Here is a 354778-nt window from a genome sequence, read left to right as displayed (position 1 = left end):
GGAAGTTTCTCTTCACCGAACAGGACAAGTGGTTCAATGGAATCCAGAACCAGTTGGTGACGCCCCTGATCACCCGCCTCGATCTCGATCCTTTCTTGATGTTTCAGAATGTTCTGATTGTGGCCGAAGCAAACGTCGGCGGGGGTGAGATTTTGCAGGCTCTCAAACCCCGGAACAAGGATGTGGCAACCAAGTTCTTTGCCTAACGAATTGGTCGACATGATCAGATAAGGCGCATTCACGCCCGGACACCGCCAATTTCAACAGTTTGCTCGACGAGCAGGGTAAACCGCCATCAAACGGGAGTTTTTCAGAACTATCGTCTTGGCCCATCAGCTTGCCTGTGTTCGCTTACCTTCTTGTTCGATCAGAATTAGCATTGCATTATCGCGGTTTAAGCCATTCACCATATTGGAAGTCTCATGGCGATTTTGACCAAAGCCGGAAAGTTGTTTCTGTTTGTTCTTTGTGTGGCTCCTTTTGCAGTGTACGCACAGGACAAACCCCGTTTGATACTGCAAATTACTGTGGACCAACTGCGCGGAGACATGCCCGCTCGGCATTATGACGAGTTCGGGGAAGGTGGCTTCCGTTATCTCATGGACGAAGGGATTCACTACACCAACGCTCATCACACCCACGCCAACACCGAAACCATTGTCGGTCACACCACGCTTGCGACAGGAGCCAACCCCACGGCTCACGGCATGGTCGGCAATCTTTGGTATGATCGGGATCAAGGCCGAACGGTATACAATATTGAAGACCCCAATTATTCAATTCTCACCAGCGGCGCGGACGTGGATGACGATACAGAGATCGACCCAACTCAACGCGCCGCAAATACCGATGGGCGCTCTCCCCTCGCGATCCTGACATCATCCTTTGGGGATGAACTGGCTGTTACGACCGCAGGCGCCGCCAAGGTGTTCGGTGTGTCCATCAAGGATCGTGGTGCCGTGGCTATGGCCGGGCATGCGGGCAAGGCATTCTGGTTCTCAAAATCTGCGGGTCAGTTCGTGACGAGCAGCTATTATTACGACGCCTATCCAGATTGGGTTGATGCCTGGAACGCCAAAGGTCTGCCGCAAAGCTTCAGTGGGCAATCCTGGACGCTTCTCAACCCAATAGACACTTATCTGTTTGCGGATCGTGACGATCAGGAATGGGAGCCGGACTTTGCGGGGTTCGGGCGTACCTTTCCTCACCGGCTGGGTTCGGTCGACGGCAAGTATTTCACAACACACCTGACGTTCAGCCCGTTTGGAGACCAGATAACGGCGGACTTCGCAAAGACCCTGATTAGTGCGGAAGGGTTGGGCGATGACGAAGTAACCGACTATCTGGCTGTCAGCTTCTCAGTAGCCGATTACGTCGGTCATCTGTTTGGCCCATCGAGCCTTGAGGCCGAAGACAATTTGCTTCACCTCGACCGTACGTTGGCCGACCTGTTTGCTTTTGTCGACGCAGAGATTGGATTGGAAAACACGCTGATCGTGCTTTCCTCGGACCACGGCGCCCCCGAGGCGCCAGGGTATTTGGACTCTATCGGCTTGCCCGGAGGGTATGTTACTCCCAGTGATTGGGAGACAACCCCTGCTGTTGATCGGATCAGGGAGCGCTTTGATCTGACAGGTCCTCTGTTTGCAGGCTACGATCACCCGTATCTGACGCTGTCCGACACTATTCGCAACGACCCGAATATCGACAGGGTCGCGTTGGAAACGGCAATCTCCGAAGAGCTTGTCGCTTTTGAAGGAGTTGCCTATGCGGTGCCCAGTTCGCGACTTCGCGAGGGTTCATTGCCCGACAACGCTCTCATGCGGGCAGTCCTGAATAATTATCACCCGGATCGATCCGGAGACATTTACGTGGTCTTCCAACCGGAATGGTTCATCAACGATATGGATGGGTTATCTGTCACTGTCACCCATGGCTCACCTTGGCGCTACGACACTTTCGTACCGATCATGTTTGCGGGCCAAGGGGTGAATCCACAAAAAATTTCTCGGCAAGTTCATACCGTAGATGTCGCCACAACCTTGTCAGCGGTAGCTGAAACCAGGCCACCGTCTGGCGCAGCGGGAACAGTATTGCTGGAGGTTATAGGGCAACAGCCTCGATAGAAATAAAAGAGATTCTGCGCCCCCGGAACTGAGCCAGTCCCGGCTATTGGACTGATGTGAGCGAAACTGCTCCACTCTGAGGTGCCCCCAGTGTTTTTTTGTTCTCTCTGCCAATAGACCGTGGCTCGAGTTATCTCACTATGGGTAGGATATGAGCGTTCTTGGTCGTAAAAGTCGATCCACCAGATGCCGGGACTGAACACTTGGTACGACTGTAAGCTTCGTCGCTAGGCCAGTTCAGATTAGGTCGGAGCTAGCGACGTTCGGGCCGCTGAGTAATCCCTGGTCGAATTTCTGTCTCAAGCGAAAAACGATTGAGCGTCGACTTCAATTACACGTTCGGACAGCAGATCAATCACATCCCGACACGACTGGTGGAAGCTGGCAGTCAACGTGAAAGTCCCCAGAGGGTTCTGCGGCGTAGTCATTTTAACAGGCCGGGGACTCGGGAACGCTCGTCATGAATAAATTTGGATTGATCGATCCTCCTGCGCGCGCTGGTCCATCTCAAGCACCGATATCCCTTGATCATTCTATTTCGGCAAGCCTTTCAGGTTCTCCAAGATCGCTTGCCATTCATTGACTTCCTATGATGGCTTACCGCCCGCTTCTTGCACCACTTCACGCGGATCGACGAAACCTTTGTGGGGGAGTGCGTAAGGTCTCAACTGCCTGTCGGGCACTGCTTCTAAACGTGTTGTCATCAATTCGCCTTCACGTGCCTTAAGTGCCAACGACAGTACGCCCATGGCCTCGACAGGGATCGAACTTAGGATCAGTCCAAAACAGAAGTTACAAGCGACGCTGTAGAGTTCCTCAGAATCCTCGGAATGGTCAATCTGGTGATAACCACGTCATGCCATCGATTTCAATTCCCGCTACGGTGTCATTGAGCGGTCGCGGAGGGTCGTAACGGAAGCGAATTCCGGAAAAACGCGAGAAGTACTGACCCGGAAGGTTGGGATTGCCGAGACGTTGAAACTCCAGGCAATTCTTGATCTCGCGTCCTGTTGGACAGGCGACAACAAGTGACCCGCTGGCGCTGTCGTCATCGAAGCCAATACCAAGTGGCGCGAGCAGAAAGACATCATTTGCGGTCTCCGTGATCACGACACGGGGTTGACCGAACTGCGAAATCAGCCACTTCAGAACACGCCAGGCCGCTTCAGCGTTCCGCCGAGGTTGGACGAGAATGTCAATAGCATCATCGTTTGCATCCACCACCCGCCAGAGCCAGCATTTCCAGCCGTTGATCGGGACCACCACTTCGTCAAAATGTCATTTATCGGTCGCACTTGGCTGGTCTAGCCTGATGCAATTGGCGAAACGGCGGTCGAAGCGGTTAACCCCTTGCCGGACGGTCGCCCAGCTGACAGTAACTCTGCGTTCTGCGAACGGATCTTCACCATCAGCAGTGCTGCGCAATGCGATGGTAGACCCAAACAGCTAGGCTGTGATTTCACGCGGAAAACGAAAGCCCTTCAGGCACGGCACTTGGGGCGAACTTTTCATGCGTGACGCGTACCAGTTCAGAGCGCGCAAACAAGTCGGCGATCACTTTCGTTTTATTCAGCGGCTTTCAGTGGCGGGCCAGCAGGGTGATCGGGCTGATCCGATCGGCTGTCCTGCTCAAGCCTTCCTGAATGCGACTCATCCTCCCAGACAATCTCGGTGGCCTGCATCTGACGGGCAGAGCGTCCGATTGCCATGTCCTGCGCGATCTGACTGGAGCGACCTGCGGTCACACGGGCAAGAACACGGCTGAGCCAAATTGCATAGGTTGTCACCCAGACCCGCAACGCCAGAAGCGATGGGGTTACGATCAGCGTCAGGACAGTCGCAATACCCAGACCAAAGACCACCGCCGTGGCCAGCTGCTTCCACCAAAGGGCCGTGGGGCTGTCGATGGAATAGCCGCCATTGATGAAGTCCAGCGAAAGGCCGAACATCATTGGTGTCAGACCAGCCATCGTCGTCAGCGTAGTCAGCAAAACCGGGCGGATACGCGATTCCGCGGTGCGGATGATTGCTTCGATACGGGGCATATAGGTGCTGTATTCCTGATAGGTGTCGATCAGAACGATGTTGTTGTTCACCACGATACCCGCCAGCGCCACGATGCCGGTCCCGGTCATGATGATCGAGAAGGGCTGTTCCATCACGATCATTCCGATCAATACCCCGGTGGTGGACAAAACCACCGCCAGCAGCACGAGAACCGAGTTGTAGAACGAGTTGAACTGCGCCAGCAGGATCACGAACATTAACCCCAGAGCACCCATGAACGCGTTCACCAGGAAGGCGCCGGATTCCGCCTGCTCTTCCTGATCGCCGGTCCATTCCCAACTGATCGAGTTGGCGAACGGGCCGGTGTCCAGCCATTCGGTCAGAACGGCAATACGTTCGTTCGGGTTGATCAGCGCAAACTGAACATCCCCGTCTTCAATTGCGCTACGCAACTGATCGACACTTTCTGCGCCGGTCAGTTGAACCAATTCGTATGACTTTCCGCCGGCAGCGTTCAACACAGTGCCAGTCGGCGTATAACCTTCCGCCACTTCACGCATCACGGCCAGCCGCACAGGCTGTCCATCGGGGCCTTTGGACACAGCCTTGCTCAGCCCAGGTTCGACATCCGCCTTGACGTCGTAATATCGCTGCTGATCGACGCGGTTGATCTCGGCCAGTTTGGCCACCGGTTTACGAGTCACGAAGTTTGACAGAGGCACCAGCCCGTCTGGAGTGCGGACTTTGAGCGTATCCAATGTCGATAACACGCGATCCTCTTCCGGCAGGCGGACACGGATCTCGATTTCTTCATCGTTGCTGTCCGGACGCATCTCGCCCAACAGGATGCCGCGCGTGACCAACTGAACCATTGCTCCAACCGTGGCCACGTCGGCTCCGAACCGACCGGCCTTTGCGACGTCCACGTCAATCTGCCAGTCGATGCCGGGCAGGGGCAGGGTGTCTTCGGTTTTGATCAGGCCTGGCGTGGCCTCGAATGCCTCGCGGGCGGTGACCGCCGCCGAGGTCAGGTCTTCCCATCCGTCACCCTTGATGCGCAGGTGCACGGGTTTAGCCGAGGCAGGGCCTTGTTCCAATGGCAAAATCTCAACGACGATACCGGGTATCGTCGCCAGTTGGGCATTCAGTTCATCAATAACGAAATCACCATCATATTCGGGCGCTACGAAGTGCCGCTCGAACAAACCCCAAAGGGCGGATTCCGAGATGTTGGGGCGATCCTCCCATGGGATGATTTCGAACTGAACCCGGCCCACCGTATCGGCCGGAGCCTGAGCGCCACCGTTATTCTGATTCAGACCGCCTTCGCCCGCGAAGGCAAAGACGTTGATGACCGCAGGGTGAGATCCGATGATCTGTTCGGCCTCAAGGACCATGGCGTCTTTTTCCGACAGGGACAGGTTTCCGCGGGCCCGCACATAGGCCGTCGCCTGTTCAGGTTCGCTTTCCACGAAGAATTCAACGCCTCGGGATTCCTGAGGGAACCAGACGAAGGCAACGAAAAACACCGCAGAGAAAACTGCCGCCAGCGATACAATCGGCATGATCGGATTGCCGACTAGGAACCGGACCACATGACCAAACGGTGTGTGTTCGTCAGCAGTGTGAACATGGTCTTCTTCGGCGCGTTCAATCTTGGCCGCACTCAGGGTCACGGATCCGGCAAAAGCTCCGAACAGGAATAACAGGGCCCCTGCGATCGAGCCACCGGGCAGCAGGTAATTGGGGTTCAGGACTTGCATCGCGCCCAAAAAGATCATGTACAGGGACGGCGGTACCATCAGCACTCGCACCCACCATGGCGTGCGCGCTCGCAACCAGACCGAAGACCGGTCGAAGATGCGGCTCAACCGCCCGGATACACCGCCCATGACCGGCAAATAGATCAGCGCTACGATCAACGAGGCCGACAGAACGAAGATCAGCGTGACGGGCAGCATTCCCATGAACTCACCCGGAATACCAGGCCAGAATAACATGGGCAGGAAGGCGCAGAGAGTCGTCGCCGTCGAGGACACGATCGGCCAGAACATTCGTTGGGCAGCCTCGACATAGGCATGCATCGGGCCAACGCCTTCCTTGATACGTTTGTCCGCGTATTCCACCACGACGATGGCGCCATCCACCAGCATCCCTACAGCGAGGATGAGGCCGAACATCACGATATTCGAGATGCTGACCCCCATGACGGCAAGGAACGCAAAACACAGCAGGAACGAGGTTGGAATCGCAAAGCCAACCAGCAGGGCGGCCCGCGTGCCCAGCGAGGCAAGTACAACGATCATTACCAGCGCAATTGCGGTCAGAACCGAGCCTTCAAGCTGGCTGACCATCGAGCCGACGATGCGACTCTGGTCGTTCGATGTTCCCAGATCAACTGCCGCTTGAAGCTCGGGCGGCCACTTGGTCTTTGCATGTGCAATGGTGTCCTTCACCTGCGCGACGGTGTCGATCAGGTTATACCCTTTGCGTTTGACCACCTGCAGCGCGACGGTCGATTCGCCGTTGAAACGGGCGGTGCCTTCACGGTCTTCAAAGGTGTAGTTGATCTGCGCCAACTCACCCAATGTAACGACCCGGTCACCGTTGACCTTGATCGGTAGACCGTAAACGTCCTGCGCGGTTTTGAAGGACGATGGAATTTTGACCGAGAATGTGCCCTGCGCCGTTTCGACCTCACCCGCTGCGATCAGCTGGTTGTTGTTCCGAACCACGTTGATCAGCTCATCTGCGGTCACGTTGTACGCCTCAAGCCGCAGCGGGTCGATCACGACCTCAAGCATCTCGTCGCGATTACCTGCGATGCCGGCTTCAAGAACGGAATCCAAAGCCTCAAGATCGTCCTGCAAGTCTTTGGCGACACGGGCCATCGTGCGTTCGGGAACGGCACCGGTCAGATTGACAATGACGATGGGAAACTCGGAAAAGTTGATCTCGGTCAGGGAATACTGTTCCGCGCCTTCGGGAAAGTCCGCCTGCGCCGAATTCATGGCGTCACGCACATCAGCCATGATCGCGGTTTTATCCCAGCCGAAGTCAAACTCCAGCGCGACCCCCGCATAGCTTTCAGCAGCGGTCGACGTCATTTCCTTGAGCCCGTCGAGATCCGCCAATTCGGTCTCCATCGGCTTGATCAACAGGTTTTCCGAATCCTCTGCGGAAATGCCGGGAAACTGCACCGAGACGAACAGAGCAGGAATCTCGATATCGGGCTCGCCTTCTTTCGGTAGCGAGACATAGGCAAACCCGCCTACGACAAGCGAGATAGCGATAAATGCCAGAACCATTCGGGCCCGATCAGCGGCCCAGGCGACGATACCGGTCATTGCGATGCTTCCCGATAGGTTGGGGCCACGATAACACCGCGTGTCACGAATTCCTGACCTACAACAATGATATCCGTCGTTTCGGGCAGGCCGTCGATCCAGACACCCTCTGCCGTGTCACGCAGAATTCGGACGGGCATGAAATCGACCACATTGCCGGTGCCGACCGTACGCACACCCAATTGACCTTCGTTGCTCAGGGTCAGTGCGGATTGTGGCAGCAGGTGGGCTTTTGTGCCCTCTGCCGCGATGCGAATGGTTGCAGTCTGACCGTCGCGAATGGTCAGGTCCGGGTTTGGCACCGTGATTTCAACTTCGAACGTACGCGTTGTTTCATCCGCGGATCGGCTTAGGAACGTGACACGGCCTCCAAGTTGCCGACCGGTGACCAGTGTTGCCGACGCTTCGGAGCCCACCTGCACGCGATTGACCTCGGTTTCCGGCACAAACCCAACCAGTTTGATCGGATCGAGTTGGATGACAGTCGCGCAGAGCGATCCGGGCTGCATCAGGCTGCCCAGCTCTGCCGTGTCACTTTCCAAAAGACCTTTGAACGGGGCAGTGATGGTCAGACGTCCAACTTCTCGCTGCGCCGCTTCTACAGCGGCGGCGGCGGCTTCAATCCCGGCCCGGGTGGCTTCCAGTCCGGCTTCGGCAGACTTCACCCCCGCTTTTGCAGTGCTCATCGACGCTTCACTGGAAATACGGCGGGTTTCCGAGGCGAACCCGGTTTCAGCCAGCTTACGTGAAGCGGTCAGGTTGATTTCAGCCTCGGCGACAAGGGCATGCGCCTCTTGCAGGCGTGCTTCTGCTTCGGGAATACGGCTTTCAGCTTCCAACTTGCCGGCCAATGCTTCGGCCAGTTGTGCTGGGCGCGTGCCAGGGTCGAGTTCGCACAATATGTCCCCAGCCTCGACAAATGCACCTTTGCGCTTGGGTTCCGAGATAACCGTGGATGTGGTTTCAGACAGAACTTCTACCTGCCGGTTTGCTTTGGTCTGACCACGCAACAGGACCGCGCTGTCAATTTCGCGCGCCTGCGAACGCAGTGCGACGACGCCCACAGCAGTGAGATCGGTGGTGTCGGCTTCGGCAGATTCGTTCTGCGTCGCTTCTTCCGAGTCCCCGCGACCGGCGAAGGCAAACAAAGAGTCGCGCTCAAACACAAGAAAATACAGCGCAACAATAACCAGAAGGGCGTTGATGAATGAAATCAAACGCATACAGTATTTCTCCTAGAATTCCGTGCCAACAAAAGCGGGGCGGTCTCGCTATGAAATGGGGCGTCGGCCATGTAATTTCTACACTAAACTGAATAGTTCGGTTTAGTTTTTTTCGCAAGAGTGAAGCCAAGCGGTGAAAATGTGCAAAATCGAACCCTTGGCTTGGCGTTGGTGCCGGGGTATGACATGGCGCACTTATGCAAGACACACAGCCCAGGGGGCAGGAATGAGCGACACTGACAGTTTCATTGATGAGGTCACGGAAGAGGTGCGCCGCGACCGGATGTATCTGCTGCTGCGCCGCTGGGGCTGGGTTGGTGTAGCCGCCGTCATGCTTATCGTGGGCGGAGCGGCGTTCAATGAGTACCGCAAGTCGCGTGATACGGCGCAGGCACAGGATCTGGGCGACTCGATTCTGGCCGCTTTGTCGGAAAACGATTCTGATGCACGAGCAGCCGGCCTGCGGGATATCGAGGCGATGTCGCCGGGCGGGGATGCCGTTTTGAACATGCTGCTGTCTGCATCGCAGATCGAGGCCGGATCGCGCGAGGATGCGGTCAACAGCCTGAACGCGGTTGCTGTGCAGGGGGACCTGCCTGAGATTTATCGCGCCATTGCAAGCTTTAAGGCACTGCTGTTGCAAAGCGATACGCTGTCGGCCGCTGATCGCAGGCAACAGTTCGAGGCACTGGCCGCGCCGGGTGCGCCGCTGCGTCTGCTGGCCGAAGAACAACTGGCCTTGATTGATGTGTCCGAGGGCAATGTCGATGCCGCACTGGACCGTTTGCAAGCGCTGCGCCAGGATGCCGAGATAGGCATTGATCTGCAGCAGCGTGCGGCCCAGCTGATTGTCGCTTTGGGTGGCGAGCCGGAACCGTTGGTGGCACAACAGGGCTGACCAGGCGGAACATAAGATTTAATGACAGGCGAGTTCGGAACACCATGGTAACAAGACTTTTTTTCCGCGCGGGATTGCCGGTTGCGGCGCTGGCTCTGACCGCATTGGCCGCCTGTCAACCACCCGAAGCGATTTTGCCCGGTGAACGTGAAGATATCCGCCCGGCGTCTGATCTGGAAACTATAGAAAAGAGTGGCTCTCAACCCATCAGCCTGCCGGCTCAAAAGGCGAACGCCAGCTGGTCGCAAAGCCCGGGAACGGCTGCTTACCGAACCACGAACGCGGCTCTGCGTGCGACGCCGCAACGGATCTGGTCTGCTTCCATCGGGCAGGGTGACTCGCGCAAGCAACGTATCACCGCCGATCCTGTGGTTGCGGGCGGATTGATTTATACGCTGGATGCGGGGGCGACCGTTTCAGCGGTCACACCGCAGGGCCAGTTGGCCTGGGATACCGACTTGATTCCCCCAAGCGACGGTGATGAAGACGCCACCGGTGGCGGTATGGCCTATTCGAACGGCGTTCTTTACGTGTCGTCCGGGTTTGGGCGATTGACTGCATTGGATGCAAAAACGGGTGCCGTACGCTGGCAAAAACGACTGGACGCGACCGGCAGTGGCTCACCGCTGGTCAACGACGGGTTGCTGTACCTGGTGGCAGGTGATGAAACCGGTTGGACCATCAATACCAAGGACGGTCGTGTTGCCTGGCAAATCGAAGGCACGCCCAGTGTCGGTAACGTTCTGGGTGCACCCGCACCTGTGATCGCCTCGGACCTGGCAGTGTTTGCATTTGGGTCTGGCGATGTGGCAGCCACCTTCCGCCGTGGAGGAATTCGTCGTTGGAATGCTTCGGTCGCAGGAGGTCGGCGGGGACGGGCAGCCGCGCAGATTGTCGACGTGACCGGCAGTCCGATGGTTGTTGGAAACAGCATCTATATCGGCAACCATTCCGGGCGGACCGTGGCCTTTGACGCTGCCACAGGTGAACGCCGCTGGACCGCTGACGAAGGCGCGGTCGACACAGTCTGGCCCGCAGGCAACAGCATTTTCCTGATCAGCGACCGTAGCCAGCTGGTTCGTTTGAATGCGGCGGACGGCTCGGTCATATGGGCGCAGGATCTGCCGACCTTTGTCAAAGACAAGCGAGGCCGCCGCGGACCAATCTTTGCACATTACGGTCCGATCCTGGCCGGAGGCCGTATTGTGATTGCGTCCAATGATGGGTATCTGCGCTTCTTCAATCCCGTTAACGGAGCACTGGTTCATCAGGTCGAAGTACCCGGAGGTGCCACCACCGCGCCGGTTGTAGCCGGGCAAACGCTGTATGTCGTTTCCTCCAAGGGCGATCTACACGCTTTCCGTTGACGGCGAGATGCGCTAAAGGGCGCTTCTTGAGTCTTGAAAGTTGAGTATCATGTCGCTGACCCTCGCCATCGTGGGGCGCCCGAATGTGGGCAAATCCACCCTGTTCAACCGCCTTGTGGGCAAACGTCTGGCTCTGGTCGACGACCAGCCCGGCGTGACGCGTGACCTGCGCGAAGGCGAAGGGCGTCTGGGTGATTTGCGTTTTACAGTGATCGACACGGCAGGTCTTGAGGATGCAACAGATGACAGCCTGCAGGGTCGGATGCGCCGTCTCACGGAACGCGCGGTGGATATGGCCGATGTCTGCCTGTTCATGATCGACGCGCGCGTGGGCCTGACCCCTACGGATGAGATGTTCGCGGAAATTCTGCGCAAACGGTCCAAGCACGTGATCCTCGCGGCTAACAAGGCGGAAGGCAACGCTGCGGACGCGGGTGTACTGGAGGCCTATAATCTGGGTCTGGGTGAGCCTGTCCGCCTGTCAGGCGAACATGGCGAAGGGATGACCGACCTTTATGCGCAGCTGATGCCTCTGGCCGATGCAGCCGAGGAAAAACAGGTCGAGGAGGCCCCTGAAACGGACATCGAACTGGATGAGGATGGCGAGGGCGAGACGCCCCTGATCACCTCTGCCAAGCCGCTGCAGGTGGCCGTGGTGGGCCGCCCGAACGCAGGCAAGTCCACACTGATCAACAAGATCGTCGGCGAAGATCGCCTGCTGACCGGGCCCGAGGCCGGGATTACCCGCGACGCGATCAGCCTGCGGATCGATTGGGCTGACCCGGATGGCGAAAGCACTCCGATGCGGATCTTTGACACAGCAGGGATGCGCAAGAAGGCAAAGGTGCAGGAAAAGCTTGAGAAGCTTTCGGTCTCGGACGGCCTGCGTGCGGTGAAGTTTGCCGAGGTTGTCGTTGTGTTGCTGGACGCCGCCATCCCGTTTGAACAACAAGACTTGCGCATTGCCGATCTGGCCGAACGCGAAGGCCGGGCCGTTGTTGTCGCCGTCAATAAGTGGGACGTCGAAGACAACAAGCAGGAGAAACTGCGCGAGTTGAAGGAGTCGTTTGATCGTCTGCTGCCACAACTGCGCGGCGCGCCGCTGATCACTGTATCTGCCAAGACGGGCCGGGGGTTGGAACGTTTGCGCGCCGCGATCCTGCGCGCTCATGATGTCTGGAACCGCCGGGTGCCGACGGCTGCGTTAAACCGCTGGCTGACCGCCATGCTGGAACAACACCCGCCGCCAGCCCCACAGGGTCGCCGGATCAAACTGCGCTATATGACACAGGCCAAGACCCGACCACCCGGGTTTGTGGTGATGTGCTCGCATCCTGACAAGATGCCGGAAAGTTATACCCGCTATCTGGTCAACGGCCTACGGCAGGATTTCGACATGCCCGGCACACCAATCCGCCTGACACTGCGCGGGCAGGGGGACAAGAACCCCTACAAGGGCCGGCGGAAGAAAAACGCCGGAGCCTTGGCCAAGCATCTCAAGGGGCGTGGGTGAGCCGCGCCGCCTGTGCCCGCCCGCTGTTTAGTTCTTATTAACAAACTGCCGGTTCCTCTCAATCGCGTCTGCTAAACCTTCGGGTGTACCGCCTTCATCAATCGTTGTGGCCAGTTCGTCTGCCGCTGCGCCGGTGGTGAAGATCGATGCAATGGCTGTTGTGCCCCCAAAGAGACCCTCGCTTCCGCCTGCATTGTCGTATTTTAAGTCAAAGCTTGAAATCATGTTGACTGCCTCATCAATTGGCCTGCCAGCGTCGTTCCGTTCCTTAGGGGGAACCAAGGTTGTGACCCGGCGCTGTACGCCTGCGTTTACCTCGATAGGAAGTGCTTTGGCCGGATCCGAGCGCAACGCAATGTTCACTCCGCTGCGTTCGCCGTACACCAGCGCGCGATCCTGAACCTCGGTGCAGCCGGTAAGGCCGGAGCCACTGATCGCAATAGCGGCAAGAATGGATGAAAATTTGGGGAATTTATCCATTGTCATCTCCTTGGCCGGGGGGATTTTCATTTCCGTTGTTTTCATCGTCGGCGCAAGCGAGCAGTTTTTCAGCGCCTTCTTTTTTACCTTTGGTCCCAAGCGCTCTCGCCAGTTTCTCAGCTGCTTCACCAGTTGAGATCACGTCAGAATAGCCAGTCAGGAAGATGCTGCTGGTTGTCATGCTGGTGCAACCGAAGACCGCCATGGCTTCGCGTTTGGTTCGCGGCTTGCCGTCGGCGTCCGTCCCACCCGGCTCGATCACGGGCACAAGTGCGGCGAAATCGCGGTCGAAGCCGATCACAACCTGGCCTTGCTGCCTATTGGCGCTGACTGCAGCATTGACGCCAACGACCGTATCATGTGCGACGTAGAGCTGGTCGCCGCAGGCAGACAGGCCGCATAATCCTAATACTGGTAATAGTCCTTTCACGTTCGCGTCTCCTTCTCACAGGGTGTTTCATCAAGTTGGTCAACTCTGGTCGAAGACAGGTCATCGAGATCCAGATACAGGCTGCGTGCGATTTCGGCGTCTTTTGGGATATCCACTAAAACAGCGGCCTGATGGCGACCAAGAGTCAGACCGCTCCATCTTCGGCCAAAGGCAATCTCCAGCCCTGTCGTGTCCGACACCGATGCTGCAAGGGTTTGGTTGTTGATCAGCGCTTGACGGTCTGTCAGCTCTGTCGGTTTATCTTCGCAGCTTCCGGCAAACACCAGAATCTCGTGATAGATGCCAAAACTGAAGATTGCGGTGCCTTGCAATGTAGCGACATGCAGCCCGCGGCCGCGTAACTCGTGCACAATTGCATTGCCAGTCATGATGGCAGCTGAGGATGAAGTGCCGAAGCCGTTATACGAGCACCCCGCAAGCGAGACGCAAATCAATGGCGCAAACCGCAATATATTTCTCGTTAAAGTCAATCAATGGACCTTAAAAAACTGTTTCATATTCTGATTGGAAGTTTCCCGCACGTCAACTCCGAGGGTTGTGCGAATGATGTTGAAGCTCCCCGAGACATGTGCGGCTGCGTTTCACAGGCGCCTTCCTCTCATGACTGGATCGCGTATTTTCTGTGTCGGTGATCATCACACAAGCGCGTAACTGCGCCAATTTTCGGCATTTTCGCTCTGCGGGCGTGACAGCCCCTGTTCCGCGCGCTAGCATTCACTTGTGTGCATTTGTCTGCACATGCACTGATTGTACGCGGCCAAACCGCACTTGGATTTTGAACACATACTAACAGGGCCATCGTGGGGAGCGGACTGGATGGATCTGAGAGAATACACAAGACACTACGCAGTTCAGGACAACAGATTGGCTGCGCTTAGCTATTTCGGCACGTTTGCGTCGTATTTCGCATCGCTGGCTTTAGCGATCGTATTCGTGGATCGCTGGTACATCATGATCCCGGCCGGGATTGTCTTCGCATTTTCGGCCGTACGCCTTTATGTGCTGCAACATGATTGCGGGCATCACTCCCTGTTTGAAACGCGAATGCAAAACGAATGGGCAGGGCATGGTCTGTCCCCATTCACCTTTGCGCCGTTCGAGGTGATGAAGCAAAACCACAATCTGCACCACGCGGGTATCGGAAACCTTGAACATCGCGAGACCGGTGAAATTCACACAATGACTTTGCGAGAATGGAAGGGCGCGGAGTGGAAAACACGTTTGGTTTACAGGCTGTATCGCAACCCTTTCATTCTGGTGCCGGTCGGTGCCTTGTTCACATACTTCATTCGCTACCGCTGGCCCAAGAATACTGTGCGCTTCGGTGTCAAAGGTGTTTTGCTGCACAATGCTTCGATTATCGTGTTTTTAGGCCTGCTGTATCTGATCGCGGGCATGACCGGTATATGGGTCTGGTTGGTGTTTTCATTTCTAGGCGGAATGCTGGGTGTGTTCCTCGTGTATCTGCAGCACAACTTTGAAGACACCTATTGGGATCGCCGCCCTGATTTGAACCCTCAGATTGCAGCGCTACAGGGGTCGTCTGCACTGGATTTCGGATGGTGGTTTGATACCGCCGTGGCCTGTATCACGCTGCATGACATCCACCATTTCAACGCACGTATTCCATCGTACCGACTACGGGCTTGCCACTATAACCTGCCGCCTGAATTCACCCCTAGGCGGATCAAATTCCCCGAGGCGGTTGCGGCGTTGAACCTGAAGCTCTGGGATGAGGAGGCAAAACGCCTCGTGCCCTTCCCAAAAATCAACCGAACTGCTGATCTGGCGCATAGGTGAACCGCTGGATTTGAGAAGACCGCCGCAGAACTTGCATATATCTATTGTATATACGATTGTGCAGGGAGATAGAGAAAGGATACGTAGATGACCGCAGTGACCGACGTTAAAGGTGTAGGAGAGGCGCTTGCAAAGGCTCTTGCTGCCAACGGCTTTAAGACCGCAGAAGCGATAGCGAAGGCGGCTCCTGCAGACCTGGTGAAGGTCCCTCGGATCGGCGAGGCACGCGCGGCAGTTTTGATTGCCACTGCAAAAGAGACAATTGCCGCGACTCCTGCCGCCAAGAAACCAGCGGCGCGCAAGGCCCCGGTGAGAAAGCCAGCCGACCGCAAACCAGCTGCTCGAAAACCAGCTGTACGCAAAGCTGCTCCGCGTAAGACGGTAGCCGCTGTTGCCGCCGAAAAGCGGGCTGAAGAAGCCGCACGCAAGGCAGCGGAAGAAAAAGCGGCGGCTGAAAAGGCTGAAGCTGCAGCCAAGAAAAAGGCTAAAGCCAAGGCTAAAGCCGAAAAAGCTGCCAAGAAACGCAAGGAAATGGAAGCAGCGATTTCCAAGGCCAAGGATAAGGTGAAAGCAAAGTCCAAAAAGGACAAAAAATCGAAAAAAGACGATAAGAAGAAAGAGGCCAAGAAGAGCGAGAAAAAAAGCGACAAGAAGAAAAGTCGGAAGAAGGACAAGAAAAAGGCGAAGAAATAGATTTCTTCGCCTTGTATTGCTATCCGAACCGGTGCCTGATGGTGCCGGTTTTGTTTGTCAGGCCAGGGTGCCGTCCAGTTGCAGGGTCAGCTTGCCGCCCAGATAGGGACTCAGAACTTCGGGCAGAGTAACAGTGCCGTCCGCGTTCTGGCCGTTCTCCAGCACAGCAATCAGGCAGCGTCCCACGGCCAAACCCGAACCGTTCAGCGTATGGACGTATTCCGGCCTGCCGCCACCTTCGGGACGGAACCGTGCGTTCATGCGGCGGGCCTGGAAGTCACCGCAGGTCGAGACCGAGCTGATCTCGCGATAAGTGTCCTGACCGGGCAGCCATGCCTCGATGTCGAAGGTGCGGCGCGCGCCAAAGCCCATGTCACCGGTACACAGGATGACGGTGCGATAGGGGATGCCCAGCTTTTCCAGAATGCCCTCGGCGCAGCGCAGCATACGCTTTTGTTCTTCATCCGATTTGTCCGGATGGGTGACCGAGACCATCTCGACCTTTTCGAACTGGTGCTGACGCAGCATCCCGCGAGTGTCCTTGCCCGCAGATCCTGCCTCGGACCGGAAGCACAGGGAATGCGCGGTGTAGCGGCGGGGCAGATAGCTTTCCTCGGTCAATGTGTCGTTGACGATATTGGTCAACGAAACCTCGGAGGTTGGGATCAACCACCAGCCTTCGCGGGTCTGATAGCTGTCTTCGCCGAACTTCGGTAACTGGCCGGTGCCTTGCATCATCTCGGACAGAACCAGAACCGGGGCGTTCACCTCGGTCAACTCATTTTCGTTGATATGAGTGTCCAGCATGAATTGGGCCAAAGCGCGATGAATGCGGGCAACGCCGCCGGACAGCAACACAAATCGCGAACCAGAGAGTTTGGCTGCGGTCTCGAAATCCATGCCGTTCTGAACGGCTTCGATCTCGAAATGCTCTTTGGGCGCAAAATCCAGATCGCGCGGTGTGCCCCAGCGGTTGACCTCGACATTGTCGTTTTCATCCGCGCCTTCCGGCACGTCTTCTGCCGGCAGGTTTGCGATACGGATCAACTGATCAGTCAAAAGGGCGTCCAGATCCTTGGCCTCGGTCTGCATCCGGGCGATTTCGGCCTTTTTCTCGGCAACCAGCGCGCGCAGGCGTTCGAATTCAACCTCGTCACCACGACCCTTGGCGGCACCAACTTCCTTGGACGCTTTGTTCTGTTCTGCCTGTGCGGTCTCAGCGGCCAGAATCTTGGCGCGGCGGCTTTCGTCCAGCCTTAGCAAATCTGACGACACCGGCGCATCCCCACGGCGCGCAAGGGCGGCGTCGAAAGCGTCAGGATTTTCGCGAATGGCGCGGATGTCGTGCATGTCTCAGATCCTTAAATGCGTGAATCACTGAAACCGCTTATGCACCATCTGTCCGGCAGGGTGTAGCACCGGTTACGACTTATCGTCCTCTTCGTGGGTTTCATGCGCTAAATGCCCGTCCCACTGCTCTGCCGGAATTTTTGGTTCCGGAGGGTCGGCCATGTAAGAGGGCGTCATGATCTGCACACCATTCTCGTTGAATACGGCGACGATGTTGCGGTGCAGGTCCGAGCGGATCTTCGGAATGATGCTGCCGCGGGTGGTATAGCCGTTGATCTGATAGTTGATCGCGTAGTCGGCCAGCGCGGTCCACAGCACAAAAGGTTCAGGCTTGGCCTTGATTCCTTTGGTGCGGTTAGCGGCCTCGATCAGCATCGCTTCGACCTTTTCGGGCGGCTCTTCATAACCGATGCCGACGGTGGAGTGCAGCAACAACCCGCTGCCATCTGTCTTCTTCGAGAAATTCACGACGTCCGAATTCATCAACTGTGCGTTGGGAATCGAGATCAGTTCGTTCTTGATTGATTTCAGGTGCGTTTCCATGAGTTTGATCTGCACCACGTCACCGACATGATCGCCGATCTGAATGCGATCCCCGATGGAGGTAGATCTACGATAAATCACAAACAGCCCCGCCAGCATGTTGGACACGACCGAGTTCGCCCCGAGAGACAGCATGGCGCCTACCAGAATGGTCAGGCCCTGGAAGGCGGCTGAATCCGAACCGGGGATGTACGGCACGGCAAAGACCAATGCGATCAGAATGACAACAACCCGGGCGATGTTGAAGGTCGGGTTGACCCAGTGTTTTTCGAAATCACCAAGTTCGAACGAGCCGGCCTCGACCGCCTCAAAAAACACACGCATGCCTTTGATGATGTACAGCGTGATCCAAGTGATCAGGCCCAGCATGATTAGGTTGGGAAAATAGCTGAGGATGCCTTTGAAGATCAGCAGAACTGGTTCTGTCAGGTACGTCAGCAACAGCTGTGCGAAATACCGCGTGTCAGCAAAGGACAGCAAGACGAAGGACAAATAGTAGTAAAAGGCCAGGAAAAACAGCGTCAGCAGGACGAAATTCAACCCGTAACGGATCAGGGCTGCAATCGCTTCGGCCTGCACATGTTTGGCGGTGGCCGTCTCGACATTCTTCAAATAGCTCTGCACCAGTTCCAGTGTACGCCGCCGGATACGGCGGTGCAGCCACAACAGCGCGGCAACGACCAGGACGAAACCGACTGTCCATCCGATGGCCTCGATTGCACCGGATACGCGCGCTTCGTCTGTTCGGTTGGATCGATAGGAGATGATGGCCTCTTCGATCGCTTGCCCATGCAGAAAGCTGAGGACATCAAGCTCCATCTGATCCAGCGTGGCGTCGGCGACTGTGACGATGGAAATATTTACACCATCGGCGCGGATGCGGATGCCGAGGTCAGTTTCTTCAAAAGTGATGTCGACACTGTCGCTTTCTGAAGCTTCGGCAACCTCAATGATGCTGTTTTGAACGTTTTCCGCCCGTTCCGATGCAGGCAGCGCGCTGGAACCGCGCAGGAAAAACAGCATATCGCCATCGATGATGACCGGAGCCTTGAAACTGTCCGAGGTTTCGGCCTCGGACGCAGGTGCTTCGTCCTGCGTTTCCTGTGCCTGCAATGGCGCCGCCAGACATACAACAACAGCCAGTAGTGACAGCAAAAGCGTTAACGATTGGAAAGGTTTGTGACGTTCAGACATCGATTCTCCTGATGCCCAACTATAGCTATGTTGCTGCGTCTTCATAGGACATATCTGCGTCGTTTAGCCGGTTCTTTTACCACCATTATCAGCTTCCGGTGGGGCACATCACCGCCTTTGCTTGCAAACACGCATTTCAAAGCATAGGTTCCGGCCAAATTTGCGGAACGGTGCCGCAAGGTTTGAACAAAGGAATATCCCATGGAAGGTGGCGCAATCGCCCAGTTTCTCCCGCTGATCCTGATCTTTGCGATCATGTATTTCCTGCTGATCCGTCCGCAGCAGAAGAAAATGAAGGAACATCAGGCCATGGTCGAAGCCGTGCGCCGGGGCGATCAGGTTGTCACCCAAGGCGGACTGATCGGTAAAGTGTCCAAGGTCAAGGAAGGCGACAACGAGATCGAAGTCGAAATTGCCGAAGGTGTGAAGGTGCGCGTGGTCAAATCGACCGTTGCTCAGGTTCTGAACAAAACCGAACCTGCGAAATAACTTCGCCTCACAATTCCTTGAAAAGGCAGGGTAATGCTGCAAATTGATACCTGGAAGCGGGTTCTGATCTGGCTTGTCTGTGTGACTGGCTTGCTCATGGCCCTGCCAAACGCGTTTTACACGCGGGTCGAGCAATCCAACGATGCCAAGGCCGCGATTGAGCTGGGCGTTGACACGCCTGAGATGCAGGCTGAAGCCGGGCAATGGCCGGGCTGGCTGCCCTCATCACTGGTGAATCTGGGCCTGGACCTGCGCGGCGGCGCGCATCTGCTGGCTGAAGTTCAGGTGCAGGACGTCTATGAATCCCGGATGGAGGCTATGTGGCCGGAAATCCGTGACGCCTTGCGCGATGAACGTTCCGCTGTTGGAACAATCCGTCGTCAGGATTCAGCCCCCGATGAGATTCGCGTGCGCATCAGCCAACCCGAGGGCATGTCGCGGGCATTGGAAGTTGTGCGCGGTCTGGCCCGTCAGGTGCAGACGCTGACAGGTGTCGGGGCCACGGATATTGAAGCCCGCGCCGATGGCGACACGATTGTTGTTCAGTTGTCCGACGCTGAAAAACTGGCCTCGGATGACCGCACGGTTCGCCAGGCGCTGGAAATCATCCGTCGCCGAATCGACGAAGTGGGTACCCGAGAGCCGACAATTCAACGTCAGGGCGCAGATCGCATCCTGATCCAGGTGCCGGGCATCGGCAGTGCTGGTGAGTTGAAAGAGATCATCGGCACCACGGCGCAATTGACATTCAACCCGGTTGCCGGGCGGGGCACCGACCCGGATGCGGCTGCAGGCGTTGGTGAAGAAATCGTGCCGTCGATTGACGAGAGCGGCGTTTACTACACCATCGAATCCGCTCCGGTTGTAACGGGTGAGGAACTGGTTGATGCGCAGCCTGCGTTCGATCAAAATGGCCGCCCTGCCGTCAACTTCCGGTTCAACACATCCGGTGCGCGCAAGTTCGGGGATTATACACGCGACAATATCGGCGCCCCGTTTGCCATCGTTCTGGATGATGAGGTGATCTCGGCCCCTGTAATTCAAAGCCATATTCCAGGCGGGTCGGGCATCATCACCGGTAACTTTACCGTCGAGGAAAGCACCAATCTGGCCGTCCTGCTGCGAGCTGGCGCACTGCCTGCTGGGCTTGAATTCCTCGAAGAACGTACCATTGGCCCCGAGTTGGGGCAGGACAGCATTGATGCGGGTAAAGTCGCCACCATCGTGGCCTTTGTCGCCGTGCTGGCCTTCATGGCGCTCAGCTATGGTCTGTTTGGGCTTTTTGCAAACGTCGCGCTGATCATCAACGTGGGCCTGCTGTTTGGTCTGCTGTCCTTGATTGGAGCAACCCTGACCCTGCCGGGTATCGCGGGGATCGTGCTGACAGTCGGTATGGCAGTGGACGCCAACGTCCTGATCTTTGAGCGTATCCGCGAGGAACTGAAATCCGCCAGAGGCCCGGCTCGTGCCATTGAACTTGGCTATGAAAAGGCGCTGTCGGCCATTGTCGACGCCAACGTGACGACGTTCATCACTGCAGTGATCCTGTTTGCCATGGGAAGCGGCCCGGTGCGCGGTTTCGCGATTACGCTGGGTCTTGGTATCCTGACCTCGGCCTTCACCGCGATCTTTGTCACGCGCTTATTTGTCGTGATGTGGTTCGAACGCCGCCGTCCGAAAACGATCGAGGTTTGACATGAGACTGAAACTCGTACCACAGAACACCTCGTTCGATTTCTTCAGCCGCTGGAAGGTGTGGCTGGGCATCTCGTCCCTGATGATGGTTGTGGCTTTCACGTCCTTCATGCTGCAGGGGCTGAACTTTGGCATCGACTTCCGCGGCGGGACCACGATCCGGACCCAATCCGCGCAAGAGATCGACATCGGTGCCTACCGGGATGCCATTGCGCCGCTTGAGCTGGGCGATGTGACGATCACCGAGATTTTCGATCCGACCTTCGGGGCGGACGAAAATGTCGCCATGATCCGCATCCAGGCGCAGGAAGACGCCGAGGCAGTGGAAGCTGCAACCATCACAGCAGTGGAAGACTCACTACAGCAGGTTGTTCCCGATATTCAGTTCGTATCCGTGGAATCGGTTGGCCCCAAAGTATCCGGCGAATTGATTCAGACGGCGGTCATCGCCGTGGCCTTGGCCATCGGCGCGGTTCTGGTCTACATCTGGCTGCGGTTCGAATGGCAGTTCGCGCTGGGTGCTGTGGCAGCCCTTGTCCACGACGTGATCCTGACCATCGGCATCTTTTCGGAACTGCAGATCCGTTTCGATCTGGCGATCATTGCGGCGCTTCTGACCATCGTGGGCTATTCACTGAACGATACCGTGGTTGTCTTCGACCGGGTGCGTGAGAACCTGCGAAAATACAAGAAAAAAGACCTTAAAGAGGTCCTGAACATCTCGATCAACGAAACCCTCAGCCGGACCGTCATGACCTCGGTCACCACGTTGCTGGCTTTGATCTCTCTTTATGTTCTGGGTGGCGACGTGATCCGCGGCTTTGTGTTTGCGATGATCTGGGGTGTGATCGTCGGGACCTATTCGTCTGTCTTCGTGGCCTCGACCATCCTGTTGTGGCTTGGCGTCAAGCGCGATTGGTCCAAACCGTCGAACACGGCGGGCAATCAGTTTGCCAATATCGATGCCTGAGGCGTTGCAACAGGCTCTGGCCCTGCCGGGCCTTGGCTGGTTGATGTTAACTATCGGAGCCGCGGGTCTTGTCCGCGGCTTCACTGGTTTCGGCACCGCGATGATCTTTGTTCCGGTTGCGACTCAGTTCCTGCCAATTGCGGATGTTGTTTTTCTGATGGCGGCCACCGGGATCGTATCAACCTTTGCGCTGGCGCCGCAGGCGTGGCGTGAATGCGATAAGGGCGAGATCAGCACATTGGGGATCGCTGCAGCCGTGACCGTGCCGCTTGGTTTGTGGATCATGGCGCAGGTGGACACAATCGTGCTGCGATGGATTGCTTGCGGTATCATTGGCCTGACCCTGTTGGCGGTCATAACCGGCTGGCGTTGGCAGGGGAAACTGGGAATACCCGGGCGGCTTGCGATCGGAGGCAGTGCCGGGGTGATCGGTGGAATGACCGGGTTGACCGGTCCTGTTGTCATTGTTTTCTACCTCGCCAGTTCCACAGATGTGCGCAAAATTCGCGCCAACACGATCATCTTTCTAGCGTTGCTGGACGTGGCCATCGTCTTCAGTATCCTGATCGGAGGTGCTGCGGATCTGACGATCCTGTGGATTGTCCTGTTGCTGGGTTTGCCCTATCTGACCACCACGCTGATCGGCAAAGCGCTGTTCGACCCGAAATTAGAACGCTTTTATCGCGTCGCGGCCTATTCGGTCATCCTGACAGCAGTGGTGTCAGGGCTGCCGATCCTGGATTGAAGGAGGGATGACATGCGTCTGAACCAGGTTACCTTTACAGATGCGAAACCGGTGGATGGCTATGGTCCCGGTTTTTTCCGTATTGGTGGTGAGATAATTGAAGGCGCTGTACTGACGGGGCCTGCAGGGCCCTCAAACTGGGGTGGCTATGAAGATTCGCAGCCGCTTCTGGAATTGGCTGATGAAATCGACGTTCTGTTCATCGGTACGGGCACGCACATGACCCATATCCCCCAAACCTTGCGCGCCGAGTTGGAAAATGCCGGTATTGGCGTTGAAATCATGAACTCTCCTGCCGCATGCCGCACCTACAACATACTCCTTTCAGAAGGGCGCCGCATTGCGCTCGCTTTGATGCCGGTCTGACGGGATCTCCCAATATGGCTAAAGGTATCGAAGGGCGTGTAGGGACGGCCCCCTCAAATTGTTCTCGGCTGACAAAGTTTCTGCAACCGAACTGCGGCAAATCCCACCTTTTGCCTCTGATGACATTCCGATAAGCGGGTCTCATGACTCTGATTGTAACTGACCTTTCGATCACCCGTGGTGGCGTTCCTGTTCTGGAGCACCTCAGCTTTCAGCTGCCTCCGGGCAAAGCCCTGATTCTGCGCGGACCGAACGGGATCGGTAAAACGACCCTTCTGCGCACGCTGGCCGGTTTGCAGCCTCCGCTGGAAGGTAAGATCGAAGGGGCAGAGGACCAGATCGCATATGCCTCCCATTCAGACGGGTTGAAACCGACGCTGACGGTGGTTGAAAACCTGACATTCTGGGCTTCTGTCTTTGGCACCAACGGTATTCAAACTGCGTTGGATGCATTCGAGTTGAACGAGTTGGCTGATCGCCATGCCGGGAACCTGTCGGCTGGACAAAAACGGCGGCTGGGGCTGGCACGAATGCTGGTCACCGGGCGACCAATCTGGATGCTGGACGAACCGACCGTATCGCTGGACAAGAATGCTGTGCAGATGTTCGCCGATGCGGTCCGCGCGCATCTGGGGCAGGGCGGGTCGGCCCTGATCGCCACCCATATCGACCTTGGTCTGGACGGAGAGGTTCTGGACGTGGGCCCCAACAAAGCCAAGCCCAAACCCATTGACGATTTCGACGGAGGTTTCCTGTGATCGCCCTTTTGATGCGCGACCTGAAACTGGCTTTCCGTGCGGGCGGTGGGTTTGGGTTAGGTCTGGCCTTTTTCCTGATCGTAACCGTGATGGTTCCGTTTGCGGTGGGGCCGCAATCCTCGTTGCTGTCCACTATTGCACCCGGTGTCCTCTGGTTGGGGGCTTTGCTGGCCTGTCTGCTGTCTCTCGACCGTCTTCTGGCGCTGGATTGGGAGGATGGGTCGCTCGACCTGTTGGCGACAGCTCCCCTGCCATTGGAATCAGTTGTGACCATCAAGGCGCTGGCCCACTGGCTGACCACAGGCCTGCCTCTGGTTCTGGCCGCACCCTTTCTGGGGGTCTTGCTGAACCTGCCAGTACCAGGGTTCTTCTGGCTTGTAATCTCTCTGTTGATCGGAACTCCGGCCATGAGCGTGATCGGAACATTCGGCGCAGCCCTGACCGTCGGCCTGAAACGCGGCGGGTTGTTGTTGTCGCTGCTGGTGCTCCCTCTCTACGTGCCCACCTTGATTTTCGGGGCCGAGGTCGCCCGGCGTGGGGCAACAGGAATGGAAGTGCAGACCCCATTGTTGATGCTGGCGGGGATCACGGCGGCAACAATCGCATTGTTGCCCTTTGCCAGCGCAGCTGTGTTACGTATCAATCTGCGGTGAACCGTCCCAGCTTTGACTGATGTCAATTGAGAAACCCCCCAACTCGGACTAGATAGGGCCCATGTCAATCGCAGCCAAAGCCAACGCCCTCTGGGAATACGCCAATCCGCGCAAGTTTCTTGCGACCAGTGAACGTGTCCTGCCGTTTTTCTGGATCGTCTCGATCATCTGTATCGTCGTCGGTCTGGTCTGGGGCTTTTTCTTCACGCCTGACGACTACAAACAAGGGTCGACGGTCAAGATCATCTATCTGCACGTACCTGCGGCACTGATGGCGATCAATTGCTGGCTTATGATGCTGGCAACTTCGCTGGTCTGGTTGGTGCGGCGTCACCATGTCAGTGCGCTGGCAGCGCGGGCTGCCGCACCGATTGGGATCGTAATGACCCTGATTGCGCTGCTCACAGGGGCGATCTGGGGACAGCCGATGTGGGGCACCTGGTGGGCGTGGGATCCGCGTCTGACGTCGTTTCTGATCCTGTTCCTGTTCTATCTTGGATATGTCGCCCTTTGGGAAGCCATCGAAGACCCGGATACAGCAGCTGATTTGACGTCTGTCCTGTGTCTGGTGGGATCGGTATTTGCGATCCTCAGCCGGTATGCGGTAAACTTCTGGAACCAGGGCTTGCATCAGGGCGCGTCGGTCATGCGCGCAGCAGCTGTGACCGGAGCTGATACCGAAGAGAAAGTAAGCAACATCTACTTCTATCCGCTGTTGCTGTGCATCATCGGATTTGTTCTGCTTTTCGTTGCTCTGGTATTGTACCGTACCGGTACTGAAATCCGTGCACGCCGTGTCAAGGCGCTGCTGGCGCGGGAAAGGGTAGGCGGATGATCCCCGATCTTGGAAAATATGCTGACACTGTCCTGTCGTCTTATGCTGTGTCCATCGCACTGCTTGTGGCATTGATCGTGTTCAGTGTGATGCGTGGGCGCAAGGTGCGAACTGAAATGGAAAAGGTCGAACAAAGGATGTCGCGCAATGGCTAAAATTTCGCCCCTGATGATCGCGCCGCCTTTGATATTCGGCGCATTCGCGGTTTTGGCCGGAATCGGCATGTTCCGCGAGGATCCCAACGCGTTGCCCTCTGCCCGGGAAGGTCAGCCGGCCCCGCCTGTGGTTCTGAGCGAGTTCCCGGAAAAGAAACTGTTTGATGATGCTACGCTGCGGGATGGAGAGGTCAAGCTGGTCAATTATTGGGCCAGCTGGTGTGCGCCTTGCCGCGCCGAGCATCCCAATTTGGAAGCCCTGGCTTCAGAAGGTATCCCGGTCTACGGCATCAACTACAAAGACAAGCTGAGCAATGCCGATTCGTTTTTGACCGAGCTTGGCGATCCTTACGCCGCTATTGGGCGTGACGAGCAGGGCCGCATGGCGTTGGATTGGGGCCTTTATGGTGTTCCCGAAACCTATGTGATTGATGGCGATGGTACGATCATCCTGCGATTTGCGGGCCCAATCACGCAGCGGGTGATTGAAAACACCCTTCGCCCCGCCTTGGAAAAAGCTGCAGGCAGTTGAGGTCGGTTCTATAGCCAAGCCTAAGCGGATCTACAGACGATAGCCGCCGGTTACGCCCAGAACCTCTCCGGTAACAAACCTTGCCGCGTCCGATGCCAGAAACCGTACGACGTAGGCGATATCTTCAGGTGTTCCGATCCGGCCCAATGCGGTCTCTTCGACGAAAAGCGAGGTCAGGTCGTCTGGCCGGGGGGCTTCGGGGATGTTGATGGCGCCCGGCGCGACGGCGTTGACACGGATACCGTCCGGGCCAAGCTCTTTCGCCATGGCACGTGTCCAGAGGTTCAGTGCGGCTTTGCTTGCCCCATAAGTCACGGCATCGCGCGGCGGCAGCGTTGCGTTCATGGATGAGATGCTGACGATGGATGCACCGCGTTTCAGATGTGGCAACGCAGCAGTGAGCAGCGCGGCAGGGGCCAGAAGGTTGAGATCGAGGATCGCCCGATGATCCTCAGCCTTAAACTCTTGCTTCGGAGTGGAACGGACAAGGCCCGCGTTATTAACGATCACGTCCAGCCGCCCGAAGTGATCGATGACCTGTTCGACAACCAAAGTCGGTTGATTGTCTTTCGTCAGGTCAGACTGAATCGTCAGAGCGTCGCCTTTCAGCAAATCTGGATCGGGCTCGCTGGCCAACCATGTGAACGCGATATGGTGATCTGGGCTTAGGTTTTCGACTATTGCCCGCCCAATCCCGCGGGCGCCACCGGTTATCAGGGCAACTTTATCCATTGGCACACAAGATCGGCAAAGTGTCCGAGATTCAACACTGATCTTTACGCGCTTAGAATTCTGTCACTTGCGCAGCAGTATCCAGAACATTGCAGCAATGAAAGCGAACGTTACGAGGTTCATCAGGGTGTCTGTGAGATCACCGATCAGCATCGCGTTGCCCCTCTTCTCTCAGTCCACGGAACAGGCAAACCATCAGCAGGACCGAAATAAAGACAAACGGCAAGGCTCCAAGCGAGATGAGGATTTTCACCGAGTCAACTGATCCAGAAAGGATCATTGCAACGCTTAGAAGTCCAAGCAATGCCCCCCAGATCAGACGCACACGCGGAGGAGGGTTTTCATCCCCACCCGTCGAGAAAGTGCCCAGGACAAATGCCGCACTTACGACGCTGGTCACAATGAACAAAAATGCAGCCATTACAGTAGCGAGGGTCGTGATCAGAGACAGCGGTAAGCGGTCGAGCAGGGCAAAGGTCACACGCTCAATATTCGTTTGGGTGTAAGCCAGAAGTTCGCCCGCGCCATTGAGCGCTTCAAAAAGCCCGATGCCACCAAAAGCGCCGAACCAGAGGATCGAAAACAACGTGGGGGCGAACAGTACTCCGATCACGAATTCTCGTATTGTTCGACCGCGAGAGATGCGGGCGACGAAGACGCCCACAAATGGTCCCCAGGCGATCCACCAGACCATATAGGTAAGTGTCCAATCGCTGAACCATTTGGTGACGTCATCGCCGAAAAACGTAAAAGTCTGAAAGCCCCTTGGAAGGACATTGGTGACATAGTCGCCGAATCCCTGAACGACGGTGTTCAGAAGATATTCAGTCGGGCCGAGGATTACCGTGTAGGCCACAAGGCCGATCGCAATCAGCATAGCTGCGTTGGATAAACGCGCCATGCCTTGACCCAGATCGATCAAGAGCGCCGGGATATACGCAGCGACCATGGCCAGAAAGACAACGCCAATCAAAAGGGCTCCGACCGTTTCCCGGCCACCCAGAACAGCGATGCCATCTGCCACCTGAAACACGCCCATAGCCATGGAACCTCCAACACCGATGGCTATTGCGACGATTGCCATGAAATCTGAAAGCCACCCGACACGTTCTGCCCAGCGTTCACCGGGAAACAGGCTTTGGATCGGGGCGCTGACCATCATGCCGGTGCCGCGCCGGAAACTGAAATAGGCAATCGTCAGCGCGGTGGAGCCGTAGATCGCCCAGGCATGTAGCCCCCAGTGAAAGTTCGTTGCCAGCATGGCTTGCTGCGCCGCGATGAAATCCGGCGCCATGCCTGCGATAAAGTTGAAGTGAGTTAGCGGTTCTGCCACTGCCCAAAACAGCAGGCCGACGCCCATACCGGCGGAAAACAACATCGAAATCCATGTGGCCGTGGAAAACTCTGGTTCTTCGTCATCCCGGCCAAGGCGGATATTGCCATACGGTGAAAACGCCAAAAACAGGCATCCGATCAACATACCTGAAGCAGCGAGCATCACGAACCAGCCGCGGCTGTGGAAGGTCTGTTGGACGATACCACTTGCCCAGGTCACCAAGCTTTGAATGTCCACGACACCCCATATTCCGATCACTGCAATAACGCTGAGGGAGCAAACCAGCAGAGCGTTGGGTTTCTTCATGGTGAATGGTTCCTGTGGATGACCTTGCCCAACAGTTTCAGGTTTTCGAATGAATGACCAGAAAACAAAAGACCCCCGGTTGTTGGCCGGAGGTTTTGATTGGTCGCATCGCTATCGGGTTACGATTCCTTTGCAAGGTTACGCAGCACATAGTGCAGCACGCCGCCGTTTTCGATGTATTCAATCTCGGGTGCGGTATCGATGCGGCACTTCAGGGTGATGGTCTTCTCAGTTCCATCGCCATAGACGATTGTGCAGGGTACCTCTTGCAGCGGTTGAATGGTGTCCAGACCGTGGATCGAGACGGTTTCATCGCCCTTCAAGCCTAGCGTTTTGCGCGTGTCACCCCCTGTGAATTCGAACGGAATGACGCCCATGCCAACCAGATTTGAACGGTGGATACGCTCAAAGCTCTCAGCGATTACGGCTTTCACGCCCAGCAGCGCTGTGCCTTTGGCAGCCCAGTCACGGGACGAACCGGCACCGTACTGCTCACCACCAAAAACGACCAGAGGCGTGCCGTTGGCCTGATGCGCCATCGACGCATCGTAGATCGAAGTTTGCTGGCCATCCGGCCCTTTGGTGTAGCCGCCTTCGACGCCGTCCAACATCTCGTTCTTGATGCGGATATTGGCGAAGGTGCCACGCATCATGACCTCGTGGTTGCCCCGGCGTGAGCCATACGAGTTGAATTCACGCGGCTGAACCTGACGTTCGGTCAGATACTTGCCCGCAGGCGTGGTGGTCGCGAAGGACCCCGCAGGCGAGATGTGGTCGGTCGTGACCATGTCGCCCAGAACGGCCAGAACCTTGGCACCTTCGATGTTCGAAATTGTGCCCGGCTCAGGTCCCATGTCCTGGAAATAGGGCGGGTTCTGGATATAGGTCGAAGTTGGCGGCCAGTCATAGGTTTCGGCATCTGTGGTCTCGACCGCCTGCCATTTCTCGTCGCCCTTGAAGACGTCGGCGTATTTGGACTGGAACGCTTCGCGCGTTACGGTCTGTTCGACCAGTTCGGCGACCTCTTGCTGGGTTGGCCACAGGTCTTTCATATAGACGTCGTTGCCGTCCTTGTCCTGACCGATGGGCTCGGATGTCAGGTCGATATCCATGGTGCCCGCCAATGCGTAAACGACGACCAGCGGCGGCGAGGCCAGGTAGTTGGCGCGCACATCCGGTGAAATCCGGCCTTCGAAGTTCCGGTTGCCCGACAGAACCGAAGTGGCGACCAGATCACCTTCGGCAATTGCCTCAGAGAGTTCTTTCTGGATCGGACCAGAGTTGCCAATGCAGGTGGTGCAGCCGTAGCCCACGAGGTTGAATCCGATCTTGTCCAGATCCTCCTGCAGGCCCGCGGCCTCAAGATAGGCCGACACAACCTGCGAACCCGGTGCCAGCGAGGTTTTGACCCATGGCTTGCGGTTCAGACCCAGAGCGGCCGCTTTGCGCGCGACAAGGCCTGCGCCGATCATCACATAGGGGTTCGACGTGTTGGTGCAGGAGGTAATCGAGGCGATCACGACCTTGCCGGACTCCAACGTATAGTTCTCGCCTTTGACAGGAACTTCCTTGCCCATTGGGCGCTTGAAGGTCTCGGCCATTTCCCTGGTGAAAGCGGCCTTGGCATTGGTCAGAGCAACATAGTCCTGCGGGCGCTTCGGACCCGAGATCGCTGGGACGATAGTTCCCATATCCAGCGACAAGGTGTCTGTGTAGATCGGCGCATAGTTCTCGTCGCGCCAAAAGCCGTTTTCTTTGGCATAGGCTTCGACCAAAGCGATGCGGTTTTCGTCACGTCCCGTATTGCGCATGTAGCGCAGGGTTTCGCCGTCGATTGGGAAGAAGCCACAGGTTGCACCGTATTCCGGCGCCATGTTGGCGATGGTTGCGCGGTCTGCCAGTGGCAGACGATCCAGACCTTCGCCGTAGAATTCGACGAACTTGCCCACCACGCCCTTTTCGCGCAACATTTCCACGACCTTCAGAACAAGGTCTGTGCCAGTGGTGCCTTCGACCAGATCACCGGTCAACTCAAAGCCCACGACCTCGGGGATCAGCATCGAAATCGGCTGGCCCAGCATCGCGGCCTCGGCCTCGATCCCGCCAACACCCCAGCCCAGTACGGCCATGCCGTTGACCATAGTGGTGTGACTGTCGGTGCCGACAAGGGTATCGGGATAGGCGACCTCTTTGCCGTCCTGGTCGGTGTCGGTCCAGACGGTCTGCGCCAGATATTCAAGGTTCACCTGGTGGCAGATACCGGTGCCGGGGGGCACAACACGGAAGTTGTTGAATGCACCCTGACCCCATTTCAGGAACTGGTAGCGTTCCATATTGCGTTCGTATTCGCGATCCACGTTCATCTGGAACGCGCGCGGGTTGCCGAACTCGTCAATCATGACCGAATGGTCGATGACCAGATCAACCGGGTTCAGCGGGTTGATCTTCTGCGCGTCGCCACCTAGCGCTTTGATGCCATCACGCATCGCGGCCAGATCCACAACGGCCGGAACACCGGTGAAGTCCTGCATCAGAACGCGGGCAGGGCGATATGCGATCTCGCGGGGATTCTTACCACCTTTGGCACCCCATTCCGCAAATGCCTTGATGTCATCGACCGAGACCGAGAAACCATCATCCTCGAACCGCAACATATTTTCCAGCACCACTTTCAACGCGGCAGGCAGTTTGGAGAAATCACCCAGGCCGGCCTCTTGCGCGGCGGGGATCGAATAATATGAAATGGATTTACCATTCACGCTTAGGTTGCGGCGTGTCTTGGCGGTATCCTGTCCGACTTTGATGGGCATCCGTGGCCTCCCTCTCAAATGACTTGGATATTAGGAGTTGCTGAATGTTATCTGCATCACCAAAGCCTCTGATTCAAGGTTGAACAAGGGCTGGGAGGTAGTTCTGTATACTATTGTACACATAATTTCGTGTAAATATGTATCACAGTCTCAAGAAACGTTGATTGGCTGTTGAGCGTCAAAGCAGCTATCCCTGAAACCCAACCGCTCAAACCGAGAGTTCACATGTTCAAATCCATTGCTTTGACCACTGTATTTTCCTGTCTGCTTGCCACGCATACCGTAGCAGAGGAAGACCCGGTTGTGGTTGAGTTGTTCACATCTCAAGGGTGCTCATCCTGCCCACCGGCGGATCGGATCATGCATGAACTGGCCAAGCGCGACGATGTCATTGGGCTGGCTTTGCACGTCGACTATTGGGATTACATCGGGTGGAAGGATGAATATGCCGACCCCGATCATACGCTGCGGCAGCGGGCTTATGCCCGCGAAGGTGGCCGTTCCATGATCTATACGCCGCAGATGGTGATAAACGGGCAGCATGATATTGTCGGGGCGCAATCGCGTGAGTTGGATCGACTTATCGACGCGCACCTGAAAGCCGCGCCGGAAGCAACTGTGACGGCTATCCGAACTGCCAATGAAGTCACTGTGGATGTAACACCTGTCGAGTTGCCTGAAGATGAAACTTATGACGTGCGCATCATTCAGTATTCGCCCATGCGCCACGCATCGATCCGTCGCGGAGAGCTGGCCGGACACGAATTGGACTATGCCAACGTCGTTGAGACCTGGCAGATAGCGGGACAGTGGGATGGAGCGGCCCCGCAGACTTTTTCCGCTAAGCTAGGGTCTGACCTGCCTGCCGTTGTATTGGTGCAAAGGGCTGGTCACGGACCAATCGTTGCTGCAGCATGGGTAAAGTGATCAGGGCATTTCTTCCGGCTTGACGCCCAGTCCCTTCCAGTGTTTCCAGCGCCGGTGAATCCAGAACCATTGTCCCATGTGCTGTCGCACCATCTTTTCCAGATCGTCATTGGTGAACTGGGTCATGGTCTTTGGATCTGTATGGGGTACCGGATCATGCAATATGATCTCGAAATCGATGCCATTAGGTTGCCGCACAGCGTAGCATGGAATCAGTTCGGCATTGTATTTGATAGCCAATTCTGCGTTCAAAACAGATGTAATGGCAGGTTTTCCGAAAAACATAAGCTCTTCTCCGCCCTGCGCGTGAAGATCGGACACGATTGCAATAATCCCGCCTTTTTTCAGCGTGCGAACCATTTCGACCATCCCGCGTCGCCCTTGTTCGAACATCGGAGCACCGGTTTTGTAAAACGCTTCGACATAGGCGTCGTTGAAATATGGGTTGGCCATGCGCCGATACAGGCAGCCAATCGGTTGACCGCTATGGTTTTGCAAGGCGACACGAGCGGCGAGATAATGGCCGAAATGCGCAGTGATCATCATGACAGGACGCCCTTGGGCAATTGCTGCATCAAAGGCGGCAATGCCCGGCCCGGTTATTTTCGCCTTGCTCTGCCGTTCGGTGAACCCTTCCGGTGAGAAATGTTCCATTATCGCACGGCCGGCATTGTCAGGAACGTCGCGACAGATCTGCTTGATCTCGGCTTCGGACAGGTCGGGGCAGGTTAGCTTCAGATTCCGACGGACACGTTTGCGAAACCCGACAACAGGTGCCAGAGACCGGACGATGGCCCCCATTGTCGCAATGCGTCGCTTGTAAGGAATCAAGCGCATAGCGCCGATGACCCCCTGCAGAAACAGATTGGCGACATAGTATTTCCCAAGCTCAAACCGGCTGAGCTCCGACTTTTCGACGGGCATGGAGGTGTCTCACCGCGTGTTGCGAATTGCTGAGAAAGACATACAACCCGACGCCTGTAAGCTCAAGCGTCCAGACGAACAGGATACTTTGATCCGCATCAGTTGACCGGTCAGTGCTAAATATCCGCTTTCACGACGTCACCCGGTTTCTTCCTCGTCGTCTTTTTCGATCAGAGCAATTGATCCGGCGTCGACCAGAGTGCGAATGGCACCAACGACCTGTGTCATGGCGTCTTCGGTTTCTGATTGTTTGACACGCCCGCGTTCGCCCATTTCCTCGCGCAGGTTGTCGGCCATACGGGACGAAATGTTCGACAGAATAAACTCGACAGATGCCTTGTCATCATCTGCGGCGGCACCTGCCAATGCCGTGACGAGAACCGGCTGTTCCACTTCACGCAGGATGGAGGGAACATCGCGCGCTGTGATGCGGCGCGCGATATGGGCAAAGGTGAAGATCGACTGGCGCACCAAGTCGGCAAAATCAGCGTCGTCCTCGTCCAGCGCATTCAGCAAGTCGTCGCGTGTGGCGGCCGCCGACTGATTCAGGATCGCGCCTACCCTCGCTCCGGGACCATTGTCGAAAGCCTGAGCAGGCCGTTGATCTAGTTGCGCGGCCAGAGACCAGCCAATACGCTCAACCGCTTCGGGAGTGACATTTGTGGTTTTCGAGACGGCATAAGTAATTCGACGTGCAACCGGGCCGGGCATGCGACCCAGCATCTGAGCCGCCTGAGCGGTATCCATTTTTGAAAGCATGACGGCCGCCACTTCGGTGCTTTCCGCCTGAGCCATGGCCGCCAGATCTTCAATCGGGACGCCACCCAAACGTTGCCACGGATCGCCAATCTGACGCACCCCGGCGACCTTGCGCAATCGCGCCGCCGTCGTTGACGCGATCTTTCCATTCACGGCATCCAATGCACCTGCAAGCCCGTGCGGAAAAGCCAGGCCAACATTGTCCAAAGCATCACCGAATTCCTGCGCCACGGCGCCCAGGGTCACGCGATCCACAAGGCCCATTTGCCCAAGCTGATGGGTCAACGTCTCCTGCAATGTGTCGGGAAGTTCTTCCAGTGGAATATCCGCGCCTTCGTTCAGCAAGAGGCGTACGACGACGGCCGCTTTTTGCCGACCGGTCAAAGTTCGCGGAACAACTTGCGGCGCGTCATCATCCCCTGCGGCAAGCGGGGCTGAACCGCCATTTGCCATTTGTATCAATGCGTTTGTGTCCTGCATCTGCCCGTAGTGCCAAAAATTCCGAACCACGGGCAGACTAGAGGGAGTCGGGTTAAATAACCCTGAAGCTTAGTAGTTGTAGGTCAGCCCTGTGCGGATGGCTTCGCGCAGTGACGCCTCGGCCCAGGACCCTTCGCCGCCACGGGCTTTGATCTCGCGCCATTGCTCGATTGCCAGATCGGTTCTGCCTTCGGCTACAAAGCCCTGTGCCATGTAGCTGCGCGCCAGAAGATTGTTGGGATTGGCGCTGATGGCATTCTGATAGAAGACGTTCGCGAGCTCCAACTCGCCTATCTTGCGGTAGGTAAAACCCCAATATGTCAACACACGGTCATCGTCCTGATCCATGATCCGCAGGATATCTTGCGCGCGCCCGTATTGCCCGTCATAGGCCAATTCGCGAACGGCATTATATAGCTGATCATCGGACAAATTGGTCTTGTTGGGTTTGACACACCGACCTCTGGCTTCGTCGTAGACCCGACCAAACAGACATTTCTTGGTCGTATTCGTCGGTTTTGGCGGGCTGCTGCTGTCACCTCCAGCGGCATGGACGGCCGGGGCAATGGCGAAGGCTTGCAAAGCAAGGGCAGAAGCTAACAAAAGGCGCATATTCCTACTCCGTTCTCGGGGCTGCTCTCAAAATCATAGTGCGATCTACAAAAAAGCTAACAGTGGAACGGTGGCTTTTATTCACAAGTAGGAAAGAAATTTGTTAGCTGTTGACGGACTTCGTGCAGCTTTGCGTTTCAGCGTCCCAGGATGTACCGGGTGCACAGGATTGTGTCTGTTTGGCGTGCCCGCTGCAGGCAAGGCTTGCGGAAGCCATGAAAACAAGGGCCAATGCGCCAAGAACGGTTCGGGTCATGGTGTTTCCTTTCATGGAACATGCACCATGAGAATAACGCATTTCTGCCAATCTGGCAAAAAGACGGGACCCGCTCTGCGAATTGCAGAACGGGTCCGGGCTTTCATGTTGAACTCGAAGTGTTATTCGCCGAACACACGGGCGAAAATTGTATCGACATGTTTGGTGTGATAGCCGAGATCGAATTTCTCTTCGATTTCTTCAGGGCTGAGTGCGGCCGTCACATCGGCGTCCGCCAACAGTTCCTCTTTGAAATCGGTGCGGTGTTCCCAAACCTTCAGCGCGTTACGCTGCACCATGGCATAGGCATCCTCACGGCTGACCCCTGCTTGGGTCAACGCCAGCAGAACCCGCTGGCTCATCACGAGGCCGGGGAACTTGTTCATGTTTTCGATCATGTTCTCGGGGAAGATCAGCATCTTGTCGATCACGCCAGTCAGTCGGGCCAGCGCAAAATCCAGTGTGATCGTGGCATCCGGCCCGATCATGCGTTCAACCGAGGAATGCGAGATGTCGCGCTCGTGCCAGAGTGCAACGTTCTCCATCGCCGGGATCACTGCGGCACGGACCATGCGCGCCAGACCGGTCAGATTCTCGGTCAAAACCGGGTTTTTCTTGTGCGGCATGGCAGAGGAGCCTTTTTGCCCCATCGAGAAAAACTCTGCCCCCTCCAACACCTCGGTCCGCTGCATGTGGCGGATTTCGACGGCGATATTCTCGATGCTGCTGGCGATGACGCCCAGCGTCGCGAAGAAGGCTGCGTGACGGTCGCGCGGGATGACCTGTGTGCTGATCGGTTCGGGCACCAGACCAAGTTGATCGCAGACATGTTCCTCGACGCGTGGGTCGATATTGGCAAATGTGCCGACGGCGCCGCTGATCGCACCCGTTGCGATTTCGGCGCGTGCGTCGCGCATGCGAGACAGGTTGCGGTCCATCTCGGCATAGAAACGCGCGAAGGTCAGGCCCATTGTTGTGGGTTCGGCATGAATGCCATGGCTGCGGCCGATACGGACGGTGTTCTTGTGTTCAATTGCGCGACGTTTCAGAGCGGCCAGCAAACCTTCGAGGTCGGCAATCAGCAGGTCGGCGGCGCGGGTCAGCTGTACATTGAAACAGGTATCCAAAACGTCCGAACTGGTCATGCCCTGATGCACAAACCGAGCCTCTTCGCTGCCTACATGTTCGGCCAGATGGGTCAGGAAGGCGATGACGTCATGCTTGGTGACGGCCTCAATCTCGTCAATGCGGGCCACATCGAATTCCACATTCTTGGCCTTCCACACTGCCTCTGCATTTTCACGCGGGATCACGCCCAGGTCGGCCATGGCGTCACAGGCGTGCGCCTCGATTTCGTACCAGATGCGGAACTTGGACTCCGGCGACCAGATGGCGACCATGTCAGGGCGGGAATAACGGGGAATCATTGGCGGCAGCACCTTTATGTGATTGGGATGAGGCGTTGGCGCGGGGTTTAGCCCCGTGTGCGTTAGGGAACAAGATGTGAGAGCAGGTATGAGACGGTTTGCCCTGATTTTCGCCCTCTGGCCGGGTGTTTTGGCGGCAGACGGCTTCCAGAAACTGTCAGGTGAGGAAATCTTGGCAGCTTTAACGGGCAAGAAACTGGAATACGGCGCGGGCGTTTGGCAGACTTTTGAAGCCAACATGATCACGCAGTATTTTTCGGGCGGACCGAGCGCGGGGCGTTGGGCGGTAAGAGGGGATCAATATTGCTCGACATGGCCACCTGCCGATTTGTGGACTTGCTATGATGTCCTGCGTAAAGGGGAAATGATCCGTTTTGTTGATGATGCGGGTGGCCGGACCGATGGCGTCTATGCCCAATAAACACTCTACGCGTCTTTAAGGATAATGGTTTTAGCCCCGACAGTTGACAGTTGTCATCCTTGTTTTTGACGAGGTTCGAACGCGGCTTTCTTCCCTCTTTGCAACGCAGTGCTGGACAAGGCGTATCCTTGCAGTTCAATCTGCGGGCATAGAAATCATTAGGTTATTAGGATATGCGTATATTAACAGGTCCGATACTTGCCGCCTGCGCCATTCTCTGGGTGGGAGCAGCAGGTTCTGCGCTGGCCGACACTCCGGTGACATACACCGAGGATGGTCGCGCGCTGTTTCGTTTCGACGTGCCCGATTTCTGGCTGCTGCGGACCGGTGGTCCGCGTGAGATCGAAGACACCGAGTTGGAAGATCCGCGCGCGGTGGCTCGGGTTATGGGGCTGCGTCCTGTAACAGATGACACGGTCTGGATGGGCTTTGTCTCTCCGGCGGGGGTTGCGACCATTCAGGACGGGATCCGGTATCTGCAGGATATCGACAAGTTTCTGGTCAATGATCCGACTGTAACCAGCACCAGCGACACTCGTATAGGCGGGTTGCCCGCCCGGGTTTACCGTGGGTCCGGACGTCGGGATGGCAAGGGAGTGAGCTTTACGGCCACCGTCATTGATCTGCCGCGGGGCCGTGTTGCCATAGCCGTTGCTATTCTTCGTGACGGAGCGAACCCGGATTATGCAGATGATCTGAACGCCGTCTTCGCGTCGTTCCGGTCGCTTCAGTGAGGGAGAGAGTGCGATGAGCCTTAAACTGATCAAACGGGTTTCCCTCGCACTGGGACTGGGAGCTGCCACGTTCACGCTGTCGGCCTGTGATGGTGTGACGGTCGGGGTCGGATATGGGTACGATCCATTTTATGACTCGATGCTCTGGAACGATTACTACCGCCGTGACATCAATGTGGATATCAATCCACCGGACCGGCCAAATCGCCCAGATCGACCAACGCGCCCGGATCGTCCGAAACCGCCGGTTGCCAAACCGCCCGCGCGGCCAAGGCCCCCAACGGCACGGCCACCTGCAGCCCGACCGCCGATCCATCGACCGGCACCGCGCCGCTGATAAGCAAAAGGCCGCCAGTCTGGCGGCCTTCTATTCAAGGAAGAAGTTCGGTTGTTATACGTGCCGAGCCTTCGAGTGTCCGGTGAACCGGACACTTGTCTGCAATCTCTAGCAGGCGCCGCTTTTGCTCTTGATCCAGCGGTCCGCTCAGCCGAATTTTGCGACGGAACTGGTCCACTTTGCCTTCATTCGCCAAACCCGCATCCTGAGCGTGAACCTTGTCATGGCATACATCGACGCTGACACTGGTCAGTGGCCAGCGCTTGCGCCGCGCATACATCCGTATTGTCATGGACGTGCAGGCACCGAGGCCGGAAGAGACAAAGCCATAAGGCGACATGCCTTTATCTGTGCCGCCGTACGAGGCTGGCTCATCGGCGACCGCGTGATGGTGTGGGCCTGCCTGAATATCCTGCATGAAACCCGCCGGATCGGCCTCGGTCACCCGAACAACACCTTCCGGTGCACCCGGTGGAGGCGCGGGTGGGCATAGTTTCACATAGCGCGATACCCAAGCAGAGATGACATCCGCTGCATATTCGGCATCAGAGGCCCGCGTGATCAGGTGATCGGCATCGTCGAGGGTGACGAAACTTTTCGGGTGTTTGGCTGCAAGAAAAATGGTGCTCGCATTGTCGATGCTGACCGTTTCATCCCGAGGGGCGTGAAGGATCAGCAGAGCGGCCTTGAGGTCAGCGATTGAAGCGGACAAGGCCGTTTCAGCGATGTCATCCACGAACGCTTTGCCAATCCGGAACGGGCGTCCGCCCAAAGTAACCTCGGCGCTGCCGTCCTGTTCAATCTGGGGCAGGGCGTTTTCAAAGTGATGTGATACGTGACCGGGGTCTGCCGGTGCGCCCAAGGTGACCACGGCTTTTACCGTCGGAATACCGGCGCGTGCCCGCAAAACCGCTGCGCCGCCAAGCGAGTGGCCGATCAAAAGGGCAGGGGCCATGTTGCGCCCGGCCAGATATTGTGCGGCTGAAATCAGATCCTCGACATTCGACGTGAAGGTTGTGTTGGCGAACTCTCCTTCGGAATGGCCCAGCCCGGTAAAGTCGAACCGCAGCACCGCAATTCCCATGGCCGCCAGTCGGGCAGAAATGCGCCGGGCCGCGGGTATGTCCTTGGAACAGGTGAAACAATGGGCAAACAGGGCCGTTGCGAGGACAGGACCATCCGGAAGATCCAGCCGCGCGGCCAATTGGCTGCCGTCATGTCCGGCAAAAGTGATGCGTTCCGTGGGCATGTCGGCTCCTTGAGTGGTTCGGGGGAACATCCCCAATACTGTGTGTAAGCCCGCCGGGTCACAACCCTTTTGTAAAATGCGTCACGTGAAGGTGAGAACCTTGCGAGTGTTTCGATATCTGACGGGTGCCTCCAGTGTCTGGCAGGTCTGGTCGCAATTTACCGATTGACCAGAGTGGTATCAATATTCGTGATTTAAAGTTGAACAAACATTCGCTGTATTAATGTATTTGCCCTGCCTATCTACAGATCATGACTATTGGTACAGGAGACGCAGATGGCACATGCAGACGCTGCCGCACAACTTCCTAAGATACTTCTGCAAACAATGCTGGCAATTGTTCTGGCCGGGGTCCTAGGCTATGCCGTAGGGCAATCCCAGCCTGCTGTTTTCAGCGGGTCCCAGGAGCAGATACGACCAACTATCGAAGACTGGCACGGCAACGTGCGCCGGTCGCATTGGTCAGAGTGAGGCCTTGGCCTCATTCAAGCCCCATCAATCGGGCATCGAAGGGATATTTCGTCAGGTTTTCGTATCCATCTTCTGTTATGAGAACCTGATCCTCCAGTTTGATGCTGAAATCGCCGCCGACTTCGCCCACGCAAGCCTCGACGCACAAAACCATTCCAGGTTCCAGTGCATAATCATAAGAGCCCTCAACCGCCTTATCCGGATATGCAACCAGCGGCCATTCATCGCAAAGGCCGACACCGTGCATCAGGCAACCGTATTTCTGCGCCTGAAACTTGTCGTCCAAAACATGAGCATTTGCTGTCAGTTCCGGGATCATCACGCCGGGCTTGAGCATCTCCATATTGGTCATAATGTGCTCGTGCGCGTGTTGCATGGCATAGATCATGTCCTCGCGCGGTTTCTGGTCGCCAATCCACCAACTGCGCGAAATGTCGATGCAAATCCCGTAGGATCCGATCAGGTCGGTGTCGAACGAGATGATCTCGTTTTGCTGGGTGATCCGCGGGCCGCATTCCTGAAACCACGGGTTGGTCCGCTGACCCGAGGCCAGCAGGCGGGTTTCGATCCACTCACCCCCGCGCTTGATGTTTTCCGCGTGCAGAACAGCCCAGATATCATCTTCGGAGGTTTTGCCATCGCCTACATTGGTTCGGGCAAATTTCTCCATTTCTGCAACGGCGGTCTCGCAGGCATGATTGGCACAGCGCATGGCGAGAATTTCGTCAGGTCCTTTGATGGCGCGGGTTTTCTCGGTCAGCTCTTCGCCTTCCATGATTTCGAAACCCTGCGCCTCAAGCGCGCGCAATCCGTGCAGCATGATCTTGTCGACCGCCAGACGCTTGTTGCCGCCACTGTGCTCTTCGATCAGTACACGTACTTCGTTCGAGAAGACGTCCGCAGCCACGTCAACCTTGTCGCCCCGGTCGAAGTAAAACAGGTCAGCGCCCGAGCGCTGTTCACGTACCAACGGGTTGAAAGTGCTGAGGAAGGGTGAATTCTTGTAGTCCCAGATCACCATATAGCCATCTGCACACAGCAGCACTGCGCGGAACGGGTTGTGGGTGTTCCACAACTGCATATTGGTGCTGTCGGTCGCATAGCGGATGTTCAGCGGGTCAAAAATCAGCAAGCCACCATAACCACGATCGACGACGGCCTGCGTCAGCCGCTTCCAGCGGTGTTCCCGCATACGTGCCAGATTGGGAAGTTCAAGCCCGGCTGCAGCCCACTCCTCAAAAGCAAGTTGTGTCGGCCCAATCTCAATCCTGTCATTTTCGTTTGGCGTGCCATCGCCCAACGTCGCGCCCCGGCTGGGGTCAATCTTGCGCGTGTCTCGGTAATGCTGGTTCATGACTGGCCTCATTGCTTGTTCCAGTTACCATTCACGTGCCGGATATGGTCGTCTGAGAAAAATGCGACGGCGAGGTTGTCGTTTTCGACCGACAAGCTGTCCGGCACGTGCTAAGCCACTGGTATGAAGTGTATTCTGCAAAACAAAATTCCATATGACGTCGGTAATCCGCGCGCTTTGCCGGGTATTCAACCTGCAACGATGGAAAGCTGGTTGCATCAGGATGAGGCCTTTGCCGAACAGATGCAGCGCCGCGAAGAGTTGTTATCATCGCGTCGCGACGACGTTCTGGCACTTGATCCTCAGGCCAAACCCGCTGCCGTGGAATTGCTGGATCTGGTGCTGACGCAGGTTTATCCCACAGCCGGGGAGGAGGCCGTTCGACCGGATGGCGTATCAATCAAAATCGACAGGGATCGTCCGCTTGATACGCTATGCAGGCTGGTGCAGGAGGACTTTTGCATCCTGCAGAAACACGAAAACGAGCATGTTTTGACGGGGGCCATCCTGTGTTTTCCAGCCAGTTGGCTCTTGTCTGAAAAATTCATGCGACCCCTGATCGGCATCCACGTGCCGGTCGACAGCTACGATGACAACGTTGCCAAGCGCGTACAAAGGTTGTTTGACGGAATTCAACCCAATCGCCCGCTGTGGCGTTTCAATGCCCTTTGGTACGAAGACCCGGAACTGTTTCAGCCGCGCAGTGTCGACGACCGGCGCAAGATCAGAGACCGGCGCGAATTGTCATATCTGAGAAGCGAGCGGCAGACATTGTTGCGCCTGCCGAAGACAAACGCCGTGGTGTTTTCAATTCACACTTACGTTCTGGCCGCAAACTCTGTTCCAGAAATGGAAAACCCCGCCTGACGGCGGGGCCTCCTAGGAGGGTCTTCGGTAATTTGGTTACATGCCCAAAACGTCAGCAACATCGGCAAATGCGTTGCTGGCGTTCAATGCGAAAATGGCGAAGGTGAACACAAGCACTTGTGTGTTGAGGCGGAAATCTTCGCCTCGAATCAGGTTGACCGCGGCCATTGACAGAGCAATTGGTGCGGAAACACTGGCCAATACACCCGTCATGCACCAACTGCTGAGGCGCAGGATGTCGCTTGGCTTGTCCTCATCATCCGTGGTGGGGGAATCTGGTTCCTTCTGGCCAGGCAGGTCTGTTTCTTCGCTTCGGAAAGCGATGCTGAGCAATTGTTCATCGGTCAGTTGAATCGGACGTGCGGCAGGCGCATGAAGAGCACTGATCGTGTCATCCTGTTCAGTCAGTTTAACCCCAGCGAACTGCCCCGTTAGTGACTGAAAGATCTGCTTTCTGTCCCGCGTGGCCCTGCTTGGCGTCAGAGTGTCAAATGCGCTCATGAAATGCTCGACGGTGAGAACCGTGTGCGGCGACAACCATTCAACCCGCCGGGTCGAACAAATATCGACCATGCGATACAGGATAACCACCAGCATCAATTCGGAAATCTCGGCGTCATCCAAAAGAGGTGAGACTGGCGTGATCGTCAGTACCAGCCTGTTTTGCGGATGCGACGCACGGGGTTTGGTTATGGTTTTTAGCCCCGCGGCGCGATCCATGCGCTCGTATCGGTCCTCCTGCTCGGAGGTGCCTGTATCCAGTGTCATCCGAACCAGATACTGGCTTGAGACGATGCTGGCCTCAGTGTCGCTGAGCAGGGCCTTGCGCTCGACCAGATGACCGTAGTCTTCCAGCGTTGCGGCAACGATAGATCCAAAGCGCTCTATCGCGCCAGTTGCGTCGCCGTCAAATTGCAGGCCGCCATGGTAGCTGTGCTTCCGAGCCACTGCCCCGTCCTTTTCTGCGTTCTGTTCGGTAAACACTAACACCCCTTCTTGGGGAGAATTTGGCGAAAAATGCAAAAAAGTGAAAATTTCCTGTGATTGGTTACACTTTGGAAACCAAGCAACTAAAGGCTTTTGTTTGTCACTGTGGCGGAAATGTGGCGAAATCAGGCGCGAGACGTGTTGCCGGTACGGCGCGGCTATTGGTCGATTCGGGCGGCCATTATTGCGATGGATTGCTGATAGACCGCGGCTGCATTCCACTGCTGCAAGACGCGAAAATTTGGTTCTCCGGGTTGATAACCGCGCCCCGGCTTCCACCCCTTCTTGCGAAGAAAATTGGCGGTTGAGGCCAATGCATCCGTCATGTTGTAGAAGTCCACGCGCCGGTCGCCCGTAGCATCGACACCATAGGTCAGGGCGTTGCCCGGCAGGAATTGCGTGTGGCCCAGTTCGCCATGTTTTGCCCCTTTTGTCGCCATTGTAATGCTGCCCATGTCGACCAGTTTCAGTGCCCCAATTGCGTGCGGAATAAAGAACTCGGACCGGCGACAATCATAGGCCAGTGTTGTGATTGCGGAAACAACCTGACTGTCACCCATGAAATTGCCAAAGCCGGTTTCCATGCCGTGAATGGCAATCAGAACTCCTGCGGGTACACCGTATTGCCGTTCGAAGGCTGCATAATAGTTCGGGTTGGCGGCTTTGCGTTTGCGTCCTTGTGCGACGATTGTATCGGCCCCTCGAACCCGCATGAATTTATCCAGCGAGTACTTAAAGCTCTTCTGATTGCGGTCCGCGGAAATGGTGCGCGTTGCATACTGTGTCTGGGACAGCGCTTGCAGCCCTTTCTTTTTGACCCCGGCCTTGCGTGCCTGTTTGGCAAAATCCGCTTTCCACGCTTCAAACCCTGCGCTGGTGTTCCCGCAGGGTGCTGCCAGAACAGGGGAAGTCAGGGAAAGGGCAAGTATAGCGGCAAAGCGAAACATGGGCGCAATCCAATAAAGTTGAAATCTGGTCATAGCCTAGCGCGGGCTTCGGTTCCGGCAAAGCGGTTAGTAAAGGTCCAACTCACCCTTTTCCTTGAGTGTTTCGAACCATTCTTCGGGAGTGGCCTTGATGCGCGCGTGCTTTACCATCATCGCGTTCATGTTTGGCAGATTGGTCGAATCCGGCCACTCTTCTGGTCTCCAAAGGTGTGAGCGGATCACACATTTCGGACAGTGTGCAAAAGCGGTCTCGACATGGATCAACAGCGCCAGTTTAGGCGCGCGCCCGTCTATGGCCATGCTTTCCAACAATTGGGGGTCGGCACAGATGCGGGCTGCGCCGCGAATGCGGAGCGTTTCCATCTTGCCGGGTACAAAGAAAATTACACTGACGCGCGGGTCCTTCAGAACGTTGTGGAACGTGTCCACACGTTTGTTGCCCGGCCGATCCGGGATCGTAATCAGGGTATCGGAAAGCACCTGAACAAAACCGGGCGGGTCGCCGCGGGGTGAAATATCCAGGTATCCGTCCGGGTTGGCCGAGGCGATCAGGCAAAACGGCGAGGTCGCGATGAAGTCGCGGCACATCTGATCGAGTGAGGTCATTTCCTTGGCAATGATCTGGGGCAGCGGGTGGCCGGAAATCTGTCTCAGTTCCTGTTCGGACGTAACGAAATTTGAGTATTTTGAAAAAGGTGAAGTGCTGTCAGGCATGCGGTTTTCTCCAACCGGGAGTGTCACCACAAGTCTGTTGGATCAATGGCGGCGCGTCAAATCTTGTGGGCAGAAATGATAAGGGCGCCCGAATGGACGCCCTTGCAAATCGTTTCTGTATGCAGCTCAGCAGCTGTAGTACATGCCGTACTCCACCGGGTGCGGCGTGTGCTCGTAGGTTTCGACCTCTTCCATTTTCAGTGCGATGTAGCCGTCGATCTGGTCTTTGGTGAACACGTCGCCCTGCAGCAGGAAGTCGTGATCCGATGCCAGAGCTTCCAGAGCTTCACGCAAGCTGCCGCAAACGGTCGGGATATCGGCCAGTTCCTCGGCGGGCAGGTCGTACAGGTTCTTGTCCATGGCTTCGCCCGGATCGATCTTGTTCTTGATGCCGTCCAGACCGGCCATCAGCAGGGCGGCAAATGCCAGATAGGGGTTTGCGGCCGGATCGGGGAAGCGGGCCTCGACGCGCTTGGCTTTCGGGCTTTCGGTCCACGGAATACGGACACAACCCGAACGGTTACGGGCCGAGTAGGCGCGCAGAACGGGGGCTTCAAAACCGGGGATCAGACGCTTGTAGCTGTTTGTCGCCGGGTTGGTAAAGGCGTTCAGGGTCTTCGCGTGCTTCAGGATACCACCGATGAAATACAGCGCTTCGTCCGACAGGTCAGCGTATTTGTCGCCGGCGAACAGAGGCTTGCCGTCTTTCCAGATCGACATGTTCACATGCATTCCGGTGCCGTTATCACCATAGATCGGCTTGGGCATGAATGTGGCCGATTTACCGTAGGCGTGCGCGACGTTGTGGATGATGTACTTGTATTTCTGCAGTTCGTCGGCCTGCTTGGTCAGGCTGTCGAAAATCAGACCCAGCTCGTGCTGGCACGAGGCGACCTCGTGGTGGTGCTTGTCGACTTTCATGCCCAGACGCTTCATGGTCGACAGCATTTCCGAGCGCAGATCCTGTGCTTCGTCGATCGGGTTCACGGGGAAGTAACCACCCTTGATGCCTGGGCGATGGCCCATGTTGCCCATCTCGTATTCGGTGTCGGTGTTCCAGGATGCGTCAGTTGCATCAACTTCGAACGATACTTTATTGATTGTGTTCGAGAAACGGACATCATCAAACAGGAAAAATTCAGCCTCGGGGCCCATATAAGCCACATCGCCGATACCGCTGGATTTCAGGTATGCTTCCGCTTTCTGCGCGGTTCCGCGTGGATCGCGGCTGTAGGCTTCGCCGGTATCGGGTTCAACGATCGAGCAATGCAGGCACAGTGTCTTTTCGGCATAGAACGGATCAATATAGGCCGAGGTCGTGTCGGCGATCAGTTTCATGTCCGAGTTTTCGATCGACTTCCAGCCCGCGATGGACGAGCCGTCAAACATGAAGCCTTCTTCCAGGAAGTCTTCGTCAACCAGATCGACATCCACTGTCACGTGCTGCAGTTTGCCGCGCACGTCAGTGAAACGGATGTCGACATAAGCGACGTCTTCTTCGCGGATTGTATTGAGAACTGCGTCTACGCTCATTCCCTTGGTCCTTCTGATAGGTGTGTCAGTAATCGAGTGAGTTAGAGTGCATCCGATCCGGTTTCACCGGTACGGATACGAATGGCTTGGTCGACGGGCGAAACGAAGATCTTACCGTCACCGATCTTGTCGGTTTTGGCGGCCGAGACGATGGCCTCGATGGCGGCATCGACCTGATCGTCGTCCAGAACGACCTCGACCTTAACCTTGGGCAGAAAATCGACGACATATTCGGCACCGCGATACAGCTCGGTATGGCCTTTCTGACGACCGAAGCCCTTGACCTCGATGACGCTGAGGCCCTGGACGCCGACGTCCTGCAGTGCCTCTTTCACTTCGTCCAGTTTGAACGGCTTGATGATCGCTTCGATCTTTTTCATCCCGGCTCACCTTGAATGGTTGTCTCAAGGGCAGTGATCACGTCTAAGATCGGGCGGCAATCTGATTGCGATATCCGGCGGGTCGGGACGTCTTGAAAAACGGCTGTGCGCTAATTTTTGAGCGATCTGCACAAAAAGTAATCAAAACTGAATCGGGCGAGGAGTGAGAGGATGGAATTGCTGACAGCGGCGCAGATGCGGGCCATTGAACAGGCGGCCATCAAGTCTGGTGAAGTTACCGGTCTGGAGCTGATGGAAAGAGCCGGGCAGGGTGTTGTTGACGCGATATTGGAAGAGTGGCCGGTGTTGGACAGACGAGAGGGCAGCCCCTCGTGTTCCGCAGGGCATGTAGGACCAGATGAAGGGGATCGACTGCGCGCTGTGGTTCTGTGTGGACCCGGCAACAATGGTGGCGATGGGTTTGTCGTAGCGCGGCTTTTGCGGGAGCTGGGGTGGGAAGTTGAAGTGTCTCTTTATGGGGACCCCGAAAAACTGCCGCCGGATGCGCGAGTGAATTATGAGAAATGGGGAGCAGAGAACGAAGTTCGCGTGTTCGCGGTCGACGCTAGCCCGTTAGAGAATGATTGTCTTCGGGTTCCAAATGAAATTGATTTGGTTGTCGACGGGGTGTTTGGCACTGGTCTTACCCGGCCATTTGCAGGTGTGTTTGCTGTATTGGCCAACGCACCGGCCAGAACCTTGCTGAGAGATCGCGACGTAAAGGTCGTTGCAATTGACACACCAAGCGGCCTGTGCGCCGACAGCGGACGTGTGCTGGGCAATGCAATCGCTGCAGACATGACGGTGACGTTTCACAGTAAAAAAGTCGGGCATGTCTTAGCTGATGGTCCGATCACTTGCGGGAAGGTGCAGACCAAATCAATTGGACTTGAGGCAGCGAAAGACTGCCAGATCGTTCACACGACCGATATCGCCACGGGGATGCTTCGGAAAGTTTCAGAAGGCCATAAGTATGCACATGGCCACGCCCTGATCCTTACCGGGGGGGCAGGCAAAACAGGCGCCGCGCGTTTGGCGGCCCGGGGGGCTTTGCGGATTGGGGCCGGTCTGGTGACCTTGGGAGTGCCGCCGTCTGCGCAGATGGAAGTGGCCAGTCAGATCACGGCCCTCATGTTGAAGCGGATCGACGGGGCGGAAGAGTTGACTGCAGCTCTGGAAGACAAGCGCCTGAATGCCCTCTGTCTGGGGCCGGCGCTTGGGGTGGAGCGGGCGCGGGCACTGGTGCCGGTGGCTTTGGCGGCGGGGCGGGCGACCGTGTTGGATGCGGACGCATTGTCAGCTTTTGCCGAGAATCCTGACACCCTGTTTGCGCAACTGCACGGCCATTGTGTGCTCACCCCGCATGGCGGTGAATTTGCACGGTTGTTCCCGGATATCGCCGAGGTAATGAACGCGAAACCAACCAAAGGTCCGGCGTATTCGAAGGTTGATGCAACGCGGGACGCTGCAAAACGGGCAGGGTGCGTGGTTCTGTTCAAGGGGCCGGACACGGTGATTGCAGGGCCGGGTGGGCAATGCGCAGTTAACTCGGCCGCATACAAGAGGGCGGCCCCTTGGTTGGCGACGGCCGGGGCTGGCGACGTGCTGGCGGGATTCATCGCGGGATTGCTGGCGCGAGACTTGGCGCCGATGCAGGCGGCGGAAACCGCGGCGTGGTTGCATGTGGACTGCGCGCGCCAATTCGGGCCGGGTTTGATCGCTGAAGATCTGCCGGAACAGCTGCCAGATGTTTTGAAAAAGTTGAATATTTGAGTTTATTGGGCGTGGAACGGCTCAATTCGCAGCGAGTCGGCGGAAATCCGCCGTCAAGACCCGCATCAATGCAGACCGAGTATTTGCCAGGCGCATAGCCGGAGGCCACTATTCTTTTGCGCGCCTTGCGGCAGGTTTGTGATGAGATTTATAACCATATGATATATAAAATTAAATTGTTATGTCTTCGGATAACTCTGTTGCGAATTTGCAATGTTTGCGCGGGACTGAATGCGTGCCACTGGAACGCTCGCGTTCAGTAAACAATTGGACAGTACCTGAACCCCGAACCTTTCATGGTGAGTGAAATGACCTCAAATATTAAAACCATATCAGTAGCCGCTGTTCTGACTGCGACGACCGCAATTCCGGCAGTTGCAGAGCTGAAATATGAAAACAACACCGGTGGCTATGTGCTGCTGTACGGGCAGCTGCATCCGGCCCTGATTTCAGTTGATGACGGACAGGATACCGAGACTCGTGTCCTCGACAACGATCTTTCAAACAGCCGTGTTGGCCTGCGTCTGGTGCAGCCATATGGAAGCAATGAGTTCCAATTTTGGTTGGAAACAGGCCTTGGTCTGCCGGGTTCGGCGTCTGCCGATCAATTCGGAACCAATGCAGATGGTTGGAATCGCGAAGACATTCGGCATGTGGATTTCTCGCTAAAAGGTGGCTACGGTAAGTTTTCGGCAGGTCAGGGCAGCATGGTCGCTGATGGTGCGGCCGAGGTTGATCTGTCATATGTCGGAACCGCTCTTTACTCGTTTACCAACGATGAAAATGCAGGCTTCTTCTATCGTGACGCGAACGGTTTGCTGAGCGGTATTACGGTTAACGACAGTTCCAGCAACTTTGACGGCTCGCGGCGTGGTCGTGTGCGGTATGATACGCCAACGGTCAACGGGTTTTCGGCTGGATTCGCTTATGGTCAGAACATTTTGTCCAGCAGCGACGATGACGATTATTATGACCTCGGCGTGTTCTATGAAAACACCTTTGCCGGTGGTGTGGAATTCGCGGCAGGCGTTGCCTATTCGGTACGAGACCGGGATGACAATTCGGGGGACCGCAAAGACACGATCGGTTCTGCTTCCGTGCTGCTTCCAAGCGGGCTGGGTTTTACGATCGCGGGCGGTACACGTGATGATGATCAGGCCGGTTCGACGGATCCGAATTATTGGTATGGCAAGATCTCGTACGAGGGCGACTGGGTCTCCTGGGGCAAGACGGGTGTCGGTATTGACTATTACGATGGCTCCGATTTCGAGAGCGACGGCTCGGACACCAAAGCCTGGGGCATCGCTGTCGTGCAGAAAGTCGAGGCGATCAATACGGATGTTTACCTGAAGTATCGCAACCACGATTTCGACGACGGATCATCCTTTGACAACAACGAAGCATGGGTTCTGGGCGCACGCTGGAGGTTCTGATTACTCTGACTGGATCAAGTGTGAACGCCCCGGTTTCCGGGGCGTTCTTTTTTGGCGGATTGGCGATCAAATACTGTTGGATTCAGCCTTTGCCCCTTGCACGTAGGCGGCAGGGCAAATAGAAGGCGTCAAATTTGCCCGGCGCGCCCTTTTTGCGCGCCCCGAATCCTATGGGGACTACCATAATGCAGGTTACCGAGACGCTGAACGAAGGTCTGAAACGCGGCTACAACATCGTTGTGACCGCAGCCGAGCTGGACGAGAAGGTCAATGAAAAGCTGACCGAAGCACAGCCGGAAGTCGAAATGAAAGGTTTCCGCAAAGGCAAAGTGCCTATGGCGCTGCTGAAAAAGCAGTTCGGTCAGCGTCTTTTGGGCGAAGCCATGCAGGAAACCATCGACGGTGCTATGAACAAGCACTTCGAAGACAGTGGTGACCGCCCTGCGCTGCAGCCCGAGGTCAAGATGACCAACGAGGACTGGAAAGAAGGTGACGATGTAGAAGTCGCGATGTCCTACGAGGCGTTGCCTGCGATTCCGGAAGTTGACCTGAAATCGGTCGAATTGGAAAAGCTGATCGTCAAGGCTGATGACGCAGCTGTTGAAGAAGCGCTGAACAACCTGGCTGAAACCGCGCAGGATTTCAAAGCCCGCCGCAAAGGTTCCAAAGCCAAGGATGGCGACCAGATCGTGTTTGATTTCGTCGGCAAAGTTGACGGCGAAGAATTCGACGGCGGCTCGGCCGAAGACTATCCTCTGGTTCTGGGGTCGAACAGCTTCATCCCCGGATTTGAAGAGCAGCTGGTTGGTGTGAAGGCCGAGGAAGAAAAAGACGTCAACGTCACATTCCCTGAGGAATATGGCGCCGAGCATCTGGCTGGCAAAGACGCTGTTTTCACCTGCACCATCAAGGAAGTTAAAGAACCGGTTGCAGCGGAAGTGAACGACGAACTCGCCAAAAAGTTCGGTGCAGAAGATCTGGAAGCCCTGAAAGGTCAAATCTCGGAGCGTCTGGAAGCGGAATATGCTGGTGCGTCTCGCGCCGTCATGAAGCGCGCCCTGCTGGACGTGCTGGACGAGAAGGTCGCATTCGATCTGCCACCGTCGCTGGTTGAAGCCGAAGCCAAGCAGATTGCACATCAGCTGTGGCACGAAGAAAACCCTGAGGTTGAAGGCCACGACCACGATCCGATCGAGCCCACTGACGAGCACAACAAGCTGGCTGAGCGCCGCGTGCGCCTGGGTCTGCTGTTGGCTGAACTGGGCCAGAAGGCTGAAGTTGAAGTCACCGACGCTGAGATGACACAGGCAATCATGAACCAGGCGCGTCAGTACCCGGGTCAGGAACGTCAGTTCTTTGAGTTCGTTCAACAGAACGCGCAGATGCAACAACAGCTGCGTGCGCCGATCTTTGAAGACAAGGTTGTCGATTACGTGTTTGAGTTGGCTCAGGTCGCTGACAAGGAAGTCAGTAAGGACGATCTGCAGAAAGCCGTTGAGGCACTGGAAGAGGAATAATCCTCTTCCTTCCCTTCATAATGAGAAGGGACAAAAAAACGGAGCCGCCTGCAATCAGACGGCTCCGCATGGGTGGCTTTTGTACCTATGAGGTGAGGGGGTCAGGCCTCATGAGCAAAAGCACGGGGGGTTTCTAACAGAGCGGTCTTTTGCTCTGGCGTGAACGTGTTCGAGAGCGCTTCGATCAGCTTGAGGACGTCCTGCCGTTCAGCTTCGGTCTTCGCGGCGCTCATCTGTTCCACAAAGTACTTCTCAAGGTCGGTAAGTGGTTTGTGGTCCTGGTTCGCCGGGTTCTGGGTTGCTGCCTTTTTGGCGGCAAACATCGCCAACGCGACTTCGTCATCCAGGAATACATCGTCGTGGATGCCTGAGAACTCACGCAGCCCAGAGATACGTTCCTCGGTGCAATCCAGCAAAGCGGCCAACGCATGGACCTTGCCCATGGGAACGGTTTCGCCGACATAGTCGTAAGGGGCGCAATTCGATCGCTTCAGGACACGGTCCATAACAGGATCGATAACGGTGATGATGTCCTGAATACCTGCATTCTTTGCATATTCCAAAGAGCCGATCATCAATTCGCAAGTTGCGTAGGAGACCGAGTTCTTTTCCTTACCGCGAGTGAGGCGTTGGGTATCTACGCAGAAGCGTGTCGATTCCCACATTGTTGCGCTGCGAAGTGGTGCTTGGCCGCAAAGAATTGCCGAGAAGACATCCGACAACATGTGAGGTCCGGTGGTCTGGAGGGCACGCACGGCTGCGACGACATTCCCCTCATCGTCGAGTCCGATTACATATGCTGGATCCAGGTGATCGAACTCATCGATTTCTTTCCCGTCTTGAATATTGACGTCCCATCCAAGACGTTCGCCAAAAACACGTGCTCTCAACTCGAACATTTCGTCAAGAACTTCTCTGAACATATGTCTGTTCAGGCCATCTACCACGATGATCATTTCTTCCCCCTTCGAGTGGTTGTTCGGTAATCTAGACGTTACCGGTCTCGGGGGATTTTTCTATTGGGGGTTTCCCGTATTTTGGCGAAATTTGGCGTTTTTCTTGTTTAACTTGGGGTAATAAGCCCAATTGCTATCGCCCGACCCACGGCTTGAGGGGTCGTCAGCGCACTAAGCTTTTCCCTGCTGGAACGCAAGTGTACTTCTACGGTTCGGTGCGAAATTGACAAAATATCGCCGATATCCTGTTGCGATTTCCCTGCCGCTACCCATTGCAAAATCTCCGTCTCACGCCTTGAAAGCGTCGGATGATACAACGCACTGGTCAATTCGTCTGACGAAACGACGTTGTCGTGGATATGTACGGCCATAGACTGCAGATCGCTGATCACATGGGTATACAGCTTGCGCCACTGATCCTTGCTGCAATTACGGGTTGCGCTCAGCAGGCCGATGTCCCCGTACGGGCCACGTACAGGGATTGTAACGCCTTGATTGGGCAGGCCAAAATCATGGGCGTCACGGAATACACGCTGAAAGTCGGGGCTGCGCTCAAGCCGACTCCAATCGACCGGCGCAATGCTACGTCGGGCCATGTGGATAGTTGGATCAATCATGATCAAACCCTGGCGTTGGTAATGTTCGGTCCAGGCGTCATCATAGGTTACAAATCCGGCTACCGTGCCAGCAGCCGGGTTCATGCCAGCATAAGCGGCATGATCCATCTCATGCTTCTCACAGATTTGCCTTAGAAATTCGGTATACCGAACTTCTGTATCCGGCAGAGTGCTCAGATCGACAATTTCCATGTGGCGCCTACCAGCTGCGGCCCATCTTACAGCTCGATGGTGTCGTCGAGCATGCATATAACACAGAGTGGAACCCGTTTACCTCACCGAGCCAGAACACCACACTTTCCTAAACATGACAAGGCGAGGTACTAATTGTCTGTGCAATTCGGAATATTGAGACATTCAATAGAACATTTTTGTCACTATTCAGCTAAAAGTGCTAATTATCAGCCGTATTTTGACGCCAAACGCCGTCAATTGGCGGGTTTCAGCCCTGTTTCCACCAGCATTCCACGCGCTTTGGCCTCGGGGTAAAAACCTTTGGCGTAAAGAAAAATTGCCCTGTTCTGGTCGCCATCAGACAGAAGCCAGGCGCCGCGCAAGTATTTTCCGGCAAACTCAAGGTTAGTGTCCGCATCCAACAGACCCTTGGCGTTTCCTGTGTATCCCATCGAGCGCGCAGTGGCGGGAAGAATCTGCAGCAGGCCGTAATAGGGACGGTTAACGGCCCAAGGGCGATGTGTGCTTTCGCGAATAGCCAGCTTGTGAACAAGCTCTCGCGGGAGCTCGTAGTGGTCCGCCCACTTGTTGATCGACGCGCGTAGTTCCGGCGTTTCGTTAGGGTAGAGAGGAGGGTTGAACTGTGATGTTTCGGCCTTGGAGACTTCTCCTGCACCGCAAGCAACCAACGGAGCTGTCATTATGAGTGCCAAGACATTGCGGCGGGTGAACAGGGGCATGTTATCTCTCCGAACTTCGAGTGGTCATGATATGGCCTGAGTGTTTGGCCGCAAGATTACGGATGGAATTGGGCTAAAATTTGCTGGTTTGGTTCGGAAATACTAAAACCAAATGAAAAAGGCCGCGCTTAAGCACGGCCTTTGTAACGTTCAAAGCGCAGCCGGATCAGGCTTTGGCTTCGTCTTCTTCAGCAGGCGCTGCTTCCGAAGCCAGATCTTCGTCTTCCGTCGCGGCAGAGCCGATGTCGTCGAACAGTTCAGCGATCTCGAATTCCGCGGCTGCTTCTTCTTCGGCGGCCAGTTCCTGGATCGATTTGCCCGAGGCTTGCAGTTCGGCTTCTTCTTCCGAACGTGCCACGTTCATCTTGATCTCGACTTCAACTTCGGGGTGCAGTTTGACTGCGACCGAGTGCAGACCCAGTTCCTTGATCGGAGCGATCAGGATAACCTGCTTTTTGTCGACGGTGAAACCTGCTTCGGTTGCAGCGTCTGCAGCGTCGCGCGGAGTGACCGAGCCGTACAGAGCACCAGCATCCGATGCCGAGCGAATCACGATGAACTGCTGTCCGTCCAGCTTTTCGGCCAGAGCTTCAGCTTCTTTCTTGGTTTCCAGGTTGCGTGCTTCCAGCTGCGCTTTCTGGGCTTCGAACGAGGCGATGTTCGACTCGGACGCGCTCAGCGCTTTGCCCTGGGGCAGCAGGAAGTTGCGGGCGTAGCCGGGCTTGACGTCAACGACGTCGCCCATCTGACCCAATTTCGCAACGCGTTCCAGTAGGATAACTTGCATGTCAGTCTCTCCTTACTTCACGGCGTAGGGCAGCAGGGCGAGGAAGCGCGCGCGCTTGATAGCACGGGCCAGTTCACGCTGCTTTTTTGCCGAAACGGCGGTGATGCGCGAAGGAACGATCTTGCCACGCTCAGAGATGTAGCGCTGCAGCAGACGAGTGTCTTTGTAGTCGATCTTTGGCGCGTTCTCACCCGAGAACGGGCAGACCTTGCGGCGGCGGAAAAATGGTTTTGCGGCCATGGTTTAGTGTCCTTTTCTCAGGCGTTGATCAACGACGCTCGCGGCGGTCGCCACGTTCGTCACGCTTCTGCATCTGAACCGACGGGCCATCTTCGTGGCCGTCGACCTTGATGGTCAGAACGCGCATGACGTCGTCATGCAGGCGCATCAGGCGTTCCATTTCCTGAACCGCACCCGAGGGGGCATCGGTTTTCAGGAAGGCATAGTGGCCCTTGCGGTTTTTGTTGATCTTGTAGGCCATCGTCTTGACGCCCCAGTACTCGCTGTCAACCAGCTTGCCGCCGTTATCAGCCAGAACGGTGCCGAAATGTTCGACGAGGCTTTCCGCCTGCGCGTTGGACAGATCCTGACGCGCGATCATTACATGCTCATACAGTGGCATGTGCACTCCTGTTTATATCAAGGCGCATTTCATAGGCGGGGCCATCCAGTCCTTCGCGACCCTGCCACGAGAGGCTGCGCGATTCATCTGATTGCGAAGGATGGCCCCGTATACACGTTTGAACCGCAGTAGCAAGCCCTGCCACATATGCCTTTGAGACGCCGCCCAATTTCCTTTGGGCCGCCCAATTGCTGACGCTTTTCCGCTCAAAGTTGTTTTGCATACCGGACGTTACCCGGAACAAACCGAAATTCGACAGTAACCTTATAAAGGGTGAAATGTTATGACCGCGACAAACACAAACACGTACCGGGAAGAGGCGGCAAGCTCGCGCTTTGAGCATTCGGTGCCGGTAATGATCGCCTTCGCGCCGAACTGGAAGGCTCGTTTGATCCTGGCGCGGATGATAGGGGCGTTCCTGATCTTTTCGGCGTTTTCCATGTGGCTCATGCCGGGTTCGATCGTTGGCGCAGATGTCTGGCCGATCAAGATGGTTGCGTCCATGCTGTTTCTGATCGTCGGTGTCAGTTTGCTGACGATTGAAGTTCTTGATCAGCGCCCGGATGCCTATTTCGACCCCATCCGTCGCGAAGTTCGTGTCCTGCAGAAGAACGAAGACGGGCGCCCGCAGACTGTGTTGCGCCGCAGCTATGACTCGCTGGGTGGCGCGCGTTTTGAAGAGGATGAAGTTCACCTGTTTGACGTGGATGGCAGCCTGTTGATGAAGCTGCCTCTTGAATCGGCGGATGTTAGCCGAGCGTTGAAAGGACAACTGAGCAAAAGCGTAACAATTTTCGGCTGAATTCTATTCTGTTCAAAAAGGAACAGAAGTTGTGACTCGAAAAAGGTTGTGTGCCGCCAATAGGCGGCACATTTTGTTTGTGAGCAACCCTGACGGTTTGCATTCACAAAAACGCGGAGATTGTTATGAAATCCACCCTTCTTGCTGCTGCATTGGCCGTATCGGCGACCACGGCATTCGCCAGCGCCGAGAAATACGTGTTGGACCCCAGCCACAGCCAGGTTGTCTTCAGCTATGACCACTTGGGCTTCTCGACCACAACCGGCATGTTCTCCGGCTTTGAAGGCGAGATCATGTTTGATCAGGAAGACCCCACCGCCTCCAGCGTAAGCGTATCGATGCCGGTATTGGAAATGTTCACAGGCTGGAAGCCACGTGAAGATCACTTCATGACCGAAGATTTCTTTGGTGCGGCTGAGGGCGATCTGATTACCTTTACCTCGACTGGTATTGAAGTAACTGGTGAAAACACAGCAAACATCACCGGCGACCTGACCATGAATGGCGTGACCAAGTCTGTTGTTCTGGACGCCAAGCTGAACAAGGTAGACAATCACCCGATGGCAAACAAGCCTTGGGCCGGTTTTAATGCGACCACAACTCTGGTTCGAAGTGAGTTCGAACTGGGCCAGTTCGCACCGTTCGTCAGCGACGAAGTGCAAATCCGGATCTCAGTTGAGGCACAGAAGGCCGAGTAATCGCACGACAAACAAGAGAAGACCGCCGGTAATCGGATTACCGGCGGTTTTTTTACTAACCGCGAGAAGCTGTAAGTTCTACAGTCACCGCGACGGCAAAGCCGAGCGAGTCTTCGGTGGGCTGGGAAGTTCCTACGTCAAACTCCAATCGGTTCAGATCGACTGATCCTGCCATGGCGGCGGTGTCGCCCTGCAGTTCCAGTGAGAAGGGCAAGATGATATCGATTGTCTTGTCTCGGATTGTTAAAGGTCCGCGTGCTTCATATCCGCTTTCGGTTTTGAAAAGGTCAGCTGTGAACCGGGCCGTCGGAAACTGGGAGTTGTCGAAGAAATCAGCGCTCAAGGCCTGATCGGTCACAGTTCCGAGGTTGAGAGAGCCTATTGCTATCGTAACCTCGGCGGAGCCTGCAGGGCCTGGTTCAGCAGGTTCGTCAAATGTAATTGCCGCTGTCCAGTCGGAAAACGATCCGGTGACGGGGCTACCCAATTGCGAGATGGTTATGGACAACGTGCCGTTCTGGACCTGCCAGTCCGATTGCACCTCGGCCAGTTGCACGTCAGTATCATTGTCATCGGCTTCATGCGCGAACTCGCCCGAGACCCAGCCGCCGGTGAGGACGACGGCCCATACTGCCAGCGCGGCTACGGCCGGGACCAGTGAATGATGCTGATGTGGAGGCTCCGGCGCGTCCGACTGACCTGGTAACATCCGGCGCAATGTGCTGTCCTTGTCGACGACGTGATGTTTCAATGCCCCTGCAATATGCAGGACCAGCGCCCCGACGAGCGTCCACATGAACAGCCAATGCAGCACGCCTGTTACCTCAGCCACAACGGTGGATTTTGGTACAAAAGGCAGATTTTGACCGAAGGGCCAAAGGATTGGGGCGAAACCTTCGGTTGCAGCGTGGTGAACCCATCCGGTCAGCGGCACAAGCACCAGTGACCCATAGAGGAGCCAGTGGACCGTTTCTGCGGCGAAGGCTTCGGGCTTGTTATCGGCATTCAATAGGCCGGGCTTGGTTTGCGTGAAGGCCCACAGAATGCGTGCCAATGCCACGAAGAACACGGTTACGCCCAGAGTTTTGTGGAGCGAGAAAACTTGTGCTGCACGCGCAATCTCGGCCTCGGTTGGCGCTGTTGTGGCGTCAAGAACCGCATGGGCCAAGTTGTCCGCAATCCAGCCGAGCGGCAGGGCTGTGAATATCAATAACGCTGTGAGCCAATGAAACGTCTTTGCGACGCTGCCGTAGCTGGAAAAGGAATTGGTCGAGGCCATGGGTGCAACGCTCCGGGATTCTGTGTCGCGCCCAAGTTAAGGTTATAGGAGAGCGACACAAGTAAGCGCGGGTGCACATCAACGGTGCCAGAATGCAGAACGCAGGCAGTGCTTGTGCCAGACGGTCAGTCAGTTTACACCCCGCCGCAACCTAACATCATCCATGAGGTTGCAATGACACTCGCGTTCGTTTTTCCGGGGCAGGGCGCCCAGACTATCGGTATGGGAAAAGCTCTGGCTGAAGCCTATCCGGCCGCTCAGGCCGTATTCGATGAGGTGGACGAGGCGCTGGGAGAAAAGCTTAGCAGCCTGATCTGGGACGGCGATATTGCTGACTTGACGCTGACCCAGAATGCCCAACCCGCGTTGATGGCGACGTCGATGGCAGCCATGCGCGCTTTGGAGGCCGAAGGCGTTTCGCTGGGCAAGGCCGCTTTTGTAGCAGGGCATTCATTGGGAGAGTATTCGGCGCTGGCCGCTGCTGGGGCTTTGTCGGTTGCAGACACCGCGCGTCTGCTGCGCACCCGTGGTCAGGCGATGCAAAGCGCCGTACCGGTGGGCGAGGGGGCTATGGCCGCCGTTCTGGGCCTGGATCTGGAGGCAGTGCGCGCCGTGGCAGAAGAGGCCGCACAGGGTGAAGTATGTCAGGCCGCTAATGACAATGATCCAACCCAAGTCGTTGTGTCCGGTTCCAAGGCAGCGGTAGAGCGCGCTGCCGAGATTGCCAAAGAAAAAGGTGCAAAACGCGCGGTTATGTTGCCAGTAAGTGCTCCATTTCACTGTGCGCTGATGCAACCTGCTGCAGATGTTATGGCAGAAGCGCTTGCGGCCGTCGAAATCAAGGCACCCTCCGTGCCTTTGGTAGCCAATGTTCGTGCCGAAGCAGTCAGTGATCCGGATCTGATCCGCCAGTTGCTGGTCGAACAGGTGACGGGCTCGGTTCGCTGGCGTGAAAGCGTGCAGTTCATGGCGGCGCAAGGTGTGACTGAGACATGGGAAATCGGTGCTGGCAAAGCGTTATCTGGCATGATCCGCAAGATTGACCGCGCCATTGCAGGCAAGGCTGTGGGTACACCGGAAGATGTTCAAAAGGCCGTTCAGGCCGAATCGTAAGCTCAAAACGCGTCGCAGCCGGCGCACCAAGAGGAAAACCGAATGTTTGATTTAACAGGTAAGAATGCGCTGATCACCGGTGCTTCGGGCGGTATCGGAGGCGATATTGCGCGTGCGTTGCATGGCGCAGGCGCAACGGTTGGATTGTCAGGTACACGCGTTGAACCGCTACAGGCTTTAGCAAACGATCTGGGCGAGCGCGCGCATGTGTTGCCCTGCAATCTGAGCGATCCGGAAGCCGTAGAGGCGTTGCCAAAGCAAGCGGCCGAAGCGATGGGATCGGTGGACATTCTTGTCAATAACGCCGGTATCACGCGCGATAACCTGTTCATGCGCATGTCCGACGAGGAATGGCAGAGCGTCATTGACGTGAATATGACGTCGACCATGAAACTGTGCAAAGGCGTGATCCGGGGCATGATGAAGTCGCGCTGGGGTCGGATCGTGAATGTCTCGTCCGTGGTGGCCGCAATCGGCAATCCCGGGCAGGCAAACTATGCCGCGTCAAAGGCCGGAATGATCGGCTTTTCCAAGGCCTTGGCACACGAAGTTGCAACGCGCGGAATTACCGTGAATGCCGTGGCACCGGGATTTATAACTACGGCAATGACCGAGAAGCTGACCGAAGAACAGAAGAAGGGTCTTTTGCTCAAGGTTCCGGCTGGCCGCATGGGTGATCCTGAAGAAATTGCGGCAGCCGTTCTGTATCTTGCCAGCCCCGAAGCGGGTTATGTTACCGGAAGCACCTTGCATGTGAACGGCGGTATGGCCATGTTGTGATCGCGACAGGGGCGGCGCGAAAGCGTTTGCCTCTTGCGCCGACTATGCTATAGGCGGCGCATCTATGCGGGGCCGGTCGTTCAGGTCGGCCTTCTACCTACCCGGTTAACCGGGACCAAAACCGCCCGAAACGGGCAAATCAAAGCCAACCCGAGCGGGCAAGGGCAGAATTGGGCAGACCGCCCTGTAAAGGAATGAGGAATAGACATGAGCGACGTCGCAGATCGCGTTAAGAAGATCGTTGTTGAGCACCTGGGTGTTGAAGAAGATAAAGTCGCGGAAAACGCGTCTTTCATCGACGATCTGGGTGCAGACAGCCTGGACACCGTTGAGCTGGTTATGGCCTTCGAAGAAGAGTTCGGCATCGAAATCCCCGATGACGCAGCCGAAACCATTCAGACCTTTGGCGACGCGGTCAAGTTCATCAGCGAAGCGTCCTAAACGTTTCCTTCTGATATAAAGCGGCGCTTCCGGGCAACGGAGGCGCCGTTTTTTTATGCCCCCTCAAAATTCATGCTTGCGTGGTCATATCCGGATGCGCACTGTTTCCACTGAGGCTAAATTCAAAGTGGACGGGGCATGATAAGATCCACTCCCATGATAAATACCGCGCGTTTGACGCTGTGTGCCATGCGCCCGGAGGACTTTGACCGGTTCGCCGAAATCTGGCGGGACCCGTGTGTTGTACAGCATATTGGCGGCACACCACGATCACGTGGCGAAGCATGGGATTCATTTTTGCGTAATGCGGGGCATTGGCAGATGGCCGGGTTTGGCCAATGGGGTGTGCTGCAGCAATCGAATCGAAAGCTGATCGGACAAGCCGGGTTCTTCTACGGAAACCGCCAGATGGGCGAAGATTTTGACGGTTTTCCCGAAGCAGGCTGGGTTCTGGCCCCCGAAGCGCAGGGGCAGGGCTTGGGATATGAGGCGGCCAAGGCAGCTCATGACTGGTTCGACCGGGTGATTCCCGGCCCTTTGGTTGCGATGGTAAACGCGTCGAACGCCTCGTCGCAGAAACTGGCCAAAAAGCTGGGCTATGTATTGATGCGGGAAGGGGTGTATAATGAAACCCCGGTGCATTTGTTACGGCGCAACGGACCACCTGCGCTCGCGTAAATCCGTCACTTCACCAGTATGCCGCAAAATGGCCAAACTGTGCCGATCCCGGTAATATTGGGTGGGTGTTCCAGGTGTATGCTGCCGGGGATTTTCAGAGCGATTGAGCGGAGGACCGAGCTCATGAGGATTTACCCCACGATGGAACTGCAGAACGGCAAGTGTGTCACGCTGGACAAGGGTCGTTTGGACAATGCTATGATTTGGCATGTAAACCCGGTGGAAACGGCGCGAAGCTGGGCTGAAGCAGGTGCCGAATGGATGCACCTGACCGATTTCGACGCGATTGAGGGCAAGGATACCAACGTCGAATTGATTGAAGAGATTATCCGCGCAGCTGAAATCCCGGTTCAGTTGGCGGGCGGTATGCGTACCCGCGAACAGGTCGAGCGCTGGATCGACAAGGGAGTTGGGCGCGTCGTGATCGGCACACTGGCAGCGCGCGAACCGAATCTGGTCAAAGAGCTGGCCAAACTCTATCCGGATCAAATCGTGCTGTCTGTCGATGTTTGGCAAGGCTATGTGATGACGGATGGTTGGCGCAGCCAAAGCGCATTCACACCCGAAGCGTTTATCGACGCATTCGAAGGTTCGCCATTTGCAGCTATCGTAGTGACAGATATCGACAGCGATATGGAAGACGTCGAAGCGCAGCTTGGCCTGATCTCGGGGCTTGCGGGGCATTCGCGCACTCCGGTGATCGCAAGCGGGGTTGTGCGCACTGCAGACGATATCTCGCGGCTGGCGTATATCCCCAATATCTCGGGTGCGATCGTGGGTCGGGCGCTGTTTCGCAAGACACTCGACCTGACAGACGCTCTGGATATGGCGAAATCGGCACATGAGCCGGTGGCACAGTTCCAATAATTTGCGCCGCCCTTTCAGCAGGACTCGTGAAAGGGCGGGCACTTCTTCCAATCGTCAAAAACGGTATTTCTTCGGTTGATCAGCGGCGGGAAGCCTGCTTGAAATCGCCGTTGCTCTTGCCCCCGCACCCCGGGCCGGGGTAAGAGCGGTTCTCATAACAGGAAGCAGGCAAGAGGCACTTCATGCGCAGAGTCGTTGTAACCGGTCTTGGATTGGTCACTCCTTTGGCCAGCGGGGTCGAAGAAACCTGGTCGCGGCTGCTGGACGGAGAGTCCGGCGCTGGTCCTATCACGCATTTTGATGCGGAGGGTAGTGGTGTCACTACGACCTACGCCTGTGAGGTACCGCGCGGGGATGGAACCAACGGAACCTTCAATCCTGATGATTGGATGCCGCCTAAAGAGCAGCGCAAGATCGAGGACTTCATCCTGTATTCCATCGCCGCCGCGGAAATGGCCTGCAAGGATGCGAACTGGTTGCCGGAAGATGAAGAAGACCGCCTGCGAACAGGGGTTCTGATCGGTTCGGGCATCGGTGGCTTGGGCTCGATTGCCAACACAGCCAACCTGATCCGTGACAAGGGCCCGCGCCGGGTGTCACCGTTCTTTATTCCAGGCGCTCTGATCAATCTGGCGTCGGGTCAGGTGTCAATCCGTCATGGCTTCAAGGGGCCCAACCACTCGGTTGTGACCGCGTGTTCGACCGGTGCACATGCCATTGGCGATGCCAGCCGTATCATCCGGGCAGGTGACGCAGACGTCATGGTCGCAGGTGGCGGCGAAGGCTGCATTTGCGAGATCGGCATTGCCGGGTTCAACGCATGTAAGGCGTTGTCGACTAAATATGCGGACAACCCCAAGGCGGCCAGCCGCCCCTATGACGTGGACCGTGACGGTTTTGTCATGGGCGAAGGTGCGGGCATCGTGGTTCTGGAAGACTACGAGCACGCCAAGGCGCGCGGCGCGAAGATTTACGCAGAGGTGTTGGGCTATGGCATGTCGGGCGACGCCTATCACATCACCGCGCCGTCCGAGGATGGCGACGGGGCTGAACGCTCGATGAAGGCCGCGCTACGCAGCGCTGGGCTGGAGCCGAATGATCTGGACTACATCAACGCGCATGGCACCTCGACCATGGCTGACACGATCGAATTGGGCGCGGTTGAGCGTCTTCTGGGTGATCACGCCGCGAATGCCACCATGTCTTCGACCAAATCGGCAACGGGTCATTTGCTGGGTGCTGCGGGAGCGATCGAGGCGATTTTCTCGATCCTCGCGATCCGCGATCAGGTTGCGCCGCCGACGATCAATCTGGATAACCCTGCGGTAGAGACACCGATTGATCTGGCTCCGAACGCCAAGCGCGAGCGGGAGATCAATGTGGCCCTGTCGAACTCGTTTGGATTTGGTGGCACTAATGCCAGCGTGATCTTCGGAAAGGTCAGCTAAATGTGGCGGGCCATTGCTTCGAACGCGCTGACCATTCTGGTGGTCGGCTTGTTTCTGATGGGTGGACTGATCCTTTGGGGGCAGACCCAATACAAGGCCGATGGCCCGCTGGAAACCGCAATCTGCCTTCAGGTCAGAAGCGGTTCGAACATGACACGTGTCAGTCAGGAGCTGGAAGAGCAGGGCGCGATCCGTAGTGCCACGATCTTTCGGATGGCTGCGGACTACACAGATCAGGCACAGCAGCTAAAAGCGGGCAGCTTTCTGGTTCGGGAAGGCGCGTCGATGGAGCAGATCATCGACGAGATTACCAGCAGCGGTGCCAGCACCTGTGGGTCCGAGATTGAATATCGTATCGGTGTAACCCGTGCTCAGACACGTGTTCGCGAGTTGAACCCGGCAACGCTGGATTTCATCGAAATCGCGTCGTTCGATGCGTCGGAAGAAGAGGCGCCCGAGGCCTATACTGAAAAACGCAATGAGGCGGACACGCGTTACCGGGTGTCGCTGGCTGAAGGTGTGACCTCGTGGCAGGTGGTTGAGGCGCTGAAGTCGTTCGAAGCCCTGACAGGCGAAGTGACCGAGGTCCCGGCTGAAGGTATGTTGGCACCTGACAGCTATGATGTTGTGGCTGGTCAGGACCGCAATGATATTCTGAAGGCTATGCAGGATAAGCAGCAATTGCGGATCAATGCCGTTTGGGAAAGCCGTCAGGATGGGCTGCCACTGGAGAGCCCCGAAGAAATGCTCACCCTTGCGTCGATCATCGAAAAGGAGACCGGAGTTCCGGACGAGCGCGGGCAAGTGGCCAGCGTTTTTGTGAACCGGCTGAATCAGGGGATGCGGCTGCAGACGGACCCGACCGTCATCTATGGTGTCACCAAAGGGCAGGGTACCTTGGGCCGTGGGCTGCGGCGCAGTGAACTGAACCGGCCGACGCCGTGGAACACCTATCAGATCGACGGTTTGCCGCCGACGCCGATTGCCAATCCCGGTTTGGCGAGCCTTGAAGCTGCGGTTGCGCCAGATGATACAGCTTATGTGTTCTTTGTTGCTGACGGTACGGGTGGCCACGCATTTGCCGAGACATTGCAGGAACACAATCGCAACGTTGCCAAATGGCGCGAGATCGAAGCAGAGCGGAACTCGGGGAATTAATCGGAACGTTTTCGTTCTTTAAAACATGCCAACGCCAGCTCGTGATCCGGCGTTGGCTTTTTTTATTGATACAGTTCCGGCCTTATGCCGCAGGGCGTTTGCCGCGGGGTCGACGCCGTTTGTTGGCAGCGGGTTTTCCATCCCCATTGGCAGGTTTGGGCTTGAACCCCCGGCGGCGGTTGTTTGGTCGGCGCGCCGGTTTTTCAGCTTGTACAGCTTCGGGCATCGAACCGCTGGCAACCGGAATCTCGATCTTCATCAGCTTTTGGATCTGACGCAGCAGATCGACCTCTTCCGGGGAACAGAAGGCGATGGCTTCGCCTTCGCGCCCAGCGCGGGCGGTACGCCCGATGCGATGGACATAGTTGTCAGGCACTTCAGGCAGGTCAAAGTTAATAACATAGGCAACGCCCGGGATGTCGATGCCTCGGGCAGCAACGTCGGTGGCTACAAGAATGTTGACTTCGCCCGCGCGGAACGCCTTGATCGCACGATCACGCTGCCCCTGGCTTTTGTTACCGTGGATTGACGCGGCGTTGTAGCCATCGGCCACAAGCCCTTTCATCAACCGTTCTGCGCCATGTTTGGTGCGGGTAAAGACCAGTGTCAGTGCGTCAACATCTTTCGACAGGATTTCACGCAGCTTGGCTGGTTTTCCGGGTTTAGAAACGAAGTGCAGCGACTGCGTAATCTTGTCCGCAGCTTTGCCCGGAGGCGAGACCTGCACCCGCTGCGGATTGGTCAGGTAAGCGCGGCTGAGCTCTTCCATCTGCTTCGGCATGGTGGCCGAGAACAGCATGGTTTGGCGTGGGGTGCCCAGCGCCGGTGCGATTTTGCGCAGCGCATGGATAAAGCCCAGGTCGAGCATCTGGTCAGCTTCGTCCAGCACCAGATGGCGTACCGCTCCGAGGTTAACTGCACCTCGTTCCATCAGATCTATCAGCCGACCCGGGGTAGCAACCAGAATATCAGTGCCACGAGAGAGGAACATAATCTGTTTATTGATCGATTGGCCGCCGACAACAGTGGCCACGCGCAGCTTGGTGCCCTTTGTCAGGGTGCGGAGGCTGTCGGCGATCTGGTTCACCAGTTCGCGTGTAGGCGCCAGGATCAGCGCCTTGGCTGTTTTGGGATCAGGCTTTCCGGGCTGGGCCAGAAGGTGATCGATGAGGGGCAGGCCAAAGGCCAGCGTTTTGCCGGTACCGGTTTGAGCCAGACCCAGAATGTCGTGACCATTCAGAGCAAGCGGAATCGCCTGGTTCTGGATCGGGGTTGGTTGAGTGAAATTGGCGCGTTTGAGCGCCTCGTTCAGCGCCGGGGCAAGGCCCAGCATATCGAAGTCGAACAAAAAACTATCCTTTACAGCCCGGAGCGTTGGCTCGCGGACAGGTCATGAATGGTCGCGCTTTGGCGACCGGCAGGGGTTGTGCGAGACCTCGGGACGAGCAGGTGCATCCTGCGCCATCCGGCCGTCGCGTCAAGAACCCTGCGTGATGGGGAACTGGAAAGATAAGTTGGCGCTGTGGGGCGGAAGAGGTCCGCTCGGGCTCACGCAGCAGCGCTGTGATTGAGGGCACATGAGGGTTCGGCCGTGGAATGTCAAGCGCTGGTAGATGTTCGGAGTGTCTTCTGAGTTGAAAGAGGTCGTGTTCGCGACAACAGACCGCCATTGAATTATTGTGTTAAACCAACGGCCCTGTTGATCGCTATTCCAGTATTCACGGCCCGATAGGTTGGAAATGGCATCCTCTCAGCAGTGTCAATGTCACGTCGGACCCAATCTTGCGCTTCCAACTGATGAAGGGATGAGGACAACGCCCGATCTGTGATGATCGTGAGGCTGGATTTGATGGCCGAGAAACGATGAGGAGTGCCTGCCAGCGCCAAAACTGGCACAGTCCATGTTTTCCGCAGAAGCCTGGCTTCATCCTCAGTGTGGGCGGCGGTAATTATCTTGCTGGCGACTGCGGCGGCTTCGATTCCTCTTGGCGTCAGTCGAAATTCTGGACGTAACGGGTGCCCGTGGCCGGGATTTCTTTCAATCATTCCAAGTTCAATGAGATGAGTAAGGCTGGCTGAAAAGGCCGTTCGGCTTGCCTTGGTCGCAGCCAAAAGCGGGGCTTGTCGGCCCGGAACATTGGCGTGCAGCAGGGCGAGTATGTTCAGTGACCAAGCCCGCGACGTCAGCTTGACAAGTGTAATTATGTCCATAAAGTATAGTAACTATATTTTTAGAAAAGGGAAATCTTATGTCGCTCGTTTCATTGAAAAGCACCATTACTCTTGCGATGTCCGTTCAGGATCGACATGCCAGCGCAGATTGGTATGCCGCCAAGCTGGGGTTTGAGCTTATCCACCACATTGATGAGGCGGGATGGAGCGAATTGCGGACCAACGTTGACGGAGTCACGTTAGGACTGGGCGAACAGGCCGAAGCCTCACCGGGTAACTGCGTGCCTGTCTTCGAAGTCGCGAATATCGTGGATGCGCGCGGAAAATTGGAGGCCGCTGGAGTGAAATTTGACGGTGAAACGGATACGATCGAGGGGATGGTCAGCACGGCCACCTTCTATGATCCGGATAGGAATGCACTGATGTTGGCGCAGGATTTGACAGGCCAGGGCTGAGAGCATTTAGTGAAGAGAAACTCAACTCACCGGTCGCTCTCCGTTGCGTTCTTGTTGCGTAACTCATTGACTTTGCGAACTTAAACTTGTACATCTTGTGTCATGCTAGAAGAAGTGGGCAACGGCCCCGGGGCGACCCGGTGGCCGTTTCTTGTTTCTCTCGTGCGGAGAAAACTCACGCATGAGGTCACAGGCAAACATGACTTTGATTACCCCGGAAGAGCGGATTTCCCAGACGGCTGATTTGTTGCAGTCGCTTGAGAGGTCCATTCGCGATCTGCGGCAAGCGGCGGAAGAACTGCGCAAACAGATCGGTGCCGGGGAGGATGCAGATCTTGCTGGTTCAGCCAAGCAACTCGGGCAGTTAGAGGGGCTGATCCGAAGTTGCCAGAAAGTGGAGACAAGCTTTGTCGAACAACATCACAGACAAGCCGGAATTGCCCAAGGAGGGTATGCGCTCGACCTTGACCGAGCTCGGTTTGAAATCGGGTGCAGGCTGGCTCGCCTCCGCACCTGCTGCAGTGCAGAACAGATTTCTGAGTGAGATTGGGGAGGGAGGGCTGTGTGCCCTCCCTTTTCTGTTTGAGTTCTGGGCGCTGCCGCATCAGTTGCCGCCCAAGGGCGATTGGCGGTCCTGGGTGATCATGGGCGGGCGCGGCGCGGGTAAGACCCGGGCTGGCGCTGAATGGGTGCGGTCGATGGTCGAAGGGTCAATGCCATTGGATCAGGGGGAGGCGTGTCGCGTGGCACTGGTCGGCGAGACTTTTGATCAGGTGCGCGACGTCATGATTTTTGGCGATAGCGGGATTTTGCAGTGCTCGCCGCCGGATCGGCGGCCTGCGTGGAAGGCATCGGAACGTAAGCTGATCTGGCCAAACGGGGCCGAGGCGCAAGCGTTTTCGGCGCATGATCCTGAGGGGTTGAGGGGGCCGCAATTTGATGCCGCTTGGGTGGATGAGTTGGCCAAGTGGAAAAAGGCGAGTGAGACCTGGGATATGCTGCAATTCGCGTTGCGGTTAGGCGAGCGGCCTCGGGTCTGTGTGACCACGACGCCGCGAAATGTGAAGGTCTTGAAGGAATTGCTGGCGTCGCCGTCCACCGTGCAGACCCATGCGTCGACCGAGGCGAACCGGGCCAATTTGGCGGCGTCGTTTCTGGACGAGGTGCGCGCGCGCTATGCAGGCACGCGGCTGGGGCGGCAGGAGTTGGACGGGGTGCTGCTGTCGGATGCCGAGGGCGCGCTGTGGACGGATTCGATGCTGGATGCTGCGCGGGTGGACCGGGTGCCAGAGCTGGACCGGATTGTCGTGGCACTAGACCCGGCGGTAACGGCGGGGGCGGATGCGGATGCCTGTGGGATCGTGGTCGTGGGCGCGCAAGTGCAAGGGCCGCCCGAGGAGTGGCGCGCCTATGTGCTGGCCGACCGGACGGTGCAGGGCGTTGGCCCGGCGGGTTGGGCGCAGGCGGCGATTGACGCGATGGATGAGTTCGGGGCTGAACGGCTGGTGGCCGAGGTCAATCAGGGCGGACAACTGGTTGAGGAGGTCGTGCGGCAGGTGGACCCTCTGGCCCCTTATCGTGCGGTGCGGGCATCTCGCGGCAAGATCGCGCGGGCCGAGCCTGTGGCGGCGCTGTACGAGCAGGGGCGGGTGCGCCATGTGGCCGGGCTGGACGCGCTGGAGGAGCAGATGTGCCAGATGACCGCGCGCGGGTTTGAGGGGCAGGGCTCGCCCGACCGCGTCGACGCGCTGGTCTGGGCGCTGCATGAGTTGGTTGTGGGACCTGCGGGGGCGTATCGGCGGCCTAGGGTGCGGAGTTTGTGAAGGCAAGAACCATAGCTGAATCAGAGAAAGCTAAAAATTCATTCTATCACTAAACCTTGCTGTGATTTCTTCCATTGACACGCTTGGGCGAAAAGAGTGAACGTTCCAATATACATTCAACTTTCAGTTTTGTTATTTGGAACGTAGAACTGTTTGATGCGATACTACAGGGGCCTAAAAATTCGACTTTTTCTGCTGCTTTGCTTCTTGGGAATGCCAGCATTAGCTAGTGCTTGTAGAGGCGAACCCGGTCCAGCTCAAACCGAGCGCGCGCTTCGGCAGGTGATAGAAAAAGCCGACTACCTTTTCATCGGAAGAGTCTCTTATGTATCGCGGCGTCGATGGAGTGAAGACGATGTAAGGCCGAGAACCCATCCTCGTCTGAAAGAACACGCTAAGAGGCGCGGGGCCGGGGAAGAAATTGGCTACGCAGAGTATTTTGTGTATCACTCGGAATTTGTGGAAGCGACAGCACATCTTGAAATTGTGGAAGAGTTGTATTGGCCAGGATTGCTTGCTTTGGGACAGACTGGGTTGATACCGATTGATCTGCTGCGACCAATTTCATTTGCTGGTTACGGACCGTGTTACAACTTCCCCGAAACCTGCCCTTGGGAATTGGAAATCGGACAGTTAGTCGCGGTCGCCATAAAGGAAAACCCACTTGGTGCATCTAGCGTATCAGTTTGCAGTAAAATCCCTCCGCTTACGTCGGGCGAATCTGAGAAGATTCGTCAGGTGAGAAATGCAACCACTAAGTATGACGCGATGTTACCGTTTCTATCGCAATTTCAGTACCTTAGAGTGGAAGGTGATTCTCGGTTTCGCTAATGCTTCAAGTTTTGAAGCCTGCTCATTGGTTTCATTTTTACATTATGGCTAATAGCTGAAGCGCCCACACCGTTGCCCAACCCCCGTACGCCCCATTCCCAAGCCCTAAACTTCTTTCCCTCATAACTCCTTTCAACAAGCCGGGCAGAGCGGCGGCAGAAAGGAGCACAGATGGTATTCGATTTCTTGCGTCGTGGATCGGCTGAGGCAGCGCCCGAGGCGAAGGCGAGCGCGGCGGGGCCTGTGGTGGCGTGGCAGACGGGCGGGCGCGTGGCGTGGAGCCCTCGGGATGCTGTGTCGCTGACGCGGACCGGGTTTTCGGGGAACCCGGTGGGGTTTCGATCTGTAAAGCTGATTGCTGAGGCGGCGGCGGCGTTGCCTTTGGTGCTGCAGGATCAGGCGCAGCGGTTTGATGTGCATCCGATCCTGTCTCTCATGCGCCGTCCGAATGCTGCGCAGGGGCGGGCGGAGTTGATGGAGGCCTTGTTCGGGCAGTTACTGCTTTCGGGCAATGCTTATGTCGAGGCAGTTCAGGCTGATGAGGGGCTGCCGGTTGAACTGCATGTGTTGCGTTCGGACCGGATGAGTGTCGTGCCCGGTGCGGATGGGTGGCCCAAGGCGTATGATTACGCTGTGGGCGGCAAAAAACACCGGTTTGCAGCGGAGAATATCTGCCACATCAAATCGTTTCACCCGCAGGATGATCACTATGGGTTCTCGCCGATGCAGGCGGCGGCGATGGCGATTGATGTGCATAACAGCGCGTCTCGCTGGTCGAAATCACTGTTGGACAATGCGGCGCGGCCTTCGGGGGCGCTGGTTTGGACGGGCGGTGATGGCCATGGGGTGATGGCCGAGGATCAGTTCCGGCGGCTTTCCGATGAGATTGAACAAAACTATCGCGGGGCGCGCAATGCAGGCCGCCCGATGGTTCTGGAAGGGGGACTGGATTGGAAGCCGATGGGCTTTTCGCCCTCTGACATGGAGTTTCAGAAGACCAAGGAAGCCGCCGCCCGCGAGATCGCGCTGGCCTTTGGGGTCCCGCCGATGCTGCTGGGGATTCAAGGCGACGCGACCTATTCGAACTATCAGGAGGCCAACCGGGCGTTCTATCGCCTGACCGTTCTGCCCCTGGTGACGCGGGTGGCGGCGGCGGTATCGGACTGGCTGGCGGGTTTTACCGGCGAGGAGTTTGCTTTGAAACCCGATCTGGATCAGGTGCCCGCGCTGGCCGCCGAACGGGATGCGCAATGGGCGCGGGTCAATGGAGCCGAGTTCCTGACGGACGCCGAGAAACGCGCCTTGCTGGGCCTACCGGAGCGTGCGGATGGGTGATGGGTATCCTCCGTTCGAGTGCGCGCCGGGCTTGCGTCTGGCCGCGCATGAACGGGTGACCGAGATTCAGCATGCGCATCTGTGCAGGCGGTTGGATCAGATTGAAGAGATGATGGTACGGCTGGAGCGTCGGTTGTGGCTGACGGTCTACGGTGTGGCGGCGGTGATCCTGGCGCAAGCGTTTCAGTCATTTCTGGTGGTAAAGCCGTAATATCAAAATATTACATGGAGAAGTTCATGGACTTGGAGCATAAATTCGCACTGTTCGGAGATGGCTTGTCGGTGACCGATGATGTGGTGATTGAAGGCTATGCCAGCCTGTTTGGGCAGGTCGATCAGGGCAGCGATGTAGTACAGCGCGGGGCCTATCGGGGCTCGCTTGAGGGGCTGGCCAAGGCGGGTCAGCGCGTCAAGATGCTGTGGCAGCATGACCCTGCGCACCCCATCGGCGTTTGGGACGAGGTGCGTGAGGATGACAAAGGCCTTTGGGTTAAGGGTCGTCTGTTAGAGAGCACGCAGATGGGCCGGGAGGCGGCAGAGTTAATCCGGGCGGGCGCTATGGATGGTCTGTCGATAGGCTATCGCACCAAGCGAGCCGTGAAGAATGAAAAGGGCCAGCGGGTCCTGACTGAACTGGAGCTGTGGGAGGTGTCTCTGGTGACCTTCCCGATGCTGCCCAGTGCGCGGGTGGCGGCGAAGGGAACGACCCCGGACGCCCTCGAAGCCCTGCGTTGTATAGCCGAGGTGTTCAACGACGCCCGGCAGGAGCTGGCGCGGACCTAGCGCGCCTCAATACCCACCCAAAAACAGGACATGCTGATGAGCAAGACCGAGACCCCGGCCTTGACCGGAGAGGGTGCGCCCTTGGTTCAGGAGGTGAAGCAGGCGATGGCTGGCTTCGTGAATGAATTCAAAGGCCTGAAGGCTGAAGTTAAAATCAAACTGCAACAAACTGAAGAGCGACTGACCATGCTGGATCGTAAATCAACCATTGCGGCACGCCCGCATCTTGCCGTCTCGAACGAGGACGGAGCCCCGCACCAGAAGGCATTCGATGCCTATGTGCGGTCCGGCGAAGATGATGGGCTACGCGGCCTCGAGATGGAGGCCAAATCGCTGTCGGCTGCTGTCAACAGCGACGGTGGCTATCTGGTTGACCCGCAGACCGCCGAGACGATCAAATCCGTTTTGAATTCGACGGCCTCGATCCGTTCGATTGCGTCTGTGGTGAATGTCGAGGCAAACTCGTTCGACGTGCTGATTGATCATACCGACGTCGGTGCGGGCTGGGCGGATGAGAACTCAGCCACGGCGGAGACCGGGACCCCATCGATTGACCGCATCTCGATCCCGCTGCACGAGCTGAGTGCTTTGCCCAAAGCCTCGCAGCGTCTGCTGGATGACAGTGCCTTTGACGTCGAAGGCTGGCTGGCCGGTCGTATCGCCGAAAAGTTCGCGCGAGCCGAGGCAGCGGCCTTCATCAATGGCGATGGTGTTGATAAGCCCAAGGGTCTGATGATCCATCGTGCGGTGCCCAATGATGGCTGGTCCTGGGGCAGCCTTGGTTATGTTGCGACCGGGATCGACAGTGGCATTGATGCGGACGCAATTGTGGATGTGGTTTATGCGCTGGGCGCGCAGTACCGGGTCAATGGCACTTTCGTTATGAACTCGAAAACGGCTGGTGTGATCCGCAAGCTGAAAGACAGCGACGGCCGTTTCCTGTGGTCCGATGGTCTGGCAGCGGGTGAGCCTGCGCGCCTGATGGGATATCCGGTTCTGATCGCCGAGGATATGCCGGATGCGGCGACCGACAGTTTCTCGATTGCGTTCGGTGACTTCCAGGCGGGCTACACCATTGCCGAACGCCCCGATCTGCGCGTGCTGCGCGATCCGTTCAGCGCCAAGCCGCATGTCCTGTTCTACGCGACCAAGCGTGTCGGCGGTGACGTGAGCGATTTTGCTGCGATCAAGCTGGTGAAATTCGGCACCGCCTAACGCGGGCTGAATCCGGGGGCCCTGGCACCTCGGACGGCGGGCGCGGGCCGGGGCGAGATCCTCTGCGTTGTCTAGCTGTTCCCCTCCGTCCGAGCAACGTGGGGCGGCGCGTGCCCGTCATTTTCCAAGAATGAGGCCCCGGAGGGGTCCGAGATTGCGGAGTGAATGGATGATGTTGATCGAAGAAACCGCCATCGCGGATGCGGCGCTGCCGGTGGTTCAGTTCAAAGCGCATCTGAGGTTGGGCACAGGTTTTGCCGAAGATGACGTGCAGGATGAAGTGTTGAAGGGGTTCCTGCGTGCCGCCATCGCGGCGATTGAGGCACGCACCGGCAAGGTACTGATCGTGAGGGATTTTTCGTGGAATTTGAATGGGTGGCGCGACCCGTCGGGTGAAGTTTTGCCGATGGCTCCGGTGGTCTCTGTTCAGGCTGTGACGCTGACCGACAAGGGCGGAGCTGAAACGGTGGCGGACGCGGCGGCATATCGTTTGGAGCATGACAGCCAGCGTCCCCGGGTTCGCCCTTTGGGATCAAGCCTGCCTGCAATTGCAACGGGTGGGTCTGCGAGGATTACGTTTGTCGCGGGGATGGCACAGGATTGGGGTGGGTTGCCCGCCGATCTGGGGCAGGCGGTACTGCTGCTTGCGGCGCATTACTATGAATACCGAGATGAAACTGCATTGGGTGCAGGATGCATGCCTTTTGGTGTCACCAGCCTGATCCAGCGTTATCGCATGGTGCGTTTTGGCGCGGGGGGTTCGCAATGAATGCACCGCAATTGAACCGCAAGTTGATACTTGAAGCGCCGATGCGAAGCGCTGATGGGTCGGGGGGTTTTACCGAAACATGGGTTACGATGGGGACGCTGTGGGCAGAGGTGACTGCGCGCAGCGGGGCGGAACGCCAGATCGCGGGTGTGTCCGTGTCGCGTGTGGGGTACCGCATCGTGGTGCGAGGCGCTCCCCAGGGATCCTCGATGCGTCCTGCGCCTGATCAACGGTTTCGTGAAGGCAATCGCCGTTTTGTAATCCGAGCCGTGGCCGAGCGCGACCCACGCAGTCAGTACCTGACCTGTTTTGCAGATGAAGAGGTGGCGGCATGAGCTATGGGGTATCTGCCGCACTGCAGGCGGCCGTGTATCAGCAGTTATCAGCGGACGCAGCGGTCAGCAGCCAATCGGGTGGCGCGATCTATGATGCAGTACCCGCAGGAACAGTGCCGCAGACCTATGTGACGCTGGGCCCGGAAGAGGTGCGCGATGCCTCGGACAGATCAGGCGCGGGCGCGATACATCGGTTCACGGTTTCGGTTGTGTCAGAGGCGGCAGGCTTTGGCGCCGCAAAATCACTAGCGGGCTCGGTGTGTAACGCATTGGAAAATGCCTCACTAAACCTGGATCGCGGGCATCTGGTGGGGCTTTGGTTTGAGCGCGCCTCGGCCCGGCGCACCGGGACCGGCGGCACCATTCGCCAGATCGACCTGAAATTCCGCGCGCGCGTGGAAGATGACTAATCAATCAACGGAGAGAGCACATGGCTGCCCAGAACGGAAAAGACCTATTGGTCAAAGTGGATATGAACGGCACGGGCCTGTTCCAAACCATTGCGGGGCTGCGAGCCACGCGCATCAGTTTCAATGCTGAAAGTGTGGATGTCACCAGCCTGGAAAGCCAGGGCGGATGGCGCGAGCTTCTGTCGGGAGCAGGGGTCAAGTCGGCCTCGATCTCGGGTTCTGGGGTATTCAAGGATGCTGGTACAGATGAGCGTGCGCGGCAGTTGTTCTTTGACGGAGAAACCCCGACCTTTCAGGTTATCATCCCTGATTTCGGGATTGTTGAGGGTCCGTTTCAGATGACCGGCATTGAATATGCGGGATCGCATAACGGCGAGGCGACCTATGAAATGAGCATGGCCAGTGCCGGTGCTTTGACCTTTACGGCGCTTTGAACCGATGGCCAATCCGTGGACGGGCGAGGTGGCATTGACCATCAACGGGGAGCAGAGGGTGCTCAAGCTGACACTGGGTGCGTTGGCGGAGTTGGAACAGGAGCTGAATGCAGGATCTCTGATCGAGTTGGTGCAACGGTTCGAGGGCGGAGCGTATTCCAGTGCGGATGTACTGGCCCTGATCGTTGCCGGTTTGCGGGGTGGTGGTTGGAATATCGCCCGAGCCGACTTGATGCATGCCGAGGTTGAGGGTGGCCCCATGGCCGCGGCCAGAACTGCAGCCGAGTTGCTGGCGCACACCTTCATGGTGCCAGAGGGCGCATGAGCGGGTTCGATTGGCCGGTCCTTATGCGGGCAGGGATTCTGGGATTGCGACTGACGCCGGATCAGTTCTGGCGTCTGACCCCGGCAGAACTGCGGCTGATGCTGGGGCAGGGTGCCGGGATGTCCGCAATGAATAGGGCGGGGCTGGATGCTTTGCTGGCGGCCTATCCGGACAAGACACAAGGAGAGCGTGATGACAGATCGTGACGGGTTTGATGACCTGCAAGAGCGAGGGGAATCGCTGGGCGATGCCCTCGGCGATGCTGCGACAATGGCAGCGGCGTTTGACAGTCAGATGAAGCGTATCAGCGCCGCGTTTGAGGAAACCAGCAAGGATGTCGCCACGCTGGAGCGCGGTATGTCCAGCGGTTTGCGTAGGGCCTTCGATGGTGTCGTTTTGGATGGGATGAATCTTTCCGGTGCGCTGGATATCCTGAAGAACTCCATGATCCAAACGGCTTATGCGGCTGCGATCAAACCGGTGACGGATCATTTTGGTGGAATGCTGGCCAACACGGTTGGTGGGCTGGTGAAGGGTATTTTGCCCTTCGCTGATGGCGGCAGTTTCAGCCAGGGCCGGGTGATGCCTTTTGCCAATGGTGGCGTGGTCAGCGGCCCGACCATGTTTCCCATGCGCGGCGGCACCGGGCTGATGGGAGAAGCCGGGCCCGAGGCGATCATGCCGCTTGCGCGTGGAGCGGACGGCAAGCTCGGCGTACGGACGCAAGGCGGCGGGCGTGCCGTGAGTGTGGTGATGAACATCTCAACCCCGGACGTGCAGGGATTTCGCCGATCTCAGGGACAGATTGCAGCACAGATGAGCCGTGCATTGGGCCGCGGCAATCGGAACAGATAAAGCAGGGAGCGGCTGATGAACTTCCACGAGGTGAGATTTCCCGCCAGCCTGAGCTTTGGCTCGGTCGGCGGTCCGGAACGGCGCACGGATATTGTGACGTTGGCCAATGGTTTTGAAGAGCGTAACACGCCCTGGGCCCATTCTCGTCGCCGATACGACGCGGGGTTGGGGATGCGTTCGCTGGACGATATCGAGACGCTGATCTCGTTTTTCGAAGCGCGTCAGGGCCAGATGTTCGGCTTCCGCTGGAAGGACTGGTCGGATTTCAAATCCGGCAGGGCAACGGTGGATACCGATTTTGGAGATCAGGTCATTGCCAAAGGCGACGGCACACGAACTGAGTTTCAGCTGATCAAGACCTACCGTTCCGGCGGGGTCAGCTATGCGCGCCCCGTCGTAAAGCCGGTTTTGGGTACGGTGCGTCTGGGACTGGATCAGGATGAAATTCGCGAAGGCGTTGATTTTGATGTGGATCTGACAACGGGCAAGGTCATCTTTGCGGACCCGCCGCCAGAAGAAGTCGATATCACCGCGGGATTCGAGTTTGATGTGCCGGTGCGCTTTGACACTGACAAAATTCAGACCAGTGTTGCCAGTTTTCAGGCCGGTGATGTGCCGAATGTTCCAGTGGTCGAGGTGCGCATCTGATGGCAGTAGATGTACAGGGCCTGCAGGCGCATCTGCAGAGCGGGATGACAACAGTGTGCCGCTGCTGGGCGATCAATCGCACGGATGGTCAGGAATACGGATTCACTGACCATGATATGGAGCTGGGGTTTGACGGGTTGACGTTCAAGGCCAGTACCGGTCTGACGGCAGCGGCCATTGAGCAGGCTACTGGCCTGTCCATCGACAACACAGAGGCCATGGGCGCCCTGTCCGACGCGGCCATTCGCGAACAGGATATCGAAGCGGGACGTTTCGATGGGGCTGAGGTGCGCGCCTGGTTAGTCAACTGGGCCAATCTGGATCAGCGCGTTCTTCAGTTCAGGGGGTCAATCGGTGAGCTGCGTCGCTCAGGTGGCGCGTTCCATGCGGAATTGCGCGGCCTTACCGATTTGCTGAACCGCCCTCTGGGACGCGTTTACCAAAAGCCTTGCACGGCAGTGTTGGGGGATCGGGTATGTCGGTTCAACACCGACACGCCGGGCTATTGGTTCGAAGGCAGGATTTTGGGCTTTGATGGCGGAACCGTTCTGCACGTCGCAGGTGGAAAATCGATTGAAGAAGGGTGGTTCGAACGGGGTCGCCTAGATGTTGTATCCGGTTCAGCCAATGGGTTGTGGTCTTCGATCAAGAACGACAGGCAGACAGCAACTGGACGAGAGATCACGCTCTGGTCCGGTTTCGGGGCAAGCCTGGCGATCGGCGATAGGGTAAAACTGCGCGCAGGGTGCGATAAGCGCATGGAGACCTGCCGCCTGAAATTCAACAATCTTCTAAATTTTCAAGGGTTCCCCGATCTTCCAGGAGAAGATTGGGTCTTGGCTGTTCCCAAGAAGAGCAAAGCCAATAGCGGAGGCAGCATAAGGTGAACACGCGCAGAGAAGAAATTGTGACAGAGGCGCGAAATTGGCTTGGAACGCCTTATGTGCATCAGGCTTCAGTCAAAGGTGCAGGTACGGATTGTCTGGGTCTTTTGCGCGGCGTTTGGCGCGCTGTGATTGGGCAGGAGCCTGAATCTGTTCCGCCGTACAGCCTGGACTGGTCGGAACCGCAGGGTGAGGAACGTATGTGGGTGGCCGCCAAGCGGCATCTGGTAGAAAAACCGGTAAGCGAGCTGGTGTCAGGGGACGTGCTGCTGTTCCGGATGCGTGATGCCAGCGTCGCCAAACATCTGGGCATCGTCAGTACCACGCAACCTGAGCTACGTTTTATCCACGCGTATTCCGGTCACGGCGTCGTGGAAAACGCACTGAGCGGCCCATGGCGCCGCCGTATCGTTTCCTGTTTCGAATTCCCGATGGAGGAGCTCTGATGGCCACTATTCTTCTTTCTGTAGCCGGGGCCGCGCTGGGCGGATCGATTGGGGGTACAATCGCGGGCCTTTCGACGGCAATTATCGGTCGGGCTGTTGGGGCGACGGTCGGGCGGGTCATTGATCAGCAGTTCTTTAACCAGTCTGTTATGGGCAGCGGCAGTGAGGTCGTCGAAACCGGACGCATGGATCGATTCCGGTTGACGGAAACTGGCGAGGGGGCGCCGGTGACCACCGTCTTCGGCCGTATGCGTGTGGGTGGTCAGGTCATTTGGGCTTCGGATTTTCTGGAAACACAGACGACAACCACAGAAGGTGGTGGTGGAGGTGGCAAGGGAAAACCCAAGCCCCCTGAGGTGACTACGGTCACCTACAGCTATTCGATTTCGCTGGCGATTGCAGTCGGTGCCGGTGAGATTGCGGATGTCGCGCGCATTTGGGCGGATGGGGAAGAACAAGAGCGATCCGGCCTCAACATACGGATTTATCACGGTACGCAGGATCAGTTGCCGGACCCGTTGATCGAGGCGATCGAAGGCGCGGGGACAGTACCGGCCTATCGCGGGACTGCCTATGTTGTAATTGAGGATTTTCCTCTCGGTTCCTTCGGTAACCGGGTGCCGCAGTTTTCATTTGAAGTGGTTCGACCCACTCAGCGTGACATGCCGGATCGTAACAGCGCGGTGCCTCAGATCGTGCGTGGGGTTGCCATGATACCGGGGACCGGAGAATACGCTCTGGCCAGCTCCCAGGTGAATTACTCACACTCTGGCAAAAGCTGGCCTGCCAATGCACATTCCGCCTCTGGCGTCTCTGATCTCGTATCTTCGGCCCGTGCTTTGAACACTGAGTTGCCAAACTGTGATGCGGTGTCGCTGGTGGTTTCGTGGTTCGGAGATGACCTGAGATGCGGTCAGTGCAAGATCCGGCCCAAGATCGAACAGCGTGAAATCGACAGCAGCGATATGCCCTGGATCGTGTCTGATCAGGCTCGAAGCGACGCCGAACTTGTTGCGCGGCAAAATGGGCGCCCGGTCTACGGAGGGACTCCTGCTGACGCGGCTGTGGTCGAGGCAATCCGCCACCTGAATCAATCGGGAAAACGGGTGATGTTTTATCCCTTTATCCTGATGGAACAATTGCAGGGCAACGGGCTGCCTGATCCATGGTCCGATGCTGCAAGCCAACCTCATCTGCCATGGCGGGGGCGGATCACGCTTGATGTAGCTCCGGGGCGTGCAGGCTCATCTGATCAGACCGCAGCGGCGGACGCACAGGTTGCCGCGTTTTTCGGGACAGCGTGTGCGCAGGATTTTGCAATCAACGAAGATTGGGACGGATCAGGCGGCTCGAGCGGAGGCAATGGTGGTCTCGTAAGGCCTGAGCCGGGTGGTCGACCTGACGACAGGGGAGATACCGGTTTAACTTGGGTAGTCGGGGGCGGTCTCCTCGGTGGGTTGCTGGGGGGCAGCGGGGTAACAGCCGAAGAGGTCATTACTTATTCTGGCCCTCAGGAATGGAGCTTGCGGCGTTTCATTCTGCACTATGCAATGTTGTGCAAGGCCGCCGGCGGGGTTTCATCCTTTTGCATCTCATCCGAGATGCGAGCCCTGACCCAGATCCGGGGCGCTTCGGGGTTTCCGGCCGTGGAGCAGCTTCGTGCCTTGGCGGCGGAAGTGCGTCAGATTTTGGGGCCGGACACGAAAATCGGCTATGCGGCGGATTGGAGCGAGTATTTCGGATACCATCCAGAAGGCTCCGGTGACAGGTATTTTCACCTTGATCCCCTTTGGGCGGATGGCAACATCGATTTCATCGGTATCGACAACTACATGCCGCTGTCTGATTGGCGTGATGGTGAACACCATCTGGATGCCGAGGCCGGCGCGCCGTCGATTTACGATCTGGATTATCTTCGCAGCAACATTGAAGGCGGTGAAGGGTATGACTGGTATTACGCTTCTCCGGAAGAGGCGGAAGCACAGATCAGAACTCCAATCGAAGATCAGGGGCACGATGAGCCGTGGATCTGGCGGTACAAGGATCTGCGCAACTGGTGGTCCAATCCGCATCACGAACGGATTGGGGGTGTGCGTCAACCCAATCCGACCGATTGGGTGCCTGGCTCGAAACCGATCTGGTTTACCGAGTTGGGCTGTGCTGCAATTGACAAGGGTACGAACCAGCCGAACAAATTCCTGGACCCAAAATCATCTGAATCGCTGCTGCCAGCCTATTCCAACGGGTTGCGCGACGACTTTATTCAGGTTCAGTATCTGGCCGCGATGCTCGGCTATTGGAGCGATCCGGGCGTCAACCCGACCTCGCACATCTACGGCGCGCCGATGCTGGATATGGCAAACGCGTATGTCTGGGCATGGGATACCCGTCCCTTTCCGACCTTTCCCAACCTGCAAAGCCAGTGGGACGATGGCGAGAACTATCCCAGAGGGCACTGGCTGAACGGTCGGTCCGGGTCACGTACGTTGGCATCCGTGGTGACCGAAATCTGCCACGGCGCAGGTGTCACGGACATAGATGTCTCTGGTCTATACGGTGTGGTCCGCGGGTATGTCATCGAAGATGTGACAAACGCCCGTTCCGCCTTGCAGCCGCTGATGCTGCGCTATGGGTTCGATGCGATCGAGCGGGACGGAGTATTGAGGTTCCAGATGCGCGACGGTTACGGTGCAATCGCATTAAACCCCGATCATCTGGCGATAAGTAGCGATCTGGAGGGTTCGGTTGAATACCGGCGCGAGGCCGAGGCCGAGATGACCGGACGCGTTCGCCTGCGCTTTGTTCAGTCGGACGCGGATCATGATGTCGTCGCGGAAGAGGCGGTTTTACCCGAAGACCGCACCCATTCCGTGTCGGTGAATGAGATGCCGCTGTCCATGACACGAACCGAAGGACGGCAAACGGCCGAGCGCTGGTTGAGCGAAGCCAGAGTATCTCGCGATACGATTCGGTTTGCCCTTCCACCATCGCAATTGCACTTGGGAGCAGGGGATCTTGTTCGGTTGTCAGAAGCTGAAACAGACCCTGTCTATCGGATCGACCGGTTGGAATCCGCTGACCTGCAACTGGTCGAGGCGGTTCGGGTCGAGCAGGGCGTGTACAAGGCATCCGAACTGAATGACGATCCTGCAACGGTCAAACCGTATGCAGCGCCGGTTCCCGTGTTACCGGTCTTTCTGGACTTGCCTTTGATCACCGGGGCCGAAGCCCCTCATGCGCCCTATCTGGCGGTTACCGGAGAACCATGGCCCGGGGCTGCAACGGTCTATTCCTCGCCCAGTGACGATAGCTACCGCCTGAGCGACGTCATCGCCCGACGGGCAGTTGTCGGCGTAACCGAAACACCGCTGAGACGCGCCAGTGTCGGTGTCTGGGATGAAGGCCCGGCATTGAAGGTCAAACTGCTGGCCGGCCAGCTGGAGTCCCGTCCTCGCAGCTCGGTTATGAATGGCGTTAATCTCGCTGCAATTGGCGACGGAACACCCAATAGCTGGGAGGTTTTTCAATTCTCGGACGCTACGCTTGAGGCCCCGGATGTATACGCCTTGTCGGGGCGGCTCAGGGGGCAGCTTGGAACGGATGCTCTGATGCCTGATGTCTGGCCGGACGGATCAGTATTTGTTCTGCTGAATGACCGGGTGCAACAGATCAACCTGCTGCGAAACGAGAGGCGACTTGCCAAACACTACCGCATAGGGCCTGCGACCCGGGGTTACGATGACCCGTCCTACCAACACCTGATAGCTGCGTTTGATGGCAATGGCTTGCGCCCTTACGCGCCTGTGCACATGCGACTTCGATCCGGTACGACCGGGGATGAACTCACGTGGATACGACGTGCTCGAACAGATGCGGACGACTGGTCGGGGCTTGAGATTCCCTTGGGCGAAGAAAGCGAGTCCTATCTGATACGTGTTCTTGCGGGTGGAATCCTTCTGCGTGAAGAACTGACATCCGTACCAAAATGGACCTATTCGGCAGCCATGAAAGCAGCGGATGGCCTGATCGGGGGGTATGAGGTCGAAGTAGCCCAGGTTTCTGCTGTTTATGGACCGGGCGCTTGGTCCCGTCTAGTGATTGGGCAAGCGGCCTGATGCGACCGGTTCTTCATGGGGATGTCAGCGCGGCGGCGCGCGCCTTGTTGGCGGTACCGCAGCCGGAGAGGGGGGCTTTGTGCATCCGGATGATCCATGAGGCGGTATTGGCCGACAGACATTTGGAACGCACCGGCAAGCTCCACCCGGTTTACGGCAACGGCTCACTTATGGCCGTTGCCCGAAACAGGGTCCTGGTTGATGAACCGGGGTTTGACGATCTGCAATATTGTCAGTGTTTTGAGACGGTTCTGCATCAGCTTGCAAGATTTCTGGCTACCCGGACGCGCAGCTGACGCATTTGCTGGCAGCCAGATCCAGATTCAATCGCCGATCCGGAATACGATCGCCGCAGTCTTCGCAATATCCGAACTCGCCTTCATCAAGCCGTGCCAATGCGGCCCGAAGCCTGTGGGCTTCTATGTCGCGATTGGCCTGCTGTGCTTTGGCCATGGCCTGATATTGCAGTGCATCCATACGGCTCAGCCGTCCAACGGCCTGTTGATCCAGCTCGACAATGGCCTGAGCCTGCTGTCCCGACGCTGACACCTCTTGCAATTCCGCCAATCGCTCGCGAATTCGTGTTTCGAAATAGATGCGTTCTGACTCATTCATTTTCGTTACATGACCGATCATGGGTTTGCGTTTGGTCTTTTTGCCACTAAATGGCATTCTAGGCGCAGCAAAGGATCAAAAGCCATGTTCGAAAAGCGCAGCCATGTAACACCGGTTGATCCGGTTTGGACCCGCATCACATCTGAGGCCCATGCAGCCGTCGAGAAAGAGCCCCTTATGGGTGGGCTCGTGCACGCCTGTATTCTACATCACCGCAGCCTTGAGCGTGCCCTGTCGTACCGGGTGTCGGCCAAGCTGTGCTCGAACGAAATGTCGATGATGGTCCTGCGTGAGATTGTGGATGAGGCTTATGCCGACGATCCGGAATTGCTCGAGGCCGCCCGCGCGGACCTTATGGCTGTGTATGAGCGTGATCCGGCCTGCCACCGGTTGCTGCAGCCGATCCTGTACTTTAAAGGTTACCAAGCCATGCAGGCGTATCGCGTGGCGCATTGGCTGTGGCGCAAGGGTCGTCACGATCTCGCGTATTTTTTCCAGATGCGTTCATCCGAGATTTTCGGCATCGACATTCATCCGGCCGCAAAGATCGGCAAAGGCATCATGATCGACCATGCCCATTCCATCGTGATCGGTGAGACGGCAGTGGTGGGTGACAATGTGTCGATGCTGCATTCCGTGACGCTGGGTGGAACCGGCAAGGAAGAGGAGCAGCGCCATCCTACAATCGGAAATGGCGTGCTGATCGGTGCCGGGGCTAAGGTCCTGGGCAATATCGAAGTTGGCCATTGCAGCCGCATCGCCGCCGGATCCGTGGTTCTGCAAGAAGTGCCACCCTGCAAGACCGTGGCGGGTATCCCTGCCAAGATCGTGGGCGAGGCCGGGTGCGATCAGCCGTCGATCTCGATGGATCATATGTTGGGCAAGGACCAGTAATCCGAGTTCAGTTCGAGCGGTTGGTCTGTTTCTCCAACCGCTTGCGCCGTCGTTCTTCCCTTTTTTGTTTTCTCAGTTCTTCACGCTGCGCCTGCTCAGCTTTCTGCCGGGCAATTACGGCCGGATCGTTTGATTTGAACTTCGAATTCTCGCCCGGGTAGCTGTTGGGTTTCGCGAAGGCCACGTCAGATGCCGTCCCCGCCAGTAGGGCTAAGACAATCAGGCTTTGAATGAGAGGCTTTAAGGACATTGCGCACCTTCTTTCTGTCTGCATTCGTAAGAAGAAGGTGGGATGTCTTGATATGCAGAGCAATTGGTGCCCCGATCACGCGGGCTCAATTCAGTGCTAAGAAATGAGAGTGCCCTCGCCAAAGGTGCTTTGAGGCGAGGGCATGTTTCAGGTCCTCAGGCCAGCATAACCATAGGGTTTTCCAGATTGTCGACGATAGCCTTGAGTAGTTCTGCCCCCAGTGCACCGTCGATGACGCGGTGATCGACGGACATGGTGACGGACATCACAGTTGCCACTGTTAACTCACCATCATCCCCAACAACCGGTTTCTTGACGCCGGTACCGACAGCCAGAATTCCGGCATGAGGCGGGTTCACAATGGCGTCAAAGTTGTCGATGCCGAACATACCCAGGTTCGAGATGGCAAAGGTGCCACCCTGGTATTCATGCGGCGCCAGCTTGCGGTCACGTGCACGGGCGGCAAGGTCTTTCATCTCGGTTGAAAGAGCTGACAGAGACTTCATGTCTGCGTCCTGCAGGACCGGGGTGAACAGACCGCCCTCAATAGCGACCGCGACGGCTACGTCCGAAGGTTTCAGTTGCAGCACCCGATCACCGGCCCAGACTGCATTGCAGGCCGGAACTTGCTGCAACGCGTTGGCGACGGCCTTGATGATGAAGTCGTTGACGCTCAGCTTGATGCCACGGCCTTCCAACTGCTTGTTCAGCTGGCCACGGAACTTCAGCAGCGCATCCAGCTTGATGTCGCGACGCAGGTAGAAATGCGGGATGGTCTGCTTGGCTTCGCCCAGACGTGCGGCAATGGTCTTGCGCATACCGTCGAGCTGAATTTCCTCATACTCGCGGCCTTCATACATCCGCGCGACCATGTCTGCCGACGGTCCAGACGGAGCTGCTGGAGCTGCCGCTGGCGCCGCAGCGGCAGCCGCAGGAGTTGGTGCCGGTGCGCTTGCAGTTGCCCCTTCGACATCTGCTTTGACGATGCGGCCATGCGGGCCCGAGCCTGCGATCTGTGCCAGATCAAGTCCCTTCTGCGCAGCGATCCGTCGGGCCAGAGGTGAAGCAAAGATACGACCGCCATCGGCTTTTGCCGGAGCGGCCGGGGCAGGGGCGGGCGCCTCGGGTGCCGCTGGCGCGGCAGCCTCGTTGCCCGCGGCAACTGCAGGGGCAGCCGCCGGGGCCGCTGTGGGCGTGGCCGAGATATCATCAGCGCTTTCGCCATCTTCCAGAAGAACCGCGATTGCCGTGTTTACCTTGACCCCTTCGGTGCCTTCCGGGATCAGGATCTTGCCGATGGTGCCTTCGTCAACGGCCTCGAACTCCATCGTGGCCTTATCGGTTTCAATTTCGGCCAGCAGGTCGCCAGAGGAGACAGTGTCGCCTTCTTTGACCAGCCATTTGGCAAGCATGCCTTCCTCCATCGTCGGTGAAAGGGCGGGCATCAGAATTTCGGTAGGCATCTGTGTGTCGCTCCTTACCGGTAGGTCACTTGTTTGACGGCTGCAATCACCTCATCCGTGGTGATCAGCGCCAGCTTTTCGAGGTTCGCGGCGTAGGGCATCGGAACATCTTTGCCGGTGCAGTTGATGACCGGGGCGTCGAGGTAATCGAACGCTTCCTGCATCACGACCGAAGAGATGTAGCTGCCGACCGAGCCTTGCGGCCAGCCTTCTTCGACTGTCACCAGACGGTTGGTTTTCATCACCGAGTTGATGATCGCGCCAGTGTCCATTGGACGAATAGTGCGCAGGTCGATCACCTCGGCGCTGATGCCTTCTTCGGCCAGCTTGTCCGCGGCTTCCAGTGCGTATTGCATGCCGATGCCGAAGCTGACAATGGTCACGTCCGAACCCTCGCGCCAGATGCGCGCCTTGCCCAGCGGAATGGTCAGATCATCCACCTGCGGCATGTCGAAGGACCGACCGTAGAGGATTTCGTTTTCCAGGAAGATCACCGGGTTGGGATCACGGATCGCCGATTTCAGCAGACCTTTTGCATCCGCCGCCGAATAGGGCATGACGACTTTCAGACCGGGGATCTGCATATACCACGCGGCGTAGTCCTGCGAGTGCTGGGCGGCCACGCGGGCGGCGGCACCGTTGGGACCACGGAACACAATTGGGCAGCCCATCTGACCACCTGACATATAAAGCGTTTTGGCTGCCGAGTTGATGATGTGGTCAATCGCCTGCATGGCGAAGTTGAAGGTCATGAACTCGACTATCGGTTTCAGCCCACCAAAGGCCGAACCGACCGCGATACCAGCAAAGCCATGTTCCGTGATCGGCGTGTCGATCACGCGTTTGGGGCCGAATTCGTCCAGCAGACCTTGCGAGATTTTATATGCCCCCTGATATTCGGCGACTTCTTCGCCCATCAGATAGACATCTTCGTCGCTGCGCATCTCTTCGGCCATCGCATCGCGCAGAGCTTCGCGCACGGTCTCGGATTTCATCTCGGCATCGGCGGGCCAGTCCGGCGACAGATCGACGACCGGCGCGGCAGGTGCAGCGGCGGGAGCGGGGGCCTCAACCGCCGCAGGGGCGGCCTCGGCCACCGCGGCGGCTGCAGGCGCAGCCGCGGGCAGGGCGGAGGCGTCTTCACCCTCTTCAACCAGCACAGCGATTGGGGTGTTCACTTTGACCCCTTCTGTGCCTTCCGCGATCAGGATCTTGCCGACGATGCCTTCATCGACAGCTTCGAATTCCATCGTCGCCTTGTCGGTTTCGATCTCGGCCATGATATCACCCGAGGATACGGTGTCGCCTTCCTTAACCAGCCATTTGGCCAGCGTGCCCTCTTCCATCGTAGGCGAAAGGGCGGGCATGAGAATTTCGGTTGCCATGTCTTATTCGTCCTCTCAGGCGTAAATGTCGGTCCAGAGCTCTTCGACAGCAGGCTCAGGGCTTTCTTTCGAGAATTCGGCGGCCTGATTGACGACCTCCTTGATCTCTTTGTCGATCGCTTTCAGGTCATCTTCGGTGGCGTGTTTGCCCGTCAGCAGAAGTTCGCGCACATGTTCGATCGGGTCGCTTTGTTCACGGACCTTCTGAACCTCTTCGCGGGTGCGATACTTGGCCGGGTCAGACATCGAGTGGCCACGATAGCGGTAGGTTTTGACCTCAAGGATGTATGGGCCTTTGCCCGCCCGGCAGTGAGCGACGGCCTTTTCACCGGCGGCTTTGACCGCCAGCACATCCATGCCATTGACGATTTCACCGGGGATGCCGAAGGCCTCACCACGGACGTAGATATCCTGCGTTGAGGTTGAACGCGCCTGCGCGGTGCCCATGGCATATTGGTTGTTCTCAATGACGAACACGACCGGAAGATCCCATAGGGCCGCCATGTTGAAGGTCTCGTAGACCTGGCCCTGGTTCGCAGCACCGTCACCGAAATAGGTAAAGGTCACACCGCCATTTTCTTTGTACTTGTCGGCAAAAGCCAGACCAGCGCCTAGTGGAACCTGCGCACCAACGATGCCGTGACCGCCGTAGAAATGCTTCTCTTTCGAGAACATATGCATTGAGCCGCCTTTGCCTTTGGACAGGCCGCCTTCACGCCCGGTCAGTTCGGCCATCACGCCGCCGGGGTCCATGCCGCAAGCCAGCATGTGGCCGTGGTCGCGGTACGAGGTGATGCGCTTGTCGCCTTCCTTGGCCGCCGCTTCGAGCCCAACAACAACCGCCTCTTGTCCGATGTAAAGGTGGCAGAACCCGCCGATCAGGCCCATGCCGTAAAGCTGGCCGGCCTTTTCCTCGAATCGACGGATCAGAAGCATCTCGCGGTAGTATGTCTTGAGTTCTTCCGCAGAAACATTTGGTTTCTTTGTGGTTTTTCGCGCAGCCATAGTGGCGATCTCCCCCTTTCGGCAAGATAGTTTAGCGTTAAACTATCTCATAAAGCATTTAGGGCTTTCTGGCGAGGGGAAATGTGACGCAGCGTTCGGGCACGCGCAGCTTAGCCGAAAAACCAGGCACTGCTTCGATGCACCGAGGAATTCCGGCGACTAAAATTGATCAGCGGATTACAATTTCATCGGCCCGGATCATACCCAGAACCGAACGTGCTTGCTGGTCCAGCAGGTCAAGATCCAGATAGGTGTCGGACAGGCGCCGGGTCAGGTTTTCCATTTCGGCGATCTCGGCATTCAGCTTTTCCAGATCGCGTGACAGGGCGTCCCGTTCCGCCGCAATTTCGACCCGCCGGAACAGGCCATAGTCACCTTGCACGGCAGCAAAGGTGAAATACACACCCAGCATGAAAGCCACCGAGAAGAAGACGACTGAGCCCAAACCGGGCCGATGGGAACGGGACACTCTGTTTACCGCCGTATGAAAACTTGCCTCAAAAACGTGCCCTTTCCGGGCATCTGATCGCACTATGTCACAGGTGATTCGGGTTGTGAATCCCCTGATTCGATTTTTTGATCAGTATTTTGTGCGTATTCGGGCGTCGATCAGCGTCACGCTTGCAGTAACTGAATTTGCGCGACGGTCTGCTCTTTCATACAGGTCCAGTAAAACATCGGCGCAGCGCTACCGCCCCCCGACAGTTCCTTGTTGCAGAAACTGGCGTCAAGTTGGGTCTGACCACCGCAGCTGGATTGAGCTGCGGCAGAGCAGGGCAGCATGAAAAGGACAAGAAGACAAATTGGTTTCACGGTAAAAACCCCCGTTCAAAAGGGGATAATACCATGAACCATTTCAGGCGACCAAAGGCGGTCAGTGACGCTTAATGATCCAGCGCGGCAACACCGGGAAGGGTCTTGCCTTCCATCCATTCCAGGAACGCGCCACCTGCGGTCGAGATGTAGGTGAAGTCTTTGGCGGCACCCGAAGCGTTCAGGGCTGCAACGGTGTCTCCCCCTCCCGCGACTGAAATCAGCTGGCCCGAACGGCTGAGAGCCGCTGCTTTCAACGCGGCGGCATTGGTGGCGGCGTCGAACGGTTCCAGTTCGAACGCACCCAGCGGACCATTCCAGATCAGGGTCTGACTTTTGTCGAAGATCTCGGTGATCACGGCGACACTTTCAGGACCGGCGTCCAGGATCATGCCATCCTCGGGGCATTGGTCTGCGGGCAGAACCTGATGCGGCGCGTTGGCTTCGAATTTCTCGGCCACCACAACGTCACGTGGCAGAACGATCTGACAGCCAGAGCTTTCGGCCTTGGCCAAAATCTCGGCCGCCGTGTCCTTCATCGCAGTCTCGGCCAGCGACTTGCCAACGCCGATGCCTTGGGCGACCAGAAACGTATTCGCCATGCCACCACCGATCACCAGATAATCCACTTTGTCGATCAGGTTGCCCAGCAGTTCCAGCTTGGTCGAAACTTTTGCACCGCCCACAACCGCCGTCACGGGACGTTTGGGTGCGCCCAACGCGCTTTCCAGCGCTTGCAGTTCAGCCTGCATCAGACGACCGGCACAAGCGGGCAGCAGACGTGCAATGGCCTCGGTCGAGCTATGGGCGCGGTGTGCTGCCGAAAAAGCGTCGTTGCAATAAACTTCGCCCAGATTGGCCATGCCTGCGGCCAGATCGGCGTCGTTTTTGGTTTCTGAGGCGTGAAAGCGTGTGTTCTCCAGAAGCAGCACCTGACCGGGCCGCAGTGCTTCTGCGGCCAGTTCGGCTTCGGTGCCAACACAGTCGGCGGCAAACAGGACCTGCACGCCGAAAGCGTTTTCCAGAGTCGGAATCAGTTGCTTCAGGGACAGGTTTTCGCGCCGCTCTCCGCCGGGGCGGCCGAAATGGGCCAAAAGGATCGGTTTGCCACCTGCGGCCAGAATGTCGCGTACAGTGGGCGCGATCCGCTGGATACGGGTGGCGTCGGTTACAACGCCGTCAACGACGGGCACGTTGATATCCACGCGCACCAGCACGCGTTTACCGTTCAGGTCCATGTCGTCCAGCGTTTTCCAGCCCATCGCGCAATCCTCGTCATTTGCAAATGATTTAGGCGGTTCTTTTCCTGCATTTTGCCCTCAGGTCAATGCGTCACTTGGCATTCGTGCGCCCGGAGAATAGGTATTTGCGCAAGACTAAACGACAGGAGGGCCTCATGGCCGACATCAAGGATCCCGAAAACACAATCATCGTTGAGCTGAAAGACGGCAATGTCGTCATCGAACTGCTGCCCGATGTGGCGCCTCAGCACAGCGCCCGGATGAAAGAACTGGCCCGGGCTGGCGAGTACGACAACGTGGCCTTTCACCGTGTGATCGATGGTTTCATGGCGCAAACCGGCGACGTGCAGCATGGCGATATGGAAGACGGGTTCAACCTGCGCATGGCAGGAACCGGCGGTTCGTCGCTGCCAAACGTTCCGGCAGAGTTTTCCAAACTGCCCCATGATCGCGGCACCCTGGGCGCCGCACGGTCGCAGAACCCGGATTCGGCCAACTCGCAGTTCTTCATCAACTTCAAGGACAACCACTTCCTGAACGGTCAGTACACCGTTTATGGCCGGGTCATCGACGGCATGGAGCACGTAGATGCCATCGTACGTGGTGAGCCGCCTGCGAACCCGGATCGCATGATCAGTGTCAAGGTGGCCGCAGATGCATAAGCTGGCCGCAGCCTTTGCCGTGCTGGCAAGCCCTGCGCTGGCCAGCGGTTTGCAGATTGAGGTCGAAGGGGAAGGGGCCAATGGTACGATCTCCATCGACCTGTTCGAGGATGTCGCGCCCAAACATGTGGAACAGATCACCGCTCTGGCCGCTGACGGTCAATACGATGGCGTTGTATTCCACCGCGTGATCGAAGGCTTCATGGCGCAAACCGGCGATGTGGAATATGGTAATTCCAGCGCTGGTGGGTTCGACATGCGCTACGCCGGGCGCGGCGGATCCGACCGCCCCGATCTGCCAGCCGAGTTTTCCGACGTCACCTTTGACCGCGGTGTGGTTGGCATGGCCCGTTCGAAGAATCCGGACTCGGCCAATTCGCAATTCTTCATCATGTTCGAACCCGGCCCGTTTCTGGATGGCGAGTATACCGTCGTCGGTCAGGTGACCGATGGTATGGACGTGGTGGACGCGATCAAGCGAGGCGCCGGTCAGAACGGTGCGATTATCGGCGCGCCGGATGTGATGAAAAAAGTCACGGTTACCGAATAAGATGATTTAGCCCGGCTTCAGCGCCGGGCTTTTTCGTTGGTCTATTGATCGATAAAGTCACGGACGGCCTGGGTATAGGCATCTGGTTTCTGAAAAGAGGCAAAGTGGCTGACATCTTCCAGAACAAGCAACTCGGCCCCCGGAATAGAATCGGCAATCGCTTGTGAATGCTCCATCAGAATGGCTTCGTCATGAGCGCTTTGAACGACCAGCGTCGGGACCGTGACCGTAGACAACGCCTCCAAACCTCCGGGTTTTTCCGTGCCCCACATGGCGGCAACTCCGCCCAGAAAAGCCTCGAACCCGTCAGGCGTGGGTGACATGGCTGCATAATCTTCGGCCATCATGCCGACATAAGTGCCAAAGACCGGGTTGGTTTCCACCGTAGGATCAATCCCGTCCAGTGTTACATTTCCCGCATGGGCAAAGTGACTGGCCAGCCGATCCGGGTTTGTGGTTGAGATCGCATAACCGATATTGGCCCCGTCGGACCAACCGACAAGATGCACCTGATCAATGTTCAGATGATCCAACAGCGCCAGGTAATCCTGCGATAGCAACTCATAGGAATAGGTGCTGCCATCATTTGTCGATCGTCCGTGCCCGCGTGTATCCGCAACGATCACGGCATGGTCTTTGGCCAGATCCGCAACCTGCGCGGCCCAAATATCGCCATGCGCCAGACCGCCGTGAATCAACAGGATCGGCGTGCCTTCATCAACGCCGTAGGTCGCATAGTACATATCGATGCCGTTAATTTCAGTCGTGCCGGACGTGATGGCTGCGGGCATCACTGGTGAAGGCGGAATACTCAGCCAGGAATTTTCGGCCCAACTTGCCGTGGCGAAGCAGCCCAGAACAAAAGTTGCGGTAAGTGTCTTCATTGTATCCTCCCATTGATCCCGGGGCAGCGATGCGGCCAAGAATAACGAGAGGATAGCTTGTTTGTTGTAGGAGCGGAAAAAATCCTGCTCTCATTGATATCAGTCGTCCGGGGACATCGCCTTCCAGATGACCGCTCCGACAGCGGCGCCAATCAGCGGTGCGACCCAGAACAGCCACAGCTGCGCAAGGGCAGGACCGTCGGCAAACAGGGCAACTCCGGTGGAACGGGCCGGATTGACCGAGGTATTGGTTACCGGAATCGATATCAGGTGGATCAGGGTCAGCGCCAGACCGATGGCAATAGGGGCGAAACCGGCGGGGGCCTTGTCCGAGGTCGCGCCCAGAATGATCAGGATGAAGAAAGCGGTCATCACAATCTCGATCACCAGAGCAGACATAAGTGAATACCCGCCGGGTGACGCCTCACCATATCCGTTGGACGCAAACCCTCCGACGCCAGTGAAATCGGGCGCACCGCTGATGATCAGATACAAAACCACTGCGGCGGCGATTGCTCCGATGACCTGTGCGATCCAGTAGGGCAGCAGATCTTTGGCCGGAAACCGCCCGCCAATCATCAAACCCAGGCTGACCGCCGGATTGAAGTGACCGCCCGAGATATGGCCAACCGTGTAAGCCATTGTCAGAACCGTCAGGCCGAAGGCGAAGGATACCCCAAGCCACCCGATTCCAACATCCGCAACGCCTGCTGCCAATACGGCACTGCCGCAACCCCCGAGAACCAGCCAGAAGGTGCCGAAGAACTCGGCAAGTAGTTTTGATGACATGAAATTTCCTCCACAATGCAATGAGGTTAAGTGTAATTCAAAAATTAGCTGTTGTTAAATTTAGGCAAACGGTGAATTTCCGGCATGCCCTTTCAGCTGGGGCAAATAGCGATCAGTGCCATTGCGCAGGATCCAGTCGGAAGAGCTTTGACAACTGCTTGTACACGTCCGGATCAGAGTTGCGCAGCGCCTTGGGGCGCTCAAAGAACACTTCAACCGAAACCGCAAAAAACTCCTCGTGCCCTTCCGCGCCATAGGGATCAATTACCGTTGGGTGCCCTGTTTCGACGGCGTGTACATGCGCGTCATAGGCCGTCAGAAACGCGGCCTCCCACTCTGAAAAGCTCTGATTTTCGCTGAGTACGGGCACCCCGTTTGCCGACCCCGTCAGATCGTCGATCTGGTGGGCGAATTCGTGAAAGACAACGTTTTGCCCGTCGTGATCGTTCATGGCCCCGCGCTGGCTATGCGCCCAGGACAGGATTACCGGGCCGCGGTTCCAGCTTTCCCCTGTACGCACGATTTCCTTCTCGGTGACGACGTAACCGCTGTGGCGGCTCTGTCTGGATTTGAAAGCGCTGGGGTAGATCAGGATGGTGGTCAGGTTGTCGTACCAAAGCTGGGTATTCACCACCAGCAGACAGGCTTGCGCGGCGATGGACATCTGCATGTCTTCGGTAACGTCCAGACCGTCACACCCGATGAACTCGACCTGATCCAGAAACAAGTTGACCTTGCCTTCCAGCTTGGCGCGCAAGTCATGCGGCAGCTTCCGCAGGATCGGGACCTGAGCGTCGATTAGGTGCCGTTGCTTTTCGCTCAACGGCGCGGCCAACAGGGCGCGGCGCGCCTGTTGTTTCGACCAAAAGTAATAAGCCACACCGACAGCGATTAGCGCGACAAGTGTCAAAAAAACCAACATGGCTCGAACCTAGCGTGATCCCGGCGGGATCAAAACCAGTTTCACGGGAAAGTAGTTTCCTCAAAAAAAGACGCCGCGGGTGTCCCTGCGGCGTCTCGGGTTTGACCTGAGAGGTCGAATTATTGTTTGACGTCTGCCGCCGGGTTCGATCCGGCTTTGGCGCTGCGGCCCGGGTTCAGCGGATCGTCCTGGCGCTGTACAGACCCTTCGAAATGCGCGCCGCTTTCGATGGCGATGGTTTTGTGGATGATGTCGCCTTCGACGCGGGCGGTCGAAGTCAGTCGCACCTTGAGGCCACGCACTCGACCAACGATGCGTCCGTTGATCACAACGTCATCTGCGGTGACTTCGCCTTTGATCGTCGCGGATTCGCCAATCGTCAGCAGATGAGCACGGATGTCGCCTTCGACTGTGCCTTCCACCTGAATGTCACCGGAGGTCTTGATGTTGCCGGTGATGTGCAGATCCGAAGACAGAACCGACGCCGGTGGCTTGGGCTTGGGCGCGGTTGCGGGCTTCGACTCGGTCGGTGCAGGGGCCGCTGGGGTCGCCGGAGCGGCAGGTTTGGCCGCCTCAGGTGCCTTGGATGCGGGCTCGTTGATTTTGCTTTTAGAAAACATTTCTCGCAGCCTTGATGTAAGTCATTGGGTTTACAGGTTTTCCGTTCACGCGCACCTCATAGTGCAGATGCGTGCCGGTCGACCGTCCGGTGCTACCCATATCAGCAATATGATCCCCGCGCGAGACCCTTTGACCAACCTTCACGTTGATCTTGGTGTTATGAGCGTAAAGTGTCTCAATTCCAAAGGCATGCTTGATTTTTACAAGCCGCCCGAAACCGGATTGCCAGCCTGCGTGGCTTACGACGCCATCTGCAGTGGCAAAGATATCCGTGCCTTGTGGTCCCGCAAAATCCACACCGTTATGCATCCGGCGACCACCGGATTTAGGGTCACGCCGGGTGCCGTAGCCACTGGTGAAACGCACCGCAGAATGTACAGGATTGGCAAAGGGGGCTTTTTCCGCCGCAAGTCGATACAGGTTCAGTTGATCCATCTGCTGCAGCAGTGTGTTCGCGCGGGCTTCGTCGGCGGACAGTTCTTCCGCTTCGCCACGCGTGCTAAGGGATAAAGGGGTCAGCGGACCGCCCATACCGCTATATCCGCGCCGGACCTCTTCGATGATGCGATCTGTTGGCATTCCCGCCTGACGGAACATTTTGTCCAACGGTTCGACTGAGATCACCATGGCTTCTTCCAATTGGCGGAAAATCTCGTCGCTGCGTTCCTGCATTAGGCGGATTTCCAACTCCAGATCATCCCGCTGATCCAACGCCTCTTGGGCGTTTGTAGCGATCTGATCACGTTCCTCGGCCGTACGCGCCAGAGCTTCCGTCATGAAGGCCATCTGCACCGGGGCGCTGGAGGCCGTAACATACATGTCGGGGTTACTGGTTTCCTGCTTCAGTGTCGCCAGTTCAGTCCGGGCGTCTTCCCGCTGTTTCATGGTGGTGCGCAGCGTTGTCTGGATGACTTCGATCCCAGTCTCAAGTTCTCGCCGACGGTTTTCCGAGGCCAGAAGTTCCGATTGCATCGCGGAAATCTGGTCCAGCGCTGCGTTGAAACGATCCTGCGCGGCAAGGGCTTCCTGCGCGCGTGCATCGCGTTCAGCGGACAGGATGTTCAGACGTTCCTGATACGTGGCCTGGTCGCGTTTCGCCTGTTCCCGGAAGTTGCCTGACCCGATGCTGTCCATCAGAAGAATGGCAGTTGCCACGGCTGTCCAGCCGACCATGACCGCAACACCGGCCACCGCAGCTACCTGAGTTTCCGAGTTGAGCCGGATGAAACGTGTATCTTTGTCAGACTTCAAAAAGACCCGGCGCTCCGGGAAGTACCGTTCAAGTACGGAGTGTATCTTAATTGCCAGACGTGTTCGCACGCGTCCTACCTCTCATCCCCAAGATCGGGACCGGTTATGAGTGCCTGCCGCCCCTTGGGCCGATTGCATAAAGCGCAGGTCGCGTTCGGGCAAGTTTGTTGACCAGTCTGCGGCAAACAGCGCAGAAATCCCCCTGAGGATCGGCAGGAAATCGCCGAAACTGACAAAAAAGTGTCAGTTTGTGACCTCGCCGGGCGCCGGCAGGTCTTCCGTCAGGGGCCAGTAGAAGTCGGGTGGCAATCCGGCTTCGGCCCGTTTTTCCTCGTTGAAGGGTGGTTTCAGGACGCCGTGGAAGTATTGCCGAACCAGAGCGTGAAACACATCCTTCGGATCGGCATTTTCACGACCGCACAGGAAATGGAACCACTTGGATCCGTAGGCGACATGACCAACTTCTTCGGCATAGATCACCTCGAGCGCGGCAACGGCCTGTTCGGCATTGGCCTTTCGAAATATCTCGATCATGCCGGGGGTCACGTCCAGACCGCGCGCTTCAAGTACCATGGGAACAACGGCCAATCGCCCCATCAGATCGTCTGCGGTATCTTCGGCGGCGCGCCACATTCCCGCATGGGCGGGCAGGGCACCATAATGGCTGCCCATCTGTTCCAGACAATCGCAGATCATCTCGAAATGGCGTGATTCCTCTTCGGCGCATTTCACCCAATCGTCGTAGAATCCGATTGGCATCGGGACATGGCCAAAGCGGGCGATAATGTCCCAATGCAGATCAACCGCGTTCAGCTCGATATGCGCGACGGCGTGCAACAGAGCGATGCGGCCCGCCTCGGTGCCCGGTTTCCGCTTGGGCACCTCGCGTGGAGACAGGAGCTCGGGCCGTTCCGGGCGCGCAGGTTGCAGAGGTGGTGTCGCTGTGCCGATTTCGATTGCGGGGGCGTCGCCTGCGCGCGATGCGAACCACGCGGCGGCGTGATGTTTGGACAGGGCGGTCTTTTCCCGCCCGTCCGCCGTTGTCAGAACCTCGGTCGCCATCTGCGTCAGCGATTTGGACACCATTTTTCTCCACCTGATTGCACGCGCGGCTCATAGACCGGATGGCGATTGCGGTCGAGGGGTTACAGCGCGCGGACGGCTTCCAACACCTCATCCACGTGACCGGGAACTTTGACCTTGCGCCAGACGCGGGCAATTTTGCCTTCAGTGTCGATGATGAAGGTCGAACGCTCAATCCCCATCGATTTGCGCCCATACATGTTCTTTTCGACCCACACGCCGTAATCCTCGCAGACGGTCGAGTTCTCATCCGACAAGAGCGGCGTGGTCAGCCCATGCTTAGCGACGAATTTGTCGTGCTTGGCGACGCTGTCACGCGAGATGCCGAAAACTTGAGCGCCCGCATCCGCAAAGGTCTGAAGTTGTTCCGAGAAACCGATGGATTCCTTGGTGCAGCCCGGCGTATCATCGCGGGGGTAGAAGAACAGAACCACGGTGCCACCGCGCAACGCCGAAAGCGTCACCTCGCCACCGCCGTCGCGCGGCAAAGTGAAGTCAGGGGCGATGTCTGAAACGTCGGGCATTGGAAACTCCGCTAAAGGTTTTTAAAGGCTGTCTGATATCATAGGGCAACACGTGCGGGTTGGAAGGCGTGGGTAGCAAATTGAAGCAGCACGAAAACGACGATGGAGCAAAGCCGGAAAAGCCCGTGCGCCGTCGGTCGCGCCGCCGGGCCGCTGGTCTGTGGGCTATGCGCGGCACGTTCGTGCTGGTGCTTCTGGCTTTGTTCACCGGTTTCATGCTTGTGGGTCAAAGGATGCACGCACCTGTCTGGCTGCGGGACAGGGTCGAGGCGCGGCTTGAACAGGCCTTGGGCGGGCTGCAAATCCGGTTTGGCGATGTCAGTTTCATCATTCACGAAGGATGGCGCCCCCGTCTGCGCCTGACCGATGTTGCCATCAGCGATGCGGCTGGTCAGCAAATCGCGCAGGTGTCCGACATGCGCGCCAGCCTGGCCATGCGTCCCTTGTTGCGGGGTCATGTCCGACCCAAGCGGATCATTCTGAGCGGTGCGCAGATCGCCGTGACCCGAAACAAGGACGGGGCGCTGAGCTTGACAGTTGGATCTGGCAGCACACCAGTGCAAGAGGCGCCGAACCTGGCGCAGCTGATCGAAGCTTCGGATCAGGTTTTCCTGTCTCCGGCCCTGTCGGCGCTGACCTCGGTCGAGCTTGATGCGATCACATTGGATTATCGCGATCTGCGGCAAGGGCGATCCTGGATTTTGGACGGCGGCCATATTCAAGCCAATCGCAGCAATAACGAAGTGCGTTTGGCGACCGGGTTCTCGGTTCTGGCCGGGCGAGATTATGTCAGCGCCATCGAAGCCAACTATACAAGTGTCCTGGGAACGCCTGCCGCACAATTCGGGATTTCGGTCACCGACCTTCCGGCCGAGGACATCGCAGGTCAATCACCCGCCCTTGCCTGGCTTCAGGTTCTGCGGGCCCCGATTTCGGGTGCCTTGCGGGGTGGTATCGATGAAGACGGCACAATCGGAACCCTGTACGCAACGCTCAATCTGGGGGCCGGGGTCGTACAGCCAAACCCGGAAACCCGTCCGGTTCCCTTCGAATCCGCCCGTACGTATTTCATTTATGACCCCGAAGGGCAGATGCTGGACTTCAACGAAGTTTCGATTGTTTCGGCCTGGGGCGAGGTGCAGGCAGACGGTAAGGCGTTTCTGGACGGCGCAGAAGATGGCGTGCTGGACAGCCTGTCTGCACAACTGCGGCTGTCCGGCATCAATGTGAACCCTGCAAACCTGTTTCCGCAGCCTATTCAATTGTCGAGGGCCAGTCTGGATTTCAAGATGGCGTTCGACCCGTTCAAACTACGCCTGGGTCAGATGACCATCGAAGATCCGGGTCACACGGTGCGAGCCTTTGGTGTCCTGAACGGACGGCCGGATGGCTGGGCTGTCGAGCTGGATGCACACCTGGACCGGATGACGTCCGACAAAGTTCTCAGCTACTGGCCCGAACGACTGGCCCCGAAACCGCGAGAGTGGGTAACAGAAAACCTGTACGAAGGGGTTCTGTCCGACATGGATTTCGCCTTGCGCTTGTTGCCGGGATCGAAACCGGATCTCTACTTGGATTTCGGGTTTGAAGAGGCGAAGGTCAGGTTTGTCAAAACGCTACCGCCGATCGAAAAGGCGCAGGGACAAGCCAGCCTGATCAACAGAAGGTTCACGGTCACTGCTCAAAAAGGCGTTGTGGTCGCCGATGATGGCGGTGCGGTGGATGCATCGGGAACGTCCTTCATCATACCCGATACGGATATCAAGAAATCCGCGCCTGCAATTGCGCGTATCCGGGCCGAGGGGAGCGTGACAGCCGCCTTGTCTCTGCTCGACCGGCCACCGCTTGAATTGCTCAGCAAAGCCGGGTTGCCTGTGGATGTCGCTAAGGGAACGGCGTCTCTGGAGGGAACGCTGTCGTTGCCGATGAAAAAAGGCCTAAAGTTTCCTGAAGTGCAATTTCACTTCGACGGCAAGCTGGCCAACCTTTCCAGTGAAAGGTTGGTGCCCGGTTTTTCTGTAAGTGCTGATCTCCTGGATCTTTCGGGTGATCAATCCGGCGTTCAAATTCAGGGACAAGGGCGGTTTGGGGACGTGCCATTAACGGCGCTCTGGCAGCAGCCGATAGATGGAAAATCCGCCCAGCGAAGTACTCTGACCGGGCAGATCGAATTGTCTCCCCGATTGATGGACGAGATCGGAGCTGGTCTGCCTCCGGGTATGCTGACCGGAAAAGGAATTGCGGATATCACCTTGGGTCTCGGTGCCGGACCTCCTCCGAAGCTGTCCGTTACGTCCGATTTGCAAGGTGTTGCGCTGGCGATACCCGAGCTTGGTTGGCGGAAAGGGTCCAATTCGACAGGATCCCTGAAAGCTGAAGCAACTTTGGGATCGCAGCTGAAAGTGGATAGCCTGCGCATAAATGCTGCGGGATTACGCACATCAGCCTCAATTACGTTTCGTGAGAACGGTGAATATGACCGAGTTCGATTCAGCTCCTTTGATCTGGGCGACTGGCTGGCGGTCCCGGCAGAGTTGATCGGACGTGGGAATGCCGTCCCGGATATCCGGGTTCTTGGTGGCGTGCTGGACATGGGGCGCGCAAGTTTTGGCGAAAGCAGCGGATCTGGCGGCGGAGGCAGCGCCGGACCGAAGCTGGACGTGAAGCTGGACCGTCTTCAGGTTACTGAAACCGTCGCGCTCAGCGGCTTCCAGGGCGCATTTCAGACAACTGGGGGGATAAACGGCAACTTCACCGCCCGGGTCAATGGCGGTGCGCCGGTCAGTGGGCAGGTCAGCCCAAGAGGGAACCGCAGTGCCGTTAACCTGACATCGCAAGACGCGGGTGCGGTTCTGCGCTCGGCCGGGGTTCTGACACAGGCGCGCGGCGGTGAAATGAACCTTAAGCTCGAGCCCGTGGCTGCGCCTGGCAGCTATGACGTGATACTGAAAATCACCAACACGCGGATCACCGACGCCCCGGCCATGGCGGCCCTGCTGAATGCGATCAGTCTTGTGGGGCTGTTGGACGAAATGGCAGGTCAGGGCATCTTTTTCGCGGCAATTGACAGCCGGATGCGGATCACTCCGACAGATATCAAGGTGCTCAGCGGCAGTGCCGTCGGGCCGTCGATGGGCCTTTCTTTTGACGGCACCATCGATACAGTGAACGGGTTGCTGAACCTGCGCGGAGCGATCTCGCCCATATACCTCCTCAACGCAGTTGGCAGCGTATTCACGCGCAAGGGCGAGGGCGTCTTTGGGTTCAACTACACGCTCACGGGTCCGCTGGCCTCGCCCAAAGTGTCGGTGAACCCGTTGTCCGGTCTTGCACCTCTGTTTCTGCGCGACTTGTTGCGTGCCCCGGCACCGAAAGTTCAGGACGGTCCGAACGCAATACCCCAAAAACCGGATGAACCAAAACGCACTTTTGGATCGTCCCCAAGCGACCGCTGACAGGATATGGCCGAATCTGATGCAGAGTTGTAAGGCGCGGTTATGAAACTCAGCGACTTTGATTTCCACCTGCCCGAAGACCTGATAGCAACGCGGCCCGCCAGCCCGCGTTCTTCTGCACGCCTGTTGGTAGCGCAAGGTAATGCGACGACCGACAGCCATGTGTTCGATTTGCCTGATTTTCTGCAGCCGGGCGACCGACTGGTGTTGAATGACACCCGGGTCATCCCGGCGCGACTGAACGGTCGCCGCCATCGCGACAGCGCGCAGGGGCCCGTATCCGCCGGGATCGAAGCCACCTTGCTGGACCCGCAGGCCGATGGCACCTGGTCTGCATTGATCAAACCACTCAAGAAAGTGAAGCTTGGGGAAGAGATCGTCTTTTCAGCCGACCTCAGCGCCACGCTGGATCGGGTCGAGGACGGTCAGGCGTATCTGCGCTTCAATCTCAGCGGTGAGGATTTCGACGCAGCGTTAGATCAGGCCGGAGCAATGCCTCTGCCGCCTTACATCGCTGCCAAACGCCCGGCGGATGAACAGGACAAAACTGACTATCAGACCATCTGGGCCAACCATTCCGGTGCCGTGGCCGCCCCGACGGCGTCTCTGCATTTCGATGATACGCTAATGCAGGCGTTGGCTAAGCGCGGCGTGAGTTTCACGCATGTGACGCTGCACGTGGGGGCGGGAACTTTTCTGCCGGTCAAGGTAGAGGATGTCACAACCCATAAGATGCACGCCGAATGGGGGCAGGTCAGCGCCGAGGCTGCCGCCCAAATACAGGCAACCAAGGCGGCTGGTGGGCGTGTGATTCCGGTGGGAACCACGGCTTTGCGCCTGATCGAAAGCGCGGCAAGGTCCGGAAAGATCGAGCCGTGGGAAGGCGACACGGATATCTTCATCTATCCCGGCTTTGAATTCCACGTCACTGACGCACTGATGACCAATTTCCACCTGCCGAAATCTACCTTGCTTATGCTGGTTTCGGCACTGATGGGGCAGGACCGGATGCGCGATGTGTACAAACATGCCATCGCACAGAAATACCGGTTCTTTTCGTATGGTGACGCGTCGCTTTTGGCCCCCTGAGGGGCGCGTATACGGCATCGCGGATCGGGAATGTCGTAGACAAGCGCGACGGTAGCGGTCTTTGATCGCAGAACGGCACTCAAATCAGGTTGGCATTAGTCGGAGGCCCCAATGATTCAGGTCCTATCCAGCGCGTGGGCGTTGTTGCTCGGCATGGGGTTGTTGATGGTCGGAAACGGCCTTCAGGGCACGATCCTGGGGGTTCGGGGTGAAATCGAGGGCTTTTCGACTCTTGAGATGTCGTTTGTGATGTCGGCCTATTTCCTGGGCTTTCTGGGCGGCTCACGCCTTGCGCCCGAGATGATCCGACGCGTCGGTCATGTGCGGGTCTTTGCGGCACTTGCGTCGTTCATTTCAGCCGTAATGATCATGTATCCCATGCTGACAGACCCGATCGCGTGGGCCCTGGGCCGGGTAGTGATTGGGTTCTGTTTCTCGGGCGTCTATGTCACTGCCGAAAGCTGGCTGAATAACGCGGCAAGCAATGAAAACCGGGGGCAGGCGCTATCGCTTTACATGATAGTCCAAATGACGGGCATCATCAGTGCCCAGGCGCTTGTTCTGGTCGGAGACCCCGCTGGTTACGAAACTTTTGTGATAGCCTCGATTCTGGTTTCGGTTTCCTTCGCGCCCATTTTGCTGTCGATCTCGCCAACTCCCGCATTTGATACCACCAAGCCGATGACGCTGAAGAAATTGCTGGAAACCTCGCCTCTGGGCTGTGTCGGCATGTTCCTGTTGGGCGGCGTGTTTTCGGCACAGTTCGGTATGGCGGCGGTTTACGGCGCGCGGGCTGGACTGTCGCTTGTTGAAATTTCGACCTTCGTTGCGGCGTTTTATATCGGAGCTGTTGTTCTGCAATACCCTTTGGGCTGGTTCTCCGATCGCATGGATCGACGCTTTCTGATCCTTCTTGTGGCACTCGCCGGTGCCGGGGGCGCAACGATCGCGATGATGATGGGCGGATCGTTTCCAATTCTGCTTGCCTCGGCTTTTCTGATCGGGGGTATGTCCAACCCGCTATACTCATTGCTGATCGCGCACGCGAATGACTTTCTGGATCACGAGGACATGGCGGCCGCATCCGGTGGACTGGTTTTCATCAACGGTCTGGGCGCGATTGCCGGACCGCTGATCACAGGCTGGTTGATGGGCGATGCCGTATTCGGTCCCGCGGGCTTTTTTCTCTTTATTGCGGCACTGTTACTCGCAATGGCGCTCTACGCTCTGTATCGGACGACGCAGCGTGCTTCGATCCCTGTGGACGAAACCGGCACAATGTCGACGCTGTATCCAACATCCTCGCCAGTTGCGCTTGAAGTGGCACAGGAAGTTGCCATCGAAGCCGCCGAGGCCGAGCAGGCTGAGCAGGAAGATGCCTAGGACACAGGATTATGTCGCAAGTGTTGCAATATGTTACTGTAACAGTTCTGTAAAACGGCCTTAAATGACGTTACGTCCCAAGTGCGGGCACAAGACGGAGTTTAAGGCAATGGTAACGCCTGAAGAAGTATTGAGTTTTTGGTTAGATGAGGTGGGTCCAAAGGGCTGGTACATTGAGGATGAAGCGCTGGATTCAGAAATCCGCGCACGTTTTCAGTCAACGTGGGAGGCAGCGGCCGAGGGCAAGTTTTCGCTCTGGCTGACCTATCCCAGCGGGTCACTGGCTTACATTATTTTGACGGACCAGTTTCCACGCAACATGTTCCGGGGGCAGGCGCGTGCTTTCGCGACTGACCGAGCGGCATTGGCGGCCGCAAAATGCGCGGTCGACAAGGGCTGGGACAAGAAGATCGACGAACCAGCCCGGCAGTTCTTTTACTTGCCGTTGATGCATTCGGAAAATCTGTGCGATCAGGAACGCTGCGTGCGTCTGATCTGCGAGAACATGAATGGCGATACGAGCAATCTGCTGCACGCCCGGGCGCATCGTGAAGTGATCCGCAAGTTCGGTCGGTTCCCCTATCGGAACGAAGCACTGTCGCGCAATTCGACCCCTCATGAAGAGGCTTACGTCGACATGGGCGGTTACGGTAGCACCGTGCGTGAGCTTCAAGCGACGGCTTGAGATCGCAGATAAAGATTGGAACTGCGCCATTAGTCGATAGTGCGGGGGTCTTTTAGGACCCTGGCTCGCATCCTTTGATCCCCAATATCCGTTCAGATGCGATGTCAGCACCAGTCTGGATGGTCTGAGCAATCAGTGCCTCAGGAGTGTCTGCCAGTTCCGTGAAACGCTCTTGCGCGGTCTGCAGCCTTTGTTCAACGGCGTTCAGGCGGCTCAATGTCGCCCTGATGCTTTGTGCGGTTTGGGCGTCGGTGATTTGGTTCTCCTGCGTCAACGAGGTCAATTCGCTTCGCAATGCGGCAAGCTCCCCTCGAATACCCTGCGCCTCATCCCGGATTGGGGCAATAACCTGCACGGTTTCCGAAAATTTCTCCGTGACGCTTTCGACCTTCGATGCCAGCTTCCATCCCAGAAATAGGCAAAGTGCGACAAGTATCAGTGTCGCGTTGAGCAGAGCGAGCAGCAGGTCTTTCAGTGTTTTGGCCATGGTAATCCCCTTGAATTCAATGTGTTCGCAAATGTCCGAGCGGCGCCGGCGTTTCTGTTCTAGCCATAGCGTGGGCCGGGGTATAGGCTGAAATCCGCAAATCCAGGTATGGTTTACCTCGCGTCTCATTTGTCGCGGGAACTGTATATTGATGCGTTTCTGAAAATAGTTTAATGGTAAACTAAATTTTCACCACCTGCGCCGAGAGGAACACATGGCTGCACAATCCTATGATCTGATCGTAATAGGGGCTGGCCCCGGGGGCTATGTCGCTGCCATCCGTGCCGCCCAGCTTGGCCTGAAGACCGTCGTGGTCGAGCGCGAGCACCTTGGCGGCATCTGCCTGAACTGGGGATGCATTCCCACAAAGGCACTGCTGCGGTCCTCCGAAGTGTTCCACCTGATGGAACGCGCCAAGGATTTTGGTCTGAAAGCCGACAAGATCGGTTACGATCTGGACGCGGTCGTCAAAAGATCCCGTGGTGTAGCCGGGCAACTGTCTGGCGGCATTGGTCATCTGCTTAAGAAAAACAAGGTCGCCGTGGTGATGGGCGAGGCGACAATTCCCGCCAAAGGCAAGGTCACCGTCAAGACCGAGAAGGGCGCCGAAGAACTGACGGCAAAGAACATCATTCTCGCAACCGGTGCGCGGGCGCGCGAATTGCCCGGGCTTGAGGCCGACGGCGATCTGGTCTGGACTTACAAGCACGCCTTGCAACCGCCTCGGATGCCCAAGAAGCTACTGGTCATCGGCTCGGGCGCAATCGGCATCGAATTCGCCAGCTTCTACAACACGTTGGGGGCCGACACGACCGTGGTCGAGGTGATGGATCGTGTGCTGCCGGTGGAAGATGCAGAAATCAGCGCCCTGGCCAAGAAAGCTTTCACAAAGCAGGGCATGACCATCATGGAAAAGGCCATGGTCAAGCAACTGGATCGTGGCAAGGGCAAGGTGACCGCTCATATCGAGGTTAAGGGCAAGGTTGAAAAGCACGAGTTCGACACCGTGATCTCGGCGGTAGGTATCGTTGGCAATGTCGAAAACCTCGGCCTGGAAGCTTTGGGCGTCAAGATCGACCGCACGCATGTGGTGACAGATGAATATTGCCGTACCGGTGTCGAGGGTCTTTACGCGATCGGCGACATCGCTGGTGCACCCTGGCTGGCACACAAGGCCAGCCACGAAGGTGTCATGGTCGCTGATCTGATCGCAGGACAACATGCCCACCCGGTCAAGCCTGAAAGCATCGCAGGATGCACCTATTGTCAGCCTCAGGTGGCCTCGGTGGGATATTCCGAAGCAAAAGCCAAAGAGCTGGGCTATGACATCAAAGTTGGCCGTTTTCCGTTCATCGGCAACGGCAAGGCCATTGCTCTGGGCGAGCCGGAAGGTCTGATCAAAACAGTGTTCGATGCCAAGACAGGTGAGCTACTCGGCGCGCATATGATCGGCGCTGAAGTCACCGAACTGATCCAGGGCTATGTGGTTGGGCGACAGTTGGAGACAACCGAAGAAGACCTGATGAATACAGTCTTCCCGCACCCAACGCTGTCAGAAATGATGCACGAGAGCGTCTTGGATGCCTATGGTCGTGTGATCCACATGTAAGATTGTACGCGAGTTGCAACCGGGCAGGGGCTCTGCCCCCGCCGCGCTACGCGCGCCTCCCCCGGGATATTTTGGGCCAGATGAAGTAGGGATCCTTTATTCATCTGGCTGCAAATATCCCGGAGCGCGAGGCAGAGCCTCGCTGAAGACTCCCTATTTATTCAAAGCATCCAGAATGCGGGCCCACGAGCGGATGCCCTTATGGAAGCTTTTGACGTCATATTTCTCGTTCGGGGAATGGATGGCGTCATCTTCATTGGCGTAACCGACCAGCATCGAATCAAGCCCCAGAACAGTGTTGAAGTAACCGACAACTGGGATCGAGCCTCCCATGCCCGTAAACACCGCTTCGCGATCCCATTCGTCCGACAATGCTCTGCGCGCGGCCTCGAACTCCGGACGGTTGATGTTCATGACCGATGCGGGCGAACCCTCCAGATCGTTGTCCCAGACCACCTTCGCGTCCGGAGACAGGCGATCTTCGACATGTTTGCGGATTTTGGTGCGCAATGCGTCAGGGTCCATATTGCCGACCAATCGGCACGTGATTTTGCAGTGTGCTTCCGATGGGATTACGGTTTTCGAACCAGCCCCGTTATAACCGCCCCACAGACCGTTCACCTCAAGTGTCGGGCGCGCCCATTGTTGTTCGAGTGTCGAATAGGCCTTTTCGCCGTGCGGTTGGGAGTAGCCGACCGAGTTCAGGTAGTCCGCTTCGTCGAAACCGCAGTTTTGCCACTGGCGCAGCTGGTCTTCGGGCACTTCGTGAACGCCCTCATAGAACCCTTCGACCGCGACACGCCCGGCCTCCTCATCATAGAAAGAGGCAACGATTTTCGACAATTCGCGCAGGGGGTTCAGACCCGGGCCGCCATAATGACCGGAATGCAAATCGATACGGGGGCCGACAATGGTGAATTCGTCTTTCAGCATACCCCGCAGCTGCGCGGCAATCGATGGAACACCGCGCGATACCATGGATGTATCGCAAACCAGCGCCAGATCCGCTTTGAGTTCGGCCGCGTTTTCTTCGAGGAAGGGAACCAGTGAGGGTGAGCCGGACTCTTCTTCACCTTCGAAGAAGAAAGTGATGCGGCAGGGCAGGGTTCCGTGCACCGATTTCCACGCGCGGCAGGCTTCGACAAAGGTCATTAACTGACCTTTGTCATCCGACGAACCCCGCCCGCGAATAACTGGGCCGTGCTCGGTGTCTTCGATGGCGGGATCGAACGGGTCGCGTGTCCACAGATTCAGCGGATCAACAGGCTGCACATCATAGTGTCCGTAAAACAGAATGTGCGGGGCATCCGTGTCTTCGCCCACATGGCCTACGACCATCGGATGGCCAGGAGTTTCTCGTTTTTCTGCTGCAATCCCGATGCTGTTGAGATCGGCAACCAGCCAATCTGCTGCACGGCTGACGTCGGCCTTGAAGGCCGGATCGGTCGAGATCGAGGGGATGCGCAGCAGCTCCATCAAGCGGTCGATCGAGGTTTGCAGATCTTCGTCAATCCGGTTCAGCACAGTGTCTAGCGACATGGGGATCTCCTGCTTGTCTGAGTTTGAGCGAACCCTAGCAGTGTTGTCAGCGCCGTCCAGAGTGGTTGACGGGAAAATTGTTCCTTCGTCAAAGCTTTGAATGAGTTGTAATGCCTGCGTCGTTTCCACGCGTCGGAAGGGCGGAACTATACTTGCCGTAGCAGATGCAAACTTATATTTGATGCAAATCAAAGTTGGGTTCACCTGTTCGGCTGTAACCAGCTGAATAAAGGAACACAAAGCTGCTGAAACAGGTTAGACTGTGAGATGTGGCAGACTAATTGCCCGAGGGAAACCGGAAACGGGCATTCAAGGAGGGTCCGTTGGACTATACTGCTCAGCTCGATTCAGCGATTGCCAGGCTGCATGACGAAGGACGTTACCGGACTTTTATCGATATCGAACGTCGCAACGGACATTTCCCCCACGCGGTGCGCACGCGTCCGGACGGGTCGCAGCAGAACATCACCGTGTGGTGCGGCAATGACTATCTGGGCATGGGCCAGCATCCTGTCGTCCTGAACGCAATGCACGAGGCTGTCGATGCGGCCGGGGCGGGCTCGGGCGGCACCCGCAATATTTCAGGCACCACGGTTTATCACAAAAAGCTCGAGGCCGAACTGGCTGATCTGCACGGCAAGGAAGCTGCTCTGTTGTTCACCAGCGCCTATATTGCCAACGACGCCACGCTCAGCACGCTGCCCAAGCTGTTCCCGGGCCTGATCATTTATTCCGATGCGCTGAACCATGCCTCGATGATCGAAGGCGTGCGCAGAAACGGGGGTGCAAAGCGCATCTTCCGTCACAATGATGTGGCGCACCTGCGCGAATTGCTTGAGGCCGACGATCCCGCCGCACCCAAGCTGATCGCGTTCGAGTCGGTCTACTCGATGGATGGCGATTTTGGCCCGATTGAAGAGATCTGCGATCTGGCTGACGAGTTTGGCGCGCTGACCTATATCGATGAAGTGCACGCTGTGGGTATGTATGGCCCGCGCGGTGGCGGTGTGACCGAGAGGGACCGCCTGGCGCATCGGATCGACATCATCAACGGCACATTGGCCAAAGCCTATGGTGTGATGGGCGGCTATATCGCGGCGAGTGCCAAGATGTGTGATGCCGTGCGCTCTTACGCGCCGGGTTTTATCTTTACGACGTCGTTGCCACCTGCTGTCGCTGCAGGAGCCGCTGCGTCCGTTGCTTACCTGAAAACCGCTTCTGAGCTGCGCGACCAGCATCAGACACAGGCGAAGATCCTCAAGCTGCGGCTGAAGGGGATGGGTCTGCCTCTTATCGATCACGGAAGCCACATCGTGCCTGTGATCGTAGGAAACCCGGTGCATACCAAAAAGCTGAGTGACATGCTGTTGGAAGATTACGGCATTTATGTGCAACCCATCAATTTCCCGACTGTCCCGCGCGGGACCGAGCGCTTGCGGTTTACCCCGTCTCCGGTGCATGGACCGGACGAAATGAACCGTCTGGTGCAGGCGATGGACGAACTTTGGTCACATTGTGCGCTAAATCGCGCCGAACTTGCCGGATAACCTCATGCCAAAGTGTGCAACGAGTTTGCCGCGTGTTAAGCTTAGGCTAACAAAATAAGTAGACGAATCATTCTGGGGATGATTCGCCACTTACGCGAAATACGCGACAGGCAGAATGGGGCAGCAGGGATGATTGGGCGCAGATCACAGCGCAATTCCGAAGAGGACGTGGATGTCAGACCAAAAGGGTTTGACGACTACGAAGTTCGTCTGGGTGATAAGATGCGCGGTGAACGCGCGACAATGGGCAAATCCCTTCTGGACGTTCAGCGCGAACTGCGGATCAAAGCCAACTACATAGCTGCAATCGAAAACGCCGATCCCGATGCATTTGACACACCCGGCTTTATCGCCGGGTATGTGCGTTCTTACGCGCGCTATCTGGGTATGAACCCGGATGAGACCTTTGCGTCTTTCTGCGAGGAAAGTGGATTTGAGGTCGCGCATGGCATGTCTGCCGAAGCCTCGGTGGTACGCAAGCCTTCAGGTGCTCTTCCCGCACGTGGTCCGATGGGACGGGACCCGTTCATCTCGCCAAACACACCGTATATTCCGGGCAAAGAATCTCTGGTCAGCCAGATTGAGCCCCGTGCCATTGGGTCGTCGCTGGTTTTGCTGGCGGTGATTGGCGGTATCGGATACGGCGGATGGGCCGTGTTGAACAAAATTCAGCAAGTGCAGGTCAGTCCGGTTGAGCAAGCGCCTGTGGTTTTGTCTGATTTGGACCCGCTGGATGCGGCGCGCAGCAACACGTCTGATGATGTGACGGAAGTGGCAAGTGCAGAAGCTCTGGACCGTCTCTATCGTCCGCAGGCATTGGATGTGCCGGTTCTGGTTGCACGGGATGCCCCGATTTCCACGCTCGATCCACGCGACGTGGGAACCTTCCGCCCGCCGGAGTTGCCAAAGTTCGAAGTGGCTGAGGTTCACACGGTTGAAAAGCCGGCGTTGCCGCAAGTGGTTGAGCAGATCGACACAACTCTCAAGATCGTCGCCGTTAACCCTGCATGGATGCGTGTGACCGCCGCCGATGGCAGTGTGATTTTCGAAGGCACGCTGGGCACGGTAGAGCAGGGCAGCGTGTTTGAAGTGCCCCTGACCGAAGAGCCGCCATCATTGCGTGCAGGTGCGTCGGGGTCGGTTTATTTCTCGATGAATGGCGAACACTATGGCCCGGCGGGTGCTCCGGGTACGGTCGCCAAAGGAGTCGTTCTGTCGAAAGACGCGGTGTTCGAGACATATGCCGTCGCCGATCTTGAGGCGGAACAGAACAGCGCGCTCAAACAGCTGGTTGCCGAACTGCAAACCGAAGCGACAGAAGCGCCCGCAGAGTGATCTAGCCATTGCGGTAACCCCGTTGCCGAACTATCTACAGTCGCAACTCAGGCAGACGCGGATCCGTCCTTATGTCCCTCAATCATGTGCGCCCTTGGCGCGACATCTATCGTCGTAAATCCCGTCAAATAATGGTCGGAAACGTCCCTGTTGGTGGTGATGCGCCAATTGCCGTGCAGACAATGACCAACACGCTGACCACTGACGTGGCAGCAACTGTGGCGCAGGTTCAGGCCGCCGCCGAGGCAGGCGCCGATATCGTGCGTGTTTCCGTCCCTGATGAGGGTTCGGCCAAGGCACTGAAAGAGATCGTGCGCGAAAGTCCGGTGCCCATCGTTGCGGATATCCATTTTCACTACCGTCGCGGCATCGAGGCTGCGGAAGCCGGTGCTGCCTGTTTGCGCATCAATCCCGGCAATATTGGTGACGAAAGGCGGGTGAAAGAGGTCATTCAGGCCGCCCGCGACCATGATTGCTCGATCCGCATTGGCGTGAATGCGGGCAGTCTGGAAAAGCACCTGCTTGAGAAATATGGTGAGCCTTGCCCTGAGGCGATGGTCGAAAGCGGGTTGGAGCACATCCGTATCCTGCAGGACAACGACTTTCACGAATTCAAGATCAGCGTAAAAGCCAGTGACGTCTTTCTGTCTGCCGCAGCTTACCAAGGCATTGCCGAGGCGACGGACGCACCCATCCATCTGGGCATTACAGAAGCCGGGGGTCTGGTTTCTGGCACTATCAAATCCGCCATCGGTCTGGGCAATCTGCTGTGGATGGGGATCGGCGACACGATCCGCGTCAGCCTGTCCGCAGATCCGGTGGAAGAGGTGAAGGTCGGGTTTGAAATCCTCAAGTCTCTTGGCCTGCGCCACCGGGGCGTCAACATCATCTCTTGCCCTTCCTGCGCGCGGCAGGGATTTGACGTGATTAAAACGGTGGAAGCGCTTGAGCATCGTCTGGAACACATCAAGACACCGATGAGCCTGTCGATCATCGGCTGCGTGGTTAACGGACCGGGCGAGGCGCTGATGACGGATGTGGGCTTTACCGGCGGCGGGGCAGGGTCGGGGATGGTCTACTTGGCGGGCAAGGCGAGCCACAAGATGTCAAACGATCAGATGATCGATCACATCGTGGAAGAGGTCGAGAAAAAGGCGGCTGAACTTGATGCGACGGCGGAAGCGGCTGAGTAGACAGGCCTCAACAACTCATTGCGACGCGCCATGATGTGGCCTGATTTGCCGATATTAGTGGCGGCAAAGGCATGAATATCCGGAGCAGTGAATAGTGAGACTGAAAGTGATTGGCGCGGGGCTGTTGGCCACCGCATTGGCCGCATGTAGCGGCCCTTCGAACGATTATGACAAACGACCGAGCTACATACATGTTCCGGTGCCGCCGACGCCAGGAACCCAGCTTGGATACCTGTCTGTCCATGTCTCAGGCTTTAACGAGAATGGGACTACGACGCGCGCCGATGTTCGGATCGGTCCGGGTGGCAGTGGGAAACCCAAAGGCAGCCTGACGCCAGTTATAACAGTTGATCCGCAGCTGACTTCTCGGGTCGCTTTGTCTTTGCGCGACGGTCGGGATTCGAACGCTGCATTTTCATTCGCACAACAGATCGCACGCGCGACCTATTGCCCGTCGGGACCGATCACGAAGAACTCGGGTATCCGCAAGTATTCTGATCCCAAGGATTTACAAGCCATTCTGTCAGAAAGCCAGCGGCAGGGGCGCGATGTCATTCCCGCTGACATAAAAGGAGAAGCCGTTCCTGCAACTGACTTCAGGACAAACGGCTCGCCGACCTGGGTTGTGTCCATGAAATGCGACGCGCCGTACCCGTACAACTAGATTAAGAAAGGGGCGGCTTGGCCGCCCCAATTTTCGTCAGCCCTGTTCGGCTCGCACACCATCCGCAATCTGTTGCATCTGATCCGCTGGCAGGAAGCCACGCAGCATTTCGGTGCCCAGAACAAACGAAGGTGTACCCGATATCTGCATCCGCTGCGCCAGAGCGCGGGTGCGGGTGATCTCATCCGTGACCTGGTCACTGTCCATCGCCGCGATGATTGCGTCGCTGTCCAGCCCCAGCCCGTCGGAAATGCGGCGCAGGGAAATTTCAGTTGGCTCGCCGGTGAATTCCAGCAAGGCGTCATGAACCTGTTTGTAGGCATCGTCGCCCGCCACATGTTTGGTGGCCACGGCAAAGCGTGAGGACAGGACAGACGCATCACCCAGAATAGGGAATTCCTTGATCACAAGGCGAATATTGCCGTCTTCGGCCAGCAGGCTGGCCACTTCGGGCACGGCGCGACGGCAATAGCCACAACGGTAGTCCATGAACTCGACCAATGTGATGTCACCATCGGGGTTGCCGCCGACCCAGCTAAAGCCGTCGTTGAACAGCTCATCTGCATTGGCGGCGACCAGCTCTTTGTCCGCGGCCGCTTCGGCGACCGCATTGCGCTGTTCCAGAATGTTGATCGCTTCGACGATCACTTCGGGATTTTCCAGCAGGTATTCACGCACCTGAGCGCCAAATTCTGCTTTCTCGGCATCGCTCATCGCGTTCAGGTCCAGCGCCTGCGCTGAAGTCGCCGCCATGGAAAGCCCCAGAAGGGCGGGTGCAGCATGTCTGAGGATCATTTCCGTTTCCTTTTGTTTTTGTTGAGTCGTTCCGACGCAATCAGCACGTCTTGCGCCCGTTGCCAACCCGGTGAACCTTCGGGCAGTCGCGCCACCGCGCGTTTCGCGTGAATTCCGGCATCTTCCAGCCGCCCTTGCAGCGCATACCGCTCTGCCGTCACGGTCGACGCCATACCGTCGTTGCCCACCCTTGCATAAGCAACACCCAGATCCTGCATCAGTCTGGCGTTCCGGAAATCCCGGGCGCGCGCTTTTTCCAGTACGCTGAGAGCCTGTTTGGTTTGCCCCTGAGCCAGCAGTGCGCGCCCGTAACCGGCAAGGATTAACGCATCGTTCGGCGCCATTTCAACGGCGTTTCCATACGCTTCAACAGCTGCGCCCAGTTCTCTGTTTTCCAAAAGAATTTGCCCTTTTAGTTCATAGTAATAAGGGTCATCTGGACGCAATGTCAGGGCCTCGTCGATAGCAGTGCGCGCGCGGCCCAAATCACGGTTCTGATGGTGGGCCGACGCTTCGCGCATCAGGCGGATATCCGGCTCGGTTTCTTCTTTGGCGCGGCGCAACGTCCAGTTGGGAGAGCGTAAAAAGGCGGACAGTTTGCCTTTTACCCGCGCGAACCAGTAATCGGCATTGGCATTCGGAACGGCCTTGTCACCAAACTCATCCAGAAAAGCTTCGGCGGCGCGCAAACGTTCGCGGCTGGTTGGGTGCGACCGCATATAAGGGTCCTGATTGGCGACACTCAGCAATTCCTGACCTGCGAATTTCCGATGCAGTTCAACCATCCCACTGGGTGAAATTTCGGCCCATCGCAGATAGCTTGCGGCGCTTCGGTCGGCCGAGGCCTCTTCGGCGCGCGTATGGCCCAGAAAACTGCGGATTGCCGCGCCCTGGGTGCCCGCGGCGATGCCAACGGCAGCTTCACCTCCACCTGCCGCAGCTGCCAATAGGGCCAAAGCCGTACCAAGGCTTGCGTTGCGTTGCGCGGCCTTCAGGTTTTCGGCGCGGCGGGCCAGATGACCATTTGCGATATGCGCGGCTTCGTGCGCGATCACCGCTTGTAGCATTTCCGGATTCTCTACCGTCAGAATCAGCCCGTAATTCAAATAGATGGCGTTGTAATCGATGACGAATGCATTGAACGTGTTGTCGTTGACCACCAGTATTTGAACTCGGTTGGTGTTCAGACCGGCGGCACGTAGCACGGGAAACGCCAATTCTCGCAACCCACGTTCGATGTCCGGGTCGCGGATCAGGCTTTGAGCATGCGACTGCGCCGCCGCCGCCAGCCAGACGGCAACCGCAAGCATCAGGGCCGGGATTGACGCCAGCCGGGATACGCGTTCAAAAGCCATGGCTGCAACATGGGAGATGGGCATGAGAAACTCAACCCGGTCCGGGGTCGATCCCTTCATCGTGATGGATGTGATGGAGGCCGCGCGCCGTGCGGAAGAAATGGGTCGTCATGTGATTCACATGGAAGTCGGCCAGCCCGGAACCGGTGCGCCCAAAGGCGCCACCGAGGCGCTGGCGACAGCGATGGACCGAAACCCGTTGGGTTACACGGTGTCTTTGGGGTTGCCTGCGTTGCGAAAGCGAATCGCGCAACTCTACGGGGATTGGTACGATGTGGACCTGAACCCGGAACGCGTGGTCATCACGCCCGGGTCGTCCGGCGGATTTCTACTGGCATTTACCGCATTGTTCGACAGCGGGGATCGTGTTGGAATCGGCGCGCCTGGGTATCCGTCTTATCGCCAGATTCTCAAGGCACTTGGATTGGTGCCGGTCGATCTGCCGACAGCACCCGAAAACAGATTGCAGCCCGTTGCGGCGGATATTCAGGGGATGGACCTGAAGGGGCTTATGGTTGCTTCACCCGCTAATCCGACCGGTACGATGCTGAACCACGCCGCCATGAGTGCGCTGATCGATGCCGCATACGGGCAGGGAGCCTCTTTCATCAGCGATGAGATTTATCATGGGCTTGAATATGAGGCCAAGGCCGTGACCGCGCTGGAACTGACGGATGAGTGCTATGTGATCAACTCGTTCTCAAAGTACTTCTCGATGACCGGCTGGCGCGTGGGTTGGATGGTTGTGCCCGAGGATCAGGTGCGCGTGGTCGAGCGGATCTCTCAGAATATGTTTATCTGCGCATCCCACGCCAGTCAGGTCGCGGCACTGGCCGCGATGGAGTGCGAGGATGAGCTGCAAGCCAACCTGGACGTGTACCGCCGAAACCGCGCCGTGATGCTGGAAGGGCTGCCCAAAGCAGGCTTCACGAACATCGCGCCGCCGGACGGGGCGTTCTATGTCTATGCCGACGTGTCCGATCTGACCGATGACAGCCGCGCATTTGCGGCAGAGATTCTGGAAAAAGCTGGTGTTGCGGTCACGCCGGGTCTGGATTTTGATCCGCAACGCGGCCATACGACATTGCGCTTTTCCTACGCCCGGGCAACCGCTGACATTCAGGAAGGGTTGCAGCGCTTGAAGGATTTCATGGCTGAACGCAGGACACTTGGTGCGCATGTCTGAGCCGTTCACAAAACGGCCCTCGTAGTATAGGCTGCCGGTCAAACGATCTCGGGAAAACTTGAGACCATGAGCAGGATCTTCTTTTGCATCGCCCTGATCTGGACGCTTGCTGGCAGTGCCGTCGCGCAGGATTTCAGCGCGCTGGCACGCATTCAGCCTGACCAAAGCCGCATCACGGATTTTGGGCGCACGGGCGTTCGGGTGGATATCGGTCTCAGCCAGGGGGTGCCGTATCGGATCTTCACTCTGCAGGATCCTTACCGGATGGTTCTGGACTTTAACGAAGTGGACTGGACGGGACTGAACCGTAAGGATTTCCTGCTATCCGAACGAGTCAGTGGCGTGCAATTCGGGGCCTATGTTCCGGGGTGGTCGCGTCTGGTGCTGGAATTGGGTGCACCTATGGCCGTAGACACTGCCGAGCTATCGGTTGCCGAGGAATCGGGGGCAGCGATATTGTCCCTCAATCTCAAAGGCACGGATTTTGACACGTTTAACGCAACCGCAGGTGCGCCGCGAAATCCGGGGTGGGATTTGCCGGAACCTGCTGACCTGCCGCAGGTACCTTCGCGCTCTGCGGACCGGCCATTGCGCGTGATGCTCGATCCCGGGCACGGTGGTATCGATCCGGGCGCCGAGATTGATGAGGTTGATGAGAAAACCCTGATGCTGACCTTTGCGCGTGAATTGCGCGAAGTTCTATTGCGTTCAGGTGGTTATGAAGTGGTCCTGACCCGCGTTGACGACCAGTTCGTCTCGCTGGAACGCAGAATTGCTTTGGCGCACCGAGCGGGCGCGGACCTGTTTATTTCGCTGCACGCGGATTCCCTATCCGAGGGGCAGGCACATGGCGCGGCGGTTTACACTCTGTCTGCTGATGCGTCAGACGTGGCCAGTTCAAAACTGGCCGAACGACATGATCGAGGGGATTTGATTTCGGGTATCGATCTGAATGGCGCAGACGATCAGGTGGCCGATGTCCTGCTGGATCTGGCGCGTCAGGAAACGGTGCCGCGAACAAAGTTGTTGGCGGGCGCGATTGCCAACGGGATGGCCCAACAGGGCGGACCGATGAATCGCAAACCGCTGCGTACCGCCTCATTCTCGGTTCTAAAGGCAGCGGATATTCCGTCTGTTTTGATCGAGCTTGGATTCCTGTCCAGCCCCAGAGACCGGGAAAATCTGAAGGATTCGGAGTGGCGGGCCAAAATGGCGTTGGGGATTTACCAGGGCCTTGAAGACTGGCGTCAGCAGGATGTGATCCGCAATTCCCTGATTGGTCAGTGACCTTACGGCGCAAAACGGCTAGAATACGCTTGGTGTTTTGACCCTTGGGCGGTGCGACACTATATAGGCACCACCGCGAGTAAAAGGCAGTAACGTGATCCGGTTCATTCTTTCGTTTTTTGGGGCGATTTTCAGTATCGTCACCTTGGGTGTTTTCATGGTCGCACTGGTCATCGGTGCGGTGTTCTGGATGTATGGTCGTGACCTGCCCAGCCACGAATCTCTGGCCCAATACAAGCCCCCGACGATCAGCCGAATTTATTCGGGCGAAGGCCAATTGATCGACGAATTCGCGCAAGAACGCCGTCTGTTCACACCGTCCGAGGAAATTCCTGATCTGGTGAAACAGGCGTTTATTTCGGCGGAAGACAAGAATTTCTATACCCACCAAGGGTATGACCCACGCGGCATTATCGCGGCAGGCGTCGAAGCGGTCCGAACCAAAGGCGGAACCGTGCGGGGTGCGTCGACCATTACGCAGCAGGTGATGAAGAATTTCCTGTTGTCGGGCGACCGCCGGGCGGAACGCAAAATCAAGGAAATCATCCTCGCCACCCGGCTTGAGGATACCCTGGACAAGGAGCAGATCCTCGAACTGTACATGAACGAGATCTTTCTGGGTCAGAACTCTTACGGTGTGACAGCCGCCGCGCAGACCTATTTCAACAAGACATTGCAGGAACTGGCCCCGCATGAGGCGGCGATGCTGGCAGCGATGCCCAAGGCACCATCGGATTACCACCCGGTTCGGGAGAAAGATCGCCTCCTGGCCCGCCGCAACTATGTGCTGCGCGAGATGAACCAGAACGGTTACATCGATCAGGCGACCTTTGAGAGCGAGGTAGAAATGCCGCTGCGTTCGGTCCAGAACGGTGATTTCGAGAGCTTCCGCACGGCACTGCCGCCGCGCGACTATTTCACCGATGAAATCCGTCGCCAACTGAGCGAGGATTTCGGCGAAGGCGAGTTCTTCACGGGCGGTTTCACGGTCCGCGCATCGGTTGATGAGGAAATGCAGATCGAAGCCGCCAAGGCCTTGCGCACGGCGCTGCAGAAATATGACCGGTCTCGCGGGAAATGGCGTGGTACCGGCGAAGTGATTTCGGAAGAAAAACTGTCGGACGAAGCGCAATGGCGCGAGGCGTTGTCGATCATGGAAATCCCGCGTGACGTGGTATTGCCAACCCGCTGGTATCCTGCCGTGGTTCTGAATGTCGCTGATCAACAACTCACTGTCGGGATTGAAAACGGACCTGCAGATGGCGCCATCCCGCGTTCCGATATCCAGTGGATGCAGGGTGACTTTGCAGCGAACTTCAAACGCGGCGACGTGATCCTTGTTGTCGAGGGCGAAGAGGGTCAATGGTCCGCCCGCCAGGTGCCCGAGGTTCAGGGTGGCTTTGTGGCGATGGACGTGAACTCGGGCCGTGTTCTGGCGATGCAGGGCGGGTTCTCGTATCAGGACACCGTATTCAACCGTGCCACGCAGGCGCAGCGCCAGCCAGGGTCCAGCTTCAAGCCTTTCGTCTATGCCGCCGCGCTGGACAGCGGATATAGCCCCGCAACCATCGTTGTGGACGCACCGATTGAGGTGAACACGCCGCAGGGCCTGTGGCGTCCCAAGAACTCGTCGAACAAGTTCTACGGGCCGACTCCGCTGCGCACCGGGATCGAGCAATCTCGGAACCTGATGACCATCCGTCTGGCACAAGAAGTCACCATGCCGGTGGTTGCGGGTTATGCTGAACGCTTTGGGGTTTATGACCGGATGGGAGCGTTTCTTGCGAACTCGCTGGGATCCGAAGAAACCACGCTGTACAAGATGGTCGCTGCTTATGCGATGTTTGCGAACGGTGGCGAGCGGGTTGAACCCACATTGGTTGACCGTATTCAGGACCGGTTCGGCAAGACCATCTATCGTCATGATGACCGACAATGTCTGGATTGTAACTCCACGTGGCTGGAGCCTGACGAATCTCCGACCCTCGTTACGGATCGCGCGCAGGTTATGGATGCCATCACTGCCTACCAGCTGACGTCGATGATGAAAGGTGTGGTGGATCGCGGAACTGCATCGCGCGTTGTGAACCTGCCTGTGCCGACGGCAGGTAAGACCGGAACCACCAACGAGTCCAAAGATGCGTGGTTCATCGGATTTACATCCAACATCGTGGCCGGGTGCTATATTGGCTATGACCGTCCGCGTCCGATGGGGCGGGGGGCCTATGGCGGAACCCTATGTGGCCCCGTATTCCAGAGCTTCATGGAAAAAGCCGTTGAGAAATACGGCGGTGGTCCTTTCGAGGTGCCGGAAGGTGGTCACTTCATCAAGATCGACCGATTCAGCGGCGCGCGTTTGCCGGATGATGCCAGCGGCGAATATGTTGTGGCCGAATTCTTCCGCGACGGTGTCGATGGGTTTATCGACCGCGTCTATGACGGTGGCTTTGCCATCGGATCGGACTTGCCCTTGTTCGAGGAAGTACAGCGCGCAGGCGTTCAGGTTCAGACTTCGACAGGTCAAACGGTCACAGTCGGGCCAAAGGCAACCCAAGGAGATCTGAGTACCGGCGGCCTTTACTGACGAGGAGCGATCCTTTTGGGTAAGACGCCTCTGATTCCTCAATCTTTGCTGGGTGCGCCCGGGCAACTCAACATCTCCCCGGGTGTCATTTCCGGCAGGCACGTGTTTCTCACCGGCATGACCGGGAGCACGGCGGACGGTTCCATGCCGGGTGATCCGGAACAACAGTTCCGAAACGCCTTTTCCAAGATTGCCGAAGTGCTAAAGGAAGCTGGCCTGGGATTGGATGCAGTGGTCGAGATGACGACCTATCATGTTGAAATGCGAAATCATTTCGATCTGTTTGACAAAGTGCGCCTTGAGGTTCTGCCTGCGCCTTATCCGGCCTGGACCGCGGTTGAGGTTGCGGGGCTGCGACGGGAAGGTGCCTTGGTCGAGATTCGGGCGATCGCACATCTTTCCGAGTGAAAGCACGAGAGTGACTTCAACATCCAGCCTGTCTTGTGGTGTCTCGCGCCACTTGCTATCACGCAGGCCTGATTGAGCAAGTTGGGACAAGACCATGCGCGCCGAAACCCAGAACATCGTGGCGGAAATCGAAAAGTCGCTGGAGCTGCTGGCGCAGCGTATGGACTATGAAACCGCACCGCATCGCCTTGAGGAATTCAATGCGCGTGTCGAAGACCCGAACCTGTGGGACAACCCCGAAAACGCGCAAAAACTGATGCGTGAGCGACAGATGCTGGTTGACGCGATCGAGACCTATGAAACCATTAAGACCGACCTCAGCGACAATATCGAGCTGATCGAACTGGGCGAAATGGAAGAGGACGAAGAGGTCATTCAGGACGCCGAAGCCGCGATCAAGGCACTGCAGAGCAAAGCTGCAAAGAAAGAGCTTGAGGCGCTGCTGGATGGCGAGGCCGATAGCAACGACACCTTCCTTGAAATCAACTCGGGCGCGGGTGGTACCGAAAGTTGTGACTGGGCTTCGATGCTGGCACGGATGTATATCCGTTGGGCCGAGAAAAAGGGGTATACGGTCGAGCTTCAGTCTGAAACCGCGGGGGAAGAAGCGGGGATCAAATCCGCCGCATACAAGATTTCCGGCCATAATGCCTATGGCTGGTTGAAGTCGGAAAGTGGCGTGCATCGGCTGGTGCGGATTTCGCCCTATGACTCGGCAGCCAAGAGACATACATCCTTCAGCTCTGTCTGGGTGTATCCGGTGGTAGACGACAATATCGAGATCGAGGTCAACCCCTCTGAAATTCGCATCGATACATATCGTTCCTCTGGCGCTGGCGGTCAGCACGTGAACACCACAGACTCGGCGGTACGGATCACGCACATCCCGACCGGGATTGTTGTGACATCGTCCGAGAAATCACAGCACCAGAACCGCGATATTGCCATGAAGGCGCTGAAATCACGCCTGTATCAACAGGAACTGGATCGCCGGAACGCAGACATCAACGCGGCACACGAGGCCAAGGGAGATGCGGGCTGGGGCAACCAGATCCGGTCATATGTCTTGCAGCCCTATCAAATGGTCAAAGACCTGCGGACCAATCATGAGACGTCGGACACCAAGGGTGTGTTGGATGGCGATCTGGACGGGTTCATGGCGGCGACCCTGGCGCTGAACGTGGCGGGCAAAAGCCGGTCCGAGGCACAGGGCGACAGCTAAGGTGGCGCGCCAGAGCTCCTTTCTGAACCTGCTGAAAGGGCACTGGCAACTTATCCTGGTCACAAGCCTGGTCTTTTTGCTCTGGAATACACCCGTTGTGGTGCCGCTGAAGATTCTGGTCGTCTTTCTGCATGAGTTGTCTCATGCCGGGACGATCCTGTTGACCGGTGGCTCTGTCGAGAGCTTTTCGATCTCACCACAACAAGGCGGAATAGTCGTAGGCCGGGGCGGCAACCGGTTTCTTAGTTTGTCCGCAGGGTATCTTGGTTCGTTGGTGCTTGGTATGGCCCTTTTGATCCTTGCTTTGCGGACAAAGGCCGACCGCGCTGTTCTGGCCGGTTTTGGCGGTGTCATGTGCCTGGTGGCCTTGCTGTACATCCGAGACTCATTTGCTCTCATTTTCTGTTTAGGAGCCGGGGCAACGATGATCGCCACGGCGTGGTATCTGCGCCCGGATGTGAGCGATCTTGTGCTTCGCGTGATCGGACTGACCAGCTTGATCTATGTCCCATTCGACATCTTCGGCGACACAATCCGACGGTCCGGTGTGCGTTCGGACGCATTCATGCTGGCCGAAGAGTTCGGCGGCACCACCATGGTATGGGGTGGGGTCTGGCTGGTGCTCAGCTGCATGGCAATAGCTCTTTGCCTGCGGTACTGGCTTGGGACAGACAGCAACTTGCATTTTCGCAGGGTATCGGGCTGACCCTGCTTTCAGGGGTGTTTATGAAAAGATACATTTAAACAGTGGGTTTAAATGATCCGAACCGCCCGCTAGGCTGCTGGAAACTACAGTAGAACTGCGAGCTATGGACCTGACCCGGATATCGGCCACAAACCTATTGAAACAGTTGGCCAACCGGCAGGTTACAGCCGCAGACGTGATGCAGGCCACACTTGATCGTATCGCCAAGGTTAATGGTGAAGTGAACGCCATCGTCGCACTGCGGGACGAAGGCGATTTGATGGCCGAGGCGCTGGCCTGCGACGACAACCCTGTCACTGGCCCGCTGCATGGCCTGCCGATTGCGGTTAAGAACCTTGTGAATGTGGCTGGGGTTGTCTCGTCTCAGGGATCACCTGTTTTCCGGGACTTCGTGCCTGACAGCGACGATCTGATTGCCGACCGGATGCGGGCCGCAGGTGCTATCCTGATTGGCAAAACTAATACACCGGAATTTGGGCTGGGTTCTCACACCTTCAACCCGGTCTACGGAGCAACGCGCAATCCGTACGATGCCGACTATACCTGCGGCGGCTCGTCTGGCGGGGCAGCAGTCGCTTTGGCGACGGGTATGGTGGCCTTGGCCGATGGGTCGGACATGATGGGCAGCTTGCGCAACCCGGCGGCCTGGAACAACGTCTATGGCTTTCGTCCAAGCTGGGGCAGGGTGCCGTCTGACCCTGTGGGCGACAGCTTTTTGCATCAGGTGTCCACGCTGGGCCCCATGGCGCGCAGCCCCGAGGATCTGGGTGTTCTGCTTGATGTTATCTCCGGCCCGGATCCGCGCTTGCCGTTGGTTGCCGAAAGTGCCCCGGTGTCACCGGTAACCGCCGAGGATCTGCAGGGGCTTCGCATTGGCTGGCTTGGCGATTGGGGTGGGGCTTTTCCGACTGAAACCGGTATTCTCGACTTGTGCTACGACGCGTTGAAGGTGTTCGAAACGCTTGGCGCCCATGTTGAGGCCGTTGCCCCGCCTTTCGATGCCGAACAGCTGTGGAGCAGCTGGATCACCTTGCGGTCGTTCAGCGTGGCTGCGGGGCTGGAAGCATTAGCTTCACAAAAGGACCATTTGAAAGACACGGCACAATGGGAACTGGATCGGGGTCTGGCGATGAGTGCGATGGAGGTGCATCACGCCAGTGTCATCCGATCCGAATGGTTCCGTTGTGCGGCGAACGTGTTCGAACAGTTTGACGCATTGGTCCTGCCTTCTGCTCAGGTCTGGCCGTTTGCCATTGATTTGCCGTACCCGAAACAGATCGCTGGCCGGACCATGGATACCTATCACCGTTGGATGCATGTCACGGTACCGGTCAGCCTGATCGGGCTGCCGTGTCTGGCAGCCCCTGCCGGGTTTGGTGAGCAGGGGTTGCCCATGGGATTTCAACTGTTCGGACCCAGAGGATCGGACCAGAAATTACTGTCGGTCGGGGCGGCCTATCACGCCGCGACCAACTGGCCAAACAAGAGGCCGGCGATGTCATAACGCCGGTCAGGGAGGAGGAGACAACATGGACAAACCCTTTGGTGTTCCGGATATGCGACCGGTCGATACCGTCATGCTGCGCACTGCTTTAAAGCGCGCCTGGGCCGACTTTCGCCGCGCACCGCTATTCGGCCTTATCTTTGCCGGGGTTTACGTGCTGGCCGGGTGGGCCATGGCATGGGTGACCGTTCAGACCGGAACAACCTTCTGGCTGGTGCTGGCCGCCATCGGGTTTCCGCTGATCGGCCCTTTTGCCGCTGTTGGTCTGTACGAGGTATCACACCGGTTGGAGCAAGGAGAGCCGCTTGATCTGGGCGCGATCTTCGGCGTTGTACTGCAGCAAAGCCGCAGACAATTGCCCTCGATCTGCGCGATCATTGTCGTCGTGTTTCTGTTCTGGTTTTTTCTGGGGCACATGATCTTTGCGCTGTTCATGGGTTTGGCGACGATGACAAACGTGTCGACATCGCTTGAAGTGTTTCTGACGCTGAATGGCCTGACAATGCTGGCAGTGGGAACAGCAGTCGGGGCAGTTTTTGCAACCGTTCTGTACATGATCACCGTTCTGTCGATCCCTTTGCTGCTGGATCGCGAACTGGATTTTGTAACGGCAATGATTACCAGTTTTTCTTACGTTTCAGAGAACCTACCGGTCATGCTGGCCTGGGGTGTTTTCATTGCGGTTCTGACGTTTCTGGCGATGGTGCCCTGGTTTCTTGGGTTGCTGGTGGTCTTGCCTTTGCTGGGACATGCCAGTTGGCATCTGTACCGGCAGATTACGCAGAACGACAAAGGGGAAACACCAACCTGAGACGTTGGTTACGGGTGCTGAGCCACATTGTTGGTCGACAATCGCGCGGCAGCAAAAATGGCCGTCGAATCGTGCCCAAGGTATTTCAGTACAACGGGTTCGGGTGTTGTCGCGTTTGTTGGACTGATGACCGACCCACGCCACTGAACTGCCGTGCCCGTGGGGTCGGGAGAGATCAGATAGACCCGGCTGTTCTGACCTTCCCGCTGGGAAGTCAGCATATAGATCGTGTCACCGCTTGAGGCCGCAATCCCTTGTATTTCCCTTGCTTTCGGTGTTGCTTCGGGCATTGCCGCGCGAGACACGTATCCGCGTATCAACGTGCATTGGGCCAGCGGCCGGGCGTGCAGAAGCGTCATGCGATGCTCGGCTGAAAGGCTTTCAATTACAGCGTAAAATCCGGGCGAAAACGCGGACTGACTCATCGTATCAGAACCGGACCCGAGAAACTTGGTCAGGGCCGAGGTGGCGGGGTGATCCTTGGTACTTTCGATCTCGTCCAAGGGTTTCAGAAGAATTCGAGCGTCCACATCGAAGAACCGACAAATACGGTCCAGAACATCCGGTCTGGGTACGCTTTCACCCGAAAGATATCTGTTGAATTGGGTGCGGTTTACGCCAAGTTGGCGGCACAGCGCCGAGATCGAGCGGTATCGCTGTGCCAATAGCCGAAGGTTCGCGCCGAACATTGCGCGAAGTTCAGCGGGGCTGCGAATATCATCGGTCATAGGTGCCCACGTCTTGCTGAGTTTCCGGATGAAACCATCATCGCATTGGCTCGAAGAACCAGCTCGTCTTGAAAAATCGTACAGAATGACCCCAAGCAACGTATCCCCACGTCGCGTTGCGGCCTTGAGGCTAACGCCCCAATGCATAAAGACAATAGGCTTTATCCGAAAATGCCTGATCTTTATCGGGAAAAGCTGACCCTATGGCAATTTTAGCGCAGAAAGGTCGCTTGGGTTGAATTCGAGATGTCTCATCAACCTAAAAAGTGTTCCCGCCTTGGTTGTTGGAAAAGGCCCAAGGCGGGACAGGTTGTTTAGTCGCCGCGCAGCAGGGCGGCCACGCCGGTTCGTGCGATTTCCATCAGACCCAGCGGGCGCATCAGGTCGGCGAAGGCGTCAATCTTGTCGGGGGCGCCGGTGATCTCGAAGATGAACGAGTTCAGCGTGCTGTCGACTACATTGGCACGGAAGATATCGGCCAGGCGCAGTGCTTCGACCCGTTTGTCGCCTTCACCCACGACCTTGATGATGGCCAGTTCGCGCTCGACCGAAGGTCCCTCGACTGTCAGGTCATGTACGTCATGGACGGTCACGATCCGGCCCAGCTGCGCCTTGATCTGTTCGATCACCTGCGGAGTCCCGGTGGTAACGATGGTGATGCGGCTCAGGTGGCCGGTATGATCCACTTCGGCCACGGTCAGGCTTTCAATGTTATAGCCGCGGCCCGAGAACAAGCCGATGACGCGGGCCAAAACGCCCGGTTCGTTCTCAACCAGAACGGCAATCGTGTGGCGCTCCTGCACGTCCGAGAAGGTGGGGCGTAGGTTATAGGCCGAATGGCGGGTGGAGCCTTTTTTGATATGTAGGGCAGACATTTATGTCCCTTTCATCATCCTTGAGATGTCGGGCGCAGCGAAGCGCCCAACCAAATCCGTCGAATTTGTTAAACCAGTACCGAACCTTTGGAGTCGATCACGCCCTGCGTCTCGGCTTCGCCCAGCAGCATCTCGTTATGCGCTTTGCCCGACGGGATCATCGGGAAGCAGTTTTCATGCTTTTCAACCAGACAGTCGAAGATCACCGGTCCGTCATAGTTAATCATCTCCATGATCGCGTCATCCAGATCGGCCGGGTCGGAACACAGGATACCCTTGGCGCCGAACGCCTCGGCGAGTTTGACGAAATCGGGCAGGGCCTCGGACCAGGAATGCGAGTACCGCTCACCATGCAGAAGTTCCTGCCATTGGCGGACCATGCCCAGTCGCTCGTTGTTCAGGATGAACTGCTTCACCGGCAGGCGGTACTGAACGGCTGTGCCCATCTCCTGCATGTTCATCAGCCAAGATGCTTCACCGGCAACGTTGATCACCAGCGCTTCCGGATGCGCCATCTGTACGCCGATGGAGGCGGGGAAACCGTAGCCCATCGTGCCCAGCCCGCCCGATGTCATCCAGCGGTTGGGGTCTTCGAAACCAAGGTACTGTGCCGCCCACATCTGGTGTTGGCCAACCTCGGTGGTGATATAGCGATCATGCTTTTTTGTCAGTTCTTCGAGACGTTGCAGCGCGTATTGCGGCTTGATCGATTTCTCGCTGCTGGTGAAAGCCAGACAGTTGATCTTGCGCCACTCGGCGATCTGGTTCTGCCACTGTTTGACATTCGCAGCGTCGGTCTTGCGTCCGCGAGACTTCCAGATCTTCAGGATGTCCTCCAGCACATGGGCCACGTCACCAACAATCGGGATGTCCACACGGATCACCTTGTTGATCGAGGACGGATCGATATCGATATGTGCTTTCTTCGAGTTCGGCGAGAACGCATCGATGCGGCCGGTAATCCGGTCGTCGAAGCGCGCGCCGATATTGATCATCAGATCGCAGTCATGCATCGCCAGATTGGCCTCGTAGAGACCATGCATCCCCAGCATTCCCAGCCAGTTCTCGCCTGACGCGGGATAAGCACCCAGCCCCATCAGGGTTGAGGTGATCGGAAAGCCTGTCGCGTCCACCAACTCGCGCAGCAGCTGGCTGGCTGCAGGCCCCGAGTTGATGACACCGCCACCAGTGTAGAACACAGGCTTTTTCGCCGTTTCGATGGCTGCGACCAATTCGGTGATTTCTTCAAGATCCCCTTTGACGACGGGCTGGTAATGCGACGTCGACGGCTTCGGCGGGCTGTAATCCCCAGACGCAAACTGGACATCCTTGGGAATATCGATCAGCACAGGCCCGGGACGGCCCGAAGTGGCAACATGGAACGCTTCGTGCATGGTTTCGGCCAGCGAGTCCGTATCCTTCACCAGCCAGTTATGCTTGGTGCAGGGGCGGGTGATACCGACGGTGTCGGCCTCCTGAAACGCATCCGAGCCGATCATGAAGGTCGGAACCTGTCCGGTCAGGACAACAATCGGGATCGAGTCCAGCAGCGCGTCCGTCAACCCGGTGACCGCATTGGTCGCTCCGGGGCCGGAGGTTACCAGCGCAACGCCGGGCTTGCCGGTCGAGCGGGCATATCCTTCGGCAGCGTGGATCGCACCCTGTTCGTGACGCACCAGAATGTGGCGAATGTCGTTCTGCAGAAAGATCTCATCATAGATCGGTAGCACGGCGCCACCGGGGTATCCGAATACCGTGTCCACGCCCTGATCCTTGAGGGCCTGAACCACCATCTTTGCGCCGGTCATCTCACGTGTCATCTGCTTTGCTCCGTTCGCGACATGTGTCTTGCGTTTGACAAAAAAAAGCCCCCGATCTTTTCGGAGGCGCATGGGTTCGATTATGGTTTACCGTTACCGGCCCATGCGCGTGTTTCCTACGATTACGACTAGCGTTCTCATCGCCAGAGGCTCCTTTTTGCTTGGAGGGGACATTATGGTCGGGGGGAAGGGGCGTCAACAGGCAATTGCACCAATTTTCTATCTCTGAGGTGGTATTTTGCGACATTTTGTTGCGCAGATTGCCGCATGTTGGGAATTTCCGCGAAGAATAGCCTGAATTGAGCAGTTTCGACGGCTGTTTTTATGGTCTGAAAGCGTCAGGCCGATGTCCGAAAATGGCATGATGATCGGTTTTTTCTGCGCCACGCTACTTTTGTGAGCGCAACCGACGGAGGTGGAGCATGTTGCAGGATCTGGTGGATCTTGGACGGTACGCGATCGATCGCCCGGATTCGCCGGCCTATGATCGATTGATCGGGGATCTAAGGCGTGAGTTGGAGCAGGATGGATGTGCTGTTCTGCCTGGTTTTGTGCACCAGCAAGGGATCGAGCTTTTGGTTCAAGAGGCCGACGAGGTCGCGCCTAAGGCCCACAGATCTTTCAACCGCACAAACGCTTATTTCACCAAGGACGATACCCGGTTCGGTATCGCTCATCCGATCCGGCGGTTCTATGACCGATCGAATGCCTTTGTTCCGGCTGACAATTTCGCCACGTCCGGGCCGCTGCGTCGCATTTATGAATTCGGCGGGTTTCTACCCTTCATCCGGGACGCCCTGAATGAGCCCGAAGACCGCTTCTTTCGGTATGACGATCCGTTGGCGGACGTAATCATCAATGTCGTGGAAGAAGGGCAGGGCTTTCCCTGGCATTTCGACACCAACAACTTCACGGTGACACTGGCTATCCAGAACGGCGAGGAAGGGGGGGCTTTCGAATATGTACCCAATCTTCGCACTGCAGAGGACGAAAATTTCGGACAGGTTGCCTCGGTTCTGGATGGAAACATGGCGCGCGTTCACCAGCTTGAATTGCAGCCCGGGGATTTGCAGATTTTCAAAGGCCGGTATTCCTTGCACCGGGTGGCTCCGGTCAAGGGCGCGCGCCGTCGTTATGTGGGGATCTTTTCTTTCGTCGAGGCCGAAGGCATGTGCGGCGGGGTTGAGCGGACACAGCAGCTTTATGGGCGGGTATTGGCACACCACTATGAGCGCGCGGGATTGCGAAAGGATCAATTGCTGGATTGAGAGACCATCGCCGTTAAAGTGCATCCGATTATTGTTCGGAGACGCAGATGTCTGAGATATTGCACCTTACCCCGTTTGTGTTGTGTTCGTCCTTGCAGAACCAGATCGATTTCTATTGTGATCGCCTGGGTTTCAGGTGCGGGTTCAGGCAAGACAATTACGCCTTTCTGTCGCTCGGGCCAGTAGCCATTCGCCTGTTGGAATGTCCGCCGCGAGAAGATGGTCGGCCTTTGGGCGACGACCAGTCGTTTTACATCGATGTGACAGATATCGACACGTTGTATGCCAGCCTGCGCGACAGACTGGACGATCTGCCCGAAGGACGTGTGCGGCCGCCATTCGATCAGCCTTACATGCAGCGCGAGTTTCATGTGCTGGACGAAGACGGAACTTTGGTGTTCTTCGGTCAGGACATCAGACCAAGGGCATAGGTGCTCCCGCCCATCGTCAACGCGCCTGAGGCGCGTCTTCTCTGGTTGGGCCAGGCAGCGCTGCGCGCTGCGGGTGCTGACAACTCAAAAACCGACGCCAGTTCCTTGCAACACGCCATGTTCCAGCGCGTATCGTGTAAGCCCGGCGGTTGAGGAAATGCCGAGTTTACGCTTGATGTTCTTGCGATGCGTTTCGACTGTACGCACGGAGATATCCAGCGTTTGGGCGACTTCCTTGTTGGATTTGCCCTGCGCCAGCTCCAGCAGGATCGTCTGTTCCCGCCCCGTCAGGGCTTCACGCGCGTTATCCCCTTTGGGTTTCAACGACCCGCTGGCGCCGGTGCACAGATATTGTTCCCCCCGCATGACGGCATCGATGGCCTGTTTGATTTCTTCCGTGGGGACATCCTTGAGGACATAGCCCTTTGCGCCATGGTTGAGAGCTGTCGAAATATACTCGGGGCTGTCATGCATCGACAGGATCAGGATGCGCGTTTCCGGCAGGCGTTCGAGAATGATTTCCGTGGCGCTGAGCCCCCCAATGCCGGGCATATTGAGATCCATCAGGATCACATCGGGGGCGAGTTCAGCGGACTGTTCAACAGCGGCCTGTCCGCTGCCCAGCGATCCGACAACTTCAATCTCATCATAGCTTTCGAGGATGGACTGTATGCCCTCGGCCACCATCGGATGGTCGTCGACAATGAGGACTCGGGTGCTTTCGGCGCTCATGTACCGGCCTTTCGGTTCGGAATTGCGTCTTCCTGCGGGGGCAGAAGATGGCTCAGCGGCAGGCTGGCTTCGATTACTGTGCCACCGCGCGGTGCGCGTGATGACAGAATGCGCAGGGAGCCGTCAAGCTGTTCGATGCGCTCTTGCATGTTGCGCAAACCAATACCCGTACTGGGCGCGCCCGGATCAGTCCGCAATCCACGGCCATTATCGGTGATCCGCATGGTTGCGCCTTTTTTGTGCCCACGCAGGTCTATCGTAACATGAGTGGCTCCGGAATGGCGTTCGATATTGGTCAGCGCTTCTTGCGCGATACGATACAGGGCGATCTTGCTGTCCTGATCCAGCCGGTTGCGGAAGACGACGGTGGAGAATTCGGTCTCGATCCCGGTGCGGTCTCGGAAATCGTCGGTCAGAGCTTTCAGCGCAGGCCCGAGGCCCAGATCGTCCAGCACGCCGGGGCGAAGGTCGCGACTGATGCGGCGGACCTCGGTGATGGCGGTACCAAGATGGTCAATGCCTTTATTCAGCGGGTCGCGCGCTCCTGCGTCATCGCCGCGGGACAGACGGCGGCGCGCGTTGTCCAGCGCATAACGTACGCCGACAAGAATCTGGCTGATACCGTCATGCAACTCACGGGCAACCCGGCCACGTTCTTCTTCCTGAGCGTCAAAAACGCGCTGAGTCAGCTCCTTCAGCTTGGCATCCGCCAGTCTCCGCTCACGGATGTTCAGCAACATGCCTGATGCAAAGACGATGAGCACAGCTGCGACGACGATCGCCCCGATATACATGAACGTGCGCTGTACGCGGGCTTCGACCTCGGCCCTTGCATTGGCTACCGTTGCGACGATGTCGTCGATGAAGACACCTGTGCCCACAACCCAGCGCCAGTCTTGCAGACCCACGACATAGGCGATCATCTGCGCCTCTTCCCCGGTCGACGGCTTTTGCCACATGAAGTTGTGCCAGCCAGACCCCTGACGGGCGAGGCGAATGAATTCATCAACGATGGGCGTGCCGTCGCTGTCGGTCAGCCCTTCCCAGTTCCGGTTGATGAACTGCGTCTGGCGGGGACTGACCAGATTGGTGCCGTCATAATCGTAGACAAAGAAGAACCCGTCCTGACCATAAATCATTGCCGACAGGATCTGGGACACAAGATTTTTTGCAACCTCGTCGCTTGGCTCTGCCCGGCCATATATGTAAGCAAACCCGTTGCGCGCCTGTGTCACGTAGTTGCGCAGCTCTTCTTTCTTGGCTTCGATCAGGCTGCGTTCCAGCGCTTCGATCTCACGCTCGGCAGTTGCGCGCGCTTCATAGGCCACAAGCACAGCAATTGCGGCCACTGCCACTACCAGCGGGATTGCTGCGACTAACGAAAGCTTCTGCGCATAGGTCAATGAGACCAGATGTCGGAGTCTTTGCATGGACGAATCGATACGCAAGCAGCGGCTAAAATGCAAAAGGATTGGGGCAATCCCCGGGAAAACCGGGTGAAAGGCGGCGTTCATGCCGGTGTTCCGTCGGGTTTTTATCAGTAAATCTGAAAGAATTGGCGACTCTACGCAGTACTAGGTATTCCCTTTCGCCCCGGTCACTTTAGGCTGACGCGCACTGAATGCGACAGGTCCGGTTTTGCCGGATCAAGACTATTAAGGGGAGGAACACTCATATGGATCGTCGTTCATTTCTAAAAAAATCCGCGCTGGGCGGCTCGGCTGCTGCAGCAACCGCACTTGCGGCACCGGCCTATGCTCAGGGCCAGCGCACTCTGACCATGGTGACCTCATGGGGTCGTGGTCTGGCGGGCGTGTTTGACAGCGCGCAACGTTGTGCCGACAGCATCAACGCCATGTCGGACGGCAGCCTGAATGTTGAGATCAAGGCAGCAGGCGAGCTGGTTGGCGCGTTCGAAGTGTTTGACGCGGTATCGTCCGGTCAGGCAGACATGTACCACGCGGCTGACTATTACTTTGTGGGTCAGCACCCGGGCTATGCGTTCTTCACGGCTGTTCCGTTCGGCATGACCGCTCAGGAAATGGTGAACTGGTATTACCAGGATGGCGGCATGGAGTTGCATGACGAACTGGGTCAGATCTTTGGCCTGAAGTCGTTCCTGGCCGGTAACACCGGCGCGCAGGCGGGCGGCTGGTACTCGAAAGAGATCAACAGCCCTGAAGACTTCAACGGTCTGAAGTTCCGTATGCCGGGTCTGGGCGGCAAAGCCTTGGGCAAACTGGGTGCGTCGGTACAGAACATTCCGGGTTCGGAAGTGTATCAGGCGCTGTCATCCGGCGCGATCGACGGTACCGAGTGGATCGGTCCGTGGGCGGACGAGAAAGCCGGTTTCCAGGAAATCACCAAAGTGTACTACACCGCCGGTTTCCACGAGCCGAACGCAGGTCTGTCGCTGGCAACCAACCGCGACGTCTTTGAAAGCCTGACACCTGGGCAGCAGAAGATCATCGAGATCGCTGCTGGCGAGTGCCACCAGTGGAACCTGTCGCAGTTCCTGGCCAACAACGGTGCCGCGCTGCAGCGTCTGCAGTCGGGTGGCGTAAAAGTCATGGAATTCCCGGACAGCGTCTGGGATGCGTTTGGTGCGGCCAGCCAGGAAGTGCTGGACGAGAACATGGGCGACGAGCTGTTCAAGAAAATCCACGACAGCGCGATGGCATCGTCGGCATCGTCGGCCGGCTGGCTGGACCTGTCGTCGGGCGTTTACACCACGCAGCGTAACCGCGTACGCGGCTAATCGCAAAAACTATGCTAGAATGGTTTCCCCGCTTCTGCGGGGAAACCTTTCACGTTGCACATGCGCGGCCTGGACAAAGCCGCCATAAACAGCAGTGCAACCGATACGACCTGGGGACAACATGCAGGACGAAAACGGTATCTCGTTCTTTGGCGCCCTGTGGAATGGACTGATCTGGTTCATTCAGAACATCGCCGAAGCCTTCATCAATTTCGGATACGCCATCACGCATCCGCAACTCTGGCTGAACTGGTCGGACAAAGAAGCAATCATGCGCTTTGTTTACTACGGCGGATCGGTCGAGTTCTTCTTTGTGGTGTTTACCTTGTTTCTGGTTCTGACAGCCATCGGGCTGTACTACCGGAACTTCATGTGGGGTATAGTCCGCGGACTAGAGGGTTTCGCGAACACCACCGGGCGCTTTTTCGCGTGGGCAGGTCTTTTGATGGTGATCCAGCAGATTGTCATCGTGTTCATGCAGCGGGTCTTTACCCGCCCCGATATGTCCTTTGGTCTGGGTATTCCGTTCCAGATGGATATCAGCTGGTTCGCTGAAGAGTTGAAGCTTTATAATGCGATGGTCGTGTGCCTGTGTTGTACCTACACCTTTGCGCAGGGCGGGCACGTTCGGGTTGATCTGATCTATGCCGGTGTCAGTCACCGAACGAAGCGTGTGATCGATATGCTGGGCGCGCTGTTGTTCATGATGCCGATGGCTGTGCTGACCTGGATGTACGGGTGGTACTTCATGTGGCGGCATCTGATCGTGCCGAAACCTTCGGCCAGCGACACGCTGGATCGTCTGGTGATGAAGTCCCGCGCGCTGCGCTGGAATGTGGAAACCATCGGGTTCAGCCCAAACGGGTTCAACGCTTACTTCCTGTTCAAGATCTTGTTGGTGGCCTTTGCGGGCATGGTGTTCCTGCACGCCATTGCCTTCCTGTATCGGTCGTATCTGGAATATGTGGAAGGGCCGGACAGCGTTGGAAAATACCTCGACAAGGACAGCCTTGGCGAGGGTGAAGAAGCCTACGAAGGCGCACATTAGGGACGGAGACCCAGACTATGTTATTCGGACTTGATGGCGTCGAGATAGGCCTCATTATCGTATTCTTCTGCCTTTTCGGAGGCATTCTATCCGGGTTCCCGGTGGCCTTTGCCATCGGCGGCGCCGGGGTAATCTCATTCGGGATCATCGCCGCGTTAGACAGTGCTGGTCTGTTGATCCACCAGGCAATCGACACGGGGTCTCAGGCTTATCGGGACGTTGTAAACTCCGGGGTAAAACCTGATGTCATATCCGTATTCCGATACCCGGACTTACCAAGGATAGCCGAGCCGGTCTTTGTCTCGGGCTGGGAAACCGCACTGGACCGCAACGTTTCGTTCATCGTGAATCGCATGAACGAGCGAGTGCTGGCGGGGCAGTCCATCGAGACTTTGCTTGCCGTGCTGATGTTCGTTCTGATGGGCATTACGCTGGAGCGCTCGAAAATCGCCAACGACCTGCTGACGACGATGGCACGCGTTTTTGGCCCGCTTCCGGGTGGTCTGGCCGTGTCGATTGTGGTTGTGGGGGCATTCCTTGCGGCTTCGACCGGCATCGTTGGCGCGACCGTGGTGACAATGGGCCTGCTTGCTCTGCCAACCATGTTGCGGAACAACTACTCGCCTGAACTCGCAACCGGTGTAATCGCAGCTTCGGGAACGCTGGGGCAGATCATTCCACCGTCGATCGTGATCGTCCTGCTTGGCACGCTGGCGGGCGACTTGTATTCGACCGCACAAGAAACGCGAGCTGTTGAGGCAGGATGTACTGATGCGCTGACCTATCTGGGAGAGCCTGCGGTCGTATCGGTCGGGACACTGTTCCAAGCGGCGCTACTACCGGGTATCCTTCTGGCGCTGCTATACGCTCTGTATGCATTTGGTTACGCGTTGCTGAATCCACATAAGGCGCCCGCCGTTGCGATGTCGGGTGGGTCAGGGGAGCCGATCACCCGCTCTGAAGGTCTGACATGGCTGCTGGGCGCTCCGGTAGCGCTGATTGTTGGTGTAGTTCTGTTGGGCAATGTCGGTGTGATTGGCAGCCAGAATATCTCTGTCTCGGCTTTCTCGGACATCGGACAGGGCGCATCGCTGCGCACCAATGTGTCAGAAGAGTGCAAGGTTGCGATGATCGACCTGCACGGTCAGTCCGCGTGGGATCAAGCTGTCGCCGAGCAGGAAGCCATCGACGCGGCTGGTGGAGCATCTGAATCACAGCGCCTGACCGAGGAAGAGCTGGCAGCAGCCCAGCAGGAACGGATCGCAGCGGCAGCCCCGATTGGAACAGGTGTGGCCGTTGTTGTCCTGCTGTTGGGTCTGACATTGGTTCTCGGCCGCGGTATCGCACCGTCGCGTGCGCCGCAGCCGTTGATCCTGGGTGCGATTGGTTTGCTGCTGATGTTGCTGGTGGATATTCTGATGATTTCGCCGACCACATCGTCCGGCGCGACTTTCCTGTTGCTCGCCTTGCCATTCGCGTTGGCCATGTATGGCTGTAGAGAGGCTGCGGCGCGCTGTGCCACCAATGATCTGATCCGCGTGGTCTTCCCGCCGCTGGTTTTGATCATCGCGGTGCTGGGATCGATCCTGGGTGGCGTGACCAACCCAACACCGGCGGCTGCGCTGGGTGCTGGCGGCGCGATCATGCTGGCGGCGTATCGCAAGCTGCAGGATCAGGGCCGGCCCGGTAAAGTGATCATCTGGTCGACCTTTGCCGTGATCATTGCATTGCTGATGGGGGTCAACTTTGACCTGCGCATCAATCAGGGCAATGTGACGCTGGAAACCTGGATCGCGTTCATCATTGCCTATGCGTCATACCTGTATGCCCTGTTCGGGCTGCTGTTCGGGTGCTGGGTTTTGTATTCCAGCGGCGTCCTGACCCCGGTGGTGCGCGAGACGGCCAAGGTGACCTCGATGGTGTTTACCATCCTGATCGGCTCGCAGTTGCTGAACCTCGTGGTGATCTCATTCGGAGGGGAGCACTATATCCAGCAATTCCTGAAGAGCTTTGACAACGAATTCACGGTCTTCCTGATCGTGATGCTGGTGCTGTTCATCCTGGGCTTCGTGCTGGACTTCCTCGAGATCATCTACATCGTGATCCCCATCGTGGGCCCGGTGATCTATGGCGGGTCGTTTGATCCGAAATGGGTGACGATCATGGTGGCGGTGAACCTGCAGACGTCGTTCCTGACGCCACCGTTCGGGTTTGCGTTGTTCTACTTGCGAGGCGTGGCGCCAAAAGAGGTGACAACCGGTCATATCTATCGCGGTATCATACCGTTTGTTCTGATCCAGGTTGTAGGGATTGCGATCCTGTGGTTCTTCCCGGCGATTGTCACAATCGTTCCTGATCTGATCCCGAACTGATCAGATTAATTCAAATGCAAAGGGGGCCTGAGGGCCCCCTTTTCTTTTTGAAATCAGGGAAGGGGCCAGCCCCTTCTTGGCCTGCAGCCAATTCATCCCCGGGATATTTTGGGCCAGATGAAGAGGCGGATCAGGAGAATTGGATCAGGTCCCAGCGATTGCCGAAGGGATCGCGCCAGACGGCGACGCTGCCATAGGGTTCAAAGCGGGGGGCTTCTTCGAAATGGACGCCTTTGGATAGCATCTCTGTGTGGTCGCGCTGGAAGTCATCGGTTTGCAGGAAGAACCCTACACGGCCACCGGTCTGGTTACCGATGGCAGCGCGCTGTTCGGGTCCGTCGGCTTTGGCCAGAAGAAGGGCGCCGCAGTCTGAACCCGGTGGTGTGATCAGGACCCAGCGTTTTCCGTCTCCGAGATCAATGTCTTTCAAGACCTGGAAACTAAGTCGTTCCGTATAAAACGCGATTGCGTCATCGTAATCCGGCACCACAAGGGTGACGGCATGCAGGTTCTGTTTCATGGGATGGTTAGCCCTTGGTCGGGTGGCGGTCCGGTAGCTGGATATTGGCCACTTGCTCGGCAATCGGAGCGGCGGACAGAGGATGTTGTGATGAGCCGCAAAAGGCCTTCGGATCTCTGATTTTTTGCCAATCGCCTTGTATGTAGGCCTCGAGTCCGGAGAATTTGGCTTTGTAGCCCATCTTGGGGCTGCCGGGGACCCAGTAACCCAGGTAAATATAGGGCAGGCCTGCTTCGCGCGCGATGTCAATGTGGTCCAGAATCATATAGGTGCCCAGAGAATTCTGAGGCTGGTTTGGATCGTAGAAGGAATAGACCATGCTCAGCCCATCGTCGAGCACATCGGTCAGGCTGACAGCGATCAGGTCGCGGGTGTCCGGATCCGCATATTCCACTACGCGGCTTCGGATCGGGGTTTCTTCGATCATCGCCGCAAACTCGAACACGTCCATATCGGCCATACCGCCATCGGCGTGCCGGGTGTCGAGGTAACGGCGAAACAGTTCGTATTGTTCGTCTGTAGCCCAGGGCGACGTCGCGCGGCGCTGCAGATACCCGTTTCGTTTTACCGTCCGTTTCTGGCTTTTGGTCGGGCGGAAGGCCGAGACATCGATCCGGGCCGAAAGGCAAGCTGCACAATCGGTGCAGGAGGGACGGTAGAGCACATTCTGCGACCGGCGAAACCCCTGTTGCGACAGCGAGTTGTTCAGCTGCTCGGCACCTTCGCCCTGAAGGGCGGTGAACAGCTTACGCTCCATCCTGCCGTCGAGATAAGGGCAGGGTTGCGGGGCCGTGACATAAAATTGTGGCGCAATTGGCAGCGTGTGTCGCATGAAGGTCCCATGTAGCCTCGGGTGGGATGATAGCAACCGTTCCCAAGGCCGCCAAGTGTTTCACGCAACCTCGCTTCAGGCCCGTTGATTGATCATAACGGTGCCCAGAAAGCTGTCGGTTAGTCCCTGACCGCGGGCGCTGGTCAACATCATGATGACCGAGATGATCTGGATCACGGCAAACGTCATGCTGACGAAGTAGCCGGCGGTGTGGGCTATGGCCTTGCCCAAATCCATCCTCTCGCCAAAAGAGTCCCGCAGTTCGATGCCCATGAACCGCATACCCAGCGTCGCTGAGCCGTTGGCGATCGTCACCACGCGGTAGACAAAGCTGATAACCGCATAAATCACGGCTAGGAAAAACAGACCCAGAAACGCGGTAAAGAGAACCGCCACCGTGCAGAGCAGCGAAATGAAGGCGACGTCAAACAGCCACGCGACAAAGCGTTTGCTCGTAACCGAGCGGTAGAAATCGGGTTGGGTATCCGGGTCAGGCAGGTGATTCATTCGACAGGTCCGAAAAAGAGTGTTAGGGCACCCTGTCCCAGAATGCGGGGACAGGGCAAGGTCAATCAGGCAGGCTCGCCTTTGCCGCCTTCTTCATGGTTCTCGCGGGCACGTTCGTCCATGAACTCGTCGAATTCGGCCTTGTCCTTGGCATCGCGCAGGCGGCGCAGGAAAGCTTCAAAGTCCTGCTGTTCGCGTTCCAGGCGGGCCAGAGTGTCTGCCTTATAGGCGTCAAATGCGCTGTTGCCGGATGGCTTCATCGCGCTCATGTGGCTGTGCCAGGATTTGCGGCGGCTGCAGGATTTGCTGAACATGCGTTTGCTCCAGATCATGTAAGCCAGAAGGGCGAGGCCAACAGGCCAGAAGAAGATGAAACCAAGGACCATTGCGGCGATCCAGGCCCCTTTGCCTTTGTCATCCAGCCAGGCCTCAATTCGGTAAAGCCATCCCGGATTTGCGGGGACGGCGGGGTCGGACAGTGCGGTCATTTGAGCTCTCCAGGGTTGATGTAAACTCTTTTCACATTGTCTAGATGGGGTCGCTGTTGGGTGTTGCAAGGGGTCAATGTGAAAAAGATTTACATTAGCTATTCGGTTACCGATGAACAATTCAGTCGCAGGTTGCGGGAATGGATGTAGCGCGCCACGGTTTCTTGCAATTTTTGACACGGAAGTGTGCAGCAACTCTAAACTCAGGCTGAAGTGAGCCCCTACCGGACCTCCACCACCGTTTGAGGCTTCGCTCGTGCAGCATGTCGCGATCCGTAGTAACCGGACGCTAGACTTATAAGGTTGGAAAGCCGGATTAGCCCAGGCGAAACTGGCTCTGGTTCTCAATAAGGGATGCGCGCCCGGCTGATGAATCGGCGTAGGGCGAACCGCGAGCGCACAACGCGTAAACCCGGCAGCCGCATTAGTTTTGTCTGCAGGAACGTCTCGAACTCTTCGAGGCTTTCAACGGCAACTTCCAGAAGGAAATCCTGTGCGCCTGTCATCAACGTTCCGGTCACCACCTCGTCAAACAGCGCGACCTGACGTTGGAAGTCGGCCACTTTTTCCGCGTCCTGCCGTTCGAGTTCGACCGAGACGAAAGCCGTGATCGGAAAGCCCGCTGTTTTACGGTCGATACAGGCGCTGTAACCCGAAATCAGCCCGGATTCCTCAAGACGCGCTAATCGGCGTTTGCAAGGTGTAGCGGACAGGCCGATGCGTTCCGACAGTTGGACCAAGGACATGCGTCCGTCCTCTTGCAATGCGCGAATAATCTCTCGATCTAATTGATCAGTAGTGAAAGGCACTATGGATACCCCTAAGAACTAGTGGAAATCACTCCATTTGGTTCAAGATACCTTGTAAAAGCGGTTTTTCAACCCGGCACAGGACCATAATCTGGAAGTGATGATCCTGACAGATCGAAAAGACTAAACCCAGCCATGCAAACAAATGGTGAAACTATGCCCCTGATCCTCACAGAAGAAACTCCGCCACCCGGATATGAACGTCTGATCTTTGCCGAGGATACCAGCAGCGGATTACAGGCTTACATCTGTCTGCATTCGACGGTTTGCGGCCCGGCGGCGGGTGGCTGCCGAATGTGGGCCTACGACAGTCGTGACGCTGCGCGCGAGGATGTGGTGCGACTGGCACGCGGTATGACGGCCAAAAATGTCATGGCCGGCCTTGGGCTGGGTGGTGGTAAATCGGTGATCATCGGCAATGCCCGCAAAGACAAAACTCCGGCTATGCTGCGTGCCTTTGGCCGCGCAGTCGATGCGCTGGAGGGACAGTATTACACGGCCGAAGATGTTGGCTTCTCGCCGGAAGACATACGAATTGTGGCTGAGGAAACGGAATTCGCGGTTGGCCTTGAAGGGGGCGAGCATGGCAGCGGCGACCCGTCACCCTTTACCGCGGAAGGGGTTTTCCAATGCCTGAAGGTTGGTGCCAGCGACGTGTTTGGCAGCGCTGACCTGACCGGGCGCCGCGTACTGGTTCAGGGTCTGGGCCATGTGGGCATGAGCCTGGCGGAAAAACTGCACGCTGCGGGCGCGTCGCTGATCGTGTCGGACATCAATCAGGCGGCGCTGGATTTGGCCCGCGATCAGTTGCGTGCGGATATCTGCCCCGTGGATCAGGTCTTTGACGCACAGGTGGACATTTTCGCGCCCTGCGCGCTGGGCGGTATTCTGACTCATGACAGTGCGCAGAAACTGTCGGCGCGGTTGGTCTGTGGCGCGGCCAACAACCAATTGGCGGAAGATGAAGTTGCCGAGACCCTTCGCGCGCGCGGAATTCGCTATCTGCCAGATTACGTAGTTAATGCAGGCGGCATCATCAGCGTGGCAGGTGAAATCCACAAGGCGGGTGAGGTATATCGCCAGTCCAGGCTCAAGGAAATCGCGACGCGTATTGCCGAGATCCTCGAAACCTCGAAACGCACCGGCCATTCGACCACGATGGTAGCGGATCAGATTGTCGATGACATTCTGGATCGCGCCCGTGATCACCGTCAGGAGGGGGCGGCATGAGCGATTCAATTAAACCGTTGTCGCTGAATGTACCCGAACCGGGTTGCCGCCCAGGCGATACGCCGGATTTCTCGGATTTCGAAATCCCCCGCGCTGGTGAAGTTCCCCGGCCGCCGGTCGATGTCGCTGCGGATGACATTCGTGACATGGCATTTTCCATTGTTCGAGTGCTGAACAAAGAGGGGCAGGCAGTTGGCGACTGGGCAGGTGCGTTGACACCTGATGAGTTGCGAACCGGCTTGCGCCATATGCTGACCCTGCGCGCCTTTGACAAGCGCATGCTGATGGCACAGCGTCAGGGCAAGACCAGTTTCTATATGCAGCATCTGGGCGAGGAGGCGATCAGCTGCGCATTCGCGCGTGCTTTGCGCCCCGGAGACATGAACTTCCCGACATATCGTCAGGCCGGCCTGCTGGTTGCGGTGGACTACCCGATGCTGACGATGATGAACCAGATCTATTCCAACGCCAATGATCCGCTGCACGGGCGGCAGTTGCCGATCATGTACACATCGAAGGAACACGGGTTCTTTTCGATCTCAGGCAATCTGGGCACGCAATTCGTACAGTCGGTGGGCTGGGCCATGGCCTCGGCCATTTCAGGGGATACCAAGATTGCCGCCGGTTGGATTGGGGACGGTTCAACCGCGGAAAGCGATTTTCATGCGGCGATGGTGTTTGCTTCCACCTACAAGGCACCGGTGGTTCTGAACATCGTTAACAACCAATGGGCTATTTCGACCTTTCAGGGAATCGCCCGAGGCGGTGTGGGCACATTTGCCGCGCGCGGTCATGGGTTCGGCATTCCTTCGCTTCGTGTCGATGGCAACGACTATCTGGCCGTTCATGCGGTCGCCAAGTGGGCCGCCGAACGCGCGCGCCAGGGGTTGGGTCCGACCTTGATCGAGTACGTGACTTACCGTGCTGGGGGGCATTCTTCGTCGGACGATCCCTCGGCCTATCGCTCGGGTGAGGAAGCCAGCGCCTGGCCGCTGGGCGATCCGATAGAGCGGCTGAAACAGCATCTGATCACAATCGGCGAATGGTCCTACGAACGCCATACGCAGGCCGAGGCCGAAATCATGGATGAGGTCATTGCGACGCAAAAACAGGCCGAGAGTGTCGGTACCCTGGGTGACGGTAAGGCTCCATCGCCGCGCGACATGTTCGAAGGTGTCTATGAAACGATGCCGCCGCATCTGATCCGGCAGCGCCAGCAAGCGGGGTATTGAGAGATGGCCCAAATGACAATGATCGAAGCTATTCGCGACGCCCATGATGTGGCAATGGGTGCCGACGACCGAGTGGTGGTGTTTGGTGAGGATGTGGGGTTTTTCGGTGGCGTCTTCCGCTGCACCGCCGGCCTGCAGGAGAAGTACGGAAAGAGCCGCTGTTTCGATGCGCCGATCAACGAAAGCGGCATCGTCGGTACTGCAATCGGTATGGCCGCGTATGGTCTGAAACCGGTGATCGAGATTCAGTTCGCCGATTATGTTTATCCCGCCTATGATCAGATCGTGAGTGAGGCCGCGCGCTTGCGCCATCGCTCGAACGCCGATTTCACCTGCCCGCTTGTCATCCGCATGCCCACGGGCGGCGGTATTTTTGGCGGCCAGACCCACAGTCAGAGCCCAGAGGCGCTGTTTACCCATGTGTCGGGCCTAAAGGTGGTGATGCCGTCCAACCCCGTGGACGCCAAGGGGCTGCTGCTTGCTTCGATTGCCGACCCTGATCCGGTGATTTTTCTGGAGCCCAAGCGGCTTTATAACGGGCCGTTTGACGGGCACCATGACAAGCCGCTGACAACCTGGAAAAAGCATGCACAGGGCGACGTCCCTGAAGGCGATGAGATCGTGCCGCTGGGTAAGGCCAAGATCACTCGCGAGGGGGCGGATGTGACCGTCTTGGCCTACGGGACCATGGTTTACGTAGCCGAGGCCGCCGCAAAGGAAACCGGCATTGACGCTGAGGTGATCGACCTGCGGACACTCATGCCGTTGGATCTGGAAACGATCACCGCCTCGGTGAAGAAGACCGGCCGCTGCGTGATCGTGCATGAAGCCACGCGCACCTGCGGTTTTGGCGCCGAACTGCTGAGCCTGGTGCAAGAGGAATGCTTTTATCACCTCGAGGCACCAATCATCCGGGTCACCGGTTGGGACACACCCTATCCGCATGCCCAGGAATGGCAGTATTTCCCGGGCCCAATGCGTGTGGGTGAAGCCCTCAACACTGTCATGGAGGACTGAGCCATGGGCGTGCACATAATCCGCCTTCCGGACATTGGCGAAGGTATCGCCGAAGCTGAGTTGACCGAATGGCAGGTCAAGCCCGGTGATATCGTCAGGGAAGACGATATTCTGGCTGTGGTGATGACCGACAAGGCTGCGGTCGAAGTGCCATCTTCCGTGGATGGCAAGGTTCTGGAACTGGGTGGGGAGATCGGCGAGTTGATGGCCGTTGGTGCCACTCTGATCCGCATCGAGGTCGACGGCGAAGGCAACGAAGGCGATGCGCCTGCCGCGGCCGAGGCGACCGATGTTGAGCCCGAACCTGAGCCAGAGCCGAAGGTCGAGCCCACGTCTGAACCTGCAAGAGCTCCGGAACAGGCCGCGCCCGCAGTCGCGCGCGCCCAAGGCACCAAGCCGCTGGCCTCTCCTTCGGTACGCGCCCGTGCCCGTGAAGAAGGTATTGACCTGCGCCAGGTGCCGGGGTCCGGTCCAGCCTCGCGGATCAGCCACAGCGATCTGGACCAGTGGATTGCCTCTGGCGGGATTCAACAGGGTCAAATCTCCCGAGGAACCAACACCGGTATCGAAGAGGTGCGCGTCATCGGCATGCGTCGCAAGATCGCCGAAAAGATGCAGCTTTCAAAACGCCAGATCCCGCATATTACCATCGTCGAAGAGGTTGAAATCGAGTCTCTCGACTCGCTGCGGGTGGCACTGAACGACAAGCACAAGGGTGATAGGCCAAAGCTGACCATGCTGCCGTTCCTGATGCGCGCGATTGTTGAAGCGGTGCGCGAACAGCCCGAACTGAACGCTCGCTACGATGACGAGGCCGGTATAATCCATCGCCATGGCGGGGTGCATGTTGGCATCGCCACCCAGACGCCAAACGGGCTGAATGTGCCGGTGATCCGCCACGCCGAAGCGGGCAGCCTGTGGGACAATGCCGCCGAGCTGACCCGTCTGGCCGAGGCCGCCCGTGACGGCACGATCAAGCGCGAGGAATTGCAGGGGGGCACCATCACCATCACCTCGCTCGGGCCCTTGGGCGCGCTGGCCACCACTCCAATCATCAACCACCCCGAAGTGGCTATTGTCGGCGTTAACAAAATGCAGATCCGCCCGGTTTGGGACGGCCAGCAGTTCCAACCGCGCAAGATGATGAACATCTCGTGTAGCTTCGATCACCGGGTGGTCGATGGCTGGGATGCGGCCGTTTTCGTGCAGAAACTGAAATCCTTGCTGGAAACCCCGGCCATGCTGTTTGTGGAGGGCTGAATGTCGGACCTGAAATGTAAGTTGCTGATCATCGGCGCTGGTCCCGGCGGGTATGTTTGCGCCATTCGTGCGGGCCAGTTGGGCATCGACACGATCGTAGTGGACGAAGCCAAGCCCGGCGGCACCTGTCTGAACGTGGGCTGTATCCCCTCCAAGGCGCTAATCCACGCTGCCGACGAGTTTCACCGGATCACTTCGGTTAATGACGGCCCGCTGGGCATCACCGCCCCAGCCCCGAAAATTGACCTCGCCAAGACTGTTGCTTGGAAGGACGGTATCGTCAAACGGCTGAAAACCGGTGTCTCGGGCCTAATGAAAAAGGCAGGCGTCAGGTTCGTGTCGGGCTGCGCCCGGTTTCTGGATGGAAAGACCGTGTTGGTCAGCGATACTGATGGCGAGAGCCGTGAAATCACTGCTGAATACATCGTCATTGCGTCGGGTTCGGCCCCGGTCGAACTGCCTTTCCTGCCATTTGGCGGCGATATCCTGTCTTCGACCGAAGCTCTGGCACTGGGTGACGTGCCTGAAAGCCTTGCCGTTGTCGGCGGCGGTTATATAGGGCTGGAATTGGGCACGGCCTTTGCCAAACTGGGTACCAAGGTCACGGTGGTCGAGGCCGAAGCCCGCATTCTGCCCACCTATGACAAAGCGCTGACTGCACCGGTGGCGAAACGTCTGTCGGCTCTGAACGTCACTGTCATGACCGACACCAAGGCGCAGGGCTATTCCGAAGGTGTTTTGGCCACGGATCAGGGTAATGTTGTCGCCGACAAGGTACTGGTGACCGTCGGCCGCCGCCCGCGCACCCATGGCATCGGGGTCGAAGAACTTTCGCTAACGATGGACGGCCCGTTCATTCAGATCGACGAGACCTGTCAGAGCTCGATGCGGGGCATCTATGCAATTGGGGACGTCACAGGCGAGCCCATGCTCGCGCATCGCGCCATGGCGCAGGGCGAAATGGTCGCCGAACATATCGCGGGTCACACTGTCGAGTGGGACAAACGCGCGATCCCCGCAGTCTGTTTCACCGATCCCGAGATCGTCACCTGTGGTGCTCTGCCCGGTGAAATCGACGGTACAAAGGCCAGCGATTTTCCGTTGGCAGCCAACGGTCGGGCCATGACATGCGAACGAGAAGACGGATTTGTCCGCGTGGTCTGGCGAGAAAGCGACCATGCTGTCGTGGGCATTCAGGCTGTCGGCGCGCAGATGTCGGAACTCTCGGCGGCCTTCTCGCTCGCCATCGAAATGGGAGCATGCCTTGAGGACATAGGCGCAACTATCCACGCCCACCCAACCCAGTCTGAAGGCCTGCAGGAAGCCTGCCTCAAAGCGCTGGGTAAGGCGCTGCATATCTGAAGTTTGGACTGAACTTATGTCAGCGCGGCTTCTGTCATGCAGGTCTTATCATGGAAATCGAACCCGGCGTTTATTGACGCGCTTCCGAGGTCTTGCAAAGTGGAGATACCTGCGCATTGCTGCCTTTTGTGGCGACCAGTGTTGTACTTGCAGCGAATGGCGATTTCGTGGCCAAGATGGCAAGGTTCTCGTGTCTTTCAGTCGTTTGCAGCCTCTATTAAATTGGCGTACCCATCGCGGTACTCAAACGAGCCAATCTGCCTGCCGATCCGCACTGCGAGGTAAAACACCACCTACAGGATCAACGCGGCCGGGACAGTCACGACTGCAAAAGACCAACGTTGGGTCAGCGCGTCTTTGGTCATGGCGACAAAGAACTTCCAATCGCAGCGGGCGCGATCCCAGCGATCTCCGCCGACGATGTAGCCAAAATCATGATGTCGCCAGCTTGCGTCCCTGAAGAACCAACTGGCGGTTTCCGTGATCAGTTTGCGCATCCAGTCGGGCATCCAATAGGGGCCGACGCCGTTGCCAAAGTTCAGTTTCTGGTCTTCGGTCAGATCGTCAAAGCTGGGACGTTTCATGATTGTGCCTTTTCGTTGTCGCGTTCCGCTTCGAAAGAGGTGGTCAGGGTGTTGGCCATCCGGTGCGTGACTTTCGTGACCAGCCATTCCCCTTCCAGTTTTGGGTTCACCCCGCGCAAGTGGGTCTTCGACTCGGCCGACAAGTCACCCCTGAACCCTGCGAGGGTCATGTTGATCTTACCGGATGTCCGTTCGGCCCGGTCTAGCGCGGCCTGAGCGGCGCGGTGCGCTTCCTCGGCCGAGCTGTAAGGATGGCGCAGCGCCAACTGGGGCTGCTTGTCGCCGACCTGTACCTTGTGGACCGTAGCCGCACCCAGCTCGGCCCATTCGGCCACGACGCTACCATAGCGCCCGCGACCCGTGATCTGGAACGTGCCCCGCGTGAAGTCTGACAGATGGAAGTCAAAGGTGGGCAAATCGCTGCCGTCGCCGGATTTCGCCTCGCCGCGTTTGACGAAGACCAGGGCACCGCCTGCAGGTTTGGCAACCGCATCCAGATCCCGCGCGATGCGGGTCAGGAAGTTCAGGTCGCTTTCCGAGGTTTGTGCCTGGTACTCAAACGTTTTGCCCTTCAGTCTGTCGCTGATAACCGGCGTCAAGCCATGCTCGGACGCGATCTTGTTGACGATGCCGTCCACGGACGCGTTCGGCCAGTCGCGGGTTTTCCGGGCGCGGATTGCGCCCAGCATGTCAGCCGCCTTTGCGTCGATTGTCAGTGTTGCCGGGTCGAAGTCACCCGACAGCTCATCGACCACAAAACGGCCCATCGACACCAGATTGCCGGTAAAGTCCATTGCGATCTCCAGCGCCGCTCCGGTCGGAGGCAGGGCCAGTTGAAATTCGCGGTTGTCCACACGGATCTGTGCTGTGTCGGATTTGGACCCGGCCTCGTCCGTGATGGTCATACTGATCATCCGGTCCTGAAACGCCGAGGTGACATCGGAGCCGTTAGCGAGAATGCGAAAGTCGATTTCCACAGGTCAGCCCCACAACCGCTTCGGTGTGCGTACCGGGTTTTGCTGGATAGTGGGCAGGGTGATCACCAGCCCCTTGGGAAGGATTGGCCCCATTGCCGCCAGACCAGGGTTGGCCTCATAGACGACACCAGCATAGTCTTCGCGACCGAAATGGGCTTTGCAGATTTCGTCCACTATGTCGCCGTCAATGGTTCGGTACGTTGTCACAGTATGCTCCCAATCAAGCTTGTAATGCCCTGCGCATCCGGGCCGTAGGATTTCAGTGTCAGTGAGAACTCGATCTGGCGGGGGGCACCGTCAGCCATGAAGTAGCTTTTGCGCTCTTCGACCTGAACGATAACCCAACGCTTCCAGACCCAGCCCAGCCCGTCCACCATCATCAACGGCGTCTTCAGCGCGGCCTGCGCCCGCATCAATTCCACCTGCCGCAAACCGCCTTTGAAATGCGGGCAAATGACCCCTTCAATGGTGATCTGCTGGGCGCTCTGTCCCGAGTATTGCAGGGCGGCTTCGCGGCCGATCCGGTTGACCTCGGTCCAGCGATACCCGGCGCTGCGCGTCATCTTTTGGTAAGCCCCGTTCGACATACCGAACCGGAACACACCGAGTGCCATCATCACACCGCCAAACTGCATCAGTAATCCACCCCGTCGTGAAGGTCTGCGTTTCGCTGTTTCCTGAGGCGCTCCATCTCTTCCCGAACCATGCGGGCGATCTTGGCCGGGTCTGTTCCTGGCGGCGGTGCGATCGAGATGTTGATCGTGTCGCCGCCACGAACGCGCTGAAAGCCACCAGACAGAGCCGAGATCGGCGGGCGGGTGTCGATCATACCAGACAGCTCGTTTGCATTCGGGGCCACGGTTGCCACCGAACCGGCCAAAGCGGACGCCGCCAGAGCTGATTGAAGGGCGCGGGTGGGCAGGATCGATCCTGAAACACCGGGCACGAACAGCTCTCGGCCGCGTTCGCCGACCATGTAGGGAACGCCCGCTCGTACTGGACCTCCGCTGTCCCGGCCGGGGATGCTGTCTTCGTTGTTGCCGCAAAGCCGGCAACCATGTCGGCTTCATCGATCAGACGTACTTCGCGGCCAGTTTCCCGATCAAAGGTGAAGAAACAGGGATCGCGGTGGATGAACTCCTGCACTGTCCAGTTCCGCTTACCGCGTTTCCAGTCTATCTCGACCTGGCTAAATCCTTTTCCCAGTGCATCCAGCAGATCCTCGGCAAGATCTGTGAATCCATCATGGTCGGCCAGGTTTTCCGGCACGTCTTTTGCGATCTTCTTGTCCAGATCGCTGTCCGATGCGGGCTTGTCGATCGGCGCAACACCGGAAACAGCGCGTTTGCGGATGCCCAGCACCGACTGATAGCGCGTGTCCTGCTCTTCCATTTCTTCAGCGAGAACGAGGTAATCGTGCAGGTTGCCTTCGTTGGCAGCGGCAAGGATGCCCGCCAGCCGAACAGGGGTCAGTCCCGACGCAACGGTCGGAGCTCATGCTTGCCGAACGCCTGTGATACCCGACTCGGCAACCCGTTTGACAAGCGACTGAGTGCGAACAGGGCGACCGTGTTGGTCCAGCAGTTGCGCCATCACCGTACTCCTTTGTTGGCCCGGAACCTGCTCAACGACGCCAAGCGTCAGAAGCTACACTTCATTCCTGACGATCTAATGGAGCAATACCCGATCGACGCTATGCATTGGGAATGCACCAGGTTGGTTGTCGACAACATTAGTCTGAACGCAACGGCCCGAGCGTTGGCGTTGAAGGCAGTAGGCTGTGGTCTCTGCGACATTACCAACCGAAGCGGAGGCAAATGGCTCCTGTCACTGTCACCGATGAGCTTTGGTCGCTTGCTATGATCGATAGGATATGACGCCGTTCCGATCTGCAGGAAGTACAACGGCGTCGAGGATGGCAGACCATACAGGGCATTCAAGATGCCCGGAAACCCGACAGAAAACGATCAACTATGCAGCCCAATGCTTACTGACCGTCGGCCAGAACTTGAAACCAACACGCTGTTGCAGCGACTTCTGACCAACGCGGCTTGGTCAATAATTGGTTCCCAGAAAAGCTTGTTCGTTCCACAAGGTGCTAAACGGTTAAGGCATTAAAACAAAAAAGAAAAATCTTTTTTCTGGTAAGCCCGAAACGAACCGGGCGAGAAATTTCTCGGTTCCGTGTGCCAAGAATGAAGAGAGTTTCGGACAACTCACGCGCCACAAACGCTCCAAAAGCCTTGTTTACATGATGTTCAACGTGCGTTCGGGCTTTTGCAGATTATGCTGTCACAATCAAAGCGACTTCCGCGTAAACGCCCTTTTCAACGGTAATTGAAAACCACTATGGTTCGGGCCAGTCAAACGGAGCAAAGTATATATGAGCCCTTTTTTTCAACGCCCATCCGCACTCTTCCGGCTTTACCCGGCATCTTCCGGTTTCCTGTAATAATATGTGTCACACAACAATGGATATGACAGAACACAGAGCAGCACCTGCGCTGAACGAAATTCTCGATCTGGAAAAGCAGGTCTGGACGGCGCTGGTGGACGGCAATGCAAATGCGGATCGGGCATTGTTGAGCGCGGATTTTTTAGGGGTTTACCCCACGGGCTTTGCTAATCGCGACGATCATGTTGGGCAATTCGCAGACGCACCGACGATGGCAAGGTTTGACCTGAGCGATGAGAGATTGCGCGTTCTGACACCGGATATCGTTCTGCTGACCTACCGTGCCGATTATCTGCGCCCGGGTGCGACAGAACGCGAAGCGATGCTGATTTCTTCGTTGTGGGAACGAAGAAATGACGTCTGGGTGAACAGTTTCAGTCAGGATACGCCTGTGCAGGAAACCTGATCAGAATGCCCCATTGACGATCACGCGCTGCGATGCGCAGTTTGCGCGTATGACTGACGCTCTAGCTATTACCCGACTTCCACGAGCTTTTGATCCGTCTCTGGGGGATGAAGCGCGGGCCTTGATGCCAGAATTGCCGCAGGAGATGGGGGAACTGGTGGCGGGTACTGCCGGGTCGAGCCCCTATCTGAAAGGTCTTATCGAGCTTGAAAAGGACTGGCTGCCTCAGGCCCTGATACAGCCGGATCAAGCACTGGCTGACGTCATGGCTGCTGCGCGGGGGCTGATGCCGGATCAGTTGAAACCCGGCTTGCGTAAGGCCAAACGGCGTATGGCATTGCTGACCGCGCTTGCAGACATTGCAGGCGCATGGCCGCTTGAGAAAGTCACCGCTGTATTGACCGATTTCGGAGCTCTGGCTGCGGATGTCGCTGCCAAGGCCGAGATCGCAACGCTGATCCGGCGCAAGAAGCTGCCGGGTATGACCGAGGATGATGTCGAAACCGCGGCCGGGCTGGTCATCCTGGCGATGGGTAAGATGGGCGCGCATGAGCTGAACTACAGCTCAGATATCGATCTGATTGTCTTGTTTGACGAGACGCGCTTTGACCCCGACGACTTTTACGAGGCCCGGCAGGGCATGGTGCGGGCCACGCGGAACTTCTGCGCGACGCTGAGCGAAAAGACGGCGGATGGCTATGTATTCCGAACAGATCTGAGGCTGCGCCCCGATCCCGCCGTAACCCCGGTTTGCATGGCGATGGAGGCCGCTGAACGGTACTATGAAAGCCTGGGCCGAACATGGGAACGCGCTGCTTATATCAAAGCGCGGCCTTGCGCCGGAGATCTGGTGGCAGGTCAGCGTTTCCTTGACAGCCTGCGCCCCTTTGTCTGGCGTCGCCATCTGGACTTTGCCGCCATTCAGGACGCCCATGATATGCGCCTGCGCATCCGGGAAAACAAAGGCACGGGCGGGTCCTTGTCGATCCCCGGTCACGATATGAAGCTGGGGCAGGGCGGTATCCGCGAGATTGAGTTCTTTACCCAAACCCGTCAGCTGATTGCCGGCGGCCGGGATGCGGACCTGCGCGTGCGAGGGACTGTTCCGGGGCTGACCGCGCTGGCGTCGAAGGGATGGGTGCCGCGGGATGTCGCCGACAAGCTGACCGATCACTATCGCGCCCATCGCGAGGTCGAACACCGCATTCAGATGGTTCATGACGCACAGACCCACAAGGTGCCGAAATCGCCGGATGGGATCGAACGCGTCGCCTGTCTGATGGGACTCAGTAGCGCCGAGTTGACGCAAGACCTGACGAACCGCCTGACCGAAGTGCATGAACTGACCGAGGGGTTTTTCGCCCCCGGCCCGGGTGCCGCACCCGCCCAGGTGCAGGATGTGGAGTTCGACAAAACCGTTCTGGCCCGCTGGACGACCTATCCGGCCCTCAGATCGCAGCGTGGCGCACGGATTTTCGAACGTCTGCGGCCCGAGTTGCTGTCGCGGCTGGCCAAAACGGCCAAGCCCGATGAAGCATTGATGGCTTTGGACGGGTTTCTGGCAGGTTTGCCAGCCGGTGTGCAGCTGTTTTCGCTGTTTGAAGCAAACCCGCAACTGATCGACCTGTTAACCGATATCGTTGGCACATCGCACGCTCTGGCCTCGCACCTGTCACGCAACGCGTCAGTGTTTGACGCAGTGATCGGCGGCAGTTTCTTTGCGGATTGGCCGGGGCAAGAGGCGCTGCAGGCTGAATTAGCGCAGGCTCTGTCAGAAGAAACGGACTATGAAACCCAACTCGATCTTGCGCGACGCTGGTGCAAGGAATGGCATTTCCGGGTTGGTGTGCATCATCTGCGCGGCCTGGTCGACGGGGCTCAAGCGGGCCAACAATATGCTGAGCTTGCGCAGTCGGTGATCGCGGCCATCCTGCCTTATGTTACCAAGACTTTCGCCCGCAAGCATGGACCTGCTCCGGGGCGCGGGGCTGCCGTTTTGGGTATGGGCTCATTGGGGGCAGGGCGAATTAACTCGCAATCCGATCTGGACATGATCGTGATCTATGACCCTCTGGATCAGGACATGTCGGAAGGACCGCGCCCTTTGGCGACACGCACCTACTACGCGCGGTTCACGCAGGCGCTGATCACAGCATTGTCCGCGCCGATGTCGCAGGGGCGGTTGTATGAAGTCGATATGCGGTTGCGCCCCTCTGGCAATCAGGGGCCAGTGGCGACCAGTTGGGCCAGCTACACCAACTACCAGCAGAACGAAGCCTGGGTGTGGGAGCATCTGGCCCTGACCCGCGCGCATGTCGTTGCCGGGGATCTAGGGCTGGCCGATGAAATCGAAACCTTCCGCGCTGGGTTCCTGTCACAAAAAAGGGACCACGCAAAAGTCTTGCACGAAGTGGCCGAGATGCGTTCGCGTCTGGCTGCGGCCAAAGCACCCGCTGGTATCTGGGACGCCAAGAACGGCCCGGGACGACTGATGGATATTGAGCTGATGGCCGAAACCGGTGCCTTGCTGGCGGGATCCGCACAGCGTGATGTGTCCTCAGGTCTGGATGGCGCCGTCGCAGCCGGGTTACTGGATGTCGCGCAGGCGCAATCCCTGAAGGATTGCTATGGCTTATGCTGGTCCGTGCAATGCGCAGCACGGCTGCTTTCCGGCAAAGTTATCGAGGCCGACAAGATGGGCGAGGGCGGCGCGGCGTTTTTGTGCCGTGCCACCGGGTTCGAACAGGTCGGGGCGCTACAGGCGGCATTGCAGGAAAGTTATACGACCGCAGCCGATCTGATTGGGGGCGTGATCAAGGGGGACGAAATTGGCGCGCAGCACTGATCCCAACGACCACAAGGGGCTGATCCGCGAAGCCTATCGCATCGACGGTATCACCCTGCCTGAGTGCAGGAGCATTTTTCTGGACTGGGCGCTCAGCCTGCCCGCTGATCGCGACCAGAATACAGCGCTGGCAGAACTGCATGGGGGCTACGCGGAACAAAACCCTGACCACCCTATGACTCAAGTTCTGAGCGAGGGCCTTCAGGCAGCTCAGACCCCGAAACGTCGTGGTGGCTGGCGGTCCCGTAACCGCTAGGGCTTTTCCACCGGCGCGTTCACGACTATGAGGGCGCCATGACCCAATCTGCCGACCGCCCCCGTATCCGTCTGAAACCCAAAGCCAACGCGCGCGGCTTGCGCCATGGCTTCCCCTGGGTCTATGCCAACGACATCGTCACCGACCGTCGCACCCGCAAGATCCCGGCGGGCGCTTTGGCTGTTCTGGAGGATGACAAGCGCGCGCCCATCGCACTGGTGGCTGTAAACCCCGAGTCCAAGATCATGTGCCGGGTGCTGGATCGCGACATCGACGCGCAGCTTGACGCGGCGTGGTTCGAGACCCGCTTGCGCCGTGCCCTGGACATGCGCGAACGCCTGTTTGATGCCCCATATTATCGACTGATCCACGCAGAAGCGGATGGCTTCCCCGGTGTGATCGTCGACCGCTTTGGCGAAGCCTGTGTCATTCAGCCCAACGCAGCCTGGGCTGAGGCGCATCTGGACCTGCTGATAGACGCTCTCGTCAAGGTCACTGGCGTGACCACGGTGCTGAAAAACGCCTCGGGACGCACGCGCGGGTTGGAAGGGCTGGACGATGTCAACCAAACCCTGCGCGGCGTCGCACCCGATGCGCCGCTGCCAGTGCCGATGAATGGCGCGACCTATATGGCCGATCTGACTGGCGGTCAAAAAACCGGCCTGTTCTATGACCAGCGTCCGAACCATGCCTTCGCCGCACGACTTGTTCATCCCGGTGCGCAGGTGCTGGATGTGTTCAGCCATGTTGGCGGCTTTGGTCTGGCGATGCTCGCGGGTGGTGCGGCACAGGCGTTGAGTGTCGATGGCTCTGTCGCTGCACTGGAGCTGGCGGCAAAAGGGGCCGAGGCTTCGGGTGTTCAGAACAAGTTCCAATCCCGACAAGGCGACGCGTTCGACGTGTTGACCCAATTGGGGGAAGAAAAAGAACTGTTTGACGTGGTGATCTGCGATCCGCCGGCCTTCGCGCCTTCAAAACAAGCGTTGGATGCAGGATTGCGCGCCTACGAACGTATCGCGCGACTGGCAGCACCACTGGTCAAACCCGGTGGCTACCTGGGGCTCTGCTCTTGCTCGCACGCTGCTGATCTCGGCCGTTTCCGCGATGCCTCGTCCCGTGGGATCGGTCGCGCCGGGCGTCGGGCACAACTGATCCACACCGGTTTTGCCGGCCCGGATCACCCGCAACTGCCGCAACTGGCGGAAAGCGGTTATCTCAAAGCGGTCTTCTACCGCCTATGAAAGCCGTTCTCGACACCTGCGTCATCTATCCCACTGTGATGCGCGAGATGCTGTTGGGGGCGGCTCGCCTAGGTCATTTCACCCCAGTCTGGTCCGCACGCATCCTCGAAGAATGGGCCCGTGCTGCCCGCAAACTGGGGCCGACGGGTGAGGCGCAAGCTCGCGCCGAAATCGCGCTGACACAAGCCAACTGGCCAGAGTCCGAGCACGCGGCGAATGAAGGGTTGCAAAGCCGCCTTTGGCTGCCTGATGTTGCTGATATCCACGTGCTGGCGACGGCAATAGCGGCGTCCGCCGATATGATCGTCACGGTGAATGCCATAGATTTTCCTAAAAACGTCCTGGCCGAAGAAGGCCTTGATCGCCGAGATCCTGACGGCCTGCTTCACGATTTCTGGCAGGCAGACCCATACGGGATGAACGCACTCGCGGCTCAAGTCCTTGCCGAGGCCAACCGGCTCTCAGGCGATCAATGGACCTTGCGCACACTGATGAAAAAGGCCCGGCTACCACGGCTTGGTAAGGCCCTGACCTCCTAAGCGGGATCCAGCTTCATCTGGCTGAAAATATCCCGGAGAGCGCGAGAGGCCGGCCTCTCGCTGCGCAACGTTAGCCACGCGCCCAACGCTGTTCAAGCTTCTCAAGCGCTGCAATCCGTTCGTCGGTTTTCGGATGGCTCATCAACCACGCCGGAACAACACCGGCGCGTTGCTGCGTCAGGTCTTCCAGCTTGTGAAAGAGCGACTTCTGAGGTCCAATCCCGATGCCTGCTTTGGTCAGCAACGCAGCAGCATACTCATCTGCTTCATACTCATCGCCCCGTGACAGACGCGAAGCCAACAGGGCAGTCAACGCGTTGGCGATCATCGCACCGATGAAAGGGATGAAACGGTTCAGCAGCAGTATCAAAGCAGTGCGCATTGCGTTCTGGCCCGAGAAATCGATCATCCGCCGCCGCGCATGTCCCAGTGCCACATGCCCCAACTCATGTGCGATCACGCTGGCCATTTCTTCGGCTGAAACCTCGCCGTTTCGAAACTTGCGATAAAACCCGCGCGTGATAAAAATCCGCCCGTCCGGAGCGGCCAGCCCATTCACCGGGTCAATCTCGTAGATATAGACCGGCACCCGATCGATGCTCAAAGCGGCAGCCAGACGATCCGTCATCCGTTTTAGCGCCGGGTCGGCCAGTTCAGTCGATTTTGCGTCCAACTCGCGATGGGTGCGCCAGACGGAAATCCGGTACATCACGATGGCGTAGCCAATTGCCAGCAGGATCGGGGTCAATCGAAGCATATCAAAGATATGGTCTGAACAATGGCATTTCGCAAGTCACGCAGCGGTGTAGTTCACTCGGAGTGACGTAGTCTGGCCGCAAAACCTATCAATCCTGAGAAAAGTTGCGATTTCCCGATATGAACAATTGATTAAAACACCGATCCAACTTAACCCACGGGGCGTTATCGATGAGGGACTCATGACCGACAAGAACTATGAAGCTCGTCACCTGGAAACGCTCGACAGGGACTTGCGCCGCTTTTCACGACTTGAAGTGGCAACCGCTCAGGCCGGGCGCCCCATCGTGGGATCAGGGATCGCCTTTGCATTCATCGTCATTGCGGGTCTTGTGGCGGCTTTTCTGTTCGGTCAGGGCAGCAACTCGCTTATCGTTGTGATCGCGGCGATGTTCGGGGCCTATATGGCACTGAACATTGGGGCCAATGATGTGGCCAACAATATGGGTCCAGCAGTGGGGGCGAATGCGCTTACCATGGGCGGCGCCATCGCGATTGCCGTTGTTTTTGAAAGCGCCGGAGCGCTCATTGCGGGTGGAGACGTTGTATCGACCATTGCCAAGGGGATCATCGCGCCGGAAAGCATGGGAACGGCGGATGTATTCATATGGGCGATGATGGCGGCGCTGCTTTCGTCTGCACTTTGGGTCAATCTGGCGACATGGATCGGCGCGCCGGTTTCCACCACGCATTCGGTCGTGGGCGGCGTCATGGGGGCAGGAATCGCCGCCGCCGGGTTTGGCGCTGTAAGCTGGGGCACAATGAGTAAAATCGCGGCCAGCTGGGTGATCTCGCCGGTTTTGGGCGGTTTGGTCGCTGCCGGGTTTTTGTGGTTCATCAAGGCCAGGATCATCTATCAGGAAGACAAGATCGCCGCGGCCCGCAAATGGGTGCCGATGCTGGTTGGGATCATGGCAGGCGCATTTGCGTCTTACCTGGCGCTCAAGGGGTTGAAGAAGATCATCAAGATTGATCTTGGTACAGCTTTGCTGATCGGCGCGGCCTGTGGCGGGTTGATTTGGGCGGCGATGATCCCGGTGATCCGCCGCCAGTCCGAGGGGCTGGAGAACCGCAACAAATCATTGAAGATCCTGTTCGGGATTCCGCTGATCGTTTCGGCGGCCTTACTGAGCTTTGCGCACGGCGCGAATGACGTTGCCAATGCGGTGGGACCGCTGGCCGCGATTGTTCAGGCATCTGCCTCGGGCGATTTCACGCAGGCGGTCAGCATCCCGTTTTGGGTTATGGTCATTGGTGCGTTTGGCATTTCGTTCGGCCTGTTCCTGTTTGGTCCGAAACTGATCCGGATGGTTGGTAGCCAGATTACCAAACTCAACCCGATGCGGGCCTATTGCGTCGCGCTGTCAGCCGCGATCACGGTGATTGTTGCCAGTTGGCTTGGCTTGCCTGTCAGTTCCACCCACATCGCGGTTGGCGCCGTTTTCGGCGTCGGCTTCTTCCGTGAATGGGATGCGGAGCGTCGATTGAAACGGGCCAGTCTGGCTGTTCCCGAGCGCCCCCGTCTGGCACCGGAAGAGCGCCGCCGCCGAAAGCTGGTTCGCCGGTCACATTTCCTGACTATCATTGCCGCGTGGGTTATCACTGTACCCGCCGCAGCGGTGCTGGCCGCGATACTGTTTCTTGGGATTCGGGCGGTTGCCGGATAAGTTCAGGGGCTGACCTTAACGGGTCAGCTCTTTCATACCCTGTTTCAGCCCCCACCGGTGTCATCGGCATCATGCGATTTTCAAAGATTTCGCGGATCATGCCGATGTGTGGGTGTATTCCCAATACTTCTCGGCCACCGGATTGATCCACAGGTTTGACGTCCATTGTTAGCGTGTACGCTGCACCCAGATTTGCCCGGCCTCTACGTTCCAATGCTCGAAGACATCACTGAGATAGGCGAGTTCGTAAGGGCTCATCGAGGCGCCGCCGACAAAGATGCACGTGTAATCCAGGCCATAGGTTCGCAGGACTTCATGCGTCGAGGTTTGCTGGTCACGTCGAAAAGCACTAAAAACCGCTGATGCTGCGTTTACCTTCCGGGTGCAGGTAGCTCCAGATTTTCATGAAGGTCGGCCAGTGTTTTGGCGGTCAGCGTGGACCCTTTGGAGGCGTCAAAAAATGCATGTTCAGCTTCTTTTTGGGCCACCAGGCTGTCCGTCCTCAGATCTCTGACATCAGCACGCAGCTCGTCTTGTGCCTCCTCAAAGGCCTGCGCTTCCTGCAGTTCGTTTTCCAAGGCATTAAGCTTGCCGTCGTAATCAGGGTCTCCGGGATCAAGTGCCGCAATATCATCGGCAATCTGATCGCTACTTCGACCATCGTAGCTTTCGTTCAGATCCCGCAAGTCCCGCCGCGCGTCGTATAGCTGATCACGCAAGTCGTAGTATTCAGTCGCAGCGGCCTGATAAGTGGCGATCTTTCCAACATTGCTGTGTGCTGCAGCGTTCTGAAAAGCCGGAGTCGCCGCTTTCGACGCGTTCAGATTGCGCAGCTTGTTTGAGCCATATGGATTGGTGATCGCAGCTGCCAGCGGGTCCCTGTATCGGTGCTTCTTACCGTTATGGTGCAACGCGTCGTAGCGAAGGCGGTAATTGTTGTCCTTGGAGCGGAATTGATGAGTCTCTGAGTACTGGTGATATGTCGGATCGTAAGCAACCGGTTGCACCGTCACTTCGTCTTTAGGGTGGCTCTTTGGTTGCGGAAGCCCAAGATTGTTATGAAAATCACCCAACGCGTCTTTTGTCAGAGAGCGCCCTTTAGAGGCGTCAAAGAAAGCGTCTTCTGCCTCTTCCAGGGCATTCTGTGTCTGGTGCCCAAGGTCTTTCAGATCGGCGCGTAAACCGTCGCGGGTTTCCTCATACGTTTCAGCGTCCCGCAGTTCGGATTCCAAAGCGTCACGTTTGACGTCGTATTCCGGATCCGCCGGATCAAGGGCTGCAATGTCATCGGCAATCTGTTCACTGCTTCGTCCGTCGTAGCTTTCGTTCAGATCCCGCAAATCGCGTCGTGTGTCATACAGCTGCCCGCGCAGGTCATAATAATCCGCTGCAGCGGCCTGATAAGTGGCGATCTTTCCGACATTGCTGTTCTCTGCAGCGTTCAGCAAGGCCGGAGTGGCCGCTTTTGACGCGTTCAGGTTGCGCAGCTTATCAGAGCCATATGGGTCGGTGATGGCAGCTACCAGAGGGTCACGATGACGGTGCTTCTTGTGGCCTTCCAAGTTGCGAGTGGCATCATGCCGCGAAACAGGACGCAACGAGCGTTCGATCGGTTTGACCGATACGGTCTTGTATGCACGAGTCTTTTTTGCAGATTGGCCGTTGGACTTCTTTGCAGATTTACCGCTGGATTTCTTTGCAGGCTGTTTCCCGAACAGCTGTTGTACATCCTTTTTGAACTCTCGTCCGAAGTTGCCAAGCGAGACCCGCTGACTTTTTTGGTTTCCACCAGCGCCAGCGTTAGATTTTTTCGATTTGGCAGCATGTTGCTTATTGGAACCGGTACCTTTTTTTGAAGCTGAGGCCGTGCCCTTGGATTTGCTTTTTCCACCGCCGTTAGCCTGAGATCCCCTGGAAGAATTTCCTTTTCCTTTGGACCCGTTGCCGTTGTCAGCTTTTCCGGAATTCCCTTTGCCATTTCCCTTGTCGTTCTTTGCAATTGCGGCATCCGGCGCGAGCGCAAAAGTTGCCGCGGCCCCGAACGTGACAATCAGTGATGTGGCGGTTGCCACAGACGCAAGAAGAGTTCGTAAATTGTGGTTGGTCATCTCGCCCTCCAGCATTCACCCGCCTGCAGCTTATCACGAGGCTGAAAATCGACCAGTCTTAAGGTGCTTTTTGTGCACTGTTTGTAGACATTGTGTGCGTGGCGGGGGGGCATCTAGAGGTGTTTGTTGTTGTTTTGGATACAGTTAGGCGACGTGTGAGGCCTTAACTTGACTACCGTGTCAGGTCTTTCATGCCTTGTTCCAGGCCTGCCAGTGTCATTGGCACCATGCGATCTTCAAAGATTTCGCGGATCATGCCGATGGAATGGGTGTATTCCCAATACTTCTCGGGCACTGGGTTAATCCAAAGATTTGATGCCCACTGCTCGCGCGCACGTTGCAACCAGACCTGACCGGCTTCCTTGTTCCAATGCTCATTTGCGCCGCCGGGGTAGGCGATCTCATAGGGGCTCATCGAGGCATCGCCGACAAAGATACATTTATAGTCTCCGCCATAGGTGCGAAGAACTTCGTGTGTCGGGGTCTGTTGATCCCAACGGCGGCGGTTGTCACGCCAGACGCCTTCATAGAGGCAATTGTGGAAGTAGTAATACTCCAGATGCTTGAACTCGGTCCGGGCGGCTGAGAACAGTTCTTCAACCACCTTGATATGCGGGTCCATTGATCCGCCAACGTCCAGAAACAGCAGCACTTTGACGGCGTTGTGACGCTCGGGCCGGGTTTTGACATCCAGATAGCCATGTTCGGCGGTGGCGCGTATGGTGCCGTCCAGATCCAATTCTTCGGCAGCTCCTTCACGCGCCCAACGGCGCAGGCGTTTCAAAGCAACCTTGATATTGCGCGTGCCAAGTTCAACTGTGTCGTCTAAGTTCCTGAATTCCCGCTTGTCCCAGACCTTGACCGCGCGCTGATGACGGCTTTCCTTCTGACCGATACGTACGCCTTCTGGATTATACCCATAAGCCCCGAACGGAGAGGTTCCGGCAGTGCCGATCCACTTGTTGCCGCCCTGATGGCGGCCTTGTTGTTCCTTGAGGCGTTCGCGCAGCGTTTCCATCAGCTTGTCGAAACCGCCGAGCGCTTCGATCTCGGCTTTTTCCTCGTCGGACAAGTGTTTCTCAGCCATTTTGGCCAGCCAGTCGCCGGGGATATCGACGGCCTCCAGCACCTGATCAAAGCTGATCTCGTTCAGCCCTTCGAAACTGGCGGCAAAGGCGCGGTCGAACTTGTCGATGTTGCGTTCGTCTTTCACCATCGACACGCGGGCAAGGTAGTAGAACGCTTCGACATCATAGGTGGCCAGACCCTTTTTCATGCCTTCCAGAAAAGTCAGATACTCCCGGAGCGATACCGGGATGCCTGCTTTACGAAGATTCTCAAAAAAGGGCAGGAACATCGCGTCAGGCCACTATGCGAACCAGAACCAGCGAGATCACCAGTCCCACCAGAGCAAATGCAATGCCATAGCCAGCGGCATATTGCGCCATGTCGGCCCCATTGCCGCTGCGCTTTTTCGCAGTCAGGACGCCCAGGATCGCACCCAGTACCGCCATTCCCAGAACTACCAACATAAGTGTGTCATCCGTCTTTCGTGCTGCCAGAGCTTCGCCGGCCACCATCCTGCACCAAGGATTGAGCCACCAGATCCGAACCAAACCCGTATCGTGCCCATGCTAGGCTGTCCAGCCTGACGGCGCGTGCCTGCTGCATCTGTCCGGCCTGTTTCAACGCTTCCGATTTCAGCAATAACAATGTGGCCAGCAGCGAAGCATTTTCGGCCCGGGTCATGACGCCGATGGCCTTGTCCAATTCAGGGAGAACACTGGGACCCTGATCCTGTGCCAGCGCAAAAGCTGCGGTTTGAGTGGTGACATAGGCTTGGTGCACGTATGTGCCAGGGGTGGATTTCAGGAACTGTTGTGCAATCTGGAACTGGCGCTGGGCTTCACTTGGGTCTCGGAATTGTTCCATCCGACCCATCAAATAGTGAGGATAGGCGCGGCGGTGATCCGTCCATCCCTGTTGCTGACCGATCCGCGCCGCCTTTTGGGCAGCCCGCATTTGTTTGGGAGAGCCGGGTCCCGGTCCCAGTGATTTCTGTATCGCGTCAATCCATTCGCGCGGCGTTTCCGTAAACGGTTGTACGGCCAATCTGTCCCCTCGGGGGTTCAGCCGGCTAAGAACCCCTGGGATCACGGCGGCCACCTGATCGCGGGTCATGCCAGTGCGCAGTTCCGGCGCATAGGCAGCCCGCAGGATCAGCATGTCGAACCCGGTCAGAACGGTATGAATATTATCGTCGTTGAACACCGAATCCGGCAGATGATAGAGATCGTTCAGCGGACCAAGGGCCTGCGCCAGTTCTTCATGCAGGCAATCGCGCATTTCCTGCGGACTTACGTCGTAAGGGATGAAAATCCCCAGCCGTTCGCGTTTGCGCAGTTCAGACCAGCTGCTTTTGATTTTGCGGCGGTCACGGCGGTACTCTTCCAGGCTGGACGAGTTTGGCACCACGAAACAGGCTGCGTTAGGTAAAATGCGCAGAATGTCTTTCTGGCTGACAGCTTCGATCGTGATATTGGCCTGACCGTCGTTGATCTGCCGGATATTGATCCCGGCCTCGCGTTTGAGACGATTGAGCAGGCGGGTCAGGTCCTGCTGCATGCTTGCCGTCGGCGATCCGGTCAGGCGGACCGTGACAGGCGTTTCAAATCGCGTGAAGACGGGCAGGGCGGCTCCGCTTTCCAACTCGAAATGCAGGGACAAGAAATCCGAAGCGATGTTCTTGTTGGACCGGGCAGGCGGCGACGGCCGCGCCGTTGAAAAAGATTTGGCAGGCGGCAGCGTCGCTTCGATGGACCTGACCCGATCCGGAAGCTCGATTGTCTCAACCGGTGCGCAGTCAGCAACGGCCAGCGCCAGAAAAAGGGCACCTAATCGCATCATGAGCGTGCGTACTTGATGAACGGTGTGTGTTTGCCGATGCGATCATACAATTGCCGCGCAGTGTGGTTGAACTCCTGCGTCAGCCAATAGACCGATGGCGCACCCTGACGATCTGCCTCATCATAGACGGCCTGGATCAGCGCGCGGCCTACGCCTGTTCCACGTGCTTCGGGTCGCGCGAACAGGTCCTGCAAGTAGCAGACCTTTTCCACTTTCCAGGCATGACGATGAAACAGATAGTGTGTCAGTCCGACCAGAGTGCCATCCTGCTCTGCAACAAAACAGGAAAAATCCTGCGGGTCGTCGCCCAGCAATCTGGAAAACGTCGTTTCATATATGTCATTGGGCAGGGCGGTTTCATAAAACGCCAGATAATCCCGCCACATATCGGCCCATTGGTCTTTGTCCTCGGCACGCAGCGTGCGGATTGTCAGTGCGTTAGCCAAGCGATGCATCCAGTTCTGTGGGGTTGAAACTCTGTCTCGTCAGATAGCCCGATGCTGACATTCGGGTAGACCCATGGCAAGCCATGATCACCGACTGTTCGCCCACCGGCTATCGTTTGCCACGTGCCATGAAGGCCAGACGCTCGAACAAATGCACATCCTGCTCATTTTTCAGCAAAGCGCCATGCAGCTTCGGCAGCGCGCTCGCCCCGTCACGCTTGAGGTCCTCGGCGGTCAGATCTTCGGCCAGCAGCAGTTTCAGCCAGTCCAGAACCTCTGAGGTCGACGGCTTTTTCTTCAGCCCCTGTGTTTCGCGGATTTCATAGAACTGAGTCAACGCGGTGGTCAGCAGCGCGTCTTTGATGCCGGGGTGATGTACTTCGACGATCCGACGCATCGTGGCCTCATCCGGGAAGCGGATGTAGTGAAAGAAACAGCGGCGCAGGAAGGCGTCGGGCAGTTCTTTTTCGTTGTTCGAGGTAATGATGACGATAGGGCGGTTCTTGGCCCGGATCGTCTCGCCCGTTTCGTAGACATGGAACTCCATCTTGTCGAGCTCCTGCAACAGATCGTTTGGAAACTCGATATCTGCCTTGTCGATCTCGTCGATCAGCAGAACAACCTTTTCATCTGCGTTAAACGCCTGCCACAGCTTGCCCTCGCGGATGTAGTTTGACACGTCATGCACACGTTCTTCACCCAGCTGGCTGTCACGCAGGCGGCTGACCGCGTCATATTCATACAGGCCTTGCTGCGCGCGGGTGGTGGACTTCACGTTCCACTCTATCATCCTCAGACCCAACGCGCCGGCAACCTGCTTGGCCAGCTCGGTTTTGCCAGTGCCTGGCTCGCCCTTGACCAGCAAAGGACGCTCCAGCGTGACGGCGGCGTTCACGGCAATCGTCAGATCGTCTGTGGCGACATATTCGGCAGTACCTTGAAAGCGTGCGGTCATGGGCCTCTCGTATGGTTTTTTGTGATCTGTGGGCAGGTTTTGTTTTCCGGGTTACAGACGGGCAACGATTTTGACAACCCGCGTCCCTGCGTCCTCTGGGGCGATTTTCGCAACAACTCCAAGCCCTTTTGGTTGATTCGCGAACCGGAACGTCTCCTGTTGATTAAGGCTCGCCCCAAAAAGGCCTGCTAAATTCCATAGAAAAACAAGGTTTTGTTGTTGTTTGTCTCATATTTAGACAAAACAGCGCGAGGGCGTGCTGAAGCAACGTTTGTGTAGTGACAATCCCACGCCCGTCGGCTAAATGCTGCGCAGAAGGGAGTGCCAAATGTCAGGTGAAACAACCGCGACCGACGTTTCTGGCCATACCGAGGGAGCAAATATGAAGCAGGAAGTTTTTCTGCCGGAGGATTATCGCCCGGCCGAAGATGAACCTTTCATGAATGACCGTCAGCTTGAATATTTCCGCCGCAAGCTGTTGGATTGGAAGAATGAACTTTTGGCGGGCAGCCGCGACACGATTGAAGGGCTGCAGGACAACACCCGTAACATACCGGACGTTGCAGATCGCGCGAGCGAGGAAACCGACCGGGCGCTGGAACTGCGGACACGTGATCGTCAGCGTAAGCTGGTCGCCAAGATCGACTCGGCCCTGCGCCGGATCGACGAAGGCGAATACGGGTATTGCGAAAAGACCGGCGACCCGATTTCGCTGAAACGTCTGGATGCGCGTCCGATTGCGACCATGACTCTGGAGGCGCAAGAGCGTCATGAGCGTCGCGAAAAGGTCCACCGCGACGATTAATCGCCGGGTGCATCTGAAAATTTTGAACGCCGGGGCCTGTGGCTCCGGCGTTTTTGCGTTAAGCGGGGGCTATGAAGATCGATCGGTTGAGAATCTGCGTTATAGGCGGTGGCATAGGCGGTCTCGCGTCTGCGTTGGCGTTGCGGCGACTAGGGGCGCAGGTCACGCTGCTGGAGCAAGCACCGGCACTGACTGAGGTCGGCGCGGGTCTGCAGATCAGCGAAAACGGGATGTGCGTGCTGCGCGCGCTTGGGGTGACAGATCTGTCTGTCGGTCAGAAATCCCATGGAACGATCGTGCGCGATTACCGCAAAGGGCGCGTCGTCTGCCAGTTGCCAGAGCCTTCGGCAGGTCCGACCTTTTACTACCACCGTGCCGATTTGCTGAATTTGCTGCACGCAGCAGCCCATAAGGCCGGTGTGGATATCCGTTTGGGTGCCAGAGTTTCTCACGTGGACAAGCACCCTAACGAAGCTGAAATCGTCTTGGCGGGCGGCGAGCGGATGTGCGCCGAATGTGCCATCGCGGCCGATGGTGGCCGAAGCACGATCCGTCCGGCTCTGAACGGACCCGAGGCCCCTGAATTCACGCACCAGATCGCTTGGCGCGCCACCATTCCGTGGCAACCCGGTTCAGGCGCGGTTGCGGCTTCCCTGACCATGGGGCCGGGTCGGCATGTCGTAACCTATCCGTTGCGCGATCAAAGCGTGATGAACATCGTTGCGATCGAGGAACGCTCGGACTGGCGGGAAGAAGGCTGGAAGCTGGAGGGTGATCCTGACGACCTGCGCGAGCGTTTTTCAGGCTTCGGCGGCCCGGTGGGTGATATTCTGTCGAAAGTCACCGAGGTGAATTTGTGGGCCCTGTTCCTGCGCCCCGTCGCAAAGAACTGGCAAAATGGCCGTCTGGCTTTGTTGGGGGACGCGGCCCATCCAACTTTGCCGTTCATGGCGCAAGGAGCCTGTCTGGCGCTTGAAGATGCCTGGACCCTGGCGCGATCCTTCGACGAACATTCGGGTGTCACACGCGCGCTTGCAGCCTACGAAAAAGCGCGCCGCCCGAGGGCACAGCGCGTGGTTGCGGCCGCCGGGTCCAATGCGCGCAATTTCCATCTGTCAGGGCCAGCCCGATTGGCGGCCCAATGCGCGCTTATGGCCATTGGTGGTAAACTGGCACGCCGTTACGAATGGATTTACAGCTACGACGTCACGGCCTGAAACGCTACAGATCCAGATCAACCCAAACCGGTACGTGATCCGATGGTTTTTCGTGCCCGCGTATGGCTGCATCAATCTGACAGTCCCGCATAAGATCCGCAGCTTGCGGCGTCAGCAGGAAGTGATCGATCCGAATTCCGTCGTTCCGGTTCCAGGCTCCGGCCTGATAATCCCAGAAAGAATAGTGTTCGGCGCCCTGGGTGGTGGCCCGGAATGCTTCGGTAAAGCCAAGGTTCAGGATCTTGCGAAATGCGGCGCGACTTTCAGGACGAAACAAAGCGTCTTTGCGCCATGCATCGGGGCGTTTAGCGTCCTCCGCCTGTGGGATGATGTTGTAATCCCCCGCCATCAACGCAGGCTCTTCGGTCGCCAGCAACTCCCGGGCACGGTCGTAAAGACGCTCCATCCAGGCCAGCTTGTAGTCGTATTTTGGTCCGGGCACCGGGTTGCCGTTCGGTAAGTACAGCCCGCAAATCCGCAGGGCTTTTTTGCCCACGACCGTGGCCTCAATCCAACGGGCCTGTTCATCTTCATCATCGCCAGGAAGGCCGCGAGACACATCTTCCAATGGCAGTTTCGACAGGATTGCAACGCCATTGAAACTTTTTTGCCCATGGGTTTCCACGTTGTAACCGCGCTCTTCGAATATTTCGCGGGGGAAATTTTCGTCGACCGACTTGATCTCTTGCAAAAGCACAATGTCCGGTTGCGCGTCATCCAACCAACGAGGCAGCGCCTCGGCCCGCGCCTTTATGCCATTGATGTTGAACGTGGCGATTTTCATGCGCGATCCTCCGAAATTCTCAGGCAACCTATCGCGCAGATCGGGCCCAGCGGCAAGCCGGAGAACGGGTTTGCGAGGCGCTGCCTCGCGCTCCGGGATATTTTTGGCCAGATGAAGAAACGGATTTTTAACTAAATTTCCTCAAACTGAAGCGGCGGTACAGGCGGGGACGCCGATGACCGCGCCAGGTGAAGCCCTCTGGTTTTTCGGTCAGAGGGCGGATCCCTGCTTCATCTGGCTAAAAATATCCTGGGGGCGTGGGGGCAAAGCCCCCACCAACGATTACATCGAAAACGAAGTACCGCAACCGCAGGAAGAGGTTGCGTTGGGATTGTCGATTACAAATCGCGCGCCGATCAGTTCTTGGGTGAAATCGATGACCGCGTTTTCCAGGAACGGTAGCGAAATCGCATCGACAATGACCTTTTGGCCTTTACCTTCAAGGATCAGATCATCTTCTTTTGGCGTGTCCAAAGCGATTTCGTATTGAAACCCCGAGCAACCACCGCCTTCCACTGCAACGCGCAGGGCCTGTCCCTGATCCGCTGCACCGATCTCGGCCAGACGCTCAAAGGCGCGTTCAGTAACTGTAGGAGGCAGATTCATGCCGGTCTCCAAAGGTTTATTTCCTTAGCATCCTGCAATATATGAAACCCAAGGACAGGCCACAAGGACAAGACCTTTGGACAGAGCGGGTTTTGCCTCGGATCCGGACCGCGCAAGAGGGCGGCTGGTACCAGAGGAGGAAAGCAGTTTCCGGTCATGCTTTCAGCGCGATCGCGATCGGATCATTCATGCCAGTGCCTTTCGGCGTCTCAAGCACAAGACACAGGTTTTCGTCGAGCACGAGGGTGATAGCTATCGCACCCGCCTGACCCATTCCATTGAGGTGGCGCAAGTTGCGCGGACTATAGCAGGGGCATTGGGGTTGAACCCGGAGCTGACAGAAGCCGTGGCCTTGGCCCATGATCTGGGGCATACGCCTTTTGGGCATACTGGTGAGGACGCTTTGCACGCGTTGATGAAACCCTATGGTGGTTTTGATCACAACGCACAGGCCATTCGGATCGTCACGAAGCTGGAGCGTCACTACGCAGAATTCGATGGCTGCAATCTGACTTGGGAGTGTCTGGAAGGGATAGCCAAGCACAATGGACCAGTTGTTGGCGTGCTGCCTTGGGCCCTCGCAGAATGCAATCAGGGTTTCGATCTTGAATTGCACACCCACGCCAGTGCCGAAGCTCAGGTAGCGGCCCTTTCTGATGACATTGCCTATAACAATCATGATCTTCTCGACGGGCTACGCGCCGGGTTGTTTCGGGATGACGACTTGCGAGACCTGCCGATCGTAGGAGCCTGCTACGCTGAGGTGGATGCAAAATACCCAAGTCTGGATTCCTATCGCCGGCGTCACGAGGCGCTAAGGCGGGTGTTTGGGGTCATGGTGGCCGATGTTATCAACACGTCCCACGATCTTATTACCGGGTCCGGAGCACAGTCGGTCGAAGATATTCGCCATCTCAGTTATCCGGTCATCCAGTTTTCGGGTGAAGTTTGGACGCAGTTGCGCGAAATCCGGGCGTTTTTGTTCACCCGGATGTATCGCGCACCCAGCGTGATGACAGTGCGGGAGGAGGTGGCAAAGGTCGTGGAAGACCTGTTCCCGATCTATCTGAGTGACCCCAGGCAAATGCCGGCACGTTGGCACAACGACATAGAAGCTGCCGAGGACAAGACAGCGTTGGCCCGCATCGTTTCTGACTACATTGCGGGCATGACCGACCGATTTGCCCTGCAGGACCATGCCCGGCTGACCGGTTGATCACTCCACTGCAATGTAGGCGATGGCCCAGACCTGCTGACCCGCTTGTTTCGCGGATTGGTCGGTGTCCTCTGTCGGTGGAAACACGATCATCGTTGGGCCATACCCTCCGATCCCCATTGGCGCGCCATCGGCATGCGTGGCAATGATAGGTTTATGCGTGGCGATGCTGCCCCACTCGATTTCGGCCTGATATCCATCCAGCGCCATGGGGAGCGCAGTTTTCCCTTCGGCCCCGGCCAGTGTCATAACTTCTGACAAGAGCGGTCCTGAGAACCTGAAATCCCGCTCATTGCCCGGAGGGCCGTAGGGGATTGTGATCTCGAATTGCTCCAACCCGTCCAGCATGGTCGCATCGAACCCTGCCGCGCCATTATGCGTGACCTCCAGGTAGCCCAGCAGGCCGCCGTCATCCTCACCCCGCGCGGGCAGGTTTGTTTCGCTGACAGCTCCGCCCAGCGTCAGCAAAACATGGCCTTGCGGTTGGGGCAGTTCTGCCAAGGCGGGCAGGGCGGTGGACAAAAGCAAGGCAAAAGACAAGGCGCGATGCATAAACGGTCTCCGATAGCTGAGTTCGGGCCGAGATTAGCGACCTTTACCGGTAAACCAAGCTTAAACATTAGGCGTCCATTGACCTTGTCGCTTTGCATGGTAAACCGCCGGGCAAGCAAAAGGACATCCGAAATGAACCTGTTTTCCGAGATCCGCGGCCTCGTACTGGATGCGCTGGCACAGATGCAGTCCGAAGGCGCGCTGCCTGAGGGGCTGAGCTTTGATAACGTGGCGGTCGAACCGCCGCGCGATGCCGCGCATGGCGACATGGCGACCAACGCGGCAATGGTGCTGGCGAAACCGGCCAAGATGAAGCCGCGCGATATTGCGGATGTGCTGGCTGGAAAGCTGGCAGCGGACGATCGGATCACCAGCGCCGAGGTGGCCGGGCCGGGCTTTCTGAACCTGCGACTGGCGGCTTCGGTTTGGCAAGGGATTCTGGCTTCAGTGCTGGAAAAGGGCACTGATTATGGTCGCTCGACCATGGGTCATGGGCAGAAGGTCAATGTTGAGTATGTCTCGGCCAACCCGACTGGTCCGCTGCATGTGGGTCATACACGGGGCGCGGTATTCGGTGACGCTCTGGCAAGTCTGCTGGCCTATTCGGGCCATGACGTAACCCGCGAATACTATATCAACGATGGCGGCGCGCAGGTGGATGTGCTGGCACGCTCGGCCTATGAGCGGTACCGCGAGGCCAACGGGCTGAGCCCCGAGATTGCCGAAGGACTTTATCCCGGCGATTACCTGATCCCGATTGGAGAGGCGCTGAAGGAGAAATACGGCGACAGCCTGATCGACAAGCCTGAAAGCGAATGGCTGGAAGAACTGCGCAACTTCTCGACAGATGCGATGATGGACCTGATCCGCGCAGACCTGAAGGCGCTGGGCGTCGAAATGGATGTGTTTTTCTCGGAAAAGTCGCTCTATGGCACGGGTAGGATCGAGGCTGCGCTGAAATCGCTGACCGACAAGGGCCTGATCTACGAAGGTGTGTTGGAGCCACCAAAGGGCAAAAAGCCCGAGGATTGGGAGCCGCGCGAGCAGACCTTGTTCAAATCGACCGAACATGGCGATGACGTCGACCGCCCCGTCAAGAAATCGGATGGCAGCTGGACCTATTTCGCCCCGGATATCGCCTATCACTATGACAAGGTGACCCGTGGTTTTGACGCGCTGATCGACGTATTTGGCGCTGATCACGGCGGCTATGTCAAACGGATGAAAGCGGCTGTGTCGGCTCTGTCAGATGGCAAAGTACCGCTGGATATCAAGCTGACTCAGTTGGTGAAGCTGTGGAAGAACGGTGAGCCGTTCAAGATGTCGAAACGGGCCGGGAACTTTGTCACCCTGCGCGATGTGGTCGATCAGGTCGGGCCGGATGTGACCCGGTTTGTCATGCTGACCCGCAAGAACGACGCACCTCTGGATTTCGATTTCGATAAGGTGCTGGAACAAAGCCGCGAGAACCCGGTGTTTTACGTTCAGTACGCCCATGCCCGGGTGATGAGCGTGCTGCGCCGTGCGGCCGAGGCTGGAATTTCAGCAGATGATGCGACCCTGATCGGGGCGGATTTGGGTAAGATCGACCATGCTTCCGAGCTGACAGTGGCAAAGAAACTGGCGGAATGGCCACGTTTGGTCGAAATCGCTGCACGCACCAACGAGCCGCACCGCGTTGCCTTCTATCTGTATGAACTCGCAGGGGATTTCCACGCTTTGTGGAACAAGGGCAATGATGAAACCCAGCTGCGTTTCATCCAGGATGGCGATGTTGCCACAAGCCAGTCAAAAATCACACTGGCCCGTGCCGTTTCTGTTGTGATTTCAGCGGGCTTGGGTATTCTTGGCGTCACTCCGGCGCAGGAGATGCGGTAACAAATATCGCCCAAACCGCCGGTACGAGGTAGGCAAGAAATGACCCGCGCGCCTTATTTTTTTGCGCGAAACGGGCAGTGAGGCGGACATGGCGAGTTACGGTTACTCGGGGCATCAAAGCCCCGAGCAGATTCATTACCCGAATCAAGCGCATTCTGATGATGCGTATGACTATCCCGAGGATATGCAGGATTTTGATGCGCCACTTGGCGCGTTTGGACTTGGCCGGGCTGTCAATTTCCTTGGTGCGGTCGCATCGCTGGCGTTGGTTGCCGGTGTCGGGGTCTGGGGATACAAGCTTGTCATGCGGGATGTAAGCGGCGTGCCGGTTGTGCGCGCTGCCGAAGGGCCGATGCGGGTGCAGCCGGAAAATCCGGGTGGAACACCTGCCGATCATCAGGGCTTGGCCGTAAATGCCGTTGCCGCCGAGGGCAGTGCTGCTGCCCCGGCGGATCGCCTGATCCTTGCGCCACGACCCGTCTCGCTGACAGATGAAGACGTACCTGTCGCTGATCTGAAGCCAACCCCAGCGCTGCATGTGGTGGAGAAGCCGATCACGACCCAGGAAGCCGCGCGACTGCGTCAGAATGCAGTGGACGCTCTGGTTGCGGAACTGGCGGGTGAGGCGGCCAAAACACCGCAAGCGTTTGAAGACGGCGTGCAGGTGGCATCGCTGACCACGCCCGATGAAGAACCCGCAATCGATCCGGCCGATTTTGCGGCGGCCTTGCCGGACCCGGCCATTGCCGCGTTGCCCGGCGTGCGCCGATCTTTGCGTCCGTTGACACGTCCGGCGCGCGCTACACGCAGTCAGGTCTCGCCAAGCGAGGGTTCTGAGGGTGCAATCAATGCTGCAGTAAAGGCCGCGGCAGGGTTGGATGTTGATCCGGAAACGCTGTCGAAAGGCACACGTCTGGCACAGCTTGGGGCCTATGACAGCACTCAGGTGGCACAAGCGGAATGGGACCGTCTGAACGGGCGATTTGGTGAGTATATGTCTGGGAAACAACGCGTTATCCAGAAAACCTCAAGCGGCGGACGCACCTTCTATCGCCTGCGTGTACTGGGCTTTGACGACCTGAGCGACTCGCGCCAGTTCTGTGCCGCGCTTGTTGCACAAGGGGCCGATTGTATTCCGGTGGCCGTGCGGTGAAGTTTGGTGCCACAATCACCGATGCTGAGGGCCTGCGCCTGACGCAAGAGGAAAGAGACTTGTTTCGCCAGATGAACCCGTTCGGGTTCATTCTGTTCGCACGCAACATTGACAGCGCCGATCAGGTGCGCGCCTTGTGTGATGATTTCCGCGAGGCCGTAGGGCGCAATTGCCTGATTACCATCGATCAGGAGGGTGGACGCGTTCAGCGACTGCGGGCGCCGTTGGCCCGGGAATGGCTGCCACCACTGGATCATGTGACCAATGCCGGCGAGCAGGCAAAGCGCGCCATGTACCTAAGGTACCGCCTGATTGCCGATGAACTGTTTTCTCTGGGCATTGACAGCAACTGTGCGCCAATGGTGGATGTGGTGCAGCAAGAGACGCACGCGTTTCTGAAGAACCGCTGCTATGCCTCTGATCCCGATAGGGTTTCCGGCATTGGTAAGGCGGTGGCGAAAGGCCATCTGGATGGCGGTGTATTGCCAGTTCTCAAGCACATCCCCGGCCATGGGCGCGCGACGTTGGACAGCCATTATGACCTGCCACATGTCGATCTGTCATTGGACGCGTTGGAAATTAGCGATTTCGCGCCATTCCGTGCGTTGAACGACCTGCCAATGGGAATGACCGCGCATTTGGTCTATGATCAGATTGACCCCCAGCCTGCCACGATCTCACCCACTATGATGGACCTGATCCGCAACAGGATTGGCTTTGGCGGGCTGATCATGACTGACGACATTTCGATGAAAGCGCTCAGCGGTTCGCTGGCGGATTTGTCGGGGCAGTCCTTGCAGGCTGGCTGCGATGTTGTTCTGCACTGCAACGGCAGCTTTGCCGAGCGCGCTGAGGTTATGGAAGCCGCCGGAGAAATGTCGGATGTGGCACAGGCCCGCGCAGAACGGGCGCTGGCGATGCGCAAACCTCCGCAGGAACTTGACATCCCTGCCGCTGAAGCGGAACTATCTGCCCTAATGGGCGGGCAGGTATATGAACGATAACCTCTTTAGCGAAGACCCTGTCTCGGTCGCGGATCGCCTTGCGGCCGAAGCGCTGATTGTTGACGTTGACGGGTTCGAAGGCCCGCTGGATGTGTTGCTGACCCTGTCGCGCACGCAGAAGGTCGATCTGCGAAAAATCTCGGTTCTGGCTTTGGCGCAGCAATACCTGGCTTTCGTCGAAAGGGCGCGGGCGCTTAGGATTGAGCTTGCAGCCGACTATCTGGTCATGGCCGCCTGGCTGGCCTTCCTCAAATCCCGCTTGCTGTTGCCGCCGGACCCGGATGATGAAGGGCCGTCGGGCGAGGAACTGGCCGCGCATCTCGCATTTCAGTTGGAACGCCTTCAGGCCATGCGAGACTCCGCAGCGCGGCTAATGGCTCGCGATCAGTTGGGTCGCGATTTCTTTAAACGCGGGCAGGGCGAGGATATTACCCGGATTCGCACGGTAACCTATTCCGCGACGCTGCTGGATCTGATGCAGGGCTATGCCCGTATCCGCACCCGCGATGAGTTCCGCCCGTTCGTGATGGACCGCGATGCTGTGTTCACAATGGAACAGGCGCTGGAACGGATGCGCCCGCTGATCGGTTTCGCCGGGGCGTGGACCGACATGGAAACTTACCTGCCGGATGGCTGGGATGCCGACCCGGTGCGGCGCAGGTCGGCGACGGCGGCAACCTTCGCGGCCTCGCTGGAGCTGGTGAAAGAGGGACATATGGAGATCAAGCAGAGCGAGACCTTCGCTCCGATCCATTTGCGCAAGAGGACCGAGACACGTGACTGACGCCCCAGAAGAGACCGGTACGCTGTTCGAAGCCCCTCCGCTGGCAGAGCAGGAACGTATGGTGGAAGCCGTTCTGTTTGCCAGCGCCGAGCCGGTGACAATTGCGGATCTGGAGGCACGGATGCCGCATGGCAGTGACGCGGCGCACGCGGTTGAATTGCTTCAGAAACGTTATGAAGGCCGTGGCGTGCGTGTTGTGCGGGTAGGAGACGCCTGGGCCATCCGGACGGCCCCTGATCTGGGCTTTCTGATGCAGAAAGAAACGGTCGAAACCCGCAAACTCAGCCGGGCCGCGATCGAAACTCTGGCCATCGTGGCTTATCATCAGCCCTGCACGCGGGCCGAGATCGAAGAAATCCGGGGTGTGTCGGTTTCGCGCGGAACCATTGATCAGCTCTTGGAGATGGAGTGGATCAAACTGGGCCGCCGCCGCATGACCCCCGGTCGTCCGGTGACGTTTGTGGTGACACCCGAGTTCCTCGACCACTTTGGTCTGGAAAACGCGCGCGACCTGCCGGGTCTGAAAGAACTGCGGGCCGCGGGGTTGTTGGAAAATCGTCCTCCACCAGGTGCCATCCCGCTGGGTGAAGGGCGCGAGGACGAGGCCGACGAAGATCAGACCGAACTGTTCGAGGAAGAGTGATCGCCTAGCCCTTTTGTCGCCGCATAATACGCCTATCTTTGTTTTGAGGACAGGGAGTTGAGCAATGAATGCAAACCGGGTTATCGACATGATAGTGCGTCAGGTCATGCGCCGTCTGGTCAATAAGGGCATCGACAAGGGTATTGATATGGCCAGCCACAAGGGCGATAGCTCGAACAGGGCCGGACAAGCCAGTGCACCGCTACATGCGCAGAGCCTGCGGCAGGCACAGCGCGTGACCCGGCAAATGCGTCGGTTCATGAAGTTCTAAGGTTTAGTTTACAGCTTTGAAGTGCTTCGACAGTTTCAGGCCCTGACCCTGATAGTTCGAGGCAATGCCAGCACCATATAGCTGCGTCGGCATCTCAGCCATTTTCTCGTAAACCAGACGCCCGACGACCTGTCCGTGTTCCAGCACGAAGGGTGCTTCGTGGCAGCGCACCTCAAGCACGCCGCGCGATCCGGCTCCGCCTGCGGCAGCATGACCAAAGCCGGGATCGAAGAACCCGGCATAGTGCACTCTGAATTCACCAACCATCGCCAAATAGGGCGCCATTTCAGCGGCATACATCGGCGGAATATGCACTGCCTCGCGGCTGACGAGGATATAGAACGCGCCAGGGTCCAGGATGATGCAACCATCCTTGGTGCGCACTTCTTCCCAATAATCCTGCGGGTCGTACTCGCCGATTCGATCCAGATCGATCACACCGGTGTGCGGTTTGGCGCGATAGCCGACAAGATCGGTATCGGGCAGTTGCAGGTCAACGGAAAAGCCAAGACCGTCCTGAATCACGGCCGGGCCATCGACTAGTGGCGACTCGGCGTGCAAAGCCTTCAGCTTTGTGTCCGACAACACCGCCTGACCCTGACGGAACCGAATTTGGTTCAGCCGCATTCCAGGACGAACCAGAACCGAGAATGAACGTGGACAGATTTCAGCATAAAGCGGGCCTGTGTAACCCGCAGGCACCCGGTCAAACTCGGTGCCGCCGTCGGTGATCATACGTGTCAGCAAGTCCAGCCGCCCGGTCGAGCTTTTGGCATTGGCCACTGCGCTCATGTCTTCGGGCAGGGCGAGCGATTCCATCAGAGGCACCAGATAGACGCAACCCTTTTCCAGAACCGCGCCGGCCGAGATATCGATGCGGTGCATTTCAAATTCTGCCAACCGGTCCGTGACAGTCCGACCTTCGCCCGCAAGGAACGAGGCGCGTACACGGTAAGCCACTGTTCCCAGACGTAAATCAAGGCTGGCAGGTTGAATTTGCGCAGGCAGAACTTCTGGATTGGCGGAGATTTCGCCGCGCGTGATCATCGCCTCTAGCTGCTGGTTCGGGCAAACACCTGTCATCTCGATCCCCTCTGGTGCCAGAGCGGGATCTGGCCTGTGTGCCATAAACGTCGGTGTGATTTGGTCGGGCTAGCAGGACTCGAACCTGCGACCTTCCGTCCCCCAGACGGACGCGCTACCAGGCTGCGCCATAGCCCGACGTTGGGGTGTTCATAAAGATTTTCCCGGCAGGGGCAAGAGGAAAACAATGCCTTTTTTCCTAACCCGTCGCCTGTGTTTCGACACGGTCCAGCCAGCGGCGCAGGTCTTTTGCAATCGGTGCAATGCGCCGGAGCAGGTCATCGTCAAAATCCGTCTGTTTCCAGGCCAGCGAAGCGATTCCACCCATCAAGGGCGCAGTATCCAGTTCCGGCTCTGGTTCTTGCTGTGGCGCAGCCTCGGGGATCGCATTGATCTGAGCTTCTTTCACCGGCTGCTCGGAGGGCTCGTCCAGATCCATATGGATCTGTTCCGAAGTGGCAGCGGGTTTTGGTTCAAACGGCACCACGGTGTCCTGAACGGGCTCGATCGGGGCAGGGCCCGGTTCATCCAGAGACGGGGACAATGACGCGACATGTGCGACGCCTTGTTCCCGCAGAATACGTTGTACCCCTTTGATCGTGATTCCGTCTTCGTGAAGCAGTTTCTTGATGCCGCCCAACAAACGCATGTCATTGGGGCGGTAATACCGGCGCCCCCCTGCGCGTTTGACCGGTTTGACCTGAGTGAATCTGCTTTCCCAGAATCGCAGGACATGAGCCTGAACACCGAGCCAGTCCGCAACTTCACTTATGGTGCGAAAGGCATCGGGCGACTTACTCATAACCTGGACGTCCTGAACTTACTTACGATTCCCGGCAGCGACGCGATCTTTCATCAGATGCGAAGGGCGGAAAGTCAGCACGCGGCGCGGCTGAATTGGAACTTCTTCACCGGTTTTAGGGTTGCGACCGACGCGGGCGGTCTTGTCGCGAACACTGAATGTACCGAAAGACGAGATCTTCACCTGCTCGCCGCGCACCAGAGCGTCGGACATGTGGTTCAGAACGCTTTCAACCAGCTGCGCACTTTCGTTCCGTGATAGTCCAACTTCACGAAAGACGGCTTCGCTCAGATCCATTCGAGTCAGTGTTTTGTCGCCCATGCCATTTCCCCTGTTGCTGTTGAAGCATATGGGTATGGCAAATTCGCTGTCAATATCAATGAATTGCGGGCGGCTGTGTAAGCCGGTTTGCGCCGGTTACCAACGCAGAACCACGGCGCCCCAGGCAAGACCGCCACCAATGGCTTCGGTCACAACAAGGTCGCCGGGTTTGATCTGACCACGCTCCTTGCCCACAGATAGGGCCAAAGGAATCGATGCGGCCGACGTGTTTCCGTGATCCTGAACGGTCACCACCACGTTTTCCATCGGCAGACCCATTTTTTTGGCGGTGCCCTGAATGATGCGAATATTGGCCTGATGTGGAACAATCCAGTCGACATCGGAACTGCTCAGACCGGCATGCGCCAATGCGGTTTCCGCAGTTTTTGCAAGTTTTTCAACGGCATGGCGGAAAACCTGATTGCCTTGCATACGCAGATGCCCGGTGGATTGGGTCGAAACGCCACCGTCAACGTAAAGCAGGTCCTTGTAACGCCCGTCCGAATTCAGATCGGTCGCCAGAATGCCGCGATCTTCGGCAGTGCCCTTGCCGTCCTGCGCTTCCAGTACCAAAGCTCCTGCGCCATCGCCGAACAGCACGCAGGTGGACCTATCGGTCCAGTCCATGATCCGTGAGAATGTTTCCGCCCCGATCACAAGCACGCGTTTGGCCTGACCGGAAAGAATCAGCGCATTTGCGTTGGAAAGGGCAAAAACAAATCCCGCGCAAACAGCCTGAACATCAAAGGCAAAACCCTTGGTCATGCCCAACCGTGCCTGCACCATGGTTGCGGCGGAAGGGAAAGTCAGGTCCGCCGTTGACGTCGCCAGAACGATCGCATCGATATCGTCCGCCGTTAGACCTGCATCGGCCAGAGCGGCTTCGGCGGCTTTGGTGGCCAGATCGGATGTGGTCTCGTCTTCTGCAGCAAAATGGCGGCGTTCGATCCCCGAGCGGGTTTTGATCCATTCGTCGGTTGTGTCCAGCGTTTTTTCAAACTCGGAATTGGGAACGACACGCTCAGGCAAATAATGCCCGACACCTACTACAACTGAACGGCCTGCCATTTTAGGGTACTGCCTTTTTTGTTATTTATCTGTTTGCGGCGCTGTTTGCGCGGCATCTTGTGCAAGCTGGGCAGTGGATGCAACCCGTGCGGCCAATTTTTCGGAAAAGCCGGACTGCGCCAGAGTGAAGGCCAGTTTGACTGCAGCTGACACGCCTGTCGCGTCAGCTCCGCCATGGGATTTCACCACGGTTCCGTTCAGCCCCAGAAATACGCCACCATTCACGCGCCGCGGGTCGATCCGTTTCTTCAAGCGGTTCAGCGAAGTGATTGCCAGAACTGAAGCCAACCGGGACAGGGGAGAGTACTTAAAGGCCTGGCGCAGCAGGTCGCCGATCAGACTTGCAGTACCTTCGCCGGTCTTGATCGCAACGTTGCCGGTAAAGCCATCGGTTACAATGACATCCGCCTTGTCACCTGGAATGTCGCTGCCTTCGACAAAGCCCACGAAATCGAAATTTGCCTGCTCAGCGAATTCCGCAATCATCGAGTGCGCTTCTTTCAACTCGGCACGCCCTTTGTGTTCTTCGGTGCCGACATTAAGCAATCCGATCCGGGGGCGGCTCAAGGCCAAGCCGTTGCGCGCATAAGAGGCGCCCATCAGGGCGTATTGCAGCAAATCCTTGGCGTCGGCGCGCACATCTGCGCCCACATCCAGCATCACGTTGAACCCTTGCGGGTTGCGTGAAGGCCACAGTATCGCAATTGCCGGTCGGTTCACGCCCGGCAGTTTGCGCAGGCGCATCATCGACAGGGCCATCAGCGCACCCGTGTTGCCACAGGAGACCGCACCATGGGCTTCGCCCTGGCGTACCGCTTCCAGCGTGGACCACATCGAGGTTTGCTTGCCGTTGCGCACAACCTGGCTGGGTTTGTCTTCCATCGTGACCACGTCGGGGCAATCACGAAAAACGACGCGCCCTTCAAGGACACGCCGTTTGGCGACAAGCTTGCGCAATACCTGTTCGGGCCCATGAAGCAAGAATCCGATATCCGGATTCTTGTCGGCCGATTTCGCAAGACCGGCAACAACAACCGAGGGACCTGCGTCCCCGCCCATAGCGTCGACCGAGATTGTGATCCGTCCGGCGTGCGTGGGCTGTTCAGTCATGCCTTGGTCTGCGCTCGATCAGGCTTAGGCTGCGTCTTCGTCCAGATCGATTTCGTCGGCCTGTGCGACGACTTCGCGATCATCATAGTGGCCGCAGGATGCGCAAACGTGGTGCGGGCGCTTCAACTCGCCACAGTTCGGGCATTCGTTCGGGTTTGCAGCAACCAGAGCGTCGTGTGCGCGGCGGTTGTTGCGACGCGACTTGGAAACTTTGTTCTGTTGGACGGCCATGGTCTCAACCTTTGTCTACTAAGGGTCAGCAGATTCGCCGCCGACCGGGGTTTCATATTTCGTTTATCGTGGTTTGACGCGCGTTTAGGGGAACAGCCCCGCAATGTCCAACCCAAAATCCGATGAGCGCGCGAAAATACTGTGATTCTCGTCATGTTCAAGCGATTTTTCTGACCGCCTGCTATGACAGGAATTCAGCCCTCTGTCACTCGTCTTTTTTCAGTGCATCTCGCAATCCCGCCAATCCGGCAAAGGGTTTGGCGTCTTCGTCGGTCATCGCCTGTTTTCCGGGTTCGGTATAGTCAGCCTGACCCAGCTCGGCCCCGTCTTTGCGCGGATATTGCGGCAGGGCCAGTGACAGCGCCTCGACCATCACCAATGCCGGGTCGATTTCCTGGCCCAAAGGCTCGGATTCGTCATCTTCCGGAATTTCGAACTCAGGTTCATCCGGGTCGGTCCAATCCGCCAAAAATGTACGATGCACCGGGATATCGATCCGGGTCGTGACCGGCTCGAGCGTCACGACGCAGGGTTGGGTCACCGTCGCACCGAGTTTGCCATTCAGAACCCAGTCGCGCTTGCCTTGTGCGCGCACCTCGCCGGAAAAGCTGAGCTTGCGCAGGCCCAACAGGCCCAGGTCCTGCCTGATCTCATCCAATACAGCGGTCGCGGGGCGCAGATCAAAAGGTGTCGGGGCGTTCTGAGGCAGGTCGGCAACCCGAAGTGATGTAACGTTGCTCATTCGTGAGCCTTTCTATGTGTTGAACCGTGGCAGCGGTTTCTGTAATCGGATAGAAGCCGCAAGAGGCCAAGGCAAGAGGGTGCGCATGTTGAAGGTAATGAACCGGTTGAAACCAGCGACGAGATCGCTTGTGTTTGTTGCCTGTCTGGCTGCGGCCGGGGCCTGTACGCCGATCTTCAAGAATCACGGATATGTGCCTCCGGCCGAGGATCTGGCCGAAATCAAAGTGGGCGTAGATACGCGTGACAGCGTGGAAGAGGCCATTGGCGCGCCGGGCGCGTCAGGTGTCGTGCGGGATTCGGGCTATTACTATGTCCGCTCGCGGGTGCGTCATTACGGCCCGAAACGGCCCGAGGTGGTGGCACGCGAACTGGTCGCGATCAGCTTTGATCAGCGCGGGGTTGTCAGCAACATCGAGCGCTTTGGCCTGGAAGATGGTATCGTGATTCCGCTGGAACGCCGCGTGACCGACTCCAACGTTCAGGACAAAGGCTTCCTGCGCCAGCTGTTGGGCAACATTGGCAACTTCAACCCGGCAAATATTCCGGGCGCCAACTAATTAGGTCCTTTGCTTTTGGATGGTCATAAGACAGTCACATGTCTTGTGCTAACCAGACCATGACGACAACAATGGGTCGGCAACCGTGGAGGGTGCACCGTGGCGACGGCAGTTTTGTTGAGCAAAGGGCGCTATCGCGCCCGTTTGGCGCAATCGGCTGAGGATATCAGGGCGGCACAATGCCTGCGGACACTGGCCTTCGGCACCGGGAAACTGGACAGCGACGATTTCGACGCGCAATGCAGTCATGTTCTGGTTGAAGATATGCAGTCTGCCGGGCAATTGGTCTGTTGCTTCCGGCTGTTGACAATGGATCATGGCCGTGAAGTCGGACGCAGTTATTCGGCACAGTTTTATGACCTGAGCTCATTGGAGGGGTTCAGTGGTCGCATGGTCGAGGTGGGCAGGTTTTGTGTTCGCCCGAATCTAAACGATCCCGATATTCTGCGCGTCGCATGGGGGGCAATGACCGCTTACGTTGACCACAACAATGTCGAGATGCTGTTTGGATGCTCATCCTTTGCCGGTACCGAGACCGGGCGATACCTTGACGCCTTTGCGATGCTCAAACATCGCCATCTTGCCCCGAAACGATGGTTGCCACGGGTAAAGGCCCCGGACGTGTTTCGCTTTGCCGCGCGTCTGCGGCGCCGACCGGATGCAAAAAAGGCAATGTTGCGAATGCCGCCATTGCTGCGGACCTATCTGATGATGGGCGGTTGGGTCAGTGATCATGCGGTTGTGGACCGTCACATGAACACGCTGCATGTGTTTACCGGGGTTGAAATCGGGGCGATTCCCCCCGCACGAAAGCGTCTGCTGCGGGCAGTGGTCGGGTAACCCGAGTATTTTCGAAAAGGTAAGGCATGGGCGTTGACGCAGTGTGACTGCCGGTTTAGCTGGCGGGCATGGCGAGAATTCCTTTGTTGCAGATGTCCGGCATTTCCCTGACTTTCGGGGGTGATCCGGTGTTTTCGGAACTTGATCTGGTGGTACAGCCCGGTGACCGCGTGGCGCTGGTTGGGCGCAACGGGTCGGGTAAATCTACCTTGATGAAGGTGATGGCGGGTTTGGTCGAGGCTGATCGCGGTGAAATCGTTGTGCCGCCCGGAAAATCCGTCGGTTACATGGAGCAAGACCCCACAATGGAGGGGTTTGCTACGCTGGGGGACTATGCCTCAAGCGAATTAGAGCCTGGCGAGCTCTACAAAGTTGAACGGGCAGGTGAGGGGCTGAAATTTGACCCTTCGCGGGCGATTGAAACCGCTTCGGGGGGCGAACGGCGGCGGGCGGCTTTGGCCAAGCTGATGGCCGAAGCGCCCGATCTGATGCTGCTGGACGAACCGACCAACCATCTGGATATCGAAGCCATTGCGTGGTTGGAGCGCGAACTTGGGTCAACCCGGGCGGCTTTTGTACTGATCTCGCACGACAGGGCCTTTTTGCGAGCGTTGACGCGAGCGACTCTCTGGATTGACCGGGGGGCCGTTCGACGGCAGGAGCAAGGGTTTGAAGCGTTCGAATCCTGGCGCGACAAGATCTGGGAAGAAGAAGATCAGCAACGTCACAAGCTGAACCGCCTGATCAAGTCCGAGGCCAAATGGGCCGTTGAGGGCATCAGCGCACGGCGCAAACGCAATCAGGGCCGGGTCCGGGCCCTGCAGGCGCTTCGGGCCGAAAAGGCGGCGCAGATCAAACGTCAGGGCTCGGCGGCCATGACGCTTGAGGCGGGGCCGAAATCGGGCCGAAAAGTGATTGAAGCCAAAGGGTTGGCCAAAGGGTTCGGCGACAAGCAGATCGTTCGGAATTTTGATCTGCTGGTGCAGCGCGGTGATCGTGTCGCGTTTGTGGGGCCGAACGGGGTCGGCAAGACGACGTTGCTGAAAATGCTGCTCGGGCAGGTGAATCCGGACGAGGGTTCGGTGTCATTAGGTACCAATCTTGAGGTCGCTGTGTTCGACCAGGCCCGCGCGCAGTTGGACCCCGAGATGAGCCTTTGGGACAGTCTGACCGGCGACCCCGATATGCGGGTGTCAGGCAAGGCCGATCAGGTGATGGTTGGCGGGCAGCCCAAACATGTCGTGGGCTATCTCAAGGAATTCCTGTTTGATGAGCGGCAGGCAAGAGCGGCAGTTAAGTCCTTGTCAGGTGGAGAAAAGGCGCGGTTGCTGTTGGCCAAGCTGATGGCGAAGTCGTCGAACCTTCTGGTGCTGGACGAACCGACCAACGATCTGGATGTCGAAACGCTGGACCTGTTGCAAGAACTGCTGGACGATTACGACGGCACGGTTCTGCTGGTCAGCCACGATCGGGATTTCCTCGACCGGGTGGCCACAACGACAATTGCGATGGAAGGAAATGGTCGCGCCACGGTTTATGCCGGAGGGTGGTCGGATTACATTGCACAACGTGGTGAATTGAACGGGAAAAAGGAAGAAAAAGCAAAAGCTTCCAAGCCAAAAATCAAGCAAGAGACAAAGCAGAAACCCGGCCTGTCGTTTTCGGAAAAGCACCGTTTGGAAAAGCTGCCTGCCGAGATCGCGCGTCTCGAGGCCGAGATCGCCAGGCTGGAAGAACTGATGTCCGATCCCGAGCTGTTCACCCGCGAGCCGGTTAAGTTCCAGAAAGCGACCGAGGCGCTGGTCGAACGGCAGGAAAAGCTGTCGGCGGCTGAGGAGGAATGGCTGACATTGGAAGAGAAGGCCGAGGCGGGGTAAACGCAGACTGTACACCCCGTGAAGGATGGCATTGTGTGAGTTGCACAAAACCGGAGCCAGGCAGCTGCTCCGGTTTTGCAGTGGATTAGACTAACCGATCCGTGCCATTTCGTTCAGCGTAAAATCCGCTACGGCACCCTCGGTTGCTGCCATGTAAGCCGCGAGATGAGGCGCGTTCATATGCGTTTGCCACAGTTCGCGACTTTCCCAATTTTCATAGAACGCGAAAACACCAGGACTGGTTGTGTCCACATGCAGATCGTATTGGATGCATCCATCTTCGGCACGGGTGATGGGGATGAGTCTTTCCAGCTCGGCGCGGACAAGGTCTTCTTTGCCCGGATGGGCCGTGATTTGGGCGAGAATGGTCAGGGCCATGGTGTCTCCTTACAGGGTTCAGTTGCGATGAACCGGGATATGTGACACACCAACGAAACACACAAGTACGCACTATTTATGCAGGTAGGTACCATTTGTATACTGCTAATAGCAGGAGGTCGGGGTGGATCGGTTTGAAAGATATGATTGCAGCGGAGGTTGCCCGGTCGAGGCCGGGCTGGAGCAGATATCGGGCAAGTGGAAGGGGCTGGTGATCTATCACCTCCTTGGTGGCACGATGCGCTTCAACGCGTTGTCGCGTGCGTTGGGTACGGTGACCCAGCGCAGCCTGACCAAGCAGTTGCGAGAGCTTGAGGCGGATGGAATCGTGCACCGCAAAGTTTATGCCGAGGTGCCGCCCAGAGTGGAGTACAGCCTGACCGAAAAGGGGCGGGCGCTGCGCCCCGTGATCGAGGCGCTGGCGGATTGGGGGCAGAAAAGGGTTATGGGCGGGGCCGGATAGGCCGGGCGGGGTTTCCGACAACGGTCTCGCCGGGTTGGACATCTTTTGTCACGACACTACCGGCGCCAATGGTGGCATTATCGCCGATGGTGATGCCCGGCAACAGAATCGCGCCTCCGCCGACCCAGACATGCCTGCCGATTGTGACCGGCAGCCCGATTTCCAGCCCTTGCGCACGATCAGCCGGATCTTTGGCGTGATGGGCGCAGTAGATCTGGACGTTGGGGCCGAACATCGCGCCGTCTCCGATCCGTACCGGGGCTGTATCCAGTACGACGCAACCTGTGTTGAAATAGACCCGTTTGCCCATATGGATGTTCATCCCATAGGCGCAGTGAAATGGGGCTTCGAGGAAACATCCTCCTCCCGCATGGCCCAGCAGAGCGTGCAATTCCGGCGCCACCGCGCCGCGCGTGTCAGGTGGGCAGGTGTTATGCGCGTGAACAGCTCGTCTGGCCCGTGCCCGCAGAGCATCCAGTTCGGAATCCAGACAGCAATACCACTGTCCGGACTGCATTTTTTCACGTTCTGACATGGGTCAGGTTTAGCGCATCCGCAGGGCACCGTCGATGCGGATGACTTCGCCGTTCAGATAGCCCATCTCGACGATGAAACCGGCAAGCCGTCCGTATTCCTTCGGGTCACCCAAGCGCGCCGGGTTCGGGACGTCGGCGGCCAGTTGTTGCTGCACATCTTCGGGCAGTCCCGCCAGCATTGGGGTCATGAAAATGCCCGGCGCGATGGTCATGACCCGAATTCCGCTCGAGGCCAGATCACGGGCCATTGGCAGTGTCATGCCAACGACGCCGCCTTTGGAGGCCGCGTAGGCCGCCTGACCCTTTTGCCCGTCAAAAGCGGCGATGGAGGCTGTGTTGATGATCACGCCACGTGCGCCATCCGGTTCGGGTTCGTTCTTTGCCATCTCGGCGGCAGCCAGTCGGGAAACGTTGAAGGTGCCAACCAGATTGATGTCGATCGTACGCTGGAACGCGTCCAAAGGGTGGGGGCCGTCCTTGCCGACAGTCTTGATACCATAGGCGATACCTGCGCAATTCACCGTGGCCGTGATCTTGCCCATCTTGTCCATGCCATGGCGCACGGCGGCGGCCACCGACTCCTCGTCGGTCACATCCGTCTGTGCGAAATGCCCGCCAATCTCGGCCGCGACCTGTGTTCCGCGATCCGCATCACGATCCAGAATGGTGACCTGCGCGCCCTCTGAGGCGAAGTGGCGGGCTGTAGCTTCGCCCAGACCGGACGCGCCGCCGGTGACGAGGGCGGCAGTTGTGGACAGGTGCATGGTGAACTCCTCCCGAGTATATGAACACTTGTTCATTAACTGCTTTAAGGGGGCGGTGTCCACAACTTTGAAGAAGAGAGAGCTTGGGTGGCGGACCTGATCATCCGCCACGATGCTCTGGCCGATCCTCAAGGCAACTTAATCCCCGCTTCACGAAAACGCGCCTGTTCGTGAACGAAGAACTCAGAGCCTTTGTGTGTTTTTTCGCCAGGAGGATCTGTTATGGTAAAGAGTACGAAACAAATGCTGGGCGCAGCGATTGCGGTGCCTGTTTTTGGAATGGTGATGATCGGCAGTGCTGCCGCCGCACCCGAAACCTGCAACTGGAAAACCGCCCGAAATCTTGCCAATGCCGGGGATTATGCCGGGCTGTGTGATTGTGTGCAGGTGACCCCGAGTTTTCTGGACAGGCTTCAAAAGCGGTCCGACTTTGCGACTACGCTGAGTGTTACCGGGGCGCAATGCCCGGGGCTGGCTGCGTTGCTGACGGATTTGCCGACGGCAAGCTTGTCCGTCCCGGCCGAAAACCGGGGCGAAAGCCGTGGCTCTGAACCCGGTGGGCCTGGGTTGGCGGATGCTGGCGGTGCAGCCAGTGGCGGTGGTGCATCCGGCAGTAGTGGGGGCGAAACCGGCGGCGGTGGTGGTGAGTCCGGCGGCGGCGATAGCGAGTCCGATGGAGGTGAAAGCGAATCCGGCGGAGGGGAAGGCAAAGGCGGAAAGGGCAAAGGCGAAGGCAAAGGTGGGAAAGGCAAAGGCGAAGGCAAAGGTGGTAAAGGCGGCGGTAAGGGCAACAACGGCCACGGTAACGGCGGCGAGGGCAGCAGCCCGGGTCGCGGCAACAACGCCAACGATGACGAAAATGGCGACCGGCCCGGTCGCGGCGGCGGAAAGGAACGCAGATAAGCGTATATAACCAAAAGAAAAACGGCCACCCGGTTGGGTGGCCGTTTCTATTCCATCGGGATCAGCCTTGCTGGGTTAACCCAATTGAACCAGCGCGTGGCGCTTTTTGCCTGCGCTCAGCTTTGTAGGCTTCTTCAATTCTGATACTGAGACAAACGGGAAATCTATGTTCACCGCAATATCGTTTACCAAAGCACCTTTTTCAGAGATCAAGCGTTTAGCGTCCTTTCCAGACTTAGCTAGCTTGGCTTCAACAAAAAGGGTGGCGGCAGAGCAATACATATCTTCATTGCCTTTGCCCAAGGCGTTTCCAGGCATCAATTTCAACGAGTTTGTTTCGAGTATAAACGATGGCAAGTCATCACCGACACCACCCTTTTCGAACACTTCGCGGGCGGTGGCTTCGGCGGTTGCCGCGGCCTGCGAACCGTGGGCCAGGGTTGTCACCTCGTTGGCAAGACGAATCTTGGCCTCGTTGATCTCGGACCCTTGCAGCGCACCCAGACGGTCGCACTCGTCCACCGGCATTTCGGTGTAGAGCTTCAGGAACCGCCCAACGTCTGCGTCGGTGGTGTTGCGCCAGAATTGCCAGAACTCGTAAGGCGAACGCATGTCGGCATTCAGCCAGACCGCGCCGTCCTGCGATTTACCCATTTTCTTGCCGTCGCTGGTGGTCAGCAGGGGCGAGGTGAGGCCATAGATCTCGTGATCCAGCACGCGGCGGGTCAGGTCTATCCCGTTGACTATATTGCCCCACTGATCGCTACCGCCCATCTGTAGCAAGCAACCGTAGCGGCGATTCAGTTCAAGGAAGTCGTAGGCCTGCAGGATCATGTAGTTGAATTCGAGGAAGGACAGCGATTGTTCGCGATCCAATCGGGACTTCACCGATTCAAAACTCAGCATCCGGTTGACCGAAAAATGCCGCCCGATGTCCCGCAGAAAATCGAGGTAATTCAGGTCGTCCAGCCATTCCGCATTGTTCAGCATCAGAGCTTTGTTCTCGGCCTCGGTGTCATAGTCGATATAGGCCGAGAACACCTTTTTGATGCCCGCGATATTTTCGTCGATCTGTTCGGGGCCCAGCAAAGGACGTTCGTCCGCACGGAACGAAGGGTCGCCTACCTTAGTGGTTCCGCCGCCCATCAGGGTGATCGGCTGGTGGCCGGTTTTCTGGAACCAGCGCAACATCATGATCTGGATCAGGCTGCCCACATGCAACGACTTGGCCGTTGCGTCAAAGCCGATATAGGCCGGTTTGCACCCACTGATCAGCGCGTCGTCAAGGCCCTGATAATCGGTGCAGTCGGCGAGAAAGCCGCGCTCGATCATCGTGGCGATGAAATCCGATTTGGGGTGGTAGGTCATATCGTGCCCTTTGGGTTAATGTTGCGGGGCACTGTATAGGCGGCAGCGCAAGGGAGGAAAAGCCACCTTTTCACCTCAGGGGCAGGGTGAGATCAAGGGTGTCGATCGAGACACGCGTCCTGAGAAAAATATCGATCAGCCGGATCAGAACGCTTGCGTTTGTTGTCCAACAAAAGGCACGTTGACCGGGCTGCAACCCAGAGGTGAAGCTCCAGACCCGGATGCGGCGGAAAATAAAGCCAACTCAGGAGGCAGGCTTGGGCCAGACCATCAAAAAACACGGAGCGGTCCGGGCATTGGGCGCGATGTCCGGCACGTCGATGGACGGAGTGGATGTTGCGGTGGTCGAAACCGATGGGCATTCGATCTTCGGATTTGGGGAAAGCGGATATCGCGCGTATTCGGATGCCGAACGCGATGTACTGCGGGCGGCAATGGGACTGTGGCACGGACCTCAGGTCGATGCGGCCGCTGAGATGGTGACCTTTGCCCATGCCGAAGCGCTGTCAGAGTTTGAGGATGTGGATCTGATCGGCTTTCACGGTCAGACGCTGGCGCACGAACCGCGCGGGCGCGGCACGTTACAGGTGGGTGATGGACTTGGGCTGGCGCAGGCACTGGGTCGTCCGGTGGTCTGGGATTTCCGCAGCGATGACGTGGCGATGGGGGGCGAGGGGGCTCCGCTTGCGCCGTTCTTTCATTTTGCCTGCGCCAAATGGTTCTGTGCGGACCGGCCATTGTGCTTCCTGAACCTCGGCGGGGTTGGCAACCTGACCTACGTGGATCCGACTTTTGATGGCCCCGAAGCACCCGGCGCATTGCTGGCCTTTGATACGGGGCCCGCAAACGCTCCGGTTGACGATCTGATGCAGGCCCGGCTGGGGCTGCCTATGGATCGGGATGGTGCTGTCGCACGTGATGGCAGTGTCGAGATGGGTGCGCTGGAGCTGTTTCTGGCCGAGCCGTATTTTGCCCGTATGCCGCCGAAATCTTTGGACCGGAACGATTTTTCGGAAATGATCGGGCTGGTCAAGGAACTGAATGACGCCGATGCGGTGGCCACCCTGACCGGGATGTGCGCCGCAGGTGTGGTGCAGGGAATGGAGCATTGCCCGAAACCGCCAGCCTGTGTGTTGGTGACCGGTGGAGGCAGGCACAACCCCGTATTGATGCAAATGCTGCGCGTGTCACTCGATTGTCCGGTCGAACCGGTCGAAACGGTGGGGCTGGACGGAGACATGCTTGAGGCGCAGGCCTTTGCCTATCTGGCGGTGCGCGTCGCCCGGGGGTTGCCGACCTCTTGCCCGGGAACCACCGGTGTTCAGGCGCTTGTTGGTGGCGGGGTCGTCAGTTCGGTGTCGATGGACCCGGTTGCGTAACGCGATCCGGAAAACAGTTCAAAAAAACAACTCTTTGTGCGACGGTTGCCCCGGACCCATGGATTAAGGGTAAGGCAGTATGGCAACCAAAGCAGAGCTCGAGTCCGAGTTGGAGAAGTTACGGGAACGAAACGCGACATTGGAGGCGCAGGTCGAAAAAGAACCGGGTTCCAACGATCCGCCTGAAAGCGCCAAATCGTCGGATGAAATCCGGAAGCTGCTGGAAGACCATGGGATCGACCTGAGCCAGGTTCAGTCCCTGGGAAATGACGTGGTCGAGGAGTTTGGCCGGCTGCAGAAAGACTATCCGATCACGGCGTTGCTGATTGCGTTCTCGCTGGGTTACGTCGTCGGGCGTGCGCAGGGTTAGGAGACCAGTTATGAGCAGACTGAGCAAAAATCTGGTGACGATCTATCGGACAGAGCGTTTGATTGCACGCCGCCGTCTTGCCGTGGTTCAGCAGCAGACCATACTGATGGTAATCGCGGGCATCGCGGCGTTGTTGGCGGTGGTGCTTTTGAATGTTTCCCTGTTTCTGGCTCTTCAAAGTTGGATGTCGCCAGCCTCGGCGGCGGCGCTGCTGGCCTTTGGTAATCTGATATTTGCCGGATTGCTGGTTCTGATCGCAAAGCGCAGTAATGTCGAAGAAGAGATCGCCCCTGCCGTTGAAGTGCGTGACATGGCGATAGCTGATATTGAAGACGAGTTGGAGGAGATGACTTCAGAGGCGCGAGAGGTCGTTCAGGCAATCAAGAGTATAGGGTCGAATCCTTTGGGGTCGGCGGCGACGCTGCTGGTGCCTCTGATCAACATGTTGATCAAAAGTCGAAGCGAAAGTAACGGGCGCAACCCGAAGGTTTAACGGCACACCGGAGCGCCCTTGCGACGGGCTGTGTCAAAGTGAAAATGTCCGGCGTGATAGCGGTCGGCGTCCGGGCCCAACACAGTTCCGAACACTCCGCAGGCTTCACTGTGTAATTTGCGCATGACATCAGCATGCTCGCTGTCGTTCCATCCGTCGCGCACGGTGATCTGAGTTCCGTCCTGCAGGACAAAGGTCGAGATATCGATAGCCCGCCCCCGGGCATGTTCCGAAATGCGCGCGCGCGGCTGGTTGTTCTGGGTCTTGCAGGCGTAATGTCCGACGATGCGCAACCCTTTGAGCCCGCCGCCCTGATCGGCAAAGGCGGGCTTGGCAGTGTTCTCGATCCACGTCTTCAGTGTGATGGCTGTCTGGCAATCCATCAGCGACAATTGGCTAAGCGCAATGTCCGAGATTCTATAGACCCGAACCGGGTCTGCGATCCTGCACCCATAGTACTTTCCGGAAACAGATTGGCGGGTCTCTCCCAGAATGGTCCAGTCGCCGCACACTGCACCACGTTCACGCATACGCTCGCGCCCCACTTCAAATTGACGGAACTTACAGGGGCGGAGCGCAGGGCGCTTCGAAACCAGCACGGCGGGCAAAACTCTTTCCGGCGTGATTTGCGCCGATATTTGGCTTTCGCTCATCACCTCGGGTTCAGCAAGATCAGATGGCATGGGGGTTTCGGTGCAAGCAGGTTCAGCGACCGCAAAACCCGTTGTTGCAAAGAGGAGCAGGACAGACAGAAAGACCTGTTTCATTCTCACTCGATACTCCGGCACCAGAAATTACTTGTACAGAATGATAAAAGGTCGGCTTTCTGTAAACTCCACTTACCAATTCGGCGTCGTGCGGGTTACGCCTTTGGGATATCAAACCCTGGCTCTGCCAGTTCGAACCCTTCGAATTGAAAGCCGGGGGAGACCGTGCAGCTGACCAGCGTAAACTCTCCGGTGCTGCGCGCGGCCTGCCAATGCCCTTCGGGTACAATCACCTGAGGCGCGCCTTGCGACAGATCGGGTGTCAACAGATGGTCGGCGGCAGGTCCATTGTCAGATGCGCTCAGCGACAAGATCAGCGGTGCGCCCGCGTGATATAGCCAGATCTCAGTCGCATCGACCCGGTGCCAGTGGCTGCTTTCGCCTTCCTGCAACAGGAAATAGATGCAGGTGCCGGTGGGGCGGCCTTCGTTTTCAGCGCGCCATGTCTCGGCGTACCAACCACCTTCGGGGTGCCGTTGCAGGTTCAGTCGGTCGATAATCTCATGTGCGGTCATGTGGTCCCTCGGGTTTTGGCGCGATTATGCACGGGCAGGCGCGATCCGCTATGGTATTCGTGCGCCCGAGGAATATGTTTGCGACATGACCCTGACGATCCCTTTCGATAATTCCTATGCCCGTCTGCCGAATGCGTTCTTTGCGCGGCAGTCACCGTTTCCTGTGCGTGCGCCAAAGCTGATTGCGTTCAACGACGATCTGGCGCGGTTGCTGCGGGTTTCACCCGGAGATGTGCGGGACATGGCCGAAACTTTTGCGGGGAATAGTGTTCCCAAGGGGGCGGAGCCCATTGCACAGCTTTATTCCGGGCATCAGTTCGGTCAGTACAACCCGCAGCTAGGTGACGGGCGCGCAGTGTTGCTGGGCGAGACTGTCGGAACGGACGGGGTGCGTCGGGATATTCAGTTGAAAGGCTCGGGTCCGACACCGTTCTCCCGACGGGGTGATGGCCGGGCCTGGCTGGGGCCCGTGCTGCGCGAATATGTGGTGTCCGAAGCGATGCACGCGCTGGGCATTCCGACAACGCGCGCTCTGGCGGCCGTGGAAACGGGTGAGACCGTCTTTCGGGAAGGGCCGATGCCGGGTGCGGTGCTGACGCGGATCGCGACCAGCCATTTGCGGGTCGGCACATTTCAGGTTTTTGCCGCGCGTGGGCAGTTGGACAGTCTTAAGCGCCTGACAGACTACGCTATTGCCCGCCACTATCCCAAGGTTGAAGGTCCGATGGGCCTGTTGCGGGCGGTGCGCGATGCGCAGGCCCGGTTGATTGCGCAGTGGATGAGCGTGGGTTTCATCCATGGCGTGATGAACACCGACAACTGCTCGATTGCGGGCGAGACCATTGATTACGGCCCATGTGCGTTCATGGATACGTATCACCCCAACACGGTCTACAGTTCGATTGACCGGATGGGGCGTTATGCCTATTCGAACCAGCCCGATATCGCGGTGTGGAACCTGGCGCAGTTGGCGACGTCGCTGATCCAGCAGATGGACGACAAAGAGGCAGCTGTTGAAGAGGCGACCGAAATCGTCCACGCCATGCCGGAATTGCTGCAACAGAATTGGTTGACCTGTTTCCGGTCCAAGATTGGTCTGGCAACCGCTGAAGAGGGCGATCAGGAGCTGATCACCGAGTTGCTGAAACGCATGGCTGAAGGGCAGGCGGATTTCACCAATACCTTCCGGGCGCTGGGCAGTGACACGGCACGGGATCAGTTCCTTGACCCCGCAGCTTTTGACAATTGGGAAGAGGGCTGGCGTGCACGGTTGGAACGCGAAACGGTGCGGCCGGACGTGATGACCCAGGCAAACCCTGCGTTTATTCCACGCAATCACCGGGTCGAACAAATGATTCAGGCGGCGGTGAATGGTGATTACGCGCCCTTCGACCGGTTGAACGCTGTTCTGGAGCGGCCTTATGAGGATCAGGGTGATGCGGCGGATCTGAAGCGTCCCCCTGCCGAAAATGAGGTGGTCCACGCGACGTTCTGCGGGACGTAACGCACGGTGCGGACCTATTTCCGCAGGATTTCCAACACCGCAGCACTAACAATCAGGGTGGCGCCCAGAAACTCTCGCAGGCCAAAGGGTTCGCCGGACAGGGCCGCCGCCGAGGCGATGCCGACAACAACCTCGCTCATCAGCAGCAGGCCGACCCTTGCGGGGGAAAGCTGTGTCGCTGGCCAGATGGTCATGTAGATCATGGGCAGGACATAGAAGGCCGACAGCAATGCATATCCCGCAATGCGGGCAGCTTCTCCCTGCGTGATGTTCGGCAAGGTTTGGCCCCCGAGCATCAGTAGGCTGAGAAGCGACAGCAACAGCGCGCCAACCACAAAGGCAAAGACCTGGCCCGAGATGGAAATGCTCCCGGCTTTGTACAAGCCCAGAGTGCCCAATGCCCAGCATATGCCCGACGCCAGGGCCAGCCAGTCGCCCATGTTCTGCGGCCATGGCACAAACCCGGCGCCTCCAAGTACGACAAACAGTCCGCCAAGCCCGCAGATCAGGCCCGCAAGGCGCATCAGGTTCAGGCGCTCTCCCAGAAACACGACGCCTAGAAGTGTGCCCCAGATTGGAGTGAGGTAGAACAGGAGGATCGAGCGGACAACGTCGGTGTAGACAAGGCTGATCGAATACAGGCTGAATGCGGCACCCGTGAACATGCCGCTGAGCATCAGATCGCGCCATTGCCGGGCCAGTATAAGCCTGTCCGTCCAGATGAAGGGGATCAAAGCAATCAGGGCCGCGCAGTACATTGCGATCCCGGACCAGGGGCCGGTCAGGCCCTGATCGAAGAAAAACCGCACCGGAATCCAATAGAGGCCCCACAGCGCGCCGCCCATCACCAATATGATACTGGCCCGGGTGCTGTTGTCCGGTTGGGTCTGGCTCAAGCTCATCTCGGCCTCGGTTTAGCTGCGATCCGATGTCTTCACTGCATCGGCATAGAATGTTGCGGGTCGAGGGAGCAAGTGGAACCTATGATTTGGACTTGCGCAGGTTTCATTCGCTGAAATAGTGGGCAGAATATTGGGGTCTGGCGGCATCCTTGGTTTTCCGCAGCAGTAAACGGTACAGAGGGGTTGCGCCCCTCGTCAAGAATGGCACTTTAGGGCCAATCCATTTGGTCACGCCTCAATGCAAACTTCGTCCACGCTGCGTATCGCAAGCTACAACATTCAAAAATGCGTCGGACTGGATTTCCGGCGTCAGCCGCAACGCATTTTGCAAGTCATAGAAAACATGCAGGCTGATATCGTGGTGTTGCAGGAGGCAGACAAACGTCTGCCGCCCCGCCCGGCGGCGCTGCCGCATTTCATGTTGGATGAGGCGGGGTGGCAGATCGTCGATCTGGGTGGTGCTGGCAGTCTGGGCTGGCACGGCAATGCGGTGATCTGGCGGGGCGAGGGAATCTCGGTTCGTCGAAAAGGGCATCACGAGTTACCGGGGCTGGAGCCGCGCGGCGCGGTTCGTGTCGAGTTCGACACTCATATTGGACCGCTAAGGGTGATGGGCATGCATCTGGGGCTTTTGCCCGCCTCACGGCGGCAGCAGATTTTACATATTCGGCGGAATGATGGGGATATGGATCAAATGCCGACAGTCTGGGCTGGTGATTTTAACGAATGGTCCCGCCAGCCTGTTTTGGATCATCTTGCCCCTGAAATGCGGTTTCTGCCACCGAGGCCCAGTTTTCCCGCCGCGCAGCCACTGGGTGCGCTGGACCGGATCGCGCTGGGCATCGGGGTGCAGGCCGTGGCACACGGTGTTCACGACACGCGCCCCGCGCATATCGCATCAGATCACCTGCCGGTCTGGGCCGATCTGGCAGGAGCACCGTTAGACGGGCGGAAAAGGTGAAATCCCTGTAGCGAAACGCGCGCAGACATACTAAGACAGACACCCGAGCAAGACTGAGGGGCATCATGTCGGAAACGATTATTGGGCGTTGTGAAGCCAAGGGGCTGCGCATGACCGGCCAAAGAAGGATCATCGCGCAGGTACTGGAGCAGAGCGACGACCATCCGGATGTCGAAGAGCTGTACGCGCGTGCCTCTGCCATAGACAAGGGAATTTCCATAGCAACGGTCTATCGCACAGTGAAACTGTTCGAAGAGGCCGGGATTCTGGAGCGCCTGGAGTTCGGCGACGGGCGCGCCCGGTACGAGGATGCCGAGCGCGATCATCATGACCACCTGATCGACATGCAGTCGGGAGAGGTTATTGAATTCGTGGACCCCGAGATCGAAGCCCTTCAGGAAAGAATCGCGGCGAAGCTTGGGTATAAGCTGAAAGGGCACCGGCTGGAGCTGTATGGCGTCCCGCTGGAAAAGGACTGACCTATCACGAAACGCGATTGATCCCCTCACGTTAATTCATCAAGCGCAACGGGAAATGCCTTGCCAGATGCGGTCGGTTGAGGTTGTTGTGCGTGCAAAGGCACCCGACGTGCCCTTTTCCTACGGATGCGCATATGAACAACGTAAACGGCATTTTGCTGCTCATCGGGTCGATGGCGGCCTTCGCACTTGAGGACATGTTTATCAAGCTCCTGTCCGGCTCTGTGCCGACAGGGCAGATCATGGTGTTTCTGGGCGTGTTTTGCGGGCTCGTCTTTGCCACGATGTCAGTGGTCACGCGCAAACGGATCTTTGACCCCGTGGCATGGAAAACCCTGCCATTGGTTCGCGCCGCGACTGAGGGTTTTGGCGCAGTGGCTTTTGTGACGGCATTGTCGCTGATTGACCTGTCCACCGTTGCGGCTGTGTTTCAGGCCATGCCGCTGGTCGTCACCATGGGGGCGGCCCTGTTTCTGGGGGAACAGGTCGGGTGGCGTCGCTGGAGCGCCATTGGTGTCGGGTTTGTCGGTGTTCTGATGATCATCCGCCCCGGGATGGAGGGCTTTCGGCCAGAATCCCTGTTTGTGGTGTTGTCGGTCATTGCAATTGCCGCGCGTGATTTGATCACCCGTAAGTTGGATCCGCGAGTGGCCTCGTCCGTTGTTGCGATGCAGGCTTATATTGCGGTTGCTGTCGCCGGACTGGTTCTGATGGTCATGTCCGGGGCATCCTTCGTGCCTGTTCAAACCGGTCAAACGGGCCCTTACGCGGGCGCGATCGGATTTGGGGTGTTGGGGTACTACGGCATCGTTACGGCGATGCGGGTGGGCGAAGCGTCGGCCCTGATGCCATTCCGGTACACGCGTCTGGTGTTTTCCATCCTCGCAGGAATGCTGATGTTCGGTGAACGCCCTGATGCACTGACAATGGCAGGAGCGACCCTGATCATCGGTTCGGGCCTTTACACCTTTATCCGCGAACGGCGTCTGGCGCGTGAACTGGCGCCTGCCTGAACCTGTTGGCGCAAACAGCGGACTGTTAGCCCTAAATGTCCGAGAATATACGTGTTAGCGGTAACGGAGCCGGTTTACTTTTGGCCGGTTGCTGCTATGACGCGTGCAACCGACTGCAGTCATAGGAACAGGCCTCATGAGCACCATCATCGACATCCACGCACGCGAAATTCTGGACAGCCGGGGCAACCCGACGGTCGAAGTTGACGTGATTCTGGAAGACGGCACCATGGGCCGCGCCGCCGTCCCGTCGGGTGCATCGACTGGCGCCTATGAGGCGGTAGAAAAGCGTGACGGCGACAAGGCACGCTATATGGGCAAGGGCGTTCTGGAAGCCGTTGCCGCCGTGAACGGCGAGATCGCTGAAGAACTGGTGGGCTTTGATGCGACCGAGCAGGTCGCCATCGACCAGGCGATGATCGAACTGGACGGGACCGAAAACAAGGGCCGTCTGGGCGCGAACGCGATTCTCGGTGTTTCGCTGGCCACAGCCAAGGCCGCTGCCGACTTCACTACGCAACCTCTCTATCGGTATGTGGGTGGTACTTCGGCCCGGGTTCTGCCGGTACCGATGATGAACATCATCAATGGCGGCGAACATGCCGATAATCCGATCGACATTCAGGAATTCATGATCATGCCGACTTCGGCTGCGAATATTCGCGAAGCCGTTCGCATGGGGTCCGAAGTGTTTCACACGCTGAAGAAAGAACTGTCTTCTGCCGGTCTGGCCACGGGGGTGGGCGACGAGGGCGGTTTTGCCCCTAATATTGCCAGCACTCGTGAAGCACTGGATTTCATTCTGAAATCAATCGAAAAAGCAGGCTACAAGCCGGGCGAAGAAATCCATCTGGCGTTGGATTGTGCGGCGACTGAATATTTCAAAGACGGCAAATACGTTCTGGCAGGTGAGGGCACGACCCTGACATCCGAGGAAAACGCGGCCTATCTGGCCGCGCTGGTGAATGATTATCCGATCATTTCCATCGAAGATGGCATGTCCGAAGATGACTGGGACGGCTGGAAAGCCCTGACCGACGCCATCGGTGACAAGGTGCAGCTGGTGGGTGACGACCTGTTCGTGACCAATCCGGCGCGTCTGGCCGAAGGGATCGAACGCGGCTGCGCGAACTCGATGCTGGTCAAGGTGAACCAGATCGGTTCGCTGACCGAGACCCTGCGCGCCGTCGATATGGCGCACCGTGCGCGTTACACCAACGTCATGTCTCACCGTTCGGGTGAAACCGAGGACGCCACCATCGCCGATCTGGCTGTGGCGACGAATTGTGGTCAGATCAAAACCGGCTCGCTGGCGCGGTCGGACCGGTTGGCTAAATACAACCAGCTGATCCGCATCGAGGAATCACTGGGCGAGGTCGCGGAATACGCGGGCGCGTCGATCCTTCGCAAATAACCCGTGTGGTGCTAGGCTGGCCCTTGGGTGCGATCCGGGGGTCACGTCTTGCTGAAGATAATTGAACCAGAAACACCGGACCAGCTGAACGCGGTTCGGCGTTTGTGTTGGGACTATCGGGATTTCCTGCTGACGCTGGATGAGCGATCTGTCCAGATCGTCCAAACCTTCTACCCCAAGGATAAATACGCTCGTTTGATGGACGCTCTCGAGGTGGATCACGCTCCGCCTGACGGTGGAATCAAGTTGGCCATGCTTGGGGGAGAGCCGATTGGTTGCGGCATGTTTCATGCAATCGCGCCGGGTGTGGCCGAAGTAAAGCGGGTGTATGTGACGGATGCAGCAAGGGGGTCCGGTGCAGGGCGTGCAATCATGCTGTCGCTGATTGAAACCTGTCGGGATCTTGGCTTCGATCATATCCGAATGGATACCGGAAAACCGCTGAAAGCCGCGACTCGATTATACTTGTCTTTAGGGTTCCATCTGCGTGACGCTTACTCTGAGATTCCAGAAATCGCTCGGGATCATCTGCTTTTTTTTGAAATGCAGCTCGCGGAAGTCAAAAAAAGTAAAAATAGAGATAATTGAATTTAAACAGCATTTTACTCGCCGCAATGATCAGTTTGGATCGCGGCAAGTGAACTTAAATTTAATTATGTGTGAACTTGTTACTAATAACATCAAGCAAACGTGATCTAAGCTAACCGCATTGCAGAAAGGAGACTACGATGCCTGTATCCAAATTCCTTCTGGTAATCGCAGCAGCGTCCATCACTGTTCTTTCCGCCTGCGCGGGTCCGGGAACTTACCCAATTACCGGAGAGCCGGTCTCGGCGAATGACCCGGTACAGGACATGAACCCGGCCAATATCTTCCGTGGCGAGTCTCGTTAAAGCGTCCTGCTCATCAGCATATATCTGTCGCGCGGTTTGAATCCGGTGCGCAGATAGAGCTTCTGAGCGTCTTCGTTGTTTCGGTCGACTTCCAGATGAAGGGCAGTCAATCCCGCTTCGGACAGAGCCTTGGGCAGGGCCAGCAAAACTTCGGTCGCGATACCGCGGCCGCGAACAGCGGGTCGGATATAGATTTCGTCCACGAAACCGTCCATGCCACCGAATTCAACAGACCAGCCAAACGTCAGGATGATGTAGCCCAAAGGCGCACGTCCGGGGCCGATCAGATAGACACAGCCGTGGGGAATACCCTCGAGCAGGGGGGTAAGTGCGTTTCGGGTCTGGTCCGGGTCTTGGGCCAGCCCGGCCTCGGTATGAAAGGCGGTGACCAGCGCCATCAGGCGGTCCAGGTCTTCGGGGCGCGCTAGGCGGAGGGCGGCGCTCATAATCTGGCCAGCCTTTCTGTCAGCAGGTTGAAAAAGCCGTCGGCGTCGATTTCCCCCATGAACAGCGCGTTGGGCGCGCGGTCGGTCACGCCCCACCAATCTGCTACGGTCATACCCATGGTCAGTTCAGATTGGGTTTCAATCTCGACATTCACGTGACGGCCCGAGAAAATCTCGGGTCGAATCAGATAGGCGGTCACGCATGGGTCATGCAGAGGCGCGCCTTTGCTGCCGTATTTCTCCTTGTCGAAACGTTCGAAGAAATCGGTCATTTCTGCCACGGCGATTCCGACTTTGTTTCCCAGAGCACGGAATGCGTCATTGCGGGGTTTTGTGACCAGCGCCTTATGCGTGACATCCAGTGACATGACCACGATAGGTTTGCCGGATTTGAACACGATATCAGCGGCTTCAGGATCGACATGGATGTTGAATTCGGCCGTTGGAGTGATGTTCCCAACCTCGAAATACGCCCCGCCCATCAGAACGATTTCCTGCACCCGTTCAACGATATCGGGCGCCTTCCGGAAGGCGGTCGCGATATTCGTCAGTGGCCCCAGCGGGCAAAGGGTCACGGTTCCCGGTTCTTCAGCGCGCAGGGTGTCGATGATGAAGTCCACCGCGTGCCCTTCGGACAGAGGCATCTGCGGATCGGGCAGGTCCGGACCATCCAGTCCGGTTTTACCATGCACATGTTCCGCCGTAATCAGCGCGCGGTTCAGCGGTCGATCGCAGCCCGCATAGACAGGTACATCCGTACGGCCAGCCAACTCGCACACGATTCGTGCATTTTTGGCTGTCAGCTCCAGGGGAACGTTACCTGCAACCGCCGTAATGCCTAGAACCTCGATCTCGTCCGGGCTGGCCAATGCAAGCAGGATGGCGACGGCATCGTCCTGTCCGGGATCGGTGTCGATGATGATCTTGCGAGGGGGCATAGGCGTCTCCGGGGGTCGTGAAGGTGGGACACTCGCAAGTGTCGGATCGCTTGTCTACCCGTTTCTGGGTGCGGCAATGACATCTACCGGCGGGAGTTTGCCGTTGGCGCGATGCTCTTCAATTTTAACCTCATCCCAGAGCGCATCCATCTCGGCCAGATCACTTTGTGAGGGCGTCTTGCCCCGCACGGCCAGCCGGGCCTCGACTTTTTCAAAGCGACGGGTGAACTTGGCGTTAGTACGGCGCAGCGCAGCTTCCGGTTCTATGCCAAGATGGCGACCCAGGTTGACCATGACAAAAAGCAGATCGCCGAATTCATCCTCCAGCGCGTCAGCGTCCATCTTGTCGCGCGCCTCTTCCAACTCGGCGGCTTCTTCGGTGATCTTGGCCAGAACATGGCTGGCGTCGGGCCAGTCGAATCCCACCCGAGCGGCACGCTTCTGCAACTTATGGGCACGCAACAGGGCGGGCAGGTTGGCGGCAACGCCGTCCAGTGCGCCTTGCTGTTCCTTGCCGGCGCGCTCGGCGGCCTTGATGGTTTCCCAGTCTTTGGTCTGCTGGTCGGCGGACTTGTCGCGGGATTCGTCGCCAAACACATGCGGATGGCGGCTGACCATCTTGTCAGACATGGTGCGGACCACATCCTGAAAGGTGAAATGCCCGGCCTCTTCAGCCATTTGCGCGTGGAAGACAGATTGGAACAACAGGTCGCCCAACTCTCCCTTCAACTCGTCATAGGCTTCGCGTTCAATGGCGTCCGCGACCTCGTACGCCTCTTCGATCGTATAAGGAGCGATGGTTGCGAAATCCTGTTCGATATCCCATGGGCAACCGGATTGCGGATCGCGCAGGCGGCGCATGATCTCAAGCAGGCGTTCGATGCCTGCGTCGCTGTCATGGATCAGAGGATTTTCGGCCATTGCGAACCCTTTCATTCCGGTGTCAGATGCATCCATCCCGCAGTCCCGATCAGGAGTCCACCCCAGATGCCCGTCGTCAACCGAATTGCCGATTTCTCTGCCGATATGACCAGATGGCGCCAGTATCTGCATACCATCCCCGAGCTGGAATTCGAATGCTATGAAACCGCGGCTTTTGTGGCCGAGCGTTTGCGGGAGTTCGGGGTGGATGAGTTGCACGAGGGCATCGCCAAAACCGGTATGGTCGCGATCATCAACGGCCAAGGGGGCGGGCCGACGATCGGTCTGCGCGCCGACATGGATGCCCTGCCGATCCCTGAAGAGACTGGTGTGGAATATGCCTCTCGGAACCCCGGAAAGATGCACGCTTGCGGACATGACGGACATACCACCATGCTGCTGGGCGCGGCGCGCTATCTGGCCGAGACGCGAAATTTCAGCGGCCGCGTGGCCTTGATCTTCCAGCCTGCCGAGGAAGAGGGCGGTGGCGCGGGGGTGATGGTGGAAGAAGGCATCATGGAGCGGTTCGACATTTCTCAGGTCTACGGAATACATAACGATCCGGGAAATCCGGAAGGCGCCTTCTATACCACGCCGGGCCCGATCATGGCAGCGGTGGATTCGTTCGAGATCCATATTCAGGGGGTCGGAGGGCATGGGGCGATGCCGCATCAGACCCGCGATCCGGTAATGGCGGCCTGCGGCATTGCGCAGGCGATCCAGACCATTGTCAGCCGCAACCACTATGCAGTGGAGGATCTGGTGGTTTCGGTCACGCAGATTCACACTGGAACAGTTAATAACGTAATCCCTGATACGGCCTATTTGAACGGCACGGTGCGTACATTTGATCCTTCTGTGCAGAAGATGGTGATAGAGCGGATGGAGCAAATCGTTCAGGGGCAGGCAGCCTCGTACGGGGTTGAGGCCCGGCTGGATTATCAGGTCGGATATCCAGCTACGATCAATGATGCTGAAAAGACTGTTTTTGCCGCTGATGTCGCGCGCGAAGTGTCGGGGGCTGAGCGCGTGGTTGACACTATGGGGCGCGATATGGGGGCCGAGGATTTCTCGTACATGCTGCAGTCGCGGCCGGGGGCCTATTTGTTCTTGGGGCAGGGCGATGGTGCCGGGCTGCATCATCCGAAATACAACTTTAACGACGATATCTCGCCTGTGGGGGCTTCGTTCTTCGCGCGGATCGTGGAAAAGGCGCAGCCGTTGGGCTGATGGGATAGAGAAATGGCACTGGAAGACGCAAAAAATCAGGTGGATGAGGCGTTCACCAACCCGGATCTCAAGGGGTTGTCGTATGAGAACACTTTTGGTGGGGCGACCTCGTTCCTGCGGCGGCTTTACACCAAAGATCTGGACGGGGTGGACATCGCCGTGACCGGTGTACCCTTCGATCAGGCCGTCACCAACCGCCCTGGCACCCGGCTTGGCCCACGTGCGATCCGCGAAGCCAGCGCGCTGCAATCGCCCGACGCGCCTTATGGCTGGCCATTTGATGCACTCAGCGAACTGGCGATCGTGGATTACGGAGACATGGCCTATGATTATGCCAATATTCCGGCCTTTCCCGATACGCTGACCAATCATATCCGCACTATTCTGGCCGCTGACGTGGCCTCGGTCACACTGGGGGGCGATCACTATATCAGCTTTCCGATCCTGAAGGCTTATGCCGAGAAATTCGGGCCGATGTCTCTGCTGCAGTTTGATGCCCATACGGACACTTGGGCCGATGACGACATGTCCCGGGTCGATCATGGAACGATGTTCTACAAGGCGGTGAAATCCGGCATCGTGGACCCCAAGCGTTCTGTTCAGGTCGGTATCCGAACCACCAACGAAGACACGCTGGGCGTCAACATTATCGATGCGCGCGAGGTTTATGAATCCGGGCCTGCAGCCGTGGCGCAGAAGATCAAAGGCATTCTTGGCGACAGCCCCGTTTACCTCAGCTTCGACATCGACGGGCTGGACCCGGCCTTTGCCCCGGGCACGGGCACACCGGTATGGGGTGGGCTCAGCTCCATTCAGGCGCAGATCATCCTGCGCGACATTGCAGGGATCAACATCAAGGGCGGTGACGTGGTCGAGGTCTCTCCGCCCTTTGACACCTCGGGCGCGACGGCAATAGCCGGGGCACATGTGGCGACGCAGATCATCTGCCTGCTGGGGTGGGACAAGCTGGCAAAGGCGAAAGAGTAAACCCGCGCAAGAACGCGTTAACCAATAGTTAGCCATACGTCCGGTATGTGCTGGATCAAGTGAATTACAGGGATGGGGAACAACGCGCATGACTGAATTCAATCAACCGGTCAGCGGCAATGATCTGGCGCGATTCTCGGGGCCGAACACGTTCATGCGCCTGCCGCAGGCGGCCTCGCTGGCAGGGCTGGATGTGGCGGTGCTGGGGATTCCGATGGATATCGGAACCTCGTGGCGGTCTGGCACCCGGTTCGGGCCGAAACAGATCCGCAGCGAAAGCGCGATGATCCGGCCTTACAACATGGCCACGTCGGCTGCCCCGTTCGACAGTCTGCAAATCGCCGATATTGGGGATCTTGCGATCAACACCTTCTCATTGGCCGAAAGCCTCAGGATCATCAAGGAAAGCTATGATGCGATCCTGGAAAGGAATGTGACCCCAGTGGCGATGGGCGGCGATCATTCGATCACCCTTCCGATCCTTCGGGCCATTGCGGCAAAGCATGGCCCGGTGGCCTTGGTGCATGTTGATGCCCATGCGGATGTGAACGATGAGATGTTTGGCGAAAAGGAGACCCACGGCACCGTCTTCCGCCGCGCCTATGAAGAGGGGCTGATCGTTCCTGACAAGACCTTCCAGATCGGCATTCGCGGTTCTGGATACGCGGCCTCGGATTTCGCCGAAGCAAAAGACTGGGGCTTTCGTCAGTTCCCGGCTTGGGAGCTGTGGCAGCAGAACCTGACGCAGATTGGGTCGCAGATACGCAAGACCATCGGGGAACATCCGGTGTATGTCACCTACGATATCGACAGTCTCGACCCGGCTTTTGCACCGGGTACCGGCACGCCGGAAATTGCAGGGCTGACCACGCCACAGGCGCTGCAACTGATCCACGCATTGCAGGGTGTGAATGTCGTGGGGTGTGATCTGGTCGAAGTTTCACCTCCATATGATCCTTCCGGCAATACGGCGCTGACGGCGGCCAATCTGATCTATGAGATGTTGTGCATCTTGCCGGGGGTGACGTCACGGTAAACCGGGCCGGAACGGCTTGCCCCGGCGCCTGATCCGCTTACGGTTTCTGCAAGAGGATAGTGCAGGATGAAAAAGATGGTTCTGTGGGCAATGATCGCGCTGGTGCTTGGGCTGGGCGCTTACATCCGGCTGGCCCCGTCTGCTCCCGCCCAATGGCATATTGCACCGGTTGCAGTAGAAAATCGCGATTTGCCAAGTGGCGTTCTGCGTGTCGTTGAAACCGGCCCGGATGGATTGCAACGCCTCGACCGGATTGCCCGCGCCACGCCGCGTACCTCGGTACTGGCAGGTTCCGTTAATGAGGGCGTGATCACCTATGTCACCCGCACGAAATGGATCGGATTTCCAGACTATACCACTGTTCAGCAGGACGGGGACACGCTGCGCATCCATGGCCGCCTGCGATTTGGCCGCAAGGATTTCGGTGTGAACAAGGCACGGGTCGATGGGTGGTTGATGGCAATTCAATAGATTGAAATCAAATGGAAAATTCCTAAGTTAGACGTATGAGTGACTATGAGCAAAAGGTTCAAAATGCATTGGCTGAAATTGAGCAGGCCGGTGTTAAGCAGCACATAAGAATTGATGCTGATCTTGAACGATTGAAAGCACTTGGTTTTGAACCAAGACTCTTTCTGTACTGGGCATCGCCATTAACCAATGTTGCTGTGTTTGTCTTGCTGACCTTGATAGTTGCTTCGGTTCAGGCCGGGGCAACTGTCATTTTTGGTGAGAACTTTTTCCTTCCCAATATAGTTGGCCCCGCAGTAATGGCCGCCGTACCGCTCACGTTACTTACAGTCGCGCTAAGACTGTTCCAACGTAGGGCATACAATTTGAGCAAATGGGAAGACTTGTAGCGCTCAAAGAGCGCTGCTGCCGTCTGAAGGTGTTTCCAGATCGGGCCAGTCCGAATGTAGCCCAGACGACAGGCACCCTTCCTGCACCTCACGCCACATGGGCACGTTCAGGGACATCTGACATTGTGCCGTGAACATGCGGCCATCAACCTGCAGGCAGATCATCTCGCCCAATTCGATGCGGGACCCGGATGTGTCGGTACAATAGCAGTCACGGGTCTTGCCGTCGGGGCCGATATAATCGGCAAGAACCGGCGTCGAGGTCAACATCATGGCAAGAACAAACCGTGTCATGCGGTCAGCTTAGCACGACGTTGCCCTTGACCAAAGCCCCCGGATGATAGACACCGCCGGGATGATCCCCGAAGAACGACTTGAACAGATCACCCAACGTTTCCAATACCTCGAAGCCGCCATGGCCGATGGCGCATCGGGTGGTGATATAGCGGCTCTGGCCAAGGAATATTCCGACCTAAAACCGGTTGTTGACCAGATCATGGCGTGGCGCCAGCTGGTTGCTGATCTGGACGAGGCCAAAACGATGCTGGCCGATCCGGACATGAAAGAGCTTGCCGAGGAGGAAATCCCCGAGTTGCAGGCCCGCATCCCCGAAGCAGAACATGCGCTGCAACTGGTTTTGCTGCCCAAGGATGCGGCGGATGCACGCCCGGCCATGCTGGAAATCCGTCCTGGAACCGGTGGGGACGAGGCCGCGCTGTTCGCCGGCGATCTGCTGCGCATGTATCAGCGCTATGCCGAGGCACGCGGCTGGCGGTTTGAAATTATCGAAGAACAGGCCTCGGATCTGGGCGGCATCAAGGAAGTGGTGGCCCATATCAAGGGCGATAATGTCTTTGCCAGGATGAAATACGAATCCGGTGTGCACCGGGTGCAGCGTGTGCCCGAAACCGAAAGCGGTGGGCGGATTCATACGTCGGCCGCGACGGTCGCGGTTCTGCCCGAGGCCGAGGACGTAGACATCCAGATCGACGCCAACGACATCCGAATCGACACCATGCGCAGCTCGGGTGCGGGCGGGCAGCATGTGAATACCACCGATTCGGCGGTGCGGATCACGCACGTTCCGACCGGATTGGTGGTCACAAGCTCGGAAAAATCCCAACACCGCAATCGTGAGATTGCGATGCAGGTGCTGAAGACGCGGCTTTATGATCTGGAGCGGCAGCGGATCGACAGCGAACGCTCGGCCGATCGTGCCAGCCAGGTGGGATCGGGCGATCGTTCGGAACGTATTCGGACTTATAACTTCCCGCAGGGGCGAATGACGGATCATCGGATTAACCTGACGCTCTACAAGCTGGACCAGGTGATGCAGGGCGATCTGGACGAAGTGATTGACGCCCTGACGGCGGATGATCAGGCCCGGTTGCTGGCCGAGATGGCCCAATGACGGGTCTGCAAACTGCAGCACAGGCCATGGTGGCCGCGACGGCACGCCTGAGGGCCGCAGGCGTGGATGATCCGGCACGGGATGCACGTCTGCTGTTGGCCCATGCGGCACGGATCGAAGCCAGCAGGGTGACACTGATTGCCCCCGAGGAATTGCAGCCCGAGATTGCCGAACGCTATGACCAGTTGATTTCCCTGCGCGCCGTTCGGGTGCCGGTGTCGCATTTGCTGGGCGAACGCGAGTTTTATGGGCGCAGGTTTCGCGTCAGTTCGGATGTTCTGGACCCGCGCCCTGAAACCGAAATCCTGATCGAGGCCGCCCTGAGCGAACCCTTCGACCATGTTTTGGACTTGGGGGTAGGGTCGGGCTGTATTCTGGTTACACTGCTTGCAGAACGCACCAGCGCTTCGGGCCTTGGGGTCGATCTGAGCGAAGCCGCCTGTCTTCAGGCCAGCGCAAATGCTGTACACCATCAGGTGCAGGGGCGGGCCGAGATCGTGCAATCAAATTGGTTTGAAAACACCGAGGGTCAATTTGACCTGATTGTTTCCAACCCGCCATATATATCCATGTCCGAGATGGAGGACCTCTCGCCTGAAGTGCGGGAACATGAGCCGCGTATGGCGCTGACGGATGAAGGAGACGGGCTGGGCGCGTATCGGCATATTGCGGCTTCGGCACCGGATTTTCTTTTGCCGGGGGGGCGAATACTTGTGGAAATTGGCCCGACACAGGCAAATCTGGTGTCCGCTTTGTTCGACGCGGCGGGTTTGGCGGATATCCGCGTGATCCCTGATCTGGACGGGCGCGACCGGGTCGTTGGCGCAAAAATGCCGGGATGACATACGGGATTAGGGCCGAAAAACGCCGGTAAGCATAAAAAAGCTTGTGAAAATCCGAGATTCCTCTTGTCTGCACGGTCAGGACATGTTTACTCAGGATTAGTCGGCGAGGTTGATGCTGTTTCAGCTCACCCCTGACGCCAAGCCCAAAAAAGTCGAGATCCCGTCACGGCGAACGCCTCTGAGCAGTGCAAAACACGGGTTGATCGGCAGCGTATTTATAAGGCTGACGTAAAGTAAGATGAGATCTTCCAAATCCCGCTCGCGGGCCAAGAACAACCGCAATCGTCCTTCCGGCGGCAACGTCGTGAACCGGGTTTTTGACAGCTCGGGCCCTGAGGGCAAGGTGCGTGGCACGCCACAGCAGATCATTGATAAATATAATCAGCTGGCGCGTGACGCTCAGCTGTCAAACGACCGCGTCGCGGCGGAAAACTTCCAACAGCATGCGGAACACTATCTGCGTATGTTGAGTGAAGCGCAGCGCGAGATTGAAGCGCGCCGCGAAGAGCAGGAGCGCCAGAACCGCGAACGCCAGGCCGAGCGCGATCGTGAACGCGCCGAGCGTCAGGAGCGAGAAGCCGCCCGTCAGGCCGACCCGGCCGAAGCGCCGCAGCCGGATGTGATGGATTTCGCCACGCCCGAGCCCGCACCGGAAAGCGGGTTGGTCGAGACACCGGAAAGCAAAGGGGCTGAGGCTCCGGCACCGGAGAAGAAGGAAAAGCCTGCGCGCAAACCGCGGGCGCGTAAGCCCAAACCGGCGCCAGCGACTGAAGATGCACCCAAAACGGATGGGGACGCACCGGAAGCGGCTGAATAAGGCCAGTATCAGAGGATACAAAGCCCCGAGGTTCAACCTTGGGGCTTTTTCTTGTGATCAGGGTTTCTTGATTTCGCGCGCCAAAGCGCAAAACGCTTCAAGCGGAACCTGCTCAGCTCGCTCAGTCGGTTGAATACCAGCGGCCAGAAGGCGATCTTCGATATCCGGGGCAACCCCTTTGAGCGACGCACGCAACATCTTGCGGCGTTGGTTGAAAGCGGAAGCTACAACACGTGACAGGGTCGCGGCGTCAGCTGGATAGCGAGGCTCGGGCAGGGCGGTCAGGTGGACCACTGCGCTTGAGACTTTGGGCGGCGGGGTGAAGGCTCCGGGCGGCAGTGACATGGCGATACGTGCCTCGGCCCGCCATTGGGCAAGGATGGCGAGGCGGCCATACGCCTTGCTGCCGGGCTGGGCGACAATGCGGTCGGCCACTTCGCGTTGGAACATCAGCGTCAGGCTCTGCCAGAAGGGGGGCCATTCCGGGGGCGTCAGCCAGCGCACCAGCAGCTCGGTGCCAACGTTGTATGGAAGGTTGGCTGCGATGCGGATCGGCGGGGTCAGGTGTTCGAGCGGGTTGATCTCGAGCGCGTCGCCGTTAATGACGTCCAGCCTTCCGGGATAGGCGGCAGCGATATCGTTCAGGGCGGCAATGCAGCGAGTATCTTTTTCTACCGCCACTACCTTGCGTGCGCCTTCGGACAAGAGCCCGCGCGTCAACCCGCCGGGACCGGGGCCGATTTCCAGCACATCGCAGCCTGCAAGATCGCCAGCCTGACGGGCAATTTTTGCGGTCAGGTTCAGGTCCAACAGGAAGTTCTGTCCCAGCGATTTGCGCGCCGAAAGCTGGTGAGTTGCGATGACCTCGCGCAGAGGTGGGAGATTGTCGATAGAGCTCATGATCCGTTTACCGTGACGCAAGGGCGCGCGGATGCGCCAGAGATTTTTTGCCTCCGGCGGAGGTATTTTCAGCCAGGTCAAGGATCAAGAGCTTTTTGCCATGCGTTGGGCGAGTTTCAGGGCTTCGATCAGGCTGGTTGGATTGGCGATGCCTTTTCCGGCGATGTCCAGTGCCGTGCCGTGATCGGGCGAGGTGCGGATGAACGGCAGCCCCAAGGTGACGTTTACGCCCCGGTCGAAATCCAGTGTCTTGATCGGGATCAGGGCCTGATCGTGATACATGGCGATGGCGGCATCATATCGGGTGCGGGCGGCGGCATGGAACAGAGTATCCGCAGGATGGGGGCCCGTGAGTGTTGCGCCGTCCGGATTCAGATCGGCCAGCATTGGGGCGATCCAGTCAAGCTCCTCGCTGCCCATTTTGCCGCCTTCACCGGCATGGGGGTTGAGGCCCGCGATGGCGATGCGAGGATACTTGATACCGAACTGGTCGCGCAGCCCGCGTATGGTGATGTCGATTGTCTCTCGCAGAAGGTCCGGGGTCAACGCGGCGGGAACCCGTGACAGAGGAATATGGATTGTCGCCGGGACAACCCGCAACTGATTGCTGGCCAGCATCATGACAACCCGGTGGGTGCCAGAGAGCGCGGCCAGAAACTCGGTGTGGCCGGGATAGGTAAACCCGGCACCGTCGATCAGGGCCTTTTTGTGGATTGGCGCCGTGCAAAGTGCAGCTGCGACCCCGGCTTTCACGAGATCGACGCCGGTTTCGATTGCATCGATCACCGATGGTGCATTTGTTGGATCTGGCTGGCCGGGCACATTTGAAGCAGGAAAGTTCAATTGCAGGACAGGTAAGGCCTGATCGCAGACTTCAAGGGCTTGCGATGGGTTCTCAATTTTCGCAATGGGTGTGCCAACGGGCAGATGGCTGGCGTCACCAATAAAGAAAAACGGGCAGGTTTGGCGCAATTCAGCCCACGCTTTGGCTGCGATTTCAGGGCCGATTCCGGCCGGTTCACCGCAGCTGAGCGCAATCGGGCGTGTCATTCCTGAATAATGATGGCGTCTGCCCGCAGCTGCTCCACCAGGCTTGCAGCAAAAGCCTGCAGACGCTGTTGAGCCAGTGCATTCGCCACATCCGCCCGCGAGGTGTTTTCGCCAAGATCGCGGGTGCGGTTGCACAGCATCAGGAACATCAGAGTCTGCCCGTTGTTGCGGGTCAGGTTAGTTGACACTTCGTTGCGATCCAGCTTGGCCAGCTCTACGGCGATGTCGCGCGGCACGTCAGACGGGCTGGCTTCGACACGGTCCAGAGCTTCGACGGGTTGATCCTTGGCGATTCCATACAGGTCATCGCAGGTGTCGATCTCTTCCCGCAGGGCGGCAGCCCGCGACAGGGTTTCAGCGCTGCGGCCACCCGGCAGGTAATAGATGGCATAATCCAGCTTGGAGAAATTGGGTGCACCGGTCGCGACCTCGCGCAGTCCCCGCATCTGAAAAAGGGCAACGGCGTTCGGCAGGGAAATCGGATCGGTGACCTCACCGTTCTGGAGGCCAAGAATAACAGGTTGTAGCGCCGGAGGCAGGTTGGTGATATTCAGCCAGTCCAGACGTCCGCCTTCATTACGAGTTGCGGCGGCAGAATACTGGGCAGCGGCGGCTGAAAATGCATCAACTCCCTCCAGTCGCGAGATTTCGTCCGCCAGCAGCTCGGTCTGCGCAGCGGTTTGCGGATTTACCGGGATGATAATTTCGGACAGCAGCACCTGAAGGCCGCCGCCACCGGTTTGACCCAGCGCGCGATCAATCTCATCTTCGGTCGGACGGGCCTGTGACAGATAACGCGAGCTGACATAGTCGCGCCAGGCCAACTGATCCGCGACATAGTCACGGACAGTTTCCGGGTCGACACCAGCTTCACCGAGGAGTTGCAGGAACTGTTCGGTGGACAATTGCCCGCGTGAGGCGAATTCGTCGATGCCCAGTTGAACGGCTTCCGGCGCAGCTTCGACCCCCGCTTCGCGCATGACCTGTTTGCGCAGTTTTTCTTCGATCAGGGCATCCCTGACATCGGATTCAGTGCCGCCGGGTAGGCCCAGAACGTTCAGGAATTGTAGACGCTGTTCCAGCTCATACCAGGTGACGATGTCCTGATTGACACGGATCGCAGGCGAGAACAGGCTTTGTGCGCTGACCTGAGGGGTCGCAACTGCGAAGAGTGCGGCGGCGAGTGCCGGCACGGCCGGCCTGAGCCAACCGGAGCGAAAAAACCTGGAGAAACCTGATATCAACTGCATGTTCTCTTGTATGTCTTACCACCGCCTTCAACGGCGTATCCTGTCAGAGACAGGGTAAAGCCGAATTCTGTCGAAGGCTCAATAGTGGATGTTGAAGTAAAGCGTCTGCTTACGGACATGTTAACCTGAACGCATTCATTCTGGTAGGTTACACCAAGACCCAGCCGGATTGGTTCCGATTGGTTCAGATCATAGCGCGCCTCGGCATTCGTAAGCCAGTTCTGATCGACCCGATAGCGGCCCAGAAGCCAGATTTCCGAGATCTCATCAACAATGTTCTCCGCCGGATCCGGTTCCTGCCAGACATAACTTCCGGACAGCCCGGCGTTTTCGGTGGCCCAGGCTCCGCGCAATTCAGCTTTGACGAAACTGAAATCGCTGTCGATCAGACCACGCCCGCCAAGCGACCAGCCATTGGCTGTGTTAATTTGTCCCGCCACCAGTAAATCCGACGTTGTACCCTGCAATCCTGACGTCAGAGTGAAATTTGGGTCTGCATCGGCTCGAAATACCTGACCCAAAGTCACAAGAGCCTGTCGGCCGCCTGCGCCGTAACGGGCCCAGTTCACGCCAACGACACCCGTGACGCCGTCTTCGCGCTGATCTTCGGCAGGAAACCGGGACAGGGCCAGAAGGTTGCCCTGATCGAATTCCTGAAATGTGCTTTCGTCGTTTGGTACATCGGTGTCGGAAACGTGGGTCCATCCGAACTGCGCAATCGGCTCCAGGAACTGAACCGCCCCAGACTCCTCGCGGCGGGTCATTGGATAGCGAAGAGTCAGAGCCGCGCGTGGGGTCGAACGGGTCACGTTACTGGGAAAGTTGCTGTCGTGGCGGATGTTGAATGTGTCCACCGATGCGCCCAATGTCGCATCCGCCCGCAGGCCGGACGCAAAAGTCCAGCTGCGCAGCCATTCGGCATCGAAGGTTGCCCGCGCTATGTCGCGGCCAATGATGTCGGCGTCGCTGGTGCGTTCATGCGAGTGGCCGATAAAGGCCAGTCGAACCTCGCCTCCAAGCGAGCTTGGAAAAAAGCGTTTTTCATAGTTCAGGTCAAAGACGCGCGATGGGATTTCGTCCTGGTCTTCACTGTCACGCAGCGTTTTGTAATGGATCAGGCTTGTTTTGAACGCGGTGTCGCGTTTGATCCGTTCCAGTGCGATTTCACTGCGCAAACGGTCCAGATCCGGCAGCCCATAGTCAACCAGATACGCGTCGTCCGAGGTGGTTTGCACATTGAACGTCAGCCGGAAATCGTTCTTCAGGTTGAACCAGCCGTTGGCAAACAGATAACCGCGATCCTGATCGGGCTGTATATCATCCCGGGTATAGGCACCTTCAAGCTGAATGCGCCCGTTCACGAAAGCCTGGCGATAACGATATCCCAGCGTTGTGGTTTTGGCCGACAAATACGGCGTCAGTGTCAGATCCTTGTGATCACCCAACTTGAAGAAATAGGGGACCTGAACCCCTGTTCCCAATTGCGAAGTGCTGCGGACCGACGGTACCAGAAAGCCGGTTGCGCGATCCAATGTCGGGTCCGGCAAGCGCAGATACGGGAAATAGAAAACCGGATAATCAAGCACCCGAAGCTGCGCGCCTTCGAAGTACAGTTGCTGTTCGAGCTGGTCATGGGTGACCTTGCGCGCCCGGATCTGCCACAGGGGTGGCTTGCCGTTGGCGCACACATGGCAAGAGGTAGCTGTGACCTTGCTGAACTGAGTATAGCGGCCCGCGGCCCGCTTCGCCTGTACCGAGGCGATCTGGGTTTGCTGATCGAAAACCATCCGTGCACCGATCAGCAGGCCGTTCTGAATGCCACTGTCCAGCTGTCCAGAGTCGGCCAGAAGAGTGGACTGACCGCCCTGATCAATACGGATGGGGCCTTCCAGTGTCAGCTCACCGGTTTCCCGGTCATAGATGACGCGTTGGGCCGACAGTTTGGTGTCACCCTGAAAAGCCTCGACATTGCCTTCTGCCACCAGTTGTCGTTCAGGCGTAATGAAGACTTTGTCGGCAACCAGCAGGGCAGGCTCATCCTGCGTTTGCCCGCCTTGCGGGCCTGATTCAGCGGGGGCGGTTTGTGCCACCAATCCGGCCGGTACGGATAATGCGATTGCGCTGGTCAGCAGCAGGGGAAAAATACACCGCATCAGCCGTCCTCCGCGTGAAGAAGAAGGCCCAGAGACAACAGAATGGCGGCAAAGGGCGGTGCCCAGGCAGCGATATACGTGGGCAATTGTCCGTTTTCCCCGAGGATTTGCGCAAAATTGCGAACGAAGTAGATGGCAAAGCCAAGCAGAACGGCCGTCAGCACGGCGATCCCGGTGCCGCCAAACCGGACGTGGCGCATTGTGAAAGCAGCCCCGATCAGCACCATCGAGACCAGAAAAAAGGGTCGGGCCAGTTGCACCTGCAGCCAGACTTCATATTGCTTGGTTGAAAACCCGGCTTCGCGCAGATCCTTGATCAGCTGCGGCAGATCGTAAACCGACACCGAGTCCTGCTGACCCAGCGTGTCCATAATCCGCTGCCGTGTCAGCGAGGTCGGCAGCTCCAGTCGTTCATGCTCCACCGAATTGGTTTCGGGGTTCAGCCCATCCCGCAACGTCCAGACCTTGGCCTGGGACAGGACCCAGTTTCCGTCCTCCAGCTCGGCCCGGTCGGCGACGATCTGCTGGGTGGGTTTGCCGTCTCGCGCAAAAGTGATGATGGTCACATCGTCCAGGCCAAGGGTTTCTCCGTTAGAGGTGCCCCGAGCGTGGATGACGGCCTGACCGTTTTCCGCCGATTGGCGCAGCCAGAGGCCTTCGCTGCTGATCGAAAGGGCAGAACTGCCGTTATTGCGATAGGAATCAGACAGGCGTTGGAATTTTTCGGATGTGGCCGCCGCGATGGGGTTCAGCAACGCCACGGCCAGCGTGCCAATGATCAGGGCCAACGTCGCTGGCGCAACCAGCGCGCGGATACCCGAGCGACCTATGGCACGGGTCACCACGAGCTCTGACGTACGCGCCAGCCCGACGAACAAGGCAATGGTGGACAGAATGACCAGCAGGGGCAGCATTTCGCTGATGGCAGCAGGTGTGTTCAGCAGGGTCAGGTGCAGCAATTGGCCAAACGACAGGTCGACATCGTCAAAACGGCGGATCTGTTCGATCAGATCGATGAGAATCATCAAGGTCAAAAAGATGCCGCCAATGACCAGAAAACTCTGCAGAAAGCGGCGGGCGAAATAACGGTCGAGGATCACAAGCGTGCCCCCGCCATGCCTGTTGGGCCGGGGTTCGGGCCGAAATCGCGCGTGCATGAAATCATGCGCCACGGCGTATGACTGCCCTCTCGTGTCACGTTTATCTCCCCCGAGCCTGCCGGTTATTTTTTCGGGACCTTACTGCAATTGAAACGCGGGGAAAACTGCTATCTGGTCAAGTCGGGCAGCGCGGGCTAGGTCTTGGGGAACAGAATTTGAGGAGTTTGCAATGAGCAGTCTGGTACCGATCCGTTTTCAGGAGTTTGACTTGGATGCGATGGCGCAGGCCGAAGGGCGGGTGGCTATCGTTATTCCGTCTGACGGTAAGATGAGCCCCGCTGCCCGCCGGGCCAATCGCCTGACGAAAGGTGCGGTGGCGCGTCTTGTTGAAAGCGAGAAGTTCGGGAAATCCAAGACTGGCGATGTGATCTCGATGGCCTGGCCAGCGGGGATGATGGCCGAGGCGCTGGACGTTGTGGTGCTGCCGCGCCGCCCTGAAGCCGACGAGGCGCGCAAGGCCGGTGCGGCTTTGGCCAAATCTGCGGGCGGCAAGGACATGCTGGTGATGGTCGGCAATCAGGCGCAGACCGAAAACCTGGCCCTTGGTATTGTGCTGCGCAGCTATGATTTCGACGCGCATAAAACCAAGGTAAGCGAAGGCGCCGGATCGATAACGATCAGCCATTCGAAACCCAAGGAAGCCGAAGCAGGGTTTGCACCGCTATATGCGATCGCCGACGGCGTGCGGATGACCCGCGATCTGATCAACGAACCGGCCAACGTTCTGACGACCTCGGAGTTTGCAGATCGTCTGGTTGAGATGCAGGAGCTGGGCCTGGAGGTCGAAATTCTGGAAGAAGACAAGCTGGCCGAGCTGGGAATGCGCACCTTGCTGAGCGTCGGGCAGGGGTCTGTCAGCCCTTCGAAAGTGGTCGTGATGCACTGGAAGGGTGGTGACAAGGACGACGGGCCACTGGCATTGGTCGGCAAGGGTGTTGTCTTTGACACCGGTGGTATCTCGCTCAAGCCTGCGGGTGGCATGGAGGAGATGACCATGGATATGGGTGGTGCAGGTGTTGTTGCCGGTACCATGCGTGCGCTGGCCAAGCGCAAGGCCAAGGCCAATGTGGTGGGCCTTGTCGGTCTGGTCGAAAACATGCCCTCGGGCAATGCCACCCGTCCGGGAGATGTGGTCAAGTCGATGAAGGGCGACACGGTTGAGATCATCAACACCGATGCCGAGGGGCGTTTGGTTCTGTGCGACGTGATGTGGTACGCACAGGAACGGTTCAAGCCGGTGGGCATGATTGATCTGGCTACTCTGACCGGCGCGATCATCATCGGATTGGGGCATGAGAATGCAGGTGTGTTCTCGAACAATGACACATTCTGCGATGCCTTTCTGAAATCAGCCAAGGCCGAGGATGAAGGGGCGTGGCGGATGCCGTTGGGTGATGCATACGACAAGATGCTGAAATCGCGCATTGCCGACATGAAGAATGTGGGCGGTCGGCCCGCGGGCTCGATTACTGCTGCGCAGTTCCTGCAGCGTTTCGTCAAAGAGGAAACACCGTGGATTCACCTTGATATTGCCGGTGTTGCCTCTGTGTCGTCCGAAACATCCTATGCGCCCAAAGGGGCCACAGGCTGGGGCGTGCGCGCGCTGAGCCGGTTCGTGCAGGACAATTTCGAGTAAGCAGATGGGCGCTGTCTATTTCTATCACCTGACCCGCCAGCCGCTGGAGCATACCTTGCCTGTGCTGCTGGACAAGGCGCGGCAGGCCGGGTGGAAGATTGCCGTGCGGGGCACTGATCCCGCACGGATGGACTGGCTGGATGAAAAGCTGTGGCTCGGGCCCGAGGACGGGTTCCTGCCGCATGGTCGCGAAGGCGGCCCGCATGACGCAGAGCAGCCGATCCTTCTGACTACCAGCACCGAGGCCGGCAACGGCGCGGTGTGTGTCATGGCAGTGGACGGCGCGCCGGTCGAGCCTGATGAGGTCTCGGCTCTGGAGCGTGTTTGTATTCTGTTCGATGGCAATGATGATATGGCTGTCCAGCACGCGCGGGGGCAGTGGAAGGCGCTGACCAAAGCGGGATGTTCGGCGCAATACTGGTCGGAAGAAACCGGGCGGTGGGAGAAGAAGGCCGAAGCCTGACTGGCTGTGCCATTTTCGGGAGATTTGATGATGCAGATGAAGCCTCTGGGCCGTACCGGAATTATGGTAAGCGACCTGTGCCTTGGGACGATGACCTTTGGGTCGCAGACCTCAGAAGCGGATGCGCATACACAGATGGATATGGCATTGGATGCGGGCATCAACTTTGTTGATGCTGCGGAAATGTACCCGGTGAACCCTGTTTCCAAAGAAACAATCGGGCGTACCGAAGAAATTCTGGGAAACTGGAATGCAGCCAATACCTCGCGCCGGGCCGATTTGGTGCTGGCGACCAAACATTCCGGCGAAGGATTGTCCTATGTTCGTGATGGGGCACCGATCACGGCCAAAACCATTCCTGAAGCGATCGAAGGGTCTTTGTTGCGTCTACAGACAGATTACATCGATCTCTATCAGTTCCACTGGCCCAACCGAGGCAGCTATATGTTCCGTCAAAACTGGGATTATACGCCGTCGGGGTACAACACCGAAGATGTTCTGGATAACATGCAGGAATGTCTGGAGGCACTGCAGGCTGAAGTGGATAAGGGCAATATCCGCGCCTTTGGTTTGTCGAATGAAAGCGCATGGGGTACTGCACAATGGCTGCGGCTGGCCGAGCAGACGGGCGCACCGCGCGTGGCGTCTGTGCAGAACGAGTATTCGTTGCTGTGCCGTTTGTTCGATACGGATATGGCTGAGCTGTCCGTACATGAGGATGTCGGCCTGATGGCATTCTCGCCTTTGGGTACGGGGTTGCTGACAGGGAAATACCAAGGCGGGGCGGTGCCGGACGGCTCGCGCATGTCGCTTTCGCCCGAGTTGGGCGGGCGTAAGTCCGATCGGGTATTTGATGCGGTTGCGGCCTATCTGGAAGTTGCCACGCGGCATGAATTGAACCCGACGCATATGGCACTAGCCTGGTGCCGCACGCGGCCGTTCATGATGTCGGCCATTTTTGGCGCGACCACGGTGCAACAGCTGGAGCATGTTTTGGCGGGCACGGATTTGACCCTGTCAAACGAGGTTCTGGCTGATTTGGACGCAGCACATAAGACTCATCCGATGCCGTACTGAGGGAAGGGGGTTCTGCCCCCGTCGCCTTTGGCGACTCTCCCTGAGGAATATGGCACCAGATGAAATTGGATCCATTCAGTGATGGGTCGGGTGCGCGCGTTCTTGCCTGAGGTCGCGGGCCGATTGGCCGTGCGCTGTGCGGAAAGCGCGGGCGAAGCTGGATTGTGAAGCGAACCCTGTGGAAAGCGCCACATCCATCAACGGCATGTCTGTATCGGTGACAAGTCGACGGGCCTCGGCCAGACGCAATTGCAGATAGTGGTCTTGGGGCGTCGTGTTCAGACGCAGGCGGAATTGCTGTTGCAGGGTGCGTGGGCTGGTGCCCAGCCGGTCAGCGATAAAGGCCAGTGGCAGGGGGTCATCCAGGGACGCCTGCATCAATGAGTTGGCCTTGGCCGTCAGCGCCGTGTGGCGGTGTGGTACGCCAGTTCGGCTTTGCGGTTTGCCGGGGTCCGGAGCGCCATCGTAAAGGAACAGGCCCGAAACGCGGGAAGCGAACCCAGCGCCATGGCGGGCTGCTATGATGTGCAGCATCATCTCGACGGCGGGAATCGCCCCACCCGAGGTCAGGCGTCCGTCGGAGACAGTAAAACGGTCGGGGCGCACTTCAACTTCGGGGAAGCGCGTGGCGAAGTTTTCCAGATCTTCCCAATGGGTTGTAGCGGGGTGTCCGTCCAGCAGACCGGCCTCGGCCAGCAACCATGGGCCGCCGTCGATACCGGCCATGGTCGCCCCGGTTCCGGCGATGCGGCGCAGGCCGGCCAGCAGGCTGGGGGTGGCGTGGCGGGCCAGTTGGAACCCGGCCACCACAATCATCAGGTCGCAGTTTTGCAGGCGTGCGAGTGGAATCCCGGGTACTTGCAGGGCGCTGGTCAGCATCGCGGGTTCCGGGGTGGCGGTCACATAGTCCCAGTCAAATGCGGGTCGGTCCGCCAGACGGTTGGCCGCACGCATCGGATCGACAGCCGAAGCGAAGCTGAGCGTGTTGCATTCGTCCAGCACCAGTACGGCCGTTTTCAGGGCCCGATGTTCGGGTTGCAGTATGTTTTTTGCGGATTGCATAAAGTTCGATTCGCATTCTGCCAAGTTGTTTTCCCAAGGCTGCGTCAGAGTCGGGTCAGAACGCAAATCGGAATCCGGGGACAAGCCTGGGGAAAACTCACGGCAAAACCGGTATAACTTGGGGAAAACGCCATGCCTCTGGAAATGAACCGCGAAGTCTTTATCACCTGCGCCGTGACCGGCTCGGGCGGGACGCAGGATCGCAGCCCTCATGTGCCTCGTTCACCGAAGCAAATTGCCGACAGTGCGATTGCCGCCGCAAAGGCGGGCGCAGCGGTGGTGCATTGCCATGTGCGCGACCCCGAAACAGGCGCGCCGTCGCGCGATTTGGCGCTGTATCGTGAAGTGACCGATCGCATTCGGGATGCCGAGGTTGACGCAGTGCTGAACCTGACAGCAGGTATGGGCGGAGACATGGTGTTTGGCGGTGTCGAAAACCCACTGCCATTGGCCGAGGCGGGAACCGATCTGGTTGGTGCGACTGAGCGTGTTGCCCACGTGGCGGAATGCCTTCCTGAGATCTGCACGCTGGATTGCGGAACGATGAACTTTGCCGAGGCTGACTACGTCATGACCAACACGCCCGGTGCTCTGCGGGCCATGGGCAAGATGATGACGGATCTGGGTGTGAAGCCCGAGATCGAGGCATTTGACACAGGCCATTTGTGGTTTGCAAAGCAGTTGGTAAAGGAAGGGATTCTTGAACCCAACGCTCTGGTTCAGCTGTGCATGGGCGTGCCGTGGGGCGCGCCGGATGACATGAATACCTTCATGGCGATGGTAAACAACGTGCCGGATGACTGGACCTTCAGCGCATTTTCCCTGGGGCGGAATGAGATGCCGTTCGTTGCAGCTTCGGTTCTGGCGGGCGGCAACGTGCGCGTTGGGTTGGAAGACAACCTGTGGCTGGATAAAGGTGTTCTGGCCGAGAACTGGCAATTGGTGGAACGCGCGGGAACCATCATCGAGAATATGGGCGCGCGGGTGATCGGACCGCAGGAAGTCCGCGACAAGCTGGGGCTGACGAAACGAGCGCCGAAGGACTGAAACTCCCCTTGCGCGAGGCCGCGAAATCAAAATGCTCGGACGCATCGGCAGAAGGATTGAAATCATGCGATGCGTGTTTCCGAGTAGTGTTTTGATTGGTGCGGCCCTTATGGCTGCTTGTGTGCCTGAAGATCAGGTGACGAGCAACAAGCCGGTCGCCATGGATCGGCAGGAGTGTGAGGCCAATGGCGGACGCTATGAATTGGGCGGAAAGGCCCGGCAGCAGATCTGCTTTATGCCGTTACCCGACGCCGGAACAGCCTGTGATAAAGCCTCCGATTGTGCAGGGTTCTGCCTGTCGGAAACCAAACAATGCAGCGCAGTGACACCGCAGTTTGGGTGCATCCCGCATCTGGATGAGGCAGGGCGCGCGCTGGTAATCTGCATCGATTAGAGGACAGCATGACAAAAACGGCAGCAATCATCGGAGGCGGTGTCATCGGCGGCGGATGGGCCGCGCGATTCCTGCTTAATGGCTGGGACGTGCGGGTGTTCGATCCGGACCCGGAAGCCGAACGCAAAATAGGTGAAGTTCTGGACAATGCGCGGCGATCCTTGCCGGGGCTGAGCGACATGCCGTTGCCTGCTGAGGGCGCGCTGAGCTTTTATGATGACATGGCCGAAGCCGTACAGGGCGCGACGTGGATTCAGGAAAGTGTGCCAGAGCGTCTGGAATTGAAACTGAAGGTTTACAAGGGATTGCAGGAGGCTTGCGATCCGGGCGCGATCATCGGTTCATCGACCAGCGGGTTCAAACCCTCAGAACTGCAAGAAGGTGCGCTGCGCCCTGAACAGATTGTGGTGACGCACCCGTTCAATCCGGTTTACCTGTTGCCTCTGATCGAGCTTGTTCCAACTGACAAAAACGCGCCCGAGATGGTCGAGCTGGCGCAGGAGCTGCTGAAATCGGTAGGGTTCTTCCCACTACACATCAAGAAAGAGATCGACGCGCATATCGCCGACCGCTTTCTGGAAGCCGTCTGGCGTGAGGCGCTGTGGCTGGTCAAGGACGGTATTGCCACCACCGAAGAGATCGACGAGGCGATCCGCATGGGCTTTGGCATTCGCTGGGCGCAGATGGGGCTGTTCGAAACCTACCGCGTAGCCGGAGGTGAAGCGGGTATGCGGCATTTCATGGCGCAGTTCGGGCCTGCCTTGAAATGGCCGTGGACCAAACTGATGGATGTGCCAGAGTTCACTGACGAACTGGTCGATTTGATCGCCGATCAGTCGGACGCGCAATCGGGGATGCATTCAATCCGCGAACTGGAACGCATTCGCGACAATAACCTTGTTGGCATGATGCGCGCACTCAAGGCGCAGAATTATGGCGCGGGGGCAGTGCTGAATCAGCATGACGCGCGGTTGAAGCCGGGGGCTTTGCCGACCCTGGATCAGGCAGATCTGAGCCAGCCGATCCTGACCCTGTCCCGAGCCGTGCCTCTGGACTGGACGGATTACAATGGCCACATGAACGAAGCCAGGTATCTGGAAGCTTTTGCCGCAGCGACCGACCGTTTCATGGAGATCATCGGTTGCGATATGGAGTATATCGCGTCGGGTGGCAGCTATTTCACCGCTGAAAACCACATCCGTTACATCGACGAGGTCCATGCAGGGGCGAAAATCGACGTGCGGACGCAGATGCTTTTGGGGCAGGGCAAGAAGCTGCATGTCTTCCACAGCATGTACGAAGGCGACAAATTGTTGGCCACGGGGGAAAGCTTCCTGCTGCATGTAAGTCTTGAAAATCGCCGTCCCAGCCCGCCGTCGACTGAGATCGAAGCCGCGATGGCACGGATTGCCGAGGCTCAGGCCGGTTTGCCTTACCCCGAAGGGGCGGGCGCTTCCATTCGGAAACCTTCATGACCCGGCGTGTATTGGTGACAGCTGGCGCGTCTGGCGTCGGTCGGGCCATGGCCGAAGCGTTTGACGCTGCAAGCTATGATGTTTGGGTGACGGACATAGATCAATCAGCGCTTAATACCGTCCCCGATCATTGGGTGGCGCATCGCGCTGACGTGACAAATGAGACTGACATGGGCGCCGTCTTTCAGGCTGTCGCGGCGGCAGGTGGTTTGGATGTGCTGTGCGCCAATGCCGGGATTGCCGGGCCGACCGATGCGATCGAGGATATCCATCTGGATGCATGGCGAGCCTGTTTGGCTGTCAATCTGGACGGCGCGTTTCTGGCAGCCAAGTATGCCACCCCGATGATGAAGTCGGCACGGGCGGGCAGCATCATTCTGACCTCCTCTACCGCAGGGCAGTATGGTTATCCGTTCCGAGCACCTTATGCTTCGGCCAAATGGGCGGTCATCGGATTGATGAAGACGCTGGCGATGGAACTGGGGCCGCTTGGCATTCGTGCCAACGCCATTTGCCCGGGCGCGGTGGAAGGCCCCCGCATGGAAGGCGTCTTGGCCCGAGAGGCAGAGGCAAAAGGCATGACCCGGGATGAGGTTTATCAGGGGTATGCGTCGGGCACCTCAATGGGGCGCTTTGTAGAAGCGCAGGATATCGCCAATATGGCCGTTTTTCTTGCTTCAGATGCGGCGCGGCTGGTGTCGGGTCAGGTGATCGCGGTGGACGGACATACGGTCAATCCCGACCCAAAACTGTAGTTCAGCCCTGATTTGGGCCTCGAATCTGGCGGATGGTCTGACGGACCGCCTGCCAGTCCTGTGCCTCTTTCTGGTTTCCGGCGGCTTCGCATTCGCGCATTTTCTGCGCGGCCTCCGCCTCGGCCCGGTCTCCGTGAGCAGCGTACAGGGCGCGTGCGTATTGAGCGGTTTGAATTGCGTCCATTCCTGTGGTCCTCCGTTTGTGGTCGGAATGCCCGATGGTTCGCGCCAAGGGACGATAGCACAGGTTGTGCCCGGCTGCATCAACTGTTGCGGGAAACCGCTGTTCTGAGTTGTCGCAGATGGTTCGGGAAATCCCGGGCGGCCACATCGGCCTCGCGCACCAATGTGTCGAAATGGCGTGAAAACGTCTCGATCCTGTCCCTGTCGCGGAAGGCCATATAGTGGCTTCCTGCATAAAAAACGCAGAGCAGCGGGCCGAAAATCGTTACAGGGGCTGAATAAAGCCTTTTGGCATCAAACAGATAGATACGCATTCGAGGATAGAGTTGTTCGCACAATGCCAGTAGGTGATCAATCTGTTCCAGCCGAATTTCCGGGCAGAGGCCATGATAATACCCTGTGGCGCTTACAAAGCTCTCGATCTCGTAAAGCGGCATGGCGATCTCGTAATCTGACTGCGCGCTGCGCATCCAGGTCAGCCTGTCCTCGGACGCGCCGATGGCCTGATCAGCCGTGCGACCCAGATGCGGCGCGTACTCCCACTCCAGTACTGCGCGCGTCTTGAGCATGTCGGGCAAGGTGGCCGGGACATAGCGGATCTTGTAACCGGCGGCTTCCTTGTGCCATTCGAAAATCCGCTCATCCACAAGGGCCCGGGGGGCTTCAGTAAAGGTCAGCGAACTGGCCAAAAGCTCGGCCGCGCTTTCAGGTCTGTCGGACAGGCTCAGCAACCAGTCTGCCGAGACACCAAGCGCCGCAGCACAGCCACCCACAACATGCGCGTTGGGCAGGCGAGCGCCATGATCGGTCAACAACTGAGATACGGTCGAACGGTCAACGCCTATATGACGCGCAAGCGCGCTTTGACTGACGTGCCGTTCCTCCATCGCGCGGGCCAAACGTAGACGGAATTGGGCGGCGCGGTCGCGCTTGTCGATATTTTCCTGCATTTGATTGTAAATTTCACATATGTTGAATTTTGTTAATCATATTCAGAATTTTCAGCACGAGCAATGGAAGGTAACCCCTTTGTAAAAGCAAAAAGAATGGGGTCCGGAATGGAAACGCGGCGAAGATCTGTCGTGAAGGCAATTGTATGGAATGTCATGGGGTTGGCCACCATGACGATGGTTGGTCTGATCGCCACCGGCTCGGCCGCGGTTGGTGGGGCGTTGGCGTTGGTGAACACCGCTATCGGTCTGACACTGTACATAGTCTACGAAAGAATTTGGGCAGGTATCTCGTGGGGGCGTAATGGCTGAGCCTTCCACACCGAAATCACCCGAATGGGGCACGTTTTTCCTGATCATTGGCTGCTACGCGGCATGGCTGGTCGGGCTGTTTTGGCTGGCGGATGTTTCGCTGTGGTTGGCGGTGCTGGCTCTGGGTTTGGTTGCAGCCTTGCATTCGTCACTGACACACGAGGTCCTGCATGGTCACCCGTTCCGCGAGAAGTGGCTGAATGAAGCGTTGATGGCGCTGCCGTTGACGCTGGCCATTCCGTATAACCGTTTTCGGGATCTGCATTTGGCACATCATCAGGATGCCACCTTGACCGATCCTTATGACGATCCCGAAACGAACTATCTGGATCCCAAAGTCTGGTCAGCGCTGCCGCGCAGCGTGCAAGTGCTTTTGGCCCTGAACAACACGCTTTTGGGGCGGATGGTGCTGGGTCCGGCCATAGGGCAGGTTCTTTTTATGCGGGACGAATGGCGGGGGCTGCGGCGCGGCGACGGTGCAATCCTGTTGGCCTGGGCTTTGCATTTACCCGGCGCAGTGGCAGTGCTGTGGGTCGTCGCGCAGTCGGCCATGCCGATCTGGGCCTATCTGATCTCGGCTTATATTGGGCTGGCACTGCTGAAGATCCGCACCTTTCTGGAGCACCGCGCGCATGAAAAGTCCCGCGCACGCACTGTGATTATCGAAGATCGCGGGCCATTGTCCTTTCTGTTTTTGAACAACAACTTACACGTGGTGCATCATATGAACCCTGCCGCGCCATGGTATCGGCTGCCATCACTGTACCGTGACGGCAAAGACAGGTATCTGGCCTGTAATGAGGCGTATGTGTACCGATCCTATGCGCAGATTTTCAGGCAGTATTTGTTGCGTGCCAAAGACCCGGTGCCGCATCCGCTCTGGCCAAAGCACTGATTTGACGACACAACAGGTGACATGAGTCTCTGGATCCCTGTCACCATAGCTGCCGCCAGCTTTCAGACTGTGCGTTTCATGCTGCAAAAATCACTGAGCAGCGTGAAACTGTCTGCCGCGGGCGCGACCTTTGCCCGGTTTGCATACTCCATGCCGCTGGCCGTTGCGGGGCTGTTTTTGGCGTTGCAGATAACGGGGGCCAGCCTGCCATCGCTGGGCGGTGTTTTCTGGCTTTACGCGGTTATTGGCGGCACGGCGCAAATTCTTGCAACGATCTGCGTTGTGGCGTTGTTCAAACAACGAAATTTTGCCGTTGGGATCACCTTCAAGAAAACCGAGGTGATTCAGACCGCGATTGTCGGCTTTCTGGTTTTGGGCGACGGCGTTTCCGGCGGCGCGTTGGTTGCAATCCTGTTGGGATTGTTGGCGGTGCTTTTGCTGTCAAAAACACCTGGTGGGGGCGGATCATGGTGGCGGCATTTGACGAACCGCGCGTCTCAATTGGGGCTTGGATCAGGAGTTTTGTTTGCCTTTTCCGCTGTCAGCTATCGCGGGGCTTCGCTGCAACTGGGCGATATCGACGCCTGGTTCCGGGCGTTGATCACGCTGGCTGCCGTCGTGTCGTTCCAATTTGTCAGCATGGGCCTGTGGCTGTTGTGGCGCGACCGGGCCGAGCTGCGCGCGGTTTGGCAGACGCGATCCACCGGGGTGTTTGTTGGTTTAACCAGTCTGGGCGGGTCGTTCTGTTGGTTCTGGGCCTTCACTTTGCAAAACGCAGCTTATGTCAAAGCGCTGGGGCAGGTGGAGCTGATCTTCAGCCTGATGGCCTCGATCCTGTTTTTCCGCGAGACGATCACCCGGCGAGAGATCGCCGGGATGATGTTGCTTGGTATCTCGATTTTGGCGCTGGTGCTGACGATTTAGCCTGCGCGACGCTCGTCAAAGCTGAGGGCGATGAAGCTGGGCAGGTGATCGCCCATGCCTACCACAGCCCGACCGTTGTCTTCCTTACGTCCACGGCCACGCGCCTTGGGCTCTCGCTCTTTCCTGACGTCTTTTTTGCCTTCGGAGTCCCGGGCTTTCTTTTCGGGCTTCGGCTTTTCAGGCTTGGGTTCTTCTTTGACCGGGTTGTCGATGCGCGGGATGTCTTTCTGGATCAGCTTTTCGATCGCAGCCAGTGCTTTTTCATCTCGGCCTGAGCAGATCGTAATTGCCTTGCCTTCCCGCCCGGCACGGCCGGTACGGCCGATACGGTGTACATAATCCTCGGGGTGGCCGGGAACGTCGAAATTGAACACATGGCTGACGGCCGGGACGTCCAGACCGCGCGCAGCGACGTCCGACGCGACCAGCAGACGCAATGATCCGTCGCGGAATCCGTCCAGTGTTTTCATCCGCTGTGACTGATCGAGATCGCCATGGATTGCTGCAGCATCATAGCCGTATTTCTTCAGCGATTTAGCGCAGATATCGACATCTGTCTTGCGATTGCAGAAGATGATCGCGTTGGTGCACTTTTCGCCCTCGGCGTCGATCAGTGCGCGCAGCACGTTGCGTTTCTGGCTTGCTTCACGATCCCGGCGGCCGCCTTTGAACATGACAACGCCCTGTTCGATCGTTTCAGATGCGGTCGCTTGGCGGGCGACCTCAACCCGGGCAGGAGCCGACAGGAAAGTATCTGTGATTCGTTCGATCTCGGAAGCCATGGTCGCCGAGAAAAACAGTGTCTGCCGGGTGAACGGCGTCAGCGAGAAGATGCGTTCGATATCGGGAATAAAGCCCATGTCGAGCATCCGGTCGGCTTCGTCCACTACCATGATCTGAACGCCGGTCAGCAGCAATTTCCCACGTTCGAAATGGTCCAACAGACGGCCCGGCGTGGCGATCAGAACGTCGACGCCGCGGTCGATCAGCGCTTCTTGTTCCTTGAAGCTGACGCCGCCAATCAGCAGCGCTTTGGTCAGTTTCAGGTGTTTGGTGTAGGTGTCGAAGTTCTCTGCGACCTGTGCCGCCAGTTCCCGCGTCGGGCACAGCACCAGCGAGCGCGGCATCCGCGCGCGGGCGCGGCCACGGGCCAGCAGAGTGATCATCGGCAATGTGAAGCTGGCGGTTTTGCCTGTGCCGGTCTGGGCAATGCCCAAGACATCACGGCCTTCCAGAGCGGGCGGAATCGCACCTTCCTGAATAGGAGTGGGAGTTTCGTATCCGGCTTCCTCAATGGCTTTGAGGACCTTCGGGTTCAGGTTCAGTTCGTTGAATTTTGTCATGTAAGTCCGGTTTTTGCGGACACTTGACCTGGCCCGCGCGTCAAAGATGTGCCGGGCCCGGATGGCCATACGCGTGATGCGACATTTCGGCTTGCACGCGGACATAACAAAAACGTTGATCGGGGTCAAATGAAGAGAATTTCACCTGTACCCGCCCGTAACTTGCCGTGAATTTCAGCAACAATTCAGCAACTTCCGGGGAAGTGTTTCTCTAGTTTTTCGTCCAGGTTCAAAGGTCGGTGGCGCAGCAGGCCGTGGTGTTCCAGATTGGCACGCACTTCTGCGTCCGTGCCGCTCATTTCATCATAAAACGCGCGCAGGCCATCCATGCCCTGTTCGGCTTCGATCCAGTTGAGCAATTCGTTCTTGCTCAGACCACCCTGTTCACGCGGGACATTAGGAGCCATGCCAGCCTGATACGAGCCGCGATCCATGCGGAATTGATAATGCGCTATCCAGTGGTCCCAGTCCGGTGCATGGTGATGGCACAGATCGACCTGCGGCAGTTCGTATTTGCACGGCAGCAGCACTTGCTTCTGAAACAGGTTGTGAATGCGGAAGCTCAGATGTTTCAACCCTGTTCGTACGAACAGCTTTCCTTGTACGTGACTTAGGAATCCGCCCATGACGAACGCGCCGTAATTCGGGTAAATGGCCTCGACCAGCGCTTCGCGGTTCGGGCCATGAGGGATATGAGCTTTGTACTGGTCTTTACCTCCGGCCAACGCTTCTAACGGGCGGACTCGGGCGGCATGAACTGTGCTTGGCACATCGCGCAACACATCTGCGATGGGATCGGCGGACCACAGATATTCATCCACATCGATATGGGTCAGCCAATCCAATTGGGTGTTTCGATAGGCAAAGGTGGCGTGAACCGACTGACGCACCTGATGTTTTTCCGGCCGCGCCCGTCCGCGTTTTTCCCAAAAGGCGTCATCACAGACGCGAACCCGAACCTTGGGGTGCATTCTGAGCGCGCGAAACGTGCGGCGGTTGGGTTCGTCCATGTAGATATACATGAAATCCACCCCCAGCTCGAGGTGATGGGCCACAAACCGAAGGACGTTTTCGGTTGGTCCCCGTACCATGGAAACAATGCCCCAGGTGGTCATTTGCGCGGTGCCCGGGCGTCGCGCATGAGTTTTAGGCGACGGAAAACACCACCGGGGTCCTTGTTCAACTCGGTCATCAGGTGATCCACGAGCGGCGCAATGGTGGGATCGTTCATCGCTTTGGTCCAGATCGGGGCGACAAGATTGACATCCAAGCCGCCCTTATCAAAGGAAAACCCTTTCATCTGGTAGGGCAGCGGTACGTGATTCTTGTTTTTGAACTGAAACGGCGTTTCCGGAGCCAGCCCCGAAAACAGCCGCTCGAACTCGTAAAGCTTCATCATGCTGAAGAACACGCGCAAGGCATGTCCGACTTCGCGCTGCGTCGGGGTCTGGCCGTGATCGGCAAAGGTCTGAACAGAAGACACCAGCCATCGCAGATCAAGCGTGGAAAGAAGGTGATCAGATTGTTCCTCCCACAACCGGCAGAACAGGGCGGGGGCCTGACGCGGAAAGGATCTCTTTCTGAGGTTCGAGATCAGTTGCGCGTTAAGGAAGGCAAGTTCAGAATTCCCGACAAATTCCCGCGCGATCTGAACGCGTTTACGGTCCCAATTGGTGTTGCGTCCGGGCGGTAGTGCCGTGGCGCTGTCGGGCACGGTGCGTTTGGCCAGACTGTCCAGATCAACGTCTAATTCGGGCAGGGTCTGGGTGCCGAACTGAAACGGGCTGCGCCGGTTCTCATAGCTGTCCAGCATGTCGGGCAGGCCACCGGGAAAGGTCAGTTCGTCGTCACTCATGCGCGCAGAATTGCACAGCCGGGTTCGGCTGTGCAATCAGCCAGTTGCCTCAGGTCATCATCTCTTTTGTCGCGGTCAGGTTCAGCTCTGGATAATCCCGAACCACCCGGTCGATGTCCCATTGCAGGCGGGTCAGGTAGACAATGTCGCCGTCATGGTCATGCGCAATGTGCTGTTTGTTTGTATTCACGAATTTTTCGACCTCGGCCTTGTCGCCGCTGACCCAGCGGGCCGATGTGAATTGCGATGCCTCAAAGCGCACGGGCAGGCCGTATTCCATCTCGATCCGGCTGGCGAGCACTTCGAATTGCAGCGCGCCGACGACGCCTACGATAAATCCCGAGCCGATGGACGGTTTGAATACTTTGGCTGCGCCTTCTTCGGCGAATTGCATCAGGGCTTTTTCCAGATGCTTGGCCTTCATCGGGTCGCCTGCGCGGACACCTTGCAGAAGTTCCGGCGCGAAAGAGGGGATGCCGGTCACGCGCAGCGCTTCGCCCTCGGTCAACGTATCGCCAATGCGCAGCTGCCCGTGGTTGGGGATGCCGATGATATCTCCGGCCCAGGCTTCTTCGGCCAATTCCCGGTCCGAGGCGAGGAACATCACGGGGTTCGAGATCGCCATCGGCTTTTTCGACCGCACATGAGTCAGCTTCATACCGCGCTTGAAGTGACCGCTTGCCATGCGGACAAAAGCCACCCGGTCGCGGTGCTTGGGGTCCATGTTGGCCTGCACCTTGAAAACAAAGCCTGCGACCTTTTTCTCGTCGGGTGCGATTTGTCGGGGTTGCGCCGATTGTGCTTGCGGCTGCGGGCCATAAGCCCCGATGCCCTCCATCAGTTCCTTGACGCCAAACGAGTTGATGGCCGAACCGAACCAGATCGGTGTCATATGGCCTTCCAGCACCGCCTGAGGGTCAAGCTTGGGCAGCAATTCACGCGCCATCTCAACCTCTTCCAGCAGTTTGTCCAGCAGATGCTCGGGTACGTGCTCGGCCAGTTTGGGGTCATCCAGCCCGTTGATCTCGATGCTTTCGGCCACCTTGTTGCGGTCGGCGCGATCCATCAGCTCCAGCCGGTCACGCAGCATGTCGTAGCAGCCAATAAAGTCGCGGCCCACACCGATTGGCCACGCGGCGGGCGTGACGTCGATGGCCAGCATTTCCTGAATTTCGTCGATAATCTCGAACGTATCGCGGCTTTCGCGGTCCATCTTGTTACAGAAGGTCAGGATCGGCAGATCGCGCAGGCGGCAGACCTCGAACAGTTTCTGCGTCTGGCTTTCCACACCTTTTGCGCCATCGATCACCATCACGGCCGCGTCCACAGCGGTCAGGGTGCGATATGTATCTTCCGAGAAGTCGGAGTGGCCGGGGGTGTCCACCAGATTGAACCGGAAATTGTCGTAATCAAACGACATCGCCGAGGCGGAAACCGAGATACCGCGATCCTTCTCCATCTGCATGAAGTCCGAGCGCGTGCGCCGCGCCTCACCCTTGGCACGCACCTGACCGGCCATCTGAATCGCGCCCCCGTAAAGCAGGAACTTTTCCGTCAGCGTCGTCTTGCCCGCATCCGGGTGCGAGATGATGGCGAATGTCCGGCGCCGGGCAATCTCGGGCGGCAGGGTGGGTTGGTTCGAGGTATCAAGCATGCACGGGCGTATAGGCGGGGAATCCTGCCGAAGCAAGACAAAGGGGCTGGTTCGAATCGCATGCCTGTGGCAATAAGAACATATAGTGAACAAATGATGGAGTGGATCGATGAATTTGAAAGAGATTGCCGACGAACTGGTGGCCGGTTGCCGTGAAAACCGAGCCAAGGAAAACCTGTCCAAGCTTTACGCCCCCGACGCTGTTTCGGTCGAAGGGCAGGACTTTCAGGGAATGGGTCGGGAAACCAAAGGGGTCGAAGCCATCCGTGGCAAGCATGAGTGGTGGGAAAGCGCTCATGAGGTGTCTGGTGCGTCTGTCAGCGACCCGCTTCCTCATGGCGAAGACCGTTTTGCCGTGATTTTCGAAGTGCAGGGCAAAGTGAAGGAAACCGGCGAAGCGTTCGATATGCGCGAAGTGGGTGTCTATCACGTCGCTGACGGCAAGATTGTGCGCGAGGAGTTCTTCTATTGATCGACGATCCGTTTCTGGTCTTCCCTGTCTGGCCGGTGCTAGACATGCGGCGATGACTGACAGGGAGGATCCAATGGATCTGGGAATTCAAGGAAAACGCGCGCTGGTGTGTGCCAGCAGCAAAGGATTGGGGCTGGGATGCGCTGAAGCTTTGGCTGCGGCTGGTGTAAATCTCGTGATGAATGCACGCGGCTCCGACGCTTTAGAGGCTGAGGCCGCGCGCCTACGCGCAGAGCACGGCGTTGAGGTGGAGACGGTCGCTTGCGACGTCACAACTGCCGAGGGGCAGGCACAGGTGATCGAAGCTTCGCAGGGCGTTGATATTCTTGTGACAAATGCCGGTGGGCCACCGCCGGGGTTGTGGTTGGATTGGGAGCGCGATGATTTCATCAAGGCGCTGGACGCCAACATGCTGACGCCTATTGCGTTCATGAAGGCGTTGCTCCCCGGAATGATGGACAAAGGCTGGGGGCGGGTGGTGAATATCACCTCGCAATCCGTGCGGGCTCCAATCCCTGCATTGGGTCTGTCGAACGCTGCGCGGACTGGTCTGACCGGCTATGTGGCGGGAACATCCCGTCAGGTTGCACCACATGGAGTGACCATCAACAACCTTTTGCCGGGTATCCATGCGACGGACCGCGCGAATTCGCTGGATGGTGGCGTGGCGGCACAGAAGGGGATTTCCATGGATGAGGCACGGGCCGAACGCGCTGCAACCATTCCGGCACGGCGATATGGCACGCGGCAGGAATTCGGTGCGGCTTGCGCCTTCCTATGTTCGCAACATGCCGGGTTCATCGTTGGGCAGAACATTTTGCTGGACGGTGGCGGCACCAACCTGACGATGTAATCATGGCGCAGGGGTTTTCGTTGAAAGATCAATTGTTTAACGTTGATAAAGTAAACTATCTCAGTGAGTTATTTGCGAACGCTGAACCATCTTTCGATGCCCCTGCATTTCAGGCACAGGTTATGTCGCGTCTGCCAGAGCTGGAGTTGAAAGAGCGTATGGCCTGGATCGCAGAATGCCTGCGACAGGCCGTGCCGGGGGATTTGCCAGCCGTAGCTCCGGTGATCCTGCGGGCTTTGCCCGAGCCTCTGGACCCTTCCAAATCGGATGACGATTTTGGAGATTTTATCTTTGCGCCTTTGGGCGATTGGGTGGCGGCCATCGGATTGGATCACTTGGATCTGGCACTGGACGTGCTGGGAGAGGTGACACAACGTTTCTCGATGGAATGGGCCATACGGCCTTTTCTCAACCAAGACCCGGATAAGGTGTTGGAGAGGATGCAGGACTGGTGCTCCCATGACAGCTATCACGTGCGCCGGTTGGTCAGTGAAGGCACGCGACCTCGCCTGCCTTGGGGGCAGGCAGTTGGTCTGGATCTGACAGACCCGCTGCCACTGTTGGACCGTTTGCATGGCGACAACACGCGGTATGTTACCCGGTCAGTGGCTAACCATCTGAATGACATTACGAAGAAAGACCCGGATCTGGTGCTGGGGCGTTTGGGTGAATGGCGCGCCGAGGGGATTCAGGACGTGGCAGAGCTGGATTGGATGACCTCTCATACGCTGCGCGGATTGGTCAAAGCGGGGCATCCCGAAGCTATGAAGATGCTGGGCTATTACCCGGATGCCGATATTGCCGTAACAATTGATCTGAATTCCGAGGCACGCATTGGCGAAGCGTTGGAGTTTTCGGTTGATCTAAGTGGGGTTGGTGAGCAACCAGTTTTGGTAGATTATATTGTGCATTTTCAACGTCATGGTGGAAAAACCTCAGCCAAAGTGCATAAACTCAAACAGACAGCTTTGAAAGACGGCAAACTAAAGTTGGCCAAACGTCACAAGCTGAAGGGTGATGCCACGACTTTCAGGTTGGTCCCCGGTGCGCATCGGCTTGAAATCCAAGTGAATGGCAAGATTTGCGCCAGTGTGGATTTTGAGCTGCTGGCGTAAAGCCTCAACAAAGTGCTCACGCTTTCGTCAAAAACGTCTTAGCCGGATTGCGAATGGCCTGCCGCTGCATTAGCTGCGAAGCAGCCACTTGCAAGGGGAAGAGCGCGATGAAGCATGAATCGGTGCAGAATTATTATGGTGAAGTCCTGCAGAGCAGCGCGGATTTGCAGACCAACGCGTGCTGCACGCCTGACGACATGCCGGATCATCTCAAGCGCATCCTGTCCGAGATTCACGACGATGTTCTCACCCGCTATTACGGGTGCGGCCTGATCGCACCACTGGATCTGGAGGGTATGTCGATCCTCGATCTCGGCTGTGGGGCCGGTCGTGATGTGTATGCGCTATCTGCCATGGTCGGTGAAAACGGCCGGGTGGTTGGGGTGGACATGACGCCCGAGCAATTGGATGTCGCCCGTGCGCATCAGGACTATCATGCCAAGGCGTTTGGCCACGCCCAGACCAATGTTGAATTCCATCACGGTTATATCGAAAAGCTGGATGAACTGGAACTGGAGCCCGGGTCGTTCGATATCATCGTGTCGAACTGCGTCATCAACCTTGCAACCGACAAGGATGCGGTTTTGCGCGGCGCGCATCGTCTTTTGAAAGAGGGCGGCGAGATGTATTTCTCGGATGTCTATGCCGACCGCCGTATCCCACAGGCGATGGCCGAGGATGAGGTTTTGTACGGCGAGTGCCTGTCAGGTGCATTATACTGGAATGACTTTCTGTCAATGTCACGCAAAGCGGGTTTCGGTGATCCCCGCCGGGTGACGCACCGCCCGCTGACCATCGAAAACCCGGTGTTGGAAGAGCGTGTTGCCCCCCTTAATTTCCTGTCGGCCACGTATCGTCTGTTCAAACTACCCGCACTTGAACCGGCTTGCGAGGATTACGGTCAGGCGGTGATCTATAAAGGCACCGTTCCCAACGCACCGCACGAGTTTGTTCTGGACGACCACCATGCCATCGAAACCGGCAAGGTCTTTCCTGTCTGTGGCAATACCTGGATGATGCTGCAGGACACGCGTTTTTCCCGCCATTTCGACTTTATCGGCGATTTCTCAACCCACTACGGTATTTTCGGCGGTTGCGGCGGCGAAAGCCCGTTTGAAGCCGTGGGTGAGACATCATCTTCGGGTGGTTGCTGCTGATCTCTTGCACCTGAAGGGCGGTGTTGCTATCCCCGCCCAAGCCCGATGGATTTGATCGGGAAAGGCAATGGGGTCCATCGGTGACAGGTAACGCAACTCCTCCGCGTCTGGAAATTCGTAACATTATTCGCCGGTTCGAAGGGCGGGTGGTCGTGGATGACGTGTCGCTGACCGTGCAGGCAGGCAAGGTGACATGTCTGCTGGGGCCGTCGGGCTGCGGGAAATCCACCACCTTGCGCATGATTGCCGGGGTCGAGATGCAAGATTCCGGCGAGATCTACGTCGATGGCAAGTTGATCTGCGATACGGTGTTCCGGGTGCCGCCGGAACGGCGTGAGATCGGTCTGATGTTTCAGGACTTCGCGCTGTTTCCACATCTAAGCGTGGCCAACAACGTGGCTTTTGGTCTGAAGGGCAGCAAGGACGAGAAACGTGCCCGGGTCGAGGAACTGTTGCGCAAAGTGGACCTGATGCGGTTCATCGACGGGTTCCCGCATCAGTTATCGGGAGGTGAGCAACAACGAGTTGCCTTGGCGCGCGCTTTGGCACCACGTCCCCGGATCATGCTGATGGACGAGCCGTTTTCGGGCCTCGACAACCGTTTGCGTGACGGTATCCGCGACGAGACACTGGCCATTCTCAAGGAAGAGGATGCCGCTGTTCTGCTGGTCACGCATGAGCCCGAAGAGGCAATGCGCATGGCTGATGAAATCGCCCTGATGCGACGCGGCAAGATTGTCCAGCAAGGCGCGCCGTATAACGTCTATACTCGCCCTGCGGATAAGGCGGCGGTAGCATTTTTTAGTGATGTCAACGTGTTACATGCTCAAGTTAATGGAGCTTTGGCCGACACCCCGTTTGGTCAGTTCCTTGCACCGGGCATCCCGGACGGAACCGATGTCGAGATCGTCTTCCGCCCGCAGCACATCAAGTTGGATTTCGACCGTAACGGTAAAGGCCCACTGCCGACAGCGACTGATGGTGTCGCAGCGCGGGGCGTGGTCGAACGCGCGCGGTTCCTGGGAAACGAAAGTCTGGTCGAGTTTCGCATGGATTATGACGGCTCGATCCTCAGGGCGACAGTTCCGAATGTCTTTGTTCCTAATCCCGGCCGTGCCATGTGGCTGACCATTCGTCGTGACAAGTGTTTCGTTTTCCCTGAGACGAAGAACTAACCTCTCGATTTCCGCGCAAGTGGTGCGCGAAAGCCTCAGATTGCAGGTCCACGTCGCTTGCCGCAGCGCGGAGCGGGGTCTATCAAGGGCCAAACGCGGGGGTAAATCGGGCACATGCGTATTCTTCTGACCAATGATGACGGGATTAACGCTCCGGGCTTGATCACGTTGGAAGCGATTGCTGCTGAACTGGCAGGACCCGAAGGAGAGGTCTGGGTGGTTGCACCTGCCTTTGAACAATCCGGGGTCGGGCATTGCATCAGCTACACCCATCCGACGATGATCGCCAAGCTGGGCGAGCGACGCTATGCAGCCGAAGGGTCGCCTGCGGATTGTGTGCTGGCGGGGCTGCACGACGTGATGGTTGACGGTCCGCCAGATCTGGTCCTGTCGGGCGTAAACCGGGGCAACAATTCGGCTGAGAACACGCTGTATTCCGGCACCATTGGCGGCGCGATGGAAGCGGCGCTGCAGGGTGTTCCTGCGATTGCTCTGTCACAGTATTTCGGCCCACGCAATCTGGGGTTGGGTGACCCGTTCGAGGCCGCCGCGCGCTTTGGGGCCGATCTGGTCCGGCGTATTCTGGATGCCAATCCGGCAGAGCAGGGCGATTATCGCCTGTTTTACAACGTGAATTTTCCACCTGTTCCGGCGGATGAAGTGCTGGGCACACGCGTTGCGCCACAGGGGTTCCGGCGCGATACACATTTCTCGGTCGAGCCGCATAGCTCGCCCTCGGGGCGGCGGTTTTTGTGGATCAAGGGCGGCTATCAGCACAATCCAACCGCACCGGGAACCGATGCTGCGGTCAATCTGGAAGGCTATATTTCGGTCACGCCGATGCGCGCGGACCTGACCGCACATGACATGCTGGAGGCATTGAAGGCAGTCGAATGAGCGGACTGGACCCGGAAACAGTAATGCAGTTCCTGTTTGCCCTACGCAAACGGGGGGTTACGGACGCGCGCGTTCTGGCGGCGATGGAACAGGTTGACCGAGGTCGCTTCGTAACCGGCCTGTTTTCGGATCGCGCCTACGAGGACATGCCTTTGCCGATTTCCTGCGGCCAGACGATCAGTCAACCGTCTGTTGTTGGTCTTATGACTCAGGCGCTGGATGTAAGGCCGCGGGATACCGTGCTGGAGATTGGAACAGGGTCGGGCTATCAGGCGGCAATCCTGTCAAAACTGGCGCGCCGGGTCTATACGGTCGAGCGTCACCGTCGGCTGGTCAGCGAAACAGGAAAGCTATTTGCCGATCTGGGACTGACGAATATTACGGCCATGTTATCGGATGGATCCTTTGGTCTGCCGGAACAGGCCCCCTTTGATCGGATCATTGTAACGGCGGCGGCCGAGGACCCTCCGGGACCGCTCTTGGCGCAGCTGAAAATCGGGGGTATTATGGTCTTACCCGTAGGTCAGTCGGACGCGGTGCAGCAGCTGATCAAAGTGACGCGCACCGAGACCGGTCTGGACTATGACGAATTGACGTCAGTCCGTTTCGTGCCTCTGCTTGAGGGGCTTGGCAAGGACGAGGCGTAACAGGCTTAATGAATTGGTCGCCGGAACCCCGGACAACAGGGGCAGGCGTTGAGGACAGAATTATGAGTGCAGTATCCAAATCAGCTATGCGTCGCTGCGCGACCGGAGTGGCCGCTCTGGCTATTCTGGCCGGGTGTGAGGGGCCACTAGATTACGATTTGCGTGGGCAGATCGGCGGGTTTTCGACCACCGATGCAGCGCAATCGGCAACAACGGCCCGCCCAACACCCGACAGCCGGGGGGTGATAACCTACCCGAACTATCAGGTGGTCGTAGCCCGACGGGGTGACACGGTACGCGATGTAGCCGCACGGGTTGGATTGCCAGAGGGCGAGCTGTCGCGTTTCAACGGTCTTCAGACCACCGACACCCTGCGGGAGGGCGAAGTCCTTGCATTGCCGCGTTCCGTTGGCGCAGGTAGCGGCGTAGACATCGCGTCAGTTGCCGGAGCCGCAATTGACCAGGCCCCGGAAACGGGGGGCGTCAGGACGACAACATTGGAACCTGCCAAACCTGCCCCGGCACCTGTCGCAACCGGGCCGGAACCTGTCCGTCACAAGGTCAAGCGTGGCGAGACGGCCTATACGATCTCGCGCCTATACCAGGTGCCGGTCGAGTCGCTGGCGGAGTGGAATGGCTTGGGGTCGGATTTCACCGTGCGTGAAGGCCAGTTTCTGTTGATCCCGGTCAAAAACCAGCCTGCACCACGTCAAAGCGCTGCTGCAGCGGCGCCTGTTGCGGCCACCGAAGTAACGGAACCGGGGCAGGGATCGCCCACACCGACACCGCCGAGTGCCACTCAGCCCTTGCCGGACGAAAAGGTCGCGCCTTTGGCCGAAGCCCCCGATGTGACCGCCGAAGCACCGACCAGTACGCGGTCTTCAGCTTTGTCTTTGCCGGTAAGCGGCACGATCATTCGCGGTTACAACAAGGGCAAGAATGAGGGCATCGACATTGCCGCAGCGCCTGGCACGGCCGTTAGTGCGGCTGACGCGGGCACCGTCGCGGCGATTACGGCTGATGCGGATCAAGTGCCCATCATCGTGGTGAAACACAAAAACGATCTGCTGACGGTCTATGCCAATGTCGATGATATCACCGTCAAGAAAGGTGATCGGGTACGTCGCGGGCAAAAGCTGGCGCAGCTGCGGGGCGGAGAGGATGCCTACGTTCACTTTGAAGTGCGCAAAGGATTTGAATCTGTTGATCCCGAGCCTTACCTGAAGTGAGGGTGAATGGCCCGTTTCGGGTCATGCTTCGGCCGGGCATGTTTGTGGAAAGATGAAACCTGTCAGGCGTTTGGGTCGTAGTCGCTCAGGCGTTTGCCGGGCTCGTCTGCGAAAAGTTCCGGAAGCGGCGCAACGAATTCGATCAGGTCGATGCGGAAGACACGGAAGCCTTGGCGCTGTTCGCACCAGGCGGTGAGGGTCCAGACGCGGCCCCAGTATTCCATATGAAGCGGGCGTATGGTGCGTTCTGTCAAAACGCCATCAATCCGGCGGTATGACAGTTGGAGTTTCTGGCGCGATTTGATGGCTGCGCGGATCGGAGCCATATGAGCAAGCCCACGGGCGGCGTCAGCAAATGGGTATACCGCGAATTTCCACGTATCGGCCTCTGCCACCACTTGCGTTGGCAGAACGGCATCAATTTTGTCGGCCAGAGAGTTGGCGGCCGCTTTCAGGTCCGGATCCGCAGCCTCGGCCACGATAGCCATGCCGAGGTTCAGGGCTTCCAGCTCGGCCGGGGTCAGGTTCAGCGGGGGCAGGGTGATCTGCTCGCGCACCATGTAACCTACGCCGCGTTCCCCCTCGACAGGAACGCCCGAGGCCACCAGCGTATCCATGTCGCGATAGATGGTGCGGACAGACACCTCGAGCCGGTCGGCGATATCCTGCGCGCGGTGCAGTTTGCCGTCGCGCAGGATCTGGATGATGTCGAACAGGCGGTCAGTGCGGCGCATGACTCGCCGCCCGGACCGCGCCTAGGCAGTCATGTTCCATAATACGTTCTCGTGGCGCATCTGAATGCTATCCGGGTTGATGGCAGCCATCAGGCCAGCGCAGAAGTCCTGCTGCGGGAACTGCGCGGCGGCGTCCTGTGCCGCCTTCATATCCGTCCAGACAACATAGTCAGTCCAGCGACCGTCTGCGCCCTGACTGAGCTGCCGATGGGCAAAGCCCGGCGCACTGCGCACAAAGGCCTCGGAAGCCTGACTGAGTTTCACGAACTCCTCTGGCGTGGTGCCATTGGCGAGGGTGAAGGTGACGATTTCAGCGACATGGGTCATTTTGTACTCCGTTGACCTGGTTTCGATATCGTCTTCTTACTCATGCCCAACTGACATAAACCTGTCAGTTGAAAAATACGACCCCTTAGATTTTCCCAGATCACATCAATTTTCACCCTCAATCTGTTCTTGATCCCTTTTGAGACAGGACATAGGGGCGTAAACACGGACCCAGTTCATATTCCCGGCGCGCACGTGCGCCGAAGAAAAAGGAGAAAAGACATGCTCAACAATATTGGCCTTCCAGGTCTTCTGCTAATCGCCGTTGTGGTTCTGGTTCTGTTTGGCCGTGGCAAGATCAGCTCGCTGATGGGTGAAGTCGGCAAAGGCATCACTGCGTTCAAGAAGGGCGTCAAAGACGGTTCGGAAGAGCTGGAACAGGACGCCTCCGAGCTGGCCAAGGACGTCACACCCGAGACCGAGAAAGACAAGGTGTAACCGCAGATGTTTGATCTGGGCTGGACCGAGCTTCTGGTCATCGGCATCGTTGCCCTGATCGTCGTGGGGCCGAAGGACCTGCCGGTGTTGTTCCGCAATGTCGGGCGTTTTGTCGGCAAAGCGCGCGGAATGGCGCGTGAGTTCAGCAGCGCTATGAACGAAGCTGCCGATCAGGCCGGGGTGAACGAGATCAAGAAGGGTCTCAACGCGGCCGCGAATCCTGTGGGCTCGGCCATGGATGGCGTCAAGCAAGCCGCGCAGGACATGGCGAAAAGCATCGATCCCACCAAGTTCGATCCGGACAGCGAAACCGGTAAACTGGCAACAGAGCGCGCCGAGCAGGCCAAGAAGATTCAGGCTACCACTGCCCGCGCCGCTGCTGAGCGTAAGGCCAAGGAAGCCGCGGACGCGCTTGCAAAGGCCGAAAAAGCCGAAGCCGCGCTGAACACTGAAAGCAAGACATGAGCAAAACCGACGAGATTGACGATTCCTCGGCTCCGTTGATCGAGCATCTGACCGAACTGCGGACGCGGTTGATCCACAGTGTCGTGGCTTTTCTGATCGGTATGATCATCTGTTTTACCGTGGCTACGCCGATCTTCAACTTTCTGACCGATCCTCTGTGTCAGGTTCTGGCTGACCGAGGGCAGGATTGTGACCTGATCTTCATCTCGCCGCAGGAAGGGTTCTTTGTTGCGATCAAAGTGTCCTTGCTGGGCGGCTTCATTCTGGCGTTTCCCTATATCGGGATGCAGATGTGGCGCTTTGTGGCACCGGGCCTCTACAAGTCGGAAAAGAACGCGTTTCTGCCCTTCATGCTGGCTTCGCCCTTCATGTTCCTTTTGGGCGCGAGTTTCGCGTTCTACGTTGTCACGCCGCTGGCTTATGATTTCTTTCTTGGGTTCCAGCAATTCGGAACTGAAGGAGAGGCCGTCGCTGATGGTGTCAACGCGGCACCGCTGAGTGTGGTGTTCCAAGGCTCGGCACAGGAATATCTGAACCTTACGATCAAGTTCATTGTCGCCTTTGGCCTTTGCTTCCAACTGCCTGTCCTGTTGACTCTAATGGGTAAGGCAGGGCTGGTGAGTGCCGAAGGCCTGGGCGCTGTGCGAAAATACGCGGTCGTCGGTATCTTGGTTCTAGCGGCAATCGTCACGCCGCCGGACGTGATCACTCAGATTATCCTGTTTGTTGTGGTCTATGGTCTCTATGAGATTTCGATCTTCCTTGTCGCCCGTGTCGAAAGGAAGCGTGAAGAGCAACTGCGCGCCGACGGATATTACGATGATGAGGCGGAAGCAGACGAAGACCTGATGCAGGAATTCGAAGACGACAAATAATTCCGCCGACAAAAAACAGAAGGGCGCGCCATTCATGGTGCGCCTTTTTCATTCGAAGCTCTTGTTGCTCTAATCGGAACGTGCTTTGAACCCCTCCAGACAAGACCGGAGGCACAGATGGACGACCAAGCCCTGAACCGTATCGCCGAGGCGTTGGAACGCATGGCACCGGCTCCTTTGGCTGCGCCCGATTTCGCCGCTGCCCCGGCCTTTGTGTGGCATGTGGAACCGGATCGACTGGAACCTGTTTCTCTGGTCAACCGGGTCGATCTGGATCTTCTGGTCGGCATTAACCGCTCACGCGATACACTGTTGGACAATACGCGTCGGTTCGCAGCCGGGTACAAGGCGAATAACGCGCTGCTCTGGGGTGCACGGGGGATGGGCAAATCCAGCCTGGTGAAAGCTGTGCATGGTACTCTGAGCACGGACCATCCTGATTTGAAACTTGTGGAACTGCAGCGCGAGGATATGGGCACGGTTGCGCGCCTGCTGAACCATCTGCGCGCGGCGCCGTATCGGTTCATCCTGTTCTGCGACGACCTTTCCTTCAGCCACGATGACCAGCACTACAAATCGCTCAAGGCGGTTCTGGATGGCGGCATCGAAGGCCGCCCTGAAAACGTGGTATTCTACGCAACCTCGAACCGACGCCACCTGATGCCGCGGGATATGATCGAAAACGAACGCTCCAGCGCCATAAACCCGTCAGAGGCGGTCGAGGAAAAAGTCTCGCTGTCCGACCGTTTTGGTCTTTGGTTGGGTTTCCACCCCTGCGATCAAGACGAATACTTGGCCATGATCGATCGTTATTGCGCGGCGTATGGTGTTTCAGTCGACGCGGAAATTCTGCGCGCCGAAGCAATCGAATGGCAAGCCACACGCGGATCGCGCTCGGGCCGTGTCGCTTGGCAGTTCTTCGTCGATCTGGCCGGGCGCAACGGCGTGCATATCGCCTGATCCCAATTTCATCTGGCTAAAATACCCAGACCGGAGGCATGGCCCGTCAGGGCCATTTTCTAGAGCAAGGCCAGTATCCGCGCGGCTTCATCTGTGGTGCTGTTCAGCGCGTCCCGGTCTTCCCCGGGATGAAACCGTGCGCGCACGGCCGTCGGCATCGGTGCAGGTTCCACGATTGAAACCCGAGGTCCGGTGCGTTCGGTCTCGGCCGCCCAACTGCGGGCCAGAGCCATTTGCGCGGCCTTGGTGGCGCCGTAGATGCCATAGAACTTCTCACCGGCTTTCGGGTCATCAAAAAACACCGCGTGTCCATTCTCACCCAGAAGGGGCGTGACATACGGGATCAAAACCGAGGTCGCGTTTGCATTCGTGTTGATCGCCTTGGTCCATTCCTTGGGATCGACAAAATGCACCGGGGTCAGCGCCGAGGTATGAATGGCTGTGTGCAGCCACAAATCCACTTTGCCCCAACGGTCATGAATTCCCCGACACAGGGTTGCCATTGCGTTTGGATCGGTGATGTCCATCGGTGCCAGAGTGGCTGAGCCGCCCTTGGCATTAATGCGATCGTCCAGTTCCTCAAGCCCGCCGGTGGTCCGGGCAACGGCGACGATATGGTATTCGGGTGCCAGCGCTTCTGCCAAGGCAGCGCCCAACCCGCGAGAGGCCCCGGTGACAAGGGCGATTTTTGTCTGATCGGTCATGGCTGCGGTTTGAACCCCTGTGCGCGGGGCGTCAAGTCGCGATTAGCTGCCGGGAATGGTGATACGCTTGGTCTGGCCGCTTTGTCGCAGCATAATGCCATGTTCATCAATCGCGACTACGGTACCCGAGGCGACACGGCTGCCCGGCTTGACTTCTTTCACACGGCCCGAAGACAGGCGCATAAGGGCGCGCATATCGGCCTTTGGCCCAAAGACCCCCAGAACCGAAACGGAATTCTTCTTCAGCGCGCCCTGTTGAGTGGCCGCACTTTTGACTGTGGCGTTTGACATGATCCGCGGTCCGGAAGCTCGCCCCGAACCCCTTTTTTTGAGTGAGTGGTCGCTGCCGGATATCAAAATGATCAAGAGAACAAAAGCACGGCACGGACAGGTGGCATCACGATTTGGTAGCTTTGAAAAAAGCCTTTGTGATTGCGCATAATTCGCCGTTTGGTTGTGGCGATTTCCCACTCATCCATAACACCTGCCCGCGACCGTGCCGGGTGGCAGCTATCGTTTGGCAAAAGTCTTGCGTCGCTTTGATTCGCCAATCAGAATGGGAAACCGATTGCGTCAGGCCCGACTTTTCAACTCAGCCAGAAGCCAGTTTTGCGGCGTTCCAGGACCCGCCTGGAACCTCCATATCCGCACGTTTCTGGCTGACACGGCTGCTGTTTTCCAGATTGTCCAGATAACCTTCGCTGACACTTCCAGTGATGTAGTTGCCATCAAAGCAGGAACAGTCGAAGGCTTCGATCTCAGGATTGCCTTCCTTGGCAGCCCAGATTAGGTCATCCAGGTGCTGATAGAACAGCGCGTCCGCGCCCAGTTCTTTGCGGATCTCTTCGATCTCTTTGCCGTTTGCGATCAGTTCGGCCTTGGTGGGCATGTCGATCCCGTAGACATTGGGGTATTTAACTGGCGGCGAGGCACTGGCGATATAGACCTTCTTGGCCCCGGCGTCGCGGCACATTTGGACGATCTTCTTGATCGTGTTGCCACGCACGATGGAATCGTCGATCAGCAAAACGCTATGACCGTCGAATTCCAACGGGACGGCATTCAGCTTGCGTCGGACAGATTTCTGCCGTTCTGCCTGACCGGGCATGATGAAGGTGCGTCCGACATAGCGGTTCTTAACCAAGCCTTCGCGATAAGGGATGCCGGTGATCTTCGCAGCTTCCAGAGCCACGGGGCGGGCACTGTCAGGCACAGGGATGATCCGATCGATTTCCAGACCCGAGTCCTGAATCTGTTTGGCCAGCGTCTGTCCCATGCGCATCTGGGTTTTGTAAACCGAGACACCGTCAAGCAATGAGTCCGGACGGGCAAGATAGACATATTCGAAAATACAGGGCGTCAGCTTGCCCTCGACGGCCTGAAACTCGTGCATATTGCCGTCCAGATCAATCAGGATGGCCTCACCCGGACGCAGATCGCGCAGTTTTTCAAAGCCGTTGATACCAAAGGCCACGTCTTCCGATGCAAAAGCGTAGTCGTCTCCTTCGCCGTCGACCGCGCGCTTGGCGACTGATAAAGGCCGGATGCCAAACGGATCGCGGAAGGCCAGCATGCCGACGCCTGCGACCAGACAGATAACGGAATAGGCGCCCTGAACACGCTCCATGGTCATCTTGACGCCTGCAAACAGGTTGCGAATGGGTTCAGCATTGCCATTCACCTTGATCGCGTCCGCGACCTTGTCGGCCAGCACGTTCAGCAAGATCTCGGAATCCGATGTGGTGCGCAGGTGACGGCTGTACTTCCCGGTCACTTTCTCTCGTTGTTCAGCCGTATTCGTGATGTTGCCGTTGTGAACCAGATAGATGCCATAGGGCGCATTCACAAAGAAGGGTTGTGCCTCTGCCGCGCTGAGCGAGCCGGCAGTGGGATAGCGAACGTGGCCCATGCCGACGTGCCCCAGAAGTGTTTCGGCATCCTTGGCGTTGAACACGTCCTTGACCAGACCGTTGGCCTTCTTTTCCCGGAAAAACTCGCCGTTGTAGGTCACGATGCCCGACGCGTCCTGACCCCGGTGCTGCAACATCAGCAGCCCGTCATAGATCTCGGCAAACACATCATGTGTCCGGCTTGCGATTCCCAAAATCCCACACATGTACGGGGCTCCAACTTCTATGACGATTTCATCTGAGGCTTGACCGCTTTTCGGATTCGGATCGTCTGTAAGGCGTGCACGGGTGTTTTGGTAGCAAGTGAACATGACGCCAATAGGGCGACCATCATTACGACCAGCGCGCATTCGTACAGAAAGAACAAGATCGGTGGCTCCGATTCCGTGGCGGGTTGGCCTCCACATAATGCCTAATGGCGTGGCTGTCACCAAAGGATCACACTCACCTATTGCCGCAGGCTCAAATTGTGCGCAGCGGCTCATGCTCATGAAACGGATGACATGTGCATTCATATATGCTGTCATGCTAATGAATATGGGCAAATTGGGATTGGTGCAGCACGCAGAGGGCCGGAATGTGGCAGCATAAGCCTCAACAAAAGAAACAGGAGCCGATCAAGCAACGATGCCATAGGTGCCGGGGAATGGGGCGCGCGCCCTGCCAGATCTGCAACGGGGCAGGTCAGCTTGCTAAAAGTCGCGATATTCACGGCAAACCTATATTCAGCCGGTGCGACGGTTGTTTCGGGTTGAAAGCGATCCGCTGTACAGTTTGTGGCGGAGAAGGGTATATTTGAACCGTCATAAAAAAGCCCGGGCAGTGCCGGGCTTTCAATTTCCAAGTTTAACCTGAGATTAGCCGTCGACTGGTGCCGTGGTTGCAGGTTGTTCATTTCCTGCCGTGCAGCTGGCAACAAGCTCTTCATATTGTGCGGTTACCCAACCCAAAGCTGCTTCGGGGTTCTGTTCTTCAATCTGACTGCTGAACTGTTCGAACACTTTTGCCGACCGGCTTTCATCAACGATAGTGTAGGACTGGCCTGTCATGACGGTGTCGTACACAAAGAAGGCGATCGCAACCAGCAGAATACCGCGTGCGATGCCGAAGAATAGCCCCAGTGCCTGATCCAGACCCCCCAAAGCCGAGCGCTGAACCAACGACGAAAACAGCGGTGTGAAGATGCTGACCACAATCAGCGCCACCGCGAAGACTGCCGCAAAGCCGGTGATCACCGACAGTTCACAGCTGTCGCGCAGGAAATCTCCGACCACCGGGATTTCCTTGACCAGCGGCACAGCCTGCGGGGCAAAAATGAACGCCAGAACAGCCGCTGCGACCCAGCCTGCAATGGCCAGAACTTCGCGCATGAAACCACGTGAGTAGGCCAACAAGCCCGACACCACGATGATCAGGGCGACGACCCCGTCAATTATTGTAAAACCTTCCATGGCCCTCGCCTGTTCTTTTTCTGCCCCTCGCGGCGCGACTTTAACCTGCTCCGAAGGTTTCGCCAACAAACCCCACCAAATCAGAGGGTCGGGTGAGTGTCAGACCTGCCACAGTGCCGGTTTTGCCACCTGCCGGAGCAATTGCCGCTGTGAAACCAAGTTTTTGCGCTTCTTTCAACCTGTTTTCGGTCTGAGGGGCGGGTCTAAGTGCCCCGGACAGCGAGATTTCTCCGAAAACAACTGTGTCTGCGGGCAGCGCTGTGTCTTCCCTGGCGCTGAGAAGTGCAGCTGCCACAGCAAGATCGGCGGCGGGTTCGCTGACTTTCAACCCTCCGGCGACGTTCAGATAGACATCAAGGCCAGCGAAGGGGATGCCGCAACGTGCTTCGAGCACCGCAAGGATCATCGCCAGCCGTCCGCTGTCCCAACCGACAACCGTGCGGCGGGGCTGGGAATGGGGTGATGGTGCGACGAGTGCCTGCAACTCGACCAGCACGGGGCGGGTGCCTTCTATGCCGGCGAAAACAGCAGAGCCGGGGCTTGGTTTGCCACGTTCAGAAAGGAACAGGGCCGAGGGGTTGGTCACTTGCGCCAGCCCCTTTCCGGTCATTTCGAACACGCCGATCTCGTCCGCTGGTCCAAAACGGTTCTTGACCGCGCGCAGGATGCGAAACTGGTGGCCGCGTTCACCTTCGAAATAAAGCACCGTGTCAACCATGTGTTCGACCACGCGGGGGCCAGCGATCTGGCCTTCCTTGGTGACATGGCCGACCATGATGATTGAAACCCCGTGTCGTTTCGCAAACGTGGTCAGTTCATGTGCCGCGGACCGGACTTGCGACACCGAACCCGGGGCGCTGTCCACGTTGTCGGCCCACATGGTCTGAATCGAGTCGATGATCGCCAGACCGGGCTTTTCTGCCTCGAGCGTGGTGAGGATGTCGCGCAGGTTGGTCTCGGCGGCAAGTTGTACCGGAGCATCCTCGAGCCCAAGACGACGCGCACGCATCCGGACCTGGGCGCTGGCTTCCTCGCCCGAGACATATATGGTTTTGACACCCGCTCGCGCAAAACGGGCTGCGGCTTGCAAAAGCAGCGTGGATTTGCCGATGCCGGGATCTCCGCCCACAAGCAGAGCCGAGGCGGGGACAAGGCCGCCTCCCAGCACACGGTCAAGTTCCTCTACCCCGCAGAGCGTTCGGGGGGGCGGGGTTTCCTCGGTCGACAGGTCCGTGAGTGCGATGGACTGGCCGCGTTTGCCGCCGAGGGATTTCCTGGCCGGTCCAGCCGAAAGGGGCGCGTCCTGAGCGATGGTGTTCCATTCGCCGCAACCGTCGCAGCGCCCGGACCACCGGGTATGTGTCGCGCCGCAGGCCGAGCAGGAGAAAGAAGTCGTCTTTGCCATGACGCACTTCGTGCCCGAGCTTGGGCGGTTCTTCAAGCCCTTGCGGGCTTTACTCACCGCCGGTGGCGCGCTGCGGCTTCAGGCCCGGATGGGCCATCATCCGCAGCGGGCGCTGTCGCGCCTATTCCGCCGCCCGAGGGGGGGACATTGCAACCACGCTCGATGCCTTGGTGGAATTGTCTTTGCGCGGCGTGTGCAATTGAGTCGACAGTTCTGGCAAAAGCTCGAACAGCTCATCCCGCAGGCGTGCCAGTTGCGACTTGGCGATTGTCTCTTCCATTTCGACATCGCGGGTCCACTGGCGCAACTCGTTCTGGATGACCTGCGCTTCTTCCAGCCGCTGTTGAAATAACTCGATTTCTTCTTGTCGCTGTTGCAGGAACATCCGCGCGCGTTCGACCCGTGCATCGCCATAGGTCTGGGCCAGTTCCTGGCTGATCTGGCTCATCTGCGCGGCCAATTCCAGAATCTCCGGCTCGAGCGACTGCAGGTCAGGGTGCTGGCGCAGAAAACCCATGCGCTCTTTGACGGCGTCAAACTCGGAGGACATCATGAACAGCCCGCCACGGTCAGCGGCATGGGCCATTTGATACGCTTCTGCGATGTCATGCATGTTGAGGGCAAATTTGCGGTGGTTGTTTTCCAGGGCCATCATTCGGGCATTGGCGGGCAGGTAAAACGCCAGCATGAGAAACAGCACCGTCAGGCCAATCTGGATGTACATTCCGGCATCCGTTGCTTGCGCCTCACCAAATCCGGCCTGCATTGAGAGCCAGGGCAATACGCCCAAAACGGATAACAGCGTGGCTGAAACGGCCAGCAGGGCGGCCGCGCATATCATGAAAAAGGTCAATCTCAATAAGACATTCTGAAATTGCAAGGTGATGCTTTGGAGGGCGGCCATGATCGTCGAACTCCTTCTCAAACCGGAACACACCGGGCCCTAGCGGAGGGAGATCAAGACAAAACAGGTGATCCGCTAAGGACCCGCGAACTACAAAACTTTACTGCTCGAAATATAAAGATGATACTTAGACTTGTGTTTTCAATCAATTAGGTCTGAGCTTTTCGTGAAGTGGATGTCATCTCTGTAATATGGCCAAGCGCGATCGAGGCCAAAATGCAGGCTGTGAAGAGGTAAAGACCCCACGCAGTTTCGATGGTGGCGTATGAGATGCCCTTGGCCAATGTGATGTAAAGCGCGATCAGAAAGACATCGGCCATGGCTAGCTTGCCGAGGATGTTGAGCGCGGGTTGGACGCGGGCATCCAGCAGGTTCCATTGGATCAGCGCGGTGCCGATGGTTTTGATGTAGGGCGCAAACAAGGCGAAGATGGTGACGATCAGCGCAAGGAAAACGTCGGATTTCCACAGCGACTGGAGGCCGGTGATGACGCTGATTTCGCTGAGGCCGAATATTGGCAGGAACCCCGCGCGCATCAGCGGGGCGAACCATGCGATGGGGTAGAGGATCAGGAGGGAAAGGGTTGCGAGGCGGAGGGGCATGTGTGCAGATTTAGGCACTCATGCCTTTGAAAAAAAGCGCCAAACCCGCAGTGTAAATCAAAAAGATGGCTCCGACGAGGAGGTCAGATTGTCGTTTGTGTGATACTGTTGACCGCAATTTTCGATGTAGGATAACTGCAGAAACGACTGAGCCTCCCATAACTGGAACTAGAGAGATTGGACCTTTTATACCAAACACTTGCGACAAAAGAACGCCGACTAGCATACCGGGTAGCAGGCCTTTTATCATCGAGAAAATCACTGGAAAGAAGATTACTTCAGTTTTGAGTAAACGGGGTACTCCTGATTTTTCGCCGATGAAGTAAATAATAAACCAAGCGAGCATTACCGACAAAAGGTAATAAAATAGCACTTGTTGCAAGACAACTATTGCGTTGTCCATCACCGTACCGCCTCAATCGGCCCTTCCGCACTCCCGCTGATGAACTGCTCCACATAAGGATCACCCGAGGCATCCATCTGCGCGACTGGGCCGGTCCACTGGATCACCCCATCGTGCAGCATCGCCACGTTGTCGGCAATCGCGCGGACCGAACTCATGTCGTGGGTGATGGTCATTGCGGTGGCGCCCATCTCGGTCACGATCTCTCGGATCAGGTCGTTGATGACGCCGGACATGATCGGGTCGAGGCCGGTGGTGGGTTCGTCGAAAAAGATGATCTCGGGCTCGGCGGCGATGGCGCGGGCAAGGCCCACGCGTTTTTGCATACCGCCTGACAGCTCGGCTGGAAAGCGGTCGGCGACGTTGGATTTCAGACCGACGCGGCGGAGTTTTTCGATGGCGATCTCTCGCGCTTCCTCGGTCGGGCGTTTCAGCGATCCGCGCAGCAGGCGGAAGGCGACGTTTTGCCAGACGGTCAACGAGTCAAACAAGGCCGCGCCCTGAAACAGCATGCCGAACCGGGCCAGAAACGCGTCTCGGTCACCCTTGCTGGCGTCTTTGTCGTCCACATAGATCATGCCGCTGTCGGGTTTGATCAGGCCAAGGATACATTTAAGCGCCACGGACTTACCAGTGCCCGAACCGCCGATGATGACCATCGAGGTGCCCTTTGGGATCTCAAGGTCCATTCCACGCAATACGTGGTTGTCGCCAAAGGCTTTTTGTACGTTCTCCATCCGGATCATAGCGAGAAGAATACCCCTGTGAGAACGAAGTTTGCGGCCAGGATCAGCACCGCTGCGGCCTCGACCGAGCCTTTGGTGGCGCGGCCCACGCCTTGTGCACCTCGGCCCGAACTCATGCCGTAGTAACAGCCCATGATGGCCGCGATCAGACCGAAGGCCGCGCCTTTGACCAACGACGAGACGATGTCGCGGGTTTCAAGGAAATCCACCGTGTTTTTAAGATAGGCCGCCGGGTTGAAGCCCAGGTTCTGGGTGGCAACCGTGTATCCGCCGGCAATGCCGATGACGTCACCCACAGCGACCAAAGCGGGCACGGTGATCAGGGCGGCCAGCACGCGGGGAGCGGTCAGGTATTTCATCGGGTGGGTCGACAGCGTGACCAGTGCGTCGATCTGCTCGGTCACTTTCATTGTGGCAATCTCGGCCGCGATGGACGAGGTCACGCGCGCGGCGATCATCAGACCGACCAGAACCGGGCCGAGCTCTCGCACCATGCCGATGGCAACGATTTGGGGCACCACGGCCTCGGCATTGAAACGCGCGCCACCGGCATAAATCTGCAGCGCCAGCGCGCCGCCGGTGAAGATCGCCGTCAGGCCAACCACAGGTAGAGACAGCCAGCCGATATTCAGCAGGGCCATGCCAAATTCGCGCGGATAGAAAGGTGGGCGCAAGATATGCGAGATGGCATCAAGCGCAAACAGTGCCACCCGGCCAAAGGACGCCATCAGGCCCAGTACAGCGCGACCCAGCCCCCCGAGCGTGGTCATCGGGTTCATTCGACGTAACCCCGAGAATAGCGATTGCCCATCGAAGTCAGGATTTCGTAGCCAATTGTTCCGGCAGCCTCGGCCAGATCATCGACGGTCTGATGGCCGTTGAGGATACGCAGGCGTTCCGGGTCTTTGGGCAGGTCAGTGACGTCAACCGTGATCAGGTCCATCGAAATGCGCCCGACAACCGGACAGGGCTGATTGCCCGCGAAGGTGTCGATGCCGCCCCCGATGGCACGATGCAGGCCGTCTGCATACCCCGCCGCAACGGTAGCTATACGGGATGGCCGACGCGCCACCCAGCTGTTGCCGTAACCGACAGTTTCACCCACGGCCACCTTGCGTACCTGAATGACGGGCAGATCGACTGTGACAACAGGTTTGGCGTCTGCAAAAGGCATGCCGCCATAGAGACCGATGCCCGGACGGCAGAAATCGAAATGGAACTCAGGGCCCAGAAGCGTACCGCCGGTTGCAGCCAGTGAACGTGGCGCGGTGACACCGTCAGTCATCTCGCGGAAGGTTTTCAGCTGCTGCTGGTTCATCGGATGATCCGGTTCATCCGAGCAGGCCAGATGGGACATGACGACGACGGGTTCCAGGGCCTCTGCCTTTGGGCGCAGTTCGGCCCAATCGGCGGGCTCCAGCCCCAGCCGGTTCATGCCGCTGTCCAGCTGGATGCCAAAGGGATGGTCTGGCAGTGCCTCGATATGGCGCTGGAACTGCTCGCCCGAGTTGATCAGTGGAGTCAGGTTGTTCTCGCGCAGAAGGTCGGTATCGCCCTCCATATGTCCTGAAAAGACACCGATCGTCGGGCCGGGGCCGACCGCCTGGCGAACGGCGGCGCCTTCTTCGGCGGCGGCCACAAAGAACTTACGAACACCTTCCTCGGCCAGGGTGCTACTGACGGGTCCGGCCCCCAGCCCGTAGGCATCGGCCTTGACCACAGCACCGGTTTCGACCCCGGTTTTCGCGTCGAGCGCCCGCCAATTGCTGGCGAGCGCCTGAAGATTGATCGTCAAACGTGCAGTACTCATGGCACTGTTCATGACATTGCGCCGTCCGAGGTCAAGAGGGAATGGCGCATTTACTTGGCGGTTTATGACGGTGTTTCGTTACTTGTGGCGGAAATCACCGATAAATCAGAAGAATTGGCAACCTGTCGCTGTAGTTGGGCGTTTTCGGGATTGTCTTCACATCCACGTTAAAGCGATCCTTTGAACAGGATCGTTCCGTCCCGGCGAAGATGGGGCGCAGCGTCAGATATCGAGGAAGTCATGGATTTTTCTACCGGATTGGCTCGGGGCCCGTCAGAGATCACCAATCTTTTTGCTGATGTGTTTGCTGCGTCGGAAGGACCGGAAGAGGGCGCGGTTATCGGGGCGTTCGTGCGGGAATTGCTCAACAGCACGGCACCTGAGAGTTTATTGGTGTGCACCGCACACCAGGACCGGGAATTGCTTGGCTGCGCAGTCTTTTCCCGGATGACGTTTTCTCAGGATACGCGCCAAGTGTTCATCCTGTCGCCGATGGCCGTACAAACGGGGTCTCAAAAAACAGGTGTTGGACAGGCGCTGATTTCTTTTGGTCTGGAACGTTTGCGGGCGTCGGGCGTGGATGTCGCACTGACATATGGCGATCCGGCCTATTATTGCAAAACGGGTTTTAAGCAGATCACTGCAGACATTGCACAACCGCCCCTGAAACTAAGCCATCCGCACGGTTGGCTGGGACAGGCGCTGGACGGTCGCGAACTGAAACCACTGAACGGCCCGTCGCAATGCGTTTCCGCGCTGAACAATCCGTCGCTTTGGTGAACGCGGCCGACTGTGTCAGCTTGGCCCGCGGGAATGTTTCCAACGTTTAGAACAGGGCCTGATCCATGATCGCTTTGCTGTTTCGAACATGCCGGGCCACCAGCTTTTTCTGCCGCCTGCCACTGGGGATGTAGAAGGCTGGTTTTGTTAGATGGCCGTCGCTCTGAAGTTGTGGAAACAAAGTCAATAATTCCTCACGCGCGGGCTTCGACATCGCGTTTAGTGCTTCGGGGCCGGTGAACAGGCTTTCGCTGGGTGCCCCTTCGGCATAAACGACCTCGTGCCGATCAAAAATCAAGTGGATGTAGGTCACTTCGCCTACGGTATCATCGACAAATATTCCAGGCAGTTTGGTTAGTCGAACGGCCGAGATCAGCACATCCGCCGTGCCGAACATACGCTGAGCGATTTTGGATTGTACTAGCATCCTATGTTGCCGCGACACCAGTAAGTCGCGCTTGGGCAATCCGCTTCCGAGCGCTCCCGTCAGAATACGAACTGGGCGCAGCCTGGGCTGTTTCAAGAGCTCTGCCCGCCCAATGGTGCGTGACAAGATCATCCGGACTATCTTGGCCTGTCCGCTCGCGGTCAATACAAGGCTTCCTGTTTTCAGGTCCTCTACACATACCGGACCGTCGACAGTCAATATTTGAGTTCCAGCAGTGAAACACGGCGCGCCGGGGATGGGGTTATTTTCAACGAAAAAGTTCACACCATCGGTCGAACGCAACGATGATGTATCATCGGAGCCAGTGCTGCCAACTTGTGTCGAGGTTGTACCGTCTGCCGCGCCTTCGGTTGCCGTCACTACTGCGTCGAAAGATACGAAGCTGACGACTGAATTATTCTCAACCAACGATACCGCGCCATTCCGATTGATCCTGGCCGACACCACATAATAGTCGAAATTCCCTACGGTGGTCATTGCGCCGTTGCCGACCACGTCGGTACTGCGCAACGTTCCGTCGTTGTTGTAAACTTCTACGGTCAGATCTGAAATGTCAGTTCCCGTTGGCACCCGGATTTCGATGTAATCCTGATCTGGGGGGAAATTTGGCCCGTTGCGGTACCTGATTTCGGAAATAATAGCAGGCAAGGGTGCGCGGCCTCAGTCAGTGGTTGCCAAAGAAGATGCCGGGCCATTCCGGTCAGAGCATCTTAGGTGAGGTCACAAATATAAGTATCAAATCAAAAATTGTCACGGCTTGCCGTTCACTGAAAGGCCCAGCGAAACTTCAACAGGTGAGATGGCGGTCGTTGTGAGTTAATACCCTTCGATCTCGCCACCCTGTTGCCAGGGTTTGACCAGATTTCCAAAGCGGGTGAACTGCGCTTCAAACGACAGTTCAACCGTACCGATGGGGCCGTGGCGCTGTTTGCCGACGATGACCTCGGCCTTGCCATGCAAGCGCTCCATGGCTTGCTTCCACTCTTCCATCTTTTCCAGCTCGTGATCGCCGGGCTTTTCGCGTTCTTTGTAGTACTCCTCGCGGAATACGAACATCACAACGTCGGCGTCTTGTTCGATCGAGCCCGATTCCCGCAGGTCGGACAGTTGCGGGCGTTTGTCGTCGCGGCTTTCCACCTGACGGCTCAGCTGAGACAGGGCGATAACCGGGATGTTCAGTTCCTTGGCGATGGCTTTCATGCCCATCGAAATCTCGGCAATTTCGTTGACGCGGTTGTCGGCCATGCCGCGGCACAGCTGCAAATAGTCGATCACCAGCAAGTCCAGCCCATGGGTCCGCTTCAACCGTCGCGCACGGGCGGCCAGCTGCGAAATCGGCAGGGCGGGGGTGTCGTCAATGAACAGAGGGCAAGCTTCCAGCTCCTTGGCCGCATCTACGAAACGGCGGAACTCGGCCTCGGTCATGTCACCCTGACGGATTTTATGGCTGGAGATTTCGGACGCTTCGGCCAGAACCCGGCCTGCGAGTTGTTCGGCGCTCATCTCGAGCGAGAAGAAGCCAACCACACCGCCGTCAATTGCACCTTCGCTGCCATCCGGCTTTTGCCCGCGCTTATATGCCTTGGCGACATTGAAGGCGACGTTGGTGGCAAGCGACGTCTTACCCATCGAGGGTCGCCCGGCCAGAATGATCAGGTCCGACGGGTGCAATCCGCCCAATTGCTTGTCCAGATCGGCCAGACCGGTGGAAATCCCGGCCATGCCGCCACCGCGCTGGTAGGCTTCGTTGGTGACGTTGACGGCTTCTGTGACCGCCTTGAGGAAGGACTGGAATCCTTGTTCGGTCTGGCCCTGCTCGGACAGTTGGTAAAGCTGTTGCTCGGCCTCGACGATCTGTTCTTTGGGCTCGCTCGAAACATCGACCCGCGCCGCCTTGTCCGAGATATCCCGACCCAGCCGGATCAACTCGCGCCGGATAGCAAGGTCATAAATCATCTGGGCGTAGTCATGCACCGCGAAGGCGCTGATCGAGGCCCCGGCCAGTTTCACCAGATAGGCCGGACCGCCCAGTTCCTTCAGGCCCTCGTCTTCGGCCATGAAGGATTTCAGCGTCACGGGCGAGGCCAGCGCATTCTTGGCAATGCGGTTGGCTGCGACTTCGTAAATGCGGGCATGAACCGGGTCATAGAAATGTTCGGCACCGATGATCGAGGCAACCCGATCATACAGATCGTTGTTCGTCAGGATCGCACCCAGAAGCTGCTGTTCGGCCTCGATGGAATGCGGCATGGTTTCGGCGTTCTGAATCTGTGCCGCTGCCTGCTCGATACTGCTGATCTCGTTCATTGCTGTTCTCTATGCCCCTCGGACAGAGGCCATAACGCAGCGCCCTGAGTCGGCGCAAATTGTATGTTTTCTGGGGATAGCCTGTGCATATCTTCCCACCCCATCATATTGCAGGATAGGGTGGGGGTCCGTCAACATATTGTGGATTGAGTGGCGGGGGCCTTCAGTAATGTTTCCGGTTGGGAAACGGTTTGCGTCACGTCAGCCTTTGTTTGCTTCCTGCCAATCGCGCGGGTCGTTCAGGAACGCTTCGACACCATCGAGAGTCTCTTGATCGAACGCTTTTTGTGCCTTTGCCTCGGCCAGTACGTCCCACCAAGTGCAAAGACTGTGCAGTTGCACACCGTGATCGCCCAGCGTTTTCTCGGTTTCCGGGAAGATGCCATAGTAAAAGATCACGGCTGTGTGCCCGCAGGTCGCTCCTGTCTCGCGGATCGCGTCAACGAAAGACAGTTTCGAACCACCATCGGTGGTCAGGTCCTCGACCAGAAGCACACGTTCCCCTTCGCTCATCGCGCCTTCGATGCGGGCGTTGCGGCCATAGCCCTTGGGTTTCTTGCGGACATAGGTCATCGGCAGGGCCATGCGCTCGGCCACCATGGCGGCAAAGGGGATGCCTGCGGTTTCACCACCAGCGATGTTATCGAAGGCCTCGAAACCGGCATTCCGCATCACGGTGACCGTCAGGAAATCCATCAGAGTCGAGCGGATGCGCGGGTACGAAATCAGCTTACGGCAGTCGATATAGGTTGGGCTGGGCAGTCCGCTGGCCAGCGTGAACGGTTCACGCGAATTGAAGTGAACGGCCTTGATCTCCAGCAGCATCCGCGCGGTCAGGCGGGCGATTTCGGTGCTGTCGGGAAAGGAACTGGGGATCATGGCGCAAACCTCGGGGCTGAAAACACGTTGCGGGCTGATAGCCCGACCCTTGGGCCGGAGTCGAGAGGCCCTCAAAAGAAAAGCGGACCCCAAGAGGTCCGCTTTTGCCCTTGCGGGCGATGGGCAGCCAAGGTGGGCTTAACTGCTCATGTCATAGGCCCGCTCACCATGCACCGAGAGGTCGAGGCCGTTTGTCTCGGTTTCGGCGTCTACGCGAAGCGGAGTGATGAGTGCAACCAGTTTGACCAACACAAATGTGACAACTGCCGTAAAGACACCCACGATAACCAGGCCACCTAACTGTGCGATCCATGTGCCAAGGCCAAACAGGGCAATCATGATGGTGCCGAAAATACCGCCGACGCCATGCACCGCGAACACATCCAGTGTGTCGTCGATGTTCAGCCTGTTGCGTACAATGTTGACGGCTTCCTGACACAACACGCCGGCCACCGCACCAATGATCAGGGCCTGAACCGGACCCACGAAACCCGACGCAGGTGTGATCGAGGCCAGACCTGCGATTGTGCCGGTTACGAGACCAACCATCGAGGCCTTGCCAAAGCGGATACGTTCCCACAGAGCCCAGGTCAGTGATGCGGTTGCCGCGGACAGGTGTGTGACGGTCATTGCCATCGCGGCTCCTCCGTCAGCGGCCAGTTGCGAGCCGCCGTTGAAGCCGAACCAGCCGACCCACAGCATTGCAGCGCCGATCATGACATAGCCGGGATTATGCGGAGGCGTGGTGCGATTACGCCGAGGGCCGAGGATAACGGCGATGATAAGGGCCGCCAGACCAGCGGTTTCATGCACCACGATACCGCCCGCGAAGTCACGCACACCAATTTCGCCCAGAATGCCGCCATCGGCCAGCATGCCACCGCCCCAGATCCAGTGTACCACCGGTGCATAGCAAAGCAGCATCCATAGGGACGAGAAGGTCAGGACAAAGCCAAAGCCGACACGCTCGACATAGGCGCCGACGATCAGGGCAGGGGTGATGATGGCGAACGTCATTTGAAAGGCAAAGAACAGGATCTCGGGCAGGGTTCCTGCGAGGCTGTCCACGTCGACACTATTCAGGAATGCCTTGTCCAGACCGCCCCACACGCCGCTCTCGCCAGGGCCGAAAGCGATCGAATACCCGGCGACCAGCCAAAGAACGCTCATTAAACAGGCAATGGAAAAGCAGTGCATGAACACACTGAGCACATTTCGGGCGCGTACTAGCCCGCCATAGAACAGTGCGAGCCCTGGTAAAGTCATGAAAAGGACCAGTGCAGTTGCAACAATGATCCAGGCTGTATCGGCTCCGTTCATGGCCGTTCTCCCTTCCGAATGAGTGCGCCGGTCCGTGAAAACTCGGCACGGACCGGCGCTTTGCGAGTGGTGTGGCTTGTTTCAAGCCGCCGTTGGATGGAGAAAAAAGAAGCAAGGTGAAAAAAGATGCCTGTTTTGGCGGCCTTTTTTCAACTGATGGCAAATGAAGCGATTTCAGGTGCAGCGTGCTGAAAGTTTAGGCGCTTGCGGAAAGGGCCTTGTACAGCAGGGTCAGAGCGTAGTCCCGCGCCGCGCGGCGCACGGCATCGCGACCCGGCGCGCCGAACTCAATGGTCTCGGCAAGCGTCTGCTGACCGTCGGCGGCCAGCCCGAAACACACACGTCCTTCGGGTTTGAATTCGGATCCACCCGGTCCGGCAATACCCGTAATCGAGACAGCAAGTTGCGCTTGCGAGTTGCGCAGCGCACCTTCGGCCATTTCCCGCGCTACCTCTTCAGAAACCGCGCCATGCGTGTTCAGCGTCTTTGCCAAAACGCCCAGCATGTCCTGTTTGGCTTCGTTGGTATAAGTGACGAAACCCCGATCCACGACGGCTGAGCTTCCGGGAATATCGGTCAGGGCTGCAGCGACCATGCCGCCGGTGCAGCTTTCGGCGGTGGCAATCATTACACCTAGCTCTTTGGCTTTGTTCAGCAGCTCGGTTACGGTCACAGGCCCAGAACCCCGTGTGCAATGCCTGCCAGAACCATCACTCCGATGGCCGCAAAAATGCCCGCAATCACGTCGTCCAGCATCACACCCATAGGGTCGCCGCGACGATCAGCCCAGCCGACAGGGCCGGGTTTGGTAATGTCGAACAGGCGGAACAGGATAAACCCTGCAACCCAGCCGGGCCAGAGCGCTGTGATGTCGATCCCATGTGCCCAGGACGGGTACGAAATCGCCCAAAGCGCGATGAACTGGCCCGCGACCTCATCAATGACAATCTCAGAGGGATCGTGATCGTCCTGCCCTTCGGTCATCACCCGCGTGGCCCAGAGGCCGCCGACAAAAACAGCGACCGTTGCGAACGCCAGCAGCGGAAACCCACCCAGTGTGTGCAGAACCCAGACCATCGGCAGCGCAACCAGCGACCCCCAGGTTCCGGGGGCAGGGCGCATATAACCCACACCTCCGACGGTACCGATCAATTGCGCCGCGTTCATGCCTTCACCAGACAGGCAGTGGCCAAAGAGGCGATGCCTTCGCTGCGGCCGGTAAAGCCCAGACGTTCGGATGTGGTTGCCTTGACCGACACCTGATCAGCGCGCAGCCCCATGATTTCAGAAATTTTTCCCCGCATTGCAGGCGCGTGTGGTCCGATTTTCGGGTATTCGCAGACCAATGTGCAATCGACGTTCGATATACGGTACCCCATCTGTTCGGCCAACTCGACCGCATGGCGCAGAAATATCTCGCTGGCTGCACCTTTCCATTGCGGGTCCGAAGGGGGGAAATGCTGACCGATGTCCCCCTGCGCCAAGGCGCCATAGATCGCATCGGTCACCGCGTGCATCCCGACATCGGCATCCGAGTGCCCCTGTAGTCCGCGATCATGCGGTACTTTCACCCCGCAGAGGATCACATGGTCCCCATTGCCGAAGCGGTGTACATCGTAGCCGTTGCCCAGCCTCACATCCATATCCGTTTCCATTATGCGTTCCGCCCGGGCAAAATCCTCGGGTCGGGTGATTTTCAGATTGTCCGCATCGCCCGGAACGATGCAAACGTCGAGCCCTGCGGCCCGTGCAACCTCGACATCGTCCGCAGCACCTCCCGGATGGGCCGCATGAGCGCTGGTGATGACATCGTAGTGAAACCCTTGCGGTGTCTGAGCTGCAAACAGGTTGCTGCGATCCTGCGTGCCGGTCACAACCTCTTCCTGCCCAACCCACAGGGCATCTGTCACCGCCAGACCGGGCGCCGCCGCCGGATAGGTTTCCAGGGCGCTCAGAACGTCCTGAATGATGTGGGGTGACACGCAAGGTCTCGCGACGTCATGGATCAAAACGCACTGTACATTCAGGTCCGCCAGTGCTGCCAGCCCGTTCCGCACAGAACCCGCGCGATCTGTCCCACCCGTTGCGAGGATCAGATCTGTTTCACGGAATTCTTCCCATGCCGGGGTGTCTTCATCGGACAGCACCAAGACGATGTGATTCACCTGCCCACGGAACCGATCTATGGTCCAATCAGCCACCCTTCGACCCGCAAGGTCACGCCATTGCTTCGGTACTCCACCCCCGGCGCGCAACCCACGCCCGGCGGCGACTATGATGGCGGCTGTTGTCATGTGCGCAGGCTCTCCTCGTGATGGGCTTTGTTTAGGCGTCGGTGAATGCAGAGGCAATCACCCATGATTATGTGATTAAAAAATAGGCATGTGATGATCTTGCGGGCTTGTTGCGCGCCGTTTTGTTGTTCATATGCGCCGAAACCGATATCAAATCCACAACTGCCCAAGGATTAAGCACGTTGACTTTGCACCTCGCTGACAAGGACGTAACACCGCCTGTTTTGCTGGCCCCCATGGCCGGAATCACCGATCGCCCGTTTCGCGATCTGGTGATGCGTTTTGGCGCGGGGATGGTGGTCAGCGAAATGGTTGCCAGCCAGGAGATGGTGCAAGCCAAGCCGGGCGTGCGCGAACGGGCCGAATTGTCTGCAGATGTTGAAAACACCGCCGTGCAACTGGCAGGGCGCGAGGCGCATTGGATGGCTGAGGCCGCCCGTCAGGTGGCCGACCGGGGTGCGCGGGTGATCGATATCAACATGGGGTGCCCCGCCAAGAAGGTGACGAACGGCTATTCCGGCTCGGCCCTTCTGAAAACGCCAGATCATGCGCTGACGTTAATCGAGGCTGTTGTAGACGCGGTTGACGTGCCCGTGACGCTGAAAACCCGGCTGGGATGGGACGATAATCTGCTCAATGCCCCGGACGTGGCGCGCCGCGCGCAAGAGGCGGGTATTCAGATGGTCACGATCCACGGACGCACACGCTGCCAGTTCTACAAAGGTCATGCCGATTGGAATGCAATCAGGGCTGTGAAAGAGGCAGTCTCGATCCCGGTCATTGCCAACGGAGATATCGTGAATACTGCTGCCGCGCGAACCGCGTTGAGCCAATCTGGTGCGGATGGTGTGATGGTCGGCCGTGGCGCTCAGGGCAAACCCTGGCTGTTGGCGCAGATCTGTCATGACCTCTACGGGGCGGGTGCGCCCGGCATACCTGCCGGAGAGGAATTGATCGACATGGTACGCGCGCATTATCAGGCTATGCTGGACTTCTATGGCACCGATCTGGGCCTGCGCGTCGCCCGCAAACATCTGGGGTGGTACATGGATGAGGCCGCAACCCCTGCGCCTTTGCGCCGGGCGATTCTGACCTCACGCGATCCGGCGGAAGTGCTGCGCCTGTTGGCGGAAGCGCTCAGCGATACAAGCGAGGTGGCGGCATGAATTCTGACGCCAGCATCTGGAACTCTCTACCGGTTCCGGCGTTCATCATCGATGAAAATGATCGCATTTCCGATGTGAACTCGGCGGGTGAAGGGTTTCTGAACGCCTCACGAAAATCGGTCATCAGCCACCCGGTTTGGGATCAGATTGCCGTGGATGCGCCGCTGGAAGAAGCTTTTGAGCGCGCGCGGTGGCAGGGTACGCCTTTGTTCGTGAACGATGTGGACGTGGGTTCAGGTAATCGGGCGCCGTTGCAATGCGCGTTGCAGATCGCGCCTTTGGTTGGGCATCCGGGTTCCATGATCATGATCATCTCGCCTCGTGAGCTGGCAGGTCGGATGACGCGTGGAAACACGGTCAAATCGGCGGCGCAATCGGCGATCGGCATGGCCGAGATGCTGGCGCATGAGATCAAGAACCCGTTGGCCGGGATTACCGGTGCCGCGCAATTGCTCAGCATGAATATTTCGCCGCAAGACCTTGAGCTTACTGATCTTATTGTTGCTGAAAGCCGCCGAGTTGTAAAACTTCTGGAACAAGTCGAACAATTCGGAAATCTACAGAAACCTGATTTCAAACCGGTCAATATCCACGATGTGCTGGATCGTGCAAGACGGTCCGCGTTGCTGGGATTTGGCGCAGACATGACGATCATCGAAGACTATGATCCCTCGCTGCCGCTGGCTTATGGAGACCCGGACCAGTTTCTGCAAGTGATCCTGAACCTGCTCAAAAATGCGTCCGAAGCAGCCGGGCCACAGGGCGGATCGATCCGTCTACGCACTTATTTCGAACATTCCTTCCGGCTGCGTCGCAGTGATGGGTCTGGGCATTCTCTGCCTCTGCAGATCGAGATTATCGACGATGGGCCAGGCCTGCCGGAAGACATTCGCGGCGACATTTTCGACCCGTTCGTTTCCGGCAAGGATAACGGCACCGGGCTTGGGCTGGCGCTTGTCAGTAAGATCGTCTCGGACCACGACGGGTGGATTTCGGCCGAGTCGGTGCCGGGTCAAACGGTATTCAAGCTTTCGCTGCGACGGGCGCCGCGAGACGCAATCGACGACAAGAAGGAGAGCATCTGATGGATGGCACCGTATTGGTAGCGGATGACGACCGCACGATCCGCACTGTTCTGACACAGGCCCTGACGCGCGCTGGATGTAAGGTGCACGCGACTTCATCGCTGACCACTCTGATGCGATGGGTCAGCGAGGGCAAAGGGGATGTGGTGATTTCGGACGTGGTCATGCCGGATGGAAACGGTCTGGAGATGCTGCCTAAGATCGCCGAGGACCGTCCCGGTTTGCCGGTAATAGTGATATCCGCACAAAACACCATCATGACGGCGATTCAGGCGACTGAAGCGGATGCCTACGACTATCTGCCAAAACCCTTTGATCTGCCGGATCTGATGAAACGTACGGCACGGGCTCTGGATCAGAAACAGCGCTCTCAACCAGAGCCGGTCGAAAGTGTAAGCGAGCGCCCGGAGGAGTTGCCTCTGGTCGGGCGTACACCGGTGATGCAGGCCCTGTACCGGTTGGTCGCGCGGGTGATGAACACGGATCTGTCGGTCATGATTTCTGGTGAAAGTGGCACGGGCAAGTCATTGATTGCCAGGGCTATTCACGACTTCTCTGACCGACGCACCTTGCCGTTCGTCACTGTCACCGCTGCTGATCTGCGGGATTTGGAAGGCCCGGCGCGTGTGATGGCACGGGTACGCGGCGGCACGCTGCTGATCGACGAAATCGCTGATGTCGAGGAAGAGGTTCAGGCCCGCATCGTGCGCATGATGGATACGCCTGGCGACCATGTTCCGCGTTTCATGGCCACCAGCCAATCAGACCTGACCGACGGGATGGAGAGCGGACGTATCCGTCAGGACCTATACTATCGTTTGTGTGGTGCGACGATCCACGTGCCGTCGTTGCGCGAAAGGGTGGATGATATCCCGCTGTTGGCCGAGCATTTTCTGGCGCGGGAAGAGCGGGAAAACGGAACTAAACGCTGGCTCAGCTCCGAGGCGGTGGCATTGGTACGGCGCTATTCCTGGCCCGGCAACGTACGGCAACTGGAAAACGCCGTGCGTCGGTTAGGGCTGACCAGCAGGGCGGACGAAATTTCGAAAGCCGAAGTCGAAATGGTGCTGGGCAGCCAGCCCGAGGCAGAGCCGGTTCTGAGCGGGGGGGAGCGCGAAAAACTCTCAACCTCGGTCGAGCGACATCTGCGGAGGTATTTTGATCTGCATGGCAACATTCTGCCGCCTCCGGGCCTGTATCAGCGTATTTTACGAGAAGTTGAGGCCCCGCTGATCGAAATTGCACTGGATGCGACCGGCGGAAATCAGGCGAAATGTGCCGATTTACTGGGAATCAATCGAAATACGTTGCGAAAAAAGATTACTGATCTCGATATTCAGGTGACACGCCGCCGCAAACTGATGTAATATCGCCACACAAACCGTGGCATCCCGGCATCTGTTGGGAAAAGATCACGATATATGGCGGTAAGCCGCGCAAGCGGCACATCAGGATGAGGGCAGACGGTGGCAACCCGAGCACAGAGCGGGATGATCCTATCGATTAGTCGATGGCGTAAATCACGGAAACTGCGCAATTTTGGCACTCTGGGGCTGGTCCTCATGGGGCCTGTTCTGGCGTTGGCCACTTATCTTGTCATCGGCCCCTTTGATCTTGGTGCGACGGCACCGACCCTGCGGCTGATTCTGTTGGCCGATCTTGTTTATGTTCTGGTTGTCGCGGCTCTGGTGCTCAGTCAGGTGGGTAGCCTGATAGCAGCGCGCCGGGCCAAATCGGCAGGGTCACGCCTGCATTTGCGGTTGATCGGGGCGTTTACATTGCTGGCTCTGGTCCCGACGGTTACGGTTGCGATCTTTGCTGGTCTGACGGTGAATATCGGCCTGGAGGGCTGGTTCTCGGACCGGGTTCGGCAGGTGGTGGGCTCGTCTCTGACCGCGGCCGAGGCTTATGAGCAGGAACACCATCGAGGTCTGGTGCAGGACGCGTCCGTTCTGGCGCGCTATCTGGACAATGCGCGCTCGCTTGATTTCTATATTTCCGATGCAGAACTGCGCGAAGTTCTGGCGCAGGGGCAGGCCCAGATTCAGCGGGGGCTGCGCGAAGCGTATGTCATCGACGGCGGCGGTGAAATCAAATCGCGTGGGGATCGGTCTTATCTGTTTAACTACGAAGCCCCGACTGCCGAGCAGATGGTTGAGGCCACAGACAAGGGTCTGCTGATCATCGCCGACTGGCCCAACAATGAGTTCCGCGCGCTGGTACCTCTTACAGCCTATCTGGACCGTTACCTCTATGTCAGCCGCGAAGTGGACGGGCAGCTTTTGACGCTGCTGGATGACACCAAGGAAACGGCGCAATTCTATCAGCAACTGGAAAGTGAACGGGGCAGGGTGCTGTTTGAGTTCGGCCTGCTCTATCTGGGTTTTGCACTGATCCTGATCTTAGCGGCGATGTCTTTAGGCATGTGGTTTGCCGAACGGCTGTCGCGTCCTGTGGGGCGCCTGACCACCGCGGCACAAAGGGTCGGAGCCGGTGACCTGAGCGTTCAGGTTATCGAAGAGGCCAGCGACGACGAAATCGCGATGCTGGGCCGATACTTCAACCAGATGACCCGGCAGTTGAAAGGTCAGCGGGACACACTGCTGGAGAACACGCAGCAGATCGAAAGTCGGCGCCGTCTGTTTGACTCGGTGCTCAGCTCGGTTACGTCAGGTGTTGTCGGTGTAGACCCCGAAGGCTGTATCACGTTCGTCAACCGCTCGGCCGAGCGGTTGTTGGATTGGTCCCGGGGTGAGCAGCATCTGGCCATTGGCATTGCGGTACCGGAATTTCTGCCGTTGTTCGAAAGCCTGAAAGAAAGTGGGCAAGAGGCCGTTCAGGGGGAAATCAAGGTGACCCGTAAAGGGCGGCTTGAGAATCTTTTAGTCCGAATGGCTATCCGTCGCGGAGAAGATGGAGGCCTGGAAGGTTATGTGGTTGCATTTGATGACGTAACCGATCTGGTCAGTGCCCAACGGATGGCGGCGTGGGGTGACGTGGCGCGTCGCATCGCACATGAGATCAAGAACCCTCTGACACCGATCCAGCTGAGTGCGGAGCGGATCAAGCGCAAGTTCTCGCGCAAGTTGGACGAAGAAGACAGCGGCAGTCTGGATTCGATGACGAACGTGATCGTGCGGCAGACCAACGATCTGCGTCGCATCGTTGACGAATTCTCGAAATTTGCGCGGATGCCGGAACCTGAACGCCGGGAAGAAAACCTGGTTGATCTTGTGCGTGAGGCGGTCCTTCTGCAACAGGCCGGGCAGCCGGAGGTGCAGATCGACGCCGATTTGCCGCAGCAGCCGATCATGGCCGATGTGGATGCAACTATGCTGAATCAGGCGTTAACAAATCTAATCAAGAATGCCGGAGAAGCAATTGTAACCCTTAAAGAAAAAGGGGCTCCGGAAAGCCTCAGACCGCAGATCAAAGTGGTGGTTTCCAGTGATGACGCGGGTACGGTCATTACCATTGCAGATAACGGGATCGGTCTGCCCGAGGATCGGGCGCGACTGTTTGAACCCTATGTAACCACACGCGACGAAGGGACCGGGCTGGGCCTGCCCATCGTCAAGAAGATCATTGAAGAGCATGGCGGCGCGCTGACCCTCGAAGATGCGCCCGTATTTGACGGACAGGACCATTTTGGCGCGATGGCTGTGATCCGTCTGCCGGGGACCAGTATCTCCCCAACCGCAGCGCCACAGAAGCAGGCAATTAGAACCAACAAACTGAAAGCAGGCCAAAGATGAGTGACATTCTGATCGTAGATGACGAACGCGATATTCGCGAACTGGTGTCCGACATTCTGGAGGACGAAGGTTATTCAACCCGACTGGCGGCCAACTCGGACGAGTGCATGGCGTCAATCAATTCCGAGCCGCCGGGGCTGTTGATCCTTGATATCTGGCTGAAAGACAGCCGGATGGACGGGATCGATATTCTGAAAGCGGTTAAACGCGACAACCCGGATGTGCCGGTTGTAATCATATCGGGCCACGGCAATATCGAAATCGCCGTCGCTGCAATCAAGCAGGGCGCATATGATTTTATCGAAAAGCCGTTTAATATTGATCAGTTGATGGTGGTGATCCGCCGCGCGATGGAGACCTCTCGCCTGCGGCGCGAGAACGCGTCTCTGAAGCGGAAAGAAGTCAACAATTCAGATATGATCGGCAAGTCCGCCTCGTTCCGGGCCATGCAGGGGCAGTTGGACAAGGTGACCAAGTCTAACGGTCGCGTCATGCTGAGCGGTCCTGCCGGGTCGGGCAAGGAAATTGCAGCGCGCTATATCCACGCCCACTCCAACCGTGCCAACGCGCCTTTTGTCACCGTAAACTGTGCCGGAATCGAACCGGAACGTGTGGAAGAGGTTCTGTTTGGTCGGGAAACGGCGGAACGCGGTGTGGAATCCGGGTTGCTGGAAGAGGCACACGGTGGCGTGGTCTATTTTGACGAAGTCGCCGACATGCCCCTTGGCACACAATCCAAAATCCTGCGAGTGCTGGTGGATCAGCAATTCCAGCGCGTTGGCGGAAGTGACAAGGTGCGCGTGGATCTTCGTGTGATCTCATCCACGAACAGGGATCTTGATGAGGAAATCGTTGCCGAACGGTTTCGGGAAGAGTTGTACCACCGTTTGAATGTTGTGCCGATTGCCGTTCCTTCATTGGAAGACCGTCGCGAAGATATTCCGGTTCTGGCGCAGCATTTCATTGAGATGTGCAACGAAACCCAAGGTTTGCCGATCCGGGAGTTATCGGAAGAGGCAGTTGCGCTGCTGCAAACGATGACCTGGCCCGGAAATGTTCGCCAGCTTAAGAACCTTGTTGAGCGTGTTCTGATCCTGGGCGATGGGTCCGGCCCGATTGAGGCGCGCGAGTTGCCCAGCGAGGAGGAAAAAGCGGAAGAGTCCGGTCGCGTTGTGTTGTCGGGTGCATTGGCCACCTTGCCGTTGCGCGAAGCCCGCGAAGCGTTCGAACGAGAGTATCTGCTGACTCAGATCAACCGATTTGGCGGCAATATCAGCCGTACGGCCAGCTTTGTGGGTATGGAACGCAGCGCTCTGCATCGGAAGTTGAAGTCGCTGGGTGTGGTAACTTCGAACAAATCCGGCGCGCGGGTCGCACAAATCGATGAACCTGAACCGGCAGAGTAATCTGCCGGTCGGACGATCTCAGTCAGGGCCTGACCCATTTCGCTGGGGCAGGCCGTGTACTACGCGGATAGGATCAGAAATCAGCCTGCCTGACCGGGCGTTATGATCTGAAATGAGCCATCATCGAATTTCACAAAACACGAGGCGCTATTCAGCGGCGGCAACGTGGTGGTTCGCGTCGCAGGTACTCTGGATTTGACGTTCTGCTTGCATGGCGGCAAGCTGACAGGCCGAAATCCCTTTTGCGCCATACATTGCGCTTCGACTGTGTTGCGCAGGCCCTGGTTCACATCCACGGTATAGACCCTGCCGGGCTGCCACCAGCCGGGTGATCGATAGCACCGGCCTCTGCCATCGCAATAGGTACGCCCCGGCCAGTAAGTTGGCGGGCTTTGGCGGATCTGATTGGCAACCGGAACCTCTTTGACCGCCTTGAGCTGGCACTGAGTGGTTTCTTTTTGCAGACGAGACACGGTTTCACCCTCGCGATAATAGAGCGAGAGTGGTCCGCATGAAGACAGCACCATCAAAGGCAAAAGCATAGGAAACAGCGTTTTCATATGCTTATCTTGCCGCAGCTGGACCGCGATGACAATTCAATTGACCGTTCTGGGGGCATCTGTCATTCAATCCTTTCAGGCAGAAGGGCCAGAAACATGAAGGTCATTATTTGCGGCGCGGGTCAGGTCGGCTGGCAGATCGCGCGGCATCTTTCGGGCGAGCTGAATGACGTTACCGTCGTGGATAACAATCCCGACCTTGTAAGGCGGGCGACGGAAACGCTGGATGTACAGGGGATCGCCGGGTTTGCAAGTTACCCGGATGTGCTGGAACGGGCAGGGGCCCGTGACGCCGATATGATCATTGCCGCGACCCATTCGGACGAGGTGAATATGGTCACCTGCCAGATGGCGCACTCGGTCTTTTCGATTCAGCGCAAGATCGCACGCCTGCGGTCGAAATCCTATCTTGAGGCGATTCATTCGGACCTGTACCGCCGCGATCATCTGCCGATTGATGTGGTGATCAGCCCCGAACGCGAAGTGGCCGCCGCCGCTATGCGCCGCCTGTCAGCCCCTTCTGCTTTTGACACCGAAATCTTCATGGATGAGAAGGCTCAGCTGCTTGGCGTTCGGGTGGAAGAGGATTGTCCGATTGTGAACACGCCGCTGCGGCAGCTGACAGATCTGTTCTCGACCCTCAGTTCGATTGTGGTCGGGGTCCGTCGAGACGGAACGCTGTTTGCGCCCGAATCCGAGGATCAGCTGTTCGTGGGCGATGAATGCTATGTCTTTACCAACGTGAAAGACGTGGATCGCACCATGGAAGTGTTCGGCAAAGCACAGAAGCGGCAGGACCGCGTGGTGATCGTCGGGGGCGGAAATGTCGGGCTGGAAGTGGCCAGAACGCTGGAAGAGCGCGAAAGCCGTGTGCGCGCCAAGATTATCGAACGCGACCGTCATTGTGCAGAGGTCGCTGCCGAAGCTCTGGAGCGGACGATTGTGCTGCATGGTGACGGGCTGGATTCCGGATTGCTGAGCGAAGCAGGGATCGAGCGGGCCGATGCGATGCTGGCAGTTACCGATGACGACCGCACGAACATGCTAGCCGCGGTTCGTGCCAAAGCTGAAGGCTGTGCGCTGGCAATCGCGTTGATCAACGATCCCAGCATGGTGGCCCTGATGGGACCTTTGGGGATCGACGCGTATATCAACCCGCGTGCGACAACCGTCAGCTCGATCCTGCGGCACATTCGTCATGGGCGGGTGCGTCAGGTCTATTCAATCGGGGATGCCGAGGCCGAAGTGATCGAAGCGGAGGTCCTGTCAACCTCGCCTATGGCCGGGCAGCGGCTGCGCGATATCGACTTCCCCGAGGGAGTGCTGGTGGGCGCGGTGCGCAAAGGAGACGAAGTTCTGCGACCGACGGGCAGCCTCAGGATTGATGAAAAGGATGTGGTCGCAATCTTTGCCATGGCCAAGGATGTGCCCGAGGTCGAGCGCCTGATGCAGGTTTCAATCGATTTCTTCTGATGGCGCGGGCAGAGACACAACAGTTCGGGCTTTTGCGGCGGTTGCCGCTGTTTCTACTGATCTGGGGTATTGCGTCGCTGGCCATGTGGATTCCGGCGATTTATGCGCTGGCGCTGGACGACCACTCAACGTCGAGGTCCTTCCTTTACTCGGGACTTTTGGGGCTTTTTCTGGTTGCCACAATTGCAATGGCGTCGTCCAACCGCGTTCCGCGGCGGGGGACTTTGGGGCAGTTGGCGGTGATGCTGGGATGTTTCACCATCCTTCCCATCTTTCTGGCGATTCCGTTTCACGACGCGCTTGGAACGACCATCTTTCTTAACGCCTACTTCGATATGGTCAGTGCCCTGACGACCACAGGGGCGGATCTGTTTCCGGATCCGGACCGTTTGTCGGCGCCGCTGCATCTGTGGCGCGCTTTGGTCGGTTGGATGGGGGGCTTGTTGATGTGGGTCGCCGCCGCCGCGATCCTTGCCCCGTTGTCACTCGGCGGGTTCGAAGTCACTGCCAAAGGTCAACCCGGGCGCCCGGTGTCAGGCGTTGCACAGAGTGAACGTGCGGATCCGCGTGGTCGCCTGATCCGTGTCGCGAAGACACTGACGCCCGTTTATGTCGGGTTGACTGCGGTGATCTGGGTTCTTCTGCTGATCGCCGGTGAAATCGGTCTGACGGCTGTGTGCCATGCGATGGCAGTCATGGCCACGTCCGGCATCTCGCCGGTCGGGGGCATGGAAGGGGCGCAGGCTGGTTTTACAGGCGAAGCCATCCTGTTTCTGTTCCTGTTCTTTGCTCTCTCGCGCCTGACTTTTTCGAAGGATACCGCGACAACAGGCTATTCCCGTCTGGATACGGACCCAGAGTTTCGCATCGGTCTGATGATTGTCCTGGCTGTCGCAATCCTGTTGTTCTTCCGGGTTGTTGCGGGCGTGACGGAAATCGGTGGTCAAATGGAACCATTGCAGGCCTTGCAGGTCATTTGGGGGATGCTGTTCACCGTTCTCGCCTTTTTGACGACGGCCGGGTTCGAAAGCGCGAACTGGAACGACGCGCAGCAACTGTCGGGCCTGGGAACGCCCGGTTTGCTATTGATGGGGCTGGCTCTGATTGGCGGCGGGGTCGCCACCACGGCCGGAGGTGTCAAACTGTTGCGGGTTTTCGCCCTGTATCTGAATGGCGCACGTGAGATTGATCGACTGATCTACCCATCGTCCATCAGCGGAGCAGGGGGCGGAAATCGGCGTATTCAAAGCGGCGGGGCCTTTATTGCCTGGATCTTCCTGATGCTGTTTGCGCTGACTCTGGCGGTGTTCAACCTTCTGCTGGCAGCGATGGGGTCCGGGTTCGAACAGGCCATGGTGCTGAGCGTGGCCACGCTCAGCACGACTGGGCCGTTGATCGATCTGGCCACAGATGTTCCAATTCGCCTGATCGACCTGCCTGCCGGTGCCAAACTGACACTTTGCGCGGCTATGGTTATTGGTCGTTTGGAAACACTGGCGATTATTGCCTTGATTACACCTTCGCTGTGGCGAGATTGATGCGGGCGCATCTTGTGCTCGTTAACGCCTGATTTTTCATCTGGAATATCTGTGCGTAGCACTCCATACTCACCGGGAGGGAGCGCGTTGGTCCGCAGCGCGTAGCAAGAACAATGGCGAGATTATAAAAATATGGCTTCGGACAGACAGAATCTTCAGGATGCCTTCCTGAACAATGTACGGAAAGCTAAGGTTCCGGTCACAATTTTCCTGATTAACGGTGTGAAATTGCAGGGTGTTATCACCTGGTTCGACAATTTCTGCGTATTGTTGCGCCGCGACGGACAGTCGCAGTTGGTATACAAACACGCGATTTCGACCATCATGCCGTCACAGCCGATCAACCTGTATGAGGGCGAAGACGCCTCTTGATGGAACATGACCGGATGCGCACCCGGGCCTGGGTGCTGCATCCCGAAATCAAATCAGATGAACAGCGCCGTGTCCCTGAACCGGCGCTGGAAGAGGCGGTGGCACTGGCCGCTGCATTGCCCGATCTGGATGTGATCGGATCTGAAATTGTTCGCCTTCAACGCGCCCAGGCGGGGTATTTGTTCGGCAGCGGCAAGATCGAAGAACTTGGCGAGCGAATTCGTGAAAACGAAGTTGAGCTGGTTCTGATCGACGGGCCGGTGACGCCGGTGCAGCAGCGCAACCTTGAAAAGGCGTGGAAGGTCAAGATTCTCGACCGGACCGGGCTGATCCTAGAGATCTTCAGCGACCGAGCGCGCACGCGGGAAGGGGTGTTGCAGGTCGAGATGGCGGCCCTCAGCTATCAGCGGACCCGACTGGTACGGGCATGGACCCACCTTGAACGTCAGCGTGGCGGTTTGGGATTCGTCGGCGGACCCGGTGAAACCCAGATCGAAGCGGACCGCCGCGCCATTGACGAGCAACTCGTGCGCTTGCGGCGTCAGTTGCAGAAGGTCGTCAAGACCCGAACTCTGCACCGGGCTGCGCGGGCCAAAGTGCCGTATCCTATCGTAGCACTCGTGGGCTATACAAACGCGGGCAAATCGACACTGTTCAACCACCTGACCGGGGCCGAGGTGATGGCCAAGGACATGCTGTTCGCCACGCTGGACCCGACCATGCGGCGTGTACAATTACCTGATGGTCCCGAAGTGATCCTGTCAGACACGGTGGGCTTTATTTCAAACCTGCCGACCGAGCTTGTGGCGGCCTTCCGGGCCACGCTGGAAGAGGTATTGGGCGCCGATCTGATCGTTCACGTGCGTGATATCAGCCACGAAGAAACAGAAGCGCAGGCGCAGGATGTCGAGACGATTCTGACCTCGCTGGGGGTCGATGAAGAGAGGCCCCGGCTTGAGGTCTGGAACAAGATAGACTTGTTGAGCGCCGATGAGCGCGAGGCGACGCTGGCGCGCGCGGAACGAGATCCGGCGATTTTCGCCATTTCGGCTGTCACGGGTGAAGGGGTTGCCCCGTTGCTGTCCGAGATCGCGACACATCTGCAGGGCGCGCGGCATGAGGTTGTTCTGAACCTGTCTTTTTCCGAGGGCGACAAGCGGGCCTGGCTGTTTCGACAGGATGTCGTGCGTAGCGAAGAGCAGACAGAAGATGGGTTTCTTATCACCGTTCTGTGGACCAAGAAACAGGCGGCTCGGTTTGAGGCGCTGTAGACTTGGCGAAAGGTCGGGCCATGTCTGACAAGGCGGATCAAAGGGTTTTCCTGAGCGGCTATATAGACGTGCCCGAGGATCGGCTGGAAGAAGTGCGCGCGGCTTTGCCGGAACATGTGAAACTGACACGCGCGGAGGCGGGCTGTATCTCGTTCGACGTGATTGAGGATCAGACCAAGCCGGGCCGGTTCAACGTTTCAGAAGTCTTTGTGGATCAACAGGGGTTCGACGCGCATCAGGCACGGGCTCAGGCGTCTGACTGGTCTCGGATCACTCAGGGGATACCGCGAAATTACAAGATCCAAAGCGCAGCAGGCGGGAGCTAGGTCAGGTCCCGTCTATCTGGCGCTGATAGTCTTCCGGATCGAACCAACCCACTGAAGACTGAACAAGATGGTCCGGCGTCAGTTCCCATTCTTCCCATCCGCGTGCGATAACGAGATTTCCAGTTTCAGAGTGATGCCCTTCTCGGGTCCAGACGAAAATGGCCTGCGACCCGGCCCACCGCATCATGTCGCACCGTACCTCGAGATCGGGGAAATCGGAGTAAGCTCTGCGCACCATGTCAGCGATTGCCTCACGCCCATGGACTGGCTCACTACCGTTGAAGGTGATCTGTCCGTCTTGCGCAAAGAAACCTGCAACCGCATCAGCATCGCCTGAGCTCCATGCGATTGCGTAGTCGCGTGCAAGATTATTTAGGACATCCCGAATACTGGCCATACTCGTCCCCCTTTGGTCCCACATAATCGGTTCGACGATGTTAGGCGAATTTGACCTTGGGCGCCACGATGGCGCATAAATCGGGGCGGGGACTTGCCGAATAGGCGGATTATCGCGGGATCAGATTGGTCACGCCAACAGCGGCGGCGCGGGCCAGATCAAGGTCCAGTGACATCGGAATATACTCGCCACGACGCCACAGTTGAGCCTGATCGTCATAATAGCGCGACAGGAAGTGGCCCGATTGTCCGGTGGCCGTAATAAAGACCGAGCTGTTGGGGTCGGCGAAGTCATAAACGCCACGATACCCCGCGCCGTGCACGTTCTGGAACGGATCCGGACCATCGCCCGATGTGCGGCCACGCAGCAGAGTGTTGTCGCCGCCACTGGTCGATTGGCGAATGTTCACGAAAAAGCGCAAAACAGGGACGGTTCCCAGCACGGGGTGGTCATGGGTCGCCTGATGCGCGTCGCCCCAACGTAAGGATTCAAGCGCGCTGCCATAACGTTCGGCGATCCAGATCAGAGCGTCATCCAGTGCCAGCCGTGACATTTCTGTACAGGTTTCGACCGGTGCGCTCTGCAGCACGTCACACCAGACGCCCGCTCCGTCAATGTCGCGATAGACCCGTTCGATGAATAGCGGTTCAACATGTTTGTATTCGCTGGCCAGCGGCCCAAGCTCGTCCGAAATCAGGCGGATCTGAAGCGCACGCAACCAGGCCGCATAGATTAACGGCTCGGGCAGGTGTTCGTTCATCTCACCGTTCCAGTCCGCCAGTAGCGAAAGCGCAATCTGGCGTTGACGTTCCGGCGTGCCTTCGGGGGCCGAGGCCCCGGTGAACCACAGATCGGCGCCGATCAGCGGCAGCAGGGACCGTGCGGTAAAGCTGACCGTGTCCAGTTGCGCTTCGATGAAGCTATCGCGAGTATGCACCTCACGCGATTGCATCAGGCGTTCCCAGCGGTGCACGCGCTGAGTATCGCCCCATTCATAGGATACATGTTCCGGGAACGGGCGGTCGATGATCTTGTTGTTCGTGTTACCCAAAACGCCGCCAACAGGGGCCACGAATTCCGGGTTATCGGCATAGGGCAGGCGGCCTTGCCAGCGATTGGCCTCGATCCAGCCGGGCGAGGGGATACGACCACGGCTTTGGTTTTGGAGATCGCGGCGAGGCATCGCACCGATCAGTTTCATCCCAATGGTCGTTTTGTCGACCAATGACAGGTTCTGAGAGGGCGCGATGAATTGCTCACCGACTGTGATGGCCTGTTGTACGCTGTCGGCGTTCATCAGCGCCATGGACGCCGACATCGACGTGTCCTGCGGGCTGAGCGCCGTCCAGGACAGGGACGCCACATGGCCCGGTGGAGTGATGGTTTCCAGTTTGTAGTCCGTGCCTGGCAGCACCGGACCGTTATCCGTCCAGCGCAAGGTCAAGGTAACCGGAGCCTCATCCTTGATCTCGATGATCGAAGGGCGGGTCTGGAACTCTTTGAAGCCGTCCGGGGTCAGGTATTCTTCCGGGTTATCAGGGTTTAGCTGCTCGATATGAACGTCCTGATCGTCGAGATATGACGATGTCAGCCCCCAGCCCAACCGGTCGCTGCGCCCGGTCATGATGGCGGGCACGCCGGGGATTGAGGCTCCGATTACACCGCCTTTTTCCAGATCAAGATGTGCGAGGTACCAAACCCCTGGCGCTGTGAAACCCAAATGAGGATCATTGGCCAACAAGGTCCCGCCACTTGCGGATCGTGACGGCGCGGCGGTCCAGGCGTTTGAAGCGCCAGCCAGTCCACGTTTAGGAAGGGGTGACAGGGGTGTTTCTGGAACGTCCGTGCCAGCAGCATAGCGCGGCAGATTAGGGAACAGTGCGGCATATTCGGGAAGCGCAGCAATGCCGGGTCCCGGAACATCGGGCAGAATATCCGCCAAACGCGCGGGGTCGTTCAACATCAGGGACGTACGGGCGCGCAGAACTTCATCGGTGAGGTGGCCAGACAGTTGCAGTGCCATCAGCTTGATAACCGCGATGCTGTCACCAGGCTGCCACGGAGAGACGGGGGCGTTGAACAGGAACATTTCCGGGGCGCCACGTCCAAGCGCTTCTTCGTTGATTTCGGTCAGTCGGGCATTGACCCCAGCGGAATAGGCACGCAAGGCGGCCTTAGTGTAGTCGTCCTGCACCTCGACTGAGCGATGGGCGAGTCCATAGAGGTCGAACCGGCGCAGCAGCTTGTCTATGTGAAGTGTGCGCGGGCCAAAGACCTCGGACAGACGACCCTGTGCAGTGCGGCGCATGACGGTCATCTGCCACAGTCGATCCTGTGCATGGGCATATCCCAAACCAAAGAACACGTCGGGATCGGTCTGGCCCAGAATATGCGGCACGTTGGCTGTGTCGCGCACGATCTCGACCGGGGCGGTCAGGCCGTCAACCTCAAGCGTCTGGTCATAGTCCGGCAGGGATTGGCTGGCCAGGAAATAGACGAGGCCCATTGCGGCGAGGATCAGAATGATCAGACCCGACGCGATGCGCACCAGCCAGCGGAAAACAAGACCCATTACTGCCCCATATTCTTATTCAGATGAAGGTTGCGCAGAGATTAGAGGATGGTCGGTCTGACCGAAAGAGGAACGCGGCAAGAACCTGCGCGGAAAGGGCTAAAAACAAATACCCCGCCGCAATGGTGCACTGCGACGGGGACCAAATCGGGGAAGTGGTAATCCGGGTTATGGAATGATGCGGGTATACTTCGTACCTTCGACGGTTGCGCCAATCTGAAGGCCTGCTTGCCCGAAAATAGCCGCCAGAACAGGAGTGCGCAGCGTCGTGGTGTCGGTCGACAGTGAGTCCCCCTGGTCGCTGACCACATAGCCAATGTCGGCCCCGGCGGTCCAACCGCTGGAGCGGCGGAAATCATTCAGCGCATCTTCAGTCATGAAGAACAGAACATGCGCATATTGCTGCGCGCCGATCTGCAGCCCGGCAGTGCCTTTGACGGCAGAGTAATAATCAACCGTCGCACCGTTGATACGCAGTGCGCCCCGGCCATAGCCGCCGCCGAACACAAATCCGGCTTCGGTGATCAATGGCATGACCAGCAAGCCATTGGCTTTGTTCGCGATTTCCACGGTGTTGGGGTACCGGCTGTACATCTCGGTCAGCGTTGCATCGACACGGGCGTCGATCGTGGCTGAGTTTGAATTGCCGACGCCATTTCCGCAAGCTGCGGTCAGGGTCAGACCTGCCATGCCCAAGGCAAAGCCGCGACGGTTCAGTCGGGGGGAGTTGGAACTGCTCATGGTTTTTTTCTCTGTAACTGTGCCTGATATGTCGGGTGATCCCGATCTTGCCGGCAAGGATACGCCGATTAGGGCGATGTGTCACGGGAAAGCTGTCCGTTGCACGATGTTCATCGGCGAAAAGTTGCGACTCTTTCGGGTTTTAGCCTTGCAGGATGCGCGCAACCTGAGGTGAGAAATAAGTCAGAATGCCGTCGCATCCGGCCCGCTTGAAGGCCAGCAGACTTTCCAGCATCACCTTTTCTCCGTCGATCCAGCCATTCTGAGCAGCTGCCTGGATCATCGCGTATTCGCCCGAGACCTGGTAGGCATAGGTCGGTGCGCCAAAGCTGTCTTTCACGCGGCGGCAGATATCCAGATAGGGCATGCCGGGTTTGATCATCACCATATCTGCACCTTCAGTCAGGTCACGCTCGATCAGGCGCAGGGCTTCGTCCGAGTTGGCCGGATCCATCTGATAGGTTTTCTTGTCGCCGGTCAGCGCACCTGATGCGCCGACCGCATCGCGGAAGGGCCCATAAAAGGCACTGGCATACTTTGCGGCATAGCTGAGGATCATGACGTTGTGGTGGCCTGCACCTTCCAGCGCGCGGCGCATTTCCCCGATCCGACCGTCCATCATATCTGATGGGCCGATGATATCCGCACCGGCATCAGCCTGGGCAAGGGTCATTTTGACCAGCGCCTCAATGGTCTGATCATTTACAATCTCGCCATCGACAACATAACCGTCATGGCCGTTGATGTTATAGGGGTCCAGCGCCACATCGGTCATCACGGCGATATCCGGGGCTGCCGCCTTGATCGCCCGGATGGCCCGGTTCGACAGGTTGTCAGGGTTCCAGGCCTCAGCGCAGTCTTCGGTTTTCAACGAAGAATCTGTGTAGGGAAAGATACAGATCGCAGGGATTCCAAGCGCTTGTGCTTCGACTGCGGCCTTGGCAATCAAATCCACCGACCGGCGCACCACGCCCGGCATTGAGGGCACGGGCTCTTCAATTCCTTCGCCATCGCGCACAAAAACCGGCCAGATCAGGTCATCCGTGGTCAGAGTGTTCTCACGCACAAGCCCGCGAATTGCCTGAGATTGACGAGCACGCCGAAAGCGGGTCATGGGAAAGGGGGCAATGGTTGGTTTCATGGCGCGTTCTCCTTGAACATTCGTGCATTGGGTGGCATGAATTCACAAAGGTCTCAAGGGTATCAATGGACGCGGCTGCGCGGCAGAACCTCCCTGAGTGGTTTGAATAAAGGGTTGGGTTTGGACTGGTATTCTTCGATCTTTGAAGTCATCGACATGCGCAGCTTTTCGAATCTCTGGTTCTGGATTGTGCTGGCCGTCGTCTGGTCGTCGGCCAGCCACTGGGTTATGGGCATTCCCTACGATCTGGTGGTGCGTGCCCGGCGGATTGGGGGGCAGGTCGAGATCGATCTTCTCGACATCGTTCGTATAAACACCAACCGTATATTGTTGATCGTGGACATGTCCGGTACCGTCCTTCTGGCATTCGGCTGTTTTTTGTTCACCGGCCTGGCCACGCTTGGTTTCTACTACGGTGTCGAGTTCGCACAGGCCGTGTTCCTGTTGCTGTTTCCGCTGTCTCTGGTTCTGTTGGTGAATATCGTGCATGCGCGGCGATTGCGACGGCAGGAACTGACTCTCGACGCTGTGTCGAAGACCATTTCGCGCTGTCGGCTCTATACCCAGATCATAGGCATGATCTCGATACTGGTCACTTCGTTCTGGGGCATGTATCAGAACATTTCGATTGGTGTTCTGGGATAGCAAAATCTGAAAGGCGAGGCGATGAAGGCTCCGAACCACGTGACAGTTGGCGGTGCCCCCGAAGGGTTTGACGCGCAGCTTGTGCTGAACGAAATCGCCCGCAGCGACGGGCCCGTGGCCCATGTCGCACGTGACGATAAGCGGATGGAGGCGATGCGCGCCGCGCTGGCCTTTTTTGCCCCGGACATGCCTGTCTTTGTGTTTCCGGGCTGGGATTGTCTGCCCTATGACCGGGTGTCGCCGAATGCCGATATCTCAGCGGCAAGGGTGGCCACGCTGGCGGCACTGGTCCACCAGATGCCGCAGAAATATGTGTTGCTGACCACATTGAATGCCGCAACTCAGCGGGTTCCTGCACGTGAGGTTTTGCGTGAGGCAGCGTTTACCGCCCGCGTCGATCAGCGCATCGACGAGACCGCGCTTAGGAATTTTCTTGTGCGCATGGGATTCACTCAAAGTCCCACGGTTATGGAGCCGGGAGATTATGCCATCCGCGGCGGTATCATCGACATCTTCCCTCCGGGTGAATCCGGCCCCGTTCGTCTGGATTTGTTCGGAGACGTTCTTGACGGTGCGCGACGGTTTGATCCTGTAACTCAGCGTACAACTGAAAAGCTGGAAGTTGTAGAGTTGGCTCCTGTGTCCGAAGTCATATTGGACGATGCAGCCATCACCCGGTTCCGTCAGAATTACCGCATCGAGTTTGGCGCGGCAGGCACCGATGATCCGCTGTACGAGGCCGTAAGCGCCGGTCGCAAGCATCAGGGCATCGAACACTGGCTGCCGTTCTTCCATGACAAGCTTGAGACACTGTTTGATTATTTGCCGAAAGCCACAATCACCGTCGATGATCAGGTCACGCCTGCGAGATTGGCTCGGTGGGACACGATTGCCGATCAATATGAAACCCGCCGTCTGGCGCTTGAAAACCGATCCCGTATGGATACGGTCTACAAGCCTACACCCCCGGGTCTTTTGTATCTCGATGATGCCGCTTGGGAGGCGGCTGTCTCGGATCGTCGTGTCCTGCAGTTCAGCCCCTTGCCACAGGCCTCGGGCCCCGGTGTCGTTGACGCGGGCGGGCGGATCGGGCGCAATTTTGCCCCGGAACGTCAGCAGGAGAGCGTCAGTCTGTTCGGCGCTTTGGCCAACCACATCACTGCCAAGCTCGACAAAGGTCCGGTGCTGATTGCGTCCTATTCGGAAGGTGCGCGCGAACGTCTGACCGGTCTGATCGAGGACGAAGGTCTGGCCGAGGCCATTCCGGTTACCAATGGCACACGCGTCGGAAAACGCGGTTTGCACCTTGCCGTCTGGGCGTTGGAGCACGGGTTTGAAACCCCCGGCCTGACTGTGATCGCCGAACAGGATGTTCTGGGTGATAGGTTGATCCGCCAGCCCAAGAAACGTCGCAAGGCCGAGAATTTCCTTACCGAAACTCAATCGCTCAGCCCCGGCGATCTGGTGGTGCATGTGGATCACGGGATCGGTCGCTACATGGGGATGGAGGTCGTCACTGCGGCGGGCGCAGCCCATGAATGCCTTCTGCTGGAATACGCAGAGCAATCCAAGCTGTACCTGCCGGTCGAAAACATCGAACTACTTTCGAAATACGGTCATGACGAAGGCCTGCTGGACAGACTGGGCGGTGGCGCGTGGCAGGCCAAAAAGGCCAAGCTGAAAGAGCGCATACGCGAGATGGCGGACAAGCTGATCCGCATCGCAGCCGAACGCGCTTTGCGCAAAGCCCCGGTGATGGACCCGCCGCCGCACGCGTGGGAAGAGTTCAGCGCTCGTTTCCCGTATCAGGAAACCGACGACCAGTTGCGCGCAATCTCGGATGTGATGGAAGATATTCATTCCGGCGCGCCAATGGACCGGCTGATCTGCGGGGATGTTGGATTTGGCAAAACCGAGGTCGCGATGCGCGCGGCCTTTGTCGCTGCCATGTCCGGCGTGCAGGTGGCAGTCGTGGCACCGACCACCTTGCTGGCCCGCCAACACGCGGCAAGCTTCAGGGAACGGTTCCGGGGCTTCCCTCTGGAGGTGCGACAGCTGTCGCGCTTTGTCTCGGCGAAGGAGGCTCAGCAAACCCGTGACGGGATGTCACGTGGAACGGTGGACATCGTGATCGGGACCCATGCGCTGCTGGCCAAGAACATCCGGTTCAACAACTTGGGTTTGCTGATAATTGATGAAGAACAACATTTTGGTGTGGGCCATAAGGAACGCCTGAAGCAACTGCGTAGCGACGTTCACGTGCTGACTCTGACCGCAACGCCGATCCCGCGCACGTTGCAATTGTCTCTGACCGGTGTACGCGATCTGTCGATCATTGGAACACCTCCTATCGACCGGTTGGCGATCCGTACCTACGTCAGCGAGTTCGATGCGGTCACGATCCGGGAAGCGCTGCTGCGTGAACATTACCGCGGTGGGCAGAGTTTCTATGTTGTACCCCGCATTTCGGATCTGCCCGAGATCGAGGAGTTCCTGAAAAGCCAACTGCCGGAACTGACCTATGTGGTTGCCCACGGCCAGATGGCAGCCGGGGAACTCGATGATCGTATGAATGCGTTTTATGACGGTAAATACGATGTGCTGCTGGCCACGACGATTGTCGAAAGCGGTCTGGATATTCCAACGGCGAACACGATGGTTGTGCACCGCGCAGATATGTTCGGCCTTGCGCAGCTCTATCAGATCAGGGGTCGGGTGGGGCGCTCGAAAACCCGTGCCTATGCTTATCTAACCACCAAGCCGCGCCAGAAGCTGACCGCTACAGCCGAGAAACGCCTGCGTGTTCTGGGCTCGCTGGACACATTGGGGGCCGGGTTTACGCTGGCTTCTCAGGATCTCGACATTCGTGGCGCGGGGAACCTGCTAGGTGAAGAGCAGTCCGGCCAGATGCGCGACGTGGGATATGAACTCTACCAGTCGATGCTGGAAGAGGCGATCGCCAAGATCAAAGCAGGTGAAATGGAGGGGTTGTCGGATGCCGATGATCAATGGGCACCGCAGATCAATCTGGGCGTGCCGGTTCTGATCCCCGAAGACTACGTACCCGATCTGGATGTGCGTCTGGGTCTCTATCGCCGCTTGTCCTCGCTCTCGACGAAAGTCGAGCTGGAGGGCTTTGCCGCGGAACTGATCGACCGGTTCGGCAAATTGCCAAAAGAGGTGAATACACTGATGCTGGTCGTACGCATCAAGACCATGTGCAAACGCGCGGGGATTGCCAAGCTGGACGGCGGCCCGAAAGGCGCGACGATCCAGTTCCACAACGACAAGTTTGCTTCGCCTCAGGGGTTGGTCGAATTCATCCAAAATCAACGCGGCATGGCCAAGGTCAAGGACAACAAGATTGTGGTGCGTCGTGATTGGAAAAAGGACAGCGACAAGATCAAAGGGGCCTTTGCTATTGCGCGCGATCTAGCTGAAAAAGTGGTTGCGGAAAAGAAAAAGGCCAAGGCTGGTTAAGATGGGGGAAGGGGGCTCTGCCCCCGCTGCGCGTCCCGCGCATCTCCCCCGGGATATTTGCTGCCAGATGAAGAAGCGGATCCCAGCTTCATCTGGCTAAAAATACCCCGCCGGAGGCATCGCGCGGTAGCGCGATCAATCCCCATTAATCACGCAAGGCAGCCTGCGCGCAGAAGCAGGACGCAGCCACAACCCGGTCGGCGCGAGCCATAGCCAAATCCAGTCGCTGTTTGATCTGTAAGATTTCAACATCTTCACCGCGGGCTTTGAGGCACTCGTGCAGTCCTTTTAGGCTCCACACATTGTCGGGATGGATCGAGGCGCGGCTTAGTGAACCGCCGAGACCCAGGTCCTCACGATAAACCGCCTCTGCTTCTGCCACGTGACCTTGTTCGAACAGCAAAGCTCCAAGCGCGTGACGGGTGGGCTGCATCCAGCCCCAGGGTTCGTCATAGGGCAGGGTATCGTCCAGTTCGACCGAGCGGCGCAGATGGGCAAAAGCGATTTCGAAATTGCCCTTGCGATATTCGATCTCCCCGCGCAGCATTTCCCGCGCGATCTCGAGCAAGTCGATCACGCGATTGTTGTGCAGCCTGCGGGTTTCGGGGACGCATTCCTTGGCTGCAAGGAACAGGTTCTCTTCAGCTTCGGCGTTGGCGATATCGCCGGTTGCGGCATGTGCGATTGCCCGGGCATAGTGGGTCGTGGCCGTCAGTGTTCGATACAGGTCCGGATCGGAGGGCAGATCCAGCGCCTTGGCTTCTTCCCACCGGCCAAATCGGATCAGGATATGCGGTCCCATGGACATGTAGCTTTCGAAGTAATCCGCCATGGGCGGGCTTTCGATACGCAGCATCTCTTCGGGCGTCGTATCCCACAGACCCTGATTGGCGCGCAGGGCGGGTTCGAGTTGCCCCAGAAACAGTGCGCCATAGATGGCGAAGTGATAGTTGTGTTGCCGATAGCCGGTGTAAATGTTGAACGCGCCTTCCCGTTCGTAGTATTTCAGATCGGCCTCTGAGGCTTTTTCGTTCCAGTGCACAACGTTTTGGTAATGCCCGCAGAGGACATCGATATGTGTCGGCATATGTACCAGATGGCCCGCATCGCGCACCAATGTGCGTAGGACATCACCGGCTTTCAGGGCCTTTTCCGGGGTGGGGGACATCTCCATCAGGTGGACATAAAGATGCAGCAGGCCGGGATGTGACATGGCTTCTGGGTCATTGGCCATGGCCCATTCCAACACCTCTTGAGCCTCGAGCGTTGCCGCGCTTTCGGCCGGTTCGCCTGTTTTCAGATCCCACATCTTCCATGGTGTCAGATTCAATAACGCTTCGACATAGATTGTACGCAGATCAAGGTGGTCGGGATATGCCGCAAACGCTGCCCGCATGGCGTCGGCAAAGTCATGATCCCAAGGGTGCATATCCTCAATTGGATCCCGCTGCGGGTAGCGTGCAGGAAGAGCACGGATCAGGGCTTGCTCTGGGGGTGTGCATGTGTCGACCAGTTCCAGTGCGCGTTGCATTGCATCGTAAGCCAGTGCCAGCGCCTTTTTGCGTCCGCGCTCGTCCTGCAAATCCCATGGCAGGTTGTAATTCGGTCCGGCTGCATACGCCACGCCCCAATGGGCCATGGCGCATTGGGGGTCATGCTCGGCGGCACGTTGGAAACAGGCGACGGCTTCTTCGTGGTTATACCCGTATGTCCAGTTCAGACCGCGGTCGAACCACAGTTGAGCCTCGGGGGCGGATGTCGTTACCGGACAGGAATGGGTGCCCAGATCGTAATAGTCACTCATCGGAAATACTCCCCTCAACCTAGGCCGAGGGTAGCGCGATTCCGATACGTTGCACAGATCAGGCTGGCAGGCGCTCTTCAACGCGGCCCATATGCAGCATCAGGCCGAAAGCCAAAATGCACATGGTCAGGATGCCAAACGTCAAAGGAGCGATGGACCCGTCAAACAGCAGCCCGATCGGCGCGGCGATTGCTGCGGCAAGCACTGTTGAAATCGATCCGATGACCGAGGCCGCCATTCCGGCGATATGCCCCATCGGCTCCATGGCGATGGCGTTCAGGTTGCCTAAAGTTACACCGGCCATGAAAAACACCATGGTCTGCCAGAAAACAAACAATGCAAATGAGGCGTCTGGCGAAAGGTGCATGCCGTTTAGCGTCATAACCAAGGCCGTAATCAGGATTTGTCCCCCCAATGCCCATGTCACCATCCGGCGCATGCCCACGCGCACGACAAGTGCTGCGTTTAGTAAGCTGGCCGACCCGGACATCAGCGCCACGAACCCAAACCAGAATGGAAAGCTTTCGGCGCGGTCGTGGACCACGTCATAAACTGGCTGAACCATTGTCAGCATGGTGAACAACACCCCCATACACAGGGTCTGAACCATGATCGAAAGACGGACGGTCGGATGGGCAAACATCTCTTTAGTGGCCGAGAGCATCAGCGGAAAGCGAAAGGGACGGCGGTTTTCCCGGGCCAGAGATTCCGGCAGGCGAACGCCCATCCAGGAGATGATGACCAACGCAAACAGAATGAACGACACAAAGATACCGCGCCAGCCAAACAGCGCGATCACACCTGCACCCAGCATCGGTGCGGCAGCAGGTATCAATGTGAAAATCATCATCGCAATCGAGATGATCCGCGCCATTTCGCGGCCCGAATACAAGTCGCGAATGATCGCCATGGCCACCACGCGCGGACCAGCCGCGCCCAGCCCCTGAACCACACGTGCGATCAATACCAGTTCCAGCGAGGAGCTGGCCCAGGCAACCGCTGAGGCCGCAATATAGAGGGCCGCGCCGCCGTATATAACCGGCTTGCGTCCCAGAGTATCCGAGAGAGGGCCGGTGAAGAACGTACCAATTCCCATGCCCAACACAAAAGAGGTCAGGATCAGTTGCGCCCGATTGATGTCATCGGGGCTGAGTTGCGCGCCGATCTCGGGTAGGGCGGGCAACATTGAATCGATCGAAAAAGCGATGGTGGCGAACATCATTGCAATCAGGGCAATGAATTCCGCCTTCGACATGCGGTTGGCCATTAAGCACTCCTAACCCGTTCGCGCTATCACGGCGGGTCAGGTTACGCCAGACTGGAATTTTGCACAGACCTCTGTGCTATTCTGCAGGAGAAGCCTCAAGTTGAGACATGATCTCGGTGATCACTTTCTCCCACATTTCAGGTGGTTGAGCACCCGGAACAGCGTGTTGGTTGGCCACAATGAACGTCGGGACCGAGCTGACGCCCATTTCTCGTGAATGAGTATCACGCTTGCTCATGTCATCGCGGTCAGCGTCTGATTTCAGCAGTTTCATGACCACCGCCGCGTCCATCCCGGCGCCGTCGGCAATATCTGCGAGCACTTCTGGGTCGCCGATGTCGCGGGCCTGAACAAAGTAGGCATCGAACAGCGCATCGACGACAGCATTCTGTTTGTCTTCGATTCCAGCCCAATGGATCAGGCGATGTGCATCCAGTGTATTGGGCGTGCGCTTCATGCCTTCGAAGTCGATCTTCAATCCGGCTTTTTCAGCGTGTTCAACCACGGGCGCATAGGCGCGCACTGCACCTTCTTTACCGCCGAATTTGCGTTCCAGATACTCGCGCCGATCCATACCCTCATCTGGCATGTCCGGGTTCAACTGGAATGGGTGCCATTCAATGACAAAAGGATGATCGGGTACGTTGGCCAGCGCCTTGTCCAGATGCGTTTTGCCAATATAGCACCACGGGCAGATCGGATCGGACAGGATGTCGAGCTTGACGGTCTGGGTCATTTGGTTGGTGCCTCGAAATAGGCCGGCAACGCCCGGCGCAGGAGTTTGCCATTGCCGCCGGTTGGCAGGGCAGGCAGGTGGATGAAGGCGCGCGGTTGTTTGTAGCGTGCCAGATTGGCCTCGACATAGGCATGCAGGGCCGCATCGTCCAGCTTTTCAGGGCCGGTATAGAAGGCAGCTATCACAAATGTGTCCGGTTTGACCTCGACCGCGGCTGCACCGACCTGAGTGATGCCCGGAAAGCGGGACAGGGCGGCTTCGACCTCGACCGGTGACACGCGATACCCGCCCGCATTCATCATATCATCGTCACGGCCCAGGTACGAAATCTGACCGTCCACCGCCATGGCACCCTGATCACCGGTCAGGAACCACTCCCCCTGCATACGCTCTTCAACTTCATCGGGGGCGTTGAGATAAGTCAGCATCAGCCCGGGGTCAGAACGGTGAATGGCGATGGTGCCTTCCTGCCCCTGTGGCACCGGACCGTCCGGGCCCAGGATCGCAACGCGACGCCCCGGTTGCGGTTGTCCCAGTGCGTCGCTACGCGCGGGGTGGGTCGGGCTGGAGGAGATGAAGGTCGAGCATTCGGACATACCATAAGCTTCGAAAAGCTCGGTGCCGGTGGTGTTCAGCCATTTCTCATGAAGAGAACGAGCCAGTTTCTCGCCCGCACATAGACCGTGGCGCAGGTCGGGCAGTTCGATCCGATCCAACTGTTGCAACATCTTGCGATAGACCCCGGGGGCGGCGGCGAAAATCGTAGCGCGATGCTGGCGTAGAAAGGCGGGCAGGGCAGTGATGTCCGTACCGGGTTCCGGGATCAGGGCGGTGGCACCAATGGTCCATGGGTCCATCAAGCCGGTGCCCAGCGTATAGGTCCAGTTGAATGCCCCCGCGTGGCACAGCCGGTCGGTCTCGCGCAGACCATACCAGCCATCGACCATCATCTGCCGCGCCCAGATTGCCCGATGGGCATGGGCCACAGCACGAGGCTTGCCAGAGGTTCCCGAGGTGTAGACGATATAAGCCATACGTTCAGGGTCGCCCATGTCGAAGCCCGCCGGTGGCAGGTTTCGCATCGCTTGCAACGCATCCAATTCGATCTGCTTTGGGTGAACGGCACATGCAACATCCGGATCACGCAGAATAGCCGTCGGAGAGAGATCCGCGATCATTTTGGCGGTTTCGGGTTCCGTCAGTTGCGACGATGTCGGCACCGGTACGATGCCCACGGCAATCGCACCCAGATAGGCGATCGGGAAATCCACCGTATTGCCCAGCCGCATAAGAGCGATATCGCCAGGCTTCAAACCGGCCTGCAACAACCCGGCGCCGGTGCCCAGCACGGCTGCTTTCAGATCGCGAAAGCTCCAATCCTGTGCGTCCTTCGCGCGCAGGACCGACAAGGCCACTTTATCCGGAGCTTGATCCGCGCGACCCAGAACATGAGCGGCGAGGTTGAAAGGTGTGGGACACGGCGAAGGCGCCCCCTGATCGAAGATTGACAACATGACCTCTGGCTAACGCGCCGCCTGTCGCGTTGCAAGCGCTGCTGGCCGGGCCTATAGAGAGGACATGAGCACCCAAGATCCCAAATCCCTGATCCGTATTGCCCGCGACTCTGGTGATCACACCGAAGTTGAACCGCTGGACCTTGGCGCACGTGTGCGAGAGTTGCGCAAGGCGCGGCAATGGACATTGGAGCAGGCCGCCAGTCAGGCCGGTTTGGCACGCTCGACGCTCAGCAAGATTGAAAACGGGCAGATGTCGCCCACGTACGATGCGCTTAAGAAGCTTGCTATTGGACTGGAGATTTCGGTTCCGCAGCTTTTCACGCCGCCCCAGCGCGATCAGGTGATCGGTCGTATGGCGATTACCCGTCTGGGCGACGGCACGGCGCATGCGACAACCACTTATGAACACGAGTTGCTGGCCGAGACCCTGACCAAGAAGCAAATGCTGCCCTATCGAGCGCGGGTCCGTGCAAGATCAATGGATGAATTTGACGGCTGGGTACGCCATGACGGTGAAGAGTTCATGTATGTACTGACCGGAGTCGTGCAGCTTTATACCGAGTTTTATGAGCCAGTTGAGATGCGCAGGGGCGACAGCGCCTATTACGACGGCAGCATGGGCCACAACGTGATTTCCGTCAGTGACGAAGACGCAACTATCCTTTGGGTCACTTCACTTTCTTAACGCGGCGCTGCTGAATTCCCGGTTCAGCCCTTCGGTGAACAGGAAGTCTTCTACCTCTTCATGCGCCTCATTCATTGTGAGTTGGTGACGTTCGGCCAAATAGGCTTCGAACCCTTTTCGATCCTTTAAGACGCGCATCATGTCCTGGTCACGCAAGTTCGGAAAGCGCCGCTTCGCGCGTTCGCAAGCCGCGCTCCAGTCTTGTGTAAGATCGGTCCAGTTCATCATCTGTGAGCTTTCCTTTGGTAGCGATTAGGACTGCTCTCCCCCATGTTAGAGTACGAACAGGGTGCCGTAGCGTAAGACATGACAAAATGTCGCATCAGAGTGTCGCGCTTTTTCAGGCCGAATTGTGCCCGCTGCGAAGTTTCCGCAACGGGCCGACGGGCCTACATTTGGTGTGAGTGGTGGCGGGCCCGGTTGTTAGCCATCAGCAGTGCCGGGTCGTCAGGGCTGGCGGAAAGTTGGGGCTGTTTCCGGCATTTTCTCAACCCTAAATGTGCTGTTTATATATAGGTTTTTCTCGAATAATAAAGTTGTTCACGGGCGTTTTCCGCGAGATCACCAAGTGTTGATGGTGCTGTTAACTCATTGCAGTGATTTGTCAGCTGCAAACGACATCTTGTGTGAAATGGCAATGTGCTGAATTTTGCCGACTGGCGGAAGATATCTGACGACAGATTATATCGAACAGCAGGAACTTCGATCTTTTGACGGTCGGAAAACCTGACTGGGTTGACCAGCCGGAATCACTTATCTTCCGGCTGGCCTTAGGGTCATGTCTCTAGTTGGCGTCGTACCACCACACTTCGGGCATATATTGCGGACCGTCGCCATAGATGGGCAGGGTATTTGGGAACTTCAGTTCTTTGGCATGTGCAATGCGCCCGATATCGAAACTCCAGATCGGAATGACATAACGGCCCGCTGTCAGCACCCGGTCCAGCGCACGGGTGGCAGTGGTGAAGTCTTCGCGCGATTCCGAGGCCAGCATGGTATCGATCATCGCATCGACCGCGGGTGAAGATACACCCATCAGGTTACGGGTGCCCGGCGTATCGACAAATTCACTGCCCCAGTAGAACCTCTGTTCATTGCCCGGGGACAATGACAGGGCGCGACGAAAGGGCGTCATGTCAAAATCAAGTTCATTCATGCGCGATGTGTATTGTGCGTCATCGACTTTCTCGACCACCAGTTCGATGCCGAGCCGTTCCAGTGCGCGGGCGTAAATCTCGGCGATCGTGGTGACATCCTGCACAACATTCAGACTGCCCTGGCTGATCACCATTTCAATCTGGAAAGGTTGACCTTCCGCATTCTTCAGTACGCCGTCCTGAACGGTCCATCCTGCGTCTTCCAGAAGCTTGACCGCCTTGCGAATGTTGCGCCGGTTCCGTTCCGATCCGTCGCCCTGCGGCAGGTCATAGCCTTCCAGCGTGCCGGGTGTCAGCTCTGCCTCGAACGGGTCCAGCAACGCCCGCACCTGTTCGGATGCCGGTCCCGGTTGCATGGCCAGATCAGAGCCAGAGAAGTAAGAGGAAATACGGGGCTGTGCGCCGCCTGTGACCGTGTCGTTGATGAATTCGAAGTTGAAGGCAAGGGTCAGGGCCTCGCGCACCCGCCAATCGTCCAGCGGTGATTTGCGGGTGTTCATCACAAACCCTGTCATACCGGACGGTTTGCCATGGGGGATTTCGGTCTTGATCACGTCCCCGCGCTGAACGGCGGGGAAGTTGTATCGCTTGTTCCATTTGTCGGCGTTGAATTCACGTACAGCCGAAAGTTCACCAGCCTTGAATGCCTCAAACGCGACAGAACCGTCTCCGTAGAATTCAACTCTCAGTTCATCAAGGTTCATGGTACCGCGGCGAAACGGGATGTCCTGCCCCCAATAATCGGGGTTGCGGCGCAGGTTCACGTAGCGACCTGCCTCATAACCATCGATCACATAAGGGCCGGTACCGATTGGAATGTCCTGTAGCTTGGCGTTCGCGAAGTCCTTCCCCTCCCACTGAGCTTTTTGCAGGATTGGGCGCATCCCGGCCAGCAGAGCCAGTTCCCGGTCTGGTTCGTTGAACGAGATCCGAACCGAACGCGGACCGGCTTGTTCGATGCTGCCTATCTTGTCCCACAGTCCGCGATAACGCAGATGACCCTCGGTGCCGAGGGTCTCATAGGACCAGATCACATCTTCGACCGTTACAGGCGTGCCGTCCGAAAAACGGGCTTCTTCCCGCAGGGTGAATTCGACCCAGGACCGGTCTGGTGCTGCCTCAACTGATTCGGCTAACAGCCCGTAAAGTGTGAAAGGTTCGTCCCAGGACCGGCCCATCAAGCTTTCATGGGTCCAGAACGGCAATTGCCACGGAGAAGTGCCTTTTTGCAAAAACGGGTTCAGGCTGTTGTAGCCGCCGGTATTTCCGAACACGGCCTTGCCGCCTTTGGGCGCATCCGGGTTGGCATAGGGGAGGGACACAAAATCCGGTGGTAGGGCCGGGTCCCCATACATAGCTATGCCATGAGACGATTCTGCATGGGCGACAGACATAAGAAAAATGCTGGCGATTCCCGCCGCAAATGGTCGAAACGGTCGGAGAAAATCCGGGCTCATTTTGGAAACAATCCTGCTCTGGCCTTATTTTGTTGGGGATCACCGTAGTGATGATTTTTCTTATTATCAAACTTTTAGCTTGGACGAAGGCGCAGAATTGCTTATAAAGGTTGCACTGCTCGATAGGTTTCTTGCCTGTATGAAACCTGCCTCAATAACTTAACGCCCGCTTCGTGCGGGCGTTTTTTTGTGCGCCGGAAAGTCTCAGACCGGTGTTCCAATCCGAAATGTTTCCCCGTTTTCTTTGCAAGTGCAGCATGGCATGGTGCGCCTGATTAACGCTTGAGGGAGAATGGACATGAGCCTGTCCGGCAAAACAGCAATCATCACGGGATCAAATTCAGGCATCGGTCTGGGGGTCGCACGGGAACTGGCAAAGGCCGGTGCCGATGTGGTTCTGAACTCCTTTACGGATCGCGATGAAGACCACGCGCTGGCCGCAGAGATTGGGAAAGAAACCGGGACCAACGCACGCTACATCAAGGCCGACATGTCGAAAGGGGACGAATGCCGGTCGCTGATTGAGCAAGCTGGGGCTTGCGATATCCTGGTCAACAATGCGGGCATCCAGCATGTCTCTCCGATTGATCAGTTCCCGGTTGAGAAATGGGATGCGATTATCGCGATCAACATGAACTCGGTCTTTCACACGACCGCAGCAGCATTGCCTATGATGCGCAAGGCAGGTTGGGGACGGGTGGTGAACATTGCCTCGGCCCACGGGTTGACGGCATCACCTTTCAAGGCGGCCTATGTCGCGGCCAAGCATGGCGTGGTGGGAATGACCAAAACAGTGGCGCTGGAAACCGCGCAGGAGCCGATCACCTGCAACGCCATCTGCCCGGGCTACGTTCTGACGCCACTGGTCGAATCCCAAATCCCCGATACGATGAAAGAATACAACATGAGCCGTGAGGACGTGGTGAAGAACATTCTGCTGGAGCGGCAACCGTCCAAGGAATTCGCCACTGTTGAACAGTTGGGCGGAACGGCGATCTTCCTGTGTTCGGATGCGGCGGCGCAGATCACCGGGACCACGATTTCCGTAGATGGTGGTTGGACTGCGCTTTGAGGTTTAATGGGGGCGCTGCCCCCATACCCCCGGAGTATTTGTGAAAAGATGAAGGGGCTGAGGCATGAAACGGATCAATCTGGCATTGCAGGGCGGTGGGGCGCATGGGGCGTTCACCTGGGGTGTGCTCGACCGGCTTCTGGATGAAGAGGATATCGAGGTCGCGGCCATAACCGGAACCTCGGCCGGGGCGTTGAACGGGGCGGCGTTCAAATCCGGAATGGTGCATTCAGGGCGTGAGGGCGCGCGGGCGCGGCTGGACGGGTTGTGGAAGCGTATGGGTGCCATTGGCGACATGCGCATGGCCAACTGGTTTCGGGGGCTGGAACCTGCGGCCATCGCTCAGGCGATGGAGTATTCGGTGCCGTTCTCCATCGGGGATGCATGGTCGCGCATGGTGTCGCCTTATGCCTACGGACCGTTCTACAGCAACCCGCTGGAGCCGGTAGTGGACAGGTTCAATTTTGACGAGATATGCGCGGATGAAGGCCCGCGCCTGTTTGTGTGTGCCACCTGCGTGCGCAGCGGTAAAATCCGCGTTTTTACCGGAGACGAGATTTCCACCGATGCCATTCTGGCTTCGGCCTGCTTGCCGACCCTGTTCAAGGCGGTCGAGATATTTGATCCGAAAACAAACCGGACCGAAGCCTATTGGGATGGAGGTTATACCGGCAATCCTGCGCTCTATCCGCTATTCAACGATGATTTGCCGGATGATGTGGTGATCGTGAATATCAACCCGCTGGAACGCGACGAGGTTCCGATGACACCGCAGCAAATCCAGAACCGGATCAACGAGATCAGCTTCAACTCTTCCCTGTTTCGCGAGCTGAGGGCGATTAGCTTTGTCCAGAGGTTGCTGAAAGAAGGAAAGCTGACTGCCGGAGAGATGAGCCGCGTTCTGGTGCATATGATCGCCGATAACGAGCTGATGAACAGCTTGTCCGTCGCAACCAAGACCGTGCCCAATCCGGTAATTCTGCATAAGTTGAAAAAAGCCGGGCGGTCAGCGGCGGACGGTTTTCTTGCGAAACACAAGGACGATTTGGGTCAGACCAGCACAATTGACCTGCCTGCGATGTTCAATTGATCACTCGGGCGGCTGCGTCGGATCTTTTCCATTCGGGTATACAAGCCCCGCTGAAATCACCAGCTTGGCGGCGTCTTCGATACTCATGTCAAGCAAGATCACATCTTCTGCCGGGAAGAACAGCAGAAACCCCGAAGTCGGGTTTGGTGTGGTTGGTACGAATACGCTCAGCAGTTCTCCCCCGGTTTCTGCGCGTTCGCTTACCTCACCTTTTGCACTGGTTGAAACGAAGCCGATGGCCCAGATCCCGCGACGCGGGTATTGGATCAGGCAGGCTTTTTCAAACGAGCGTTCAGTCTGGGCAAATACCGTTTCCGAAATCTGCTTGATCCCGGAATAGACCGAGCGCACGACAGGCATCCGGTCAACAAGGCCTTCGGCGAAATGGATCAGAGAGCGACCAAGAATGCCCTTGGCGATCCACCCGACAAGAACGGTGAAGATCAGGAAGATCACCACGCCGACACCGCGCAGGTTGATACCTACGTATTGTTCTGGTTGGAACTGGTGTGGCACCAACGGCAAGACCGCGCTGTCGATCCAACCGACTACCGACCAGATCAACCAGACTGTCAGCCACACGGGCGCAATGACAACGATGCCCGTCAGAAAGGACGCGCGCAGCCGCGAAAACAGGCCAGGGCGGCGATGGGGCTCTTCGTCGAACGGTGTATTCATTGCGGTTCCGAGTGGTTTCGGGATTTAGGTAGTCAATCCACGGCCTTGGTACAATAGGTTTACGTCAGCCCTGTTGCACCAATGCACGCGCGATTTTTGCGGCCAGGCGTGCATTGTTGCGGACAAGAGCGATATTTGCGACCAAAGAACGGCCCTCGGTCTTTTCAAAGATGCGCTGCAGCAGATAGGGAGTCACGGCTTTGCCGGTGATACGATGGGCATCTGCATCTGATTGAGCTTCGGCGATGATAGGGGCCAGTTCCCCGGCCGGGATTTGATCGGCGGCCGGGATTGGGTTTGCGACCAACTGTCCACCGGGCAACCCCAGAGCGCGGCGCGTGGCGTGAGCTTTGGCAATCGCGTCGGCACTGTCCATGCGCAGGGGCGCGGCAAAGGGTGACTTTGCCGACCAGAAAGCGGGAAACTCGTCCTGACCGTGTGCAATCACAGGCACGCCCAGCGTTTCCAGAACCTCAAGTGTCTTAGCGAGATCAAGGATGGCTTTGGCCCCGGCGGCTACGACAGTCACCGGAGTATGCCCAAGCTCGTGCAGGTCAGCAGAGATGTCGAAGGTGGTCTCGGCACCCTGATGCACGCCGCCAATGCCACCGGTGGCAAAAACCTCAATCCCGGCGTAATGTGCAGCGATCATCGTGGCCGCAACGGTGGTGGCCCCGGTACCGCCGGTCGACATGCAGGCCGCCATATCCGCACGTGAGATTTTGGCGACGCCCTGAGCCTGACCCAGCCATTGCAGCTGTTCCGGCTCCAGCCCCACATGCAGCTTACCTTCAATCACAGCCATAGTTGCGGGAACTGCGCCTGCATTGCGGATGTCCTGTTCGACTTGTGCGGCCACTTCGATGTTTTGCGGGTAGGGCATCCCATGGGTGATGATGGTGCTTTCCAGCGCAACGATGGGTTGGCCCGCGTCTTTGGCGGCGCGGACCTCGGCTGAATATTGGATGTCGATCACAGTGGAGTTTCTCCGGAAACGTAGGTTGCAGCGGCGTGAAGAGCGCGGGTCAGGGCCTCGTCACTCGATGCGCCGCCGGATTCTGAGGCGATATGGGCCGCCATGAAGGTGTCCCCCGCGCCAGTCACGCGCGTGACCAGAACGGATGGGGGTGTTTGGGTCAGGATTTCGTCGGAACTGCCGATGGTGGCCGAGTTGCCGCCATCGGTGACCAGAACGCGCAGCGCGCCGCGATCCAGTAGGCCTTTGGCGGCGGACCCGGAGTCGGTGAACTCGCGCTGACATAGGATGCCCGCCTCTTCGAGATTCACGTAGAGCGTGGCCCGTGCGTGTTTCAGGAAGGGCAGCAGCCGTTCGGCCTTGCCGGGCGAAGCCGGGGCCACGCGCAGATCGGCGCCAGCAAAAGCAGGGCTTTGGGCAATCTCTTCCAGCAGGTCCAGTGTCAGATTGCCGTCGAGTGCAATGGGGCCTTCAAAGGGTTCGTTCTCATTGCCCAAAGGGCCGTGCATCAAAGGGCGTAATATCTTTGCACCTGCGGCTTCCAGAGAATGCGCGTCGGCAATCGCTGCTATCAACCCGTTTGCACCTTCGACAGCCATGTAGCGGTCGGTTGGCAAGTCTTGCGAGCGATAAATGTGATCCGTGACCATGCCGAGGCGTGAACAGGCATGAACCAGCTCGTCGCCTTCGGGGTCGCGGCCAATGGCGGTCAGCAGGGTGGGGGTCATGCCAAAGCGCACCAGCGTCATGGCGATGTTCATTGCGACGCCGCCGGGCAGGCGGGTGATCCGACCCGGCACGTCCGAGCCTTGCCGCATGGCGCTGGCCGATCGGCCGATCACGTCCCACAGGACCGAACCGATACACAGGATATTAGTGTCTTGAGTCATAGGAGACGTCATGCCGCAGCGGTGAGGCCCATGCAAGTCGGAACGTTAACGCAATCAGAATTTCCCAAGCTGCCGGGGCCGATGTGCCCTTTGGGCTTGCGATCCGCGGCCTTCACGGGAACAATCGAAAGCAATGATTGGTGATTTGATTTTCCTGTTGGAGCGTATCGTATGAATGGCCCTGTTTTCCGCGCCATCCTTCGAGTCCTCAAAACCTGTGCCCTGAGTTTCATTATCCTTTCAACGATGCATCCGGAATCTGTCAGAGCGCAAACGGCGCCACCGACAGTTGTTGATTTCTGGGTCAAGGCCGACACGCTGTTTCTTGAGGTGAAATTGAATGCCGAGGCCATGCTGGCCGGGGCCGATCTGATGCAGCCCGACGCCTATTCTGACAATTCACAGTACCGATCTCTGCGGCGGATGGTATCGTCGGAATTGGAGCCACAAATCAGAGATTTCGTTCAGGTCTGGAAGCAAGACCTTGTTGTCGAAGCTCCTGATCGCTTGGGTCTGTCTTATGAAGGTGTGCGTATTCCAGTGGTGGGGGATGCGGAAAAAGTGCGTGTTTCCAAATTGTTATTGACCGCATCTTTGCCCAATCAAGCGTCAAACCTGCGTCTCACCTGGCCGTCAGAAAGCGGCCCCGTCGTACTGCGTCAGCAAAATGTTGCGGCCCCGTACACTGGGTACCTGGCTGGTGGCGAGGCCAGTCCTCTGATCCCGTTACAGGGCGGAGCTTCTCTGACCACGCAGCAAACTTTGCAGACGTTTTTTGCAAAGGGAATCAATCTGTTTGTTCAAAGCCCAATCAAGCCATCCGTTCTTGCTCTGGTCCTTGTGTTCCTGTCTTTGAACTTGCGTCCTTTGCTATCCCAACTGGCTTTTCTATCCGCGGGTGTCTTCATCGGGCTTTGGGTCGGAATGTACGACGTGATGGTAATGCCCAAGGCCATCGAGGCCCCTGCGTTGGTGGCATCCATCATTATTCTGGCGCTTTGGAATCTGGTTGCCAGAAGATTGCAGGTCTGGCGTCTGTTGGCCGTGCTCACCGTTGGCTGTTTACAGGGGTTGGCATTGACGACAGCCCTGAGGGAGATCGGCGTGCCGCCTGATCATTTGCCACCGGCCATTTTGGGGTTTGGGACCGGGAATACTCTGCCGTTGGTCTTTGTCGCGATTTTGACCTTTGCTCTGGCGTTTTTTCTTTCCGGCAATTCGCACAGAACACGAGGCCGGATATCGGTTTTGGCCTCGATGCTGATTGCCGGGATCGGTGTCTATTGGATGGCTGAACCCTGGCTGTTGGGTTAAGCCATCGCCGCCAACAGCGTGTTCAGCGCGCCCAGCGGATCGTCGCTGCTCCAGATTTCGTCACCTATGCCGAAGAAGTCGGTGCAGGGGGTCAGATCGCGGATCAAGTCAGGCGTCAAACCGCCTTCGGCCACAACCGGAACCTCGATCATCTCGGACCACCACTGAAACAGATCCTTTTCAGCGCAGGTTCCATCCCCCAGCGTGGCGGTGCCAACCGGCCCGAAGGCCACGTAATCCGCCCCGTTTTCGCCAGCGGTCATACCATCATGGCTGGACGCGCCGCAAAAACTTCCGACGATGGCGTCCGCGCCCAACTCCTTGCGCGCGGCACGGACCGAGCGCGCGCCGTCATCCAGATGCACCCCGTCCAAACCCAGGCGCTGCGCAAGCAGCACGTGGTTCGAAATCACGATGGCCACGTCGCGCGCATGGGCAACTTCCCGACAGGCATCTGCCGCGCGGGCAATGGTGTCTTCGTCGCTTCCAGCCAGCGCCAGACGGATGCAGGCAATCTCGGCCTCGTCCAGAACAGTCGCCAGCTTGTTCGTGAACGTGCTCAGCTCGATGGTCGGAGGCGTGATCAGGTAAATCTGCGGCTGCTCGGGGGTGTCCATGGGCGCGTCCTTCGGCGTTTCATCTTTGGCGCGGTTTAGCGGATTGCGGCGGGGAAGCAAACTTTTATGGCCGAGACCGGGCAAATTACAGTACCAGCGCCTTGCCCTGCAAGTGCCTGCCGATTACAGCAAGCCAAGTTTTCATAAGGTGAGCCATGCCCAGCGATAAATCCCAGCCTTCCTTCGTGCTTGTGCGCCCGCAGATGGGTGAGAACATCGGTGCTGCCGCACGGGCGATGTGGAATTTCGGGCTGGATCGGATGCGTATCGTGGCACCCCGCGATGGTTGGCCGAACCCCAAGGCCGTTGCAATGTCCAGTGGCGCAGGGCGGCTGCTGGATGAAGCGCAGTTGTTTGACGATCTGGCGGGATCACTGGCTGACAGCACGTTTGTTTTTGCCACGACTGCTCGCCAACGGGGCTTGACCAAACCGGTTTACAGCCCCGAGCACGCAATGAAAATCGCCGCCGAAAAGATCGCGGCAGGCGAGAAGGTCGCCGTTTTGTTTGGTCCGGAACGTGCGGGTCTTGAAAACGAAGATATCGCCAAGGCAAACGCGATCATTTCGGTGCCCGTGAACCCGGAATACGCCTCGCTGAACCTCGGTCAATGTGTGTTGCTGACCGCTTATGAATGGATGCGCCAGACTGGCGACGTGGTGCACGAAGCCACAGATCCGGGGAAGGGCGACTGGGCTACGGGGATCGAGGTCGAAAAGCTGGTCGAACATTACGAAGACCGGCTGGAAGAGGCCGGGTTCTTCTACCCCCCCGAAAAGGCCGAGGGCATGAAGGTCAACCTGCGCAATCTTTGGTCGCGGATGCGGATGACACGGGCCGATGTGCAGATGTTGCATGGGGTCATGCGGCAGATGGTCCGCTGGAAGGATAAGGGCTGAGGCTGGACCTTGGCCGCCCTTGGCCCTAGCTTGCGACGAAATCAGGACATGAGGACAGCATGAGCGGTAAGCGCAGCATCTTCGAAGAGGTCTCGGACACCGAAAAACAACAGGCGGTTCAACCCGGTATGATCGACCGGGGGCGGGGCGGCGCGCGCAAAGCGATCCGCGTTTGGCTGATGATCCTGTTTGCCTTGGTCGTTGTGATGATCGCGGTCGGTGGTCTGACGCGCCTGACGGACAGCGGCCTTTCCATTACTGAATGGCGCCCAATCACCGGCGCTGTCCCGCCAATGAATGACGCGGAATGGCAGGCTGAGTTCGATAAGTACAAACAGATTGATCAGTGGCGCATTCAGAACCAGTGGATGGAGCTGAGTGATTTTAAGACCATCTACTGGTGGGAATGGGGTCATCGTCAGCTGGGCCGCGCGATCGGACTGATATGGGCTATCGGGTTCTTTGGCTTCCTTGTTGCGCACAAAATTCCGACGGGTTGGACCGGCAAGCTGTTGATTCCGGGTCTGTTGGGAGGTGTTCAAGGCGCGGTCGGCTGGTGGATGGTCGCCTCGGGCGTGACACAGGGCGAGGGCATGACGGCTGTCGCCAGCTATCGTCTGGCCACCCATCTGGGGCTGGCCTTCGTAATCCTCGGGTTCCTGGCGTGGTATATCTTTGAGCTTGGGCGCGATGAACGTGACCTGATGCAGGCGCGTCGGGCCAAAGAGACCAAGCTGTTCTCGCTCTCGACTGGCCTGATGCATTTCGCCTTTTTGCAAATACTCATCGGCGCGCTGGTCGCCGGGATCGATGCCGGGCGGTCTTTCACCGATTGGCCCTTAATTGGCGGGCAATTGCTGCCACCTGATGCAACTGCGTTAGAACCGATATGGCGCAACTTCTTCGAAAGCCCCGGGCTGGTGCAGTTCATTCACCGCTGCGCAGGTTACCTGTTGTTCATCTTTGCCATTGTCGTCTGGCGCCGTGGCAGCGCCAGCGCACATCCTCAGACACGCTTTGCCTTCAATGCGGCTTTCGCGGCGCTGTCGCTGCAGGTCGTCGTCGGTATCGCGACCGTCGTCTACGGTGCGCCGTGGCAGATCGCCATCTTCCACCAGTTTATGGCCGTTGTCGTCTGGACCCTGATCCTGCGCGCGCGGTTCCTCACGGCATATCCAATCGCAACATCTGTGCGCGGAGTTTAATACCATGACCGCTTTCAACGAACTGATGGCTTTTCAACGCGAAACCTCAGCCTTGGGCCAGATCGCCGGACGATTGGGTTGGGATCAGGAAACCGTCATGCCGCGCGGGGCCGCACCTCAGCGCGCTGAAGAAATGGCGGCTATCGAGGCCGTCTTGCATGCACGCAAATCCGATCCGCGTGTTGCCGAGTGGTTAGAGCAGGCCGCGCCTCAGGATGAGGTCGGCAAAGCGCAGCTGCGTGAAATTCGCCGCGCCTACGATCGGGCGGTTAAGGTGCCTGCCGATCTGGCCACCCAAATTGCCCGAGTAACGTCCGCCGCGCAGGGAACCTGGGCTCAGGCACGGGCGGACGAAAACGTCTCGGCGTTCCTTCCGGTGCTGGAAGAAGTCGTGTCGCTCAAGCGTCAGGAAGGCGAGGCGCTGGCGCAGGGCGGGGATGTCTATGACGCCATGGTCGAGGATTACGAGCCCTACACGACGGGTGGTCAGATCGCGGCTATATTCGATGAGATGCGCCCACGGCTGGTGGCCTTGCGTGCCGCCGTTCTGGATCGTCCGGAACCTGCTGCGCTGACCGGCAGCTTTGACGAAATGACCCAGATGCACCTGACTCAAAAGCTGGCGGTCGCATTTGGATATGACCTCAACAACGGCCGTGTGGATAAGGCCGTTCACCCGTTCAGCTCGGGCTCTGGTCTGGATGTGCGCATCACCACGCGGACCAGCGAAACCGACCCGTTCAACTGCTTGTATTCCACTATTCATGAGGTCGGACATGCCGCTTATGAACAGGGGATCAACCGCGACTATTTGCTGACGCCGCTGGGGCGCGGTGTGTCCATGGGTGTGCATGAAAGCCAAAGCCGGATCTACGAAAACCAGCTGGGTCGCTCGCGTGCCTTTACAGGATGGTTGTTCGATCAGATGAAGGAAGCGTTCGGCGAATTTGGAATTGCCGATGCAGACGCATTCTACGCTACCGTCAACCGGGTCCATAACGGCTATATCCGCACCGAAGCGGACGAGGTGCAATATAACCTGCACATCATGCTGCGGTTCGATCTTGAGCGCGCTCTGATGGCCGGAGATTTGCAGGTCAATGAGCTTGAGGCGGCGTGGAATGACCGGTTTAAAGCCGATTTTGGTTATGCGGTCGATAAGCCGTCAAATGGCTGTTTGCAGGATGTGCATTGGTCGGTTGGGCTGTTTGGTTACTTCCCGACTTACTCACTGGGCAACGTCTATGCCGGGTGCTTGTATCAGGCCCTGCGCGGCGCGGTTCCTGAACTGGATGCGCAACTGGCCGAAGGCGACACATCTGGCGCAACTGCTTGGCTGCGCGAACACGTCCAGCAACACGGTGGGCTTTATGCGCCACTTGAAATCATCCGACGCGCAAGTGGAGTTGAGCCTGGGCCCGAGCCTTTGTTGGGTTATCTGGAACAGAAGTTCGGGGGGCTGTACGGATTGTGACAGCATGGAACGGTAGCCGAAAGGTAAGGCTTCTCGCTATTTGCGTTGCGGCAATGGCTTTGGTTTTAGTGCTCAAGCCTGCGCCCCGTGCGGATAGTTTTTCACATCTATACCAAACACTGGAATGTGGTGGCTTCTTGGATGAACCTTGCAAGGTTTCCGGGCGACAATACAGTGTGTTGATTCCGAAGGGTGAAGGACCATTTCCGACCGTGATCTTTCTTCATGGATCTGGCGGAACGGGGCAACGGGTGATTCAGAGTGCATTTCTTGCCAAGCCGATACTGGAACGCGGGTATGCCATCGTCGCTCCGACCGCGCTGGAAATTGAGTACCAAAATGGCCCGGGTACAGGCTGGGTTTGGAATGACGCTTATTATGGGCGCGATGATTTTGAGTTCATTGCCGATATGCTTGAGGATGCGTTGGCTCGATTCCCCATTGATCCGGCGCAGATCGTAACCACTGGCCATTCTCGCGGCGGATCGTTCGCTTGGTATCTCGCCTGTGCGGATGTAGACCCACGTCTAAACGTCTTTGCCCCCGTTGCCGGTACACCAGTGCGCGGCGAACCTGGGAAATGTGCGTCAGCAGATCTCGATTTCGACATGTACTATAGCCATGGTTACAACGACACGGTTATTCCATTTGCCGGTTCCGGGTCTGATTGGTCTGATCCGGGTTATATGTGAGCAGTGGAAGCTACGCTAAGGCTCGGGGCCTCCGCGGGTTGTCAAGGGGACCAGGTTTTTGAACAAGAGAGCTATGATCAGCGCATTCTGAGTGACTGCAAGACCGGTTCGAACATCTCGGTTATCGGCTATGACGCCGGACATGGCGTTCCAAATGGCTGGAGCGATGTGATGCTCGATTGGTTTGAAACGGTGAATGCTACGGAATAGAGCGCTGCCAACATAAACTATGTCACGTGATGATCGATTGGAGGCTGCGATATATGGCAGTCAGATTGTTCTTCGGTTTCACACTATACTCTGTCTTTGGGCGACGCTTTCTTTCGTTCTGCCCAAACCTTTGCCGAACAAACATACACAGATTAACCTAAACGACCGGTACCAGCTCAATCCGGGTCGCAACGGCTGCAAAGAACAAAACGCTGCCGACCAGCACAAAAACGTGCCAGATCGTGTTGTGGAACGGTAGCCAATCCAGCAGGTAGAAGGCGACCCCGACCGTGTACACGAGCCCACCGGCAATCATCAGGGTCACGACTGTGGGGGACAGATCTGCCAACATGGATTGCCCGGCCCAAACGACGGCCCACCCCATCAAAAGGTAAAGCGCGAGCCCGAACCAACGGAACCGGTTTGGGTCGAACATCTTGAGAACCGACCCAATCGTTGCCGAAGACCACAATCCGAGTAACAGACCCGGGGGCTGGGTCCCTGACAACAGAAGAAACGGCGTATAAGTCCCTGCGATCTTGACGTAGATGCCGGAATGATCAAGGCGCTGTAGAAATCCGCGCCATTCCTCGTTTTCGATCATGTTGTACAACGCGGAAAACGTGAGCATGAGTATCAGCGTCACACCGTAAACCGAGGCACCCAAAACAGCGGATTGATCGTACCGGTAGTAGATGGTCAGGGTGATCAGCAGGGGCACGGCAATCAACGCACTTGAGACACCGAGCACATGAACCACTCCGTCACTGATACGTTCCGAGCGACTGTAAGCTGGTCGGATATGCGCAAAAGACCACATGTTAAAATGCTAGGTGGCAGAATGGTTTCGGGCAAGCGGATCGCCCCGAGATCTGTCGATAACGTGATTCAGAATGACAAAACGCCCGCAAAGCGAGCGTTTTGTTTCAGACCCGTAATTGAGTGTGAGGGCTATTCTTCGGGTTCCTCATCCCCCTGATCGGCGATCCAGGCGACGCTGACAACCACTTCGCCTTTGCCGGTGTTGAAGACTTTCACACCGCCAGCCGAGCGGGAGCGGAAGGAAATGCCGTCGACCGGCACGCGGATCGATTGGCCTTTGGACGTTGCCAGCATGATCTGGTCGTCGATCTCAACCGGGAAAGAGGCCACCAGTTCGCCGCCGCGCATGGCCTTGTCCATGGCCGCGACGCCCATGCCACCGCGTCCGCGTACCGGATAGTCGTGGCTGGAACTCAGCTTACCGGCCCCACCTGCCGTTATGGTCAGGATCAGATTTTCGGCGGCTGACATCTCGGCGTATTTCTCCTGACTGAAATCGCTGCTTGCTGCGGCTTCCTCATCATCACCGGCTTCATCTTCGGTAAGTCCCGCAACCGCGCGGCGCATTTTAAGATACGCGACACGATCTTCGGGGGTCGCTTCGAAATGGCGGATCACGGACATCGAGACCACACGGTCGCCGTTGGTCAGCCTGATCCCCCGAACACCAGTGGACTCGCGCGAGTTGAAGACGCGCACGTCGGTGGTGCGGAAGCGGATCGCACGGCCGGAATTGGTGACCAGCATCACGTCTTCGTCTTCCGAGCAGATGCGGGCGTTTACCAGTTCAACGCCTTCGGGCAGCTTCATTGCGATTTTGCCGTTGCGGCGGACATTGGTGAAATCCGACAGGCGGTTGCGGCGCACGTCACCGGCGCTTGTCGCAAACACGATCTGCAGGTTTTCCCACTCTTCATCCGGCACATCGACCGGCATGATCGCCGCGATGGAAACCCCGGTCGGGATAGGCAGGATGTTGACGATCGCCTTGCCCTTGCCGGTGCGGCTGGACTGCGGCAAGCGCCAGGTCTTGAGCTTGTAGACCATGCCTTCGGTGGTGAAGAACAGCAGTTGGGTATGTGTGTTCGCTACGAAGAGGTTGGTAACGACATCCTCTTCCTTCGTCTGCATCCCCGAAAGGCCCTTGCCACCGCGTTTCTGGGCACGAAAATCTGCCAGCGGGGTTCGCTTGATGTAGCCGCCAGACGTGACGGTCACGACCATATCTTCCCGCTCGATCAGGTCTTCGTCTTCCATATCGCCCGACCAGTCGACGATTTCGGTGCGACGCGGTACTGCGAATTGCTCGCGGACGTTGCGCAGCTCATCACCGATGATCGACATGATGCGCTCGCGCGAGGACAGAATATCCAGGTATTCCTTGATCTTGGCGGCCAATTCTTCCAGCTCGTCGGTGACCTCTTTCACGCCAAGTTGGGTCAGGCGTTGCAGGCGAAGGTCAAGAATCGCGCGGGCCTGAACCTCGGTCAGGTTATAGGTCCCGTCGTCGTTCATCTTGGACAAAGGATCGTCGATCAGGCGCAGATAGCCTTCGATCTCGGATGCAGGCCAGCGGCGGGTCATCAGCTTTTCGCGTGCCTCAGCCGCATCAGCTGACGAACGGATGGTGGCAACCACTTCGTCCACGTTCGAAACGGCAACAGCCAGGCCACACAGGATATGGCTACGTTCGCGCGCCTTGCGCAGGTCATAAGCAGTGCGGCGGGCCACCACGTCTTCGCGGAAGTCGATGAACGATGTCAGGAACCGGCGCAGCGTCAGCTGCTCGGGCCGACCGCCATTTAGGGCCAGCATGTTGCAGCCGAACGAGGTTTGCATTGGTGAGAAGCGGAAAAGTTGATTCAGAACCACTTCAGGCGTGGCGTCCCGTTTCAGTTCCACCACGACACGCACGCCGTTGCGGTCGGACTCGTCCTGTACGTGGCTGACGCCTTCGATACGTTTCTCGCGAACGGCTTCGGCGATCTTTTCGATCATCGCAGCCTTGTTCACCTGGTAGGGAATCTCATCGACCACAATGGCGTAACGGTCTTTGCGGATCTCTTCGACGCGGGTTTTGGAGCGGATTATCACGCTGCCGCGCCCCTCAAGGTAGGCTTTGCGCGCGCCAGACCGGCCCAGCATCACGCCACCGGTCGGAAAGTCAGGGCCAGGGACGTATTCGATCAGTTGTTCGGACGTAAGGTCCGGATCGTCGATCAGCGCCAGCGTGGCATCGACCACTTCGCCCAGGTTGTGCGGCGGAATGTTCGTGGCCATACCAACCGCGATACCACCGGCACCATTGACCAGCATGTTCGGGAACCGGGCGGGCAGGACCGTTGGTTCGCGGTCTTTGCCGTCATAGTTGTCCTGAAAATCGACCGTCTCTTTTTCGATATCGGCCAGCAGGGCGGCGGCGGGTTTGTCCATCCGCACTTCGGTATAGCGCATGGCCGCCGGGTTATCGCCATCCATCGAACCAAAGTTGCCCTGACCATCCAGCAAGGGCAGGGACATCGAGAAATCCTGCGCCATCCGCACCAAAGCGTCATAAATCGCGCTGTCGCCGTGCGGGTGGTACTTACCCATCACGTCGCCAACCGGACGGGCCGACTTGCGGTAGGCCTTGTCATGGGTGTTCCCGGTTTCGTGCATGGCGTACAGGATGCGGCGGTGAACCGGTTTCAGCCCATCACGCAGATCGGGGATCGCGCGGCTGACAATGACCGACATGGCATAATCCAGATAGGACGTGCGCATTTCGGATTCGATGGACACCGTCGGACCGTCATAGACGGGGCGCTCGGGCGGTGTTTCATCCATGTTTTCGGGGATTTCTGGCGTATCGCTCACGTAAACTGCCCGTGCTTTGTTCTGGGTCTATATATTGTGGGTACACCTTATCAGACCTGGCACATAAGGTGCAAGCAAGCAACGATTTCCCCTGTAAAAAACACTCGTAACATCCGAGTAACATATTGTTAACTAAGGATTAGGGCGTTTGCGTGTTAGGCTCAAGAGACCTTGCAACAAACCGGAGGTCTGCATGAAGCCAAGTGAAACCGAATTGATGCTTAAAGGCTACGGTCTGACAACGGCGGAATTCTTCTACCATATGCCCGACTATATCCATGTCTTGAACACGTTCATCTGGCAGGACTACGACCTTGCGCCGGATCATCCGAAACTGTTCGAGTTCATCGACTTTTGGCAGCGGGAAATCGAAGGACCGCTGCATTCCGTCAAGTTCACCCACCGCAAAATGATTGCCCCGGGGGAGTGGCGCAACATGGTTGGCGAATTTCGCGTGAACTGAGCAGTTGGCCAAGTTTGCCTGAACGTCGATTACCCGTTCTCATTTGAGACAAGTCGGGTAAGGTGGCCGCCAATATGTAGGCGTCACAGGAAAACACGTTATGACAAGAGCCTTGTTTCTTGCTGCAGCGCTTTGCGTGAGTAGCCCTGTTTCTGCGGAAGGCGTTTTGGACAAGATCAAGAAAGGCGCCGAGAGCGTTGGGAATACCATCGACAAAGGTGCAGCGGCAGTCGATGACACCATCAGTTCCACTTCGGAGCTGTTATCAAATGAGGCAACACCGGAAGAAACGCGTGCCAAGCTTGACGCTATGGCAGGCGATATCCTGGATCAGTTGATGGCGGAAAACCCCGAAGCGCAGTCTCTCTATGACATCAGCGCCGGATATGCGGTGTTCGACTCTCGCAAGGTTACGGTATTTCCCGTGTCCGCGGGTTATGGCAGGGGCGTCGCGGTGTCGAAAGACACGGGGCAGCATACTTATATGAACATGGGGACGGGCGGTGTTGGCGGTGCCATCGGCATTGGTGGCTTCGAGACCAAATTCGTGATCCTGTTCGAAACCCAAGCAGATTTGGATAAGTTCATAACCCAAGGCTATGACGCGACTGCGGAAACAGGGGCTATGTATGGCGAGGACAAAACGGGTGAAACCCTGCGCTTTACTGACGGACGCTCGTTCTTTGTTCTCAACAAGAAGGGGTGGCGCGTGTCCGCCGGCGCATCCGGCACGAAGTTCTGGAAATCGCCTGAACTGAACTGATCAGCCAGAACAGCTGGCCCCACCCAAGACGCAGAACTTGGCGCAATGAGGGTGATTCAGGTGAACATCGGCCTCGGCCTCGGCCAGAGTATGGCCCATCTCAAACTCCGGCTCGTAAGGCAGTAGGGTGCACGCCAGCACGGCAGGTTTTGCGGCCCCCTTGCGTTTTACCACCATACGGGCGCTGGCGCACATGACGGCGTCGGGGGATTTGTTCAGAATTCCCCAGCAAGCGGTGGTGATTTCGGGCACTTCCACAGTTTCGTCCATCTCAGGGAACAGAACTGTCTGAGCCGGGTTTTGCGGGTCAATGTCAAAGCCGTGCTCGGCAAAAAATTTGGCATAGCCCAAACGGCTTTCCGCATCTGAATCTCCCCAGACGGTACGCCCGGCGATAGCCATGTTGAAACCATGGTCGCGCAACCATTCCATCCCGGCGACGGTTTTGTCGAAACTGCCGTCGCCGCGCTCTTCATCGTGCAGCGCCGGGCGGAAGTGATCGACGGAAACGCGCAGAGTCAGCTTGTCGCCGAAATCCTTCTGCAATGCCAGCAACCCGTCGCGCATTTTGCGGCGCATCATCGGTGCCATTGCGTTGGTCAGGATCAACACCTCATATCCACGTTCCAGAGCGGCGCGCGTCATGTCGATCATGTCAGGATTCATGAAAGGCTCACCGCCGGTAAACCCGATTTCGCGTACCGGCCAGTTGCGGGCTTCGATCTGATCCAAGTAGTCACGCACTTCGTCCGCGGTGATGTAAACCAAAGCGTCATTGGTCGGGCTGCTGGCAATATAGCAGTTTACGCATTCGATATTGCACAGAGTGCCTGTATTAAACCATAGGGTCTCGGGTCGTGTGAGGGAAACCGTTGCGCGGGTCTGGCCGTCAGCTGTCACCGATTTGTTTTGAAACTTGCCGATATTGGCAAGGTGAGGGGCGTTGTCTTTCATTCCCGCATCCGGTTCTTTGAAGTCGTCAGACTGATCTAGCCCTTTGTCGTGAATTTGGTAAGGGTGGCGCGGCAGTTCTGACAGAGTTTTGATCAGTATGATTTCTTGACGTATGATTGCGCTAACATTGGACATGCCGAATGGGGCAAGGTAAGGACAACTCATGGTTTCTCGCGTCATACCTGTAGATCCCTTTGATCTGATTATTTTCGGCGGCACCGGTGATCTGGCGCAGCGCAAGATCCTGCCTGCGCTCTACCGTCGTTTTTGCGCCGGGCAATGGCATGAGGATGCGAAGATTATCGCAGCAGCGCGTGCAGGCCATTCCCCAGAAGAATTTCGCCAAATGGTCACAGAGTCGCTTCACCAGCACGCTGCGGTCCGGGCCGCGGATTCGCGGGCACTGACCCGATTCCTACAACGGGTCGACTATGTCCCGCTGGATGCGATGTCGGCTGAAGGCTGGGATTTGCTGGGCGAAAAATTGGCACCCAACCGGGTTCGCGCGTTTTACTTCTCGGTTGGTCCCAGCTTGTTCGGACCACTGGCCGAGCGGGTCCGGGCCTATGATTTGGCAACGGAAGATACTCGCATCGTGGTCGAGAAACCGTTTGGGCATGATCTGGACAGTGCGCGAGACCTGAACGCCACACTGGCTGCGCATTTTGATGAAAGTCAGATTTATCGGATCGACCACTATCTGGGCAAGGAAACCGTCCAGAACCTGATGGCTGTGCGGTTTGGCAATATGCTGTTCGAACCGCTATGGAACAGCCAGTATGTCGACCATATCCAGATCACGGTTGCGGAAACCGTCGGAATCGCAGGGCGGGAAGAATACTATGAACGTGCGGGTGCGATGCGCGACATGGTGCAGAACCACCTGATGCAACTGCTTTGCCTGATTGCGATGGAACCTCCGGCAAAGTTCGATCCTGACGCGGTGCGGGATGAAAAGCTCAAGGTAATCCGGGCGCTTGATCCGGTTGAACCGCATCACATCGTGCGGGGCCAGTTTGCGGCAGGGCCGGATGGGCCGGGATACCGCGACTGTGTTGGCAACCCACGCTCGACAACCGAAAGCTATGTGGCGCTAAAAGCCCACATCAGCAATTGGCGGTGGGCGGGTACGCCGTTTTACCTGCGCACGGGCAAACGGCTGGTGGCACGCTCGTCGGTGATCAACGTATTGTTCAAGGACGCGCCGCATTCGATTTTCGGGGAAGAGGCCGGGCGTCACGCCAATGCGTTGTCTATCCGGTTGCAACCTAACGAGGGGATCACGTTGAAGGTAACGATCAAAGAGCCGGGCCCGGGCGGGATGCGCCTGATCGACGTGCCTTTGGACATGAGTTTTGCCGAAGCACTTGGGCCTGAAAATCAGGACCCTCCGGATGCTTACGAACGTCTCGTGATGGATGTGATCCGGGGCAATCAGACCCTGTTTATGCGCGGGGACGAGGTTGAGGCCGCCTGGGCCTGGACCGATCCGATCATCGCCGGATGGCTGGCGCGCGGAGACGTGCCGAAACCTTATGACAGCGGCAGCACAGGGCCGGGCGACGCCGAGCTGCTGATGAAACGGGACGGTCGCCGCTGGCAAGGAATTAAGCCATGAACATTCAGGAATATGCCGATCGGGAAATGCTTGCCATCGATGTGGCAAACGCCTTGGCGGGTGAGCTTGAGGCCGCACTGCTGCATCACGACACGGTTGCGCTGGCCGTTCCCGGTGGGACAACCCCGGGGCCGGTGTTTGACAGCCTGTGCGCCGCTGATCTTGAGTGGGACCGCGTGCGTGTTTTGCCAACGGATGAACGCTGCGTGCCAGCTGATCATGAACGCTCGAACGAGCGTCTGATCCGGGAGAGACTTCTGACCAACCGGGCGTCGGTTGCGCAGTATATCCCGCTATACGTACCTAGTGCTGAGCCTGAGGCGGCTTTGCCGGAGATCGAATCCTTGATCGCGCCGGTACTGCCCTTGGCGGTTCTCGTGCTTGGGATGGGCGAAGACATGCACACGGCCTCGTTGTTCCCGGGAATGGTCGGTCTGTCCGAGGCCCTGGATAGCCACGCGCCAACCCTGACTGTTGCCCGGACCGATGTGCAACCAGAGGCTCGTATTTCCATGACGGCCCCCGTGCTGGATGGGGCTTTGTCGAAACATCTGATCATCTACGGACAGGCGAAACGCGACGTATTGGAAAAGGCCATGTCGATGCCTCCGGAAGAGGCGCCAATCGCCGCTGTTCTCAGTGGCATGACGGTCCATTGGGCGGAGTGAGGCAATGCAACTAGATGTTTTGAAGACGCTTGCGACAACCGAACGCCGTATCGTCGATCTGTTTGCAGAGGATGCAACCCGGGCAGGGGTGTTTTCGGCCGCAACCGGTGACATGTTGTTCGACTATTCCAAAACGCAGATCGATGACGCGGTGCGCAACGCACTCATACAATTATGTGAAGACGCCGGGTTGGCAGCGCGACGCGACGCTATGTTTGCCGGGAAAAAGATAAACGAAACAGAAGGTCGCGCAGTGCTGCACACCGCTCTGCGTAACCTTGATGGCGGGCCGGTCGAAGTGGACGGTCAGGACGTCATGCCCGAGGTTCTGGACACGCTGCAAAGGATGCGTGTGTTTGCCGAGGAAGTGCGCGGCGGTGCCGTTGCAGGGGCAGGAGGCAGTTTTACTGATGTGGTGAATATCGGAATAGGGGGATCTGACCTTGGTCCGGTGATGGCCACGCACGCACTGGCGCCTTATCACGATGGACCGCGGGTGCATTACGTCTCGAACGTGGATGGGGCCCAAATCGCTGATACATTACGCCAGTTGGACCCGACACGGACGCTGGTGATTGTCGCCTCAAAAACCTTCACCACAATCGAAACGATGACCAATGCGCGCACGGCCCGCGCCTGGATGACCGAGGGTGGGGGTGATCCATCCCGCCAGTTTGCCGCTGTGTCGAGCGCTCTGGACAAGACGCAGGCGTTTGGTATCCCCGAGGCGCATGTGTTCGGTTTTGCCGATTGGGTCGGCGGGCGCTATTCGGTTTGGGGTCCGGTCGGTCTGCCGGTCATGATTGCCGTCGGTTCGAATGCGTTCGATGCGTTTCTGCGCGGTGGGCAGGCGATGGATCTGCATTTCCGCTCGGCAGATTGGGCGGAAAACATGCCTGTGATGCTGGCGCTGGTCGGTATTTGGCATCGTCAGGTTCTGGATCACACCAGTCGTGCGGTGCTGCCCTACGATCAGCGACTGCTACGACTGCCAGCGTATTTCCAGCAACTAGAAATGGAATCGAATGGTAAATCCGTCGCGATGGATGGATCATCCCTGACCATTCCTTCGGGGCCCGTGGTTTGGGGCGAGCCCGGCACCAATGGCCAGCATGCTTTCTATCAGCTGATCCATCAGGGCACGGATGTCATTCCCTGCGAGTTCATGGTCGCGGCCGAGGGGCACGAACCCGAGCTGACCCATCATCACCGTCTGCTTTTGGCCAACTGTCTGGCGCAGTCCGAAGCTTTGATGCGCGGCCGCTCTCTCGATGAAGCCCGTGAACGCATGGCGGAAAAGGGGTTGCAAGGCGAAGACTTGGATCGGCAGGCCCGACACCGGGTGTTCCCGGGTAACCGCCCGTCCACAACCCTGATCTATCCGAAACTCACTCCGTTCGTGCTGGGGCAGATTATTGCGCTTTATGAGCACCGTGTGTTTGTCGAGGGCGTTCTGCTGGGCATCAATTCCTTCGACCAATGGGGCGTGGAATTGGGCAAAGAGCTGGCCACTTCGCTTGGGCCAATCGTGGATGGCTCCGAGAGTGCCGAAGGCAAGGACGGTTCTACCGCAACATTGGTGGAATATGTACTGAAACACCGGGATTAACGGCTGTAGATGCAATCTGCCGCCATGGTGGGCTGCATTCTTTTATTGTCAGACAATTAAATGCTTGGCAGGGTTCCTTCCTAGGAAACGACTGGATTGACGCACAGGGCATACCCCTGGCTGTTAATGTCGGATGGAAAAAGGCTGAGGCCATCCAAGGCCTCGCCAAGGACGGGAGGATGTCCATGCTGGGACAGATGATGACGCAGCCGCTGCTGATTTCGTCACTGATCGATCACGCAGAGCGATACCATGGTGAAACAGAAATAGTTTCGGTCGAAACAGACGGAACGGTGACTGAAACTAACTGGTCCGAGATTGCAGTGAATGCCCGACAAATGGCATCGGCTTTGACGAATTTGGGGCTGGAGCCGCAGGACAGGATCGGGACGCTAGCCTGGAACAACCGACGGCATCTTGAGATCTATTTTGCCACCTCTGGCGCGGGCTATGTCTGCCACACGATCAATCCCCGCCTGTTCCCCGAGCAGCTGACCTTTGTCATCAACCACGCTCAGGACAGGGTATTGTTCTTTGATGCGACCTTCATTCCGCTGGTCGCTGCCTTGCACAGTTCTCTGACCGGAGTTCGGCATTTTGTCCTTATGGGGCCACGCAACCAAGAGGCTGCGGCCCAGATTCCCGATCTGAAATTCTATGACGAACTGATCGAGACCGGAGATGCGGGGTTCGCGTGGCCTGACCTGGACGAAAATACAGCGTCAAGCCTGTGCTATACCTCAGGGACGACCGGCAATCCGAAAGGCGTGCTGTATTCTCACCGATCAACCCTGTTGCACAGCTTTGCATCGAACACGAAGGACGTGATCGGTTATTCCGCTATGGATGTCGTGATGCCAGTGGTTCCGATGTTTCATGTCAATGCCTGGGGATCGCCTTATGCCTGCGCCATGTCGGGGTCTCGGCTTGTGTTGCCGGGGCCGGATCTACATGGCGAGGCGCTGGTCAATCTGATCGACACCTACGGTGTGACGTTGGCCATGGGCGTACCGACCATCTGGCAGGGCCTGCTGGCTCATGCCGCCAAATGCGGAACCGAACTCAAAAGCCTTGATCGGACTGTAATCGGCGGTGCTGCCTGCCCGCCGTCGATGATCGAAACGTTCCGCGAAACCTACGGCGTTGACACGGTTCACGCGTGGGGCATGAGCGAAATGAGCCCGTTGGGCACGACAAATTACCCATTGGCCAAACATCTGAAGTTGCCGCCGGAAGAGCAGCACATGATTCGCCTGAGCCAGGGGAGGCCCCCGTTTGGGGTTGAGCTGAAAATTGTGGACGAAGATGGGAATGATCTTCCGCATGATGGTGAAACTCAGGGGGATTTGATGGTGCGGGGTCATTGGGTCCTGGACAGCTACTTCCAGTTGCAGGATCAGGATTTGTTGCAGGATGGCTGGTTCGCCACCGGGGATGTCGCCACGTTGGACCGGGATGGCTACATGACCATTCGCGACCGATCCAAGGACATCATAAAATCTGGTGGGGAATGGATCAGCTCGGTCGAACTTGAGAACATCGCGGTGGCGCACCCTAAGCTTGCAACAGCCGCCGTCGTCGGCGTGCCGCATCCGAAATGGGACGAACGGCCTTTATTGGTTGCTGTGAAAGCCGACGGCGAAGAGCCAAGCGAAGAGGATTTGCTGACTTTCTTCGATGGAAAAATCGCCAAATGGCAGGTTCCGGACAAGGTCGTCTTTGTCGATGCGCTGCCGCTGAGCGCAACCGGAAAGGTTCTGAAACGCAAGCTACGGGCAGAGTTCGAGGACGCCATGACCAGGTAATTCTGCTGAATCGTGGGGATTTGGCTCCGGCGGTAGGGATCGAACCTACGACCAATTGATTAACAGTCAACTGCTCTACCGCTGAGCTACGCCGGAACGGTCCGCGCCGTATAGCAATCCGGTTTACCGGCGTCCAGAGGGTGCACGTGTTTTTTGAGCGAAAAATTTCGTCAGTATTCCAAAGAATCCCTGACAGTCAAAAAGAGCGCTTAGATAGGTGGAAATTGGCTCCGGCGGTAGGGATCGAACCTACGACCAATTGATTAACAGTCAACTGCTCTACCGCTGAGCTACGCCGGAACTGAGGCGCGTATAGCAACCCGGATTCCCGGCGTCCAGTGGTTAAGTACGCGAACCATAAAAAATTTTTTCTGCTTTAGCGAAGCCTGCGAAAAACGGAAGAAACTGATAGAGCGCCAACAGGTGACACTTTGTTTTTTCCCGTCAGATCAACGAGATGGGCAAAGACGTTTCGCTCTGCTGCTGGCAACAAAGCCGCAGGTGTGTCGGTGTAGATGTGTTCAGCCAGATGCCGTGCAGTCCCATCTGCATCCTCCAGAGCGTTCAGAATCTGCGCTTCGCGGGTTTGGCGGTGATGTATCAGCCAGTCCAGACGCTTGGCAGGGCTGGTGATCGGTGCACCATGGCCCGCGTGGAATACCGACCAGTCGCGTGCTCGTAGCCGATGGCAGGCGGTCATGAAGTCGGTCAGGTCACCATCGGGTGGCGAAACCAAAGAGCTGGCCCATCCCATGACGTGGTCCGCCGTGAAACAGGTGTCCTGCCAGGCCAAAGCAATGTGATTGCCCAGGTGGCCCGGTGTGTGAATAACCTCAAGCTGCCATCCGTCGCCCGAAATGAATTCGCCATCCGCCACTTCGACATCGGGGCGAAAGGCGGTGTCTATGCCTTCGCCACCTCCGGCCAATCCTTGCGCTGCGAGATCGGACATGACGGCACTGCGCCCGGATTCGGGTCCACCAAACGCAAAAACCCTTGCTCCTGTTCGGGCTGCCAATGGTGCGGCCAGTGGTGAATGATCCAGATGCGAGTGCGTTACTATGATGTGGCTGATCCGCTGACCCGGGTTCACCGCGCTCAGAATTGCGTCCAGATGAACTTCGCTTGCAGGGCCTGGATCGATGACTGCGATGTCGCGATCGCCCAGCAGATAGGTGTTGGTACCGCGATAGGTCATCGGGGACGGATTCGGCGCCAGAATACGACGTAAACCCGGCTGCAAGTCGACTGCCTCACCGAAAGGTGGATTGAAATCGTCAGATGCCTGCATTCTGTGCTCTTCCTCTTGTCCGGGCAGCCCGCTAGGTTTAGCGCATGTCCTCGCATTGGCTCAAACCCTATATGCCCCGCAGCCTGTACGCCCGGGCAGTGCTGATCCTGGTTTTGCCAGTGATCGTGTTGCTGTTGGTTGTGGGAATCGCTTTCCTTCAAAAACACCTGGAGGATGTGACTAGCCAGATGACCCGCGCAGCATCACGTGAAGTGATGCTGATCAGTACAATGATGGAGGGCGAGGAGACTCAGCGACAAGCGCTTTCGGTAGTTCGTCCTGATTTGCAAGCGCTTGAGATGAAAGCCAGGTTTCTGGATGCCAACGAAGAACCGATGATCGGCGCGCGACGGTGGTATGACTTCATAGCGCCTCAGGTCGAATCTGAGCTACGCGCGAGGTTGCCTGATCTGGTCGCCGTGGCCTTACCCAGCAGTAGAGAAGCCCGGGTTTATTTGAAAACGGATTTGGGATTGCTGCAGCTGACCTTTGACCGTCGCAGGTTGTCACCAGCGGCGCCGCACCAATTGATCGTTACGATGGTGTTCTTTGCAGTCATCATGACAACAATCTCTTTTTTGTACATGCGCAACCAATTGCGACCCATCACGCGTCTTGCCGATGCGGCTCAGGCATTCGGGCGGGGGCGAATCGTCCCCTATTCACCCAGCGGAGCCATAGAGGTTCGCGCGGCGGGTAACGCGTTTCTGGACATGCGGTCCCGGATCGAACGACAGATGGAGCAACGGACACTGATGCTGTCCGGGGTCAGTCATGACTTGCGAACACCCTTAACGCGTCTGAAGCTTGGCCTTTCGATGTTACCCGAAGACGAGGCCGCTCCGCTGCAAAAGGATGTGACGGAAATGCAGTCCTTGTTGGACGCGTTTCTGGATTTTTCACGCGGCGCAGCCGAGGGATCGCCGGAAGAGGTCCGGCCGGATGAGTTTCTCCGCCAAATCGTGGATGACGCAAAACGGGCCGGTCATCAGGTAGAATTGATTGAGGTCGAAGGGCAGGGGACAGCCATGCTGCGCCCCATGGCGATACGCCGAGCGGTCGAAAACCTTATTGGGAATGCCGTGCGCTACGGCAGCCGGGCTGAACTCAGCCTGTTCATGAATGCGAAATCGATGCGTATCCGCGTTGAAGACGACGGCCCCGGTATTCCGGCAGATCAACGTACTGAAGCGGTCAGGCCTTTCACGCGTCTTGACCCAGCGCGCAATCAGAATCAGGGCAGTGGCGTGGGCTTGGGCCTTGCTATCGTGGCGGATATCGCCCGTGCGCACGGTGGTACATTGCGTCTGGCGAAAAGCGAGCGTTTGGGCGGGCTGTGCGCGGATATTATCATCGGACGATAGGCCCTCATTATGTCTGTGTCTTGAATTCAATTTTGTTAATTTGTCTAGTCATGGCATCCTGTCCCCATATTTTTTTGATTTTTGGGGGATTAAGAGATGGTTTTCGCAGGATTTATTAAATTGGCTGAAAAGGGGTTCGTCGGGTGCGCGACAATGGCGGCTTTGCTGCCACTTTGGCAGTGGTATGACGAAACCGATGAACGACGAGTGGAACGCCTGACGGGCTTTATCGGGGCAGGTGATACATGCCTCAAGTGGTTGCGGTCCGATCTGGTCGAGTCGCTGGCTTCCGAGTTGTGGTACGCGTCAATGCGTGAAGTGGTAGAGGGTGACGAAGATCTGGCGCCGCTGCCAGTTCAGGCGCGCGCCAATATGGCGATTTTTTGCGCTGAAATGTTCGACTATTTGCAAAATGATTTTGGCAAGTTCGACGAGCCATATGCCTTTGATTATTACATGATGATCATGGACGCTTCCTACTGGACCGATCCTGCGGATTTCGAGACGTACTTGGCGACGGTTCATCGGGATCCAGAACTTTCAGGCAGTCATGAAAACTACAGCTTTGGCGGGCGCGATGGCTATTATTATGAGTGGCAAGTGACTCAGGAAGAGTTCGATGAGTATTTTGGGTTGGTTGAACCGAGCGAATGAGACCGCACGTTCGCTTGAAGGCGGTAATCGGTTGACCCAGGTGTTTCGGCGATGTGGTAGGCCCGGAGGGACTCGAACCCCCAACCAAAGCGTTATGAGCGCTCTGCTCTAACCAATTGAGCTACAGGCCCGCCTAGGCGCCTTGGGTATCACGGTGAACAGCCGCGTCAAGCCTGACCGTTGCAACAATCGCCACAATCGAATAACCCGCCCGCAAAGCATTCAAAAGGAACTGGCCATGACAGCGGGCAAGAACGGAATCACCTATGCCGATGCAGGCGTGGATATTGACGCAGGCAATGCTCTGGTCGATCGGATCAAGCCCGCCGCCAAGCGGACCAACCGCCCTGGCGTGATGAGCGGTCTGGGCGGTTTCGGCGCCTTGTTCGATCTCAAGGCTGCCGGGTATCAAGACCCGATTCTGGTTGGTGCTACGGATGGCGTGGGCACCAAGCTGCGGATCGCGATCGATACCGGGGTTGTGGACGGGGTCGGCATCGATCTGGTGGCCATGTGCGTCAATGACCTGATCTGTCAGGGGGCCGAGCCGCTGTTCTTCCTTGACTATTTCGCGACCGGTAAGCTGGATACCGATACGGCAGCACGGATCATCGAAGGGATTGCCGAAGGCTGTGCGCAGTCCGGCTGCGCCTTGATCGGTGGCGAGACCGCCGAGATGCCGGGCATGTATCCCGATGGTGATTTTGATCTGGCCGGGTTCTCGGTTGGCGCAATGGAACGCGGTGCGGATCTGCCTGCAGGCGTTCAATCCGGTGACGTGCTGTTGGGTCTGGCCTCGAATGGGGTGCATTCCAACGGCTATTCGCTGGTGCGTAAGCTGGTTGAATTGTCCGGATTGGGTTGGGATGCGCCGTCGCCCTTTGGTGAAGGCACTCTAGGTGAGGCGCTGCTGACGCCCACGCGCCTCTATGTCAAACCGGCACTGGCCGCGATCCGCGCCGGCGGCGTAAATGCGCTGGCGCATATCACTGGTGGCGGTCTGACCGAAAACCTGCCTCGCGTGTTGCCCGAAGGGCTGGGGGCCGAGATCGATCTGGACAGCTGGCGGTTGCCGCCCGTCTTTAGTTGGATGGCAGAAACCGGTGGCATCGTCGAGGCGGAAATGCTCAAGACTTTCAATTGCGGCATTGGCCTGATTGTTGTGTGCGATGCGGACAAGGCGGATGACCTGTCGGCCCTGCTGGCTGACGCTGGTGAAACCGTCGCGCGGATCGGTACCGTTTCGGAAGCGCCCGGCGTTGCCTATTCGGGCAAACTGCTGTGAGCCACAAGCGCGTCGCGATCCTGATTTCCGGGGGCGGGTCAAACATGGTGTCGCTGGTTGACAGCATGACCAGTGATCATCCGGCGCGGCCTTGCTTGGTGCTCTCTAACGATGCGCAGGCAGGCGGGCTGAAAAAAGCTGCGGACCGTGGCATTCCGACCGCAGTGGTCGATCATCGCCCGTTCAATGGGGATCGCGCCGCGTTTGAAGCCGAGCTTCTGAAGCCCTTGCAAGAGGCGCAGCCGGATATTGTTTGTCTGGCGGGATTCATGCGGGTTCTGACGGGGGATTTCGTGTCTCGGTTTCAGGGGCGGATGCTGAACATCCACCCCTCATTATTACCTAAATACAAAGGGTTAAACACCCACGCCCGCGCCATCGAAGCTGGGGATACCGAACATGGATGCTCTGTCCATGAAGTGACGGCGGCACTAGATGACGGGCCAATTCTGGGGCAGGCGCGGGTGCCCATTGAGGCGGCAGATACACCGGAGTCGCTGGCCGCGCGGGTGCTGGTATACGAACATAAACTCTACCCCGAGGTGTTGCGTCGTTATGCAGAAGGCAACAGGTCGCCCGTCCTGTTGCCCTGAACTTATTCTGGGTGATTTACACTCGCCTGATAATCGGCCTATGGTCGTCGGTAACGCTCGGGACGATTAAAAAAACGGGCAGTCACAATATCAAGAGCGATACTAGTACGGCGCATGAAAACCCTGACGACGACGCAAGAGCTGGCCGATTTCTGCAAGGCCGCTGCAGGCTATCCTTACATCACAGTCGACACCGAATTTCTGCGCGAGCGGACGTATTATTCCAAGCTGTGTCTGGTGCAATTGGCCATCCCGTCCGAGGATGAAGACAGCGCGGTTCTGGTTGATCCGCTGGCCGATGATTTGTCGCTTGAACCGCTCTACGATCTGTTCCGGAACGAAGACGTGGTCAAGGTTTTCCATGCCGCCCGTCAGGACCTTGAGATCTTCTGGGTCGAGGCTGACGTGTTCCCCAGTCCTTTGTTTGACACGCAGGTCGCGGCAATGGTTTGCGGGTTTGGTGAGCAGGTGGGCTATGAAACTCTGGTTCGGAAAATCTGCAAGCAGGGTGTTGATAAGACCTCTCGGTTCACCGACTGGTCTCGGCGTCCGCTGACCGATGCTCAAAAGAATTATGCTCTGGCAGACGTGACGCATTTGCGCAGAATCTATGAATATCTGGCAGCCGAGCTTGAAAAGACGATGCGCAGCCACTGGGTTGCTGAAGAACTGCGCACGCTGACGCAGCCTGCCACATATGACATCCGCCCCGAGGAGGCCTGGAAGAGGGTTAAGACGCGCACGAACTCGGCCAAGTTTCTGGCTGTCGTGCGCGAGTTGGCGCAGTTCCGCGAAGCTTATGCACAGGAAAACAACGTACCCCGGAACCGCGTGTTCAAGGATGATGCGTTGATTGAATTGGCATCGACCAAACCCAAAACACCTTCGGATTTGGGAGGGTCACGCCTGTTGCTGCGAGAAGCGCGCAAAGGAGCGATTGCCGAAGGTATTCTAACAGCAGTCAAGCGTGGCGTGAATTGCCCGGCGGACAAGCTGCCGACGGTCGACAACTCGCGAGAAAAGCTCAAGGTCAATCCGGCATTGTCAGACCTGTTGCGGGTATTGCTCAAGTCCAAAACCGAAAGTTCAGGTGTGGCCGCAAAACTGATCGCCACAAGTTCGGAATTGGATCAGATCGCCGCAGGTGAGCGGGAGCTTCCCGCCATGTCCGGGTGGCGGTTCGAAGTCTTTGGCGAAGACGCGCTCAAACTATGCGAAGGAAAAATCGCCCTGGCGGCCAAAGGGCAGGCGGTCAAGGTGGTAGCGCTTTAGCGGCGCTTACCGGCGCCGCGATTCCAGTGCGTTCTGCTGTCCGACTACACGGACCAGTCGGATACCTTCCAGTTCTTGGTTCGATACATTGACTGCATCAGATACCATCCGGGTAACGTCCGACCCTTGTGGAGTTTCAGAACCGGGATAATTCACACGGAATACGAACTCCAGAATTCCGTTTTTCTTGTTTTCTTCCGTTTCAACGGCAATCAGACGCGCGTTATACGCCCCCTGACGGACAGCTGTGCCAGACGCATAAATAATGGCGCCAGCGGGGGTGGGATCAATGCGCAACTCGTCGATCTGACCGATCGGAATGCTGGTGTCTTCGGCATCGGGGCGGGAAAACAGGCCAGTACCTCCGCCTTGCTGAGGAACCAAGGCGTCGGCGGCATTTGGGTCCGGCGGCGTCTCGGCTTCGACAGATCTGCTGGAGCCGAACCAGTTTGACGGATTTGCCCGAGAATCGCGCCAGCTGTTGCAGGCAGTCAGGGTCAGTGCGGCGATGATAAGAACGGACAGAGATTTTTGCATGGACCCACAGACTTTCACACGAGTTCAGGCAATGGGTTAGCGCAATTTCTTCGCGTTGAAAAGCCACAGCAGGGACTGGACAGTGGGTGGTCGTCGGCTTAGGTCACAATTGTGATCGCAACGGAAGGACCACCGCATCATGGCCACGCCCGCCTTTGAAGATATTGTCGAGGATTTCGAGTTTCTCGAGGATTGGGAGGATCGGTATCGCCATGTTATCGAGCAGGGTAAAGCGATGGAGCCTCTGGACGACGCGTTTAGGGTTCCGGCAACAAAAGTGCATGGCTGCGCCAGCCAGGTCTGGCTGCATCCGATGATTGAGGCTGGTGTCTTCAGGTTTGATGGTGACAGCGATGCCTTGATCGTACGCGGGCTGATCGCAGTTCTTCGATCTTTGTACAACGGGTTGCCGGTAAGCGAAGTTCCCAAAGTCGATGCTGGTGGTGAACTGGCGCGTCTTGGCCTGAACGACCACCTGTCTGCGCAGCGCTCAAACGGTTTGCGGTCTATGATCGAACGCATCCGGCAAGTTGCACAGGAAAACGCCTGACTTTAGGTCGGGCGGTTTGCCCAGTCTGACATTGTGGTTTCCAAGTCGCCGTAACCGGTGAACCGACGTTCAAACTCCAATCCCATGCGGTCTGCACATTCGCGCGCCCGCTCCGTCAGTTCCGGGCTGTCAATCTGGGCCTGATAGATTAGTTTGGTGTAATTCCCGAAATACATGTCGCGCAGTTCCGGGTGGCGATCCAATCCAAGGGGCTTCCAGACAAAGGCGTCGAATTGCCGGGCCAGAAAATCTGTCAGGTAGAAGGCCGTTGTTTCGTCTTCTCCTCGGTCCTGAAAGGCCTGATTTCCTTCGAAGAACGAATAGCAGTGCGGGCCCTTGACCATTTCGACCCCCAGTTTTTCGCAGGCCGCTTGCAACAGCCCCCCAGTGCCGCAATCGGCATAAACGACGTAGATCTTGTCGAAATTGCCCTGATGCTTGGCCACTGCGCCTTCTACGGCCTGAGTGATCCGTTCCGGGTGCACGTGCAGGATCGCTGGCAGGCAGGTCAGCGCCATGTGATCCCAGCCGTTGCGCGTCTTGATGTCCAGAATTTCCCGCGCAAGAGCGCCGCAGGCGATCAAAAGTATGCTACCGTTGCCCTCGCCGTTGTATCCCTTTGTCGTTAGGCTTGCATCATCAGGCAGGGTTTCGTTTGGCATGGTTCCGCATCCTCTGGGGCTGTCAATATAGGAAGATGAATGCGGCCATTGGGCAAGCCCTGTTCCGACATCTTATGTCAGGCTGCCGACGCATGCGTTTCGAAGGCCGCCAACTGGGGCCGGGCAGGCGGGCCATAAGCGGTGATGCCATTCTGAGACAGTTCCGGGAACAACAGCAGAATCTCTTGCCGCGCGGCAATGTCCAGACTGTTCCATATTTGGGCGCCGGGATGAAAGCTCTCGCTCAGGCAACCTTCGGCCCAGAGCAACTCGTGCTGGTCGAACAGCAGATGTATGTAGGTCACCACCCCTCCTGGACGTAGAACGATGTCGGTCCGATTCACGAGATGCTTGGCTGGGGCCAGTGCTTCGCCGTGGCCGGTGTTCAACTCAACGCGCCAGTCTCGGATCAGCATTTTGTGCTGTTGCGACACCAGAAGATCGCGCGTGTTTCCAACGGCACCCGCTTTGAAGAGGATTGGTGCATGCAGGCCTGTTGCTTTGACCGATCGGCGTCCGATCCAGCGAAGGGTTTGCAGGCCGTGATCAAGGGTTTCGATTCTGTCGCCGGTGGACAAGGTTTCAATCGGTCTCTCGCCCCGCTCGGTGCGGATCAGTGTGCCAGGTGTAAAACAGGGGACAAGATTCCAATCTTCACGACTGGCGGTCAGGCCTGAATATCTGTTTCCGGCCAGGCTGTTGAATGTGATTGAGCGGATAGGACCCGCTTCCAGCGCTGACTGGTCTGAATTATCCGAGAACTCCGGCATCAGGTAGGTGTTGCCATCCACATCCTGCGCCACAACTGCCGTGATGTTGGCTTTCGATCCGTCAAAATAGGTGATGGTGGCATTGTAAATCGAAGTGCCATCAAATGCCTGGGGCGGCCCACCGTCGATCGAGAACCGATCATTGGCGGACATGTTGTTCATGTCATAAACCGAGCCCGGTTTGCCGACCGCGCTCCATGTGGCACTGTCGCGCGCCAGAGGATCGTCGGGCCCACCAAAAGTCTGCCCAACAAACGCAGAAGCGTTTTCGGCTGTTGTATTACCCTCAGAACTGTCGATCTCGGCGAGATTGCCAAGAGAAATGACCGAGAACGTTGTTGGCATGAGACCCCCCGAAATTTGGATGCCTCGTTTTTCTAGCCTTGCCTTCGTTTAAAAATGGATAATCGAGATAGGCGGGTGATGTGATGCCTATGAAACGAAAAGGCCGCCCTAAGTCGGACGGCCTTTCAATTAGGTTCTCTGGGAGCTTACCCAGCCAGTTGGTTGTGCTTGCGGCCCACAAAATCCTTGGCGGTTTCCACTGCGACTGCAGCGTCGCGGCAATACGCGTCCGCGCCGATGGCTTTGCCAAACTCTTCGTTCAGAGGCGCGCCGCCAACCAGTACGATGTAATCATCGCGCACGCCTTGTTCGACCATCGTGTCGATAACCACTTTCATGTAGGGCATCGTGGTGGTCAGCAGGGCGGACATACCCAGGATATCGGGCTGCTCGTTTTCCAGCGCTTCTAGGTAGTTTTCGACCGGGTTGTTGATTCCCAGATCGACAACTTCAAAGCCTGCGCCTTCCATCATCATCGACACTAGGTTTTTGCCAATGTCGTGGATGTCGCCTTTCACGGTTCCGATAACCATTTTGCCAACGCGCGGTGCGCCGGTTTCGGCCAGCAACGGCTTTAGGATGGTCATACCACCCTTCATGGCGTTTGCAGCCAGCAGAACTTCGGGAACGAACAGGATGCCGTCGCGGAAGTCGTGGCCCACGATGGTCATGCCGCCAACCAGGGCCTTGGTCAGGATGTCATAAGGCGTCCATCCGCGTTCCAGCAGAATGTTGGTGCCTTCTTCGATCTCTTCTTTCAGGCCGTCATAGAGATCGTCGAACATCTGCTCGACCAGTTCGTCGTCATTCAGTTCGGACAGGACGATGTCTTCTTCGTCGGACATGGGGTATTCCCTGTGCTGAGCGGGCCATCGGCCCGTGGTGGCATTTTTTCCGTTTTGGCCAAAACGTCGCAACCTGACTGTGACGATTGCGACGTCGGTCGTTTCGGGACCGACCTATAAGACAAAAAATGGGGTGGCTCGATAGAAAAGTCTGCAAGATTATCCTGCAGACTCTTCAACTAGCTCTGTCCGTCGGTGGTTTTGGATGGCTTGCGCCAAATCGGCGACAGGTTTATGTTCTGGAGGGGAACGAACGGGGAACATATTTGCGGCATGAACATAGCGCGGACCATCAAAGCCAGAGGAACGGCGACAAATGAATCCGGTCGGTTCGAACGTTTTACCACTGTGGCCACTGAAGACGGTTGGGACATAGAAGAGGACTTGCCGCCCCTGCGTACCGAAACACGCGAAGAGGTTGCGCGCAGCGCTATTACCTACAACCGATCCCCTGATTTGCCCTTCGATCGTTCGATCAACCCGTATCGGGGATGCGAACATGGCTGCGTTTATTGCTTTGCGCGACCCAGCCACGCCTATCTGGGCTTGTCTGCTGGACTGGATTTCGAAACCCGCCTGATCGCACGGCCCAACATGAGTAGTGTTTTGCGCAAAGAGTTGTCCGCTAGGTCATACAAAGTTGCTCCGCTTGCCATTGGTACAAACACGGATCCGTATCAGCCAATTGAGAAAACCCGAATGATAACAAGATCGTGCCTTGAAGTTTTGCAGGAGTTCAATCACCCGGTTGCCATCGTCACCAAGGGGGCTTTGATAGAGCGGGATCTGGACATTCTTGCCGTCATGGCCAGCCGGGGGTTGGCGCGGGTCGGCATTTCTCTGACCACTCTGGATGCGGCTCTGTCCCGCCGGATGGAGCCTCGGGCGCCGTCGCCGCTTCGCCGTTTGCGCGTGATCAGGGCGTTGACCGATGCGGGGGTTCCGGTACGTGTGATGACGTCACCCATCATGCCGGGGCTGACGGATCACGAATTGGAAAACTTATTGGAAGCCGGGAAAGAGGCTGGTGCAGATGCGGCAAGCTGGATCATGTTGCGATTGCCGCGTGAGGTTTCGCAGCTTTGGCAGGACTGGCTGGCCGAACATGAGCCTGCAAGGTCGGAAAAGGTCATGTCCAAACTGCGGGAAATGCATGGGGGGCGGGATTACGATCCGCGATGGGGGCACAGAATGCGGGGCGAGGGTGAATATGCCGAGATCATTGCCCAAAGGTTCTTAAAAGCCTGCAAGCGGTTGGGGCTTCCCGTGAAATCTGCGCCGCTACGTTGCGATCTTTTTGCAGTTCCACCGCAACCGGGGGACCAGATGAGCTTGTTCTGAGGGCAATAAACCTGTTTGTTCGCTTGCTGAATAATTATCGAAAGCAACAGCTTATGTTGGTTCTCTGATCGTCGAGTATACCAAAAAAAACCCCGGATGAACCGGGGTCTTCTGAATTGATTGCGAACTCTAAAGGATCAGCGGTTTTCGATATCCACGTAATCGCGCAGCGTCTCACCCAGATACAACTGACGCGGACGGCCGATCTTGTTCTGTGGATCAGCAATCATCTCTTTCCACTGACTGACCCAGCCTACGGTGCGGGACAGGGCAAAGATCGGCGTGAACATAGACGTTGGGAAGCCCATCGCTTCAAGGATGATGCCCGAATAGAAATCGACATTCGGGAACAACTTCTTCTCGGCGAAATACGGATCTTCCAGTGCCTCTTTCTCAAGCTCTTTGGCAACCTGCAGTTTCGGATTGTTCTCAATGCCCAGCAGATCCAGAACTTCGTCAGCCGACTGCTTCATCACTTTGGCGCGCGGGTCGAAGTTCTTGTAGACGCGGTGGCCAAAGCCCATCAGGCGGAACGGATCGTCTTTGTCCTTGGCACGGGCAATATATTCGGGAATGCGATCAACGGTGCCGATCTCTTCCAGCATTTCCAGGCAGGCTTGGTTTGCGCCGCCGTGGGCGGGACCCCAGAGGCAAGCAACACCGGCGGCGATACAGGCAAACGGGTTCGCACCTGAAGATGAGGCCAGACGTACGGTCGAGGTCGACGCGTTCTGCTCGTGATCCGCGTGCAGAGTCAAAATCCGGTCCATTGCACGGCTGAGGATCGGGTTGACCTCATACTCTTCGGCAGGAACGCTGAAACACATGCGCAGGAAGTTCGACGCATAGTCCAGATCGTTGCGTGGATACACGAAAGGCTGACCGGTATGGTACTTATAAGCCCATGCCGCGATGGTCGGCATCTTGGCGATCAGGCGATGCGACGCAATCTCACGCTGCTGCGGGTCTGAGATATCGGTTGAGTCGTGATAGAAGGCCGACATCGCACCAACAACACCGACCATGATGGCCATAGGATGCGCGTCGCGGCGGAAACCGCGGTAGAAATACTGCATCTGCTCGTGCAGCATGGTGTGGCGGGTGATCGTGGTCTCGAACGTCTCCAGATCTTTTGCCGCCGGCAGCTCTCCGTATAGCAGCAGATAGCAGACTTCGAGGAAGTGCGATTTCTCGGCCAGTTGGTCGATGGGATAACCGCGGTGCAGCAACTCGCCTTTTTCACCGTCGATATAAGTGATGGTGCTGTCACAGCTTGCGGTCGACGTGAAACCGGGGTCGTAAGTGAATACCCCGGCCTGACCGTAGAGTTTGCGAATATCGATGACGTCCGGACCAGCGGTCGGGGAATGAACAGGCAACTCGTACTCTTTTCCGTGAACGGTGAGAGTGGCTGTTTTGTTGCTATCAGTCATGGTTGTCCCTTCTTCATTCATGCGTACGCCCGAGAAACCTCGGGCGGTACGGGCAATGACTGCGCGCGTGCGCGCAGCCCGGGTGTTAGCGGAGCAGCGTTACCCGTTTATGAAGTTTGGGTTATTTCGCTGCCTCAGAAAGCCGCGCCAGAGTCTCATCCCGCCCCAGCACAAGCATCATGTCAAAAACCGAAGGAGTAACGGCCCGACCCGCCAGAACGGCCCGAAGCGGGCCAGCCAGCTTGCCGAACTTGAGTTCCTTTGACTCGGCAAAGGAATTCAGGGTTTCCTCCAGTTCGTTTCGGGACCAGCTAGCATTTTGCAGCTGCGGCGTCAATTCCGTCAGTATACCATCGGATACAGATGCCAGCGCCTTCGCGGCCTTTTCATCCGGAACGATCGGGCGGATTGTCAGTACAAAATGAGCTTTTTCAAGCAGTTCCGGGAAAGTGCGGGCCCGATCCTTGAGGCAATACATCGCACGTTCCAGATCACTGGATTGTGTTTCCGTTAAGGGTGGCAGATCTGCTGCGGCCAGATAGGCTTCGATCTCTCGCCGCAGCGCAGCATCGTCCGAGATAGCAATGTGCTGCCCACACAGGTTTTCAAGCTTTTTCAGATCGAACCGTGCGGGGCTCTTGCCGATCCCATCCAGATCGAACCATTCCTTTGCCTGTGCATCTGAAAAAAACTCATCGTCACCATGACTCCAACCCAGCCGGGCAAGGTAGTTGCGCATCCCGGCGGCGGGATAGCCCATGGCCTGATATTCCTGCGCCCCAAGAGCTCCATGGCGTTTCGACAGCTTCTTGCCGTCGGGCCCGTGAATCAGCGGGATATGCGCCCAAACCGGAACGTTCCAACCCATGGCTTCGTAGATCATCATCTGACGCGCGGCATTGTTGAGGTGGTCGTCGCCGCGGATGACATGGGTAACACCCATATCGTGATCGTCGACCACCACGGCCAGCATGTAAACCGGCGTTCCGTCCGAACGCAAAAGGATCATATCATCCAATTGGTCGTTCCGGATGGACACATCACCCTGAACCTGATCGCGGATCACGGTCGCCCCGTCCTGAGGCGCCTTGATGCGAATAGCACAAGGCGCGTCCGGGTGCGTCGATGGATCGGCGTCACGCCAGGGGCTGCGGAACAGGGTTGATTTCCCGTCGCTGCGGGCTTGGTCTCGGAAAGCCGCGATTTCTTCCTGAGTTGAGAAACATTTGTATGCTTTTCCCTCGGCCAGAAGTTGGTGTGCAACCTCTGCGTGGCGGGCAGCCCCTTCGAATTGGCTGATCACATCGCCGTCATGATCCAGTCCCAGCCACTCCATACCCTGAAGGATCGCAGCGGTTGCCTCAGGGGTTGACCGTTCGCGGTCGGTGTCTTCGATCCGCAGCAGGAACTTGCCGCCACGTCCGCGCGCATACAGCCAATTGAACAATGCAGTGCGCGCGCCACCGATATGCAGGAAACCGGTGGGCGAGGGAGCAAAACGAGTGACGACCTGTTCGGACATAATGAGGATTAACCTTTTGGTAACCGTATCTGGCATAGTTTGACGCCTGTCTAACGAGCCCGAAGGACGGGGGCAACCATGCGTGTTCTTGCACGGGTCGAGGCCGCGCTGCTGCACCAGACAGGGTATCTGTTTCCGTGGACGCCGGTCATGATGGCAACGGGGATCGGTCTCTATTTCGGTGTCCGGGTTGAACCTGATCGGACGGTCTTCACAGGCTTGATTTGCCTGTGTTTGACTTTGATCGCCTTGCATCGCTGGCTGCCGTCGGGGCTGGGAACGTTGGCAATCGGGGGGGCGCTGATCGCTGCTGGCTTCGTTCTGGCAGGCGTACGTGCCCACATGGTGGCAGAACCGGTTCTGTCGTGGCGGTATTATGGCCCTATCGAGGGGAGGGTCGTCGCCATGGATCGGTCTGCCTCGGATGCGTTGCGGTTGACGCTTGATCAGGTGCGCATAGGGGACGTACCTCAGGAGCGCAGGCCGCAGCGCATCCGTCTTTCCGTCCATGTTCCAACAGGTCCTATCGCACCGGGGCAGCGTATCATGACCACCGGGCATCTTTCGCCGCCGCAAGGCCCGGTAGAGCCCGGGGGCTTCGACTTTCGCCGCCATGCCTGGTTTCAACGTTTGGGCGCAGTGGGATATACCCGCGTTCCAATCATGACCATTGCACCGGCGACAGAGGGTGTTGAAGGCATTCGGGTCACTGCGATCCGTATGGCCATTTCGCAGCGGGTGAAGCAAATTCTGCCCGGCGAAATCGGTGGATTTGCCGCGGCAGTCACCACCGGCGATCGCAGTGGGATGGGGCAGGAGACGCTATCATCCTTGCGGGCTTCGAATCTGGCGCATCTGCTGGCTATTTCAGGGCTTCATATGGGGCTTCTGACCGGCTTCGTGTTCGTGGCTTGCCGTATTGGTCTGTCGCTGTGTCCTCCTTTGGCGCTTCGGTTTCCTGTTCGGAAAGTGGCCGCTGTGCTCGCCCTGGGCGCGGCGACCCTGTATTTGATGCTGTCCGGCGGCAATGTCGCGACCGAACGCGCCTTTGTTATGGTCGGCGTTATGCTTGGTGCAGTGTTGATCGACCGGCGGGCGATTTCGTTACGTGCGGTTGCTGTTGCTGCCATAATCGTATTGATTCTTCGGCCGGAATCTTTGTTGAGCCCAGGGTTTCAAATGTCTTTCGCTGCAACCACCGCGTTGGTTGCAGTCTTTGGCGCATTGCGAGAGGTGGGCCCTTTGCCCGGCCCAAAATGGTTGAAACCCGTCGTCGGGGTGGTGATGTCATCGGCAATTGCCGGTCTTGCTACGGCGCCAATTGGGGCTGCGCATTTCAATACGATGTCCCATTACGGCTTGCTGGCAAACCTGCTTTCCGTTCCCGTCATGGGCCTGCTTGTCGTGCCATCCGCCGTTGTCGCAGCACTTCTGGCCCCGTTTGGATTGGAGGCGATTGCGCTGACCGTTATGGGTTGGGCGCTGCACTGGATTCTGATGGTTTCCAATTGGGTGTCGCATCTGGACGGAGCTCAGGGTTTTATCGTCGGCCCGCCTTGGTTCGTATTGCCCCTTGTAGGATTTGGGGCCTTATGGATGGCCTTGTGGCACGGGAAAGCGCGATGGGTCGGAGTGGCGCCCGTTGTATCGGCATTTCTGCTTTGGAACTCTGGCCACAGGCCGGATGTCCTGGTTTCTGAAAACGGGGGATTGGTGGGAGTGATGACCGAAAAGGGTCGGGCCCTCAGCAAAAGCAAAGGGAGCGGGTTTGTCGCTGACGTTTGGCTCGAGAATGACGGAGATGGTGTTGATCAGAGCGAGGCGGCACTCAGATGGCCGGACAGCAGTATTGTTCAACGATACCCTCTGAAAGACTATGAGATCGTCCATATCACCGGAAAGAGGGCGGCCCAGTCGTTTGACGAATGTCGCGACAACCAGATCATTATTTCGGCTGTGAGGCTGACCCTGAAAGGTTCGTGCGGGATATTTGACCCGGATCGGTTGTATGAAACCGGCAGCTTGTCTGTGTCGGACGGAAAACTCACGTCAAGCGCAGACCTGACGGGTCATCGGCTTTGGTCCCCGGAACCTGCCGGGAACCGTCGTTCTAAGCAGGATTAGTAAGTCCGGATCAGTCCGACCAGACGGCCTTGAACCTTGACTTTTTCCTCGGGCAGGACGCGCGTTTCGTAAGCCGGATTTGCGGCTTCCAGCGCGATGGCATTACCACGGCGGAAATAACGTTTGAGCGTGGCTTCCTGATCCTCGACCAGGGCAACCACGATGTCACCGTTATCCGCGGTCGAGGTTTCCCGGATGACGACCACATCACCATCATTGATGCCGGCATCGATCATCGAGTCACCGCGAACTTCCAGCGCATAGTGCTGACCCTGTCCCGAAACCATGGGGCCGGGGACGGCGACGTGATGCGAAACATGGCTGATCGCTTCAATGGGTACACCGGCTGCGATCCAGCCCATGACCGGCAGTTCAAGTGCGTCCACCGATACTGGTTCTACATTCGCAGGGCGGCGGCCTTTGGGCCTGTCGCCTTCGATCACACGGAGTGTAAAGCCTGCTGTTGGTTCGCCACCAAGACTTTCGGGCAACTTCACAATCTCAATGGCGCGAGCGCGATGGGCAAGGCGACGGATAAAGCCGCGTTCTTCCAGTGCAGTGATCAGCCTGTGGATGCCGGATTTTGATCGCAGATCAAGGGCGGCCTTCATTTCGTCAAAACTGGGCGGAACGCCGTCCGCCTGCACGCGTTTGTGGATGAATTCCAGCAAATCCAATTGCTTCTTGGTCAGCATCGCTCACACCTCGTCGCTCATGCGTTTTCTTTTGTTCTACGCATGTTCACGTTTTGTGTCAACGAATTTGAGAACATCTCAAATCAGCAGGTATTGAACCGATTCCCCCGGTTCGCGCGCAGGATCGTGTGGAGCACGGACCAACAGCGCGTTGGCCTGAGCCAGAACACTGAGAAGCGAGCTGTCCTGATCAGCGCACGCTTCGATACCGGCATCCGTCAAAACTGCGCGCATATAGTGTTCGCGCGGGCCGTTTTCCGAAAGCGGGGCGCTCAGCCGCGCAGTAGCGAAGGGTGGAACAACGTAATCCAGCCCTAGCATCCGGCGCACCATCGGAGCCAGGAACAGATAGCCACAGACCATGGCGCTGACGGGGTTGCCCGGTAATCCGACCATGGCCGTTTCGCCTATGCGACCGGCCATCAACGGTTTTCCGGGGCGCATTCGAATCTTGTAGAAGGATCGTTCCATCCCCAGACCCTGCGAAACGTCCGACACCAAGTCATATTCGCCAACCGACGCACCGCCGATTGTCACGACAAGGTCTGCCCCCTGCGCAAGGTCAAAGGCAGTTTCAAGCGAAGATACTGTGTCCCGTGCGATAGGAAGCACGCGAACCGAAGCCCCCAGTCCTTCCAGCATCGCCTGCAGGCCAAATGTGTTTGAAGCGATGATCTGATCCGGGCCGGGCTCTTCTCCGGGCATGACCAGTTCATCTCCGGTAGAAATCAGGGCAATCACAGGTTTGCGCGAAACCGGGATGTGAGGGATGTTCATCGCGGCCATCAGGGCGATATCTTCGGCGCGGATCAAACGCGGAGCCGAAATGGATGTCCCGGCCGCAAAATCAACTCCAGCGGGCCGAATGTTGGTTTTGGAACCGGGTGTGTCCGTGATTGTCAGAAGATCACCACGGCGGCCTGTATCCTCTTGAATCACAACGAAATCCGCGCCCTCTGGCACAGGAGCGCCGGTAAAGATGCGAACGGCCTGTCCAGGGCCTAACGCGCCGTCATAACGACGCCCAGCAGCGGACTCACCCACAACTTTGAACATGGCGTGCAGTTCGACTTCGTCGGATTTGACGGCATAGCCATCCATGGAGGACGCAGCAAAAGGCGGTTGGTCCCGCGTTGCCGTGACATCCTGCGACAGAACACGCCCTGCGGACTGGGCCAGTGGAACCTCTTCCGTTGGTAAAGGCTCCACAAGATCGAACAGCAGGGCACGCGCCTCTTCGACAGTAATCATTTCACTTCGTAACGTCCTGATTTACCGCCATCTTTAAGAAGAACGCGAATGCCGCCGATTTCCATCGCCTTATCGACGGCCTTGGTCATGTCATACACCGTCAGGGCAGCGGTTGAGACGGCGGTCAGGGCCTCCATCTCTACCCCGGTCTGGCCCGAGGTCTTGACCGTGGCTTCGATCTGAACACCCGGCAGATCCGGGTCGAGAGTCAGTTCAACGGCCACTTTGGTTACTGGCAGGGGGTGACACAGCGGGATGAGGTCCGGTGTCTTTTTCGCGCCCATGATGCCTGCCAAACGGGCAACGCCCAAAACATCGCCCTTCTTGGCGCGGCCTTCTGAAATGATTTCAAAGGTTTCTGCCGCCATCCTGATGTAACCGGCGGCAACGGCCACACGGTCCGTCACCTCTTTTTCCGAGACGTCGACCATATGCGCCTGACCTTGGGCGTCGAAATGAGTCAGCGGCATCACATCACTCCGGGGATCAGAGGATTTGACAGAATGTGGCGCGTGGCCGCCTCGACATCGTCCTGACGCATCAGGCTTTCACCGATTAGGAAGCAACGAGCTCCATAACGCGCAATATCGCTCAGATCGTCTGGCGTGCCCAGTCCGCTTTCGCACACGATGGTGCGGTCTGCAGGCACCAGCTTGGACAGGTGGCGAGTAGTGTCGAGTGTGGTCTCGAATGTCTTGAGGTTGCGGTTGTTGATGCCGATCAACGGGCTTTTCAGTTGCGCTGCGCGGGCAAGCTCCGCTTCGTCATGTACTTCGATCAGAACGTCCATCCCCCAATCGAAGGCGGTTTGTTCCAGTTCAGCCGCCTGATCATCACTGACCGAGGCCATAATGATCAGAATGCAGTCAGCACCCAAAGCGCGCGCTTCGACCACCTGATAGGGGTCGTACATGAAGTCCTTTCGTAGCGCGGGCAGAGACGTCGCCTCGCGCGCCTGTGTCAAATATTCTTTCGCGCCCTGAAAGCTGGGGGTGTCTGTTAATACGGACAAACAGGCCGCGCCACCGTCCTCATAAGCCTTTGCTAGGACCGGCGGGTCGAAATCTGGTCTGATCAAACCCTTGGACGGGCTGGCCTTCTTGACCTCGGCGATCAGGCCATAGCCTTGCCGGGACGCGGCCTGCAAAGCTGATGCAAATCCGCGTGTTTCGGACGCTGCACGTGCCTCACTTTCCAATGTTTCCAAGGGCTTCTGTGCTTTGTCTGCTGCGACCTCTTCCAGTTTATAGGCTTTGATTTTGTCCAGAACGGTTTCGGTCATGCGGCTTCCTGTGTCTTGGCGGCCAAGGCCGTGATTTTGTTTTTCGCGTTACCGCTGTCGATGCTCTCAGCAGCCATTGCCACGCCTTCGCGCAGATCGGTTGCGGCCTCTGCCACGACCAGCGCAGCGGCTGAATTCAGCAGCACGGCGTCGCGATAGGCTGACGGAGCACCGTCCAGCAAAGCACGAAACGCAACGGCGTTTTCTTCTGGCGTTCCGCCGATGATATCTTCGAACGGATGTACGGGCAGACCTGCGTCTTCAGGGTGCAGTTCAACTTCTTTCACCATTTCGTCTTCCAGAGCAGCAACCCAGCTGATGCCGGTGATTGTAAGTTCATCCGTCCCGTCCGAACCATGCACCAGCCACGCCCGGTCCGATCCCAGCAGGCCAAGCGTTTCGGCCATAGGGCGGATCAACTCACGACTGAAGGCGCCCGTCAATTGCCGTTTGACACCAGCAGGGTTGGTCAGAGGGCCAAGAATATTGAATATCGTGCGCGTACCCAGTTCTTGCCGGGACGGCATCACATGGGCGATGGCCGGGTGATGCATCGGCGCCATCATGAATCCAATACCAACATCTTTCAGTGCATTCTCAACAACTTGCGCGCCAACCATGACATTGATGCCCATCTGGCCCAAAGCGTCCGCCGCGCCGGATTTGGAACTCAGGTTGCGATTGCCGTGTTTCGCGACCGTCACTCCGGCACCGGCCACGACAAAGGCGGTCGCGGTCGAGATATTCAAGGTGCCTTTACCGTCTCCGCCAGTGCCCACGATGTCCATTGCACCTTCGGGCGCGTTCACCGCATTGCATTTCGACCGCATCACGGCCGCAGCCGCGGCATATTCATCGACCGTCTCACCGCGCGTTCGCATGGCCATCAGCAACCCGCCGATCTGGCTGGGCGTGGCTTCGCCATCGAACAATATGGCAAAGGCCTTTTCTGCCTCGTCACGAGTCAAAGGGCGATCGGCAGCGGCTCCGATCAGCGGTTTAAGCGCGTCGCTCATGCCGGGACTTTCAGTTCTTGCAGGAAGTTCTTGAGCAGGGCGTGACCATGCTCGGAAGCAATCGATTCCGGGTGGAATTGAACACCGTGAATAGGCAGTTCCTTGTGTTGCAGACCCATGATCGTGCCATCGTCCAACTCGGCCGTGATTCCCAGGCAGTCGGGCAGGGACTCGCGTTCGACCACCAGAGAATGATAGCGGGTTGCCTCAAAAGGGGATGGAAGCCCGGCAAACACGCCTTTGCCGGTGTGCTTCATAGTGCCCATCTTGCCGTGAACGATCTCGTGGCATCGTACCACCTTGCCGCCAAAGACCTGACCAATGGTCTGATGGCCCAAGCAAACCCCCAAAAGCGGTGTTTTGGTTTCGGCAGCGGCTTCGGTCAACGCAAGGCAAATCCCTGCCTGATCCGGATCGCAAGGGCCGGGGCTTAGCAGAATGCCCGCAGGGTTCATGGCCATCGCTTCCTGTACATCCAGCGCATCATTGCGGCGAATGACCATTTCGGCACCAAGTTCGCCTAAATAATGTACCAAATTGTAGGTAAACGAGTCGTAGTTGTCGATCAGCAGCAGCATATGGGCACTTATCTTCGCTTGGGCATTTCGGGCTGGCGATGCAACCCCGGGCCACGGTATAATGTCCGCACATACATGCTCAGGCTTGAGCGGCAGCGTCAAGAGGACATACCGTTTCTGACGCGTTCAATTGGCCGAGGGTCACATCAGATGGCGCAGAGCTGGACGAGGCAGAGAAAAGAGGCGAAAGGCAGGAAAAATGGGCGGATTTTTCGGAGGAATGGTCGCCGGGGCGATCGTTGTTTTGATCTTGGGCGTGGTTGTCTCGCTCAAGACGCCGATGGCCAATACGCCGGTTGTCACAACCAAGGCACCGGCGCCGACGATTTCTGAAACACCGGAGGCTCCGACTGAAGTGGCCGAGGGCGGATCTGATGCCGATCTGGTGGAATTGGCCCCGCGTGCGCCAGAAGCTGCCGATGACGCCAGTGAGGATCTGGCCGATCTGTCGGGGCTGGAATCGTCGCCCGATTCTCAACCTGTTGTAGGCGCAGCATCCGAAGCTCTGAACCAGCCGGAAGCAGCCGTAGCAAACGAGGTGTCTGTTGTGACCGAGGCACCCGCTGCCCCGCCGGAGCCAAGCCAGGCACCGGCGATCCAACAGGACGACGTTCTGCCGGCAGTGATTGATGAAACACCAACCCCGCCGGAAGAGCCCGAGAATACAGAGGTTGCGGTTCTTCAACCTGAACCAGAACCACTGCCACAGGCTGAGCCGGAGTTGGAACCACAAACGACAGAGGGCGGGGAACAGAACCCCTTTGAAAACAGTCCGATTGCGGTGGAAGGGGATGAAGACACATTGCCACGCGTATTGCCACGGATTGCTGCGTTGCCTCAGATCGGGGGGGAGCAGGAAGCAAATGGCAATTCGATTATCGGAAAACGTGTTGTGCCGTTGACGGAACGTGATGATGAGCCCGTCGTGGTACAGGCATCTGCTGAACAACAGAAATCGGGAAAGCCGATCCAGCGTTTTGCAGCAAAGTTCGACAATCCTGAGGCAAAACCGCTGATGTCGATCATTCTGATTGATGACGAGGGCGCATTCGGGTCCGAGGCTTTGCACGACTTTCCGTATCCGATCAGCTTTGCCGTGAACCCATCGGATCCTGACGCAGCAGAGAAAATGGCGCGGTATCGTGAGGCAGGGTTCGAAGTTCTGGCCCTGGCGGATCTGCCCGAGGCTGCAAGCGCACAGGATGCTGAGGTATCGCTGTCGGTCTGGCTGGATACCTTGCCGGAAACGGTAGGTATTCTTGAGGGCGTGAACAGCGGAATTCAGGGCAACCGCAAACTGGCGGATCAGGTCGCTGCGATTGCTGCCGGGACAGGCCGAGGCCTGATCACGCAGGACAACGGGCTGAATACGGTCCAGAAGCTGGCGGCCCGAAACGGTGTTCCGTCCAGTGTCGTGTTTCGGGATATTGACGGCGCCCGGCAGGATCCCAAGATCATGCGCAGATTCCTGGATCAGGCGGCGTTCCGTGCTGGTCAGGAAGGAACTGTGGTCATGTTGGGGCGCGTGCGTCCCGAGACGATTTCGGCCCTGTTGCTGTGGGGTTTGGAAGACCGGGGCAGCCGCGTTGCAATGGCTCCGATCTCGGCTGTCATGATGAAACAGGTGCAGTGACCCACCCGGACAAGCAATGAAAAAGGGCGGCGATCATCCGATCAGCCGCCTTTGTTTTTATCAGCCGTTTCCGTTTCCGGTGAACCGGGCAGCATCTGCCGCCGCGCGCCTAATGGCGTTGGATTTGTGGACGGTTTCCATGAACTCGGCCTCAGGGTCGCTGTCGTAAACAACGCCGCCACCGGCTTGGATAAAGAGTTTCTGATCTTTCACGATGGCAGTACGCAGCGCAATGCACATATCCATGTCGCCACCCGCGCTGAAGTAACCGACGCCGCCGCCATAAACGCCGCGTTTTTCCGGCTCCAACTCGTCGATGATCTCCATCGCGCGCACTTTGGGCGCGCCCGAAACCGTGCCCGCTGGCATCCCGGCAAAGAAAGCATCCAGGGCATCTTTGTCTTCGGCCAGTTCGCCCACAACGTTCGACACAATATGCATCACGTGGCTGTAGCGTTCTATGATGAACTCTTCGGTCGGACGAACCGTACCGATTTTGGAAACTCGCCCGGTATCGTTGCGACCCAGATCCAGCAGCATCAGGTGTTCAGCCAGCTCTTTCTTGTCGGCCAGCAGATCAAGCTCATTCGCTTTGTCTTCTTCGGGCGTTGCGCCACGAGGGCGTGTACCTGCGATCGGGCGAATGGTGACTTCACTGCCGAACACACGCACCAGAATCTCCGGGCTGGCGCCCACAACCTGAAAACCGCCGAAGTTGAAATAGAACATGAACGGCGACGGGTTGGTACGTCGTAGCGAACGATAGAGCGCGAAGGGCGGCAGCGGAAAATCCTGCGTCCAGCGCTGCGCTGGGACAACCTGAAAAATGTCGCCCGCGCGGATGTATTCCTTGGCCTTTTCTACCGCCTCCATATAGCCGAATTTGGTGAAGTTCGACACTGGTGGCGCAACTTCGCGCGCATCGCCAAGATCGCGGGTTTCCGCGGGCATGGCGCGCTCCAGATCGCGGACGGCATCCATCACGCGCTCAGCCGCCTGCGCATAAGCAGCCTTGGCCGATTGACCATCGCTGGCCCAGGCGGGTGAAACCACGGTCACCTCGCCTTTGACCCCATCCAAAACCGCGATGACAGAGGGGCGCAACATGATCGCATCCGGCAGGCCCAAAGGATCGGGGTTCACGTCCGGAAGGTATTCCACCAACCGCACCATGTCATAGCCCAGGTACCCGAACAGACCAGCAGCAGCCTGTGGCAGGTCATCAGGCAGGTCGATACGGCTTTCGGCCAGCAGCGCGCGCAGGTTGTCCATCGGATTGCCGTCCTGCGCCGAGAACGCCTCGGCATCAAAACGGGCCGAGCGGTTCAACTCGGACGTTTCCCCACGGCAGCGCCAGACCAGATCAGGCTTCATGCCAATGATAGAATAGCGGCCGCGCACTTCGCCCCCGGTCACAGATTCCAGCATGAACGCGTCTTTCTGCGCGCCCGTCAGCTTGAGCATCAGTGACACAGGCGTATCCAGATCGGCGGCCAGACGTGTATAAACCACCTGATTTTCGCCCGCTTCATAGGCGCGCGCGAAGGTGTCGAAGTCGGGTGTCAGGGCCATATCGGTCTCGTACTAATAGCTTGCCTGCACGGCGTTCAGCGCCTGCTGATCCACTACGGGGCGCGCCCGGGTCTGGGCGTCACGCACATAAGCGTCGAAAATGTTCTGCGCCAGAGCCTGATCCATTTGCGTGCCCAAAGCATCGCGCAACTGACGCAGCTCATCCGTATCCGCCGGAGGCAGGATTTCGTCCAGGCGCACAATCAAGGCCGCACCGTTGCCGCCGATGACACGCAACTCGCCCGGTTCCATCGCGAACACTTCGTTCATGAAATTGGCAGGAACGTCATCGAGAAACGCAGTGCGGGTCAGGGCGTTTTCCACGCGGAAAGGTAGCCCGGTCGCGGCAAAGTCACCGTCCGTGGCCAGTTGGCTCAGCGCGGTATTTGCCTGATCCCGCAGGGCCTTGTTGGTTTCGGCCTGTTTCCAGGCTGCCGCAACACGATCCCGCGCGCTATCCAGTGGTTCCGGGCGACGTGGAAGAACATCGTTGAGGCGCAGGGCAAAAATGGACCCATCTTCGAGGAATGCGATTTCAGGGAAATCTCCGTCCTGCACGGCTTCGGCGGCCGCGCGGAACCCGTCATAAGCTGCAATGCTTTCGGCGCTGTCGCGGGTCCAGTTGATCTGGCCCAGTTCCATTTCCGTTTCGTCTGCCAGCTCTTCCAGAGTGGCACCGCCGGCCAACATGTCGTTGATATCTTCGGATTGCGCCTCGATGAGGCGGCGTGCGCGTTCAGTTGCCAGCTCTTCCCGCAGGGCAGGTTCGGCGTCCTCAAACGGCACGTTGTTTGCGGCTAGCGATCCGTTGACGCGGAACAGGGCCGGACCAAATACCGATGGCAACGGGCCGACGACCGCGTCAAGCTCGGCCGCAAACACAGCGTCCGCAGCTTCGCCCAGCTCTTCGCGTGTTACGTCGCCCAGATCAATGTCGCTGAGTTCCAGGTCGCGATCGCGAACCAGTTGCTCAAAAGTCGTGCCACCAACTTCAAGCTGCGCCAAAGCGTCATTTGCAGCTTGTTCGTTCGGAAAGTTCAGACGTTCCACCAGACGGCGTTCGGGTTGATTGTATTCGTCGGACCGTTCTTCATAAAGGCCGCGCAAAGCATCTTCATCGACTTCGACTGTGTCGACCAACATAGAGGGCGACAGAATCGCATAGGTCAGTTGTTTGGTGCGGGGCAGGGTGAATTGATCACCGTTGTCGTCATAGAATGTCTGGATCTGTGCATCCGTTGGTTCAGCCACAGGTGTTTCCAGAGCTTCTGTTCCAACAGTTGCAACCGTAAAGCTGCGACGCGCACCGATATAGTCGGCCATTGAGTCCGTCAGTGTTGCGGGCATTTTAACACCGCCCATGATTGCGCCCTGCACAATCGTTCGGGCGGATTCCTTGCGCAGGTCCGATTCGAATTCGGAATCCGTCATGCCGACCTGTTCCAGTTGAAAGCGATAGGATTCGCGATCAAAGCTTCCGTTGACCCCCTGAAACGCCGGGATGGAGACGATTTCCTGCTGCAGGTTCTCGTCGCCGATGGACAGGCCAAGCTGACCGACCTCGTTGTCCAGAGCTGCCAAAGCTGTCAGGCGGGCTAGGGCGGTGCGATCCAGGCCCAACTCGCGCGCTTGCGACATTTGCAGAGGTTGACCGGTTTGTGCTTCAACGGCGCGGATTTCACGTTGCAGTTCGCGCACGTAATCTTCGACCGAGATGCTTTCATCGCCGACTTGCGCAACCGTGCGGATTGTCCCGCTGAGGTTGACCGCGCCGAAGCCCGCAAGACCCAGCATCAGCAGGCCCATCAGAATCCAGACAAAGGTTTTCGAAAGACTTTTAGCGCCTGCGGCCATGATGCCCTCTTGTTTTTTACGGCAGCGTTCTGCCCTGTCGGTTGCGGCCCTGAATACGACGCACACCGCCGAGGGGCAAGCTCAGAAGGACAGGCCCTGCAAACGGTTGAACAGTTGGCCCAACCCGGGCCGGTCCAGGTTGGCAAAGGCAATGCGCACCTGCCGTTTTCCAGCCGGGTCATGATCGGGCATGAACATGGTGCCAGGTAACAGCAGCACGCCGGCTTCGCTTACCAAACGACGGGCAAGTTCATCCGACGGCATGTCAAAAGGGTGTTCGAGATACGCAAAATAAGCACCAAGGCCCAAAAGGCGCCAACCCTTGGCTTCCAGCGTTGGCATCCCATCTGCAATAGCTGCGCGGCGGTCCAGAATTTCATCGCGCTCACCAGCCAGCCATTGCGACAGGTTCTGCATACCCCATAACGCTGCGAACTGGCCGATCTGGCCCGGGCAAATGGCGACCGTGTCGAGGAATTTCTCCACCTCGGCCAACAGTGCCTGGCTTGTAGCGATGGCACCAACCCGGTGACCCGTCAGGCGATAAGCTTTGGAAAACGAGTAAAGGTGGACAAGTGTTTCGTCCCATTCAGGTTGCTGAAACAGATCATGCGGGGGGCCAGTGCGACTGTCGAAATCACGGTATGTTTCATCGACGATCAGGCGAATCCCGGTTTCACGTGCCAAGTCATAGAAAGCACGAACTAGTTCAGAAGGGTATTCGACACCGCCCGGATTGTTGGGTGTGACCAAGGCGATGGCGCGTGTCTTATCTGTTATCAAACCACGTGCACGCTCGGGATCTGGCAGCAGGTCGTCTCCTGTTGGCAAGTCCACAGCGTGTACACCCGCCATATCCAGCCACATTTTGTGGTTGAAATACCAAGGGGTTGGCAGGATGACCTCATCCGTTTCGCCGGTGATTGCCGATATCACGGCCGAAAAAGCCTGATTGCAACCCGAGGTTATTGCGATCTGAGATGCATCAGTCTTGCCCGCGTAGTGCGCGTTGATCTGCGCCGACAACTCAGCGCGCAGATCGTCATTTCCCAACACGGGGCCATATAGGTGTGCGCTGTCTTCGCGCACGGCAAACTCGGCCATCGCCTCACGCAAGGCCAGCGGCGGCGGATCAACCGGGGCCGCCTGGCTGACGTTGATCAACGGGCGATCGGGCGGGAACGTAACGCCCTCGACCCATCGGCGCGCCTCCATCACCGGAGGGGCGAATGTTGCGGCGGTACGGCTGAGCGTCATGTGCGGTCTACTGTTCTGGAATCAATCGGTGCCGCGATACGGCTCGACATATTGAAGGGCCATATCCCACGGGAAAAAGATCCACGTGTCCTGGCTGACCTCGGTGATGAACGTATCCACCATCGGTCGGCCTTTGGGTTTGGCGTACACAGTGGCGAAATGCGCGTTCGGGTACATTTCCCGTACCAGTTCCAGCGTCTTGCCGCTGTCGACCAGATCATCGATGACCAGAATAGCGGTTCCGTCGCCCATCAGATCGGCGTCCGGAGCTTTCAGCACTTCTGCCTCACCCTGTTCCTGGTGGTGGTACGAACGCACGCTGATCGTGTCGACTGTGCGGATGTCCAACTCACGACTGACGATCATTGCAGGGGCCATGCCCCCGCGCGTGATCGCGACAACGGCACGCCAGTTGCCGTCATCGGGGCCTTGCCCGTCCAGACGCCAGGCCAGAGCACGCGAATCGCGATGAATCTGGTCCCAACTGATGTGAAAGCCTTTTTCGTGGGGCAGGCGGTCCTTGGCGCTCATGTTATTAACCTTTTTCAACGTCCGGGGCGTCAACGGCCTTCATGCCGACAATGTGATAACCCGAATCCACGTGCAGATTCTCACCTGTTACACCGCTGGACAGATCCGACAACAGATACAGCGCCGAGTTGCCGACGTCATCGATCGTCACGTTGCGGCGCAGGGGCGAGTTATATTCGTTCCACTTCATGATATAGCGGAAATCGCCGATACCACTGGCGGCCAATGTCTTGATCGGACCCGCGGAAATCGAATTGACCCGGATGCCATCCTTGCCCAGATCTTCGGCCAGGTATTTTACCGATGCTTCCAGCGCGGCCTTGGCAACGCCCATCACGTTATAGTGTGGCATGACCTGCTCGGCGCCGTAATAGGTGAGCGTCACGGCGCTGCCGCCTTCTGTCATCATCTTTTCGGCGCGCTGCATCACGGCGGTGAAGGAATAGACCGACACATCCATCGTCAGATTGAAATTTGCCCGGCTGGTGTCGACATACCGTCCGCGAAGTTCGTTCTTGTCAGAAAAGCCGATTGCGTGAACGATAAAGTCCAGTTTGCCCCATTTCTCTTCCAGCCCCGTGAAAAGTGCATCGATCGACGCTTCGTCACTGACGTCGCAGGGCAGAACGATTTCGCTCCCCAATTGCGCCGCCAGCGGGTCGACGCGCTTTTTCAGAGCGTCGCCTTGGTAGGAAAAGGCCAGCTCGGCCCCGGCATTCGACAAGGCGCGGGCGATTCCCCATGCGATTGATTTGTCATTGGCCAGTCCCATGATGAGGCCGCGTTTGCCGGCCATCAACTGATTTGACATGTTCGGTTCTCCGCCTGTCTTCGCGTTATGTTGAGTTGGTTTATGCCATTGGTTGCGTTGCATCAAGGCCGTGCGCTCTTGCCCGCAGCGGGTTCTCGCCTTAGGTTCGTCGTTAATACTTTCCAGGGGATGGAAATGACCGAGCGTGATGGCATCTTTGCTGGCTCCGATCCGTTTGAAATAGCGGCACGGTGGCTGGCTGAGGCTGAAGAAACTGAATTGAACGACCCGAATGCGATTGCGCTTGCAACCGTTGATACGGACGGTTTGCCAAATGCACGCATGGTGTTGCTGAAGGAAATCGAGGCGGATTCGTTTGTTTTCTATACAAACTACGAAAGCGCCAAAGCCCGAGAACTGGATACTGCCAGAAAAGCTGCGTTTGTGATGCATTGGAAATCTTTGCGGCGCCAGCTTCGTGTTCGTGGTACAATATGTCGTGAAAATGGGCCCCAGGCAGATGAGTATTATGCATCAAGGTCATTGAAAAGCCGGTTGGGCGCGTGGGCTTCAAAGCAGTCGCAACCACTTTCAAGCCGGACAGCTTTGATGGCAGAGGTCGCGAAAGTGACCGCGAAACTTGGGCCGAATCCGCCACGTCCCCCATTTTGGGGCGGGTACAGATTGACGCCGACTGAGATTGAGTTCTGGGCCGATGGAACATTCCGTTTGCATGATCGGTTCAGATGGCAACGAATTGAGCCGGGATCGGCATGGCATGTTGAAAGGTTGAATCCATGACGTTCACGTGTCGTGAAATGCAACAGGCAGAAAATAAACGATTTTTTCAGCTTGAATTTGCCTGTCATTCCCATAAACAACAAACCCTTAACGAACTGCTGATATTCGCGATGGGAAAACCGTGCCAGAAGACCTGAACAACATGTATCGCGTCCGTGGACACGTAAAATGGTTCGACCCTGCAAAGGGTTATGGCTTTGTCGTATCTGAAGAGGGCGGCCCGGATATCCTGTTGCACGTGAATGTTCTGCGCAACTTCGGCCAGAGCTCTGTCGCTGACGGTGCCAGCATCGAAATCATGACTCACCGCACGGACCGAGGGGTTCAGGCGGTAGAGGTTGTTGCCATTGATCCACCGGCGCGGACCGACTCGATGATGCTTGCCGATTTCGCCGAGCTGGATCCGGTGGTTATCGCAGAAGCGCCTCTGGAAGCCGCTCGGGTGAAATGGTTCGACAAAGGCAAGGGTTTTGGCTTCGCGAATGTCTTTGGACGTGGCGAAGACGTGTTCCTTCACATTGAGGTGTTGCGTCGCTCGGGGCTCGCCGATCTGCAGCCTGGCGAAGCGCTGGCAATGAGAGTGATTGACGGCAAGCGGGGCCGGATGGCCGCGCAGGTTCTGGCCTGGGAAGCAGCATTGGACAGCTGAATCGCATGAAACGGCATCTGGCATTCTTGACCATACTTTTAACGATGTGGGCAGGAGTAGCTGCTGCTGCTTGCAGGGCAGACCGGGTAACGCTCAGAAATAACAGTGCGACGGTGCAATTTGACGTGGAAATCGCCGTTACGCCGCAAGAGCGATCTCGCGGTTTGATGTTTCGCGAGTCGTTGCCGAATCGATCCGGCATGGTGTTCGTTTTCGATCCGCCGCAGCCCGTCGCGTTCTGGATGAAGAACACTCTGATCCCGCTCGATATGATTTTTCTGGATCGCACCGGTACGGTAACGCGTGTGCATGAAGGGGCGATTCCCGGGGATCTTACACCGATTGAAGGCGGCGATTCCGTATTTGCAGTGTTGGAAATTAATGCCGGATTGTCTGCGCGCTACTCCATCCGGCCTGGGACACAGATGAAGCACGAAATTTTTTCGCAAGGACCTGCAATTTGGCCCTGTTAGGGCTTTTCAAATCAGATCGGCATCGTTAGGAAGGCGCACGGTCCGGGGCGTGGCGCAGTCTGGTAGCGCACCTGTTTTGGGTACAGGGGGTCGTAGGTTCGAATCCTGCCGCCCCGACCACTTCCATCAAGCTAGTTCGGCGAGCCTCCCATTGTTTGGTAGAGCTCGCTGATGGCTTGGTTCAAAACCTTGCTTTCAACGGGAACTTCAACCGCGGTGCCGGATTTCTGCGGCACATGGAAGAAAACGCGTGCGTCTACGCGATATCCGGTGTTTGTTTTCGTCGACGTAAGGCGCACGACGCTTTGCGGAAGATCCTGAGGATGCCCGTCATAGTTCAGAATCAGAAAAGCCGTTGTCTTAGGCGGCAGGAATTCACTGCATTCGAAGGTTCGATTCCCGATTTTCCTAAAAGACTCACCAGGGCCTGAACAACTGGTTTCAAACGTATCGAACAGTCGCTGAGGGAAGGTTTCAAACTGTGCGCTGCGTGACGCGACGGGCACATCTTGTGGTGTGCACGCCACGATGCAGGCTATGGCCGGGCTAAAATGAAACAACTTCATTCGTTCTGAGCCTTCTCACTCTTGGGCGCTTCATCCAGCATATGGCGCGGGTCTGATTGCCTGGGCGGCTGTGATTCCCCTTCAGCCTAATCGGCATGGCATTAGTTGATCAAATGCAGATAACTATGCTGGTAAAAACGGGAATTCGTTTTGAGACTTCAAAACGTCGGCGGAAATTTGCCGTGGATGAAGTTGTGGAGGAATCGCAACCCGCGCGCAAGCGGGCCACCGCAGCAGTTAGGTCAATATAAAAGATTTCAAAAATGACCGAAAAAGAGCGTTGACCTTCTAGGGGTACATACGTCAAATTGTATGAGCCAAAGAGATTGCCACAATATCTGGTGTATAAGCCGGAAAGGGCAGCGGGCGAGGGTCGGATAAGCACAGTCGATTAACGTGCGGCCGTAATAGCGGCTTTACGCTGCCTCAGGCAGCGAATGGTACCTTTTTGCGCGCTTCTCAGGGCGTTGTGGGCGACACCCCGCAACACAAGATTTGGTGTCGGGAATCGGAAATTGAGCTGTATTAACCAAGGCTGCGGACATGAAGATTGAAAGAAAATTCACCAAACCAGATCAGGATGCCTACGCGGAACTGAATTTTGTGTCCGCAACGTCTGAAATCCGTAATCCGGACGGTACAATTGTCTTTCGTCTCGACGACATTGAAGTCCCTTCCAGCTGGTCACAGGTCGCAAGTGATGTGATCGCGCAGAAATATTTCCGCAAGGCGGGCGTTCCCTCCAAGCTGAAGAAAGTGAAGGAAAAAGACGTTCCCGAATTCCTGTGGCGCTCGATTCCTGCGGATGGCGCCGACTTCGATGGGGAAACATCCTCGAAGCAGGTATTCGACCGTCTGGCAGGTGCCTGGGCGTACTGGGGCTGGAAGGGTGGTTACTTCTCGACCGAGGATGACGCGCGCGCCTATTTCGACGAGATGCGGTATATGTTGGCGACGCAGCGCGCCGCACCGAATAGCCCGCAGTGGTTCAACACCGGCCTGCACTGGGCTTACGGCATCGACGGTCCGGCGCAGGGGCACCACTATGTCGATTATAAAACCGGCAAGCTGACCAAATCGAAATCCGCTTACGAACATCCGCAGCCGCATGCGTGCTTCATCCAGTCCGTTGACGATGATCTGGTGAACGAAGGCGGCATCATGGACCTGTGGGTGCGTGAGGCGCGCCTGTTCAAATACGGCTCGGGTACCGGCACCAACTTCAGCCATCTGCGCGCGGCTGGTGAAGCGCTGTCGGGTGGCGGCAAGTCCTCGGGGCTGATGGGCTTCCTCAAGATCGGCGACCGGGCCGCTGGCGCGATCAAATCAGGCGGGACAACTCGTCGGGCAGCAAAGATGGTGATCGTCGATGCAGATCACCCGGACATCGAGCAATTCATCGAATGGAAGGTGATCGAAGAGCAGAAAGTTGCCTCGATCGTTGCCGGATCGAAGATGCATGAGAAAATGCTGAACGGTATTTTCGAGGCTATCCGCACGTGGGACGGCGTTGCTGATGATGCTTATGACCCGAACAAGAACGATGCGTTGAAAGCAGCGGTTCGCGAGGCGAAAAAAGTCGCGATACCAGAGACTTACATCAAGCGTGTGCTGGATTACGCCAAGCAAGGGCACGACAGTATCGAATTCCCGACCTATGATACGGACTGGGATTCGGAAGCTTACAGCTCGGTTTCCGGCCAGAACTCGAACAACTCTATCCGTGTAACCAACGCGTTTCTGACCGCAGTTGAGAAAGACGCGGATTGGGAGCTGATCAATCGCACCGACGGCAAAGTGGCAAAGACCGTCAAGGCGCGCGATCTGTGGGAGAAAGTCGGCCATGCGGCATGGGCTTGCGCTGATCCGGGTATTCAGTTCCACGACACGGTCAACGAATGGCACACTTGCCCCGAAGATGGTGAGATTCGCGGCTCGAACCCGTGCTCGGAATACATGTTCCTGGATGACACGGCCTGCAACCTGGCGTCGATGAACCTGCTGACGTTCCTGAAGGATGGGGAGTTCCAGGCGGCGGACTATATGCATGCTTCGCGCCTGTGGACCCTCACACTGGAAATCTCGGTGACGATGGCGCAATTCCCGTCGAAGGAAATCGCGCAACTTTCTTACGACTTCCGCACGCTGGGTCTGGGCTATGCCAATATTGGCGGTCTGCTGATGAACATGGGCTACAGCTATGACTCGGACGAGGGGCGTTCGATCTGTGGCGCTCTGACCGCAATCATGACAGGCGTTGCCTATGCCACCTCGGCTGAGATCGCCGGAGAGCTTGGCCCGTTCAAAGGCTACGAACGCAACGCCGACCACATGCTGCGCGTCATCCGCAACCACCGTCGTGCTTCGCAGGGCGTAACAGACGGGTACGAGAAACTGGCAGTCAAGCCTGTGCCTCTGGATCACGGAAACTGCCCGGACAAGCGGCTGGTCGATCTGGCCATGTCAGCCTGGGACGAGGCGCTGAGTCTCGGTGAAAAGAACGGCTACCGCAACGCGCAGGCCACCGTGATCGCGCCCACCGGCACCATCGGTCTGGTGATGGATTGCGACACCACCGGGATCGAGCCCGACTTCGCTCTGGTCAAGTTCAAGAAACTGGCCGGTGGTGGTTACTTCAAGATCATCAACCGCTCGGTGCCATCCGCGCTTGAGAAGCTGGGTTATTCCTCGTCTCAGATCGAAGAGATTGTGGGCTATGCAGTCGGCCACGGCACCATCGGGAACGCGCCGGGGATCAACCACACCTCGCTTACCGGTCATGGCTTTGGTCCGAACGAGTTGGCCAAGGTGGATGCCGCGCTGGAAAGTGCCTTCGACATCCGGTTCGTCTTCAACCAGTGGACACTGGGAGAAGATTTCTGCACCGGCGTTCTGGGCATCCCGGCAACCAAGCTGAACGACCCGACTTTCGATCTGCTGCGTCATCTGGGTTTCACCCGCGCAGATATCGAAGCAGCCAACGACCACGTTTGCGGAACAATGACTCTGGAAGGTGCACCACATCTGAAGGAAGAGCACTACGCGATCTTCGATTGCGCCAACCCGTGCGGGAAGAAAGGCAAGCGTTTCCTTGGTGTTGACAGCCACATCACCATGATGGCGGCGGCGCAAAGCTTCATCTCGGGTGCGATCTCAAAAACGATCAACATGCCGAATGACGCGACGATCGAGGATTGCCAAAAGGCCTACGAACTCAGCTGGTCGCTGGGTGTGAAGGCCAACGCGTTGTACCGCGACGGCTCGAAACTCAGCCAGCCGCTGGCAGCGGCGCTGGTTGAGGATGATGATGAAGCGGCAGAAGTGCTCGAAAGCGGATCGGCGCAGGAAAAAGCCGTCGTTCTGGCCGAGAAGGTGATCGAGAAGGTTGTGGTCAAAGAGATCATCCGCAGCCATCGCGAGAAATTGCCACATCGCCGCAAGGGCTATACTCAGAAGGCGATTGTCGGTGGTCACAAGGTGTACCTGCGCACAGGTGAATTCGAAGACGGCCAATTGGGTGAAATTTTCATCGACATGCACAAGGAAGGCGCTGGCTTCCGGGCGATGATGAACAACTTTGCCATCGCGGTGTCGGTCGGCCTGCAATACGGCGTGCCGCTGGAAGAGTTCGTGGATGCCTTCACCTTCACCAAGTTCGAACCGGCGGGGATGGTGCAGGGCAACGACTCGATCAAGAACGCGACGTCGATCCTGGACTACATCTTCCGCGAGCTGGCCGTGTCCTATCTGGACCGCACCGATCTGGCCCATGTGAAACCCGAAGGCGCAACCTTCGACGATCTGGGTCGAGGCGAGGACGAGAGTGTCTCGAACGTCTCGGAAATCAGTGAAAGTGCCGCATCCAAGTCTTTGGAAGTGCTGAAGCAAATCAGCTCGACCGGCTATCTGCGCAAGCGTTTGCCACAGGATCTGGCGGTATTCAATGCGGGTCAGGCTGAGTTGAACGGTATGGCTGAATCGGCGGCTGCTTTCGAAGCGCCAGCTACCGAAACGGCCGTGGCCACCAGCATGGATGCCCGCACCAAGGCCAAGATGCAGGGCTATGAGGGTGACCCGTGTGGCGAATGCGGGAACTACACGTTGGTGCGCAACGGTACCTGCATGAAATGCAACACTTGCGGTGCGACAAGCGGGTGTAGCTGAGAACAACGCCCCGGCACCCCGGGGCGTAGGGGTCGGACGCTGCCCTAAGTAACCGACCCCGACGAATACGGAGAAATGGTTTGAGACTTACCAACTGACCTTTCTCCACTCGGCCGACATGCCCGTGTTGGCCGGGAACAGGGTGGGGCGGAATATTTGCTCCCTCCCACTCTTTCACGGGGCGGGTGCGCTCGCCCCATGCGCAGTCCAGGCCGCAGGCAAAAAAATACCGGGCGGTCAACGAAATGAGCCTGGAAGGCGAAACTGACAGGGGGCTTCGGCCCCCTTTCTTTTTGCGCCGAGTTGCCGGGATAGGCGCGCTCTTGCCGGATCGGGCCGTGCGTGTCGGGCCAGACCCGCCGAAACGGGTCTGGCGGAGTTTTGCCCGGCGGCGCTTTGCGACCCCGACTCGGGCAAACACGCAAGGATTGGCGCGAATTCCCGGCAATCGCGCAAAACGGGTGACGCCCTCGGTCTTACAGTGTTTCTGGGGCCTGTCCGGACGAAGACATAAACAACCTATCCAGGAGGCACCAAAATGAAACCGCAGTATTTGATTGGGATTTCCATCGCTGCTCTGACCTTGCCGGGAGTGCTCTCGGCGCAGTCCTCAACCGATGTAAATGGTGATGGCGTTCTGACCATCGAAGAAATTCAGGCCGTATTGCCAGAAGTTGACGCCGATACCTTCTCGGCGATGGACGCAAACGGCGACGGGGCGTTGGACGCTGATGAGGTGGCAATTGCGCAAGAAGCAGGATTGCTTCCACCCAGCGACGGGTAAACAAAAAAAGGTGGCCCGAAGGTCTTCGGGCCACCTTTTCGTATGTTATGCGGGCAAGTGAATGTTGAACTTTTCCCGAAGCTCCGCGTCGAGCAGTGGGTCGAACCGGGCAGCCGAGGGCGTCGACAGGATCTCTTCCTTTCGGGCTATTGCCTTTTCAACCAGATCCGGTTTGCCGAGTTCGACCCATTCCTTAGGGGAAGAGCGGTCGCCAAAGGTCGGATAGACATAGTCGGCCTGCATCCGGCTGAGGGTTGCATCCGTTCCCAGATAATGGCCCGGGCCACCCATGCATACTGACGCGATCTGATCCAGTGCGAGGGTTTCATCCGTCACTTCGACCCCGCGCACACAGCGTTGTGCCTGACCGATCAGGTCGTCGCTGAGGATGAGGCTTTCGAAGCAGAAACCCAGCAGTGAAGCGTGCATACCAGCGGCCTCATACACCATGTTCAACCCGGACAGACCGGCCATTACGTTCGAACACATCTGCTCCCATCCGGCCTGCATGTCGGGCAGTTTCGAATCTGACGCACCGGCTGCTGCGCCACCCGGCAAATCATAAAAGCGATGCATCTGAGCGCAGCCAGCCGTCAGCAGGGCTTGCTCACCCGAACCGATAGACATTGCGCCGGTTCGCAGATCGAGGCCGAAGGGCCAAGTGCCAAAAATTGCGGGGGCACCGGGGCTTACGGCGTTTACATAAACCAAACCGGCAAGGCATTCCGCGGTGGCCTGAGCAATTGCTCCAGCGATGGTCGATGGCGCGGTGGCACCGGCCATTCCAGCTGACAGCAACAGCACCGGCATCCCGGCCTTAATGCATTCCTCCATCACTTCGCAGCTTTCGGTTGCGAATTTCATCGGCGGTACGACAAAGCAGTTGGAGTTCGACACGAAAGGCCGCTCGCGATACTTATCTTCGCCGCCGGCGATCATGTAGATCATCTCCATCGCAGGGGCGACGTGGCTGGGTTCCGTGAAGGATGTGCCGATGTGTTTGAACGTTCCTGAACAGCTGGCGTAGATTGTGTTCAGGTCCATCTCAAGGTTGTCCGCGATGTCGCGGCACACCATGGGGCGTTGAACAAAGTGAATGTTGTCAAGCTGTTGGCAGATCCGTGCGGCATCATGCAGGTCTTGCACGGTTGAATCGCGATATTTACGACCGTGAACGTCAACCATGGAAACAGCAGCGCCAGCCGTGCCGTAATGGACTTTGGTACCTGCCAGTTCCAGATCAGTTTTTCCGTCGCGGCTGAACAATGTGACTGACCGGTTCGCTTTTGCGATCGTGTCTTCGACTAGGGCACGGGGGAAGCGGATGCGGCCGTCGTCACCCGATGTACAGCCTGCACCAACCAGATAGTCGATACCGCTTTGTGGGGCGTCAGCCAGACCAATAGTTTCAAGTGCGGTCAGTGCGGCCTCGTGGATACGTTCGATCTGTGCCTGGGTGAGGACATTCAGAACACCGCCCTCCATTCCGGGGCGCACGGGGCGCAGATGGTCAGGCAATGCAGTTGCACGGGCCGCGCGACGCGCGGCGCGACCGCCGCTGCGCGAGGTGTTGCGGGATTGGTCGTTCATTTCGGTTTTCCGATCGTTGAGTGGTGTTTTAGGGAACTGAAAGAGGGTCCCTTACGGCCGCCCTCGTGCCGCACGTCCCCGGTCCGCACCAATGGTGCGGCTGATCAGGCTGATCTTCCAATCGTGGTCAGTCATTCCGCCTCTCAACGTTTGAGGCAAGAATTCCAAAACGTGGCGACGCAATCTGTTCTGTTTGCGACCTCAATAGAATTTTACTTCAGCAAATACCCGCCCAACAAACGTCTGATTGAATTCAGGGTCAGTTTTTCTCCCGTAATGACGAAAATCTGTTATACTGCATTCACTTACTCTTGAGCTTTACGTGCAAGGAATTGAACTCTGACAAAACCGATCCCAGTTAAATCATAAGCTAACACATGATCTGAAGCCCGAGCGAACTTGCGTTGAACCCGACTTTGAAACCTCTTTCTGTCCTGATTACCGCGGCTCTGATCGCCAGCGCCAGCCAGGGTATGGCAGAGGATTGGACAGGCGGATATGTGGGCCTCAGCTTTGGGTTTGCGGATGCGGATGGACCGGGCGGTTCAAGCGGAGATGACACCGCATTTGGCGCACATGTAGGCTATGATCAGGATTTCGGAAATTTCGTTCTGGGCGGTGAACTGGAATATAACCGCCTGTCCCTGAACCTAAGCCAGTCTCAGGGCAGCCTGGACAGCATGACCCGATTAAAACTGCGCGGTGGATACGATTTTGGCAGTGCTCTGGGGTATGTCGTCGTTGGGGCGGCGCGGGCCGAGACATCCGTCGATAGCGACACGGCTGCCGTTTATGGAATCGGCGTTGCCTATCCGATCGGTGAGAACTTTGTCATCAGCGGTGAAGCGCTGCGGCAGGATTTTGACGATGTCACCCGGTCCAACGGTGGTTTGGATTCGAACGTCTTCAATCTGCGCACAACGTTTCGCTTCTAGCATTGGGTCTATTCAGCTGCGTGCTGCTTTGCGAGCTGAGACGCGAAATTACAGAGCACTCTCAATGACCTTGTGAAGCTGTCATCATCCACTGTCATGGCAACCCGAATATGGCCCGCGGCGGCCGTACCAAAGCTTTCGCCCGGCATGACGGCAATTTTGTGCGTGTCGAGCAGGGCGTTGGCAAAGTCTTCACCTGACAGCCCGGTCGCTCGGATATCCAGCATCAGATACATGGCACCTTGCGCGGGCACGAGGCCTACAGTGTTTTGTGCCGCCAGTATGTCCATTGCCAATGAACGGCGGCGACGGAAAGGAGCTGCAATCTTCTCTTCCAGTTCAGTCCCCATGGTCAGCGCAAAGCTGGAAGCGTCCTGAACAAACCCGGGAACGCCGTACGTGGTGTGTGTGGCCAGATTGATCAGGTGGCTGATGACCTCTTCGGGTCCGACGATCCAACCACATCGCGATCCTGTCATGGCATGGGATTTGGACATAGATCCAACCACCAGCGTACGCTCTGCCATGTTGGGCAGCGTGCGCGGAGACACATGTTCGCCGTCCCAGACCTGCGTGTCATAGACTTCGTCCGAGATCAGCCAAAGGTCTCGCCGCTGACAAACTTCAGCAACTGCTTCAAGAGATTGACGGGAATAGACCACACCGGTCGGATTGTTTGGCGTATTGATCAACAGCGATACAGCCCCTTCAGCAGCGGCATCTATCCACTCAGCTTTGGGTTGAAAGGCGTCCTCAGCAGTGGCCTGAACCGCACGGGCGATGGCTCCGACACCCCGAATCGTACCGGGGTAGGTGGCGTAATAAGGGTCAAGGAACAGGCCAATATCACCGGGATCGCACACAGCCATATGCGCCGCGAACAGGGCAGCCTGTCCGCCCGGCGTGATGAGAACGTTGTTGCGTGTCGTCGGAACGCCGGTGCGAGTCCGAACCCGGGCGGCGACCGTGTCACGCAACAGATCCGTGCCGGGCACCATTGCATAGCCAGTGTGACCATTGCGGGCCGAGAGTTCCATCGCTTGCAGTATCGAAGGATCGGTCCGGGTGTCATGCTCACCAATCGTCAACTCAGTTACGGCTTGTCCTTCGCGCAACATCCGGCGTGCCCGATAAAACACCTCCCAGCCGTCGCTGCCGCCGCCGGTGATCTGCGTGATGCGTTCAGACAATTTCATAACATCGCCCCTGGATTGCTTCGCGCTGAATGGGGCAGAGCAGTGGCCGTTTGTCAATCAGCTTCGCGGTGGTAATGTCGCTTGTACCTTTTTTGTCAACGACGCGCGAACGAGGTCATAAGAAACCGTCAAACGATGTCGTAATTCCTCTACCTCTGCGTCAAACGGAAGGCGGACCCAGCTGCGGTGGAAATAGGGGGCTTTCACTCCGACACCGGCATCAATCACCATCTGCGCCGTTTCCACGTCAGGCGTTTTGACCGATACGCCGTCATTTGCCGTGCCGATACAGGCAAACATCTTGCCGCCGACTTTCCAGGCGTCATGCCCGCCGCCCCATGGGTCAGACACCTCGGCACCGGGGAATTCTTTGCAGATGGAATTGACGTAATCTCGGTCCATGACCTGCACTGTGCCCAAGCGCTCGAATAAACTCAATGCTTGGCTTAAAGCGGATCCCGTGCTAACCGATGGGTCATGAACCCGGTGACCTGCATCATTATCTGCTGCATTACCTGCTGATTTATCAAGCGGGCCGGTTTCTTTCGTTTTCATCCCTGAGACAAGTTGCTAAGCCCGCGCCAACGCGCAAGCCTTTGCTGTTTCTTAGGAGCCCGACCGATGACGACGATCAAGCTGCACAACACGCGGACGCGGACGAAGGAAGACTTCGTACCGATCGACCCTGATAACGTGCGGATGTATGTCTGTGGCCCAACGGTCTATGACCGCGCGCATCTGGGCAATGCCCGTCCGGTGGTTGTGTTCGACACGTTGTATCGTCTGTTGCGCCATGTGTACGGCCCGGATCAAGTGACTTATGTGCGCAATTTCACCGACGTGGATGACAAGATCAATGCAACCGCGCTGAAGCGCAAACAAGCCGGAGCCGAAAGGTCGTTGGAGCAACTGGTTCAGGAACGCTCGGACGAGACGATTGGCTGGTATCTTCACGATATGGGTGCTTTGGGCACGCTAGAGCCAAACGAAATGCCGCGCGCGACTCAGTTCATCGCTCAGATGATCGCGATGATCGAAGATCTGATTGCCAAGGGCCATGCCTATGCCGCCGAAGGCCATGTTCTGTTCGCGGTCGACAGCTGGAAGGAAAGCTACGGCAAGCTGTCTGGCCGGTCGGTAGATGACATGATCGCAGGCGCACGGGTCGAGGTGGCGCCGTACAAGAAGAACCCGATGGATTTCGTTTTGTGGAAGCCTTCAACCGATGAGTTGCCAGGCTGGGACAGCCCATGGGGGCGGGGACGTCCGGGGTGGCACATCGAATGCTCGGCCATGGCTTATGAGCTTCTGGGCGAGAGCTTTGACATACATGGCGGCGGCAACGACCTGATGTTCCCACACCACGAGAACGAGATTGCCCAGAGCAAATGCGCGCACCCGCATGGGGAGTTCGCGCGTGTCTGGATGCATAACGAGATGCTGCAGGTCGAAGGCAAGAAAATGTCCAAGTCGCTGGGCAATTTCTTCACCGTGCATGATCTGCTGGAGCAAGGCGTACCGGGAGAAGTGATCCGCTTCGTCTTCCTGCAGACGCATTATCGCAAGCCGATGGACTGGACCGAGAAGAAGGCCCGTGAGGCAGAGACAATGCTGCGCAAATGGCGGGCGCTGACAGCGGGCATTGAGCCCGCAGCCAGCGCGGCACCTGAGGTGATCGCGGCGCTGAGCGATGATCTGAATACA

354 protein-coding genes, 5 tRNA genes and 2 pseudogenes (1 of these 361 running past the window's edge) are annotated in these 354778 nt (G+C 57.5%); 190 read left to right on the top strand and 171 right to left on the bottom strand.

The window, feature by feature from the left end:
• Together ACR0K5_RS09040 and ACR0K5_RS09035 are read left to right on the top strand one after the other, a co-directional pair.
• On the top strand, positions 1 to 206 hold a 206-nt coding region (locus ACR0K5_RS09040), incomplete at its 5' end, for a hypothetical protein (protein ID WP_480629353.1).
• A gap of 216 nt (positions 207 to 422) precedes the next feature.
• Positions 423 to 2126 carry an alkaline phosphatase family protein gene (locus ACR0K5_RS09035; protein ID WP_480629352.1) on the top strand — a complete coding sequence of 568 codons (1704 nt, stop codon included), beginning with the start codon at positions 423 to 425 and terminating at the stop codon, positions 2124 to 2126.
• A gap of 1080 nt (positions 2127 to 3206) precedes the next feature.
• Here ACR0K5_RS09035 and ACR0K5_RS09030 read toward each other — a convergent pair.
• The 3 genes and pseudogenes from ACR0K5_RS09030 to ACR0K5_RS09020 form a co-directional block, all read right to left on the bottom strand.
• Positions 3207 to 3638, bottom strand: a pseudogene (locus tag ACR0K5_RS09030) (DDE-type integrase/transposase/recombinase); the annotation flags it as partial.
• A gap of 53 nt (positions 3639 to 3691) precedes the next feature.
• The gene (locus ACR0K5_RS09025) at positions 3692 to 7480 is read right to left on the bottom strand and encodes an efflux RND transporter permease subunit (RefSeq protein ID WP_480629351.1); all 3789 of its coding nucleotides are present in this window, start codon (positions 7478 to 7480) and stop codon (positions 3692 to 3694) included.
• Positions 7477 to 8703, bottom strand: coding sequence for an efflux RND transporter periplasmic adaptor subunit (locus tag ACR0K5_RS09020; RefSeq protein ID WP_480629350.1), 1227 nt, complete (start codon positions 8701 to 8703; stop codon positions 7477 to 7479). Before ACR0K5_RS09020 ends, ACR0K5_RS09025 begins: the two co-directional genes overlap by 4 nt.
• A 226-nt stretch (positions 8704 to 8929) precedes the next feature.
• On the opposite strand from ACR0K5_RS09020, the gene ACR0K5_RS09015 reads away from it, so the two are divergent.
• Genes ACR0K5_RS09015 through der form a run of 3 tightly spaced genes read left to right on the top strand, consistent with a single transcriptional unit; the run spans position 8930 to position 12481 of the window.
• Positions 8930 to 9601 carry a hypothetical protein gene (locus ACR0K5_RS09015; protein WP_480629349.1) on the top strand — a complete coding sequence of 224 codons (672 nt, stop codon included), beginning with the start codon at positions 8930 to 8932 and terminating at the stop codon, positions 9599 to 9601.
• 44 nt (positions 9602 to 9645) lie between these two features.
• A complete protein-coding gene (locus tag ACR0K5_RS09010; RefSeq protein ID WP_480629348.1) occupies positions 9646 to 10968 on the top strand; it encodes a PQQ-like beta-propeller repeat protein in 1323 nt (440 codons plus the stop codon).
• Positions 10969 to 11017: 49 nt separating this feature from the next.
• Positions 11018 to 12481, top strand: a complete 1464-nt coding sequence (gene der / locus ACR0K5_RS09005; protein ID WP_480629347.1) for a ribosome biogenesis GTPase Der — start codon at positions 11018 to 11020, stop codon at positions 12479 to 12481.
• Between the two features lie 27 nt (positions 12482 to 12508).
• Here the strand turns inward: der and ACR0K5_RS09000 are convergent, their stop codons facing one another.
• Genes ACR0K5_RS09000 through ACR0K5_RS08990 form a run of 3 tightly spaced genes read right to left on the bottom strand, consistent with a single transcriptional unit; the run spans position 12509 to position 13780 of the window.
• Positions 12509 to 13006: a hypothetical protein gene (locus ACR0K5_RS09000; RefSeq protein WP_480629346.1), complete on the bottom strand. Its 498-nt coding sequence runs from the start codon at positions 13004 to 13006 to the stop codon at positions 12509 to 12511.
• Positions 12954 to 13391, bottom strand: coding sequence for a hypothetical protein (locus ACR0K5_RS08995; RefSeq protein ID WP_480629345.1), 438 nt, complete (start codon positions 13389 to 13391; stop codon positions 12954 to 12956). The genes ACR0K5_RS09000 and ACR0K5_RS08995 overlap by 53 nt, the downstream gene beginning before the upstream one ends.
• Complete coding sequence (locus ACR0K5_RS08990; RefSeq protein WP_480629344.1) at positions 13388 to 13780, bottom strand: hypothetical protein; 393 nt, start codon at positions 13778 to 13780, stop codon at positions 13388 to 13390. The genes ACR0K5_RS08995 and ACR0K5_RS08990 overlap by 4 nt, the downstream gene beginning before the upstream one ends.
• Positions 13781 to 14228: 448 nt before the next feature.
• Here ACR0K5_RS08990 and ACR0K5_RS08985 point away from each other — a divergent pair, with 448 nt between their 5' ends.
• Together ACR0K5_RS08985 and ACR0K5_RS08980 are read left to right on the top strand one after the other, a co-directional pair.
• Positions 14229 to 15212, top strand: coding sequence for a fatty acid desaturase (locus ACR0K5_RS08985; protein ID WP_480629343.1), 984 nt, complete (start codon positions 14229 to 14231; stop codon positions 15210 to 15212).
• Positions 15213 to 15299: 87 nt separating this feature from the next.
• Entirely contained in the window at positions 15300 to 15905 is a 606-nt protein-coding gene (locus ACR0K5_RS08980; protein ID WP_480629342.1) for a helix-hairpin-helix domain-containing protein, read from the top strand.
• Positions 15906 to 15962: 57 nt separating this feature from the next.
• Here ACR0K5_RS08980 and serS read toward each other — a convergent pair whose 3' ends face one another.
• Together serS and ACR0K5_RS08970 are read right to left on the bottom strand one after the other, a co-directional pair.
• Positions 15963 to 17255, bottom strand: a complete 1293-nt coding sequence (gene serS / locus ACR0K5_RS08975) for a serine--tRNA ligase (protein ID WP_480629341.1) — start codon at positions 17253 to 17255, stop codon at positions 15963 to 15965.
• A 72-nt stretch (positions 17256 to 17327) separates the two neighbouring features.
• Positions 17328 to 18992, bottom strand: a complete 1665-nt coding sequence (locus ACR0K5_RS08970) for a mechanosensitive ion channel family protein (RefSeq protein WP_480629340.1) — start codon at positions 18990 to 18992, stop codon at positions 17328 to 17330.
• Between the two features lie 201 nt (positions 18993 to 19193).
• Between ACR0K5_RS08970 and yajC the strand changes: the two genes are divergently transcribed.
• The 10 genes from yajC to ACR0K5_RS08920 all read left to right on the top strand — a co-directional run bounded on the left by yajC (position 19194) and on the right by ACR0K5_RS08920 (position 26190).
• Positions 19194 to 19481, top strand: a complete 288-nt coding sequence (gene yajC, locus ACR0K5_RS08965; protein WP_480629339.1) for a preprotein translocase subunit YajC — start codon at positions 19194 to 19196, stop codon at positions 19479 to 19481.
• Positions 19482 to 19514: 33 nt separating this feature from the next.
• Complete coding sequence (gene secD, locus ACR0K5_RS08960; RefSeq protein ID WP_480629338.1) at positions 19515 to 21176, top strand: protein translocase subunit SecD; 1662 nt, start codon at positions 19515 to 19517, stop codon at positions 21174 to 21176.
• A gap of 1 nt (position 21177) precedes the next feature.
• The gene (gene secF / locus ACR0K5_RS08955) at positions 21178 to 22146 is read left to right on the top strand and encodes a protein translocase subunit SecF (RefSeq protein ID WP_480629337.1); all 969 of its coding nucleotides are present in this window, start codon (positions 21178 to 21180) and stop codon (positions 22144 to 22146) included.
• Entirely contained in the window at positions 22127 to 22891 is a 765-nt protein-coding gene (locus tag ACR0K5_RS08950) for a TSUP family transporter (protein ID WP_480629336.1), read from the top strand. Before secF ends, ACR0K5_RS08950 begins: the two co-directional genes overlap by 20 nt.
• A gap of 12 nt (positions 22892 to 22903) precedes the next feature.
• On the top strand, positions 22904 to 23257 hold the full coding sequence (locus ACR0K5_RS08945) for an Mth938-like domain-containing protein (protein ID WP_480629335.1): 354 nt from the start codon (positions 22904 to 22906) through the stop codon (positions 23255 to 23257).
• A gap of 143 nt (positions 23258 to 23400) precedes the next feature.
• The gene (gene ccmA / locus ACR0K5_RS08940) at positions 23401 to 24015 is read left to right on the top strand and encodes a heme ABC exporter ATP-binding protein CcmA (RefSeq protein ID WP_480629334.1); all 615 of its coding nucleotides are present in this window, start codon (positions 23401 to 23403) and stop codon (positions 24013 to 24015) included.
• Positions 24012 to 24668 carry a heme exporter protein CcmB gene (gene ccmB / locus ACR0K5_RS08935; RefSeq protein WP_480629333.1) on the top strand — a complete coding sequence of 219 codons (657 nt, stop codon included), beginning with the start codon at positions 24012 to 24014 and terminating at the stop codon, positions 24666 to 24668. The genes ccmA and ccmB overlap by 4 nt, the downstream gene beginning before the upstream one ends.
• Positions 24669 to 24729: 61 nt before the next feature.
• Entirely contained in the window at positions 24730 to 25503 is a 774-nt protein-coding gene (locus ACR0K5_RS08930; protein WP_480629332.1) for a heme ABC transporter permease, read from the top strand.
• Entirely contained in the window at positions 25500 to 25658 is a 159-nt protein-coding gene (gene ccmD, locus ACR0K5_RS08925; protein WP_480629331.1) for a heme exporter protein CcmD, read from the top strand. The genes ACR0K5_RS08930 and ccmD overlap by 4 nt, the downstream gene beginning before the upstream one ends.
• On the top strand, positions 25651 to 26190 hold the full coding sequence (locus ACR0K5_RS08920) for a DsbE family thiol:disulfide interchange protein (protein ID WP_480629330.1): 540 nt from the start codon (positions 25651 to 25653) through the stop codon (positions 26188 to 26190). The genes ccmD and ACR0K5_RS08920 overlap by 8 nt, the downstream gene beginning before the upstream one ends.
• Before the next feature lie 30 nt (positions 26191 to 26220).
• On the opposite strand, the gene ACR0K5_RS08915 is transcribed toward ACR0K5_RS08920, so the two are convergent.
• The 3 genes from ACR0K5_RS08915 to acnA form a co-directional block, all read right to left on the bottom strand.
• Positions 26221 to 26922, bottom strand: coding sequence for an SDR family NAD(P)-dependent oxidoreductase (locus ACR0K5_RS08915; RefSeq protein WP_480629329.1), 702 nt, complete (start codon positions 26920 to 26922; stop codon positions 26221 to 26223).
• Positions 26923 to 27061: 139 nt separating this feature from the next.
• Positions 27062 to 28564, bottom strand: a complete 1503-nt coding sequence (locus tag ACR0K5_RS08910; RefSeq protein WP_480629328.1) for a BCCT family transporter — start codon at positions 28562 to 28564, stop codon at positions 27062 to 27064.
• A 119-nt stretch (positions 28565 to 28683) separates the two neighbouring features.
• Positions 28684 to 31374, bottom strand: a complete 2691-nt coding sequence (gene acnA, locus ACR0K5_RS08905) for an aconitate hydratase AcnA (protein WP_480629327.1) — start codon at positions 31372 to 31374, stop codon at positions 28684 to 28686.
• Positions 31375 to 31599: 225 nt separating this feature from the next.
• Here acnA and ACR0K5_RS08900 point away from each other — a divergent pair, with 225 nt between their 5' ends.
• Positions 31600 to 32301, top strand: coding sequence for a DUF1223 domain-containing protein (locus ACR0K5_RS08900; RefSeq protein ID WP_480629326.1), 702 nt, complete (start codon positions 31600 to 31602; stop codon positions 32299 to 32301).
• Here ACR0K5_RS08900 and ACR0K5_RS08895 read toward each other — a convergent pair whose 3' ends face one another.
• The 5 genes from ACR0K5_RS08895 to purB form a co-directional block, all read right to left on the bottom strand.
• Entirely contained in the window at positions 32302 to 33225 is a 924-nt protein-coding gene (locus ACR0K5_RS08895) for a lysophospholipid acyltransferase family protein (protein ID WP_480629325.1), read from the bottom strand.
• 138 nt (positions 33226 to 33363) lie between these two features.
• Positions 33364 to 34437, bottom strand: a complete 1074-nt coding sequence (locus ACR0K5_RS08890; RefSeq protein WP_480629376.1) for a flagellar motor switch protein FliG — start codon at positions 34435 to 34437, stop codon at positions 33364 to 33366.
• Between the two features lie 96 nt (positions 34438 to 34533).
• Complete coding sequence (locus ACR0K5_RS08885) at positions 34534 to 35076, bottom strand: tetratricopeptide repeat protein (RefSeq protein ID WP_480629324.1); 543 nt, start codon at positions 35074 to 35076, stop codon at positions 34534 to 34536.
• A 103-nt stretch (positions 35077 to 35179) separates the two neighbouring features.
• The gene (locus ACR0K5_RS08880; protein WP_480629323.1) at positions 35180 to 35347 is read right to left on the bottom strand and encodes a chitin-binding domain-containing protein; all 168 of its coding nucleotides are present in this window, start codon (positions 35345 to 35347) and stop codon (positions 35180 to 35182) included.
• A gap of 107 nt (positions 35348 to 35454) precedes the next feature.
• A complete protein-coding gene (gene purB / locus ACR0K5_RS08875) occupies positions 35455 to 36759 on the bottom strand; it encodes an adenylosuccinate lyase (RefSeq protein WP_480629322.1) in 1305 nt (434 codons plus the stop codon).
• Positions 36760 to 36847: 88 nt separating this feature from the next.
• Between purB and ACR0K5_RS08870 the strand changes: the two genes are divergently transcribed.
• The 3 genes from ACR0K5_RS08870 to ACR0K5_RS08860 all read left to right on the top strand — a co-directional run bounded on the left by ACR0K5_RS08870 (position 36848) and on the right by ACR0K5_RS08860 (position 38251).
• Complete coding sequence (locus ACR0K5_RS08870) at positions 36848 to 37180, top strand: hypothetical protein (RefSeq protein WP_480629321.1); 333 nt, start codon at positions 36848 to 36850, stop codon at positions 37178 to 37180.
• Positions 37181 to 37353: 173 nt separating this feature from the next.
• Positions 37354 to 37914: a hypothetical protein gene (locus ACR0K5_RS08865; protein WP_480629320.1), complete on the top strand. Its 561-nt coding sequence runs from the start codon at positions 37354 to 37356 to the stop codon at positions 37912 to 37914.
• A gap of 13 nt (positions 37915 to 37927) precedes the next feature.
• On the top strand, positions 37928 to 38251 hold the full coding sequence (locus ACR0K5_RS08860; protein ID WP_480629319.1) for a hypothetical protein: 324 nt from the start codon (positions 37928 to 37930) through the stop codon (positions 38249 to 38251).
• Positions 38252 to 38285: 34 nt separating this feature from the next.
• Here the strand turns inward: ACR0K5_RS08860 and ACR0K5_RS08855 are convergent, their stop codons facing one another.
• Entirely contained in the window at positions 38286 to 39500 is a 1215-nt protein-coding gene (locus ACR0K5_RS08855) for a bifunctional alpha/beta hydrolase/OsmC family protein (RefSeq protein ID WP_480629318.1), read from the bottom strand.
• Between the two features lie 276 nt (positions 39501 to 39776).
• On the opposite strand from ACR0K5_RS08855, the gene ACR0K5_RS08850 reads away from it, so the two are divergent.
• A complete protein-coding gene (locus ACR0K5_RS08850) occupies positions 39777 to 39971 on the top strand; it encodes a hypothetical protein (protein WP_480629317.1) in 195 nt (64 codons plus the stop codon).
• Between the two features lie 10 nt (positions 39972 to 39981).
• Here ACR0K5_RS08850 and dddP read toward each other — a convergent pair whose 3' ends face one another.
• Complete coding sequence (dddP, locus tag ACR0K5_RS08845) at positions 39982 to 41325, bottom strand: dimethylsulfonioproprionate lyase DddP (RefSeq protein ID WP_480629316.1); 1344 nt, start codon at positions 41323 to 41325, stop codon at positions 39982 to 39984.
• Between the two features lie 123 nt (positions 41326 to 41448).
• Between dddP and ACR0K5_RS08840 the strand changes: the two genes are divergently transcribed.
• Entirely contained in the window at positions 41449 to 42192 is a 744-nt protein-coding gene (locus ACR0K5_RS08840) for a heme-dependent oxidative N-demethylase family protein (protein WP_480629315.1), read from the top strand.
• Positions 42193 to 42228: 36 nt separating this feature from the next.
• Here the strand turns inward: ACR0K5_RS08840 and ACR0K5_RS08835 are convergent, their stop codons facing one another.
• From ACR0K5_RS08835 to ACR0K5_RS08815, 5 genes are all read right to left on the bottom strand, one after another.
• Entirely contained in the window at positions 42229 to 43176 is a 948-nt protein-coding gene (locus ACR0K5_RS08835; RefSeq protein WP_480629314.1) for a hypothetical protein, read from the bottom strand.
• A 161-nt stretch (positions 43177 to 43337) separates the two neighbouring features.
• On the bottom strand, positions 43338 to 44126 hold the full coding sequence (locus ACR0K5_RS08830) for a lytic murein transglycosylase (protein ID WP_480629375.1): 789 nt from the start codon (positions 44124 to 44126) through the stop codon (positions 43338 to 43340).
• Between the two features lie 66 nt (positions 44127 to 44192).
• Entirely contained in the window at positions 44193 to 44840 is a 648-nt protein-coding gene (locus ACR0K5_RS08825; RefSeq protein WP_480629313.1) for an MSMEG_1061 family FMN-dependent PPOX-type flavoprotein, read from the bottom strand.
• Between the two features lie 126 nt (positions 44841 to 44966).
• Positions 44967 to 46373, bottom strand: coding sequence for a type I glutamate--ammonia ligase (gene glnA, locus ACR0K5_RS08820; RefSeq protein WP_480629312.1), 1407 nt, complete (start codon positions 46371 to 46373; stop codon positions 44967 to 44969).
• A gap of 41 nt (positions 46374 to 46414) precedes the next feature.
• On the bottom strand, positions 46415 to 46753 hold the full coding sequence (locus ACR0K5_RS08815; protein ID WP_170343910.1) for a P-II family nitrogen regulator: 339 nt from the start codon (positions 46751 to 46753) through the stop codon (positions 46415 to 46417).
• Positions 46754 to 46924: 171 nt separating this feature from the next.
• On the opposite strand from ACR0K5_RS08815, the gene ACR0K5_RS08810 reads away from it, so the two are divergent.
• The 3 genes from ACR0K5_RS08810 (at position 46925) to tig (ending at position 51476) form a co-directional block, all read left to right on the top strand.
• Complete coding sequence (locus tag ACR0K5_RS08810; protein ID WP_480629311.1) at positions 46925 to 48526, top strand: NAD(P)H-hydrate dehydratase; 1602 nt, start codon at positions 46925 to 46927, stop codon at positions 48524 to 48526.
• Positions 48527 to 48834: 308 nt separating this feature from the next.
• Positions 48835 to 49959 (top strand): porin, encoded by a 1125-nt coding sequence (locus ACR0K5_RS08805; RefSeq protein WP_480629310.1) that lies wholly within the window; start codon positions 48835 to 48837, stop codon positions 49957 to 49959.
• Between the two features lie 185 nt (positions 49960 to 50144).
• Positions 50145 to 51476: a trigger factor gene (gene tig / locus ACR0K5_RS08800; protein ID WP_480629374.1), complete on the top strand. Its 1332-nt coding sequence runs from the start codon at positions 50145 to 50147 to the stop codon at positions 51474 to 51476.
• Positions 51477 to 51577: 101 nt separating this feature from the next.
• Here the strand turns inward: tig and ACR0K5_RS08795 are convergent, their stop codons facing one another.
• The 6 genes from ACR0K5_RS08795 to rpsF form a co-directional block, all read right to left on the bottom strand.
• Entirely contained in the window at positions 51578 to 52432 is an 855-nt protein-coding gene (locus tag ACR0K5_RS08795; RefSeq protein WP_480629309.1) for an acyl-homoserine-lactone synthase, read from the bottom strand.
• A gap of 107 nt (positions 52433 to 52539) precedes the next feature.
• Complete coding sequence (locus ACR0K5_RS08790; protein WP_480629308.1) at positions 52540 to 53241, bottom strand: autoinducer binding domain-containing protein; 702 nt, start codon at positions 53239 to 53241, stop codon at positions 52540 to 52542.
• Positions 53242 to 53477: 236 nt separating this feature from the next.
• The gene (locus ACR0K5_RS08785) at positions 53478 to 53963 is read right to left on the bottom strand and encodes a transglycosylase SLT domain-containing protein (RefSeq protein WP_480629307.1); all 486 of its coding nucleotides are present in this window, start codon (positions 53961 to 53963) and stop codon (positions 53478 to 53480) included.
• 166 nt (positions 53964 to 54129) lie between these two features.
• Positions 54130 to 54750: a 50S ribosomal protein L9 gene (gene rplI / locus ACR0K5_RS08780; protein WP_480629306.1), complete on the bottom strand. Its 621-nt coding sequence runs from the start codon at positions 54748 to 54750 to the stop codon at positions 54130 to 54132.
• Between the two features lie 12 nt (positions 54751 to 54762).
• Entirely contained in the window at positions 54763 to 54990 is a 228-nt protein-coding gene (gene rpsR / locus ACR0K5_RS08775) for a 30S ribosomal protein S18 (protein WP_005608650.1), read from the bottom strand.
• Between the two features lie 28 nt (positions 54991 to 55018).
• On the bottom strand, positions 55019 to 55372 hold the full coding sequence (gene rpsF, locus ACR0K5_RS08770) for a 30S ribosomal protein S6 (protein WP_152458335.1): 354 nt from the start codon (positions 55370 to 55372) through the stop codon (positions 55019 to 55021).
• A 283-nt stretch (positions 55373 to 55655) separates the two neighbouring features.
• Between rpsF and ACR0K5_RS08765 the strand changes: the two genes are divergently transcribed.
• A complete protein-coding gene (locus ACR0K5_RS08765; protein ID WP_480629305.1) occupies positions 55656 to 56174 on the top strand; it encodes a hypothetical protein in 519 nt (172 codons plus the stop codon).
• 125 nt (positions 56175 to 56299) lie between these two features.
• Entirely contained in the window at positions 56300 to 56872 is a 573-nt protein-coding gene (locus ACR0K5_RS08760; protein ID WP_480629304.1) for a YceI family protein, read from the top strand.
• Positions 56873 to 56927: 55 nt separating this feature from the next.
• Here ACR0K5_RS08760 and ACR0K5_RS08755 read toward each other — a convergent pair whose 3' ends face one another.
• Positions 56928 to 58151: a cytochrome b/b6 domain-containing protein gene (locus ACR0K5_RS08755; RefSeq protein ID WP_480629303.1), complete on the bottom strand. Its 1224-nt coding sequence runs from the start codon at positions 58149 to 58151 to the stop codon at positions 56928 to 56930.
• Positions 58152 to 58325: 174 nt separating this feature from the next.
• Between ACR0K5_RS08755 and fabD the strand changes: the two genes are divergently transcribed.
• The 7 genes from fabD to mltG all read left to right on the top strand — a co-directional run bounded on the left by fabD (position 58326) and on the right by mltG (position 64636).
• Positions 58326 to 59264: an ACP S-malonyltransferase gene (fabD, locus tag ACR0K5_RS08750; RefSeq protein ID WP_480629302.1), complete on the top strand. Its 939-nt coding sequence runs from the start codon at positions 58326 to 58328 to the stop codon at positions 59262 to 59264.
• A 42-nt stretch (positions 59265 to 59306) separates the two neighbouring features.
• Positions 59307 to 60044, top strand: coding sequence for a 3-oxoacyl-[acyl-carrier-protein] reductase (gene fabG / locus ACR0K5_RS08745; protein ID WP_480629301.1), 738 nt, complete (start codon positions 59307 to 59309; stop codon positions 60042 to 60044).
• Positions 60045 to 60251: 207 nt separating this feature from the next.
• The gene (locus ACR0K5_RS08740; protein ID WP_008756330.1) at positions 60252 to 60485 is read left to right on the top strand and encodes an acyl carrier protein; all 234 of its coding nucleotides are present in this window, start codon (positions 60252 to 60254) and stop codon (positions 60483 to 60485) included.
• A 138-nt stretch (positions 60486 to 60623) separates the two neighbouring features.
• Positions 60624 to 61163, top strand: a complete 540-nt coding sequence (locus tag ACR0K5_RS08735; RefSeq protein WP_480629300.1) for a GNAT family N-acetyltransferase — start codon at positions 60624 to 60626, stop codon at positions 61161 to 61163.
• Positions 61164 to 61286: 123 nt separating this feature from the next.
• Positions 61287 to 62030 carry a 1-(5-phosphoribosyl)-5-[(5-phosphoribosylamino)methylideneamino]imidazole-4-carboxamide isomerase gene (locus ACR0K5_RS08730; protein WP_480629299.1) on the top strand — a complete coding sequence of 248 codons (744 nt, stop codon included), beginning with the start codon at positions 61287 to 61289 and terminating at the stop codon, positions 62028 to 62030.
• 182 nt (positions 62031 to 62212) lie between these two features.
• The gene (gene fabF / locus ACR0K5_RS08725) at positions 62213 to 63478 is read left to right on the top strand and encodes a beta-ketoacyl-ACP synthase II (protein WP_480629298.1); all 1266 of its coding nucleotides are present in this window, start codon (positions 62213 to 62215) and stop codon (positions 63476 to 63478) included.
• Positions 63479 to 64636, top strand: a complete 1158-nt coding sequence (gene mltG, locus ACR0K5_RS08720; RefSeq protein WP_480629297.1) for an endolytic transglycosylase MltG — start codon at positions 63479 to 63481, stop codon at positions 64634 to 64636.
• Positions 64637 to 64718: 82 nt separating this feature from the next.
• On the opposite strand, the gene ACR0K5_RS08715 is transcribed toward mltG, so the two are convergent.
• The gene (locus ACR0K5_RS08715; RefSeq protein ID WP_480629296.1) at positions 64719 to 65984 is read right to left on the bottom strand and encodes a DEAD/DEAH box helicase; all 1266 of its coding nucleotides are present in this window, start codon (positions 65982 to 65984) and stop codon (positions 64719 to 64721) included.
• A 326-nt stretch (positions 65985 to 66310) separates the two neighbouring features.
• On the bottom strand, positions 66311 to 66748 hold the full coding sequence (locus ACR0K5_RS08710) for a winged helix-turn-helix transcriptional regulator (protein WP_480629295.1): 438 nt from the start codon (positions 66746 to 66748) through the stop codon (positions 66311 to 66313).
• A gap of 137 nt (positions 66749 to 66885) precedes the next feature.
• Here ACR0K5_RS08710 and ACR0K5_RS08705 point away from each other — a divergent pair, with 137 nt between their 5' ends.
• From ACR0K5_RS08705 to ACR0K5_RS08620, 18 genes are all read left to right on the top strand, one after another.
• Positions 66886 to 67263, top strand: coding sequence for a VOC family protein (locus ACR0K5_RS08705; protein WP_480629294.1), 378 nt, complete (start codon positions 66886 to 66888; stop codon positions 67261 to 67263).
• Between the two features lie 452 nt (positions 67264 to 67715).
• Positions 67716 to 69086 (top strand): DNA-packaging protein, encoded by a 1371-nt coding sequence (locus ACR0K5_RS08700; RefSeq protein ID WP_480629373.1) that lies wholly within the window; start codon positions 67716 to 67718, stop codon positions 69084 to 69086.
• Positions 69087 to 70088: 1002 nt separating this feature from the next.
• Positions 70089 to 71252, top strand: a complete 1164-nt coding sequence (locus tag ACR0K5_RS08695) for a phage portal protein (RefSeq protein WP_480629293.1) — start codon at positions 70089 to 70091, stop codon at positions 71250 to 71252.
• Complete coding sequence (locus tag ACR0K5_RS08690; RefSeq protein ID WP_480629292.1) at positions 71245 to 71463, top strand: GTA head formation protein, RCAP_rcc01685 family; 219 nt, start codon at positions 71245 to 71247, stop codon at positions 71461 to 71463. Before ACR0K5_RS08695 ends, ACR0K5_RS08690 begins: the two co-directional genes overlap by 8 nt.
• Positions 71464 to 71477: 14 nt before the next feature.
• A complete protein-coding gene (locus tag ACR0K5_RS08685) occupies positions 71478 to 72035 on the top strand; it encodes an HK97 family phage prohead protease (RefSeq protein WP_480629291.1) in 558 nt (185 codons plus the stop codon).
• 36 nt (positions 72036 to 72071) lie between these two features.
• On the top strand, positions 72072 to 73250 hold the full coding sequence (locus ACR0K5_RS08680; protein ID WP_480629290.1) for a phage major capsid protein: 1179 nt from the start codon (positions 72072 to 72074) through the stop codon (positions 73248 to 73250).
• A gap of 169 nt (positions 73251 to 73419) precedes the next feature.
• Positions 73420 to 74019, top strand: a complete 600-nt coding sequence (locus ACR0K5_RS08675) for a head-tail connector protein (protein WP_480629289.1) — start codon at positions 73420 to 73422, stop codon at positions 74017 to 74019.
• Positions 74016 to 74354, top strand: a complete 339-nt coding sequence (locus ACR0K5_RS08670) for a phage head closure protein (RefSeq protein WP_480629288.1) — start codon at positions 74016 to 74018, stop codon at positions 74352 to 74354. The genes ACR0K5_RS08675 and ACR0K5_RS08670 overlap by 4 nt, the downstream gene beginning before the upstream one ends.
• Positions 74351 to 74764: a DUF3168 domain-containing protein gene (locus ACR0K5_RS08665; protein ID WP_480629287.1), complete on the top strand. Its 414-nt coding sequence runs from the start codon at positions 74351 to 74353 to the stop codon at positions 74762 to 74764. Before ACR0K5_RS08670 ends, ACR0K5_RS08665 begins: the two co-directional genes overlap by 4 nt.
• Positions 74765 to 74784: 20 nt before the next feature.
• Complete coding sequence (locus ACR0K5_RS08660; RefSeq protein ID WP_480629286.1) at positions 74785 to 75198, top strand: phage major tail protein, TP901-1 family; 414 nt, start codon at positions 74785 to 74787, stop codon at positions 75196 to 75198.
• Between the two features lie 4 nt (positions 75199 to 75202).
• Complete coding sequence (locus ACR0K5_RS08655) at positions 75203 to 75523, top strand: gene transfer agent family protein (protein ID WP_480629285.1); 321 nt, start codon at positions 75203 to 75205, stop codon at positions 75521 to 75523.
• Entirely contained in the window at positions 75520 to 75729 is a 210-nt protein-coding gene (locus ACR0K5_RS08650) for a rcc01693 family protein (RefSeq protein WP_480629284.1), read from the top strand. Before ACR0K5_RS08655 ends, ACR0K5_RS08650 begins: the two co-directional genes overlap by 4 nt.
• A complete protein-coding gene (locus ACR0K5_RS08645) occupies positions 75716 to 76378 on the top strand; it encodes a phage tail tape measure protein (protein ID WP_480629283.1) in 663 nt (220 codons plus the stop codon). Before ACR0K5_RS08650 ends, ACR0K5_RS08645 begins: the two co-directional genes overlap by 14 nt.
• 15 nt (positions 76379 to 76393) lie before the next feature.
• Positions 76394 to 77026, top strand: coding sequence for a phage distal tail protein, Rcc01695 family (locus tag ACR0K5_RS08640; RefSeq protein ID WP_480629282.1), 633 nt, complete (start codon positions 76394 to 76396; stop codon positions 77024 to 77026).
• Complete coding sequence (locus ACR0K5_RS08635) at positions 77026 to 77913, top strand: DUF2163 domain-containing protein (RefSeq protein ID WP_480629281.1); 888 nt, start codon at positions 77026 to 77028, stop codon at positions 77911 to 77913. Before ACR0K5_RS08640 ends, ACR0K5_RS08635 begins: the two co-directional genes overlap by 1 nt.
• Positions 77910 to 78356: an NlpC/P60 family protein gene (locus ACR0K5_RS08630; protein WP_480629280.1), complete on the top strand. Its 447-nt coding sequence runs from the start codon at positions 77910 to 77912 to the stop codon at positions 78354 to 78356. The genes ACR0K5_RS08635 and ACR0K5_RS08630 overlap by 4 nt, the downstream gene beginning before the upstream one ends.
• A complete protein-coding gene (locus tag ACR0K5_RS08625; protein ID WP_480629279.1) occupies positions 78356 to 82471 on the top strand; it encodes a baseplate multidomain protein megatron in 4116 nt (1371 codons plus the stop codon). Before ACR0K5_RS08630 ends, ACR0K5_RS08625 begins: the two co-directional genes overlap by 1 nt.
• The gene (locus ACR0K5_RS08620) at positions 82471 to 82767 is read left to right on the top strand and encodes a DUF7742 family protein (RefSeq protein WP_480629278.1); all 297 of its coding nucleotides are present in this window, start codon (positions 82471 to 82473) and stop codon (positions 82765 to 82767) included. Before ACR0K5_RS08625 ends, ACR0K5_RS08620 begins: the two co-directional genes overlap by 1 nt.
• Here the strand turns inward: ACR0K5_RS08620 and ACR0K5_RS08615 are convergent.
• Entirely contained in the window at positions 82748 to 83107 is a 360-nt protein-coding gene (locus ACR0K5_RS08615; protein ID WP_480629277.1) for a TraR/DksA family transcriptional regulator, read from the bottom strand. The two genes, ACR0K5_RS08620 and ACR0K5_RS08615, sit on opposite strands and share 20 nt — an antisense overlap.
• A gap of 63 nt (positions 83108 to 83170) precedes the next feature.
• Between ACR0K5_RS08615 and cysE the strand changes: the two genes are divergently transcribed.
• Positions 83171 to 83980, top strand: a complete 810-nt coding sequence (cysE, locus tag ACR0K5_RS08610; protein WP_480629276.1) for a serine O-acetyltransferase — start codon at positions 83171 to 83173, stop codon at positions 83978 to 83980.
• A 7-nt stretch (positions 83981 to 83987) separates the two neighbouring features.
• Here the strand turns inward: cysE and ACR0K5_RS08605 are convergent, their stop codons facing one another.
• The 6 genes from ACR0K5_RS08605 to ACR0K5_RS08580 all read right to left on the bottom strand — a co-directional run bounded on the left by ACR0K5_RS08605 (position 83988) and on the right by ACR0K5_RS08580 (position 90158).
• The gene (locus tag ACR0K5_RS08605; RefSeq protein ID WP_480629275.1) at positions 83988 to 84254 is read right to left on the bottom strand and encodes a hypothetical protein; all 267 of its coding nucleotides are present in this window, start codon (positions 84252 to 84254) and stop codon (positions 83988 to 83990) included.
• A 131-nt stretch (positions 84255 to 84385) separates the two neighbouring features.
• Positions 84386 to 85693: a pyruvate dehydrogenase complex dihydrolipoamide acetyltransferase gene (locus ACR0K5_RS08600; RefSeq protein WP_480629274.1), complete on the bottom strand. Its 1308-nt coding sequence runs from the start codon at positions 85691 to 85693 to the stop codon at positions 84386 to 84388.
• A gap of 14 nt (positions 85694 to 85707) precedes the next feature.
• Positions 85708 to 87078 carry a pyruvate dehydrogenase complex E1 component subunit beta gene (locus ACR0K5_RS08595; RefSeq protein WP_480629273.1) on the bottom strand — a complete coding sequence of 457 codons (1371 nt, stop codon included), beginning with the start codon at positions 87076 to 87078 and terminating at the stop codon, positions 85708 to 85710.
• Between the two features lie 15 nt (positions 87079 to 87093).
• Positions 87094 to 88083: a pyruvate dehydrogenase (acetyl-transferring) E1 component subunit alpha gene (gene pdhA / locus ACR0K5_RS08590; protein ID WP_480629272.1), complete on the bottom strand. Its 990-nt coding sequence runs from the start codon at positions 88081 to 88083 to the stop codon at positions 87094 to 87096.
• A 169-nt stretch (positions 88084 to 88252) separates the two neighbouring features.
• Positions 88253 to 88552, bottom strand: coding sequence for an FtsB family cell division protein (locus ACR0K5_RS08585; protein ID WP_480629271.1), 300 nt, complete (start codon positions 88550 to 88552; stop codon positions 88253 to 88255).
• Positions 88553 to 88967: 415 nt separating this feature from the next.
• Positions 88968 to 90158: a phosphoglycerate kinase gene (locus ACR0K5_RS08580; RefSeq protein ID WP_480629270.1), complete on the bottom strand. Its 1191-nt coding sequence runs from the start codon at positions 90156 to 90158 to the stop codon at positions 88968 to 88970.
• Positions 90159 to 90292: 134 nt separating this feature from the next.
• On the opposite strand from ACR0K5_RS08580, the gene ACR0K5_RS08575 reads away from it, so the two are divergent.
• Together ACR0K5_RS08575 and ACR0K5_RS08570 are read left to right on the top strand one after the other, a co-directional pair.
• Entirely contained in the window at positions 90293 to 90799 is a 507-nt protein-coding gene (locus ACR0K5_RS08575) for a peptidylprolyl isomerase (protein ID WP_480629269.1), read from the top strand.
• Complete coding sequence (locus ACR0K5_RS08570) at positions 90792 to 91349, top strand: peptidylprolyl isomerase (RefSeq protein ID WP_480629268.1); 558 nt, start codon at positions 90792 to 90794, stop codon at positions 91347 to 91349. Before ACR0K5_RS08575 ends, ACR0K5_RS08570 begins: the two co-directional genes overlap by 8 nt.
• 41 nt (positions 91350 to 91390) lie before the next feature.
• Here the strand turns inward: ACR0K5_RS08570 and ACR0K5_RS08565 are convergent, their stop codons facing one another.
• The 7 genes from ACR0K5_RS08565 to ACR0K5_RS08535 all read right to left on the bottom strand — a co-directional run bounded on the left by ACR0K5_RS08565 (position 91391) and on the right by ACR0K5_RS08535 (position 97423).
• The gene (locus tag ACR0K5_RS08565) at positions 91391 to 92233 is read right to left on the bottom strand and encodes an alpha/beta fold hydrolase (protein WP_480629267.1); all 843 of its coding nucleotides are present in this window, start codon (positions 92231 to 92233) and stop codon (positions 91391 to 91393) included.
• A 99-nt stretch (positions 92234 to 92332) separates the two neighbouring features.
• On the bottom strand, positions 92333 to 93022 hold the full coding sequence (aqpZ, locus tag ACR0K5_RS08560) for an aquaporin Z (RefSeq protein ID WP_480629266.1): 690 nt from the start codon (positions 93020 to 93022) through the stop codon (positions 92333 to 92335).
• A gap of 112 nt (positions 93023 to 93134) precedes the next feature.
• On the bottom strand, positions 93135 to 93944 hold the full coding sequence (locus ACR0K5_RS08555) for a M90 family metallopeptidase (RefSeq protein WP_480629265.1): 810 nt from the start codon (positions 93942 to 93944) through the stop codon (positions 93135 to 93137).
• A gap of 119 nt (positions 93945 to 94063) precedes the next feature.
• Positions 94064 to 94564, bottom strand: a complete 501-nt coding sequence (locus ACR0K5_RS08550) for a bactofilin family protein (protein WP_117868644.1) — start codon at positions 94562 to 94564, stop codon at positions 94064 to 94066.
• Complete coding sequence (locus ACR0K5_RS08545) at positions 94554 to 95885, bottom strand: DUF5930 domain-containing protein (RefSeq protein ID WP_480629264.1); 1332 nt, start codon at positions 95883 to 95885, stop codon at positions 94554 to 94556. The genes ACR0K5_RS08550 and ACR0K5_RS08545 overlap by 11 nt, the downstream gene beginning before the upstream one ends.
• A 174-nt stretch (positions 95886 to 96059) precedes the next feature.
• Positions 96060 to 96902: a ferritin-like domain-containing protein gene (locus tag ACR0K5_RS08540; protein ID WP_480629263.1), complete on the bottom strand. Its 843-nt coding sequence runs from the start codon at positions 96900 to 96902 to the stop codon at positions 96060 to 96062.
• Between the two features lie 59 nt (positions 96903 to 96961).
• Positions 96962 to 97423 (bottom strand): peroxiredoxin, encoded by a 462-nt coding sequence (locus ACR0K5_RS08535; RefSeq protein WP_480629262.1) that lies wholly within the window; start codon positions 97421 to 97423, stop codon positions 96962 to 96964.
• A gap of 80 nt (positions 97424 to 97503) precedes the next feature.
• On the opposite strand from ACR0K5_RS08535, the gene ACR0K5_RS08530 reads away from it, so the two are divergent.
• The 4 genes from ACR0K5_RS08530 (at position 97504) to ACR0K5_RS08515 (ending at position 104035) form a co-directional block, all read left to right on the top strand.
• Entirely contained in the window at positions 97504 to 100878 is a 3375-nt protein-coding gene (locus ACR0K5_RS08530; RefSeq protein ID WP_480629261.1) for a YhdP family protein, read from the top strand.
• Between the two features lie 42 nt (positions 100879 to 100920).
• Positions 100921 to 101967, top strand: coding sequence for a tRNA preQ1(34) S-adenosylmethionine ribosyltransferase-isomerase QueA (gene queA, locus ACR0K5_RS08525; protein ID WP_480629260.1), 1047 nt, complete (start codon positions 100921 to 100923; stop codon positions 101965 to 101967).
• Between the two features lie 111 nt (positions 101968 to 102078).
• A complete protein-coding gene (locus ACR0K5_RS08520) occupies positions 102079 to 103350 on the top strand; it encodes an MFS transporter (protein WP_480629259.1) in 1272 nt (423 codons plus the stop codon).
• A 109-nt stretch (positions 103351 to 103459) separates the two neighbouring features.
• Positions 103460 to 104035: a DUF924 family protein gene (locus ACR0K5_RS08515; RefSeq protein WP_480629258.1), complete on the top strand. Its 576-nt coding sequence runs from the start codon at positions 103460 to 103462 to the stop codon at positions 104033 to 104035.
• A 52-nt stretch (positions 104036 to 104087) separates the two neighbouring features.
• Here ACR0K5_RS08515 and ACR0K5_RS08510 read toward each other — a convergent pair whose 3' ends face one another.
• Positions 104088 to 104522 (bottom strand): hypothetical protein, encoded by a 435-nt coding sequence (locus tag ACR0K5_RS08510; protein WP_480629257.1) that lies wholly within the window; start codon positions 104520 to 104522, stop codon positions 104088 to 104090.
• Positions 104523 to 104736: 214 nt separating this feature from the next.
• On the opposite strand from ACR0K5_RS08510, the gene lpdA (ACR0K5_RS08505) reads away from it, so the two are divergent.
• Positions 104737 to 106131: a dihydrolipoyl dehydrogenase gene (gene lpdA, locus ACR0K5_RS08505; protein ID WP_480629256.1), complete on the top strand. Its 1395-nt coding sequence runs from the start codon at positions 104737 to 104739 to the stop codon at positions 106129 to 106131.
• A gap of 153 nt (positions 106132 to 106284) precedes the next feature.
• On the opposite strand, the gene ACR0K5_RS08500 is transcribed toward lpdA (ACR0K5_RS08505), so the two are convergent.
• Entirely contained in the window at positions 106285 to 107670 is a 1386-nt protein-coding gene (locus ACR0K5_RS08500; protein WP_480629255.1) for a M20/M25/M40 family metallo-hydrolase, read from the bottom strand.
• Between the two features lie 323 nt (positions 107671 to 107993).
• Here ACR0K5_RS08500 and hemA point away from each other — a divergent pair, with 323 nt between their 5' ends.
• The 4 genes from hemA to ACR0K5_RS08480 all read left to right on the top strand — a co-directional run bounded on the left by hemA (position 107994) and on the right by ACR0K5_RS08480 (position 112409).
• Entirely contained in the window at positions 107994 to 109217 is a 1224-nt protein-coding gene (gene hemA / locus ACR0K5_RS08495) for a 5-aminolevulinate synthase (RefSeq protein WP_480629254.1), read from the top strand.
• Positions 109218 to 109346: 129 nt separating this feature from the next.
• Positions 109347 to 110552, top strand: coding sequence for a helix-turn-helix domain-containing protein (locus ACR0K5_RS08490; RefSeq protein ID WP_480629372.1), 1206 nt, complete (start codon positions 109347 to 109349; stop codon positions 110550 to 110552).
• 71 nt (positions 110553 to 110623) lie between these two features.
• On the top strand, positions 110624 to 111745 hold the full coding sequence (gene ispG / locus ACR0K5_RS08485) for a flavodoxin-dependent (E)-4-hydroxy-3-methylbut-2-enyl-diphosphate synthase (RefSeq protein ID WP_480629253.1): 1122 nt from the start codon (positions 110624 to 110626) through the stop codon (positions 111743 to 111745).
• 94 nt (positions 111746 to 111839) lie between these two features.
• Complete coding sequence (locus tag ACR0K5_RS08480) at positions 111840 to 112409, top strand: hypothetical protein (protein ID WP_480629252.1); 570 nt, start codon at positions 111840 to 111842, stop codon at positions 112407 to 112409.
• A 36-nt stretch (positions 112410 to 112445) separates the two neighbouring features.
• Here ACR0K5_RS08480 and ACR0K5_RS08475 read toward each other — a convergent pair whose 3' ends face one another.
• Positions 112446 to 113204 carry a DsbA family protein gene (locus ACR0K5_RS08475; RefSeq protein WP_480629251.1) on the bottom strand — a complete coding sequence of 253 codons (759 nt, stop codon included), beginning with the start codon at positions 113202 to 113204 and terminating at the stop codon, positions 112446 to 112448.
• Complete coding sequence (locus ACR0K5_RS08470; RefSeq protein ID WP_480629250.1) at positions 113201 to 114583, bottom strand: M48 family metalloprotease; 1383 nt, start codon at positions 114581 to 114583, stop codon at positions 113201 to 113203. Before ACR0K5_RS08470 ends, ACR0K5_RS08475 begins: the two co-directional genes overlap by 4 nt.
• Between ACR0K5_RS08470 and ACR0K5_RS08465 the strand changes: the two genes are divergently transcribed.
• From ACR0K5_RS08465 to ACR0K5_RS08430, 8 genes are all read left to right on the top strand, one after another.
• Positions 114582 to 115745, top strand: coding sequence for a pyridoxal phosphate-dependent aminotransferase (locus tag ACR0K5_RS08465; protein ID WP_480629249.1), 1164 nt, complete (start codon positions 114582 to 114584; stop codon positions 115743 to 115745). The genes ACR0K5_RS08470 and ACR0K5_RS08465 overlap by 2 nt on opposite strands.
• A gap of 66 nt (positions 115746 to 115811) precedes the next feature.
• A complete protein-coding gene (locus tag ACR0K5_RS08460; RefSeq protein ID WP_480629248.1) occupies positions 115812 to 117032 on the top strand; it encodes an N-acetylmuramoyl-L-alanine amidase in 1221 nt (406 codons plus the stop codon).
• 94 nt (positions 117033 to 117126) lie between these two features.
• Positions 117127 to 119616: a penicillin-binding protein 1A gene (locus tag ACR0K5_RS08455; protein WP_480629247.1), complete on the top strand. Its 2490-nt coding sequence runs from the start codon at positions 117127 to 117129 to the stop codon at positions 119614 to 119616.
• 15 nt (positions 119617 to 119631) lie between these two features.
• A complete protein-coding gene (locus ACR0K5_RS08450; RefSeq protein WP_480629246.1) occupies positions 119632 to 120024 on the top strand; it encodes a RidA family protein in 393 nt (130 codons plus the stop codon).
• Positions 120025 to 120118: 94 nt separating this feature from the next.
• Positions 120119 to 121246, top strand: coding sequence for a peptide chain release factor 2 (gene prfB / locus ACR0K5_RS08445; protein WP_480629245.1), 1128 nt, complete (start codon positions 120119 to 120121; stop codon positions 121244 to 121246).
• Position 121247: 1 nt separating this feature from the next.
• A complete protein-coding gene (locus tag ACR0K5_RS08440; RefSeq protein ID WP_480629244.1) occupies positions 121248 to 121952 on the top strand; it encodes a M50 family metallopeptidase in 705 nt (234 codons plus the stop codon).
• A gap of 103 nt (positions 121953 to 122055) precedes the next feature.
• A complete protein-coding gene (locus ACR0K5_RS08435; RefSeq protein WP_480629243.1) occupies positions 122056 to 123456 on the top strand; it encodes an amidase in 1401 nt (466 codons plus the stop codon).
• 25 nt (positions 123457 to 123481) lie between these two features.
• On the top strand, positions 123482 to 124267 hold the full coding sequence (locus ACR0K5_RS08430; protein ID WP_480629242.1) for a DUF2189 domain-containing protein: 786 nt from the start codon (positions 123482 to 123484) through the stop codon (positions 124265 to 124267).
• 8 nt (positions 124268 to 124275) lie between these two features.
• Here ACR0K5_RS08430 and ACR0K5_RS08425 read toward each other — a convergent pair whose 3' ends face one another.
• From ACR0K5_RS08425 to ACR0K5_RS08415, 3 genes are all read right to left on the bottom strand, one after another.
• The gene (locus ACR0K5_RS08425; protein WP_480629241.1) at positions 124276 to 124995 is read right to left on the bottom strand and encodes a helix-turn-helix domain-containing protein; all 720 of its coding nucleotides are present in this window, start codon (positions 124993 to 124995) and stop codon (positions 124276 to 124278) included.
• 314 nt (positions 124996 to 125309) lie between these two features.
• Positions 125310 to 125870 (bottom strand): acetolactate synthase small subunit, encoded by a 561-nt coding sequence (gene ilvN / locus ACR0K5_RS08420; RefSeq protein ID WP_480624504.1) that lies wholly within the window; start codon positions 125868 to 125870, stop codon positions 125310 to 125312.
• 68 nt (positions 125871 to 125938) lie between these two features.
• Positions 125939 to 127690, bottom strand: coding sequence for an acetolactate synthase 3 large subunit (locus ACR0K5_RS08415; protein WP_480629240.1), 1752 nt, complete (start codon positions 127688 to 127690; stop codon positions 125939 to 125941).
• Between the two features lie 422 nt (positions 127691 to 128112).
• On the opposite strand from ACR0K5_RS08415, the gene ACR0K5_RS08410 reads away from it, so the two are divergent.
• Positions 128113 to 128958, top strand: a complete 846-nt coding sequence (locus tag ACR0K5_RS08410) for a HalD/BesD family halogenase (RefSeq protein WP_480629239.1) — start codon at positions 128113 to 128115, stop codon at positions 128956 to 128958.
• A 47-nt stretch (positions 128959 to 129005) separates the two neighbouring features.
• The gene (locus ACR0K5_RS08405; RefSeq protein ID WP_480629238.1) at positions 129006 to 129389 is read left to right on the top strand and encodes a bleomycin resistance protein; all 384 of its coding nucleotides are present in this window, start codon (positions 129006 to 129008) and stop codon (positions 129387 to 129389) included.
• A gap of 84 nt (positions 129390 to 129473) precedes the next feature.
• Here the strand turns inward: ACR0K5_RS08405 and ACR0K5_RS08400 are convergent, their stop codons facing one another.
• Together ACR0K5_RS08400 and ACR0K5_RS08395 are read right to left on the bottom strand one after the other, a co-directional pair.
• Positions 129474 to 130121 carry a response regulator transcription factor gene (locus tag ACR0K5_RS08400; RefSeq protein ID WP_480629237.1) on the bottom strand — a complete coding sequence of 216 codons (648 nt, stop codon included), beginning with the start codon at positions 130119 to 130121 and terminating at the stop codon, positions 129474 to 129476.
• The gene (locus ACR0K5_RS08395) at positions 130118 to 131551 is read right to left on the bottom strand and encodes a cache domain-containing protein (RefSeq protein WP_480629236.1); all 1434 of its coding nucleotides are present in this window, start codon (positions 131549 to 131551) and stop codon (positions 130118 to 130120) included. The genes ACR0K5_RS08400 and ACR0K5_RS08395 overlap by 4 nt, the downstream gene beginning before the upstream one ends.
• Positions 131552 to 131796: 245 nt before the next feature.
• Between ACR0K5_RS08395 and ACR0K5_RS08390 the strand changes: the two genes are divergently transcribed.
• The 3 genes from ACR0K5_RS08390 (at position 131797) to ACR0K5_RS08380 (ending at position 136299) form a co-directional block, all read left to right on the top strand.
• Positions 131797 to 132879, top strand: coding sequence for a TRAP transporter substrate-binding protein (locus ACR0K5_RS08390; RefSeq protein ID WP_480629235.1), 1083 nt, complete (start codon positions 131797 to 131799; stop codon positions 132877 to 132879).
• Between the two features lie 121 nt (positions 132880 to 133000).
• A complete protein-coding gene (locus ACR0K5_RS08385; protein WP_480629234.1) occupies positions 133001 to 133927 on the top strand; it encodes a TRAP transporter small permease subunit in 927 nt (308 codons plus the stop codon).
• A gap of 17 nt (positions 133928 to 133944) precedes the next feature.
• On the top strand, positions 133945 to 136299 hold the full coding sequence (locus ACR0K5_RS08380; protein ID WP_480629233.1) for a TRAP transporter large permease: 2355 nt from the start codon (positions 133945 to 133947) through the stop codon (positions 136297 to 136299).
• Between the two features lie 130 nt (positions 136300 to 136429).
• On the opposite strand, the gene ACR0K5_RS08375 is transcribed toward ACR0K5_RS08380, so the two are convergent.
• The 5 genes from ACR0K5_RS08375 to ACR0K5_RS08355 all read right to left on the bottom strand — a co-directional run bounded on the left by ACR0K5_RS08375 (position 136430) and on the right by ACR0K5_RS08355 (position 139458).
• The gene (locus tag ACR0K5_RS08375) at positions 136430 to 136819 is read right to left on the bottom strand and encodes a VOC family protein (protein WP_480629232.1); all 390 of its coding nucleotides are present in this window, start codon (positions 136817 to 136819) and stop codon (positions 136430 to 136432) included.
• A 7-nt stretch (positions 136820 to 136826) separates the two neighbouring features.
• Positions 136827 to 137651 carry an arginyltransferase gene (locus tag ACR0K5_RS08370; RefSeq protein ID WP_480629231.1) on the bottom strand — a complete coding sequence of 275 codons (825 nt, stop codon included), beginning with the start codon at positions 137649 to 137651 and terminating at the stop codon, positions 136827 to 136829.
• Between the two features lie 75 nt (positions 137652 to 137726).
• Complete coding sequence (locus ACR0K5_RS08365; protein ID WP_480629230.1) at positions 137727 to 138158, bottom strand: RDD family protein; 432 nt, start codon at positions 138156 to 138158, stop codon at positions 137727 to 137729.
• A 65-nt stretch (positions 138159 to 138223) separates the two neighbouring features.
• Entirely contained in the window at positions 138224 to 138646 is a 423-nt protein-coding gene (locus tag ACR0K5_RS08360; protein ID WP_480629229.1) for a DUF2852 domain-containing protein, read from the bottom strand.
• Positions 138647 to 138990: 344 nt separating this feature from the next.
• A complete protein-coding gene (locus tag ACR0K5_RS08355) occupies positions 138991 to 139458 on the bottom strand; it encodes an Lrp/AsnC family transcriptional regulator (protein ID WP_480629371.1) in 468 nt (155 codons plus the stop codon).
• A 153-nt stretch (positions 139459 to 139611) separates the two neighbouring features.
• Between ACR0K5_RS08355 and ACR0K5_RS08350 the strand changes: the two genes are divergently transcribed.
• Genes ACR0K5_RS08350 through lpdA (ACR0K5_RS08330) form a run of 5 tightly spaced genes read left to right on the top strand, consistent with a single transcriptional unit; the run spans position 139612 to position 145556 of the window.
• Positions 139612 to 140685, top strand: a complete 1074-nt coding sequence (locus tag ACR0K5_RS08350; RefSeq protein WP_480629228.1) for a Leu/Phe/Val dehydrogenase — start codon at positions 139612 to 139614, stop codon at positions 140683 to 140685.
• Entirely contained in the window at positions 140682 to 141917 is a 1236-nt protein-coding gene (locus ACR0K5_RS08345; RefSeq protein WP_480629227.1) for a thiamine pyrophosphate-dependent enzyme, read from the top strand. The genes ACR0K5_RS08350 and ACR0K5_RS08345 overlap by 4 nt, the downstream gene beginning before the upstream one ends.
• A 3-nt stretch (positions 141918 to 141920) precedes the next feature.
• The gene (locus ACR0K5_RS08340; protein WP_480629226.1) at positions 141921 to 142934 is read left to right on the top strand and encodes an alpha-ketoacid dehydrogenase subunit beta; all 1014 of its coding nucleotides are present in this window, start codon (positions 141921 to 141923) and stop codon (positions 142932 to 142934) included.
• A gap of 3 nt (positions 142935 to 142937) precedes the next feature.
• Positions 142938 to 144194, top strand: a complete 1257-nt coding sequence (locus tag ACR0K5_RS08335; protein WP_480629225.1) for a dihydrolipoamide acetyltransferase family protein — start codon at positions 142938 to 142940, stop codon at positions 144192 to 144194.
• Positions 144195 to 145556 carry a dihydrolipoyl dehydrogenase gene (lpdA, locus tag ACR0K5_RS08330; protein ID WP_480629224.1) on the top strand — a complete coding sequence of 454 codons (1362 nt, stop codon included), beginning with the start codon at positions 144195 to 144197 and terminating at the stop codon, positions 145554 to 145556. It abuts the gene before it with no gap.
• A 293-nt stretch (positions 145557 to 145849) separates the two neighbouring features.
• Here the strand turns inward: lpdA (ACR0K5_RS08330) and ACR0K5_RS08325 are convergent, their stop codons facing one another.
• Genes ACR0K5_RS08325 through ACR0K5_RS08300 form a run of 6 tightly spaced genes read right to left on the bottom strand, consistent with a single transcriptional unit; the run spans position 145850 to position 148509 of the window.
• The gene (locus tag ACR0K5_RS08325) at positions 145850 to 146140 is read right to left on the bottom strand and encodes a hypothetical protein (protein WP_480629223.1); all 291 of its coding nucleotides are present in this window, start codon (positions 146138 to 146140) and stop codon (positions 145850 to 145852) included.
• A complete protein-coding gene (locus ACR0K5_RS08320) occupies positions 146137 to 147117 on the bottom strand; it encodes a contractile injection system protein, VgrG/Pvc8 family (protein ID WP_480629222.1) in 981 nt (326 codons plus the stop codon). The genes ACR0K5_RS08325 and ACR0K5_RS08320 overlap by 4 nt, the downstream gene beginning before the upstream one ends.
• Before the next feature lie 3 nt (positions 147118 to 147120).
• Positions 147121 to 147324, bottom strand: a complete 204-nt coding sequence (locus ACR0K5_RS08315; RefSeq protein WP_480629221.1) for a tail protein X — start codon at positions 147322 to 147324, stop codon at positions 147121 to 147123.
• Positions 147321 to 147752 (bottom strand): phage tail protein, encoded by a 432-nt coding sequence (locus ACR0K5_RS08310; RefSeq protein ID WP_480629220.1) that lies wholly within the window; start codon positions 147750 to 147752, stop codon positions 147321 to 147323. Before ACR0K5_RS08310 ends, ACR0K5_RS08315 begins: the two co-directional genes overlap by 4 nt.
• Complete coding sequence (locus ACR0K5_RS08305) at positions 147752 to 147946, bottom strand: hypothetical protein (protein ID WP_480629219.1); 195 nt, start codon at positions 147944 to 147946, stop codon at positions 147752 to 147754. Before ACR0K5_RS08305 ends, ACR0K5_RS08310 begins: the two co-directional genes overlap by 1 nt.
• Positions 147943 to 148509: a phage portal protein family protein gene (locus ACR0K5_RS08300; protein WP_480629218.1), complete on the bottom strand. Its 567-nt coding sequence runs from the start codon at positions 148507 to 148509 to the stop codon at positions 147943 to 147945. The genes ACR0K5_RS08305 and ACR0K5_RS08300 overlap by 4 nt, the downstream gene beginning before the upstream one ends.
• Before the next feature lie 177 nt (positions 148510 to 148686).
• Here ACR0K5_RS08300 and ACR0K5_RS08295 point away from each other — a divergent pair, with 177 nt between their 5' ends.
• The 6 genes from ACR0K5_RS08295 to ACR0K5_RS08270 all read left to right on the top strand — a co-directional run bounded on the left by ACR0K5_RS08295 (position 148687) and on the right by ACR0K5_RS08270 (position 154859).
• The gene (locus ACR0K5_RS08295) at positions 148687 to 148980 is read left to right on the top strand and encodes a hypothetical protein (RefSeq protein ID WP_480629217.1); all 294 of its coding nucleotides are present in this window, start codon (positions 148687 to 148689) and stop codon (positions 148978 to 148980) included.
• 614 nt (positions 148981 to 149594) lie between these two features.
• Positions 149595 to 149978: a DUF4440 domain-containing protein gene (locus ACR0K5_RS08290; protein WP_480629216.1), complete on the top strand. Its 384-nt coding sequence runs from the start codon at positions 149595 to 149597 to the stop codon at positions 149976 to 149978.
• Positions 149979 to 150027: 49 nt separating this feature from the next.
• Positions 150028 to 152823 (top strand): [protein-PII] uridylyltransferase family protein, encoded by a 2796-nt coding sequence (locus ACR0K5_RS08285; RefSeq protein ID WP_480629215.1) that lies wholly within the window; start codon positions 150028 to 150030, stop codon positions 152821 to 152823.
• Complete coding sequence (locus ACR0K5_RS08280; RefSeq protein ID WP_480629214.1) at positions 152807 to 153079, top strand: hypothetical protein; 273 nt, start codon at positions 152807 to 152809, stop codon at positions 153077 to 153079. The genes ACR0K5_RS08285 and ACR0K5_RS08280 overlap by 17 nt, the downstream gene beginning before the upstream one ends.
• Positions 153080 to 153117: 38 nt before the next feature.
• Positions 153118 to 154320, top strand: a complete 1203-nt coding sequence (locus tag ACR0K5_RS08275; protein ID WP_480629213.1) for an RSP_2647 family RNA methyltransferase — start codon at positions 153118 to 153120, stop codon at positions 154318 to 154320.
• Positions 154317 to 154859, top strand: coding sequence for an RSP_2648 family PIN domain-containing protein (locus tag ACR0K5_RS08270; protein ID WP_480629212.1), 543 nt, complete (start codon positions 154317 to 154319; stop codon positions 154857 to 154859). The genes ACR0K5_RS08275 and ACR0K5_RS08270 overlap by 4 nt, the downstream gene beginning before the upstream one ends.
• A gap of 70 nt (positions 154860 to 154929) precedes the next feature.
• Here the strand turns inward: ACR0K5_RS08270 and ACR0K5_RS08265 are convergent, their stop codons facing one another.
• Complete coding sequence (locus tag ACR0K5_RS08265) at positions 154930 to 155616, bottom strand: M48 family metallopeptidase (protein WP_480629211.1); 687 nt, start codon at positions 155614 to 155616, stop codon at positions 154930 to 154932.
• Between the two features lie 181 nt (positions 155617 to 155797).
• Here ACR0K5_RS08265 and ACR0K5_RS08260 point away from each other — a divergent pair, with 181 nt between their 5' ends.
• On the top strand, positions 155798 to 157282 hold the full coding sequence (locus ACR0K5_RS08260) for an inorganic phosphate transporter (RefSeq protein WP_480629210.1): 1485 nt from the start codon (positions 155798 to 155800) through the stop codon (positions 157280 to 157282).
• 15 nt (positions 157283 to 157297) lie between these two features.
• On the opposite strand, the pseudogene ACR0K5_RS08255 reads toward ACR0K5_RS08260, so the two are convergent.
• The 7 genes and pseudogenes from ACR0K5_RS08255 to ACR0K5_RS08225 all read right to left on the bottom strand — a co-directional run.
• Positions 157298 to 157624, bottom strand: a pseudogene (locus ACR0K5_RS08255) (VWA domain-containing protein); the annotation flags it as partial.
• Positions 157625 to 157653: 29 nt separating this feature from the next.
• Positions 157654 to 159390, bottom strand: a complete 1737-nt coding sequence (locus ACR0K5_RS08250; RefSeq protein ID WP_480629209.1) for a hypothetical protein — start codon at positions 159388 to 159390, stop codon at positions 157654 to 157656.
• A gap of 172 nt (positions 159391 to 159562) precedes the next feature.
• Positions 159563 to 160747: a vWA domain-containing protein gene (locus tag ACR0K5_RS08245; RefSeq protein WP_480629208.1), complete on the bottom strand. Its 1185-nt coding sequence runs from the start codon at positions 160745 to 160747 to the stop codon at positions 159563 to 159565.
• Between the two features lie 4 nt (positions 160748 to 160751).
• Positions 160752 to 160922 carry a hypothetical protein gene (locus ACR0K5_RS08240; RefSeq protein ID WP_480629207.1) on the bottom strand — a complete coding sequence of 57 codons (171 nt, stop codon included), beginning with the start codon at positions 160920 to 160922 and terminating at the stop codon, positions 160752 to 160754.
• Between the two features lie 7 nt (positions 160923 to 160929).
• Positions 160930 to 162297, bottom strand: a complete 1368-nt coding sequence (locus ACR0K5_RS08235; protein ID WP_480629206.1) for a DUF2927 domain-containing protein — start codon at positions 162295 to 162297, stop codon at positions 160930 to 160932.
• A complete protein-coding gene (locus tag ACR0K5_RS08230) occupies positions 162294 to 162683 on the bottom strand; it encodes an N-acetyltransferase family protein (RefSeq protein ID WP_480629370.1) in 390 nt (129 codons plus the stop codon). Before ACR0K5_RS08230 ends, ACR0K5_RS08235 begins: the two co-directional genes overlap by 4 nt.
• Positions 162684 to 162852: 169 nt before the next feature.
• Positions 162853 to 163698, bottom strand: coding sequence for an AAA family ATPase (locus tag ACR0K5_RS08225; protein WP_480629205.1), 846 nt, complete (start codon positions 163696 to 163698; stop codon positions 162853 to 162855).
• A 382-nt stretch (positions 163699 to 164080) separates the two neighbouring features.
• Here ACR0K5_RS08225 and dksA point away from each other — a divergent pair, with 382 nt between their 5' ends.
• Positions 164081 to 164503 (top strand): RNA polymerase-binding protein DksA, encoded by a 423-nt coding sequence (dksA, locus tag ACR0K5_RS08220; RefSeq protein ID WP_170432517.1) that lies wholly within the window; start codon positions 164081 to 164083, stop codon positions 164501 to 164503.
• A 71-nt stretch (positions 164504 to 164574) separates the two neighbouring features.
• Positions 164575 to 165720 carry an FAD-dependent monooxygenase gene (locus ACR0K5_RS08215; protein WP_480629204.1) on the top strand — a complete coding sequence of 382 codons (1146 nt, stop codon included), beginning with the start codon at positions 164575 to 164577 and terminating at the stop codon, positions 165718 to 165720.
• Between the two features lie 4 nt (positions 165721 to 165724).
• Here ACR0K5_RS08215 and xth read toward each other — a convergent pair whose 3' ends face one another.
• Together xth and ACR0K5_RS08205 are read right to left on the bottom strand one after the other, a co-directional pair.
• Entirely contained in the window at positions 165725 to 166504 is a 780-nt protein-coding gene (gene xth / locus ACR0K5_RS08210) for an exodeoxyribonuclease III (RefSeq protein WP_480629203.1), read from the bottom strand.
• Positions 166505 to 166786: 282 nt separating this feature from the next.
• Positions 166787 to 167110: a HesB/IscA family protein gene (locus tag ACR0K5_RS08205; protein ID WP_480629202.1), complete on the bottom strand. Its 324-nt coding sequence runs from the start codon at positions 167108 to 167110 to the stop codon at positions 166787 to 166789.
• A 76-nt stretch (positions 167111 to 167186) separates the two neighbouring features.
• Between ACR0K5_RS08205 and ACR0K5_RS08200 the strand changes: the two genes are divergently transcribed.
• Positions 167187 to 168326, top strand: a complete 1140-nt coding sequence (locus tag ACR0K5_RS08200; RefSeq protein WP_480629201.1) for a deoxyguanosinetriphosphate triphosphohydrolase — start codon at positions 167187 to 167189, stop codon at positions 168324 to 168326.
• Here the strand turns inward: ACR0K5_RS08200 and ACR0K5_RS08195 are convergent, their stop codons facing one another.
• Entirely contained in the window at positions 168327 to 168878 is a 552-nt protein-coding gene (locus tag ACR0K5_RS08195; protein WP_480629200.1) for a putative pterin-binding protein, read from the bottom strand.
• Between the two features lie 132 nt (positions 168879 to 169010).
• Here ACR0K5_RS08195 and argS point away from each other — a divergent pair, with 132 nt between their 5' ends.
• From argS to ACR0K5_RS08165, 6 genes are all read left to right on the top strand, one after another.
• Complete coding sequence (gene argS, locus ACR0K5_RS08190; protein ID WP_480629199.1) at positions 169011 to 170756, top strand: arginine--tRNA ligase; 1746 nt, start codon at positions 169011 to 169013, stop codon at positions 170754 to 170756.
• Positions 170757 to 170844: 88 nt separating this feature from the next.
• Positions 170845 to 171909, top strand: coding sequence for an SPOR domain-containing protein (locus ACR0K5_RS08185; RefSeq protein ID WP_480629198.1), 1065 nt, complete (start codon positions 170845 to 170847; stop codon positions 171907 to 171909).
• Complete coding sequence (nagZ, locus tag ACR0K5_RS08180) at positions 171906 to 172913, top strand: beta-N-acetylhexosaminidase (protein ID WP_480629197.1); 1008 nt, start codon at positions 171906 to 171908, stop codon at positions 172911 to 172913. The genes ACR0K5_RS08185 and nagZ overlap by 4 nt, the downstream gene beginning before the upstream one ends.
• Complete coding sequence (locus tag ACR0K5_RS08175) at positions 172903 to 173697, top strand: segregation and condensation protein A (protein ID WP_480629196.1); 795 nt, start codon at positions 172903 to 172905, stop codon at positions 173695 to 173697. Before nagZ ends, ACR0K5_RS08175 begins: the two co-directional genes overlap by 11 nt.
• Positions 173690 to 174340: an SMC-Scp complex subunit ScpB gene (scpB, locus tag ACR0K5_RS08170; protein WP_480629195.1), complete on the top strand. Its 651-nt coding sequence runs from the start codon at positions 173690 to 173692 to the stop codon at positions 174338 to 174340. The genes ACR0K5_RS08175 and scpB overlap by 8 nt, the downstream gene beginning before the upstream one ends.
• Positions 174341 to 174404: 64 nt before the next feature.
• Positions 174405 to 174611 carry a hypothetical protein gene (locus ACR0K5_RS08165; protein WP_480629194.1) on the top strand — a complete coding sequence of 69 codons (207 nt, stop codon included), beginning with the start codon at positions 174405 to 174407 and terminating at the stop codon, positions 174609 to 174611.
• 3 nt (positions 174612 to 174614) lie between these two features.
• On the opposite strand, the gene ACR0K5_RS08160 is transcribed toward ACR0K5_RS08165, so the two are convergent.
• The 8 genes from ACR0K5_RS08160 to ACR0K5_RS08125 form a co-directional block, all read right to left on the bottom strand.
• A complete protein-coding gene (locus tag ACR0K5_RS08160; RefSeq protein WP_480629369.1) occupies positions 174615 to 175694 on the bottom strand; it encodes a 2'-deoxycytidine 5'-triphosphate deaminase in 1080 nt (359 codons plus the stop codon).
• A gap of 61 nt (positions 175695 to 175755) precedes the next feature.
• Positions 175756 to 175832, bottom strand: a tRNA-Pro gene (locus tag ACR0K5_RS08155).
• 61 nt (positions 175833 to 175893) lie between these two features.
• Positions 175894 to 176496: a MerR family transcriptional regulator gene (locus tag ACR0K5_RS08150; protein ID WP_480629193.1), complete on the bottom strand. Its 603-nt coding sequence runs from the start codon at positions 176494 to 176496 to the stop codon at positions 175894 to 175896.
• Between the two features lie 18 nt (positions 176497 to 176514).
• Entirely contained in the window at positions 176515 to 176817 is a 303-nt protein-coding gene (gene ihfA, locus ACR0K5_RS08145) for an integration host factor subunit alpha (protein WP_152458234.1), read from the bottom strand.
• A 96-nt stretch (positions 176818 to 176913) separates the two neighbouring features.
• On the bottom strand, positions 176914 to 177885 hold the full coding sequence (locus ACR0K5_RS08140; protein WP_480629192.1) for a beta-ketoacyl-ACP synthase III: 972 nt from the start codon (positions 177883 to 177885) through the stop codon (positions 176914 to 176916).
• A gap of 21 nt (positions 177886 to 177906) precedes the next feature.
• Entirely contained in the window at positions 177907 to 178995 is a 1089-nt protein-coding gene (gene plsX, locus ACR0K5_RS08135; protein ID WP_480629191.1) for a phosphate acyltransferase PlsX, read from the bottom strand.
• Positions 178996 to 179019: 24 nt separating this feature from the next.
• Positions 179020 to 179226: a 50S ribosomal protein L32 gene (rpmF, locus tag ACR0K5_RS08130; protein WP_008756996.1), complete on the bottom strand. Its 207-nt coding sequence runs from the start codon at positions 179224 to 179226 to the stop codon at positions 179020 to 179022.
• Between the two features lie 205 nt (positions 179227 to 179431).
• Complete coding sequence (locus ACR0K5_RS08125) at positions 179432 to 179968, bottom strand: YceD family protein (RefSeq protein WP_480629190.1); 537 nt, start codon at positions 179966 to 179968, stop codon at positions 179432 to 179434.
• Between the two features lie 85 nt (positions 179969 to 180053).
• Between ACR0K5_RS08125 and ACR0K5_RS08120 the strand changes: the two genes are divergently transcribed.
• From ACR0K5_RS08120 to ACR0K5_RS08110, 3 genes are all read left to right on the top strand, one after another.
• A complete protein-coding gene (locus ACR0K5_RS08120) occupies positions 180054 to 180527 on the top strand; it encodes an outer membrane protein assembly factor BamE (protein ID WP_480629189.1) in 474 nt (157 codons plus the stop codon).
• A gap of 99 nt (positions 180528 to 180626) precedes the next feature.
• Positions 180627 to 181367: a GNAT family N-acetyltransferase gene (locus tag ACR0K5_RS08115; protein ID WP_480629188.1), complete on the top strand. Its 741-nt coding sequence runs from the start codon at positions 180627 to 180629 to the stop codon at positions 181365 to 181367.
• Between the two features lie 68 nt (positions 181368 to 181435).
• Complete coding sequence (locus ACR0K5_RS08110; protein ID WP_480629187.1) at positions 181436 to 183244, top strand: ABC-F family ATP-binding cassette domain-containing protein; 1809 nt, start codon at positions 181436 to 181438, stop codon at positions 183242 to 183244.
• 90 nt (positions 183245 to 183334) lie between these two features.
• Here ACR0K5_RS08110 and ACR0K5_RS08105 read toward each other — a convergent pair whose 3' ends face one another.
• Positions 183335 to 183622 carry a putative quinol monooxygenase gene (locus ACR0K5_RS08105; protein WP_480629186.1) on the bottom strand — a complete coding sequence of 96 codons (288 nt, stop codon included), beginning with the start codon at positions 183620 to 183622 and terminating at the stop codon, positions 183335 to 183337.
• 124 nt (positions 183623 to 183746) lie between these two features.
• Between ACR0K5_RS08105 and ACR0K5_RS08100 the strand changes: the two genes are divergently transcribed.
• Positions 183747 to 184085 carry a winged helix-turn-helix transcriptional regulator gene (locus ACR0K5_RS08100; protein WP_480629185.1) on the top strand — a complete coding sequence of 113 codons (339 nt, stop codon included), beginning with the start codon at positions 183747 to 183749 and terminating at the stop codon, positions 184083 to 184085.
• On the opposite strand, the gene ACR0K5_RS08095 is transcribed toward ACR0K5_RS08100, so the two are convergent.
• Together ACR0K5_RS08095 and ACR0K5_RS08090 are read right to left on the bottom strand one after the other, a co-directional pair.
• Positions 184066 to 184620, bottom strand: coding sequence for a sugar O-acetyltransferase (locus ACR0K5_RS08095; RefSeq protein WP_480629184.1), 555 nt, complete (start codon positions 184618 to 184620; stop codon positions 184066 to 184068). The two genes, ACR0K5_RS08100 and ACR0K5_RS08095, sit on opposite strands and share 20 nt — an antisense overlap.
• A gap of 9 nt (positions 184621 to 184629) precedes the next feature.
• A complete protein-coding gene (locus ACR0K5_RS08090) occupies positions 184630 to 185385 on the bottom strand; it encodes a 3-hydroxyacyl-CoA dehydrogenase (RefSeq protein WP_480629183.1) in 756 nt (251 codons plus the stop codon).
• Between the two features lie 222 nt (positions 185386 to 185607).
• Here ACR0K5_RS08090 and ACR0K5_RS08085 point away from each other — a divergent pair, with 222 nt between their 5' ends.
• Entirely contained in the window at positions 185608 to 186288 is a 681-nt protein-coding gene (locus ACR0K5_RS08085; protein ID WP_480629182.1) for a hypothetical protein, read from the top strand.
• Between the two features lie 75 nt (positions 186289 to 186363).
• Here the strand turns inward: ACR0K5_RS08085 and tyrS are convergent, their stop codons facing one another.
• On the bottom strand, positions 186364 to 187656 hold the full coding sequence (gene tyrS, locus ACR0K5_RS08080; protein ID WP_480629181.1) for a tyrosine--tRNA ligase: 1293 nt from the start codon (positions 187654 to 187656) through the stop codon (positions 186364 to 186366).
• A 305-nt stretch (positions 187657 to 187961) separates the two neighbouring features.
• Here tyrS and ACR0K5_RS08075 point away from each other — a divergent pair, with 305 nt between their 5' ends.
• The 3 genes from ACR0K5_RS08075 to ACR0K5_RS08065 all read left to right on the top strand — a co-directional run bounded on the left by ACR0K5_RS08075 (position 187962) and on the right by ACR0K5_RS08065 (position 189898).
• Positions 187962 to 189035, top strand: a complete 1074-nt coding sequence (locus ACR0K5_RS08075) for an anhydro-N-acetylmuramic acid kinase (protein WP_480629368.1) — start codon at positions 187962 to 187964, stop codon at positions 189033 to 189035.
• A gap of 79 nt (positions 189036 to 189114) precedes the next feature.
• On the top strand, positions 189115 to 189405 hold the full coding sequence (locus ACR0K5_RS08070) for a hypothetical protein (RefSeq protein WP_480629180.1): 291 nt from the start codon (positions 189115 to 189117) through the stop codon (positions 189403 to 189405).
• 10 nt (positions 189406 to 189415) lie between these two features.
• Positions 189416 to 189898, top strand: a complete 483-nt coding sequence (locus ACR0K5_RS08065; RefSeq protein ID WP_480629179.1) for a hypothetical protein — start codon at positions 189416 to 189418, stop codon at positions 189896 to 189898.
• Here ACR0K5_RS08065 and ACR0K5_RS08060 read toward each other — a convergent pair.
• Both ACR0K5_RS08060 and ACR0K5_RS08055 read right to left on the bottom strand, forming a co-directional pair.
• Positions 189895 to 190581, bottom strand: a complete 687-nt coding sequence (locus ACR0K5_RS08060; RefSeq protein WP_480629178.1) for an extensin-like domain-containing protein — start codon at positions 190579 to 190581, stop codon at positions 189895 to 189897. The genes ACR0K5_RS08065 and ACR0K5_RS08060 overlap by 4 nt on opposite strands.
• 179 nt (positions 190582 to 190760) lie before the next feature.
• Positions 190761 to 191180: a cupin domain-containing protein gene (locus tag ACR0K5_RS08055; protein ID WP_480629177.1), complete on the bottom strand. Its 420-nt coding sequence runs from the start codon at positions 191178 to 191180 to the stop codon at positions 190761 to 190763.
• Between the two features lie 85 nt (positions 191181 to 191265).
• Between ACR0K5_RS08055 and ACR0K5_RS08050 the strand changes: the two genes are divergently transcribed.
• A complete protein-coding gene (locus ACR0K5_RS08050; RefSeq protein ID WP_480629367.1) occupies positions 191266 to 192684 on the top strand; it encodes a protein adenylyltransferase SelO in 1419 nt (472 codons plus the stop codon).
• Between the two features lie 14 nt (positions 192685 to 192698).
• Here ACR0K5_RS08050 and ACR0K5_RS08045 read toward each other — a convergent pair whose 3' ends face one another.
• Positions 192699 to 193586 (bottom strand): DMT family transporter, encoded by an 888-nt coding sequence (locus ACR0K5_RS08045; protein WP_480629176.1) that lies wholly within the window; start codon positions 193584 to 193586, stop codon positions 192699 to 192701.
• Positions 193587 to 193824: 238 nt separating this feature from the next.
• Here ACR0K5_RS08045 and ACR0K5_RS08040 point away from each other — a divergent pair, with 238 nt between their 5' ends.
• The 6 genes from ACR0K5_RS08040 (at position 193825) to ACR0K5_RS08015 (ending at position 198346) form a co-directional block, all read left to right on the top strand.
• Complete coding sequence (locus ACR0K5_RS08040; RefSeq protein WP_480629175.1) at positions 193825 to 194547, top strand: endonuclease/exonuclease/phosphatase family protein; 723 nt, start codon at positions 193825 to 193827, stop codon at positions 194545 to 194547.
• 65 nt (positions 194548 to 194612) lie between these two features.
• Complete coding sequence (locus ACR0K5_RS08035; RefSeq protein WP_480629174.1) at positions 194613 to 195026, top strand: Fur family transcriptional regulator; 414 nt, start codon at positions 194613 to 194615, stop codon at positions 195024 to 195026.
• Between the two features lie 134 nt (positions 195027 to 195160).
• A complete protein-coding gene (locus tag ACR0K5_RS08030) occupies positions 195161 to 196039 on the top strand; it encodes a DMT family transporter (protein ID WP_480629173.1) in 879 nt (292 codons plus the stop codon).
• A 136-nt stretch (positions 196040 to 196175) separates the two neighbouring features.
• On the top strand, positions 196176 to 197453 hold the full coding sequence (eno, locus tag ACR0K5_RS08025) for a phosphopyruvate hydratase (RefSeq protein ID WP_480629172.1): 1278 nt from the start codon (positions 196176 to 196178) through the stop codon (positions 197451 to 197453).
• A 102-nt stretch (positions 197454 to 197555) separates the two neighbouring features.
• Positions 197556 to 198041 (top strand): GNAT family N-acetyltransferase, encoded by a 486-nt coding sequence (locus ACR0K5_RS08020; RefSeq protein ID WP_480629171.1) that lies wholly within the window; start codon positions 197556 to 197558, stop codon positions 198039 to 198041.
• A 140-nt stretch (positions 198042 to 198181) separates the two neighbouring features.
• Positions 198182 to 198346 (top strand): hypothetical protein, encoded by a 165-nt coding sequence (locus ACR0K5_RS08015; protein ID WP_480629170.1) that lies wholly within the window; start codon positions 198182 to 198184, stop codon positions 198344 to 198346.
• Here ACR0K5_RS08015 and ACR0K5_RS08010 read toward each other — a convergent pair.
• Genes ACR0K5_RS08010 through mazG form a run of 3 tightly spaced genes read right to left on the bottom strand, consistent with a single transcriptional unit; the run spans position 198343 to position 200651 of the window.
• Complete coding sequence (locus tag ACR0K5_RS08010; protein ID WP_480629169.1) at positions 198343 to 198792, bottom strand: GNAT family N-acetyltransferase; 450 nt, start codon at positions 198790 to 198792, stop codon at positions 198343 to 198345. The two genes, ACR0K5_RS08015 and ACR0K5_RS08010, sit on opposite strands and share 4 nt — an antisense overlap.
• Positions 198789 to 199730, bottom strand: a complete 942-nt coding sequence (locus tag ACR0K5_RS08005; RefSeq protein ID WP_480629168.1) for a nucleoside hydrolase — start codon at positions 199728 to 199730, stop codon at positions 198789 to 198791. The genes ACR0K5_RS08010 and ACR0K5_RS08005 overlap by 4 nt, the downstream gene beginning before the upstream one ends.
• Before the next feature lie 54 nt (positions 199731 to 199784).
• Positions 199785 to 200651, bottom strand: a complete 867-nt coding sequence (gene mazG / locus ACR0K5_RS08000) for a nucleoside triphosphate pyrophosphohydrolase (protein WP_480629366.1) — start codon at positions 200649 to 200651, stop codon at positions 199785 to 199787.
• A 66-nt stretch (positions 200652 to 200717) separates the two neighbouring features.
• Here mazG and ACR0K5_RS07995 point away from each other — a divergent pair, with 66 nt between their 5' ends.
• The 5 genes from ACR0K5_RS07995 (at position 200718) to ACR0K5_RS07975 (ending at position 204764) form a co-directional block, all read left to right on the top strand.
• Positions 200718 to 201881: a M20 aminoacylase family protein gene (locus ACR0K5_RS07995; protein WP_480629167.1), complete on the top strand. Its 1164-nt coding sequence runs from the start codon at positions 200718 to 200720 to the stop codon at positions 201879 to 201881.
• A 12-nt stretch (positions 201882 to 201893) separates the two neighbouring features.
• Entirely contained in the window at positions 201894 to 202868 is a 975-nt protein-coding gene (gene speB, locus ACR0K5_RS07990) for an agmatinase (protein WP_480629166.1), read from the top strand.
• An 88-nt stretch (positions 202869 to 202956) separates the two neighbouring features.
• Entirely contained in the window at positions 202957 to 203904 is a 948-nt protein-coding gene (speB, locus tag ACR0K5_RS07985) for an agmatinase (protein ID WP_480629165.1), read from the top strand.
• A gap of 66 nt (positions 203905 to 203970) precedes the next feature.
• Positions 203971 to 204375 (top strand): DUF1499 domain-containing protein, encoded by a 405-nt coding sequence (locus ACR0K5_RS07980; RefSeq protein ID WP_480629164.1) that lies wholly within the window; start codon positions 203971 to 203973, stop codon positions 204373 to 204375.
• 35 nt (positions 204376 to 204410) lie between these two features.
• Entirely contained in the window at positions 204411 to 204764 is a 354-nt protein-coding gene (locus ACR0K5_RS07975) for a DUF6404 family protein (protein ID WP_480629163.1), read from the top strand.
• Positions 204765 to 204767: 3 nt separating this feature from the next.
• Here ACR0K5_RS07975 and ACR0K5_RS07970 read toward each other — a convergent pair whose 3' ends face one another.
• Positions 204768 to 205058, bottom strand: a complete 291-nt coding sequence (locus ACR0K5_RS07970) for a hypothetical protein (protein ID WP_480629162.1) — start codon at positions 205056 to 205058, stop codon at positions 204768 to 204770.
• Between the two features lie 61 nt (positions 205059 to 205119).
• Between ACR0K5_RS07970 and prfA the strand changes: the two genes are divergently transcribed.
• From prfA to ACR0K5_RS07955, 3 genes are all read left to right on the top strand, one after another.
• Entirely contained in the window at positions 205120 to 206175 is a 1056-nt protein-coding gene (prfA, locus tag ACR0K5_RS07965) for a peptide chain release factor 1 (protein ID WP_480629365.1), read from the top strand.
• Entirely contained in the window at positions 206172 to 207017 is an 846-nt protein-coding gene (prmC, locus tag ACR0K5_RS07960; protein WP_480629161.1) for a peptide chain release factor N(5)-glutamine methyltransferase, read from the top strand. Before prfA ends, prmC begins: the two co-directional genes overlap by 4 nt.
• A 241-nt stretch (positions 207018 to 207258) precedes the next feature.
• Positions 207259 to 207837: a DUF4167 domain-containing protein gene (locus tag ACR0K5_RS07955; protein WP_480629160.1), complete on the top strand. Its 579-nt coding sequence runs from the start codon at positions 207259 to 207261 to the stop codon at positions 207835 to 207837.
• A 57-nt stretch (positions 207838 to 207894) separates the two neighbouring features.
• Here the strand turns inward: ACR0K5_RS07955 and rsmA are convergent, their stop codons facing one another.
• The 5 genes from rsmA to lptG form a co-directional block, all read right to left on the bottom strand.
• Positions 207895 to 208737: a 16S rRNA (adenine(1518)-N(6)/adenine(1519)-N(6))-dimethyltransferase RsmA gene (gene rsmA / locus ACR0K5_RS07950; RefSeq protein ID WP_480629159.1), complete on the bottom strand. Its 843-nt coding sequence runs from the start codon at positions 208735 to 208737 to the stop codon at positions 207895 to 207897.
• A gap of 84 nt (positions 208738 to 208821) precedes the next feature.
• The gene (pdxA, locus tag ACR0K5_RS07945; RefSeq protein ID WP_480629158.1) at positions 208822 to 209787 is read right to left on the bottom strand and encodes a 4-hydroxythreonine-4-phosphate dehydrogenase PdxA; all 966 of its coding nucleotides are present in this window, start codon (positions 209785 to 209787) and stop codon (positions 208822 to 208824) included.
• Positions 209784 to 211037: a peptidylprolyl isomerase gene (locus tag ACR0K5_RS07940; protein WP_480629157.1), complete on the bottom strand. Its 1254-nt coding sequence runs from the start codon at positions 211035 to 211037 to the stop codon at positions 209784 to 209786. Before ACR0K5_RS07940 ends, pdxA begins: the two co-directional genes overlap by 4 nt.
• Entirely contained in the window at positions 211028 to 213190 is a 2163-nt protein-coding gene (locus ACR0K5_RS07935) for an LPS-assembly protein LptD (RefSeq protein WP_480629156.1), read from the bottom strand. Before ACR0K5_RS07935 ends, ACR0K5_RS07940 begins: the two co-directional genes overlap by 10 nt.
• A complete protein-coding gene (gene lptG / locus ACR0K5_RS07930; RefSeq protein WP_480629155.1) occupies positions 213190 to 214290 on the bottom strand; it encodes an LPS export ABC transporter permease LptG in 1101 nt (366 codons plus the stop codon). Before lptG ends, ACR0K5_RS07935 begins: the two co-directional genes overlap by 1 nt.
• 229 nt (positions 214291 to 214519) lie before the next feature.
• Here lptG and ACR0K5_RS07925 point away from each other — a divergent pair, with 229 nt between their 5' ends.
• From ACR0K5_RS07925 to ACR0K5_RS07915, 3 genes are read left to right on the top strand one after another with little or no spacing between them, the layout of a single operon-like run.
• Positions 214520 to 215986 carry a leucyl aminopeptidase gene (locus ACR0K5_RS07925; protein WP_480629154.1) on the top strand — a complete coding sequence of 489 codons (1467 nt, stop codon included), beginning with the start codon at positions 214520 to 214522 and terminating at the stop codon, positions 215984 to 215986.
• Positions 215987 to 215990: 4 nt separating this feature from the next.
• A complete protein-coding gene (locus ACR0K5_RS07920; RefSeq protein ID WP_480629153.1) occupies positions 215991 to 216449 on the top strand; it encodes a DNA polymerase III subunit chi in 459 nt (152 codons plus the stop codon).
• A 30-nt stretch (positions 216450 to 216479) separates the two neighbouring features.
• The gene (locus ACR0K5_RS07915) at positions 216480 to 217526 is read left to right on the top strand and encodes an aldo/keto reductase (protein WP_480629364.1); all 1047 of its coding nucleotides are present in this window, start codon (positions 216480 to 216482) and stop codon (positions 217524 to 217526) included.
• Positions 217527 to 217601: 75 nt separating this feature from the next.
• On the opposite strand, the gene ACR0K5_RS07910 is transcribed toward ACR0K5_RS07915, so the two are convergent.
• Positions 217602 to 218588: a GlxA family transcriptional regulator gene (locus tag ACR0K5_RS07910; RefSeq protein ID WP_480629152.1), complete on the bottom strand. Its 987-nt coding sequence runs from the start codon at positions 218586 to 218588 to the stop codon at positions 217602 to 217604.
• A 132-nt stretch (positions 218589 to 218720) separates the two neighbouring features.
• Here ACR0K5_RS07910 and bcoG point away from each other — a divergent pair, with 132 nt between their 5' ends.
• Genes bcoG through ACR0K5_RS07890 form a run of 4 tightly spaced genes read left to right on the top strand, consistent with a single transcriptional unit; the run spans position 218721 to position 222259 of the window.
• A complete protein-coding gene (bcoG, locus tag ACR0K5_RS07905) occupies positions 218721 to 219635 on the top strand; it encodes a 3-dehydrocarnitine:acetyl-CoA trimethylamine transferase BcoG (RefSeq protein WP_480629151.1) in 915 nt (304 codons plus the stop codon).
• Between the two features lie 31 nt (positions 219636 to 219666).
• The gene (locus tag ACR0K5_RS07900; RefSeq protein ID WP_480629150.1) at positions 219667 to 220029 is read left to right on the top strand and encodes a hypothetical protein; all 363 of its coding nucleotides are present in this window, start codon (positions 219667 to 219669) and stop codon (positions 220027 to 220029) included.
• An 8-nt stretch (positions 220030 to 220037) separates the two neighbouring features.
• Positions 220038 to 221504 (top strand): carnitine 3-dehydrogenase, encoded by a 1467-nt coding sequence (locus ACR0K5_RS07895; protein WP_480629149.1) that lies wholly within the window; start codon positions 220038 to 220040, stop codon positions 221502 to 221504.
• Positions 221501 to 222259 carry an SDR family oxidoreductase gene (locus ACR0K5_RS07890; RefSeq protein WP_480629148.1) on the top strand — a complete coding sequence of 253 codons (759 nt, stop codon included), beginning with the start codon at positions 221501 to 221503 and terminating at the stop codon, positions 222257 to 222259. The genes ACR0K5_RS07895 and ACR0K5_RS07890 overlap by 4 nt, the downstream gene beginning before the upstream one ends.
• 1 nt (position 222260) lies before the next feature.
• Here ACR0K5_RS07890 and ACR0K5_RS07885 read toward each other — a convergent pair whose 3' ends face one another.
• Together ACR0K5_RS07885 and ACR0K5_RS07880 are read right to left on the bottom strand one after the other, a co-directional pair.
• Positions 222261 to 222443 (bottom strand): hypothetical protein, encoded by a 183-nt coding sequence (locus ACR0K5_RS07885; RefSeq protein ID WP_117868740.1) that lies wholly within the window; start codon positions 222441 to 222443, stop codon positions 222261 to 222263.
• A gap of 79 nt (positions 222444 to 222522) precedes the next feature.
• Positions 222523 to 223392 carry a helix-turn-helix domain-containing protein gene (locus tag ACR0K5_RS07880; RefSeq protein WP_480629147.1) on the bottom strand — a complete coding sequence of 290 codons (870 nt, stop codon included), beginning with the start codon at positions 223390 to 223392 and terminating at the stop codon, positions 222523 to 222525.
• A gap of 108 nt (positions 223393 to 223500) precedes the next feature.
• Between ACR0K5_RS07880 and ACR0K5_RS07875 the strand changes: the two genes are divergently transcribed.
• Genes ACR0K5_RS07875 through ACR0K5_RS07865 form a run of 3 tightly spaced genes read left to right on the top strand, consistent with a single transcriptional unit; the run spans position 223501 to position 225523 of the window.
• Positions 223501 to 223704, top strand: coding sequence for a DUF2061 domain-containing protein (locus ACR0K5_RS07875; protein ID WP_480573796.1), 204 nt, complete (start codon positions 223501 to 223503; stop codon positions 223702 to 223704).
• Positions 223697 to 224599 carry a fatty acid desaturase gene (locus tag ACR0K5_RS07870; RefSeq protein ID WP_480629146.1) on the top strand — a complete coding sequence of 301 codons (903 nt, stop codon included), beginning with the start codon at positions 223697 to 223699 and terminating at the stop codon, positions 224597 to 224599. The genes ACR0K5_RS07875 and ACR0K5_RS07870 overlap by 8 nt, the downstream gene beginning before the upstream one ends.
• A 21-nt stretch (positions 224600 to 224620) precedes the next feature.
• Positions 224621 to 225523, top strand: coding sequence for an EamA family transporter (locus ACR0K5_RS07865; RefSeq protein WP_480629145.1), 903 nt, complete (start codon positions 224621 to 224623; stop codon positions 225521 to 225523).
• Here the strand turns inward: ACR0K5_RS07865 and ACR0K5_RS07860 are convergent.
• The 4 genes from ACR0K5_RS07860 to ACR0K5_RS07845 form a co-directional block, all read right to left on the bottom strand.
• Positions 225520 to 226866 carry a DEAD/DEAH box helicase gene (locus ACR0K5_RS07860; RefSeq protein ID WP_480629144.1) on the bottom strand — a complete coding sequence of 449 codons (1347 nt, stop codon included), beginning with the start codon at positions 226864 to 226866 and terminating at the stop codon, positions 225520 to 225522. The two genes, ACR0K5_RS07865 and ACR0K5_RS07860, sit on opposite strands and share 4 nt — an antisense overlap.
• Before the next feature lie 185 nt (positions 226867 to 227051).
• Entirely contained in the window at positions 227052 to 227981 is a 930-nt protein-coding gene (locus ACR0K5_RS07855; RefSeq protein WP_480629143.1) for a glycosyltransferase family 2 protein, read from the bottom strand.
• Positions 227978 to 228721: a hypothetical protein gene (locus tag ACR0K5_RS07850; protein WP_480629142.1), complete on the bottom strand. Its 744-nt coding sequence runs from the start codon at positions 228719 to 228721 to the stop codon at positions 227978 to 227980. The genes ACR0K5_RS07855 and ACR0K5_RS07850 overlap by 4 nt, the downstream gene beginning before the upstream one ends.
• Before the next feature lie 49 nt (positions 228722 to 228770).
• Complete coding sequence (locus ACR0K5_RS07845; protein WP_480629141.1) at positions 228771 to 230375, bottom strand: peptide chain release factor 3; 1605 nt, start codon at positions 230373 to 230375, stop codon at positions 228771 to 228773.
• Positions 230376 to 230484: 109 nt separating this feature from the next.
• Here ACR0K5_RS07845 and ACR0K5_RS07840 point away from each other — a divergent pair, with 109 nt between their 5' ends.
• The 8 genes from ACR0K5_RS07840 (at position 230485) to ACR0K5_RS07805 (ending at position 237920) form a co-directional block, all read left to right on the top strand.
• Positions 230485 to 230847: a SnoaL-like domain-containing protein gene (locus ACR0K5_RS07840; protein ID WP_480629140.1), complete on the top strand. Its 363-nt coding sequence runs from the start codon at positions 230485 to 230487 to the stop codon at positions 230845 to 230847.
• Between the two features lie 73 nt (positions 230848 to 230920).
• The gene (locus ACR0K5_RS07835) at positions 230921 to 231700 is read left to right on the top strand and encodes an SDR family oxidoreductase (protein WP_480629139.1); all 780 of its coding nucleotides are present in this window, start codon (positions 230921 to 230923) and stop codon (positions 231698 to 231700) included.
• 2 nt (positions 231701 to 231702) lie between these two features.
• Positions 231703 to 232815, top strand: a complete 1113-nt coding sequence (locus ACR0K5_RS07830) for a hypothetical protein (RefSeq protein WP_480629138.1) — start codon at positions 231703 to 231705, stop codon at positions 232813 to 232815.
• 107 nt (positions 232816 to 232922) lie between these two features.
• Positions 232923 to 233972: a methyltransferase domain-containing protein gene (locus ACR0K5_RS07825; RefSeq protein WP_480629137.1), complete on the top strand. Its 1050-nt coding sequence runs from the start codon at positions 232923 to 232925 to the stop codon at positions 233970 to 233972.
• Between the two features lie 80 nt (positions 233973 to 234052).
• The gene (locus ACR0K5_RS07820; RefSeq protein WP_480629136.1) at positions 234053 to 235147 is read left to right on the top strand and encodes an ABC transporter ATP-binding protein; all 1095 of its coding nucleotides are present in this window, start codon (positions 234053 to 234055) and stop codon (positions 235145 to 235147) included.
• 114 nt (positions 235148 to 235261) lie between these two features.
• The gene (gene surE / locus ACR0K5_RS07815; RefSeq protein WP_480629135.1) at positions 235262 to 236044 is read left to right on the top strand and encodes a 5'/3'-nucleotidase SurE; all 783 of its coding nucleotides are present in this window, start codon (positions 235262 to 235264) and stop codon (positions 236042 to 236044) included.
• On the top strand, positions 236041 to 236691 hold the full coding sequence (locus tag ACR0K5_RS07810; protein ID WP_480629134.1) for a protein-L-isoaspartate(D-aspartate) O-methyltransferase: 651 nt from the start codon (positions 236041 to 236043) through the stop codon (positions 236689 to 236691). Before surE ends, ACR0K5_RS07810 begins: the two co-directional genes overlap by 4 nt.
• 62 nt (positions 236692 to 236753) lie before the next feature.
• On the top strand, positions 236754 to 237920 hold the full coding sequence (locus ACR0K5_RS07805; protein ID WP_480629133.1) for a LysM peptidoglycan-binding domain-containing protein: 1167 nt from the start codon (positions 236754 to 236756) through the stop codon (positions 237918 to 237920).
• 62 nt (positions 237921 to 237982) lie between these two features.
• Here ACR0K5_RS07805 and ACR0K5_RS07800 read toward each other — a convergent pair whose 3' ends face one another.
• Both ACR0K5_RS07800 and ACR0K5_RS07795 read right to left on the bottom strand, forming a co-directional pair.
• Positions 237983 to 238654: a helix-turn-helix transcriptional regulator gene (locus tag ACR0K5_RS07800; RefSeq protein WP_480629132.1), complete on the bottom strand. Its 672-nt coding sequence runs from the start codon at positions 238652 to 238654 to the stop codon at positions 237983 to 237985.
• 21 nt (positions 238655 to 238675) lie between these two features.
• Entirely contained in the window at positions 238676 to 238981 is a 306-nt protein-coding gene (locus ACR0K5_RS07795) for a hypothetical protein (RefSeq protein ID WP_480629131.1), read from the bottom strand.
• A gap of 222 nt (positions 238982 to 239203) precedes the next feature.
• Here ACR0K5_RS07795 and ACR0K5_RS07790 point away from each other — a divergent pair, with 222 nt between their 5' ends.
• The 4 genes from ACR0K5_RS07790 (at position 239204) to ACR0K5_RS07775 (ending at position 241719) form a co-directional block, all read left to right on the top strand.
• A complete protein-coding gene (locus ACR0K5_RS07790) occupies positions 239204 to 239419 on the top strand; it encodes a twin-arginine translocase TatA/TatE family subunit (protein WP_117868756.1) in 216 nt (71 codons plus the stop codon).
• A gap of 6 nt (positions 239420 to 239425) precedes the next feature.
• Entirely contained in the window at positions 239426 to 239884 is a 459-nt protein-coding gene (tatB, locus tag ACR0K5_RS07785; protein WP_480629130.1) for a Sec-independent protein translocase protein TatB, read from the top strand.
• A complete protein-coding gene (gene tatC, locus ACR0K5_RS07780; protein WP_480629129.1) occupies positions 239881 to 240759 on the top strand; it encodes a twin-arginine translocase subunit TatC in 879 nt (292 codons plus the stop codon). Before tatB ends, tatC begins: the two co-directional genes overlap by 4 nt.
• A 117-nt stretch (positions 240760 to 240876) precedes the next feature.
• Entirely contained in the window at positions 240877 to 241719 is an 843-nt protein-coding gene (locus ACR0K5_RS07775; protein WP_480629128.1) for an ATP-binding protein, read from the top strand.
• A gap of 59 nt (positions 241720 to 241778) precedes the next feature.
• Here ACR0K5_RS07775 and ACR0K5_RS07770 read toward each other — a convergent pair whose 3' ends face one another.
• The 11 genes from ACR0K5_RS07770 to alr form a co-directional block, all read right to left on the bottom strand.
• The gene (locus tag ACR0K5_RS07770) at positions 241779 to 242423 is read right to left on the bottom strand and encodes an SDR family NAD(P)-dependent oxidoreductase (RefSeq protein WP_480629127.1); all 645 of its coding nucleotides are present in this window, start codon (positions 242421 to 242423) and stop codon (positions 241779 to 241781) included.
• Between the two features lie 42 nt (positions 242424 to 242465).
• Positions 242466 to 242714 carry a hypothetical protein gene (locus tag ACR0K5_RS07765; RefSeq protein WP_480629126.1) on the bottom strand — a complete coding sequence of 83 codons (249 nt, stop codon included), beginning with the start codon at positions 242712 to 242714 and terminating at the stop codon, positions 242466 to 242468.
• Between the two features lie 301 nt (positions 242715 to 243015).
• The gene (gene purF, locus ACR0K5_RS07760) at positions 243016 to 244539 is read right to left on the bottom strand and encodes an amidophosphoribosyltransferase (protein WP_480629363.1); all 1524 of its coding nucleotides are present in this window, start codon (positions 244537 to 244539) and stop codon (positions 243016 to 243018) included.
• Between the two features lie 651 nt (positions 244540 to 245190).
• A complete protein-coding gene (locus ACR0K5_RS07755) occupies positions 245191 to 245784 on the bottom strand; it encodes a CvpA family protein (protein ID WP_480629125.1) in 594 nt (197 codons plus the stop codon).
• 40 nt (positions 245785 to 245824) lie between these two features.
• The gene (gene radA / locus ACR0K5_RS07750; RefSeq protein WP_480629124.1) at positions 245825 to 247189 is read right to left on the bottom strand and encodes a DNA repair protein RadA; all 1365 of its coding nucleotides are present in this window, start codon (positions 247187 to 247189) and stop codon (positions 245825 to 245827) included.
• A gap of 121 nt (positions 247190 to 247310) precedes the next feature.
• Positions 247311 to 248030, bottom strand: a complete 720-nt coding sequence (locus ACR0K5_RS07745) for a DNA repair protein (protein WP_480629123.1) — start codon at positions 248028 to 248030, stop codon at positions 247311 to 247313.
• Between the two features lie 212 nt (positions 248031 to 248242).
• Positions 248243 to 248695: a paraquat-inducible protein A gene (locus ACR0K5_RS07740; protein ID WP_480629122.1), complete on the bottom strand. Its 453-nt coding sequence runs from the start codon at positions 248693 to 248695 to the stop codon at positions 248243 to 248245.
• Between the two features lie 10 nt (positions 248696 to 248705).
• Positions 248706 to 249098: a hypothetical protein gene (locus ACR0K5_RS07735; RefSeq protein ID WP_480629121.1), complete on the bottom strand. Its 393-nt coding sequence runs from the start codon at positions 249096 to 249098 to the stop codon at positions 248706 to 248708.
• Positions 249098 to 249844, bottom strand: coding sequence for an ABC transporter ATP-binding protein (locus ACR0K5_RS07730; RefSeq protein ID WP_480629120.1), 747 nt, complete (start codon positions 249842 to 249844; stop codon positions 249098 to 249100). Before ACR0K5_RS07730 ends, ACR0K5_RS07735 begins: the two co-directional genes overlap by 1 nt.
• Positions 249841 to 250623 (bottom strand): MlaE family ABC transporter permease, encoded by a 783-nt coding sequence (locus tag ACR0K5_RS07725; protein ID WP_480629119.1) that lies wholly within the window; start codon positions 250621 to 250623, stop codon positions 249841 to 249843. Before ACR0K5_RS07725 ends, ACR0K5_RS07730 begins: the two co-directional genes overlap by 4 nt.
• Positions 250620 to 251654 (bottom strand): alanine racemase, encoded by a 1035-nt coding sequence (gene alr, locus ACR0K5_RS07720; RefSeq protein WP_480629118.1) that lies wholly within the window; start codon positions 251652 to 251654, stop codon positions 250620 to 250622. Before alr ends, ACR0K5_RS07725 begins: the two co-directional genes overlap by 4 nt.
• Before the next feature lie 240 nt (positions 251655 to 251894).
• On the opposite strand from alr, the gene ACR0K5_RS07715 reads away from it, so the two are divergent.
• Positions 251895 to 252434, top strand: coding sequence for a GNAT family N-acetyltransferase (locus ACR0K5_RS07715; RefSeq protein ID WP_480629117.1), 540 nt, complete (start codon positions 251895 to 251897; stop codon positions 252432 to 252434).
• Positions 252435 to 252480: 46 nt separating this feature from the next.
• On the opposite strand, the gene ACR0K5_RS07710 is transcribed toward ACR0K5_RS07715, so the two are convergent.
• The 7 genes from ACR0K5_RS07710 to ACR0K5_RS07680 all read right to left on the bottom strand — a co-directional run bounded on the left by ACR0K5_RS07710 (position 252481) and on the right by ACR0K5_RS07680 (position 259682).
• Positions 252481 to 253530, bottom strand: coding sequence for a Hint domain-containing protein (locus ACR0K5_RS07710; protein WP_480629116.1), 1050 nt, complete (start codon positions 253528 to 253530; stop codon positions 252481 to 252483).
• Positions 253531 to 253698: 168 nt separating this feature from the next.
• The gene (locus ACR0K5_RS07705) at positions 253699 to 255189 is read right to left on the bottom strand and encodes a replicative DNA helicase (RefSeq protein WP_480629115.1); all 1491 of its coding nucleotides are present in this window, start codon (positions 255187 to 255189) and stop codon (positions 253699 to 253701) included.
• A gap of 201 nt (positions 255190 to 255390) precedes the next feature.
• Positions 255391 to 256068: an orotate phosphoribosyltransferase gene (locus ACR0K5_RS07700; RefSeq protein WP_480629114.1), complete on the bottom strand. Its 678-nt coding sequence runs from the start codon at positions 256066 to 256068 to the stop codon at positions 255391 to 255393.
• Between the two features lie 138 nt (positions 256069 to 256206).
• Entirely contained in the window at positions 256207 to 257388 is a 1182-nt protein-coding gene (locus ACR0K5_RS07695) for an ammonium transporter (protein WP_480629113.1), read from the bottom strand.
• A gap of 196 nt (positions 257389 to 257584) precedes the next feature.
• Positions 257585 to 258061 carry a CinA family protein gene (locus tag ACR0K5_RS07690; RefSeq protein ID WP_480629112.1) on the bottom strand — a complete coding sequence of 159 codons (477 nt, stop codon included), beginning with the start codon at positions 258059 to 258061 and terminating at the stop codon, positions 257585 to 257587.
• Positions 258058 to 258555, bottom strand: coding sequence for a phosphatidylglycerophosphatase A family protein (locus ACR0K5_RS07685; RefSeq protein WP_480629111.1), 498 nt, complete (start codon positions 258553 to 258555; stop codon positions 258058 to 258060). Before ACR0K5_RS07685 ends, ACR0K5_RS07690 begins: the two co-directional genes overlap by 4 nt.
• Positions 258552 to 259682: a bifunctional 2-C-methyl-D-erythritol 4-phosphate cytidylyltransferase/2-C-methyl-D-erythritol 2,4-cyclodiphosphate synthase gene (locus ACR0K5_RS07680; protein WP_480629110.1), complete on the bottom strand. Its 1131-nt coding sequence runs from the start codon at positions 259680 to 259682 to the stop codon at positions 258552 to 258554. The genes ACR0K5_RS07685 and ACR0K5_RS07680 overlap by 4 nt, the downstream gene beginning before the upstream one ends.
• 182 nt (positions 259683 to 259864) lie before the next feature.
• On the opposite strand from ACR0K5_RS07680, the gene dusB reads away from it, so the two are divergent.
• The 5 genes from dusB (at position 259865) to ntrX (ending at position 267094) form a co-directional block, all read left to right on the top strand.
• Positions 259865 to 260848 carry a tRNA dihydrouridine synthase DusB gene (gene dusB / locus ACR0K5_RS07675; RefSeq protein ID WP_480629109.1) on the top strand — a complete coding sequence of 328 codons (984 nt, stop codon included), beginning with the start codon at positions 259865 to 259867 and terminating at the stop codon, positions 260846 to 260848.
• Positions 260845 to 261933, top strand: coding sequence for a two-component system sensor histidine kinase NtrB (locus tag ACR0K5_RS07670; protein WP_480629108.1), 1089 nt, complete (start codon positions 260845 to 260847; stop codon positions 261931 to 261933). The genes dusB and ACR0K5_RS07670 overlap by 4 nt, the downstream gene beginning before the upstream one ends.
• Positions 261933 to 263300 carry a response regulator gene (locus ACR0K5_RS07665; protein ID WP_480629107.1) on the top strand — a complete coding sequence of 456 codons (1368 nt, stop codon included), beginning with the start codon at positions 261933 to 261935 and terminating at the stop codon, positions 263298 to 263300. The genes ACR0K5_RS07670 and ACR0K5_RS07665 overlap by 1 nt, the downstream gene beginning before the upstream one ends.
• A gap of 123 nt (positions 263301 to 263423) precedes the next feature.
• Positions 263424 to 265688, top strand: coding sequence for a sensor histidine kinase NtrY-like (locus ACR0K5_RS07660; RefSeq protein WP_480629106.1), 2265 nt, complete (start codon positions 263424 to 263426; stop codon positions 265686 to 265688).
• Positions 265685 to 267094 carry a nitrogen assimilation response regulator NtrX gene (gene ntrX, locus ACR0K5_RS07655; RefSeq protein ID WP_480629105.1) on the top strand — a complete coding sequence of 470 codons (1410 nt, stop codon included), beginning with the start codon at positions 265685 to 265687 and terminating at the stop codon, positions 267092 to 267094. The genes ACR0K5_RS07660 and ntrX overlap by 4 nt, the downstream gene beginning before the upstream one ends.
• An 80-nt stretch (positions 267095 to 267174) precedes the next feature.
• Here ntrX and ACR0K5_RS07650 read toward each other — a convergent pair whose 3' ends face one another.
• Entirely contained in the window at positions 267175 to 267654 is a 480-nt protein-coding gene (locus tag ACR0K5_RS07650) for a hypothetical protein (protein WP_480629104.1), read from the bottom strand.
• A 96-nt stretch (positions 267655 to 267750) separates the two neighbouring features.
• Between ACR0K5_RS07650 and trkA the strand changes: the two genes are divergently transcribed.
• The 5 genes from trkA (at position 267751) to ACR0K5_RS07625 (ending at position 272634) form a co-directional block, all read left to right on the top strand.
• A complete protein-coding gene (trkA, locus tag ACR0K5_RS07645) occupies positions 267751 to 269127 on the top strand; it encodes a Trk system potassium transporter TrkA (RefSeq protein ID WP_480629103.1) in 1377 nt (458 codons plus the stop codon).
• A complete protein-coding gene (locus ACR0K5_RS07640) occupies positions 269127 to 270665 on the top strand; it encodes a TrkH family potassium uptake protein (RefSeq protein ID WP_480629102.1) in 1539 nt (512 codons plus the stop codon). The genes trkA and ACR0K5_RS07640 overlap by 1 nt, the downstream gene beginning before the upstream one ends.
• A 132-nt stretch (positions 270666 to 270797) precedes the next feature.
• Positions 270798 to 271037: an RNA chaperone Hfq gene (hfq, locus tag ACR0K5_RS07635; RefSeq protein WP_005982826.1), complete on the top strand. Its 240-nt coding sequence runs from the start codon at positions 270798 to 270800 to the stop codon at positions 271035 to 271037.
• The gene (gene hflX, locus ACR0K5_RS07630; RefSeq protein ID WP_480629101.1) at positions 271037 to 272308 is read left to right on the top strand and encodes a GTPase HflX; all 1272 of its coding nucleotides are present in this window, start codon (positions 271037 to 271039) and stop codon (positions 272306 to 272308) included. The genes hfq and hflX overlap by 1 nt, the downstream gene beginning before the upstream one ends.
• Positions 272309 to 272328: 20 nt before the next feature.
• The gene (locus tag ACR0K5_RS07625) at positions 272329 to 272634 is read left to right on the top strand and encodes a putative quinol monooxygenase (protein WP_480629100.1); all 306 of its coding nucleotides are present in this window, start codon (positions 272329 to 272331) and stop codon (positions 272632 to 272634) included.
• Between the two features lies 1 nt (position 272635).
• Here the strand turns inward: ACR0K5_RS07625 and ACR0K5_RS07620 are convergent, their stop codons facing one another.
• From ACR0K5_RS07620 to hemB, 4 genes are all read right to left on the bottom strand, one after another.
• Positions 272636 to 273031 carry a nuclear transport factor 2 family protein gene (locus ACR0K5_RS07620; RefSeq protein WP_480629099.1) on the bottom strand — a complete coding sequence of 132 codons (396 nt, stop codon included), beginning with the start codon at positions 273029 to 273031 and terminating at the stop codon, positions 272636 to 272638.
• 109 nt (positions 273032 to 273140) lie between these two features.
• Entirely contained in the window at positions 273141 to 275603 is a 2463-nt protein-coding gene (locus ACR0K5_RS07615; protein WP_480629098.1) for a penicillin acylase family protein, read from the bottom strand.
• A 168-nt stretch (positions 275604 to 275771) separates the two neighbouring features.
• Complete coding sequence (locus ACR0K5_RS07610) at positions 275772 to 276344, bottom strand: lipid-binding SYLF domain-containing protein (RefSeq protein ID WP_480629097.1); 573 nt, start codon at positions 276342 to 276344, stop codon at positions 275772 to 275774.
• A 142-nt stretch (positions 276345 to 276486) separates the two neighbouring features.
• Complete coding sequence (gene hemB / locus ACR0K5_RS07605) at positions 276487 to 277485, bottom strand: porphobilinogen synthase (protein ID WP_480629096.1); 999 nt, start codon at positions 277483 to 277485, stop codon at positions 276487 to 276489.
• 120 nt (positions 277486 to 277605) lie between these two features.
• On the opposite strand from hemB, the gene ACR0K5_RS07600 reads away from it, so the two are divergent.
• Both ACR0K5_RS07600 and mfd read left to right on the top strand, forming a co-directional pair.
• Positions 277606 to 278130 carry a component of SufBCD complex gene (locus tag ACR0K5_RS07600; RefSeq protein ID WP_480629095.1) on the top strand — a complete coding sequence of 175 codons (525 nt, stop codon included), beginning with the start codon at positions 277606 to 277608 and terminating at the stop codon, positions 278128 to 278130.
• A gap of 21 nt (positions 278131 to 278151) precedes the next feature.
• Entirely contained in the window at positions 278152 to 281610 is a 3459-nt protein-coding gene (gene mfd, locus ACR0K5_RS07595; protein WP_480629094.1) for a transcription-repair coupling factor, read from the top strand.
• Positions 281611 to 281755: 145 nt separating this feature from the next.
• On the opposite strand, the gene ACR0K5_RS07590 is transcribed toward mfd, so the two are convergent.
• The 4 genes from ACR0K5_RS07590 to ACR0K5_RS07575 form a co-directional block, all read right to left on the bottom strand.
• On the bottom strand, positions 281756 to 283414 hold the full coding sequence (locus ACR0K5_RS07590) for a tetratricopeptide repeat protein (protein WP_480629093.1): 1659 nt from the start codon (positions 283412 to 283414) through the stop codon (positions 281756 to 281758).
• A 58-nt stretch (positions 283415 to 283472) separates the two neighbouring features.
• On the bottom strand, positions 283473 to 284681 hold the full coding sequence (locus ACR0K5_RS07585; protein ID WP_480629092.1) for a multidrug effflux MFS transporter: 1209 nt from the start codon (positions 284679 to 284681) through the stop codon (positions 283473 to 283475).
• A 76-nt stretch (positions 284682 to 284757) separates the two neighbouring features.
• Positions 284758 to 285417, bottom strand: a complete 660-nt coding sequence (locus tag ACR0K5_RS07580; RefSeq protein WP_480629091.1) for a DsbA family oxidoreductase — start codon at positions 285415 to 285417, stop codon at positions 284758 to 284760.
• Positions 285414 to 286931, bottom strand: a complete 1518-nt coding sequence (locus tag ACR0K5_RS07575) for a class I adenylate-forming enzyme family protein (protein ID WP_480629090.1) — start codon at positions 286929 to 286931, stop codon at positions 285414 to 285416. The genes ACR0K5_RS07580 and ACR0K5_RS07575 overlap by 4 nt, the downstream gene beginning before the upstream one ends.
• 64 nt (positions 286932 to 286995) lie before the next feature.
• Here ACR0K5_RS07575 and ACR0K5_RS07570 point away from each other — a divergent pair, with 64 nt between their 5' ends.
• Positions 286996 to 287619, top strand: coding sequence for a helix-turn-helix domain-containing protein (locus ACR0K5_RS07570; RefSeq protein WP_480629089.1), 624 nt, complete (start codon positions 286996 to 286998; stop codon positions 287617 to 287619).
• Here ACR0K5_RS07570 and ACR0K5_RS07565 read toward each other — a convergent pair.
• Together ACR0K5_RS07565 and ACR0K5_RS07560 are read right to left on the bottom strand one after the other, a co-directional pair.
• Entirely contained in the window at positions 287608 to 287847 is a 240-nt protein-coding gene (locus tag ACR0K5_RS07565; protein WP_480629088.1) for a hypothetical protein, read from the bottom strand. The two genes, ACR0K5_RS07570 and ACR0K5_RS07565, sit on opposite strands and share 12 nt — an antisense overlap.
• A 556-nt stretch (positions 287848 to 288403) precedes the next feature.
• A complete protein-coding gene (locus tag ACR0K5_RS07560) occupies positions 288404 to 290233 on the bottom strand; it encodes an extracellular solute-binding protein (protein WP_480629087.1) in 1830 nt (609 codons plus the stop codon).
• Here ACR0K5_RS07560 and ACR0K5_RS07555 point away from each other — a divergent pair.
• The 3 genes from ACR0K5_RS07555 (at position 290178) to ACR0K5_RS07545 (ending at position 292395) form a co-directional block, all read left to right on the top strand.
• Entirely contained in the window at positions 290178 to 290396 is a 219-nt protein-coding gene (locus ACR0K5_RS07555) for a hypothetical protein (protein WP_480629378.1), read from the top strand. The genes ACR0K5_RS07560 and ACR0K5_RS07555 overlap by 56 nt on opposite strands.
• Before the next feature lie 135 nt (positions 290397 to 290531).
• Positions 290532 to 291305, top strand: coding sequence for a 3-hydroxybutyrate dehydrogenase (locus ACR0K5_RS07550; RefSeq protein ID WP_480629086.1), 774 nt, complete (start codon positions 290532 to 290534; stop codon positions 291303 to 291305).
• Between the two features lie 64 nt (positions 291306 to 291369).
• Positions 291370 to 292395 (top strand): patatin-like phospholipase family protein, encoded by a 1026-nt coding sequence (locus ACR0K5_RS07545; protein WP_480629085.1) that lies wholly within the window; start codon positions 291370 to 291372, stop codon positions 292393 to 292395.
• On the opposite strand, the gene ACR0K5_RS07540 is transcribed toward ACR0K5_RS07545, so the two are convergent.
• The 3 genes from ACR0K5_RS07540 to ACR0K5_RS07530 form a co-directional block, all read right to left on the bottom strand.
• Positions 292396 to 293073 (bottom strand): DUF502 domain-containing protein, encoded by a 678-nt coding sequence (locus ACR0K5_RS07540; RefSeq protein WP_480629084.1) that lies wholly within the window; start codon positions 293071 to 293073, stop codon positions 292396 to 292398. It lies immediately after the preceding gene.
• 64 nt (positions 293074 to 293137) lie between these two features.
• Complete coding sequence (locus ACR0K5_RS07535; RefSeq protein WP_480629083.1) at positions 293138 to 294049, bottom strand: pseudouridine-5'-phosphate glycosidase; 912 nt, start codon at positions 294047 to 294049, stop codon at positions 293138 to 293140.
• Positions 294046 to 294939 carry a PfkB family carbohydrate kinase gene (locus tag ACR0K5_RS07530; protein ID WP_480629082.1) on the bottom strand — a complete coding sequence of 298 codons (894 nt, stop codon included), beginning with the start codon at positions 294937 to 294939 and terminating at the stop codon, positions 294046 to 294048. The genes ACR0K5_RS07535 and ACR0K5_RS07530 overlap by 4 nt, the downstream gene beginning before the upstream one ends.
• A gap of 171 nt (positions 294940 to 295110) precedes the next feature.
• Here ACR0K5_RS07530 and ACR0K5_RS07525 point away from each other — a divergent pair, with 171 nt between their 5' ends.
• The gene (locus ACR0K5_RS07525) at positions 295111 to 296253 is read left to right on the top strand and encodes a HupE/UreJ family protein (RefSeq protein ID WP_480629081.1); all 1143 of its coding nucleotides are present in this window, start codon (positions 295111 to 295113) and stop codon (positions 296251 to 296253) included.
• Here the strand turns inward: ACR0K5_RS07525 and ACR0K5_RS07520 are convergent.
• A complete protein-coding gene (locus tag ACR0K5_RS07520; RefSeq protein ID WP_480629080.1) occupies positions 296250 to 296870 on the bottom strand; it encodes a thiamine phosphate synthase in 621 nt (206 codons plus the stop codon). The two genes, ACR0K5_RS07525 and ACR0K5_RS07520, sit on opposite strands and share 4 nt — an antisense overlap.
• Positions 296871 to 297025: 155 nt before the next feature.
• Between ACR0K5_RS07520 and ACR0K5_RS07515 the strand changes: the two genes are divergently transcribed.
• From ACR0K5_RS07515 to ACR0K5_RS07495, 5 genes are read left to right on the top strand one after another with little or no spacing between them, the layout of a single operon-like run.
• Positions 297026 to 297769, top strand: a complete 744-nt coding sequence (locus ACR0K5_RS07515; RefSeq protein ID WP_480629079.1) for an RNA methyltransferase — start codon at positions 297026 to 297028, stop codon at positions 297767 to 297769.
• A gap of 59 nt (positions 297770 to 297828) precedes the next feature.
• Positions 297829 to 298974: a heme A synthase gene (ctaA, locus tag ACR0K5_RS07510; protein ID WP_480629078.1), complete on the top strand. Its 1146-nt coding sequence runs from the start codon at positions 297829 to 297831 to the stop codon at positions 298972 to 298974.
• A 4-nt stretch (positions 298975 to 298978) separates the two neighbouring features.
• Positions 298979 to 300448, top strand: coding sequence for a carboxypeptidase M32 (locus tag ACR0K5_RS07505; RefSeq protein ID WP_480629077.1), 1470 nt, complete (start codon positions 298979 to 298981; stop codon positions 300446 to 300448).
• Between the two features lie 53 nt (positions 300449 to 300501).
• Complete coding sequence (locus tag ACR0K5_RS07500) at positions 300502 to 301140, top strand: CE1 family esterase (protein WP_480629362.1); 639 nt, start codon at positions 300502 to 300504, stop codon at positions 301138 to 301140.
• Positions 301141 to 301143: 3 nt separating this feature from the next.
• Positions 301144 to 301350 carry a hypothetical protein gene (locus ACR0K5_RS07495; RefSeq protein WP_480629076.1) on the top strand — a complete coding sequence of 69 codons (207 nt, stop codon included), beginning with the start codon at positions 301144 to 301146 and terminating at the stop codon, positions 301348 to 301350.
• Positions 301351 to 301507: 157 nt separating this feature from the next.
• On the opposite strand, the gene trhA is transcribed toward ACR0K5_RS07495, so the two are convergent.
• Both trhA and gyrA read right to left on the bottom strand, forming a co-directional pair.
• Positions 301508 to 302170 carry a PAQR family membrane homeostasis protein TrhA gene (gene trhA, locus ACR0K5_RS07490; protein WP_480629075.1) on the bottom strand — a complete coding sequence of 221 codons (663 nt, stop codon included), beginning with the start codon at positions 302168 to 302170 and terminating at the stop codon, positions 301508 to 301510.
• 131 nt (positions 302171 to 302301) lie between these two features.
• The gene (gene gyrA, locus ACR0K5_RS07485; protein ID WP_480629074.1) at positions 302302 to 305028 is read right to left on the bottom strand and encodes a DNA gyrase subunit A; all 2727 of its coding nucleotides are present in this window, start codon (positions 305026 to 305028) and stop codon (positions 302302 to 302304) included.
• A gap of 193 nt (positions 305029 to 305221) precedes the next feature.
• Between gyrA and ACR0K5_RS07480 the strand changes: the two genes are divergently transcribed.
• Together ACR0K5_RS07480 and ACR0K5_RS07475 are read left to right on the top strand one after the other, a co-directional pair.
• Positions 305222 to 305491 carry an usg protein gene (locus ACR0K5_RS07480; RefSeq protein ID WP_171648414.1) on the top strand — a complete coding sequence of 90 codons (270 nt, stop codon included), beginning with the start codon at positions 305222 to 305224 and terminating at the stop codon, positions 305489 to 305491.
• Between the two features lie 100 nt (positions 305492 to 305591).
• Entirely contained in the window at positions 305592 to 306254 is a 663-nt protein-coding gene (locus tag ACR0K5_RS07475; RefSeq protein ID WP_480629073.1) for a lipid-binding SYLF domain-containing protein, read from the top strand.
• Here the strand turns inward: ACR0K5_RS07475 and ACR0K5_RS07470 are convergent, their stop codons facing one another.
• Positions 306255 to 307208, bottom strand: coding sequence for a radical SAM protein (locus ACR0K5_RS07470; protein ID WP_480629072.1), 954 nt, complete (start codon positions 307206 to 307208; stop codon positions 306255 to 306257).
• 163 nt (positions 307209 to 307371) lie between these two features.
• Between ACR0K5_RS07470 and zwf the strand changes: the two genes are divergently transcribed.
• The 4 genes from zwf to ACR0K5_RS07450 all read left to right on the top strand — a co-directional run bounded on the left by zwf (position 307372) and on the right by ACR0K5_RS07450 (position 312908).
• Entirely contained in the window at positions 307372 to 308826 is a 1455-nt protein-coding gene (gene zwf / locus ACR0K5_RS07465; RefSeq protein ID WP_480629071.1) for a glucose-6-phosphate dehydrogenase, read from the top strand.
• Positions 308823 to 309494 (top strand): 6-phosphogluconolactonase, encoded by a 672-nt coding sequence (gene pgl, locus ACR0K5_RS07460; RefSeq protein WP_480629070.1) that lies wholly within the window; start codon positions 308823 to 308825, stop codon positions 309492 to 309494. Before zwf ends, pgl begins: the two co-directional genes overlap by 4 nt.
• A 4-nt stretch (positions 309495 to 309498) precedes the next feature.
• Complete coding sequence (pgi, locus tag ACR0K5_RS07455; RefSeq protein ID WP_480629069.1) at positions 309499 to 311103, top strand: glucose-6-phosphate isomerase; 1605 nt, start codon at positions 309499 to 309501, stop codon at positions 311101 to 311103.
• A 185-nt stretch (positions 311104 to 311288) separates the two neighbouring features.
• Entirely contained in the window at positions 311289 to 312908 is a 1620-nt protein-coding gene (locus ACR0K5_RS07450; RefSeq protein WP_480629068.1) for a long-chain-fatty-acid--CoA ligase, read from the top strand.
• Between the two features lie 21 nt (positions 312909 to 312929).
• On the opposite strand, the gene ACR0K5_RS07445 is transcribed toward ACR0K5_RS07450, so the two are convergent.
• The 3 genes from ACR0K5_RS07445 to ACR0K5_RS07435 form a co-directional block, all read right to left on the bottom strand.
• Positions 312930 to 313004, bottom strand: a tRNA-Asn gene (locus ACR0K5_RS07445).
• A gap of 129 nt (positions 313005 to 313133) precedes the next feature.
• Positions 313134 to 313208, bottom strand: a tRNA-Asn gene (locus tag ACR0K5_RS07440).
• A 76-nt stretch (positions 313209 to 313284) separates the two neighbouring features.
• Positions 313285 to 314199, bottom strand: coding sequence for an MBL fold metallo-hydrolase (locus tag ACR0K5_RS07435; RefSeq protein WP_480629067.1), 915 nt, complete (start codon positions 314197 to 314199; stop codon positions 313285 to 313287).
• Positions 314200 to 314243: 44 nt separating this feature from the next.
• Between ACR0K5_RS07435 and ACR0K5_RS07430 the strand changes: the two genes are divergently transcribed.
• Positions 314244 to 315563: an ATP-binding protein gene (locus ACR0K5_RS07430; protein ID WP_480629066.1), complete on the top strand. Its 1320-nt coding sequence runs from the start codon at positions 314244 to 314246 to the stop codon at positions 315561 to 315563.
• A gap of 96 nt (positions 315564 to 315659) precedes the next feature.
• On the top strand, positions 315660 to 316217 hold the full coding sequence (locus tag ACR0K5_RS07425; RefSeq protein ID WP_480629065.1) for a hypothetical protein: 558 nt from the start codon (positions 315660 to 315662) through the stop codon (positions 316215 to 316217).
• Positions 316218 to 316271: 54 nt separating this feature from the next.
• Here the strand turns inward: ACR0K5_RS07425 and ACR0K5_RS07420 are convergent.
• Positions 316272 to 316348: transfer RNA gene (locus ACR0K5_RS07420), tRNA-Ile, on the bottom strand.
• A gap of 107 nt (positions 316349 to 316455) precedes the next feature.
• On the opposite strand from ACR0K5_RS07420, the gene purM reads away from it, so the two are divergent.
• The 3 genes from purM (at position 316456) to rnd (ending at position 319367) form a co-directional block, all read left to right on the top strand.
• The gene (gene purM / locus ACR0K5_RS07415; RefSeq protein ID WP_480629064.1) at positions 316456 to 317502 is read left to right on the top strand and encodes a phosphoribosylformylglycinamidine cyclo-ligase; all 1047 of its coding nucleotides are present in this window, start codon (positions 316456 to 316458) and stop codon (positions 317500 to 317502) included.
• Positions 317499 to 318095 (top strand): phosphoribosylglycinamide formyltransferase, encoded by a 597-nt coding sequence (gene purN, locus ACR0K5_RS07410; RefSeq protein ID WP_480629063.1) that lies wholly within the window; start codon positions 317499 to 317501, stop codon positions 318093 to 318095. The genes purM and purN overlap by 4 nt, the downstream gene beginning before the upstream one ends.
• A gap of 114 nt (positions 318096 to 318209) precedes the next feature.
• On the top strand, positions 318210 to 319367 hold the full coding sequence (gene rnd / locus ACR0K5_RS07405) for a ribonuclease D (RefSeq protein WP_480629062.1): 1158 nt from the start codon (positions 318210 to 318212) through the stop codon (positions 319365 to 319367).
• 6 nt (positions 319368 to 319373) lie between these two features.
• On the opposite strand, the gene ACR0K5_RS07400 is transcribed toward rnd, so the two are convergent.
• Positions 319374 to 319904: a hypothetical protein gene (locus ACR0K5_RS07400; protein ID WP_480629061.1), complete on the bottom strand. Its 531-nt coding sequence runs from the start codon at positions 319902 to 319904 to the stop codon at positions 319374 to 319376.
• A 139-nt stretch (positions 319905 to 320043) separates the two neighbouring features.
• On the opposite strand from ACR0K5_RS07400, the gene ACR0K5_RS07395 reads away from it, so the two are divergent.
• Complete coding sequence (locus ACR0K5_RS07395) at positions 320044 to 320454, top strand: SufE family protein (protein ID WP_480629060.1); 411 nt, start codon at positions 320044 to 320046, stop codon at positions 320452 to 320454.
• Between the two features lie 2 nt (positions 320455 to 320456).
• On the opposite strand, the gene ACR0K5_RS07390 is transcribed toward ACR0K5_RS07395, so the two are convergent.
• The 3 genes from ACR0K5_RS07390 to ACR0K5_RS07380 all read right to left on the bottom strand — a co-directional run bounded on the left by ACR0K5_RS07390 (position 320457) and on the right by ACR0K5_RS07380 (position 323076).
• Positions 320457 to 321116, bottom strand: coding sequence for a DUF1638 domain-containing protein (locus tag ACR0K5_RS07390; RefSeq protein WP_480629059.1), 660 nt, complete (start codon positions 321114 to 321116; stop codon positions 320457 to 320459).
• Between the two features lie 77 nt (positions 321117 to 321193).
• On the bottom strand, positions 321194 to 322231 hold the full coding sequence (locus ACR0K5_RS07385) for a Hint domain-containing protein (protein ID WP_480629058.1): 1038 nt from the start codon (positions 322229 to 322231) through the stop codon (positions 321194 to 321196).
• Positions 322232 to 322377: 146 nt separating this feature from the next.
• Entirely contained in the window at positions 322378 to 323076 is a 699-nt protein-coding gene (locus ACR0K5_RS07380) for a corrinoid protein (protein ID WP_480629057.1), read from the bottom strand.
• Between the two features lie 273 nt (positions 323077 to 323349).
• Here ACR0K5_RS07380 and ACR0K5_RS07375 point away from each other — a divergent pair, with 273 nt between their 5' ends.
• The gene (locus ACR0K5_RS07375) at positions 323350 to 324417 is read left to right on the top strand and encodes a PA0069 family radical SAM protein (RefSeq protein WP_480629056.1); all 1068 of its coding nucleotides are present in this window, start codon (positions 323350 to 323352) and stop codon (positions 324415 to 324417) included.
• A 137-nt stretch (positions 324418 to 324554) separates the two neighbouring features.
• Here the strand turns inward: ACR0K5_RS07375 and gltA are convergent, their stop codons facing one another.
• Positions 324555 to 325850: a citrate synthase gene (gene gltA / locus ACR0K5_RS07370; protein ID WP_480629055.1), complete on the bottom strand. Its 1296-nt coding sequence runs from the start codon at positions 325848 to 325850 to the stop codon at positions 324555 to 324557.
• A 121-nt stretch (positions 325851 to 325971) separates the two neighbouring features.
• Positions 325972 to 327372 (bottom strand): glutamate--tRNA ligase, encoded by a 1401-nt coding sequence (gene gltX / locus ACR0K5_RS07365; RefSeq protein WP_480629361.1) that lies wholly within the window; start codon positions 327370 to 327372, stop codon positions 325972 to 325974.
• 78 nt (positions 327373 to 327450) lie between these two features.
• Here gltX and ACR0K5_RS07360 point away from each other — a divergent pair, with 78 nt between their 5' ends.
• The gene (locus ACR0K5_RS07360; RefSeq protein ID WP_480629054.1) at positions 327451 to 329496 is read left to right on the top strand and encodes a ComEC/Rec2 family competence protein; all 2046 of its coding nucleotides are present in this window, start codon (positions 327451 to 327453) and stop codon (positions 329494 to 329496) included.
• On the opposite strand, the gene lexA is transcribed toward ACR0K5_RS07360, so the two are convergent.
• The 6 genes from lexA to ACR0K5_RS07330 form a co-directional block, all read right to left on the bottom strand.
• Positions 329493 to 330191, bottom strand: a complete 699-nt coding sequence (gene lexA, locus ACR0K5_RS07355) for a transcriptional repressor LexA (RefSeq protein WP_480629053.1) — start codon at positions 330189 to 330191, stop codon at positions 329493 to 329495. The genes ACR0K5_RS07360 and lexA overlap by 4 nt on opposite strands.
• A 78-nt stretch (positions 330192 to 330269) precedes the next feature.
• The gene (locus ACR0K5_RS07350; RefSeq protein WP_480629052.1) at positions 330270 to 331442 is read right to left on the bottom strand and encodes a molybdopterin molybdotransferase MoeA; all 1173 of its coding nucleotides are present in this window, start codon (positions 331440 to 331442) and stop codon (positions 330270 to 330272) included.
• The gene (gene moaC / locus ACR0K5_RS07345) at positions 331439 to 331912 is read right to left on the bottom strand and encodes a cyclic pyranopterin monophosphate synthase MoaC (protein ID WP_480629051.1); all 474 of its coding nucleotides are present in this window, start codon (positions 331910 to 331912) and stop codon (positions 331439 to 331441) included. The genes ACR0K5_RS07350 and moaC overlap by 4 nt, the downstream gene beginning before the upstream one ends.
• Positions 331912 to 332724 (bottom strand): indole-3-glycerol phosphate synthase TrpC, encoded by an 813-nt coding sequence (trpC, locus tag ACR0K5_RS07340; RefSeq protein WP_480629050.1) that lies wholly within the window; start codon positions 332722 to 332724, stop codon positions 331912 to 331914. Before trpC ends, moaC begins: the two co-directional genes overlap by 1 nt.
• Positions 332721 to 333740, bottom strand: a complete 1020-nt coding sequence (gene trpD, locus ACR0K5_RS07335; RefSeq protein ID WP_480629049.1) for an anthranilate phosphoribosyltransferase — start codon at positions 333738 to 333740, stop codon at positions 332721 to 332723. Before trpD ends, trpC begins: the two co-directional genes overlap by 4 nt.
• A complete protein-coding gene (locus ACR0K5_RS07330) occupies positions 333737 to 334318 on the bottom strand; it encodes an anthranilate synthase component II (protein ID WP_480629048.1) in 582 nt (193 codons plus the stop codon). Before ACR0K5_RS07330 ends, trpD begins: the two co-directional genes overlap by 4 nt.
• 199 nt (positions 334319 to 334517) lie before the next feature.
• Here ACR0K5_RS07330 and ACR0K5_RS07325 point away from each other — a divergent pair, with 199 nt between their 5' ends.
• Positions 334518 to 335951 carry a divergent polysaccharide deacetylase family protein gene (locus tag ACR0K5_RS07325; RefSeq protein WP_480629047.1) on the top strand — a complete coding sequence of 478 codons (1434 nt, stop codon included), beginning with the start codon at positions 334518 to 334520 and terminating at the stop codon, positions 335949 to 335951.
• Between the two features lie 60 nt (positions 335952 to 336011).
• Here the strand turns inward: ACR0K5_RS07325 and trpE are convergent, their stop codons facing one another.
• The 5 genes from trpE to fabI all read right to left on the bottom strand — a co-directional run bounded on the left by trpE (position 336012) and on the right by fabI (position 341976).
• Complete coding sequence (trpE, locus tag ACR0K5_RS07320; RefSeq protein WP_480629046.1) at positions 336012 to 337523, bottom strand: anthranilate synthase component I; 1512 nt, start codon at positions 337521 to 337523, stop codon at positions 336012 to 336014.
• Positions 337524 to 337535: 12 nt separating this feature from the next.
• A complete protein-coding gene (locus ACR0K5_RS07315) occupies positions 337536 to 339377 on the bottom strand; it encodes a peptidylprolyl isomerase (RefSeq protein ID WP_480629045.1) in 1842 nt (613 codons plus the stop codon).
• Between the two features lie 81 nt (positions 339378 to 339458).
• The gene (locus tag ACR0K5_RS07310) at positions 339459 to 340634 is read right to left on the bottom strand and encodes an aminotransferase (protein WP_480629044.1); all 1176 of its coding nucleotides are present in this window, start codon (positions 340632 to 340634) and stop codon (positions 339459 to 339461) included.
• A gap of 21 nt (positions 340635 to 340655) precedes the next feature.
• Complete coding sequence (gpt, locus tag ACR0K5_RS07305; protein WP_480629043.1) at positions 340656 to 341165, bottom strand: xanthine phosphoribosyltransferase; 510 nt, start codon at positions 341163 to 341165, stop codon at positions 340656 to 340658.
• Positions 341166 to 341169: 4 nt separating this feature from the next.
• Positions 341170 to 341976 carry an enoyl-ACP reductase FabI gene (fabI, locus tag ACR0K5_RS07300; RefSeq protein WP_480629042.1) on the bottom strand — a complete coding sequence of 269 codons (807 nt, stop codon included), beginning with the start codon at positions 341974 to 341976 and terminating at the stop codon, positions 341170 to 341172.
• Positions 341977 to 342111: 135 nt separating this feature from the next.
• Here fabI and pdxH point away from each other — a divergent pair, with 135 nt between their 5' ends.
• The 4 genes from pdxH (at position 342112) to ACR0K5_RS07280 (ending at position 343959) form a co-directional block, all read left to right on the top strand.
• Positions 342112 to 342717, top strand: a complete 606-nt coding sequence (pdxH, locus tag ACR0K5_RS07295) for a pyridoxamine 5'-phosphate oxidase (protein ID WP_480629041.1) — start codon at positions 342112 to 342114, stop codon at positions 342715 to 342717.
• A gap of 142 nt (positions 342718 to 342859) precedes the next feature.
• Complete coding sequence (locus tag ACR0K5_RS07290; RefSeq protein ID WP_480629360.1) at positions 342860 to 343366, top strand: cold-shock protein; 507 nt, start codon at positions 342860 to 342862, stop codon at positions 343364 to 343366.
• Between the two features lie 5 nt (positions 343367 to 343371).
• Entirely contained in the window at positions 343372 to 343839 is a 468-nt protein-coding gene (locus ACR0K5_RS07285) for a DUF192 domain-containing protein (RefSeq protein WP_480629040.1), read from the top strand.
• A 43-nt stretch (positions 343840 to 343882) separates the two neighbouring features.
• Positions 343883 to 343959 (top strand) — tRNA-Pro (locus ACR0K5_RS07280).
• 11 nt (positions 343960 to 343970) lie between these two features.
• On the opposite strand, the gene ACR0K5_RS07275 is transcribed toward ACR0K5_RS07280, so the two are convergent.
• Positions 343971 to 344405, bottom strand: coding sequence for a hypothetical protein (locus tag ACR0K5_RS07275; RefSeq protein ID WP_480629039.1), 435 nt, complete (start codon positions 344403 to 344405; stop codon positions 343971 to 343973).
• A gap of 543 nt (positions 344406 to 344948) precedes the next feature.
• On the opposite strand from ACR0K5_RS07275, the gene ACR0K5_RS07270 reads away from it, so the two are divergent.
• Together ACR0K5_RS07270 and ACR0K5_RS07265 are read left to right on the top strand one after the other, a co-directional pair.
• Positions 344949 to 348569, top strand: a complete 3621-nt coding sequence (locus ACR0K5_RS07270; protein ID WP_480629038.1) for a vitamin B12-dependent ribonucleotide reductase — start codon at positions 344949 to 344951, stop codon at positions 348567 to 348569.
• Positions 348570 to 349107: 538 nt separating this feature from the next.
• A complete protein-coding gene (locus tag ACR0K5_RS07265) occupies positions 349108 to 349353 on the top strand; it encodes an EF-hand domain-containing protein (RefSeq protein WP_480629037.1) in 246 nt (81 codons plus the stop codon).
• A gap of 45 nt (positions 349354 to 349398) precedes the next feature.
• Here the strand turns inward: ACR0K5_RS07265 and ACR0K5_RS07260 are convergent, their stop codons facing one another.
• Entirely contained in the window at positions 349399 to 350943 is a 1545-nt protein-coding gene (locus ACR0K5_RS07260; RefSeq protein WP_480629036.1) for a trimethylamine methyltransferase family protein, read from the bottom strand.
• 416 nt (positions 350944 to 351359) lie between these two features.
• Here ACR0K5_RS07260 and ACR0K5_RS07255 point away from each other — a divergent pair, with 416 nt between their 5' ends.
• A complete protein-coding gene (locus ACR0K5_RS07255) occupies positions 351360 to 351878 on the top strand; it encodes an outer membrane protein (protein ID WP_480629035.1) in 519 nt (172 codons plus the stop codon).
• 8 nt (positions 351879 to 351886) lie between these two features.
• Here ACR0K5_RS07255 and ACR0K5_RS07250 read toward each other — a convergent pair whose 3' ends face one another.
• Positions 351887 to 353074 carry a pyridoxal phosphate-dependent aminotransferase gene (locus ACR0K5_RS07250; protein ID WP_480629034.1) on the bottom strand — a complete coding sequence of 396 codons (1188 nt, stop codon included), beginning with the start codon at positions 353072 to 353074 and terminating at the stop codon, positions 351887 to 351889.
• A 57-nt stretch (positions 353075 to 353131) separates the two neighbouring features.
• A complete protein-coding gene (locus ACR0K5_RS07245) occupies positions 353132 to 353476 on the bottom strand; it encodes an MmcQ/YjbR family DNA-binding protein (protein ID WP_480629033.1) in 345 nt (114 codons plus the stop codon).
• Between the two features lie 219 nt (positions 353477 to 353695).
• Between ACR0K5_RS07245 and cysS the strand changes: the two genes are divergently transcribed.
• On the top strand, positions 353696 to 354778 hold the 5' portion of the coding sequence (gene cysS, locus ACR0K5_RS07240; RefSeq protein ID WP_480629032.1) for a cysteine--tRNA ligase. It continues 315 nt past the right edge of the window; only the first 1083 of its 1398 coding nucleotides appear in the window; the start codon lies at positions 353696 to 353698; the stop codon falls past the right edge of the window.

It is taken from the genome of Ruegeria sp. AB9 (genome assembly GCF_056542585.1).
This window is presented reverse-complemented; position numbering and strand designations above follow the sequence as displayed.

What these genes read in the sequence shown, in the direction of transcription:
- ACR0K5_RS08895 (WP_480629325.1), bottom strand. Translation starts at nt 33,225, where the DNA reads ATGCCCGTCGAAAAGTCGGAGCTCAGCCGGTTTGAGCTTGGGAAATAC.
- ACR0K5_RS08970 (WP_480629340.1), bottom strand. Translation starts at nt 18,992, where the DNA reads ATGTCTGAACGTCACAAACCTTTCCAATCGTTAACGCTTTTGCTGTCA.
- rplI (WP_480629306.1), bottom strand. Translation starts at nt 54,750, where the DNA reads ATGCAAGTTATCCTACTGGAACGCGTTGCGAAATTGGGTCAGATGGGC.
- ACR0K5_RS07375 (WP_480629056.1), top strand. Translation starts at nt 323,350, where the DNA reads ATGAACATAGCGCGGACCATCAAAGCCAGAGGAACGGCGACAAATGAA.
- radA (WP_480629124.1), bottom strand. Translation starts at nt 247,189, where the DNA reads ATGGCAAAGACGACTTCTTTCTCCTGCTCGGCCTGCGGCGCGACACAT.
- ACR0K5_RS07400 (WP_480629061.1), bottom strand. Translation starts at nt 319,904, where the DNA reads ATGCAAAAATCTCTGTCCGTTCTTATCATCGCCGCACTGACCCTGACT.
- ACR0K5_RS07480 (WP_171648414.1), top strand. Translation starts at nt 305,222, where the DNA reads ATGAAGCCAAGTGAAACCGAATTGATGCTTAAAGGCTACGGTCTGACA.
- ACR0K5_RS08515 (WP_480629258.1), top strand. Translation starts at nt 103,460, where the DNA reads ATGGTAACGCCTGAAGAAGTATTGAGTTTTTGGTTAGATGAGGTGGGT.
- ACR0K5_RS07705 (WP_480629115.1), bottom strand. Translation starts at nt 255,189, where the DNA reads ATGAACGAGATCAGCAGTATCGAGCAGGCAGCGGCACAGATTCAGAAC.
- ACR0K5_RS08700 (WP_480629373.1), top strand. Translation starts at nt 67,716, where the DNA reads ATGCGCTCGACCTTGACCGAGCTCGGTTTGAAATCGGGTGCAGGCTGG.
- ACR0K5_RS07565 (WP_480629088.1), bottom strand. Translation starts at nt 287,847, where the DNA reads ATGATGAACTGGACCGATCTTACACAAGACTGGAGCGCGGCTTGCGAA.
- pgl (WP_480629070.1), top strand. Translation starts at nt 308,823, where the DNA reads ATGAACATTCAGGAATATGCCGATCGGGAAATGCTTGCCATCGATGTG.
- ACR0K5_RS07800 (WP_480629132.1), bottom strand. Translation starts at nt 238,654, where the DNA reads ATGCGCCGCACTGACCGCCTGTTCGACATCATCCAGATCCTGCGCGAC.
- ACR0K5_RS08395 (WP_480629236.1), bottom strand. Translation starts at nt 131,551, where the DNA reads ATGCAAAGACTCCGACATCTGGTCTCATTGACCTATGCGCAGAAGCTT.
- ccmA (WP_480629334.1), top strand. Translation starts at nt 23,401, where the DNA reads ATGACTCTGATTGTAACTGACCTTTCGATCACCCGTGGTGGCGTTCCT.
- ACR0K5_RS07315 (WP_480629045.1), bottom strand. Translation starts at nt 339,377, where the DNA reads ATGGCCGCAGGCGCTAAAAGTCTTTCGAAAACCTTTGTCTGGATTCTG.
- bcoG (WP_480629151.1), top strand. Translation starts at nt 218,721, where the DNA reads ATGCCTCTGGAAATGAACCGCGAAGTCTTTATCACCTGCGCCGTGACC.
- ACR0K5_RS08425 (WP_480629241.1), bottom strand. Translation starts at nt 124,995, where the DNA reads ATGACCGATGATATTCGCAGCCCCGCTGAACTTCGCGCAATGTTCGGC.
- ACR0K5_RS08035 (WP_480629174.1), top strand. Translation starts at nt 194,613, where the DNA reads ATGTCGGAAACGATTATTGGGCGTTGTGAAGCCAAGGGGCTGCGCATG.
- ACR0K5_RS07915 (WP_480629364.1), top strand. Translation starts at nt 216,480, where the DNA reads ATGCAGATGAAGCCTCTGGGCCGTACCGGAATTATGGTAAGCGACCTG.
- ACR0K5_RS08830 (WP_480629375.1), bottom strand. Translation starts at nt 44,126, where the DNA reads ATGTTTCGCTTTGCCGCTATACTTGCCCTTTCCCTGACTTCCCCTGTT.
- prfB (WP_480629245.1), top strand. Translation starts at nt 120,119, where the DNA reads ATGCGCGCCGAAACCCAGAACATCGTGGCGGAAATCGAAAAGTCGCTG.
- ACR0K5_RS08980 (WP_480629342.1), top strand. Translation starts at nt 15,300, where the DNA reads ATGACCGCAGTGACCGACGTTAAAGGTGTAGGAGAGGCGCTTGCAAAG.
- cysE (WP_480629276.1), top strand. Translation starts at nt 83,171, where the DNA reads ATGTTCGAAAAGCGCAGCCATGTAACACCGGTTGATCCGGTTTGGACC.
- lpdA (WP_480629256.1), top strand. Translation starts at nt 104,737, where the DNA reads ATGGCTGCACAATCCTATGATCTGATCGTAATAGGGGCTGGCCCCGGG.
- ACR0K5_RS07505 (WP_480629077.1), top strand. Translation starts at nt 298,979, where the DNA reads ATGACCGCTTTCAACGAACTGATGGCTTTTCAACGCGAAACCTCAGCC.
- ACR0K5_RS08615 (WP_480629277.1), bottom strand. Translation starts at nt 83,107, where the DNA reads ATGATCGGTCATGTAACGAAAATGAATGAGTCAGAACGCATCTATTTC.
- ACR0K5_RS07625 (WP_480629100.1), top strand. Translation starts at nt 272,329, where the DNA reads ATGTCTGACAAGGCGGATCAAAGGGTTTTCCTGAGCGGCTATATAGAC.
- zwf (WP_480629071.1), top strand. Translation starts at nt 307,372, where the DNA reads ATGGTTTCTCGCGTCATACCTGTAGATCCCTTTGATCTGATTATTTTC.
- ACR0K5_RS08910 (WP_480629328.1), bottom strand. Translation starts at nt 28,564, where the DNA reads ATGAAGAAACCCAACGCTCTGCTGGTTTGCTCCCTCAGCGTTATTGCA.
- ACR0K5_RS07805 (WP_480629133.1), top strand. Translation starts at nt 236,754, where the DNA reads ATGAGTGCAGTATCCAAATCAGCTATGCGTCGCTGCGCGACCGGAGTG.
- ACR0K5_RS08605 (WP_480629275.1), bottom strand. Translation starts at nt 84,254, where the DNA reads ATGCAGACAGAAAGAAGGTGCGCAATGTCCTTAAAGCCTCTCATTCAA.
- ACR0K5_RS07855 (WP_480629143.1), bottom strand. Translation starts at nt 227,981, where the DNA reads ATGACCACCTGGGGCATTGTTTCCATGGTACGGGGACCAACCGAAAAC.
- ACR0K5_RS08655 (WP_480629285.1), top strand. Translation starts at nt 75,203, where the DNA reads ATGGCCAATCCGTGGACGGGCGAGGTGGCATTGACCATCAACGGGGAG.
- ACR0K5_RS08575 (WP_480629269.1), top strand. Translation starts at nt 90,293, where the DNA reads ATGGCCGACATCAAGGATCCCGAAAACACAATCATCGTTGAGCTGAAA.
- ACR0K5_RS08350 (WP_480629228.1), top strand. Translation starts at nt 139,612, where the DNA reads ATGCCCCTGATCCTCACAGAAGAAACTCCGCCACCCGGATATGAACGT.
- ACR0K5_RS08335 (WP_480629225.1), top strand. Translation starts at nt 142,938, where the DNA reads ATGGGCGTGCACATAATCCGCCTTCCGGACATTGGCGAAGGTATCGCC.
- ACR0K5_RS07525 (WP_480629081.1), top strand. Translation starts at nt 295,111, where the DNA reads ATGAATGGCCCTGTTTTCCGCGCCATCCTTCGAGTCCTCAAAACCTGT.
- ACR0K5_RS08640 (WP_480629282.1), top strand. Translation starts at nt 76,394, where the DNA reads ATGAACTTCCACGAGGTGAGATTTCCCGCCAGCCTGAGCTTTGGCTCG.
- ACR0K5_RS08060 (WP_480629178.1), bottom strand. Translation starts at nt 190,581, where the DNA reads ATGCCATCTGATCTTGCTGAACCCGAGGTGATGAGCGAAAGCCAAATA.
- prmC (WP_480629161.1), top strand. Translation starts at nt 206,172, where the DNA reads ATGACGGGTCTGCAAACTGCAGCACAGGCCATGGTGGCCGCGACGGCA.
- ACR0K5_RS08730 (WP_480629299.1), top strand. Translation starts at nt 61,287, where the DNA reads ATGAGGATTTACCCCACGATGGAACTGCAGAACGGCAAGTGTGTCACG.
- ACR0K5_RS08900 (WP_480629326.1), top strand. Translation starts at nt 31,600, where the DNA reads ATGTTCAAATCCATTGCTTTGACCACTGTATTTTCCTGTCTGCTTGCC.
- ACR0K5_RS07620 (WP_480629099.1), bottom strand. Translation starts at nt 273,031, where the DNA reads ATGGCCAGTATTCGGGATGTCCTAAATAATCTTGCACGCGACTACGCA.
- ACR0K5_RS08150 (WP_480629193.1), bottom strand. Translation starts at nt 176,496, where the DNA reads ATGAGTAAGTCGCCCGATGCCTTTCGCACCATAAGTGAAGTTGCGGAC.
- ACR0K5_RS08410 (WP_480629239.1), top strand. Translation starts at nt 128,113, where the DNA reads ATGTTGCAGGATCTGGTGGATCTTGGACGGTACGCGATCGATCGCCCG.
- ACR0K5_RS08510 (WP_480629257.1), bottom strand. Translation starts at nt 104,522, where the DNA reads ATGGCCAAAACACTGAAAGACCTGCTGCTCGCTCTGCTCAACGCGACA.
- ACR0K5_RS07875 (WP_480573796.1), top strand. Translation starts at nt 223,501, where the DNA reads ATGGAAACGCGGCGAAGATCTGTCGTGAAGGCAATTGTATGGAATGTC.
- ACR0K5_RS08070 (WP_480629180.1), top strand. Translation starts at nt 189,115, where the DNA reads ATGGCAACCAAAGCAGAGCTCGAGTCCGAGTTGGAGAAGTTACGGGAA.
- ACR0K5_RS07955 (WP_480629160.1), top strand. Translation starts at nt 207,259, where the DNA reads ATGAGATCTTCCAAATCCCGCTCGCGGGCCAAGAACAACCGCAATCGT.
- ihfA (WP_152458234.1), bottom strand. Translation starts at nt 176,817, where the DNA reads ATGGGCGACAAAACACTGACTCGAATGGATCTGAGCGAAGCCGTCTTT.
- ACR0K5_RS07265 (WP_480629037.1), top strand. Translation starts at nt 349,108, where the DNA reads ATGAAACCGCAGTATTTGATTGGGATTTCCATCGCTGCTCTGACCTTG.
- ACR0K5_RS07360 (WP_480629054.1), top strand. Translation starts at nt 327,451, where the DNA reads ATGCGTGTTCTTGCACGGGTCGAGGCCGCGCTGCTGCACCAGACAGGG.
- ACR0K5_RS08390 (WP_480629235.1), top strand. Translation starts at nt 131,797, where the DNA reads ATGGATCGTCGTTCATTTCTAAAAAAATCCGCGCTGGGCGGCTCGGCT.
- ACR0K5_RS07270 (WP_480629038.1), top strand. Translation starts at nt 344,949, where the DNA reads ATGAAGATTGAAAGAAAATTCACCAAACCAGATCAGGATGCCTACGCG.
- ACR0K5_RS08695 (WP_480629293.1), top strand. Translation starts at nt 70,089, where the DNA reads ATGGTATTCGATTTCTTGCGTCGTGGATCGGCTGAGGCAGCGCCCGAG.
- ACR0K5_RS07540 (WP_480629084.1), bottom strand. Translation starts at nt 293,073, where the DNA reads ATGAATACACCGTTCGACGAAGAGCCCCATCGCCGCCCTGGCCTGTTT.
- mltG (WP_480629297.1), top strand. Translation starts at nt 63,479, where the DNA reads ATGTGGCGGGCCATTGCTTCGAACGCGCTGACCATTCTGGTGGTCGGC.
- ACR0K5_RS07920 (WP_480629153.1), top strand. Translation starts at nt 215,991, where the DNA reads ATGGGCGCTGTCTATTTCTATCACCTGACCCGCCAGCCGCTGGAGCAT.
- ACR0K5_RS07575 (WP_480629090.1), bottom strand. Translation starts at nt 286,931, where the DNA reads ATGTTGTCAATCTTCGATCAGGGGGCGCCTTCGCCGTGTCCCACACCT.
- ACR0K5_RS08240 (WP_480629207.1), bottom strand. Translation starts at nt 160,922, where the DNA reads ATGTTGGTAGTTCTGGGAATGGCGGTACTGGGTGCGATCCTGGGCGTC.
- ACR0K5_RS07330 (WP_480629048.1), bottom strand. Translation starts at nt 334,318, where the DNA reads ATGCTGCTGCTGATCGACAACTACGACTCGTTTACCTACAATTTGGTA.
- ACR0K5_RS08225 (WP_480629205.1), bottom strand. Translation starts at nt 163,698, where the DNA reads ATGACCGCACGCTTTCAAGGTACTGCCGAATATGTCGCCACAGACGAT.
- ACR0K5_RS07870 (WP_480629146.1), top strand. Translation starts at nt 223,697, where the DNA reads ATGGCTGAGCCTTCCACACCGAAATCACCCGAATGGGGCACGTTTTTC.
- fabD (WP_480629302.1), top strand. Translation starts at nt 58,326, where the DNA reads ATGACACTCGCGTTCGTTTTTCCGGGGCAGGGCGCCCAGACTATCGGT.
- ACR0K5_RS08305 (WP_480629219.1), bottom strand. Translation starts at nt 147,946, where the DNA reads ATGATCGACACCCGCCCGCCGATCTCGGCTCTGTCTGGTGGCTTTCAG.
- ACR0K5_RS07350 (WP_480629052.1), bottom strand. Translation starts at nt 331,442, where the DNA reads ATGATTACTGTCGAAGAGGCGCGTGCCCTGCTGTTCGATCTTGTGGAG.
- ACR0K5_RS08235 (WP_480629206.1), bottom strand. Translation starts at nt 162,297, where the DNA reads ATGATGCGATTAGGTGCCCTTTTTCTGGCGCTGGCCGTTGCTGACTGC.
- ACR0K5_RS07925 (WP_480629154.1), top strand. Translation starts at nt 214,520, where the DNA reads ATGAGCAGTCTGGTACCGATCCGTTTTCAGGAGTTTGACTTGGATGCG.
- ACR0K5_RS07660 (WP_480629106.1), top strand. Translation starts at nt 263,424, where the DNA reads ATGATCCTATCGATTAGTCGATGGCGTAAATCACGGAAACTGCGCAAT.
- der (WP_480629347.1), top strand. Translation starts at nt 11,018, where the DNA reads ATGTCGCTGACCCTCGCCATCGTGGGGCGCCCGAATGTGGGCAAATCC.
- gltA (WP_480629055.1), bottom strand. Translation starts at nt 325,850, where the DNA reads ATGACTGATAGCAACAAAACAGCCACTCTCACCGTTCACGGAAAAGAG.
- rnd (WP_480629062.1), top strand. Translation starts at nt 318,210, where the DNA reads ATGAAAACCCTGACGACGACGCAAGAGCTGGCCGATTTCTGCAAGGCC.
- trpD (WP_480629049.1), bottom strand. Translation starts at nt 333,740, where the DNA reads ATGAGCGACGCGCTTAAACCGCTGATCGGAGCCGCTGCCGATCGCCCT.
- ACR0K5_RS07650 (WP_480629104.1), bottom strand. Translation starts at nt 267,654, where the DNA reads ATGAAAACGCTGTTTCCTATGCTTTTGCCTTTGATGGTGCTGTCTTCA.
- ACR0K5_RS08250 (WP_480629209.1), bottom strand. Translation starts at nt 159,390, where the DNA reads ATGACCAACCACAATTTACGAACTCTTCTTGCGTCTGTGGCAACCGCC.
- speB (WP_480629166.1), top strand. Translation starts at nt 201,894, where the DNA reads ATGGCACTGGAAGACGCAAAAAATCAGGTGGATGAGGCGTTCACCAAC.
- ACR0K5_RS08555 (WP_480629265.1), bottom strand. Translation starts at nt 93,944, where the DNA reads ATGTTGGTTTTTTTGACACTTGTCGCGCTAATCGCTGTCGGTGTGGCT.
- tyrS (WP_480629181.1), bottom strand. Translation starts at nt 187,656, where the DNA reads ATGACCTACCACCCCAAATCGGATTTCATCGCCACGATGATCGAGCGC.
- ACR0K5_RS08580 (WP_480629270.1), bottom strand. Translation starts at nt 90,158, where the DNA reads ATGGGCTGGAAAACGCTGGACGACATGGACCTGAACGGTAAACGCGTG.
- ACR0K5_RS08930 (WP_480629332.1), top strand. Translation starts at nt 24,730, where the DNA reads ATGTCAATCGCAGCCAAAGCCAACGCCCTCTGGGAATACGCCAATCCG.
- ACR0K5_RS08370 (WP_480629231.1), bottom strand. Translation starts at nt 137,651, where the DNA reads ATGCGACACACGCTGCCAATTGCGCCACAATTTTATGTCACGGCCCCG.
- ACR0K5_RS08570 (WP_480629268.1), top strand. Translation starts at nt 90,792, where the DNA reads ATGCATAAGCTGGCCGCAGCCTTTGCCGTGCTGGCAAGCCCTGCGCTG.
- pdhA (WP_480629272.1), bottom strand. Translation starts at nt 88,083, where the DNA reads ATGGCTGCGCGAAAAACCACAAAGAAACCAAATGTTTCTGCGGAAGAA.
- ACR0K5_RS08675 (WP_480629289.1), top strand. Translation starts at nt 73,420, where the DNA reads ATGATGTTGATCGAAGAAACCGCCATCGCGGATGCGGCGCTGCCGGTG.
- ACR0K5_RS08275 (WP_480629213.1), top strand. Translation starts at nt 153,118, where the DNA reads ATGACCCAATCTGCCGACCGCCCCCGTATCCGTCTGAAACCCAAAGCC.
- dksA (WP_170432517.1), top strand. Translation starts at nt 164,081, where the DNA reads ATGAAGCAGGAAGTTTTTCTGCCGGAGGATTATCGCCCGGCCGAAGAT.
- glnA (WP_480629312.1), bottom strand. Translation starts at nt 46,373, where the DNA reads ATGAGCGTAGACGCAGTTCTCAATACAATCCGCGAAGAAGACGTCGCT.
- ACR0K5_RS07385 (WP_480629058.1), bottom strand. Translation starts at nt 322,231, where the DNA reads ATGCCAACAACGTTCTCGGTCATTTCTCTTGGCAATCTCGCCGAGATC.
- ACR0K5_RS08945 (WP_480629335.1), top strand. Translation starts at nt 22,904, where the DNA reads ATGCGTCTGAACCAGGTTACCTTTACAGATGCGAAACCGGTGGATGGC.
- mazG (WP_480629366.1), bottom strand. Translation starts at nt 200,651, where the DNA reads ATGGCCGAAAATCCTCTGATCCATGACAGCGACGCAGGCATCGAACGC.
- ACR0K5_RS08490 (WP_480629372.1), top strand. Translation starts at nt 109,347, where the DNA reads ATGATTGGGCGCAGATCACAGCGCAATTCCGAAGAGGACGTGGATGTC.
- ACR0K5_RS08865 (WP_480629320.1), top strand. Translation starts at nt 37,354, where the DNA reads ATGCGTATATTAACAGGTCCGATACTTGCCGCCTGCGCCATTCTCTGG.
- pgi (WP_480629069.1), top strand. Translation starts at nt 309,499, where the DNA reads ATGCAACTAGATGTTTTGAAGACGCTTGCGACAACCGAACGCCGTATC.
- ACR0K5_RS07500 (WP_480629362.1), top strand. Translation starts at nt 300,502, where the DNA reads ATGGCTTTGGTTTTAGTGCTCAAGCCTGCGCCCCGTGCGGATAGTTTT.
- ACR0K5_RS08175 (WP_480629196.1), top strand. Translation starts at nt 172,903, where the DNA reads ATGAACGATAACCTCTTTAGCGAAGACCCTGTCTCGGTCGCGGATCGC.
- ACR0K5_RS07245 (WP_480629033.1), bottom strand. Translation starts at nt 353,476, where the DNA reads ATGGACCGAGATTACGTCAATTCCATCTGCAAAGAATTCCCCGGTGCC.
- ACR0K5_RS08550 (WP_117868644.1), bottom strand. Translation starts at nt 94,564, where the DNA reads ATGTTTTCTAAAAGCAAAATCAACGAGCCCGCATCCAAGGCACCTGAG.
- alr (WP_480629118.1), bottom strand. Translation starts at nt 251,654, where the DNA reads ATGAGTACTGCACGTTTGACGATCAATCTTCAGGCGCTCGCCAGCAAT.
- trkA (WP_480629103.1), top strand. Translation starts at nt 267,751, where the DNA reads ATGAAGGTCATTATTTGCGGCGCGGGTCAGGTCGGCTGGCAGATCGCG.
- ACR0K5_RS08095 (WP_480629184.1), bottom strand. Translation starts at nt 184,620, where the DNA reads ATGTCAGAACGTGAAAAAATGCAGTCCGGACAGTGGTATTGCTGTCTG.
- ACR0K5_RS07610 (WP_480629097.1), bottom strand. Translation starts at nt 276,344, where the DNA reads ATGAGCAGTTCCAACTCCCCCCGACTGAACCGTCGCGGCTTTGCCTTG.
- ACR0K5_RS08205 (WP_480629202.1), bottom strand. Translation starts at nt 167,110, where the DNA reads ATGAATCTGCCTCCTACAGTTACTGAACGCGCCTTTGAGCGTCTGGCC.
- ACR0K5_RS08340 (WP_480629226.1), top strand. Translation starts at nt 141,921, where the DNA reads ATGGCCCAAATGACAATGATCGAAGCTATTCGCGACGCCCATGATGTG.
- ACR0K5_RS07390 (WP_480629059.1), bottom strand. Translation starts at nt 321,116, where the DNA reads ATGCCAAACGAAACCCTGCCTGATGATGCAAGCCTAACGACAAAGGGA.
- ACR0K5_RS08265 (WP_480629211.1), bottom strand. Translation starts at nt 155,616, where the DNA reads ATGCTTCGATTGACCCCGATCCTGCTGGCAATTGGCTACGCCATCGTG.
- ACR0K5_RS08310 (WP_480629220.1), bottom strand. Translation starts at nt 147,752, where the DNA reads ATGCAGTTTGGCGGTGTGATGATGGCACTCGGTGTGTTCCGGTTCGGT.
- ACR0K5_RS08500 (WP_480629255.1), bottom strand. Translation starts at nt 107,670, where the DNA reads ATGTCGCTAGACACTGTGCTGAACCGGATTGACGAAGATCTGCAAACC.
- ACR0K5_RS07775 (WP_480629128.1), top strand. Translation starts at nt 240,877, where the DNA reads ATGGACGACCAAGCCCTGAACCGTATCGCCGAGGCGTTGGAACGCATG.
- ACR0K5_RS07550 (WP_480629086.1), top strand. Translation starts at nt 290,532, where the DNA reads ATGAGCCTGTCCGGCAAAACAGCAATCATCACGGGATCAAATTCAGGC.
- purF (WP_480629363.1), bottom strand. Translation starts at nt 244,539, where the DNA reads ATGTGTGGGATTTTGGGAATCGCAAGCCGGACACATGATGTGTTTGCC.
- ACR0K5_RS07725 (WP_480629119.1), bottom strand. Translation starts at nt 250,623, where the DNA reads ATGAACCCGATGACCACGCTCGGGGGGCTGGGTCGCGCTGTACTGGGC.
- ACR0K5_RS07325 (WP_480629047.1), top strand. Translation starts at nt 334,518, where the DNA reads ATGGGCGGATTTTTCGGAGGAATGGTCGCCGGGGCGATCGTTGTTTTG.
- ACR0K5_RS07470 (WP_480629072.1), bottom strand. Translation starts at nt 307,208, where the DNA reads ATGAAAGACAACGCCCCTCACCTTGCCAATATCGGCAAGTTTCAAAAC.
- ACR0K5_RS08565 (WP_480629267.1), bottom strand. Translation starts at nt 92,233, where the DNA reads ATGAAGACACTTACCGCAACTTTTGTTCTGGGCTGCTTCGCCACGGCA.
- lpdA (WP_480629224.1), top strand. Translation starts at nt 144,195, where the DNA reads ATGTCGGACCTGAAATGTAAGTTGCTGATCATCGGCGCTGGTCCCGGC.
- tatC (WP_480629129.1), top strand. Translation starts at nt 239,881, where the DNA reads ATGAGCAAAACCGACGAGATTGACGATTCCTCGGCTCCGTTGATCGAG.
- ACR0K5_RS07835 (WP_480629139.1), top strand. Translation starts at nt 230,921, where the DNA reads ATGGATCTGGGAATTCAAGGAAAACGCGCGCTGGTGTGTGCCAGCAGC.
- ACR0K5_RS08740 (WP_008756330.1), top strand. Translation starts at nt 60,252, where the DNA reads ATGAGCGACGTCGCAGATCGCGTTAAGAAGATCGTTGTTGAGCACCTG.
- ACR0K5_RS07380 (WP_480629057.1), bottom strand. Translation starts at nt 323,076, where the DNA reads ATGTCCGACGAAGAAGACATCGTCCTGTCCGAACTGAATGACGACGAA.
- ACR0K5_RS07290 (WP_480629360.1), top strand. Translation starts at nt 342,860, where the DNA reads ATGTATCGCGTCCGTGGACACGTAAAATGGTTCGACCCTGCAAAGGGT.
- ntrX (WP_480629105.1), top strand. Translation starts at nt 265,685, where the DNA reads ATGAGTGACATTCTGATCGTAGATGACGAACGCGATATTCGCGAACTG.
- ACR0K5_RS08110 (WP_480629187.1), top strand. Translation starts at nt 181,436, where the DNA reads ATGGCGAGAATTCCTTTGTTGCAGATGTCCGGCATTTCCCTGACTTTC.
- ACR0K5_RS08430 (WP_480629242.1), top strand. Translation starts at nt 123,482, where the DNA reads ATGGACAAACCCTTTGGTGTTCCGGATATGCGACCGGTCGATACCGTC.
- ACR0K5_RS08920 (WP_480629330.1), top strand. Translation starts at nt 25,651, where the DNA reads ATGGCTAAAATTTCGCCCCTGATGATCGCGCCGCCTTTGATATTCGGC.
- ACR0K5_RS08470 (WP_480629250.1), bottom strand. Translation starts at nt 114,583, where the DNA reads ATGCCCATCTCCCATGTTGCAGCCATGGCTTTTGAACGCGTATCCCGG.
- plsX (WP_480629191.1), bottom strand. Translation starts at nt 178,995, where the DNA reads ATGACTGAACAGCCCACGCACGCCGGACGGATCACAATCTCGGTCGAC.
- ACR0K5_RS07685 (WP_480629111.1), bottom strand. Translation starts at nt 258,555, where the DNA reads ATGAACGCGGCGCAATTGATCGGTACCGTCGGAGGTGTGGGTTATATG.
- ACR0K5_RS08520 (WP_480629259.1), top strand. Translation starts at nt 102,079, where the DNA reads ATGATTCAGGTCCTATCCAGCGCGTGGGCGTTGTTGCTCGGCATGGGG.
- ACR0K5_RS08855 (WP_480629318.1), bottom strand. Translation starts at nt 39,500, where the DNA reads ATGCCCACGGAACGCATCACTTTTGCCGGACATGACGGCAGCCAATTG.
- ACR0K5_RS07715 (WP_480629117.1), top strand. Translation starts at nt 251,895, where the DNA reads ATGGATTTTTCTACCGGATTGGCTCGGGGCCCGTCAGAGATCACCAAT.
- ACR0K5_RS07585 (WP_480629092.1), bottom strand. Translation starts at nt 284,681, where the DNA reads ATGGCCAACCGCATGTCGAAGGCGGAATTCATTGCCCTGATTGCAATG.
- gpt (WP_480629043.1), bottom strand. Translation starts at nt 341,165, where the DNA reads ATGAGCGCCAAGGACCGCCTGCCCCACGAAAAAGGCTTTCACATCAGT.
- ACR0K5_RS07260 (WP_480629036.1), bottom strand. Translation starts at nt 350,943, where the DNA reads ATGAACGACCAATCCCGCAACACCTCGCGCAGCGGCGGTCGCGCCGCG.
- ACR0K5_RS07810 (WP_480629134.1), top strand. Translation starts at nt 236,041, where the DNA reads ATGAGCGGACTGGACCCGGAAACAGTAATGCAGTTCCTGTTTGCCCTA.
- ACR0K5_RS07795 (WP_480629131.1), bottom strand. Translation starts at nt 238,981, where the DNA reads ATGACCCATGTCGCTGAAATCGTCACCTTCACCCTCGCCAATGGCACC.
- ACR0K5_RS07560 (WP_480629087.1), bottom strand. Translation starts at nt 290,233, where the DNA reads ATGAGCCCGGATTTTCTCCGACCGTTTCGACCATTTGCGGCGGGAATC.
- ACR0K5_RS08185 (WP_480629198.1), top strand. Translation starts at nt 170,845, where the DNA reads ATGGCGAGTTACGGTTACTCGGGGCATCAAAGCCCCGAGCAGATTCAT.
- ACR0K5_RS08125 (WP_480629190.1), bottom strand. Translation starts at nt 179,968, where the DNA reads ATGAGCAACGTTACATCACTTCGGGTTGCCGACCTGCCTCAGAACGCC.
- ACR0K5_RS08645 (WP_480629283.1), top strand. Translation starts at nt 75,716, where the DNA reads ATGACAGATCGTGACGGGTTTGATGACCTGCAAGAGCGAGGGGAATCG.
- ACR0K5_RS07615 (WP_480629098.1), bottom strand. Translation starts at nt 275,603, where the DNA reads ATGGGTCTTGTTTTCCGCTGGCTGGTGCGCATCGCGTCGGGTCTGATC.
- trpC (WP_480629050.1), bottom strand. Translation starts at nt 332,724, where the DNA reads ATGACCGAAACCGTTCTGGACAAAATCAAAGCCTATAAACTGGAAGAG.
- ACR0K5_RS07435 (WP_480629067.1), bottom strand. Translation starts at nt 314,199, where the DNA reads ATGCAGGCATCTGACGATTTCAATCCACCTTTCGGTGAGGCAGTCGAC.
- ACR0K5_RS08065 (WP_480629179.1), top strand. Translation starts at nt 189,416, where the DNA reads ATGAGCAGACTGAGCAAAAATCTGGTGACGATCTATCGGACAGAGCGT.
- ACR0K5_RS08760 (WP_480629304.1), top strand. Translation starts at nt 56,300, where the DNA reads ATGAAATCCACCCTTCTTGCTGCTGCATTGGCCGTATCGGCGACCACG.
- ACR0K5_RS07515 (WP_480629079.1), top strand. Translation starts at nt 297,026, where the DNA reads ATGCCCAGCGATAAATCCCAGCCTTCCTTCGTGCTTGTGCGCCCGCAG.
- serS (WP_480629341.1), bottom strand. Translation starts at nt 17,255, where the DNA reads ATGCACGACATCCGCGCCATTCGCGAAAATCCTGACGCTTTCGACGCC.
- purB (WP_480629322.1), bottom strand. Translation starts at nt 36,759, where the DNA reads ATGATTCCCCGTTATTCCCGCCCTGACATGGTCGCCATCTGGTCGCCG.
- ACR0K5_RS08040 (WP_480629175.1), top strand. Translation starts at nt 193,825, where the DNA reads ATGCAAACTTCGTCCACGCTGCGTATCGCAAGCTACAACATTCAAAAA.
- ACR0K5_RS08595 (WP_480629273.1), bottom strand. Translation starts at nt 87,078, where the DNA reads ATGGCAACCGAAATTCTCATGCCCGCCCTTTCGCCTACGATGGAAGAG.
- ACR0K5_RS08635 (WP_480629281.1), top strand. Translation starts at nt 77,026, where the DNA reads ATGGCAGTAGATGTACAGGGCCTGCAGGCGCATCTGCAGAGCGGGATG.
- ACR0K5_RS08620 (WP_480629278.1), top strand. Translation starts at nt 82,471, where the DNA reads ATGCGACCGGTTCTTCATGGGGATGTCAGCGCGGCGGCGCGCGCCTTG.
- ACR0K5_RS07940 (WP_480629157.1), bottom strand. Translation starts at nt 211,037, where the DNA reads ATGCAGTTGATATCAGGTTTCTCCAGGTTTTTTCGCTCCGGTTGGCTC.
- ACR0K5_RS08010 (WP_480629169.1), bottom strand. Translation starts at nt 198,792, where the DNA reads ATGAGCGCCGCCCTCCGCCTAGCGCGCCCCGAAGACCTGGACCGCCTG.
- ACR0K5_RS08030 (WP_480629173.1), top strand. Translation starts at nt 195,161, where the DNA reads ATGAACAACGTAAACGGCATTTTGCTGCTCATCGGGTCGATGGCGGCC.
- purM (WP_480629064.1), top strand. Translation starts at nt 316,456, where the DNA reads ATGACAGCGGGCAAGAACGGAATCACCTATGCCGATGCAGGCGTGGAT.
- hflX (WP_480629101.1), top strand. Translation starts at nt 271,037, where the DNA reads ATGGAACATGACCGGATGCGCACCCGGGCCTGGGTGCTGCATCCCGAA.
- surE (WP_480629135.1), top strand. Translation starts at nt 235,262, where the DNA reads ATGCGTATTCTTCTGACCAATGATGACGGGATTAACGCTCCGGGCTTG.
- ACR0K5_RS07755 (WP_480629125.1), bottom strand. Translation starts at nt 245,784, where the DNA reads ATGGAAGGTTTTACAATAATTGACGGGGTCGTCGCCCTGATCATCGTG.
- ACR0K5_RS08860 (WP_480629319.1), top strand. Translation starts at nt 37,928, where the DNA reads ATGAGCCTTAAACTGATCAAACGGGTTTCCCTCGCACTGGGACTGGGA.
- ACR0K5_RS08375 (WP_480629232.1), bottom strand. Translation starts at nt 136,819, where the DNA reads ATGAAACAGAACCTGCATGCCGTCACCCTTGTGGTGCCGGATTACGAT.
- acnA (WP_480629327.1), bottom strand. Translation starts at nt 31,374, where the DNA reads ATGCCCATCAAAGTCGGACAGGATACCGCCAAGACACGCCGCAACCTA.
- ACR0K5_RS08670 (WP_480629288.1), top strand. Translation starts at nt 74,016, where the DNA reads ATGAATGCACCGCAATTGAACCGCAAGTTGATACTTGAAGCGCCGATG.
- ACR0K5_RS08380 (WP_480629233.1), top strand. Translation starts at nt 133,945, where the DNA reads ATGTTATTCGGACTTGATGGCGTCGAGATAGGCCTCATTATCGTATTC.
- ACR0K5_RS07425 (WP_480629065.1), top strand. Translation starts at nt 315,660, where the DNA reads ATGGTTTTCGCAGGATTTATTAAATTGGCTGAAAAGGGGTTCGTCGGG.
- gltX (WP_480629361.1), bottom strand. Translation starts at nt 327,372, where the DNA reads ATGTCCGAACAGGTCGTCACTCGTTTTGCTCCCTCGCCCACCGGTTTC.
- ACR0K5_RS08045 (WP_480629176.1), bottom strand. Translation starts at nt 193,586, where the DNA reads ATGAGCTTGAGCCAGACCCAACCGGACAACAGCACCCGGGCCAGTATC.
- secF (WP_480629337.1), top strand. Translation starts at nt 21,178, where the DNA reads ATGAGACTGAAACTCGTACCACAGAACACCTCGTTCGATTTCTTCAGC.
- tig (WP_480629374.1), top strand. Translation starts at nt 50,145, where the DNA reads ATGCAGGTTACCGAGACGCTGAACGAAGGTCTGAAACGCGGCTACAAC.
- ACR0K5_RS07570 (WP_480629089.1), top strand. Translation starts at nt 286,996, where the DNA reads ATGAGCACCCAAGATCCCAAATCCCTGATCCGTATTGCCCGCGACTCT.
- ACR0K5_RS08705 (WP_480629294.1), top strand. Translation starts at nt 66,886, where the DNA reads ATGTCGCTCGTTTCATTGAAAAGCACCATTACTCTTGCGATGTCCGTT.
- ACR0K5_RS07555 (WP_480629378.1), top strand. Translation starts at nt 290,178, where the DNA reads ATGCTGGCGATTCCCGCCGCAAATGGTCGAAACGGTCGGAGAAAATCC.
- speB (WP_480629165.1), top strand. Translation starts at nt 202,957, where the DNA reads ATGACTGAATTCAATCAACCGGTCAGCGGCAATGATCTGGCGCGATTC.
- xth (WP_480629203.1), bottom strand. Translation starts at nt 166,504, where the DNA reads ATGAAAATCGCCACGTTCAACATCAATGGCATAAAGGCGCGGGCCGAG.
- ACR0K5_RS07250 (WP_480629034.1), bottom strand. Translation starts at nt 353,074, where the DNA reads ATGAAATTGTCTGAACGCATCACGCAGATCACCGGCGGCGGCAGCGAC.
- ACR0K5_RS07840 (WP_480629140.1), top strand. Translation starts at nt 230,485, where the DNA reads ATGAATTTGAAAGAGATTGCCGACGAACTGGTGGCCGGTTGCCGTGAA.
- prfA (WP_480629365.1), top strand. Translation starts at nt 205,120, where the DNA reads ATGATCCCCGAAGAACGACTTGAACAGATCACCCAACGTTTCCAATAC.
- ACR0K5_RS08405 (WP_480629238.1), top strand. Translation starts at nt 129,006, where the DNA reads ATGTCTGAGATATTGCACCTTACCCCGTTTGTGTTGTGTTCGTCCTTG.
- ACR0K5_RS09000 (WP_480629346.1), bottom strand. Translation starts at nt 13,006, where the DNA reads ATGAAAACAACGGAAATGAAAATCCCCCCGGCCAAGGAGATGACAATG.
- ACR0K5_RS08870 (WP_480629321.1), top strand. Translation starts at nt 36,848, where the DNA reads ATGAGACGGTTTGCCCTGATTTTCGCCCTCTGGCCGGGTGTTTTGGCG.
- ACR0K5_RS09015 (WP_480629349.1), top strand. Translation starts at nt 8,930, where the DNA reads ATGAGCGACACTGACAGTTTCATTGATGAGGTCACGGAAGAGGTGCGC.
- ispG (WP_480629253.1), top strand. Translation starts at nt 110,624, where the DNA reads ATGTCCCTCAATCATGTGCGCCCTTGGCGCGACATCTATCGTCGTAAA.
- ACR0K5_RS07520 (WP_480629080.1), bottom strand. Translation starts at nt 296,870, where the DNA reads ATGGACACCCCCGAGCAGCCGCAGATTTACCTGATCACGCCTCCGACC.
- tatB (WP_480629130.1), top strand. Translation starts at nt 239,426, where the DNA reads ATGTTTGATCTGGGCTGGACCGAGCTTCTGGTCATCGGCATCGTTGCC.
- ACR0K5_RS07975 (WP_480629163.1), top strand. Translation starts at nt 204,411, where the DNA reads ATGAGTGACTATGAGCAAAAGGTTCAAAATGCATTGGCTGAAATTGAG.
- ACR0K5_RS08680 (WP_480629290.1), top strand. Translation starts at nt 72,072, where the DNA reads ATGAGCAAGACCGAGACCCCGGCCTTGACCGGAGAGGGTGCGCCCTTG.
- ccmD (WP_480629331.1), top strand. Translation starts at nt 25,500, where the DNA reads ATGATCCCCGATCTTGGAAAATATGCTGACACTGTCCTGTCGTCTTAT.
- ACR0K5_RS08885 (WP_480629324.1), bottom strand. Translation starts at nt 35,076, where the DNA reads ATGCGCCTTTTGTTAGCTTCTGCCCTTGCTTTGCAAGCCTTCGCCATT.
- moaC (WP_480629051.1), bottom strand. Translation starts at nt 331,912, where the DNA reads ATGCCGCTGACTCATTTCGACGCCCAAGGTCAGGCGCATATGGTCGAC.
- ACR0K5_RS08285 (WP_480629215.1), top strand. Translation starts at nt 150,028, where the DNA reads ATGACTGACGCTCTAGCTATTACCCGACTTCCACGAGCTTTTGATCCG.
- ACR0K5_RS07475 (WP_480629073.1), top strand. Translation starts at nt 305,592, where the DNA reads ATGACAAGAGCCTTGTTTCTTGCTGCAGCGCTTTGCGTGAGTAGCCCT.
- ACR0K5_RS08660 (WP_480629286.1), top strand. Translation starts at nt 74,785, where the DNA reads ATGGCTGCCCAGAACGGAAAAGACCTATTGGTCAAAGTGGATATGAAC.
- ACR0K5_RS08475 (WP_480629251.1), bottom strand. Translation starts at nt 113,204, where the DNA reads ATGATCCTCAGACATGCTGCACCCGCCCTTCTGGGGCTTTCCATGGCG.
- yajC (WP_480629339.1), top strand. Translation starts at nt 19,194, where the DNA reads ATGGAAGGTGGCGCAATCGCCCAGTTTCTCCCGCTGATCCTGATCTTT.
- rpmF (WP_008756996.1), bottom strand. Translation starts at nt 179,226, where the DNA reads ATGGCCGTCCAACAGAACAAAGTTTCCAAGTCGCGTCGCAACAACCGC.
- ACR0K5_RS08325 (WP_480629223.1), bottom strand. Translation starts at nt 146,140, where the DNA reads ATGAAACGTCCCAGCTTTGACGATCTGACCGAAGACCAGAAACTGAAC.
- ACR0K5_RS07895 (WP_480629149.1), top strand. Translation starts at nt 220,038, where the DNA reads ATGACAAAAACGGCAGCAATCATCGGAGGCGGTGTCATCGGCGGCGGA.
- ACR0K5_RS08805 (WP_480629310.1), top strand. Translation starts at nt 48,835, where the DNA reads ATGACCTCAAATATTAAAACCATATCAGTAGCCGCTGTTCTGACTGCG.
- trpE (WP_480629046.1), bottom strand. Translation starts at nt 337,523, where the DNA reads ATGGCCCTGACACCCGACTTCGACACCTTCGCGCGCGCCTATGAAGCG.
- eno (WP_480629172.1), top strand. Translation starts at nt 196,176, where the DNA reads ATGAGCACCATCATCGACATCCACGCACGCGAAATTCTGGACAGCCGG.
- ACR0K5_RS07770 (WP_480629127.1), bottom strand. Translation starts at nt 242,423, where the DNA reads ATGACCGATCAGACAAAAATCGCCCTTGTCACCGGGGCCTCTCGCGGG.
- ACR0K5_RS08755 (WP_480629303.1), bottom strand. Translation starts at nt 58,151, where the DNA reads ATGGCCTCGACCAATTCCTTTTCCAGCTACGGCAGCGTCGCAAAGACG.
- ACR0K5_RS08245 (WP_480629208.1), bottom strand. Translation starts at nt 160,747, where the DNA reads ATGTTCCTGCCCTTTTTTGAGAATCTTCGTAAAGCAGGCATCCCGGTA.
- ACR0K5_RS08850 (WP_480629317.1), top strand. Translation starts at nt 39,777, where the DNA reads ATGGCACATGCAGACGCTGCCGCACAACTTCCTAAGATACTTCTGCAA.
- ACR0K5_RS08400 (WP_480629237.1), bottom strand. Translation starts at nt 130,121, where the DNA reads ATGAGCGCCGAAAGCACCCGAGTCCTCATTGTCGACGACCATCCGATG.
- ACR0K5_RS08230 (WP_480629370.1), bottom strand. Translation starts at nt 162,683, where the DNA reads ATGTGGCGGGATTATCTGGCGTTTTATGAAACCGCCCTGCCCAATGAC.
- ACR0K5_RS07995 (WP_480629167.1), top strand. Translation starts at nt 200,718, where the DNA reads ATGCCCGTCGTCAACCGAATTGCCGATTTCTCTGCCGATATGACCAGA.
- ACR0K5_RS08650 (WP_480629284.1), top strand. Translation starts at nt 75,520, where the DNA reads ATGAGCGGGTTCGATTGGCCGGTCCTTATGCGGGCAGGGATTCTGGGA.
- ACR0K5_RS07825 (WP_480629137.1), top strand. Translation starts at nt 232,923, where the DNA reads ATGAAGCATGAATCGGTGCAGAATTATTATGGTGAAGTCCTGCAGAGC.
- fabF (WP_480629298.1), top strand. Translation starts at nt 62,213, where the DNA reads ATGCGCAGAGTCGTTGTAACCGGTCTTGGATTGGTCACTCCTTTGGCC.
- ACR0K5_RS08090 (WP_480629183.1), bottom strand. Translation starts at nt 185,385, where the DNA reads ATGCACCTGTCCACAACTGCCGCCCTCGTCACCGGCGGCGCGTCCGGT.
- ACR0K5_RS08795 (WP_480629309.1), bottom strand. Translation starts at nt 52,432, where the DNA reads ATGATCATCGTGGTAGATGGCCTGAACAGACATATGTTCAGAGAAGTT.
- ACR0K5_RS07850 (WP_480629142.1), bottom strand. Translation starts at nt 228,721, where the DNA reads ATGAGTGACGACGAACTGACCTTTCCCGGTGGCCTGCCCGACATGCTG.
- ACR0K5_RS09020 (WP_480629350.1), bottom strand. Translation starts at nt 8,703, where the DNA reads ATGCGTTTGATTTCATTCATCAACGCCCTTCTGGTTATTGTTGCGCTG.
- ACR0K5_RS08840 (WP_480629315.1), top strand. Translation starts at nt 41,449, where the DNA reads ATGAAGTGTATTCTGCAAAACAAAATTCCATATGACGTCGGTAATCCG.
- ACR0K5_RS08460 (WP_480629248.1), top strand. Translation starts at nt 115,812, where the DNA reads ATGAGCAGGATCTTCTTTTGCATCGCCCTGATCTGGACGCTTGCTGGC.
- ACR0K5_RS07935 (WP_480629156.1), bottom strand. Translation starts at nt 213,190, where the DNA reads ATGCGGTGTATTTTTCCCCTGCTGCTGACCAGCGCAATCGCATTATCC.
- ACR0K5_RS07910 (WP_480629152.1), bottom strand. Translation starts at nt 218,588, where the DNA reads ATGCAATCCGCAAAAAACATACTGCAACCCGAACATCGGGCCCTGAAA.
- dddP (WP_480629316.1), bottom strand. Translation starts at nt 41,325, where the DNA reads ATGAACCAGCATTACCGAGACACGCGCAAGATTGACCCCAGCCGGGGC.
- ctaA (WP_480629078.1), top strand. Translation starts at nt 297,829, where the DNA reads ATGAGCGGTAAGCGCAGCATCTTCGAAGAGGTCTCGGACACCGAAAAA.
- ACR0K5_RS07860 (WP_480629144.1), bottom strand. Translation starts at nt 226,866, where the DNA reads ATGACAAAATTCAACGAACTGAACCTGAACCCGAAGGTCCTCAAAGCC.
- ACR0K5_RS08075 (WP_480629368.1), top strand. Translation starts at nt 187,962, where the DNA reads ATGTCCGGCACGTCGATGGACGGAGTGGATGTTGCGGTGGTCGAAACC.
- ACR0K5_RS08005 (WP_480629168.1), bottom strand. Translation starts at nt 199,730, where the DNA reads ATGCCCCCTCGCAAGATCATCATCGACACCGATCCCGGACAGGACGAT.
- ACR0K5_RS08300 (WP_480629218.1), bottom strand. Translation starts at nt 148,509, where the DNA reads ATGGAAGAGCAGGACACGCGCTATCAGTCGGTGCTGGGCATCCGCAAA.
- ACR0K5_RS08790 (WP_480629308.1), bottom strand. Translation starts at nt 53,241, where the DNA reads ATGGAAATTGTCGATCTGAGCACTCTGCCGGATACAGAAGTTCGGTAT.
- ACR0K5_RS07285 (WP_480629040.1), top strand. Translation starts at nt 343,372, where the DNA reads ATGAAACGGCATCTGGCATTCTTGACCATACTTTTAACGATGTGGGCA.
- ACR0K5_RS08985 (WP_480629343.1), top strand. Translation starts at nt 14,229, where the DNA reads ATGGATCTGAGAGAATACACAAGACACTACGCAGTTCAGGACAACAGA.
- ACR0K5_RS08215 (WP_480629204.1), top strand. Translation starts at nt 164,575, where the DNA reads ATGAAGATCGATCGGTTGAGAATCTGCGTTATAGGCGGTGGCATAGGC.
- pdxH (WP_480629041.1), top strand. Translation starts at nt 342,112, where the DNA reads ATGACCGAGCGTGATGGCATCTTTGCTGGCTCCGATCCGTTTGAAATA.
- ACR0K5_RS08055 (WP_480629177.1), bottom strand. Translation starts at nt 191,180, where the DNA reads ATGACCGCACATGAGATTATCGACCGACTGAACCTGCAACGGCACCCC.
- ACR0K5_RS08990 (WP_480629344.1), bottom strand. Translation starts at nt 13,780, where the DNA reads ATGACTGGCAATGCAATTGTGCACGAGTTACGCGGCCGCGGGCTGCAT.
- ACR0K5_RS07530 (WP_480629082.1), bottom strand. Translation starts at nt 294,939, where the DNA reads ATGACTCAAGACACTAATATCCTGTGTATCGGTTCGGTCCTGTGGGAC.
- secD (WP_480629338.1), top strand. Translation starts at nt 19,515, where the DNA reads ATGCTGCAAATTGATACCTGGAAGCGGGTTCTGATCTGGCTTGTCTGT.
- ACR0K5_RS08810 (WP_480629311.1), top strand. Translation starts at nt 46,925, where the DNA reads ATGGAATTGCTGACAGCGGCGCAGATGCGGGCCATTGAACAGGCGGCC.
- ACR0K5_RS08105 (WP_480629186.1), bottom strand. Translation starts at nt 183,622, where the DNA reads ATGGCCCTGACCATTCTCGCCCAAATCACGGCCCATCCGGGCAAAGAA.
- ACR0K5_RS08690 (WP_480629292.1), top strand. Translation starts at nt 71,245, where the DNA reads ATGGGTGATGGGTATCCTCCGTTCGAGTGCGCGCCGGGCTTGCGTCTG.
- ACR0K5_RS07700 (WP_480629114.1), bottom strand. Translation starts at nt 256,068, where the DNA reads ATGATCCCCAGTTCCTTTCCCGACAGCACCGAAATCGCCCGCCTGACC.
- ACR0K5_RS07745 (WP_480629123.1), bottom strand. Translation starts at nt 248,030, where the DNA reads ATGATATGCGCGGCCGCCCTGCTGGCCGTTTCAGCCACGCTGTTATCC.
- ACR0K5_RS07310 (WP_480629044.1), bottom strand. Translation starts at nt 340,634, where the DNA reads ATGACGCTCAGCCGTACCGCCGCAACATTCGCCCCTCCGGTGATGGAG.
- ACR0K5_RS07275 (WP_480629039.1), bottom strand. Translation starts at nt 344,405, where the DNA reads ATGAAGTTGTTTCATTTTAGCCCGGCCATAGCCTGCATCGTGGCGTGC.
- ACR0K5_RS08160 (WP_480629369.1), bottom strand. Translation starts at nt 175,694, where the DNA reads ATGACAGGTGTTTGCCCGAACCAGCAGCTAGAGGCGATGATCACGCGC.
- ACR0K5_RS07640 (WP_480629102.1), top strand. Translation starts at nt 269,127, where the DNA reads ATGGCGCGGGCAGAGACACAACAGTTCGGGCTTTTGCGGCGGTTGCCG.
- ACR0K5_RS08140 (WP_480629192.1), bottom strand. Translation starts at nt 177,885, where the DNA reads ATGGCAGGCCGTTCAGTTGTAGTAGGTGTCGGGCATTATTTGCCTGAG.
- ACR0K5_RS08880 (WP_480629323.1), bottom strand. Translation starts at nt 35,347, where the DNA reads ATGAAAGGAAACACCATGACCCGAACCGTTCTTGGCGCATTGGCCCTT.
- ACR0K5_RS09025 (WP_480629351.1), bottom strand. Translation starts at nt 7,480, where the DNA reads ATGACCGGTATCGTCGCCTGGGCCGCTGATCGGGCCCGAATGGTTCTG.
- ACR0K5_RS08735 (WP_480629300.1), top strand. Translation starts at nt 60,624, where the DNA reads ATGATAAGATCCACTCCCATGATAAATACCGCGCGTTTGACGCTGTGT.
- ACR0K5_RS08665 (WP_480629287.1), top strand. Translation starts at nt 74,351, where the DNA reads ATGAGCTATGGGGTATCTGCCGCACTGCAGGCGGCCGTGTATCAGCAG.
- ACR0K5_RS07430 (WP_480629066.1), top strand. Translation starts at nt 314,244, where the DNA reads ATGTCCTCGCATTGGCTCAAACCCTATATGCCCCGCAGCCTGTACGCC.
- ACR0K5_RS07980 (WP_480629164.1), top strand. Translation starts at nt 203,971, where the DNA reads ATGAAAAAGATGGTTCTGTGGGCAATGATCGCGCTGGTGCTTGGGCTG.
- rsmA (WP_480629159.1), bottom strand. Translation starts at nt 208,737, where the DNA reads ATGAGCTCTATCGACAATCTCCCACCTCTGCGCGAGGTCATCGCAACT.
- ACR0K5_RS07450 (WP_480629068.1), top strand. Translation starts at nt 311,289, where the DNA reads ATGCTGGGACAGATGATGACGCAGCCGCTGCTGATTTCGTCACTGATC.
- rpsR (WP_005608650.1), bottom strand. Translation starts at nt 54,990, where the DNA reads ATGGCCGCAAAACCATTTTTCCGCCGCCGCAAGGTCTGCCCGTTCTCG.
- ACR0K5_RS08195 (WP_480629200.1), bottom strand. Translation starts at nt 168,878, where the DNA reads ATGCATCGCGCCTTGTCTTTTGCCTTGCTTTTGTCCACCGCCCTGCCC.
- ACR0K5_RS07665 (WP_480629107.1), top strand. Translation starts at nt 261,933, where the DNA reads ATGGATGGCACCGTATTGGTAGCGGATGACGACCGCACGATCCGCACT.
- ACR0K5_RS07865 (WP_480629145.1), top strand. Translation starts at nt 224,621, where the DNA reads ATGAGTCTCTGGATCCCTGTCACCATAGCTGCCGCCAGCTTTCAGACT.
- ACR0K5_RS08815 (WP_170343910.1), bottom strand. Translation starts at nt 46,753, where the DNA reads ATGAAAAAGATCGAAGCGATCATCAAGCCGTTCAAACTGGACGAAGTG.
- ACR0K5_RS08015 (WP_480629170.1), top strand. Translation starts at nt 198,182, where the DNA reads ATGCCTGTATCCAAATTCCTTCTGGTAATCGCAGCAGCGTCCATCACT.
- argS (WP_480629199.1), top strand. Translation starts at nt 169,011, where the DNA reads ATGAACCTGTTTTCCGAGATCCGCGGCCTCGTACTGGATGCGCTGGCA.
- ilvN (WP_480624504.1), bottom strand. Translation starts at nt 125,870, where the DNA reads ATGTCTGCCCTACATATCAAAAAAGGCTCCACCCGCCATTCGGCCTAT.
- ACR0K5_RS08685 (WP_480629291.1), top strand. Translation starts at nt 71,478, where the DNA reads ATGGAGAAGTTCATGGACTTGGAGCATAAATTCGCACTGTTCGGAGAT.
- ACR0K5_RS07680 (WP_480629110.1), bottom strand. Translation starts at nt 259,682, where the DNA reads ATGACAACAGCCGCCATCATAGTCGCCGCCGGGCGTGGGTTGCGCGCC.
- ACR0K5_RS09035 (WP_480629352.1), top strand. Translation starts at nt 423, where the DNA reads ATGGCGATTTTGACCAAAGCCGGAAAGTTGTTTCTGTTTGTTCTTTGT.
- ACR0K5_RS08415 (WP_480629240.1), bottom strand. Translation starts at nt 127,690, where the DNA reads ATGACACGTGAGATGACCGGCGCAAAGATGGTGGTTCAGGCCCTCAAG.
- hfq (WP_005982826.1), top strand. Translation starts at nt 270,798, where the DNA reads ATGGCTTCGGACAGACAGAATCTTCAGGATGCCTTCCTGAACAATGTA.
- ACR0K5_RS08270 (WP_480629212.1), top strand. Translation starts at nt 154,317, where the DNA reads ATGAAAGCCGTTCTCGACACCTGCGTCATCTATCCCACTGTGATGCGC.
- ACR0K5_RS07885 (WP_117868740.1), bottom strand. Translation starts at nt 222,443, where the DNA reads ATGGACGCAATTCAAACCGCTCAATACGCACGCGCCCTGTACGCTGCT.
- ACR0K5_RS07890 (WP_480629148.1), top strand. Translation starts at nt 221,501, where the DNA reads ATGACCCGGCGTGTATTGGTGACAGCTGGCGCGTCTGGCGTCGGTCGG.
- queA (WP_480629260.1), top strand. Translation starts at nt 100,921, where the DNA reads ATGAAACTCAGCGACTTTGATTTCCACCTGCCCGAAGACCTGATAGCA.
- ACR0K5_RS07545 (WP_480629085.1), top strand. Translation starts at nt 291,370, where the DNA reads ATGAAACGGATCAATCTGGCATTGCAGGGCGGTGGGGCGCATGGGGCG.
- mfd (WP_480629094.1), top strand. Translation starts at nt 278,152, where the DNA reads ATGAAGGCTCCGAACCACGTGACAGTTGGCGGTGCCCCCGAAGGGTTT.
- ACR0K5_RS07765 (WP_480629126.1), bottom strand. Translation starts at nt 242,714, where the DNA reads ATGTCAAACGCCACAGTCAAAAGTGCGGCCACTCAACAGGGCGCGCTG.
- ACR0K5_RS07900 (WP_480629150.1), top strand. Translation starts at nt 219,667, where the DNA reads ATGCTCGGACGCATCGGCAGAAGGATTGAAATCATGCGATGCGTGTTT.
- ACR0K5_RS08345 (WP_480629227.1), top strand. Translation starts at nt 140,682, where the DNA reads ATGAGCGATTCAATTAAACCGTTGTCGCTGAATGTACCCGAACCGGGT.
- ACR0K5_RS07845 (WP_480629141.1), bottom strand. Translation starts at nt 230,375, where the DNA reads ATGCTTGATACCTCGAACCAACCCACCCTGCCGCCCGAGATTGCCCGG.
- lexA (WP_480629053.1), bottom strand. Translation starts at nt 330,191, where the DNA reads ATGCTGACCAAGAAGCAATTGGATTTGCTGGAATTCATCCACAAACGC.
- ACR0K5_RS07670 (WP_480629108.1), top strand. Translation starts at nt 260,845, where the DNA reads ATGAATTCTGACGCCAGCATCTGGAACTCTCTACCGGTTCCGGCGTTC.
- ACR0K5_RS07730 (WP_480629120.1), bottom strand. Translation starts at nt 249,844, where the DNA reads ATGATCCGGATGGAGAACGTACAAAAAGCCTTTGGCGACAACCACGTA.
- fabG (WP_480629301.1), top strand. Translation starts at nt 59,307, where the DNA reads ATGTTTGATTTAACAGGTAAGAATGCGCTGATCACCGGTGCTTCGGGC.
- ACR0K5_RS08765 (WP_480629305.1), top strand. Translation starts at nt 55,656, where the DNA reads ATGACCGCGACAAACACAAACACGTACCGGGAAGAGGCGGCAAGCTCG.
- ACR0K5_RS07395 (WP_480629060.1), top strand. Translation starts at nt 320,044, where the DNA reads ATGGCCACGCCCGCCTTTGAAGATATTGTCGAGGATTTCGAGTTTCTC.
- ACR0K5_RS08360 (WP_480629229.1), bottom strand. Translation starts at nt 138,646, where the DNA reads ATGACCGCACTGTCCGACCCCGCCGTCCCCGCAAATCCGGGATGGCTT.
- ACR0K5_RS08165 (WP_480629194.1), top strand. Translation starts at nt 174,405, where the DNA reads ATGAATGCAAACCGGGTTATCGACATGATAGTGCGTCAGGTCATGCGC.
- ACR0K5_RS08600 (WP_480629274.1), bottom strand. Translation starts at nt 85,693, where the DNA reads ATGCCTACCGAAATTCTGATGCCCGCCCTTTCACCGACGATGGAGGAA.
- ACR0K5_RS07790 (WP_117868756.1), top strand. Translation starts at nt 239,204, where the DNA reads ATGCTCAACAATATTGGCCTTCCAGGTCTTCTGCTAATCGCCGTTGTG.
- ACR0K5_RS08915 (WP_480629329.1), bottom strand. Translation starts at nt 26,922, where the DNA reads ATGGATAAAGTTGCCCTGATAACCGGTGGCGCCCGCGGGATTGGGCGG.
- ACR0K5_RS08825 (WP_480629313.1), bottom strand. Translation starts at nt 44,840, where the DNA reads ATGCCTGACAGCACTTCACCTTTTTCAAAATACTCAAATTTCGTTACG.
- ACR0K5_RS08890 (WP_480629376.1), bottom strand. Translation starts at nt 34,437, where the DNA reads ATGGCAAATGGCGGTTCAGCCCCGCTTGCCGCAGGGGATGATGACGCG.
- aqpZ (WP_480629266.1), bottom strand. Translation starts at nt 93,022, where the DNA reads ATGTCATCAAAACTACTTGCCGAGTTCTTCGGCACCTTCTGGCTGGTT.
- ACR0K5_RS08085 (WP_480629182.1), top strand. Translation starts at nt 185,608, where the DNA reads ATGGTAAAGAGTACGAAACAAATGCTGGGCGCAGCGATTGCGGTGCCT.
- ACR0K5_RS07970 (WP_480629162.1), bottom strand. Translation starts at nt 205,058, where the DNA reads ATGACACGGTTTGTTCTTGCCATGATGTTGACCTCGACGCCGGTTCTT.
- ACR0K5_RS07735 (WP_480629121.1), bottom strand. Translation starts at nt 249,098, where the DNA reads ATGGACAACGCAATAGTTGTCTTGCAACAAGTGCTATTTTATTACCTT.
- ACR0K5_RS07880 (WP_480629147.1), bottom strand. Translation starts at nt 223,392, where the DNA reads ATGCAGGAAAATATCGACAAGCGCGACCGCGCCGCCCAATTCCGTCTA.
- ACR0K5_RS08535 (WP_480629262.1), bottom strand. Translation starts at nt 97,423, where the DNA reads ATGCCCGACGTTTCAGACATCGCCCCTGACTTCACTTTGCCGCGCGAC.
- rpsF (WP_152458335.1), bottom strand. Translation starts at nt 55,372, where the DNA reads ATGCCACTGTATGAGCATGTAATGATCGCGCGTCAGGATCTGTCCAAC.
- ACR0K5_RS07830 (WP_480629138.1), top strand. Translation starts at nt 231,703, where the DNA reads ATGGCGCAGGGGTTTTCGTTGAAAGATCAATTGTTTAACGTTGATAAA.
- ACR0K5_RS07695 (WP_480629113.1), bottom strand. Translation starts at nt 257,388, where the DNA reads ATGAACGGAGCCGATACAGCCTGGATCATTGTTGCAACTGCACTGGTC.
- ACR0K5_RS08465 (WP_480629249.1), top strand. Translation starts at nt 114,582, where the DNA reads ATGAGAAACTCAACCCGGTCCGGGGTCGATCCCTTCATCGTGATGGAT.
- ACR0K5_RS08260 (WP_480629210.1), top strand. Translation starts at nt 155,798, where the DNA reads ATGACCGACAAGAACTATGAAGCTCGTCACCTGGAAACGCTCGACAGG.
- ACR0K5_RS07590 (WP_480629093.1), bottom strand. Translation starts at nt 283,414, where the DNA reads ATGAGTGACTATTACGATCTGGGCACCCATTCCTGTCCGGTAACGACA.
- ACR0K5_RS08540 (WP_480629263.1), bottom strand. Translation starts at nt 96,902, where the DNA reads ATGGTGTCCAAATCGCTGACGCAGATGGCGACCGAGGTTCTGACAACG.
- ACR0K5_RS08120 (WP_480629189.1), top strand. Translation starts at nt 180,054, where the DNA reads ATGTTGAAGGTAATGAACCGGTTGAAACCAGCGACGAGATCGCTTGTG.
- ACR0K5_RS07740 (WP_480629122.1), bottom strand. Translation starts at nt 248,695, where the DNA reads ATGCCCCTCCGCCTCGCAACCCTTTCCCTCCTGATCCTCTACCCCATC.
- ACR0K5_RS08385 (WP_480629234.1), top strand. Translation starts at nt 133,001, where the DNA reads ATGCAGGACGAAAACGGTATCTCGTTCTTTGGCGCCCTGTGGAATGGA.
- ACR0K5_RS09010 (WP_480629348.1), top strand. Translation starts at nt 9,646, where the DNA reads ATGGTAACAAGACTTTTTTTCCGCGCGGGATTGCCGGTTGCGGCGCTG.
- pdxA (WP_480629158.1), bottom strand. Translation starts at nt 209,787, where the DNA reads ATGACACGCCCGATTGCGCTCAGCTGCGGTGAACCGGCCGGAATCGGC.
- ACR0K5_RS07580 (WP_480629091.1), bottom strand. Translation starts at nt 285,417, where the DNA reads ATGACCCAGACCGTCAAGCTCGACATCCTGTCCGATCCGATCTGCCCG.
- ACR0K5_RS08050 (WP_480629367.1), top strand. Translation starts at nt 191,266, where the DNA reads ATGACCCTGACGATCCCTTTCGATAATTCCTATGCCCGTCTGCCGAAT.
- ACR0K5_RS08625 (WP_480629279.1), top strand. Translation starts at nt 78,356, where the DNA reads ATGGCCACTATTCTTCTTTCTGTAGCCGGGGCCGCGCTGGGCGGATCG.
- ACR0K5_RS08435 (WP_480629243.1), top strand. Translation starts at nt 122,056, where the DNA reads ATGGACCTGACCCGGATATCGGCCACAAACCTATTGAAACAGTTGGCC.
- hemB (WP_480629096.1), bottom strand. Translation starts at nt 277,485, where the DNA reads ATGAAACCAACCATTGCCCCCTTTCCCATGACCCGCTTTCGGCGTGCT.
- ACR0K5_RS08785 (WP_480629307.1), bottom strand. Translation starts at nt 53,963, where the DNA reads ATGCCCCTGTTCACCCGCCGCAATGTCTTGGCACTCATAATGACAGCT.
- trhA (WP_480629075.1), bottom strand. Translation starts at nt 302,170, where the DNA reads ATGTGGTCTTTTGCGCATATCCGACCAGCTTACAGTCGCTCGGAACGT.
- ACR0K5_RS08365 (WP_480629230.1), bottom strand. Translation starts at nt 138,158, where the DNA reads ATGAATCACCTGCCTGACCCGGATACCCAACCCGATTTCTACCGCTCG.
- fabI (WP_480629042.1), bottom strand. Translation starts at nt 341,976, where the DNA reads ATGTCAAATCAGTTGATGGCCGGCAAACGCGGCCTCATCATGGGACTG.
- ACR0K5_RS08290 (WP_480629216.1), top strand. Translation starts at nt 149,595, where the DNA reads ATGACAGAACACAGAGCAGCACCTGCGCTGAACGAAATTCTCGATCTG.